This window comes from Shewanella sp. SM95 (assembly GCF_025653595.1).
In the GTDB taxonomy this organism is placed as follows: Bacteria; Pseudomonadota; Gammaproteobacteria; order Enterobacterales; family Shewanellaceae; genus Shewanella; species Shewanella oncorhynchi.
The window spans coordinates 1-461,373 of record NZ_JAKKSE010000002.1; the positions used below are offsets into that span (position 1 = coordinate 1).

General features: G+C 45.0%; 379 protein-coding genes, 16 tRNA genes and 7 pseudogenes (1 of these 402 only partly in view). 200 read left to right on the forward strand and 202 right to left on the reverse strand.

The annotated features are described in order from the left end of the window. Positions 1 to 174: transposase (locus L5M29_RS02815; protein WP_263148818.1), on the reverse strand; the 174-nt coding region annotated here is incomplete at its 3' end. Between the two features lie 726 nt (positions 175 to 900). Between L5M29_RS02815 and L5M29_RS02820 the strand changes: the two genes are divergently transcribed. After that, positions 901 to 1,086: a CsbD family protein gene (locus L5M29_RS02820; RefSeq protein WP_131524760.1), complete on the forward strand. Its 186-nt coding sequence runs from the start codon at positions 901 to 903 to the stop codon at positions 1,084 to 1,086. Positions 1,087 to 1,228: 142 nt separating this feature from the next. Next, entirely contained in the window at positions 1,229 to 1,381 is a 153-nt protein-coding gene (locus L5M29_RS02825) for a DUF3309 family protein (RefSeq protein ID WP_301553935.1), read from the forward strand. A gap of 426 nt (positions 1,382 to 1,807) precedes the next feature. Here L5M29_RS02825 and L5M29_RS02830 read toward each other — a convergent pair whose 3' ends face one another. Continuing rightward, positions 1,808 to 2,110 carry an encapsulin-associated ferritin-like protein gene (locus L5M29_RS02830; RefSeq protein ID WP_219234161.1) on the reverse strand — a complete coding sequence of 101 codons (303 nt, stop codon included), beginning with the start codon at positions 2,108 to 2,110 and terminating at the stop codon, positions 1,808 to 1,810. Between the two features lie 608 nt (positions 2,111 to 2,718). On the opposite strand from L5M29_RS02830, the gene L5M29_RS02835 reads away from it, so the two are divergent. From L5M29_RS02835 to L5M29_RS02845, 3 genes are read left to right on the forward strand one after another with little or no spacing between them, the layout of a single operon-like run. Further along, on the forward strand, positions 2,719 to 3,300 hold the full coding sequence (locus L5M29_RS02835) for a hypothetical protein (RefSeq protein WP_131524764.1): 582 nt from the start codon (positions 2,719 to 2,721) through the stop codon (positions 3,298 to 3,300). Next, positions 3,297 to 5,834, forward strand: a complete 2,538-nt coding sequence (locus L5M29_RS02840; RefSeq protein WP_263166117.1) for a hypothetical protein — start codon at positions 3,297 to 3,299, stop codon at positions 5,832 to 5,834. The genes L5M29_RS02835 and L5M29_RS02840 overlap by 4 nt, the downstream gene beginning before the upstream one ends. Continuing rightward, positions 5,804 to 8,923 (forward strand): tyrosine-type recombinase/integrase, encoded by a 3,120-nt coding sequence (locus tag L5M29_RS02845; protein ID WP_263166119.1) that lies wholly within the window; start codon positions 5,804 to 5,806, stop codon positions 8,921 to 8,923. The genes L5M29_RS02840 and L5M29_RS02845 overlap by 31 nt, the downstream gene beginning before the upstream one ends. A gap of 96 nt (positions 8,924 to 9,019) precedes the next feature. Here the strand turns inward: L5M29_RS02845 and L5M29_RS02850 are convergent, their stop codons facing one another. From L5M29_RS02850 to L5M29_RS02860, 3 genes are read right to left on the reverse strand one after another with little or no spacing between them, the layout of a single operon-like run. Beyond that, a complete protein-coding gene (locus tag L5M29_RS02850; protein WP_263166120.1) occupies positions 9,020 to 9,877 on the reverse strand; it encodes an HD domain-containing protein in 858 nt (285 codons plus the stop codon). Continuing rightward, on the reverse strand, positions 9,870 to 11,093 hold the full coding sequence (locus L5M29_RS02855) for a site-specific integrase (protein WP_259528189.1): 1,224 nt from the start codon (positions 11,091 to 11,093) through the stop codon (positions 9,870 to 9,872). Before L5M29_RS02855 ends, L5M29_RS02850 begins: the two co-directional genes overlap by 8 nt. Then, positions 11,086 to 11,322: a hypothetical protein gene (locus L5M29_RS02860; protein ID WP_076501618.1), complete on the reverse strand. Its 237-nt coding sequence runs from the start codon at positions 11,320 to 11,322 to the stop codon at positions 11,086 to 11,088. Before L5M29_RS02860 ends, L5M29_RS02855 begins: the two co-directional genes overlap by 8 nt. Before the next feature lie 120 nt (positions 11,323 to 11,442). On the opposite strand from L5M29_RS02860, the gene L5M29_RS02865 reads away from it, so the two are divergent. The 20 genes from L5M29_RS02865 to L5M29_RS02960 all read left to right on the forward strand — a co-directional run bounded on the left by L5M29_RS02865 (position 11,443) and on the right by L5M29_RS02960 (position 42,135). After that, positions 11,443 to 11,667 carry a helix-turn-helix domain-containing protein gene (locus L5M29_RS02865; RefSeq protein WP_226058616.1) on the forward strand — a complete coding sequence of 75 codons (225 nt, stop codon included), beginning with the start codon at positions 11,443 to 11,445 and terminating at the stop codon, positions 11,665 to 11,667. Between the two features lie 65 nt (positions 11,668 to 11,732). After that, positions 11,733 to 13,244, forward strand: coding sequence for a sigma-54 dependent transcriptional regulator (locus tag L5M29_RS02870; protein WP_317633242.1), 1,512 nt, complete (start codon positions 11,733 to 11,735; stop codon positions 13,242 to 13,244). Positions 13,245 to 13,306: 62 nt separating this feature from the next. Further along, positions 13,307 to 16,759, forward strand: a complete 3,453-nt coding sequence (locus L5M29_RS02875) for a DEAD/DEAH box helicase family protein (RefSeq protein WP_226058614.1) — start codon at positions 13,307 to 13,309, stop codon at positions 16,757 to 16,759. Between the two features lie 16 nt (positions 16,760 to 16,775). Beyond that, positions 16,776 to 20,099 (forward strand): STY4851/ECs_5259 family protein, encoded by a 3,324-nt coding sequence (locus L5M29_RS02880; protein WP_263166126.1) that lies wholly within the window; start codon positions 16,776 to 16,778, stop codon positions 20,097 to 20,099. Between the two features lie 66 nt (positions 20,100 to 20,165). After that, the gene (locus L5M29_RS02885) at positions 20,166 to 26,417 is read left to right on the forward strand and encodes a DEAD/DEAH box helicase (RefSeq protein WP_263166130.1); all 6,252 of its coding nucleotides are present in this window, start codon (positions 20,166 to 20,168) and stop codon (positions 26,415 to 26,417) included. A gap of 126 nt (positions 26,418 to 26,543) precedes the next feature. Beyond that, positions 26,544 to 28,133: a class I SAM-dependent DNA methyltransferase gene (locus tag L5M29_RS02890; RefSeq protein ID WP_226058611.1), complete on the forward strand. Its 1,590-nt coding sequence runs from the start codon at positions 26,544 to 26,546 to the stop codon at positions 28,131 to 28,133. Continuing rightward, positions 28,130 to 29,320, forward strand: a complete 1,191-nt coding sequence (locus L5M29_RS02895; protein WP_263166134.1) for a restriction endonuclease subunit S — start codon at positions 28,130 to 28,132, stop codon at positions 29,318 to 29,320. The genes L5M29_RS02890 and L5M29_RS02895 overlap by 4 nt, the downstream gene beginning before the upstream one ends. Before the next feature lie 36 nt (positions 29,321 to 29,356). Continuing rightward, positions 29,357 to 30,592, forward strand: coding sequence for a DUF6161 domain-containing protein (locus tag L5M29_RS02900; RefSeq protein WP_263166137.1), 1,236 nt, complete (start codon positions 29,357 to 29,359; stop codon positions 30,590 to 30,592). Positions 30,593 to 30,604: 12 nt separating this feature from the next. Next, on the forward strand, positions 30,605 to 32,371 hold the full coding sequence (locus tag L5M29_RS02905) for an AAA family ATPase (protein WP_263166139.1): 1,767 nt from the start codon (positions 30,605 to 30,607) through the stop codon (positions 32,369 to 32,371). Continuing rightward, positions 32,371 to 33,255: a hypothetical protein gene (locus L5M29_RS02910; protein WP_263166142.1), complete on the forward strand. Its 885-nt coding sequence runs from the start codon at positions 32,371 to 32,373 to the stop codon at positions 33,253 to 33,255. The genes L5M29_RS02905 and L5M29_RS02910 overlap by 1 nt, the downstream gene beginning before the upstream one ends. Positions 33,256 to 33,285: 30 nt before the next feature. Further along, a complete protein-coding gene (locus L5M29_RS02915) occupies positions 33,286 to 33,996 on the forward strand; it encodes a GIY-YIG nuclease family protein (RefSeq protein ID WP_263166144.1) in 711 nt (236 codons plus the stop codon). 125 nt (positions 33,997 to 34,121) lie between these two features. Beyond that, positions 34,122 to 34,493, forward strand: coding sequence for a helicase-related protein (locus L5M29_RS02920; protein WP_411569028.1), 372 nt, complete (start codon positions 34,122 to 34,124; stop codon positions 34,491 to 34,493). A gap of 100 nt (positions 34,494 to 34,593) precedes the next feature. Further along, a complete protein-coding gene (locus L5M29_RS02925; protein WP_263166147.1) occupies positions 34,594 to 35,301 on the forward strand; it encodes a DUF6933 domain-containing protein in 708 nt (235 codons plus the stop codon). A 167-nt stretch (positions 35,302 to 35,468) separates the two neighbouring features. After that, positions 35,469 to 35,636, forward strand: a complete 168-nt coding sequence (locus tag L5M29_RS02930; RefSeq protein ID WP_263166149.1) for a hypothetical protein — start codon at positions 35,469 to 35,471, stop codon at positions 35,634 to 35,636. Between the two features lie 172 nt (positions 35,637 to 35,808). Continuing rightward, positions 35,809 to 36,792, forward strand: a complete 984-nt coding sequence (locus L5M29_RS02935) for a 5'-nucleotidase (RefSeq protein ID WP_263166151.1) — start codon at positions 35,809 to 35,811, stop codon at positions 36,790 to 36,792. A gap of 167 nt (positions 36,793 to 36,959) precedes the next feature. Then, on the forward strand, positions 36,960 to 37,817 hold the full coding sequence (locus tag L5M29_RS02940) for a GTPase (protein ID WP_263166152.1): 858 nt from the start codon (positions 36,960 to 36,962) through the stop codon (positions 37,815 to 37,817). A gap of 3 nt (positions 37,818 to 37,820) precedes the next feature. Beyond that, a complete protein-coding gene (locus L5M29_RS02945; RefSeq protein ID WP_263166155.1) occupies positions 37,821 to 38,330 on the forward strand; it encodes a hypothetical protein in 510 nt (169 codons plus the stop codon). Between the two features lie 34 nt (positions 38,331 to 38,364). Next, complete coding sequence (locus tag L5M29_RS02950) at positions 38,365 to 40,215, forward strand: dynamin family protein (RefSeq protein WP_263166156.1); 1,851 nt, start codon at positions 38,365 to 38,367, stop codon at positions 40,213 to 40,215. 1 nt (position 40,216) lies between these two features. Further along, positions 40,217 to 41,839 carry a GTPase gene (locus tag L5M29_RS02955; RefSeq protein WP_263166158.1) on the forward strand — a complete coding sequence of 541 codons (1,623 nt, stop codon included), beginning with the start codon at positions 40,217 to 40,219 and terminating at the stop codon, positions 41,837 to 41,839. A 2-nt stretch (positions 41,840 to 41,841) separates the two neighbouring features. After that, a complete protein-coding gene (locus L5M29_RS02960; RefSeq protein WP_263166159.1) occupies positions 41,842 to 42,135 on the forward strand; it encodes a YkgJ family cysteine cluster protein in 294 nt (97 codons plus the stop codon). 247 nt (positions 42,136 to 42,382) lie between these two features. Here L5M29_RS02960 and L5M29_RS02965 read toward each other — a convergent pair. The 4 genes and pseudogenes from L5M29_RS02965 to L5M29_RS02980 all read right to left on the reverse strand — a co-directional run. Continuing rightward, a pseudogene (locus L5M29_RS02965) lies at positions 42,383 to 42,480 on the reverse strand (IS30 family transposase); the annotation flags it as partial. 480 nt (positions 42,481 to 42,960) lie between these two features. Beyond that, positions 42,961 to 43,037, reverse strand: a tRNA-Val gene (locus tag L5M29_RS02970). Positions 43,038 to 43,075: 38 nt separating this feature from the next. Then, positions 43,076 to 43,152: transfer RNA gene (locus L5M29_RS02975), tRNA-Val, on the reverse strand. Between the two features lie 250 nt (positions 43,153 to 43,402). Then, a complete protein-coding gene (locus tag L5M29_RS02980) occupies positions 43,403 to 44,782 on the reverse strand; it encodes an MATE family efflux transporter (RefSeq protein ID WP_263166161.1) in 1,380 nt (459 codons plus the stop codon). Between the two features lie 33 nt (positions 44,783 to 44,815). Here L5M29_RS02980 and L5M29_RS02985 point away from each other — a divergent pair, with 33 nt between their 5' ends. Beyond that, positions 44,816 to 45,439, forward strand: a complete 624-nt coding sequence (locus L5M29_RS02985; protein WP_263166162.1) for a riboflavin synthase subunit alpha — start codon at positions 44,816 to 44,818, stop codon at positions 45,437 to 45,439. Between the two features lie 34 nt (positions 45,440 to 45,473). On the opposite strand, the gene L5M29_RS02990 is transcribed toward L5M29_RS02985, so the two are convergent. After that, positions 45,474 to 45,674 carry a CPXCG motif-containing cysteine-rich protein gene (locus L5M29_RS02990; RefSeq protein WP_028759934.1) on the reverse strand — a complete coding sequence of 67 codons (201 nt, stop codon included), beginning with the start codon at positions 45,672 to 45,674 and terminating at the stop codon, positions 45,474 to 45,476. 241 nt (positions 45,675 to 45,915) lie between these two features. Beyond that, on the reverse strand, positions 45,916 to 46,149 hold the full coding sequence (locus L5M29_RS02995) for a hypothetical protein (RefSeq protein WP_263166163.1): 234 nt from the start codon (positions 46,147 to 46,149) through the stop codon (positions 45,916 to 45,918). A 291-nt stretch (positions 46,150 to 46,440) separates the two neighbouring features. Here L5M29_RS02995 and thrS point away from each other — a divergent pair, with 291 nt between their 5' ends. The 4 genes from thrS (at position 46,441) to rplT (ending at position 49,567) form a co-directional block, all read left to right on the forward strand. Beyond that, entirely contained in the window at positions 46,441 to 48,369 is a 1,929-nt protein-coding gene (thrS, locus tag L5M29_RS03000) for a threonine--tRNA ligase (RefSeq protein ID WP_028759936.1), read from the forward strand. A 3-nt stretch (positions 48,370 to 48,372) separates the two neighbouring features. Next, a complete protein-coding gene (gene infC / locus L5M29_RS03005; RefSeq protein WP_012089240.1) occupies positions 48,373 to 48,915 on the forward strand; it encodes a translation initiation factor IF-3 in 543 nt (180 codons plus the stop codon). Positions 48,916 to 48,999: 84 nt separating this feature from the next. Then, entirely contained in the window at positions 49,000 to 49,194 is a 195-nt protein-coding gene (rpmI, locus tag L5M29_RS03010) for a 50S ribosomal protein L35 (RefSeq protein ID WP_006081653.1), read from the forward strand. Positions 49,195 to 49,210: 16 nt separating this feature from the next. Next, on the forward strand, positions 49,211 to 49,567 hold the full coding sequence (rplT, locus tag L5M29_RS03015) for a 50S ribosomal protein L20 (protein ID WP_006081652.1): 357 nt from the start codon (positions 49,211 to 49,213) through the stop codon (positions 49,565 to 49,567). A gap of 254 nt (positions 49,568 to 49,821) precedes the next feature. Here the strand turns inward: rplT and trxB are convergent, their stop codons facing one another. Then, complete coding sequence (gene trxB / locus L5M29_RS03020) at positions 49,822 to 50,775, reverse strand: thioredoxin-disulfide reductase (protein ID WP_007647644.1); 954 nt, start codon at positions 50,773 to 50,775, stop codon at positions 49,822 to 49,824. Positions 50,776 to 51,111: 336 nt separating this feature from the next. Beyond that, entirely contained in the window at positions 51,112 to 52,227 is a 1,116-nt protein-coding gene (ald, locus tag L5M29_RS03025) for an alanine dehydrogenase (protein WP_263166166.1), read from the reverse strand. Between the two features lie 179 nt (positions 52,228 to 52,406). On the opposite strand from ald, the gene lrp reads away from it, so the two are divergent. The 7 genes from lrp (at position 52,407) to L5M29_RS03060 (ending at position 59,858) form a co-directional block, all read left to right on the forward strand. Beyond that, positions 52,407 to 52,913 carry a leucine-responsive transcriptional regulator Lrp gene (lrp, locus tag L5M29_RS03030; RefSeq protein ID WP_006081649.1) on the forward strand — a complete coding sequence of 169 codons (507 nt, stop codon included), beginning with the start codon at positions 52,407 to 52,409 and terminating at the stop codon, positions 52,911 to 52,913. Positions 52,914 to 53,255: 342 nt separating this feature from the next. Beyond that, positions 53,256 to 56,021: a DNA translocase FtsK gene (locus L5M29_RS03035; RefSeq protein WP_263166169.1), complete on the forward strand. Its 2,766-nt coding sequence runs from the start codon at positions 53,256 to 53,258 to the stop codon at positions 56,019 to 56,021. 56 nt (positions 56,022 to 56,077) lie between these two features. Then, positions 56,078 to 56,704, forward strand: a complete 627-nt coding sequence (gene lolA / locus L5M29_RS03040; protein ID WP_263166171.1) for an outer membrane lipoprotein chaperone LolA — start codon at positions 56,078 to 56,080, stop codon at positions 56,702 to 56,704. Between the two features lie 8 nt (positions 56,705 to 56,712). Then, positions 56,713 to 58,044, forward strand: coding sequence for a replication-associated recombination protein A (locus tag L5M29_RS03045; protein ID WP_263166174.1), 1,332 nt, complete (start codon positions 56,713 to 56,715; stop codon positions 58,042 to 58,044). Continuing rightward, a complete protein-coding gene (gene crcB, locus L5M29_RS03050) occupies positions 58,037 to 58,411 on the forward strand; it encodes a fluoride efflux transporter CrcB (protein ID WP_028759942.1) in 375 nt (124 codons plus the stop codon). Before L5M29_RS03045 ends, crcB begins: the two co-directional genes overlap by 8 nt. 18 nt (positions 58,412 to 58,429) lie before the next feature. Continuing rightward, positions 58,430 to 59,716 carry a serine--tRNA ligase gene (gene serS / locus L5M29_RS03055; RefSeq protein WP_263166176.1) on the forward strand — a complete coding sequence of 429 codons (1,287 nt, stop codon included), beginning with the start codon at positions 58,430 to 58,432 and terminating at the stop codon, positions 59,714 to 59,716. Positions 59,717 to 59,735: 19 nt separating this feature from the next. Further along, complete coding sequence (locus L5M29_RS03060; protein WP_028759944.1) at positions 59,736 to 59,858, forward strand: hypothetical protein; 123 nt, start codon at positions 59,736 to 59,738, stop codon at positions 59,856 to 59,858. A 99-nt stretch (positions 59,859 to 59,957) separates the two neighbouring features. Here the strand turns inward: L5M29_RS03060 and L5M29_RS03065 are convergent, their stop codons facing one another. From L5M29_RS03065 to punR, 6 genes are all read right to left on the reverse strand, one after another. Next, entirely contained in the window at positions 59,958 to 60,296 is a 339-nt protein-coding gene (locus L5M29_RS03065) for a TusE/DsrC/DsvC family sulfur relay protein (protein WP_105252498.1), read from the reverse strand. Beyond that, positions 60,290 to 60,571: a sulfurtransferase complex subunit TusB gene (gene tusB, locus L5M29_RS03070; RefSeq protein WP_263166178.1), complete on the reverse strand. Its 282-nt coding sequence runs from the start codon at positions 60,569 to 60,571 to the stop codon at positions 60,290 to 60,292. Before tusB ends, L5M29_RS03065 begins: the two co-directional genes overlap by 7 nt. Further along, positions 60,571 to 60,927, reverse strand: coding sequence for a sulfurtransferase complex subunit TusC (tusC, locus tag L5M29_RS03075; protein WP_263166180.1), 357 nt, complete (start codon positions 60,925 to 60,927; stop codon positions 60,571 to 60,573). The genes tusB and tusC overlap by 1 nt, the downstream gene beginning before the upstream one ends. A 14-nt stretch (positions 60,928 to 60,941) precedes the next feature. After that, positions 60,942 to 61,331 carry a sulfurtransferase complex subunit TusD gene (gene tusD, locus L5M29_RS03080; protein ID WP_263166181.1) on the reverse strand — a complete coding sequence of 130 codons (390 nt, stop codon included), beginning with the start codon at positions 61,329 to 61,331 and terminating at the stop codon, positions 60,942 to 60,944. Between the two features lie 69 nt (positions 61,332 to 61,400). Beyond that, positions 61,401 to 62,060, reverse strand: coding sequence for a Bax inhibitor-1/YccA family protein (locus L5M29_RS03085; RefSeq protein WP_028759949.1), 660 nt, complete (start codon positions 62,058 to 62,060; stop codon positions 61,401 to 61,403). 339 nt (positions 62,061 to 62,399) lie between these two features. Next, complete coding sequence (gene punR / locus L5M29_RS03090; protein WP_028759950.1) at positions 62,400 to 63,302, reverse strand: DNA-binding transcriptional activator PunR; 903 nt, start codon at positions 63,300 to 63,302, stop codon at positions 62,400 to 62,402. A 115-nt stretch (positions 63,303 to 63,417) separates the two neighbouring features. On the opposite strand from punR, the gene punC reads away from it, so the two are divergent. Together punC and L5M29_RS03100 are read left to right on the forward strand one after the other, a co-directional pair. Then, positions 63,418 to 64,689, forward strand: a complete 1,272-nt coding sequence (gene punC, locus L5M29_RS03095) for a purine nucleoside transporter PunC (protein ID WP_263148311.1) — start codon at positions 63,418 to 63,420, stop codon at positions 64,687 to 64,689. An 80-nt stretch (positions 64,690 to 64,769) separates the two neighbouring features. After that, positions 64,770 to 64,860 (forward strand) — tRNA-Ser (locus L5M29_RS03100). Between the two features lie 285 nt (positions 64,861 to 65,145). Here the strand turns inward: L5M29_RS03100 and L5M29_RS03105 are convergent. Together L5M29_RS03105 and L5M29_RS03110 are read right to left on the reverse strand one after the other, a co-directional pair. After that, entirely contained in the window at positions 65,146 to 65,709 is a 564-nt protein-coding gene (locus tag L5M29_RS03105) for a hypothetical protein (RefSeq protein ID WP_113940471.1), read from the reverse strand. Further along, positions 65,706 to 67,298, reverse strand: coding sequence for an MATE family efflux transporter (locus tag L5M29_RS03110; RefSeq protein WP_263166182.1), 1,593 nt, complete (start codon positions 67,296 to 67,298; stop codon positions 65,706 to 65,708). The genes L5M29_RS03105 and L5M29_RS03110 overlap by 4 nt, the downstream gene beginning before the upstream one ends. Before the next feature lie 1,704 nt (positions 67,299 to 69,002). Here L5M29_RS03110 and L5M29_RS03115 point away from each other — a divergent pair. The 4 genes and pseudogenes from L5M29_RS03115 to L5M29_RS03130 all read left to right on the forward strand — a co-directional run bounded on the left by L5M29_RS03115 (position 69,003) and on the right by L5M29_RS03130 (position 74,665). Further along, the gene (locus L5M29_RS03115) at positions 69,003 to 69,251 is read left to right on the forward strand and encodes a heavy-metal-associated domain-containing protein (protein ID WP_263166184.1); all 249 of its coding nucleotides are present in this window, start codon (positions 69,003 to 69,005) and stop codon (positions 69,249 to 69,251) included. Positions 69,252 to 69,498: 247 nt separating this feature from the next. Continuing rightward, positions 69,499 to 69,728, forward strand: a pseudogene (locus L5M29_RS03120) (IS3 family transposase); the annotation flags it as partial. A 648-nt stretch (positions 69,729 to 70,376) separates the two neighbouring features. Next, positions 70,377 to 71,543 carry an efflux RND transporter periplasmic adaptor subunit gene (locus L5M29_RS03125; RefSeq protein ID WP_263166188.1) on the forward strand — a complete coding sequence of 389 codons (1,167 nt, stop codon included), beginning with the start codon at positions 70,377 to 70,379 and terminating at the stop codon, positions 71,541 to 71,543. Further along, positions 71,540 to 74,665, forward strand: coding sequence for an efflux RND transporter permease subunit (locus tag L5M29_RS03130; protein ID WP_263166191.1), 3,126 nt, complete (start codon positions 71,540 to 71,542; stop codon positions 74,663 to 74,665). The genes L5M29_RS03125 and L5M29_RS03130 overlap by 4 nt, the downstream gene beginning before the upstream one ends. A gap of 6 nt (positions 74,666 to 74,671) precedes the next feature. On the opposite strand, the gene L5M29_RS03135 is transcribed toward L5M29_RS03130, so the two are convergent. From L5M29_RS03135 to L5M29_RS03150, 4 genes are all read right to left on the reverse strand, one after another. After that, a complete protein-coding gene (locus L5M29_RS03135) occupies positions 74,672 to 77,644 on the reverse strand; it encodes a Tn3 family transposase (protein WP_105934544.1) in 2,973 nt (990 codons plus the stop codon). 2 nt (positions 77,645 to 77,646) lie between these two features. Beyond that, positions 77,647 to 78,204, reverse strand: a complete 558-nt coding sequence (locus tag L5M29_RS03140) for a recombinase family protein (RefSeq protein ID WP_004213590.1) — start codon at positions 78,202 to 78,204, stop codon at positions 77,647 to 77,649. Positions 78,205 to 78,333: 129 nt separating this feature from the next. Beyond that, positions 78,334 to 79,413 (reverse strand): signal peptidase II, encoded by a 1,080-nt coding sequence (gene lspA, locus L5M29_RS03145; protein WP_011638892.1) that lies wholly within the window; start codon positions 79,411 to 79,413, stop codon positions 78,334 to 78,336. Beyond that, positions 79,410 to 81,815, reverse strand: a complete 2,406-nt coding sequence (locus L5M29_RS03150) for a heavy metal translocating P-type ATPase (protein WP_115407325.1) — start codon at positions 81,813 to 81,815, stop codon at positions 79,410 to 79,412. Before L5M29_RS03150 ends, lspA begins: the two co-directional genes overlap by 4 nt. A gap of 85 nt (positions 81,816 to 81,900) precedes the next feature. Between L5M29_RS03150 and cadR the strand changes: the two genes are divergently transcribed. The 7 genes and pseudogenes from cadR to L5M29_RS03180 all read left to right on the forward strand — a co-directional run. After that, entirely contained in the window at positions 81,901 to 82,341 is a 441-nt protein-coding gene (gene cadR / locus L5M29_RS03155; protein ID WP_011638890.1) for a Cd(II)/Pb(II)-responsive transcriptional regulator, read from the forward strand. Between the two features lie 124 nt (positions 82,342 to 82,465). Beyond that, on the forward strand, positions 82,466 to 83,575 hold the full coding sequence (locus tag L5M29_RS03160) for a TolC family protein (RefSeq protein WP_317633243.1): 1,110 nt from the start codon (positions 82,466 to 82,468) through the stop codon (positions 83,573 to 83,575). Then, complete coding sequence (locus L5M29_RS23740; RefSeq protein ID WP_317633244.1) at positions 83,572 to 83,931, forward strand: TolC family protein; 360 nt, start codon at positions 83,572 to 83,574, stop codon at positions 83,929 to 83,931. Before L5M29_RS03160 ends, L5M29_RS23740 begins: the two co-directional genes overlap by 4 nt. A 76-nt stretch (positions 83,932 to 84,007) precedes the next feature. After that, positions 84,008 to 86,515 carry a heavy metal translocating P-type ATPase gene (locus L5M29_RS03165; RefSeq protein WP_263166194.1) on the forward strand — a complete coding sequence of 836 codons (2,508 nt, stop codon included), beginning with the start codon at positions 84,008 to 84,010 and terminating at the stop codon, positions 86,513 to 86,515. 83 nt (positions 86,516 to 86,598) lie between these two features. After that, positions 86,599 to 86,862, forward strand: coding sequence for a hypothetical protein (locus tag L5M29_RS03170; RefSeq protein WP_263166196.1), 264 nt, complete (start codon positions 86,599 to 86,601; stop codon positions 86,860 to 86,862). Positions 86,863 to 86,882: 20 nt separating this feature from the next. Continuing rightward, the gene (gene cueR, locus L5M29_RS03175) at positions 86,883 to 87,365 is read left to right on the forward strand and encodes a Cu(I)-responsive transcriptional regulator (RefSeq protein WP_173248699.1); all 483 of its coding nucleotides are present in this window, start codon (positions 86,883 to 86,885) and stop codon (positions 87,363 to 87,365) included. 284 nt (positions 87,366 to 87,649) lie between these two features. Then, positions 87,650 to 87,804, forward strand: a pseudogene (locus tag L5M29_RS03180) (IS630 family transposase); the annotation flags it as partial. Here L5M29_RS03180 and L5M29_RS03185 read toward each other — a convergent pair. The 8 genes and pseudogenes from L5M29_RS03185 to L5M29_RS03220 form a co-directional block, all read right to left on the reverse strand. After that, positions 87,800 to 88,157 (reverse strand): annotated as a pseudogene (locus tag L5M29_RS03185) (transposase); the annotation flags it as partial. The pseudogenes L5M29_RS03180 and L5M29_RS03185 overlap by 5 nt on opposite strands. Before the next feature lie 1,476 nt (positions 88,158 to 89,633). Next, positions 89,634 to 90,407, reverse strand: coding sequence for a hypothetical protein (locus tag L5M29_RS03190; RefSeq protein WP_263166198.1), 774 nt, complete (start codon positions 90,405 to 90,407; stop codon positions 89,634 to 89,636). 42 nt (positions 90,408 to 90,449) lie between these two features. Continuing rightward, the gene (gene istB / locus L5M29_RS03195; RefSeq protein ID WP_088586649.1) at positions 90,450 to 91,205 is read right to left on the reverse strand and encodes an IS21-like element helper ATPase IstB; all 756 of its coding nucleotides are present in this window, start codon (positions 91,203 to 91,205) and stop codon (positions 90,450 to 90,452) included. Between the two features lie 26 nt (positions 91,206 to 91,231). Further along, positions 91,232 to 92,794: an IS21 family transposase gene (gene istA / locus L5M29_RS03200; RefSeq protein WP_106650296.1), complete on the reverse strand. Its 1,563-nt coding sequence runs from the start codon at positions 92,792 to 92,794 to the stop codon at positions 91,232 to 91,234. A gap of 148 nt (positions 92,795 to 92,942) precedes the next feature. Continuing rightward, positions 92,943 to 93,617, reverse strand: a complete 675-nt coding sequence (locus L5M29_RS03205; protein WP_263166200.1) for a hypothetical protein — start codon at positions 93,615 to 93,617, stop codon at positions 92,943 to 92,945. Continuing rightward, positions 93,608 to 94,558 (reverse strand): TniB family NTP-binding protein, encoded by a 951-nt coding sequence (locus L5M29_RS03210; RefSeq protein WP_263166202.1) that lies wholly within the window; start codon positions 94,556 to 94,558, stop codon positions 93,608 to 93,610. Before L5M29_RS03210 ends, L5M29_RS03205 begins: the two co-directional genes overlap by 10 nt. Then, positions 94,552 to 96,567 carry a transposase family protein gene (locus tag L5M29_RS03215; RefSeq protein WP_263166568.1) on the reverse strand — a complete coding sequence of 672 codons (2,016 nt, stop codon included), beginning with the start codon at positions 96,565 to 96,567 and terminating at the stop codon, positions 94,552 to 94,554. The genes L5M29_RS03210 and L5M29_RS03215 overlap by 7 nt, the downstream gene beginning before the upstream one ends. After that, positions 96,567 to 97,187, reverse strand: coding sequence for a Tn7 transposase TnsA N-terminal domain-containing protein (locus tag L5M29_RS03220; protein WP_263166204.1), 621 nt, complete (start codon positions 97,185 to 97,187; stop codon positions 96,567 to 96,569). Before L5M29_RS03220 ends, L5M29_RS03215 begins: the two co-directional genes overlap by 1 nt. Positions 97,188 to 98,637: 1,450 nt before the next feature. Here L5M29_RS03220 and L5M29_RS03225 point away from each other — a divergent pair. From L5M29_RS03225 to L5M29_RS03240, 4 genes are all read left to right on the forward strand, one after another. Continuing rightward, a complete protein-coding gene (locus L5M29_RS03225) occupies positions 98,638 to 99,063 on the forward strand; it encodes a hypothetical protein (protein WP_263166206.1) in 426 nt (141 codons plus the stop codon). Between the two features lie 137 nt (positions 99,064 to 99,200). Further along, a complete protein-coding gene (locus L5M29_RS03230; protein ID WP_263166208.1) occupies positions 99,201 to 99,752 on the forward strand; it encodes a hypothetical protein in 552 nt (183 codons plus the stop codon). Positions 99,753 to 100,246: 494 nt separating this feature from the next. After that, positions 100,247 to 100,483, forward strand: coding sequence for a hypothetical protein (locus L5M29_RS03235; protein ID WP_106650479.1), 237 nt, complete (start codon positions 100,247 to 100,249; stop codon positions 100,481 to 100,483). A 113-nt stretch (positions 100,484 to 100,596) separates the two neighbouring features. Then, positions 100,597 to 101,214, forward strand: a complete 618-nt coding sequence (locus L5M29_RS03240) for a hypothetical protein (RefSeq protein WP_263166212.1) — start codon at positions 100,597 to 100,599, stop codon at positions 101,212 to 101,214. A gap of 81 nt (positions 101,215 to 101,295) precedes the next feature. On the opposite strand, the pseudogene ltrA reads toward L5M29_RS03240, so the two are convergent. Beyond that, positions 101,296 to 102,599, reverse strand: a pseudogene (gene ltrA / locus L5M29_RS03245) (group II intron reverse transcriptase/maturase). Positions 102,600 to 102,926: 327 nt separating this feature from the next. Between ltrA and L5M29_RS03250 the strand changes: the two are divergent. From L5M29_RS03250 to L5M29_RS03285, 8 genes are all read left to right on the forward strand, one after another. Beyond that, on the forward strand, positions 102,927 to 103,184 hold the full coding sequence (locus L5M29_RS03250; RefSeq protein ID WP_219234171.1) for a hypothetical protein: 258 nt from the start codon (positions 102,927 to 102,929) through the stop codon (positions 103,182 to 103,184). 129 nt (positions 103,185 to 103,313) lie between these two features. After that, the gene (locus tag L5M29_RS03255; protein ID WP_220777824.1) at positions 103,314 to 103,517 is read left to right on the forward strand and encodes a hypothetical protein; all 204 of its coding nucleotides are present in this window, start codon (positions 103,314 to 103,316) and stop codon (positions 103,515 to 103,517) included. Between the two features lie 429 nt (positions 103,518 to 103,946). Next, complete coding sequence (locus L5M29_RS03260; RefSeq protein WP_263166216.1) at positions 103,947 to 104,315, forward strand: DUF952 domain-containing protein; 369 nt, start codon at positions 103,947 to 103,949, stop codon at positions 104,313 to 104,315. Between the two features lie 206 nt (positions 104,316 to 104,521). Then, positions 104,522 to 105,385, forward strand: a complete 864-nt coding sequence (locus L5M29_RS03265) for an alpha/beta hydrolase (RefSeq protein ID WP_263166219.1) — start codon at positions 104,522 to 104,524, stop codon at positions 105,383 to 105,385. 93 nt (positions 105,386 to 105,478) lie between these two features. Continuing rightward, positions 105,479 to 105,844 carry a hypothetical protein gene (locus L5M29_RS03270; RefSeq protein WP_219234175.1) on the forward strand — a complete coding sequence of 122 codons (366 nt, stop codon included), beginning with the start codon at positions 105,479 to 105,481 and terminating at the stop codon, positions 105,842 to 105,844. Positions 105,845 to 105,933: 89 nt separating this feature from the next. Continuing rightward, positions 105,934 to 106,599 (forward strand): hypothetical protein, encoded by a 666-nt coding sequence (locus tag L5M29_RS03275; RefSeq protein ID WP_263166220.1) that lies wholly within the window; start codon positions 105,934 to 105,936, stop codon positions 106,597 to 106,599. A gap of 149 nt (positions 106,600 to 106,748) precedes the next feature. Next, entirely contained in the window at positions 106,749 to 108,944 is a 2,196-nt protein-coding gene (locus L5M29_RS03280; protein WP_263166222.1) for a YecA family protein, read from the forward strand. 46 nt (positions 108,945 to 108,990) lie between these two features. Further along, positions 108,991 to 109,662, forward strand: coding sequence for a hypothetical protein (locus L5M29_RS03285; RefSeq protein WP_263166224.1), 672 nt, complete (start codon positions 108,991 to 108,993; stop codon positions 109,660 to 109,662). Positions 109,663 to 109,804: 142 nt separating this feature from the next. Here the strand turns inward: L5M29_RS03285 and L5M29_RS03290 are convergent. Next, positions 109,805 to 110,776 (reverse strand): annotated as a pseudogene (locus L5M29_RS03290) (IS5 family transposase). A gap of 75 nt (positions 110,777 to 110,851) precedes the next feature. Here L5M29_RS03290 and L5M29_RS03295 point away from each other — a divergent pair. Then, positions 110,852 to 111,451 (forward strand): annotated as a pseudogene (locus tag L5M29_RS03295) (alpha-amylase family glycosyl hydrolase); the annotation flags it as partial. Positions 111,452 to 112,314: 863 nt separating this feature from the next. Here L5M29_RS03295 and L5M29_RS03300 read toward each other — a convergent pair. Then, the gene (locus tag L5M29_RS03300) at positions 112,315 to 113,610 is read right to left on the reverse strand and encodes a tyrosine-type recombinase/integrase (RefSeq protein WP_105252485.1); all 1,296 of its coding nucleotides are present in this window, start codon (positions 113,608 to 113,610) and stop codon (positions 112,315 to 112,317) included. 61 nt (positions 113,611 to 113,671) lie between these two features. Continuing rightward, the gene (locus L5M29_RS03305; RefSeq protein ID WP_105252484.1) at positions 113,672 to 113,890 is read right to left on the reverse strand and encodes a hypothetical protein; all 219 of its coding nucleotides are present in this window, start codon (positions 113,888 to 113,890) and stop codon (positions 113,672 to 113,674) included. Between the two features lie 180 nt (positions 113,891 to 114,070). Here L5M29_RS03305 and L5M29_RS03310 point away from each other — a divergent pair, with 180 nt between their 5' ends. Beyond that, positions 114,071 to 115,642, forward strand: coding sequence for a DUF3369 domain-containing protein (locus L5M29_RS03310; protein WP_113940482.1), 1,572 nt, complete (start codon positions 114,071 to 114,073; stop codon positions 115,640 to 115,642). Positions 115,643 to 115,701: 59 nt separating this feature from the next. On the opposite strand, the gene L5M29_RS03315 is transcribed toward L5M29_RS03310, so the two are convergent. Continuing rightward, positions 115,702 to 116,187 (reverse strand): hypothetical protein, encoded by a 486-nt coding sequence (locus tag L5M29_RS03315; RefSeq protein WP_411569029.1) that lies wholly within the window; start codon positions 116,185 to 116,187, stop codon positions 115,702 to 115,704. A gap of 224 nt (positions 116,188 to 116,411) precedes the next feature. Here L5M29_RS03315 and ccoN point away from each other — a divergent pair, with 224 nt between their 5' ends. The 11 genes from ccoN (at position 116,412) to ttcA (ending at position 126,642) form a co-directional block, all read left to right on the forward strand. Beyond that, entirely contained in the window at positions 116,412 to 117,848 is a 1,437-nt protein-coding gene (ccoN, locus tag L5M29_RS03320) for a cytochrome-c oxidase, cbb3-type subunit I (protein ID WP_028759964.1), read from the forward strand. Positions 117,849 to 117,861: 13 nt separating this feature from the next. Next, a complete protein-coding gene (gene ccoO, locus L5M29_RS03325) occupies positions 117,862 to 118,488 on the forward strand; it encodes a cytochrome-c oxidase, cbb3-type subunit II (protein ID WP_028759965.1) in 627 nt (208 codons plus the stop codon). 11 nt (positions 118,489 to 118,499) lie between these two features. Further along, positions 118,500 to 118,676 carry a CcoQ/FixQ family Cbb3-type cytochrome c oxidase assembly chaperone gene (locus tag L5M29_RS03330; RefSeq protein WP_028759966.1) on the forward strand — a complete coding sequence of 59 codons (177 nt, stop codon included), beginning with the start codon at positions 118,500 to 118,502 and terminating at the stop codon, positions 118,674 to 118,676. After that, positions 118,676 to 119,644 carry a cytochrome-c oxidase, cbb3-type subunit III gene (gene ccoP / locus L5M29_RS03335; RefSeq protein WP_113940484.1) on the forward strand — a complete coding sequence of 323 codons (969 nt, stop codon included), beginning with the start codon at positions 118,676 to 118,678 and terminating at the stop codon, positions 119,642 to 119,644. The genes L5M29_RS03330 and ccoP overlap by 1 nt, the downstream gene beginning before the upstream one ends. A gap of 110 nt (positions 119,645 to 119,754) precedes the next feature. Continuing rightward, complete coding sequence (locus L5M29_RS03340; RefSeq protein WP_263166228.1) at positions 119,755 to 120,234, forward strand: FixH family protein; 480 nt, start codon at positions 119,755 to 119,757, stop codon at positions 120,232 to 120,234. A gap of 22 nt (positions 120,235 to 120,256) precedes the next feature. Further along, positions 120,257 to 122,656: a heavy metal translocating P-type ATPase gene (locus tag L5M29_RS03345; protein ID WP_263166230.1), complete on the forward strand. Its 2,400-nt coding sequence runs from the start codon at positions 120,257 to 120,259 to the stop codon at positions 122,654 to 122,656. A gap of 38 nt (positions 122,657 to 122,694) precedes the next feature. Then, on the forward strand, positions 122,695 to 122,943 hold the full coding sequence (gene ccoS / locus L5M29_RS03350) for a cbb3-type cytochrome oxidase assembly protein CcoS (RefSeq protein ID WP_028759970.1): 249 nt from the start codon (positions 122,695 to 122,697) through the stop codon (positions 122,941 to 122,943). Then, positions 122,940 to 123,632: a sulfite exporter TauE/SafE family protein gene (locus L5M29_RS03355; RefSeq protein ID WP_113940488.1), complete on the forward strand. Its 693-nt coding sequence runs from the start codon at positions 122,940 to 122,942 to the stop codon at positions 123,630 to 123,632. Before ccoS ends, L5M29_RS03355 begins: the two co-directional genes overlap by 4 nt. Positions 123,633 to 123,687: 55 nt before the next feature. Next, entirely contained in the window at positions 123,688 to 124,440 is a 753-nt protein-coding gene (gene etrA / locus L5M29_RS03360) for an electron transport transcriptional regulator EtrA (RefSeq protein ID WP_006081599.1), read from the forward strand. A 222-nt stretch (positions 124,441 to 124,662) separates the two neighbouring features. Beyond that, a complete protein-coding gene (uspE, locus tag L5M29_RS03365) occupies positions 124,663 to 125,595 on the forward strand; it encodes a universal stress protein UspE (protein ID WP_105252478.1) in 933 nt (310 codons plus the stop codon). Positions 125,596 to 125,673: 78 nt separating this feature from the next. Further along, positions 125,674 to 126,642 (forward strand): tRNA 2-thiocytidine(32) synthetase TtcA, encoded by a 969-nt coding sequence (gene ttcA, locus L5M29_RS03370; RefSeq protein ID WP_181800873.1) that lies wholly within the window; start codon positions 125,674 to 125,676, stop codon positions 126,640 to 126,642. Between the two features lie 198 nt (positions 126,643 to 126,840). On the opposite strand, the gene L5M29_RS03375 is transcribed toward ttcA, so the two are convergent. Both L5M29_RS03375 and L5M29_RS03380 read right to left on the reverse strand, forming a co-directional pair. Then, a complete protein-coding gene (locus L5M29_RS03375) occupies positions 126,841 to 127,464 on the reverse strand; it encodes a DUF2987 domain-containing protein (protein WP_113940490.1) in 624 nt (207 codons plus the stop codon). After that, positions 127,457 to 128,269, reverse strand: coding sequence for a glucosaminidase domain-containing protein (locus L5M29_RS03380; protein WP_113940491.1), 813 nt, complete (start codon positions 128,267 to 128,269; stop codon positions 127,457 to 127,459). The genes L5M29_RS03375 and L5M29_RS03380 overlap by 8 nt, the downstream gene beginning before the upstream one ends. Positions 128,270 to 128,579: 310 nt before the next feature. Here L5M29_RS03380 and L5M29_RS03385 point away from each other — a divergent pair, with 310 nt between their 5' ends. Further along, positions 128,580 to 129,500 (forward strand): YvcK family protein, encoded by a 921-nt coding sequence (locus tag L5M29_RS03385; protein WP_113940492.1) that lies wholly within the window; start codon positions 128,580 to 128,582, stop codon positions 129,498 to 129,500. A 113-nt stretch (positions 129,501 to 129,613) separates the two neighbouring features. Here the strand turns inward: L5M29_RS03385 and L5M29_RS03390 are convergent, their stop codons facing one another. The 5 genes from L5M29_RS03390 to L5M29_RS03410 form a co-directional block, all read right to left on the reverse strand. Further along, positions 129,614 to 130,807 carry an amino acid aminotransferase gene (locus L5M29_RS03390; RefSeq protein WP_113940493.1) on the reverse strand — a complete coding sequence of 398 codons (1,194 nt, stop codon included), beginning with the start codon at positions 130,805 to 130,807 and terminating at the stop codon, positions 129,614 to 129,616. Positions 130,808 to 131,198: 391 nt separating this feature from the next. Beyond that, positions 131,199 to 131,285 (reverse strand) — tRNA-Leu (locus L5M29_RS03395). 50 nt (positions 131,286 to 131,335) lie between these two features. Next, positions 131,336 to 131,409: transfer RNA gene (locus L5M29_RS03400), tRNA-Cys, on the reverse strand. Between the two features lie 24 nt (positions 131,410 to 131,433). Continuing rightward, positions 131,434 to 131,509, reverse strand: a tRNA-Gly gene (locus L5M29_RS03405). 373 nt (positions 131,510 to 131,882) lie between these two features. After that, positions 131,883 to 133,316, reverse strand: coding sequence for a glyceraldehyde-3-phosphate dehydrogenase (locus tag L5M29_RS03410; RefSeq protein ID WP_263166235.1), 1,434 nt, complete (start codon positions 133,314 to 133,316; stop codon positions 131,883 to 131,885). Between the two features lie 203 nt (positions 133,317 to 133,519). Between L5M29_RS03410 and L5M29_RS03415 the strand changes: the two genes are divergently transcribed. Then, positions 133,520 to 134,419: a DUF2989 domain-containing protein gene (locus L5M29_RS03415; RefSeq protein ID WP_263166236.1), complete on the forward strand. Its 900-nt coding sequence runs from the start codon at positions 133,520 to 133,522 to the stop codon at positions 134,417 to 134,419. A 201-nt stretch (positions 134,420 to 134,620) separates the two neighbouring features. Beyond that, entirely contained in the window at positions 134,621 to 135,631 is a 1,011-nt protein-coding gene (gene gap / locus L5M29_RS03420) for a type I glyceraldehyde-3-phosphate dehydrogenase (RefSeq protein ID WP_006081590.1), read from the forward strand. A 147-nt stretch (positions 135,632 to 135,778) separates the two neighbouring features. Here the strand turns inward: gap and nadA are convergent, their stop codons facing one another. The 5 genes from nadA to astE form a co-directional block, all read right to left on the reverse strand. Continuing rightward, complete coding sequence (nadA, locus tag L5M29_RS03425; protein WP_028759980.1) at positions 135,779 to 136,861, reverse strand: quinolinate synthase NadA; 1,083 nt, start codon at positions 136,859 to 136,861, stop codon at positions 135,779 to 135,781. Between the two features lie 132 nt (positions 136,862 to 136,993). After that, positions 136,994 to 138,598: a dihydrolipoyllysine-residue acetyltransferase gene (locus L5M29_RS03430; RefSeq protein ID WP_168825257.1), complete on the reverse strand. Its 1,605-nt coding sequence runs from the start codon at positions 138,596 to 138,598 to the stop codon at positions 136,994 to 136,996. A 9-nt stretch (positions 138,599 to 138,607) separates the two neighbouring features. Then, complete coding sequence (locus L5M29_RS03435) at positions 138,608 to 139,585, reverse strand: alpha-ketoacid dehydrogenase subunit beta (protein ID WP_012089197.1); 978 nt, start codon at positions 139,583 to 139,585, stop codon at positions 138,608 to 138,610. Positions 139,586 to 139,588: 3 nt separating this feature from the next. Further along, positions 139,589 to 140,767 (reverse strand): thiamine pyrophosphate-dependent dehydrogenase E1 component subunit alpha, encoded by a 1,179-nt coding sequence (locus tag L5M29_RS03440; RefSeq protein WP_263166240.1) that lies wholly within the window; start codon positions 140,765 to 140,767, stop codon positions 139,589 to 139,591. A 162-nt stretch (positions 140,768 to 140,929) separates the two neighbouring features. Further along, positions 140,930 to 141,964 (reverse strand): succinylglutamate desuccinylase, encoded by a 1,035-nt coding sequence (astE, locus tag L5M29_RS03445; protein ID WP_028759984.1) that lies wholly within the window; start codon positions 141,962 to 141,964, stop codon positions 140,930 to 140,932. A 330-nt stretch (positions 141,965 to 142,294) separates the two neighbouring features. Between astE and msrA the strand changes: the two genes are divergently transcribed. Further along, positions 142,295 to 142,774, forward strand: a complete 480-nt coding sequence (gene msrA / locus L5M29_RS03450) for a peptide-methionine (S)-S-oxide reductase MsrA (RefSeq protein ID WP_028759985.1) — start codon at positions 142,295 to 142,297, stop codon at positions 142,772 to 142,774. Positions 142,775 to 142,886: 112 nt separating this feature from the next. On the opposite strand, the gene pgm is transcribed toward msrA, so the two are convergent. Both pgm and seqA read right to left on the reverse strand, forming a co-directional pair. Further along, on the reverse strand, positions 142,887 to 144,539 hold the full coding sequence (gene pgm, locus L5M29_RS03455; protein ID WP_263166242.1) for a phosphoglucomutase (alpha-D-glucose-1,6-bisphosphate-dependent): 1,653 nt from the start codon (positions 144,537 to 144,539) through the stop codon (positions 142,887 to 142,889). Between the two features lie 73 nt (positions 144,540 to 144,612). Continuing rightward, positions 144,613 to 145,155 (reverse strand): replication initiation negative regulator SeqA, encoded by a 543-nt coding sequence (gene seqA / locus L5M29_RS03460; protein ID WP_219250445.1) that lies wholly within the window; start codon positions 145,153 to 145,155, stop codon positions 144,613 to 144,615. A gap of 298 nt (positions 145,156 to 145,453) precedes the next feature. Between seqA and L5M29_RS03465 the strand changes: the two genes are divergently transcribed. From L5M29_RS03465 to efp, 6 genes are all read left to right on the forward strand, one after another. After that, entirely contained in the window at positions 145,454 to 146,230 is a 777-nt protein-coding gene (locus L5M29_RS03465) for an alpha/beta fold hydrolase (RefSeq protein WP_263166244.1), read from the forward strand. A 101-nt stretch (positions 146,231 to 146,331) separates the two neighbouring features. Continuing rightward, positions 146,332 to 146,553: a DUF2788 domain-containing protein gene (locus tag L5M29_RS03470; RefSeq protein ID WP_006081578.1), complete on the forward strand. Its 222-nt coding sequence runs from the start codon at positions 146,332 to 146,334 to the stop codon at positions 146,551 to 146,553. Positions 146,554 to 146,563: 10 nt separating this feature from the next. Continuing rightward, positions 146,564 to 146,836 carry a LexA regulated protein gene (ybfE, locus tag L5M29_RS03475; RefSeq protein ID WP_006081577.1) on the forward strand — a complete coding sequence of 91 codons (273 nt, stop codon included), beginning with the start codon at positions 146,564 to 146,566 and terminating at the stop codon, positions 146,834 to 146,836. A 54-nt stretch (positions 146,837 to 146,890) separates the two neighbouring features. Then, entirely contained in the window at positions 146,891 to 147,418 is a 528-nt protein-coding gene (gene fldA / locus L5M29_RS03480; RefSeq protein ID WP_006081576.1) for a flavodoxin FldA, read from the forward strand. Between the two features lie 85 nt (positions 147,419 to 147,503). Beyond that, entirely contained in the window at positions 147,504 to 148,685 is a 1,182-nt protein-coding gene (gene earP, locus L5M29_RS03485; RefSeq protein WP_263166245.1) for an elongation factor P maturation arginine rhamnosyltransferase EarP, read from the forward strand. A 45-nt stretch (positions 148,686 to 148,730) separates the two neighbouring features. After that, on the forward strand, positions 148,731 to 149,291 hold the full coding sequence (gene efp / locus L5M29_RS03490) for an elongation factor P (RefSeq protein ID WP_105252465.1): 561 nt from the start codon (positions 148,731 to 148,733) through the stop codon (positions 149,289 to 149,291). 146 nt (positions 149,292 to 149,437) lie between these two features. On the opposite strand, the gene L5M29_RS03495 is transcribed toward efp, so the two are convergent. After that, complete coding sequence (locus tag L5M29_RS03495; RefSeq protein WP_168825244.1) at positions 149,438 to 150,772, reverse strand: glutamine synthetase family protein; 1,335 nt, start codon at positions 150,770 to 150,772, stop codon at positions 149,438 to 149,440. 296 nt (positions 150,773 to 151,068) lie between these two features. Further along, complete coding sequence (locus L5M29_RS03500; RefSeq protein WP_113939692.1) at positions 151,069 to 152,451, reverse strand: Na+/H+ antiporter NhaC family protein; 1,383 nt, start codon at positions 152,449 to 152,451, stop codon at positions 151,069 to 151,071. A gap of 753 nt (positions 152,452 to 153,204) precedes the next feature. Between L5M29_RS03500 and L5M29_RS03505 the strand changes: the two genes are divergently transcribed. The 3 genes from L5M29_RS03505 to L5M29_RS03515 all read left to right on the forward strand — a co-directional run bounded on the left by L5M29_RS03505 (position 153,205) and on the right by L5M29_RS03515 (position 156,591). Beyond that, positions 153,205 to 154,419, forward strand: a complete 1,215-nt coding sequence (locus tag L5M29_RS03505; RefSeq protein WP_105252462.1) for a pyridoxal phosphate-dependent aminotransferase — start codon at positions 153,205 to 153,207, stop codon at positions 154,417 to 154,419. Between the two features lie 209 nt (positions 154,420 to 154,628). Continuing rightward, complete coding sequence (yfbR, locus tag L5M29_RS03510) at positions 154,629 to 155,216, forward strand: 5'-deoxynucleotidase (RefSeq protein WP_115334657.1); 588 nt, start codon at positions 154,629 to 154,631, stop codon at positions 155,214 to 155,216. Positions 155,217 to 155,241: 25 nt separating this feature from the next. Further along, positions 155,242 to 156,591 carry an anti-phage deoxyguanosine triphosphatase gene (locus L5M29_RS03515; RefSeq protein ID WP_071939812.1) on the forward strand — a complete coding sequence of 450 codons (1,350 nt, stop codon included), beginning with the start codon at positions 155,242 to 155,244 and terminating at the stop codon, positions 156,589 to 156,591. 187 nt (positions 156,592 to 156,778) lie between these two features. Here L5M29_RS03515 and L5M29_RS03520 read toward each other — a convergent pair whose 3' ends face one another. The 4 genes from L5M29_RS03520 to zwf are packed head-to-tail and all read right to left on the reverse strand — an operon-like array spanning position 156,779 to position 161,472. Next, entirely contained in the window at positions 156,779 to 157,420 is a 642-nt protein-coding gene (locus L5M29_RS03520) for a bifunctional 4-hydroxy-2-oxoglutarate aldolase/2-dehydro-3-deoxy-phosphogluconate aldolase (RefSeq protein WP_028759995.1), read from the reverse strand. Positions 157,421 to 157,440: 20 nt separating this feature from the next. After that, positions 157,441 to 159,267, reverse strand: a complete 1,827-nt coding sequence (edd, locus tag L5M29_RS03525) for a phosphogluconate dehydratase (RefSeq protein WP_198573512.1) — start codon at positions 159,265 to 159,267, stop codon at positions 157,441 to 157,443. Positions 159,268 to 159,291: 24 nt separating this feature from the next. Then, positions 159,292 to 159,990: a 6-phosphogluconolactonase gene (pgl, locus tag L5M29_RS03530; RefSeq protein ID WP_263145701.1), complete on the reverse strand. Its 699-nt coding sequence runs from the start codon at positions 159,988 to 159,990 to the stop codon at positions 159,292 to 159,294. Between the two features lie 9 nt (positions 159,991 to 159,999). Next, the gene (zwf, locus tag L5M29_RS03535; RefSeq protein ID WP_028759998.1) at positions 160,000 to 161,472 is read right to left on the reverse strand and encodes a glucose-6-phosphate dehydrogenase; all 1,473 of its coding nucleotides are present in this window, start codon (positions 161,470 to 161,472) and stop codon (positions 160,000 to 160,002) included. A gap of 312 nt (positions 161,473 to 161,784) precedes the next feature. Here zwf and L5M29_RS03540 point away from each other — a divergent pair, with 312 nt between their 5' ends. After that, a complete protein-coding gene (locus L5M29_RS03540) occupies positions 161,785 to 162,639 on the forward strand; it encodes a MurR/RpiR family transcriptional regulator (RefSeq protein ID WP_006081563.1) in 855 nt (284 codons plus the stop codon). Between the two features lie 187 nt (positions 162,640 to 162,826). Then, positions 162,827 to 164,266 (forward strand): pyruvate kinase, encoded by a 1,440-nt coding sequence (gene pyk, locus L5M29_RS03545; protein ID WP_105252459.1) that lies wholly within the window; start codon positions 162,827 to 162,829, stop codon positions 164,264 to 164,266. Between the two features lie 242 nt (positions 164,267 to 164,508). Here the strand turns inward: pyk and L5M29_RS03550 are convergent, their stop codons facing one another. Then, positions 164,509 to 166,788, reverse strand: a complete 2,280-nt coding sequence (locus tag L5M29_RS03550; protein WP_168825236.1) for an acyl-CoA dehydrogenase — start codon at positions 166,786 to 166,788, stop codon at positions 164,509 to 164,511. 16 nt (positions 166,789 to 166,804) lie between these two features. Beyond that, positions 166,805 to 167,443 carry a TetR/AcrR family transcriptional regulator gene (locus L5M29_RS03555; protein WP_028760001.1) on the reverse strand — a complete coding sequence of 213 codons (639 nt, stop codon included), beginning with the start codon at positions 167,441 to 167,443 and terminating at the stop codon, positions 166,805 to 166,807. A gap of 220 nt (positions 167,444 to 167,663) precedes the next feature. Between L5M29_RS03555 and L5M29_RS03560 the strand changes: the two genes are divergently transcribed. Next, entirely contained in the window at positions 167,664 to 169,529 is a 1,866-nt protein-coding gene (locus L5M29_RS03560) for a M2 family metallopeptidase (RefSeq protein WP_263166252.1), read from the forward strand. Positions 169,530 to 169,613: 84 nt separating this feature from the next. Here the strand turns inward: L5M29_RS03560 and smrA are convergent, their stop codons facing one another. Beyond that, positions 169,614 to 170,204, reverse strand: coding sequence for a DNA endonuclease SmrA (gene smrA / locus L5M29_RS03565; protein ID WP_263166253.1), 591 nt, complete (start codon positions 170,202 to 170,204; stop codon positions 169,614 to 169,616). 118 nt (positions 170,205 to 170,322) lie between these two features. Between smrA and L5M29_RS03570 the strand changes: the two genes are divergently transcribed. Together L5M29_RS03570 and L5M29_RS03575 are read left to right on the forward strand one after the other, a co-directional pair. Next, positions 170,323 to 170,898, forward strand: coding sequence for a nuclear transport factor 2 family protein (locus L5M29_RS03570; RefSeq protein WP_198573475.1), 576 nt, complete (start codon positions 170,323 to 170,325; stop codon positions 170,896 to 170,898). A 104-nt stretch (positions 170,899 to 171,002) separates the two neighbouring features. Continuing rightward, entirely contained in the window at positions 171,003 to 171,521 is a 519-nt protein-coding gene (locus tag L5M29_RS03575) for a YchJ family protein (RefSeq protein ID WP_198573476.1), read from the forward strand. Positions 171,522 to 171,692: 171 nt separating this feature from the next. On the opposite strand, the gene L5M29_RS03580 is transcribed toward L5M29_RS03575, so the two are convergent. From L5M29_RS03580 to L5M29_RS03590, 3 genes are all read right to left on the reverse strand, one after another. Continuing rightward, positions 171,693 to 173,876: a putative bifunctional diguanylate cyclase/phosphodiesterase gene (locus tag L5M29_RS03580; RefSeq protein WP_198573477.1), complete on the reverse strand. Its 2,184-nt coding sequence runs from the start codon at positions 173,874 to 173,876 to the stop codon at positions 171,693 to 171,695. A gap of 244 nt (positions 173,877 to 174,120) precedes the next feature. Further along, the gene (locus L5M29_RS03585) at positions 174,121 to 174,408 is read right to left on the reverse strand and encodes a DUF406 family protein (protein ID WP_113939682.1); all 288 of its coding nucleotides are present in this window, start codon (positions 174,406 to 174,408) and stop codon (positions 174,121 to 174,123) included. 208 nt (positions 174,409 to 174,616) lie between these two features. Continuing rightward, the gene (locus tag L5M29_RS03590; protein WP_131524165.1) at positions 174,617 to 175,105 is read right to left on the reverse strand and encodes a VC2046/SO_2500 family protein; all 489 of its coding nucleotides are present in this window, start codon (positions 175,103 to 175,105) and stop codon (positions 174,617 to 174,619) included. A gap of 125 nt (positions 175,106 to 175,230) precedes the next feature. Here L5M29_RS03590 and L5M29_RS03595 point away from each other — a divergent pair. The 4 genes from L5M29_RS03595 to L5M29_RS03610 all read left to right on the forward strand — a co-directional run bounded on the left by L5M29_RS03595 (position 175,231) and on the right by L5M29_RS03610 (position 177,075). Continuing rightward, positions 175,231 to 175,315: transfer RNA gene (locus tag L5M29_RS03595), tRNA-Tyr, on the forward strand. Positions 175,316 to 175,386: 71 nt separating this feature from the next. After that, a tRNA-Tyr gene (locus L5M29_RS03600) sits at positions 175,387 to 175,471 on the forward strand. Between the two features lie 142 nt (positions 175,472 to 175,613). Next, a tRNA-Tyr gene (locus tag L5M29_RS03605) sits at positions 175,614 to 175,698 on the forward strand. A 231-nt stretch (positions 175,699 to 175,929) separates the two neighbouring features. Continuing rightward, positions 175,930 to 177,075, forward strand: coding sequence for a PLP-dependent cysteine synthase family protein (locus L5M29_RS03610; protein WP_263166256.1), 1,146 nt, complete (start codon positions 175,930 to 175,932; stop codon positions 177,073 to 177,075). Between the two features lie 112 nt (positions 177,076 to 177,187). On the opposite strand, the gene queE is transcribed toward L5M29_RS03610, so the two are convergent. Beyond that, positions 177,188 to 177,856 (reverse strand): 7-carboxy-7-deazaguanine synthase QueE, encoded by a 669-nt coding sequence (gene queE / locus L5M29_RS03615; protein WP_131524163.1) that lies wholly within the window; start codon positions 177,854 to 177,856, stop codon positions 177,188 to 177,190. Positions 177,857 to 178,027: 171 nt separating this feature from the next. Between queE and queC the strand changes: the two genes are divergently transcribed. Together queC and rrtA are read left to right on the forward strand one after the other, a co-directional pair. After that, entirely contained in the window at positions 178,028 to 178,750 is a 723-nt protein-coding gene (gene queC, locus L5M29_RS03620) for a 7-cyano-7-deazaguanine synthase QueC (protein WP_263166257.1), read from the forward strand. Beyond that, a complete protein-coding gene (gene rrtA / locus L5M29_RS03625) occupies positions 178,747 to 179,343 on the forward strand; it encodes a rhombosortase (protein WP_263166259.1) in 597 nt (198 codons plus the stop codon). Before queC ends, rrtA begins: the two co-directional genes overlap by 4 nt. 76 nt (positions 179,344 to 179,419) lie before the next feature. On the opposite strand, the gene uvrB is transcribed toward rrtA, so the two are convergent. Continuing rightward, positions 179,420 to 181,426 carry an excinuclease ABC subunit UvrB gene (uvrB, locus tag L5M29_RS03630; protein WP_173496685.1) on the reverse strand — a complete coding sequence of 669 codons (2,007 nt, stop codon included), beginning with the start codon at positions 181,424 to 181,426 and terminating at the stop codon, positions 179,420 to 179,422. 305 nt (positions 181,427 to 181,731) lie between these two features. Further along, a complete protein-coding gene (locus L5M29_RS03635; RefSeq protein WP_158497640.1) occupies positions 181,732 to 181,884 on the reverse strand; it encodes a hypothetical protein in 153 nt (50 codons plus the stop codon). 610 nt (positions 181,885 to 182,494) lie between these two features. Between L5M29_RS03635 and L5M29_RS03640 the strand changes: the two genes are divergently transcribed. The 14 genes from L5M29_RS03640 to gloA all read left to right on the forward strand — a co-directional run bounded on the left by L5M29_RS03640 (position 182,495) and on the right by gloA (position 193,313). After that, a tRNA-Asn gene (locus L5M29_RS03640) sits at positions 182,495 to 182,570 on the forward strand. Positions 182,571 to 182,627: 57 nt separating this feature from the next. Further along, positions 182,628 to 182,703 (forward strand) — tRNA-Asn (locus L5M29_RS03645). A gap of 32 nt (positions 182,704 to 182,735) precedes the next feature. After that, positions 182,736 to 182,811 (forward strand) — tRNA-Asn (locus L5M29_RS03650). Positions 182,812 to 182,854: 43 nt separating this feature from the next. Further along, positions 182,855 to 182,930 (forward strand) — tRNA-Asn (locus tag L5M29_RS03655). 50 nt (positions 182,931 to 182,980) lie between these two features. After that, a tRNA-Asn gene (locus L5M29_RS03660) sits at positions 182,981 to 183,056 on the forward strand. A 211-nt stretch (positions 183,057 to 183,267) separates the two neighbouring features. Next, the gene (locus tag L5M29_RS03665) at positions 183,268 to 185,172 is read left to right on the forward strand and encodes a GGDEF domain-containing protein (RefSeq protein ID WP_263166261.1); all 1,905 of its coding nucleotides are present in this window, start codon (positions 183,268 to 183,270) and stop codon (positions 185,170 to 185,172) included. A 125-nt stretch (positions 185,173 to 185,297) separates the two neighbouring features. Continuing rightward, complete coding sequence (gene rsxA / locus L5M29_RS03670; RefSeq protein WP_006081543.1) at positions 185,298 to 185,876, forward strand: electron transport complex subunit RsxA; 579 nt, start codon at positions 185,298 to 185,300, stop codon at positions 185,874 to 185,876. A 1-nt stretch (position 185,877) separates the two neighbouring features. Continuing rightward, positions 185,878 to 186,477, forward strand: coding sequence for an electron transport complex subunit RsxB (gene rsxB, locus L5M29_RS03675; RefSeq protein WP_063884360.1), 600 nt, complete (start codon positions 185,878 to 185,880; stop codon positions 186,475 to 186,477). Further along, entirely contained in the window at positions 186,471 to 189,098 is a 2,628-nt protein-coding gene (gene rsxC, locus L5M29_RS03680; protein ID WP_263166264.1) for an electron transport complex subunit RsxC, read from the forward strand. Before rsxB ends, rsxC begins: the two co-directional genes overlap by 7 nt. Before the next feature lie 26 nt (positions 189,099 to 189,124). Continuing rightward, a complete protein-coding gene (rsxD, locus tag L5M29_RS03685; protein WP_028760017.1) occupies positions 189,125 to 190,174 on the forward strand; it encodes an electron transport complex subunit RsxD in 1,050 nt (349 codons plus the stop codon). Positions 190,175 to 190,248: 74 nt separating this feature from the next. Then, entirely contained in the window at positions 190,249 to 190,887 is a 639-nt protein-coding gene (gene rsxG, locus L5M29_RS03690; RefSeq protein ID WP_105252444.1) for an electron transport complex subunit RsxG, read from the forward strand. Beyond that, positions 190,880 to 191,578 (forward strand): electron transport complex subunit E, encoded by a 699-nt coding sequence (locus tag L5M29_RS03695; RefSeq protein WP_028760019.1) that lies wholly within the window; start codon positions 190,880 to 190,882, stop codon positions 191,576 to 191,578. The genes rsxG and L5M29_RS03695 overlap by 8 nt, the downstream gene beginning before the upstream one ends. A 192-nt stretch (positions 191,579 to 191,770) precedes the next feature. Beyond that, positions 191,771 to 192,412 carry an endonuclease III gene (nth, locus tag L5M29_RS03700; protein WP_168825144.1) on the forward strand — a complete coding sequence of 214 codons (642 nt, stop codon included), beginning with the start codon at positions 191,771 to 191,773 and terminating at the stop codon, positions 192,410 to 192,412. Between the two features lie 490 nt (positions 192,413 to 192,902). Continuing rightward, positions 192,903 to 193,313: a lactoylglutathione lyase gene (gloA, locus tag L5M29_RS03705; protein WP_006087315.1), complete on the forward strand. Its 411-nt coding sequence runs from the start codon at positions 192,903 to 192,905 to the stop codon at positions 193,311 to 193,313. A gap of 159 nt (positions 193,314 to 193,472) precedes the next feature. On the opposite strand, the gene msrQ is transcribed toward gloA, so the two are convergent. Further along, a complete protein-coding gene (gene msrQ / locus L5M29_RS03710) occupies positions 193,473 to 194,135 on the reverse strand; it encodes a protein-methionine-sulfoxide reductase heme-binding subunit MsrQ (RefSeq protein WP_105252441.1) in 663 nt (220 codons plus the stop codon). 46 nt (positions 194,136 to 194,181) lie between these two features. Further along, positions 194,182 to 195,216, reverse strand: a complete 1,035-nt coding sequence (gene msrP, locus L5M29_RS03715) for a protein-methionine-sulfoxide reductase catalytic subunit MsrP (protein WP_263166266.1) — start codon at positions 195,214 to 195,216, stop codon at positions 194,182 to 194,184. A gap of 253 nt (positions 195,217 to 195,469) precedes the next feature. On the opposite strand from msrP, the gene rmuC reads away from it, so the two are divergent. From rmuC to L5M29_RS03765, 10 genes are all read left to right on the forward strand, one after another. After that, on the forward strand, positions 195,470 to 197,044 hold the full coding sequence (rmuC, locus tag L5M29_RS03720; protein ID WP_173245045.1) for a DNA recombination protein RmuC: 1,575 nt from the start codon (positions 195,470 to 195,472) through the stop codon (positions 197,042 to 197,044). An 81-nt stretch (positions 197,045 to 197,125) separates the two neighbouring features. Continuing rightward, on the forward strand, positions 197,126 to 199,051 hold the full coding sequence (locus tag L5M29_RS03725) for a transglycosylase SLT domain-containing protein (RefSeq protein ID WP_263166269.1): 1,926 nt from the start codon (positions 197,126 to 197,128) through the stop codon (positions 199,049 to 199,051). Positions 199,052 to 199,290: 239 nt separating this feature from the next. Next, the gene (locus L5M29_RS03730) at positions 199,291 to 199,995 is read left to right on the forward strand and encodes an EAL domain-containing protein (protein ID WP_212600564.1); all 705 of its coding nucleotides are present in this window, start codon (positions 199,291 to 199,293) and stop codon (positions 199,993 to 199,995) included. A 185-nt stretch (positions 199,996 to 200,180) separates the two neighbouring features. Continuing rightward, positions 200,181 to 201,092, forward strand: a complete 912-nt coding sequence (locus L5M29_RS03735) for an AAA family ATPase (protein WP_263166271.1) — start codon at positions 200,181 to 200,183, stop codon at positions 201,090 to 201,092. A gap of 71 nt (positions 201,093 to 201,163) precedes the next feature. Continuing rightward, positions 201,164 to 202,270, forward strand: a complete 1,107-nt coding sequence (locus L5M29_RS03740) for a DUF58 domain-containing protein (RefSeq protein ID WP_263166273.1) — start codon at positions 201,164 to 201,166, stop codon at positions 202,268 to 202,270. Then, the gene (locus L5M29_RS03745) at positions 202,267 to 204,438 is read left to right on the forward strand and encodes a DUF3488 and DUF4129 domain-containing transglutaminase family protein (RefSeq protein WP_263166275.1); all 2,172 of its coding nucleotides are present in this window, start codon (positions 202,267 to 202,269) and stop codon (positions 204,436 to 204,438) included. The genes L5M29_RS03740 and L5M29_RS03745 overlap by 4 nt, the downstream gene beginning before the upstream one ends. 155 nt (positions 204,439 to 204,593) lie before the next feature. Next, positions 204,594 to 208,421 (forward strand): exodeoxyribonuclease V subunit gamma, encoded by a 3,828-nt coding sequence (gene recC / locus L5M29_RS03750; protein WP_263166276.1) that lies wholly within the window; start codon positions 204,594 to 204,596, stop codon positions 208,419 to 208,421. Further along, complete coding sequence (gene recB, locus L5M29_RS03755; RefSeq protein WP_263166279.1) at positions 208,418 to 212,203, forward strand: exodeoxyribonuclease V subunit beta; 3,786 nt, start codon at positions 208,418 to 208,420, stop codon at positions 212,201 to 212,203. Before recC ends, recB begins: the two co-directional genes overlap by 4 nt. Further along, positions 212,200 to 214,398 carry an exodeoxyribonuclease V subunit alpha gene (gene recD, locus L5M29_RS03760; protein ID WP_263166281.1) on the forward strand — a complete coding sequence of 733 codons (2,199 nt, stop codon included), beginning with the start codon at positions 212,200 to 212,202 and terminating at the stop codon, positions 214,396 to 214,398. Before recB ends, recD begins: the two co-directional genes overlap by 4 nt. A gap of 95 nt (positions 214,399 to 214,493) precedes the next feature. Next, complete coding sequence (locus L5M29_RS03765; protein ID WP_263145770.1) at positions 214,494 to 214,889, forward strand: hypothetical protein; 396 nt, start codon at positions 214,494 to 214,496, stop codon at positions 214,887 to 214,889. A gap of 164 nt (positions 214,890 to 215,053) precedes the next feature. Here L5M29_RS03765 and L5M29_RS03770 read toward each other — a convergent pair whose 3' ends face one another. Further along, positions 215,054 to 215,524 (reverse strand): GNAT family N-acetyltransferase, encoded by a 471-nt coding sequence (locus L5M29_RS03770; RefSeq protein WP_263166283.1) that lies wholly within the window; start codon positions 215,522 to 215,524, stop codon positions 215,054 to 215,056. 321 nt (positions 215,525 to 215,845) lie between these two features. Between L5M29_RS03770 and L5M29_RS03775 the strand changes: the two genes are divergently transcribed. Beyond that, entirely contained in the window at positions 215,846 to 216,859 is a 1,014-nt protein-coding gene (locus L5M29_RS03775) for a D-alanine--D-alanine ligase (RefSeq protein WP_263166286.1), read from the forward strand. Between the two features lie 217 nt (positions 216,860 to 217,076). On the opposite strand, the gene L5M29_RS03780 is transcribed toward L5M29_RS03775, so the two are convergent. From L5M29_RS03780 to L5M29_RS03795, 4 genes are all read right to left on the reverse strand, one after another. Further along, on the reverse strand, positions 217,077 to 219,317 hold the full coding sequence (locus tag L5M29_RS03780; RefSeq protein WP_263166288.1) for a GGDEF and EAL domain-containing protein: 2,241 nt from the start codon (positions 219,315 to 219,317) through the stop codon (positions 217,077 to 217,079). 148 nt (positions 219,318 to 219,465) lie between these two features. Then, complete coding sequence (locus L5M29_RS03785) at positions 219,466 to 220,680, reverse strand: RsmB/NOP family class I SAM-dependent RNA methyltransferase (RefSeq protein WP_131524969.1); 1,215 nt, start codon at positions 220,678 to 220,680, stop codon at positions 219,466 to 219,468. 144 nt (positions 220,681 to 220,824) lie between these two features. Next, entirely contained in the window at positions 220,825 to 222,096 is a 1,272-nt protein-coding gene (locus tag L5M29_RS03790; RefSeq protein WP_173496672.1) for a sugar MFS transporter, read from the reverse strand. A 141-nt stretch (positions 222,097 to 222,237) separates the two neighbouring features. Continuing rightward, complete coding sequence (locus L5M29_RS03795) at positions 222,238 to 223,860, reverse strand: alpha-glucosidase (protein WP_263166291.1); 1,623 nt, start codon at positions 223,858 to 223,860, stop codon at positions 222,238 to 222,240. 496 nt (positions 223,861 to 224,356) lie between these two features. Here L5M29_RS03795 and L5M29_RS03800 point away from each other — a divergent pair, with 496 nt between their 5' ends. From L5M29_RS03800 to L5M29_RS03820, 5 genes are all read left to right on the forward strand, one after another. Further along, the gene (locus tag L5M29_RS03800; RefSeq protein WP_263166293.1) at positions 224,357 to 227,170 is read left to right on the forward strand and encodes a TonB-dependent receptor; all 2,814 of its coding nucleotides are present in this window, start codon (positions 224,357 to 224,359) and stop codon (positions 227,168 to 227,170) included. 120 nt (positions 227,171 to 227,290) lie between these two features. Further along, positions 227,291 to 229,540, forward strand: a complete 2,250-nt coding sequence (locus L5M29_RS03805; RefSeq protein WP_263166295.1) for a glycoside hydrolase family 13 protein — start codon at positions 227,291 to 227,293, stop codon at positions 229,538 to 229,540. Beyond that, entirely contained in the window at positions 229,537 to 231,708 is a 2,172-nt protein-coding gene (locus L5M29_RS03810; protein ID WP_263166297.1) for an alpha-amylase family protein, read from the forward strand. Before L5M29_RS03805 ends, L5M29_RS03810 begins: the two co-directional genes overlap by 4 nt. A 143-nt stretch (positions 231,709 to 231,851) precedes the next feature. After that, positions 231,852 to 232,235, forward strand: a complete 384-nt coding sequence (locus tag L5M29_RS03815; protein ID WP_113939623.1) for a VOC family protein — start codon at positions 231,852 to 231,854, stop codon at positions 232,233 to 232,235. A 185-nt stretch (positions 232,236 to 232,420) separates the two neighbouring features. After that, positions 232,421 to 232,630 carry a hypothetical protein gene (locus L5M29_RS03820; RefSeq protein WP_263166299.1) on the forward strand — a complete coding sequence of 70 codons (210 nt, stop codon included), beginning with the start codon at positions 232,421 to 232,423 and terminating at the stop codon, positions 232,628 to 232,630. A gap of 80 nt (positions 232,631 to 232,710) precedes the next feature. On the opposite strand, the gene L5M29_RS03825 is transcribed toward L5M29_RS03820, so the two are convergent. Beyond that, positions 232,711 to 233,151 (reverse strand): DUF4274 domain-containing protein, encoded by a 441-nt coding sequence (locus L5M29_RS03825; RefSeq protein WP_263166302.1) that lies wholly within the window; start codon positions 233,149 to 233,151, stop codon positions 232,711 to 232,713. 142 nt (positions 233,152 to 233,293) lie between these two features. Continuing rightward, positions 233,294 to 234,139 carry a rhombotarget lipoprotein gene (gene rhlP / locus L5M29_RS03830; protein ID WP_263166304.1) on the reverse strand — a complete coding sequence of 282 codons (846 nt, stop codon included), beginning with the start codon at positions 234,137 to 234,139 and terminating at the stop codon, positions 233,294 to 233,296. Between the two features lie 180 nt (positions 234,140 to 234,319). On the opposite strand from rhlP, the gene L5M29_RS03835 reads away from it, so the two are divergent. Continuing rightward, a complete protein-coding gene (locus L5M29_RS03835) occupies positions 234,320 to 234,502 on the forward strand; it encodes a hypothetical protein (RefSeq protein WP_168825101.1) in 183 nt (60 codons plus the stop codon). Between the two features lie 132 nt (positions 234,503 to 234,634). On the opposite strand, the gene def is transcribed toward L5M29_RS03835, so the two are convergent. Next, a complete protein-coding gene (gene def / locus L5M29_RS03840; protein WP_011789520.1) occupies positions 234,635 to 235,126 on the reverse strand; it encodes a peptide deformylase in 492 nt (163 codons plus the stop codon). Positions 235,127 to 235,671: 545 nt separating this feature from the next. On the opposite strand from def, the gene L5M29_RS03845 reads away from it, so the two are divergent. Together L5M29_RS03845 and L5M29_RS03850 are read left to right on the forward strand one after the other, a co-directional pair. Further along, the gene (locus tag L5M29_RS03845) at positions 235,672 to 236,100 is read left to right on the forward strand and encodes an MGMT family protein (RefSeq protein ID WP_113939618.1); all 429 of its coding nucleotides are present in this window, start codon (positions 235,672 to 235,674) and stop codon (positions 236,098 to 236,100) included. A gap of 215 nt (positions 236,101 to 236,315) precedes the next feature. Further along, entirely contained in the window at positions 236,316 to 237,107 is a 792-nt protein-coding gene (locus tag L5M29_RS03850; RefSeq protein WP_263166307.1) for a DUF3108 domain-containing protein, read from the forward strand. A gap of 444 nt (positions 237,108 to 237,551) precedes the next feature. On the opposite strand, the gene L5M29_RS03855 is transcribed toward L5M29_RS03850, so the two are convergent. Beyond that, positions 237,552 to 238,331, reverse strand: coding sequence for a class II glutamine amidotransferase (locus L5M29_RS03855; RefSeq protein WP_113939616.1), 780 nt, complete (start codon positions 238,329 to 238,331; stop codon positions 237,552 to 237,554). 244 nt (positions 238,332 to 238,575) lie between these two features. Here L5M29_RS03855 and fadE point away from each other — a divergent pair, with 244 nt between their 5' ends. Then, complete coding sequence (gene fadE, locus L5M29_RS03860; RefSeq protein WP_263166309.1) at positions 238,576 to 241,023, forward strand: acyl-CoA dehydrogenase FadE; 2,448 nt, start codon at positions 238,576 to 238,578, stop codon at positions 241,021 to 241,023. Between the two features lie 117 nt (positions 241,024 to 241,140). Here the strand turns inward: fadE and L5M29_RS03865 are convergent, their stop codons facing one another. Beyond that, the gene (locus L5M29_RS03865) at positions 241,141 to 243,120 is read right to left on the reverse strand and encodes a cation:proton antiporter (protein WP_263166310.1); all 1,980 of its coding nucleotides are present in this window, start codon (positions 243,118 to 243,120) and stop codon (positions 241,141 to 241,143) included. 501 nt (positions 243,121 to 243,621) lie between these two features. Continuing rightward, entirely contained in the window at positions 243,622 to 244,041 is a 420-nt protein-coding gene (locus L5M29_RS03870) for a PRC-barrel domain-containing protein (RefSeq protein ID WP_263166312.1), read from the reverse strand. A 285-nt stretch (positions 244,042 to 244,326) separates the two neighbouring features. Between L5M29_RS03870 and L5M29_RS03875 the strand changes: the two genes are divergently transcribed. The 8 genes from L5M29_RS03875 (at position 244,327) to L5M29_RS03910 (ending at position 248,738) form a co-directional block, all read left to right on the forward strand. Next, positions 244,327 to 244,488: a DUF3309 family protein gene (locus L5M29_RS03875; RefSeq protein WP_081729035.1), complete on the forward strand. Its 162-nt coding sequence runs from the start codon at positions 244,327 to 244,329 to the stop codon at positions 244,486 to 244,488. A 38-nt stretch (positions 244,489 to 244,526) separates the two neighbouring features. Beyond that, on the forward strand, positions 244,527 to 244,868 hold the full coding sequence (locus L5M29_RS03880) for a BON domain-containing protein (protein ID WP_028760077.1): 342 nt from the start codon (positions 244,527 to 244,529) through the stop codon (positions 244,866 to 244,868). 104 nt (positions 244,869 to 244,972) lie between these two features. Then, positions 244,973 to 245,671: a Crp/Fnr family transcriptional regulator gene (locus L5M29_RS03885; protein WP_263166314.1), complete on the forward strand. Its 699-nt coding sequence runs from the start codon at positions 244,973 to 244,975 to the stop codon at positions 245,669 to 245,671. 122 nt (positions 245,672 to 245,793) lie between these two features. Then, complete coding sequence (locus L5M29_RS03890) at positions 245,794 to 246,561, forward strand: Crp/Fnr family transcriptional regulator (RefSeq protein ID WP_263166315.1); 768 nt, start codon at positions 245,794 to 245,796, stop codon at positions 246,559 to 246,561. Between the two features lie 366 nt (positions 246,562 to 246,927). Continuing rightward, the gene (locus L5M29_RS03895; RefSeq protein WP_263166319.1) at positions 246,928 to 247,104 is read left to right on the forward strand and encodes a hypothetical protein; all 177 of its coding nucleotides are present in this window, start codon (positions 246,928 to 246,930) and stop codon (positions 247,102 to 247,104) included. A gap of 345 nt (positions 247,105 to 247,449) precedes the next feature. Further along, positions 247,450 to 247,797: a DUF4398 domain-containing protein gene (locus L5M29_RS03900; RefSeq protein ID WP_263166320.1), complete on the forward strand. Its 348-nt coding sequence runs from the start codon at positions 247,450 to 247,452 to the stop codon at positions 247,795 to 247,797. Positions 247,798 to 247,872: 75 nt separating this feature from the next. Next, positions 247,873 to 248,292, forward strand: a complete 420-nt coding sequence (locus L5M29_RS03905) for a hypothetical protein (protein WP_263166323.1) — start codon at positions 247,873 to 247,875, stop codon at positions 248,290 to 248,292. Then, entirely contained in the window at positions 248,241 to 248,738 is a 498-nt protein-coding gene (locus L5M29_RS03910) for an OmpA family protein (RefSeq protein ID WP_263166324.1), read from the forward strand. Before L5M29_RS03905 ends, L5M29_RS03910 begins: the two co-directional genes overlap by 52 nt. Before the next feature lie 144 nt (positions 248,739 to 248,882). Here L5M29_RS03910 and L5M29_RS03915 read toward each other — a convergent pair. The 3 genes from L5M29_RS03915 to dnaQ all read right to left on the reverse strand — a co-directional run bounded on the left by L5M29_RS03915 (position 248,883) and on the right by dnaQ (position 251,357). Continuing rightward, positions 248,883 to 248,959: transfer RNA gene (locus tag L5M29_RS03915), tRNA-Asp, on the reverse strand. A 285-nt stretch (positions 248,960 to 249,244) separates the two neighbouring features. Next, positions 249,245 to 250,618: a TIGR03503 family protein gene (locus L5M29_RS03920; protein ID WP_263166326.1), complete on the reverse strand. Its 1,374-nt coding sequence runs from the start codon at positions 250,616 to 250,618 to the stop codon at positions 249,245 to 249,247. A gap of 10 nt (positions 250,619 to 250,628) precedes the next feature. Beyond that, the gene (gene dnaQ, locus L5M29_RS03925; protein ID WP_198573302.1) at positions 250,629 to 251,357 is read right to left on the reverse strand and encodes a DNA polymerase III subunit epsilon; all 729 of its coding nucleotides are present in this window, start codon (positions 251,355 to 251,357) and stop codon (positions 250,629 to 250,631) included. A 70-nt stretch (positions 251,358 to 251,427) separates the two neighbouring features. Here dnaQ and rnhA point away from each other — a divergent pair, with 70 nt between their 5' ends. Continuing rightward, entirely contained in the window at positions 251,428 to 251,898 is a 471-nt protein-coding gene (rnhA, locus tag L5M29_RS03930) for a ribonuclease HI (RefSeq protein WP_006081489.1), read from the forward strand. Positions 251,899 to 252,094: 196 nt separating this feature from the next. Here the strand turns inward: rnhA and L5M29_RS03935 are convergent, their stop codons facing one another. Together L5M29_RS03935 and L5M29_RS03940 are read right to left on the reverse strand one after the other, a co-directional pair. Next, positions 252,095 to 253,003 (reverse strand): LysR substrate-binding domain-containing protein, encoded by a 909-nt coding sequence (locus tag L5M29_RS03935; protein ID WP_105252337.1) that lies wholly within the window; start codon positions 253,001 to 253,003, stop codon positions 252,095 to 252,097. 33 nt (positions 253,004 to 253,036) lie between these two features. Further along, a complete protein-coding gene (locus L5M29_RS03940) occupies positions 253,037 to 253,774 on the reverse strand; it encodes a class I SAM-dependent methyltransferase (protein WP_263166328.1) in 738 nt (245 codons plus the stop codon). Positions 253,775 to 253,927: 153 nt separating this feature from the next. Here L5M29_RS03940 and gloB point away from each other — a divergent pair, with 153 nt between their 5' ends. Both gloB and L5M29_RS03950 read left to right on the forward strand, forming a co-directional pair. Further along, positions 253,928 to 254,719 (forward strand): hydroxyacylglutathione hydrolase, encoded by a 792-nt coding sequence (gene gloB, locus L5M29_RS03945; protein ID WP_263166329.1) that lies wholly within the window; start codon positions 253,928 to 253,930, stop codon positions 254,717 to 254,719. A 232-nt stretch (positions 254,720 to 254,951) separates the two neighbouring features. After that, positions 254,952 to 256,499, forward strand: a complete 1,548-nt coding sequence (locus L5M29_RS03950) for a LysM peptidoglycan-binding domain-containing protein (protein WP_168827800.1) — start codon at positions 254,952 to 254,954, stop codon at positions 256,497 to 256,499. A 128-nt stretch (positions 256,500 to 256,627) separates the two neighbouring features. Here L5M29_RS03950 and L5M29_RS03955 read toward each other — a convergent pair whose 3' ends face one another. The 3 genes from L5M29_RS03955 to L5M29_RS03965 are packed head-to-tail and all read right to left on the reverse strand — an operon-like array spanning position 256,628 to position 259,626. Continuing rightward, positions 256,628 to 257,248 carry a BsuPI-related putative proteinase inhibitor gene (locus L5M29_RS03955; protein WP_113939588.1) on the reverse strand — a complete coding sequence of 207 codons (621 nt, stop codon included), beginning with the start codon at positions 257,246 to 257,248 and terminating at the stop codon, positions 256,628 to 256,630. Further along, complete coding sequence (locus tag L5M29_RS03960; RefSeq protein ID WP_263166332.1) at positions 257,248 to 259,074, reverse strand: AsmA family protein; 1,827 nt, start codon at positions 259,072 to 259,074, stop codon at positions 257,248 to 257,250. Before L5M29_RS03960 ends, L5M29_RS03955 begins: the two co-directional genes overlap by 1 nt. Positions 259,075 to 259,131: 57 nt before the next feature. Next, positions 259,132 to 259,626 carry a putative 4-hydroxy-4-methyl-2-oxoglutarate aldolase gene (locus L5M29_RS03965; RefSeq protein ID WP_028760092.1) on the reverse strand — a complete coding sequence of 165 codons (495 nt, stop codon included), beginning with the start codon at positions 259,624 to 259,626 and terminating at the stop codon, positions 259,132 to 259,134. A gap of 220 nt (positions 259,627 to 259,846) precedes the next feature. Between L5M29_RS03965 and L5M29_RS03970 the strand changes: the two genes are divergently transcribed. Beyond that, positions 259,847 to 260,167 carry a hypothetical protein gene (locus L5M29_RS03970; protein ID WP_028760093.1) on the forward strand — a complete coding sequence of 107 codons (321 nt, stop codon included), beginning with the start codon at positions 259,847 to 259,849 and terminating at the stop codon, positions 260,165 to 260,167. Positions 260,168 to 260,418: 251 nt separating this feature from the next. Here L5M29_RS03970 and L5M29_RS03975 read toward each other — a convergent pair whose 3' ends face one another. Then, positions 260,419 to 262,191, reverse strand: a complete 1,773-nt coding sequence (locus tag L5M29_RS03975) for a DUF885 domain-containing protein (protein WP_263166334.1) — start codon at positions 262,189 to 262,191, stop codon at positions 260,419 to 260,421. A 312-nt stretch (positions 262,192 to 262,503) separates the two neighbouring features. Here L5M29_RS03975 and L5M29_RS03980 point away from each other — a divergent pair, with 312 nt between their 5' ends. The 4 genes from L5M29_RS03980 to L5M29_RS03995 all read left to right on the forward strand — a co-directional run bounded on the left by L5M29_RS03980 (position 262,504) and on the right by L5M29_RS03995 (position 266,032). Further along, positions 262,504 to 263,907, forward strand: coding sequence for a DEAD/DEAH box helicase (locus L5M29_RS03980; protein WP_263166337.1), 1,404 nt, complete (start codon positions 262,504 to 262,506; stop codon positions 263,905 to 263,907). A gap of 61 nt (positions 263,908 to 263,968) precedes the next feature. Next, entirely contained in the window at positions 263,969 to 264,469 is a 501-nt protein-coding gene (locus L5M29_RS03985) for a peptidylprolyl isomerase (RefSeq protein ID WP_263138382.1), read from the forward strand. Between the two features lie 672 nt (positions 264,470 to 265,141). Continuing rightward, a complete protein-coding gene (locus L5M29_RS03990) occupies positions 265,142 to 265,396 on the forward strand; it encodes a hypothetical protein (protein ID WP_263166339.1) in 255 nt (84 codons plus the stop codon). A gap of 3 nt (positions 265,397 to 265,399) precedes the next feature. After that, entirely contained in the window at positions 265,400 to 266,032 is a 633-nt protein-coding gene (locus L5M29_RS03995; RefSeq protein WP_263166571.1) for a DMT family transporter, read from the forward strand. 562 nt (positions 266,033 to 266,594) lie between these two features. Here the strand turns inward: L5M29_RS03995 and L5M29_RS04000 are convergent. The 16 genes from L5M29_RS04000 to L5M29_RS04075 form a co-directional block, all read right to left on the reverse strand. Next, entirely contained in the window at positions 266,595 to 266,753 is a 159-nt protein-coding gene (locus L5M29_RS04000; RefSeq protein WP_263166341.1) for a hypothetical protein, read from the reverse strand. Between the two features lie 208 nt (positions 266,754 to 266,961). Then, the gene (locus L5M29_RS04005; RefSeq protein WP_263166343.1) at positions 266,962 to 267,663 is read right to left on the reverse strand and encodes a GIY-YIG nuclease family protein; all 702 of its coding nucleotides are present in this window, start codon (positions 267,661 to 267,663) and stop codon (positions 266,962 to 266,964) included. Positions 267,664 to 267,822: 159 nt separating this feature from the next. Then, positions 267,823 to 269,259 (reverse strand): hypothetical protein, encoded by a 1,437-nt coding sequence (locus tag L5M29_RS04010; protein WP_263166345.1) that lies wholly within the window; start codon positions 269,257 to 269,259, stop codon positions 267,823 to 267,825. Between the two features lies 1 nt (position 269,260). Continuing rightward, positions 269,261 to 274,264, reverse strand: coding sequence for an AAA domain-containing protein (locus L5M29_RS04015; RefSeq protein ID WP_263166347.1), 5,004 nt, complete (start codon positions 274,262 to 274,264; stop codon positions 269,261 to 269,263). A gap of 279 nt (positions 274,265 to 274,543) precedes the next feature. After that, positions 274,544 to 277,648, reverse strand: a complete 3,105-nt coding sequence (locus L5M29_RS04020; protein WP_263166349.1) for a type III restriction-modification system endonuclease — start codon at positions 277,646 to 277,648, stop codon at positions 274,544 to 274,546. A 12-nt stretch (positions 277,649 to 277,660) separates the two neighbouring features. Continuing rightward, on the reverse strand, positions 277,661 to 279,592 hold the full coding sequence (locus L5M29_RS04025; protein ID WP_263166351.1) for a site-specific DNA-methyltransferase: 1,932 nt from the start codon (positions 279,590 to 279,592) through the stop codon (positions 277,661 to 277,663). 75 nt (positions 279,593 to 279,667) lie between these two features. Then, positions 279,668 to 281,284, reverse strand: coding sequence for a DUF2130 domain-containing protein (locus tag L5M29_RS04030; protein WP_263166352.1), 1,617 nt, complete (start codon positions 281,282 to 281,284; stop codon positions 279,668 to 279,670). A 2-nt stretch (positions 281,285 to 281,286) separates the two neighbouring features. Then, positions 281,287 to 283,167: an ATP-dependent nuclease gene (locus L5M29_RS04035; protein WP_263166353.1), complete on the reverse strand. Its 1,881-nt coding sequence runs from the start codon at positions 283,165 to 283,167 to the stop codon at positions 281,287 to 281,289. A gap of 34 nt (positions 283,168 to 283,201) precedes the next feature. Continuing rightward, positions 283,202 to 283,891 (reverse strand): DUF4391 domain-containing protein, encoded by a 690-nt coding sequence (locus tag L5M29_RS04040; RefSeq protein WP_263166356.1) that lies wholly within the window; start codon positions 283,889 to 283,891, stop codon positions 283,202 to 283,204. Next, positions 283,888 to 287,187, reverse strand: a complete 3,300-nt coding sequence (locus L5M29_RS04045) for a helicase-related protein (RefSeq protein WP_263166357.1) — start codon at positions 287,185 to 287,187, stop codon at positions 283,888 to 283,890. Before L5M29_RS04045 ends, L5M29_RS04040 begins: the two co-directional genes overlap by 4 nt. 106 nt (positions 287,188 to 287,293) lie before the next feature. Further along, a complete protein-coding gene (locus tag L5M29_RS04050; RefSeq protein WP_263166358.1) occupies positions 287,294 to 288,229 on the reverse strand; it encodes a restriction endonuclease in 936 nt (311 codons plus the stop codon). Between the two features lie 253 nt (positions 288,230 to 288,482). Then, positions 288,483 to 289,085 carry a condensin complex protein MksE gene (locus L5M29_RS04055; protein ID WP_263166360.1) on the reverse strand — a complete coding sequence of 201 codons (603 nt, stop codon included), beginning with the start codon at positions 289,083 to 289,085 and terminating at the stop codon, positions 288,483 to 288,485. A 12-nt stretch (positions 289,086 to 289,097) separates the two neighbouring features. Further along, on the reverse strand, positions 289,098 to 290,489 hold the full coding sequence (locus L5M29_RS04060) for a hypothetical protein (RefSeq protein ID WP_263166362.1): 1,392 nt from the start codon (positions 290,487 to 290,489) through the stop codon (positions 289,098 to 289,100). Between the two features lies 1 nt (position 290,490). Further along, positions 290,491 to 293,433 carry a hypothetical protein gene (locus tag L5M29_RS04065; protein ID WP_263166363.1) on the reverse strand — a complete coding sequence of 981 codons (2,943 nt, stop codon included), beginning with the start codon at positions 293,431 to 293,433 and terminating at the stop codon, positions 290,491 to 290,493. Beyond that, entirely contained in the window at positions 293,430 to 294,239 is an 810-nt protein-coding gene (locus tag L5M29_RS04070; protein ID WP_263166364.1) for a DUF2220 domain-containing protein, read from the reverse strand. Before L5M29_RS04070 ends, L5M29_RS04065 begins: the two co-directional genes overlap by 4 nt. 3 nt (positions 294,240 to 294,242) lie before the next feature. After that, complete coding sequence (locus L5M29_RS04075) at positions 294,243 to 294,872, reverse strand: WYL domain-containing protein (RefSeq protein ID WP_263166572.1); 630 nt, start codon at positions 294,870 to 294,872, stop codon at positions 294,243 to 294,245. A gap of 637 nt (positions 294,873 to 295,509) precedes the next feature. On the opposite strand from L5M29_RS04075, the gene radC reads away from it, so the two are divergent. The 8 genes from radC to L5M29_RS04115 all read left to right on the forward strand — a co-directional run bounded on the left by radC (position 295,510) and on the right by L5M29_RS04115 (position 300,245). Further along, positions 295,510 to 296,016 carry a RadC family protein gene (gene radC, locus L5M29_RS04080; RefSeq protein WP_263166366.1) on the forward strand — a complete coding sequence of 169 codons (507 nt, stop codon included), beginning with the start codon at positions 295,510 to 295,512 and terminating at the stop codon, positions 296,014 to 296,016. Positions 296,017 to 296,056: 40 nt separating this feature from the next. Next, entirely contained in the window at positions 296,057 to 296,419 is a 363-nt protein-coding gene (locus L5M29_RS04085; protein ID WP_226059026.1) for a hypothetical protein, read from the forward strand. 139 nt (positions 296,420 to 296,558) lie between these two features. Beyond that, entirely contained in the window at positions 296,559 to 296,915 is a 357-nt protein-coding gene (locus L5M29_RS04090; RefSeq protein WP_263166367.1) for a type IV toxin-antitoxin system YeeU family antitoxin, read from the forward strand. Positions 296,916 to 297,161: 246 nt separating this feature from the next. Next, positions 297,162 to 297,575: a DUF2787 domain-containing protein gene (locus L5M29_RS04095; protein WP_263166368.1), complete on the forward strand. Its 414-nt coding sequence runs from the start codon at positions 297,162 to 297,164 to the stop codon at positions 297,573 to 297,575. 194 nt (positions 297,576 to 297,769) lie between these two features. Further along, positions 297,770 to 298,177: a DUF2787 domain-containing protein gene (locus tag L5M29_RS04100; protein WP_263166370.1), complete on the forward strand. Its 408-nt coding sequence runs from the start codon at positions 297,770 to 297,772 to the stop codon at positions 298,175 to 298,177. Positions 298,178 to 298,285: 108 nt separating this feature from the next. After that, positions 298,286 to 298,852 carry a site-specific integrase gene (locus tag L5M29_RS04105; RefSeq protein ID WP_263166372.1) on the forward strand — a complete coding sequence of 189 codons (567 nt, stop codon included), beginning with the start codon at positions 298,286 to 298,288 and terminating at the stop codon, positions 298,850 to 298,852. Positions 298,853 to 298,932: 80 nt separating this feature from the next. Next, on the forward strand, positions 298,933 to 299,655 hold the full coding sequence (locus L5M29_RS04110; RefSeq protein WP_263166374.1) for a lecithin retinol acyltransferase family protein: 723 nt from the start codon (positions 298,933 to 298,935) through the stop codon (positions 299,653 to 299,655). A gap of 305 nt (positions 299,656 to 299,960) precedes the next feature. Next, complete coding sequence (locus L5M29_RS04115; RefSeq protein ID WP_263166376.1) at positions 299,961 to 300,245, forward strand: CopG family ribbon-helix-helix protein; 285 nt, start codon at positions 299,961 to 299,963, stop codon at positions 300,243 to 300,245. Positions 300,246 to 300,428: 183 nt separating this feature from the next. On the opposite strand, the gene L5M29_RS04120 is transcribed toward L5M29_RS04115, so the two are convergent. The 9 genes from L5M29_RS04120 to L5M29_RS04160 form a co-directional block, all read right to left on the reverse strand. Further along, on the reverse strand, positions 300,429 to 301,172 hold the full coding sequence (locus tag L5M29_RS04120) for a hypothetical protein (protein ID WP_263166378.1): 744 nt from the start codon (positions 301,170 to 301,172) through the stop codon (positions 300,429 to 300,431). Positions 301,173 to 302,009: 837 nt separating this feature from the next. After that, positions 302,010 to 302,672, reverse strand: a complete 663-nt coding sequence (locus L5M29_RS04125) for an inovirus Gp2 family protein (RefSeq protein ID WP_126492072.1) — start codon at positions 302,670 to 302,672, stop codon at positions 302,010 to 302,012. A 336-nt stretch (positions 302,673 to 303,008) separates the two neighbouring features. Continuing rightward, complete coding sequence (locus L5M29_RS04130; protein WP_126492073.1) at positions 303,009 to 304,472, reverse strand: YfjI family protein; 1,464 nt, start codon at positions 304,470 to 304,472, stop codon at positions 303,009 to 303,011. Positions 304,473 to 304,509: 37 nt separating this feature from the next. Then, entirely contained in the window at positions 304,510 to 304,722 is a 213-nt protein-coding gene (locus L5M29_RS04135) for a helix-turn-helix transcriptional regulator (RefSeq protein ID WP_126492074.1), read from the reverse strand. Positions 304,723 to 304,840: 118 nt separating this feature from the next. Beyond that, the gene (locus tag L5M29_RS04140) at positions 304,841 to 305,917 is read right to left on the reverse strand and encodes a cytoplasmic protein (protein WP_263166386.1); all 1,077 of its coding nucleotides are present in this window, start codon (positions 305,915 to 305,917) and stop codon (positions 304,841 to 304,843) included. A 172-nt stretch (positions 305,918 to 306,089) separates the two neighbouring features. Further along, on the reverse strand, positions 306,090 to 307,325 hold the full coding sequence (locus L5M29_RS04145) for a tyrosine-type recombinase/integrase (protein ID WP_263166387.1): 1,236 nt from the start codon (positions 307,323 to 307,325) through the stop codon (positions 306,090 to 306,092). 357 nt (positions 307,326 to 307,682) lie between these two features. Then, positions 307,683 to 307,770: transfer RNA gene (locus L5M29_RS04150), tRNA-Ser, on the reverse strand. A 213-nt stretch (positions 307,771 to 307,983) separates the two neighbouring features. Next, entirely contained in the window at positions 307,984 to 309,978 is a 1,995-nt protein-coding gene (locus L5M29_RS04155; RefSeq protein ID WP_263166389.1) for a methyl-accepting chemotaxis protein, read from the reverse strand. 279 nt (positions 309,979 to 310,257) lie between these two features. Next, on the reverse strand, positions 310,258 to 310,890 hold the full coding sequence (locus tag L5M29_RS04160; protein WP_006081420.1) for a YchE family NAAT transporter: 633 nt from the start codon (positions 310,888 to 310,890) through the stop codon (positions 310,258 to 310,260). A 318-nt stretch (positions 310,891 to 311,208) separates the two neighbouring features. Here L5M29_RS04160 and adhE point away from each other — a divergent pair, with 318 nt between their 5' ends. Continuing rightward, complete coding sequence (gene adhE, locus L5M29_RS04165) at positions 311,209 to 313,812, forward strand: bifunctional acetaldehyde-CoA/alcohol dehydrogenase (protein WP_263166391.1); 2,604 nt, start codon at positions 311,209 to 311,211, stop codon at positions 313,810 to 313,812. Positions 313,813 to 314,033: 221 nt separating this feature from the next. Here the strand turns inward: adhE and L5M29_RS04170 are convergent, their stop codons facing one another. The 4 genes from L5M29_RS04170 to L5M29_RS04185 all read right to left on the reverse strand — a co-directional run bounded on the left by L5M29_RS04170 (position 314,034) and on the right by L5M29_RS04185 (position 319,752). Further along, entirely contained in the window at positions 314,034 to 314,969 is a 936-nt protein-coding gene (locus tag L5M29_RS04170) for a M14 family metallocarboxypeptidase (RefSeq protein ID WP_263166392.1), read from the reverse strand. Positions 314,970 to 315,130: 161 nt separating this feature from the next. Then, positions 315,131 to 315,589, reverse strand: a complete 459-nt coding sequence (locus L5M29_RS04175; RefSeq protein ID WP_263166393.1) for a GNAT family N-acetyltransferase — start codon at positions 315,587 to 315,589, stop codon at positions 315,131 to 315,133. A gap of 249 nt (positions 315,590 to 315,838) precedes the next feature. Further along, the gene (locus tag L5M29_RS04180; RefSeq protein WP_113939551.1) at positions 315,839 to 317,890 is read right to left on the reverse strand and encodes an alpha/beta hydrolase family protein; all 2,052 of its coding nucleotides are present in this window, start codon (positions 317,888 to 317,890) and stop codon (positions 315,839 to 315,841) included. Positions 317,891 to 318,207: 317 nt separating this feature from the next. Next, complete coding sequence (locus L5M29_RS04185) at positions 318,208 to 319,752, reverse strand: fumarate hydratase (RefSeq protein WP_113939706.1); 1,545 nt, start codon at positions 319,750 to 319,752, stop codon at positions 318,208 to 318,210. A gap of 119 nt (positions 319,753 to 319,871) precedes the next feature. On the opposite strand from L5M29_RS04185, the gene pabB reads away from it, so the two are divergent. Beyond that, positions 319,872 to 321,284 (forward strand): aminodeoxychorismate synthase component I, encoded by a 1,413-nt coding sequence (pabB, locus tag L5M29_RS04190; RefSeq protein ID WP_263166394.1) that lies wholly within the window; start codon positions 319,872 to 319,874, stop codon positions 321,282 to 321,284. Between the two features lie 31 nt (positions 321,285 to 321,315). Then, positions 321,316 to 321,903, forward strand: a complete 588-nt coding sequence (locus L5M29_RS04195) for a CoA pyrophosphatase (protein WP_263166395.1) — start codon at positions 321,316 to 321,318, stop codon at positions 321,901 to 321,903. 43 nt (positions 321,904 to 321,946) lie between these two features. Here L5M29_RS04195 and L5M29_RS04200 read toward each other — a convergent pair whose 3' ends face one another. Next, a complete protein-coding gene (locus L5M29_RS04200; protein WP_263166396.1) occupies positions 321,947 to 322,282 on the reverse strand; it encodes a hypothetical protein in 336 nt (111 codons plus the stop codon). 150 nt (positions 322,283 to 322,432) lie between these two features. Here L5M29_RS04200 and asnS point away from each other — a divergent pair, with 150 nt between their 5' ends. After that, positions 322,433 to 323,833, forward strand: a complete 1,401-nt coding sequence (gene asnS, locus L5M29_RS04205; protein ID WP_263166398.1) for an asparagine--tRNA ligase — start codon at positions 322,433 to 322,435, stop codon at positions 323,831 to 323,833. A gap of 124 nt (positions 323,834 to 323,957) precedes the next feature. Here the strand turns inward: asnS and L5M29_RS04210 are convergent, their stop codons facing one another. From L5M29_RS04210 to L5M29_RS04245, 8 genes are all read right to left on the reverse strand, one after another. Next, a complete protein-coding gene (locus L5M29_RS04210; protein WP_263166400.1) occupies positions 323,958 to 324,329 on the reverse strand; it encodes a DUF1801 domain-containing protein in 372 nt (123 codons plus the stop codon). Positions 324,330 to 324,535: 206 nt separating this feature from the next. Beyond that, positions 324,536 to 325,123, reverse strand: a complete 588-nt coding sequence (locus L5M29_RS04215) for a cytochrome c3 family protein (protein ID WP_028760143.1) — start codon at positions 325,121 to 325,123, stop codon at positions 324,536 to 324,538. 8 nt (positions 325,124 to 325,131) lie between these two features. After that, positions 325,132 to 325,617 carry a nitrate reductase cytochrome c-type subunit gene (locus tag L5M29_RS04220; protein WP_028760144.1) on the reverse strand — a complete coding sequence of 162 codons (486 nt, stop codon included), beginning with the start codon at positions 325,615 to 325,617 and terminating at the stop codon, positions 325,132 to 325,134. Between the two features lie 10 nt (positions 325,618 to 325,627). After that, positions 325,628 to 328,117, reverse strand: a complete 2,490-nt coding sequence (gene napA, locus L5M29_RS04225; protein ID WP_263166573.1) for a nitrate reductase catalytic subunit NapA — start codon at positions 328,115 to 328,117, stop codon at positions 325,628 to 325,630. 2 nt (positions 328,118 to 328,119) lie between these two features. Continuing rightward, positions 328,120 to 328,377, reverse strand: coding sequence for a chaperone NapD (locus tag L5M29_RS04230; RefSeq protein WP_028760146.1), 258 nt, complete (start codon positions 328,375 to 328,377; stop codon positions 328,120 to 328,122). A gap of 43 nt (positions 328,378 to 328,420) precedes the next feature. Further along, positions 328,421 to 328,579, reverse strand: a complete 159-nt coding sequence (locus tag L5M29_RS04235; RefSeq protein ID WP_028760147.1) for a nitrate reductase — start codon at positions 328,577 to 328,579, stop codon at positions 328,421 to 328,423. A gap of 605 nt (positions 328,580 to 329,184) precedes the next feature. After that, the gene (hrpA, locus tag L5M29_RS04240) at positions 329,185 to 333,060 is read right to left on the reverse strand and encodes an ATP-dependent RNA helicase HrpA (protein WP_411569030.1); all 3,876 of its coding nucleotides are present in this window, start codon (positions 333,058 to 333,060) and stop codon (positions 329,185 to 329,187) included. Positions 333,061 to 333,182: 122 nt separating this feature from the next. After that, the gene (locus L5M29_RS04245) at positions 333,183 to 333,599 is read right to left on the reverse strand and encodes a CBS domain-containing protein (protein WP_006081403.1); all 417 of its coding nucleotides are present in this window, start codon (positions 333,597 to 333,599) and stop codon (positions 333,183 to 333,185) included. Between the two features lie 215 nt (positions 333,600 to 333,814). On the opposite strand from L5M29_RS04245, the gene L5M29_RS04250 reads away from it, so the two are divergent. Continuing rightward, complete coding sequence (locus tag L5M29_RS04250; RefSeq protein WP_113939545.1) at positions 333,815 to 333,994, forward strand: hypothetical protein; 180 nt, start codon at positions 333,815 to 333,817, stop codon at positions 333,992 to 333,994. A 171-nt stretch (positions 333,995 to 334,165) separates the two neighbouring features. On the opposite strand, the gene L5M29_RS04255 is transcribed toward L5M29_RS04250, so the two are convergent. The 13 genes from L5M29_RS04255 to L5M29_RS04305 all read right to left on the reverse strand — a co-directional run bounded on the left by L5M29_RS04255 (position 334,166) and on the right by L5M29_RS04305 (position 349,827). Further along, positions 334,166 to 334,849, reverse strand: a complete 684-nt coding sequence (locus L5M29_RS04255; protein ID WP_263166404.1) for a response regulator — start codon at positions 334,847 to 334,849, stop codon at positions 334,166 to 334,168. A gap of 49 nt (positions 334,850 to 334,898) precedes the next feature. Further along, positions 334,899 to 337,559: a sensor histidine kinase gene (locus L5M29_RS04260; protein WP_263166406.1), complete on the reverse strand. Its 2,661-nt coding sequence runs from the start codon at positions 337,557 to 337,559 to the stop codon at positions 334,899 to 334,901. A 2-nt stretch (positions 337,560 to 337,561) separates the two neighbouring features. Continuing rightward, positions 337,562 to 338,323, reverse strand: coding sequence for a TorF family putative porin (locus L5M29_RS04265; protein WP_263166409.1), 762 nt, complete (start codon positions 338,321 to 338,323; stop codon positions 337,562 to 337,564). 34 nt (positions 338,324 to 338,357) lie between these two features. Further along, positions 338,358 to 338,963 carry a potassium-transporting ATPase subunit KdpC gene (kdpC, locus tag L5M29_RS04270; RefSeq protein ID WP_263166411.1) on the reverse strand — a complete coding sequence of 202 codons (606 nt, stop codon included), beginning with the start codon at positions 338,961 to 338,963 and terminating at the stop codon, positions 338,358 to 338,360. 9 nt (positions 338,964 to 338,972) lie between these two features. Beyond that, positions 338,973 to 340,991, reverse strand: coding sequence for a potassium-transporting ATPase subunit KdpB (gene kdpB, locus L5M29_RS04275; RefSeq protein WP_131525163.1), 2,019 nt, complete (start codon positions 340,989 to 340,991; stop codon positions 338,973 to 338,975). Positions 340,992 to 340,993: 2 nt separating this feature from the next. Continuing rightward, positions 340,994 to 342,718 carry a potassium-transporting ATPase subunit KdpA gene (kdpA, locus tag L5M29_RS04280; RefSeq protein WP_263166414.1) on the reverse strand — a complete coding sequence of 575 codons (1,725 nt, stop codon included), beginning with the start codon at positions 342,716 to 342,718 and terminating at the stop codon, positions 340,994 to 340,996. 8 nt (positions 342,719 to 342,726) lie between these two features. Next, on the reverse strand, positions 342,727 to 342,807 hold the full coding sequence (locus tag L5M29_RS23775; protein WP_105252297.1) for a potassium-transporting ATPase subunit F: 81 nt from the start codon (positions 342,805 to 342,807) through the stop codon (positions 342,727 to 342,729). A gap of 225 nt (positions 342,808 to 343,032) precedes the next feature. Then, the gene (locus L5M29_RS04285) at positions 343,033 to 344,031 is read right to left on the reverse strand and encodes an FAD:protein FMN transferase (protein ID WP_263166417.1); all 999 of its coding nucleotides are present in this window, start codon (positions 344,029 to 344,031) and stop codon (positions 343,033 to 343,035) included. Between the two features lie 52 nt (positions 344,032 to 344,083). Then, entirely contained in the window at positions 344,084 to 345,565 is a 1,482-nt protein-coding gene (locus tag L5M29_RS04290; protein ID WP_049821715.1) for a TrkH family potassium uptake protein, read from the reverse strand. Positions 345,566 to 345,577: 12 nt separating this feature from the next. Further along, positions 345,578 to 345,943, reverse strand: a complete 366-nt coding sequence (locus L5M29_RS23780) for a DUF4118 domain-containing protein (RefSeq protein ID WP_411569032.1) — start codon at positions 345,941 to 345,943, stop codon at positions 345,578 to 345,580. 281 nt (positions 345,944 to 346,224) lie between these two features. Continuing rightward, on the reverse strand, positions 346,225 to 347,385 hold the full coding sequence (locus L5M29_RS04295) for a trans-sulfuration enzyme family protein (RefSeq protein ID WP_263166421.1): 1,161 nt from the start codon (positions 347,383 to 347,385) through the stop codon (positions 346,225 to 346,227). 18 nt (positions 347,386 to 347,403) lie between these two features. Further along, positions 347,404 to 348,408 carry an isopenicillin N synthase family dioxygenase gene (locus L5M29_RS04300; RefSeq protein WP_263166423.1) on the reverse strand — a complete coding sequence of 335 codons (1,005 nt, stop codon included), beginning with the start codon at positions 348,406 to 348,408 and terminating at the stop codon, positions 347,404 to 347,406. 387 nt (positions 348,409 to 348,795) lie between these two features. After that, positions 348,796 to 349,827 carry an isoaspartyl peptidase/L-asparaginase family protein gene (locus L5M29_RS04305; protein ID WP_168824061.1) on the reverse strand — a complete coding sequence of 344 codons (1,032 nt, stop codon included), beginning with the start codon at positions 349,825 to 349,827 and terminating at the stop codon, positions 348,796 to 348,798. 120 nt (positions 349,828 to 349,947) lie between these two features. Here L5M29_RS04305 and L5M29_RS04310 point away from each other — a divergent pair, with 120 nt between their 5' ends. Further along, positions 349,948 to 351,798, forward strand: a complete 1,851-nt coding sequence (locus L5M29_RS04310) for an autotransporter assembly complex protein TamA (protein ID WP_263166425.1) — start codon at positions 349,948 to 349,950, stop codon at positions 351,796 to 351,798. Continuing rightward, on the forward strand, positions 351,795 to 355,775 hold the full coding sequence (locus tag L5M29_RS04315) for a translocation/assembly module TamB domain-containing protein (protein ID WP_263166427.1): 3,981 nt from the start codon (positions 351,795 to 351,797) through the stop codon (positions 355,773 to 355,775). Before L5M29_RS04310 ends, L5M29_RS04315 begins: the two co-directional genes overlap by 4 nt. 176 nt (positions 355,776 to 355,951) lie before the next feature. Here the strand turns inward: L5M29_RS04315 and rplY are convergent, their stop codons facing one another. Next, positions 355,952 to 356,239: a 50S ribosomal protein L25 gene (gene rplY, locus L5M29_RS04320; RefSeq protein ID WP_028760163.1), complete on the reverse strand. Its 288-nt coding sequence runs from the start codon at positions 356,237 to 356,239 to the stop codon at positions 355,952 to 355,954. A gap of 303 nt (positions 356,240 to 356,542) precedes the next feature. Between rplY and L5M29_RS04325 the strand changes: the two genes are divergently transcribed. Further along, positions 356,543 to 356,974, forward strand: a complete 432-nt coding sequence (locus tag L5M29_RS04325) for a hypothetical protein (RefSeq protein WP_106650352.1) — start codon at positions 356,543 to 356,545, stop codon at positions 356,972 to 356,974. Here L5M29_RS04325 and L5M29_RS04330 read toward each other — a convergent pair. From L5M29_RS04330 to L5M29_RS04375, 10 genes are all read right to left on the reverse strand, one after another. Continuing rightward, positions 356,925 to 357,473: a DUF882 domain-containing protein gene (locus L5M29_RS04330; protein ID WP_028760165.1), complete on the reverse strand. Its 549-nt coding sequence runs from the start codon at positions 357,471 to 357,473 to the stop codon at positions 356,925 to 356,927. The two genes, L5M29_RS04325 and L5M29_RS04330, sit on opposite strands and share 50 nt — an antisense overlap. Before the next feature lie 154 nt (positions 357,474 to 357,627). Continuing rightward, positions 357,628 to 359,106 (reverse strand): L,D-transpeptidase family protein, encoded by a 1,479-nt coding sequence (locus L5M29_RS04335; protein WP_411569033.1) that lies wholly within the window; start codon positions 359,104 to 359,106, stop codon positions 357,628 to 357,630. A gap of 324 nt (positions 359,107 to 359,430) precedes the next feature. Next, positions 359,431 to 361,614, reverse strand: a complete 2,184-nt coding sequence (mdoH, locus tag L5M29_RS04340) for a glucans biosynthesis glucosyltransferase MdoH (protein WP_105252289.1) — start codon at positions 361,612 to 361,614, stop codon at positions 359,431 to 359,433. A gap of 23 nt (positions 361,615 to 361,637) precedes the next feature. After that, positions 361,638 to 363,266 carry a glucan biosynthesis protein G gene (locus tag L5M29_RS04345; RefSeq protein WP_049821716.1) on the reverse strand — a complete coding sequence of 543 codons (1,629 nt, stop codon included), beginning with the start codon at positions 363,264 to 363,266 and terminating at the stop codon, positions 361,638 to 361,640. A 490-nt stretch (positions 363,267 to 363,756) separates the two neighbouring features. After that, positions 363,757 to 365,154, reverse strand: coding sequence for an ATP-binding protein (locus L5M29_RS04350; RefSeq protein WP_263166431.1), 1,398 nt, complete (start codon positions 365,152 to 365,154; stop codon positions 363,757 to 363,759). A gap of 84 nt (positions 365,155 to 365,238) precedes the next feature. Next, positions 365,239 to 365,898: a response regulator transcription factor gene (locus L5M29_RS04355; RefSeq protein WP_028760171.1), complete on the reverse strand. Its 660-nt coding sequence runs from the start codon at positions 365,896 to 365,898 to the stop codon at positions 365,239 to 365,241. A 20-nt stretch (positions 365,899 to 365,918) separates the two neighbouring features. Beyond that, positions 365,919 to 366,827, reverse strand: coding sequence for an FAD:protein FMN transferase (locus L5M29_RS04360; RefSeq protein WP_263166432.1), 909 nt, complete (start codon positions 366,825 to 366,827; stop codon positions 365,919 to 365,921). Positions 366,828 to 366,957: 130 nt separating this feature from the next. Then, positions 366,958 to 368,277: a DUF3570 domain-containing protein gene (locus L5M29_RS04365; RefSeq protein WP_263166433.1), complete on the reverse strand. Its 1,320-nt coding sequence runs from the start codon at positions 368,275 to 368,277 to the stop codon at positions 366,958 to 366,960. 164 nt (positions 368,278 to 368,441) lie between these two features. Continuing rightward, positions 368,442 to 368,660, reverse strand: a complete 219-nt coding sequence (locus tag L5M29_RS04370; protein WP_028760174.1) for a DUF4266 domain-containing protein — start codon at positions 368,658 to 368,660, stop codon at positions 368,442 to 368,444. Positions 368,661 to 368,663: 3 nt separating this feature from the next. Further along, entirely contained in the window at positions 368,664 to 369,131 is a 468-nt protein-coding gene (locus L5M29_RS04375) for a TlpA disulfide reductase family protein (protein ID WP_028760175.1), read from the reverse strand. A gap of 373 nt (positions 369,132 to 369,504) precedes the next feature. Here L5M29_RS04375 and hyaA point away from each other — a divergent pair, with 373 nt between their 5' ends. From hyaA to hypA, 11 genes are all read left to right on the forward strand, one after another. Further along, the gene (hyaA, locus tag L5M29_RS04380; RefSeq protein ID WP_028760176.1) at positions 369,505 to 370,641 is read left to right on the forward strand and encodes a nickel-dependent hydrogenase small subunit; all 1,137 of its coding nucleotides are present in this window, start codon (positions 369,505 to 369,507) and stop codon (positions 370,639 to 370,641) included. A gap of 3 nt (positions 370,642 to 370,644) precedes the next feature. Next, entirely contained in the window at positions 370,645 to 372,348 is a 1,704-nt protein-coding gene (gene hyaB, locus L5M29_RS04385) for a nickel-dependent hydrogenase large subunit (RefSeq protein ID WP_028760177.1), read from the forward strand. Between the two features lie 19 nt (positions 372,349 to 372,367). Then, positions 372,368 to 373,042, forward strand: a complete 675-nt coding sequence (gene cybH / locus L5M29_RS04390; protein ID WP_028760178.1) for a Ni/Fe-hydrogenase, b-type cytochrome subunit — start codon at positions 372,368 to 372,370, stop codon at positions 373,040 to 373,042. A 7-nt stretch (positions 373,043 to 373,049) separates the two neighbouring features. After that, positions 373,050 to 373,607 carry a HyaD/HybD family hydrogenase maturation endopeptidase gene (locus L5M29_RS04395; RefSeq protein WP_105252281.1) on the forward strand — a complete coding sequence of 186 codons (558 nt, stop codon included), beginning with the start codon at positions 373,050 to 373,052 and terminating at the stop codon, positions 373,605 to 373,607. Positions 373,608 to 373,610: 3 nt separating this feature from the next. Beyond that, the gene (locus L5M29_RS04400; protein ID WP_263166436.1) at positions 373,611 to 375,527 is read left to right on the forward strand and encodes a NiFe hydrogenase; all 1,917 of its coding nucleotides are present in this window, start codon (positions 373,611 to 373,613) and stop codon (positions 375,525 to 375,527) included. Then, positions 375,520 to 378,039, forward strand: coding sequence for a carbamoyltransferase HypF (hypF, locus tag L5M29_RS04405; protein ID WP_411569031.1), 2,520 nt, complete (start codon positions 375,520 to 375,522; stop codon positions 378,037 to 378,039). Before L5M29_RS04400 ends, hypF begins: the two co-directional genes overlap by 8 nt. 187 nt (positions 378,040 to 378,226) lie before the next feature. Then, a complete protein-coding gene (hypB, locus tag L5M29_RS04410; protein WP_105252278.1) occupies positions 378,227 to 379,024 on the forward strand; it encodes a hydrogenase nickel incorporation protein HypB in 798 nt (265 codons plus the stop codon). Further along, on the forward strand, positions 379,024 to 379,269 hold the full coding sequence (locus tag L5M29_RS04415; RefSeq protein ID WP_028760183.1) for a HypC/HybG/HupF family hydrogenase formation chaperone: 246 nt from the start codon (positions 379,024 to 379,026) through the stop codon (positions 379,267 to 379,269). The genes hypB and L5M29_RS04415 overlap by 1 nt, the downstream gene beginning before the upstream one ends. Positions 379,270 to 379,331: 62 nt before the next feature. Further along, on the forward strand, positions 379,332 to 380,471 hold the full coding sequence (gene hypD / locus L5M29_RS04420; RefSeq protein WP_263166441.1) for a hydrogenase formation protein HypD: 1,140 nt from the start codon (positions 379,332 to 379,334) through the stop codon (positions 380,469 to 380,471). Continuing rightward, on the forward strand, positions 380,464 to 381,480 hold the full coding sequence (gene hypE, locus L5M29_RS04425; RefSeq protein WP_263166443.1) for a hydrogenase expression/formation protein HypE: 1,017 nt from the start codon (positions 380,464 to 380,466) through the stop codon (positions 381,478 to 381,480). Before hypD ends, hypE begins: the two co-directional genes overlap by 8 nt. Beyond that, a complete protein-coding gene (hypA, locus tag L5M29_RS04430; RefSeq protein WP_028760186.1) occupies positions 381,480 to 381,833 on the forward strand; it encodes a hydrogenase maturation nickel metallochaperone HypA in 354 nt (117 codons plus the stop codon). The genes hypE and hypA overlap by 1 nt, the downstream gene beginning before the upstream one ends. 155 nt (positions 381,834 to 381,988) lie before the next feature. Here the strand turns inward: hypA and lpxM are convergent, their stop codons facing one another. The 4 genes from lpxM to pheS form a co-directional block, all read right to left on the reverse strand. Further along, positions 381,989 to 382,927, reverse strand: a complete 939-nt coding sequence (lpxM, locus tag L5M29_RS04435) for a lauroyl-Kdo(2)-lipid IV(A) myristoyltransferase (protein ID WP_263166445.1) — start codon at positions 382,925 to 382,927, stop codon at positions 381,989 to 381,991. A gap of 104 nt (positions 382,928 to 383,031) precedes the next feature. Then, entirely contained in the window at positions 383,032 to 383,328 is a 297-nt protein-coding gene (gene ihfA, locus L5M29_RS04440) for an integration host factor subunit alpha (RefSeq protein WP_006081370.1), read from the reverse strand. A 3-nt stretch (positions 383,329 to 383,331) separates the two neighbouring features. Beyond that, positions 383,332 to 385,719 carry a phenylalanine--tRNA ligase subunit beta gene (gene pheT, locus L5M29_RS04445; RefSeq protein ID WP_263166447.1) on the reverse strand — a complete coding sequence of 796 codons (2,388 nt, stop codon included), beginning with the start codon at positions 385,717 to 385,719 and terminating at the stop codon, positions 383,332 to 383,334. Positions 385,720 to 385,734: 15 nt separating this feature from the next. Further along, on the reverse strand, positions 385,735 to 386,718 hold the full coding sequence (gene pheS / locus L5M29_RS04450) for a phenylalanine--tRNA ligase subunit alpha (protein ID WP_006081368.1): 984 nt from the start codon (positions 386,716 to 386,718) through the stop codon (positions 385,735 to 385,737). Between the two features lie 469 nt (positions 386,719 to 387,187). Here pheS and L5M29_RS04455 point away from each other — a divergent pair, with 469 nt between their 5' ends. Further along, positions 387,188 to 388,708 carry a methyl-accepting chemotaxis protein gene (locus tag L5M29_RS04455; protein ID WP_105253108.1) on the forward strand — a complete coding sequence of 507 codons (1,521 nt, stop codon included), beginning with the start codon at positions 387,188 to 387,190 and terminating at the stop codon, positions 388,706 to 388,708. Between the two features lie 174 nt (positions 388,709 to 388,882). On the opposite strand, the gene L5M29_RS04460 is transcribed toward L5M29_RS04455, so the two are convergent. Beyond that, entirely contained in the window at positions 388,883 to 389,323 is a 441-nt protein-coding gene (locus L5M29_RS04460) for a YcgN family cysteine cluster protein (protein ID WP_131525467.1), read from the reverse strand. Positions 389,324 to 389,466: 143 nt separating this feature from the next. After that, positions 389,467 to 389,745, reverse strand: a complete 279-nt coding sequence (locus L5M29_RS04465) for a YcgL domain-containing protein (RefSeq protein WP_028760191.1) — start codon at positions 389,743 to 389,745, stop codon at positions 389,467 to 389,469. A gap of 122 nt (positions 389,746 to 389,867) precedes the next feature. On the opposite strand from L5M29_RS04465, the gene minC reads away from it, so the two are divergent. Genes minC through minE form a run of 3 tightly spaced genes read left to right on the forward strand, consistent with a single transcriptional unit; the run spans position 389,868 to position 391,630 of the window. Then, positions 389,868 to 390,533 carry a septum site-determining protein MinC gene (gene minC, locus L5M29_RS04470; protein WP_006086392.1) on the forward strand — a complete coding sequence of 222 codons (666 nt, stop codon included), beginning with the start codon at positions 389,868 to 389,870 and terminating at the stop codon, positions 390,531 to 390,533. 27 nt (positions 390,534 to 390,560) lie between these two features. After that, on the forward strand, positions 390,561 to 391,370 hold the full coding sequence (minD, locus tag L5M29_RS04475) for a septum site-determining protein MinD (protein WP_006086391.1): 810 nt from the start codon (positions 390,561 to 390,563) through the stop codon (positions 391,368 to 391,370). A gap of 2 nt (positions 391,371 to 391,372) precedes the next feature. After that, the gene (gene minE / locus L5M29_RS04480; RefSeq protein WP_028760193.1) at positions 391,373 to 391,630 is read left to right on the forward strand and encodes a cell division topological specificity factor MinE; all 258 of its coding nucleotides are present in this window, start codon (positions 391,373 to 391,375) and stop codon (positions 391,628 to 391,630) included. 92 nt (positions 391,631 to 391,722) lie between these two features. Here minE and rnd read toward each other — a convergent pair whose 3' ends face one another. From rnd to tsaB, 7 genes are all read right to left on the reverse strand, one after another. Next, positions 391,723 to 392,832 carry a ribonuclease D gene (rnd, locus tag L5M29_RS04485; protein ID WP_028760194.1) on the reverse strand — a complete coding sequence of 370 codons (1,110 nt, stop codon included), beginning with the start codon at positions 392,830 to 392,832 and terminating at the stop codon, positions 391,723 to 391,725. Positions 392,833 to 392,902: 70 nt separating this feature from the next. Next, positions 392,903 to 394,576, reverse strand: coding sequence for a long-chain-fatty-acid--CoA ligase FadD (gene fadD, locus L5M29_RS04490; RefSeq protein ID WP_263166450.1), 1,674 nt, complete (start codon positions 394,574 to 394,576; stop codon positions 392,903 to 392,905). A gap of 204 nt (positions 394,577 to 394,780) precedes the next feature. Beyond that, positions 394,781 to 395,644: an alpha/beta fold hydrolase gene (locus L5M29_RS04495; RefSeq protein ID WP_263166451.1), complete on the reverse strand. Its 864-nt coding sequence runs from the start codon at positions 395,642 to 395,644 to the stop codon at positions 394,781 to 394,783. A 21-nt stretch (positions 395,645 to 395,665) separates the two neighbouring features. Further along, positions 395,666 to 396,478, reverse strand: coding sequence for a class I SAM-dependent methyltransferase (locus L5M29_RS04500; RefSeq protein ID WP_263166453.1), 813 nt, complete (start codon positions 396,476 to 396,478; stop codon positions 395,666 to 395,668). 210 nt (positions 396,479 to 396,688) lie between these two features. Next, positions 396,689 to 397,417 (reverse strand): M50 family metallopeptidase, encoded by a 729-nt coding sequence (locus L5M29_RS04505; RefSeq protein WP_263166455.1) that lies wholly within the window; start codon positions 397,415 to 397,417, stop codon positions 396,689 to 396,691. Next, positions 397,410 to 397,724, reverse strand: a complete 315-nt coding sequence (locus L5M29_RS04510; RefSeq protein WP_006081355.1) for a hypothetical protein — start codon at positions 397,722 to 397,724, stop codon at positions 397,410 to 397,412. Before L5M29_RS04510 ends, L5M29_RS04505 begins: the two co-directional genes overlap by 8 nt. Before the next feature lie 106 nt (positions 397,725 to 397,830). Continuing rightward, complete coding sequence (tsaB, locus tag L5M29_RS04515; RefSeq protein ID WP_219252692.1) at positions 397,831 to 398,544, reverse strand: tRNA (adenosine(37)-N6)-threonylcarbamoyltransferase complex dimerization subunit type 1 TsaB; 714 nt, start codon at positions 398,542 to 398,544, stop codon at positions 397,831 to 397,833. Positions 398,545 to 398,895: 351 nt separating this feature from the next. Between tsaB and hemB the strand changes: the two genes are divergently transcribed. Further along, positions 398,896 to 399,879: a porphobilinogen synthase gene (hemB, locus tag L5M29_RS04520; protein ID WP_263166459.1), complete on the forward strand. Its 984-nt coding sequence runs from the start codon at positions 398,896 to 398,898 to the stop codon at positions 399,877 to 399,879. Between the two features lie 155 nt (positions 399,880 to 400,034). Here the strand turns inward: hemB and L5M29_RS04525 are convergent, their stop codons facing one another. Beyond that, positions 400,035 to 400,940 (reverse strand): bifunctional methionine sulfoxide reductase B/A protein, encoded by a 906-nt coding sequence (locus L5M29_RS04525; protein WP_028760202.1) that lies wholly within the window; start codon positions 400,938 to 400,940, stop codon positions 400,035 to 400,037. 372 nt (positions 400,941 to 401,312) lie between these two features. Between L5M29_RS04525 and L5M29_RS04530 the strand changes: the two genes are divergently transcribed. Both L5M29_RS04530 and ylqF read left to right on the forward strand, forming a co-directional pair. Continuing rightward, a complete protein-coding gene (locus L5M29_RS04530) occupies positions 401,313 to 402,152 on the forward strand; it encodes an isopenicillin N synthase family dioxygenase (RefSeq protein ID WP_263166461.1) in 840 nt (279 codons plus the stop codon). 150 nt (positions 402,153 to 402,302) lie between these two features. Beyond that, complete coding sequence (gene ylqF, locus L5M29_RS04535) at positions 402,303 to 403,244, forward strand: ribosome biogenesis GTPase YlqF (RefSeq protein WP_011919190.1); 942 nt, start codon at positions 402,303 to 402,305, stop codon at positions 403,242 to 403,244. A 303-nt stretch (positions 403,245 to 403,547) separates the two neighbouring features. On the opposite strand, the gene L5M29_RS04540 is transcribed toward ylqF, so the two are convergent. From L5M29_RS04540 to L5M29_RS04570, 7 genes are all read right to left on the reverse strand, one after another. Continuing rightward, the gene (locus tag L5M29_RS04540) at positions 403,548 to 403,925 is read right to left on the reverse strand and encodes an SH3 domain-containing protein (protein ID WP_263144707.1); all 378 of its coding nucleotides are present in this window, start codon (positions 403,923 to 403,925) and stop codon (positions 403,548 to 403,550) included. A 333-nt stretch (positions 403,926 to 404,258) separates the two neighbouring features. Then, positions 404,259 to 406,247: a GMC family oxidoreductase gene (locus L5M29_RS04545; RefSeq protein WP_263166463.1), complete on the reverse strand. Its 1,989-nt coding sequence runs from the start codon at positions 406,245 to 406,247 to the stop codon at positions 404,259 to 404,261. Next, positions 406,244 to 406,774 (reverse strand): hypothetical protein, encoded by a 531-nt coding sequence (locus tag L5M29_RS04550; protein WP_263166465.1) that lies wholly within the window; start codon positions 406,772 to 406,774, stop codon positions 406,244 to 406,246. Before L5M29_RS04550 ends, L5M29_RS04545 begins: the two co-directional genes overlap by 4 nt. Before the next feature lie 19 nt (positions 406,775 to 406,793). After that, positions 406,794 to 408,110, reverse strand: coding sequence for a hypothetical protein (locus tag L5M29_RS04555; RefSeq protein WP_263166467.1), 1,317 nt, complete (start codon positions 408,108 to 408,110; stop codon positions 406,794 to 406,796). A gap of 990 nt (positions 408,111 to 409,100) precedes the next feature. Beyond that, the gene (locus L5M29_RS04560) at positions 409,101 to 409,568 is read right to left on the reverse strand and encodes a GNAT family N-acetyltransferase (RefSeq protein ID WP_028760209.1); all 468 of its coding nucleotides are present in this window, start codon (positions 409,566 to 409,568) and stop codon (positions 409,101 to 409,103) included. A gap of 299 nt (positions 409,569 to 409,867) precedes the next feature. Next, on the reverse strand, positions 409,868 to 410,164 hold the full coding sequence (locus L5M29_RS04565; RefSeq protein ID WP_263166468.1) for a hypothetical protein: 297 nt from the start codon (positions 410,162 to 410,164) through the stop codon (positions 409,868 to 409,870). Positions 410,165 to 410,233: 69 nt separating this feature from the next. Continuing rightward, complete coding sequence (locus tag L5M29_RS04570; protein WP_219233724.1) at positions 410,234 to 410,716, reverse strand: low molecular weight protein-tyrosine-phosphatase; 483 nt, start codon at positions 410,714 to 410,716, stop codon at positions 410,234 to 410,236. A 429-nt stretch (positions 410,717 to 411,145) separates the two neighbouring features. Here L5M29_RS04570 and L5M29_RS04575 point away from each other — a divergent pair, with 429 nt between their 5' ends. Then, positions 411,146 to 411,877: a type I restriction endonuclease gene (locus L5M29_RS04575; RefSeq protein WP_263166469.1), complete on the forward strand. Its 732-nt coding sequence runs from the start codon at positions 411,146 to 411,148 to the stop codon at positions 411,875 to 411,877. Positions 411,878 to 412,286: 409 nt separating this feature from the next. Here L5M29_RS04575 and L5M29_RS04580 read toward each other — a convergent pair whose 3' ends face one another. After that, positions 412,287 to 413,198, reverse strand: a complete 912-nt coding sequence (locus tag L5M29_RS04580) for a DNA ligase (protein ID WP_263166470.1) — start codon at positions 413,196 to 413,198, stop codon at positions 412,287 to 412,289. A gap of 280 nt (positions 413,199 to 413,478) precedes the next feature. Here L5M29_RS04580 and L5M29_RS04585 point away from each other — a divergent pair, with 280 nt between their 5' ends. Next, positions 413,479 to 413,850 carry a diacylglycerol kinase gene (locus L5M29_RS04585; RefSeq protein ID WP_028760259.1) on the forward strand — a complete coding sequence of 124 codons (372 nt, stop codon included), beginning with the start codon at positions 413,479 to 413,481 and terminating at the stop codon, positions 413,848 to 413,850. Positions 413,851 to 413,860: 10 nt separating this feature from the next. On the opposite strand, the gene hdfR is transcribed toward L5M29_RS04585, so the two are convergent. Continuing rightward, positions 413,861 to 414,730, reverse strand: coding sequence for an HTH-type transcriptional regulator HdfR (gene hdfR, locus L5M29_RS04590; protein ID WP_028760260.1), 870 nt, complete (start codon positions 414,728 to 414,730; stop codon positions 413,861 to 413,863). A 108-nt stretch (positions 414,731 to 414,838) separates the two neighbouring features. Here hdfR and L5M29_RS04595 point away from each other — a divergent pair, with 108 nt between their 5' ends. The 3 genes from L5M29_RS04595 to L5M29_RS04605 all read left to right on the forward strand — a co-directional run bounded on the left by L5M29_RS04595 (position 414,839) and on the right by L5M29_RS04605 (position 417,553). Then, positions 414,839 to 415,288 (forward strand): DUF413 domain-containing protein, encoded by a 450-nt coding sequence (locus tag L5M29_RS04595; RefSeq protein ID WP_028760261.1) that lies wholly within the window; start codon positions 414,839 to 414,841, stop codon positions 415,286 to 415,288. Between the two features lie 20 nt (positions 415,289 to 415,308). Next, positions 415,309 to 416,310, forward strand: a complete 1,002-nt coding sequence (locus L5M29_RS04600; protein WP_113941500.1) for a RimK family alpha-L-glutamate ligase — start codon at positions 415,309 to 415,311, stop codon at positions 416,308 to 416,310. A gap of 379 nt (positions 416,311 to 416,689) precedes the next feature. Further along, complete coding sequence (locus L5M29_RS04605; RefSeq protein ID WP_028760263.1) at positions 416,690 to 417,553, forward strand: hypothetical protein; 864 nt, start codon at positions 416,690 to 416,692, stop codon at positions 417,551 to 417,553. A gap of 131 nt (positions 417,554 to 417,684) precedes the next feature. On the opposite strand, the gene L5M29_RS04610 is transcribed toward L5M29_RS04605, so the two are convergent. After that, positions 417,685 to 419,307, reverse strand: a complete 1,623-nt coding sequence (locus tag L5M29_RS04610) for a M28 family metallopeptidase (protein WP_219233728.1) — start codon at positions 419,305 to 419,307, stop codon at positions 417,685 to 417,687. A gap of 209 nt (positions 419,308 to 419,516) precedes the next feature. On the opposite strand from L5M29_RS04610, the gene L5M29_RS04615 reads away from it, so the two are divergent. After that, the gene (locus L5M29_RS04615) at positions 419,517 to 420,542 is read left to right on the forward strand and encodes a GGDEF domain-containing protein (RefSeq protein WP_028760265.1); all 1,026 of its coding nucleotides are present in this window, start codon (positions 419,517 to 419,519) and stop codon (positions 420,540 to 420,542) included. Between the two features lie 105 nt (positions 420,543 to 420,647). Here L5M29_RS04615 and L5M29_RS04620 read toward each other — a convergent pair whose 3' ends face one another. The 3 genes from L5M29_RS04620 to pdsO form a co-directional block, all read right to left on the reverse strand. Then, the gene (locus tag L5M29_RS04620) at positions 420,648 to 421,355 is read right to left on the reverse strand and encodes a class GN sortase (RefSeq protein ID WP_219233729.1); all 708 of its coding nucleotides are present in this window, start codon (positions 421,353 to 421,355) and stop codon (positions 420,648 to 420,650) included. Positions 421,356 to 421,365: 10 nt separating this feature from the next. Next, entirely contained in the window at positions 421,366 to 423,684 is a 2,319-nt protein-coding gene (locus L5M29_RS04625; protein WP_263166575.1) for a marine proteobacterial sortase target protein, read from the reverse strand. An 87-nt stretch (positions 423,685 to 423,771) separates the two neighbouring features. Beyond that, positions 423,772 to 424,602, reverse strand: coding sequence for a sortase-associated OmpA-like protein PdsO (gene pdsO, locus L5M29_RS04630; RefSeq protein WP_263166473.1), 831 nt, complete (start codon positions 424,600 to 424,602; stop codon positions 423,772 to 423,774). Positions 424,603 to 424,860: 258 nt separating this feature from the next. On the opposite strand from pdsO, the gene pdsR reads away from it, so the two are divergent. From pdsR to L5M29_RS04645, 3 genes are all read left to right on the forward strand, one after another. Further along, complete coding sequence (pdsR, locus tag L5M29_RS04635) at positions 424,861 to 425,553, forward strand: proteobacterial dedicated sortase system response regulator (RefSeq protein ID WP_006081337.1); 693 nt, start codon at positions 424,861 to 424,863, stop codon at positions 425,551 to 425,553. Between the two features lie 93 nt (positions 425,554 to 425,646). Further along, positions 425,647 to 427,806 carry a proteobacterial dedicated sortase system histidine kinase gene (pdsS, locus tag L5M29_RS04640; RefSeq protein ID WP_028760269.1) on the forward strand — a complete coding sequence of 720 codons (2,160 nt, stop codon included), beginning with the start codon at positions 425,647 to 425,649 and terminating at the stop codon, positions 427,804 to 427,806. A 233-nt stretch (positions 427,807 to 428,039) separates the two neighbouring features. Further along, positions 428,040 to 429,239: a cystathionine beta-lyase gene (locus L5M29_RS04645; RefSeq protein WP_263166474.1), complete on the forward strand. Its 1,200-nt coding sequence runs from the start codon at positions 428,040 to 428,042 to the stop codon at positions 429,237 to 429,239. Between the two features lie 155 nt (positions 429,240 to 429,394). Here L5M29_RS04645 and L5M29_RS04650 read toward each other — a convergent pair whose 3' ends face one another. Genes L5M29_RS04650 through yegD form a run of 3 tightly spaced genes read right to left on the reverse strand, consistent with a single transcriptional unit; the run spans position 429,395 to position 431,780 of the window. Then, on the reverse strand, positions 429,395 to 429,883 hold the full coding sequence (locus tag L5M29_RS04650; RefSeq protein WP_131525552.1) for a CreA family protein: 489 nt from the start codon (positions 429,881 to 429,883) through the stop codon (positions 429,395 to 429,397). A gap of 48 nt (positions 429,884 to 429,931) precedes the next feature. Then, entirely contained in the window at positions 429,932 to 430,279 is a 348-nt protein-coding gene (locus tag L5M29_RS04655; RefSeq protein ID WP_263166477.1) for a hypothetical protein, read from the reverse strand. 37 nt (positions 430,280 to 430,316) lie between these two features. After that, positions 430,317 to 431,780 carry a molecular chaperone gene (yegD, locus tag L5M29_RS04660; RefSeq protein ID WP_263166478.1) on the reverse strand — a complete coding sequence of 488 codons (1,464 nt, stop codon included), beginning with the start codon at positions 431,778 to 431,780 and terminating at the stop codon, positions 430,317 to 430,319. Between the two features lie 376 nt (positions 431,781 to 432,156). Here yegD and ppk1 point away from each other — a divergent pair, with 376 nt between their 5' ends. The 6 genes from ppk1 (at position 432,157) to atcC (ending at position 438,821) form a co-directional block, all read left to right on the forward strand. Beyond that, positions 432,157 to 434,328: a polyphosphate kinase 1 gene (ppk1, locus tag L5M29_RS04665; RefSeq protein ID WP_263166479.1), complete on the forward strand. Its 2,172-nt coding sequence runs from the start codon at positions 432,157 to 432,159 to the stop codon at positions 434,326 to 434,328. A gap of 42 nt (positions 434,329 to 434,370) precedes the next feature. Then, positions 434,371 to 435,915: an exopolyphosphatase gene (gene ppx / locus L5M29_RS04670; RefSeq protein ID WP_263166480.1), complete on the forward strand. Its 1,545-nt coding sequence runs from the start codon at positions 434,371 to 434,373 to the stop codon at positions 435,913 to 435,915. Between the two features lie 404 nt (positions 435,916 to 436,319). Beyond that, positions 436,320 to 436,604, forward strand: a complete 285-nt coding sequence (locus tag L5M29_RS04675) for a J domain-containing protein (protein ID WP_263166481.1) — start codon at positions 436,320 to 436,322, stop codon at positions 436,602 to 436,604. A 23-nt stretch (positions 436,605 to 436,627) separates the two neighbouring features. Then, on the forward strand, positions 436,628 to 437,155 hold the full coding sequence (gene atcA, locus L5M29_RS04680) for a cold adaptation protein AtcA (RefSeq protein ID WP_006081329.1): 528 nt from the start codon (positions 436,628 to 436,630) through the stop codon (positions 437,153 to 437,155). Beyond that, positions 437,155 to 437,913, forward strand: a complete 759-nt coding sequence (atcB, locus tag L5M29_RS04685; protein WP_006086363.1) for a cold adaptation protein AtcB — start codon at positions 437,155 to 437,157, stop codon at positions 437,911 to 437,913. Before atcA ends, atcB begins: the two co-directional genes overlap by 1 nt. A gap of 11 nt (positions 437,914 to 437,924) precedes the next feature. Next, positions 437,925 to 438,821: a cold adaptation protein AtcC gene (gene atcC, locus L5M29_RS04690; protein ID WP_006081327.1), complete on the forward strand. Its 897-nt coding sequence runs from the start codon at positions 437,925 to 437,927 to the stop codon at positions 438,819 to 438,821. 208 nt (positions 438,822 to 439,029) lie between these two features. Here atcC and L5M29_RS04695 read toward each other — a convergent pair whose 3' ends face one another. The 4 genes from L5M29_RS04695 to L5M29_RS04710 all read right to left on the reverse strand — a co-directional run bounded on the left by L5M29_RS04695 (position 439,030) and on the right by L5M29_RS04710 (position 444,438). Then, a complete protein-coding gene (locus tag L5M29_RS04695) occupies positions 439,030 to 439,422 on the reverse strand; it encodes a DUF6678 family protein (protein WP_263166484.1) in 393 nt (130 codons plus the stop codon). Positions 439,423 to 440,173: 751 nt separating this feature from the next. Beyond that, on the reverse strand, positions 440,174 to 441,187 hold the full coding sequence (locus L5M29_RS04700; RefSeq protein ID WP_263166486.1) for an IS110-like element ISShes7 family transposase: 1,014 nt from the start codon (positions 441,185 to 441,187) through the stop codon (positions 440,174 to 440,176). 506 nt (positions 441,188 to 441,693) lie between these two features. After that, complete coding sequence (locus L5M29_RS04705) at positions 441,694 to 443,454, reverse strand: ATP-dependent nuclease (protein ID WP_263166489.1); 1,761 nt, start codon at positions 443,452 to 443,454, stop codon at positions 441,694 to 441,696. Positions 443,455 to 443,940: 486 nt separating this feature from the next. Further along, a complete protein-coding gene (locus L5M29_RS04710; protein ID WP_263166492.1) occupies positions 443,941 to 444,438 on the reverse strand; it encodes a hypothetical protein in 498 nt (165 codons plus the stop codon). Between the two features lie 410 nt (positions 444,439 to 444,848). Here L5M29_RS04710 and L5M29_RS04715 point away from each other — a divergent pair, with 410 nt between their 5' ends. Further along, a complete protein-coding gene (locus tag L5M29_RS04715; RefSeq protein ID WP_259512830.1) occupies positions 444,849 to 444,974 on the forward strand; it encodes a hypothetical protein in 126 nt (41 codons plus the stop codon). 285 nt (positions 444,975 to 445,259) lie between these two features. Here the strand turns inward: L5M29_RS04715 and L5M29_RS04720 are convergent, their stop codons facing one another. From L5M29_RS04720 to L5M29_RS04735, 4 genes are all read right to left on the reverse strand, one after another. Continuing rightward, complete coding sequence (locus L5M29_RS04720) at positions 445,260 to 448,094, reverse strand: ExeM/NucH family extracellular endonuclease (RefSeq protein WP_263166496.1); 2,835 nt, start codon at positions 448,092 to 448,094, stop codon at positions 445,260 to 445,262. A gap of 283 nt (positions 448,095 to 448,377) precedes the next feature. Next, positions 448,378 to 448,893 (reverse strand): GDYXXLXY domain-containing protein, encoded by a 516-nt coding sequence (locus L5M29_RS04725; protein ID WP_105252757.1) that lies wholly within the window; start codon positions 448,891 to 448,893, stop codon positions 448,378 to 448,380. After that, the gene (locus tag L5M29_RS04730; RefSeq protein ID WP_263166499.1) at positions 448,893 to 450,065 is read right to left on the reverse strand and encodes a DUF4401 domain-containing protein; all 1,173 of its coding nucleotides are present in this window, start codon (positions 450,063 to 450,065) and stop codon (positions 448,893 to 448,895) included. Before L5M29_RS04730 ends, L5M29_RS04725 begins: the two co-directional genes overlap by 1 nt. Further along, a complete protein-coding gene (locus L5M29_RS04735; protein ID WP_263166501.1) occupies positions 450,052 to 451,149 on the reverse strand; it encodes a DUF2157 domain-containing protein in 1,098 nt (365 codons plus the stop codon). Before L5M29_RS04735 ends, L5M29_RS04730 begins: the two co-directional genes overlap by 14 nt. Before the next feature lie 137 nt (positions 451,150 to 451,286). Here L5M29_RS04735 and L5M29_RS04740 point away from each other — a divergent pair, with 137 nt between their 5' ends. Beyond that, complete coding sequence (locus tag L5M29_RS04740; RefSeq protein WP_113938739.1) at positions 451,287 to 452,102, forward strand: substrate-binding periplasmic protein; 816 nt, start codon at positions 451,287 to 451,289, stop codon at positions 452,100 to 452,102. A 66-nt stretch (positions 452,103 to 452,168) separates the two neighbouring features. Here L5M29_RS04740 and L5M29_RS04745 read toward each other — a convergent pair whose 3' ends face one another. The 13 genes from L5M29_RS04745 to L5M29_RS04805 form a co-directional block, all read right to left on the reverse strand. Then, positions 452,169 to 452,564 carry a hypothetical protein gene (locus tag L5M29_RS04745; protein ID WP_113938740.1) on the reverse strand — a complete coding sequence of 132 codons (396 nt, stop codon included), beginning with the start codon at positions 452,562 to 452,564 and terminating at the stop codon, positions 452,169 to 452,171. Between the two features lie 326 nt (positions 452,565 to 452,890). Continuing rightward, positions 452,891 to 453,295 (reverse strand): hypothetical protein, encoded by a 405-nt coding sequence (locus L5M29_RS04750; RefSeq protein ID WP_105252762.1) that lies wholly within the window; start codon positions 453,293 to 453,295, stop codon positions 452,891 to 452,893. A gap of 32 nt (positions 453,296 to 453,327) precedes the next feature. Next, the gene (locus L5M29_RS04755; RefSeq protein WP_028760288.1) at positions 453,328 to 453,792 is read right to left on the reverse strand and encodes a GNAT family N-acetyltransferase; all 465 of its coding nucleotides are present in this window, start codon (positions 453,790 to 453,792) and stop codon (positions 453,328 to 453,330) included. 19 nt (positions 453,793 to 453,811) lie between these two features. Continuing rightward, positions 453,812 to 454,417, reverse strand: coding sequence for a GNAT family N-acetyltransferase (locus L5M29_RS04760; RefSeq protein WP_028760289.1), 606 nt, complete (start codon positions 454,415 to 454,417; stop codon positions 453,812 to 453,814). Between the two features lie 397 nt (positions 454,418 to 454,814). Continuing rightward, positions 454,815 to 455,438 (reverse strand): 2OG-Fe(II) oxygenase, encoded by a 624-nt coding sequence (locus L5M29_RS04765; RefSeq protein WP_263166504.1) that lies wholly within the window; start codon positions 455,436 to 455,438, stop codon positions 454,815 to 454,817. 191 nt (positions 455,439 to 455,629) lie between these two features. Then, the gene (locus L5M29_RS04770) at positions 455,630 to 456,127 is read right to left on the reverse strand and encodes a GNAT family N-acetyltransferase (protein ID WP_263166505.1); all 498 of its coding nucleotides are present in this window, start codon (positions 456,125 to 456,127) and stop codon (positions 455,630 to 455,632) included. A 30-nt stretch (positions 456,128 to 456,157) separates the two neighbouring features. Continuing rightward, positions 456,158 to 456,706 (reverse strand): NAD(P)H nitroreductase, encoded by a 549-nt coding sequence (locus L5M29_RS04775; RefSeq protein WP_263166508.1) that lies wholly within the window; start codon positions 456,704 to 456,706, stop codon positions 456,158 to 456,160. A gap of 185 nt (positions 456,707 to 456,891) precedes the next feature. Further along, the gene (locus L5M29_RS04780) at positions 456,892 to 457,485 is read right to left on the reverse strand and encodes a DoxX family protein (protein ID WP_173245356.1); all 594 of its coding nucleotides are present in this window, start codon (positions 457,483 to 457,485) and stop codon (positions 456,892 to 456,894) included. Positions 457,486 to 457,566: 81 nt separating this feature from the next. Next, positions 457,567 to 458,424 carry a DUF6279 family lipoprotein gene (locus L5M29_RS04785; protein ID WP_263166510.1) on the reverse strand — a complete coding sequence of 286 codons (858 nt, stop codon included), beginning with the start codon at positions 458,422 to 458,424 and terminating at the stop codon, positions 457,567 to 457,569. A 192-nt stretch (positions 458,425 to 458,616) separates the two neighbouring features. Beyond that, positions 458,617 to 459,729: a phosphotransferase gene (locus tag L5M29_RS04790; protein ID WP_263166512.1), complete on the reverse strand. Its 1,113-nt coding sequence runs from the start codon at positions 459,727 to 459,729 to the stop codon at positions 458,617 to 458,619. Next, positions 459,729 to 460,382, reverse strand: coding sequence for a nicotinamide riboside transporter PnuC (gene pnuC / locus L5M29_RS04795; RefSeq protein ID WP_263166514.1), 654 nt, complete (start codon positions 460,380 to 460,382; stop codon positions 459,729 to 459,731). The genes L5M29_RS04790 and pnuC overlap by 1 nt, the downstream gene beginning before the upstream one ends. Before the next feature lie 46 nt (positions 460,383 to 460,428). Further along, positions 460,429 to 460,689 (reverse strand): hypothetical protein, encoded by a 261-nt coding sequence (locus tag L5M29_RS04800; protein WP_028760297.1) that lies wholly within the window; start codon positions 460,687 to 460,689, stop codon positions 460,429 to 460,431. A gap of 97 nt (positions 460,690 to 460,786) precedes the next feature. Further along, positions 460,787 to 461,373, reverse strand: the end of a protein-coding gene (locus L5M29_RS04805) for a TonB-dependent receptor (protein WP_263166516.1). 1,633 nt of this gene lie beyond the right edge of the window; only the last 587 of its 2,220 coding nucleotides appear in the window; its start codon lies beyond the right edge, outside the window — the gene reads right to left on this strand; it ends in the stop codon at positions 460,787 to 460,789.

A 461,373-nucleotide genomic window follows, 5' to 3' on the forward strand; every position in this document is an offset into this window, starting at 1 on the left:
TGGTGTGCCACCCTGGCGTTCTAGTTTTAACTGTCTCACCCATTTATCCATAGTGGACTTACCTACGTTCATCGCCTTTGCAGCTTCGATGATGCTATGGTTTTTATCGAGGACTAATTGGGCTGCTTCAAGTTTGAATTCAGCACTAAATGTTTTTCTGGTTGTCGATCTCATGTGTTCACCTAAAGTCATCTACGAGGTAATAATATCACCTCTATTTAGGTGGCCAAAATTAGTGTGCCACTACAATTTTTAATGGCATCGATGACATACCAAAATGTAGCTACATTAGGTATCAGCTGATGTTTCATTGTGTTTTAAGTTAAATTGCGGATTAAAATATTTATAATGTGTACGCTATCGCACAGACACACTTTTAGATAAATTATAAATTGGATACAGAGTTTAGATTGATATGCCTTTAATGGGTAAGCTTTATCTTAATAAGATGGTTTATGTTGTTTAGCTTGATGTTTTGGCTCATCATTATGATGTCGTTTAGTTGGAAAATCACTAGGTAATTAAATAATGGAATTCAGTCATGGTTAATACTAGATTTCAGTAAATAAAATGATCGCCACAATTTATACTTAAGATAAAATTCAAGATTGCTACAAAATATTTCCCTATTTAAACCAATGTCATATTGTAGCATTAATACCTAAGTTGACACGGTATGATTGATGTGGAGCCAGTCACACAATTTTATGAAAACACCGCGGAATTAATTTTAGCCTAATTTCTATGTCGCTTTACTGATATTTTACCAACTAAGATTTTTACTAAAAATATTTAGATGTTTACTAAACGCTATTTACTAAAAATGAACAATAGCTCATAGCTGATTGTTAGCGCTCATTATTATTTAGATTTTATATCAACAACAAAAGGAAATTGACCATGAACAAAGACCAGATAGAAGGTTCAATAAAAGACGCAGCAGGCAAAGTGCAGCAAAAAATTGGTGAGATCGTTGGCAACCCGAAACAGCAGATGAAAGGGGTTCAGAAACAGATAAAAGGTAAAACTCAAAAAGCAATTGGTAATGTAAAAGAAGCTGCTAAGGATGCCGACAAACACAGTTGATGTCAGCGGCTTTTACAATTAAGTAAGCACCTTAAGCATAAAGTTTGGCAGCTTAATGTGGGTATTTAAAAGGATCTTAGTCATATTGATTAAGATTTCTAGTTCGAGTTATATCCATAATGTCTAGGAGACTCTCATGAGTATAGGAACAATATTATTAGTGGTTTTGATTCTGATGCTGATCGGTGTGGCTCCGACTTGGCCACACAGTAAGAGCTGGGGGTACGGCCCGAGCGGTGGATTAGGTTTGGTAGTATTGATCCTCGTTATACTCCTTCTACTCGGTAAAATTTGAGTGATAAAGCCTAAGTCATGTATGACCTCAATATTGAGTCGTCATTTCTAATTGCCGTAGGTAGCTAAAAATAGTGAGTGATGTTTTTAGTCGTTCAAAAATGGCTGACATCGCTCGTTTTTCTTGCACGGCAGTGCTCGCCATACTGAGATTGAAAGGTCCTGTACGCCTAAGATTTACACGCGAGATATGGTTTACACGCAAGATATTTCGTTAAGGTAGCATTAGGTGAAGTCCTTCACGCTAAAAATGAAAGTCACTAAGTCCGAAGCATTACAGTTTGCACGCTAGTATTCAGCAAGGTTGTATGAGATGAGCTAAATGGTGCAATAACACATACAGAGGTTTGTATTATAAGAACGGCAGCTTAGTGACTAAAGGCGTTTGCTCACGAAAATGGCTTACTCAAACAGCCAGATTGAATACTTATTTGTGAACAATAGCTGTGTGAGCAACAGGCGTATCTGTAAAAAGGTAATGTTTTAGCTGTTTATCAAAGCTCGGATCTTGTCTCCTTATCCATTCTTGTAGCATTGCAGCATGTTCTTTTTCTTCATCTCGATTATGTATGAGTATCTCTCTCAACTCATTATTTTTGCACGCATCAACTCTTTGGTTATACCAGTCTATTGCTTCAAGCTCTTCCATCAGTGATGTAAGTGCACGGTGCATGTCCTTGGTTTTATCTGTGAGTTCAGTAATGGGTTCATGATAACCTTCATTCGACATTGGGATTTCCTCGCTAAATGCAGATAGGATCGCTCACTATTGAGCGGTGATGATAATTGCAGATGATTGTCTTAACGCTATTTTCAACGAACAGACTTTGAATGCATTATTCTGCGACCTTAACCTTCGAGTGTCTGTTCGATGCCGTACTTAGTCAGAAATTTTTAGGCAGCTCGTTTAAAAGGATTGGAGAGGGCGTAGAAATACCACTGCGAATATTTGATTTAGCACAAGATATTACTTTGGATCTTGAACTTTGAGATATTTGGGAATGAATTTTAAATAAAAAACAAAGGTAGATTAATTGTATTTAGCTTGATAAGCAGAGGGGGATTAATGAAATACATAATAAGAAATGGTACACCCGAGTGGACTCGAACCACCGACCCCTACCATGTCAAGACGTTAGTATTCATTAATTAGATAAAAGCCAATTTAGCATTATTAACATAACTATATGTTTTATAAAGATCAATATAAATTCAAACTCACTTCGCTAGGTGTTTTGGCGTATTTTCAAGCATTTATTTACTTGATTTTGGCACACTTTAGGCACAACCTGTAAATGTCATTTTTGACCACTATTCCATCGCAGGGTAGGTTTGCAGATGAATCATCAAGTTGAAATCATACGACGTGAATTGGAAAAGCTTCTTGAAGGTGTTCAACTAGAGAGGGTCGATTTGAAGTTCATCAGTCTTGATAAAGATGTGGAGGAATTTGCTAAGAGCTTTAATTTAATCAGCGCATTGAAGCCAAGTTCAGATGATTCATTCGAATCACCAGTTACCATTTTACTCGATGCCTATCAGTCCCCATTTTTGGTTTGTAAAACCGAAGCAGGACATTATCGGGTGTTATCAGGTTTATTAACTTTTCAGAAGTTATGCAAGGCCAAATATGCCAAAAATGGGGATTCAACTGTCCCTTGTTTAGTCCTGTCTCGAAGACCCAAGGCGCAACTGAGACGATTAATTTTAATGAACGATGTAGTGAGGCCGCTGTTAAAAGAATTTGTGGATATTAGCGCCGATACCATTAACCATACATTGTCCCATTTGTTTACTAGTGTAGATCAGCCATCAGTATTTCACTCCCCCGAATGGCAGTCGTTATTCCCGTCGATTAAAACAAAGACTGAACTATGTCGATGGCTACATATCAGTACTAAATCGGTGAAGTTAAAATGACAATACTTGAACAAAAAGTCCTAAAACACATAGAAGGCTATTGTAAGATAAACGCTATAGAGATCGATGCCGAGACCATTTTAGCTGATCTCCATGAGTTTTTAGAACGGGTCAATGCGCCTGATGATCTGAGCGCTTTTTTCCAATTAATTGTGTTAATTACTCGTGTGAATAATGTTTCTACTGAAGTAGCGAATTTTATTCAAAAAATGCTGTGTCTTGCGCCTTACATTTATAATGCCTTCCATGCACACCAAATGGTAGTGAACGATTTATCAATAAACAAAGAGTTTTATCGAAACACGTATCGTAAGGGATGGTGTCATGAACGCCCATTTTATGTGCTTTTGATCTGTTCTTGGAAATATAAGGTTGATTACCATTCCTGTGCGTTACTTGCCGCATTCATCAAGCAGTATTTTGATACCCTTGACTCGCTGACGGATCCTGAATTTGCCACTAAAACGACATCAAGAGAAGAGGAAGCATGCAGTAATTTTCGATTAATGATGGAATTAGGAGATAAGACGTTCGACGCTAGTCGAGTACACATTTTGAATTCTCATCTTGATAGCCCAGAATCAATAGCAGCTAATCTCGATAGCATTTTTGCTGGAAAATATAGCAAACTTAATATTTATCCGACGTCCCATGTTAGAGTTCTGCGCCATTTTTTTCGCAATAGTTGGTGTCCCGCCATTAGCCGTACTCGTGGACATGGCGATAAAGATAGAGGACCCAAGAGATATGGAGATCCGGTTACCGACCCCATAGTGGGGACTGATGATGGTTTATCTGCGATATTGCCACAAGATAATATGATTCCAGATAGCGAAGGTCTGGACGAAGATGATTTCTACCCGTCGCAATCATTTGTGATGGCTAATGCTGATATGTCGGAAAAGCGAGACAGAACGGCGTTGCTTGACGTTGCAATTAATTTTAATCCAATGGTTAAGCACCGGACTGAAATTGATGTTACTAGCCGAGTAAGACGATCTCATAACATCGGCATGCAAAATACTCAGTTATTGATGCCTGCCGAACTCTACCTGCTCGCTAAAAAATTATTGGTTTATGGCCGTCGCGGATCAACTCGAGAAACCGCAATAATTCTATGGACTATGCTGATTCTCAGTAAATCGGTTTCAGAGGTCAAAAATCTGTGTGTGTTTCGTGATTTGTCATCTAAAAAACAAGGTCTTTATATCGATCCTAGCGGAAATGGATGGTGGTGTTTTCCTCTATCGCACTCAACAGGACCTCGTCTGAACCAAATAGGGCTAAGAAAAACGGTTGAAGATGTCTTTACTGCGTGTCCAAACTTTTTGGTTAAATTAATCACCATTCACATGGGAGCACGTTTAGTCGGCAATCTTATTGAGGACGTTGACGTTGAAAAAATTGAGTCTAAATTGGCCCAAAAGCTGGCGAAAATTTCTGACAACTCCGGTGGTGGGCGTTTAAGTCTTAAAAGATTAACCAACTTTGTATGCAATTACATCAACTCTACAAATGTGATAGATCCCATTTATATCGATTTTAGTTATGCAGTTAATATGTATACAACTCGAGTCGCCCGCAGTTATTCAAGTGTTCGAGATCAAAAACGCTGTGAGCAGTTATTGCATTTTTGGAACGATGTTGAAAAGGGGATCTCCGTTTACAGTGGTAACCCACTTACAGTCAGCTTATTTGAGTTGAGATACTGGCAGCAAGACGAGCAATATTTGGGCTCGACATTTACTCCTACACAAGCCACTATTCAGCAATTGATAATCCATTTGTCTTTGCAAACAAAGGCGTTATTCCCAACACCTCAACACAGGTTAGAGGATATTTTAGCCTATCATAATGCATTTGTAGCTTACACTGCATGGATGTTGCTGTTTGGTACCGGCTATCGTGCGGCTTGGAATCCATTACCTACCTTGGCTTTGTTTCTACCTTCTTTTAATTTGATGGGAATAAGCGACAAAGACGATAGCGACTTTACTCATTCACGTATTGTCGCAATCCCATCAGTGTTAACGGCTCAATTAGTCGAATATCGAAGGCACCTTGGCTGTTTGCGCGGATTGTTGCGGCTATTAATGCCACAATTATGCAGCGAACTAGACAATATAATCGATGTTGATCGGCAAGTATTAAGCTATGACAATTTACAAGCCTCAGCTTGGTATACAAAGATAAGAAACTCCCGAAGTCAACATGGTCCATTTTTTTTCTTTCAAAAGCAAAAGTCAGGAATTGTTACCCGCAGCTTGTCTCCTTCACAATTAATTAGCGTACTAAAGGAAAAAAACTCTATACCAGCCAATGCAGGTCGTCACTGGTTAAAAAGTAGTTTATTAGATCAAGGAGTCGATCCTGAGTTAATCAACTTTCAAATGGGTCATTGGCAAGCTGGTGAAGTACCAATAGGAAATTACTCAGCGTTAAGCCATATCGAAGCCATTAATGAATTAGTGCCTATCTTAGATAAGTTATTCAGGGAGGTAGGATGGAAACCACTAAAGTCAGTGCTTTCATAATCCAGCTATCAAAAGAGGGGAAGCTACATCCATTATACATAGAATGCCGCACCGCATTTTTAAACAGCATATCGCCATCTATTGCTGTAAAAAATAAAAAGTCAGAAAAAATTGAAAACGAATTTTTTGCATCCTATCACAATCTGCTCGGGCATCTAAAAAAGGAGATTAAACTTTCTGATAACGCTTTTTTACCAGAAGAGTTAGAAAACGTGCTTGCCGCATTGAAGCCTGAAGTGCTAAGCAAACAAGCACAACTTCTCATACTGCAATCTATACTCAACTATGCCAAAAAGTTCTTAGACATAGACTCGCCAAACATTCCGTCAATCATCACGTTAAAACGTGATAAACCGATGTTGACCCCGGTAGATTTGACAAAATTACCCATAGTCGAGCTCATTAACACTCAATTAAGCAGGGAGTTGATAGCGCCTCATAGAGATTTAGATGACAAGGCTAAGTTGGGGAGACTATTACTCGTCTTATATTACACAGTGAACATAGAGAAAACTGAACATTTACAGCTTATGGTTGAATACCCACAGGACATATTCTACGTGGGAGGAATTTGTTATTGGCAATGCCAAAATATCAAAATAAATTCGCCACGGTATGTGCTAAGTGATATGGCTGTCATGGCTTTACAGCAATGGCATAATGTGCACCATAGCGCGTCTTTCGCAATAAAGCCCAGTCAGTTCAAAGCTGCTTTAGTGCATTATCTTAATTACGGATCGTATTTCGATTGGTCAGATATATCACTATTGAAGCTAAGGGTGCTGCGACGAATTGATAACGTCCTCCGTTATGGCCCGGTTCAATATCGTATGTACATGTTACCTGGCGTTTGCCAGCCATTGCCCACACATGCGTTTGTACGTATCCTGACAGGAAAAGTTTATGCAAACGCCGAACCGTACCTTTCAGAAGCCATTTCTGATAAAACCAAGGCTTTTCGTGATTGGTCCGTTGTCACGAACGAGAAAACTTCTTTTGTGTCGATGGAAAAGACCCTCGAACAATTAGATAAGGTATATACCGAGCTCTGTAAACTTGTAGATAGCAACAAACCTCGAGCCGATTGTCTTGGGGCTATAGCAATCATTCTGGATCAACAATCATCTAAGAGTAATCCATACTTTTGGATTTTATGTGCATGGCTGTATTCGTTACTAAAGACAGGTGGTACGCACAAGCGGCGGCTAAAAGTCTCGACAACTATTGATTATGTCAAAAGTTTAAGCCGGCCATTTCTAATCATTTTTTGCACAAGCGATATTTACTTATTGTCTGGTGAGGATTGGGCTGAGAAATTAAATGATGCTGCTGACCATTTTTCTTCGGCACAGCGAAAAAAATATATCTACTATTTTGCGCAGTTTCTGAGTGATTCAGGCTTTGTTCGAGATTTATGTTTATCTGATATTGAGGTGTTTGGGAGCTCCAGTGAGGTAGATAGCAACCTGATTTCCCATGAGCATGTGCAAGTCATGTTGTCCTATTTAGATCATCAATCGGCACATTGTCCGGCGCACCACGATGCCTATTTTCTTTTGTGTTTCTGTTTTTACAGTGGATTACGTCGAAATGAAGCCGCCAAGTTAACCTGGGGGGATTTTACATTCTCTCTGACTGAACCAACCCATAACAACTTTGATTATGTTCAGCTTTCAGTGAGACCTAATAAACATAGGACATTAAAAACGACCTCCGCCAGAAGAGAGTTACCTTTAGACGCTTTGTGGCCGAAAACGGCATTGAGTAAGTTGCGATACACTTATCGAATCGTCAATGGAGCAGGGGCTAAGAATAGCACTTTACTATTTGATAATCAGAGAAGAGTGAATCAGGCTTATGACTTAATAACAGACTTAATGCGTCATTACACCCAAGATCAAAGTTTACGTGTACATCATTTACGACACAGTTTTGCTAATTGGACCTGGTGTCGTTTGAATGCCAGCATCATAGAGACGGGCAGGCGACATTTGACCTTGTTCAATGATGAGTTTTTTGATGAAAAGTATCTAAAAAGGTTGCAAACTCGTCTTTGCTATAGTGATAACACCCGCAAGAAAATGTTTATCCTGTCTCATATGATGGGCCATAAAGACGTGCAATCGACGCTAAATAGTTATCTTCATTTAAAAGACCTACTGTATTACCTGCAGCACAATTCGCGCTTTGAACTGACAAAATACTTTACATCAGAGTGCGTGGGTCGTGTGACACTGCAACCCCTTGAACCAGGATTGAGTCTAGCTGAACGCATAACGTACTACACTCAGGACGTAATGCACAAACTTGCCATTAAACCAGCTCAACAAACAGTCAGCCTAGTGATGCCAAGTTTAGCGAACTTCTCTGTCAATATAAAAACAGACTTAACTATCAGTAGTTTAACTTGGGCCAAAGCATTAAATGCGTTACATACATCATCCACCATCGAAGTTGCCGCGCACTATGTGGTTCCATTAGAGCAATTACAAAAGTTACTCAGTAATGCCGAGACTATTCATAAGAATTATCCTCGCAGAGGTAGGCACTTCCCCTTAATCCCTAAGTTTCCGCGTATAGACGTTTCAGTTGTTAACATCCAACAAAATAAACATTTAGCTAATTCAACACGTGTGTTTATCTTTTTATGTAATAAATTGGATAACAACATTAGTGAAGGTTCATTGACCTTAGAAAATATTCGCCTAGGGATAGAAATTTTGCGGTATGCGGTTCCCGGTAAAAATTACGCCTTACGCTGTCCAGACGCAAATATTTCAAGAATGTTTATACGCCTATGTCAATTGTTGGATTTAAAAGCCAGGCATTTAAATTTTCGCTATCATAATGCAAACCTAACCCCTGAAAAGTCTAATATTATCCAGGCTAGATGGAAGAAGACGCTTATCGAACATGGTTTCAGTGACACTAAATTTGTCGTTGCTAGTGAGACTGAAGGGCTTTATTTAGGCAAGCATGATGGTAATGGGTTTCTAGAGATAGCCGTAGTTAACAATTCATATAAGCGAATACAAAGACATCAAAGCATATTCAGTTTTTTACATTTGCTGCTTATTTTGAGCTATTGATGTAGATCTTTTTTGAGGTTTATGCCAACGAAACTCTGATGGAACAGTTGTCACATTAGCATTTTTTATCGTCATTTATCATTAAGATTGCTCAACTTAATTTAATCTTCGGATGACAGAATCACCGACTTTTCTAAAATCATAGTGGGCGGGTAATGACTTAAACTGATCACGTACATACCCCGATTGTGCAGAGCTGCGGTCTGCTTGCTGAAGTACGTATTCCATTGCATAGCGGACTTTATGGCCATAGGGTTTTGCAGCAAGTAAGTCGCTCAGTAGAGCAAATACCTTACTGTTGATGGTGCCCAGTTCACCCAGAGGCTTAGCTAGAATCGCGAAGTTGTAGCTCTCATGTGGGCCAGGCACATAATGTTCAATGTGCTGGTTTAACATGGCATAAATTTTACCAATATCATGAAATAACCCCGCTACCAGTCCTGTCTGACACTCGATTTCTGAATGCTGTAGATGTTTGGCATTGTGATAGGTCATCTCAGCGACCTCTATGCTATGTTCAAATAGTCCATTGGCATAGGAATGGTGATGCTGATAACTGGCTTGGGCCTTGATAAATATCTTAAGAATGTCTGTTCTCTCAAAGATAAAATTGACGAAGGGCTGTAGTTCAGGACAAGTCACTAGGCTTAATAACTTCAAAAAACGACCCAGCAACTTCTCTTTTGTCGAACCCAGTAGCTGAGTTAACTGAATATATTCATTTTCACTGTAACGAGTGAGTATGGGTTTCATCGCACAGATAACGACATTACCTCGGCTATCATGAGTAATGTTCATTTGAGCTAGCCCATAGTTGAATTGACATGTCCTGGCAATATCTGCAGATGTGATGGCATGTATTGTCTTTTGGTTTGAAATAAATTCACAGTTAGCAGTAGGTAGATGACCACTGATTTTAATGTCTTTAACCCATGCAAATATAACGTTATTCATAATGGGGATCTCCTGATGTAGCTAGCTGAATTTGTTTTACTAAGCGGTCGAAAGCACTGCCGTCCTGTCTTGTGATATTGGGTACATAACGGCTATACACCTCGAACAACATTTTGGTCGTGCTATGCCCCATTTGTTTGGCAATCCATTCTGGGCTCTCGCCAGCGGCTAACCATAAGGTTGCGCAGGTATGTCTCGTCTGATAAGGGCGACGACGTTTGAGGTTCAAAGCGGTTAACGCCGGATACCAGATCCGCTTGGTGACATTTCGATGATCGAGTGGCTTACCTTTAGAGTTACAAAAAACGTACGTCAATCTCCCTGTTAGGCTGAATTGACGCTTAAGCGCCTCAGTTACAGGTTGAGACAATTGAATACTGCGATAAGATGCCGATGTCTTGGGTGTTTCGACATTGCCATCAACCAGAGTCTCTTGAACTAATATCTCACCACGCTCTAAATTGACGTATTGCCATTTAAGACCATCGATCTCAGCAGTTCTCATCGCGGTAAAAAAACGCACCGTATAGTAGTCACGAAAATCTTCTCTAACATTAGATAAAAACAGCTGTACCTCTGCCAATGAGAAAGGCTCTATAGGCGTTTTATCAATTTTTAACGGCTTAATATTGGTAAATGGCGTTGGGAACTCAAAACGAAGAGCCGCTTCGTTTAAGATCCCTCGCAACGGAGTCATAACATGATTAATCCAGTCATTACTGAGTTTACCTTGCCTTCCTTTCCGTTTCGGTTCACTGATACTAGCCCGATATTTAATCAACTGTGGCCGGGTGATTTCGTCTAAACGAAAATGCCCGAATTCAGGCATCAAGTAACGCTCAAATATCATAGCGACATTCTTGTAGTGACTAATTTTCCACTGTATCCGGTTCTCAGCCAGCCATTCAGCGGTAAATAAACTGAATGTGGGGATATTGCTGAGTAATGTTGATCCACTGTATTTTTGTACTTCGACTAGATTGTTCTCGATAAGCACATCAGAATCGACAAAATGTGAGCATCGTGGACTTGATGGAAAATAATTCCTAAATACAAATCTATTTAATCTTATCTCGGCTTCCATTGTGTTAAGCATTCCCATTAGACGAGAACGGTTCAGCCGGTTATCGAGCAATGTGGTCTGTTCGCGACACCTAACGCCCTGATAGGTAAAATCAAATAACAATTTACCATTTCGTGCACGAATATTAGCCATGACATACACCTCCTCTAGCCATTGGAATGATGAATTTAGCAGGGGAGCTTGGTTTAAATAATTCCTTTTCAATTACTTCCCAGATGTAGAAAATTTTTCGACCACCGAATGGCTTTATGTAATGAACCCCTTCGATGAAAACATTATCTTTCAATGTATGGTTGATATAAGGCGCGCTAAACTTTATTCTTTGAGAAAGTTCTTTTGCATTGAGTAATGTTTGTGGCATAAATACCTCGAAATGTTCTTTGGGTTGATCAAATGTTCTTGATAGGAACATTTAAGCATGGCGGCGATGTTCTTACAAGGAACATTTAAATGTTTTTACGTATTTTAAGGATGGAATTGAGTGATTAGATTTAAAATCAAAGAGTTAATTGCTGAAAAAGAATTCAGAGAGCGAAGAAAAATCACACTTCAGGAAGTCGCAGATTCAGCTTGTGTTAATCGAACGGCCTTATCTAAGATGATGAACCCAAGCTACGAATACTCGACGACGACCAAAGCCATCGACTCTTTGTGTCACTATTTTTGTTGCAAAGTAGAGGATGTGATTGAGTACGTAGAAGATTAATAGCTGCGTTTCTTAGTAGTAAATAAAATTATTTGATGTAATATTATTTACAAACTAATGGATGAGTGACCACATTGAACATACTACTTACCTGGCTTGGTAATAAAGACCTTGAAAACATGCAGTCTGACAAGGGCGCCGCAATTGTAACCTTGGCAATAAAATCCAAAATTCCCTTCGATAAAATAGTTATTTTATCCAATAAAGATGAACAGCTGTGGCCACAATTTGAACGCTATTTAAAAAAACAACTGGCCATTAATCAGCGTCCTTTTCACGATATTCAAGTCTTTAAAGCCCATATAAATAGCCCGATTGATTATCAGTCAATTGCAAAAACTAGCGAACATTGGATAGCAAAACTGAGTGATGAAGCGCAAACGCTTTCAATAAACCTCACATCCGGCACGCCAACCATGACCACTTTGTCAGTGCTTATAGGTAAAGGAAAGCCCAATACCCACTTTTTACAAACCACCCCAGATAATCAATTAATTGAGGTGGATATCCCCCTCGATTTTATTCATACCTATGTCAAATCTGCCGCTAAGAACATTGCCTCGAGTGCAAGTGCTTTATCCATGCACAGCACAGCGTTTACAGCTTTAACTGCCCAATCACCCGCCATGAAAGCCCTTATTGTTAAAGCTCAAAAAATTGCCGCCGCTGAAGTCCCTGCATTGATTTTAGGTGAAACGGGTACCGGAAAAGAATTAATGGCTCATGCCATCCATAAAGGAAGTTTAAGGGCCAATAAACCCATCAGAATCGTCAATTGTGGCGCTTTTGCGCAAAACTTGGCAGATTCTACATTATTTGGCCATAAAAAAGGGGCCTTTACGGGGGCGGACAAAGACTATGCTGGTCTATTTGAGCAAGCCGATGGCGGCACGCTTTTTCTCGATGAAGTAGGGGAGCTGCCTCTTGATATTCAAGTTAAATTGCTACGAGCCTTACAGCAAGGTGAGATTAATCGCCTTGGAGACAATAAACCCATTTATTTGGATGTGAGAATCATTGCGGCCACACATCAAGATCTACAACAACAGATCGCCGCTGGCCAGTTTAGAGAAGATCTGTTTTATCGACTCGCGGTCGGCATTATCAAAATGCCAGCACTAAGAGAGAGAAAGCAAGATATCCCAAAATTAGTCAATCAGCTCATTAGCCAAATTAATCACGTTGGGTCCAAACATCCTCAGTATCAAAGTAAGAATATTTGCGAAAAAGCAATAGAGTTTATTTCCAATCAAGCTTGGCCAGGTAATATTCGTGAGTTATGGAGCACATTAAATCGGGCCTGCTTATGGTCCGACTCAAGCATTATCACAGCTAACGATCTTGCAGATGCCTTGCTTGCATCACATAAACCACAACAAGCCACTGATATATCTATGTCTCTTCACGATAAAGTTGATATAGTTCAACTCACTGATGATATTCAAAAAAACTATGTCAAAGCCGCGTTAAAGGCCAGTGGCAATGTAAAAAAGCAAGCCACGCAAATGTTGGGCTTAAAAGATCATCAAACGCTAACCAATTGGATGAAGCGTTTGCAGATTGACATAGAAAAATAACCATCGCGGCAGATTGGCATTGTTATTGCGAATGCAGTAGGGACATAAGGAAGCAACACGGAATGAAGCAATCAATGAATTTTGAGCATATTCAAACAAAATGGCCACAGCTCCATCAATTAGCAGCATTTGCTGAAGAGTATGCGATATCAGATCCACAAAGTGCATTGGTTAAACTTCGCTGTTTTGCTGAACAGGTTGTCGGCTATTTTTATAAAGAACTTCAATTACCTGCTTTTCCCAATTCAAATATCTATGACAAGCTCACATCGGATGATTTCACTAGCGTAGTCCCCAATTTAATTACCGATAAACTTCACGCAATACGCAAAAGCGGTAATCAAGCGGCACACGAAGGTCGAGTCGATCAACAACAAGCTATTTGGATTTTAAAAGAAAGCTATTATGTTGCCTGTTATCTATTTATGGCTTACGGAAATGGGAAACAAGCTGATTGCCCAGAATTTACTGCGCCAGAACAAAAGCAGCCCTTAAATCAAGGTGATGCTGAATTTACTAAAAAAAATAAACAACTAGCACTACAGCTGAGCCAAAATGAAGCTCGGCTCAAAAAAGCGTTAGAAGAATTAGAGGCGTCTCAACAAGCACAAAAACAAGCCCAACAAGAAGCCGAAAGACTCAAGCAAACGATAAATGAAGCAAAAGTCGGTGAAATTAAGGCGCTTAACAAACTTATCACTGCAAGTTTTAACTTTAGCGAAGCAGAAACTCGTGCGCGGATCATTGACATGGATCTACGGGCTGCTGGTTGGCAGGTGTCTCTTGATGAAACGAGCACAGATGAAGTAGGTAAAGAAGTACAGGTAACTGATCAGCCTACCAGTACAGGCATAGGTTATGTAGATTATGTGCTTTGGGACGATGACGGAAAACCACTCGCAGTAATAGAAGCGAAGCGGACTCGTGAATCTGTCGAAAAAGGCAGGCAACAAGCTAAGCTTTATGCCGATGCACTCCACAAACAGTACAATCAACGACCGGTTATATTTTACTCTAACGGTTACGACATCCGTATATTAGACGATGTCCAAGGCTATAACAGTCGTAAACTTTACGGCTATTACTCTAAAGACTCGCTGCAATATCTAATTAAACAGAGAGGCCTTAAAAAAGATTTAAATCAAACACCAATCGATACCAATGTCGCAGGCCGTTTGTATCAAATGGAAACAATCACTCGTGTATGTGAACGTTTCGCCGATAAACATCGCAAATCTCTTATCGTACAAGCAACCGGCACAGGAAAAACGCGTGTATCTATTGCGCTGGCTAAACGGCTACTCGATGCAGGCTGGGCCAAACGCGTACTGTTTTTATGTGACCGTAAAGAGCTACGTAAACAGGCGGGCAATGCCTTTAATGAGTTTACCAATGAGCCACTATACATCGTAGGTAAAACCAAAAAAGAGTTAGCTACAAATTCAAGGGTATTCATTGCTACTTACCCTGGCATGATGAGTATTTATCAAAAATATGATGTTGGTTATTTTGATTTAATTGTCGCTGATGAATCACACCGTTCTATCTATAATATTTATGGTGATATTTTTAAATATTTTGATGCACTAGAGGTCGGCTTAACCGCCACACCTGTTGAAATGGTATCGCGCTCAACGTGCCAGTTATTTGGTTGTGATTTCAAATTGCCTACGGCTAATTACCCATTAGAAAAGGCGATTGAAGAAGGTAACTTAGTACCTTATAAAATTGTTAGTTTAACCACTAAATTTTTACGCGAAGGTATCAAAAAAGATAACCTCACAGATGAACAAATCGCACAATTAGAAGATCAAGGCTTTGACCCTAACGAGTTAAACTTTGACGCTAAACAAGTCGATGAAGCGGTAAAAAATAAAGACACCAATCGCGTTATTTTACGTAATTTAATGGAAAAAGGCCTGCGTGATAGTGACGGTCAACTACCTGGTAAAACCATAGTATTTGCCCGCAACATTGCTCATGCTGAACTCCTGTCGCAGCTGTTTGGCGAAATGTATCCTCAATTAGGCAGTAACTTTTGTCGCGTTATCCATTCAAAATATGAACGGGCAGAAGAGTTAATTGATGACTTTAAATCAAATGAAGTAAACAGTGCTCGCATTGCTATCTCAGTAGATATGCTCGACACCGGAATTGACGTTCCAGAATGCGTAAATCTTGTATTTGCCAAACCCATTAAGTCAAAAGTCAAATTTTGGCAGATGATTGGTCGTGGCACACGCCTATGCAAAGATCTCTACGGAAAAGGCAAAGATAAAACCCACTTCTTAATTTTTGACCACTGGGAAAACTTCAACTACTTCGATATGGACCCAAGCGAAGAAGATGTAAAACAGGCTAAATCTCTTACGCAAAAACTGTTTGAAAGCCGTCTGTTACTGGCTGAAACCGCGCTTAAAAAGGCAGACATAACGACCTTTGATGCCGTGATAAAGCTTATCCATCAAGATATTAAAGCACTTGATATGAACACTATCGCGGTGCGCGATAACTGGCAAGTGGTTGAATCCTGTAAAGATGATAAAACGCTTAACCAATTTGCGCCACAAACAAAAGCCAATTTGTTTGAGTATATTGCACCACTAATGCAATGGCGTAACATAATGGGGCAATCTGAAGCCTATAAATTGGATAATGAAATTGCCACCATTCAAATGCTAATGTTTACCGATCCCAATCAAATAGATCTTGTTAAACAAAGTTTAATGGGCAAGGTAGAGTCATTACAAATGCACCTAAATGAAGTGCGTGCAAAAGCGAAAGATATTGCCAACATTCAAACCCGTACATACTGGGACTTGCTAACCTTTGATGCATTAGAACAAAGTCGTTTAGCACTGCGCAGTATCATTCATTTACGCGACAAAACTGCTCAAGTTCCAACAGTTGATTATGTTATTGACGTAAAAGAAGAGGTTAGTGAAATACGCGAAACAACACGACCAACAAAAATTGTCTCTATCGACTATCAAATATTTCGTCAAGAGGTAGAAAAAACACTTTCGCCATTGTTTGCAACGGACCTAGTTCTGCAGAAAATTCGCAATGGCGATCCGGTAACAGAGGATGATTTAGCAAAACTAAACTCCCTTGTGCATACCCAAAATCCGAACGTTGATTTAAATACCCTAAAAGATTTTTTCCCTGAATCAACCGCCACGTTAGACAAAATATTGCGCACTATTGTCGGAATGGATAAAGACAATATTGAAACAAAATTTACTGAATTTGTTCAACAAAGCCATACCCACATGAATGCCAAACAACAGCGTTTTATTAGCATGTTGCAAAATCATTTAATTCGTTATGGGTCGATACAAATATCCCAACTTTATGATGCACCATTTACTCAAGTCCATGACATGGGATTAGATGGGGTATTTAGCGAGCAGCAAGCAGATGTTATTCAAGATTTCATTACTCAATTTGATGTTCAATTAGGCAATAAAATCTATTTAATTGAAAAAAATCAAGAATTTAAACAAATGATATGACAGGGAGTCATTCAAAATGAATCAATTAATAACCCCATCACAATGGCTTGGTCAATTTCTAAAAGACAGAGGATTACGGCAACCTACAGGTAAGCCATTATATGAATATCAAGCAACTGAAGCTGAATATACGTTACTTAAAGAACTAGTTTTTAAGCATAAAGACAGTAAACTTCATGGATACAATAATATTTCATGGGCAGCCATTTTTTGCTTGTATTGCTCCGTATGGTATCAGCGTAACTATGAAAGCAATGATGGTTGGAGTTGGCATGCTATATGGGTTGATTTGGGGGATGAATTAACTCCGTCTCAAATTGAAAAAACAGTGCTTAAAGGTATTGAATCTTATTGGCTGAGACCTATAAAAACTTACACCGAACGCCGTAATTTTTTAGGTACTCTGTTTTCAGAAGGAGGACTTCCATTTAAATTGTTAAGTAACAATGACAATAAATTTGGGCAAGTCCTTAAGCGGATTTTGAAAAATGTCGCGGTAGCAAAATTACTTGGAGAACCAATTGAAAAGCTTGTAGCCATCAATGTTCAATCGTTACCTCAAGCATTTAATGAACAAGAATCTATTCAATTAATCACTTTAATGACAGAAAAACTGGTCAATCTTGTGGATATTTTTGCATTAGAAAACAAATCAAACCCCGCAGACTACCTAGATAATGTTTCACCCAAATGGCGCGAAGATTTCCCAATTCCTCTAGATAACAGTATTGGAACAAACATCGTTAACTCTTGGTTATTACAAGCAAGTCATGAAGGTTTTAAACGCACCAAATTTAATAAAAAGTTATTAACAGAACATTACCTAAATATAAATGAGCTAACCATCACTACAAAATTGCTTTTACCTGATGAACTCATAATGAAAACACAACCACATCAACTTAAATCAAACCGATTAGAGTTGTTTTTGGCGGAATCAACCCAGGATTTACAAAATTTAGGTGTTTCATATATAAATGGAACAGGTGAGTCCGCATTAATCAAAGTTAGAAATCGAAGTATTAGGGTGTTGAGAAAATCATCCGAGACTCAATTGTCAGTTGTAGCTAGGCAAGGTGGAAACGAAATTGCTCGATGGTTATTGGATAACACTAGTGTGTTTCTCAATGAGATGCCAGTTGGATTTATCAAGCAAGATGGCGAGTATAAATATGCTGGTCAAGCCACATTTAGTCACAAAGAAGAGTTGTATTTAATATTACCAAAATCGTCTAATTACAACATCATTAACGGTGAAGTTTCGTCATGGCCACAAAATATTCATAGTTCAAAACCCAATTTCATATTACTTCAAGGTGAAATTGTTATAACCCTTGACGATGATAAATATCGTGTTAAATCATTGAATACATCAACAGCCGAGTTAGGACTTAACCTATTCGGGGACATGATAACTTACGACACGGAACCTAGTGCGACGTATCTAGGACTGCCTAAATACCGGTTTATAGACAGTGACCTTTCTTTGGATCATGTTTTAACTGAATACATAAGTGGCCAACCTAAGTCAGAATTAATGTTGCACGAACTTTATGGTCGCCAAACATTTGCATTAAAAAACCAACATGGTGAAACCTTATTCCGAAAACGAATAGGCCTGTTACCTCCTGGAGTGAAAATTTCAACTAAAGCAGGAATACAGATCGGTCAGGGTGAAATAAATATAACAACAAAAAACAAAATGATTTACAGCATATCAACCGATAGCGTGACTTTTATCAAAAAAGATACACCCGACGGAGTTTGTTTACAGTTATCTTGTGACGGACTACCGCCATCAGAGTTGACCCTAAGTATTACACCAAACTTAATGGCTACCCCAATTCATATAAAGCTGCCTTATCCAAGACAAGGAGCATTTGTATTTGATGCTATAGGGGAGCCTCTCAAGAAGCACTTATCAATAGATGATCTGCTCGGCAGTCGTTTACATTTGTTTGCATCAGCTGAATGCTCTGCTAACTTCGAAATAGATATTGTTTTAGAAAACCAAGGTCGATCGCCACCATACTTTAAACATCAATTCCGTGTTGGTGAACAACCTACAATTATAAGTTTACATAGTTTTAAAGATGAAATTAACGAATTACTTTCTTTAGCCCCAGATCTGGATGCACAGGTCACAATGACCATTTCGAGCTTCTCTGGCAACTTAAAATATAAAATATATCGTTATAGTAGCCGAATATACGAAACTGAAGATAAACGTTTTTTTAAAATTTCAGCGGAAGGTCAAAATGTTGTAGCCGGTGCAGAGTTGTTACTAATGCAAATGAGCAATCCTGAAAGAACACCCACAAAAATAGAAGCATTAATTAGTGAAGGCATATCCACTGGTCATTATGAAATGCCGCAAGTAGATAAAAATGAAGGTCCATGGTTAATAGTACCAAGCTCAAATAGTGCGACAAATTTCAGAGCAAAATTGCTCGTAGGTCATGACAGTAGCAATCATATGTCAGAAGACGAAGCTGATCACGATCAAGTAAAACAACAGGTGAACTCACTACAACGGGCTGTTCAAGCATATCATCCTAAATTTAATACTCACGTGATAGCTGATGTTGTAATGCAAATGGCTGATAACCTACAACATAGTGGATGGGAGTTTTTGGTTAAACTCTTCAGCAACTATCAAAATTTGTCCTTAACAACATTCCAAGTTTGGCGTGAAATTGTGGCAAACCCCAAAGCATTAATACTGTGTTTTTATCGTTTCGAAGCTAATCCACAATTTATGGCGCGAATAGAATCAGAGTTTCCGGTTCTATGGCAAGTGACACCACCAGAATTATTCATCCAAACTTATAAACAAGTTCTCGATTGGTTAGAGCAAAAAGGTGTCGATAAACAATACGTAAAAATGATAGCAGAGCCTTGGTATGAATCTATTTTGTATCATATACCAGGTTTTAGCGAAGAGTTAGTGAGTTATCTGATTACAAATAAGATTGACCCCAAACTTAAGCTACCACTACCAATAATGAACATAGCTGGACAGGATTGGCTACAAGACCTATTACGAGAACACAGTGAAAACGATGTGTGGCCTGATAGTGAAGGTTACGAATTAAGTAAATGGTATCAAAATAATTCACTCGGACAGATAGATATTAACAGTCTACATAACTTCCAAAACTCTGTTATTTATTTACCTGTGTTCTTAGCTGCTGTATCAACGGGTAAAGCTAATTTATCAGACATTTATGATAGTTCATCAAATGCAATTTTTAAGTTGAAGAAAGTACGTGACTTTGATCCTAATTGGTTTGCAAGCATGTATACATTCCATTTATTAACGTTTTCAGAATTGATTTAAGGCTTTATTATTGAATATTTTTCACAGCTAACGAAGCAAGCAGCAGAGCGTGCACAAGAAGCGTCATTGAGTGTATTTGGTATTAGTAACCCATCCTTAAGAACACACCTAAAAAGTGTATTAAATCAACCGAGTGGCAAAGGCGAGTCTTTATTATCTTCACCTTTATTTGAACATACTTTTGGTTGGGAGCCTGCAAAAGTCAGTATATCTGAATTGAAAGGCACACTACTGTCTAAAGAAGTCATCACAGCACTCGATCATACAAATAATGGGCGCTATCGATTCAATGCAGAGTATTCGCCATTTACTCATCAATTGAAAAGTTGGCAAATGTTGTTAAATGATAATCCTCAATCTGTTGTCGTAACCAGTGGTACTGGTTCAGGTAAAACAGAATGTTTTATGGTACCAGTGATTGAAGATCTTTATCGGGAGATAAAGCAAACCAATGAGCCCCTTGTGGGCGTCCGAGCGCTATTTTTATATCCACTCAATGCATTAATCAACTCTCAAAAAGAGCGTTTGGATGCTTGGACTAAGCACTTTGGCAACAACATGCGTTTTTGTTTGTACAACGGTAATACAGAAAATTTGAAGGCTAAAGTTTCATCAGCTCAAAATTTAGTACCCAATCAGGTTTTGTCACGTGAATTAATGCGAGAAAAGCCAGCACCCATTTTAGTCACAAACGGCACCATGCTTGAATACATGATGGTGCGACAAGTTGATGCTCCTATCATTGCAGCATCAAAAAAACAAAAATCACTAAGATGGATTGTACTTGATGAAGCACATACTTATGTAGGGTCTCAAGCCGCTGAGTTGGCTTTGCAATTACGACGAGTATTAATAGCCTTTGGTGTTGAAGCAAAAGATGTTCGATTCGTGGCAACATCGGCTACGATCGCCGGTAAAGATACCGCTAATCAACTCAAAAAATACTTAGCTGACCTGGCTGGTGTTAACCAAGATCAAGTTACCGTGATTGGTGGCCAAAGGGTCATTCCACAAATACCCCGACTTGAAGAGAAACATACCAGTATTAAAGACTTAATGTCTATCCCAGCAGATGAAACGGTAAAAAAAGAAGATTTTAGTTTGGACGTTTCACGCACTAGGTTTGATGCTCTAGCCAGTTCATCAATTGCTAAAGCGATTCGAACTGTGTTTGTGAACTCATCAATACCTCAAACATTAGAAGACATAAATCAGAAAGTGTCTAATCTATTGGGTGATAAACCTTTTGATGAACAAACTTTATTGCTTTGGATAGATTTACTGACGGCGACCAAACCCGCGCCCAATAAAGAAGCATTTTTAAAAGTCAGAGCGCATTATTTTCAACGTATGTTCAGTGGATTATTTACCTGTATCGATCCTAGCTGTTCGAAAAAAGCAGATACAGAGCTTAAAACAAACTGGCCATATGGTTACGTTTATTCAAAAAGTAGAACTCATTGTGATTGTGACACTAAAGCCCCAGTGCTTGAGCTAGCTTTTTGTAATGAGTGCAATGAACCGCATCTATTGGGGGCAGATAAAAATGGAAAATTAAGTCAATGGCAGCAAGATGCTGGTGATGAATTTTCACTGACTGTAGAAAGTAACGATGATGATGATGATGAATCAAAAGAAACTAAAAAATCTTCTTCAAGTATTTCAAAAATTGTTTTGTCTAGTAAACAAGATAAAGCAGACAAAGATGATAAACGATATTTTTCACCAATCAAAATTGATATTAAAACTGGTGAAATTGCAAGTTTAGCCTCCAACAGCGTGCCTTATTTTTACAATGAAACAACGCAACCGATATGTTCGAATTGCAGCTATAAAGGGTTTAGTGGTCATTTACCCTATCGCCGGAGTATTCTCGGTGCGCCATTTTATGTAGCTAACGTAGTTCCAACCATTTTAGAATATTGCCCTGACCATGAAATGAAGCCTGGAGATCAAGAAGGTCCTCAATCTTTACCCGGAAGAGGTCGGAAATTAATTACCTTTACTGATAGTAGGCAAGGAACAGCCAGAATGGCTGTTCGGATGCAACAAGAAGCGGAACGTTCAAAGTTGCGTGGATTAGTTGTAGACATCCTAAAAAAAGCTCAACTTGAAGCACCTATCCAAGAAAAGCCAAATGCAGATGCCAAACCCGAAGATCTTTTTGCATTAGCAAAACAAATGGCCTCTATGGGACTTAAAGACAAAGCAAATGAACTAAATGAACTTGCTGCATCTTTATTGGCAGGTACTGCAAGTAAACTCAACCTGATTACATTGTCTTGGTCTCAAATGATAGACAGTTTGATTGCACATGGCAGTGTAAGCAAAGCAATGCTTCAATATAATAAATATGCAAATCCAGAAGTGTTTGATGGTTCTGCAGGACCAAGAAAGCTTGCCGAGCTGCTGCTTGTTCGTGAGTTTGCTCGTCGTCCTAAACGTCAAAACAGCTTAGAAACTCAAGGAATGGTTAAAGTTAGCTACCTTGGTCTCGATAAAATTACTAGTTTACCCAGTATCTGGCCAGGGTCGATTGAGGATTGGCGTGATTATTTAAAAACGTGCCTCGATTTTTATGTCCGAGAAAACAGTTATATAAATTTAAATGAAGACTGGAAAAGTTGGATTGGAAGTAATTTTGCAACAAAAACGTTAAGAAACCCTTTATCTAATGAAGATGATGAAAATAGAGTTAAGAAATGGCCACAAATTAAAGGTAATCAATTAAACAGACTAGCTAAGTTGCTAGTGTTGGCTTTTAATCTAGATATCGAAAAAAATATAGATAAAGATATTATTAATAATATATTGCGTGATGCATGGGATGCCCTAACAGAAGGGCTTCACCCCATATTAAGCTATGAAGGTAATCAGTTCTTTTTAGACCGCAGTAAAATGACTTTTTCATTCGTTGAAAAAGCTTTCATTTGTCCAATTACTAATAAACTTATAGATACAACGTTAAGGTCTATTACCCCGTATCTACCGAGGGATCTGAATAGTGGTAACTTTAGATGTGAAGAAGTCAATTTCCCAGCAGCTTGGAGCTTCTCGGCTAAACAAGAAGATTTTCAAATTGGCGTTAATAAAATTAGAAGATTAGTCGCTGACAATGTAGATGTGCAGTTATTACGTTCTCGAAACCTCTGGACAGATATTAACGATAGAACTATCGAAGGTGGCTTTTACTACCGCACTGCAGAACATTCGGCGCAGCAGTCATCTGAACGTCTAAAAAATTATGAAAAATTATTTGAGCAGGGCAAAGTTAATGTGCTGAATTGTTCGACCACCATGGAAATGGGTGTCGATATCGCCGGTATTTCAGCCGTTGTTATGAACAACGTGCCACCGCACCCAGCTAACTATTTACAGCGAGCAGGTCGAGCAGGGCGAAGCAAAGAGTCCCGAGCTTTAGCTTTTACATTGTGTAAATCTAACCCACACGATACTCAAGTATTCAACAATCCGGCTTGGCCATTCACAACATTAATATCGGCGCCGATTGTCTCACTTAACTCGGCGCGATTAACACAACGTCATGTTAATGCATTTTTACTGGGTATTTTTTTAACACAAGAAGTAGGTCATACCGAAAAAGAGAAAACATCACTCAATTTAAGCTGGTTTTACGAAAGTGAAACCTTGAGTATTTGTGATCGATTTAAAGCCAATATAGCAGCCCAAATAGATTCATTTGAGAAAGATATTTCACGACTAACTAAGGGGACAGTTTTAGAAGGTCGATCAATCCAGTCATTAGTCGATGTAACGGTTAATAGCATTGAAGAGCTTCAAACTGCTTGGTTAAAAGAACTTCATAGTGTTGAAAAAGAACTCAGCACCACTCAAAAGGATGGCCCTTATGCATTTAGACTAGGCATGGAATTACAACGTCATCGTCGCGAGTACTTGTTACGTGAGCTAGCAGCAAAAGCATTTTTACCCGGTTATGGATTCCCTACAGATATTGTCAATCTGGATAATTCCAATATTGAAGATTTCATACGTGAGCAAAAAGGACGTAGCAAAAATAATGCTGAACGAGAAGACAATATCTCTCGTTTGCGTGGCTTACCGTCACGCAATCTAGCAATTGCCATACGTGAGTATGCACCAGGTGCTGAAATGGTCATCGATGGCCGTGTATTCCGTTCTGCTGGCGTATCGCTTAACTGGCAAAATATTGCTGTTGCAGACGCTAAAGATGCCCAAAAATTTGATTTAGCATGGCGCTGCGTTAGCTGCGGGCAAACAGGTTATACAACAGAAATTCAAACGTCTGACAGTAACCTGTGTTGTTCTCATTGTGGCCATTCAATAAAAGTTGAAGACAAATTAAAAGTGCTTCAGCCCACAGGTTTTGTCACCGATTTCTATGCATCGCCAACAAACAATATTACCACTCAACACTATATCCCTGTTCAACCAGCTTGGGTCAGTGTTAATAGTCCAATTCACCCGTTACCTAATCCTAAACTGGGTTTTATGCGCTACGGTACAGACGGAAGTGTATTTAACTACAGCGCAGGCGAACACGGTAAAGGCTATGCAATGTGTCTGAGTTGTGGACGCGCAGAATCCCTTACCGCACAGGGTGAATTCCCCACAACATTAACACCTGAAAAGCCACATAAACCAATCCGCGGATCTAAAAAAGATAAAAATGATGGCCGTCACCACGACTGCGAAGGGTCTTCACATATTCACAAAGATATTTATCTCGGTAGTCAAACTAAAACCGATGTACTGGAAATAGTACTTTGCCACCCAAAAACCGGTGAATATCTAAACGACACCGGACCAAATACAGAAAATAGATCAATCGCATTAACCCTTGCAGTTGCCACGCGTAACGCACTCGCAGCAAGTTTAGGCATATTGAATAATGAAATGGGTTATACAATAAAACCTACGTTAATCAATACACAGCCGGTATTAGCAATACAACTTTATGACACGATAAGTGGAGGAGCAGGCTTTGCCTCTAGTGGGTCTACCATGATTGCCGCTATCCTATCAAAGGCCTATGACACGCTTCACTGTAAAGATCAATGCGACAGCCTATGTGCCGCTTGTTTACTTGATGCCGACACGCGTCACGATGTCGATAATCTAAATCGCTTAATGGCTCTGGATTGGCTAACAAAAGATTTCAGTCTAAGTTTAGCTATACCTGAGTCAATGCAGCTGCTTACCCAATCACAACATGCAAGCCAAAGTGCATTTGAAGAAATACACATAGCGTTGAATAAGCAGGCTACGGCTATATCTTTGTTTTTATCAAACGATCCAAATGAATGGGATTTAGCGGCAAGTACATTTAGACGAAAGCTAAAGCAGTATGATAATTTCAATGATGAGCTTTCATTAAATATCGTAATACCTTCTGACGTACAGTTAGCATCATTCGAGCAAGTCATAATTGACGACTTACTTCAACTTCATGCCAAAGGCGTTAAGCTTTATCAAGGTAACCCAAGTGTTTCAGCTGTAAACGGCGACAGCGGCCATATATTGGCGCAAGTTCATAACAGTGATGGAGTATTTACCATCGCCAGTAATAACCTCACTGTGGCAAACCCAGATCAAAATTGGTTACAGCATAGAGATAACTCATATTTAATTAAATCAAACCTACATCGAGATGTGTCTATAGTGTCTATTGATACCTCTGTGTGGCAAAAAACCGCAAAGGTAACCCAAATTGCGGTAGAGCTAACTAAAGAATGTAATGGTCTGTTAACTGAATTTGGCCAACATTTTTGGCAAGCCTTAAAAGATAACAACGAAGTGCTTAAACAGGCTTTAGACTCGCAACACATTGAAACCATTCAATACAGTGATCGCTACCTTCAAAATCCTTGGTCACTGCTAATGTTGGGGGAATTACTTAAACCATTTGCTACCGTGTCACCAAGAGTCGACATTTTTACTTTATATAACAGAAAAGATTCTATTGGCTCCAAGGTCGAACATGATTGGGACGACCAGCAAGAAATGCGTGAGATGTTTGAACACTGGTTTAAATTGGGGTTAAAAATGCCTATCAATTTAGATGTTGCGACTTATAGAGGCAACATACAACATCGTCGAGAACTGGTTCTAACATTTGCCTCAGGATTAAGCTTCTCAATACGCTTTGATCAAGGCTTAGGTTACTGGAAACATGATCTCAAGTATCACAATGCAAAATTTGAATTTTATGATGTCCAAGATCAATTAATCCAATTAACTAAAATCTATGACACTGTTAGTGTCAAAAACAGTTTTGATTGGTCAACCGATATTTACGTTAACCAGATAACGCAATAAACCTAAACTGATTAATTTACTAGCACACACATCATCTTGGCGATAAAACACTTATCGCCAAGGGTAAAACTGACTAGCATAGGCTCTATAGCCAAGTAAGCAGCACATCAACAATAAGAGTACACCATGATCACAGGTCAACTAAAAAGCAAAATCGACAAGCTATGGGAAGAATTTTGGACCGGCGGCATTACCAATCCGTTAACGGTTATCGAGCAAATTACCTTTTTAATGTATGCCCGCATGCTCGACATGAACGAACAAGTTGACGAAAAACGAAGTGCACGAACTGGCCAAGCGTTTAACCGTCGTTTTAATGATGCGCAGCAACACCTGCGTTGGCAAAATATTCGTCATTTAGGTGCCGAGCAGCTATACAAAACAGTTAAAGATGAACTCTTCCCGTATTTTGGTTCAAGCTCTGCAGCATCAGTAAAAGAGGGCAACGAAGGCTCGTTATTTTCTGAGTTTATGAAAGATGCCCAGTTAATGATCCAAAAACAAAGCTTGTTGGTAAAAGCGGTTGAAATGGTTAATGACTTGCCACTTGATAACAGCGATACCAAAGGTGATTTATACGAGTATTTACTAAGTAAACTCACCACCGCGGGTATTAACGGCCAGTTTAGAACACCGCGCCATATCATCCGCGCCATGGTCGAAATGCTAGACCCAAGCACAACCAGCCGTATTTGCGACCCAGCGAGCGGTACCGGCGGCTTTTTATCAATTTCTTACGAATACCTACTCGAAAAATACACCTCAAAAGACTGTATAGAACGTGAACCATTATTTGATGAAGACGGTAAACCGCTTCTAGACAATCAAGGCCAGCAGCTTGAAAATATACTATTTTCTGGTGATTTAATCGATCAACAAGCACGCCAACACATAGACACCGACATGTTTCACGGCTTTGATTTTGATGCCACCATGCTTCGGGTTGCCGCAATGAACCTAGTGATGCACGGCATTAAACAACCCGACGTGCATTATCAAGACACCCTAAGCCAACGCTTTAGTGAAAACTTCCCACAGGATTCAAAAGAAAGCTTCGATATCATTCTTGCTAACCCGCCATTTAAAGGCAGTTTAGATGAAGAAGACGTTTGCCCTGAGCTGCTGCGAAAAGTCAAAACTAAAAAGACAGAACTGCTGTTTGTTGCCTTAATCGAGCGCATGTTAAAAATTGGCGGTCAATCGGCCACCATCGTGCCAGACGGTGTGTTATTTGGCTCATCCAATGCCCACCAGCAGTTGCGTCAATTATTAATCGAAAGCAACCAACTTGAAGCGGTCATTTCATTACCTAGTGGGGTATTTAAACCTTACGCTGGTGTGTCTACTGCTATCCTTATTTTCACCAAAGGCGGCAGCACCGATCATGTATGGTTTTATGATGTCCAAGCCGATGGTTTTTCGCTAGATGACAAGCGAACGCCAATCAAAGACAACGACTTACCAAGCCTAGTGAGTGAGTTTAAAGCCCGTGATAAAGCCATTGCTCAAACCGCTGAAAATGACAAAACTCAAAAGGCATTTTGGGTCAGTAAAGACGATATCGTAACGAACAAATATGACTTGTCGATCAATCGCTACAAAGAAGTGGTGCACACTGCCGAAGTCTATGACGACCCAAAAGTCATCCTAACCAAGCTTAAAGCCCTAGAAAACGATATTCTAAAAGACTTAAATGAGCTGGAGGCAATGCTGTGAGTTGGGGATATGAAAAATTAAGCATTATTGCACCTTCAAAGCCATTAAAGCATCCTGTCATATCAAATTCTGAAAAAGTGTGGATGCTTAATTTGGATATGGTTGAGGCTAATAGTGGTCAAGTCATAGGTAAACAAAAGTCACCACTATCTACAGCGGGTTCATCGACTCATTGGTTTGATACATCACATGTTTTATATTCTAAATTACGACCATATTTAAACAAAGTGGTAATGCCTGATGAGGAGGGGCTTGCTACAACAGAACTTGTTCCTTTAAAACCCGATAGTAAAAGGCTAGATCGTGCATATTTAACCTATTACTTACGTTCTAAGACATTTGTCGATTGGATCAGTGAGCAAGTAGCGGGCGCCAAAATGCCACGAGTGTCAATGAATGTGTTTTGGAACCACGAAATTCCAATTCCTTTCCCTGACGATCCGGCTAAAAGTTTAGCCGAGCAAAAACGCATTGCCTCTATTTTAGATAAAGCCGATGCCATCCGTCGCAAACGCAAGCAAGCCATCCAACTCGCCGACGACTTCCTCCGCAGTGTCTTCCTAGACATGTTCGGCGATCCTTTGGTCAATTCCAAGAAATGGCAAGTTCAAAATTTAGGTGAACTGACAACAAAAATAACTGATGGCAAACACGGTGATTGTGAAGATGAGATTGGTTCGGGGTATTACTTCATAAGTGCTAAGGATGTTAATCATGGAAGAATTAACTATGAAAATACTCGTCAGATAAATAAAAAGGAATTTGATGAGGTCCATAGGAGAACTGATCTACAGGCTGGCGATTTGGTTATGGTTAACACTGGAGCAACTATAGGTCGAGTTGCGATAGTAATGAATGATGAAAAAACGTCTAAGACAACTTTTCAAAAAAGTGTCGCGATTATCAAACCTAAAGGTGATCTTTTAAATTCGAACTTTCTTAAATATATATTTTTGTTACGAGTAAAAGACTTTGCTTCTGTTGGTTCAGGCTCAGCAATTAAAAATCTACTACTTTCCAAGATGAGAGAGTTTCCAATAATTGTTCCCCCAATGGAATTACAATGCAAGTTTGACCGAATAGTTTCTCACATTGAAAGTTCAAGTATCAGAGATGCTGCTGATAGTGAATTGAACGATGAGCTATTTAATTCTCTAAGTCAAAAAGCTTTCGCTGGCGAACTATAGCTATTACTTTAAAACAAGAATAACAAGGACGTTAAGATGTCAGAAAAAAAAGAGCTTGAAGAAACAAAACTTAAACGCATCACCATTAAAACCGAAAACGGGAGTAAATGGTTTGATGAGCCTGAAAAGTTGCTCGCTTGGGTTCAACAACAACGTCAGCTTTATACTTTTGATAGAAATATTGCTCAACGCTATCAAATGCAACACCTGTTTAGTGTATTCGATCAGAGTTGGAGTAATTTACAGCAGCAAATCACCGCTGGATTACAACGATTTCAGCATGAGCCATTTAATTATAACGCCCGTGTAGAGCAATTTAGCCAGTCATTTACCAATTACTTAAATACCAAGGGGCTTTACACTGAAGAAGCGCCATTTAACGGATTTATTCAACGACAAAAGAATAAAAGCACAGAGTATGGTTTAGCCGCTATTGCTGTCGCGTTTGATATTAATGTTTCCCAAATTGACCGAAACATGTATCAAGGCCTGCAAGAAGCGGATGCTTACTTTGCCGGGAGTGAAGACAGGATTGACGACGAGACAGAGTCGCTAGAACAATTAAAGCATCGTTGGGATGATGAGTTCACTAATAATAGAGATAATTGGGTTACTGAATATCAAATCAAAATTGACGAAGCTACTCGCCAGATCTTAACTGTTGATGGTTTGATCACTGATTGGCAAGATCAAACTGAGACACAAACCGCTGATTTAGATACCCATAAAAATGAGTTTAAAACAAAGTTCGATGATGAACTTGCAAAGGCTAAGACAGATTTAGAAAACCTCACAAAAACCTATGACGATAAGCTCGCCTTGCATGCTGCTGTGAGGTATTGGGGCATTCAACAAAAAAGTAACCGTAATAAAGCAATCGGCTTTGGCATTGTAATGTTATTGATGATTATCGCGGTTGTTACAACGCTAATATACTTTGTTGATAATCACTTAAACACAACGATTAAAGATGTCGCACTTAATAAACTGATAACCGTTGCTGTTATCACTACATTTGGTATTTGGATAATTAAAGTTGCCGCCAATATCTTTATGTCTCACCTCCATCTCACTACCGATGCCCAAGAACGCAGAACCATGATCCATACTTACCTTGCTCTCACTCGGAAAGGCCAAGGGCCTAAAGAAGAAGACCGTCAGCTTATACTGCAAACCTTATTCAGACCAAGCACAACCGACATGGTGAAAAACGATCAAGGCCCTACACAGTTAGTCGATATGATTAACAGACTGTCTACCAAGTCAAATTAGAAGAGTACTGAAATGAGAATCACCAAGTTATCACTCACCAACTTTCGCTCTTTTAAAGAAACACAGACGATTGAATTTGCGCCAGTCACCTTACTTTTTGGACCTAACAGTGTCGGGAAAAGTACAGTATTATTAGCATTATTTTACTTACAACAAATAGTCGATAAAGGAGAATGCAATCCGCAAAAAATTGATGCTTTGGGCGGAAAGTTTGTTGACGGTTTTGAGAACATGGTTAATGGGCGAGATCTCAGTAAGCGGATTAAATTTAAAATTGAATATGATATGGGCACTAGTATAGGTTCTGATTATAGCGGCAGCAATGAGTTACTTTACGATATTGCAGGCGTTGAGCTAGATCTTCTTATAATGGATATGCCTTCAGGGGCTTATGATCAAAAAGTTGCTATTGAATTTGAAATTGCATGGTCGTTTACTCTAAAAACGGCATATATAGCAAGTTATTCAGTATGGTTTGATGGTGATTTTATCGGCGAAATCACCGCTGATGCAGGTTTAAAAAATCCTATTATTAGTAAGTTAAATTTTGGTCATGCTCTTCTTTGCGATTATTTTGATGCTAGGTCCGATTGGCTTTGGGAAATGTATCAAACTCAAGAATGTCTGTTGGCTACTGAAACGAAGGAAGAAATTGAACTCAATTTATCAGACGGTGAGGTTATTAATAACCAACAGTTCTCTGATGATGGTATTTACAGTAGGGTCCATTTTTTAATTCATCAACAATTCCCAATAGGAATTAAAGGGATGGCCGGTGCTCTACCTCGTTTAGGCAAAAAACTAGTCACAAGTTTAGATTTAGAATCCAAGCCGAATGAATATCTCATTAATACCGTTTTAAGCGAGTTATTTGTTTCTCCACTAGATAACTTGTTAAGTATTCTTAGCCAAAGCCTATGTATCGGCCCTCTAAGAATAGTACCTGATTCAAGCTTTAAACCAAACCCTTACCCTAAACAAGGTGACTGGTACAATGGGCAAGCTTGTTGGGATGAGCTGGCAATTACCGACATTAAACGCGATCACTCAGTTAATTCTTGGCTAGCAGATGATAAATTAAATTTAGGTTATAAATTAATTTATCAAATAGAGGAAGGAGAGAGACGCTTCATTACACCATCCTTTGATATTCAGCATTACAATGATTTATTGGCTGTTACTGATGCTATTGGTATTCAAATAGAACAACTCCATGATTCAGAGGACTCAGATCCTAAAAAATTGAGTTATGAAGATTTAGAGGCATCAAGGACTTCACAGGATCTACATTCTAAGTTTTATAAAGGAATGCTGCAATATAAAAAATCATCAGTGTCAATATGGGATGAACGTAATAATGTGAGTGTTTCACCTGCTGATATCGGTGTTGGTGTATCTCAGTTATTGCCGTTAATAGTAGCTAGTTATACTAGGAAAAAAGGCATTATTGCATGTGAGCAACCTGAGTTACATGTGCATCCCAGAGTACAAGTTGCAATTGGCGATCTGTTAACTCAGGTTTCTACTAATGCTACATACCTAATTGAAACTCACAGCGAACATTTAATATTAAGATTATTGAAAAGAGTCCGACAAACGGCTGAAGGTAATTTGCCAAAAGATTTAACAGCTGTGAAGCCAGAAGATATTAGTGTTATTTTCTTATCCAATTCAACAGCTGGGATAAAGGCTAAGCGAATTGATATTACAGAAGATGGCGACTTTGTTGAAGATTGGCCTGGTGGCTTCTTTGAAGAGCGTGATGAGGAGCTATTCTAATGTATCAAGAAGTCGCTTTTGATCCACGTTGTATGGCTGAGTACCATTATTATGGTTTATTAAAACATAGTTTTGGTTTTGAAGCCGGTCGCTATGTTATTGCGCCAGTCAGAGATTGGGCGAGGGAAGCGTTTCAAGCTGCTAAAGCATCCGAAAACCTGTTACCAGTACGAAAGAAATCGATCACGAATTTTTTAAATAACCTCCAACGAAGTAAGGATCAACCATATTTTATATTGCCACTAGATCGAAGCTCAATCTTGGCAGATGATTGGAGTGTCTGGTGCACTCGTCAAACAGAGATATTACCTTTCAACTCGATTGTATCGGAGCTATTCGCTGGAGCAATCAAATACGATGACCTTATAGACGGACATGATAGTTGGTTAATGCCACCATCGAGATTAGTTAATAAAGTAGCTAAAGATATTTCAGCATCTTTATCAACCTTAATCAGGTTTGGAGGAAATGTTTTTATTGTAGATCAATATTTTAGACTCGCAAACAACCCTGTTTTAAAGTCAATATTCACGTTAAGTCAAGACTCTCACGCTATAAGTAGCATTACTTTGGTGACGAGTATCAATACTGGCAATCCTCAGAAAGTATTTCAGCAAGAATTTATTGATATGTACGATCAAATTCCAAATTTCTCACTTATTATCGCACCAGAACGTTATTTTCACGATCGTTATGTGATAACTGATAAAGGCGCAATTAAATCCGGGCATGGTTTTTCTGAGGGAGTAGAACAAGGAGTTCAGGCGGATAAGCTTAGTTTGAGCCTATGCAGTGTTGTTGAGGCCACTATTACAAAACAATGGGTTGAAAAGGCTATAGCCGAAAATAAAGCTGAGTGTATTGTTCTGTTTAAGCAATGTTGATTGTAAGTAAAATTACAAATAGGAAATATAATGAGCAACTTTTGGCGTTTATCCACAAATGAAATTGAAATAAATAATATTTTAAATGGTAAAGAGCTTTCTGTACCTGAAGACATGCTTCCAAAACTTCGTAATGGGCATTGTATCGTTTTAGCTGACTGGAACGAAAATGACTTATTAGGCCATACCCTTGCTTTTTGTATTGTAAAGTCAGTTGTTATCGGTACTGACAAATTTGAAGTTGATTGGCTTCCATTCGATGTATACCTTCGTCCGAATCCATCTGGAAGACGATTTTGGAAAGATCGGTCTTTTTTTAAATTTGCACCAGAAGTAGTCAAACGTTACATGATAAAAGACTTATTTGCAGAATGCTTTTCTGAGTTAGGACAAACAGAATTTGGAAAAGTTGTAGGATCAACTACTAATATTAGAACGTCAACAGCGACACTTGGAAGTAATCCTATAAAAGGTTTTGTTTATGTTATTGAGTCTGAATATGGTTTCAAAATCGGTAAAACAATCAATATTAAAAATCGGACTAAATTATTTTCTGTAAAACTGCCTTTTGAAATAAAGCTTATACATTATGCAGAATTTGATGATTACTCTTCGGCAGAAAGAGAGATGCACTTACATTTCTCAAACAAGAGACTGGAGGGGGAATGGTTCGACTTAGATAAGGATGATATTGACTATATAAAGACCTTAGGCGTTATCCAGCCATTATTTGGTCTATAAAAAGGCGATAAGGGTTAATATTAATCCACTTTTTTAGTGGGGATTTTTCGAGAGCTGTAATTCAGATATGTTTAGACAAAATTTATGCGTTACAGATTCATGTCATTAATGGCGATAGTAAAGCGATGGCAACGAAGAAGGACCAACTGTCGCGTAAAGGCATGATAACTGATTTTGAATCAAAGGAAGGATTTAACATTATCATCATGTCTCCAGTTGCTGCTGGCGTAGGATTGACCGTTGTTGGCGCAAATCATGTAGTGCATCTAGAGCGCCATTGGAACCCGGCAAAAGAAGCTCAAGCAACAGATCGAGTCTATCGAATTGGTCAGGAAAAACCTGTTTTTGTTCATTTACCCTGCCTTTTACATCCAGAGTATGATTTGTTTGATGTGAATTTAGATAAGTTGTTAGCTAAAAAAACCATGCTTAGTGATGCAGTGGTAACGCCAGAAGCTGTTAGTGAACATGAACTTATGTCTTTAATGGGTTTGTAGGGAATATTTAAACATGTCACAGGGAAGCTGCTATTCATCGATTCTTATATCTAAATTTGATTCGTTGTTGTGATTCTTGTAACGGGAACGATAAAAAAGTATGAAATTATTACTATCCGCAACCAATGCACTCAACAAATGGCTTAAAGCCGACTTGTCTCGCTTGCCTGAGAAAGATGGCCAGAGAGTCGGGGTTCATACCTTAGCGTCAGACGAGCAAGCATTTAGCTGGCAACTGAACATAATCGATAATGCCTATAAATCACGCCACAAAACCATTATTGCCTGTGAAGCCAACAGCCGTTTTACTGTATTTATACCCGCTGATACAAAACTAACGCTGGATGAATTAGCAGCACGCTTGCAAATGGAGTGGCAATATTCATTAGCAGAAACCTTGCAGCAGCTCCGTGCCATCCCAAGTAGTGATATTGCTATGCTATTAAGTGAGCTATCTGAACTGAACATGGATACTCATTGGGTTAAAAATACCGATTTAAGCATTAGCGGCCATATTAGTGATGCCGCACTTTGGGTTAGCCAAACGTTGGCGGAGCAGGAGCTTAATGAGCTGCCTTCCGATTTGTGCACCGATTTATCGATTCATCTCAATACTCAAAAGAAGCACGCAAAAGATCAAAAACAAAAATTTATGCCAATAGTAAAGATGATGGATTACTGCCAAGATATTTTAATGGAACCGCAACCACTACCAGCAAAGCCAGATTTAGCATCTGCTACTAATACGGCTGAAAATAGTACTCTTGCTGGCGACAAGATAGTGCAATTGAGTGATTACAGAAAGTAATAATAATTACCAATTATTAAGATTGATTACCTAGTTTAATTAGCGTGATTAAACGTATTTATCGCAAGCAATTGAAATATAATCATTTAAATGGCTTATAGCTGTTGGCGTGATTGTGGTGCAGTTCTGGCATTAGTCGTCATACATTTATTGAAAAGGTATGAGCAATGTCCAAGCTGTTGTTACTGTTAGCCCTGTTAATTGTGATTTTGATCATCAACGCCATCGCCTTGCTAGTATACCTTGTCAAAGGCGACACCTATGAAGTGCCAGTTAGCAAAAACATTGCTAGCCAAGATACTAAGCTTAAACAGCAAAAACAGTTAAAGGATTAATATGACTAGCTTAGGAATCGTATTAAACAAAGGTAACAAGCCGAATTCCATTAAATGGATATGCTGTGTATTCAGCAGTATTTTTTATGATTATTTAACTTTTCTATCAAAAAAAATTGAGTTCAGCAAAGCTTCATGCTTGAATACAAGCCACTGAAACAAGGATGTTTTTATGCCACTAGATCTCTCTAATACATTAGTCGTTGGTATTTCAGCCACGGCCTTATTCGATATGGCTGAATCTGACCAAATTTTCAGAAAAACCTTTGAATCAGATCCTGATACTGCCATAGAAAAATACCGCGAGTTTATGCTGGCACACGAAGATGAGCCGCTAAAACCTGGGACCGGTTACCCTCTGATCAAAGCTTTACTTGGCCTTAATCAATATCAGCAGGGCAATAGCCCTCTTGTTGAAGTTGTGGTGATGTCACAAAACAGCCCAGATACCGGTCTTCGGGTGCTTAATACTATTCGCCACGACAAGCTCAACATTACCCGTTCAGCCTTTACCGCGGGCGAAACCGTAGCCGATTATCTCGATGCCTTTGATGTGGACCTGTTTCTCACCACCAATGTTAAAGATGCTCAGCAGGTGATTGATTCCAAGAACTGCGCCGCGGCAATATTAAAAGCGCCGCCAACGGATGCACCGGAAATACCCGAGGGTCAAGTCCGCATCGCCTTCGATGGTGATGCCGTATTGTTTTCCGATGAAAGTGAATTAGTTTACAAAACCCAAGGCATGGAAGCCTTTCATGCTCAAGAAGACGCAAAACAAAATATCCCAATGGCAGAGGGGCCTTACGCCAGTTTATTGCATAAGTTGTCTCGCTTGCAGGATAGATTACCCATTCGCGTTGAATACTCACCGATCCGCATTGCATTAGTCACTGCTCGTAATAGCCCTTCGGAGATGCGAGTAATTAAAACCTTAAGGCATTGGGGCGTGTATGTTGATGAGGCTTTTTTCTTAGGAGGAGTAGAGAAGACTAAAGTGTTAAAAGCCTTTCGGCCTCACATCTTCTTCGATGATCAGGACGTGCACCTTGATGCTGCTGCTAATTTAGTTCCTTCCGGAAAAGTCCCTTATCTTAGTGATTCAGCATTGTCTGAAAAGTTAGCAAGTGATCTCATGTCAAAACACAGGGAGTAATTAATAATGGTTATGCCACTTGGCAGTGTGAGAACTGCGGTTGGAAATTGAAAGCGCTGTGCAGTTAGCACAATGCTGTTTTAAGGGCTCTAGCAATGGTCTAAATACGATTGTCTACATACCAAAGCTAGATTGTAAATATTCGGACAACCTAACAAGGAACACGTATGACGGCTAAGGATTCGATGGCCTCAGCAGATTTAGATGTATTGCTGAAACAGGCATCAGATATATTGGCGAGAAAGCAGGTACAGGATAAACCTGTTATCGCCGTTTGGGGAATGATGAATGCAGGTAAAAGCTATTTGCTGAACATGCTCACTCACCACTATAACGCAGAGTATTTTCCAACTAATGATGTCCGAGAGACCGCCGAACTAAGGCAGTTTGAGGGAGAGTCTTATATTTTCCTCGATACGCCAGGTTTGGATGCTCATGACGCTGATGATCAAGTTGCGATGGATGGCGCCGCAAAAGCAGACGTGGTGTTATTTGTGCACCAGCCTAAAGGAGAACTCGAGAAAATTGAACTCGATTTTCTTAAGCAGTTGAAAGAATCATTTGGCGTTTATGCTGAGAAAAATATCGTCCTTGTCATCAGTAAAGCTGATGCAGAAAGCTTAGAGAAGATTGAACAGATTGAGCAAAAAGTGCTTGAGCAATGTCATCTTCATTTGGGTTTTGCACCTGAAAGTTTTCTCATTTCTGGAACTCGTTTTCACAAGGGGATTCAACAGCATAAGGATGGCTTAGTGAAAGCCAGTCATTTACAAGAATTGAAGCAGCATATTGAAACTTTGGGGATTGATGTACGGGCTGTTCGTGAAGAAAGAATACGCCATGCACAGAATACATTGTTATTGGAAATCTCGGCTGCTGAAGAAGCGCTCAATGATGAAAAACTGCAATTAGAAGATGATTTGTATTGGAATTTTGCCCGCTTTAACGACGCCATGCTCTCGTTAGATCTCAGCATGACTTTGAAAAAAACCGAATACCTGAATGAAAGATTACGGGGAGAGTAAAATATGGCGTTACCTTGGTTGATTGGTGCGGCAGTAGTTGCACTTGGAGCGGCTGCGGTCTCTGCTTTCAGTGATGATAGTGACTCTGGGAGTGGCGGAAATGGTGACGAAGAGCGTCGTCGTAGAGAACGGGCAGAGCAGGAACGCAAGGCGCGTGCCCACAAAGAAAAACTGGAGAGCATGAAAGAGGCGTTTGTCCAAGAAGGCATGCAGAGAGCAAATGAGCTGCAACAAAGTTTAGATGGTCAAATAAAAGTGATCTTGCTTGGCGATAAACCATTTAAAGCTATTTTGGATAATGATGAAGAGTTTCACAATCCGGTTAGTCCAACATACGTGGAGGTTTATGACCTTCAGTTTTTACCTCAAGAAACACAGGACTACTTAGTTAAATTGGAGTCTTTGTATGATGTGGAACTTGAACCGGAAGAGGAATTAATGAACGTTCCAGTCAGACTAAAAGAAATAGACCACAAGCTTGCTCAATTAAAAGCGTTGCGCGAAAAGCTTTAAGTACTTTTAAATGGATTAAAAGGATAGATAAAGGATGTCAGACCTTATTTTACGTGAACAGTTGTTGACGTCATTTCAGACGTTGAAAAGTGATTTTATGGCATCATTAGTCGATGCCAAAAAGCTGGATAGCGAGTTTCAAAAAGCTCAAAAAACTTTTGCGGTGCGTATGGAATCGCATATCAGACAAGCAAAGAAACGTTTACCAGAGGAAAATCCGCTCAGTCGTCAAATTGATGGCATTTTGTCTGCTATCAGTGATACAGACAAAGCGTGGCAGGCTAATTTGGCTTCATATGATAAAGGGTTGAGTTTTCGTCAGGACTTCCAGGATTCTCTGTTGGTATTTGTATTTGGTAAGGTCAAATCAGGTAAGAGCTCGTTGGGTAACTATATAGCATGGGGTCATACAGATCCTTCGGAAAATTTAAAAGCTAGTGTCCCAGTATCATTGCTGCCTGAGTATTTTACTGCTGCCAATACCAACGTTGTAAACGGTGATGCTGATGATGAAGCGAAGCGTCGTAGAGAGTTTCGCGTGGGAGCGACGGAAGCGACCAGCTCTATTCAAGGTTTTCGTCTTCCTGGTTTAACTTGGGTGGATTCACCAGGGTTGCATTCCGTAACTGATAGTAACGGTAAATTAGCGCAAGAGTATGTGTCTCATGCAGATTTAATTCTCTATACCATGAGTTCAGGCTCACCAGGTCGTGCCAGCGATTTAAAAGAAATCAGAGAGCTCAAAAGCAAGGGAAAGGAAACGCTTATTCTGCTTACCGGAAGTGATGTCAATGAAGAGGATTGGGACGATGAACTGGGAGAGCCTGTTTCCCGAGTTCAAATGAAGTCGAAAGAAACGCGGCAGCAGCAGCGAGAGTACATCGCCAAAGAATTAGAAGGCATTGACAGTAACGATATTCTTTCTAACTCCGCCCGTTACGCTCAAGAGCACTTAACCGATCCTAAGGAGATGCAAAACAGCGGCATGGTTGAACTATTTAGCCGATTGCACAGCATTTCTCAAAACCAAGGCGTGCAGATAAAGCGCGCCGTTCCAATGACGAATTTCAGTAATTTCTTAGACAAGTGCCGAAAGGAATTACTGCCCTATACAAAATTGACAAATGAACTAGATGCACAGATTGCGCATTTGGAGAGCTCTGTGCCAAAGGTTATGGCGAGATACACTCGAGAGGCGCAGAAAGAGATGTATGCAATCATCGATGATACATTTAACACGTTAGAGAATTATCGTGATGATGATGAGCAGATGAATAAAGAGTTGAGAAGCGCACGTCGAAGTTGGGATGCTAAGCTTCAGCAAATCATAGGCCACGCTTTAGAAAGTGGATTAGCGGAGATCTCCAACGAGTTGAAACATGCTGCGGATAAAACTTGGTATTCAGCGTCACTGGAATTGCCGAATTTCTCAATAGAAAAAGTCACTGAGCAGATCTCTGCAGGCTATCAGGCTGGCACAAAAAAGCGTAATAGCGGCTGGGGTGGATTGGGCGGCTTAGTTGCTGGCGGAGTCGCGGGCTTTATGCTAGGTGGTCCAGCGGGCGCAGCTTTGGGGGCTTCATTGGCAAGTGGTGCTGGTAGTATGGCTGGTAGCGCATTTGGTAGTGATGCCAAATTAAAGACGAAAACGATAGAGTTAAATGTCGGCGATAATCTAGAGTCACTGAAAAAAGAGATAAGCGATAACTATGCGAGAGTTGTAAAGACTGTGATCGAGGATGAATCTAAAAAAGTGCTTACAAATACATTGGCTGAAATGAGGACGGTGACACGACTGGTTGCCACCGAACTACGCGAAGTGAATGAGCGGGTCGAAGCGCTGAAGGCCCTATCGCTGCAAAAAATCATAAAAAATGGAGTTTAAGATGAAGGCGAGTGCTGAACTTTATAGAGCCTATGCTGAAACGAAAAAGTTAATTGTTGAATATCCTGATATGCAGGCAGCATTTAGGGATGTTGAAACATTATTTGAAGATAAAAAGGCCTCACCTGAACTAAGTGTCATGGTATACGGCATTTACAATGCCGGTAAAAGCACCCTGATAAATGCATTGGTTGGTTCAGACGTTGCTCCTACAGGGGATGTGCCTTTAACGGCAGATGTTAAGGCTTATCAATGGAATAACTTTAGTATCCTAGACACCCCTGGTGTTGATGCGCCATTAGCGCATGAACAGGTGACACAAGCACAAATGATGCTTGCAGACGCAGTAATATTTGTTGTCAATCCATCTGGAGCCGCGGAAGAAGAGAAAACTCTTGGTCAGCTTATTGACTTAATTTATAAGAGGAAAAAGGTATTTTTGGTATTCAATGAAAAAAGCCCGCTTTCTCAAGAGGATTTTATTCGTTTAAAAAATGATACCCGCGCAAGGCTTCAGTCTCTTGCTGTTGCTCAAGGTCTTAGTGAGATTTTGACCGATATCCCGATATTGCGTATTAATGCAGCTAGTGCCTTAAAAGGGAAGTTAGCGAAGCAGCAAGGCTTGGTAGAGCATAGTGGTATCATTGAGCTTGAGAGCTCACTTAACAGTTTTTTTTCTTCTATCAGTCCAGAAGATGTCAACAGTCGTTTGGCTCATTCTCTGCAAGTATTTTTGAACCAATTTATTCAACAATTAACAAATGCTGACAGTAATGAACTACTCAGTCACTATAAAGAATTGTGTCGTAAGTTGATCGCCAATCAAGGTCAGTGCCGGGATAATATTTACCGCGAAATTGCTAGCAATCGAAAGCATATTACAGTTAAAAGTAAAGCTGCCATGCATCAACACCCCGAAGGCTGTCTTGCAGTGCTTGAGCTAGTCTTTGAAGATTCGGGTAAAGCGGTTGTCGCCGTTATGGATGACGAGTTGCAGTACTTGATGAATCAATTCAACGATGATGTGGAAACAATGTCGGCGGTCTTAAATGCCCAGCATGAGGGACCGAGTATTAATGACGTTCCACATTTCTCTGCTTCAGAATCTAAAGATCCTAATAATCAAAGAGGGATAAATAAAGAGGTTTTGGGAAATGCGGCGAGCTCTGTCGTAAAAATGGCGAAGCCAGAGCATATTGTTAGTGGATTAAAGCTGGTTAAAGACTGGGCACCTTCATTAATGAAAGGAATCGGGCCAAAAACCATGGAGAAATGGGCTGGTCAAGTTATCGGCAAATGGATCCCCTACGTAGGGACGGGGATTACTGTTATTTCTTCTATTTACGATTTATTTTCAGAAGACCCCTCTGATAAAGAAATGCGTGAACATGCAGCAAAAGTTCAGCTAGAACGTGAGCGATTTGAGCAGCAGGTTGAAGATACAGCTAAAGATCTTGGGGAACAGTTTGAGCGTGCTATGAATCAAATTTTGCGTCAGGAACTGGAGCCTGTCCTTCAACAAATGCTGGCAAAAGTAGAGTCAGCGCAAACTAGTGCTAACGAGCAAGAAAAAGCAACTAGTGTTGCTTTAATGAGAGCTCAGACTTTGCTAACAACCATATAGCAATGATTAGTCTGACCGTACCTAAGCCGTTCCCATGTAATGCTTGTGGACTTTGCTGCCGCAGAGTGAATGAGAGCGTGGAAACGGCTTTTCTTGATCGTAGCGATGGTGTTTGTCGTCATTTCGATGAGCAAACACACCTTTGTACTATTTATGACGAGCGTCCATTGGTATGCCGCGTAGAAGATTATTATCAAGCGAATTTATCTTCATTAGTTTCCTGGAGCGTCTTTGTCGATCTTAATGTTGAAATTTGCAATGAATTGCAACGCTTAGCAAAACTGAATAGTGAGTAAACTTTAACATGCCATTTCCACCTAAACCATACAAACTTATTTGCCCGCAATGCCAGTGGAGTTCAGTTAGGGCGCCCAAAAACGATGTATTATTACCCAATGATGTACGAACAGAGTGCCCGGAATGTGGTTGTGAAGAGTTAAAAAGAGTGCAACCTTCAATGTTTGAGAAACTAAGCGCAAAACTGTTGAATAAATTTTAAATCCGAATTCAACTTCGAAGGATGATATTCGCCAAATTAAGGGGCTATTGTTTAAATACAACAACTGTATGCTTAAACTTCAAACATTTCTTAGGTCGGTAGTTATCCTGTTATGTGCAAACAAGATGATGCCATCGCTTACCACAAAGTTGTTACGTTTTTTTATGAGCTTGCAAAAGCAACTGATCACGTACTAGAAAAAATTTTACAGCGAGATTTTAATGGATTTATGTTCCAAGGAGTAGCAGTTTAAAAGAGTTATCAATATTTGATGACGATATGAATCAAAGTGCTTAATCGAGCTGTTAACAATCCTTAGTGAATATAATAAGGACTCTTGTGCCTTTTTGGGTAGTGGTCTAGTTTCAGCTTGTCAAAAATCGCTTGTGCCAACATGTTTGGCACCGATTTGGCACAAGCTGCCTTTTTTAAGCTTTTGAATGTAATTTTGCACCTTGAAAAATTCGGCAGAGGACTTTAATTCTTAAAAAACGAATGGGTTTTAAATAATATTTTAAGGGAGAGTTGGCACAGATTTTTGGAGTTTGTCACTGAGGAATGTAAAGTATTTTAGATTGTAAAATATGGAAGACTTGATATTTCATAAGATTACAGCAAGAAATGGTACACCCGAGTGGACTCGAACCACCGACCCCTACCATGTCAAGGTAGTGCTCTAACCAACTGAGCTACGGGTGCACTGTTTGAATTTCAAAATTTAGACTCTTTGAAGAGAGTGGTACACCCGAGTGGACTCGAACCACCGACCCCTACCATGTCAAGGTAGTGCTCTAACCAACTGAGCTACGGGTGCATTGCAAAATTTAACAAGCTATTCAAAAGCGTTGCGCCTTGGAACGAGCGCTATATTAGGGGCATAGCGCAGGGCTGGCAAGCAAAAAAAACAAATTTGTCGTCAAATGGTGAATTGCTGTGCAACTTGCCCAGTGTTTCAACAACGCCGCAGATAAAACCGCAATTTCTTATTCGCTTTACTTCAGAGAATGCATCGAAATCAAACTGATAAACCAAAAGGCGAGCACTGTCGCTCGCCATTAATGCAATCAATGGTGAACACTGTCACCTTCAATAAGGCTCAAATGCACGCCATGCTTTTGGATGTAACGCAGACGAATGAAAAATAACAGCGCTGCTGAGGTCAAGCCCGCAATCAATCCTGCCCAGAATCCATGGGCGCCCATGGCAGGAACGATATGATCCGTATAAGCCAAAGTATAACCGAGTGACATCCCTATGCCCCAATAGGAAAACAGCGTGATATAAAAGGCACTGCGGGTATCTTTATAACCACGTAGGGCTCCGGCGGCAACCACTTGGACTGAATCTGATAATTGATACAGTGCCGCCATCAACATCAAGCTGCCGGCTAGGGCAACCACTTCAGGATCACCATTATAAAGTTTCGCAATTTGGAATCTAAATAATACGGTCAAAACCGCTGTCGTTAGAGCAAGGGATAGTGCCAGCCATAAGCCCACTTTAGTGACCACCGCGGAAATATCAGCGCGATCACGGCCTAAGTAATAACCAATCCGAATCGATACCGCGATACCGATAGATAACGGCAGCATAAATACGATGGCAGAAAAGTTGAGCGCAATCTGGTGACTTGCGACCACTGTTGCGCCAAGTGGCGCGAGTAACAGCGCTATGATGGCAAATAAACTCACTTCAAAAAACAGCGCCATTGCTATCGGCATGCCGAGTTTGGTCATTTTCTTCATAGTTTCAAAGTCTGGACGATGAAATTTACTGAAGGGAGCTAAAGCCGCGAATTTTTTATGTAACTGCATGTAAATGGTCATGGCAACTAGCATGGCCCAGAATACGAGAGCAGTGGCGATACCACAGCCTGCGCCGCCCATGGCCGGTACGCCAAAGTGTCCATAAATAAAAATATAGTTAGCGGGGATATTTACGGCTAGACCGACAAAACCAATGACCATGGTCGGTAAGGTATAGGATATACCTTCACTGCAGCCACGTAGCACTTGATAAAGCACAAATGCGGGTGCGCCCCATAAAATACCGTCGAGATATCCTATGGTTAAGCGGTATAATTCGGGTTCTAAATCCATATGGCTAAGCACAAAGGGCGCAGATGCGAGGAAAACCATCACGCCAATGCCGCCAATGATGGCAAGATAGGCACCTTGAAAGGCCAAAGGTTGGATGGCTTTTTGATTATTCGCTCCATTGTAGTGGGCAAATAAAGGCGTAAAAGCCATCAGTAAACCTTGGACGAACAGAATAGCGGGTAACCAAAGGCTAGTGCCGACCGCAACAGCGGCCATATCAACCGCGCTAACACGGCCCGCCATAACGGTATCAATAAAGCCCATCATGGTCTGAGTGACCTGAGCTATCAGTACTGGCAGCGCCAATTGGATTAAACGTTTGGCTTGATAGCCTGAATTATTCATAAATACAGCCTTTAACGATTAAGCGAGCAGAAAATGTTTACAGGTATAGTTCAAGCCACCTGCGAGGTGGTTGCAATACATAAGAAAGATGGCCTAAATACCCTTGAGGTAGCGTTCGAACCTGATTTGCATGAGGGACTTGCGATTGGTGCAAGTGTGGCAAATAACGGGGTATGTCTTACTGTGACTCAGGTAGTCGATGATAGGGTATTTTTCGACGTAGTGGAAGAGACCTTGCGACTGACGAATCTGGCTAATTTGTCTATAGGTCAAAGCGTTAATGTTGAGCGCTCGTTAACTTTTGGTAGTGAGATTGGTGGCCACATTCTCTCTGGCCATATTCATACCAAGGCTAAAATCGTTGATATTAGCCATACAGAACAGCATTATGATCTGACACTGGGCATTGAGCCTAAATGGATGGATTACATTTTTTATAAAGGTTTTGTTGGCGTTAACGGCTGCAGCTTAACGGTAGGCGAGGTGAGTGACTCCGGCTTTAAGTTGCACTTAATTCCTGAAACTTTAAAACTGACCAATTTAAGTCAGTATAAAGTGGGTGATGAACTCAATATTGAGATCGACAGCCAAACACAAATTATCGTCGACACAGTCGAGCGCGTGCTGGCCAGGCGTTTTAACGAACAAGCACGTTAGTTTTGTGACATCGCAGCGTGTAGTGCAATCTCGTTTAATAGATTTGCTCGTCGTCTGAATCGATATACAGCTCAACCGTTCGTCTCGATTCATCGATGTGTAAGCGTAAGTGAATCGGATTACAACAAATTCGGCAGTCATCGTAATAATCTTGGTCTCCACAGCTGGCATCGATACTGATATCTTGATGGTGCCCGCAGTGGGGACAAGCAATAACTTTGTTCATGACTCTCATGGTGCAACTCCTTATCGCCAATAGAGCGAATCGCTCTGCTCAATCAACGCATCTCATACTTCGTACGCTTATATTGTCTGCGCTTTGTCGATATTCGAAACCTGAGTGCGCTTTATGTGCTTCCTATTTGAGTATACAGCAGAGTGCAGTGCACTGACTTAGATGAAGTCGGTCTCAAAACGCAGCATGATAGACCTTCTGGTTAAATATTTTCTTGTTGGATCATTATCTCTTCTAAAAACTAGTCCTTTACCGTCACTAACCCCTCCATTTCACTGCTGTGTAACACGCCATCGCGGGCATCTTGGGTAATATCCAGCGTTAAACGCTGCATCTGTTGCTCAAGTTCACTTTTAATATCAATGAGTAACACTTGAGTATCAATCAAAGATTTGCTTGTGATTTTCACCTGCGGCTCAGGTAAAGCGGTTGCAGTGTGCGTGAGTGTTACGGCCAGTAGAATGCAGTTCAACATATCAACTCCCTTGTCATGTTTTCAGTGATGCCCAATAAACTGGCGCTAGAATAGGGGAGTTAGATGACCAAGAAGTTACCAAGACACTGCAAAATCATGAATTTGCTTTTTGTTTCCAATCCCAATTCTGGTCAATATGCTTGCGCCTTTTAGCTACAATCCCTTAGAATAAACGCCCTGCTACGCAAGGCGGCTAAGACTCCTGTACTGTCTTAACCTAGCGAGCATTTCTCTTACATTAACTAAAACCAAGTGGCCCTACGTGTGGGTCACCACTGGAAAGGACATTTCATGCCTGTAATTACACTTCCCGATGGTAGCAAACGCGAGTTTGCTCATGCTGTATCGACCCTCGATGTTGCCGCCGATATTGGCCCTGGTTTAGCGAAAGCTTGTATCGCTGGCCGCGTTAATGGCGAATTAAAAGATGCTTGCGATCTCATTGAAACCGATGCTGAGCTATCAATCATTACCGCCAAAGACGAAGAAGGTGTTGAAATTCTTCGCCATTCTTGCGCGCATTTATTAGGTCACGCGATTAAGCAAATGTGGCCAGAAACCAAGATGGCGATTGGTCCTGTTATCGATAATGGCTTCTACTATGATATCGACCTTGAGCACAAGTTGACTCAAGATGACATCGACGCATTAGAAAAGCGTATGCTTCAACTGGCAAAAACCAACTATGACGTAGTAAAACGTGTCGTTAGTTGGCAAGAAGCCCGTGATACATTCGCTGCGCGCGGTGAAGATTATAAGATTGCCATTCTGGATGAGAACATCAGCAAAGACGCGACGCCTGCGCTGTATCATCACGAAGAATACACTGACATGTGTCGTGGACCGCACGTACCTAACATGCGTTTCTGCCAGCATTTTAAATTAATGAGCATTGCCGGCGCTTATTGGCGTGGCAACTCAGAAAACAAGATGTTGCAACGTATCTATGGTACCGCTTGGGCCGACAAAAAAGCCCTGAGCACACACTTAACCCGTCTTGAAGAAGCGGCTAAGCGTGACCACCGTAAAATCGGTAAGCAGCTCGACTTGTATCACATGCAAGAAGAAGCGCCGGGTATGGTGTTTTGGCATAACGACGGTTGGAGCATCTTCCTCGAATTAGAAAGATTCATTCGCCGTAAGCTAAACCAATACACTTACCAAGAAGTGAAAGGTCCATTAATGATGGACCGCGTGTTGTGGGAACGTTCTGGTCACTGGGATAAATACTCAGAAGCCATGTTCACGACCAGCAGCGAAAACCGCGAATACGCTATCAAACCAATGAACTGCCCTGGCCACGTGCAGATCTTCAACCAAGGGTTGAAATCTTACCGTGATCTGCCATTGCGTATGGCTGAATTTGGTTGCTGTCACCGTAATGAACCTTCAGGCTCGTTACACGGATTAATGCGTGTACGTGGCTTTACGCAAGATGACGCCCATATTTTCTGTACTGACAGCCAAGTTCAAGAGGAAGTGAGTGCCTGTATCCAGATGGTTTACGATACTTACGCTACCTTCGGCTTTGAAAATATCGTAGTAAAACTGTCGACTCGCCCAGAGAAACGTATCGGTGACGATGCGATGTGGGACAGAGCGGAAGAAGCACTTAAGCAAGCTCTTCGTGCCAATAATATTGAATTCACTATTTTGCCAGGCGAAGGCGCGTTCTACGGACCAAAAATCGAATTTACTTTACACGATTGTTTGGACCGAGCGTGGCAATGTGGTACTGTGCAGCTCGATTATGCGTTGCCAAGCCGTCTTGGTGCAACTTACGTTGCCGAAGATAACAGCCGTCAGACCCCAGTGATGATCCATCGTGCTATTTTAGGCTCTTTGGAACGATTCTTGGGTATCTTGATAGAAGAATATGCAGGACGTTTCCCAACTTGGTTAGCCCCAATGCAAGTTGTCGTGATGAATATCACCGATAAACAGGCTGATTATGTTGAAGAAGTCGTAAAATTCTTCAAAGAACAAGGTATTCGAGCGTCTTTTGACTTGAGGAATGAGAAAATAGGCTTTAAAATACGCGAGCACACCTTAAGGCGTGTCCCTTATTTGTTGGTCGTTGGCGATCAAGAAATGGAAAATAAGGAAGTAGCGGTGCGTACCCGTGATGGTATCGATTTAGGTAAGATGCGACTTGAAGATTTCGCCACTAAAATCCATCAACAGATTTCGCTCCGTAGTCTCAAATTGTTGGAGGAATAGGTCATAAAGATCAAAAAAACAGCAGGGCGTCAGCCGGCCCCTAATAGAATCAATGAAGAAATCACAGGTGTACCAGAAGTACGCTTAACAGGCATTGATGGTGAAGCTATTGGTGTGGTAAGCATCAGAGATGCTCAGAATTTGGCAGATGAAGCAGGTGTAGACCTAGTAGAAATTAGCCCAAATGCTGAACCTCCAGTATGTCGCATTATGGACTACGGTAAGTTCCTTTTTGATAAGGCTAAGTCAGCCAAGGAACAAAAGAAGAAGCAAAAGCAGGTTCAGGTCAAGGAAATTAAATTCCGTCCTGGAACTGACGAAAACGACTATCAGGTAAAACTACGCAACCTGATACGTTTTCTGGAAGACGGGGACAAAGCGAAGATTACGCTTCGTTTCCGAGGTCGCGAAATGGCACACCAAAACCTGGGTATGGATCTATTGAACCGTATCAAGGCTGATTTGGACGAGTATGCGGTTGTTGAATCTTTCCCGAAAATGGAAGGCCGACAAGCAATTATGGTGCTAGCGCCTAAAAAGAAATAAGTAGGGCAAAACTTAAAGTAGCAAAGGTCTATGGCCTTTGCTCGCCTTGCTTTTTATTAAACATCCCAATGCGGAGTTTTAGAAATGCCTAAAATGAAAACAGACAAGGGTGTAGCGAAGCGTTTTAAGAAAACCGCTAATGGTTTCAAGCGCAAGCAAGCACACTTACGTCACATTTTGACGAAAAAAAGCACTAAACGTAAACGTCACTTACGTGCCAAATGTTTAGTATCAAAAGCTGACGTTCCAGCAATCGCGCGTCAATTACCTTACGCTTAATTTAGGAGATTAGAAAATGCCAAGAGTTAAGCGTGGTGTAACCGCTCGTGCTCGTCACAAGAAAGTTTTAAAACTAGCTAAAGGTTATTATGGTGCTCGTAGCCGTACTTACCGTGTTGCTGTTCAAGCAGTAACTAAAGCTGGTCAATATGCTTACCGTGACCGTCGTCAGAAAAAACGTCAATTCCGTCAACTTTGGATTGCACGTATTAATGCTGCCGCTCGTCAAAATGGTCTGTCTTACAGCCGTTTCATCAACGGTCTGAAAAAGGCGTCTATCGAAATCGATCGTAAGATTTTGGCTGACATCGCTGTATTCGATAAAGTTGTATTTGCAACTTTAGTTGAAAAAGCAAAAGAAGCGTTAAACTAAGAAATTAGTTTGTTGCTGTAGAGAAGGGACCATTTGGTCCCTTTTTTTGTGCGCTATTTTAGGCTTAACCCAACCTAAACACTTATAAGCGCTCATTTAACTGGTACAAGATTAAGAATCGGTGAAGGAAAGAAATGTGCGTGCGTGAACAATGTCGATTGGCACAACCCGCAAAAATTTTTGCTATTGCTTAACGATTTTGACCTAAAAAAATAGCAGGCTAAGCCTGCTATTCGTTGAAAAATCGAGTCTAGTTACTTTTTAGCGTCTAAATAACGCTCTGCATCGAGTGCGGCCATACAGCCTGTGCCGGCAGAAGTAATGGCTTGACGATAATGTTGGTCCATCACATCACCACAGGCATAAACACCTTCGATACTGGTTTGCGTGGCGTTACCTTGCAAGCCACTCTGAACTTTTAAATAACCGTGGTTCATTTCCAACTGGCCTTCAAAAATACCGGTATTAGGGCTGTGACCAATAGCGACGAACACACCAGCAACGGCTAAGTCAGTGATCGAACCATCTTTAGTGCTCTTCATCTTCAGACCTGTCACACCCATGGCATCACCAACCACTTCATCCATGGTTTGATCTAAGTGAAGGATGATGTTGCCATTGGCGACTTTGTCCATCAAACGGTCGATCAAGATTTTTTCTGAGCGGAAGGTGTCACGGCGATGGATGAGGTGAACTTCAGCAGCAATATTGCTTAAATACAATGCTTCTTCAACGGCGGTGTTGCCGCCACCGATCACTGCGACTTTTTGATTACGATAGAAGAAGCCATCACAGGTTGCACAGGCTGATACACCGCGACCTTTGAAAGCTTCTTCTGACTCTAACCCTAAGTAACGGGCAGAAGCGCCAGTTGCGATGATCAGCGCATCACAGGTGTACTCGCCGTTATCGCCTTTCAAACGGAAAGGGCGCTCGGTAAGGGTCACTTCGTTGATATGATCGAACAAGATTTCAGTATCGAACTTTTCAGCATGCTTCTGCATACGTTCCATCAAGGCTGGACCCGTTAAGTCGTCCGCGTCACCAGGCCAGTTTTCAACTTCAGTCGTCGTGGTTAATTGACCGCCTTGCTGCATACCTGTGATCATCACAGGTTTTAAATTCGCACGCGCAGCATAAACGGCTGCGGTATATCCTGCTGGGCCTGAACCCAAAATCAATAAGTTACAATGTCTGACTTGGCTCATTTTTATCTCCGTGCCTTTAGCAAATTGCAAGGATTGTAGGGAATTTACCTGTGGGGGTAAAGTGTTGGAGGGCGATTCTTTTAGATTGCACTAATCGAGTCCATCCGTTTTGGTATGGAGAGTGTCAGTTTTACTTTACTGTGAAAACATAAATAGCTTAAGTGTGAACCACGAAATGAAGCACGGGATGAGCTTGTATGAATATGATGGTACGATCGTAGTGAAGCCTATTTCTATCCAATAAAAAATCGGCCTCAATTGTATCGAGACCGATTTGAATTACATACTAAGTTAAGCTAGCTCAAATCCACATAAAAAGTTAAGTTAATTAAAAACTTATACTAATATTGTCGCAGGAGATGTGAACGCTAAGTTTAGGGCGTGAGCCACTTCCTTACACACCACTTTACCGTGCATGACGTTTAAGCCATTAAGAAAATGCTTGTCTTGCAACAGCGCTTCTTTATAGCCTAAATTGGCTAACTTGAGAATGTACGGTAAGGTTGCATTGTTAAGCGCAAATGTTGAAGTGCGAGCGACCGCACCAGGCATATTTGCAACACAGTAATGCACAACATCATCAACGATGTAGGTCGGATCTTGGTGAGTAGTGGCATGTGAAGTTTCAACACAACCGCCTTGATCAATCGCCACGTCAACGATAGCGCTGCCAGGCTTCATACGTGAAATCATGCTACGAGTAACCAATTTTGGCGCCGCAGCACCAGGAATTAGTACACCACCGATCACAAGATCGGCCTCAATAACATGACGTTCAATTGCATCCGCAGTTGAGTAAATGGCTTTTACAGCAGAACCGAATTGCACATTTAAACGACGTAGAGCATCAATACTGCGATCAAGCACAACAACATCAGCACCCATACCAACTGCTACTTGTGCTGCATTAGTACCAACCATACCGCCGCCAATAATGACGACTTTAGCAGGCTCAACCCCCGGTACGCCGCCCAATAACATACCGCGGCCACCAGAAGATTTCTCTAATGCCATAGCGCCAGCTTGGATTGACATACGACCAGCGACTTCAGACATAGGGGCAAGCAAAGGCAGGCCACCACGATCGTCTGTCACAGTTTCGTAAGCGATACATACGGCACCACTTTTGATTAAATCTTCAGTTTGCGGTAAATCTGGAGCAAGATGCAGATAAGTAAATAAAATCTGATCGTGACGCAACATAGCGCGTTCAACTGCTTGAGGCTCTTTTACTTTTACAATCATCTGCGCTTTAGCAAAAACTTCAGCAGCAGTCGCTAAAATTGTGGCGCCAGCATCAATATAATCTTGATCTGAAAAACCAATACCTATGCCTGCATTTGTTTCAACAAAAACGTCGTGACCTTTGATCGCCAACTCGCGAACACTAGAAGGAACCATACCGACACGATATTCGTGGTTTTTAATTTCCTTGGGAACACCAATAATCATCTTTGAGCCTCAATTGCCTGAAATCCCACTTTTAATGGGCATAATTGTTATTTTATCGTGACCTGAACGTGATTAATTCAGGGATATCTAGTATAGTATCGGCGACGCAGTTTATGCTGCTGAACTTTCGGCATACGTAGAATAAAATGTTGTTTTAGTGATAAAGCAAGGTTAAATAAATGGCATATAATAAAAAGAGTCCTGTAAAAGACTTGGATCGCATCGATCGCAACATTCTTAATGAACTACAACTTGATGGCCGCATTTCAAATGTGGAATTGTCAAAAAGAGTCGGACTAAGTCCTACTCCGTGTTTAGAAAGAGTAAAACGTCTCGAAAAGCAAGGTTACATCAATGGCTATACCGCATTGGTGAATCCTCATTTCTTGGGTGCATCCCTACTGGTATTCGTGGAAATCACATTAAGCCGTGATACTCCCGAAGTGTTTGATAAGTTTAACCGCGCAGTGCAACTACTCGATGATATTCAAGAATGTCATCTGGTTTCAGGCGATTTTGACTACTTACTGAAAACTCGTGTTTCAGATATGTCGGCTTATCGTCGATTGTTAGGTGAAACTTTATTGAAATTACCTTCTGTTTCCGACACGCGTACTTATGTTGTGATGGAAGAAGTTAAGCACACCAGTCGTGTAGCGATAAATCATCTACTCTCAGATATCTAAATTACCCTGATTGTTTGGTTTTACAATAAGGGGCTTAGGCCCCTTATTTATCAGTAACGTCGATATATTCATTTCATTTTACGCCTATTGCTATTCGCCTTGTATTGCCCTTAAGTTTACGAACTTAGGGGCTTCTTTTTGTGGCATTTTTAAGCAAACTTGTTAACGGAAGTGTTTGTGTAATAACTCATTCCTCCCCAAAAGCACACTAAAACACCTCAATAGACCAAATTTTGCCAATCATGACCAATTCTGTATAGAAAAACAGGCTAATGTGCTCCACATTTAGTGGGATTCTGGTATCGTTAGCCCACCTGTTTTCACTTTTATGGATTACGTCGTTTGTCTCAAGGAAATAGTGTACGCACGCTCACTGGCCTGCAACGTCTGCTGGAAGGCGGACTCATCATTTGTTGTGTTCTTGCCACTTATATTTTGCTCGCATTGACGAGTTTTAGTCCGTCTGATCCTGGTTGGAGTCAGTCGCATTTTCAAGGCGATATTAAAAACTGGACCGGAGCAGTAGGGGCTTGGATTGCCGATATTCTGTTATATTTCTTCGGCGTTACGGCTTATATCATGCCAATCATTGTCGCATCGACAGGTTGGTTATTGTTCAAACGTGCCCATCATTTACTTGAAATTGATTACTTTTCTGTGGCCCTGAGATTGATTGGATTTTTACTGATCATTCTAGGATTTTCTGCTTTGGCGAGTATGAATGCCAACAACATCTACGAGTTTTCGGCAGGCGGAGTGGCGGGTGATGTGATCGGTCAAGCTATGTTGCCGTATTTTAATAAACTCGGCACTACCTTATTACTGCTGTGTTTCTTGGGCTCAGGCTTTACGCTGTTGACTGGGATTAGCTGGCTGACTGTGGTCGAGAAAATCGGCTTAGTCTCTATTTGGATTTATAAAAAGTTAAAATTATTGCCGCAAGCGATGAAGCGTGAGCATGAAACCGAGGATACCCGTGGTTTTATGTCCGTGGTGGATAAGTTTAAACAGCGCCGTGAATCCCAATATGTGCTAGAAAAGCCCCCCATAGTTGAAAAGCCTAAGGTGCGTGAGCGTCATATTGGTCGTAGAGCTGAGATAACCCCAACGCTATATGCTGCCACTGATGATATGGTCATTGAACCAGAAGGTATTATTACCGAAACTGAGAATAATTTGTCGCCAAAAAATAAACTATCGGCGCTTGCAAAAATTCTGAGCTTGAATGGCAGTAAAAGTAAGAGTGCACAACGGGTTGAGCCACAAATCGATAATGATGATTTGGCCGCCCATGGCAATTTTGAAGCGCCACCTTGGTTAGCTGAGCCTCAACATTCAAATGCCAATGAGCAAGACAGTGCCGATTTTAATTCGCATTCATTCGATCATGATGACAATGAGCCAGTGTTTAGCAGTCAAGCATTTACAGAAGATGAGGATGATGAAAGTCTAGGTTTTAGCGATGATGACGTCATTGATTTTGATACTAAAGTGTCAACAGGTGCAGTGAATCAAGCGCAGCGTAATAAGCAAGATCAAAAAGCTAAAATTGTCGATGGCATTGTGGTATTGCCAGGACAAGAAGACAAACCCGCACCGAAAAAACCGATGGATCCTCTGCCGAGTATTAACTTGCTCGACATACCTGACCGTAAGAAGAATCCGATCAGCCCAGAGGAATTGGATCAAGTAGCTCGCCTTGTTGAGCTTAAATTGGCCGATTTCAACATCATCGCCAATGTGGTGGGTGTGTATCCAGGCCCTGTGATCACACGCTTTGAATTAGAATTAGCGCCGGGCGTTAAAGCGTCAAAAATCTCTAATCTATCAAAGGATTTAGCTCGTTCATTACTGGCTGAAAGTGTGCGCGTGGTTGAAGTTATTCCGGGCAAGGCTTATGTCGGACTCGAATTGCCCAATAAATTCCGCGAAACCGTGTTCATGCGCGATGTGTTAGATTGTGCCGCCTTTACTGAGAGTAAATCCAACTTAACTATGGTGTTAGGCCAAGATATTGCTGGTGACCCCGTTGTTGTTGATCTTGGTAAAATGCCACATTTATTAGTAGCGGGGACTACAGGCTCTGGTAAGTCTGTGGGTGTAAACGTGATGATCACCAGCTTACTGTATAAGTCTGGCCCAGAAGATGTACGCTTTATCATGATCGACCCCAAAATGTTGGAATTGTCTGTCTATGAAGGTATTCCGCATTTGCTATGTGAGGTAGTTACCGACATGAAAGAAGCTGCCAATGCGCTGCGTTGGTGTGTCGGCGAGATGGAACGTCGCTACAAGCTGATGTCTATGATGGGCGTACGTAACATCAAGGGCTATAACGCTAAAATTGCCGAGGCTAAGGCCAATGGCGAAGTGATTTTAGATCCTATGTGGAAGTCTTCTGACAGCATGGAGCCAGAAGCGCCTGCGTTAGATAAGCTGCCATCGATTGTTGTCGTGGTCGATGAATTTGCTGACATGATGATGATTGTTGGTAAAAAAGTTGAAGAGTTGATTGCCCGTATTGCCCAAAAAGCGCGTGCCGCAGGCATACATTTAATTCTTGCAACCCAAAGACCGTCAGTGGATGTGATCACAGGTTTGATTAAGGCCAACATTCCCACACGTATGGCGTTCCAAGTGTCATCGCGTATCGATTCGCGCACCATTTTAGATCAACAGGGTGCCGAAACCTTGCTTGGTATGGGTGACATGTTATTTTTGCCACCGGGTACTGCGGTACCGAATCGTGTTCATGGTGCGTTCGTTGATGATCATGAAGTTCACCGTGTCGTTGCCGACTGGTGCGCCCGTGGCAAACCGCAATATATCGAAGAAATCCTCAACGGTGCCAGTGATGGTGAACAAGTATTATTGCCTGGTGAAACCGCTGAATCAGACGAAGAATACGATCCGTTATACGATGAAGCCGTTGCCTTTGTGACTGAAACTCGTCGCGGCTCGATTTCAAGCGTACAGCGTAAATTTAAGATTGGTTATAACCGTGCAGCCCGCATTATTGAACAGATGGAAGCACAAGGTATTGTTTCAGCTCAAGGCCACAACGGTAACCGTGAAGTCTTAGCGCCGCCAGCACCAAAACATTATTAAGCCGCGCTAAGGCGTAGCTTTGATACACCCAAGGGTTTTACAGGGTAAGGAATAAAATGAAAAAACGATTATGCGCTGTGTTGTTAGCTTCACCTTTGCTATTTAGCGCGGCTGTGTTTGCCGATGATGCGCAGCAGCTCAGGGAAAAATTGATTGGTACCGCGTCACTAAAAGCCGATTTCAAACAAACCGTAACAGATGTCAATAAAAAGGTTATTCAAACGGGGTCAGGCATTTTTGCATTGGCGTATCCGAATCAATTTTATTGGCATTTAACCCAGCCAGATGAATCGCAGATTGTCGCTGATGGTAAAGATTTGTGGATCTACAATCCTTTCGCCGAAGAAGTTGTCATCATGGATTTTGCTGAAGCAATCAATGCATCTCCCATCGCATTGCTCGTCCACCGCGACGATGCGACTTGGTCACAGTATTCAGTGTCCAAGAAACAAGATTGCTATGAGATCAAACCTAAGGCGATTGATTCGGGCATATTGTCCGTCAATGTGTGTTTCAAAAATGCCCAGTTAGTCAACTTTAATGTTGCCGATGATAAAGGTAATTTAAGCCTGTTTGATTTAAGCAATCAGCAAGCCATCACAAATAAAGACAAAGCGTTGTTCACCTTTGTGATCCCAGACAGCGTCGATGTTGATGATCAACGTCGAAAAGCAACGCATTAGGCTATCGCGTGAGCAGTTTATCGTTTAATTTTGCGCCCGATTTTCGTCCCTTGGCCGCGCGCATGCGGCCAAGAACGATTGGCGAGTACATAGGTCAAGCCCATTTACTGGGTGAGGGCCAACCACTACGCAAAGCATTAGAAGCAGGGCGCGCCCATTCCATGATGTTGTGGGGACCGCCGGGCACAGGTAAAACAACCTTAGCCGAATTAATCGCACATTATTCAAATGCTCACGTTGAGCGCATTTCAGCGGTCACTTCTGGCGTTAAGGACATACGCGCCGCGATTGAGCAAGCAAAAGCCGTTGCAGAATCCCGTGGCCAACGTACTCTATTGTTTGTCGATGAAGTCCACCGATTCAATAAGAGTCAGCAGGATGCCTTTCTGCCATTTATTGAAGATGGCACAGTGATCTTTATCGGCGCGACCACAGAAAATCCGTCTTTTGAAATTAACAATGCCTTACTCTCGCGGGCAAGGGTCTATCTTATCAAGCGCTTAAGCCATGATGAAATCGCCCATATAGTGACTCAAGCCTTAAACGATACCGAGCGCGGTTTAGGCCTACGACAATTTGTAATGCCAACCGATGTGCTCACCACATTGGCACAACTTTGTGATGGTGATGCCCGTAAAGCGTTAAATCTTATTGAGTTAATGAGTGATATGCTCATTGACGGTGGCACCTTTACCACTGAAATGTTAATTCAAGTGGCGGGGCACCAAGTTGCCGGATTCGATAAAAATGGCGATCAATTTTACGATCTTATTTCAGCGGTGCATAAATCCATCCGTGGCTCGGCACCCGATGCGGCTTTATATTGGTTTTGTCGAATTATAGAGGGCGGCGGCGATCCGCTTTACGTGGCAAGGCGCTTACTGGCGATTGCCTCTGAAGATGTGGGCAATGCCGATCCTGCGGCGATGACAATCGCACTGAATGCCTGGGATTGTTTTCACCGTGTTGGCCCCGCCGAAGGTGAGAGAGCAATAGCACAAGCCATTGTTTATCTTGCCAGTGCGCCGAAGAGCAACGCTGTGTATACCGCATTTAAGGCGGCGCGTGCGTTAGCTCGCGAAACAGGGCAAGTCGAAGTGCCGCACCATTTACGCAATGCACCGACTCAGTTAATGAAAGACATCGGCATGGGAGCTGGGTATCGATATGCCCACGATGAAGCCAATGCCTATGCCAGTGGTGAAAATTATTTCCCCGAATCCCTGCAAACAGCACAGTTTTATTTTCCGACTGAGCGAGGGTTCGAGAAACGGATCAAAGATAAATTGGCGCAATTAGTCCAGTTAGATCAAGCCAGTGAGAACAAAAGATATGACTAACATCTTATTAGTGGCTTTCGGCGGGTCAATTGGAGCAGTTTTACGCTATCTTATTTCAATATTCATGATCCAAGTATTTGGCAGCAGTTTTCCTTTTGGTACACTGTTGGTTAATGTTATAGGTTCATTTTTTATGGGCGTAATTTACGCTCTGGGGCAAATGAGTCATATCAGCCCTGAACTCAAAGCGCTTATAGGTATCGGTCTATTAGGTGCTTTGACAACGTTTTCGACTTTCTCTAATGAAACCTTGTTGCTGATGCAAGAAGGGGATTGGCTGAAGGCGATTTTGAATGTGGTGTTGAATCTAAGTCTATGTTTATTCATGGTGTACTTAGGTCAACAACTGGTTTTTTCTCGCATTTAACTATTAAGAATATATCACATGTTAGATCCTAAATTTTTGCGCAACGAATTAGAAGTTACCGCTGAGCGACTGGCTACCCGTGGCTTTATTTTAGACATAGCTCATCTCATTCAATTAGAAGAAAAGCGTAAGTCACTGCAAGTGGCTACCGAAGAATTACAAGCGTCGCGTAATGCCATCTCCAAATCCATTGGCCAAGCTAAAGCCCGTGGTGAAGATGTTGACGCAATCATGGCGCAAGTGGGCGATTTAGGTTCACAGTTGGATGCCAAAAAGATTGAACTGGCCGCTGTACTTGAAGAAGTCAATGCCATTGCCATGTCTATGCCTAACCTGCCTGATGAATCAGTACCAATGGGTGCCGATGAAACAGAGAACGTTGAAGTGAGACGTTGGGGGTCGCCACGCACTTTTGATTTCCCGATTAAAGATCATATCGATTTAGGTGAAGGCTTAAACGGCTTAGATTTTAAAAATGCCGTTAAAATCACTGGCTCACGTTTCATCGTAATGAAAGGCCAAGTCGCCCGCTTAAACCGCGCCATTGGTCAGTTCATGTTGGACTTACATACCACAGAGCACGGTTATACCGAAGCCTATGTGCCATTACTGGTTAACGAGGCAAGCTTACTCGGCACAGGCCAGCTACCTAAGTTTGGTGAAGACTTATTCCACACTAAACCTGCGACTGAAGAAGGCCAAGGCTTGAGCCTTATCCCAACCGCAGAAGTGCCATTAACGAACTTAGTTCGCGATAGCATTGTTGATGAAGACGAGCTGCCAATAAAGTTAACTGCGCATACTGCATGTTTCCGCAGCGAAGCGGGCTCATACGGCAAAGATACCCGTGGTCTGATCCGTCAGCACCAATTCGATAAAGTTGAAATGGTGCAAATTGTTAAGCCTGAAGATTCAATGGCGGCACTTGAAGCGCTGACAGGTCATGCTGAAACAGTATTGCAGCGTTTAGGTTTACCGTATCGAACAGTGATTTTATGTACTGGCGATATGGGCTTTGGCTCAAGCAAAACCTACGACATCGAAGTCTGGTTACCAGCACAAAATACCTATCGTGAGATTTCTTCTTGCTCAAACATGAAGGATTTCCAAGCCCGTCGTATGCAAGCGCGTTACCGTGTGAAAGCAGACAATAAGCCTGCGCTATTGCATACGTTAAACGGCTCAGGTTTAGCTGTAGGTCGTACTTTAGTGGCTATTTTAGAAAACTATCAAAATGCTGATGGCAGTATCACAGTCCCTGAAGTACTGCGTCCTTACATGGGCGGTTTGACTCAAATAGGCTAATGGAACACAAAATAATACTATGGATAAAGGCCAGCGCTATCTCCGTTGGCTTTCCTATACCGCTGTGATTGCAGTATTTTTTGCTGTAATGCTTGCCACCGTAGGCAAAGCCATCTGGGTTGTGTTAGAAAACGTCAAATAACCCTATCAACTTTGTTCAAGTAAAAAGAAAGGCATGTTTCCCAAGGGAACATGCCTTTTTGTTTGTGTCATGTTTACGTGATGACTTAACCCTTTGCCATTAAATACACTTAGCTGGTTTGGGCAGGCCCGCGATTTTCGTTGCTTGTTTCGCAGGTCCAATCGGGAATAGGGTATATAAGTATTTTGAATTGCCTTTGTCTGGTCCTAAGGCTTGGCCAATGGCTTTAACTAATACACGGATAGCAGGGCTCGTTTTATATTCGAGATAGAAATCTCGAACAAAGTTAATCACTTCCCAATGGGCTGGCGTAAGTACAATTTGCTCTTCTGCCGCTAACAACAGGGCCATATCGGGTTGCCAATCGTTAAGATTTTTTAAATAACCTTGATGGTCACGGGCGATTTCTGCGCCATTAAATTGCAATGGATTTACCACGTTATCACCTTGTCATGGAGTAATGATTGAACCACAAACTCATTGTAATCGATAAGCATCACGTTCTTTAAACGTTCGGATAGGCCGCGTGCGACAACATCGTCTTTTAAGACCATCAACTTGAAGGGCGATAATGCCATTGCCCACTGGCGCAGCAGTAACGCGTTAACGCCATCGCTCGATAATAAAATTGCATCTTCCTTACAGGCGTAACGTAAACAAAGTTTCAGCGCGCTATCTCGACTGGGAGATGTTTGAATATGATGTAAAATCATTAGAATACTAAGACCTCATCCACTTGGTTTAAATGGGCTGCGATGGCTTCATCGTTGGCCACTGTCACTGGGATCGACAGTAAGCCATGGCTTAAGCCGTAATCGGCTAAGGATTGCTTACAGACAAACACAGAGCCAATATCATACAGCGGCAGTGCTTTAAAGGTGGAGATGTAATCTTTAGCACCGATAAGCTCAGGCTGTTGATCTTTAATCAAATGCAACACACCTTCATCAACAAAGACTAAACTCACTTCTTGTTCGAAGCTAGCGCTAAGCAGGGCAAGATCTAAACCTTCGCGGCCACGAACAGTACCATGTGGCGAGCAGCGAAATAGAATACACAATTTTTTCATAGTAGCCCTGAGAGTTAAAAACTGATCAAACGATCGGCCGATTCAATACCTGTGATTAGCTCACCTAAACCGCCCATGATAAATGACTCGCCCACATTCCAGTGGCTAAGGCCATTCTCGCGGGCATCTTGCTGACTCACAATGCCGCGACGTAGCGCTGCAGACACGCAATTGACTAACGGGACCTGATGGGATTGCGCCAGCTGTTTCCAGTCACTGATCACATCGTTTTCATCGGAGGCGGGTAAGCTTAAATCTGTGGAGTTATACACGCCATCTTGATAAAAAAACACACAGATAATCTGATGCCCAGCTAAAAGTGCTGCTTGGGAGAAGCGTAAGGCATTAACACTCGCCGACGTGCCATAAGCGGGCCCGTTCACTTGGATAATAAATTTGCTCATTTAAAATAAAAATGGCCCTAAAAGTAGGGCCATTCTAACGCAAGTTAAGCTAAAAATCGCTAACTAGGATTAGTCATCGTTGCCTATGCCCATCAGGTGCAACAGCGCGATGAAGAGGTTTAAGAAGTCTAGGTATAACGAGATAGTCGCGCGAATGTAGTTAGTTTCGCCACCATTGACGATACGGCTAGTATCAAACAGGATAAAACCTGTCATCAGTAACGCCAAGCCTGCGTTAATTGCCATAAAGGCAACACTGTTACCCATAAAAATATTAATCACAGCGGCGGCGATCACCACAATCAAGCCGGCGAACAAGAATCCACGTAGGAAAGAGAAATCTTTCTTAGTGGTCACTGCATAGGCTGATAACGCAACGAAAATTACTGACGTTAACCCCAGTGCTTGCATGATCAGCTGTGGACCGTTTGCCATACCCGCGTAATGATTGAGCATGTAGCCCAGTGAAGCACCTTCCATACCAGTAAAGGCAAACACCCAGAAGATACCCGCTGCAGACTCGGCTTTACGTAAAGTGACAAACAACAGTACTAGGCCACCAATCGATAAACCAATGGAGACTAACGGACTGATATTTAATGCCATTGCCAAACCCGCACACAGGGCAGAGAAGGCCAATGTCATCGATAACAGCATATAAGTGTTTTTAAGAAGTTTGTTCACTTCCAGTGTTGACGCACTCGTCGAATATAAAGTTTCTTGGGTCATGTTGATCTCCGTTGACACATTTCCAAACTGATCATTTTGATTTTTTACAGCACACTAAGTTCCCGTAAAATCCTAAAATGAACTTAACTGGTGCAATGATACCGTACATGAGATACGGGTGAAAGTCATAGAACCATGAATAACAAATTGTTAATCTTCAAAATTTTACTCAATTATTTATTTCAACTTTAACTGCAAAGCAAAAAAAATAAAATTCTTGTATCTGCGTCTTCATCCACTATGAAGGTAAAAATTTAGTCTGTACATAAGCAGACGGTACACAATCACACTCAATGCTGATTTCAATGACTAGATCAGCATATTGAGTTTAAACCAAGCTTAAGCCAGCCACTCTTTGTGCAATTTTTCAGTATCGCCAAGATATTCCAGCACCCAAGCGAGTGCAGGCGACATCTTGTCAGCATTCCACGCCAAGCAACAAGGGCTTGTCTGCTTTGGATTTTCCAGTTGTTTTTCAACAAGCGCACCCGCCTTAATAAACACGCTCGCTAAATGCACTGGCATATAACCGACGCCTAAACCTTCGCGGAAACAGTTAATGGCACGGATCCAATCAGGTACGACTAACCTGCGTTGATTCTCTAGCAACCAAGTCATACGTTTTGGAATTTCCCGAGAAGTATCTTCTAAACAAATCGAGGGAAAAGGGCGCAGCTCATCGTCACTTAATGGGCGGTCAATACTGGCCAAGGGATGATTTTTACTAACAAGAAACGCCCACTCAATATCCCCCATGTCTTTATATTGGTAAACGCCACCGACTGGAATTGCGGTTGTCGCGCCAATAGCAATATCACTGCGACCCGTGGCGAGCGCTTCCCAAACACCGTTAAAGACTTCAATACGAATAATTAATTCAATATCATGGAAGTGTCGATAAAAGTCAGCAATTAATACGCTGATCCTGTCGGCACGGACGATATTATCAAGGGCTATGGACAAGGTGGGTTGCCAACCATTTGCCACGCGCTGAGTGCCACGTTTCATCTCGTCCATCTGCGTGAGCAAGGTTCTGGCTTGCTTCACAAAATGTTCACCCGCTGGTGTTAAGGTTACACTGCGATGATGCCGTTCAAAAAGAATGACGCCGAGTTCTTCTTCTATTTGCTTGACCGCGTAGCTCACGGCAGAGGGCACTTTATGTAGCCGATTCGCCGCCGCGGTGAAACTACCTACACGAGCCACAATATCAATGAGTTCTAGCGCTTGTTCTGAGAGCATAACTGACGTCCATTCCAATGAAAATAATTGATAGCACAAGTCAAAAATAAACGTTTCCAATAAATTCAACAAGTCTTTAGACTGCACACTTTAGTCAATCTGACCCGATTATTTTATGAAAACGTCTAGTAACACCTTTGTAAACATAAAGTTCTTTATGTTTCTATTCTATTTAGCCATGTTGAGCATGCTTGGCTTTATTGCCACTGACATGTATTTGCCTGCTTTCAAAGCAATTGAAGGCTCATTTGACAGCACACCATCACAGGTGGCAATGTCACTGACCTGTTTCCTTGCGGGTCTTGCCTTAGGTCAGCTGCTTTACGGCCCGTTAGTCAATAAAATCGGCAAACGTTGGGCACTGATCTTTGGCCTTGTTTTATTTGCCATTGCTAGCGTGTTTATTGCCAACAGTGATTCTATATTAATGCTCAATACCGCGCGCTTCTTCCAAGCCATTGGCGCCTGTAGTGCAGGGGTTATTTGGCAAGCTATTGTGGTTGAACAATATGATGCCGATAAAGCCCAAGGTATTTTCAGCAACATTATGCCATTGGTCGCATTATCGCCTGCATTAGCACCGATCCTTGGCGCTTATATTCTGAACGAATTAGGCTGGCGTGCAATCTTTATCTCCTTGTGTGTTATTGCATTTCTGCTGGTATTGATGACCTTGTACTTTGTTCCAGGCAAGAGTCAACATAAACACAGTGAACATGCTGCAGTATCTTATGGGCAAATTTTGAAAAACACCCGCTATTTAGGCAACGTCGTGATCTTCGGTGCCTGTTCCGGTGCTTTCTTTGCCTATTTAACTGTGTGGCCGATTGTGATGGAAATGCACGGTTATCAAGCGACTGAAATTGGGTTAAGTTTTATCCCGCAAACCATCATGTTTATTGTCGGTGGTTATGCGAGTAAGTTACTGATAAAACGCATTGGCGGGCATCAAACACTCAATATCTTGTTGTCGGTTTTCGCAGCCTGCGTTATTTCGATCATCATGTTCACGCTGATTTATCCCGCGAGCACGATTTTCCCACTGCTTATTTCGTTCTCGATTTTGGCCGCAGCTAATGGCGCTATTTACCCAATAGTCGTGAACAGTGCGCTACAGCAGTTTAGTCAGAATGCCGCTAAGGCCGCAGGATTACAGAACTTCTTACAGATCAGCATTGCCTTTGGTGCATCAAGCTTAGTCGCTATGTGGGCAAGTCTTGGTGAAGTGGCGATTGGTTGGGGTATCCTATGTTGCGCTATTTTAGTTGTGGTCGGCTATATACTTAAGAGTCAACAAGAGTGGGGCGACTTTGCCAAACATTTCACTAAGCCAGATCCCGCACGGGTAGGCATAATGTCCGATGTGAAGCAAAATCCAGCGGATTGAGTGTAATAGCAACAATTGGCGCATAATTGAGAGTTAGTGCTTTACAGTCAACAGACTTACTTATATTATGCGCCTCGTTCGGAGGGGTGGCAGAGTGGTTTAATGCACCGGTCTTGAAAACCGGCGTGGGTTTATAGCCCACCCAGGGTTCAAATCCCTGCTCCTCCGCCATATTTTACGGAAAAGCCATCAGCAATGATGGATTTTTTGTTTATATAATTTGAACCCTAGGTTCCTCATTCTAAGCTCAGTTCCTCCGCCAGATTTCGTCAAAAAAGCCGCTAAGCAATTAGCGGCTTTTTGCATTTTAGCTATTTTAGCCTTGCGTTTCTGATCCGAAACGCAGCGCCTCAGCCATATTTCACAAGCAAGACCATCAGCAATGATGACTTTGCTTGTATTATTTAACTCTAGACTTCCTCATTCAACATGATGCACTGACAATCTCAGCCATCATTACACTTTTGGTAATTTGTGTTGGACCATGGCCAGCGCAAAGGAGTTCCAGTTTGCATTAGCATAGCTACTCACCAGATCCCGGAGTGTTGTCGGTTCGCCAGCGTTATCCACCGGTTGCAAAATTATCCGCAAATTCAGCGCATTGAAGTAATCTCGCCGCTCCACCACAAAAAACTGCTTCTTGTAGGGGAGTAGCAATGTGTCCTCAGCTTGCGCATTAAACTCACGCGCGGCTAAATAGCCAGTAAACCAATGATTGAGTAATGTGTCGCATTGTTTAGTATGGAATAAACTTCCCCAATCATCCCCAAGTATGGCTTGACCCGACAGGACTCGCTGGCAATGATGAAAATCGATAAACCCTAGCTCACGTGTAATCACTTGTTGGCAATGCTTAAGCTGGAGATCTGAGTGTAAGATGCCCAACTTCGCCATTAAGGTCGCGACTCTTTGCTTGGCTAACGGCTCATCCTGCTGACAAGCTTTGAGCAGTTTTTTAGCGCGAACTTTGGTTTCATTTAATGCGATGGCGCTTGAGTCTTTCATCTTGGCTAACTTCATTTTGCATTACCTCCATGACTGACTCGATTTGCTCGCGGCACGTGAATGAAAGGCCAAATACTGATGATCAATAAACTCAAGAGACAAGCTAAGATGTCCGCAATTGGAAAGGCCATCCATAACTCAGTCAAAGCGTTTGGCATGATATTAATGTTTAATGCGCCTGTGATAAATGAAATATCTGCGAAGGATAGTTGAGGTAACAGGACCAGCAGGGGCAGTAACAAACCATAGATTTTTATCCCAGATAATAGCAATGCAAGCTTAGGGCGATTTGTGCCTTGATACACAGCAATCGCAATAGCTGTGATCCCCGCCAAAGGTAGGGTGATAAACGTCACACTCGAGATTTTAATACAGGCGGCAATGAGTGCGGGGGCATCGGTGAACACGCGAAATACCGAGTTAGGAAAACCCATAAATACAATTGTCACTATACTCAGATAACAGCAGGTCAAGACGATTCCCCATTTAGCACACGCTAACACCCGAGAAGATGCCATCGCCCCATAGTTATAGGCACTGATCGTTTGCGCTGCGCTGGTAAGTGCCATGAGCGGCAGGGCGATAAAGATATTAAAGCGTCCGATCAAACCATAAGCGCTGATCATGTACGCGACCTCATTCGCCGCTGGCGTATTGGGCACTACATTGGCTAAATGACTGACTAAAATATGATTTACCGATGAGATCACGCAGGCAATCCCAAGATATGACAATAATATAGGGCTACCTAAGCCAAGAATCGCTTTTATCTCAGTGAGGTTGAGCTTTATCTGCTCCATTCTAAAATAAAAAAGCGCCTGTTTACTGGCAAAACGGTTATTGGGGACAAAATAGACGGCTGCAATAAATAGACTCACACATTGACCCGCCACCGTTGCCCACGCAGCACCACTCACGCCCATATCTAAAACGGCAATAAAGAGTGTATCGAACAGGATGTTCATGACCGCCGACAACAAGATAACCAGCAGCATCACCACGACTTTGCCTTGTGCTCTGAGTAAATCGCCGCTAAGAGATAACAAAAAAGTGAATAGACTAAAATAGAGAATGGGTTGTAGATACTCTGTAGCAGCTAAGGCAAGTGTTGAGCTTACCCCAATAAACGCCAATAAATGATCAAGCTGGGCGAGTGACAAGATAGTCACTATCACGCCGCAACATAGGGCTAACGCAAAACCAGTGTTCGCGATTTGACTCGCCTTATCAAACTCGTTTGCCCCTAAAAATCGGCTTACTAAGGTCGCAGTACCATTTCCTATCATGCAGGCCAAAGCAAAAATCATCATTTGTAACGGGAAGGCAATCGTCACCCCAGCCAATGCATCGGCACCGATGTATTTCAAAATAAAATAAGAGTCAACTAAGTTGTAGCTGCCGCTGAGCATCATGGCCAATGCCATGGGTAACGCAAAGCGCAAATACAAAGTAGGGATAGCTAACGTACCTAAGGACTCAGTTGACTGAGATCCTGAGTGAGATTTCCCGTGGGAGGGCATTTCGGTGGCTGCCAAGGGTACAATGTCAGAAAGTTCAACATTGATACCGGCGGGTTTGAAAGTGTTAGCGGTTGCATGTTTCACAAACAATTCTCCTAAGTTTATTGGCATTCCGCTAAGCCAAACTTATTTGATTGCTGTGGGTTCGATATGAAATCGATTCGCAACGCTGTTAATTTATCAGAGTGATATCATCTTTTGCGGACAGGCTTCTCTGCAGCCTGCCGCGTATTATTCTTACTCATCCGCCCGATGTCAATCATCAGCTTGTCGTATTTGACGGTGGCATTTAACCACTTCACATGTTAGTAGTAGATGAGCGATAAATGACGCCATCCAACAAGCCACTTAAACCACTTTCTGTACAGCAAGTTATCGAAGATTCATTGCCTAGCGATAATATAATAGTCCTTGTACAAACTTCCTTTTAGTTACGACACAAGCTGTCGCACTTCTGCGTATAATATTAAAAAATAACGAATTGAGGTGCACTATGGATGGTCTAGTTATTGTGTCAATCAGCCTACTTACCTTGCTTGAAGTGGGTGATGTTCCATATACCTATCTGATGTTATGTTTCGCAAGCTGCCGTTTGCTGTAGTAAAAAACGTTATTGTTGATTTTACAGCTCGGGGGCAGGGTGTTGGTTCGACCTTATTTAAGGAAATTGAATTTTTTGCATAAATACTAACGACTTTAAGATCATGCTTCTTAAAACCCACATCATTACCGATGACGAATGTGGGTTTTAACCTTAGTGTCTATGCTTTAAGCTAAATCGTAAGTATATAAGTTTTAACAGGCAACATTGCTTCATTATATGAGTGATAATTGCATCGGTTTTTGTTGCTGGCGTATTTGCAGTACATCTTCAAATTGGCAAAGTGCCAGCACGCGCGACGAGAGGTAGCAACAAACCATCATCAAGTCCCCAAGCACAAACTTAGTTGATCGTACTAATACCCAAATAAGAGCAGGTAAGATGGCCAGAAGATATCGGCGAAAAAAAGCAAATCTCAGTCTGCCGCGAAACCTCATTTTGAGTGGCCACGCACACAAAACTGTGGCTTTTCATACAAAATGAGTTTGGGAAATACGTAGAAACTTTGTCAAAAAATATGATTTTAAGCGCTAATAAATCAATCTGCATCTGATTGAAGATTGCCGAAATATGACTTTATTTATATTTAATAATATAGTTTTTAAGTAATTTATCACTCTATTTTTATCAGAAGTGTAAGTATGGAATTAAAACGAATACTATTTGAATTCAACGAAGACAATCTTTTGAGATAAAAAAGCATGATCAAAATAACTATAGGCCCTCCGGTATGATGGTTTTTTCTTGGTCGAAAGTTCCGATCACTTGAAGGGCTATTAGTTCAACATTTATTATCCCGAGTTCAGGTTAAATAAGGCTCCACGCACTAAAGCCAGCTACTGTATAACTTTCAGCAATTACAACTGTTGGAGTTTATAGCTCGCGCCAGAAGATAGGGGGGGCATTAGATGACATTTTATCCTTACTGTAGCTCTGGTGCGATCTAGAGCGGGAAAGCCGTAAAGTCAAACAGCTGGTAGAGCAGCATTAAAGGGAAGAGCAGTGAGCTACAGCAAATGCAGCAAGTACTGCAGTAGCTATCAGATTGCAGCACTGGCGACCCCTGCTCACATTGTGCCATTTGGGCACAACTGGTACTGGGTAACATCACAGAAAATAAGCCTTGACCTTCTCCCTGTAGCAAGGTGCAGAATTTTAGCTGCCCACTTTAGCAAAGGAGATTTACGATGTTAACGTTAAAAATTACCGATATGACCTGCAACCACTGCTTTGGCTTGATCAACCGTGCAATAAAGGAATTGGACGCCGATGCAGTCGTAACAGCAGATCTCTCCAGCCGTAGTATCAATGTACAAAGCAGCCAATCGCAAGACGAAATACTCGACACTCTGGAGGAAATTGGATATTCGGCCAAACCTGAGTCAACCTGTTGCAGTGTAGATAGAAGCAGCAAGTCGCAAAATACCGCCAATTGACAGTGCACCTTAGTGGAGGCTTGAGCTGTGTGCAGTGAAAGTTGCATGTACGGTTCTTAGGAGAGCAGCACCTAGTAACAGAGGTGCTGCTTATCCGCCCATAACGAGTTATAAATGGATATAATTTAAGGACAGAGTAATTGAATTTTTTCCAAAAATGTAATATCACCGCCAATATAATGGTCAGACTCTCTATACCACTGCACCTGCTCCGGTCTAATTTTATTTCAGCACTTAATTTTGAGACAGTATGGGGGATGTAGGTGCGTGTTGGGATAATGCCTTCGTTGAGCGTTTCTTTGGTAGCTTTACACTATTGGATTTTTAACATTGCTCAACCAACAAGGGAGTTTTTTTAAGCTAGATGTGACTGTTTAAATGAAATATTAGAACTTGGAGTGACTTCATTCTGCTAATGGTGAACTGTCACCTGTAGAGTTCAAAAATTCTCAATTAAAATTGTCTAATATGGGTTGAACAGTACAGCGATCGCTCACAGACAGAAGTAAATCTAAGGCAATGGCACTCATGCGCTAGCACTGATCAAACACCTGAGTGATCACCACGAATTTAATCATAGTATCAGCTCTTCTTCATTTTGATTACTGCTCAATCTGACACTTAAGGCCAGAACATCATTTCCTGATTTCAGCCTGTATCTGCTTAGTTCTAAGCTCTAAATTTGCGAGTTTACATTGTCTCATACCCAAGTAGTCGAACGGTAAAACTCGCCAGTGTTTAATGCTGTTTGTTTGGAACTGCATTCAGGCCATTTCTGCTGTCAGCCCTAACATGAATGCAACCAGTAGGCTAAAGCTGCCAGCAGTAACAACACTTCCAATCGCTCTCATTTGTAAGTGCAGTGGTCGTAGCAGTCAAGGCCGTATGTCTGGCTTTTTTGTCGAGGAAGTTTTCTTCTATTTGCATGCCTTAATACTTAGCGATTTTCGTCGCTGATCATGATTTTTTCGTCATCAGAGTTAGACTTCGCTGCGTCTCGCAAGGCCCCCTTACTAATCAAAAAAACACTTGACCTTCTAAGCGTAGTAAGCCGGATAAATACAGTAGGAGCTACCTCGGCTCAGCAAAACTAACTGTCGACTGCTATCGAGAAAGGAAAAAATGATGAAGGTCAAACGCATAACCATAACCACTGTGGCGCTAAGCGTTGCACTCGCTATCGCAGGATGCAAGGAGGCGATGCCCTCTGTCGGTCCCGCAAAGCCACCAAGCGTTCCGGTGGCCGAAGTGATAGTTCGTCCGGTGACGCCATTTGTCGAACTCACAGGTTCGCTGACCGCGGTCAAGCGGGTTGAGCTGCGCCCGAGGGTTGCTGGCTACATTCAGAACGTAAGCCTACCCGAGGGACGCTTCGTCGAAAAGGGCAGCGAGCTCTTTCTCATTGATCCTCGGGTGTTCCAAGCCGCGCTGAACGCCGCGACGGCGCACCTGCGCCAGGCTGAAGCGGCATCGATACTTGCCCAAACGGAATATGCACGAGCCGAACAGCTATTTGCCCAAAAGATCGTTGCTCGTGATCGCTTCGACATCGCAACCGCCTCTATGAATGCAAGCAAAGCACAGGTCGACGCCGCAAAGGCAGCGGTGGATGCCGCACAATTGGATCTGAGTTTCGCACGTGTCACGGCGCCGATCAGTGGACGTGTCGGCCAAGCCCTCGTTACAGAAGGCAACTACGTCTTCAGCGGCGAGACGCCACTCACGACTATTGTTTCTATCGATCCCATCTACGTCTATTTCGATGTCGACGAACGCACTTATTTGCGATCGCTCGCCGCAGGCCGAGACCACACTACCACGCATGGTCCACAGGCGGAAAAGGTCATGGTGGCACTGCTCACCGACAAGACGTATTCGAGGCCCGGCCGTGTCGACTTCCTCTCCAACACCAGCGATCGTGGGACGGGAACAGTGCGTATCCGCGCTGTTGTCAACAACCCCGATGGGCATTTGACGCCCGGTCTTTTTGCCAAGGTCAAACTAGAGACCGGAGCGCCGCAAGCTAGGGTTCTGGTTTCCGATCATTCGATTGGTACCGATCAAGGTAGCCACTATGTGCTCGTTGTCGGCAAAGACGACAAGACGGAATACCGGCCCGTCGAGTTGGGTCCTGTGGTCGAGGGGTTGCGCGTGATCGAACAAGGTCTACAGCCCGGCGAGCACATCGTTGTCAAGGGGCTGGTAGGCCCGGGCATGCAGGTCACGCCACAGTCTGCTGCGATTGACGGTACACCTATTGCGGTGTCACAAACCTCGGGAGCCGTACAATGACATTCCCACGTTTCTTCATCGATCGCCCGATTTTTGCCATCGTTCTTTCAGTTTTGATGGTGCTCGCTGGCATCGTTGCTTTCTTCCAATTGCCGCTCAGCGAGTATCCGACCGTGACGCCGCCGACGGTTCAGGTGACCGCTTCCTACCCGGGCGCCAATCCCAAGGTGATTGCAGAAACGGTAGCCGCGCCACTCGAGCAGGCGATCACCGGGGTCGAGGGCATGCTATACATGTCGTCGCAATCAGCCACTGACGGCCGAATGATCCTGACCGTCACGTTTGCGCAAGGGACGAATGCCGATATGGCACAGATCCAGGTACAAAACCGCGTCTCGCGCGCTCTGCCGCGTTTGCCGGAGGAGGTGCAGCGCCAAGGCGTCATTACGCAGAAGACCTCGCCGGACATCCTGATGGTGGTTCACCTGTTATCGCCAGACAAACGCTACGACCCTCTCTATATTTCGAACTACGCTTACCTCCAGGTGCGCGACGATCTGTCCCGTATCCCGGGAATCAGCGACGTTCTGGTTTGGGGAGCTGGTGAATATAGTATGCGGCTCTGGCTCGATCCGAGCCTGATCGCCGCACGAGGGCTGACAGCGGGCGATGTGATTGCCGCTGTGCGCGAGCAGAACGTACAGGTAGCAGCTGGCTCCGTCGGTCAGGCTCCCAATTCCAGTGCCGCGTTCCAAGTGACAGTGAACACGCTCGGGCGGTTAACTGATGAGGAGCAGTTCGGCGACATCATCATTCGTACAGGCGGCGACGGCCAGGTGACGCGCTTGCGCGATGTCGCCCGCATTGAGATGGGGGCCGATACCTACGCATTGCGCAGTCTGCTTGACGGTGAACCTGCCGTCGCGCTGCAAATCATCCAGAGTCCGGGCGCTAACGCACTCGACGTTGCGCAGGCGGTGCGTACAACCATGCAGCGGCTTGAAGGCAACTTTCCAGAAGGACTCAGCTCGCGCATCGCGTATGACCCGACGGTGTTTGTCCGTGCCTCGCTGGAGTCGGTGGTAACCACCTTGTTGGAGGCGATTCTTCTTGTCGTTATCGTGGTGGTGCTGTTCCTGCGCAACTGGCGTGCTTCGCTCATACCCCTTATAGCGGTGCCGGTGTCGCTGATCGGCACCTTTGCTGTCATGCATCTGATGGGTTTCTCACTGAACACGTTGTCGTTGTTTGGCCTGGTGCTTTCAATCGGGATCGTCGTCGATGACGCGATCGTAGTGGTCGAGAATGTCGAACGTCACATCGAAAATGGTGAGGAACCCATTCAGGCCGCACGGCTTGCCATGGACGAAGTCACCGGTCCTATTATCGCGATCACCTCGGTGCTCGCCGCCGTTTTCATTCCGACCGCTTTTCTAAGCGGCTTGCAGGGTGAGTTCTATCGACAGTTTGCGCTCACGATTGCGATTTCAACCATTCTGTCAGCAGTTAATTCACTCACGCTCAGCCCTGCGCTCGCAGGACTCTTGTTGCGCCCGCGCCAGGCGGCAATAGTGCGAGTTCCGCGCAGTTTGCGTGGCCGCGCCGATCAGTTGTTTCGGACACTAGGCCAGCCGTTCCAGCATGCACCTGACGCTTATGGCAACACGGTGCGCAAGGTAGTGCGGATTAGCGGCGTGGCACTTCTGGTTTACGCCGGACTCCTTGCATTGACCTTCTTCGGATTCAAGGCCGTCCCGCCCGGCTTCGTGCCCATGCAGGACAAATATTATCTTGTCGCAATCGCCCAGCTGCCAAACGCCTCGTCACTGGACCGCACCGACGCAGTCGTCAAACAGATGTCGAAGATCGCGCTGACCGAATCAGGTGTCGAAAGCGTCGTTGCGTTTCCCGGCCTTTCTATCAATGGTTTCGTCAACGTGCCAAATGCCGCGGTCATATTCATCATGCTCGACCCGTTTAAAGATCGCACGACACCCGATCTCAGCGCGATGGCGATTGCGGGGCGTTTGCAAGCCCAATTTGCCAGCATCCCCGATGGTTTCCTCGGCGTGTTCCCGCCACCACCGGTGCCTGGCCTTGGCGCGACGGGCGGATTTAAGATGCAGGTCGAGGACCGCAGCGGTGCCGGGCTCGCAGCTCTGGTGCAGCAGACCCAAATCCTGATGACAAAAGCTACCGAGTCAGGTGAGGTGGCCGGGCTTATGACCAGTCTTGACATCAATGCGCCGCAGTTAGATGTCACCATCGATCGCACTCAGGTCATGAGCCAGGGGGTTCGTCTGGCGGATGTTTTCGAGTCGCTTCAGGTCTATCTCGGATCTCTATATATCAACGACTTCAACCGCTTCGGTCGAACCTATAAGGTGACGGCCCAAGCCGATGCAGACCATCGCATGCAAGCCGAATCTATCGGCCGCCTGCAGGTGCGCAACGCGGCCGGAGATATGCTGCCGTTGTCCTCCTTTGTCACTGTGACGCCAAGTGCCGGCCCAGACCGCGTGATGCACTACAATGGTTACCCTACGGCCGACATCTCGGGCGGTGCGATGGCTGGAGTCAGCTCGGGGCAGGCTGTTGCGGTCATGGAACGATTAGCCAAGGAGGTTTTGCCTGAAGGCATGAGCTTCGAATGGACTGATCTTACCTACCAGCAAAAACTGGCTGGCGATTCGGCGCTGTTCATTTTCCCATTGTGCCTGCTGCTCGCTTATCTCATCCTCGCCGCGCAATACAACAGCTGGCTGCTGCCCCTTGCAGTTCTGCTGATCGTGCCGATGTGTCTTTTGAGCGCGATTACCGGTGTCTGGCTGGCAGGGGGCGACAACAACGTCTTTGTCCAGATTGGGCTTATCGTGCTCGTCGGTTTGGCGGCCAAAAACGCAATATTGATCGTCGAGTTTGCACGCAGTCTCGAAGCCGCAGGAGCAAGTGCGCTGGAGGCGGTCGTTGAGGCTTGTCGATTACGGTTGCGGCCTATCGTGATGACCTCATTGGCATTTATTGCTGGTGTTGTACCGTTGATATTGGCAAGCGGTGCAGGGGCTGAAATGCGCCAGGCTATGGGGATTGCGGTCTTTGCAGGTATGCTCGGCGTGACATTGTTCGGATTATTCCTGACACCGGTTTTTTATGTAGGGGTCGTCTCAGAAAACGGAAAATAAAGCACGCTAAGCCGGTGGCAGCGGTCGCAATGGCCTGAACTTCCCCGCACCGACCTTGGCACTGCTGCGCCATAGGTAATCGCCGGTCAGGTTGATATGCTCCCACCCCAGCGGGGACAGATATTGCAGCAACGTGTCGTCCAGCGCCATGCCGTGGGCACGCAAAGCACTGGTGGCACGCTCCAGATAGACCGTGTTCCACAACACGATGGCCGCCGTCACCAGATTGAGGCCGCTGGCCCGGTAGCGCTGCTGCTCAAAACTGCGGTCGCGGATTTCACCCAATCGGTAGAAGAAGACCGCCCTGGCCAGCGCGTTGCGCGCCTCGCCCTTATTCAGCCCCGCATGGACGCGGCGGCGCAGCTCCACGCTTTGCAGCCAATCCAGAATGAACAGCGTGCGCTCGATGCGCCCCAGCTCGCGCAGGGCGACGGCCAAGCCGTTTTGGCGCGGATAGCTGCCGAGCTTGCGCAGCATCAGCGAGGCCGTCACCGTGCCCTGCTTGATCGAAGTGGCCAGCCGTAGGATTTCATCCCAATGAGCGCGAATAGCCTTGATGTTCAGCCTGTCGCTGCTAATCATCGGCTTGAGTGCATCGTAGGCAGTATCGCCCTTGGGAATGAACAGCTTGGTGTCGCCCAGGTCGCGGATGCGCGGCGCGAACCGGAATCCCAGAAAGTGCATCAGGCCGAACACATGATCGGTGAAGCCCGCCGTGTCGGTGTAGTGTTCCTCGATACGCAAGTCAGACTCGTGGTACAGCAGGCCATCGAGCACATAAGTCGAGTCGCGCAAGCCGACGTTGACCACCTTGGCGCTGAAGGGCGCGTATTGGTCGGAGATATGGGTATAGAACGTCCGCCCAGGGCTACTTCCATACTTCGGATTGATATGCCCGGTGCTCTCTGCCTTGCTGCCGGTTCGGAAGTTCTGGCCGTCCGACGATGACGTGGTGCCGTCGCCCCAGTTTCCGGCGAAGGGTTGTCGATACTGTGCGTTCACCAGCTCGGCCAGCGCCGTCGAATAGGTTTCGTCGCGAACGTGCCAGGCTTGCAGCCAAGACAGCTTGGCGTAGGTGGTGCCAGGGCAGGACTCGGCCATCTTGGTGAGCCCAAGATTGATACCATCAGCCAGAATCGTCGTCATCAGCAAGGTTTTGTCCTTGGCCGTGTCGCCGGTCTTCAGGTGTGTGAAGTGGCGCGTGAAGCCCGTCCATTCATCGACCTCCATCAGCAACTCGGTGATCTTGAGGTGCGGCAGCAACATCGCCGACTGGTCAATCAAGGCTTGCGCGGCGTCTGGCACCGCTGCGTCCAGCGGCGTTATCTTCAGGCCCGATGCAGTGGTGATGATGGCGTCCGGTAAGTCGTTGGTCGCCGCCATGCGGTTGACTGTGGCGAGTTGCGCCTCCAATAATTCCAGTCGGTCATGCAGATATTGGTCGCAGTCGGTGGCCACGGCCAGTGGCAATTCGCTGGCCAGCTTCAAGGTGGCGAACTTCTCGATCGGCACCAGGTATTCGTCGAAGTCCTTGAACTGACGCGAACCCTGCACCCAAACATCACCAGAGCGCAGTGCGTTCTTCAGCTCCGACAGGGCGCATAATTCGTAGTAACGCCGGTCAATACCCTCGTCGGTCAGAACCAGCTTTGCCCAGCGCGGCTTGATGAATGCGGTTGGCGCATCGGCGGGCACCTTGCGCGCGCTGTCGCTGTTCATGCCGCGCAGCACGTCGATGGCATCGAGCACACCCTTGGCGGTGGGCGCGGCGCGCAGTTTGAGCACGTCCAGGAACTGCGGCGCATAGCGGCGCAGCGTGGCGTAACTCTCGCCGATATGGTGCAGGAAATCAAAATCTGCAGGCCGCGCCAGCGTTTGCGCCTCGGTGACGCTGGCGGCGAAGGTGTCCCACGGCATGACCGCTTCGATGGCGGCGAACGGATCGCCGCCGTTTTGTTTGGCTTCAATCAGCGCCTGACCGATGCGCCCATACATCCGCACCTTGTCGTTGATCGCCTTGCCGGAAGCCTGGAACTGCTGTTGATGCTTGTTCTTGGCCGCATTGAACAGCTTGCCGATGATGCGGTCGTGAAGGTCGATGATTTCATCAGTGACGGTGGCCATGCCTTCGATGGCCAGTGCTACCAAGGTGGCGTAACGCCGCTGCGACTCGAACTTGGCCAGGTCGGCGGGCGTCATCTGGCCGCCCTCGCGGGCGATCTTGAGCAAGCGGTTTTGGTGTACCTGCCGTTCGATGCCAGCAGGTAGGTCAAGCGCTTGCCAGGCTTTGAGGCGTTCGATGTGTTCAAGCATGTGGCGCGAGTTAGGCTTGGCGGGCGATTGGCGCAGCCACGCTAGCCACGTCATTTTGCTACCATCCTTGCGCTTGAGCAGTTCGTCCAGGCGCTGGCGATGGACAGGTATCAAGGAATCGGCCAATGCCGCATGGATGCTCCGGTTGGCACGGGTAATGGCCTCGGCGCTTGCGCGCTCGATGGCATTCATGGCGGGTAGGATGATGCTCTGCCGCCGCAGGTTTTCAACAAGGGTGCTGGCCAGCACAATGCCTTTGTCTGTTTGCAAGGCCAGTTCGGTCAATGTATGCACGGCTTGCCGGTAGTGACTCATGGTGAAGGGCTTGAATCCAAACACCGTTTGCAGCTCGACCAAGTGCTCCCGCCGTGTCTGCTCGCGCTGGCCGTAATCGTTCCAGCTTTCCACCGGCACCTTGAGTTGTGCGGCCACCATGCGCAGCAGGGGCGGAAACGGAGGCTCATCGATGCCCAAGAAGATGCCAGGGAATCGCAAGTAGCAAAGCTGCACGGCGAAGCCCAATCGATTCGCAGCGCCGCGACGCTGGCGGATCACCGATAGGTCGGTTTCGTTGAACGTGTAGTGCCGTATCAGTTCGTCTTTGGCATCTGGTAGTGCCAGCAGGCTTTCGCGCTCGGTGGCGGACAGGATTGAGCGGCGCGGCATGATCAGTCTTCCCGCAGGTACTGGTACAAGGTTTCGCGACTGATGCCGAAGTCACGGGCCACCAAGGTTTTTTGATCGCCTGCCGCGACTCGCTGTTTCAACTTGGCAATTTGTTCGCTGTTCAGCGATTTCTTTCGTCCCCGGTAGGCACCGCGCTGCTTGGCCAGCACGATTCCCTCGCGCTGGCGTTCGCGGATCAGTGCGCGCTCGAACTCCGCAAAAGCCCCCATGACCGACAGCATCAAATTGGCCATCGGTGAGTCATCGCCGGTGAACGCCAGCCCTTCTTTGACAAACTCCATCCGCACGCCCCGTTGTGTCAGCCCCTGAACGATGCGGCGCAGGTCATCGAGATTGCGTGCCAACCTGTCCATGCTGTGCACCACCACGGTGTCGCCCTCGCGCACAAAGGCCAGCAGCCTTTCAAGTTCGGGACGTTGCGTGTCCTTTCCGGAAGCCTTATCGGTGAATACCTTACCGACTTCGATTTGCTCCAGTTGCCGATCAGGGTTCTGGTCGAAGCTGCTGACGCGGATATAGCCGATACGTTGACCTTGCAAGATGCCTCCAAAGGTAAAAGTGTCAGGATGAAATCTATTACCCTTGGCGGCTTGTGTCAATAAATACAAACTACAACTCTATTCTGACGTGCTTTGCGCCAAGCATCTGACATCAGGTTAGGGTATAGCTTAACCGGACACCTCGGCCTCTGTGCCTTTACTGCTTTTCGGTACAACCGTCAAGAACAGGCAGAGCGCTCCGATAGTTATCGCCACATCAGCGAGGTTGAAGGCGGGCCAGTGCGCAAGTCGCCAATGGAAGTCAAGGAAATCAACAACCTGTCCACGCAGCACACGATCCGCGACATTGCCCAGCGCACCGCCGAGGATCAGGCTGTATCCCATCGCTTCGAGACGGGGCAATTGCTGGCACAGCATGCGTCCCAGCCAAGCAGAAACGACCAGGCCCAGCGTGATGAAAAAGTAACGTTGCCAGCCGCCAGCGTTCGCCAGAAAGCTGAATGCCGCGCCGGGATTCAGGACATGGACGAAGTTGAAGAAGGGCGTGACTTCGACCTGTTCACCGTAGGCAAACGTGCGGGTGATGGCGAACTTTGCGAGCTGATCGGTCATGACAGCACTGGCGGCCACTGCGAACCAGACCCAAGTCGATGTGCGGCGAGCCGATTGCCACACAGGGGCGGCCAGCGGCATCAGCCACCCGGCGAGCGCCGTGCAACTCAATCCAAGTACCCACCCCGCCAGCACATCGGCAGGAAAGTGCATTCCGGCTGCGATGCGTGACCAACCGACCAATGCGGCGTACAACACCAAGCCGATGCGGCCACGACGGCCTATCAAAGGCCAGAGCGCGCCGACCACCAGCGCGGCATAGGTGGCATGCCCGCTGGGCAGGCTGTAGTGTCGTTCGATGCCCCCGATAACGCGCACCATGTCGCCAAAAACAGCAGGCGGGCGTGGAAAGTCGATCCATAGCTTCAAGATGGTGGCGACGAGAAATGCCAACGCAAAGGCCACGCTAAAGACTCTGAGTCTGTACCGGATGGCATCGGCCCGCGTTGGGTCAGGTGCCGACTTTGACCATCCCCACATCGCCAAGAGCATCAGTGGTGCAGTCCAGTAGTTGCCTATCACAAGGTTGAAGAACGATGCCAGCGGTTCCAGCGCTGCAGGTGTGCTCATGTTGATGGCTTGGAACAACGCGATGTTCAGACCACCCCAGTCGTAGAGAAAGAATTTCCAGCTCATTTGCGCAACAGCCTCAAGCCATTGCCAACGACGAGCAAGCTGGCCCCCATATCAGCAAACACCGCCATCCACATGGTCGCTTGACCCGTGAAGGTCAGCACCAGAAATACTGCCTTGATGCCAAGGGCCAGCACAATGTTTTGCATCAGCACCTGCGCCGTCGCACGCGACAGGCGCACGAAGGTCGGAATCTTGCCCAGGTTGTCGTCCATCAGGGCCACGTCAGCGGTCTCGATGGCGGTATCTGTGCCAGCCGCTCCCATGGCAAAGCCGATGTCCGCACGCGCCAAGGCCGGGGCATCGTTGATGCCATCACCGACCATGCCGACCTTGCCCTTTATGGCCAGTAGCTCAACTTCGCGCAGTTTGTCGTCTGGGAGCAGATTGCCTTGCGCACGGTCGATCCCGGCTTGTGCGGCAATGGCCTGTGCCGTGTGGGGGTTGTCGCCGGTCAGCATCATGGTGTTGATGCCCAGTGCATGAAGCTCGGCAATGGCGCTCCTGCTGCTTTCCTTGATGGTGTCCGCTACGGCAAATAAGGCATGAACCCCTTTTGCGCTGACCAACATCACGACAGTTTTACCCATGGTTTCCAGCGCCGCGATGCGCTGTTCCAGCTCGGGAGTACGCTGCCCCAGCTCTTCTAGCATCCGCTGGTTGCCAAGATGGTAGGTTTCACCGTTGATTTGGCCCTGCACACCCCGACCGGGCAGCGCGTTGAATTCGGCCACGTCGAGCAAGGCAACCCCGTCCGTCTGCGCGGCCTGTGCCACCGCCTTGGATACAGGATGGTCCGAGCGGGCCGCCAGACTGGCAGCGATGCTGCGGCTGTCCGAGGCGAGTGCATTGCCCCATGTGACAAAGTCGGTCTGTGCGGGCTTGCCGTGCGTGATCGTGCCGGTCTTGTCCAGAGCCAGCCAGCGCAGCTTGCGGCCTTCTTCCAGATAGACGCCACCTTTGATGAGAATGCCGTGGCGGGCGGCGGCGGCCAGGCCGCTGACGATGCTGACCGGTGTAGAGATCACCAGTGCGCACGGGCAGGCGACCACCAGCAGAACCAATGCACGGTAGATCCAGTCGAGCCATGCCGCACCCATGAACAGCGGCGGCAACAACGCGACGGCGATGGCAACGCCGAATACAACGGGGGTGTACCAGCGGGCGAACTGATCGACAAAACGCTGAGTCGGCGCACGACTACCTTGCGCAGCCTCTACCGCGTGAATGATCCGGGCCAAAGTGGAGTTGTTGGCCAAGGCGGTGACGCGGTACTCGAACGAGCCGGATTCGTTGATCGTGCCAGCGAACACCGAATCACCGGGGGATTTTTCGACCGGGAGGCTTTCACCCGTGATCGGGGCTTGGTTGACGGCAGAGCGGCCTTCCAGCACCTCACCATCAAGGGCGATGCGCTCACCTGGTTTGACCCGGACGCGGGCGCCGATGGTGATTTGCTTGGCGCCCACCTCGCGCCATGTGCCGTCAGCCTGCTGTACCGTGGCCTGTTCCGGGGTCAGGTCGAGCAGGCCACGGATAGCGTTACGAGCGCGATCCAGCGATTTGGCTTCGATTACCTCGGCCAGCGCGAACAGTACCATCACCATTGCCGCTTCGGGCCAGTGGCCGATCAACATGGCACCCGTGACCGCAATCGACATGAGGGCGTTCATGTTGAGATTACGGTTCTTGAGCGCAATCCACCCCTTCTTGTAGGTGGAGAGGCCACCCGTGAAGACCGCGACAAGCGCCAGAACGACAACCGACCAGTGATTGCCGTTGTGGAGCCAGTAGACCGCCTCGGCCGCCGATGCAGTGACCAAGGAGATGCCCAGCGGCCACCAGTTGGTCGGCGTGGTCACAGGGGCGGCGGATGGAGATGCGACCTCTGCCGTGTCCACGACCTGCGCCTCGAATCCAAGCGCTTGCAGTGCCACGAGCACGTCTGGCAGAACCTGGTTCGCATGGCGTACCGACAGCGTGCGCTGCATCAGGTTGAAATCGAGATCAGCAACACCGGCCACGGTGCCGAGCTTGTTGCGGATCAACGTCTCTTCGGTCGGGCAATCCATCTTGGCAATGGACAGCTTGGTCGTCTGCTCGGCCGACGCCTGATCCATGCGCACAGCTTGCATGCCGATGGCCTTCAGCGCCTGCTCGACGGGAGACAACGAAGGCAATTCGTGTCGCACGGCCAAGGTACGTTGCATCAGGTTGAATTCAAGACCCGCCACCCCCGCCAGACCGGCCAGTTTGCTTCGGATCAGCGCCTCTTCGGTCGGGCAATCCATGTTCTCGATGCGGTACACCGCTTGAGCCGATCCGATTGCCAGCGGGGCCGGTGCCGTGGGTTGGATGATCGGCTCAGTCGTGCAGCCACACCCCTTTGAAGCGCATTCGCTCATGAGTAACTCCTGAAAATCTTCTATTCAGCCTCCATTAAAATCTCTATAGTCACTATAGAGTCAAGTGATAATTGGAGATTGATGCATGGAAATCAGAATTGGCGACCTCGCCAAGCGCTCTGGGTGCGAGGTCGTGACCATCCGCTACTACGAGAAGGAAGGGCTACTGCCGAAGCCAGCGCGAAGCGGTGGCAACTTCCGGCTGTACGGTGAGGCGCACATTGAGCGCTTGCAATTCATCCGTCATTGCCGTTCGCTCGAGATGACGTTGAGCGAGATTCGCGCATTGCTGGGTCTGCGAGACAACCCGATGCAGGACTGTGGGGAGGTCAACACGCTGCTGGAGGCCCATATTCAACAGGTGGAAATGCGTGTGTCCGCGCTGTTGCAGTTAAAACGGCACTTGGTTGATTTGCGCGAGAAGTGTTCTGGCTCTCGATCTGTAGAGGCGTGCGGCATTTTGCAAGGGTTGGGCAATTGCAATTGCCATGGTGAAAGTGCCACGAACAGTCAAACATCTGGGTAAGTAAGGGCTTAGCGTGCTTTATTTTCCGTTTTCTGAGGCGACCCCATGTAGTGATACGTGGCTTGGAGGCTCGCTTCGAGCGGCACAGTTCAAGTGCTAAGCCGCACATTGAGGAGATCATGTCATGAGAAGCCCCTACCAAGCAGTTCTGTTACCCCTGAGTGCGCTCATCTTGACTGGATGCGCGGCGGTGGGCCCAAACTACTCACTACCTTCATCGCAGTTTCCGACCAATTTCAGTGAGCCTCCCGCCGGTCTTGGAACAGGGACCGTTGAGGTGAAGTGGTGGGGCACCTTCGACGATCCAGCTCTGAACATCATGATCCAGCGGGCCCTCGCGGCGAACCATGACATAGGTATCGCTGTCGTTCGGCTCGAAGAGGCAAAGGCCATGTTGGGTGAGAGCCGTCAGGGCTTCCTGCCGAGCGGTGGCGCTGAGCTTGGTTATGAGAACCGTCGCCGGAGTGAGGTCGAGACGCCCCATAGTCAGTCGCGTCAGATAGAAACCTATCGCGGCGCGGTAGACGCTTCCTGGGAAATCGATCTTTTTGGCCGTGTGCGGCGATCGGTGGAGGCCGCTCAGGCGCAAGCAGGTTCCCGCGAGGCTCTGCTGCGTGGTGTGCAGGCGGGGGTCGCTGCTGCGGTGGCTGCCACTTGGTTCGAGCTACGCGGTATCGAGGCCGAACTAGCTGTAGCCGCCGACATCAGCCAAAGCCAGCGCGAAAGCCTGAGCCTGGTCGAACGTCTCGTGCACGCCGGTTCTGCCAGCGAATTCGACCAGCTCCGTGCCGAGGCCTTGTTGCACCATGTAGAGGTGGCCGTGCCAGAATTGGAGCGCCGCCGTGCGGCCTCCAGCAATGCACTGGCCATCCTTCTTGGCGAAACGCCCCAGACGTTTAGACCACCCGCTGTAACGCCTGCGCGTGAAGCGCTTGCTGTTCGAACAATCGCCGTGGGCGATCCCGCAGCACTCCTTTCTCGGCGTGCTGATATTGCGGCGGCTGAACGGACTCTCGCTGCGGCGACCGCTCGGATTGGGGTCGAGACGGCTGGTTTCTACCCCGAGATCCAAGTGCATGGTTCAATCGGGCTTGTTGCTGGAAGTCTCGATGAAGTAAATGGCTCCGGAGTGTTGTCCAGCTTCCTCGGCCCGGTCATTCGCTGGTCTCTTTCCATACTGGGCGCGTGCGTGCCCGCATCGCCGCCAGCGAGGCACGTACCCAAGAGGCGTTGATCGTCTACGACCAGATCGTGTTGCGCGCACTGCAGGAAACCGATGATGCCTTCAAAGCCTATGGCGCCGCGGGTAGCACGCTTGAGCTGCGTCTGCTTGAGTCAGCTGCAAATCGCGAGGCGGCTCGTCTTGCCCGTGTGCGGTTCTCAGCAGGTGAAGGCATCTACCTTGATGTGCTCGAAGCCGAACGGTCCGACTTTGCAAGCCGGCGTGCGCTGGCAATCGCTCGCACCCACCAACAGCTTGCCGTTGTCAGCATCTACAAGGCGCTGGGTGGCGGCTGGGAGATCTGCGCGCAGGCGGAGCAGGACTGCAGTGGCGCCGACGGCATTTCGAACGGACGCGTCGTGAAATAAATCACACACAGGACTTGACCTTCCCATAGTTGGAAGCATTAAGCTTTTTTTAACTCAACATTTAAGGAGTAGTTCAATGGCTTCTGTTTCCTTGCCACAAAACGCCAATCAATCCGTGTCCGCAGGCACTCGTCTGAGCCTGCCTGTCGAAGGCATGACGTGTGTATCATGTGTCGGCCGTGTCGAGCGAGCGTTGAAAGCGGTCCCCGGAGTGCAGACGGCCGTGGTCAATCTTGCCACCGAACGCGCCGACATGACTTTCACCGGCGTAGCCAATCCGCAGGCGGCTGTCCACGCCATTCAGAGCGCTGGCTACACCATTCGCGAAGAGACCATCGAGTTGGCGATCGAGGACATGACCTGTGCATCGTGTGTGGGCCGGGTAGAGAAAGCGCTCGTAAAAATTCCGGGCGTGCTCGAAGCCACTGTAAATCTGGCGACCGAGCGCGCGAGGGTGCGCCATTTTGCAGGGAGCGTCTCCACGGCAGATCTTGAAGCCGCTGTCGAACAGGCGGGTTACAAGTCCCGTCGCTTGTCCGCCGAAACGGCGAATGCTAGCGATCAGGACACTGAGCGTCGTGAGAGCGAGGCGCGGGCACTGCGACGTTCTTTCATCACTGCAGCCATCCTCACCTTGCCCGTATTCATCCTTGAGATGGGCTCTCACCTTATTCCCGCCATGCATCATTGGGTGATGGGGGTTCTGGGGCAACAGACCAACTGGTATGTGCAGTTCGTGCTCGCCACCCTGGTCCTGTTCGGTCCTGGTCTGCGCTTCTTCCTAAAAGGGGTACCGGCGTTGCTGCGCGGTGCTCCTGACATGAACTCACTGGTCTCGGTCGGCACCGCGGCGGCTTATGGCTATTCGATCGTCGCAACCTTTGCCCCAGAAGCGCTGCCGCAAGGCACTGCCAACGTCTATTTTGAAGCTGCTGCGGTCATCGTTACCTTGATCCTGCTCGGACGCATGCTGGAGGCGCGCGCCAAGGGGCGAACCTCGCAAGCGATCAAGCGGCTCGTCGGACTTCAGGCTAAGACCGCACGCGTCCAGCGCAACGGCGAAACGTTCGAAATACCGCTCGATCAGGTGATGACTGGTGACATAGTGCTCGTTCGTCCGGGCGAGAAGATTTCGGTCGACGGCGAAGTCGTCGAAGGTGCCTCTTATGTTGACGAGAGCATGATCACCGGCGAGCCGGTGCCCGTATCTAAAGGGGTGGGAGCCGAAGTTGTCGGTGGCACTATCAACAAGACGGGCGCTTTCAGTTTTTGCGTCACCAAGGTCGGCGCGAATACGGTGCTCGCGCAGATCATTCGTCTGGTCGAGCAAGCGCAGGGGTCAAAGCTGCCGATCCAGGCGCTGGTCGACAAAGTGACCATGTGGTTCGTCCCAGCGGTGATGGCAGCTGCCACGCTGACCTTCCTAGTCTGGCTAATCTTCGGCCCGTCCCCAGCGCTGACCTTTGCGCTAGTTAATGCGGTCGCGGTTCTTATTATCGCTTGTCCGTGCGCTATGGGACTGGCAACGCCGACCTCAATCATGGTTGGCACCGGCCGTGCGGCCGAGCTCGGCGTACTCTTTCGTAAGGGCGAAGCCTTGCAGGCGTTGCGCGATGTGAGCGTTATCGCGCTCGACAAAACCGGCACGCTGACCAAAGGACGCCCCGAGCTGACCGATCTCGTGCCTGCCGAGGGATTTGAATACAACGAAGTTCTTGCTCTTGTTGCGGCAGTCGAGACCCGCTCCGAGCACCCGATTGCCGAATCGATCGTCACAGCCGCAAAGCAGTTGAACCTCACCCTTGCACCTATTGAGAGCTTCGACGCAACACCGGGCTTCGGCGTGTCGGCCAAGGTCGCAGGTCGTACCGTCGCCGTTGGTGCGGATCGGTTTATGACGCAGCTCGGTCTGGATGTGTCGAGCTTGCAGTCCACCGCCCTGCGTCTCGGCGAGCAAGGCAAGAGCCCACTTTATGCCGCGATCGACGGCCGCTTGGCAGCGGTGATTGCAGTCGCAGATCCAATCAAAGAAACAACGCCCGAAGCAATCAAGGCGCTGCACGCGCTCGGACTGAAAGTAGCGATGATCACTGGCGACAATGCGGCGACCGCTGCGGCGATTGCCGAGCAGCTTGGCATCGATGAAGTCTTAGCCGAGGTTCTCCCCGATGGTAAAGTCGAGGCGCTGAAGAAGTTCCGGAACAATGGCGCGCGAGTCGCCTTCGTGGGAGACGGTATCAACGACGCACCAGCACTCGCCGAAGCTGATGTTGGGCTCGCTATCGGCACGGGAACCGATGTAGCGATAGAAGCTGCTGACGTGGTGCTAATGTCGGGCGACTTGCGTGGCGTGACGAATGCGATCGCGCTTAGTCAGGCCACGATCCGTAACATTAAGCAGAACCTTTTCTGGGCCTTCGCCTACAACGCCGTGTTGATCCCGGTTGCGGCGGGTGCGCTCTACCCGTTGAATGGCACCTTGCTTTCGCCAATTTTCGCAGCGGCCGCAATGGCACTTTCCAGTATATTTGTGCTCAGCAACGCGCTCCGACTTAAGCGTTTCAGGGCTCCGATGATGGTTTAAACCCACACCAAGTCATTGGCTTTTGGGGTGGTAGCGCAAAAGTCACGCTTGGTAGACGAATATTGTTGAAGGAGTAACACAACATGTTTCCACCAAATACGCCCTTGGATCACCTCAAGGACGATTATAGCGACGCCCGAGAACATCTCTTTGCCACTGCAAGAGTCGTCACACCTGAGGTGTGGCGGGACTATATGCATTTGATCACCACATTAGCTCTGAGTAATCTTCAGATGGAATATAGACAACATGAATGCGATCTGAATACCTGTATGCCGACGTGTTCTTTACGCCCAGAGAAATATCTGTGCGTAGGTAAACCTCAGTTTTTGAGCGTATTTGATTAATTTACTAGAAGGAGAGAATGATGAATATTGGTCAAGCAGCCAAGTTGTCCGGCATCTCGGCGAAGATGATTCGCTACTACGAACAGATTGGCTTGATACCCAAAGCTAATCGTTCTGATGCTGGCTACCGAAATTACAGCTCGGCAGACGCGCAAAGCTTTCGCTTCATCCGTCGCGCACGCGACCTTGGCTTTTCTGTCGAACAAATCTCGGAACTCCTGGTCTTGTGGTGCAACCGAGATCGCGCGAGCGCCGACGTTAAGGCGTTGGCGCTCTCCCATGCCGACGGACTGAAGGCGAAGATCGTTGAACTACAAGCTATGGTGCAAACGCTCGAGCAGCTAGCCGAAAATTGCCATGGCGATGGCCGCCCGGATTGCCCGATCCTTGCTGATTTGGCTGAGCCAACCGCCGCAGCGAAAGAACGTTCGCAAGTTCCACATAGAACACCTCGATTTGGGAGTGACACACCCGCCTCGTCACGCCATCGTCCGCCACGGTGACTAACTCGTGAGCTTCTTCGATGGCGGCGTTTTCCAAGTTAGTTGCCACTATTGACTTACGCATCGAAGAAGCCCAAAAAGCACAATCATCAAGTTCTGTACAAGAACCAATACTAATCAAAACCAGCTCCAGAGGATGACCTATATGATGAATGTTCAATAAATTTACGCTAAGCGCGATACTCATTTTTTGTTTTTCAGCCCAGGTATAAAGCCACCGCCAGCAATACAATTTACATTAATTATGTGGCCTAATTGATATTCGCTTTTTAATTATAAAAAATATGAATAATCCGAACATCGCAGCCTTAGTAAATCGGAGAAAAGTGCACGCAAACGTAGGCGCTATTTAGGCTTACTCCATTTCAGCGAAGGTCATTCTCGTACCGCTCTCGCAAGTATGCTGGTCAGTAGAATCAGTGTGAATCGATGGATAACAGTGTTATGGGAAACAGGTTAGATTGCTGTTTGATGAAACTAAATTTTACTTCATTTCTCTCGCAAAGAAGGCGCTGGCCTAGGTGTGCCCCTTGGGTATTTTTATAATTTCCTTCACCATGCGTAATTATTTGTTTTATATACGAAATTTATTCAACTCATTACATTCAGACTATTCAAGGTAAGGCCTTGCTGCAAGGCTTCGTGTTTTTCCTTCCAGTTGTAAAGCAGACTAGTGCTAACTCCAAGAGGCTTTGTCGCATCGGCAACGCTATAACCTTGCTCCAGCACCATCAAGACGGCTTCATCCTTAAATGCCTGCGGATAACTCTTATGTGATTTGTTCAGACTCATATTGACCTCTTAATTTATTGACCATACTGTCTCAAAGTTAAGTGTCCGATGGGATTAGACCAGAACACGCTATCAGGGGCAGTGTTATGGATATCAATCCCATTTAAAAGTCATTCGTATTAATAACTAACCGTAACTGTTCAACATTAAGCTACTCAGAAGTTATGGAGGTTAAGCCGCTTAAGCAGGCGTTATCCATAGAAATTTTAATTCTAAATTCACTAATTCGAGCTAAAAGTCTAACTTGAAAATGTCCAGAAATGAGCTGGGTGGGGTCGAGTTGAGATTGTCCGATTAAGTCTAGCTATTTAATCAACACTGTCAGTTCATATATGAGCTAGTACACATAATGATTTTCGTCCAAAAGTAGGTTAGGGCGCTTCACTCGATATCTATAAAAACTCCTGAAAATGACATATTTATGTCCATGGCGGCTCAAAATCGGCAACATCTTAGTATTTCATTGTGATTTTTTGGACAAGCATAAGCGCGTTGCTAGGTGTTTCTGGCTAGTTTGCGAGTCCAATATACCAAAGCATTCACGTAGCGAGGATTAAATTGTTTAAGATACCGTCAGGTGAAACTGGTGATGTGTTCGAGCGACTCCGATGTTGATAAATCACGTCATCAACATTAAAACAAATTAATTGGTAAGGTTAAGCAGTGGAAATATAGCTACGAACCAATTTAAATTAAGCTTGGTAACCCTATGAATTATTGTAAGTAATCATTCTAATGGAGCAACATGATTTGATTGGGGCATTGTTTCATAAAATTCATTTCTAACACGTCATCTATACTTCAAAAGTGTTCGCATAGCTGCGTGTGAGATGCACTTTGTCAAAAAGCAGCAAACACAAAGTTTAATGCGCTCTGGTGTTCGTGGTCACACAGAATGAGAATCTCAGGCAGCCATAATTGAACTTATTCAATGACTTGATGGTTTAACAAAATAACAACATTGCCATTCAAGTTGAGATTTTTGAACATTTTTGCCACCTAAATTGAGATTTGTTTTTCACCTTAAAATCAATAGCTTGGTGGTGACACTATGCTTTATTCGCCGCCAATCTATTCATTTTCCACAAATCAAATATCAAGTCAACGCATATCAGATTGCTTCAAGGTTTCTACTTACATATGTTGTAGGTGTGGTAAGTGAGCCGCCGACAATACAGGCGTATATTTAAAAATCTAAACGAATTGAAATTTGCGCGGATAAAACGCCATGATTTAAATCGTATCTGAGTGCGGAGGTCTGCTACATATATTTGGAACGGATATTGGGTGCAGGACGATATTGCTTTAATGAGTTAAGCGATGGGGATAATAAGTGGGATTTATATGAATGGCTTTCAGCTTAAAACCCACATCATTACCGATGACGAATGTGGGTTTTAACCTTAGTGTCGATGCTTTAGACTAAATCGTAAGTATTTTATATATATATATGTTTTAACAGGTAATAATGCTTCATTATATGAGTGATAACTGCATCGGTTTTTGTTGCTGGCGTATTTGTAGTACATCTTCAAATTGGCAAAGTGCTAGACTGCCGGCACGCGCGACGCGAGGAGGGCGAAGTTTACCCATTTTTCTAAGTGCGTGAAGTAGCTCCATGGGTAAGCCTGTTAATGATACTGCTTTCTCTAGGGAGATAGCGTCATATTGCCGCTTGCTAAAGACGTCTTTTGCAAAGCGTATAAAAGACGCCGGTTCGCACCAGATAGCACGTCGTAAATTGTGACCTTCGCCATATCCTAACTGCAGGCGGCCTTCTTTGAATCCTATGAGAATGTCATACATTTCAACATCATTATGCACCATGACCTCCGTGAGTGTTGATAAGCACACCATGCCAGGTTGGATGTCGTTACCGACTAACAACTGGAAAATAGGTGCAACATCAATTTGGCTATTATGGTGAAGTCTGCTTTTACGTGCATGTTTCACTAAATTAACGTGTTGAAGCAGCTGCAGTTCTTCTGGCCTCAGCTCAAGTAGCCGAGATGCTTTTCCAAATGGAAGCCATTGTTCTGTCACCGAAAGAGCAATGCCATCTGCGGGGGGGGCTGGGATAACAATATCTAACGTAGCGGCAGGCCACGTGCAGGAAAGTGTTTCAAGGAACTGCACAATAGCCACACTGCGGATATTGTGAGGTAGTAAAGATGAGGTTGCCTGAAGTGTCTTTTGTACCCACTCTCGAAAATGGCTAATAACATCATTTCGATCAGTCAATAACATCATGCCGATCACGATTTTTCTTCCCGCATTTACAACATCTTTGTTTTACTCTGCTTGATCGGCATGCGTCAAGTTTGTGCCCTGTTTTCGCATCGATTCACCCGTTAACGTCACTCTCACAGCACGATGGATCAGCCTGTCTAAGATGGCTTCGGCAAAAGTTGCTTCACCTATCATGGCGTACCATTTATCCACTGGCAGCTGGCTCGCTACCAAGGTGGATACCTTGCCATGACGGGTATCGATGATCTCCAGTAGATTACTGCGTTCGCTCGCATCCAGCATTTCCATGCCCCAGTCATCTAAAATCAAGATCGCAACTTGAGTCAGTTGTGTTATCAACTTAGGGTAACTGCCATCGGCTTGGGCGAGTCGCATTTCCTCAAGCAACGTTTTTAAGCGATAGTAGCGCACACCCATGCCTTGGCGGATGAAGTAACGTCCCAGAGCGCAGGCCAGATAGCTTTTGCCACACCCTGCCGCGCCGGTTAGCAGTAGGTTTTGTTGATGCCTCAGCCAGTGACCTTCTAGCAACTGGCGGATCTGTGCGGGGGTAAACCCTCGACTGGCACGATAGTCCAGTTGCTCGATTTGCCCCATCAGCCTAAAACAGGCTTGTTTTTCTAACCGATTGATTTTGCGTTGCTCTCTTTGTAGCAGTTCGTGACTGAGCAGCAGTTGTAGCCGCTCTTCAAAACTCATGTCTTGATAAAGCATGGCTTGCTCTTGTTGTTGTGCGAGCGCTTGCTTCACGCCACCTAAATGCAGTTGGCTAAGTTGTTCTTCGACGCGTAATTGCATCTTTGTCTCCTTGTTATTTATTGACGTTAGTGGAAGTAGCTCTCACCATGCACGTTGTCGTGGCTGATGGCTTGCAGTGGGTCGTGCTTGTTGGTGTAGATTGGCTGCTGCTCTAAGCCATTTTTAAGCATGGCGCGAATGTTGTGCAGGCGGTTAGCCCCTGTCAGCTGGCCCCGTAAACAGGCCGCTTCTAGCCGGTCTTTACCGTAGGTTTTGCTTTGCCCTAACAGTGCCAAGCAGGGCCTTACCGCTTGGGCCGGATGCTCGGCTTGCCGGATAAACTCATGCACCCAATGTGCGGTATAGGGCCCTATCGAGGCAGCCCAGTGGTGCAAGCGTTCGGGCGACCATTCGAGCAGTGCCTGGTGATGTGCGGGCATATGCTCGCTCAGGCTCGTGTGTTGACCTTTACGCTGACTGCGTACATGCTCGGCGACTACCTTGCCATGGTGATAAAACACCAGGGTATGCTCCGTGATTTGTACCGTTAATCGCTTACCCTGTAAGGCGTAAGGGACTGAGTAATAGTGTTTTTCTATATCAACATGGTAATCCTTGCCCACGAGTACCTGTTGCACTTTGGTGTACTGATAACGGTAACTGGGTAAGGGCTTTAGCGCAGGCGCATCCAACTCGGTAAACAAAGATGCACGACTACCGGGGAGCTTTTGGAAGGGCTTTTGATTGAGGCGCGTCAACAACTCACCAATGCGCTGGTTGAGCTGTGCTAGGCTATGGAACACTTCATGGCGCAGCACCGCCAAAATCCAGCGGGTGACGATTTGTACGCCGACTTCAGCCTTGGATTTATCTTTGGGCTTACGGGGACGCGCCGGCATGATCGCTGTGCCGAAATGGGCGGCTAACATTTGATAGGTCGGATTCAAGTCTGGATCGGTATTGCGTGCCACACTGACGGCACTTTTGAGGCAATCGGGTACCACTAATTGCGGCACACCGCCGAAGAACTCAAATGCCCGTTTGTGGCTCATTACCCAGTCTTCGAGCTGTTGTGAGCGAGTCGCTTCGGCGAAGGTGTAGTTAGATGCACCCAATACCGCTACAAAGATTTGAGCCTTGTAAAGCAGTTCCCCAGTGTGCGGATCAATGATGGGCACCGTTTGCCCACAATAATCGACAAACAGTTTTTCTCCGGCGATATGGGTCTGACGCATCGACGGTTGCAACACGCTAGCCCACTCTTTATACAAGCGACAAAAGTGGTTATAGCTGTAATGTGTTTGGCCGTTACGCTCAGCATACTCTTGCCATAATCGCTCAAGTGTCATGCCTTTTTGGTCCGGTCGTTTTAACTCCTGATGCAACATGGCCCAGTTAGGCAGGGGTTTGTACTGTTTTTTATGCACAGTTTGAGTGTTGAGAAAGGCACGTTCCAAAGTGACATCGTCCCAGATATCACTGAGTGGCCAGTCATGGATCCCGAGGTGTGCAGCACGGTTAGCATAATAGGATACCGTGCTAGGGGAGACATGAAGGCTAAGCGCAATCTGCCTGTGTGATAGGCGAGCCTGATATTTTAGGCGCAGAATTTCTTTCAGTTTTCTCACAGTAATAGGCCTCGCAGACATGCACTTTCCTCAGATTAAATGAGCAGAAAGTGCGGGTTTAACGAAGCGAGGAGAAAAAGTCACGCAATAACATGCATGTCGATCAGGGTTTACCATAAAGAAGCAAAAGTGATCGGTTTGCGATGTTATTGAGCGATCGACATGAATGTTATTGGATGATCGGCATGAATGTTATTAGGCGATCGCCATGCATGGTAATACGCAGAAAAAATGCATTATTCGTTAATAACCGATATCCCTTTTCGAGCATGTTTTCATAAAATGGCAGTGAAGCATAGGTGTTCGGTTTGAGCGCCATGATGTGCTCTTTTTCTAATACCAGTGCGGCATAGAGGCAATCTGACACTTGAGCCTCACTCAATGAACGCACATTTTCTGACGAGGGTTTCAGTTGTACCCCGCATCGAGGGGAAGTACAGTGCCCTTTTATAAGTGGAATATCCCAAGCAAGGCTTTCGTAACACGTGGTGCATTGACTCGTCAGTGCAGATTGGTGTTTGGAACAGGCATGACAAAACGGATTCTGCACTTCCGTTAACAGGTAGCCATCTTCATTCAAGCACCGAATACACACTTTAGGGTTGAGTTGAATGTTGCGGTTAAACATCGGATTGATAATAGTAGAAAACACCTCACCTTGGCTTATTGGTATGCCCAATTTAGCATTCAGAGCCGGTGTAATTTGAAGCTTAATAATGTTATTTTGCTCAGCTGACGACACCATACTCCCAATCCTTGCGTAACCATTAGCGCGCGCTAAACGAAGAAGGTAACCGATGCTAACTTCATCAGGTTTTCTCTGTGGCGAAAAGGCTAAAGACACGTTTTCAACTCCCGCTTTAATTTCTGGTATTCATGTGTGACCGCAGCGTCTATTGCCTTATAGCTATATTCAGACTCATCAAAGGGATTATTGACGTTTTGGCTGTAAATATAAAAGTTCGCTTTTAAACGCATCATCAGTGTGTGGCGGTCTTTGATATGACTCATATCTTCACGCATGAATAAGCCATCAAGGGTACTGAAGCTGCGCTCCATATAGGCAACGTAAAGTCTATCTAATAGCTCTTTATCCTCGATACCAATTTGAGGAGCGCTGATTTGCTGTAGAAAGCTGTTGATACAATCAACCCATTCTTGCGTTCTCGGTAAGATACGATGCAGTTTTACTGACCTCAGCATTCGGCGACTGAGTTGCTCATTGTCGTCGACGGTTTTATCCACTTCGCCGAAGGTCAGGAGTCGCATGGCCCGCTCACTACCGATAAAGACAATTGAACAAGTGAGCGTGTCGAGTAGGGCGCAGAAGTATTTCAACATGTCTAATGCAATTTTCCCTTGTTTAGCAGGGAAAACCTGTTGAATTTCATCAAGAATAATGAGCTCGACACCACGTGCTTTAATCAGAAATCGAAATTGCTTATCTAACTCACCCGCGGCAACTTTACCTATGGGGGGCTGCACGCCTAATTCCGTTATCAACAGTCGTAAAATATCATCAACTTTGCTTTTCGCTTCTTGAAAACGGTAAGTGAATATCGGCAGACGAATGTGGTCGACTTCTTTCACCGGAGGAAACTGAGCGGCATAGCATTCAGCGATGTAGGTTTTTCCTTCGCCCGATTTGCCATAAATGAGCACGCCTTTTTTATTATTGGGAAGGTGACACATTTGATGAACTCGCCCAATTTGTTCATGGGCGTGTTTAACCAATGTATGTTTAACAATAAAGGTGTCTACAGGTGTAGGTATGCTGACTACCATAAGGCTTTAGTGTCCCTTTGCGTGTTATCAATAATTTGTTCTGGTTCATTCAGTTGGCTTGCACGTTGTTTGTCAGCCAATTCAGTCTTGTCTAATGAGTTTTGCCACTTAATCTCTTTTAACGAATCAGTCGCATTGGCATTCTGAATGCGCTGCTCGATTGAAAGCTCTTTTGTATTATTGTCTTCAAACGAACTTGTCGGTTTGCCACTTCGTTTAATACGTACTGTTTTGGCGGGAATGAAACGGTCAATCGTGACGGCATATTGACCGGTAACCTGATGTTTTTCAGTTTGGAAAATGTGTTGTCCTTTCTGCACTTTGCCATTTAACTGTGCAAAGGAAACGGGCCAACGCGAGTTGATTTCTTCATCATAGTTATAAGCAACGATTGACCTGGCCTCTGTCTCGTTCGGGAGCACAACGCTGACAGTGACACTGCTTGCATCATAGGGGTTGTAAAACACCTGAACGGTGGGGTTGACGTTTTTGTGACCATAGGTCATGAGTAACGTATGCACTTTTTTCAGTTCAACACTGGTGAAGCGGTGTTTCAATACACGGACAAAACCTCTTGAATCGAGTTGCTGCTCATGCGCCTGTGTCGCGACATGGAAGTGGTGCTTAATAGAATCGTAATCATAATAAGATTGCACCACCCTAGATTGCTGCCAACAGAATATCGGTGAACAATTTAACCCTGAATGGGTCTTGTGAGCGTATTCTGTCAGCATGGTATTGATTATCTTTGTGAACGTACTGGCAGTGATATGCGTATTCTTAAGTGGATTTATTTTTGTTCTAGTGCCTTTCTTCGGATAGGTATTTAAACCAACAGTGCGGTTGCCGGCTGAATCCGTCACCACCATCGATTCAAATTTTTGCCTAAACACTCTAAAGTGCGACTCAACAAAGGGTTTCGCTGACGGTGTATTCGAAGGGGTATAAACGATATTGCTCCCCAGCTGTTCACATAGACTCTTAATTAACTTGTTGTTAAATGCAGGGCCATTATCCATGATGAACGTATCTGTCTTACCGCAAAAGGGGAGATTGTCGTCACGCAAATACGTATTTTGGATCAACTGTAAAACAACCTCCGTCGCTTCTCCTTTGCCATAATCAAAAACCATACTTAGCGGTGCACGCGTATAACAATCAAGTGCATAATAGATGACCACAGGCTCAGTTAACTCCCCCGTGACATCGTCAATAACACGGATATTTGTGTGCAAACAATCGAGTTCAACACGTTGCAATGGGTAATGCAGTTTTATCCGTTTAATCAGGTTGAGTGAGAGCTGCTGGCGTTCAGCGTGGGGAGTTTTTGGATCGTCTAATTTGTCACAAATCGACTGTCTCGCTTCAATTCTGCGCGAAAACGTTCGTTTGCTTGCAACGATAATATTGGGATTTGTTTCACGTGCTTTCAGCGCATCTTGTTTGTAACAAGCATAATGTCCCGTAGCCACTTTATGGCGACTATCTTGGTAAGTCGTGCTCAAATACGTGTCGATTAACGCGTTAGACTCCTCACCGATACGGGGGGTATGTGAACGTGATTTACAGATTAAACTGTCATCATTGAAACGTGAGCTTATCCAAGTCTTCCAGTAACGGTTAATCGTTGTTTTCTTGGGATGTTCAGCCCCTCTGAGTGCAGGGTAATTCTCCTCAACAACTTCAATCATTTTCTGATAGGTAGTGGACGTCGTCGGCTTTAGGGTTTCGTCGTTCTGCAGCATGTCGCGCAGCGTATGAATATAAACAATCCGCGAATCCCGAGTCGCTTGCTGTACTGGGGACAAAATGAGACGCGTTTTTTCGACCGGTTTGGGAAAAAGGGTTTTTTCATGCAGTTTTGTGCTAAATACATCTAGCGCTAAGAACTCTCGCGTTTTTTCATCATCATCCACTTCGAGCAAAATCGACACGTCATCAGCAAACAAGACCGTCATGATGTCGCCGTTGCTATTGTGGAATTGATGGTCACGCGCCTGAGCAAACATCACGATAGCATCACCTTATTCAGGGTTGTGCTTGCCAGTAGCAACTGTGATTTGTCGAATTGGTAAAAACCGGCTCCGACTAAATGATATGCATCACCCACGGATGTTTGGCTTCTAGGCTTGAGCCAATCGACTAACGCCTCAAATGTCAATAATTCAGGTAGGTCTGCATGGTTGAGTGAACATGATAACTGTGCAGAACGCCGATTAGCGATTAACTGGAGGTTGGTATAAATCATGGGCGTTAACTGACGCTCATCAACGAGGACGATAGGGACGTTAGCCGTCTTAAGTGAGTATTCATTGAATAGCGCTAATCGCGACTGGAAGTCTTTCGTGATATGACTTGAATGATGGACTTCAATAAATGCCGCAGTACCATTAGCATATTTAATAAGAAAATCAGGTGTATATCGAATGGTCTTATGGGTAATACTGTCATGGAGATGCAGGCTTTCAGGCTGCGCAGCATAGGCAACGATATTCGGTTCACACTCCATCTGAGCCGCAACACACAATTCAAGGAATGATTCGACCTTCAGCGGGGCTTGATTCTTCTGCGAAAAATACTGATATACATGCCTGCCGCGTGATTTATTCGCTTTATACTTGTTACTCACGTTACACCTCTTGCTACATTTCAGAGTGCTAACCGTTAATTTGCAGCGGAAAAATTAATCTCTGCTAAAATTAAAGGTTATCCCTATGGATAAGGCAAACGTCTTTCCCGACACGGGGAAAGCGCTCACGTGTGTTTGTTAACACGCGAGCAGCATATTCAATTTTCGAAAATCCACAAAAACTTGTGAATTTTCGCGCAAGGCACAATTCATTTTAAAAAACATGCAGGCGTTCATCACGCTTCGATGCCCCCAATCGCTATTGATACCTCGCTGTTTTATTTCAATTCTTTTAGCTTGAAAGCGTATTTTAAAAACGCATCACATTCAAAAAATGCATTCACTATGATTTTTAAAAATCATTGTTTTTAAAGCATTAATTTTTAAAATATGCTCTGCATAAGCGCATTTCTGCTGTAAATCTATCTTTACAAAATGACGATGTGAACATCGCTAACTTAAGGATAAGCCGATTAATCCACATTAAAATTTGTTACTACATAACAATGATATAAACGACGAATGCACCTTAAATTTGTCAGCAAAAAATATTTTTGAGGAAATGGAGATTTTTTTTAGCAAACCGTGAAAAAAGGCAAATTTATTGTTTTTAATTACGCATAACCGATTCGAAAGTTGCCCCTGATGTCGCGATTTGGAAATGCATGTTTGCTTGGCCAGATAAACGCATGCTGAACCTCGATGGGCAAGACGCGCTAAACACGCCGGAATGTAGCTGCATGCCTTCATGTGGCGTATTAACGCGAGAGTTGAGTAAGGGGCAAATGTCTGAAGCGTACTCTATTTGTTGTCCACAAGAGAGGGAAAGGTTGGTGATATGACTGATAACATTACCATCTATAACGTTTTTGCTTGTCTAGGCATGCGGGTATTAGACCTTAGATATTGAACCTATTTCTGGCTAGGGTAATGAACTGCGGTCGATCCGTTCATCCCTGGGTTACAATAAAATATACGAATGCAACGACGAACAGTGGATACAACAATGCCAATCTTAAGTTATCAATATGGCAGTCTGTTCTAAATAGCTTATGCCCCAAAGCTTGCTAGCATTCATTTAGTGAATCGAAAACTGACGAATGAATTACCCTACAAAATCTCATCTATTTACCAAATATATGGCCCTACCGTAAAGCGACTATCAATGTATGGGTATAGTCGTATTTAAATTTAGATGCTTTTGAGTGTTTTTACTCTCATTTGTTTGCGCGTTTATCCAGTCTAAAATTAACAAACCCTTTAAAATCATTTGCATATACTTTTCCAAAATTAGTTAATAGGTTTGGAAAACGCGCATGCGCGTTTTTCCAGTTGGTGTATTGGATGAAAGGCTGATAAATTCTCTTTAATACATATAGTTAACACTGTGCGCGTTTTTACTGGTCTAATGAGGTAAACAGCGCAGCGCATAAATACTAAGACGTTACATGTGAATATGGAAACACCACCGTTCTACAATGAAGTGCATGAGTTGGCTTTGAGTCTTGTAAATTCACAAGACCAAACCAAATCGTACTGGCGTTTATATGAAAAACTACGAGTGGTTTGTGAAAATCATGCTGGCTCTAAAAGCGACCATCCCTTTCAGTGGGAGACGCTCGCTGACTTCACGCTGGACGATGTAGCTGCGTTAGAAATTTATGCTAAGGCTTTAGAAATTGCTGAAATTTTAGGGTTGGAGCAATATTCCGCATCAATCCAGCTCGCCATGGCAGAACGTTATCTTCAGCTAGGAAAACCAGATTACGCGTTAAAATTTGCAAACTCAGCTAATGAAACTGCTAAAGGCACGAAGGACTTAGACCTTCGTAAGGAAATAAGCGAATTTCTACTGGAAATCTGTAGAAACATGTAACAAGGCGTAGCAACACGCCGCTGCGCGGCTGGACAGTTTGTAAGTCGCGCTTATGTGGTTTTGCTGCGCAAAAGTATTCCACAACGCACAGCTTACAAACTGCCGTTGTGCTTAACGTTAGTTTTTAGGTTAACCAAATGATACTTAGTGCAATTAACATTGCTAACCGAATAGTGGCTTTAGCGATCATTATTTTCCTTTTCGCTGGAGGTTATTTATCTATTTTTTCAGATGTCAGAGTTACCGTTGATAACTCATCAGGTACATGGATCTTCAGTTTGTATGTGTTTTTATTAGTGTTCGGGTTGTTTTCATTTGGTTGTATGTATTTTTTGAACAAAAGTCATTTTTCTGAAGTTCGAAGAAACTGGAAAGGCACATATTTGGTAGTTCTGCCGGTCGTATTTGCTGGCTGGTTAGCGACAGCTATATTCGGCGGCCTGCCGAAATTTTTGCATCCTTTTTATGCAAGTGACGGCACCACAGAGCTAACTGTCGTAGAAATGGAAAGTGTAATCTTTAAAGGCCGATGTGCTCCGAGAGTTGTTGTAAAAGAAGTCACTTTTTTTATCAAACAACATATTTGTTTATCAGAGTCTGTTTACGGCAATCTTGAGTTAGGTTCGAAAATACGAGTTTTTGGGCAAATATCACCTTTTGGAATAGAGGTCGCGGCAATTGAAAACTAACAAGCGCCTCAAACATCGCGGTCTGCGGCCGCTGGACTCGCAACAAGTTGCTCGCTGTTAGGCGTGCGTTATGAGTTTTTGGTTAGGAGTTAACCCATGAATGATGAGCAACTTTCAAGAACTCTTCAATCGGTTGGTCAGGCTTGTTTCGTGAGATTTTTTTGGTGAGTTTTCGTCGAACACATTATCGCGCGAGGATATGGTCGAAAAGCTACGAGCAGAGACAGATTATACTGAGGGCTCTTGTATCTCTTGTATCTCTCGTACTGGCCACGCTCGAAGTATTATAAATGCAGGTCGTGCGGAAGCCGCCCTGAACATTATCATTTCGTCTGATTCACCTCGTGTTTCTGAGAAAACTCGCAAGGATGCACTGCAATGGATTCAAAAAATAATCTCATAACAAGGCGCATCACTCGCAGCCTGCGGCGGCTGGGATGCCAACCGCTGCGCGGTCGTCACCCGAGTGCTTTGCGTTAGGAGTCTTGAGTAACATGGAAATTGAAGGAAGAAAATATACCCTTGTTGTTACAAGCGCTAACGACTTCGATACACTTAGCTTGGAATGCACACTCGATAACGAATTAATAATCGAAGCAGAGCTAGTCAGTTATAAGGAAAAACAGGCAAAAATCCACTTCCATAAAAGTGGGCTTTCGCTAAAGGTGGTTGAGGCGTTCATCAATGAGGTCAATAAAGAGCTAATTCATGGCGGACAGAAAAACTCCTAACAAGTTGCTTAATTTCATTCCGGCCACAAACAGCGTGGCCTCCACTGGACTGCCTACGTTACGCTGCGGCAGCCAATTAGCAAAGCGTTAGTTTCTTACAATTAGGATTGCGTATGATTTTTAATTCAGGGCCATGTGTTTTAGAATCAGAAAAAGAGCGGAACCTCTATACAAAGTTCTTTGCTGGTTATTTTTTTAATGAATTTATTGATGGATACGACGAGCGTGTAGTGTGGATAAATAGCTACCTATCAAAAAAATTAAATAAAACAGTGTCCTTGCAGTCTCCTTCAATCAGTTTTGATAATCATACATCTTTACTCGATATCGACTCTGACAGAGGGGAATTTGCGGATATTTTACTTCATGACCCAGTATCAAAGACAATGATCGCAATTGAAGCGAAATACCTAACTAATTGGTCTATAGAGAAGGATATTAAGAGTAATCTTAAAAGAATTAACGCTATTAGAGAAAGATATTATAAATACACAATACACTTTTGCCTTTTAGTAAGTTCCACTAAATGGAAGTCAGCCATAAAAATGAAAAGGCACGAGAGTAGTAGTTACGCCTGTTTTATTAAGGACTTCAAAGATGATGTTGGCGTATTGTTTTGGGAAGATCTTGTTGAATATTGTGATTCAAAAACCGTTAAAAAATATATGGAATATAGGCTCAGTTTAGTTAATGCACCTGCTTCCCAAAGGTATGCAAATATTCAAAACTAATCGGGTAGCCGGAGGTATTTAGCCTCCAGCCCCCACACCACCCTGCATGCGGCTCCGCACAGGGTGGTTCATTTAGAACGCCTAACCTGTTTTCTGGTTCGGATAGTGAACCGTGATCCATCCATCTCTCAGTGAATACAATCCTGCTTTCTTAAGATACTCATTACTCAGCGCTTGCTGTATCCCTGGTGTTTTCGAGCTTCGCCACGGCCCTTTGCTTGTAATTCCACAAGCAACGGCCGCTTGGATCCTGACGCCACGTTTGAGTAAGTTTTGTACCTTAGTCCGTGGCTTTCGCCATTGACGCCAGTAGCACATACGTACTCGACGACGGATCCAGTGGTCTAAATCGACACACTCTTGGTAAGCGTTGGCTATGCCAAAGTAATTGATCCAGCCTTGCATGTATTGCCGCACTTTAAACAATTGATAGCTCATGCTCACGCCCCAATTGCGGTTTGTCAGTCGCCTTATCTTTTGTTTAAAGATGTGCAGTGTTTTGACATGCCACTGGATCTTTCCGCGGTTAAAGGTAAACCCTAGGAACTTGCTTTGTCGTACCTTAACCACTTGGCTTTTCTGTTCGTTAACAACCAGTTTTAGCTTAGTGGCAAGGTAGCGAGTAATACTCTTGAGGACGCGTTCGCCCGCTCGTTGAGACTTGACCAAGATGATAAAGTCATCCGCGTAGCGGGCGAAGTGATGCCCTCTGCTTTCCAGCTCTTTATCCAGACTATCCAACATGATGTTTGATAGTAATGGTGAGAGTGGGCCGCCCTGAGGTACGCCTTCGAAGCTTGCTTCAAATTGGTCGTTGATCATCACGCCAGCACGCAGGTATTTACCAATAAGCGCAGCAGACGCTTATCCTGTACCTTGATCCTTAACTGAGTCATTAAGAGATCATGATTTACTCGATCAAATAACTTGGACAGATCAACATCGACGGCAAATTTGCGTTTATGTTTGATGATATCCCTGACTTGCAAGACCGCTTGTTTGGCATTCCTATTCGGTCTAAAGCCGAAGCTATTAGCCGAGAAGGAAGGGTCAAACAACGGCGTGAGAATTTGAGCAATTGATTGCTGTATCACACGATCAATGACGTGAGGGATACCCAGTTTGCGTTTACCGCCATCGGGTTTGTCGATCTCTACGCGTCTGACTGCTGAGGGTTGATATTCACCTAACTCAAGTTGAGATTTACACTGTTGCCAACCGCCTTGCTGCACCCAAAGCGGGAAGGCTTCGATGGTCATGCCATCGATACCAGCCGCGCCATTATTGGCTTTAACCTGTCGCCAAGCTCGGTGTAGATTCTCAGGCTGAAGCAGTTGTTGGAATAAATCGCTGTTTAAGGCTGGTTGCTCATTTACAGTGGCCATTAGATCACGTGGTTTCGTCGTCTTGTCCCCTTACTTCGTGGGGGAGGCCCTGCCAACTCACCTCTAGCCTACGCCTCATATGATGTTCTTGTTCATCAGCTCGCAAATTTGCTAGCGGCTTCCTTCAAACCAATCCTCGCGGATAAGCCCTTGCCATTTGCGAGTAGTTAACATTTAATAACAGTATGTTATTGAACAGTGACCTTCCAACAGAGGACTTTCACCTCATTAGTTCATGCCCATGCTGGGCGTACACAAAACGTGCCAGCGGGACAAAGTGCTGCGCACTTCGCCCCTTCACTTGGCGTTATGTTTTCAAGGCAAAGTATGACTGAAGCACCAGAATACCGTGAGTTTACTGGCACACAGAAAGCGTTCGACGAAATTGAAAGAAAATATTCTGACTCGAAGAAGACTGTTGCTGTAGTTGGTCAGCGTATCGATGGTGCTTACACGTATTTTGTTTACAAATGGGATATCACTGATTGGGAATATATTGGTGAAGGGTACTGGTCGCCTTCTGGAATAGGTGGTTTTTTCCAAGATTTAGATTCAGCTAAAACAGAGGCTTATCTGAACCTATGAATTTAGTGATAACCTCTGAAAACATAACAAAGCGCTATTGTCGCCGCTATCGTGGCTGGGACGGCTTACGCTACTCTTCAGCCGCCCCAAAGCTTGACGTTATACAACATTCAATATTTGGAGAAATTAATGGGATTATTTTCAAGTGGAACAAGCAATTCACCTGTTTTAAATTGGGAAGCATTGAAAAATAATGGTGGTTTGGGATCTAGTAAATATACATACAGAACCAAGGTTCCTGGTGGGTGGCTAATATCTTCATTCGTTAGTGAAGGCATGGGGTTAACTTTTATACCAGACCCTAAGCATGAATGGGATGGCAATTCACTCTAAAAACAATCTGTACTTGTTGTATAAAAATGCGTTTAAGACAGATTCCCTACACTCGGCATTTTTCAGTTTAAGTCGAGTTTTGTGTCTAAGGTGCGATGGTTTGGGTTCGGTGTTAGCGTTGATCACGCCTTAACGTGGCGTTAACCCATAGATATATTTATCTGAAACTGATTAATTAGAACCCCAGTCTGTTTGTGTTGGCTTCGGGTTAACCAGCTTTGGCCCAAAAATAGATAGAACAACTTTAGTAATGATACAGAGTGTCCACTATTACTGGCTCAGATCATTGAAAGCTGACTCACCACTTTGGTGCAGCCCATGGCTATAGAGTTAAACAGCAGCGTATGACAAATCGTTTGTTTCGCTCATTTAGGCGGGCTAAAGCCCGCCCCTTAACCAAATGTTATAAGACAGATAGGAAGCACCGGTGTGAATCATTTGTATAGAGTTGTTCCTAAAGAAGATTGGGTTGAGGCTCAGCGTTGCGGGCATGTCCCTCGATGCCAAGCAGATAAACGGCGGGGCAGAGTTCATCTGAATGAGTTGAAGGATGTGGAGCTTGTAGCGAACCGATGGTTTTCTGTTGAGGAAGAGCCTGTCGTTCTTGAGATTGATGTTTCTGGGGTGGCGGAATATCTGAAATGGGAAGAGAGGGCTGAGGAACCTTTAGCTACCTGGCCAAATCTTTATGTTGAGGGCGTAGCAGTTGAAAATGTGGTTCGAGCTTTTGCGTTAGACGCAGGGCAAGATGACGAAGGTGCTGTCTCGTTTCGGATAGGAAAAGCTCTGTCTGAGTAGTCTGTATTCTAACTAAGCGTTGGAGCACTCTATGCGCAACTGTAAATTAAAAAGAGGGATCGGGTGAATATCTATTTTTCTGACTATTTCGGGGTCAGCAAAGAAGAACTTGATGCTTATGGTGCATTTAGTGTATCTCTAATAAACGACCTTCCTATTTTTATCGATCCTAGCTGCGTTTAACCTTCATATATTTAAGGAAAATGATGTTTTTTAAGTTTATTAAGTTGGCTTTTGCTATTGTTGTTTTTTTCTCTGTGCCGCTAAGTGCCAAGGAAAGCACTGAGTTTAAAATTCAAAATACGCATACCCTACAAATAAAATCTGAAGGAAGCGGATTGGAATATGAACTATATATCCGCTTGCCTAACGATTATTCAGAAAACAACAAAAAATACCCGTTGGTATTGTTAAATGACATAGGTTATTCAGTTGCAGTGGCGAGTGGCATTGTACATCTGATGGCAGGCCGAGATATTGAGGATGTCATTATTGTAGGGATTTCATATTCCAAAGGACATAACCCTTTGCTTAGTCGCACCAGAGACTACACGCCAACATTTGCTCCAAATGAAAAACGAGGGCATTCGCTCGAAGTTCAGAAGTATTCAGGTAAAGCCAGTCAGTACATTAGTTTCATTTCAGACGAGGTTTTACCCCTGATTAGTCAAACATACCGAATCAGACAGGATAAAAAAATATTTGTTGGTCATTCATATGGCGGATTGCTTGGTGCTAACATCCTGGTTACCAAACCAGAGTTATTTGATTATTACATCTTAGGTAGTCCATCGTTCTGGTATGACAACAAAGTGATGTTTCGACTTGAAAGTGACTATGCAAAAAGCAATAAGGACATGAAAGCAAGGGTGTTCATGTACATAGGCAGTGAAGAAGGTAGTATGGTGGAGCAAATGCTGGCATTTGAGAATCAGTTAAAATCACGAGATTATCAAGGGTTAAACATTCAATCCAAAGTATTGCTAGGGTTGACTCATCACAGTGCTTTTGCAGTGTTATTAACGGATGGCCTTCAAAAAGCCATTCCAAGACAAAGCAAAAGCAGCTAACAAGCAAATTTATTGCCAGCAAAAAGCGCCGGCTGCGACGTTAACTCGCTACTCGGTTTTCCGCGCTAAATTTGGGCGTAATAGGACTTAAATATGAACGAGACAGAAGAGCCAATTATCGATAATTTCTTGAATGAGATATGCTTTTTATTCCCAGAAGTGAAACGCAAAATGGATTCGCACGATGTCTTTATGACCACTTCAAAAATGGAGGAGTTTGCAAATGCTACTACTCAGGCATTTTCTTCTGGCAATATTGCGTTAGCTCAAAGCTATCTAGATTACATAAATGAAAAATTACCCAATGCGCATCCAAAAGAGTTTGAGTTTATTGATGTGTATTATGTAGAACATTTGTTTTGGCAGGCTAGTCAGAAAACTAAAGAAATGGGCTGGCCTTTAGTGCCAACAAAGCTACAAAGTTTATATGTTGCATTTCATGGTAAACCTGCCCTATAACAAGTTGTAGCACATCGCCCCGTTGGGGCTTTGACTGGCGCCGCTTCGCGCCGACTGCACGTGTGCAAAGCGTTAAATTGCAGTCAAGGATGGTGGATTATCAACATATTGATACAGCAAGGTATTTATATCAGCTACCACTGCGGAGTCTCCTAGCTTTTTCTTGGTCAAACAGACCTCAGTATGACGACATAAAAACGACATCTGAAGTAATCTGGGAATACATGGGGGGAAGTAACTCAGCAAGAAGAGCCGCTGTTTTTTCAGCTAGCATGATGACGTTTTGGTTGTGGGAGCTTTACAAGTCTAGAAACGTTAAAAAATTTAGACGGACGATGATTGCCAGTCAGATTCAGGACGGCAAAGAGCCTGATGATGCAGTAGAAAATGTGTTAGCTTTTCTTAGGAGCTGGGCGTCTTTTAACTACCCTAAATATTTGACACTACTCAACGAAATTGTAAATGTTGTTCTGAACAAAAGAGGTGTTTCACCTGCAAACTATCTACCATTTGCGACTCAGATAGAACATCTTTTCCAGCCAACGACCTTTTCAACGCTAGAAGAATATGGGCTACCAGTAGAAATTGCGCAGTCATTAGTAGAGAAAAGAGTGTTTTCAGATCAGGATTCATTCGATGACATAGTCAGTACACTCCGACGATCAGACTTAGTTGAGTTTGGTGAGAATCAGTTTGAAAAGGGCATGATTGACGATTTTCAGTTAGGCATTTCAGGAAAACCTAAAGAGATCTGAAGTTCAATCGTTAGAACGACGATGTTGCTAACATAACAAGCAAATCGCTTATATGGTTCGACTTGACATTATTTGATTTTCGATGATCACTGACAAATGTGTTATCAATCGTTTTGTTTCAGTAAATGGTAAATTTGGAGAGATTTAGCGTGAGGACGGAAAAAGAAATATTTGCACTTCTCGAAGAGCTAAGTCTGCAAGATGGTTTTTGGGAAGTTGTCGCCTTTTTCTGTTGGAAGGATACCTTTCTCCATATTGTTGACCAAAAATTAGATGAAAAGGCATTAGCTCAGCAATTTGATCGAACTAAATTGTCCCGAACTGAGCTTTCAACATTGATCGGTTTGGCTAGTAAAACTGATTTTGTAGCAAAGCAATTAAGCTTTGACGAATTAAAAGAGAGAGCTGGGGAGGTTTGGGCGATTCTCGAAGAGCTTCATCAGTCATTTTATCTCCCAATCGATTTTGCTCGCTTTGCTGAAAATGTTACTGTTGATAAACCAATTGTCTCGCCAAGTTCATTGTTTAAATTGATTCAAGATGGCGAGCAAAATTCTTTCATGCGTGAAGCTATTTTCTATGGTGGCGATGGGGCTTTTAAGCATCAATACCGAGACTTAGCAAAACGGCGCTATATCAACGACAATGTATGGTTGATAGCCAACAAAGGATTTAATATCGACCAAGCTGTTGTTGTGATTTCTGCAATTGATAAAGTGCAATTACAAAAAGTTAATCGTGCTATATCTGAATCTCGTAGCTGGCCTTTGCCATATCACCTACCTGTATTCATGTTCAATTTGGAAGAGGTTTGCGATCAATGCGGTCTGGAAAAGGAAATTGTTGAAGCTGTTATTTCAGCATTTTCTACTTTGCCAAAAGTAGGTATGGATTGCTTCAAAACAGTCGATGACTTCAACCATCGAAATGCTTTTCCTATCATGATTGCAGGTGAAGATACCTATATAAGCTTTCAATCTTACTCTTTGTGGGAAAGCTTGTATGAGAGTCCGTTTTTTTGGTTTGGAACTGATAAAAAATACAACGTTATTGCAAGCAAAAATAGAGGTGCATTTACCGAGAGTTTTTCTGCCGAACGTTTAGCGTCGGTCTTTGGTAAAGAAAATGTTCAAAGTAATTTAGATATCTATAGTGGCAAAAATAAAATAGGTGAAATTGATGTTTTGGTAACATTTGGAGCCTTAGCAATTGTAGTTCAGGCTAAGTCTAAGAAACTCACGATTGAAGCTCGCAAGGGAAATAGCCAGCAGTTAAAAAGTGATTTCAAGAATGCAATTCAAGATGCATATGACCAAGCATATTTATGTAGTGAAGCTCTTATCGATGGTTCCTATGCTCTGAAAGATGCAAATGGATTGGCAGTAAATTCAGTAGCTAATTTGAAAACTATATTTCCAATTTGTGTGGTTTCTGACTACTTTCCAGCCCTTGCTGCTCAAGCGCGGGAATTTCTGAACTATCAAATTACTAGTGCCATTAAACATCCATATGTAATGGACGTTTTCTTGCTTGATATGATTACAGAAATTCTGCCATCGCCGTTACGGGTTCTTGATTACTTCATGAAAAGAAGTGATTTTGGCAATTCCATCGTATCAAACCATGAGTTGGTTACACTTTCTACATATATAAAACAGAATCTATTTTTCGATGAAAAAGCTGATCTAGTTATGTTAGATGATGACATATCAGCTGACCTTGAGTTTGCAATGCTGGTTAGAAGAGAAGGCGTAGAGGGAAAAAGTACACCAGATGGCTTCCTAACTGCCCACAAGAACACTTACGTTGGCAGTATTATTACCGACATTGAACAATCTACAGAATATGCACTTCAAATGGCAGGGTTTCACCTCCTTTCATTGAGTGGTGAAAGTGTAAAATCTATTAATAATGCAGTTTCAAAAATGATAACTCAGTCTAATTCGGATAGGAGTCATCACGACATTGTTCTTCCACTGCTTGAGGTAAAAACTGGATTAATTATTCACGTGAATGAATATGACCATGAAACCTCATATAAGCGATTAATTACGCACTGTGAGAAAAGGAAATATGCTTGTAAGGCTAATTCTTGGATTGGTTTATGTTTAAACCCCAAATACCGCAGATTGCGATTTGCAAGTTATCACGAATCTGAGTGGGCTCACTCTCCAGAAATGGATGAATTGATTACTGACCTCAAGCCTTTTCCGTCGATGAAAAATTTCCAAGACACTTACCAAAAGTTTTCACAAAGGCAACCAGAGAGAGCTCGTAAGAAAGTTGGACGTAATGATCTCTGTCCGTGCGGCAGTGGCGTCAAGTACAAACGTTGTTGTTTGTAAACCATCTCACGATAAAATATCTCAGACAAATATGGAATTAAAATATATGAGTAGTAATTTAGGTAAATCTGATGAAGATAGAAAGGGTATCTCTGAAGAACAATGGAGGAATTTGAGACCTGAGCAGAAATTTAATTGGAGGTGGTCTATTTATCTAATTACAGCGATTACTTATCTTATTCTGTATGTGTTTACGGGAGATTTAACCGGCTTAGTTGATTTGCCAACGTGGATTTCACAATTGATAGCGATCTACTGCGCTAGTTGCTTTCTTGTACTTACTGCTGGTGAACGCGAGTATAGTTCGTTAAGTTTATGGCAGAGGAAAGTGATTAGTGTTGTATGGCGATTTTGGGGGCCTTTTTTGTCGCTAGTTGTCGGTATTTTGTTTGTTTTTTTTCTTTCATCCGCCGTGTGGAAAGCTGCCGTCCCAACACTTGTTAATGCTTTCCCCAAAGGTATCTATTCGGAAGAATTAATTTACTTACTTGTGAATGCAGCTTTTTTATTTTCTATATACAAGAAGTTTTTTTCATCTGGTATGTTGGTTGATTTTTTTAGGATTCCGCAGAATATCGCAGCGCATTGGACTATTTCTACAAGTACAAATGCTTTGGTTCCGTTAGCTAAAATGGAAATTATTTTAGCAATTTATTTTTCTGTTGGGCATATTTTCACTGTTTTACTACTTTCTGGAGCTTTTTCTTTTTGGATTTGAAATTATGTTATTTTCTGAACGCTCGTAATGTTTTTGGAGTTCTTTAATGGATCAGTCACTACCAACATGGAAGTTATTTGATGGAGAGAAAAGGACAGCCATATCTTTTGTTTTTTTTCAGCACCTTCAGCTAGGCTTTAAATTATCCTGATTTTGTCTTTGTGGAGTTTGCAATGACTTCGGCCAGAAGACAGCTAATTGATGCTAATTGCTGGCGAACGGGCATACCCAATCTAATGACTTTGTTCATCGCCTTCACACCAGCCAACGCCTCTGCGACTTGCCTATTGTAGCCACACAAACTTAGCATTGGACTATTCAACTGTTTATATCGGCCCATGGCGGTCTCTGCTAGAGAGCGCTGGTGATAGCCGTTATCGATTTTCTATTGTTTCAGCTGACCCATTTTCAGTGCTTCTACGGCTTAATTGCGTGGATGCCCCTTTTCCCATCCCCCCGCATTTGAGCGCGGGGGGATGGTAGCTTTGCAGCCTTTACGTCGCAGTAATTGATAACAACCATCATAAGCCCCATCTGCCGATACCTGCGCCATCTTTCGCCGTAAAGGATTGAGCAAAGTCGGTAGTACTTCATTATCGCCTACTGACACAAGACTGACTTCAGCTGCAACGACTTCGTGAGTTCTTGCATCTATGGCTAAGTACAACTTGCGCCATGTGCTGCGTTTTTCGCTGCCATGGTTGCGAGTTTTCCATTCGCCTTCACCAAACACTTTCAGGCCCGTGGCATCGACAACAACATGCGCTATCGGACCGCGACTAGGGTTGCGGTACTTGATATTGACTGTCTTAGCGCGTTTACTGATAGAAGTGTAATCGGGGGATTTAAGTGGCACACTCATCAACGTAAACAAAGAGTTGAGAAAGCCTTCTAGCGCACGCAACGATAAATTAAAAAAGATGCCTTTGATCATCAACGCGGTTTCAATCGCCACATCACTATAGCTAAACCCGCGACCACGCCCGCCATGATGCTCATGGCAGTACCACGCTTTTACTGCAGCTTCATCCACCCAGAAGGTGAGCGAACCACGGTTCACTAACGCTTGGTTGTATTGCTTCCTATTAACGATTTTACGTATTAATTTGCCCATGTTGCCGTCCTGAAGGTGAGTCAGTAGATCTGATCACGGCAACGCAAATTAGTTCACGGATTTGTTCAACAACGCCGCTGGTGTCAAATCACTAAAGGCCATGCTGTCGCGACTAACTATATGAATGGTGATACATTAATCGACGGTGAACGCATCTTGCTCGATGGGTTATCTCCTGGTTTATGCGCTGTTTAAACGAAGAAATTGCCCGCAAGGCCAATCGTGAAAATGAGTGCAAAGGTGCCTTTTGGGAAGGCAGATTTAAGTCGCAAGCGCTGTTAGATGAACAAGCCCTGCTCGCGTGTATGATGTATGTCGATTTAACTCCCATTCGAGCAGGTATTGCCGACTCTTTGCAATCCTCTGATTTTACATCGATTCAGGAGCGAATTAACTCGCTAGATTCACCCAATCGCCCATTAGCCATCTTAACGCCACAAACTGATTCCGCAACCAAATTCGCCTTGATAAGAAAGGCCATATCGATAACCTGCAACCAAACTGCTCAATGAATTAGGCGTTGCACCTGATGCGTGGCTCACATCAGCCAAAGAGTTTCGTCGTCAATACAGTGGCATAAGTGGTCGATGGGATAGCATGTGCGCGTTTAAAAAGCAGCATAACAGCGGCAAATGGTGTAAAGGTAAAGCCTCAAGCCAAGCGTTACATCCTTAAGTTCATCGCGACTCAGCGTTTGGGATTATTTTTGTTTATCCGAAATGGAGATGATTTCGCGCAAAACATAACACGCTTTATCCAGAAATGAGCGGGTCGAGTTGAGATTGTCTGATTAAGTCTAGCTATTTAATCAACGCTGTCAGTTCATATCTGAGCTAGTACACATAATGATTTTTGTCCAGAAGAAGGTTAGGGCGCTTCACTCGATATCTATAAAAACTCCTGAAAATGCCATATTTATGTCAAGTGGCTCAAATCAGCAACATGTTAGTATTTTATTGTGACTTTTTGGACGAGCATAAGCGCGCTGCTAGGTGATTCTGGCTAGTTTGCGAGTCCAATATACCAAAGCATTCACGTAGCGACGATTAAATTGTTTAAGATACAGTCAGGTGAAACTGGTGATGTGTTCGAGCGACTCTGATGTTGATAAATCATGTCATCAACATTACAACAAATTAATCGGTAAGATTAAGCAGTGGAAATATAGCTACGAACCAATTTTAATTAAGCATTGTAATGGAGCGACATGATTTGATTGGGGCATTGTTTCATAAAATTCATTTCTAACACGTCATCTATACTTCAAAAGAGTTCGCATAGCTGCGTGTGAGATGCACTTTGTCAGAAAGCAGCAAACACAAAGTTTAATGCGCTCTGGATGAACAGCTTTGCACCATAATAGAGCAAATCTGTTGGCGGAGTGAATTATAGCCTTGATATATAATAACAAAAGTCAGACTCACGAAATGACACAAAACTCATTTGGAATGACAAGCCACACACAGGTGTGTCGATGTATTAATTGATAGACAGATTATATTTAACATAATATACATTGTGCGTAGCTTTGTGTCTAATCACTCTATGCCTTTCAAATGGTCGATTGGTTTGTTGAATGCACTTTCATGACGTTCAATTTGGCTTGTGTGCAAATATTGCGATGTAGTGTCGATACTTTCGTGGCCAGCATCGGCTTGTACATGGGATAACGGTCTGCGGTTGATGTTGATATCGTGCGTAATGCCAGTGTGACGAATATTGTGGGCAGTAAGTTTGCGCATTTGCGCCGCATCTTGTGTAAAACCATCGATTTCTATACGTTCTGCAGCCAGATTAATTATTTTTTGAATTTCGTCGCGAACATGACGAATGCCTAGATTGGCATTGAGGATACCAACATCTCGGCCGCGTCCAGCAGCTTTATGCCGTACAAACAAAGGATGATTTTCGTTTGGTCCTGGATAATCCGTTAATCCTAAAAACTGACGATATTTGACTAATGCATCGAGCAAAGCTTTTGAAATCGCAACACTGCGTCTTTTACCACCTTTACTCAACGGAATATGAAAACTCCAGATGCCCGTTTGCTGATTACGTTTAAACTGGTTCATCACCGGCGAATAACCCGCACGTGCAGACACATCTGAAATGCGTAAATAACAGCAATAAATCAATATAACGAGGAATAAACTTCTTTGATGTAACTCAGGAAATTCTTCTGCTAGTCCAGTAACGGTCGCCATAATATATGACCACTGTAATTCAGTAAATGCGAGACTATTTTCATCTTCATGACTTTGACGCTGATATTGCCTGTTTGCTGCAAATCGACTGTGATTAAGCCAGATTTGAGCAGGATTCCGCTCACAATATTCTTCACTTGTCAGATACGAATAAAACGAAGACAAAATGGCCATTTTTGTTTTTAACGCATTATCGCTTAACACATAAGGCTGGATTTGCCCGAGTTGTTTTTTGCCGACAAATGGTCGCCATTGCGAGTTTGGAACCCGTTCATCATGCAGTTTATCGTACTTAAACTGTGGCACATTAAAATAACCGATCAGTGCTATCGGCGGTGCTTGGCAATAATCAACGTAACGGCTCATGTCTTTGCGCGTAACTTGAATGGGAGACATTGAAACTACATCAAAACACCAATGCAGAAACGTAGTGAGTTCACTGCGATAAGCTTTATAGTTGTTTTCGTTATGCTTTTGCTCAAATAGCCAATCACTGGCATGCTCGATGACTAAGCCCGCATCAACCACCTTTTTCATGCTAATTTGGGTGATATATTGGTTAACAATACTATTGCCAACTTGTATGAATTCAAATGAGTCAAATAACGGGATTACTGGAGGAAGTTGCATATTACATCTGAATTATAAGAGTTTCTTGTATGATAATACTTAAACGCAAATGCCGATAATGTTATTTATCGGCATCAAGATATGTCAGATTTTTAGCGCAACTTGAAAATGAACATTGCTGACAAGTAATACGCTTTTTGCAACAGATCAAGCATAGCTGCCACACTTGCTGTTTCGATTGGCTATCTAAGCACGTGAAGTCAGATGCGCAGATGTGTCCATCATGTATCAGCTGTGCCAATTTATGCGCTGAAATTGATAAGTTAATTCGATTAGTCATGCCCTTTCCCTCCCTATCATTATTTGATAGTAATAGAATACACAAATGAGAATCGTTATCAACAACGTAATTTAAGGATTGCCACTCATCTCGCTATTTTATGCAAGATTTTGCACCGCTTTGAAATGTGTCTACTACACTGATTATGTGATCATTATTTTTACTTGAATGAGGTATCGGATGCTGATTGATCTTGCAAAGAAAAACCCTCTTTTTTCCGGTAAAAAGTCTACCGAGACAACAGAGTCTGGTATTCCTTGGAAGGTATTAGTGGTCGATGATGAACCTGATGTTCATACCGTCACTAAGCTTGCCCTCTCCCGCTTTAAACTTGATGGCCGTGCCCTCACCTTTATCAATGCTTATAGTGCCGAACAAGCAAAAGAATTACTCAATCAAGAACATGACATCGCCATTGCCTTTATTGATGTTGTCATGGAAAGTGACCATGCAGGGTTAGAACTAGTAAAGTGGATCCGTGAAGAATTACTGAATAAAACCACTCGATTGATCTTACGTACAGGCCAGCCAGGGCAAGCACCAGAAGAAGACGTTATCGTCAATTACGATATTAATGATTACAAAGCAAAAGCTGAACTCGATTCCCGTAAGCTGATGACCAGCGTCTACTCAGCCCTTCGCTCTTATCGCGATATCATGGAAATCGAGCAAGCAAGGCGCACCCAAATAAATCACCGTAAGGGCTTAGAAAGAGTACTAGAAGCCACCTCAGGATTATTTGAACTGCGCACCCTGCATAAATTCGCCGATGGGCTACTGACTCAAGTGGCCACTCTACTTAATCTCGATTCAGAAACGCTACTGCTGACTTGTAATGCAATTGATGCGATTAGTGGTCATGTTGAACCTGTCAATATAGAAATCCTTGCTGGTACTGGCCAATTTGCTAATAAATCCCACATTACGCAACTACCTGAACATATTGATCGTCTACTGCGCAGTGCGCTCACCCAACAGCGGTGCCTTTATGAAGACAATTGTTTTATCGGTTACTTTCCCACCAAAGGCGGTTTAATCAATCTACTTTATATGGATGGTATTGATAGAATTGATGATCTTGATAAGAAACTCATTGATATTTTTGCCATCAACGTGGGCATAGCTTTTGAAAATTTGCTGCTCAATCAGGAGGTGGAAGATACACAATCAGAGCTTATTTTACGTTTAGGTGATGTTGTTGAAAGCCGCTCGAAAGAAGCTGCCAATCATGTGAAACGTATGGCGGAGTATTGTTCTCAATTAGCATTACTCGCTGGTTTAAGTGAATACGAAGCCGATTTACTGCGCCGTGCCTCACCAATGCATGACATAGGTAAAATTGCGATCCCCGATGCTGTCCTACTTAAACCCGGCAAATTAGATGACGAAGAATGGAAAGTTATGCGTCAGCACCCTATGATTGGCCATCAAATTCTTGCAAATTCTGAGCGACCAATACTAAAGGCTGCATCAATTATTGCACTGCAACATCATGAAAAATATGATGGTTCTGGTTATCCTGCAAATCTAAAACAAGACGAAATTCACATTTTCTCGCGGATTGTAGCAATCGCAGATGTGTTTGATGCCCTTTCCCATGCCCGCTGCTATAAAACAGCTTGGCCTTTAGAAGAGGTTTTAGCTGAAATGCGTAAAGGGGCGGCAACACACTTTGATCCTCACTTATTACAGCTCTTTATTGAAAATGTAGATATTTTTGTCAAAGTAAAAGAAAACTGGAAGGATCACTAATCTGTATAGTTGATTGTCTTGATATTTAGAAAGCCTATCAGGCACTTTCAAAGATATATCTAACCATTGTCATCTGCGAGAAAATCAAAAACAGCCGTTTTAGTTTCACCATTAACGCTAAAACTCACAAAGCCACGCCAAACCATGTAGCCACTACTACAAGAACCGTAGACTAACTGACCGATATAAGTCATTTCATCAGTTTGCTTCACATTTACAGGAATAACGCCCATAAACATGTCTCTTCCTTCTAAGCGGATTTGCACATTAGAAATTGGCATGGAAGATAACAACTGTAATGTCAATGGCTTTTCGCTTGGTGCACTCCCTGGTGACAAGTGAAAAGTGAGCTCAACATCCCCAATTTTTTTAACACAATTCCCCTTAGAAAATTGGCAAAGTGAAGGATCAAGACTGCTTTTAAGTGTGACTTGCTTTGCATCTTCCTTACAAGCTGTGAGATTGAAGCTAAATAATGCAATAAATAAATAGGGACTCAGACGAGTTAGCACAAAGATTAACCTTATGATGCAATATGTTAACATTCTATGGCGTAGGTTGATCTAGATCAACTTTCCACACCCCTTCTTTGGTATCTTTTTTGATATGGCTCAAGTATCATTGCGAAACCTCATATTTGAGCAAAAATATGCAGGGTAACGCATTGACATCACTCAGCAACCTTAATAGGGAAGCTGAGTTTTATGTCATTTATAACAGGTAAAGCTTGTCTTTACTAAAAGTAAAAGTAATAAGCAGTGGAAGCATTATGATGAACCATTCCCAGCCAACAGGCGCTGATTACAATTACGCCATTGTCCGCCAATTTGCCTTAACCACAGTTTTGTGGGGTATTGTTGGTATGTCAGTCGGCGTATTAATTGCGGCTCAGTTAATCTGGCCTCAGCTGAACTTTGACACTCCTTGGTTAACGTATAGTCGCTTGCGACCATTACACACCAATGCGGTGATCTTCGCGTTCGGTACATCAGCCCTTTTTGCAACATCCTATTATGTCGTACAACGCACCTGTCAAACCCGACTATTTGCACCTAAGTTAGCCGCATTTACGTTTTGGGGATGGCAAGCCATCATTCTGTCAGCAGCTATCTCTTTACCAATGGGTTTCACCCAAGGAAAAGAATACGCTGAATTAGAATGGCCTATCGATATCGCAATTACTATCGTTTGGGTGTCCTACGCTATCGTGTTCTTCGGTACTATTATCAAACGAACAACTTCGCATATTTATGTGGCGAACTGGTTCTTTGGTGCCTTTATTATTACCGTTGCCGTACTACACATAGTTAACTCTATGGCAGTACCAGTCAGTCTGTTCAAGTCATACTCTCTGTATAGCGGCGCTGTCGATGCTATGGTGCAGTGGTGGTATGGTCACAACGCTGTAGGTTTCTTATTAACCGCAGGCTTCTTGGGGATGATGTATTACTTCGTACCTAAGCAAGCAGGTCGTCCTGTGTACTCTTACCGTCTTTCTATTGTCCACTTTTGGGCACTGATCGCACTGTATATCTGGGCTGGTCCTCACCACTTACATTACACAGCTTTACCTGATTGGACTCAGTCTTTAGGTATGGTGATGTCACTTATCCTATTCGCACCTTCTTGGGGCGGTATGATTAACGGTATCATGACCTTGTCTGGTGCTTGGCATAAACTGCGTACTGACCCTGTGTTACGTTTCTTAGTTGTTTCTCTGTCTTTCTACGGTATGTCTACCTTCGAAGGCCCTATGATGGCAATTAAGACAGTTAACGCATTATCACACTATACAGACTGGACTATCGGTCACGTTCACTCCGGCGCGCTAGGCTGGGTTGCAATGGTGTCAATCGGTTCTCTGTATCACTTGATCCCTGTATTGTTCGGTCACGGCCGTATGTACAGTATCAAGTTAATTAACGTCCATTTCTGGTTAGCGACTATTGGTACTGTACTTTACATCGTCTCTATGTGGATTTCAGGTGTAATGCAAGGTCTGATGTGGCGCGCAGTGAATGCTGACGGTACTTTGACTTATAGCTTTGTTGAAAGTCTGGAAGCTTCTTATCCTTTCTACTTTGTACGTTTCCTTGGCGGTTGTTTCTTCCTGACCGGTATGCTGATCATGGCATATAACGTGATCCGTACTGTGAAAGCCTCTAAAGATTCATTGCCAGCATTGGCTGAACCAACAGCGGCTTAAAGGAGCAAACTCGATGAAATTTAATCATGAGATAGTTGAAAAAAACATCGGTTTGTTAGCGATTTTTACTGTTATCGCTATCAGCTTCGGTAGTCTCGTTGAAATCACACCGTTGATTTTTCAAAAAGATACGACTGAGCCAGTTGAAGGTTTAAAGCCATACACTGCCCTGCAAATTGAAGGTCGTGACATCTATGTTCGTGAAGGTTGTTATAACTGTCACAGTCAGATGATCCGTCCTTTACGTGCAGAAACTGAACGTTATGGTCACTACTCTGTCGCGGGCGAATCAGTTTGGGATCATCCATTCCAATGGGGTTCTAAGCGTACGGGTCCTGATCTTGCACGTGTTGGCGGTCGTTATAGCGATAAATGGCATGAAGTTCACTTAATCGATCCTCGTGCTGTAGTACCTCAATCGAATATGCCAGGGTTCCCATGGTTAGCCGAAAACAAGTTAGACGGCAAACTAACGGGTGACAAGATGACTATCCTACGTAACCTGCATAAAGGCGGTTACAAAGGTAATGATCTTTATACCGATGAAGAAATCGCAGGCGCACAGCAAGCTGTTGCAGGTAAGACAGAAATGGACGCCTTGATTGCATATCTTCAGTCTTTGGGTCACGCACTCAAATAAGGAGGCAATATATGGATTACGGCACATTACAAGGCATTTTAACCATCATTGTGATGCTGACCTTCGTCGGTATATTTGCTTGGGCATATAGCTCGCGTCGTCAAAAATCATTTGATGAAGCAGCTAACCTTGTGTTTTCCGATGAGGAAGTCAACAAGGTATCGAAGGACTCAGGAGAGAATAAGTGATGAGTAGCTTCTGGAGTGTTTGGATTACTGTACTCTCGTTAGTCGTGATCGCGGGTTGTTTTCTATTACTGCGTGTGTGTTCTAAGAACACCACTGACGTAAAAGAAGGCGAATCCATGGGTCACAGTTTCGACGGTATTGAAGAACTCAATAACCCACTGCCAAAATGGTGGAGTTATATGTTCTATATCACTATCGTGTTTGGCTTGATCTATTTAGCCTTATATCCTGGTTTAGGCAATTACAAAGGCCTATTAGGCTGGAGCAGTGCGAACCAAAGTATTGGTACTGAACAGGGTATTAAAGCCGATTCTGCTGCCGCGGTTGAGTTAGCCGCAAAAGAAGGTCGCTGGGTGCAATATGATCAGGAAGTGAAGCACGCCGATGACAAATATGGCCCAATCTTCGCCGCTTACTTGGCAACACCACTAGAAGAATTAGTGAAAAACCAAGAAGCGTTGAAAGTGGGGGGCCGTTTGTTCCTGCAAAACTGTGCTCAGTGCCATGGTTCTGATGCACGTGGTAGCAAAGGCTTCCCTAATCTTACCGATGGTGACTGGTTATATGGTGGTGAATTAGCCACGATTAAGACCACTATCATGGCTGGTCGTCATGGCATGATGCCACCCAAAGGCGGTTTGCCAATCGAAGATAGCGAGATTGCTGGTTTAGCTGAATACGTTGTTAAATTGTCTGGTCGTGAGCATGACGAGAAACTCGCTGCCCAAGGTCAAGGCTCATTCATGAAAGGTTGTTTTGCGTGTCATGGTATGGACGCTAAAGGCAACAAGTTTATGGGTGCTCCTAACTTAACTGACGATGTTTGGTTATATGGCGGTAGCCGTGGCATGATCGAAGAGACCATTAAACATGGTCGCGCAGGTGTGATGCCAGCGTGGAAAGACGTTCTCGGTGAAGAGAAAGTTCACGTCATTACAGCTTATGTTTATAGCTTGTCAAACAAGTAATTAGGTATAAGTAACACTAAGGCCTCGAAGACTTCGAGGCCTTTTTTTTAAAGTGCTAAAACCGGCTTTTAACGGTAAAATGGCGCAAATTTTTTGAATGGGTATCTGACATGAGCGAACAACAAGCCTGGTATAAGCAGTTCTGGCCTTGGTTTTTAATTATTCTTCCTTTATGTGCCGTCGTCGCAAGTTTTACCACGCTAAAAATTGCCCTTACGAACTCGGACTCTTTAGTCGCCGAGGATTACTACAAAGATGGCAAAGCCATTAATATGGACTTAAGTAAAGTGAAGTATGCCAAACAAATAGGCATGAATTTTTCACTCGATCAAGCTAATAATGAGATTTTACTGACGCAGCAAGGGGGACCTACATATCAAGCCGCCTTGAAAGTTGAGTTCTATCATCCAACCATTGCCGACAGAGATATGAAACTCACTGCGACGGCCGATGCCAGTAATGTGTATCGCATTACCATCCCTTCTACCCTAACCGGTCCTTGGGAAGTTCGCCTCGAAAGTTACGACGGTAAATGGCGAATTCACCAACGCGTTGAATTAAAAGATCACGTCCAACTTTGGCTGAATTGATTGTGGTTAAATAAGTAGCGCTATGACGTATCCAAGTTGTTTTCACTGCCAAGAGCCCGTTCTGACGGGCCAGCAGTTTGTAACTCGCATTAATGACCGTGATGAACTTATGTGTTGCCCTGGCTGTCAGGCGGTTTCTCAAGCGATTGTCGATGCGGGATTACTCAGTTATTACAAGTTCCGCACTGAGCCTGGCAATAAACAGAATGCCCTGGTCCCCGAAGCATTAACGCAATTTAGCGCCTATGACTTGCCCGAAGTGCAGCAAGACTTTGTGCATTCTGAGGACAATGTCGAATCAGTATCACTCTCCATCGATGGTATCACCTGTGCCGCCTGTGCTTGGTTAATTGAACACAAAGTCAAACAACTCGCGGGCGTGAGCCAAGTGCTAGTCAACTCAACCACCCAACGCGCCATGATCAGTTGGGATAAACGCAAGGTAAAACTTAGCGATATTCTCGGACAAATTAGTCGTATTGGCTATCAAGCCGCGCCCTACCAAGTTGACGAACAAGAGCTCAACAATAAACTCAATAGTCGCAAATTTTTACTGCGTTTAGGCTTAGCTGGCTTTGCGACTATGCAAGTTATGATGTTCGCCCTCGCCCTTTATACTGGCTACTTCACCGATTTAGACGTGCAATATCGGGACTATTTCCGCTGGGTTAGCATGATTTTTGCCACGCCTGTGGTGCTTTATTCGGCGCAGCCCTTCTATTTTAGTGCCATTCGTACCCTGCTCAGCGGCAAACTCAATATGGATGTGTCTGTTTCGATTGCCATTGGTGGTGCCTATACCGCAAGCTGTTTTGCCACAGTGAATGGCACAGGCGAAGTGTATTTTGAATCCGTATCCATGTTTACTTTCTTTTTGTTACTTGGGCGTTACTTCGAGCAAAAGGCAAGACAAAAGGCCTCGGTCAACTCCAGTAATTTACATAAACTGGTGCCGCTCACTGCACACTTAATCACCGAAAATGGTCAAGAAGAAATTCCGGCCAAAAAGTTACGCCTCAATGATGTGATCCTTGTGAAACCAGGGGAAATGGTTGCGGCCGATGGTGTGATGATTGAAGGCCACACAAACATCAATGAAGCTATGCTCACAGGTGAGCAAATGCCCATTGAAAAACAGCAAGATCAGCAAGTATACGCAGGTACTATCAACGTCGACCAACCGATAAAAGTTAAAGTTACCGCATTGGGGCAAGACCAACTCGTGGCTGAAATTATTCGACTGCAGGAACTGGCATCCAATACAAAACCTGCGATAGCCCTATTAGCCGATAAATTATCCCGCTATTTCTCGGGTACGATTCTAACAATCGCGACGATCACCTATTTGGTTTGGCAACAGATTTCCCCAGAGGATGCCTTTTGGGTAACGCTATCGGTTCTGGTCGCGACTTGTCCTTGTGCCTTAGCGCTAGCGACACCGACCGCCGTCACCTGTGCAACCGCCATTTTTACCCGTCTTGGGATCATTACCCGCAAAGCCGGCGTATTTGAAAAACTGCCGCAGATTAAGCATGTGGTCTTTGATAAAACTGGCACCCTTACCTGTGGTACGCTCTCTATCGGGCAAACGCAGTGCATGGCCGATTTAACAAAGACGCAGGCCTTAGCTATTGCCGCAGCGCTGGAAACGGGCTCTCGTCATCCGATTGCGGCTGCATTTGCCCTATTTGCCGATAATACCTTGGTCGCAGAACAAGTTCACCATGAAGTCGGCTTTGGTGTTCGAGGCCGTATCGAGGGGACTGACTATTTAATTGGTAATGCTGTATTTACTGGTGCACGTGTCGATACTCAGGACCCAACCCAAAAGATTTGGTTAGCACGCTCAGCCAATGAGCAGCTTGAAGTGCTTGCAAGTTTTGAGATCCAAGACAATATTCGTCAAGACAGTAAGGCCACGATTGAGATATTAAAGCAACAAGGTTGCCGCATTAGTATCGCCAGTGGCGATAGCTCCGGACATGTGCATCAATTGGCCAAAGAGCTGGGAATTGAAGATGTGCACAGCGGATTAACCCCCGCGGGTAAACTTGCCCTAGTAACGAAATTACAACAGCATACTCGCGTGGCGATGTTTGGCGATGGCATCAATGATGCGCCAGTACTTGCGGGGGCTGATTTGTCGGTCGCCATGGGCAGTGGCAGTGCGATTGCCAAAAACAGTGCCGATTTGATTTTACTGGGCGATCATCTATCCCGTTTCACCCAAGCTGTCGCGGTCGCTAAACTGACCACGCAAATTATTAAACAAAATTTAGCGTGGGCGCTGGGTTACAACGCCCTTATCTTGCCTTTAGCTGTCACTGGTCATGTGGCACCTTATATTGCCGCGATTGGCATGTCGGCGAGTTCTTTGATTGTGGTCGGTAATAGCCTGAGATTATTACGGGTAAAAGTGTGATCATAATAAAACGTTTAACCAGATAGTAAGAGGTCATTATGGAAATTATTTATGTGCTTATCCCCATTGCCATGATCTTCGTCGCCATTGCGGTAATGGTATTTTTTTGGGCAGTGAAATCTGAGCAATTTGACGATCTTGACCGTCAAAGTGTTTCTATATTGTTTGATGAAAATACTGACAAACCTGGCCATCTAGCCACCCCCGCCATTCAGTCAACAGCAGAACATGATGACATCGCAGCGCAGCAAGCGATAAAAAATCAGCAAAAAGGCATGCCTTTGTGATTGAGTACAATGTCACCGGTGCCTTTCTCGTCGGCTTGATGGGAGCTGCACATTGTTTTGGTATGTGTGGCGGTTTAGTGGGCGCTTTTTCCGCCCAAATCCCTCATCCTAAAATAGGTAACCAGCTGGCCCATCAGCTTAAATATTTACTGAGTTACAATTTAGGCCGTATTTTAAGTTACACCTTAGCGGGCGGCTTAGTGGGCGCATCGTCGGCAGGTCTTGGTCGCTTATTTGAGCTGGATATTTATCTGATTATCCTGCGCATGGTTGCTGGACTGATGATGATCGCCACAGGACTTTACATCGCTAAAATTTGGGTTGGAATCGTGCAAATTGAGCGTGTAGGTCAATGGCTATGGCAATATTTAAAACCGCTAGCGCAGCGCCTTGTTCCAATCAAGAATCCGAGCCAAGCAGTCATGGCAGGATTCATTTGGGGCTGGCTCCCCTGCGGCCTCGTCTATAGCACCTTAACTTGGTCGGTTGCATCTGGCTCTGCCAGCCAAGGCGCCTTAATTATGTTAGCCTTTGGCTTGGGTACTTTACCCGCCCTATTAAGCGCTGGCATGGCGGCAAAACGCCTTGCTGCATGGGTACAAAAGAAAACTGTTAGACTATTGAGCGGCTTACTGTTAATTGCCTTTGGTGGTCAAACTTTATATATCGCACTCGCGCAGCTAAACTAGCCCAAGTGAGTGAATTGGTTTAACATGGTTGCAGTGGATAAACTTGAGAATCAACATGACAATTGAACAAAATAAGAATCGTCGTCCTGCCGCTAGCGGATGCACAATCCATTGTCACGATTGCAGTATGGGTACCCTTTGTATTCCTTTTACCCTCAATGCAAGTGAGCTAGATCAGCTCGATGATATTATTGAGCGTAAAAAGCCAATCCAGAAAGGCGAGCAAATTTTTAAGTCAGGAGATGCGTTGAAATCCCTGTTTGCGATCCGCTCTGGCACCATCAAAAGTTACACTATTACCGAGCAAGGTGATGAGCAGATAACTGGCTTCCATCTTGCGGGTGATGTGATTGGTTTTGATGGTATTCACGCTCAGTTACATCAGAGTTTTGCACAGGCCCTCGAAACCTCTATGGTTTGTGAAATCCCCTTTAATATCCTCGATGAACTTTCGGGCACTATGCCTAAATTACGTCAGCAGATCATGCGTCTAATGAGTAATGAGATCATGAGCGATCAAGAAATGATCCTGCTGCTCAGTAAGAAAAATGCCGAAGAACGTCTAGCAGCGTTTATCAGCAATTTAGCAAATCGTTTCGGCAGCCGTGGCTTCTCACCCAAAGAATTCCGCTTAACCATGACCCGCGGTGACATTGGTAATTATCTCGGTTTAACCGTTGAGACCATCAGCCGCTTACTTGGACGCTTCCAAAAGTCAGGCTTGATTGAGGTTAAGGGAAAGTACATCACGATCCTCGACTCGCAAGAGCTAAATCTGTTAGCGGGTAATTCTCGCATCGCGAGATAGTCAATCGCAAGAGCATTAAACGTGAGAGGTCAAGCCTAAATAATTGTCGCCAATAGCATAACAGTTTAATGGTAAAAGCTGTGCTTGCTAGACATGTCATGCAGATTAAGGCATGATTTTTAAGCGAGTTTTAATCAATTTCAAATGAGTTTGATCTAGAACAATACAGCTCACTGCCAAAGGCTCATGATGATATTGAGCCTATGACTAAAGGAACCAAACATGAAGGATTATCAAAAAATACTGGTTGTGGTTGACCCTACCACTGAGAATCAAGTTGCCCTTGCACGAGCGGTCGCCTTGGCCAGTAAATGCAACGCTCAAGTCACTGTGTTTCTTTCTATCTTCGACTTCTCTTACGAAATGACTTCGATTCTGTCGAATCAAGAACGCGAAGCCATGCGTCAAGGTGTCATAGATCAACGGCTCGCTTGGATCCAAGACTTACTCGCCGCTTATACTCATCTGCAACTCAATATCGATACTCAAGTCATTTGGCATAACCGCCCCTTTGAAAGCATTATTAATCATGCTATTTCAGGGCAATACGATTTGATTGTTAAAGGCACCCATGCCCACGACAAACTCAAGGCGGTGATCTTCACTCCAACTGATTGGCATTTAATGCGTAAAGCCCCTGTGCCAGTGTTGATGGTGAAAGCCCATGACTGGCCAGCCGCGGGCAAAATCCTCTGTGCTGTGAATGTGGCAACCGAAGATACCGATCATCAAATGCTTAACGGTAAAATTATTGAACATGCAAAAGATTTGGCGAAAAAGTTCTCTGCTGAAGTACATTTAGTTAATGGTTATCCCGGCACGCCAGTTAACTTAGCCATCGAGCTTCCTGACTTTGATGCCCAGTCATACAACGAAACCATTCGCATGCAGCATGAGCAGCGCGTGAGTTATCTTGCGGGCGCTTATGATATTAATCCAAGTCATTGCCATGTAAAAGAAGGTTTACCAGAGGATGTGATCCCTGAGCTTGCTGAAAAACTTGATGCTGAATTGGTGATCTTAGGGACTGTCGGTCGTACCGGATTTTCAGCAGCACTGATAGGCAATACCGCTGAACATGTTATCGATAGCATCAACTGCGATTTATTGGCTATAAAGCCCGACGGTTATAAATCACCGTTAGAAGAAGCCTAAGCAATACGCGGCTCTTTACCCCGCCAAAGATAGCTGGAATAATACGCGCCCTGAAACTGTGTTACTGGGCGCTTTTTTATGCTTGAAGCTATATCTGAAGTTACGGCAAATCCTATGCCGGAAGAATTATCAAAAAAACAAACTACCCGTCTGAATAAATTACAGAAGCGGCTTCGTCGTGAAGTGGGTAGCGCGATTGCCGATTACAATATGATTGAAGATGGCGATAAGATCATGTGCTGCCTCAGTGGCGGTAAAGACAGCTACGCCATGCTCGATATTTTGATGAATCTGCAGCAACGTGCGCCCATTCAGTTTGAAATCATTGCGGTTAATTTAGATCAGAAGCAACCGGGCTTCCCTGAGCATGTATTGCCCGCCTATCTCGATAAGCTCAATGTGCCTTATCACATCCTCGAGAAAGATACTTACTCGATAGTGAAAGACAAAATCCCTGAAGGTAAAACCACCTGCTCCTTGTGCTCTCGCCTACGCCGCGGCACGCTTTATGGCTTTGCTCAGCGTATCGGCGCCACTAAAATCGCCCTAGGCCATCACAGGGATGACATTATCGAGACCTTGTTCTTAAATATGTTCTTTGGCGGTAAGATGAAAGCAATGCCGCCAAAGCTGCTGTCGGATGATGGTGCTAATATCGTCATACGTCCCCTAGCCTATTGTCGCGAGAAAGATCTCGAAGAATATGCCAGCTTAAAAGAATTTCCAATCATTCCATGCAACTTGTGTGGCTCACAGGAAAACTTAAAGCGCGCCGCAGTCAAAGACATGCTAAATCAATGGGATAAACAATACCCAGGCCGCATTGAAACGATTTTCACCGCCATGCAAAACACCGCACCATCACAGGGTGTTGACCGTGAACAGTTCGACTTTGTGTCTCTAACACGTGACCCAGATGCGCCTATGCGTGGTGATGTTGCTGAAGCCAATCTACCTGCATTCGATTTTCTTGATATCGCCAATAGCGGTCGTATCGATTTGGATGCAGCAAAACGCATTGATATTGTTAACACTTACGAAGTCTGACTTAGACTGAATTTAGCGCCTAATCAGTAAGAGAAGTTAACGCAACGAAAGTAAGCAAGATAAATTAGCACAACAAAATGCCCACTTAATGTGGGCATTTTTATGGCTACAGAATAAGTTAAGACTCCCGACACTATCTTTGAGCCCGCGCTTCTGAATCGATTATTTCAAGATGCCTATTCAAAGATACAAAGATGATTACTTCACCCAAGGACTTAACACTAATGGCTGGGCACTGAAGCTGAGCGTGGTGATGCTTTCAAGCTCATTAGCGGCTAATTTATAACTGCCTTTTATCGATTCTTCACGGCCATTAAGGCGTACATAGACTTCTTGTTCAGGTGAGAATTCAAAGTTTAAGCCAGTTATGGATTCCCTAAAATAACGCATCGGGAAGCCTTGCATAGCACCGAGCAGCGTGTCCATCTCAGTCATGATTTGTTGTAAGCGCGTTTTATCGTACTCGGCTAATGTCTGTTTTGCTCTAACTTGCATTGCAATACCACATCCCTCAGCGCTGCCAGCGAAATTCAGATTAACCAAGGCTCGCTGATCTTTTAAATCATCATCTAAGGGAATGAATAACCGCTGAGCATCAGTATACGTCAGTGGCGTTGAGGTTTTTTCACTGGAAATAGAACCACTTTGGATCAAACAATTCTTTTGCATTGGAACACTAAAAGCCACTTCCACGAGTTGATAACCGCCTTTATTGACTTGTTTTAACCTATCATAAAAGCCTTTATATTCAAGGGATACAGTTTCTGCAGCGGCGCTAGTTGCCAAAAAAAACAGGCTACTAAACAACAGTTTTTTATACATCGACATTCACCAAATATTTTTCATTATGACGTAACATATCAAGCAGCTCATCAATATAAGCTTCTTGTCTTTCAGAATAATTCACTAAACCGTAAATCAATTGATCCGCTGTTGGCTCTAGCTCCTGTGAACGTAAATCTGCTCGAATAGAGCGAAATAACGCATAGGCAGTATTAGAATTTAAATTACGCATATAGGATGAAACCGATTCATCGACCGATGAAAACACTTTTACCTCATGACTTTTACCCGAACCACGTGAGGACGGCACTATGCCGCAGCCAGAAGTAAAACACCATTCACCAAAAAAGTTAAAACCTTCTCTGGCAAAACGTGAACTCCCCCAACCCGATTCATTCGCGGCTTGAATTAACACCATAGATTCCGGCACGATATCGACACGTTTAAGTAAGCTTGCTAATGACTTAGCATCTACGTTACGCGCCGGATATTGGTATTTATCAAATAACGCATTGATCTGCGCTAATTCAGTATCAGATAAACTCTTACCATTATCGACTAAGGCAAGCATCTCATTGATAAAGCCACGCTCCATCAAGATAATGGCATTCTGTTGCTGAACAATCGGCCGCAGGAAATCAAAAAAAGCTTTCTTCTTTTCGGTAATGTCGCTGATCGCTGAAAAGTCAGGGACTTGCGTAACAGGATCGACATCGCTGACGAATTGGGGCGCAATAGCGGATGAGTCATTCGAGTGAGGAATGATCCAAACTCGTAATGCAAAAATCGCCACTATGACCATGGCTAATGCCAATGTAAACGAACCGATTCTACCCGTTTTCAATCATTCACCTTAGGTGTAACGCCCTTATTGGGCAAATAAAGGCCGGATTATAAGCTATTTGTCAGATTTCACGAAATTTGCCCATCATCATGATCACGAACTCAGGTACAATATTAAGCCTGAGGCACCATTATCGAGTCGAGCTTGCTATTACGCCGTCATTTATAGATGCAAGCATTTGACTGAGTATTTATACTAAGGTTCCTTAGCGTTATCACCATTGCACAACGGCTCATGAGCCATCCCGCTTATAGCGACAATGGATGGCTATGACATTAAATTTTCGGGTATTCAGGAAGGAAAAACCCAGATGCAGCATTTGATGTTAAATCAATTTGAACGTGTCGTCGCCATCGGCGGAGGCCATGGTTTAGGCCGAGTATTATCCTCGCTCGATTTTTTAGGCAACCGCCTTACAGGGATTGTCGCCACCACTGATAATGGCGGTTCTACTGGTCGACTGAGAGCCGAACAAGACTGCATTGCTTGGGGGGATTTACGTAACTGCTTATCCCATTTAGCTAATCGTCCTTCCGTTGGCTCGCAATTGTTTGAATACCGTTTCCAAGGTGCCACTGAACTCAGTGGTCATAATTTAGGTAACTTAATCTTACTGGCTCTTGATCAACTCTGTGTTCGTCCATTAGAAGCGGTTAATCTCATCCGTAACTTACTTAAGATAGAAACCCAACTTATTCCCATGTCAGAGCAGCCCACTCACTTAGTGGCTCTGCAAGCCTGTGGCAGTAAAGTCTTTGGGGAGATCAATGTCGACAGTATGAATGAGGCTCCTATCGCGCTCTGCCTTGAGCCGCAGGTCGATGCCACCTTTGAAGCCTGTGAGGCCGTTCGGCACGCAGATTTAGTTATCCTAGGCCCTGGGAGTTTCTTAACCAGTATCATGCCGCCGCTGCTGTTACCTAAGTTCGCGAAAAGCCTCGCCGCTACTAAAGCACAGGTGATCTTTATCGATAACCTTGCCGAAGAGGCCTCACCCGCAGGTCGGTTTAGCATTGAGCAACGTATCGCTTGGTGTCACCAAGTGATTGGCAAGCCCATTATTCACAAAGTACTTCGCCACGGTGAACAAACGCGTTTAGGGCCACTGATTAACTATTTTCCGTTGAAGAATCGCCATAATCCAAACTTGCATGATCAAGCGAACCTATTAGATGCATTAAGCGCCCTGCTGCGACTCAATGATCTCACTCAACAACCGCTTGCCTGCTAACGCTTACCTGTTAATCATTCAATCGAAATAATAAAGGACAGCAAGTGCTGTCCTTTATATTGTAAAGCTAAAAGGAATGTCCCTTTAGTCTGTCTATAAGGCTGCAATAACCATTACAACACTTGTGCTATGGCTTTACAGATAACAGGCATATTCGTCTTAGTCATGCCTGCAACGCTAATGCGTCCAGAGCCGACGATATAGACACCAAATTCGTCTTTCAAACGTGCCACTTGGGCTTTGTTTAAACCTGAGAAACTGAACATGCCATTTTGGCGAGAAATAAAACTGAAGTCCTGAGTCACGCCCTCAGCCTTTAAGCTATCAACAAACAGAGTACGCATTTCGGCGATACGTTCACGCATCTCTTTGACTTCCTGCACCCACATGGCTTTCAGAGCTGCATCATTTAATATCGTGCTGACGATCAGTGCGCCGTGGGCTGGCGGATTAGAATAGTTGGCGCGTATGGTACGTTTCACTTGGCTAAAAGCACGTACGGCAGCATCAGTATCTTCAGCCACCACAGTCACGGCGCCAATACGCTCGTTGTATAGACCAAAGTTTTTAGAGAAAGAGTTAGCGACCAGCAACTCAGACACTTTAGACGCGACTAAACGCAGACCTGCCGCATCTTCTTCAATGCCAGCACCAAAACCTTGATAAGCAAAGTCAAACAGTGGCACGAGTTTCTTATCAGCACACAATTGAGCAACAAGTTCCCATTGCGCCAACGTTAAATCGATACCCGTTGGGTTATGGCAGCAACCGTGTAGCAGCACGACATCACCCGCATTGGCGTGAGACAAGTCAGTCATCATGGTATCGAAATCGATGTCATGGGCTTCTGCTTTGTAATAACCGTACTCTTTAACCGTTAAACCCGCCGTTTCAAAAATATTTTGATGGTTGGCCCACGTTGGATTGCTCACCCAAATAGTGTGCGAATCGGTATTACGCAGCAAAAACTCAGCAGCAATACGCAGTGCTCCTGTACCACCAGGAGCTTGCGCTGTGGCAGCACGGCCAGAAGAAATTAATGCACTGCCTTCGCCGAACAACAAGGTTTGTACTACACGGTTATAAGCTTGAACGCCTTCAATGCCTAAGTAGTTTTTGGTCTTCTCTTGCTCAAGTAAAATGGCCTCGGCTTTTTTCACTGAAGCCAGAACGGGAGTCTGTCCTACCTCATCCTTATAAATGCCAACACCAAGATTAACTTTATCCTGACGCGGATCAGCTTTAAAGGTATCGGTTAAACCAAGAATTGGATCAGCGGGTGCGAGTAATACTTGAGAGAAAATCATGACTACGTATCCTAATATGCGCGTGTAGGGGAAATTTCGGCTTATTTATACCACTGTCTTTAAGGGGGTAATAGCGACTTAAGTCCCTTCTTAGGGAAATTATTACACTATTGTCGATTCAACAATAAAAAGTACATTTTATTACGCAATTATTAGCCAAATAGTGACATTACTTAAATAAAGCGATTTACAACATCTAGATCACAAAATCACTCAGTTTTGTATTGTAGAAAAGAAACAGGTCAGAAGTCGCAATACTGAATGAGTAAAATAGTGGGCTTGGGCCTAACCAATCTATAGCTGTAGTGATACTAGATTAAGAATCATGAAATGTGGGTGTAGAAGTTATAAAGCAAAAAAGCCCTGACATCAGTCAGGGCTTTCTGTTTTTTGGTACCCGAGGCCAGACTTGAACTGGCACGCTGTTACCAGCGAGGGATTTTAAATCCCTTGTGTCTACCGATTCCACCACTCGGGCAAACTCTTTACATTAACGACGGGAATCATGTCATTAATACTTTATATCTATGGAGGCGCGACCCGGAGTCGAACCGAGATCGACGGATTTGCAATCCGTAGCATAGCCATTCTGCCATCGCGCCCAAACTGCCAAATTTATTAAAATTTGGAGCGACATATCGGGTTCGAACCGATGACCTATACCTTGGCAAGGTATCGCTCTACCAACTGAGCTAATGTCGCCTATCATTGCGCTTAATCATTTGAACTCATGCTCGGCATGCTTTCCCCTGACTGCGGATTGGCATTCTACCGATTTAGACCTCAGAGTCAATCAACAATTTTTAAAAAATGATCTAAGCCGCATCGTTTGCCCAATAAACCGCCACACCTCAGTAAAGTTGATGTTTCATTCATCAATTTAGGCTTTGTACCGATACTGATGCCGATGCTACCGCTAATTAAACGCGGCAGATAAACAGGAGTTCATAATGAGTTATGGAGTCGAGTCCAATAAAATTGTAGAAGTATAGAAAAACAAAAGCGCCCTATTTGGCGCTTTATTCAAAGGTTAGGCAAAGTTATTAATCACTCAAGCAAAAACTACGTGGGCAATTTACGCAGGTAGTGATAGCGTCGTTAAACCTAACATAGTTTGCATTACGCCAACCACTTGGCAACTGTAACCAAATTCGTTGTCATACCATACATAAAGAATGGCACGCTTGCCTTCTGCAATAGTCGCTTGTGAATCAACCACACCCGCGTAGCGAGAACCGACTAAATCGCTCGATACAATCTCAGTAGAGTCTGTGTAGTCAATTTGATTTTGCAGTGGTGATTGTAGCGCCGTATCTTTCAGATACTCGTTCAGCTCATCTTTACTGGTTTCAGCATTCAGGTTCATGCTGATGATCGCCATAGAGACGTTAGGCGTCGGCACACGAATCGCGTTACCTGTTAACTTACCGGCTAATGCAGGCAAAGCTTTAGCAACCGCTTTTGCTGCCCCCGTTTCAGTGATCACCATGTTTAATGGTGCACTACGGCCACGACGGTCAGCGGTATGATAGTTATCAATCAGGTTTTGATCGTTGGTATAAGAATGAATCGTTTCAACGTGACCATTCTCGATACCATATTTATCATTCACAGCTTTCAGTACTGGCGTAATAGCATTGGTGGTACAACTCGCCGCAGAAACAATAATGTCTTCTGGGGTAATATCGCCTTCGTTCACACCGTAAACAATGTTCTTAATCGCGCCTTTTGCAGGAGCCGTCAGTAATACTTTGCTGGCACCTGGGCTCTTAAGGTGTAAACCAAGACCCGCTTCATCTTTCCAAATACCCGTGTTATCAACAATCAATGCATCATTGATGTCGTATTTAGTGTAATCCACTTCGTCGGGTGAATTAGCATAGATCACTTGGATATAAGTGCCATTGGCTATGATGGCGTTGTTCTCTTCGTCAACTTCAACAGAACCATTGAAAGGACCATGGACTGAGTCACGACGCAGTAAACTCGCGCGTTTTTCTAAATCGCCTTTCTTACCGCCACGTAAAACGATAGCGCGTAACCTTAACTTATTGCTGCGACCTGTGCGTTCAATCAGCAAGCGTGCCAATAAGCGACCGATACGGCCAAAACCATAAAGCACGACGTCACACGGCGCGACATCATCGGCATGGTCGATAGCATCGGCCAATTCTTTTGCCATATAGCTTTCAATTTCGCTGACATCAGTATGGTCGCGCCAGTAATTGACAGCGAGTTTACCAATATCCACTTTACATTGTTTAACTGCGAGTTTGCTCAAAGCTTGAACGAAGGGGAAACTCTCGCGTAAACGTAATTTTTCACCGACATGACGACGAACTAAACGGTGCGCTTTAATGATTTCAATCGTAGAAGCATTGAGTAACGGCTTGCCGTAGACCACGACTTCAACGCCTTGGTTACGGTACAACTTGCCTAACAAAGGCTGCATCGCCTCTGCCATTTCAAAACGTTCTTGCCAACTTTGTAGGTGTTTATCAGCGCTCATTTACAGATCCTTTATCTCACTTTTCAATAAAATGTACTGAAAGGTTTGAGTAACATGACGAAAAGACCAATAATCTAATGCGGGTTTTAGGGAAAACCCTGTTTTGGTCGGCGCCATTGTAATGAAAGTCGCGCTTTGTTGCCAGTAAGATATTTTCTGTAAATCTGTAATTTTATTAGAAAAATTATCGTTTGGAGAGTGTTTTGAGACAAAATCTAGTAATAATTACATCATTTACCTTAGGGATGAGCTTTTTCGGTCTTTTCGGTTGTGATAATGACCGAAATATCTCAGCAATTTGTAAAAATAATCCTGAAATTTGTGCCGATTTGCATAAGGATAGCTGGTGTTTGACTGAAAAGACCAAACTTATCCAAAACCGCTACAAGTTAAAAGACAACGAAAACCTCACAGGTAAGCAGCTCTACTCACAATTAACCTACCTTGAGGATTACAGCCGTTGCATTGAACTCGCCTCTGGCGTTCAGCATATCATCCACACCAATCGCACAGCTGATAGAGCCAGAGCCTTTAGACTAAGCACTCAAAATTTAAGTTTACTACAAGATCAAACCCGTGAACGGCAAGACCCTTTTATGTCCTATTACCAATGGACTCGCTTTGGCGATACCGCAGCGTTAAATAGATTATTAGAACAGGAAAACGCCGGCGAAGTGACTGATCCCTTTCTACTTGCCCAAGTCGCAACCTATTACAGCAATCGAAATGCCATCAAAGCGCAACAACTCTATCTTAAAGTCTTTGCGGAGATCCAATACGATGATTTCGACGTTAACTGGTTACTTGGGCTCGCATCTGCCTATCGCCAGCAACAGGTTTTAGATAAATCCTATATGCTGACGAAAGCAAATTTACTACTTACGCAGCAGAAGTATTCTGAAGAAAAAATGCTAGCCTTGCTCGATGGCAATAAAACGCTGGCGACTGAACTCGATTTAAAAGCCCAAGCCCTAATTGATGTGTTAAAAAAGGGCACTTATTCTATGAGTCCAGTAAGACAATGGCTTGATCCTCAAGCGGTTGCCCAAGCGCCAACTGAAACCGAGGCTGTGCTGCCTGCGCCAGTCGAAAAAACAGACTAAGCAATCGATGGCAAAATGTTTGCCATCTTGTAATTTTTTACCCAATAAACGCGTAAAAAATGGCGATTTCGCGACCGATGTAAAAAAAATACCTAATTTGTTAATCAAGACAGCGGTAAAATGCCGATTTAACTTGACGATAGCTGTCAGTTTGGTAATTTTACTACCAGTTGAATTTTATAATCACCAGAGGGATATGAGATGACTATCCGTGTAGCAATAAATGGCTATGGCCGTATCGGTAGAAACGTATTACGCGCCTTGTACGAAAGCGAAAAAGCTTACCCAATCAAGATTGTCGCTATTAATGATTTAGGCGATGCTTCAATCAACGCTCACCTGACAAAATACGATTCTGTTCATGGTCGTTTCAATGCCAAGGTTGACCATGATGCCGAAGCTATTTATGTGAATGGCGATAAGATCCTCACTTTCCAAGAACGTGATCCTGCAAAACTGCCATGGGCAGAGCTACAGGTTGACGTGGTTTTCGAATGTACCGGTATCTTCACTTCTAAAGAAACCGTTCAACCACATTTAACCGCTGGCGCGAAGAAAGTGATTATTTCTGCTCCAGGCAAAAACGTCGATGCCACAGTTGTTTACGGTGTGAACAACAACGTGCTGACGTCAGACATGACAGTGATTTCAAATGCTTCTTGTACAACAAACTGTTTAGCCCCTTTTGCTAAGCCGTTAAATGACGAGATTGGTATAGAATCAGGCCTGATGACCACCATTCACGCTTATACCAACGATCAACGTTTATCTGACGTGTACCACACAGATTTACGTCGTGCCCGTGCTGCGGCACTGTCAATGATCCCAACTAAAACTGGCGCAGCTGCAGCTGTAGGTTTGGTTGTACCTGAATTACAAGGTAAGTTCGACGGTTTAGCGGTTCGTGTACCTACAGTTAACGTATCACTCGTGGATTTATCTTTCATCGCTGCCCGTGACACGACAGTTGAAGAAGTGAATGCCATTATCGAACGCGCTGCCAGCGTTGCGCCATTGAGCGAAGTGTTAGCGGTAAACAAAGAGCCATTGGTGTCTATCGACTTTAACCACAATGCGTTTTCTTCAAACTTTGACGCAACTCAAACCCGTGTAAACGGTCGTTTAGTGAAAGTGATGTCTTGGTATGATAACGAGTGGGGATTCAGTAACCGTATGTTAGATAACGCGGTTGCACTGATGAACGCAAAGTAATCTAGTCACTAGATTCCGCGTTACTCAATTAAGCCTCGCATTTGCGGGGCTTTTTATTACCTTAGTTTTAATAAAAACAACAGACATAAAAATCCCCACGCTATGGCGGGGATTTTTATTACGCTGAAGAAAAGCTAAATAATGGGCTTAGGCATTACCCTTCACTTTCATATTCAGTGTCTTGGCAAAATCCAGCATACGCGTCAGTGGGATAAGCGCTTTAACTCTTAAGTCTTCATCCACAAAAATCTCATGGGTGGTTTTATCGCTGTCGGCGAGTGACGCTTCAATGGCCTGCAAACCGTTCATCGCCATCCAAGGACAGTGGGCACAGCTCTTACAGGTTGCGCCATTTCCGCCGGTTGGCGCTTCAATTAAAATTTTACCTGGCGCCGCCTGCTGCATTTTATAAAAAATGCCGCGATCGGTTGCCACGATAAAACGCTCATTTGGCATGGTCTGCGCTGCTTTAATCAGTTGACTGGTCGAGCCAACTGCATCGGCCATCGCCACCACACTGGCTGGCGACTCAGGATGCACAAGGATAGCTGCATCGGGGTAAACGCTTTTCATATCGCGCAGCGCGTTCGATTTAAACTCGTCGTGAACGATACAATCGCCCTGCCACATCAACATGTCGGCGCCCGTCTGCTTGGCAATATAGCTGCCTAAATGACGGTCTGGTCCCCAAATGATCTTTTTGCCTTCGCTGTCTAAGTGCTCAACGATTTCAAGGGCAATACTGGAGGTCACCACCCAATCGGCGCGCGCTTTAACCGCAGCCGAGGTATTGGCGTAAACCACCACAGTATGATCTGGGTGCGCGTCGCAGAAAGCGCTGAACTTATCAATCGGACAACCTAAATCCAATGAACAGGTCGCTTCAAGGGTCGGCATTAAAATGGTTTTTTCTGGGCTTAAAATCTTGGCGGTTTCGCCCATAAACTTGACCCCAGCAACGATTAAGGTTTTTGCTGGGTGATCGCGGCCAAAACGCGCCATTTCTAAGGAGTCTGAAACGCAGCCGCCAGTCTCTTCGGCAAGGGCTTGGATTTCAGGATCGGTATAATAGTGGGCAACCAGAACGGCATCTTTTTCAATGAGCAGTTGTTTGATACGCGCCTTGTAATCGGCTTTTTGCGCATCGGACAAAGGCACTGGTTTAGGCGGAAACGGGTAATCAATGGTTTCTATTGTTGGAGCAAATGGGCTGGGGGCTAACTGACTCATAACACATCCATCAGGATAACTACGTTCGGGAATTATACGTAATCGGGATCAAAAGATTAACCCATTTGTGCAAAGCAAATAAAAAAGGACGCTTTTAGCGTCCTTTTAGTGTCAGTTATTCGTGCCAGCGGCTTAGCGCATCGCTAATAACATCTCTTGAGGCTGTTCAAGATACTGTTTCCACAGATTACAGAAGCGAGCAATCGTACCGCCATCGATCACTCTATGGTCACCTGACCAGCTCACTTGCATGATTTGGCGAGCTTCGACTTCCCCTTTCGCGTTAAAGCGCGGTAGGGTTTGCAACTTACCTAAGGCCACAATCGCCACCTCAGGTTTGTTGATAATAGGCGTCGCCACTGTGCCACCTAAGGCGCCAATGTTAGAGATGGAAATCGTGCCGTCTTTCAGATCCGCTGGCGCCACGCGGCCGCTGCGGGCTGCTTGGGTCAGGCGGGTGATTTCTGCGGCCACTTCTAAAATGCTCTTATCCTGCACATCTTTGATGTTGGGCACCAAGAGACCGACTTTAGAATCCACCGCCATGCCGATATTGTGACGTGCCTTGTAAGTTAGTTCAGTGCAATCCGCATTCACTTGACTGTTCATCACAGGGAACTGACTTAACGCGAGCGACATTGACTTCATGAAGAAAGGCATCATGGTCAGCTTCACTTCATCTGACGAATACTTCACTTTCATGCTTTCACGCAGTGCAACTAAGTCTGTTAAATCAAACTCTTCACAATAGGTAAAGTGCGGAATGCTCGACACAGATTCCACCATCATGCGTGCCATCACAGCTTTTACGCCGCGAATAGGCTCAACCGTGTCAGCGCGTTGAGTCACTGTAGATGTTGGAACTTGGGTTTGAGATGCTTGAGTCGCTTGAACTGGCGCCTCTTTTACCTGAGCCACACTTGGAGCAGAAACATTGCTCGCGCCTTGTTGGAAGCGAGTGATGTCTTCCTTATACACACGGCCGTGCTTTCCTGTGCCAGGTACTTGGCTCAAATCGATATCTAACGACCGCGCCATGCGACGAACTGCGGGGCTGGCTAAGGCTTTACCTTGGCGAGCAGGCTCTGCATTCACAATCTGCGCTGCAGGTGCGGCATTGGCCACAGTATCTGTATTTATTGTCGCCGCAGGTGCAGAAGCCGTCTGTTCAACTTCAATGGCAAATAAAGGCGCATGTACTTTAGCTAGCTGACCTTTGCGATAATGCAGTTTGGCAATTTTACCCGCTTTAATGGCAGGAATTTGCACCAGCGCTTTATCTGTCATCACGTCGGCAATCGGTTGATCTTCCTCAACCCAATCACCTTCGCTCACTAACCATTCAACTAGCTCACATTCAACAATGCCTTCGCCGATATCCGGTAGTAAGAATTCTTCAATGCTGACAGATGAACTGGATGACGTGGTCGCGTTTGTTACTGCCACTGGCTCAGTCACTTTTGCAGTCGTCGCAGCAGGTTCAGCCGTAACAGATTCGCCTGCAATTTCAACGGCATAGAGCGGCGCATGCACTTTCGCAATATCGCCCTTGGCGTAATACAGCTTAGTGACTACGCCCGCAAAAGGCGCTGGGATTTGAACAAGTGCTTTGTCTGTCATCACATCGGCAATAGGTTGGTCTTCAACGACTGTGTCGCCTTCTTTGACCAGCCATTCAACCAACTCACACTCCACAACACCTTCGCCAATATCCGGCAAAATAAAATCTTTAATCATACCGGACTCCTAGAAGGTCACTGATGCTTTGATGGCTTCAAACGTTTTGAATGCATCTGGCATGTATTCTTTTTCATGAATGAGTGGGTACGGGGTATCTAAACCACAAACGCGGCTGATGGGCGACTCTAGATACAAGAAGCATTCTTGCTGAATCGTCGCCGCTATCTCACCAGCAAAGCCACCGGTTAATGGCGCTTCATGGTTGACCAGTAAACGTCCGGTCTTTTTGACTGAATCGGCAACAGTATCGATATCCCAGGGTGACAAGGTGCGTAAATCGATAACTTCACAGGAGATCCCTTCTTTAGCGGCCATATCGGCGGCTTTTTCAAGGATTTCCATTTGCGCGCCCCACGCCACTAAGGTGATGTCTTTACCTTCGCGAACCACTTCAGCCTTACCCAGTTCAATTTCATAATCGCCCGCTGGCACTTCGCCAACCGATGCACGATATAAACGCTTAGGCTCAAAGAAGATCACCGGATTTTTGTCACGGATTGACGCCAACAGCAGGCCTTTGGCTTGCTCAGGGTTGCGTGGCACAACGACTTTTAACCCCGGCGTCTGGGTAAAATAGGCTTCAGGTGATTGTGAGTGATAATGTCCGCCCGCAATACCGCCGCCATAGGGCGTACGGAACACTAATCCACCGACATCGAACTCATTACCGCTACGGTAACGGAACTTAGCCGACTCGTTGACGATTTGATCAAACGCCGGAAAGATATAATCGGCGAATTGAATTTCAGCCACAGCGGTCATGCCATTGGAGGCTAAACCATTGGCAAAACCGGCAATACCTTGCTCTGTCAGCGGCGTATTAAAGCAGCGATCGCGCCCGAATTTTTCTTGAAGACCGGAGGTGGCGCGAAATACCCCGCCAAAGTGGCCCACATCTTCACCAAAAACCACCATGCGTTCATCGGCTTGCATGGCAATCGACAAGGCCTCATTGACGGCCTGTAACATATTCATTTCAGCCACGGCTTATAGTCTCCCTGCACTTTTTGGATAGGCTTGCGGATATTTCTTGATATGTTCTTTAAGCTCGGCGAGTTGCTTTTTCAGCACTGGCGTCGGCTTGTCGTACACATCTTCAATAATTTCATCCAGCATAGGCACAGGAATTTTTTCAGCCACTTTTACCGCAGCCAATACTTCTTCACGATATTTCTCATGCAGTTTCACATCATCCGCTTCAGCCAACCAACCTTTGTTGATAAGCCATAATTTGAAGCGTTTAACCGGATCGTGTTGCTGCCACTTGGCTTCTTCATCTTTCGAGCGATAACCTGAGGGATCGTCTGAAGAAGAGTGCGCGCCGAGACGGTAAGTCATGGCTTCAATCAGCACAGGCGCATTATGCTCAATCGCATAGGCACGGGCTTGCTGGGTTGCCGCTAACACGGCCAACATGTCATTGCCGTCTACACGAATGGTGTGCATGCCATAACCCACACCGCGGCTGGCAATACCGTTTCCAGCAAACTGCTCTTCAGTGGGGGTAGAAATCGCGTAGCCATTGTTACGACAGAAGAAAATCATTGGGCATTTCAGTACCGCGGCCATGTTGAGGCCAGCATGAAAATCCCCTTCCGATGCAGCGCCTTCGCCAAAATAGCAAACCGCGACTTTGCGCTTACCTTGCATTTTTAAGCTGTAGCCCACACCAGTCGCCTGCGGGATTTGCGTGGCTAACGGTGACGAAATCGTTTGATAATGCAATGCCGCACTGCCGTAATGGATTGGCATTTGGCGACCTTTACCAAGATCTTTCTCGTTACTGAACATCTGATTCATAAACTGTTCAGTGGTAAAGCCGCGATAACGCAGCGCCGCATGCTCACGATATTGTGCGAGGATCACATCTTCTTGATCGAGTGCGGCCACACTGCCGACAATCGCCGCTTCTTCACCCGTACAGGTCATGTAGAAGCTGATGCGTCCTTGGCGCTGGGCACCAAGCATACGTTCATCAAGTACCCGAGTGAATACACAGGTATCGTAAATTTTAGTGGCTAAGGTTTCATCTATCACAGGCAAAACCGCGGTTTCATAAGTGGTGCCGTCGGCTTGTAGAATTCGAAGGATAGGAATGTGTAGCGATGCCTTATCCAAGAAGCCGACACGGTGCACTGTATCAGTGTTGAGTGTTGCTTTGCTCATATTGTGCTCTTGTTATCTCATTACGCATCAAAGCGTTTTGATGCGTCTGTTTATACGAATATGCCCGACGAACATTACGTTAACGTAAACTACCTATCAACCATTGGCATAGCTCAAACCACAAGTTATCCCTGCCACGCATGTATATATTGCTTTACAAGCCTAACGCACGTCCGCATTCACGGCAGGAATCAGGCAAATCACAGTGCGATTACCAATAGGCACTTTGGCATTAGGGAACACGACAGACTCAAACTCGTGCTCCACTTTAATTTCTTGCCCACCTTCCCGCGCTAAAACAAAGCCCTTCGGGAAAGATCTGAAGTTTTCGACATCCGTTGCGAAGGTAAATTCAAAATCATCGAAATGTTTATTGATAACGCGGCACACTTGGTACAAGTTGACCTTATCGGCATCAAATGCATCTAGCTCCAACGGCTTAGCGGTGATCAAGCGCATGAACATTTCATGGGTGGCGATAAAACGCGTCATGTCGTTCTGCCCCATGGGATACACTTTACCAAGCTCAATGGTAAAGGCATCAGCGCCGTAACGTTCAGAAGAAAAATAGCTGAAGGTCGTGGTCGGTTCGTGGTGGAAAAGTACTGTATCGACGCCGCTTGCGGCTAAAAACATAATTTGCTCGCCGCTAAAGGCGCGCCCTGGACGATAGGGATAGATAGCGAACTTTTCATGCTTCGAGGCGCGCATCGCCGTGTGCAAATCATAATGGATGCGCTGACGTCCATCGGCAACCGCAGTATAAAAACGATCGACATAGGCTTCGAGTTTTTTCGCGCGTACTCGCTCAGGGTTCACTAACCCTGGTGGATTGGAATGCTCACCACTAAATAGACGATTCATGTTTTCGTCAATAATCCGCGTGCCGTTATTAATCGCTAATGGGTTACCAATGAGAAATAAAGTGCGCTGCTTTGCGATGATCTTTTGCTGTAGAAGTTGTTTAATTAAGCTATTGCAGAGTTCAATGGGCGCGGTCTCGTTACCGTGAACACCGCAGGAAAGCACAATATCTTTTCCTTCATTCTGTATTGGTTCGAAAACAATAACACCGGTATCCCACACTTCCACTTGAGTATGATCGCCTAAGTTAAATGAAAATTCGCCATCGAACTGTTCAGGATGGGCTAAGGTGAGCGCTAAAAAATCCTTTGAATCTAACAGAGCTTGTAACACAGAATTCTCCTTATAATGATGTGTAACAGTATTGGCGCAATAGCATAAGTACAGGCAGTAATAACCACTTAAGCATTTATCTCACCGCGGTTAGTCTCACTCGCACCTAAAAAACGGCTTCAATACTAACACATGTTTTTAGTGCTGTTCTCAGACATTTATTGCCGTAGGACCCAGTTTTAAGCGGAATGACATTCAACTAAGCTGATTGTTAAATTCTTAGGACATTCCCTAAGAATTTCCCATGATAAATATTCCAGCTTGAGGCTTGCTTTTGCACTCAAGTTTTATCACAATTCTTAGCCATCTAGACTTCTATTGGATTTAATTATGGCGTTAGCAACCTTTGGTGCCGGCTGTTTCTGGGGCGTAGAGTATTTTTTTAGACAAGTGAACGGCGTATCGAATGCCACCTGCGGCTATATGGGCGGCAATAATGCGGCGACAACCTATGAAGAAGTCAAAAAAGGCAAAACGGGCCATGCCGAAGTGGTGCAAGTGGAATTTGACCCTGCCCTTGTCAGTTATGAAGACTTGCTCGATGTATTTTGGAAAAACCACAATCCAACGAGTCTGAACATGCAAGGCGGAGATATTGGCACTCAATATCGCAGCACCATTTTCTTCCACGACCGAGAGCAAAAAGCGGCCGCAGAAGCCTCAAAATTAGCTTTTGCCCGCTCGGGGCGTTGGGGATTACGCCATATCGTCACTGAAATTGTGCCATTGCAACAGTTCCATGTTGCTGAGGAATATCATCAAAATTACATCGATAAGAATAACTTACCGAGTTGTCATATCGAGTACTAAATACGGTCAAATCAGCATGAGATCAACTACTCACAGCTGAATTAGACACAAACAAAAACGCACTCAAATCTGAGTGCGTTTGTTTTTGATACTTTATAAACCTACTACTGCATTAAGCGTTTAGCGCCTTATCAATTAATGCCTGCGCATCTTTGATGATCTCAGCCAAATGCTGCTCACTGATAAAACTTTCGCCGTAGATTTTAAATAACGCTTCAGTGCCCGATGGACGCGCCGCAAACCACCCATTAGCTGTGGTAACTTTGATGCCGCCAATCGCCGCATTATTGCCTGGCGCATGGGTTAACACGTTTTCGATTGTCTCACCTGCAAGCACAGTGGCATTTAAGGTATCGGCATTGAGCAAAGCAAACTTGGCTTTGTTTTCAAGACTGATTGGGCTATCGATACGCTTATAGAAACTTTGGCCAAATTGTTTTACTAACTCTTGGTGACGCTGACCTGGGGTTTTACCTGTCACCGCAAGAATTTCTGCCGCAAGTAACCCTAGAATAAAACCGTCTTTATCCGTACACCAAGTAGAGCCATCACGGCGTAAAAATGCCGCGCCAGCACTCTCTTCACCGCCAAAGGCGATTGTGGCTTCGGCTAAACCGTCGACAAACCACTTAAAGCCCACTGGCACTTCGAGTAACGTTTTGCCGTGGAAAGCACAGATTTTATCGATAAGCGCACTCGATACTAAGGTTTTACCTATGGCTAAGGTATCGCTCCAATCTGGTCTGTGTGTCAGTAAATAATCAATAGCGACCGCAAGATAATGATTCGGATCCATCAAACCCGTACCAGGGCAAACTATGCCGTGACGGTCATAATCGGGATCATTACCAAGGCATAAATCAAAGGATTCTTTATGGGCGAGTAACCCGGCCATCGCGTAGGGAGATGAGCAATCCATGCGGATTTTGCCGTCTTTATCCAGCGGCATAAAGCTAAAGCTTGGATCAACCTTATCATTGACTAAGGTGATATCGAGCCCATAACGCGCGGCAATCGGTGCCCAATAGAAAATCCCTGAACCACCGAGCGGGTCAACGCCGATACGCAGCTTAGCGTTGGCAATCGCCTGCATGTCGATAACATTTTCTAAATCAGCCACATAGGGCGTGATCAAATCAATGGCGTTAACATAGCCTGATGCCAGCGCTTTGGCATACGCTAATTTTTGCACGCCAGCTAACGCTTGGCGCAAGTAATCATTGGCCCGCGATTCAATCCAAGCCGTGATATTACCTTCGGCCGGTCCACCATGGGGTGGATTGTACTTGATGCCACCGTCCTGAGGAGGATTATGGGAAGGCGTAATGATCAAACCATCGGACAATGCCGCACCCGTAATATTGGCTTCGCGATTGGCGCAAATCACCCCATGGGAAACCACTGGCGTTGGCGTAAATCCATCGTTCTGTTGGATTTTCACTGTGACTTTATTTGCCGCCAGCACTTCAATGGCCGATAAATAAGCGGCGTAGGATAACGCATGAGTGTCAATCCCGAGGATCAACGGCCCATTGATATTCACCGATTGGCGATAATCCACCACAGCTTGGGTAATCGCCCAAATGTGTTGTTGGTTAAAACTGCCATTGAAGGCGCAGCCTCTGTGCCCAGAAGTGCCAAAGGTGACGCGTTGTTGTACGTCATCCATATTTGGCGTGATGCTGTAATAATGGCTCATCAGTTTTGGAATATTGACCAGATCCGTCTGATTAGCGATTTGTCCTGCCCTTTGATGTATTGCCACCTATGGCTCTCCTGCACTCAATTACAATTAGAAAAAGTAGAAAAATGTCGTACTAACTTGGCTCACCCGCGGATTAAACGCGCTCGGCGATGCCCGCTGCGACTGTCGCATCACAACCAAATTGCACTAAAACTTCCGATAAAATAGTGCGTTTCTTGGCGGTATTGTTGTTACTCGTTACCCAGAAACCACTTGCACCAATTTCTTTTGGGTTAGCCGAAGCACTCGCTTCGAGCAGTTGCTCCTTAGAGCGAGCAAAATACAAACGATCGCGCCCTTGGATCTGCAGAATTTGTGAGAATTGCTCTGGGGCTAATTGATACAAACTTTCGAGCAAAAACAGAAAACGCCCTACTGCGCCTTTTTGCTGCGATAACTGATGTTCATCGACTAAGCGACTAAAATCATTCACTGCTGGCACTGTTTGCGCCGCGACGGGCTGAATAGGTTCAGCTTCAAGGCTCGGTTGGCTAATCGCCAAAGGCTGGGGTTGTTCGACCGCATCGACGGACAGGCCGAGTAATCGACGAAGAATGTCAGAGGCGCTCTCACCAATACGTTCTGTTTTGCTGGCAATATGACGATAGAGCTCTTCATCTACTTCGATATATTTCATAACCTTAATTATCCTTTGTTATTCGACAGGCTTAACCGAAAAAAGTGTACCACAGCGATCGGGGCAGATCATTGCGATCTGTTACCAGTGTATCTATCTCTATCAATCTGATAAAGCGCCATTATTCTAAAAGTGCGGGAAATAGCACAGCAAACTAGCAGTTAATCGACAATTGCCGAAAAAGCACACAAGTTACTGGCCGCCCCCACTATAGAAATGGCAACTGACTTGTCAAGCCAACGGCATTAAGGGCACAATTCGCGTCACGCTAAGCTAAAAATCTCCAACAGGAATCACCATGAACTTTGTTTCCACAGGCCAAGGACCCGCAGTGCTCTTGATCCACGGCTTGTTCGGTAATCTAGATAACCTCAAAGGTCTAGGGCAAGTATTAGAAAATCAGTATCAAGTTATTCGTGTCGATGTGCCCAATCATGGTTTAAGTGAGCATTGGGATCAAATGGACTACCCTCGCCTCGTCACTGCAATGATCAGCTTGCTCGACGAACTGGCTATTGAACGCGCCCATATTGTGGGTCACTCCATGGGCGGTAAAATCGCCATGGCGACGGCGTTAGCCTTTCCAGAGCGCATTATCAGCATGGTGGCAGCCGATATCGCCCCCGTCGCCTATGAGCCAAGACACGACACAGTGTTTGCGGCATTAGAAAGCCTGCCCTTAGAAGGCCATACCGACAGACGCTTTGCCCTAAACCACTTAATTGACAATGGTATTGACGAAGCAACGGCACAATTTTTACTCAAAAATCTACAACGCACTGATACTGGCTTTCGTTGGAAAATGAACTTAAGTGGCCTAAAGGCTTGTTATCCTAATATTATTGGCTGGCAAAATCAGACACTAAATCCAGTACAAAGCTATGCTGGACCAAGTCTGTTTATTCGCGGCGGCGACTCAAATTATGTCACTAGCGAGCACAGAAGCGCTATCATGGCGCAATTCCCCGCGGCACAGGCAAAAACACTTGAAGGATGTGGTCATTGGTTGCATGCGCAAAAACCCGTCATTTTTAACCGGATCGTGTCTGAATTTATTGACAAACATTCAATGTAAATCAGCAGCAAACTCGACCGAAAGCATATGGCAGCCGCCATCTTGTTGTGATATATTCGCGCCTCTTTTGGCCTTAGAACACTCTCAAGGACTAAGAAAGTATGTTATCTCAGTACATGGAACAAATTGAAACCATCGGCCTGAACCTGTTTTTTGCCTCGATATTTTTCTTTATCGGCATGGCCATCCACGATGTGCTTAAACAAGGTAACGTGCCAAAATTTGGTCGATTTATTGTTTGGTTAGTGTTATTTCTCGGCTGCGCCGGGTTTATTGTAAAAGGTATTATCCAGATCACTTGGGAAGGCTCAGGGATCGGTTAACAATAAGAACATGGCAAAAGAAGCGACAGACAGAACCACTATTGACCTTTTTGCCAACGAAAAGCGCCGGGGCCGACCACGTAGCAATCCTTTGTCCCGTAGCCAACAGCTTAAGGTCAACAAACGCAATCAAATCCAGCGCGATAAAGCCAACGGATTAAAGCGAATAGAGTTAAAGGTGTCACAAGATTTGTATGACGCCTTGAATGAGCAGGCATTGGCCAGTAACATCAGCCGTAGCCAGTTAATCGAATTAATTCTTCAGCAACAAGTTGAGTGCTGAACGAGTACCAGCAAGATTAACCTAATAAGTGAACTAGACATTAAAGGATAGACAATGGCAACTGTAGGTCTTTTTTTCGGTAGCGACACAGGTAACACCGAAGCTGTAGCCAAGATGATCCAGAAAAAACTGGGTAAAAAAATGGTTGAGGTGAAAGATATCGCCAAAAGTACCAAAGAACAGATTGCAGAGTATGACTTGCTGCTGTTCGGCATCCCGACCTGGTATTACGGTGAAGCGCAATGTGACTGGGATGATTTCTTCCCTGAATTAGAGCAAATTGATTTTACTGACAAACTTGTCGCTATTTTTGGTTGTGGTGATCAAGAAGACTACGCTGAGTACTTCCTTGATGCCATGGGCATGGTTGGCGATATTGTTCAGGCCCGTGGTGGCATCATCATCGGCCATTGGCCAACTGCAAGCTACAATTTTGAAGCCTCTAAAGGTCAAGTCGATGACGACCACTTTATTGGTTTAGGTATCGATGAAGATCGCCAGCCAGAGCTGACTGAAGAACGTGTTGATGCTTGGGTTAAGCAAATTTACGAAGAAATGTGTTTAGCTGAATTAGAAGATTAATTCTGTTAACCATTTGATTAAAGCGGCTTAACGCCGCTTTTTTTATGCATATATTTCTGACTAAGAATAACGACATACCACACTCATGACCAACACAGCCCGCTCTAATCACTGGGATATTTTTTGCACCGTCGTTGATAACTACGGCGATATTGGCGTCACTTGGCGTTTAGCCAAACAAATAGCCAATGAGTATCAGATCCCCGTTAATTTGTGGGTCGATGACCTCGCAAGCTTCTCGCATATCTTACCGACACTCGATCCACTAAAAGCCACTCAAACCTTCAATGGTGTGAATATTATTCATTGGAAAGAGCCTTTGCCTATAAAGTTTGTTGCAGGAGCTGTGCTCATCGAAGCCTTTGCCTGTGAATTACCCGAACAGGTAAAAGCGCAGCTGGTTTATTTACATCAGAACGCCCCAAAATCTGTACCTGTCTGGCTGAATTTAGAGTATTTAAGTGCTGAAGATTGGGTTGAAGGCTGCCATGGTTTGCCATCGTTACAAGCCAATGGTTTGAAGAAGTATTTCTACTTTCCCGGTTTTAGCGCCAAAACGGGTGGACTCATTTGCGAGCAAAAGTTGTTTACCGAGCGTGATGCTTGGCAAGCTGATACTGCCAATAAATTGCAGCTTTTTACTAATCTAGGTCTTAAGGACATTCAGGCACAAGACACTGTTATTAGCGTTTTTAGCTATGAGACCGAGGCGCTACCCGCATTATGTGAGTTATGGCAGCAATCAGTAGAAAAAATCCATGCGCTGATCCCCAAGGGGCGTAGCTTAAACAGTCTGACGCATTTACTGCCATGTGAAATTGCCGCTCTAGTGCCGGGTCAACAGATAAATCATGGCAATTTAACCCTGCATATTTTACCTATGACTGACCAACAGGGGTTTGATCGCCTGCTCTGGAGCTGTGATTTTAATATCGTGCGCGGTGAAGATTCCTTTTTACGTGCCCAATGGGCCGCAAAACCCTTCATTTGGCACATTTATCCCCAAGAAGATGATTATCACCTCGTAAAATTAGAAGCTTTTCTCAAACTTTACTGCGATAATCTGCCACCTAAAATTGCTTGTTATTGGTCTGAATTGAATCTCGCGTTCAACCAAGCACAGCAATCAGCCGTGAGCCTTAACTGGCAAAACCTTAATCCTGTTAATTTGCCCTTGTTGCATCACCATGCTAAACAATGGCCAATTAATGCATTAAATGCTGCAGATCTCGCTACTCGACTAGTTCAGTTCGTTAAAAACAGCTAAGATACTGCGCGAAAACAGAAAAATCTAAATATAGGAAATAGTGTAATGAAAACTGCTCATGAAATCCGTCCTGGTAACGTGATCATGTTAGATGGCAGCCCATGGGTTGTGCAGAAAACTGAAACAACTCGTTCTGGCCGTAACGCTGCTATCGTTAAGTTAAAGTTGAAAAACTTACTGCTTAACTCTGGTACTGAAACGACTTTCAAAGGTGAAGATAAGTTAGAAGACATCATCCTAGATCGTCTTGACTGCACATATTCTTACTTTGCAGATCCTATGTTTGTATTCATGGATGCAGAATACAACCAATACGACGTAGAAGCTGAAAACCTAGGTGATGCAGCGGCTTATATCGTTGACGGTATGGAAGAAACTTGCCAAGTGACTTTCTATGATGGCAAAGCTATCTCTGTTGAAATGCCAACCACTATCGTCCGTGAAGTGATCTACACTGAGCCTTCAGCTCGTGGCGATACTTCAGGTAAAGTGATGAAGCCAGCGACTATCACTGGCGGTGGCACAGTAAGTGTTGCAGACTTCGTGAAAGTAGGCGACAAAATTGAAATCGACACTCGTACTGGTGAATTCAAGAAGCGCGTTTAATCGCCCTTCTCGTTTCCAGACGAAGAAAAGCCAGTGCTTGCACTGGCTTTTTTGTTGCTGTTTTTTAGTCACTCATTTTTAAGACTCTTGAGTCATTTAAGGGGTTAAAACTTTTATAAGTAATAATTCCCTTATTCATAAAAGCGTTAGCATTGCGGCCCTAAGAAACGTCGCTCCCAAGCCCCTATCTCACTCAAATAGCTTTGGAATTCAATTTCCTTCACCGATACAAAGCCAGTGACAAAATCGTCCCCGAGTAAGCGTCGTGCCGAATCACTTTGGCGCATTTGCGTTAACGCAGCTAAAAATGTCTGCGCGAGGTCATGGCTGCTCTCATAAGCGCTCCCAGTTTCTGGTGCACTTGGCGATAATTTTTCTTCCATTCCGGCAAGGCCCGCTGCCAAAGATGCGGCAATCATCAGGTACGGATTAGCATCGGCGCCCGCAATGCGATTCTCTACCCGTCTCGCTACTGGAGCACTTAATGGCACACGTAAGCCAGTGGTGCGATTATCAACGCCCCAACTTAAATTAATCGGCGCTTGACTGCCGGAAATGTAACGTCTAAATGAATTGATATTGGGTGCGAATAACAACATTAAATCAGGTAGATACTTTTGTAATCCGCCGATATAGTGGTGAAAACGGTCAGTGTCGCTACCATCAGCATGGCTGAAAATATTATTACCTTTATCATCGACGACACTTTGATGTAAATGCATAGAACTGCCGGGTTGACCCGCTATGGGTTTCGCCATAAAAATTGCATTCAAGCCATGTTTAATGGCGATTTCTTTCGCCGCGTATTTAAACATAAAGGCTTGATCCGCTAAGGCCAGCGGATCGCCATGCACTAAGTTAATTTCATATTGCGATAGCCCCATTTCATGGATCCAAGTATCGCCTTTAATCCCAATCGCATCGATAGCGGCATTAAACTCATCCCAAAATGGTGCGAGTTCATTGAGCATATTCATGCTAAACGCGGATTGACCATTTTCAGCTCGGCCACTTTTTGAAATGGGTGCCTGATACGGCACACTCGGATCGGTATTGGCCTCCGTAAGATAAAACTCAATCTCAGGGGCCACCACGGGCGTTAACCCAAGGGCTTGGTAACGGGCCAACACATTTTTTAACATAGAGCGCGGCGCAAATGGACATAAATTGCCATCCAGTAATACGCAGTCATGGATGGCAAATGCGCGCGGCACTGTGCTCCATGGGATCATCTTGAGGGTGCTGTAATCGGGGACGAGTAAAAGATCAGGATCAGCATCAGGGAAAACAGGATCGTAGGAATACTCACCGGTAATCGCTTGCATCGAAATCGCTTGGGCAATACGTAATTCAGCACCCTGAGCAAAACTTCGGGCTGGCATAAGCTTTCCCCTTGGATAGCCTGAAATATCAGGGAATAAACACTCGACATCACGTATTGTGCCGTGCTCGAAAAACGCAGTAAGAAGAGTTGAGTCCATTTGATTCGTTTGCCACTAATGTTGAAAATAATGCCCTGAAGGATGCAAAGTATAATCAGGCTTTGATTTGAAAAGCTACATGGCGATGATGAAATATGTAAAATATAAATGACAATTTCGTAAAATATAATTTGACATCAGTTGAAAATCTTCATTTTACAGTGTAATCGTGTTTATCCTAGTTCAAGCCTCATCACTCTTTATTCACCTTTTACTCACTCTAGCCGTCTAACCTAATTACGGCAGACATAAAAAAACCAGCCGTAGCTGGTTTCTTATATTAATCGTGACAGAAGTTATGCAATCACAATAAAGCCGATAAATGCTATTACTGCTGCGATAAGTGCATAAGGTAACTGAGTCACAGCATGGCTCACTAAGTTACAACCTGAGCCTTGGGCGGCCAATACGGTTGAATCTGAGTAGAAGCACGCTTGGCTACCAAATGATGATGCAGACAATAAGGCCCCAATGACTAATGGGATGTCCGCCCCAACCGCTTGCGCTAATGGCATCACGATAGGAATCGTCACGGCAAATATACCCCAGCTCGAACCTGTGGCAAACGCGAGTATAGCCATAGATAAAAACACTACCGCAGGCAGCAATTTAGGTGTCATAAATGGGCTTAATGACTCAATGACATACTGCGGCAGTAACAACTGATCGCACACATCCTTAAACACAAACGCCGCAATTACAGTGCTAATGGCCGGTAGCATGCTTTTAAAGCCATCGATCATTTGGTCCATCATCTCTGAAAATGGCATCAAGCGCTGCACTGCATAATAAGGAATCGTGATAACTAAGGTCGCCAGCAAGCCTTTCCACACGTCGATATCAAAGTACACGGTAAAGGCAACTAATAAACCAATGGGCACTAAAAAGTTATGCAGTTTGCCCTGATTATCGGCGTGCTTAAATTCCTCTTCTATGGCTTTAACTGCATATTCATCCGAAGTTTGCACTTGGTCGAAATCCACTTGCGCTTCCGCGGGTTCACCTTGGGCAGCGCGCAGCTGCGCAGTCTTCATTGGACCAATGGCGGGCACAATACCTAATGCGACAAGTAGCACCATAGCCACAGCTAACCAAGCATAAAGCATGTAAGGAATGGCTTGCATATAAACTGCAATGCCTTGACCTTCGGCTGCCACACCGTTATCCACCAGTAATCCACCAAAAAATACCGCCCAAGTCGATAATGGCACTAACACGCACACGGGCGCGGCGGTGGAGTCCACGACATAGGCGAGCATTTCACGGGACACTTTAAATTTATCCGTTACACGCTTCATGGTTTCACCCACGGTCAACGCATTGAGATAGTCATCGATAAAAATCACGATCCCAAGGATAAAAGTCATTAATAGGGAAGATTTAGGTCCTTTCGCCAATTTAAGTGCATTGCGGCCAAACGCTAATGCGCCGCCAGTTCGTACTAAAAGTGCGATGAGCGCGCCAAAACCACCACACACCAGAATCAACCAACCTATGGTTTCATCGGCCATAACCTTCAATGACACACTAGCAAAATTGTTTAAGACTTGACTGGGATCGAGTAACAGGAAACCGGTTACCGCACCTATGATCAAAGATAAAATAGGACGGCGTAACCAAATAGCTAACACCAATACCACCAAAGGTGGAATGAGACTTAACGCTGTCGGTTCAGACATGCACTTAGGTCCTCTAAATAAATCGCCTAAAAGGCAAATGGTTTTAGAATAACGTCTGAAATCAACACGATTTAGAACGTCAACACAGCTGCTTCATGATGACTAACCCTGAAGATAAAACCCGCGAATTGCTTGCTATCTAAGGTGCCTTGCCAAAAACATCGCGCAGAAAATAAAGCGCATCGAATATTGAGTCAACTATAAATTTAACTTGATAGAAAATAAATTTATTTCCCGCGAGACAATTTTACATAACCGTATAATCTAGAAGACTTTTAACGCCATTGTAACTTAAACATTTATGATCTTCTTAGCTTAATAAGCATTCAATAAATATGCCTAATTATCACAAGATAAAATGCCGCGGCATAAGTTTACCTTATCAAAAACATCTGATTAAAAATCAACCATTAAGTATCAGCTAAAATACATTTTCTTCTGTCACGATTAATATGGCTAATATAGAGAAATCAAATATGAGTCAGCTAATGAAAACGCATTTTCATCTTTCGAAATGAAAAAACATAAACAAGATTCCTCTACCAACCCAATAGATAAACAATCTTAAAATCATGCCAATATCAGAACATAAAACTTGTTCAGATTTCTTTAATCGACTGTTAAAGCATATTTAACTGAGGGATATTTATAAAAAAAGCGCAATTCTGTGCTTATCCCCCCTTTCATCTGCAATGAAATTTCGTTATGGTGCGCTAACTTAAGCCAAAACTTTATGCATGTTCCGAGGTGTAAATGCGCCCTATCATCAAATCCAACAAGCTGGATACCGTTTGCTATGACATCCGCGGCCCAGTGCACAAGGAAGCCAGACGTTTAGAAGACGAGGGGCATCGAATCCTCAAACTCAACATTGGTAATCCGGCCCCCTTCGGTTTCGAAGCGCCTGAAGAAATTGTGCGCGATGTGATCCTCAATTTACCCAGTGCCCAAGGCTACTGTGAGTCAAAAGGATTATTCTCTGCCCGTAAGGCCATAGTGCAGCATTATCAAGCCCAAGGGATTTTTGGTGTCGATATTGAAGATATCTATATAGGTAACGGCGTTTCAGAACTCATTATGATGGCAATGCAAGGCTTGCTAAATACCGATGATGAGATCTTAATCCCCTCACCAGACTATCCCCTGTGGACAGCAGCGGCGAATCTCGCGGGCGGCAAGGCTGTGCATTATCGCTGCGATGAAGAAGCGGACTGGTTCCCCGATCTCAACGACATTAAAAGTAAAATTTCATCACGTACCCGCGGCATAGTGCTGATTAACCCGAACAACCCAACCGGAGCGGTATACAGCAGAGAATTACTGCTGCAAGTGGTTGAACTGTGTCGTCAACATGATCTGATCCTTTTTGCCGATGAAATTTACGATAAAATTTTATACGATGAAGCCAAGCATATTCCTGCTGCGGGTCTATCAGATGATATTTTAACTGTTACTTTTAACGGTTTATCAAAGGCTTATCGTGCAGCAGGATTTCGTGTTGGTTGGATGATGTTATCTGGCAATCTTAAGGCTGCTAAAAGTTACATCGAAGGCTTAGAGATGCTGTCCTCGATGCGCCTCTGTGCAAACGTGCCCAATCAACATGCGATTCAAACTGCGCTCGGCGGTTATCAGAGTATTAACGAGCTTATTTTGCCTAATGGCCGCCTCACAGTCCAAAGGGATGCCTGTTACGAATTACTTAACCAAATTCCAGGTGTGAGCGTTAAAAAACCAAAGGGCGCACTCTATGCCTTTCCGAAACTGGATATGAAGAAATTCAACCTAAGGGATGATGAGCGTTTAGTGCTGGATTTACTCAGAGAAAAGAAAATTCTGTTAGTGCACGGCACGGCCTTTAACTGGCCTGAGCCTGACCATTTACGAGTGGTTTTCTTGCCCTATAAAGAAGATCTGAAGAAAGCATTTACCGAGTTTGGGGCCTTCCTCGAAAACTATCGACAGTAAAATATCCCTTTAACGGTTTGAGACATAAAGCGATCCTAGCGATCGCTTTATTTTTAGCTATTTCTTTAAATCCTCTACGCTCATACTCACGTGTCATCCAAGGCTGTGATAATCTAAGACTTCACTAGCGTCAATACTGCCTACTCACTCGTTTCATGTCTTCCATTGCAGCTTGTCGCCTTCCGATTTCACTCTTTAGCAGGAAAACTATGAGTCACTTATTTGCCCATTTAGCTCGAATGAAACTTATCCAACGCTGGCCTTTGATGTACAACGTTCGCACTGAAAATGTTCAAGAACACTCGCTACAAGTCGCCATGGTGGCCCATGCACTGGTGATCATCAGCAATAAAAAGTTCGGCACGACGCTTGATCCCCATCAAGCTACAAGTCTGGCGATTTTTCACGATGCCAGTGAAATCCTCACGGGTGACTTACCGACGCCGGTGAAATACTTCAACAAAGAAATCGAAGCCGAGTATAAAAAGATTGAGGCGATTGCCGAGCAGCGCATGCTGGATATGGTGCCTGAGGAATTTAAAGAAGATTATCGCAGTCTGTTCATCAGTGATTACGCCGATCCCATTTACAAGACCATAGTGAAATCCGCCGATACTCTGTGCGCTTACCTTAAATGTCTTGAAGAAAACCGCGCCGGCAACAGTGAATTCAATACCGCCCGTAAGCGTCTCGAAGATATGCTGGCGACAAATCCTGATCCCGCAGTACAGTATTTTATGAGCTGCTTTGTGCCCAGTTTCACCTTGAATTTAGACGAAATTAACAAGATGCTTTGATTTTCCACTCTCGCTAGGAATGCATATGACTTCAAGTGTTTGGCAAGAACGCCGTCATGGTGAAGATAAACAACGGCGTAACGATCACCGCAGCCCTTACCAAAGAGACAGGGCGCGTATTCTCCACTCGGCCGCCTTTCGCCGCCTGCAGGCCAAAACGCAAGTGCTCGGCGTTGGCATGAATGACTTCTATCGCACTCGATTAACCCACTCACTCGAAGTCTCGCAAATTGGCACTGGCATAGCAGCCCAGCTCAGACGCAAATATCCACAGCATAAGCAGCTGCTTTGCTCTATGAGCTTATTAGAGTCCTTATGTTTAGCCCACGATATTGGTCATCCTCCCTTCGGCCACGGCGGCGAAGTGGCATTGAATTACATGATGCGCGACCACGGCGGCTTTGAAGGCAATGGCCAAACTTTTCGAATTCTCTCTAAGCTTGAGCCCTACACATTAGATTTCGGGATGAACTTGTGTCGGCGTACCATGCTCGGGATTTTGAAATACCCCGCGCCGCACTCGAAGCTATTTGTCGCGGGCGAGCATAACGAAATCACCAACCATAGACAGCTCAAGCCGTCACAATGGCCGCCGGTTAAGGGCATTTTCGACGATGATAACGACATCTTCGCTTGGGTGCTTGAGCCGTTATCTGAGGCAGACCGCAGTCGTTTTACATCGACGCAGCAAGGATCACACCCCGCCCTGCACCACTATCCACATCTGCGCACTCAGTTTAAATCCTTCGATTGCTCGATTATGGAACTGGCAGATGATATCGCCTATGCGGTGCACGATCTCGAAGATGCGATCGTGATGGGTATAGTCACGGCATCCCAGTGGCATCAAGATGTTGCGCCGACACTGACCAACAGTGGCGATTCGTGGATACGACAAGAGCTTGCCGATATTGGCAATAAGCTGTTTTCCCATGAGCATCACCTACGTAAAGATGCCATAGGCACACTCGTTAATGGCTTTGTCACCGCTATTGTTATCTCAGAAGATGACGTGTTCGAAGAGCCATTATTGCGCTTTAATGCGACGTTAGAGCCAGAATTTGCCATTGCGCTCAATGTGCTCAAGCAACTGGTTTATAAATACGTGATCCGTAAACCTGAGATCCAAATGCTCGAATATAAGGGCCAGCAGATTGTGATGGGATTATTCGAAGCCTTCGCTTCCGATCCCGAGCGTTTACTGCCACTGAACACCCAAGAGCGCTGGCGTGAAAGTGAGCAACAAGGTTTAAACAGTCACAGAGTGTTGGCGGACTATATTTCGGGGATGACAGATGAGTTTGCAGGCAGACTGTATCAACAGCTATTTAGCCCAAAAGCCGGCTCAAATGTGGAACTGAGCAAGGAAATGTAGGCAAGCGATCATTTCGCAGCCCGGCTTTCTATAAAGCCAGACTGTTTGTAAATGCTCGTGTTACTGTAAAAACCCCGACTTTCTACAGAGTCAGCTATCACAGCCGTTCTTTATCAAAATGTGAAAGATAAAAGACAAAAAACCACCTCGCGGTGGTTTTTTATTTTGTCACTATTTCAAACTCGATTTATAAAGCGCCAATGGCATCTTTACAAAGTTGAGTGATACGATCCCAATCGCCGTGTTCCATTGCATCCGTTGGCGCAATCCAACTACCACCAATACAATCGACGTTTTTCAGCGCTAAATAATCTTTATAGCTGCTTGGCGTAATACCACCTGTTGGGCAGAAGCGAATATCCGCTAGCGGACCCGAGAAGGCTTTAAGAGCATCAACACCACCCGAAGCTTCAGCTGGGAAGAATTTAAAGTGGGTGTAACCGAGCGCCATCCCCGTCATCACTTCTGAAATGCTCGCAACCCCTGGAATTAAAGGGATTGGACCATGCATACCCGCTTTGAGCAGTTCAACCGTTGCACCTGGGGTAATAATAAACTGCGCACCAGCGGCAATCGCAAGATCAAGCTGAGCTTCATTTAAAATAGTACCCGCGCCCACTAAGGCCTCTGGCACTTCTTTGGCGATTTTAGTGATAGCTTCGAGTGCACAAGGCGTACGCAAAGTCACTTCTAACACGCTAATGCCGCCTGCAACCAGTGCTCGCGCTAATGGCACCGCATGTTCAATCTTGTTAATCACCATAACAGGAACAATAGGGCTGCGTTTAAAAATATCTTGTGGCTGTAGTGACCAGTTATTCTCAAGCATTGCGTTATTCTTCCTTTGTATTAATAAAGTTCATCGATGGCATTAGTACAACGCGCACCAGTTTCTGGACTACTTAGATTTGAACGTAGCGCACTAAATAACTCGCGGCCCATGCCATAACGTGAGCGATGTAAATCCACAATTCCCGCGGCTCTGGTGGCAAGTTCAGCTTCAGATACAAGCAAGCTCAGTTCGCCAGTTAACGCATCGACACGGATCAAGTCGCCATCTTGGACTTTGGCAATTAAACCGCCATCTAATGCTTCTGGCGTTAAATGAATGGCCGCAGGGACTTTACCCGACGCGCCAGACATACGACCGTCGGTCAGCAGCGCGACTTTAAAGCCTTTGTCCTGAAGCGTTCCCAATAATGGGGTTAACTTGTGCAGTTCTGGCATACCGTTAGCTTTCGGGCCTTGACCTTTAACCACCACAACACAATCTCTATCCAAAGCACCGGCTTGGAACAAGGCATCGAGTTTGTTTTGATCGTCAATCACCACAGCGGGCGCTTCAACGACACGATGTTGTTCTTGTACTGCTGACACTTTAATCACAGCGCGGCCTAAATTACCTTTGAGTAATTTCAAGCCACCGTTGCCTTGGAAAGGTGATGCGACTGACGTTAACACTTCAGTATCTAAGCTAGTCGTTGGACCATCGACCCAGCGCAGTTCACCGTCGAGCAACCTTGGCTCTTGGGTATAACGGCGTAAACCAAAGCCCGCAACGGTATTCACATCTTCATGCAATAAACCCGCATCGAGCAATTCTTTGATTAAGTACGCCATGCCACCGGCTGCATGGAAATGATTAATATCGGCGTGACCGTTTGGATACACGCGCGCCACTAATGGTACAGCATCGGATAATTCAGAAAAATCATCCCAGTTCACAATAATACCGGCAGCACGAGCCGCGGCGACTATGTGCATCGTCAAGTTAGTTGAACCGCCTGTCGCTAATAGCGCGACTATGCCGTTAACCACAGATTTTTCGCTGACCACTTCACCTATTGGGGTATATTGGGTGCCCATTTCGGTTAAACGACACACTTGCTTAGCTGCCATCTTATTTAACGCTTCGCGCAGTGGATCATCAGGATTCACAAATGACGAGCCAGGTAACTGCAGGCCCATCACTTCAAGCATCAACTGATTCGAGTTTGCCGTGCCGTAGAAAGTACAGGTTCCCGCACTGTGGTAAGACTGGGCTTCAGCTTCTAACAGTTGCGCGCGATCCACTTTACCTTGGGCAAATTGTTGACGGATACGGGCTTTTTCTTTGTTCGGGATACCTGATTTCATCGGCCCTGCCGGCACGAATAACATAGGTAAGTGACCAAAACTTAAGGCGCCGATAAGTAAACCTGGAACAATTTTATCGCAAATGCCGAGCAGTAAAGCGCCATCAAACATGTTGTGAGACAAACCCACAGCCGTTGCCATCGCAATCACTTCACGACTCAGTAAGCTCAATTCCATACCGGGTTGACCTTGAGTCACACCATCACACATGGCCGGAACACCGCCCGCCACTTGTGCAACACTGCCGACTTCCTGACAGGCTTTTTTAAGCAATTCAGGATATTTTTCATAGGGTTGGTGCGCAGATAACATATCGTTAAATGCCGTCACTATGCCGATGTTCGCTTTATTCAATTGACGCAATGCATTTTTGTCGTCTGGATTACAGGCGGCAAAACCATGGGCTAAGTTGCCACAGCTCAATGAGCTACGGTGTACACCATGGTTACGGGCATCATTCAATGCGGCGAGATAACCTTCACGTGACGCTTTGCTACGGGCAATAATTCTGTCGGTAACAGCTTGAACTACTGAGTGTATTTCTACTGAGTGCATAGTGACTCCTTAAGCGCTCCAGAACACATCAACGGGCGTTTTACGCTGCGCTAATACGGCTCTGATAGGCATAGCATGGACATCATCACTTTCTAACGCTTGACGATATACGGATAATTTCTGTTCCCCGACCAAGTGCAGATAAATTTGTCTGCTGTTCAGAATCGCACTCTTAGAGAGCGTAATTCTACCATGGGGCGCTGTGGTGGGGTTCGTCGCCACACACAGGGCTTGGGTTGTGAGCGCATGTTCAAGCTCAGCACTGCAGGGAAACCAAGAGCAGGTATGACCATCGTTACCCATGCCTAACACCACCACATCAAAAGGACGTGGGAAGTTAGACAAGGACTCGGCGGCCATATCGGCGCCCGCTTCTGCGGTCGAAAACATGTTTTTTAAACCGCGGAATTTGGCATTCGCCGCACGGTTTTGTAATAAATGTTCACGCACGAGACGCTCATTAGAAGCATCGGCGTCGGCTTCAACCCAGCGCTCATCGGCAAGCGTGATATAAACATCACTCCAATCGATGGATTTCATGCTCAATAGTTGAAATAACTTAAGCGGCGTCGAACCACCGGAAACCACTAAGCTGGCTTTTCCGCGGGCATCGACGGCTTCCTGCAACTGGCTCGCAATTCTATTCGCAAGCTGTTGTTCTAACGCACTTGGCGTATCGAAAGATTTGAATACGGTTTCTTTAATCATCAAAGTCTCCTACTCGTCCCACGAACGGCCATCTTTGGTGATCAAAGCAACTGACGCAACTGGACCCCAAGTACCCGCAGGATAAGGTTTTGGTTTTTCGTTGCTTTGTTCCCACGATTGGATAATGCCATCCACCCAAGTCCATGCCTGCTCGACTTCGTCGCGGCGCACGAACAGCGCTTGATTACCGAGCATAGCTTCGAGTAATAGACGCTCATAGGCATCGGCGATGCGTTCATTTTTAAAGGTATCGGAGAAGCTCAAATCGAGTTTAGTGGTTTGTAGACGTTGTTTTTGCTCCAAACCTGGCACTTTGTTCATCATCTGGATTTCAACCCCTTCATGGGGCTGCAGACGGATCGTCAGCTTGTTCGGTGGCAGATTACGGTAGCTTGAGCGATATAAGTTATGCGGTGGGTTTTTGAAATACACCACAATTTCAGAGCTCTTAAACGGCATACGTTTACCGCTACGTAAATAGAAAGGCACGCCCGCCCAACGCCAGTTGTCGATATCCACACGAATAGCCACGAAGGTTTCTGTGTGTGATTGAAGGTTGGCGCCTTCTTCTTCTAAATAACCCGGGACTGGGCTGCCCTTTAAGAAGCCTGCGCTGTACTGACCGCGTACGGTATTTTCATACACATTGTCTGAATTAATCGGACGCAGTGATTTAAGCACTTTAACTTTTTCATCACGGATGCTGTCAGCGTCTAAGTTAACAGGTGGGTCCATGGCAACGAGCGTTAACACTTGCAGCAAATGGTTTTGGATCATATCGCGCATCTGACCCGCTTTGTCGAAGTAACCCCAACGGCCTTCGATACCCACTTCTTCTGCGACTGTGATCTGGACGTGGTCAATCGTACGGTTGTCCCACTTAGAGGCAAATAAAGAGTTCGCAAAACGCAGGGCAATCAAGTTCTGTACGGTTTCTTTACCTAAGTAATGGTCGATACGGTAAACCTGACGTTCTTTGAAGTAAGCGGAAACTTGGTCATTGATGACGCGAGAAGAGTCTAAATCTGAGCCGATGGGCTTTTCGAGCACCACTCGTGAATCTGGGTGGATAAGATCTTGTTCATGCAAACAACGGCAAATGTCGCCGAATATTGCAGGTGGCGTAGCAAAGTAACTGACCATCACGCGCTCTTCTGGTTTGAGCAGATCATGGAAGGCACTGTAGCCCGCTGAATCGGTAAAGTTAGTGCCTATATAGTGGCAGCGGGACAGGAAACGTTGGAGAGTCTCTTCGCACAAAGGCTCTTTCACGAAGGTGTTTAATGCAAGCGTGACTAATTCGATAAACTCATCTTGAGTAAACTCGTCTTTCGCGACACCGATCACTTTCGTATCTTTATCGAGAAGTTCAGCTTTATCTAGCTGGTATAAAGAAGGTAACAACTTGCGTCGTGCCAAATCGCCTTTAGTACCAAAGAGTACGAAGTCACAAGCTTTGGCGCCTGATGTTGTTTTGCCCATTGCGTTACGATCTCCTTTGTATGTCGTGTCCCTTCATGTCGATGAAGAAATCCACACTTTTGTTGTAATATAACAACAGAATTTGTTAAATGCATCTATTTTTATAAATATTAACATTCTAGCTAACTAGTCACTTGCTGCATAAATCTGATATGCTTTTTGTGCTTAAATTACTGAAGGTAGTAAAGTCTTATTTCAAAATTGTACTGAAAAGTTACTACATAGAGTCTATTAGTGGGCCGCCAGTCTTGATCTGCTCCCACGAAATAAAAATAAATAAAATTACATTCTCAATTTAGCGGACATACGCGTATGAATACCCTAGAAAAGGTTCAAAAAAGCCTCACCCATTTTAGTAAATCAGAACGCAAAGTTGCAGAGGTGATCTTAGCATCACCACAGACAGCTATACATTCTAGCATCGCCACACTGGCTAAGATGGCAGATGTCAGTGAACCTACTGTGAATCGTTTCTGCCGCCGCTTAGATACTAAAGGTTTCCCTGATTTTAAGTTACATCTAGCGCAAAGTCTTGCGAACGGTACACCTTATGTGAGCCGCCACGTTGAAGAAGATGATTCAACTGAGTCTTACACGACAAAAATATTCGAATCTTCAATGGCTTCGCTCGATACCGCACGTCAAAGCCTAGACATTTCAGCCATTAATAAAGCCGTTGATATTCTCACTCAAGCTAAGACTATTTCCTTTTTTGGCCTAGGCGCATCCGCTTCAGTTGCCCATGACGCGCAAAATAAATTCTTCCGCTTTAATGTCCCTGTCATCTGTTTTGACGATGTTCTAATGCAACGCATGAGCTGTATCAACAGTAATGAGGGCGATGTGGTGGTATTGATTTCCCACACTGGCCGTACTAAGTCATTGATTGAAATCGCGCGTTTAGCGAGAGAAAATGGTGCAGCTGTGATTGGTATTACCGCCCGCAACTCGCCTTTGTCAATGGAATGTACACTGCCCGTGACAATGGAAGTGCCAGAAGATACTGACATGTATTTACCTATGGCCTCGCGTTTAGCCCAATTAGTCACTATAGATGTATTGGCAACGGGTTTTACCTTACGTAGAGGCCCACGTTTCCGCGATAATTTGAAACGAGTGAAAGAAGTGTTAAAAGAGTCTCGCATCAATAAAGATCCGATACTGTAACTCACTTCCTTTTCTAAAAATGGCTAGTGTTGATCCTTAACCTAGCCATTTATCGTGCAAATATCAGCGATACCTCACAATTTTCATACATAACTTTAGATCAATTTGATTGTAACTTTACTACAAAATTTGGAATTGCATGGTAATATAGTCCCAAGATTTTTTTTAACTTTAACGGAGTATCCTTATGTTCCGCAGAACCAAAATCGTCACCACTCTAGGTCCCGCTACCGATCGTGATGATAACCTACGCCGCATCATCGCGGCAGGTGCAAACGTTGTACGTCTTAATTTCTCCCACGGTTCCCCCGAAGATCATCTAAAACGAGCAACTCAAGCGCGCGAAATCGCTAAAGAGTTAGGCGTTCATGTGGCCATTCTTGGTGACTTACAAGGCCCTAAAATCCGCGTTTCTACTTTCAAAGACAATAAGAAAGTACAACTCGTATTAGGTCAAGCCTATGTACTTGATGCCGAGTTAGCCAAAGGTGAAGGCGACGAGACCCAAGTGGGTATCGATTACAAGCAATTGCCAGACGATGTGACTGTTGGTGATATCCTGATGTTAGATGATGGCCGTGTTCAATTACGCGTTGAGCGTGTTGAAGGCCGTAAAGTGCATACCACAGTGACTGTGGCAGGCCCTTTATCTAACAACAAAGGTATTAACAAACAAGGCGGCGGACTTTCTGCTGCTGCGCTGACCGAAAAAGACAAGGCTGACATTCTCACTGCAGCAATGATCCAAGTGGATTATTTAGCCGTGTCTTTCCCGCGCAGTGGTGCAGACTTGGACTATGCACGCGATCTTGCCCGTCAAGCAGGTTGTAATGCGTTGATCGTTGCTAAAGTTGAACGTGCTGAAGCGGTTGCGACCGATGCCGCGATGGATGATGTTATCTTAGCGTCTGACGTTGTTATGGTTGCCCGTGGTGACTTAGGTGTTGAAATTGGTGATGCTGCACTCGTTGCAGTGCAGAAGAAGTTAATCGCCCGTTCACGCCAACTGAATAAAGTCGTCATCACTGCCACCCAGATGATGGAATCGATGATTTCAAGCCCAATGCCAACCCGCGCCGAAGTGATGGACGTGGCGAACGCTGTGCTTGATGGTACCGATGCTGTGATGTTATCTGCTGAAACTGCTGCCGGTGACTTCCCAGAAGAAACCGTTAAGGCAATGGCAAACGTGTGTGTTGGCGCTGAATCTCACCCAAGTGTGATTGTGTCTAAGCATAGATTAGATGTGCGTTTCACTTCAGTTGAAGAAACCATTGCACTATCAACTATGTATGCAGCAAACCACCTAGAAGGCGTTAAGGCGATTATCGCTCTGACTGAATCGGGTGCAACACCACAGTTGATGTCTCGTATCAGTTCTTCACTGCCAATCCTGGGTTTATCACGTCACGCAACAACCTTAGCCAAAATGGCCTTGTACCGCGGCGTGTTGCCAATTTACTTCGATTCAACTATCCACCCAGCCGATGAGCTAGCGCAAAAAGCGTTAGAAGCATTAACTGCGGCTGGTTATTTGAATAGCGGTGATATGGTATTAATGACCAAAGGCGATGCAATGGAAACGATTGGCGGCACTAACACCTGTAAAGTGTTGATCGTAGCTTAGGTTGCTTAAGCTTCTTCTAACAACTCAAGCGCGTTAGAAAAAAGCCAATAAAAAACCACCTCATGAAGGTGGTTTTTTTATATTGACTGTTTTCTGTAAGTGCAGATTTCTGTTGGTGAAGATTTGTTGGTCTCTCATTTCAGAGGGAAATCCAAACGGCCTAAGCGGCTAGCTATCGAACTTAACACCGCTTAGACCAAACTGCACTAACATTAAACGCTAACATTAAACACTAGCAATCACTATAACGCTTCGAAATCATTCACATTAATTGCCGCTAAGCGCAGCTTATCAGCATGCTGTAACTTTTGTTCTTCGTCGGCAGTGATAACGCCAGTCTCGAGTGCTTTTGCAAACAAGACTAGATTCGGCACTTTTGCTGGCAACTCACCGGCACGCTGCGCTTTCTTCAGTTTTTTATAGATATCTTTACAGGCATATTGCGCGATAAATGCTTGCTCAACTTCAGCAATACCACCCTTATCCCCTTCAAATTCAGGACATAAGAAAGTAATACGTTCACGAGCAGGGCCAGGCTTCAACATACCGCTAACTAAATCGGTCGCCATTTTGTCGCTCGGTGCAGTGAAGTGATTACCCAGTGGAAAAATTAAGCCGCGCAGTAACCAGGCCACAGGACGGCTCGGGAAGTTACGAATCGTGTCTTCCAACGCTTTAGCCGCCAAGTGCAAACGATTGGCCATTACATAACGTACCGCAGGCAAATCGTCCTGTTGACGGCCATTATCTTCAAATAACTTCAAGGTCGCTGAGCCTAAATACAACTGGCTGAGCACATCACCCATACGTGCCGACAGCATTTCTTTACGTTTTAAATCGCCGCCCATGATCAGCATTGATAAATCTGTCATTAAGGCTAATGCAGACGAAATACGCGACATATCTTTATAGTACTGCTTAGTTTCACCGCTCACTGGCGCACTGCCAAAACGGCTACCGCTTAACGCGCTAAACAACGCACTGAAAGCATTACGCGTGGCATAACCCATGTGACCCATTAATAGCGCATCAAAACGCTCTAAGGCTTCATGTTGGTTTTCCATCGCTGCGGCTTCCATTTCGGCAAGTACGTAAGGATGGCAGCGAGTCGCACCTTGACCAAAAATCATCAATGAGCGGGTTAGAATATTCGCGCCTTCCACAGTGATCGAAATTGGATTCGACATATAAGGGTGGCCTAAATAGTTTTTAGGTCCTAATTGAATGCCCTTACCCGATTGAATATCCATGGCATCGTTCATCACAGAACGGCCTAATTCAGTCATGTGGTACTTAGCTATCGCGGTCACGACCGAAGGTTTGACTTTAAGATCGATACCCGTGGTTGTTAAACGGCGTGCGGCTTCTAACTGATAAGTGTTGGCAATAATACGCGCCAGCGCTTCTTGCACCCCTTCAAACTGACCAATTGCCATACCAAACTGGTGACGCACATAGCTGTAAGCCGTTGTCGTCTTCGTCGCCATGTGACCAGAAGCCGTTGCCAATGCTGGCAATGAAATACCGCGGCCCGCTGACAAACACTCAACCAGCATACGCCAGCCTTTACCTGCAAACTCAGGGCCACCGATAATCCAATCGAGCGGGATAAACACTTCTTTACCTTGAGTAGTACCGTTCATAAACGCCATACCCAGCGGATTATGACGACGACCAATCACCACACCAGGATGATCCGTTGGGATCAACGCACAGGTAATGCCTAAGTTTTTCTTATCGCCAAGCAGACCTTCAGGATCGCGCATTTGGAACGCTAACCCCAGAACTGTTGCTACAGGCGCCAGCGTGATATAACGCTTATCCCATGTTAGTTTAAGCCCAAGCATTTCTTCGCCGTTGAAAGTATCACGACACACAATACCGACATCGGGGATAGCGCCGGCATCGCTGCCCGCTTCTGGACCAGTTAACGCAAAACAAGGAATTTCATCGCCTTTAGCCAAAGCAGGTAACCAACGTTCTTTCTGCTCGCTCGTACCATAGTGGGTCAGCAACTCACCAGGACCTAAAGAGTTCGGCACCATCACAGTCACAGCGGCGCTTACGCTACGGCTGGCTAATTTGCTGACAATGGTCGAGTTTGCATAGGCAGAGAAAGCTTTACCACCAAATTTCTTCGGAATGATCAGTGCGAAGAAACCTTCTTTCTTAAAGTATTCCCACAGCTCCGGCGGTAAATCCTTGCGGTTATGCACTATGTCGAAATCATCGATCATCGTCAGTGCTGTCATTACTTGATTATCAATAAAGTCTTTTTCTTCAGCTGTCAGCGTCGGCTTACCGTAGCTGTGCAAGGTATTCCAGTTAGGATTTCCGCGAAATAACTCCCCTTCCCACCAGACATCACCGGCTTCCATCGCTTCGCGCTCGGTATCTGAAAGTGGCGGCAAGACCTTCTTGAAAAAACTAAAAACTGGGCGGGTAATAAACTGCATCCGGATATTTTTCACCGCAAACAACACGACAATGGCTATCAGGGCAAGAATTATAATCGTCAACATTATCAAGACCTTTTAATTAAGAAGAAACTGGGACTGATACGCCAGCCGCCATGTAGGGGATCACTTTACGGATCACGGCTTCGATGTCGTTATGCTCACCAAACTCAGCAGCAGCAATGTCATTTAGGGCATCAGCGGACGCCATAGTGAACACGATAGTGCCTAAGGTAAAGTGTAAGCGCCAAAACATTTCAGCGGGTGGAATATGTGGTGCACTGGCCGAAACGGCTTTAACAAAAGCATCCAGATGCTGGCCGTAATGGGTAGTGATAAACCAACGTAAATGCCCTTGGCTTTCGATATAGCCACGGCCTAAAAGCTGCAGGAAGATCGTGGTGCCTTCTGTACGTAGCGCGTTTAAATCCAATAAAGGATCGACCAAAGAAGACAGGATCTCTTCGAGTGTTGCTTGTGCTGGAGCGGCATTTAAACGGTGAATTTGGCTTGAAGCAGCAGGCATAAATACGTCTAAATAGCGGGCTAACACTGCACGGATCAGCTCTTTTTTAGAACCAAAGTGATAATTGACCGATGCTAAATTCACCTCAGCTTTGCTGGTAATGAGTCGCAAGGAAGTCTCAGAAAAGCCCCGTTCGGCGAACAGTTTTTCTGCGGCATCAAGTATTCTAGTTTTTGTATCGGATCGACTTGCCATTCCGTGACCTTGAATTAATTTAAAACACTCGTTTAAATTAAACATTGGCACCACGGATGTCAAACTAAAATTGGACAAATTCACCGCTTTCTAGTCTGTGATATAAGCGGTATGTCGTACATGTCCGAATAAGTGTTAAAAACAAGTCAATTAACCCTTGTGCAATAACCCTGTGGTTTAGGTAAACTGTGTAACACAAAAACAACAAGGACAACTAGACATGGTTATTTCATTGAATCGTCGCAGTAAAATCGCCCTCACAGTGGCACTCGCGCTGGGATTAACGGCCTGTAATGATGCACAAAGTAAAACAGACAAAACAGCTACAGTAGAAGCAGTTGTCATCAATACCGCCCCAGATAAAGCACAAGCCATTGCTTTTATTAACGATGCTGAAGCCAAGATGGCCGAATTATCGATTGAATCTAATCGCGCCGAGTGGATTTACAGCAACTTTATTACTGATGATACCGCGGCCCTGTCTGCCGCAGTCGGCGAAAAGGTCAGTGCAGCGTCGGTAAAATTTGCAACCGAGGCGGCTAAGTATGCCAATGTGCAACTCGATCCCGTAAATGCCCGCAAGCTCAATATACTGCGCAGTGCATTAGTGTTACCCGCGCCGCTCGATCCTGCGAAGAATACCGAGCTGGCGCAAATTAGTTCAGAATTAAATGGCTTGTACGGCAAAGGTAAATACTGTTTTGCCGACGGCAAGTGTATGACTCAGCCTGAGCTATCGAGCTTAATGGCCGAATCACGAGATCCCGTAAAATTACTGGAAGCATGGAAAGGCTGGCGTGAAATAGCTAAACCCATGCGCCCCTTGTTTCAACGCGAAGTTGAACTGGCCAATGAAGGCGCAAAGGATCTCGGTTATGCCAACCTGTCTGAGCTATGGCGCAGTCAATATGATATGAAACCCGATGATTTTTCACAGGAACTCGACCGTCTTTGGGGCCAAGTAAAACCCCTTTATGAATCTTTGCACTGTTATGTGCGCGGTGAACTCAATAAAGAATACGGCGATAGCGTCGCACCGACCACTGGCCCCATCCCTGCACACTTACTTGGCAACATGTGGGCCCAGCAATGGGGCAATGTGTATGATCTCGTCGCCCCTGACAATGCCGATCCGGGTTACGATGTCACTGAGTTATTGGCAAAGAAAGGCTATGACGAGCATAAAATGGTGAAACAAGCCGAAGGCTTCTTCACATCATTAGGGTTCGCACCATTGCCAGAAAGTTTTTGGGCGCGTTCTCTATTCGTACAACCAAAGGACCGTGATGTGGTTTGTCACGCTTCGGCGTGGGATCTCGATAATCTCGACGATATCCGCATTAAAATGTGTATCCAAAAAACTGCCGAAGATTTTAGCGTTATCCACCACGAACTTGGGCATAACTTCTATCAACGCGCTTATAAGCAACAACCCTTCCTATTTAAAAACAGCGCCAACGATGGTTTCCATGAAGCCATTGGTGACACGATTGCACTGTCGATTACGCCAAGCTATTTAAAGCAAATCGGCTTATTAGAAGAAGTACCTGATGCATCTAAGGATATCGGCCTCTTACTAAAACAAGCCTTAGACAAAATTGCTTTCTTGCCCTTTGGCCTGATGATAGATCAGTGGCGCTGGAAAGTGTTTAGCGGCGAAATCACGCCCGCCCAATATAACCAAGCTTGGTGGGATCTGAGGGAAAAATACCAAGGCGTCAAAGCACCGACTGAACGTAGTGAAGCAGATTTTGATCCGGGTGCTAAATACCATGTACCAGGCAATGTACCCTACACCCGTTACTTCCTAGCGCATATTTTGCAATTCCAATTCCATCAAGCGCTGTGTGAAACTGCAGGCGATAAAGGTCCGGTACACAGATGCAGTATTTATGGTAATCAAGCCGCGGGAGAGAAACTCAATAAGATGCTCGAGTTAGGCTTAAGTAAACCTTGGCCAGAAGCATTGAAAGAAGTCACCGGCAAAGAAACCATGGATGCAAAAGCGGTGCTCGATTACTTCGCCCCACTTAAAACATGGTTAGATGAGCAAAATACCACCGCAAACCGCCAGTGTGGTTGGTAAGGGTTCATAAAATCATCACCCAATAACATAAAACAAAATGCCCAATAAAATTGGGCATTTTTATTCAATCCTTATCTGTTTAATCTAACGCCATCCCATACCTTTACGATTGGCTTCACGGTTTTCAAGCTTGAGCTGTTCTGACTTAGTTAACATCACATAAAGTGCCCCAGCACCGCCCAGCTCGGTTTTCGCCGAATGATAGGCAAGCACCATGTCGAGTTGTGATAACCAATAGCACACAGCGGATTTGAGCAATCCCGCAAAGGGTTGACTCTGATAGCCTTTACCGTGGATCAACATGACACAGCGTTCACCATGTGCCTGCGCTGCCAGTAAATAGTTAAGGACGGCATCACGAGCTTGGTTTAACCGATAAGCATGCACATCAAGCTCCATCTTGATGCTGTATTGCCCCATTCGGAGTCGTTTAAAAACGCCGCCTTGTACCCCCTCACGCTTAAAGCTCACAATGTCATCTGGCGCTTGCTGTGGAAACGCTTTTAAATCCAGTGGCATACACGCTAGGAAGGCTTCCCGTTGTAAAGCATCGCGTCTGTGTATTTGTTCAGCCGTCAACGCTTTCGGTGCTAAATTTACCACTGGCATATCGCCTTTTAGTGGCACGACTCCAGCCATTTCCTCAAAAAACAGTGCTGATTCATCATCCAGCATGGCAAGCTCCTTTACTTCACACTCTTGTACAGAAACACACTTTGTAAACATTCAAGGCTTTAGTTCAGCGGGCGCCTCCATTATAGTGACGCCATGATTGCCAGATTAGAATAAAGTAATGAAATTTTTGCCGCTAGTCCTGATGTGCTTATTGTCACTACCAAGCTTAGCCAATCCAGCTAAAACTCATACAAAATCCACTGATGATCAATTGATCAACGCTAATTACCCTTTGTTTATTAGCGCTTTTAATCAATTGTCCCCTGAGGTGACCCGTGAGATTTACGCTGATGACGCTAGCTACTTATCTGAGAGTCAAAGTAAAGAAATTTACTATGGACGAGACAATATTATCGCCATTTACAAAAAGTTTTTCGATAAAATCCGCGCCAAAAAAGCCACTATTGACGTGGATTTCCGCATTACTAAACGCAAAATTATCGGTAATGGTGCCATAGATACAGGCTATTATTTGGTTCGATTTTACCCAGCACAAGAAACTGGCGAACCTGTGAGTGAATTTGCGGGCAAATTTGCTATTGGTACAGAAAAAGTCTCATCCACCCAATGGAAAGTGAGCTTAGATACCAATAACCGCGCAGAACCTAGCTATTATCTGAATGCGAAACCAGTGCCTAACTTGTATTATGGTCGCCAATTTCCGCCTTTACCTGCGGGTAAAAAATTACCCTAATGTTAATGCCAATTACGTTTAAATGGGCTGTCTAACATCTAACGCATTTAGATAGAAACCGAATAAATTTAAACAAATACAATTAAATTAAAGGTTTAGCCAACATGACTACAACTAAGCAAACCTGTCCCTGTGGCAGTGGGCTAAGCTATCAAGATTGCTGTGGTCCACTGCATACGCATGTAGACTCTGGGCAAGTGATTGCCCGTACACCTGAACAACTTATGCGCTCACGCTACTGCGCATTTGTATTGAAAAATTTTGATTACATTTTAAAAACACATCATCCAGACTATCTAAATGGCCTTACTCTCACGAGCCTCAATGCTGGTCCTCACCCACATTGGTTAGGATTAGATGTACAGAGCAGCACTGAAACACCAATCCACAATGCTCAAGCGGCGATAGCTGAACAACGACATGGCACTGTTACTTTTAAAGCTTGGTATAAGCTCGATGGTGAAATTGATGCTATCTATGAGCGATCAGAATTTATCTACCAAGCAAGTCGCTGGTATTACAGCCAAGGTCAGCAAATGACGGCTAAATTACCCGGTAGAAATGATCTCTGTATTTGCCATAGTGGCAAAAAATTCAAACAATGCTGCTTAAAATCTCGATAGGTATACAGTGCTGAACTGCACTGGAGAATGACGGTGAAGGTTTATAGTGCTGATTGAACAAGCACAGAGATGAATAATAAAGGCAACCTAGATTACAAACCTAGGTTGCCTTTTTTTTTATCGTGAGCAGCACATTTGAAATAATTGTGACTTAGTGGATTATGTGTAACTTTAGTGGGTTATGACTGAAGCGCTTTTAGCCGACAAGATAAATTGTGCAAACTCAGGCTCCCGTAATGCAGGGCTATAGAGATAACCCTGCGCCTGATGACAAAAACTTTTCGCTAAAAATGCTTCTTGCTCAAGGGTTTCAACCCCTTCTGCCGTCAGAGATATATTCAATGCATTCGCCATAGCAATAATGGCTGACACAATTTCGCGACTTTCGCGGCTGACGGTAAGATCTGAAATAAACGAACGATCAATCTTAAGTTTACTGATCGGAAACTGCTTCAAATAACGCATAGAGCAGTAACCCGTCCCAAAATCGTCAATCGCGAGCCCTACGCCTAATTCCGCTAATTCTTGGCATAACAAGGTCGCGTGACGAATATCACCCATCAATTCAGTCTCAGTGATCTCTAAGATTAAAGTCTTAGGTTTCAAGCGATAACGCGTCAACAACTGCCACACTTGCTCAAATAAATTACCACTGAAGAACTGGCGGGCCGACACATTCACATGCATTGTCATATCTGCATTATGATGCTGCCATAGGTTTAACTGTCGACAAGCGGCCTCTAAAACCCAACTGCCGATAGAATTAATCATCCCCGACTGCTCTGCAATATCAATAAAGGAAGCTGGAAATAACACGCCTCTTTTAGGATGGTGCCAACGGATTAAGGCTTCGGCGCCAATATAGGTATTCTGCTCAAGATCCCTCAGTGGCTGATAATAAAGCTCAAACTGACGGCCACGGATCGCACTGTGTAAATCACGTTCTATCTGCGCATCCTCTTTAAATGCACTCAATAACGTGCTGTTAAATACTTGGATTGCAGTGCCTTTTTTCTTTTTAGCATACTGCACTGCAATATCGGCACAGGTTAATGGGGCAAACAAACTCGCCACAGAGGCAATATCAACCACAGCTAAAGCAGGCTTAGGTTCGACTTGCTCGCGGCCGATTAAAATAGGCATAGCAAGATGTTGATACAGGCGAGTACTAAAATAATCGAGATCGTAAACCGCATTATCATCGGTCAACAGCACGGCAAATTCATCGCTGCCGACGCGGGCAATTTCGGTGGCCTTATTAATCTCAGAAAAATGTTTCAAACGGCGGGCAATTTCTATCAACAAGCTATCGCCATTTTCATGGCCATAGGTATCGTTAAAACGCTTAAATCCCACTAAATCAACTAATAACAACAGTCCCTTCGTGGTACGTTCAAGGACTCGATTAAAATGAGTACGGTTATGGAGTCCCGTTAATCCACAACGCCAAGCAAGCCGTTCAAGCTCTGACTTATAGTTATGCTCGTCGGTATTTTCTTCACACGAGACCAAGGCATAATGATTGCCGCGATCGGTAATGAACTGACTCAGCACGTATGTCAGCCAATAACGACTGCCATCGGCACGACTAAACTGCACTTCGCCTTTGGCAATTTCGCCCCTAAAGATTTGCGCTAGGGTTTGCTCGGCTAATTGGGCATGCTGCTTGAAAAAAGCCAACTCACGGATATTCGCGCCGATAATCTGTTCACGGGGCATGCCAGTGATTTCACTGTGCGCCTGATTCACATACTCGACTTTTTCAGTATGCAGATTAATTAACATACTGATTTGTCGCGATTGTTCAGTGGCACAGCGAAATAAACTCAAGCTTTCTTCTTTATCGTAGCTGTGTTTTGTCGCTAAGGTCAGGGCTAATTGGTCGGCCATCTGGCACGCGAGGTGAATTTCACTGTCATGCCAGTGGGGAGTCAATTGTGCCCGCTCGATGCAGAGCACACCTTCGAGATGGCCATTGATACGAATGGCGATGTCAAGACTCGAGTTGATTTGCCGCGGGATAAAATAGCACTCAGCCAATTCACTTAAACGTGGATCGGTCAGGGCATTGCCTGCATCGATATGGCGCAGAGTTTTGAGCTCGTGTACATACCGGGGACAATCTTGTAATAACTTAGGTCTATGAATGTCTTGCAACATCATAGAACCAAATTGTGCGACGAGTGATTGGGTTTGTTGATCAGATGAAAAAGTCCACACTGATACCAAAGAAACCGCTAAATTCTGGCACAACAACTCTGTGGTTAACTCTGCCGTCTTTGTGAAATCGCCCTGCTGTTTTGCAGTTGACTGTACCAAAGACTCCAATAAATGCTGATGCTGACGTCGCTTCACGCTGGTTCCCTACAAAACTTCGTGTTGGGCTAAAGGTCTTTGCTGTTAGCAAACTTACCTCAAAATGTGGAATTAAGCTGATTGAATTATTCTTATTTGGAGGCAGATTACACTAACTGTTGTAAGCACAGCAACATGTGGCACAATTTATTACAATTTGGTTAACAATAGCAGCATTTTTAGGCAATTAGCGCGATTTCCGGATATCCATAACCGACTAAAAACTAAAGTGCTGCTTTAAAAATTACAGGCCGTTTTCCAATTGAAAAATCATTTTTTCCGCGCTGACATTGAAGGTCAGCAGTAAGTCGACGCCTTCAGTCTTAGTCACAAATTCAGTTTGCACTTCAGCAAATCGAGTTTGAGCGCGTGTTGCCATGCTTTCGGCATCCGCTTGAGCGCTATCGCCAACAAAATTTAACGTCAATAACGTATCGTGTTCATCAATAACGGCGCCGATATCGACAAAGCTGCCGCAATCGGTGCAAGTGTCATTCACTGTCGGGCTCTGTGCTTCTATTATGCCTTTCATCTGTATTCCTTAATGTATAGAGCGACTGATTAACGGCATAACTAAAATATGCTCGTTAAATTTTTAACGTGGTAAATTTTAACTCGATAGGTTAATACGAATTATAGGTAATTAAGCTTCAAGATAACTGGCTTTAGCTCACGCTTATTTATCGAAATGGATCAGATTGACTTGATGGGTACTGAAGACCACTTGCGGGAAGACGGCCTTAGGCTGAGGCGAGCAAAGGCACAAGATTACGTTGGATTGCCAATTGATCAGCAAAGTGCATAATCTCGACTTTGGGCGCGGTTAGTTGGCCCCTTTGCCTCAGCTGAGTGACATGGTCACAGTTACTTAACGCTTCTGCCATTGCGACTGACTCGCCGCCACGGATGACTAAGGCTTCCGGTCGCAATGCTTGTTGTAATTGAAACGCACGTGGACCTTGAGCCATAAAAATACTGCTGTTATCAACCACTGGTTCAGCAGACGATAAATCCGCCATTAAACTTTGCTGCGGTGGCAATTCGAACTGACGTTGTAATTTTTGCGCCATATCAAGTTCATTTTGCCATTGGAATTGTGCCATATCCCGAGCGTCAACCGACAGTAACGACAGCAACAGGGCGAATTCGCCCCGTCTGTCGTTTTCTATCGCTGCGTTTAAGCGGGTGCCAATTTGGGCTTCGTTGACTAAAGGAACATCAATTTGCATAAAAAAACATCTTCAAAAAAATTCGTTGTTAGTTAATCGACCATTTGATACATAACTTTAGGAATATTTTTAAATTGGGTATTTACATGGAAAAGGTTTCTGACTACTATGGCGGCCGCAATTGAGGAGGGGTTCCCGAGTGGCCAAAGGGATCAGACTGTAAATCTGACGGCTCAGCCTTCGAAGGTTCGAATCCTTCTCCCTCCACCATTTGCACTGCAAGTTTTATCGTGTTGTTCGAAAATGATGTAGAGTTTTACAAAAGCGTTAAAGGTATTCGTGGAGGGGTTCCCGAGTGGCCAAAGGGATCAGACTGTAAATCTGACGGCTCAGCCTTCGAAGGTTCGAATCCTTCTCCCTCCACCATCTTTATCTCTAACGCAGATAATCATTTTCAAAGACTAAACATGGCCAATGTTTAGTTTTGTCTTGATAAACAAGTCTGTTATTGATGATGTTTTGAAAGACAATTTTAAAAGTCAGTTGTAAAGCTAAAAAGAAAGTTTGTGGAGGGGTTCCCGAGTGGCCAAAGGGATCAGACTGTAAATCTGACGGCTCAGCCTTCGAAGGTTCGAATCCTTCTCCCTCCACCATTTCTTTCACTCTCGCATATCCTTCTTGTTCCACTTCCGCTTAGTCTGTTCCAACTTAATCTGACTGTTCCAGCTTAATCTAATTAAATTCTTGGCATTTCTATATTAAGTAAACCTCTTGGTGAGCGACATTTGTTTTTGATTTCAATTACGTCGTGCTCTACTTTAAGCGAATGACTTCAAGCTCATCCAATAAAACCGCTTTGCCCGTCCCTGTGATATGCTCTGAAAATGATCTCTTTCGATGTGACTACTATGATTTCTAACACGATTCAACCACCAGTGGATTCTCACAGCGCTCACAGACTCTGCCCAACATGGGAAGCCCACGCGATAGGCAAGATTGAAGCGGATTTTCAGCGCAGCGCCGATACCCACTTGATTAAGCTTGAATTACCTATGCTCGATGGCATAGATATTTATCTTAAAGATGAAAGTACCCACCCGACAGGGAGTTTGAAGCATCGCCTCGCCCGCTCACTCTTCCTCTATGCCCTGTGTAACGGCTGGATTAAGCAAGGCACGCCAATTATCGAATCCTCATCGGGCAGTACGGCGATTTCTGAAGCCTACTTTGCCCGCTTACTCGGTTTACCTTTTATTGCCGTAATGCCCAAAAGCACGGCTAAAAAGAAGATTGAGCAGATCACTTTCTATGGCGGTCAATGTCATTTTGTCGATCATTCCAGTGAGATTTACGCAGAATCGGCGCGCCTTGCCGCAGAGCTTGGCGGCCATTATATGGATCAATTCACCTACGCCGAGCGTGCAACCGACTGGCGCGGTAATAACAACATAGCCAACTCTATCTTCAATCAGATGGAGCGCGAGCCACACACTATCCCGCGGTGGATAGTGATGAGCCCAGGCACTGGCGGCACATCGGCGACCATAGGCCGTTACATTCGCTATCAAAGGTTGGCGACACAACTTTGCGTAGTCGACCCGCAAAACTCCGTTTTTTTTGATTTCTATCAGAGCGGCGATGCCAGCTTAACTTGTTGCAATGGCAGTAAGATTGAAGGCATAGGTCGACCGAGAGTCGAGCCATCGTTTATTCCTGGTGTTGTCGATACTATTCTGCAAATTCCCGACGCCGCATCAGTGGCGACAATTCATTGGTTAGAACAATTGATTGGCCGTAAAACCGGCGCATCCACAGGAACCAACCTGTACGGCGCATTGCAACTTGCCGTACAAATGCAAGCGCGTGGAGAGCAAGGCTCAATAGTGACCCTCATTTGTGACTCGGGTGAGCGTTACCTTGATACTTATTACGATACAGATTGGATTGCAGCTAACATCGGCGATATTGCGCCCTATCAGCGCCAACTTGCAGCATTTAATCATTTCGGCCAGTTAAGTGAGCTTGATTAAGCAACTGTATTAAACACCTTATCTTAAGTCGATAGGTTTAGAATCCACAAAACATCCACCATAAAAAACGCCCCACAATTGTGAGGCGTTTTTTATGCTTTGCAGATTAGCATTAATCAATATTTAAATACTTATGGGTCTGGATCGATAAGCGCCAATTACGGGCGATACACACTTTCATCGCCAGTTCTGTCGCTCTAGGCTTTTGACTAATCGGCTGCAGGCAAATCGTTTTCGCTGAAATATCGATGTCATGCAGTAACTCATCAAGTTCATCGATGTGATTTTCAGTAGCGATAGGATGCTTAATCTCATTGGCGCGGTTCAGCGCCTGTGCTAATACCTGATAGCCCCCTTTCATGTTCACCTTGGGTGATACTGTCACCCAAGTGTCATCGGCACAGTTGATTTCGAAGGTGCCACTGGTTTCGATTTGAGTCGCAAAGCCTTGACTGTGCAAGGTCTCGGTTAATTCGCGTAAATCGTACATACAAGGCTCACCGCCGGTGATCACGATATGCCGCGCAGTAAAGCCTTTAGCGTGAAAAGCAGCAATAAGACTTTGCGCCGTATGATCAGCCCAGCGACCAATGGTGCCGTCCACGGTAATCACTTGCTCTGGCGACACCTTATTGGCTTCAAGCACATCCCATGTCTGTTTCGTATCGCACCAAGCACATCCCACGGGACAACCTTGTAGGCGGACAAATATGGCGGGCACTCCGGTAAAGACACCTTCACCTTGAATGGTTTCAAATACTTCGTTGACAGGGTAATTCATACTGACGTTCCACTTTTCTGGGGCGGCATTTATAGTGGATTTTAGCTTGAGCTGCAAGTTTTTGCGCCGAGAAAGCCTATTTCGACCCTATAGTCAGAGTTTGCAAGCCATAAGGCCTGAGTTACACTAACGCCCTATTTATACCTGTTCTACGGTGAAGTGAAATCCTTTATGTCAACGAGCTTAGTGTCAAAAACAGTGGTGTCCAAAGCAGTGGTGGTATTCAGTGGCGGACAAGACTCAACAACTTGCCTTATTCAAGCCCTAACCCAGTACGATGAAGTACATGGGATCACTTTTGACTACGGTCAACGCCACCGCGAAGAAATTGAAGTTGCCAAATCCTTAGCAAAACGTTTGAAGATCACCAGCCATAAAGTCATGGATGTCACCTTACTCAATGAGTTAGCTATTTCAGCCCTCACCCGTGATGCAATACCCGTTTCACACGAGTTGATGGAAAATGGCTTACCCAATACCTTCGTGCCCGGCCGTAATATTCTATTTTTAACGCTTGCAGGCATTTATGCCTATCAATTAGGAGCGCAAGCGATTATCACAGGCGTGTGTGAAACGGATTTTTCTGGCTACCCTGATTGTCGTAACTATTTTGTCAAAGCGATGGAATCCGCCTTAGTTCAAGGCATGGATAAACAACTAAAAATCATCACGCCTTTGATGTGGCTCAATAAGGCACAAACCTGGGCACTGGCGGATAAATATCAGCAACTTGATCTGGTTCGCCACCATACTCTCACCTGTTATAACGGCGTGATTGGCGATGGCTGTGGTGATTGCCCTGCCTGTCATCTTCGCAAACGTGGATTAGATGACTATCTACAGAATAAAGCGGCGGTCATGGCTGAGCTTGACGCCAGCGAGCCAAAAGCATGACACGCAGTCCCTATTGGGTCGCGCTGATGGTGAGTCTGATCTGTGCGGGTTTGTATGCCGCAGGCTTAGCAAGCCCCGCTGTCGATAACCTACTCGCCTATCGCCGCAGTGCAATTAGTGAAGGTGAATGGTGGCGATTAATCAGTGGAAATTTACTGCACACGAATCAATGGCATCTATTGATGAACCTTGCAGGGCTGTGGGTGGTGCTATTTTTGCACCATTTTCATTATCATCTCAAAGGCTTAAGTGCACTATTTTTCGTGTTATGTTTACTTGAAGGTATAGGCTTGTATTTAGGCTATCCGCAATTGCTTGGTTATGTCGGCTTAAGCGGTATGTTGCATGGTTTGTTCGCCTACGGCGCAGTGCAGGATATTGTCCGTAAGCTGCGCTCAGGCTATCTGCTGCTCGTTGGCGTTATCATCAAAGTCGGTTACGAACAGCTTTATGGTGCCAGCAGTGATGTCACCGCCATGATAGGTGCGCGCGTAGCAACCGAGGCGCATTTGGTCGGCTTAATCTGCGGGCTGATTTGCGCTTTAGCGGTGTTTATCAAGCTAAAAATGAGCCCATCAAAAGTCCCTGCTTAATCCAAGTCAAGATATTAAAAAGCCGTCGCAGCATGATTGCTGGACGGCTTTTTTAATGCTGAGCGTAAGAATAAATCTAGGCTTTGATCAACAGGTCCCGCAGGTGCTTGACTTCATCACGCATTGCCGCCGCTTGTTCAAACTCCAAGTTGCGCGCATGTTCATGCATCTTCTTCTCAAGCTGATCGATTTGATGGCTCAACTCTGCCGCATCGGCTTTATGATAATGGGACTTAGGCTCAGCCACTTTGCCATACACAGCTTTACTGTCGCGGCTATCGTCCACATCCATCACATCGGTGATCCGTTTAACGACGCCCTTAGGCGTAATACCGTGTTTTAAGTTGTGCGCCCGCTGACGTTCACGACGTCGGTCAGTTTCACCTATCGCTTTCTCCATCGAATTGGTGATGCGATCGGCATAGAGGATCACTTTACCATTGACGTTACGCGCCGCGCGGCCAATCGTTTGGATGAGCGAGCGTTCAGAGCGCAAGAAGCCCTCTTTATCGGCATCTAAAATACACACCAATGACACTTCAGGCATATCTAAGCCTTCGCGCAATAAGTTGATCCCAACCAACACATCAAACTTACCTAAACGCAGATCGCGGATGATCTCAACCCGTTCGACAGTGTCAATGTCCGAATGCAGATAACGCACTTTTACGCCATGTTCGTCGAGGTATTCGGTCAAATCCTCCGACATACGCTTAGTCAGCGTCGTCACTAACACCCGCTCATTGACGGCCACTCGCTTGGCGATTTCAGACAATAAATCGTCCACTTGGGTCCCAACAGGGCGCACTTCTAATTCAGGATCGAGTAATCCCGTTGGCCGCACGACCTGCTCAGCAATCTCGCCTTCGCTCTTTTCCAGCTCGTAGGCACTCGGTGTTGCCGACACATAGATAGTTTGCGGCATCAATTGCTCAAACTCTTCAAACTTGAGCGGCCGGTTATCCAAGGCGGACGGTAAGCGGAAACCGTATTCCACAAGTGTGGTTTTACGGGAACGGTCACCTTTGTACATAGCGCCGATTTGCGGCACAGTCACATGGGATTCATCGATAATTAATAAGCCGTCGGCAGGCAAATAGTCGAGCAAGGTTGGTGGCCCTTCCCCCGGTGCGCGGCCAGACAAATAGCGCGAGTAGTTTTCGATGCCAGAGCAGTAACCCAACTCCACCATCATTTCCACATCGTATTGCACCCGCTCATGGATACGCTGGGCTTCAATTAACTTGTTGTTATCGAGTAGATATTGTTTACGCTCACGCAGTTCTTCTTTAATAAACTCAGTGGCAGCGATGATCTTTTCCCGCGGCGTGACATAGTGTGTTTTTGGATAAACCGTCGTACGGGCGATACGTTTAATAATATGGCCCGTTAACGGGTCAAACTCACTTAAGCGTTCAATCTCATCGTCGAACAACTCGACTCGAATGGCATTACGCTCAGAATCGGCGGGGAAAATATCAATCACTTCACCGCGCACACGATAAGTACCACGTTGTAGCTCAATATCATTGCGCTTGTACTGCAATTCACTGAGACGAATTAAGATGTCACGCTGCCCCATCACATCGCCTTGGCGTAGATGCAGCAACATTTTTAAATAGGAATCGGGATCGCCCAAGCCATAAATGGCCGACACCGAAGCAATCAGCACCACATCTTTACGCTCTAACAGCGCCTTAGTGGCGGATAAACGCATCTGCTCAATGTGAGCATTAACCGAAGCGTCCTTTTCGATAAAGGTATTTGACGCAGGTACATAGGCTTCGGGCTGGTAGTAATCGTAGTAAGAAACGAAATACTCGACCGCATTATGGGGAAAGAACTCTTTCATCTCGCCATAAAGCTGCGCCGCCAAGGTTTTATTAGGCGCCATGATAATCGTGGGCCGACCTAACTTTTGGATCACATTGGCAATCGTGAAGGTTTTACCTGAGCCCGTCACCCCGAGTAAGGTTTGGCAAGCCAGACCCGCTTCGAGTCCATCGACTAATTTGGCAATCGCTGTAGGTTGGTCGCCTGCGGGGGCGAATTGCGATTCAAGCTGAAAAACAGATTCTGACACGCGCACATATCCTTTTAGTGAGTCGCCCCATTCTAATCAAGTCACCGACTAAGCTCCACAGTTATCCTTCCTGTCGTCATATCAATACGATCTAAAACCGCAAGATGACAATTTAAAGGAAGAAACATGAAACTTTTAAACTAAGGCGTTTTCAGCGTTTTTTGCTCACAAAACACCCGCAAACTAAGCAAAAATGCCAATTTAATACACAAGAAATCAATTTCGTTCGATTACAAAATTGCAACCTTGTTTTCACCCTCAACAAAAACCACTTGCTTTTAGTATGCAGTTGATAATGCTTAAATTTATTTTTGAACCCCAAAATAGTGCATTTTAAGTCCGCCGCCCATACCCCAAGGCTTTGGCGGCCATTTTTCAGGACAACTCACAGGGTTATCCACAGATTTTGTTGATAAGTCGAAATAACCTAGAAACCACGCGGGATTGGAGGCTGTCATGTGTCTTAACAACCGTCTCTCGGCATTTAGTAATTTAATTACATTTGATAAATGTTGCTACTTGTATCAATTTCACTAACTGTAATTAACGCGAGCTGTAGTAGCGCATCTAGTGCCACAACCAATAGTGAAGTGCATCACTTAATTTGAAAAACAGCTCACGCTAATTCGATAAAGCCTCAATTAACACCTCCATCAACAACAGCAAACTTGTTAAAACAGAAAAAAAGACTTTAACGGCGAAAAGATAACCCACGTTTTCTATCGGCATAAAGAACTGAGTAAATTCACATTACCCCACCTGAGATCCTTTTTTGAGCGGTTTGAGCCTTAAGTACTCGACCAAGTACCGAAAACGGTGTCGATTATTTAGCGAATGATTTCAATTTCATAGAATCACCGCTTAAAAACGATGGACTCAATTATGGCTATATTGCGAATTGTTAAGTGGTTTTTCACGAAAAATGTCGAATTCTGCACCACGATGCACATTAGATGAGCACTTAACAGCATAATTACACTTTTTTTAGTAACTCGAGTTGACTCATCCAACAGAGCGTTTTACTATGCGCTCCGTTCTCAACGAGTCGCTACGATTGTGTGAAACGATTCCCCTGTAGTTCAGTCGGTAGAACGGCGGACTGTTAATCCGTATGTCACTGGTTCAAGTCCAGTCAGGGGAGCCACTTTAAGCACATGATAAAAATGAGTTAGAACAAGCAGTAAGATAAGTTGTAAACAATTCCCCTGTAGTTCAGTCGGTAGAACGGCGGACTGTTAATCCGTATGTCACTGGTTCAAGTCCAGTCAGGGGAGCCAATTACATTATCAAGCTGAAGCATTAAAATGATTCCCCTGTAGTTCAGTCGGTAGAACGGCGGACTGTTAATCCGTATGTCACTGGTTCAAGTCCAGTCAGGGGAGCCAATTTAAGCAAGCTAAAAAGTCGATAGTAATATCGCACCTCGATTCCCCTGTAGTTCAGTCGGTAGAACGGCGGACTGTTAATCCGTATGTCACTGGTTCAAGTCCAGTCAGGGGAGCCATTTAAAAAGTGTTATTTCTGTAAAGTCGATAGCAATATCGCACCCTCTACTCCCCTGTAGTTCAGTCGGTAGAACGGCGGACTGTTAATCCGTATGTCACTGGTTCAAGTCCAGTCAGGGGAGCCAATTTATTCTTCGTTTTGTTCCCGTGTCTTTGCCTCTTCTGGCTTCTAGTTACCCTATTCTTTTCCGTTTTGTTTTTAAGCAAATGCAGTTACACTGTTATCAGCTTATTAATAAAAATTTATGAGTGTCATCACACAGATAGCTGCAGTTAAATATTCTTGACTTAAACTTATCCTGTTTGAGCTCACCCAAAAAAATAGAGCGGATTTTTATGGCCATGTCAAAATCATATCCAATTTTTTTACTGCTTATTTTCTTAGGTCTTTTTGCTTGGGTATATCAAAGCGAAAATAGCCAATTACAAGTCCAACAACAGCAAGAACTGGATAGCTTTAAAACCAGTTTAACCCGCTACCAACAATGGCAAGGTGATGGCGCCGAACTCTTCAAAAAGCTTTCTGAAAATTACCCATTCCAATTTTTCCAATATATTGATGATACCGATGGCCAACGGAGTCATACAGAAGGTCGTTTAGACAGCCAACATCCTCATCCCTTAGCCCGTTTATTTTCTATCGAGCTCAGTCATACACAAAAATTGGCAACCGGTCGTTTACAAGTCAAACTCAGTGCAAACCAAGCGATTGAAACTTCGATTAGTCATACTCAAAAGCTCGGTGTCATGTTACTGGTGGCTTACCTTATCTTACTGTTAGTGTTTATTCTGTTAATGTCAAAACATAGGGCGGCGATACGTTATGCTGCTGATTATATTTCAAAAATACCTGAGTTAGGGTTTTCTGCTGTCGCATCATCAAAACTCACAGGTGAGCTCAACCCCATTGGAATATCCCTTGAAGAGTGTCGTCTTCAACTTAAAGCCCAAATCGATAAACTCAATCAAGAGAATGAAAAGCTGCATAAAGCGGCCTATCAAGACACAGTGACAGGTTTTGGTAGTCGCCAGCGCTTTACCCAAAAATTAGAAACCATAAGCAATCCCGATATTCCTCAATTGGGGCTGATGGCAATGGTTAAGGCCACAGAGCTTGCGCAAATTAATCAAAAACAAGGGCGAACTGCGGGGGATGATTATCTTTCAAGGGTGGCAAATTGTATCCGCAAAGCCTGTAGTAAGTATTCAGATGCAGAATGTTTCAGGGTATCGAGCGCTGATTTTGCCATCTTTATTCCTGATGTCATGCTGAAGGATGCGCCAAAATTTTTAGATCAATTAAAAATTTATCTCGATGAATATTTGCAGATGACAAAAGCGGAATCTGTCGCCCATATCGGTTTAGTTCCCTATCATCAAGGTACCGATGCGGTTAATTTACTGACGATTGCGGATACCGCAGTCAGCATAGCGCAGACCCTTGGGCCTAATAGCTATCATATCCAAGAAAAACTCAATGGTGACGAGCAGTTTGGTGATGATCGCTGGAAAATGGCGATCAATGATTTAGTCACTCGCCAAGCATTAAAATTCTACCAACAGCCAATTCAGCCGTGTCGTACCGATGTAGAGGTTTACCGTGAGTTGTTGGCGCGCTTTTACAATAGCGAAGGTAAGTTTTTACCGACCACCACAGTGATCGCTATGGCCGAACGTCACGGTATGAGTTCTGAATTAGATAAACTGGTGGTGATCAGTGCATTAAGAATGCTTAAGGAAAACCCGACCATTTCGGGTAACTTTGGCATCAATATCAGCGCATTTTCTGCGCATCAAGATATGTTTGTCGCTTGCCTAAAGGACATTTTAGGCAAGCAAAAATACATCGCCTCGCGCTTAGTATTTGAGATCAATGAGTCAGGTATGCAGTCTAACTTAGGGGCAAGCTATAAGTTCGTTCGCGAAATACATAGCGTTGGATCACGGGTGTCGATAGAGCGTTTTGGCATGAGCTTTACGTCCTTCAAATTCTTCAGTGAAGTGCGCCCAGACTACATAAAGCTTGATGGCAGCTACACATCGAACATTGATGAAGACAGCAATAATAAGTTCTTCGTCCGTATGATGGTGGATGTTGCAAGACGGATAGGCATTCGGGTTATTGCGACCAGCGTCGAACGCCAAGAAGAAAAACTCACCCTCGAAAAACTCTTAGTTGATGGATTGCAAGGCTATTACATAGCACAGCCCCAAGCCATGGCGATTACAGATCAAATTTAATACTTTAACGGGTTAATTCGTCGCCAAAATTTACAGTAAAGATGGTTAACCCTGCATTCTATATGTTGTTTATGCAAACGGAAAAGTCGATAATACGGCCAAGATCCGTTTAGAAAAGTATTGAGATGACTGAATATCTCCTCTTGTTGATCAGTACAGTACTGGTCAACAATTTCGTTTTAGTGAAATTCTTAGGCTTGTGTCCTTTTATGGGGGTCTCCAGTAAACTGGAGTCCGCTATTGGCATGTCTATGGCGACCACTTTTGTGCTGACGTTAGCCTCGATTCTCAGTTACCTCGTCAACCAGTATCTATTATTACCCTTTGATCTGAGCTACCTGCGAACCATGAGCTTCATTTTAGTGATTGCGGTTGTGGTGCAATTTACTGAAATGGTGGTGCAAAAAACCAGTGCTGCACTGCATCGCGCTTTAGGGATTTACCTGCCGCTGATCACAACTAACTGTGCTGTGTTGGGTGTTGCCCTATTGAACGTTAACGAGAAGCACGATTTTATCCAATCGGCTATCTATGGCTTTGGTGCTGCGTTAGGCTTCTCATTAGTGTTAATTCTCTTCTCGGCGATGCGCGAACGTTTAGCAGCCGCAGATGTCCCCTTACCTTTCAAAGGCGGCGCCATAGCGATGATCACCGCAGGTCTTATGTCCCTCGCCTTTATGGGATTCACAGGATTGGTTAAGTAAGATGTCCGGAATTTTAATTGCAGTCATATTGTTGACCCTATTGGCATTAGTCTTTGGACTATTACTCGGTTTTGCCGCCGTTAAATTTAAGGTTGAAGGCAATCCGATTGTCGATGAACTCGAAGCGATTCTGCCACAAACACAATGTGGTCAATGTGGTTACCCTGGCTGTCGTCCTTATGCTGAAGCGATTGCCAACGGTGATAAAGTCAACAAATGCCCTCCCGGCGGTACTGCCACCATGGAAAAACTGGCGACCCTGATGGGCGTCGAGCCAGAGCCGCTGAATGCCGAAGCACAATCTCAAGTGAAAAAGGTCGCCTACATACGTGAAGACGAATGTATTGGTTGCACTAAGTGTATTCAAGCCTGCCCCGTGGATGCGATTATCGGTGCAGGTAAGCTTATGCATACTGTGCTGACAACCGATTGCACGGGTTGCGATCTCTGTGTTGAGCCTTGTCCCGTCGATTGTATTGATATGATCCCAGTCACCCAGAATCTTAAAAATTGGAACTGGCGCTTAAATGCCATCCCAGTGACTCTCATTCAAGAGATTCAGAACCAAGACCCACAGTTAGAAGAGGAAAAGCGGTGTTAACTTTATTAGATCAATTAGATAAAGGAACCCTTTGGCGCTCACCCGGTGGTATACATCCACCCGAAGTCAAATTCCTCTCGAACGCGGCGCCGATTAGCCAACTGCCCTTAGCCGATACGTACTTAGTGCCCATCCCTCAAGTCGGTGAAAACTGCACACTTGCGGTAAACATCGGCGATAGCGTACAAAAAGGCACACCGTTAACTCAAGGCACCTCTATTTGGCATTTACCTGTGCATGCGCCGACATCAGGCACTATCGTTGCCATTGAGCCAAGGGCTAGCAACCATGCTTCAGCATTGCCAGTTAACACTTGCGTTATCCAAGCCGATGGCAAAGACACTTGGTGTGAGCTGGTGCAAAATGAGCTTGATGACTTAAGCCATCAACAGATGATCGATAAGATCCGTGCTGCTGGCATTGCAGGCATGGGCGGGGCGGCGTTTCCAACTCATATTAAGCTTAATCCGGTCAGTGAAATTGATTTAGTCATCATCAACGGCGTCGAATGCGAACCTTATATCAGCGCCGATGACAGATTAATGCGCGAATACAGCCAAGATATCCTCGCCGGTATTGGCATTATTCATCGGTTATTAACGCCAAAACGCATTGTTATCGCCATTGAAGATAATAAGCCAGAAGCGGCCAAAGCCATGCAAGCTGCAGTCGTCCAATGTGGGCTCCCAGCGGATAGTATTCGGGTAACGGTCATTCCGACAAAATATCCTTCTGGTGGTGAAAAGCAGTTAATTCAAATCATTACTGGCCGCGAAGTGCCCTCGGGCGCGATTCCCGCCAAACTTGGTATCGTCGTGCATAACGTCGGCACTGCCTTTGCGATTCATCAAGCGGTTACCCAAGGTAAACCGCTGATTGAGCGTGTTGTGACTGTGACGGGCAAAAATGTCGGTAAACCGGGGAACTACTGGTTACCGATAGGCACACCTGTTGAGCATGTGCTGGCTGCGACGGAGTTCACGCCAGAGCCTGAACAAAAGGTGATTATTGGCGGGCCTATGATGGGCCATGCATTGGCAAATATCCAAGTGCCTATTTTAAAAGGTACTAACTGTATTCTGGTGCCAAGCAGCCAAGAAATAGGAACTACGCCAGAAGAAAAAGCCTGTATCCGCTGCGGCGAATGCGCCAATGCCTGCCCTGCACTCTTATTGCCACAGCAACTCTTTTGGCACGCCAAGGCCGAAGAATATGACAAAGCTGCCAGCTACAATCTAAAGGATTGTATTGAATGCGGTTGTTGTAGTTACGTCTGCCCGAGTGATATTCCCTTAGTCGAGTATTACCGCATTGCCAAATCTGCACTTAAACAAGCCGCCGATGAAAAGCAGCAAGCGGAGCGCGCTAAACAGCGTTTCGATGCCCGTTTAGCGCGTCTTGAAGAAGAAAAGCTTGCCCGTGAAGCTAAAGCCAAAGAAGCCGCAGAGCGCCGACAAGCGACTATGACTGGCACGGATAAAAATGCCGTCGCCGAAGCCATGGCACGGATCGCCGCGAAAAAAGCCGCAGCGGCACAATCAGCAACTGAAGAGTTGTCGACTGAAGAATCATCGAATCATCAATCAAACGTAACAAGCACTGATACGACAGACGCGCCCAAGGGTAAAGCTGCAGTTGCCGCAGCCATCGCCCGCGCTAAGGCGAAGAAAGCCGCCCAAGTGAATGCCAATGGTGCTGATACAAATGGTGCAGATACAAACAATGTGGTGAATGTTGATGCCAGTGATGAATCCTTCTTAGCAACAGATGCAATCGCGCAAGAAGCGCCGTTATCTCAGAAGGACAAAGTCGCCGCGGCCATTGCTCGCGCCAAAGCTAAAAAGGCGGCTCAGCAAGCCGATACCGCGCCGCTTGAAACGGCTGAAACGGCTGACAGTACACCAGAAGCCAGCGCTGCCGATGATAAAAAGGCCAAAGTGGCTGCCGCAGTCGCGCGGGCAAAAGCCAAGAAAGCGGCGCAGCAAGCAGAAACCGCCGCTAGTGATATTGAAGTTAGCAATACTGACGTTAGCGTTAGTGATGTTAGCGTTAGTGACGTTAATGATTCAGAAGCGATTAAGAAAGCCAAAGTAGCCGCCGCGGTTGCCCGTGCTAAAGCGAAAAAAGCCGCGCAGCAAGTTGAGACAAATGCTGACAATGATTTAACTCAGACCGCGACTCCAGCAGTTGATTCCGCAGCTAGCGTTCAAGCAGATGTGAATGATGATACAGAAGCAGCCGCTACTGACGTTAACGACGCTGAAGCGATTAAAAAGGCCAAAGTGGCCGCCGCTGTTGCTCGTGCTAAAGCGAAGAAAATAGCTGCGGCATCAGCAGCTGAGTCTAAAACTGAGTCTGAAATAGAGTCCGTTGACGACATTCAAACTAAAGCTAACGTGGCATCGCCGTCGATAGCAGCACTTGACGCCGTCGCAGCTAAACCCGAAGCCGTTTTACCATCCGCAGAACAAATTACAGAACCCACTGAAACGGCAGCCTTATCAGGCGATGAGCTTAAAAAAGCACGGATTGCTGCGACCATCGCCAAGGCGAAAGCCAAAAAAGCGGCACTCGCTCAACAAACCGAAGCTTCGAGCGATTCAAATGTTGCTAATGATTAAGAACAGAATGATAAAAAGGGAACACAATGGCGTTTAAAATAGCCTCATCACCCCATGTCACACGTAATTTGCATACCTCAACTGTGATGCAAAGGGTGATTTTATGTTTACTGCCGGGCCTTGTGGTGCAATGCGCCTTTTTTGGCTGGGGCACGCTTGTTCAAGTGCTGCTTGCGATTATAGTTGCCCTAAGCTGTGAGGCTGCGGTGATGAAACTTCGCAATCGTAATATCAAAGCCAGCCTTAGCGATAACAGCGCCATGCTGACCGCAATCTTGATTGGTGTCGCCATTCCTCCCCTAGCACCTTGGTGGATGATAGTGATGGGCACCGCCTTTGCGATCGTTATCGTTAAGCACCTTTACGGCGGTTTAGGCCATAACCTGTTTAACCCTGCAATGGCGGCGTATGTATTGCTGTTAATCTCATTCCCAGTGCAAATGACCACTTGGATAGCACCGAGTACCGTTGCGCTGCATTCGCCTAGCCTAGCTGAGAGCTTGCAACTTATCTTCAACATTGGCGCCCACGTTAACTTGGAACAGTTTCGTTTAGGGATAGATGGCATCGCAATGGCGACGCCACTCGATACCCTTAAAACCGATTTATCCCTAGGATTAACCACCACAGAAAGCCTGACTAAAGCCATTTTTGATGGCAGCACAGGCGTAGGTTGGTTCTGGGTGAATTTGGCTTATCTGGCTGGCGGTTTAGTGTTACTTAAACTGAAAGCCATTCGTTGGCACATCAGTACTGGCGTGTTATTGGGGCTCTTTGTTGCATCGAGTATCGGTTTCTTACTGTCGCCCGATACCCAAGGCAGTCCCCTATTACATTTGTTTTCTGGCGCGACCATGTTAGCGGCATTTTTTATCGCAACCGATCCCGTCACAGCAGCAACAAGCCCCCGTGGTCGCATTATCTTCGGCGCGTTAATTGGTGTGTTGGTGTATATCATCCGCATTAAAGGCGGTTACCCTGACGCCTTTGCCTTTGCCGTGTTATTGGCTAACCTCTGCGCCCCCTTTATTGACTACTATGTGCGGCCACGCACCTATGGTCATTCAGCTAGCTAAGGCCATTTGGCGGACTACAGTCATGCTACAAGATAATGTCATTCTGCTGGCAACGAGAGCTTAAGGAAAAAGAGTTGAAAAATCCGATGATTAAAAATGGTTTTTTATTGGCGCTGTTTGCCTTGATTTGCACGGGTCTCGTCGCCGCGGTCAATCAACAAACCTTTGACAAGATTAAGCAGCAAGAACAACAGGAATTGATGCGAGTATTGCAACAATTAATCCCTGATGAAATACATGATAACGAGCTTACCGCTCAGTGTACCTTGCTATTAAACAAAGAAGCATTAGGCACGGATAGTCCAATGCCGGCCTATATTGCTACCCATGCAGGCAAGCCTGTCGCTATCGCCATGGAAGCCATCGCACCCGATGGCTATAGCGGTAATATCAAATTAATTGTTGGGATTAATATCCAAGGTGAAGTCTTAGGCGTACGTACCTTGTCCCACCAAGAAACCCCTGGGCTGGGTGACAAAATTGAACTACGTAAATCGAATTGGGTCACTCAGTTTGTTGGTAAAGTGTTGGGCTCTGCAGATGATAAGCAATGGTTAGTTAAAAAAGATGGCGGCGATTTTGACCAATTTACCGGTGCAACCATTACCCCGCGCGCTTATGTTAAAGCAGTCAAAAACGCGGTATGGTATTTCAGCACTAACCAAGCACAAATTTTCAGCCAGCCGCTAAATTGTGAGGCCAACCATGACTAATTATCGCGAAATTGCGTGGCAAGGACTGTGGAAAAACAACCCAGGCCTAGTGCAACTGTTAGGTTTATGTCCGCTACTTGCGGTTACTGCAACGATCACTAACGCCCTTGGCCTTGGTCTAGCCACTATGCTGGTGCTGATTGGCTCTAACATTTTGGTGTCACTGGTGCGCGACTATGTACCCAAAGAAATTCGTATTCCTGTGTTTGTGATGATCATCGCCGCGCTAGTTACCACAGTGCAACTGCTCATCAATGCCTATGCCTACGGCCTGTATTTATCCCTTGGGATCTTCCTGCCATTAATTGTGACGAATTGCATCATCATCGGCCGCGCCGAAGCCTTTGCCTCGCGCAATAATGCGTTTAGTGCCGCCTTCGATGGCTTAATGATGGGCCTTGGTTTTACTTTAGTGCTTACAGTGCTGGGCGCAACGCGGGAAATCTTAGGTCAAGGCACACTGTTTGATGGAGCGGATCAACTGCTCGGCCCATGGGCTAAATCGTTAACCATGCATCTATGGCAAGTCGATACCCCATTTCTCCTTGCTATGTTGCCACCCGGCGCATTTATCGTGATGGGATTATTGATTGCATTGAAAAATGTAATTGATAAAAAAGTCAAAGAACGCCAACCTCAAGTCGCCGCAGAGCCGAGTGTTACCCGCGCACGGATCACTAAGGTAGGTTAGGCTTTCAAGTAACGACAGGCATTATGGCGCTCGTGTTAACGCGTTTAATGTGTGCCTAGCACATGATTAGCGGCAAAACTCAAAGCATAAGAAAATCAGCGAACGTGGGTTGTAAACTCATCAATCATCATTAACAAGATAGTGATAATGAACGGTTGAGAGTTGACCCCCACCACAGCGCAGGAATCGTACATGAATCAAGAAAAACGTATCCAGATCCTCACTCGTCTTCGCGATAACAATCCCAAACCTGAAACCGAACTCAATTTTTCAAGTCCCTTCGAACTGCTAGTGGCAGTGACGTTATCGGCCCAAGCAACAGATGTGAGCGTCAACAAGGCAACAGACAAGCTCTTTCCTGTGGCAAACACAGCCCACAGCATTTATGCCCTTGGCGTAGAAGGTTTAAAGCAATACATAAAAACCATAGGCTTATATAACAACAAAGCCATCAATGTGATCAAAGCCTGTGAGATCTTGATTGAAAAGTACAATGGCGAAGTACCAGAAAACCGCGAAGCCCTAGAGTCTCTGCCCGGCGTTGGCCGCAAGACGGCTAACGTGGTACTAAACACTGCCTTTGGTTGGCCAACCATCGCCGTCGACACCCATATTTTCCGCCTCGCCAATCGCACTAAATTCGCGCCCGGCAAGAACGTAGTCGAAGTGGAAGAGAAAATGCTAAAAGTCGTGCCGGCAGAATTTAAAGTCGATGTGCACCACTGGTTTATCCTGCATGGCCGCTACACTTGCCTTGCGCGCAAACCCCGCTGTGGCAGCTGTATCATTGAAGACTTGTGTGAATTTAAAGAAAAAATATACCCTGAAGAATAAGCTTCGAATCAACTGAGTGGAGCAATTGACGTTTCAGTGTTGTTTTCACATTGATTAGACTGGATTTCAGACAAACAAAAAGCCGCAATAGCGGCTTTTTTGCTTAACTTGGAACTGGGTTAACTCAAACTTGTATTAGTCGTTAAAACATTGAAACAAAGAACGCACTGAAAAATAAAGCAATAACAACTGTGGTGCCTAAAGCCATTTTAAGTTCGGTGTTCATCATTCACTCTCCTAGTTGGTATGGCTACATTATTATCAACCCAGTGATAAAAACCCATGTTTGTCTCTGTGTTTTGTGAGCGATAGCCAATTTATCGGCAATTTTCTCTTCTAAATCCTGAAAATCCCTCTTACAGACATTCATTTCCCTATCCTAAGCTTTAATCTGGGTCAAGCGCTGTAAAAACAATGGCTGACATTTATCGAGGTCCATCTACGGATTTTTGGTATACTCCACCCCGTAATCTATTTAGAGAGAGGACCTATGTCGCAACTATTACATACTATGATCCGCGTCGGTAACTTAGAACGCAGTATTGCTTTTTATACTGAAGTGCTCGGCATGAAACTACTTCGCACCTCTGAAAATCCAGAGTACAAATATTCTTTAGCTTTCGTGGGTTACGGTGAAGAATCCACAGGCCAAGCCGTGGTTGAACTAACCTATAACTGGGGCACTGACAAATACGATTTAGGCACAGGCTTTGGCCACTTAGCAATTGGTGATGAAGATATCTACGCCCGTTGCGCTGCTATTGCCGCAGCCGGTGGCAAAGTGACTCGCGCCCCAGGTCCTGTCGCTGGTGGTACCACTGAGATTGCATTTGTTGAAGATCCAGACGGTTATAAAATTGAGTTTATTCAAATGAAATCAGCGACCCAAGGTTTAGGTTAAGTCCTGCCTACTGACCCCGAAAAAGTAGCTGAGCAAGACTATTTATTCAGCGAAAAATGCCGAATCTTCATTCGGCATTTTTGTTTTTATACTTTAGATCTCACGTTAGGCACAAAGAAACATAAATCAAGCCAGTGATTTACTGCTCGCGCCATACGTCTAAACCGACTTTATCGAAGCTTTATCTTGTGTCAGCTTACGCTCGGTTTTGTTCGCCACTTTACGGCTGAAATGACGTTTAAACCAAGGCGTGCGCCACAGCAGCAACACACTAAAACCTACGATATACAGACTCGGCTCGATGATTTCCGATTTTACCGACCAGTAAAAATGGATTGGCGCTAATATCGCGACTAAATACACCCCATTATGCAAGGTTTGCCAACGACGTCCCATCTTGCGCATCAAGGCTTTAAACGAAGTTATCGCCAAAGCGGTGACGATAAGATAAGCCACTGCGCCGACTAAAATGTACGGCCGTTTTACCACTTCACTAAACAGTAATTCCCAAGCAAATAACAGATCTAAACTAAAAAACGCCAAGATATGCAAGGTGGCATAGGCAAACACATATAAACCCACTAAACGGCGGGTCTGCATCAACAACCCTTGCTTGGTCAACTTGGCAATCGGTGAGATCAGCAAGGTCGCCGCTAGCGCATTTAATGCGCCTATGCCTGTGTAGTGAATAATGTGCTGCACGGGATCGCCACCCGCACGGCCAAGCACCACAGTGAGCACAAGGTAGACGATGGGCACTAAACCCAACAAATGAAATAACGCCTTTAGCCAAAACAAGTGCTTAGCGGTTAATCTCAACATAGGTTGTCCCCGCTTAATGGCGAATATCCAAACAACAAACCAATCATCAATAGTATTTCCTCAGATCCATGCCGTCATACAGTGAAGCCACAAACTCGCCGTAACCGTTGAACGGCAGGGTATCGATGCGGGTTGCTGAAAACAATCCCCCCTCGCCGATACGACGCTCTGTGGCCTGCGACCAGCGCGGATGATCCACCGCAGGATTAACGTTGGCATAAAATCCATACTCGTGTGAGGCAAGCTGATTCCAGCTGGTCGGCGGTTGTTTATCCAAGACGCGAATTCGCACGATTGATTTAATGCTCTTAAAGCCGTATTTCCACGGCACCACTAAGCGAATGGGCGCGCCGTTCTGCGGTGGCAAGGTTTTACCGTACAAACCGACCGACATTAAGGTTAAATCGTTCATAGCTTCGGCTATCGTGAGGCCTTCAACATAGGGATAATGAATACCACCGCCCATTAATCGACTCTTCTGCCCCGGCATTTGTTCGGGATCGAAGGCGGTTTCAAAGGCGACATACTTGCCCTTACTGGTGACGCCAACTTTTTTCAATAATGCCGCCAGCGGGAACCCCACCCAAGGGATCACCATAGACCAAGCTTCAACGCAGCGCAGGCGATAGTTACGCTCCTCAAACGGGAACATTTTAGTCAGATCATTAAAATCTAAGGTCATGGGCCGTTCAACTTCACCTTCGATACGCAGTTGCCAAGGATCGACTTTAAAGCCTTGGGCATTATTGAAGGGATCTTGCTTATCCGTACCAAATTCGTAGAAATTATTATGCTGCGTCACTTTATCAAATGGGGTTAACACATCGGCGTCACCGTACTGCTTATTGGATTGAAACGTCAGTGGCGTAGTGATAAATGAGGACTTAGGTTGATCGCCAAATAGATCGAATAATCCAGCCTGCACATAACCGGGCACGCTGGCACCGATAGCACCGAGTCCCATGGCTTTTACAATTTGCCGACGCGAGCGAAATACCGCTTCAGGCGTCACTTGATTGTCTTGCATGTGCCACTGCGCTTTTTTAAGAATACCTGGGGTAAAACGGGAATGTTTAGCCAATTGACACCTCTACCATCCAATGATTAAAGCCACCGAGTCGCGATAAAAATCTTCTCTGGCGCTAGTCTGTATCGCTCACTCTTATATAGACAGGTAAAAGTCAGAAAAACTTTCCACCCGTGAATAAATTCACCTTAAACGTATAAGACTTGCTCATTCAAGCATTAAGCGCAGATATAGTTGATTAAAGGGCTTGAAGCCTGTTGGGGGGCATGCGAACCTAAGCGCCAAAGCTAAAGGAGTGCTATTGATCATGCCATTTTCTCAATCTTTTTCTGTCGCCGAAATCATCGGCCTTCTCGCCATTGCCTTCTTAGGCCTGTTGATCGGTGCTCTGCTCAATCAAAGACTCACCCGCCAACGCTGGCAACTACACAAAGACCAACTTGAGCAAGAAATGCGTCAAGTAAATGAAGATGCAGAATTATCCTTAGCACAACAGCAAATTTTGGTCGATGACAAAGAAGCGCAATTACGTCAATACCAGCAACGCCTTGAGCTCAAAATTGAACAACTGGGCAAAGCCGAGGCCTTAGCCGAACGCGTTCCCACCTTAGAGCAGCAATTAAATGATAGCCAGCGCCGTCAGTTAGAGATCCAATTAGCCCTGTCGAAATCCAATGCCATGCAGCAAACCATTCAAGCCAAGGCCGATGCCCAGCAAGAATCGCTGCAGGATAAAATTGCCAGCTTAGAATCGGCCGAAGTGCGTTTACAAACCCAATTTGAAAACCTCGCAAACCGTATTTTTGAAGAACGTAGCGAAAACTTTAAGCACCAAAATGCCAGCCAACTCGAAGGCGTACTTGGGCCATTAAAACAACAGCTTGAAGGATTCAGACAGCAAATTCGTGAATCCTACACCCACGAACAATCCGAGCGCAGCGCCCTCAAACATCAGCTTGAGCACTTAAGGGAGCTCAATCTGAAGATGAGCCAAGATGCTATCAACCTGACCAAAGCGCTCAAGGGCGATAACAAGCAACAAGGTAACTGGGGTGAAGTGATCCTCGATCGCGTACTGCAGGAAAGCGGCCTACGTGAAGGCCATGAGTACCATACTCAGCAAGATCTCAAGGATGATAGTGGTAAACGCTTTAAGCCGGATGTGATTGTGCATCTGCCAGAAAATAAAGATGTGGTCATCGATGCTAAGATGTCGTTGGTCAGTTATGAGCGCTACTTCAACAGTGAAGATCCGGCACTGCGCCAACAGGCGATTAACGAGCATGTCATTTCAATTCGCAGTCACATTAAAGGTTTAAGTCAAAAGGATTATCAACATCTGCATGGGCTTAAGAGTCTCGATTATGTGTTGATGTTTATTCCTATCGAACCAGCATTTTTACTGGCATTGGAGCATGATCCTAGCCTAGTCAATTTTGCCCTTGAGCAGAATATCATGCTCGTTAGTCCAACGAATTTGTTGGTGGCCCTGCGCACAATTAACAATATTTGGCGCTACGAATATCAAAATCAACACGCACAAACCATTGCAAAACAAGCGGGTCGAATTTACGACAAGTTATGTGGTTATATTGAAGACATGGAAAAACTCGGCCGCGCCTTAGATAATGCGGAGAAAACCTATCACAGTGCAATGAACAAGCTGTCATCGGGCAAAGGCAATCTAGTGCGTCAAGCCCATTTAATGCAGCAGCTCGGGGTCGATACCAGCAAACAACTGGATAAAATGCTGCTAGAAAAAGCACTCAATGAAGCCCAAGACGATAACGACACTCAGGATGACGACGCTGAACTTAATCTATCGCATACCCGCGATCCTAAGGACACAGAACTCGAGCCTGTCGAGTGCAATGATAGATAACAAGAATTGAACACCCATTAATTACCTCAAATCGATACGGACATGTCGATTGATACCTTGATGCCCGGAGGCAAACGCTCCATGTGCAAAGCAGTTATAAATGTGGTTATATCCAGTGCAATATTGCTCGCAGGCGCATTGAATGCCCCTGCTGCACTTGCGTTAACATCAACGCAGAAAACCTTTCTTGAGGCCGAAAAAGCCCTGAAGAAGCAAGATTATGCAACCTATAAACCCCTACGGGCAAAACTAGGTAATTATCCGCTCGCGATTTATTTAGATCATGATATCGACATCGGTGCTCTTAATGCCTTACAGGGTTATGCAGCTAAAGCCTTGATTGAAAAATATGAAACCACACCCATGTACAATAGGTTACGGTCTAAATATTTAAACAATGCTGGTAGCCAAAAACGCTGGAATGATTATCTTGCGATCACCCCAGAAGCGCCTACAGACATCCGCCTGCAGTGTTATTACTATGAGGCGAAACTCGCCAAGGGCGATCTAAAAACGGCTTATGCGGCCGCACAATCACTTTGGGTATTTGGGGGGTCGCGCCCAAAGGAATGTGATCCTCTTTTCAACACATGGACCAAAGCCGGTAAACGCACTCAAGATGTCGTATGGGCGCGAATGATGCTGAGTTTCGAGGCTGGCGAAACGAGTTTACTGAGTTTTTTATCCCAAAAAATCACCACCCATAGTAACGAAGCTAAGCGTTTAGTCGCCGTCTATAAAGATCCTAATAGCCTGCGCCATACCGAAAAGTTTAAAGATAAAAATCCCATTGTCGGTGACATTGTTGCCGCAGGATTAAAACGCCTTGCCCGTAAGGATCTCGACCAAGCCATTAATTTGTATGAACGGTATCAAAAGGCTCATCGTTTTACCCCAGAACAAGCGCAGCAACTCGATAAATACCTTGTTCGCCGCATTTTAATTGAACAAGATGATAACTATAAAAACTATGTCGACAATGTGCTCACTGAGCTGAAAAATGACGACCTATTTGAGCGCCGTTTAAGATGGGCTATCCGCGATCACGACATGCGCAGTATTGCCCGTTACTTGAACCTACTCCAACCAGAAACCTTGGCAAAGGAACGTTGGCAATACTGGCTTTATCGCACCAATGCCAAAGAAGCGCCTGAAAGCGCCATAAAAGCGCTCGCGACAATCAGTAATGAACGTAATTTTTACGGTTTTGCTGCTGCGCAGTTCTTAAATAAACCGGTATCACTCAATCAAAGCCCTGAGCCTGTTGTTGATGCCAATAGCCAAAAGTTAACCGATGATATCGGTTTTGTCAGAGTACAAGAGTTAATGGCACTCGACCGTTATTTCGATGCTCGCTATGAATGGATGTCGCTACTAAAACGCAGTGACAATACGATGCGAGCACGCTATGGACGCTATGCCCATGAACAGGGCTGGTACGATTTTGGTGTTGAAGCCAGTATTCAAGGTAAGTTGTGGGATGATATTCCTCTACGCTTCCCTATGGCACACCAAGCCGGTTTTGAGCACGCCAGCAAAAAGCATAGGGTTAACATCGATGAGATCCGTGCGATTAGCCGCCGCGAAAGTGCATTCTATCTTTATGCGACCTCGGGTGTAGGTGCCCGTGGCCTAATGCAAATTATGCCCGCCACGGCCAAAGCTACCGCCAAAAAACACGGGGCCAGATATAGCGATCCAAAGGATCTCTACAGCGCAGAGCTTAACCTCAATCTTGGTAGCGCTTACTATGCCCAGCTGTTGAAAGAGTTTAACCAAAACCGCATCCTCGCCACGGCGGCCTATAACGCAGGTCCCTCTCGCGTGCGTCGCTGGTTATCAAACTCTGATGGCAAACTCGATGCCATGGGTTTTATCGAGGCCATTCCCTTTACTGAAACCCGTGAATATGTTCAAGCCGTCCTCAGCTATCGATTGATTTATGAGGCGCAAAAGCAAAAAGCACAGCCATTATTCAGCGAAGCTGAGCTTAAGTTTGCTTACTAACTCGTGACATGAAAAGGAACTCGATACTCAGCTGCATCGAGTTCCTACTTTTCAGCATACCCTAGGGTAACGCTCATGCTTTAACCACCAAAAATTCTAAATGATATTCTCTAAATTCAAATAATTAGCAAAGCGAATAATTATTCAGCAATCACGCCGTTTTATCAAAAACTTGTTTGCACTGAAGGGCGTTAAATGCGAATAATTAGTATTAAAGCATTAAGAATCCCATTACATCCATGATTAACCTTAGTTCGTTAACGCTTAGCTGCGAATACCAACCCTTTGTCAATCCTCATACTTTAGCCATCGACGGCTATGAAGCCTTAGCACGCTTTTACTTGCCTAATGGTGATGCGGTTGCACCTAATATTGTGTTCGAGCAATTGCATGAATCCACAGAAATACTCGCTGCAGTTGAATATCAAGCCAAGGCATTTCAACTCATCCATGCGCCGAGTCAGCAGCGAATTTTTATCAATGTTGATCCCCACGCCGTCGATGGACCACATACCGCCAAGCTCATTCGTTTGCTGTCCCACTATGAACGCGTCACGGTCGAGATCATCGAAAACACCTGCATTAACGATGCCCAGCTGGCCAGTCAATTATTCACTCAATTTAAACAAGCTAAGATACATGTGGCGCTGGATGATATTGGTGCGCCCCACTCCATGCTCAGTGTCGATCTGATGATGAATGTGGATTATCTTAAGTTTGACCGCCATTGGTTAACACACATAACACACCCCGAGGGAGTCCAATTATTAATTGCATTGGTCAACTTTGCCAAAAAGACCCACAAACAGTGCATTTTAGAAGGCATAGAAACTGAAGCTCACTTAGCCTTTGCGCGAGATATCGGTGTCGACTTTGTCCAAGGCTTTTTGTTTAAATCCTGGTTTATTCGCCCCACCAGCAGCCAAGCACTGTGCCTTACGTAAGATCAGGCTAAAACGGTTTACATTCGCGCCACCAGCCCACTCAAGACCAAACCTAATACTGTCGAGTAATTGATTTAGCACTAGAAATGCTACTGGATATACGGGCGATGATCCGCCATAGTGATAACGCACATCAGCTTGCAAATGCACCTTAAGCACACTTCCAAATGTATTAGGAGTCGCCCGTGGCACAATCTGGGATCAGCGAATTACTACAACAACTCGAACAAATATTGCTGGGCAAACCTAGGCAAATTCGTCTCGCTCTAGCCTGTATTCTCGCCCGTGGGCACCTGTTGATTGAAGACTTACCCGGCATGGGTAAAACCAGTATTTCCCATGGTATAGCCCAAAGCTTAGGTTTGAGCTATCAGCGGATCCAATTCACCAGTGACATGCTGCCTGCCGACATTCTCGGCGTATCGATTTTTGATAAACATCAAGCACAATTTATCTTTCATCCTGGACCGATTTTTAAGCAGATGATTTTGGCAGATGAAATTAATCGCGCCAGCCCTAAGACACAAAGTGCTTTACTCGAAGCGATGGCCGAACAACAAATTTCCGTCGATGGCATCACCCACAGATTGCCCAATCCTTTCTTTGTGATCGCGACTCAAAATCCCACCGATCAATCCGGTACATTTTCGCTACCAGAATCGCAGCTCGACAGGTTTATGATGCGTCTGTCTATTGGTTATCCAAGCCACGATGCTGAACTCGCTATGCTTAAGAGCAATCATAACCACTTAACCTTAGCTCAATTGCCCCAATGCCTGACACCGATGGCCTTAATGCAACTGCAAGAGCAGTGCGACAAAGTCAGCGCTTCCGATGCCTTACTCAATTATATTCTGGCCTTAGTGAGTTTTTCCCGTAGCCAAAGTGACAGCGTGGGGTTATCACCCCGTGCCACCAAAGCGCTATTACAAGCAGCTAAGGCATGGGCCTTTTTAGAAGGTCGACATTATTTAGTCCCTGAAGATGTACAAGCGGTATTTTGCTGCGTGGCTGAGCATAGACTCAGAACCAGTAGCCAATTACAGGGTGAAGCCTTATCCGAGCGAATTCTGGCGAGCGTTAACCCTATTATGTAGCAAGATACTGTAATGAGAAGATATCGCTAAAGTATGCATTTAACGCATTAAACCAAGGAAATGACTCAGAAGTGAAACGACTGATACTCCCGACTTTCATTCCGACGTTAGTCCCGATTTGGCAACGTTGGTTAGCAAGACGCTTGCCACCGAGTCCCGAAATAACCTTAAGCCATCGCAGCATTTTTATTCTGCCGAGTGGTTTTGGGTTAGTTTGGCTCGGTCTGGTTTTACTTTTATATCTATTCGGCACTAACTATCAAAATAACTTAGTCATTGGCCTCAGCATCTTACTCCTAAGCCTCTTTAATACCTGCATTCTCTACAGTTACAAAAATCTGGCTGGCTTACATTTACGGGCCACGACGCCGCCCGAAGTCTATGCGGGCGAAACCTTAACCTTTCCCGTCCTCATCAGCACGCACCATAGTGGCCATAACATCCAGCTTAACTATCCGCATAATCGCACTTATACGGTGCAGAACCTGGGTACAGATGAACAACAAGCGCTCGTGCCCTTCGAATATCATCAGCGGGGTCAAGTGTCACCGGGTCGGCTCAAAATTGAATCCTTCTATCCCTTAGGGCTTTGCCGCGCATGGTCGCATGTGGATTTAGCCATTAGTCACTTAGTCTTTGCCCAGCCGATTGAAGCGCCGCTGCAGCTTGAGTCTGATCATACTCAGTCTGAGCAAGATCCCCTGCTACTGGCGGGTAAACATGTGTCAGGCATCGATGAGTTTAAAGGACTTAAACCCCATGTGCTCGGCGAGTCCCTCAAACAAGTGGCGTGGAAACAGTGGGCGCAGGGTCGCGGCATGCTGACTAAAGAATTCCAGCAGCCCCAAGGTGATCCCGTCTGGTTAAGGCTCAGACCCGATGCTAAACGCCTCGAAACCCAATTGGGTCAGTTAAGCTGGCAAGTCAATAAACTCACACAACTCGAGCAGTATTTTGGCTTACATCTGCAAAACCCAATGGGAGACGATGTTCTGATCGCGCCCGCGATAGGCAATCACCATAGGATCGCCTGTCAAAAAGCCATTGCCTTATATCCACAATTAGCGCCTTCAACGGCGAAGCCCCCATATCAGTCATCAGCCGCTAATCAGCCACAAAAAACGAATCAAGCTCCCCGCAAGCAGCATCATATCCCTACTTCGAGGAAGCAAGTATGAAGTTAGCGGCCAATAGCACGACACCTCAAATCGGCGACAATATTAGCCGCCAGACACTTTTTTGGTTATTGATCACCAATATTGCGGTATTAAGCCCACTATTTGATAAAACCACGCCTTGGACTTTGGGCATTTGCGCTATCTGTTTGCTGTGGCGTGTGGGGATTTATGTCGGCAAAGTGGCAAAACCACCGCGTTTTTTGGTGACCAGTCTTGCGATCGGCGCCGCAACCACACTGGCACTCGTCTCAAAGGAAATAGGCTTACTCAATGCGCTAGTGAATCTGCTGCTGTTAGGTTATGCCTTAAAATACATTGAAATGCGTAATCAAAGGGATGTACGCGTTGTCGTCCTCGCGGGCTATTTTATTATCGCGCTGACCTTTATCGACCATCAATCCCTGCTTAATACCGCGCACTTGCTCGTGGTGACGTTGATCAATACCTGCGTGCTCGTGACTTTGTATCAAGATAAGCAATCCTTAAAACACACGGCTTGGATCGGTGGCAAATTTTTACTCCAGAGCCTTCCCCTCGCGCTGCTGTTATTTTTAGTATTACCGCGTCTTGCACCGCTCTGGTTAGTGCCCAACATGAAAGAAGCCCAAACGGGCTTGTCCGATAGTCTGGCGATTGGTGATATAGGTAAGCTTACCCGTTCGACTGAACTTGCCTTTAGGGCGAGTTTTACCAATGCAAAGCCCATTAATGCCGAGTTATATTGGCGTGCCCTCGTGATGGAGAACTATGATGGTGTCACTTGGCGCCAAGAAGCGGGGATTAAACAGTTGCAAAAAGATGCGCTGCTGTTTCCGCCCTCACGGCCCAGCCCAGCATTGATGGTCAATAATCCTGATCCCATGAGTGATCCCATGAGCAATAGTTCTGCTCCGATAAGCAGTGAAGATCAAGAGATCGCATTAAGTAAGCAAGATAAGCATAGTATTCGTTATCAAGTGATTGCTGAGCCGAGCCACCAGCCGTGGTTATTTGGTCTCGATGTGGCCTATAGCCAAGATGATAACGTGGTCAATATGCCCGACTATCGGCTGTTGGCGCTGCGCAATATCGATCAGCGAATGAGTTATCAAGTAGAGTCTTGGCCTAAGGCTAAGATGGATCTCAGGCTATCTGCGCGGCAAAGGCAGATTAACCTCGAACTACCGAGCCAAAGTAATCCACGCACTTTAACGTTAGCTGAGCAGTTTAAGACTCAGTATCCCGCGCCTAAGCCACGACTATGGGCCATGATGGGCCACTTTAATCGTGAGCCTTTTTTCTACACTCTCACGCCGCCTCCCCTTGGGCCGCAGCAAGTGGATGATTTCTTATTTGAAAACAAAGCCGGTTTTTGCGTGCACTATGCCGCAGCCTTCATTTTTATGGCGCGGGCCACAGGCTTACCCGCGCGTATGGTCACAGGCTATCAGGGCGGTGAATTTAATCCGCAAGCGGGTTACTACAGTGTGTATCAATATATGGCCCACGCATGGGCAGAAGTCTGGCTTGAAGATGAAGGTTGGGTGCGTTTCGACCCCACCGCTATGGTGGCGCCCAATCGTATCGAGCAAGGATTCGACGCCCAGTTTGATCCAGAGCAGAGTTACCTGCAGGAAAGCCCTTTTAGTAGCTTACGATTTAAATCCATGCCTTGGCTCAATGAGTTAAGACAACGTTTTGCCAGCATAGATTATTACTGGAGCGTGTGGGTACTGGGTTTTAACCAAGAGAAACAGAATCAAGTGCTCAGTGGCATTTTAGGCGATGTGACTCACACTAAAATCGCGGTATTTATGGGGCTCTGTATCAGCCTTATCGTGCTCTATATCGCCTACAGTGCGGGCTTATTACATTTTAGAGTTCAAGGCGATCCTATTAGCACTCGTTATCAACAGATCTGTAATCGTCTTGCACACCACGGCATTAAGCGCAAAGACAGTGATGGACCAAATCAATTTGCGCAGCAGATTATTGAGCAATACCAACACAGTACACCAAAGCTTTGCACGCTGTTCCAAACCTTGACACAAAGTTATGTGGCGCTGAAGTACCAAGATTTACCGGCTAAAGACTATCATGCGCATTTAACCGCATTTAAAGCGGCGGCGAAGCAACTCAACTGGTTATTGCTCAGAGCCAAAGTGAAAGATAAGTTCAATCTAGCCTAGCATTCGTCAACTGAGCTGTAACTGACGATACATCATCGGAGCAAGCACCAATAAACACCTAAAATTGCGGGTTAATTCCACAGAAGCTGCAATAGTGTTGAATCTTATAAATCAAACACATAGAATTGTTTTATTGTCACCATGCCGAGTTGCACATGCTAAAGTTAATCCAGTCCAATCAGATGGAAGTGCTCTGCGCCCATTTAGCCGCTTACCTGACCCAACCCCTTGCTTTTGCACGTCTACTGAGTAACGAGCATATTCTGGTACAGAGTCCCGGCATGTCGACTTGGCTACGCCTCGAAATCGCCAAACAGAATGGAATTGCTGCCGCACTGGAATTCCCGCTGCCATCGAGCTTTACCTGGCAGTTGTGCCATGACTTATTGCCCAATGTGCCTAAGGATAACGCCTTCACTAAGGCGGCAATGACGTGGAAGCTGATGCAACTCTTACCGCGCATGCTACAAAATGACGCCTTTGGGCCGTTGAGACACTATCTAAGTCATCAGCAATCCAGCACAAATGCCGCCGACGCGAGTGAACAGCACAACACCCGTGATATGACGGCTGACGATATTAAGCTATACCAACTCTGTGGCCGCATTGCCGATATCTTCGACCAATACTTAGTGTATCGCCCCGATTGGATTTTAGCGTGGGAGCAAAACGAGCAGCCCGACTCACTCACAAAGCCGCTGAATGAAGACCAACGCTGGCAACCCATTTTATGGCGCGCACTGATTGCCTTTAATCGTGATGAGCTTAATCAAAGCCATTACCACAGGGCCAACCTGCACAGTGACTTAATTGCAGCGCTGAATCATCCCGACACGTCACTCGCCAAATTGCCACAACGCTTATTTGTGTTTGGCATTTCCTCAATGGCGCCGCAAACCCTTGAAGTGCTTTACCATCTAGCAAGTCGTATCGATGTGATCGTACTAGGCTTAAGCCCGTGTCAGCACTATTGGGGCGACATTGTTGATCCCCGTAATCGGGCTCGCATGGCGGTGCAATATGCGGGTAAACGCCAATTAGCCGAGCTGTGGGAAGATAAACTCGAAGTAGGCAATCCGCTGCTTGCCAATAACGGCAAGATGGGCCGTGATTTACTCGATATGCTGCTTGAGCTCCCCGCCGAACACTGCGACTTTGGCGACGATGTGTATTGTGAACCCTGTGACGATCCCAACTCGCCACACAGTCATGCCAGCATGCTCCACGGCGTGCAATACGATATTTTAGAGATGCAAACCTTAGACAGAGTACTAGGGCCTGATGCCGAGCTGTACCAAAATGTCGAGAACAGACGCCTGCTTAAGCGCGACGATGAATCCATTCGAGTCAAGAGTTGTCACAGCCCACTGCGGGAAGTCGAAACACTGCACGATCACTTGCTTGAGTTACTCAGCAATAATGTCGACCTGACACCCAAAGACATAGTGGTCATGATGCCCGATGTCGCCGCCTACGCACCCTATATCGATGCCGTCTTCTCGGCGAAGCAAGGCCTGCATTACATTCCCTACGCCATTGCCGATCGCGGCGCAGCGCAGGAATCACCGCTCATCAATAGCTTTTTAAATTTACTTGGAATTAATCAGAGTCGTTTTGGTCTGACCGACATTTTGAGCATACTCGAAGTGCCCGCCATTTTGCGCCGTTTCCAGCTCGATGACGATGAATTGCAACTGATCCGCCGCTGGTTAGATGAAGCGGGCGTGCGCTGGGGCCGCGATGAACAAAGCCGCCTTAAACAAGGTGTGCCAGCGTTTGAGCAAAACTCGTGGGCCTTTGGTATTAAAAGGCTGATTTTAGGTTACGCCTTGAGTGACGATGCGCCGCTCTACCAAGACCATCTTGTCGTCACTGGCATCGAAGGCCAATCGGCGCAGGCGTTAGGTAAGCTACTCAATTTTATTGAAGTACTCGATGAAACGGCGCAAATACTCGCCCTGCCGCAAGTGGGCGCCCTGCGTTTAGCGGAATTAACTGAGCTACTAGATGCCTTCTACGACACCGATGAAGACGAACGCGAACAATTACAGGAAATCCGCGATGCCATTGCCGCCCTAGAGCAAGAGTTACTATCGGCGGGCAGGCCATTAGATACCTCACCGTTAGCTTTTTCTTTAGATATAAGCCCGTTAGCGCCGCTAGCCCAAGAGAACATAAGCGGACTTAGCCTCAGTATCGAAGTGCTGCAGCAGTGGTTTAATCAACGCTTAACCGAATCTCGGGTCGGCCAGCGTTATCTTGCGGGAAGCGTGAACTTTTGCACCTTGATGCCGATGCGCTCGATTCCTTTTAAGGTTGTGTGTTTACTCGGCATGAACGATGGGGTTTATCCTAGGGTTCAACATCCCGTCGGCTTTGATTTAATGGCGCATTTCGGTGCCCGTAAAGGCGATCGCTCCCGCCGCCTCGATGACAGATATTTGTTTTTAGAAGCCTTATTGTCGGCGCGGGAACAACTGTATATCAGCTATATTGGCCGCAGCGAACGGGATAACTCTGAGCGTATCGCCTCTATGCTCGTCTCTGAACTGATTGAATATTGTCAGCTGTGCTATCTGCCTGAAACGCTATTGTCTCAATCGCAAAAAACTTCAAGCCCCATAGACCCAGAGGATGCCGAAAAAGCCCTCTATAACGCGATTGTCAGCCACCAGCCACTGCAACCCTTCGATCCTAAGTTGTATCAAGCCTCAGTAAAAAATGATGGCGAAGATAGCTCAAACATAGATGGATCAAGCAGAACCCAAAATAACTCGGGCATAGGCCAAAGTTACAGCCTGCAATGGTGTCCGCCCAATACGGACACTGCGGGCACACATGCGGGCCGCTTTATCGGCGCGCAAACTCGCATCATGCTCGAAGCGGAGGAACAAGACTCAGTGCCAGATACAGAGGCACAGCCCGCTTCTGTGCACGAACAACAGCAAAGCAAGCAAGTGGATGTGTCTGCCCTGATCCGTTTCTTTCGAAATCCGGCGCAGTACTTCTTCAACCGAACGCTTAAAGTCGATCTCAGCCTTAATATTCAGGCCGATGATAATGACGAGCCCTTTAGCTTGAATGCCCTAGAGCGCTATATGTTACAGGCCAAGTTACTCGACGATGCCATAGGCCAAGGCCTAACTGAGCCCGATATTGAACTGATTAAACGCCTCAAAGCCAGTGGCACTTTGCCCATGCAGCCCTTCGATGATTTGCTACTGCGCCAATATCAGCATGATATTAAACCTTTGATTGGCAGAACCTTGTTCCTCAAGGGAGAACAAGCCAGCAGTCACGCCGATATTAAACTCGTGTTTGACTTGCCCATCACGGCGGGTAACTCCCAGCAAGTGTTACTGCAAGGCCGTATTGATGACATAAGTCCTAAGGGATTAGTCAATTACCGCCCTGGTAGCGCCCACGGCCGCGATGTGCTGAGGTTGTACCTTCGCCACCTGTGTTTAATGGCAATGGGCCACACACATGCAAGCTATCTACTCGACATGGGGCACTTCCACGCCTTGGCTCCAATCACTGCTGAGCGCGCCCATGTGTTACTGGCCGATTTGTTGGTGTTGTTTTACCAAGGCCAACAACACCCACTATGTTTTATGCCGCGCACGTCACTGGCCTACGTCAGCTGCGAGGGTGAGCACGATGAGCGTTTGCAGCAAGCGTTACCCGAATGGTTAGATGAGCAGAGTCAATTGGGTGAAGCTGCTTTTGGAGAAGGAAATGAGCCCCATTACCAGCGATTATTCAGCTTCCCGCGGGATTTCTCTGAGGATAGCTTTGGCGCATTAGCCGAGCGTATCTATCGCCCTATGGTGAGTTTATATCTCAAAGACACGCTGGCTCAGCTTGAGGAATTTGCGCTAAACGATGGCATGAGCCAAGGCCCTGCTAATGAACACGCGACTGACACACAAGCTCTCGCACCACATTTGAACCGCAATAGCGCACAGGGAGAGCAAGCATGAGTGAACAAATGCCGTTGAACACGCAAGCCTTACAGTCTGCACCACAAGCGCTTGATCCTCTCACTCTGCCCTTTGGCGGTAGTCGTCTTATTGAGGCCAGCGCTGGCACAGGTAAAACCTACACGATTTCAGGTCTTTACTTACGCTTATTGCTTGGTGATGGCATTCCTGCGCCGCTCACCTGCGAACAAATTCTCGTAGTCACCTTCACCAATGCGGCCACCGAAGAGTTAAGAGATCGTATTCGCCGGCGTATTCAAGTCGCCTTTAAGTGCTTCTTAGGGCTAACGATTGCCGATCCCTTTGTACAGGCGTTGTATGACAACACCCCAGAGAGTGAACGCGCCATTGCCTTGAGACGGTTCGATCTCGCCCTTAAATCCCTCGATGAAGCGGCGATTTTTACCATTCACGGTTTCTGTCAGCGAATTTTATCGGATCTCGCCTTTGAGTCTTCCTTACTGTTCGAATCGGACTTTACCTTGGACGACAGCGAATTTTTGCACCATGCCGTGCGGGATTTTTGGCGTGAGGCCTGTTATCCGCTGCCCGATTACTTAGCGCAAATCATTGCCAAAGAATTTGGCGAGCCCGATGGTTTAGTCAAACAGTTGCGACCGCTCCTTGGCGCCAGTCAAGCAAAGCCTCTGAAACCCGCGCTTAAGTTTGATGCCTTAGCCCTGTCACTACGCCAAAGTTTAGAGCGCTTTAAATTAGCTTGGCCAAGGGGACGCGATGGCTTATTGGCATTGCTACACAGTTTGCCACTCAACGGCACCCGCTTTGGCAAAGCAACGGATAAGTACCCCAAGCTCGCCGCCATGTTCGATGCATTAGATAACTGGCTCGCCTTCGGTCATGGGTTGCCGCCGCTGAAAGAGTTAGAAGCCTTATCGCTGTCTGAGTTAAAACTCAACAAGGGCGGCGTCATCCCAAGTGTGAGCGAAGCACCGCTGATGGATCATATGGAGCAACTCGCCACATTGATTGCCGCCATTAAACCAGCATTTTTATATAGCGCGAAACTCGGCATAAGCGAGCGATTTGCCCAGCAAAAACAACAAAAAAATGTGCTGACCCCAGATGACTTACTCACGACATTAGCGAGCGCGTTAAACGCCAATAATGAAACCTTGCCCAAAGCCGTGGCAACACGTTTTCCCGTCGCACTTATTGATGAATTCCAAGATACCGATCCGCTGCAATTTGCGATCTTCTCTGGCATCTACCAAGACCGTTACTCGTTTGAACAAAGCAAAAACGATACAGAAAATAAGCTTAGCCTGTTGATGATTGGCGATCCTAAGCAAGCCATTTATGCCTTTCGCGGTGCCGATATCCATACCTATATTGAGGCCCGTCATCATACGCAGGCCCACTATCATCTGGATACCAACTACCGCTCAAGCGCAAACATGGTCGCTGGGGTTAATCATCTGTTTAGCCAGCATCACGATCCGTTTATCAGTCAATCGATCCCCTTTGATAGCGTGAAAACGCCCAGCAGTGCTAAAGGGAAAATCCTCACTGAAAAAACCGCCAATCCTACCGCCTTAAGATTAAGACTCTTAAGCGAAAGCGCAGAAAACGGCCTCAACAAAACCACGGCAAGACACTTGCTCGCAGAAGACGCGGCGGCACAAATTACCCATTTACTGACAGATGCGGCCAATGGCGAATGCCACAGCCCTAAAGGGCCGTTGATCGCTAAAGACATCGCTATCCTAGTGCGGGATCGCAACGAAGCGGCAGTGATGAAAACCGCATTAAGTAAACGCCACATAGGCGCGGTGTTTTTAAGTCGCGACAGTGTGCTCGATACCCTTGAAGCGCGGGAAATGGCGTTAATTTTGCGATCTCTGGCGAACCCTAAAGATGAACGGGCACTGCGCAGCGCCCTAGCCACGGCATTATTAGGTTATAGCGCCGAGCAAATCCATGCCTTTAACCAAGATGAAGAGCACAGACAGCTATTATTAGAGCAGTTTTTTAACTTGCACCAAGTGTGGCAGAAACGCGGCATCATGCCCGCGCTACTCAGCCTTGCCAATAGCACTAAACTAATTGACCGTTTACTGCACACCGCCAGTGCAGAGGTAGATGCTCAAGAGCAAGATGCCACGAATGGCGAGCGCCGTTTAACGGATTTTCGCCACCTTGCCGAACTATTACAGCAAAAGGCCACCGAACTTGATGGTATGAGTGCCCTACTCAATTGGTATGAACAGCAACTGATTGATAACACGGGAACCGATGAACAGCAGCTGCGCCTCGAGAGCGAGCAGAATCTGGTGCAGATCGTTACTATCCATAAGAGTAAGGGCCTTGAGTATCCCGTGTGTTTTGTGCCCTTTGTCAGCCTAGCCCGTGATAATCGCCGCCGCCCGACGCCTATGCTGTACCACAGAACTAACGATGCAGGTGAGCAAGAGCTAGTATGGGATATCGAAGGCACGGATGAGGGTTGGGATCGCGCCAAACAAGAAACCTTGGCCGAAGACTTGCGCCTTTTGTATGTGGCGCTCACTCGCCCTGTGTATTTGTGTTACTTGTATATCGCCAATCACAGTCGTCAGCTTAAAAATGGCCTTAAAAGTCAGCTGCATGAAACCGCTATCGGCTATCTGCTCGGCATAGGCGACTCAGAATGTGACTTTGCCCGTATCTGCAATGCTGCGCAGCAGCTCGCTCAAGATGTGGAAGCCATAAGTCTTGATAAGGTGCCCGATGACATAGACGAGCGCCCATTGCCCTCAAGCCAAGACATAGCACAAATACTGAGCGCGAAAACCTTAACCCGCCAATACAGCACGCCGTGGCGAGTCGGCAGTTATTCAGGTCTCGTTAAAAATACCAGCCATGGTAAAGCCGCTCCGGGTGCCGACGATGAAATATTAGGTACGCTTGAATATACGGCTGCGCAAACACTCTCTATTCCTGATGAGGCAAGTCATGATCTGCAGGATGACATGCTCAATCGCTTTAACTTTGAGCGCGGCGCCAATGCCGGTAGCTTTATGCATTTAGTGTTAGAAGAGATTGATTTTACGCAGGCAGAAATCGACTTACCGCTGCAATTGCCTAAAGCCATGCTGCAATATGGTATCGCGCCCGAGTGGCAAACAGTATTACATACTTGGTATTTGGATGTGCTGCATACACCGCTCTGCGCGATACCGCACGCCTTAGAGTCGCAAGTCACGGGGCATGTAAGCGCCGTCAAACCTGCTCATCCAGATCTGTGCTTAGCCAAGTTATCGCCGCAGAATACCTTAGTCGAAATGGAGTTTTATTTACCCTTAAGCGAACTTAAAGATACTGAGCTCAATGCGCTACTGCAGCAGTTTGGCTATGAGTCGACACTTAAGTTTGATGATCTCAAGGGCATGCTCAAAGGCTTTATCGATTTAACCTTTGAATACCAAGGTCAATATTATATCGCCGACTATAAGTCGAATCATTTAGGCGACAACATCAATGCCTATCATCAGAGCGCGCTGCAAAGCGCAATAACCGATCACAGGTACGATTTGCAGTACATTCTCTATTCATTGGCGCTACACAGGTATTTGAGTTTACGCCTGCCAAGTTATGACTACGACAGCCACATAGGCGGTTGTTATTACTTGTTCTTACGGGGAATGTCGGCTCAATATCCCGGCTATGGTATTTATTACGACAAACCGCCGAAGGCACTTATTCTCGCGCTAGATTCACTTTTTAATGACAATTTATTTCACAGCAGATTGGCTCGTGCAATAGATACAGGAGTCACGGCATGATGCGCTCAACCCAAGGGCTAAATGCACATTCACTCACAGCAGCGAAATGGATAGATCATGGCGCAATTCAGCTTACAGCGCCGCTGCCAGAGCTGTTAAAACAGTGGGAGCAAGAACGACTGCTCACACCGCTCGATCGGCATTTCGCACTCGAAATGAGTCTCTTACATCCAAGCGACAGCCAACATCCCTTGTTTATTTTGCTGTGTGCGCTATTAAGCCAGCAATTATCTTCACAGCACAGCTGTCTAGTGCTCGCCCATATTGTGCCACTTAATCCCATGGCCGAACAAAATAGCTATTGTAAAATCACCTTAAGCCTCGAAGCACTCACTGAGACCTTACAAACCTTTGATGCCGTCGGCCAAGCGGGCAGTAACAAACCGCTTATTTTTGATAATGGCAGACTCTATTTACAACGTTATCATCAATTTGAAACCTCAGTGGCCGCTGCTTTAATTCGCTTGTCCGGAAGCGTATCTAAGCACTTATCTGAAGAAGCAAGCCACCAAGAGCAAACTCAAACTGCTAAGTTGAGGTCACTGCTAGATCAACTGTTCCCTGCCAATGTGCTCGCGCCCCATGCACTCACTACCAATGTACTAACTAACAGTGAAGACACAGCACCCATTGATTGGCAAAAGGTCGCCACGGCCACAGCGCTGGGTAAAAAACTGTCGGTGATCACTGGCGGCCCAGGGACGGGCAAAACCACTACTGTGACTAAGCTTTTGTTATTGCTACAAATGGAATCACAGCAGGAAATCCGTTTAGTCGCGCCAACGGGAAAAGCTGCGGCTCGCTTAAGCGAATCAATCAAAGCCTCAAAAGCGCGTCTGGCGAAGGAACTCAGCGCCCATGCTAATGTTATTGATGAAGCTCGCAATAGAAATAGCCAAGACTTTTTAACGGCTCTGAGACGTATTCCAGAGGAAGCTTCAACCTTACACAGACTGCTTGGGGTGATCCCCAATTCGCCGCACTTTCGCCACCATCAAGGTAATCCGCTTAGGCTCGACTTATTGATTGTCGACGAAGCCTCTATGGTCGATTTGCCCATGATGTATAAATTGCTGAGCGCATTGCCTGAGCACGCCAGTTTGATTTTACTCGGCGATCAAGACCAACTCGCTTCGGTTGAGGCTGGCGCTGTGCTCGCCGATATTTGTGCGGGCCTTAAAATACCAGTAGATCCCAATAACCTTGCTCAGAACAACATAGCGTCAAACAGCCCTGCTCTGTGGCAAATGCGCTATTCCAAGGAACAAGCCGAGCGTCTGAGTGCTTTAACGGGTTTTGAGTTAACGCCCTATATCAGCAATGCCCCTAAACTTGGCGATAGCTTATGTATGCTAATGCACAGCCACAGATTTAAAGGCGATGCAGGGATTGGACTGCTCGCCAGTGCCGTCAATCGTGCTGATCTTCAAGGTATTTTGCAGGTATGGCAACAGGGACCTGCAGAATTGAGCTGGTTAGAACACAGTATGATCGTAAGCCAAACCCAAGCCAAAGTAAGCGAGCCTGCTAATAATGTGGGACTCAATTTACTGCTGGAGCAAGCCTGCCAGCAATATGGCACTTATCTCAGTGCCTTGAATAGCGATACGAGTAATAGTGATTTAAGCAAGCGTCCAAGCACAACTGACATCATTGAACGCTTTAACCAGTACCGTATTCTATGTGCTATGCGCTCGGGCGATTATGGGGTTGAAGGCATTAATCAGTATGTGACTCAAGCACTGACCAATGCCAAGCTGATTAAACCGCTACAGGAGTTTTATCTGGGTCGGCCCATTATCATCCAAAGCAATGACTATAACTTAGGCCTGTTTAACGGTGATATCGGATTGATTTTGCAGGATGAAGATAAACCCGAACGTTTAATGGCGCACTTTATCAAGGCCGATGGCAGCCTGTTAAAAGTCTTGCCAGCCCGTTTGCCCAGCCATGAAACCTGTTATGCCATGACAGTACACAAAAGCCAAGGCAGCGAATTTAGCCGTGTGGCCTTAGTATTGCCGCCGAGCCCCAGCCTAGCCCAATGGCAACTGCTGACCAAAGAATTGGTCTACACCGCCATCACCCGCGCTAAAGTCCACTTTACCTGCTTAGGCACCCAGCACGTATTCGAGCGGGCCAGTAGCCAAGCAACCCAACGCGCATCGGGTCTTGCCGACCGCCTTTGGGGGTGAATGAAGCTTTGTGGTCAATGGGGAACACTTTAGGAACTACATTTTAAGATATGATTTTTAGATTTACTCTAACCATGAAACTAAGGATTTAAACATTGATTAAAAAGGACATTATTACACTTAAGGATCTACAAGCCGTTATTGCCTTGTTTGACGCCATAGCACCAGATGCCGCTTTACCTAAGCGTTATTATGAAAAAACCCGCTATATCAAGTGGTCAGAATTTAAAGACATGCAGATATACGCACTCGACTTTGAGCCCTATTTAACGATTAGCCAGCGTTGTAATATGACGTATTTTGGCATACATCAAAGTACGCGACGTTTATACCTAGCACACTGTAATGATGCTGGCCACGCACCGCGCTGGGAAGCGAGACCAGTGGCCTTAGCACAACTGATGGATGTAGAGTTAATGGTGAATTTACATAAAAATCATGCCTATAACTTAGGGCTAAACATCTGTTTTGATCTGAACTATTTACTCTGAGCTTTGGTATTAATGTACAAATTCGGATGACTGAATATCGGTTATAGGCCAGACATTATCAGTTGCTAAAATCAATTTGAAATTATCAATGTCACCTGCAACGTTTTTCCGGTACCCGAAGGCACAAGGACAACGGATCTGTTTATGCTCGCTCGAGCCAAGAATTAGCCGTTTGGTTCGCTCAAAACTAAGCTGTAGCGAAAGGATGTTTTGGTAAACCCGATACTTTCATAGTATTGCTGTGTGGCAATGCGCTGCATCGATGTAGTGAGTTCGAGTAACTGGCAATTCTCTTGCTTTCCCCTCTCTTTCGCAAAGGCAATCAACTGAGAGCCAACGCCCTGACCCCGCATGTCGGCATCCACCACAATTGCGGTTATACGACAGATACGACTCAAGGCGGGGAAATAATCAAAGAACATTAAGGCCATCACAGCGACAACTTGCAGGTCACCCTGCGCATTATGTTGCTCATACACCAGTAATTCATCACTGCGGCGCAGAGAATCATGCTGATATTGGCTTAACGTCTGGGCTAAAGCGGCATGGGACAAAGAATAACCGAGTTGCTCAAGTAATACCTGCACACTATCTGTATCCTGTAAGCGGGCTAACCGAATGTTTTTATTCACCATGAGATACCATGCTGTAATCTGCCTAAAGTCAATGTCACTCGTACTGGGTTGCACAGTTTAGATGACGGTGACGAAGCAATAGTCCAACGACATTGCCATCTCACGCCACAAAAATCAAAATAAACCCGACAAAGGCACAACCCCATATTTGCAATGCGATGTAATGCGTTAAAATTCACCACTTAATAGCCATCAGTCAGCAAAACCTTGCACTCATAGGGGCAAGAAAACTAAGATGACAGCGGCTGTACTATAGGATGATATTCGTATTGCCACAGGCCGATGTCATCCGATTTTGCTCACTTTGAGGAATCACTCACAATGTCTAAGATCAACCTGCTTTTGCTGTGCGGCGGCGGAAGTGCCGAACACGATATTTCACTCATGTCGGCCAATTATTTTGAAACCTCATTGGCAAAATCCGAACAGTTTTGTGTATTGCGTGTCGAACTGGATAAATTTGGTCAATACCGCACCGCTGCGGGTGATGATTGTGAACTGACCAATAGCCGCGAAATTCGCTTCCGCGATGAGAGCAAAGCCCCATGGCCGGTCGATTACGTCATTCCCTGCATTCATGGCTATCCCGGCGAAACAGGTGACATTCAATCCTATTTTAACCTGATCCAACTGCCCTATTTCGGCTGTGAATCCGAAGCGAGCAGTAACTGCTTTAATAAGATCACCGCTAAAATGTGGTTCTCGGCCTTAGGTATTCCGAATACTCCGTATATTTTCCTAAACCAATTCGACGATGCAGCAATAGAGCAAACCCAAGCCGCATTAGCACTATGGGGATCCATCTTCGTCAAAGCGGCCTCCCAGGGTTCCTCTGTTGGTTGTTATAAAGTCGATGACAGCGATAAAGTCGCTGGCGTGCTTAAAGATGCTTTCGGCTATGCGCCCTATGTTATCGTTGAAAAAACCATTAAAGCCCGTGAGTTAGAAGTCGCAGTATACGAATACAACGGTGAAGTGGTGGCGACAGTACCAGGTGAAATCATCTGTGATACCAACACCTTCTACACCTTCGATGAGAAATACGCCAAAAACAGTAAAGCACGCACCGATGTGGTGGCACAGCATGTGTCAGCTGAGATCAGTGAACAAATCCGCGCCTATGCAATCAAAGCATTTAAAGGTATGAAATTGCGTCACCTGTCGCGCATCGACTTTTTCTTAACCGCGAATAATGAAATTTTACTAAATGAAATCAATACCTTCCCAGGTTCTACGCCGATTTCTATGTTCCCCAAAATGCTGCAAAATCACGGTCATGATTTTACTGAATACTTGAGTCTAGTGATTAACAGCCAGATAACCGCTAAATCTTAGCGCTCGCCACCTGACTCAATGTGAACGCAGAGACTCAGTGCAGCACCTGTTTTCAGTAATAAAAAGAGCGCCTCGGCGCTCTTTTTATTTATTATGTTTCAATGTGTTATATTTAAAACTTGAATTATTACCTTACATCTAAACCCAATATTAAAATCAGACTGTCACTGATTAAGCCGCCCTCACATCTAGGTCAAACGTCAAAACCCTTATGCAGCTAAGCTTGCTTTGCCAACAGGGCAAAGAATGCAGCTTTGGGCATAGGCTTATAAAATAAATAGCCTTGAATTTCTTGAATATGATTCGCCATTACAAATTTAAGCTGGGACTCTGTTTCTACCCCTTCTGCCGTCACAGTTAACTCTAACGCATGGCTTAAACGCACTATGGCCTCCACCAACGCTTCGTGACGTTTGCCTTCATCTAATCTGTCGATAAAGCTCTTATCGATTTTAATTTGATCGATAGGAAAATTAGCTAAATAAGATAGAGATGAGTAACCCGTCCCGAAATCATCTAAGGAAATTTTAATCCCTTTAACTCGCAAACCATTAAGTACATCAATAAGATACGTATGCTGCTTCATCAGCAAAGATTCAGTGATCTCAAGGGTTAATCTGTCATAGGGGAAATCAGTCACCTCAAGTTGCTCGGTAATCGCAGCAAAGGATTCCACAAAGGCATCTTGTAGTTCATGGGACCAAAACTCAAAAGTCGAGACATTCACCGATAACTTAATGGGCCAATTTCGCTCCTGCATCTCTAAAATAGTCTGCATAGCACCAAGGCGAACATCTCGACCAATATCAACGATTAAACCACTGTTCTCAGCGATAGGAATAAATTCATCGGGTGGAATAAACGTTCCCTCATGCTGCCAGCGCAGCAGCACTTCAGCACGGACAATCAGGCCAGTGGTCGCATTGACTATAGGTTGGTAATAAAGCTCGAAGGTATGCTGATCTAATGCCTGCTTAAGCTGATTATGAAGGCTAGCAACACGCTCGGCATTTAGCTGCATTTGTTCAGTAAAAAAATGATATCGATTGCGACCATTTGCCTTAGAAATATACATGGCCTGATCGGCACAATTTAACAACTGTTCAAGATCGAGGGCATCTTCAGGAAAACGTGCAATCCCTATACTTACCGAGCTATAAACGCCTTTTCCATCGGCTAGCACATAATGTTTTGCCACATTTTTGTTAATTGTATCTGCAATTTGTACCAATTCTTTCTGGTTAACAACCCCAGGTAATAGCAAGGCAAACTCATCCCCTCCTAAGCGTGCAAACACCATAGTGTCATCGACACACTCGCTGATCTGTTTAACCACTTGCACTAACAGTGCATCACCTTTGTCATGGCCATGGGTGTCGTTGACTTGCTTAAAGTTATCTAAATCCATCAACATAAAACTAAAGCCGGGTGTCAAACTATCGGAGGTAATTAACGCTTGGATCTGCTTAAATAACGCATTGCGGTTAGCAAGTCCGGTAAGAGAGTCATTATTGGCCTGATACTTAATCAGCTGCGCCGCTTTCTTACGTTCACTAATGTCTGAAAATAGCCATGCAAAACAGGGTTGCTGACCATTGGACTCTCGGAAGGTCGTGACGATAAGGTCAAGATAAAACTCCTCGCCATTTCCCCTAAGCCCCACCAACTCACCCTGCCACATTCTGTCCTGAGCTAAATGCTCAAATAACCCCACTAATTCATTAGATTGGGATGATGCTAAAAAAATCTTAGGGTGAAAGTTAGCGATATCAGTATCTTGAGGAATAACTATATGTCTGAAAGCGGGATTAGCATAGAGAACTGCATCGTCAGAATTGGAAATAACCAGAGCAAGGGGTAACCGGTCAAAAATTTTCACAGCTAAATGTTGAAATTCCATTGCACGACTGCGTTCAATGGCTAAACTCGCCAGTCTTGCCGCCTCTGAAATGAGTTCTAAATCCTGCTCTGTTGGGGACTTTGTCGTATCATAATACATGGCAAATGTGCCTAGCACTTTACCATGAGTATCTTTGATAGGTTCTGACCAGCAAGATTTAAGACCTGCACGTAATGGTAGTTCTTTATAATTAACCCAGTAAGGATGTTGAGCGATATCTTCAACGATAACACGCTGCGCATAATAGGCCGCCGTGCCACAAGAACCCACATTGGGGCCAATTTCGACACCATTAATGGCTTGATTGTAACTGTCGGGTAAATTGGGGGCGGCACCTAATAACAGACGTTTACCGTCAGCACTGAGCAGTAACACAGACCCTCTAGTTCCTACTTTTTGAGCTTCGATTTTTAAGACTAAGGCGTGTAAGATTTCATGTAGCGGTGCGCCATTGAGCAGCATAGAAAGAATACTGCTATAACAAGCTATGCTGACATTGTGGGCGAGTTTAACGTCTGCATGATCGAGCAGATCTGGAAGGTTAACGCCGTACGCCATAATTTCCTTAAGAGCAAAGTTGCAATATAAATACTGATTAACAATGTTAAATATTTATAACTTATAAGAAATTCTAGGCACTAATGTTAATTAAGTAAACCCTTTACCTGCGCGGTAAAAGGTTTACTTTAGTCTAAAAAGCAATGCTTTATTCTTGAATACGTTCAAGTTTGGCAAGGTAAAAGCCATCAAAGCCGCTATCGGCTGGGCTGATACTTTCATCCTCAATCAGGCGAAAGTTGGGGTTCTCGGCTAAAAACGCATCCACTTGACCGCGGTTCTCGCAAGGGAAGATAGAACAAGTCGCATAGACGACTATGCCACCGACTTTGACCATGCGGCTGTAACTGCTCAAAATGTGTTTTTGCAGTTCCATTAACACGGGTAAACGCTCTACGGTATCACGCCATTTTGCATCGGGATTACGCTTTAATACACCCAAACCAGAGCAAGGCACATCAAGCAATACCCTATCGGCACTGAGCTTTAAGCGTTTAATGGTTTTACTGCTGGCGATAACACGGGTTTCGACATTGTGTGCCCCATTACGACGGGCACGCTCTTTGAGTTTGTCAAGTTTCCATTGCTCCACATCCATGGCCAACAAGCGTCCTTTACCCTGCATTTGCGCAGCTATGTGTAAGGTTTTACCGCCCGCACCCGCGCAAGCATCAATCACTTTCATGCCTGGCTTGGCATCAAGCGCCGCAGCTACGCGCTGAGAGCCCGCATCCTGCTGCTCGAATAAGCCATCTTTAAAGCTTTGTGTACGGAACAAGGCTGAATCGGAGGTCACTTCAAGGGCGGAATCAACCCCATCAACACAGAGCGTGCTCACAAACTCGGCAGCAAGCTTAGCGGCCAGTTCATCACGAGTCACCTTAAGGCCGTTAGCGCGTAAAAAACGTTTCGGCGCAGTACTTAACGCGGCGCGCTCTTTTTCCCAAGACTCACCTAGTTGCTCACGGCCCATAACATCGAGCCACTCAGGGCAACCGTCCCACAACACAGGCTTAGTTTTCGCTTGCTCGATACGCTCAGCTAAACGCACCTCATCAACTTGCAGCGAATATTGCATTTTAGGCAGTTCAAGCCCATGAAATAAATGCCAGGCATTAAGCAATTTAGAGCCAAAACGCTCCATCTCATCTGGACTAATTTCCGCCAGATAACAATATAAATTTAAACGACGTAGGATATCACCCGTCGTTAATGCGATACGCGCCTGCTCGGCGGGTACCAATTGCAACCCAGAAAAATGCTGAGAATAGGCCCGATCTAAGGGTTTTCCTTGGCTCAGCACCATAGTTAAGATACTGATCACTAATTCGTTCGAGCTGGCAGAAAGCGGAGAATTCAACATTTAAAAGGTCACCATGAATGATAAAACCGGAGGATCATAGGAGGTCAGGCCTTAATACGCAAGCGCGCTGGCGCCGAGTTAAGGTTAAAGCCATAAAAAAAAGCGATCCTAAGATCGCTTTTTTGCCACAGTCAGTTTAACCCATTACATTTTTGAGCCTTTAGCCCCGTAGAACAGGATAAAACCATAACAAATCACGGGCAGAATAAAGGCGAGCTGAACGCCAAGATTATCCGCTAACATGCCTTGGAATAAAGGCAAAATCGCGCCGCCCACAATCGCCAAACACAGAATGCCACTGCCCTGTGAAGTGTGTGGACCTAAATCACGAAGCGCTAAGCTGAAGATCGTTGGGAACATAATCGAGTTAAATAATCCCACCCCAAGGATTGCCCACATGGCAATGCTGCCACTGGTTGTCATCGCTGCAACCACAAGTAGCGCCGCCATAAAAGCATTAAATGCAAGCACTGAGCCTGCTGGTACTTTTTGCATCACCACAGAGCCAATGAAACGTCCCACCATAGCGCCACCCCAATAATAGGCGATGTAATGGGCGGCTTCAGCTTCTGGCATACCCGCTATATGGCTTTCACCTAAGAAGCTAACTAAAAAGCTACCGATAGACACTTCTGCGCCGACATACACGAAAATACCCACAGCGCCGAGCACTAAGTGCTTGCTTTGTAAGGCACTGGTTTTACCTAGATGGGTCTGAACTTCACCTTGAACACTTTCATCATGCTCACGGATCACAGGTAAATCTAACTTCGCAAAAATCAGCGCTAAAATTGCCAAGGCGCCAGAAAGTAACAGGTATGGCAGTTTAACCACTTCTGCTTCAGCGCTCGCTTGGGCTAAATCGCCTGATACTGAACTGGCAACAGAAAGAATTAACATAGCACCAAAAAACGGTGCAACCGTTGTGCCTAAGGCGTTGAACGCTTGCGTTAAGTTCAAACGACTCGACGCAGTTTCGCGACTGCCTAAGGCATTGACATAAGGATTGGCTGCCACTTGCAGGATTGTGATGCCTGATGCCAAAACAAATAATGCACCGAGGAACAAGTTGTAAGTAGCGAGGGCCGCCGCAGGATAAAACAGCGCACAACCAATACTTGCAATCACGAGACCAGTAACAATTCCCTTTTGATAACCCAGCTTTTTCACTAAGTTACCCGCAGGGATTGAGACTAGAAAATAAGCACCGAAGAAACAAAACTGGATCAACATAGCTTGAGTATAATTCAGTGAAAACACCGCTTTAAGATGCGGGATCAGAATATCGTTCAAGCAAGTGATGAAACCCCACATAAAAAACAGTGAAGTCAATGAGATCAAGGCAAAACGATAACTGCCCGACCCATTTTCGCCAGTGCTGCTCGTGTAGCTACCGGTATTAATTGATGACGCCATAGTTATTCTCTCTGTATGTTTTTATTATCAGGAACTAATTAAGGTTACATTCCCCATGGTGCCCGTGGGCGGGTTTATATCAAACTGTGGGCTTGGGATCCCGTATCTATAACACTTCAACCGAATAAAAATGAATCATTTTCACTTTAACACTGCATAAAAGCTGGTAAATGCCGAAAACTTCAGCTGATTGTGTTCTATTTGTGCGGTTTTAAGGCCATGTCCCGTCAGCGACTCACTGAGTTCAAATGCAGAGAAATCAAACTCGACCTCGGTATCACCTAAATTGAATCCCACAAACACTTTGATATCGCCTAAGGTGCGAACAAAGGCCAAAATGGGCTCCTTTGTATCAACAAATTTAATATCACCTTCAACTAACACTGGGTGTAACTTACGCCAAGCCAGAAAACGTCGATAACCATTGAGCATAGAATCAGCATCAGATTCTTGTACATCCACAGCTAACGCTTGGTGCGCAGGTGGAATTGGCAGCCAAGGAGAAACATCACTAAAACCACTAAAGTCAGCGCCTTGCTGCCACGGCATTGGCGTACGGCAACCATCACGCCCCTTAAACATAGGCCAAAATGTTTTGCCAAAAGGATCTTGCAGCTCATGGTATTCAATTGGCGCCTCAGTTAGACCGAGTTCTTCACCTTGATAACTACATATACTGCCGCGCAGCGAACTTAGCATGGCATTGAGCATTTTGACCATGTCTGAATTCTGCTTACCTTGCCCCCAACGACTCGCTACGCGCTGCACATCATGATTACCGATAGCCCAACATGGCCAGCCATCACCTATGCTCGCTTCCAAAGCCTCTACGGTTTGGCGAATATAAGCGGCGCTGTAATCGTCGGTTAATAGCTCAAAACTATAGGCCATATGTAGGCGATCTTCGCCCTTAGTGTAGGCAGCCATTACAGCCAAAGAATCTTCGGCCGAGACTTCGCCTAAGGTCACCGCTCCTGGATAGCGATTGATGAGCTTTCGTAAATCTTCAATAAAAGCGATGGTTTGCGGACGGTCATTATTGTAGTAATGGTATTGATAAGCGTAAGGGTTATCTTCACTGAAACCACGGCCCTGACGTTTATCCTTAGGCTTTGGCGGATTATCCCTGAGCAGTTCATCGTGATAACAGAAGGTAATGGCATCTAAGCGGAAGCCATCTACCCCCTTTTTAAGCCAAAATTCAACGTTATCCAGCACAGCTTGGCGCACTTCGGGATGATGGAAATTAATATCGGGCTGACTACGCAGGAAGTTATGTAAATAGTATTGCTGTCTGCGCGGTTCCCACTCCCAAGCACAACCGCCAAAAATCGCGAGCCAGTTGTTAGGCGCTGTACCGTCTTCCTTAGGATCGGCCCACACATACCAATCCGCCTTGGGATTCGAACGGTTCTCGCGGCTCTCAATAAACCACGCATGTTGGTCCGAGGTATGACTTAATACTTGATCAATAATGACCTTAATACCTAAACCGTGGGCTTTTTCAATCAATTCATCGAAATCATGCATAGTGCCAAAAAGAGGGTCAACTTCGCGGTAATCACTGATGTCGTAGCCAAAATCTGCCATAGGAGATTTAAAGAAAGGTGAAATCCAGATGGCATCGACATTGAGACTCGCAATGTAATCCAGCTTTATGATAATGCCGCGTAAATCCCCGACGCCGTCACCATTAGTATCTAAAAGGCTACGCGGATAAATTTGGTAAATCACTGCACCACGCCACCACGTTAACTCACTCATTGTTGCCCCTTTTATCATTATTCTACAGCGAACTTTCCCTGACACACTCAAGCAAACAGTTATCGTTTTGTTACTGCAGAGTAAAGTCATCGCGGCTTCTTTTGTGTTACCGAGCATACGTGAAGAGGGAAATAAGGTTCAATACACCTGCATACGTATGCAGAAGATGCAGCCAATAGTCACATGGCATCACAATGAAATTTACTTTTTAGTAACAGTCACTTGATTACAAAATAAAATCATTTTATTCCCTGAGTTCACCCTCTATCACAGTCTATTCTTAACTCTGCTAGGTATTGAATACGTATGCACTCTGTTGTTCAGCTAAGAAACTCGGGAGTAGTATCTTCACCGTTGCATAACAATTTGGTCATAAACGCAGCACTTATGCAGTCAATTAAGCGCCCATATACCAAAAAAAGGCCGCAAAAATAACGCGGTGATAACGATAAAACGCTCTACAAAGCGATAAAGCGACTCCAAGGGGAAGAGAGATATGATGCGATTTAAACCCAGTTTGCTAACCTTAGCGCTCATCGCCGCAGGTGCCAGTATGCACTCCTATGCGGCAGATGAAGTGACTACAGATAAGGAAGCAAAAGAAGCTGCTATTGAGGTTATTGAAGTTAAAGGCTTTAGAACCAGTGTCATCAAATCACTAAATGATAAACGCTTTGGAGATACCGTCTCTGAATCGATTTCAGCAGATGATCTTGGCGCCCTTCCCGATCAGTCAATCGCTGATGCACTGACTCGCTTACCAGGCGTGACCGCTGTGCGCACTGGTGGACAAGCAAGCGGCCTCAATATTCGAGGTCTTGATGGTGATTTCGTCTTTGCAACGCTTAATGGACACGAACAAGTGACAACGGGCGGTAAACGCGCGATTGAGTTTGACCAATATCCATCCGAATTAATTAGTCAAGCCGCCGTCTATAAAACACCAAAAGCCTCGCTGATTGAAGGAGGCGTCGCCGGTACGGTAGAATTAAAAACCGCAGATCCCTTAAAAAGCGACAAAGACCAATCATTTAATATCAATGCTCGCGGCAGTTTTAATGACAGAGCGGATGAGATTTCCGATGCCGATCAATATGGCAACCGTCTTAGCTTTGCATATCAAGGCAAATTCCTTGAAGATACACTCGGTGTGGCGCTAGGCTATGCCCATTTGTACCAACCTTATGTTGCCAGTCAATTCATTGGTTTACGTTTCAACGACGATAAAAAAGATGTCAATGGCGACGGTGCTGCCGAATCAATCAGTGAAGGTTTTGAGTTACAGCAAAAAGGCGGTGATGATACACGTGATGGTTATATGGCTGCTATCCATTGGCAACCAACAGACAATCTCAGTGTAAAAAGTGATTTATTCCATTCAAAATTCACTTCCGAAAACTTTGCCCGAGGCTTTCGCGTTAAGTCATTAAAAAACGGTACTATTAGTGATGCGGTTGTCGAAAATGGTTCTATGACAGGCGGAACGGTATCAACTGATGGTACTGATAACTTTGCCGTTTTTGTTATCAATGATAACGACTCAAAATATTCAGAACTGACATCAGGCTCAGTCAATATTGAGTGGAATAATGGCGGCGCATTAACTGTCGCAGGTGATGTGAGCTATTCAAAAGCCGATGGTGAGTTCGTCAACGGCGGCACTCGTGCCGTTTTATATGATGATATAGGTAATGAAGTACGCTCAGCCGAATCAATTAATTATCAACTACATGGTTTAAGCCCTGCCGATGTCAGCTTTTCAAACGACTATACCAATACCGCGACCTTGGGTTTAAAAGAAGTGGGTATGTGGCCATACGATCAACAAAATGATCTTGTCGCCTACAAGTTAGACTTTAACTATGTGCTGGACTCATCCTTCCTGAGTTCTGTCGATTTCGGCGCACGCTACTCAAAACGTGAATTCAACGCCCAGCGCTCTCAAGCAGGCTACGGCTTCGAATTTGACACTAACCCCGCCAATCAACCAGTGTTGGTGTTAAATGATGACATGACAAATATAGTCAATTTCGGTGGTGAACTTTCAGGCTACCCCAGCTTCCTATCGATCGATTTCGACAAGGCTGTGGAGCTGGTCAACAATCAATTGGCAGCGACGGGTCAAGGCCCATTTAATCCGACGGCTAACTGGTCGGATAACTGGACCATGATCCAAAGCGGTGCCGTTAATGAAGATATACTGGCAGGATATGTACAGGGCAATCTAGAGTTTGATCTGGGTGATGTCAAAGTAACAGGTAACCTAGGGCTGCGAGTGGTTCACACGGATCAGAACAGCACAGGTCTGCAACAAATCGGCTTCGGTTTGGGCGAGCCTATCGCGGACGAAAAGGGTGTTATCAGCACTGACTATATCCGCAATGAAATCGGTCAGACCTACACAGACTACTTACCATCACTCAACCTCAACTTCCACTTGACGTCAAATGATCAACTGCGTTTCGCCGCAGCCTCTGTGATGGCTCGTCCTCCGATCAATAAGCTGAAATCAGGACGAGGCAACTGGTATTCCGACGAAAACAAAGGCTATAAGACATACAATGCCTGGGGTAACACCAGCCCTTTGCTTGATCCTTTCTATGCCGATCAATTCGATCTGTCTTACGAGCATTATTTCGAAGACAGTGAAGGCGCCGTGGTGATAGCTCTGTTCTATAAAGACATCAAGTCTTTCATCAACGATTTCACTATCACTGAATTTGATTTTGAATCTGAAGGTTTTATTGTCCCAGATACAGTAGTTGATAATGGCGTCACTTATCCTGTTAATAAAAATTTGGGTCAATATCAAACTGCAATCAACAACGACAATGGCGGCTACATTCGTGGTGTTGAGTTAGGTTATACCCAAATATTTGATTTCTTGCCCTCGCCACTCAGCGGTCTTGGCTTCACTGGCAGCTACTCGTATTCAGACAGTGAAGTGGAATTTACCACAGATTTAAGTGGTTCAAACTTAACCATTCCATTACCAGGTTTATCAGAAAGCGTACTCAACACCACCTTGTTCTATACTCTGGATGGTTTCGATACTCGCGTAAGCATGAGATATCGTAGCAGCTATGTTTCAGAACAAGTGGCAGTTGAATCACAACTCGCCTTCTTCGATGCCGAAACGATTGTGGATTATCAAGCTTCATACGCTCTGGAAAATGGACTTAAGTTCTTATTCCAAATTAATAACTTAACTGATGAACCGAACAAAACCTATTTTGGTGAGGAACATCAGACAGGAACAATCCAATACTTCGGTAGACAGTACTTCCTAGGGTTAAGTTACTCTTTATAAGCTACCCAGAATAAAGCCTGCTTCAATTAAGAAGCAGGCTTTTGCTTATGCAGATTTCAGTATTTCTAACATTCATCATGCCAGCACGTTTTACTTATTTCTCTTTAAAAGGCTTACATTATGATCCGTCAAAACCTAATGATAGCGCTTTATTTATGCTTGGTTTGCTCTTCATCTAATACGGCCTATGCAAACACCTTTAAGCAAGATATATCGACGGACGTTAAGCTTGAACCCGCGTTTTGGTGGGCGGGGATGCAGAACCCTGAGTTACAGCTGATGCTGTATAGCCGCGAACTTCCAAGCTTACCGCAGCAGATTAAGCTTGATATCCAAGGAAAAGGCATCACACTTAAAAGCCTTGAGCACACTGATAACCCTCACTATTTGTTTATCAATTTAGATCTGAGTCAAGCTGCGCCGCAAACCTTTGAACTAGTGATTTCCAGCACTGACTCTGCTTCAAAAGCCAATAAACCTCTTTATCGCCTGCCCTATACGTTGCAAGGGCGCGCTAAAGGTAGCCGTGAACGCCAAGGATTTAGCAATAAGGATGTGATTTACCTTATCACGCCGGACCGATTCGCCAATGGCGACACCAGTAATGACAGTCAGGCCGATATGTTAGAGCAAGTTGCGGCTAACTATCCAAGTAATCCTAGCAACCCCAACTATCCCGATGCTCGCCATGGCGGCGATATAGCAGGGATCAGCCAGCACTTAGCGTATCTGGCAAAGCTCGGGGTGACTCAGTTATGGATCAATCCGCTGCTTGAGAATAATCAAGCCCAGTATTCATACCACGGTTACTCAATTACCAATTTATACCGCGTCGATCCCCGCTTTGGCAGCAACGAAGATTATAAAGCCTTAGTCGCTAAGGCTAACAAGCTTGGCCTTGGGGTGATTAAAGATGTTGTGGTGAATCATATCGGCTCTAACCATTGGTGGCTCAACGATTTACCTAGCCAAGACTGGCTGAACGATGCCACAAAAACGCAGCTACATAATCGCAAATCCAAGCCTGACTTGATGCAGTCTGCCGATACTAAATCCAGTGCTATTAAATCCAGCGTTACCAGCCCCCGTTTCACCAGCCATAGGCGCACGACAGTGCAAGATCCCTACGCGGCAGCGCAAGATCATATTGATTTTGTCGACGGCTGGTTTACCGACACTATGCCAGATCTAAATCAAAGCAATCCAAAACTGGCAACCTATCTTATCCAAAACAGTATTTGGTGGGTCGAGTACGCAGGACTTTCGGGGATACGTGAAGATACTTACTCCTACGCCGACAAAGGGTTTCTCGCTAAATGGTCTAAGGCCGTAATGGCTGAGTACCCAAATTTTAATATTGTTGGCGAAGAATGGACCGCAAACCCCATCACAGTGTCCTATTGGCAAAAGGGCAAAATCAATGCCGATGGCTATACCTCAGATTTACCCAGTTTGATGGACTTCCCGCTATATGAAAAATTGATTGCCAGCCTTAATGAGCCAGAGGCGTGGGACACAGGCTTTATCACACTTTACGAGATGTTAGCCAACGATGTTGTGTATGCCTCACCCAGTCAGCTAGTGTTATTTGAAGGCAATCACGACACCAATCGGATTTTCAGTTTAGTGAAAGAAAATATAGACTTATACAAGATGGCCCTCACCTATGTGCTGACCGCCAAACGCATTCCACAGCTGTTCTACGGCACTGAAGTCTTGATGACCAGCCCAACCGAAGGTCGTCACGATGGTGTTGTGCGCAGTGATTTCCCCGGCGGCTTTGCCAACAGTGCCATTAACGCCTTTACGGGCAAAGGACTGAGTGAACCTCAACAACAAGCGCAGCAATTTGTCCGTACGCTACTGAATTACCGTAAACAATCCCTTGCGCTGCAATCGGGCGATCTACTGCACTTTGTGCCGCAGGATGGCATCTATGTGCAATTTCGTTGCTTATTGAATGACCCATTATCAGCTGACCTAAATGCTAAAGAGCTTAAGTCACTAACTCAACACGATTCTCAAACCCAACACAACGCCTGTACTCAGCCCTCGGCCGACAAAGTCATGGTGATTTACAATAAAAATGACAAAGCAGTCACGCTAGATGTAAACCGCTTTGCCAGTGTACTTGGCGATAACCGCGCCGCTACAGATATCATCAGTGGCAACACAGTTTCACTCAATCAAGCGCTAGCATTACCCCATGCAGGTGTCACTATCCTTGAGCTTAAAGCAAGACCGCAGCTAAATACTGGCTTATCTAGCCGTCAAACCTCTAATCATATGAGTTACTCAGCTAGCGATTTAACTCAGGCTCAAACAACTCACCCAATCAAAAACTCAACCCTAAAAGGAATTCAGTCTTGAGCTTTTTATCGCCTATCTATTCCCGAGTGATTCAGTGCCCCCAAGAGGCTAAATTTCCCATAGTGGCTTTACTTATAACCAAAGCAGCAAAAACCCAGCAGCGCCGACAGTCATCACTCAGCTTATGTTTAAACGCTCTATTCAGCGCCTCTTTATTAACTGCCTCGCTTTTTAGCTTCTCGATCAATGCAAATACATCAACGCAGACGCTTGATAATGAGTTACTACCAAAGTCTGAGAGTGAGGTTATGACGCTTAAACCTGTGGTGTATCAAATCTTTACTCGCCTTTATGGCAATAAAAATCCAACCAACAAACCTTGGGGCACGATTGCCGACAATGGCGTCGGCAAATTTAATGATATCGACGATGTTGCACTCAATAGCATCAAGGACCTAGGCGTTACCCATGTGTGGTACACGGGCGTTCCCCACCATGCATTGATTGGTGATTACAGCGCGATTGGCGTGAGTACTGATGATCCCGATGTGGTCAAAGGACGCGCGGGCTCACCCTACGCAGTCAAAGATTACTACAACGTCAACCCAGATCTGGCGGTCAATCCCGCCAACCGTTTAGTCGAGTTCGAAGCGCTCATTGCCCGTACCCATCACCACGGCTTAAAAGTGATTATCGATATCGTGCCAAACCATGTGGCGCGCCATTATCAATCCGTGAGTAAACCCCAAGGCGTGCGCGATTTTGGCGAAGATGATGATACCAGTCTGGTGTACGCCAAAAACAACAACTTCTATTACGTTGTTGATAAAGTTGATGTTTATAATGGCTCGGAGGGGGCAAAGGGACAAGCGCATGCGTTTGAGGTACCAAGCTTACCCGCAGAGCTTAAACCGCTGGGCGGAGAAACTCACCCCTTAAGTGACGGCAAATTCAACGAATTTCCCGCAAAATGGACTGGCAATGGCTCACGCTTAGCCAAGCCCGATGCCAATGATTGGTACGAGACCGTTAAAATCAATTACGGCGTACGCCCCGATGGCACCTATGACTTCCCTCGCCTGCCAGCCAATTTCGCCACTTTAACGCAGGCACAGCATTACGCTTTTTGGCAACAACACTTAGCCGAGCTCCCAAGCTCTTGGATTAAATTCAATCAGATTGCCCAGTATTGGCTAGCGAAAGGTGTCGATGGGTTTCGCTATGATATGGCCGAAATGGTGCCAGTGGAGTTTTGGAGTTATCTCAATAGTCAGATAAAACACACAAATCCCGATGCCTTTATCTTGGCCGAGGTCTATAACCCTAACTTGTACCGAGATTATATCCAACTTGGCAAAATGGATTATCTGTACGATAAGGTTGACCTTTACGACACGCTCAAAGCCGTGATGGCGGGTAAAATCAGCACAGCTAATATCGCGGCAGAACAGGAAAAAGTGCAGGATATTGAATCTCACATGCTGCACTTTTTAGAAAACCACGACGAGCAACGTATTGGTAATGCAGCATTTTTAGCATCGCCACATACAAATAAGCCCACGGCAACCCAAGCCGTGAATCCACACTATGCCCTACCCGCTATGGTAGTGTCGGCAACGATAGGCACTTCACCGACGTTAGTGTATTTTGGCCAAGAAGTGGGAGAAGCCGCCATCGACAACCCAGGATTTGGTCATGCATCACGCACCAGTATTTTTGACTATGTTGGCGTCCCAGCCCATCAGCGCTGGATGAACAATGGCAAGTTTGATGGTGGACAATCAACCCTAAAGGAAGTCACTTTGCGGACTTATTATCAAAAATTACTGAACCTAAGCACAGGTAAAAATGTACCTGCGCTCTTAGGAGAGTATTACTCGCTCGATGCCGCCAACCGCAGCGCACAAACCGCCACAATGGATACTCATGGCAGTGCAACGGGTTATGATGACAGCACTTTTGCCTTTGTGCGCTTTGAGGAAGATACGACCAATAAAACGAGCCAAAAACTGATTATTGTGAATAACTTTAATCAAACTCAAGCAAAGCCATTATCCCTTAAGCTACCAAAGCCACTTATCGACCAATGGCAATTAACGGATGGTACCTATTCACTTAAGGATTTGCTGGAAGACAATAAAGCACAGTTGGTTGTCAAACTAGGTGAAGGACAAGTTCAGATGCAACTTGCACCGCTGTCTTCAGCCATATTCGAGCTGGAAGATTAAACGAGCAAAAAGCCTAGGTGAGCTAAAAAGTGAAATCGACCGATAGCGTCACGCTAAACTGTGACGCTATCTTTTTTTAACCGTTATACTCTCAAACCTTTCTATCTTATTTGATCAACCATTAAAAATCACAAAGGAAAGCAATGTTACTCGGCATTCACCATGCAGCGATTATTTGCAGCGACTATCAAAAGTCCAAACACTTTTATGTAACCATTCTTGGCCTTACCGTGCTTGCAGAGCATTTCCGAGAGGCACGTAAGTCCTATAAACTTGATTTACAACTGGCCGATAAGAGTCAAATTGAGTTATTTTCATTCGATAATCCACCCAAACGACCAAGCTATCCCGAAGCCTGTGGACTTAGGCATCTCGCCTTTCGCGTAGCATCAATTGAAACCGCCATCGAACATCTTCATAGCCATCACATTACCGTTGAACCCGTCCGCATTGACGAATACACAGGCAGAAAATTCACCTTCTTTAGCGATCCCGACGGCTTACCCTTAGAGTTATATGAGCTATAGCACGAGTAAAATAAGGCAACATCGCAGCAATAAGATGAATAAAGCTTAATTACGCTACGGGATAGTCAGCATTAGACTCAATAAAACGACGCAGCCGTTTAACCAATAGTTTAAGTAATCGATTGACCAGTTTGACGCTGTGATAAGGTCAAAGCCTACCTAGGCTAACCATTTAGGAACTCAAGATGTTTGATAATCCAGCATTATTACTATGGAGTTTAGTCTTTAGCCTCTTTGGTCTTGGCTTTTTCACCTATGGCAAACGCCAAGTTGCACCCATCCCTTTAGTCGTTGGCCTCACCCTGATGATTTATCCCTATTTTGTCACCTATCTCGCGTTACTTATCGCTATCGGCATCGCCCTGATCGCACTGCCCTATTTTGTAAGGATATGATTTGGGGTTTATAGAAATGTTTACGGACAGAAGCTACAAAATAAATGGTGAGGCTAATACAACTTCGTATACCTCTACACTCATACCACAATAGGTTGATACAAAATCTCAGGCACCCCACGCTTCTTAAGAAAATATTGCGCCGTCTTTGTTATTTTTTCAGTATGAGAAACTGTTTTCACCTGATAATAACCGCTTAAAATTCGCTTAGTCAGCATGACCGCGAAATCATAATGTTCCTGTTGATAAGGTTCTATTACCTCATTTGTTGGAATTAATTCATTTAGCTCATTCATTTCTAACCAATCCATCGCTTCAGCAAGCCAAAATAGCTTTATGGCAATGGCTAACTCGCATAATGGATGATCCGCAATTGCAATAGGAATCTCATTACCATCATCCCAATTATAATGGTCCAATAAGGCATACAATTCATGTGCTGACGAGATAGTTTTTACAAGGTTTACCGCCTCTTCAACATCCTCGATTTCATAAACAATTCTATCAATAATGTCTGTCATTATATTTAAGTCCTTAATGTTTCAATCAGCCCATTTAACATAGGGTAAAGGAGTGATAAGAACTTAATACAAAGCCCGAAATAGGAATGGCCAAAAGATGAAACTCCTTTTCGTTCACCTCACCCCTGATAAATGAGTTCAACTATTCTCGGCAGATGGTAAAACGGCCGAGTGACAAAATTCCCAATAGTGAAAGGATTAATAGGGATAAACTGCCACCGCCGCTGTAACCTTGTTTATGTTCAATGGTGGCAACGTGCTCTTCCTTAACCCGAGTTTTAAAACGGGCAAGCTCGTCATCTAAATTGACTATCATGTCGTTCACCGCAAGATCAAAACCCTCGTAGGATTTCTCTCTTAGGGTTGTCGTCACGCCAACAGCGGTTGAACTTTCAGTTAACTGATTAATACCTGGCGCCCTAAATAACATCTTCTGGCTACGCATATCGAAAACGGCTGTATCAACAAAGGTTTGAATCGCATTTTCATTGCCGGGGATTAAATACATGCCCACGATAGTCCAATAAAGGATGGCGGATTTGTTCTCGTGGCTTTGCATCAATTGATCGTAAGAAACCAATGCCATAACATCAACATCATGCAGGCGAGCAACCTGCTGCAAGGTTTCAAAACCTTTACCATTTTTAAGATAGGTACTTGGGATCACTTCGATACGATCAATATAGTCATATTTGACAAAGGATTTTTTAACCTTATCAAGTAAGGCCATCTGAGTTCGGCTATCAATTGCATCGGCTTGCCAATGGGACGAAGGCAAGAAAGCGATGCCGACGGTAATAGGTAAACGCAGCACAGGTAAGGATGGCTGCTGGGCTTGGCGACTCTTCTCATCAGGGTATAAATATTCGACTAAGCTACTCGATACCGCATTTTTCTCCGTGGTATTACCGTTAAAAAATGCACTACAACCGCTCAGTGAAAGCATTGCGAATGAGGCTATGCCACAGGCTATTACCTTATGTTTCATTTGTTTCCCTACCGTATCCATACACTTGCTGTTAATGATGAAAACTGAACCTACAATAATACCAATCACATTAAATATCTAATCAGTTCAGAGCCTCACAGGCATCTCAATCCAAGGCGCATTGACGAAGAAATGGTCATTCCCTTTTAAGCCAATGCAACACCGGAGTGGGATGCCTGTGTGGCTCCCGAAGGGCGGGTTTCAACGTGCTTTATACTGCGTTTAAGGCTTTCGACAGAGCACCACTATGCCTTCAAGCCTTCGCCTTGTCTAAAGCGCGTTGAACTCCCGCTGAATGAACAGATATTTAATACGATTGGTATAATGCAGATTTTGGGTTACCTTATCCATTCATCAGAGTAAAAACAAGCTGTTATGTTCACATATCACAGCATTAATCTTCCTTGATTAGATTTTAAATACAAAAAAGCCGCACTATAAATGCGGCTAATCAATAGGTACAACCATTCTCTAAAATACAACTTAAGTCAAAAGTTAAGCGTATTTACGCACTTTTTTAAGGGCGATTTGTTGTTTTAGCATGGATAAATGTTCGATAAATACTTTGCCATGCAAATGGTCGATTTCGTGCTGCAACACTATGGCTAAAAACTCATCGGTCTCGATTTCGATAGCCTTGCCCGTTCTGTCTAAGGCTGTCACTTTAACCTTTTCAAAACGTGACACTTTAGCGCGATAACCTGGGATAGACAGACAACCTTCTTCACCGACGAATTCACCTGACTTTTCAACAATCTCAGGGTTAATCAGCACTAAAGGCTGGTCGCGACCGTCAGATAAATCGATCACGATAATTGCATCTGTACTGCCGACTTGAGTTGCCGCTAAACCGATACCATCGTCCGTGTGATACATGGTTTCGATTAAATCATCGATAAATCCCTGAACAGCTTCAATATCTTTTACAGGTTGCGCTTTACGTTTAAGGCGCTCATCGGGAATAGTTAGAATATCGAGTACAGCCATGCCAGTTATCTTCTCTCATCGAGTCAAAAAAATTGGCGCTATTATGGACTATTTGACCATTTACACAATATTTAAGCTAAAAACAGTTTAAATATTTTGTTAGTAATCGAGCTAGCCGATAAAAATATCGAGAAGTGCTTAATCCTTTAAATACCAAATACCCTCACATCTTCCGCTAAGCCACGCTTTACCGTTACACTAGCGTGAACTCATCAAGCAAAAGTTTTTGAGCGTGATTCTTTGTGAGTCATACCAATCGTATTAAATATCTGTTCATTCAGCGGGAATTCAACGCGCTTTAGACAAGGCGAAGGCTTGAAGGCATAGTGGTGCTCTGTCGAAAGCCTTAAACGCAGTATAAGCGTTTTGAAACCCGCCCTTTGGGAGCCTCACAGGTATCCCCACTCCGGTGTTGCATTGACTTAAAAGAGAATAACCATTTCTGCGTCAATGCGCCTGGGATTTAAATACCTGTGAGGCTTTGAACTGATTAGATATTTAATGTGATTGGTATCAATACCATTAAGCTGAGGGTTAACAATTCAATGGCATCGTTTCCTAAAGAAAAATCACCACTGTATCAATATCTTGAACAAGATAAACAGAGTGTAGCGAGAAAACAGCCCCAAGCAGTGGATATGTCTCCTATGGCGAAAATCTGGCATATCGTCGCTATGATCCCGCAGGGTAAAGTCAGCAGCTATGGCAAAATAGCCGATTATGCAGGATTACCGGGACGAGCGCGTTATGTGTCAAAAGCGCTGAAAGCAGCTCCCGAACATTTGTCACTCCCTTGGCATAGGGTACTCAATAGTCAAGGCAAAATATCCTTCGAGAAAAATTCAACCTTCTTTCAAGAACAGATGGAATTATTAAGAATTGAAGGGATAACAGTGAACTGCGGCAAAATTAGTTTGTCTGAATACGAGTGGCGCCCGGATCTGGTGACTTTAGTCATGGCAATGCCATTTTAGTTTAATATATTGATCCATAAACTATTTACATCTCTATTTACAGAAACGTCGTCCTCGGCTATAACCTGCTTACAGTCGATCCGATAATTGATTTATGCTCAACTGATTGACCCAGAACTGTGTAAGTAAGCATGCTACTCGACACTTTTTTATCAACCACTACCGACCGTTCTGTAGTGATACAAGGTGAAAACCTGCGACCCAAGGAGCATTCTTTGCGTACCATTCCCACATTATTAGTGAGTTTTACCGTCCTCACTCAAAGTATGTTTGCCATGGCAGCGCCAACGCCGCTAACACCGCAGACGGCCGAATACCAAGTCAACTATGGAGACATTGAATTAGGAAAAGCCAAATACACGCTACCCAATGCCGAAGATGGCGTGTTTAAGTATCGTTTTGATAGCGATCTCAGCCTGTTATTGTTAACCGATGTGCGTCACATCTTGAGTGAATTTACTCAAAATGACGCGCAGCTCAGTCCTTTGCGTTACTTACAACAACGCCAAGGTGTCGGGCCTAATTACACGGAGCAAACCGCATTCGCCAAAGCTCAAGGCTTTATTCATACACGTTACAAAGATGAAAAAGGCAAGTTTCCCTATGATGATAAAATCTTTGATCCTCTTATGGTGCAGTTGCAATTTAGGCTAGATATGATGGCGGGCAAAGAAGTGCTCGACTATAAGATGGTCAAGGACAACGAAGTCGATGAATACAAGTTTCATGTGATCGGTAAAGAACGAATGAACATCGACAGCGGCAGTTACGACACAGTCAAAATTGAAGTCGTGCGTGACAATAAAAAGCGTCAAACCTTCTTCTGGATGGCGCCTGACTTAGCATATTTGCCCGTGCGGTTAACACATTTTGAAAAAGGCAGTAAGCAGCTCGATATTAAGTTGCTGAAGTATCACTTCGATGAAGTGCCGAACCAAGAAACCATACCTGCAGACATTGCAGAGAAACCGCTAGTGCCTAAACTGCTCGGCACGACTGAAGGTTAATCGGTAAGGCATTGAGTTAAGATGTAAGGCATTGAGTTAAGATGTAAGGCATTGAGTTAAGATGTAAGGCATTGAGTTAAGATGTAAGGCATTGAGTTAAGATGTAAGGCATTGAGTTAAGATGTAAGGCATTGAGTTAAGATGTATGAACTTAACCTAATGATACAAAGCCTTAGTATAAAAGTACTGGACTAAAGCCAAACTAATATCGAATAAAACCCAACCGAACTATACCTAACTGAACTATATCTAAATCTAACTGAACTTAGGGCCTACCTCTAAGTTCGGTTTCGGTTAATGTTCATCGCTAATGGTTCATCACTCATCACTGATTGCTAGAAGATGTGTCAGATACTGACTCGAACTTTTTAATAAAGTGACCTGAACAAAACAAAATCAACCGTAAATCCGCTCGCCCTCATTATTTCGCTCAACGGCATAGCATCAGAGATCGATTAACAGCTCACCCAATCTAAACAGCTTCCAGTTACCCGGCTGCATAACGCGCCACTGTTCATTCTCGGTCAATGGGCGAGTCGCAATCACAGTCACCACATCATGGGCGGTAGTTTCCTTATCAAAATCAATCACCACATCGGTATCGATAAGTTTCGCTTTACCAAACGGCGCGCGGCGAGTGATGTAACATAAGTTATTACTGCAATAGCTCATTAAATGCTCGCCATCGCTCAATATCATGTTGAACACACCTAACGCACGGATTTGCTCGGCCAATGTTGCGACGTAATGGAACACAGCCAACATATCTTCAGGTTTAGTACCGCCAAACTTCTGGGCGACTTGTTCCAAAATCCAGCAGAAAGCAAGTTCGCTATCGGTATCGCCTACGGGTTGATAGCGCGAGACATGAAACTTGGGCAGATAATCCGTCAATTGACCATTATGGGCATAGGTCCAATAACGTCCCCATAATTCGCGGGTAAAAGGATGAGTATTCTCTAAAGACACACAGCCGCGATTCGCTTGGCGAATATGGCTTATCACCACTTCACTTTTAATCGGGTAGGATTTGATCAATTTTGCAATATGCGATTCGCTACTCGGGCAAGCATCTTTAAAAGTACGGCTACCTTTCCCCTCGTAAAAAGTAATACCCCAGCCGTCCACGTGGGGACCAGTTACACCACCACGTTGTGCTAATCCCGTAAAACTAAACACAATATCGGTTGGCACATTGGCGCTCATCGCCAGTAACTCGCACATATTTCTCGCCTATCATCAATCAAAAAAACTACTTGTTGGCATTGTAACTAGTTGATGACATTTGTGGAATGATCAAAGCTGACAAATAATTTAAACAATTGTTTGAAAAATACTTGTATTAAAATTCTCTTAGGTTTAACTTTTATGCGACACAGGTCTGACCACAAACTATAATTGTGATCGCAATCAATAAAACACTCTATGACCTGTGGTTGGCACTCGGTCATATTTAAGGAGAATTACAGTGACTACCCTACTTTGGATCATCGCCATGATCTTAGTGCTAGGAGCCCTAGCTTACCTTCGGGTATCTTTGCTCACTGCCACTATTACAGCCGCTGTTGTGATGACAGCAGGATGGACACTCGATGTTGTCGGCCCTATCTCTTGGATCGTTTTCCTCGTGATCGCGCTGCCGTTTAATATCAGTGCATTTAGACAAAATGTGATCAGTCGTCCACTGATGAAGGTATATCGCGGCATCATGCCGGAAATGTCTTCAACAGAGAAAGAAGCGATTGAAGCCGGCACCACTTGGTGGGAAGCGGATCTGTTTGCGGGTAACCCGAACTGGAAAAAACTCCATAACTACCCAGTTGCGCGTTTAAGTGCAGACGAACAGGCCTTCCTCGATGGCCCTGTTGAAGAAGTGTGCCGCATGGTGAATCAACACCAAGTGTCACATCAACTTGCCGATCTGCCTGCCGACGTATGGCAATATCTGAAAGATCACGGTTTCTTCGCCATGATCATTAAGAAAAAATACGGCGGTTTAGAATATTCAGCTTATGCCCAATCTCGCGTGTTACAAAAACTGGCGGGCTTAAGTAGTGAATTGGCTTCAACTGTTGGCGTACCTAACTCTTTAGGCCCTGGGGAGCTGCTGCAACATTACGGTACGCCAGAGCAACAAAACCATTATTTACCGCGTTTAGCCAAAGGGTTAGAAGTCCCTTGTTTCGCACTGACCAGCCCAGAAGCCGGTAGCGATGCAGGCTCGATTCCTGACTTTGGTATTGTGTGTAAAGGCCAATGGGAAGGTGAAGAAGTTCTGGGTATGAAACTGACCTGGAACAAGCGTTACATCACTTTAGCGCCTGTCGCGACAGTATTAGGCTTAGCCTTCAAACTGCGCGATCCAGAACATCTACTTGGTGATAAAGAAGAACTCGGCATCACCTGTGCTTTGATCCCTACCGATGTGGAAGGAGTAGAAACGGGTCGTCGTCACTTCCCGCTCAACTGCATGTTCCAAAACGGTCCGACTCGCGGCAACGAAGTATTCGTGCCATTAAGCTTCATCATTGGCGGCCCGAAAATGGCTGGTCAAGGCTGGCGCATGCTGGTGGAATGTTTGTCAGTGGGCCGTGGTATCACACTGCCATCAAACTCAGCTGGCGGCGTGAAAACCGCAGCGCTGGCAACAGGGGCTTATGCTCGCATTCGTCGTCAGTTCAAATTGCCTATCGGTAAGCTTGAAGGTATCGAAGAGCCAATGGCACGCATCGGCGGTAACGCTTATCTGATGGATGCGGTAACCACGTTGACCACTACAGGTATCGACTTAGGTGAAAAACCGTCGGTTATCTCTGCGATTGTAAAATATCACCTGACAGACAGAATGCAGAAATGCGTTATCGATGCCATGGATATTCACGGCGGTAAAGGCGTGTGTCTTGGCCCCAATAACTATTTAGGCCGTGGCTACCAAGCTGCGCCTATCGCAATTACTGTTGAAGGTGCAAACATCCTTACCCGTTCTATGATCATCTACGGCCAAGGCGCAATTCGTTGCCATCCGTATGTACTCGCAGAAATGGAGTCAGCGTTTGATACTGAATCGGGTCAAGGTTTAGCTAACTTCGATGCAGCTATTTTTGGTCACATTGGTTTCGCGACCAGTAACTTCATCCGTAGCTTCTGGTTAGGTCTGACATCAAGCCGTTTCTCTAACGCGCCTTATTCAGATAAAACCAAGCGTTATTATCAACAGATGAACCGTTTCAGTGCCAACCTTGCCCTGCTCTCTGACTTAGCCATGGCAACCTTGGGCGGCAACCTTAAACGTAAAGAACGTATCTCTGCCCGTTTAGGTGACTTACTGAGCCAACTGTATCTGGCATCAGCCACGCTGAAACGCTATGAAGATGAAGGCCGTCAAACCGACGACTTGCCATTAGTACAATGGGCAGTTGAAGATGCGCTATACAAGCTACAAGCTTCTTTAGACGATTTACTGGATAACTTCCCTATGGGCCTTGGCGGCGCATTACGTGTGGTGATGTTCCCATTCGGTCGTCCACTGAAACGCCCAAGCGATGTGTTAGATCATAAAGTCGCTAAGATCATGCAAACACCGTGTGAAAGCCGTAACCGTTTAGGTAAAGGCCAGTTCTGGACTAATTCTGAGCACAATGCTGTGGGGATCCAAGAACAAACACTACTCGACATCATCGCGTCTGAACCGCTGCACGACAAAGTCTGTAAAGCGAGCGGTAAACGTCTACCATTTATGTGGTTAGATAAAGTTGCCGCAGAAGGTAAAGCCTTAGGTGTGTTAAGCGATGCCGAAGTGCAATTACTGGAAAGAGCGGAAATTGGTCGTATGAAATCAATCAACGTTGATGACTTTGACCCAGCAGAACTGCGCCCAGAAGTGGTTTCAAACACTTCACAGGAACGTGCTGCGTAATCCACTCAGTAAGATTTAAACCACAAAAAGGAGGCTAATTAGCCTCCTTTTTTAATGCCTATAACCAATCACACGACTCAAGTCATTAGGCAGCATTAAACGCAATAGCAGCCTAGGTTAATTCTTTACTAAGGTCTCATCTACAGCTTGTAGTGCATCAGCGGTATTATCTTCAGTAGCAACATCAGCTTGAGCCGTTTCAAGCTTTAATCGCTCGGCCTCCTCTTCCGCTTTTACCTTTGCTAAAGCAGATTCTGCTGCTTTTTCTTGGGCTTCCCGCTCTGCAATCGCTTGCTGCACTTTGGCTTCTTCTAAAGCTTCAATTGGCAATAGACTGATTAGCTCAATACAATTCGGAAATACGGTATCATTACCCGAAACAACGACGACCTTACCTTCTTTCGTCAGGTAAACCAGTGGTATTGCCGTCTCACCGTAACGTTTACGAAAATGTTCAAAGCTGAAGTTTTCGGTTAAATTCGTTACTTTAAGTTGAGCGCCTTTCGCCATTAGGCTGGCTATCTTGGCATACGACACTGCATCACCAAACAAACATAAACGTTGCTTATAACTTTCAGAGAGCTGGTGGCGTGCACTGCCTACTTCGGTATTATTAAGACCAAAAACTTTTTTAGCACCAAAAAAGTCTTGGAAATGAAAGCTCACTAACGGGTTTAACTGTCGGTAAGGTGAAATAATCAACACACGGCCAATTCCAGTTAAATCCATATAATTTTCAGCATGTTCCGAAACAGGATTACCAAAATACACTGGAATATTATCCATACGCGCAAGCCTAATATTGTCCCAGTTATTATCAGCCAGTAGCACTTTGACATCTTTGGCTTTTAAAATTTTCGCTAACTCTCTGGAAAATTTAGAGGCACCAAAGATCAATAAACCTTGGGCAGAATCGGCTTTAACCCCAAGAAATCGTGCCCAACGTCCCGCCGTTAAACTTTGGACCACCACAGTGCCGATAATAATTAAGAACACTAAGGGCACAATTGCATCTGCGCCCTGCACATTGTTGGCTTCTAACTTGATTGCAAATAAAGAAGATACCGCCGCGGCCACAATACCTCGAGGGGCAATCCAGCATAAAAACCACTTATCCGCTTTCGACAGAGATGTGCCGATACCAGAAACCCAAATACTCAGCGGTCGTGCCAATAACATGGTCACCGCTAAAACACCCAGTCCACCCCAACCTAAGCCGAGCATGGCGTTAGAATCTAATCGCGCCGCCAGTAAAATAAACAGTGCAGAAATCAACAGTACGGTTAATGTTTCTTTAAATTCAAGGATTTCAGCAATATCCACACCACGCATATTCGCAAGCCAAATGCCCATAACCGTCACAGTCAATAAGCCCGATTCTTCTTGTAATAGGTTCGAGCCGACAAAGATACCCAGCATTAAGGTCAAAACGGCGGTATTACGCAGATAGTGTGGCAATAGGTTGTGTCTTAAGATTTGTCCCGTTAGATAACCCGCTACTGCGCCAAGTCCTAATCCGAGGGACAACATAGAGCCTAAGGCATAGAGCACATGCGTCGTTTGATCGCTGGCAACAGTTATGTATTCAAAGACTAACACTGCGAGCAGCGCGCCTATTGGGTCAATCACTATACCTTCCCAACGCAAAATACTCGCCAGCTGGGATTTAGGACGCACACTTCTGAGCATTGGCACGATAACCGTAGGCCCAGTCACTACCACTAGCGCCCCAAAGAGCAATGCAATTTCCCAACTAAAATCCAATAAATAAAAGGTGGCCGTACTGATACAGGCCCAAGTGATCACGGTACCGATAGTCACAAGATGCGTCACCATACGACCATGATCTTTGATTTCTTTGAAGTTAAGAGTCAAAGCCCCTTCAAATAAAATCACGGCGACCCCGAGGGAAATAATCGGAAAAAGCAAATCACCAAAAATCGCATCAGGATTGAGGAATCCAAGCCCAGGGCCTAAAGTGAGCCCACATAGCAACAAGGGTAAAATCGCTGGTAACCGAAGTTTCCAGCCAAGCCATTGACAAAATAACGATAGCACTCCAATTAGCGCTAGCATGCCAGTAATGTGTTCAACCATATAAATCCTTTAGATAACTGAGCTAAATACTAATGAGCTTAGCTTTAATGACGCAGATGACAACAGCATGAACAGTAAGCTGAAATTATCTATTCGATATATCCACTGTTAAATATGATTCTTCCCTCATCACCTATGGAGAAAAAATCAAGAAAACGGAGCAATCTAGCGACATCAAGTAAAATAAGCTGTAGTACAAATCCGAAAACATCAGATTTACCTTAAATAGGGATTTAAACTTAAAATAGAAAAACAAAAAAGCCTTATCTTTCGACAAGGCTTTAATCATTTGATGAAGCGAAGACATTGATCAGCGATACACGCTAGTGACTTTCGATAATACACTAGCTCAAAATTTTATCGTTATTAGGTTGCAAATAAGCAAATTCCTAACAACTAAAATGCGTGTGGGCTCTACTCACTTGATAGACACAACCACACTTATACATATTTACCGAATCCAAATAATAACGCAGGGGATAAATCCCCTGCTTAACACCATTAATCACTACGGCTACCGTAGTAATCGTGCAGTTCGTTTTCCCATTCAACATCTTTCATATTGGGCCAATGGCCTTTGTCAAAGCCCGGCGCCGTTTTGAGTCGCTCTAATGATATGTCCATGACAAAACATTTTTGCTCATGATTAAGTGTCAGCATCTTCCAAGGCACTGCAAACAGCTTTTCTCCAAAACCAAAATAAGTACTGAACGACAGTACCGCATACCCGACGTGGCCCGTTTCCACTTCAAGCATAATTTCTTTGATATCCCCTAAGGTTTCACCAGAATTATTAACAACATTATTGCCGATCAGTGTTTCAGCGCCCATCAGATATGGGCAGGGTCCTTGTGCCAATGATGGAGAAGCGAACTGTGGATTGTTGTAAATACCGTAAACATCGCGATCATGATAATTCATTTTGTTGACCTCTTTATTAGCGCAGCCCATGAAACTGGACAACGGAATAAGTGAAATACCAAACGTTGGTTTCGAATTGAACATGTCCGTCATCGGACATAAGTTAGAGTATGCATCTCTACAATCACTCGCTCTGTTCGGCATACCGCTTATCAGTTAATGCGAATATAAACACATCGACTCGTCAGAACCCTGTAAGTGCGCCACCGTACCGACATCCCATTTACTACGGCACAGACTCATGTTACCCAGTGCAAAATTGCCCCGGTATCAGGAAGATTAGCCATGTCAATTGCGACTATTTTATTGATTATTTTAATTTTGTTATTTCTCGGCATGCTCCCCACTTGGCCCCATAGCCGAAACTGGGGTTATCGTCCTGGTGGACTTATAGGCATAGTGCTACTGGTGCTGATTATATTGCTGTTAACGGGACGCGTTAGCTAATGCCCCCATTTTTACTCTTTATCAAAAAGGATAATCTGATGAGAACAATTAAAATGTTAAGTATCTTCCTGCTGGCTCTAGGCTTAGTCGCCGTGGCCAGTTGCAGTTCTGCATACAACAAAGAAGGTACTGGCGAGTATTTAGACGACAGTGTGGTCACCACCAAAGTGAAAGCTGCCATTTTAGGTGATAAAAACTTAAGTGTGGCCGAGATTAATGTTGAAACCTTTAAAGGCGTGGTCCAGCTCAGCGGGTTTGTTAAATCGCGTGAAGATATCAATACTGCGGTAAAACTAACAAGCAAAGTCCCCGGCGTTATTTCAGTCAAAAACGATATGCAACTAAAATCTGGCGCACCTTCACCGCAACTAAAAAACTAGTCATTTAATCTCCATCATTCCGCAGCCCCGTTCTGATGCTGCGGCCCTTCTTTTTGCAGCAGATTTTCTGGTGCCAAGTCAATGCCACCACAGGTTGAACCGCTATGCCCACTCAACACCAAGACACATTAGCCCCACAAATTCAGAACCGATTAATCCGTCATCTGCCAGTGGTGGAACAAGCGGATTTATTATCGCAAGCTGAGTTAGTCCAACTTAACTTTGCCGACTTACTGTGCAAGCCTGGCGAGTCATATCAATATGTCTATTTTCCCTTAACGGCTTTTATTTCTTTGATTGCTAAACTCCCCAAACATCCGGCATTGGAAATGGGTTTGATTGGTTACGAAGGTATGCTTGGAGCGACGACTTTGCTGGGCACTCGGCAAGTGCCTTCCGAGGCGATCATCCAAGGTTCTGGTCAAGCTTGGCGGCTCCCCATTGAAACCTTTGAAGGCTTACTCGCTCAAAATACCAATCTGAAGCAAATAGTAGAGACTTATCTATACACCTTGTTATGCCAATTATCACAAAATGCAGTCTGTGCCCATTTTCACTCCATTGAGTCTCGGCTAGCACGTTGGTTGCTAATGAGTCACGACCGAATTCAGACTGATGAGTTATATCTAACCCATCAATTTTTAGCCGACATGCAGGGTGTTAGGCGAAGCAGTATTACCGAGGCCGCAGGCAATTTACAGACCCGCGGCAGCATTTCATATAATCGTGGGCGATTACATATTCTTGATCGACAAGTTCTACTTGCCCGTTGCTGCAGTTGCTATCACTCAATGCGCACTTAAGTGCATATTGTCCACTCAACGATTCAAAAAACCTGCCATTATGTTCGCTACCGTACATAGCATAGGTGTTTCTCGCTGTAACCTGAGTTAGCGACATCACCAAACAAGGACACGCTATCATAATGGACACACTAAAACTGAAATCTGTATCAGAGCGACCGCCACCGGAAACTCACTTCCCGCCAGAATCCAATCGGTTGTTATGTGAATTGCCAGAAGAAGTCAAACAACGTATTTTCCCGCATCTGGAACTGGTTCCATTAGAACTCGGACAAGTAGTCTGTGAAGCAGGCTCAAAGCAGCGTTATGTGTATTTCCCGCTGGACTCGATTATTTCGTTGCTATATGTGATGGAAAATGGGGCATCCGCTGAAATTGCCGTCGTTGGAAATGATGGTATGGTCGGCGTTGCCCTGTTTATGGGAGGAGAAAGCACCACGAGTCGCGCTGTAGTGCAAAGTGCTGGCGTTGCCTATCGCTTGTTTGGTCAGCGGCTTAAAGACGAATTTAACCGTCATGGCGCCCTGCTCCACCTGTTACTGCGTTACAGTCAGGTGCGACTGACCCAAATGGCCCAGACCGCGGTTTGCAATCGCCACCATAGTATTGAACAGCAACTGTGTCGTTGGTTACTGCTTTCGATAGATAGGCTGCCCGATGATCGCGTGTTAATGACACAAGAATTGATTGCCAATATGCTCGGCGTACGCCGTGAAGGTGTCACCGATGCGGCAGGCAAACTGCAGCGCATGGGAATTATCAATTACAGTCGTGGGAATATTGAAGTGGTCGATCGCGCGTTACTAGAACAAACCTGTTGTGAATGTTACACGGTCGTTAGACAGGAATCAGAACGGCTGATGCCACCTCAACAAGCGCAGCAAACATAAACGTACTGTGCACATAACGGATGGCTAGACCACTCGTACAACAGCCATTCTATCGTTATCCCATATGCCACTTCAGTACTAAACCCACACTGGTACTGCAGAGCATAAACAAAACAGGCAGTCATCAACCCTACACGCCAACATGGCGCAAACTGATGCTGCCTAATATCCGAAATATTACCTTTATAATCAATGCATTATTACTGATTGCATCGACCCGCCCAGCAAACAAAAAACGTGCCGAGCGGCCAATATTGCCATCACTAATCCCATGCGCGCTAACGCACAGACGTTCAATATTTTGCAGGTCATGCTGAATGTACGGTTCATGCACTCTTGCACTACACCGGGTTACTTGAGGTTTATATGAAAAAATTCACAGAACAACATAAATCCGTCGATAACGATGCACAGAATTCCGACACCAACAAAGCCAATCCTCCCGTCGTAGCCCGCAACCGTCAGATGATCAAAACCACAGTTGCGGATAAAGCTAAACAAGACGTGGATACCAGTAAAAGCACACAAAATAAGCGAGGTTGAAGAACTTAAATCAAACAACAAGGAAGGTAACTGGACTGAAAAAGAGCCAAATCATCACTCGTTAGACTAGGACGTGACGAACAAACAGGGAAAAGTTTCATTGATTAAGTGCAAAAACTAAACCTTGCAGTAACACACTGCGTTTAGCTCAAGCCGATGCAATCCTTACTGTGTCGGCCCTCTTTAACTCAGAGGAGTAGATCATGAATTTCCGTGGCGTCAAATTACTCACTCATACCAACTGGCTCAAAAATGGGGCTATTCACCAGCATATTGACTGTGCATGGTGGAATAACAAACCTAAAGACCACACTCGGGGCACTGTTTCCGAGAAAGGAATTTCAAATGAACATCAATAAAAATCAACAACCACAGCAATATTCAATCGGTCTGCAGCGAGCCAAACACTTCTTATTAGCAGGTTGTATTGCAACAGCGCTCGTGGGCTGCAGTTCAACGCCATTGACTAAGACCGCAGAAATGGAACGGGCTGAACACACCATTGCCCGCGCAGAGCAAGCAAGAGTCGGCCAATATGCCTCAAATGAACTGGCACAGGCCAGACTTAAACTTCAATCTGCAAGCAGCGCATTACTCAATATGGACACTGTCAGCGCCGATCGTTACGCCATAGAGGCGAGCCTTGAGGCCGAATTGGCCCAAGCTCGCGCTGAGGTTGGCACAAGCCAATAGCGTCAATAATGAAATGAAAAACAATATCAGCATTCTGCAGCAAGAAATGTTGCGCCGTTCAGGAGGAATTCAGTAATGAAAAAACCTATCGTTTCATCGGGTCTGCCTTTACGTTTTAGCCGTCATCTACTGGCATATAGCCTACTCCTAACCACTGTAGCAGCTTGTAGCAGTACGCCCCAAATAGCTGAAGGCATCGGTGATATCCGTACAGAACTTAATAAACTGCAAGCGAATAATGAACTGGCAATTTTAGCCCCTGCTGCCATTAAACAAGCTGAAGAAGCCGTTCGCGCTGCTGAACAACCGGTAAAAGATGAGCAACAATCACAGCACCTAGTGTTTGTTGCTGATAAGAAAGTCAATATTGCCTTAGCTCAAGCGCAGAGCCGCTTTGCCGAAGATCAACACAAAGTCCTCGCTAAAAACGCGATGACGCCAGATTGGATGCTCGCACCACAGAGGCCAATCAAGCTCATCAAGATGCGCGCCTAGCCCGTGCTGATGCTGCAGATGCGCGTCAGGAAACGACCGAACTGCAAGCCCAGCTCACATTGCTGAATGCCCGTCAGTCAGAACGTGGTTGGGTCGTAACCTTAGGTGATGTTTTATTTGATACTGCCAAAGCGGATCTTAAGTCATCGACCAGTCAACATCTAACCAACCTAGCGAACTTTCTGAACAAGTATCCCGCGCGTGGTGCCATGATTGAAGGGTATACAGATAGTGTAGGCAGTGAACAATACAATCTGGGTTTATCGCAGCAAAGAGCTGATAGTGTTAGCCATTTTTTACAAGGAAAAGGGATCCAATCCAATCGGCTCAGTAGCCTAGGTAAAGGTGAAAGCTCACCTGTTGCCAATAATGAGTCCGCCAGTGGCCGCCAGCAAAACCGTCGGGTTGAAGTCATCCTCACCGACACCGCACAGGCTCCACAGTAGCGATCACTTAATCATATTAAGATTTCAGCGTGATCCTTGCTGACATTTGAATCGAGTCTCATCGCTAATAAGATGAACAGCGCAGAAATTAAGGAGATCAGTAAAAAGCAAAAAGCCCCATCTTTCGATGGGGCTTTTGCAATTTGGCGGAGCGGACGGGACTCGAACCCGCGACCCCCGGCGTGACAGGCCGGTATTCTAACCAACTGAACTACCGCTCCAAATTCTTCCTTATCCAAGTATCTTACGGGCATCAAACCCGCTAACTCCAGCGTGACAGGCCGCCGATGTTAAAACAGAACGATAATTCAACACACTTATCAATGCTCTGCTTAAGATGCGAAGAATAATACGGTTGAGCCCTGCAGGCGTCAACCGTTTTTTACTTCGATTTATCATTTGATTAAAAAAAAGCCAAATCAATTGCAGACCTTGATTTATATCCCAAATATCGCTGCAACGTTCCAGTTCAAAGTCATAAATCAAACATATTAAGCAACGCTTGGCTAACGGTCTTTATCTGCCTCATCTGGCATAGTGAGATCGATTTCATCTAATGAAGGCGCTGCGGGTGAATTTGCAGATGCTTCATTCAATAAACGTAACTCCGCGGCAGCTAAGGCCTGCGCCAAACTTTGGCGCTTACGCCACACAATTAATCCCACCACGCCTAAGACTAACAAGATAGCGTTGACTGTAATGATCCAGAACATTGCATCTTTCTTCGCAAGCTCTTCTTCCTCTGCCGCTTTTTGTGCAGCAACAGCAGCCAACTCTTCGGCACTTGGTGGTGGTTCTGGTGGTTCAATTAAGTTAAAGAAAAGCTCAGGTAAATCCAGCACGATTTCACGACCAGTGACAGTCGTCGTCGCCACAAAACCTTTAATTCGATAACTACCAAACTCTGTCACTGTGGGTAAATCTAATTCAGAGTCAGGCTCAATGAGACCATTAACAACCAAAGGCAGTTGCAAGCCAGCAGGGCCGACTAACTCAAAGGAAAAATGTGTCTCAGCCAGCTGCAACACTGTCTTATCCACGTGTAACATGACTTTCCATTGCCCTGTTAGCGGATCGTCAGGGGTAATAACTTCTAGATTAATTGGCCGAGGTGACAATTTAAACGGGAATGAAACCTGCCGTTCAAACACATTATTACGTGCCTGCACGACAAACTCATAATCACCCCAAGGCTGCTTTATATTGATATTGCTGGTAAATACACCATCGTCGGGTTTTTCATCGTAATCTTCACCATTGTCTTTATAGGAACCAACAATAATGTCACCCGCGGCAAAGTTTTCATCGCCCGCCTTATGTTTACTCACAAAATGTGCCGTCCATTCGACTAAATAATCTAACCCAGGCATACGCACACGCTGCTCGTCACCCATTAGCTGCGCGACAATTTTAACTTGTTCACCTTGGAAGATTGGCTGCGGTAAAGGCTGGACTTCGATTTCGAGTTTAGAGAGCTTCTTAAGGGTTGAACCTGAGACAACCTTGCCCACCAACTGCCAAGGTCCGGGCTGTGGTGACTCAATGTAAATAATATCGCCCGTTATACCATCAACCCACTTAACGGTTGCTGGATGACGATTGGCATACCATTTACTGCCATCGGGTAACACTATGACCACGGGCGCAGAGCCATATTCACGCTCCACTAATAAGGTCATGTTATCGACCATATGATCAATACGAAAACGGTTTTTAAGCTCGGAAGCCGTCTCCAATCCTACAATCGGTGCTGCCTTAGGTGGCTTGACGACTTTTTTAGCGGGATCTAGGTCAGCGGCCAATACACTCGCCACACTAAATAACAGCATAGTGGCAAGCAGGCAAAAAGCTAAAATGGGTTTATGGCGCGACATCGGCATAGTAATTCTTCTATCCTCTCCAGAGGCATTTACCTGATTTTGCGACTAAATCAAGGCGTTGTTCATGCATTGTCAGTTCATCGGCCGATGCGCCAATCACTTTAAGATTAAGTGATTGTGGATCAAAACGTTGAATCCCCCCCGCTTCCTGCCCCGCTTCTTCGTTAGACAAATTAAACTTTGTCTGTCCGCCAGTCATGATCAGATAAACATCAGCGAGGATCTCGGCATCGAGTAATGCGCCGTGGTACTCGCGGCGAGAAGTATCGACGCCGTAACGCTTACAGAGCGCGTCGAGATTGTTTTTCTGACCGGGATGTAAAAACTTAGCAATCTCTAAGGTATCGAGGATCTGACAAATATCAGCGGTTTTCGGACCACGCGGCTGCAGCAGTGAAAACTCATGATCCATGAAGTTCACGTCGAAGTTCGCGTTATGTGCGACGATTTCAGCGCCGTCGATAAAGTTGATAAACTCTTGAGCAATTTGATGGAAACGCGGCTCTTTGGAAACGCGTTCATCGGTAATACCGTGAACAGCGATAGCTTCGAGATCAATTGCTTGACCAGGATTGATATATTGGTGGTAATAACGCCCCGTCAAACGACGGTTTACCACTTCCACACAACCAATCTCGATGATCCGATGGCCTAAATAGATGGCGCCGCTGCCTTGGTTCATACCTGTGGTTTCGGTATCTAAAATAACCTGACGGCTAGCATTAGAGATAATATTCATGTTTTTATGCGCTTCTTATGACAATTTTTAGTTATACTCGGCCGAAATTCCCGGCTATGGTAACAATTTGATGACTGAACTAAAACTGATCCACATCTTCACTGACGGCTCTTGCTTAGGCAATCCCGGTCCTGGCGGCTATGGCATTGTAATGAATTATAAAGGCCATACAAAGGAGATGTCCGACGGTTTTGCGCTCACGACCAATAATCGCATGGAATTGTTAGCCCCAATCATAGCGTTAGAAAGCTTGAAAGAGCCTTGCCAAGTCGTGCTCACCAGCGACAGCCAATATATGCGCCAAGGCATAATGACATGGATACATGGCTGGAAGAAAAAAGGTTGGATGACATCAAACCGTACCCCAGTCAAAAACGTTGACCTATGGAAACGATTAGATAAAGCCTCACAGATGCACACTATCGACTGGCAATGGGTTAAAGGTCACGCGGGCCACGCCGAAAACGAACGTTGCGATGTGTTAGCTCGCACCGCAGCAGAATCTAAACCAACCCAACCCGATTTAGGTTATCAGCCTTAACCCTGTGGCCCTTAGCTTAAACGAGCAAAATTCGTATAGCCAAAGTTGATATAAGCTAAATTCGAAAAAGTAAGTTCGATGCCATCACGCCTAAGCTAAACACTTAGGCGTGATGATTTATTTCACTACTCATCTCACTGTCAGTCCACCGTTAACATTTATGCTCACTATTTATGAGCCATTGCTATCAAACGGTTTATTTCAATTCCACACCTGCAATATTGAAAAAATTCTCACAAAACAGCACAAAAGCTTGACCTAGGGATGTCGCCTGACGGCTCTTATGGGTGATGCGATAAAACTGCCGCTCGAGTACGAGTCCCTCAATCGTGACTAACGCCAACTCTTTACGACTGATTTCTTTCTCCAGCGCCAACTCAGATAACACCCCAAGCCCAGCACCTTGTTTCACAGCCAATTTAATCGCATCCGGCGTAGTAAAGCAGAATTTAGCCTCTGGCTGCATATCCAACTCATTGGCGGCATTTACAAAATATTCGCGAGTGCCCGATCCTTCCTCACGTAGCACCCAAGATAGGCCTTTAACCGCCGCAGGTTTAACCACTTTCCCCGCCAGAGGATGCGCCGGATGACAAAACACCAGCAACCTATCCTTATGCCATGCCTCGACACTCAAACGATTGTCAGTGCAATGGCCTTCAATAAAACCCATTTCAGAGCGGAACTGCGCAACCGCTTGGATCACATCTTGAGTATTAGTAATTGCCACATCCACATGGGTTTGAGTATGTTGCTGACAAAATGCCACTGCGGCTTTCGCCATCAGATAATTGCCGATTGTCGAACTGGCACTGATGCTTAAACGCCCAACCAGATCACCACCATGATAAGTAAATGCCTGCTCAATTTGTTCAACACGGTGTAATAGATCCGTTGCCAATGGCAGCAGTAAATTACCCTGGGAGTTAAGCTGTAATCGATTGCCAATACGTTCAAATAGGCGGGCATTTAGCTGCTTTTCTAATTCAGCCAAGGCCATAGATGTCGCCGGTGGTGATAAATTCACTTGTTCAGCCGCCTTTGCGACTTGGCCGCTACGTGCCACAGCCTCAAATACTGCCAGTTGTCTTAAGGTGATCCGCATATAAAAACCTGTACTTAAAATGGAAATGCCTTATCAGTTTTCCGAATGCTCTGATAAATGTCCCGAACGACCCGCAGTCGGTGCCGTGGTCCAATTTGTCTGCCGCACCTTACGTTTATCGCGAATAGGTGTGAGTGGCGACTCGAGTTTACGTGCCACAATTAAATACAAACTGCCCGCGCTAGGAAGCCATGACGCTAAACTCTGTTGCAAAAATTTGCCTTGGGTAAACTCGCCCATTAATGGGTGATAGACCAAACGCTCATCCCCCACCACTTGATAACCTAATAAACCTAACCAATCTCGCACCCTCGAAGGCATAAAAAAACGGCCATTCCAAGGAAGACAATCCTGATATTTAGGCCATAACTTACCCAAAAATACCGGACTCAAGGGATTAAAACCGACGATAAAAAGATAGCCTCCGGCGATGAGTACCCTATCGGTTTCGCGAAGAATACGGTAAGGATCGGGTTCAAATTCGAGCAATAGACTCATTACCACCGCATCTATCGCCGCATTCTGCAGGGGTAGATGGCAAAAATCGCCTTCAATAGAGGCGCCTTTAGATGGCGAGAGTGAAAAATGATGGGCGACTGGCGATGCCATGCTCGACAATTCGGCACTCAAAGGCCCTAACTTTAATAAATGATAACCAAAGACTCTTGGCCACCACTCTTCAAGCTGTTTAGCGACGGCTTGCTGTAGTGCCTCACCATTGGGTAGGTCACTCCATTGTTCGGGCTTGAGCTCAGTACTAAAATGCGACACAGAGTTCCTCCGTTAGTTGGGTAGACAAGTATCCAATGGGGTCAAAGATGACCACATTCTGCCACAGGGCAAAAGCGGCAAAGGTCGCCAAGGGCCGTTCACTCATGGATAATATCTTTATCTTCAAATTGAAATACGGACATAGGCAGTTCTATGCTCACTATAACAGCGATCAAAGCCTTTAATGACAATTATATCTGGGTGTTACAACAACAGCCCCATACTCAGGTTTATGTTGTCGATCCCGGCGATGCAAGTGTGGTCATTGACTATCTGCAAGCCAATCAACTCACGCTAGCGGGTATTTTACTGACCCACCACCACAATGACCATACGGGTGGCGTAGCAGCGCTTCAAACCTATAGTCATAATAGACTCAGGGTTTATGGCCCAGATAATGAGAAGATCGAAGGCATCACACATCCACTGCACGCAAAAGCCAAGCCCAGATTCACACTGGAGTATCTCAGCGCTGAGCTGCAAGTCTTAGATGTACCAGGCCACACAGCAGGACATATAGCCTACGTTGTTGAAGATGCCTTATTTTGCGGTGACACCCTGTTTAGCGGCGGCTGCGGACGCTTATTTGAAGGCACGCCAGCGCAAATGCTCAACTCACTACAGCAACTTGCCCAGCTTCCCGCCGACACTCGGGTGTATTGTGCCCATGAATACACACTTTCAAACCTCAAATTTGCCCTCGCGGTCAATCCCAACAATCGCGAGCTCCAAGACTATAACGAACGCGCGATGCAGTTACGTCGCCAAGACAAGGCGACTGTTCCCTCCACCATCGCTTTAGAGCGTGCCATCAATCCCTTTTTACGCCCTAGCGACACTGAAATTGTTGATAACATAAAACAGCATTTTAGCAGTCTAAATCACGCAAATTTAGACGAACTCAGCGGTTTTACCTTACTCAGACAGTGGAAAGATAATTTTTGATCACAAAAGCAATATTATAGATTGAAATTCAAACAGTTTTTCTCATTTTTGATGATGTAAGTCAAAAATGGCCTTACATTATGTACGATAATTAAGGGACAAGATCGAAAAGATCCCATAGAATGGCTCGTTTTGCGTGAAAACTTTGCGCGCTGCGTCGTCTTTATCTTCATATAAAACATACTGTTACTATAAAGAAAAGCGATGCACTAACAGAGGACTACCGTTTTCAATGAGAGTATCACTTTATGTTGTTGTAGGGGGATTTGCCCTACTCACAGGCTGTCAAACATTAGACAACCATGGCGTTAACCAAACAGAAGTTGAAGCCGTCACAACCGAAAATACAGTCCCAGAATATTACCTCGCAACCGAGGCTCCATCGGCGCAAATTACCGATGTGTGGGAGCGAATTCGTCAGGGCATGCAGTTACCGGTTCCAGATCAAAAATTGGTGAATCAATACCGTGATTGGTACATCAAAAATCCACAGCATCTGGCGATCATCTCGGAACGTGCTGCTCCTTATATGTACATGATTGTAGAAGAACTTGAAAAGCGTCATCTTCCTATTGAGATAGCTTTGTTACCCATAATTGAAAGCGCCTTTGATCCTTCCGCATCATCGACTGGCGCGGCATCGGGTCTGTGGCAATTTACCACACCTATGGCCAGTCATTTCGGTTTAGAAATGAACTGGTGGTATGACGGTCGTCGTGATGTCCCCGCATCAACGACTGCGGCGCTCGATATGCTGGAATACCTCTACGATAAAACCAATAACAATTGGCTTTATGCTATTGCTGCCTATAACTCGGGTGAATCACGGGTGCTCAATGCAATCAAACGTAACGAGAAAAAAGGCTTAAAAACGGATTTTTGGTCATTGGATTTGCCCAGAGAGACGGAGCGCTATGTGCCGCAACTGCTCGCACTGGCAGAAGTCATTAAACACGCTGATGAATATGGTATTTCTTTAGCGCCAATTGACAACAATCCGACAATTGAAGTGGTTGATATTGATAGCCAAATTGATTTAGCCATGGCGGCAGGTTTTGCCAATATGACCACGCTTGAGTTACAAAAACTCAACCCAGGTTATAACCGCTGGGCTACATCGCCACTTGGTCCGCACACCTTAGTGCTACCAATTGATAAATCGGAAGAATTTAAAAAAGCGCTCGCTGAAACAGAAACCGAAGATAGGATCAGCTGGTTACGTTACACGATCAAATCTGGCGATAGCATTGGCAAGATTGCTACGCAGCACCATACGACCGTTGCCGCTATTCGCGCCGCCAACGGCATGAAAAGCAACACGATCGTCGCAGGCAAGCATTTGATTATTCCTGTCGATGCGCAAGACAAACAGCTTTATGCCCTGTCAACTAAGCAGCAATTGCCGAAAAAATCACATGCTGCAGTTGAATCAACAAAAATTGCTTATCAGGTTAAGTCAGGAGACACACTCTCAGAAATAGCCCAAGCCCATAAAGTGACGGTGAAACAACTCAGCACTTGGAACAAATTGGCTAAGAATAGCAAGCTACAAAACGGTCAGCAGTTAGTGATCTTAGCACCAAAGGAGCTTGAGCAAACCGCACAAATTCGTACTGTTAGTTACAAGGTAAAATCCGGTGATTCACTTGCCCGTATCGCCAATAAATTTAACGTAACTGTTGCCGAGCTACTCGAGTGGAATAGCCTAGCGCAATCACAGTATTTACAACCAGGCCAAGTGATCAAATTAGTGGTTGATGAAACTAAGTTGAGTGCGTAAGGACTAAACTGGCACATAGTTCGAACGGATTAGTGCTATAAATCTGAGCCATAGATAACAAAAAGGCAGCAACCCTATCGGATTGCTGCCTTTTTCTATTACGGGCTTTTCTATTATGAGAGGCGGCGTTATTCCATCGTCAGTAATAAGACAACGGGCGCCATAACAACGGCATCAGACTCTAATGCTTTAGCGGCAAAATGCGCTTCTAAGCGAGCACCATCTGCAGGTATTCCTGCAAATGCTTTGGGCGGAATACTAAATGAAGTCGTGATCACTTTCCCTGCCGCCAATTGGCTATCACGTAATGCTTGGGTAAACATCATATCATCCGACCAAGCCCACAGACGTTTGCCCTCTTGCGTTACCAACCACAAATCCGCCGTCATCCCAGAGTTATAACGTAGGCCGACAGCATAGGTTTGTGGATTTGTCACAGTCAATGTCGCCTTAACCGACTGCTTAAAATCGATAAAAGGTTCTAGAGTTAATTCGCCGCGAAGCAAGCCTTGTGCCTTTTCTGCCATCACAGGTTCAGCCTTTAATGTCGGAGTGCTTTTAAGCCCAGAAACATCGAGCGCCAGATCGGCAGCGCGAATAATCTCAGGCTGAACGGCCGCAGCTGTTGTAGTCTCACCCTTGGTTGACTGACTCGTGTCAGCGGCTTCGGGCGCCGAGCACCCAACAAGTTGCCCGCCGACAAAAGCACTCGCGCAAACAAGTAATGCGTAACGCGTTGAAGCAACCATTAAAAACCGCCTAGTTTTTTCAATAAGGAGTCTTTTAATTTTTCCTTAGCTTTGTCGGTTTCTTCCTTTAGCTGATTATTCAGTAAGGCTTTAGTATCCAAAGCATATTCAGGTTTTTGGAAAGTGCCTGTAATCGCCAACGGAATGTCAACTCCAGCCAGCGCATCTTTGTCGCTACCACCCTGACCCTTCAATGAATTCACTAGGCTAGCGGTTAGTCTGTAGTCCAAGGCTTCAGTCAATAAATTCGCAGTGCCTTTACCATCCAAACGCAGTAAAGGCGAAGACAAGGCAAGATCTGGATTCGTGGCAACGCCATTATCCAACGAGAAACTGCCCGTCAGACTCGAGAAGTCAGTTTTGCGCTCCGCCTTCGTTTCTGGCGATAAGTCGCCCTTTAACTTAGCTTGGGCGCTGCGGATCATCTGTGGAATATTTACCCCGTACAGAGCACCGTCATTAATATCAAAATGACCATTCGCTAACAGGTTTTTCTTTAACTGCTCAGGGATCAAACTCTTACCTTTCCCCTTCACATCAAAGTTGGCTGTACCCGCCAGTAAATCCACATCCGCTGCATCTTTCAGCAAAGGACGAATTTGTACGCCCGTCACTTTTTTATCGAATTGATAACTTGCCACCGCTTGACGAGCATCAACCTGAGCGCTCACCAGCAACTGACCTTGATATAAATCCGCATTCAGTTTCGTCAAATCTAACACGCCATTTTTAATGCCCACATCCATTAACCAATTTTGAGTCGACAGATTCGCGACCTTAATAGACTTAACAGTCAACTTGAGTTTTACATCAAGCTGCTTAAGGGCTGAGAGATCAGGCTCAACTTCCTGAGTGTTTGCTGCTGGCGCTTGTTCAGCGGTGGCCGCAGCCTCTGTTTTTGGTAGCAGTGTATCTAAATCAATATCACCAACTTGAAAATCAGCATTAATTTGTGGGATTTTCGTACCATAATTAACACCCACTTTACCCGCAGCGGTAATGCTCGCCGCGGTAAGCTGCGCAATATCGACGGACAATTGCTGTTTATCAAGGGCGATTTGAGTTGCTAAGCTGACAGATGTTTCGAGTTTCTTGTTCGGAATACTCTCACCTTCCACCACAGTATCAATTTTCAGCCCATTGATAACGAGTTGTTTAAAGTCTCGACTGAGTTTTAGTTCACCTTTAGCTTCGCTACTTATCGTCATATCCGGCATAGTTGCACTGAATTCAAAGGCGATAGGCGCAAATTTATCTAAAGAGAACTCACCTAGGGTGAAGCTACTTAAGGTAAAGACTTGAGTCTGCTTATTAGCTTCGTCAATCATATTAATTTGGGTATTGGTGATAGAAATGCCACCAATATTAATGTCGTTAAGTTTGGCATTCGATGAGGATTCGGCGGCAGTTGGAGACGCAGTTTTTGGGCTATTATCGCCACTCAACCCATCGAAACTGCTAGTGCCATTTTTACGGGTGACTAAATTGATCGTTGCGCCATCGAGACTCAATTCTGCAATTTCAATTTTCTGACTAAACAACGGCATTAGCGCCACTTCAGCAACGGCTTTTTTGACTTCTAACATAGCCTTAGGCGTAAAGCCTTCAGGGTTAGATAAAGACACCCCTCCTAAATTAATACCTATAACAGGGAAAAATGTCCAAGATAAATCGTCAGAAATGACTAATTCACGACCCGTTTGTTTTTTTACGGCATCGACTATTTCAGGTTTAAAATCATTAGGGTCGAAAAAGACGGTGAGATAAACGGTGACTAAAAGAATGAGCGTCACCATTAAGGCTAAGAGCCACTTAATGAATTTCATATAAATATCCTTATCAAAAACAACTTGAATTTATAGCAACTAATGCATTTAGAAATGTTAATTTAAAAATGCAAAGTTCAACATTTCATCACTTACTGCAATACCATTTTCATCCGCATAGAGCATCATACCGGGCTTAACCGTCACGCCCCCCATATCGACAGCCACATTAATTTGGCCTTGACCTAACTTTTCGGTTTTTATCGGCATAGCCCCTAAGGCAAAGACACCTAAGCTGAAAGTATTTAATCTTGCCACATCGCGAACACAACCATTAATCACTATCCCTTGCCAACCATTATCTAAGGCGCTCTGCGCTATGAGATCCCCTAACAATGCGCGGCGCAGAGAACCGCCGCCATCGACAACGAGCACTTTTCCATGCCCATCCTGTGCAAGTATCTCTTTTACCTTTGAATTATCCTCAAAGCACTTTACTGTGACTATCTCACCCCAGAAGAGCCGTTTACCACCAAAGGGTTTAAATGCAAGGGGAAGTAACTGTAATTTAGACGGATAGTGGTCGAATAAATCTGGTAGTAGATCAAGCATTTGAATCTCCATGATAGTCTATAACTTTAGACTACTCATAATTGTAGACCCCGACAAGGTCAAAGCAAAAATCAGCGGAATTTTTTATTTCATTTTAACGTGCAAAGGCTTGGTGTATATTGGCATAAGCATTATAATCTGCGATAGTTAACGTCCTATGACACTCTTTAAAGTTTCATACATTTGTTCCCACACCTCTTTGTTATAAAGCGAAAACCAAATGACAACTGATCTTGATTTACAGAGCGCAATCGCAGCTCTTGATGAGTATGGATATGATAAGAAAGTCTCAACGGATCTTGAGCAAGCACGTAACAAGCAACAAATGGGTAAATATATTAAATCTCTCGACTATAGTTTACGTCGACTATTGATATTACAAGAAACCGTTAATGAGTTAGTTGAAGAAAAGAAACATCAATTAGCTCAGCAAGAGAATATTCAAACCTACAAAACAAAAATCATTAACTTGTCGAGAGAATTTAACATTTCTTACGATGAAGTATTAGCGCTGATGGCATCATCTAAATCTAAGAAGTAAATTTATCGCCATTGTGCTCTATCACCTCGCAGTTAAATTGTTTGATTAACATCTGCATATGCCATATAACGAAATATATACTTTTTCGGTTATATGGCAGAATTTTCGGCTTTTCATTATTCGCACAGTGTTAACGATTTCATTTCATAAGTAACAATGCCAACTTATGTTAAGCTCACACTATACCTGTCTAGCGATTTGGTATAAAAAAGCAGAGCCTAAGCTCTGCTGATTTATATCAATATGCGAACTTATTTGCTCTGCATTAATTGGCGAATATATTTCACTGGTGCACTACCATAACTCAAGAATGTTTCGTGGAAGGTTTTAAGGTCAAAATCTTTACCTTGCGATTTTTTGTATTCTTCACGGAAATCATAGATTTCTCGATAACCGGAATAGTAACTCGTCAGTTGCACTTGACTAAGTGTCGCACGGCGCCACTTGCCTTCGGCTTCAGCTTGCTGTTGGAAGGCTTCATTCATCATCAGGGCAATAGCTTGGTCTTCGGTCATGCCTTTCACATGAATGCTATAATCCAAAATAGTGTTACAGATAACACGTAAATTCCACTTGTAGTACATCAACCACATTTCAGGCTCAAAATTACCATAGCCTTCTTCTAACATCATACGCTCGGTATAAACCGCCCAACCTTCAACCATAGCGCCATTGCCAAATAAACTTTTCACTAAACTCGGAGATTGATTAGAGTAAACGAGTTGAGTGTAGTGCCCTGGGATGGCTTCATGAATATTGAGGATTTGCAGGATCCAGTGATTATATTCACGTAAGTAACTCTCGGCAGACTCATCACTCATGCCATCGAGTGGCGTCACGTTATAATAAGTATTACCTGACTTCTCATAGGGTCCAGGCGCACTAATTGATGCACCGGCATAACCACGCATATATTCGGGCGTTTCACGAACAACGAGTGGCTTTTTAGGATCCAATGTGACTAGTTTTTTCATATTTACAAATTCAATCAGCTCTGGAATTTGCTTACGCACTTCATTCACGAATTCATCGCGCTGAACATGCTGAGTCGATAATTTATCGATTAATTGGCGAATGGCGAGCTTACTGTCAGCAGGTTTTGGCGTAGTAAAATATTTAGGCCATAACTTATCGGTAATTTTGGCCATTTCTCCTTGAACACGCTCTTTATCGGCTACGGCTTTTTGATATAGCTGTTTCGCCGTCATCCCCGCTTGAATATCAAAGGCAAATTTTTGCTCATATAACACCTCGCCAATTCTAAAACTACGTGCTCCATCTTTTTTAAGTTGAACCACTAATTTGTCTAACCAAGCGATATGGCCGTTAATCGCGGCAGTTGCTGCATCGAAACGCGTTTTAAATAACGCTTTTTCCGCATCAGTCAGACCAGAGTCGGCGACCTGTTTTAATAAGTCATCGGAAAAAACCGAAAATGCACCTTGATTCTGCAGCACAGCTAACTCAGTGTGCTCCAATGTTGGTTTGCTAATGTTCGCCTGCGCGGCAGCATAATAAGCTGGCACATTTTCTAAACGCGCTAATACCGAACGTAATCTGTCATCTAATGGAGCGAAATTTTCATTGATGATTTGGGCAAAACCGCCCGATACGTTGTAGCTTGAAGGATCCCACTGCCAGGATTTAAAACTGTCAATTTCCCATGCCATGCTACCGAGTAAATTGTCGATCAGATGGTAATCAATCAGCTCATTCGGCGTTAGCGACTTTTGCTCGAACTGAGTCAATTGCGCTTGCTGAGCTTTCACAAACGCTAAGGTCTTTGCTCGACCTGCTGCATCGGGGATTTCAAGGTAACCATCGTTAACATGCTTGCCACTGTATAAGGCCCAAGTCGGTGATAATTCCCACAATGAATCAATAAAGGATGCTGAAAATTGCTCAAATGAGTGGGCTTTAACTTCAGGTGCGACTACGGGCGCGGTTTGACTCGTATGGGATTGACAACCAGCAAGGCTGGCCAGCGATAGCACTATCGCAAGGGAAATAGCGTTTTTTTTCATTATTATGGGTCCTTTGTTAAGATTTATCAGGCATACAAAAATTACCTCAGTTAATCATATTGCCCCAATAATTGCAGCTATGTTAGCCATGAATACATGCGCGGTTACAAAATTGTAAGTTCTCAATATTTTACCGCCTATCATTCGCCTATTCGACGTATAAGCCCCTCTTTACCAAACACACACACAAATAATGATAATCGCCTATTCTGTTTCACCTCCTGCTATAATATCGCCCTGCTTCACTGTTCATGCTTTAGCGTAACAGTTTGCTTATACATTATTGACCTGACCCTTTACCTGAGACATTCAATGCCATTTTCCAAACTTGGATTAAGCGATCCGATTTTAAGAGCCATCACTGAGCTCGGCTATTCACAACCTACTCCGATCCAAGAAAAAGCCATTCCGGTGATCTTGAAAGGCAAAAACCTGCTTGCTGGCGCGCAAACAGGTACAGGTAAAACCGCCAGTTTTGTGTTGCCAATACTGCAAATGTTCGCCGACATGCCGAAAATCCGTGCTAAACGCGTTCGTGCATTAATCTTAACGCCAACCCGCGAATTGGCCGTTCAGGTAGAAGACAATATTGCCAAGTACGCCAAATACCTGCCGCTGACGTCTATGGCCATGTATGGTGGCGTGGATGCCACACCGCAGAAACAGCGTCTTATTGAAGGCGTCGATATTCTGGTGGCAACACCCGGTAGATTGCTCGATATGTACACCCAAAGAGCGATTCATTTCGATGAAATCTCGGTATTAGTCCTAGATGAAGCCGATAGAATGCTCGATATGGGATTTATCGAAGACATCAATAAGATCATCGAACGTCTGCCAACAGAACGCCAAAATCTGTTGTTTTCGGCAACCTTATCTAAGCAAGTGCGCTTTTTAGCGAAAACAGCGGTTGAAAACCCTGTCGAAATTGAAATTGCCCGCGACAGCGCAAATGCACCGCAAATCGACCAATGGTTGATCACTGTCGATAAAGATAAAAAGTCGGCCCTGTTAAGCAAACTCATCACTGAACAAGCGTGGGAACAGGCACTGATCTTTATCCAGACGAAACAAGGCGCCGCCAAACTGGTTAGCCAACTCGAAAAACGTGGCATTGCCGCCGAAGCCATTCACAGCGGTCGCAGCCAAGCGGTACGCGAGCAACTATTAGTGGATTTCAAATCTGGCAAACTACGCTTTTTAGTCGCGACTGGCGTTGCTTCCCGCGGTATCGATATCGACGCCCTCACCCGTGTGGTCAATTATGATTTGCCCGATGAAGCCGATGATTATATTCACCGTATTGGCCGAACCGGTCGTGCAGGCGCCTGCGGCGAAGCCATCTCCTTTGTTTCTAAAGATGATTTTAGGAATCTATGTGCTATCGAGCGGCGTCTAGGTCACCTCATAGTGCGTAAAGAAATTGAAGGCTTTGTGCCGAACAAAGAAGTGCCTGTGTCTATTCTCGATTTTGTGCCCAAAAATACTACGCCAAAAACCTTTAAAGCCCGGGCACCTGAGGCCAGATCCTCGCGCCCCGCGAAAGAAGGCTCCTTTGAAACCGCCCATGCGAAAAAGCATCGCAGCGCGAAATCAAAGCCAGAGGTTAAAGCCAATGTAACACGGCCGCAATCTATTCAGACTGACAATGGTAACGAGACAACAGGTCGCAGCGCGCCCTTTAATCCGTGGAATAGCGGCCCTAAAACTAAGTAATAACTCAGTACAAGTCGTGACTTATTAGATATAAAAACTCATTAAGATAGAAGATATTAGCATGATTACATTTAGCACCAATCTAGGCGACATCACTATAGAACTCGATTTTGAACATGCGCCTGTCAGTTCAAAAAACTTTGTCCGCTATTGTGAAGAAGGCTTCTTTGAACACACGATTTTTCACCGAGTGATCAAAGGCTTTATGATCCAAGGCGGCGGGTTTACCGCAAAAATGAAGGAAAAACCAACCCACGAGCCTATCGTTAACGAAGCCAACAAAGGCCTAAGTAACACCATAGGCACAATCGCTATGGCTCGCACCGATGCGCCTCACTCGGCCACCGCGCAATTCTTCATCAACACAGCCAATAATGACTTTTTAGACCATACTGCCACCACCAATAACGGTTGGGGCTACGCGGTATTTGGTAAGGTTACTGCGGGAATGGACATTATCCAGCAAATTGAGAAAGTCAAAACCTCCACGGTCGCTGGCCACGAAGACGTGCCCCGTGAACCTATCGTCATCGAGAAAGTAACGATTAATATCCAAAGTTAATTTTTAAAACAATAAGACTTTTTCGTTAATATGATTAATCGCTCAGTTTTAGTTAAGCGATTAATCATTTCCCCAAAGTTATTTAGTTAACTTTTCAGTACCATTCAACGCAATTTCATTTTATATAAACCTAAAAACACTAAATCCCCAATACAAAATCACTTAGTATAAAATCAACTGATGGATTATTTAAGCGTTGCCATTATTGACTTAAGACTACTACATATAAAATTAACCTCACAATATAGACCTCTTTCAAACAATGTTATTCATCATAAAAGCTGAAAAACAGCAGCACATACCTGACATCAATATCTTATACTAGCCGCACAAGTTGATAATATTAAAACAATACACCAACCATAATCCTTATGGTAAAAAGAGGCTTAACTTGCCATCTGATATAGATAAAAAAACCATATCTGTATCTATTATCATTTCTTGCTAATGCTTATTATCCCTATTTATTTTTAAGCCAGAATCATTACTACCTTAAGCAGCGAATCCTATTCAGATAAGCAGAGAAAGCTTGCTATAGTGATCAGAAAATGATGTTTCTATTGGATTCTAATAAGCTATATCGTAACTTCTGTGTCTTTGTTGATTAAACCAGAACTCTCATGACAAAACTTTTTGACTAGAGATAGCGTCTAAGCATTTAGGGAATTTATTTTGAATAATAGAAAAGGTAGTCTGTTTATGGTTGCTGCGATGGCAGCATTTTCTATTGAAGACATGCTGATCAAATCCGCAGCAGAAACCACCTCTATCGGCCTCATTTTAGCGTTATTTGGCCTAGGTGGAATGTTGATTTTTATACTGTTAACCTGGCGAAAGGGTGAAACTGTGCTTCATCCTGCAGTCTTGTCTACCCCCATATTAGTACGTGCACTATGTGAAATCGTCGGCCGATTCTGTTTTGCTTAAGCCATCACGTTAACACCACTCTCAAGTGCATCCGCTATTTTGCAAGCCACACCTTTAATCGCCATGCTTGGCGCGGCATTGTTGTTCGGTGAACAAGTGAATCACAAGAGATGGCTTGCAGTATTGATTGGTTTTATGGGCGTGCTGATGATCATTCGTCCAGGACTTGATGGTTTTGAGGCCACATCTTTATTCGCCGTTATCGCTACCTTAGGTTTTGCAGGACGCGATTTAGCAACACGCGCAGCCTCTCCCGTATTATCTAATATGCAGCTTGGAGTGTATGGTTTTTTTGTGTTGATTCCTACAGGCTTAGCGATACTGATTTACCAAAATGAAGCAATACAGTTTAGTGCTACCGCAGCAATACAAATAATTGGAGCAATCGTCTTTGGTGTAGTTGCCTATAATGCGCTGACAATCGCTATGCGCACTGGAGATGTATCGGTAGTAAGCCCCTTTCGTTATACACGTTTACTCTTTGCCTTAGCTTTAGGAATATTTATATTTGGAGAATCCCCAGATTTGCTGACTATTCTGGGAAGCCTACTCATAGTATTAAGTGGCGGCTATACCTTAGTTCAAGCGCGTAAAAGAATGACAACGAATAACATAGCTAATGTGGCAAAAACCTAAGGACTCACTAAGAATGGCTAATCGTATCTCTGAAATGATGGGTTTTAGTGAGGATAATAACGGACTAGAACACCCTGAAATGGTCCCAAATAGGTCCCAGAGCAACAAAGGGAACCAGTAAGATACTGATTCCCTTTGCTTTAATTTGGCGGTGAGAGAGGGAGTCTACTTCATGATATAACGTATTGAAAAATAAAATTAATATAAGCAGAAGGCAGGGCTGCATTACTTTTTGCATTACTTCTGATTTTTGATGTTTTTTTCAATTAGACCAATGACTTACCCTGGGAATCCGGCTCCTCGACTTCAGCTCAAAATAACAGCATAACTAATTGAATTCATTTATTTTTACAAGCTTACCGGGAAGTCAATAAAAATTTAACTATAACTAGCACTAGTCGCCATATTTAACTGCTATTCGTACATCTGTGATTTATTTTGATGGCTTCAATGCGTAGATCAGACGTTGTTTGAGCAACGGCTTCATCGCTAACTGGCAAACGTGAGATAACGCTTGCATGGTGTTTAAGTTTAAGTGTGCCACAACAAGCATGCCATATAACTAACCATCATTCTCATTCGCTTTGGCTATCACCTCTTTTTGTTTTTGGGTCGCCTCTTCGATAATTTTTGTAAAAAACTTTCTTTTCTCCCTAAATGATGCGTTGCGCACAAAATCAGAGAATGCTGTGGATTTGACTTTGCGACGCTTGGTAATCATTAATACCTCCCAAACCTGCAGCAAGCAGAACAACCCATATAAGATGAAAAATCAAACATTAACTTTTTGTAATAATTGCATAATTTTAAATATATCGTTTATCAGCACAGTTTAAATCACTGTTTCTCACCGATAGTCACTTTGTACATTTATATCAATGATGACTTCAGGATGCGGTCTCTAGGTTTTAATAATTGTTTATAATCCTTCACAAGCCAGCCACCGGTATCTGAGCGCCCTGGCTTTTAATATAATCCAAGTCTGCTTGGTCTAAATCGAACCACTCACCTTCCCGTCTCTTATGTGCAAATCGGACGTGTAACTCCCGTTCCGCTTTGGAGTAACTATCAAACCAGCTGTAATTGATAAGCTTAATCGGAAACGGCAACTTCACTTCGAATAGCCGGGTACGAGATTTTATATTTACAGTCTTGCCTATTTTGTAACCGTATTCCGATTCGATCAAGTACACGTAACCGGGTACATCGAGATACTGACCACTATTACCCGGCGATTTAAGGCCAAGGATTTTACCAAACTCCATGTCATCCAGTTCGGGGAAGTGTTCGGCGAATAAATCTGCAAGCATATAGCGCACGCATACATCGTCAGCGAATTTAAAAAATGGCTTGTTTCGCCAAAACTGCCTGCCGCTTGGATTCGGTTTAAGGGTGATGTCTGCTCGAGCCCAACAGACTTTGGCACTGCCGTCTTGAACATTAACTGATAGCACTACGCCTAAAGCAACGACATCCCCGACAGTTTCAGCTTCGTTCCACTGTGCTAACACCACACAGTGCCGTGGACGCAGTTTTGAATAAAGTTCCGCTGGCGCCAACAGACAGCTTTCAAGAATCATAGTGTCTGCTTCTGACTCAGAATTGACGGCTAATCTCCAACAATGGTTCATAAAAGTATCCCTATCAATTGTAAGTAAACTGGCCAGAACGAATATCTAGAGACTGCAAACGCAAGATTGAATGCAATGTACTACTATTTCTCTATAGACAGAAAACCCTCATGACCCGGCGCGATATCTAAAGCGCCAAGCCATCACGATTAAGTGCTGTTACCTTTTCTTTGCTAGCACTGAAATTAGACCGCAGTCATTTGGCTTATCAAACGAAGCGCTTCCACTAATATATTCAGCTATTAGTTTTCCGATTTTGGCAACGGTAGCGGGATCAGTTGAGATAAATCCCAAAGGCATGGTTACAGGTAAAGATTTTGGTTGAGTGAAATGATAAATAACCGCTACCAATTCATCTTCAAGGTGAAGGATCTCGACATTGCCATCCAAGAAACCTTCAACAAGCCCTTTTGTCTCACCATGGAACTGCCCAATTTCTGTCTCCCATTGTCTAGCAGCTCGGTAATTCCCCTCATCGGATATTGGTAAATACAGGGTCGGCTTATAAAGGTTTTTGTGTTTTGTACTCGACTTATTGCCAAAATCACTTAAGCAAGAAGTGAAACTTTCACTCTTTGCCCAGTATGGATCTGAAGGCGCAATCCAACGAAATCGAGTACCGCCGGTATCTACTTTTGCCTTGATTCGTTTTGCAAGGACCGGTGCTAGTGTCTTCTGGAACGTATCCCAGTTGCTTGTCGAATAAATAGGACCTAGCAAGGTTACTCTTGCTGATTTGGTATGCTCCTCCAACATCTTCAAATCCTCAACAAAGTTAGGATTGACAAGGTTTGTCTTGCTATCAAATACCTTCAAGGTGTCTTCATCACCGAGTGTGACCATTGCCTTAAAAAGGCTCATCATGTTATCAGGTCTTGATAAACGAGATAACTCTATAGTCACCAACTCATGAACATACTCAGAGCTATTTAGCTCTTCAAAGTCTTCACGTTCGACAGCTTTGCCATCGTTGTCCATCTGAAATTTTGTTTTCAAACGCAACGGTAGCTGGCGCAGCTTATTGACCGAGTTGACAGTGTATACAGAAGGGCGTTGATTGCCCGCCAGCGTCAATAGGTTAGGTAGATAGTCCTTATCAAGGATCTGGTTAAACTGATGCTGAAAGTGCTTTTCCACCAGCTTTTCGCTTTGAGATACCGTACTATCGTCAATTTTCAGAAATATACCTGCTTTCCACTTGTCCTGAATATTCTGATTACTAAAGCAGCTGAACGTCGCTAAATCAAATGATAACGAGGCGCCACTATCCTGTATGGTAGAAAGCAATGGGATCTCACCGACATCAGAAAAGTAACCTTTTGATTTTTCTGTTAAAGTAAGCCTACCATCCGGCGACAGTTCCAACTCTCCACGCTGAACAAGATCAGAAATCGCTTCTTCAGTCTCAAGCCGACTTAGTCCAAAATAGTTTGCTACATGTGACTTACTCATTGGAGCAACATGTATAAGCCTCAGCACAAACTCTCTTATAAAAGGCAACCCTTTTTGCGAAATATATGAGAACTGAATATTAAACCTTTGAGCTGGCAGTAAAAAGTCAACCTCATGATAAGTAAAAGCATTTTCCGGACTCATTTCAGTTACCTCCCTGCTTAGCTGCAATAAACTTGTACCCAGCTTGCTGACCACCCTCATTCATATAGCGAATAACGGAACCTAACGGAAGTTCCTTGTTAACACCCTTCCAAAGGTCCGCATTACCAACAATTAACAAACGGTCCATGGCTCGAGACATGGCAACGTTAATTCGATTTGGTGCTCGCAGGAAGCCTGGAGAATGTCGCTTATCAGACCGTGTCAATGACAAGACAATTATTCTGTTTTCCTTTCCTTGGTAGCTATCAACTGTGTCAATTTTGACAAGATCCTTAAAGCCATCACTCCAAATTTCTTGATTGAATTTCTGACGAATTAGCCTTTTTTGTTCGGCATACATGCAAATTACACCGATTGCTGCTTCATCTTTATGTATTAGCTTTAAGAGTTCAGCGACGAGCTCAGTATTCTCTGATACCTGTTTGAGCACATTAATAATTTGATCAGCTTCGCAGCGGTTGTAGATACTCATCCCACGGTCTTCTGAATGATGCGACCTCTGCCCTAAGCTAGATGTGTCAAGCCAGGTCACGACACTGCGAATGGCTTGTGGCGCATTCTTATAGACATCTGGTACAACTCGCTCCCCATTTCGCAGTTTTCCGTCGTAAAAGGTCTTGGATACCAAATCACCAATTGGTGGGGCCATACGGTACTGCGTCAGCAACGCTGCGCTGGCCTGCCTACCATAAACAGAGTTAAACGCACGAGCAAAATCACTTTGTAATACTTCATCAATATCTGTTCGCGAATTGTTTATCCCTAATTTCCTTGCCAACGCAGCTTTATGCGCATCGGAATATAACGGAGGAAGCTGTAGGTGATCTCCCACCAATAGAATGCGTCTAGCAGACTGCATCGCAATGGCTAATTCACTCGCAATTGAACGCGCAGCTTCATCAATGATAACCCAGTCATAAATTTTGTCCTGTATACCAATGTGCCCCTGCCCAATACCAACACATGTGCCAACCACCAGCTGTCTGGAGCGTGCATAAAACTCATCAATGTTAACTCGCTCTCCCGACAAGGCATCCTGCATATCCCTTGATATTTTTGCTATCGCTTTGACACGACGAGCCTCATCAGGCCTTACCCCATAATTGGTACACAGCTTGGAAATCAGTAAGTCTTTGGCATCAGAGACCTTAGCTTCAGAATCTAAGCTAATGCCATACGCTGAACTCAGTTTGGAGCGGATAGAAGAGTCGAGTTCTATTGCAACATCCTTCAACTTTCTTCTGTCCGTCTCATCAACCAAGTCATTGACTTGGTATAGCAATGACTCGAGATGGTCAATTTGCTTAAAAAGCTTAAGCTCTGCTAACACAACACTCGAGATAAACTCTGGTTCCAGACCAATCGCATCGCTCAAGGCTTCAACTCGGTACTTACTTTCAGCATTGAACAGTTCACGCTTCTCCGTTGTAATCGCATTTGAGTAAACGTCTTTCAGGCCTGGCGATACAGCGCCTTCGCGGTTACTAAATCTAACAACTTCCAAAGGTGTATTCAGACGAGCACAATGCTTTCTGATCCGCTCTGCCGCAGTATTCACGGCTTCATGTGACTGGCTAACAAGCAAAATTCTTTGGGTGTTCTGCTTTTCTACCAAATAGTGCACAAAAGCGGCAATAAATTCTGTTTTACCAGTCCCTGGTGGTCCCTGTAATAAAGAGAGTGGGCCATTATTGACCAACTTGGCAAAAGCGTCCCGTTGCTGCTCATTCAAACTAATCCTATTTCCGTATTGGTCCTCTCGGTCATACCTGGAGAAATCTGAATCGCTTAAGGTGATACCGTAATTTTGAGCAGTAGTTTTGCAAGAGGGATCGAAAAGATCGATTAAGTCAGGCATTACGCCTTCACGGTCGAGTAGTCGCTCCAAAGCTCGTTTGCGCTTCTGGTACGATGCGCGATCCTGCTTGGTACGAAAGAACACAATATCTGAGTCAGTCAACGAGTAGGCTGCTTGACGGGTTTTGACCAGACGGATCTCCTTTAACGCAGATTTCTTAAGTGACACTTCGCCAATGAATCGCTCTGCCCCATCTTGATCAACCACTAATGCTTCGACTTCATCGCTACTGCTGAATCCACCAAGAGGGTCTATATCCGTTGAGTAAGGGAGCAACAATTCACCTTTGGCTTCTGCAACAGGAACAATTTCACCGCTGACTTCAATATTGGGATAAGATTCTGTCTCAGTATCCAAAATTGATCGCCAGAGTTTCGTTGTCGAAATTTGTAGCCTTTTTGCCGAAGAAGGTTCCAAAGCTTGTTCGTCTAGCCTTGCGAAAGCTTCCTTTAGCTGAGTAGTAAGGTCGTCTTGTTGTTCTTGCTCGTCTTCAGGTTCTAACTTATCTTCCGGTGCAGTAGCCAGTTCAATCGCACGAGCAAACGACTCTTGATCATTAAGTAGCTTAGTTAAAGCAGACATATCTTGCGGCCGACCGGGAATAATCCTTATTCCCGTATCAATTTCAAACTGACTTTCATCTATATCCTGCTTTCGAATCGATGTACGTGGCCATGGCTTTAACCCAACTTGCAGTACTCTCTGCTTTTTACAGTAAAATGCGGAAAAACTACCACCGATCCCAGAAAAGGTTACTTTGACTTCATTTGACGCCTTCTGATTTGGCTCAACTTTGACGTAAAGGTGTCCATTATCAGGTAAGAGAGTAATAGCTTCATCGGTGCGGCTTACTATAATCTCAATTAGTGGTTGCTCTGACAAACCGATGCCACTGGATATCGCCTTCTTAAAGCGACCCAATCCCCTGAAACCAAATTGAAAGTCCTCCAATTCAGCCCTAATTGCCGTCGCCAAGGCTGGGTAAGTTTCAGACTCGTGCCCCCATTGCAGGCCTAACAACTCACAAGACATCTTCATCACGGCAAAATTATCACGCTCAAAAGAAGTGCATCCATCAATATATTCGGGGCTGTAGAGGTGATTTTTTTGATCCTCGCCTGACGGTGAGAAATCAGGAATATCGACTAAGTAAAGAGAGCGGCTTTCAGTCTCAAGCATCACATTGCCAGGATGGATATCGCCATGAGATATTCCAAGGTCGTGTAAATGCTCAACTGCCGCAACAAACTTACTAATTAGCTCGATTTTTTCATCGTCAGCAATTAGCGCTTTATCCCAAGTTTCTCCTTGAATGTGATCTGTAACCAAATACAGACTTGAGGACTTAGAAGCAATACCATACTCACGGATTTGCGGCAGATACGTCGGTTTTACTGAGGATAACTTATCCAAAAACTTAAGAAACTTCAAAACCAGGAAATTTGTTGTAGGGTGTTCTCCCTGCCCACCAACATTCAACCATGCCTTTACAAGTCTTCCTTCAGATACATAGACTTCCTTTTCGCCGGTTTCGACTAAAAAATCATCATCTTCGCGATACTGACGCGAGTGATTGATGGGATGCCGATAGGGGTCAAGCTCTGCGTCATCAAACGTTGGAAAAGCTTCGCTTGCTGGTTCTGCTTGCTTCAACGCATCGAAGAACTCTGTTGCAGACGTGAATCTTGCAGCAACAGCATCCAGCAAGACTTCAGAGTACCATTTATCACTCTTTAGCATGTCCTCCTGAACAGTTTCTAAGCTCTTGGGAGACATTCGCTTTGCACTTAACAAGTGCCATGCAACAAGCCCCAAGGTATGAACATCCTGCTGAAAGGGCGTCAAATCCGTCTCGTCGAGCATGTCTAGTGCTTCAACAGCGCCAACAGAAAGACTTTTACGATAATCGCCAACGGTGTCAATAGGTTGGTGGTACGCCGAAATAAAGCTTGAAAGTGCGACTTCTTTAGAAGGAGAGAGCCAAAGACTATGATCCGCAATATCTCTGTGAGCGATTTTTATCTCATGCAGATCACCAAACTTGGCAATCAAAAGCTTAGTGATGTTTAAGCGGTCCAAGTCAGAAAATGCATTACCATATTTTCCGATGAACTCGTTAAAGCGGACATGGCCAGGTGGAAGTTCGTATACTTCACAGTATTCTGCGGTAACTGCATCTTTTTGGACGCTCGTCAGTGAACGCAAGCAGTGGTTGTAAAGGTCCCGGTTCTGGTGATTGATATAGTGCAATACTTCACGCTCGCGTGAAACAATCTCAACTCTTCCTTCTGGTGTGTAGCCTTTACTTCCAGGGGCATTCTTGAAGTTCCAGACACGCAGTAATACTTCTGAGCCAGAGGATATCTCAGACTTTGCAAGGTACTCCCGATAAACATTTTTCGGATGATCGAAAATCTTTTCCTTGGCTTCATAGCCATCTACTCTGAGCGCTTTGGGTGCAGTTTGAACACCTAAGAATAACGTATCGAAGATAGGGAAATCTTTATTCAAATTCTGTGCGTTAGGGTGTGGCCTGAATTGGTTATTAAAAATATTTCGATCAGCAAATTTAAGGAAATCGTTCAATGAGACAGTATGAAGGAGCTGATCCGCTGGCAACTGACTAAAATCGGCATTCCCAGTCATCACAACGAAGAAATGCACTTGAGGAGGGTAACCTTTGTTTGTAAATTGATTAGCAAGGCGCTTCAACTTTTTGTCGAGCATGAACTTTTTGCCACGGGTCACACTGACCGGCGAGCGTCCCATATTTTGCTCACCTTTGTACCAATTATCACCTCGTTGCGTCACAGGCTGATGGTTCCAGTTTTTCAACTCAACGATGATGGCATTGCAGTGGGTGACAATAACTAAATCGAATTCACCTTCTTTTTTTGCCTCAACAAAACGAAATCCTGCATAGCCCTTCCAAGGGAGCATTCCATTGCTGCCATTTCTTTTACGTTGGTCCTTTCCAAACCCAAGGTTTTGCAGTTGATCGCCAAGTGAGCCCCCGGCACGTTCCTTTGCCACCTGAGAATCATTGCCCGAAAAGACGTTTTTTATTTTTTCAATGGCTTCAACTTCGTGTTCTTGAAGACCGCCGTCCCAAATTTCTACTTCCAACGTAAATTCCTTTTAATATTAACCAAATCGCATATAGTCAGGCCGCTACAACGAGGCCCCCGCGACTAAAACAAATAAAACAACGTCTCTTGGCTGAATTACCCTGTGCATTTGGCACCTCAAAGAAGCAATTATGGCCATTGGCATGAGTTTCGTTCTGGTGGCCTAAAGGTGAGAGTTAACTCCTTTTAAATTGACCAAAGGTTCGAAACCTTGATCAAACCGGTAACTCTCACCTTTCCCAAATGATGCGTCAGATGACGTCGCACCTAATCTTTGTCAGCGCACTAAGTCCATCAAGCTTTTGAAATTGTCCACAACGTTGTAAGTGACATTCTTCGAGGCAAGCTCAGCATTGAGCTTGTTGAAAAAACGCTGAGCACATTCAATTTTTGCCTCTTCCATTCCTTTCAGTTGGAGCGAAGCCATTGAGCCTTTCGTCTCCGCGACAAAATAGACGTGCTTGACAGCCCCCTCTTCAAAAGCGATGGCCCAATCGGGGTTATAGTTACCAACCGGGGTCGGAATAAAGAAACCTTTAGGTAACTTAGCGTAGACACTGACCTCTTTAGCTAGCTCCAATCCACCTTGCTCATCTGATTTGGTATCACCAAACACAAACTTCCGCTCAACCTCTGAATCAGTCACCAGGTAATCATAGATATGCTTTTTCAGTGGATTACCTGCATTTGTGAAGTCTTGCTTGACCTGACCAGCGGTAAAGATTGAGGTATCAAACCTTTCTTCCAACAGATCATAGGTTAAATGCTCAACGACCATAGTCGCCTTTTGCTCATTAATGAGCAGCGCCGCCTTACTGATAAAATCTTCCGGATTGTGCCTGAATTGGGCAAAAATCGTGGGATCTATTTTTTGCAGAATGGCAGCAACCGTACTGCGTTTAAGTTTAGTCAGCTCACTTATCTTACCCAGCAGATCATATTTCACTGACGAGTGGACCGAGTGTTGGTACTCCTCACGCTCAGTCTCTGAAACCATAAAACCCTGTCCTGCTTTCAACTGTTCGGCGGTCGCCCCGTCAACTTGTTCACCGCGAACAATGTTGAAGTGCAATTTTTCCACCCGTAGCTTGGCATCCAGTGCACGACTCGCTTTATTAACGAGTTCACTTGAATCAAACTCAACCTGATAGATAGCTTTGTGGTTAATCCGCGACCAGAGCTCCTGAAATTCCTTTTTATCGAAATTACTGTTGAGCGGGTTTATCTTTCCTTTACGGTCATCACCCACATCAGGCAAGCGCTTATCACTATAGACGGCATCCAACATAGTAACTATCTGATCGGCAAACGGCTGCAGCTCCTCTGGCAATCGTGCCAAGGTACCTTCTTCTTTTGCCTTCAAGTAGGTATCGGTAATTCGGTCCTGCTCATCGGTGTAATCATTCTTAACCAGATAACGTTCTATCTTTCTGGCCATCTCTTCGGAGATCTTGATATCGCCTTGCTCTGTATGCAGTACCAAACCCGTAAAATACTTAGCATCCGCTTTTTGCGGTCTGGCAGAGAGCGAGTCACTAATGTCTCTTTGTAAGGCTGCAACGAAATCCTTATAGCTCTCACTCGCCACAACCGTTAAGCGATTAATATCATGAACTCGCAGAGGGTCATCCATGCGGTCACCAAACTGGTTCACCGCCAAACGTAAACCTCGGCCCACTTCCTGGCGGCGTGAAATGGTGTTATCACTGTGCTTAAGGGTACAGATCACAAACACGTTCGGGTTATCCCAGCCTTCACGCAACGCTGAATGGGAGAAGATAAAACGGGTTGGTTCAGAAAAACTCAGCAGTTTCTCTTTGTCTTTAAGGATCAGGTCATAGGCATCGACGTCGTCTGTTTCTGTCGCCTTTTTGCCGACCACCGGGTCAACCAAGCGTTTTGACTTTTTGTCGATAGAGAAATAGCCATTATGGGTTTTCTCAACCGCAATGTCCTTAAGGTAGGTCTGATATTCGCCATCAAATAACCCAAGGTGATTGTCTCGCTCTTGCAGGTACTCTTCTTCGAACATCCGAGCGTATTCACCCTTCTCATCCGCCGCTGAATAATCGCGGTACTTGGCCACTTCATCGATAAAGAATAAGCTCAACACCTTAATGCCTTGCCCAAACAACTGACGCTCTTTTTCAAAGTGTGCTTTAACCGCCTCGCGGATCTGCATCCGGCGCAGCGCTGACTCACTGACATCTCCACAGGCATCGCCAGCGGTCAGCTCAACACCATTGGTAAAGCTGATGGTATCGGTATTCGCGTTAATGTCTGAGACAACGAATCCCTGATACTGGTCAAGTCCGTTGGACTGCTCAAACAAGTTGTAACCCTTGTTAACCTTGCGGACCTCACGTTTTATCCCACCACTGGTCAGGCGAACTTCAAACTCGAGGCGTGCGACCGGTGCTTTTTTCGCTGAAACCTCTATCTGCTCCAAATAGAGGTAGGCATTGGTACCAGCAAGCCCTTTGGTTGTAATACCACGCACAGCGATTTTCTTTACCAGCTTTTGGTTGTAGGCATCCAGCGCGTCGAGTCGAAATACCTTGTTATGCTCAGTCTTATGCGTAGCTGAATAGCGCAGCATAAACAGTGGGTTAAACTCGGCAAAAGAGTCGAGGGTCTTCGCGCCCTCCATCTTCTGCGGCTCATCGAGGATCATAATAGGGCGATTAGCCTTGATGATATCGATGGGCTTTCGCGATTGAAAACTGTCCAGCCCTTCGAGCACCTTAGTACCATCGGCAAGTGTGCGCTCCTGACCATAGATCCGACGTGCATCGGCTCCCCGGGCGTTGAAGGCCTGTACGTTGATGACCATGACATTGATGCCGCCATCAGATGAGAAGGTTTCAAGCTCATGCAATTGCTTGGAGTTGTAAATAAAGAAGCGAGCTTTTTTGTGGTAATCCTCAAGGAAATGCTCAGCGGTAATTTGCAGCGATTTATAGACGCCTTCGCGGATCGCAATGCTAGGCACAACAATAATGAACTTGCTCCAGCCGTATTGCTTGTTGAGCTCGAAAATGGTTTTCACATAGCAGTAGGTTTTACCCGTACCGGTTTCCATTTCGATATCCAGATTCAGCGGGCTTGCTTTACTCGCCACCAGTTTAGTGGATTGTGGTAAATACTGCCGGGCCTGCACCGCCTGAATATTGGCCAACAGCTGCTCACTGGTTAATTGTAAATCCGCATTTTTAAAACCCTCGTCAACCACTACCGTTGAACCAATATGACCTTTGGTATCCGAGCCTGGATCTATTCTGTACCGGCGCGCCGCGTCATCATGCCGTTGGCTTTTAAAACAATCGACGATCGCTTGAACCGAGTTTGCCTGATAGGCCTGGTGTTTAAACTTTAGTTTCATCACCTCACCCCGTTAGATAGTCTTGACATCGGTGGTGGGGCTTAACTGCTTAAGCAACTGCTCCACATTGATTTTTGCCGCATCGGAGGCAAAGCCCGCATCGCGGAACACCAGTCGCAGCGGTGAAAAAGCCGCTAACGTTTTGATGAAAGCTTCATTCACCGCCCCGGTTTTATCAAAACAGGCTACCAGGGCACCCTGGCAGTTATTCGCGTCGGCATCGACAAAGAACACTGTCTTACCGGCAATGGTTTCACGGCGAATTGGCAAGGCAAGATCCACTCCCCAATCCAACATGACCTGGAACAGCAAATCTTCTTCTGTGCGATCTTCTTTGACATTTTCGACTTGAGCAAACAGATCAGCTTGGGTAATCGCATCAGGATTGTAATAAACATCAGACATGTTCGATGAGTCTATTTTCAGAACACGAAAACCTACATCCTTGTTCCAGTTCTCATTGGGACAATTCTCTAGAATCTCCTTACCTGCTCTACGAAGGCGTTCCTTCGTCAATTCGGCAATATTTGTCTTAACACCAATTTTCTTACAAAATATAGCCGCACTTTTTTGAGTATTATTGTCTTCTAACAGCGGCTCAGGAAGTTGAATTGCAATGTATTGGCGACAGCCGCCATCTTGTGCATTAGCTTTCAAGGTTGCGTGTGCAGTTGAACCAGAGCCTGCGAAAAAGTCCAGAATGATTCCATCCTTTGCACCTGCAATAGTAATCATTCTCTCGATCAGCCGAATCGGCTTCGGTGTAGAGAACACTTTTTGGCCAAGTAGCGCTGCTGTTTCTTTTTGCGCTTCATCGTTGTGCCCACACTCCGCAAACGTCCACCAAGTCGGAGGGACAATTCCCTGTTTAACCTCGTTTAGGAAACGCTTAAGCCTCGGTTTCTTGTAAGACTGATTAGGCCCCCAAAATAGCCTACCTTCGCGTTCAATTTCCAAGTGTTTTTCCTTGGAGTATCGCCAGACCGCATGTTCTTCTGGCCAAACCGCCTCGCCTGTTCGAGGATGCGTAATTGAATACCAGAGAGTGGGTCGCTCATCTTTGGATTTGTTACTAACGTAATTATCTGAAGCCCATTCGCCCCTAGGGTCATTATCTGGATTTTTGTAGCGCTCGTTTTGCTCTGCTTTGCGTGGTAGCAAGCCTCTGACGAAAGCCTGCGATTTTCTATAGACAAGAACGTGGTCGTGCATTACACCGATTCCAGGATCATCATTTGCCACTGCATATTTTTTTTGCCATACAACGTTTGCCACAAAGTTGCCATCACCGAAAATTTCATCACCTATGCGTCGCATATTTGCAACTTCGGTGTCATCCAGCGTGAGAAAAAGCACTCCGTCATCGGAGAGGAGATTTTTAGCCAACTTAATTCTTGGATATATCATTGACAACCAATCTGAATGAAAACGGCCATTCGAATCTTTATTGGTGACAAGGCGATTTCCTTTTTCATCGACTTGGTTTGATCTCCTTAAGAATTCTTCACTGCTTTCGGCGAAGTCATCTTCATAAATGAAGTCATTTCCCGTGTTGTATGGCGGATCGATATAGATCATCTTGACCTTGCCCAGATAGGTCTCTTGCAGCAATTTCAGCGCATCGAGATTATCGCCTTCGATAAACAGGTTCTTGGTGGTATCGAAATCCACGCTTTCTTCCTGGCAAGGTCGCAGGGTCTTGGCAATCGGTGCATTGCCCGTTAGCAGCGCTTTGCGCTTACCCGGCCAGTTGAGCTCATAACGCTCCTGTGGCCCCTCGACGATATGGGTCGAGAGCTCTTGTTTAAGCAAATCGAAATCGATGGCCTGTTTAAGTTTGCCATCTTTGCCGCGTGATTCGGTGACGCAGCTTGGAAACAACGCCGCCAATTGCTCAATATTCTGAGCCACCAGATTGGGGCTATGCATTTTCAGTTTTTCCATTATTGGTTCCATTTATTCTTCTAATGTTTAGGCAGTACAGCACCTAAGCGCTACGGCTTCAGCTAAAAAGTTGGCTTATTCCGTCTCAGCTGCAGTGTCATGCTTGAGTTCGGCAAACTTTGCCGCCATGGTTGGGTTGTCCCGCGTCAACTTTTTGATCGTCACATCTTGTGCTTTATCGTTGGCCAGCCGTAGGTTGCGGTCTGCTCCCAGCAGGGCGTCTTTGGTTTTTTGCAGGTGGTCAATCGACTTGTCAATCTCATCAATGGCCGTTTTAAATCGACGTGCTGCCAAGTCATAGTTTTTGCCAAACGCATCCTTGAAACTATCCAGCTGATTTTCAAAGTTGGTGATATCAATGTTCTGCGACCTCACCAAGGCCAGCTCGGTTTTGTATTGTAGCGATTTCATCGCAGCGTTGCGCAGCAGCGTGATGATCGGAATAAAGAACTGCGGGCGAACGACGTACATTTTCGGGTAGCGGTGAAATACGTCAACGATACCGGCGTTATAGAGCTCATTATCAGGCTCCAGCAGCGACACTAACACCGCATATTCGCAGCCTTTTTCGTTACGGTCTTTATCGAGCTCCTTGAGGAAGTCTTCATTCTTCTTTTTGGTCGCTGTTTCATCGTTTTCGTTTTTCATCTCGAACATGATAGAGACAATTTCCGTGCCTGCTTCATCCAGGTCACGGAAGATATAATCGCCCTTACTGCCAGTGCGCGCGTCGTTGTCTTTCTCGAAGTAAGCCAACGGAAAAGCTGTGGCTCTGAGACGGTTAAACTCAATCTCGCAATGTTGCTCCAGGGTTTCACCGACCATTTTGGTTGATAATTTCGCTTTCAGATCCTTCAGACGCTCGATGGCATCGTCACGATCCTTAAGTTGGGTCTCGTACTTATCTTTAAGTGCCTTCTCGGCAAGCTGCTTTTCAAGAGCCGCTCTATCAAGACCACTCTTCAAGTCATCACGCTCCTTTTCAACCACACTGAGCGCTTGAGTGAGAGCAAGCTGCTGCGCAACTTCACTTGCATCGAGCTTGGCTTGCAAACTCTGGATCTCTGCATCTTTGATGGCTGCAGCATTCTGCAATTCGCTCAGGCGTTTCGCTTCGGCCAGCTGAGCGGCGGAGGCCTGTTCGTGCTTGAGCTTCTCCAACATGCTCGCCAGTGCGTCACGATCCTTTTCTACAACACTCAGTACTTCGCTAACGGCAAGTTTCTGGGCTACCTCGCTAGCATCAAGCTTGGCCTTCAGCTCTTGGAGTTCAGTATCCTTGGCTGCGGCCGCTTTTTGAAGCTCGTTCAGGAGTTTTGCCTCCGCCAGTTGAGCGGCAGATTCCTTTTCTTGCTTAATCTTCTCCAAGGCATTTGCCAGCGTATCGCGATCCTTTTCCACGGCACTCAGCGCCTCACTAACCGCAAGTTTCTTGGTAACGTCACTGGCATCGAGCTTTGCCTTGAGTTCCTGGATTTCAGAATCCTTAACAGATGCAGCTTTTTGCAATTCACCAGCAATCTTGGCCTCTGCAAGCTCAACAGCATTGCGTTTATCTTGCTCTGCCAGTTCGAGCCGCTCATGCAACTGCTGTTCAAAGTCGCTATCACGAACTTGTTTTAGGATGTCTGCGTATCCAGCTTCATCTATCTTGAATGCTTTTTTGCAGTGTGGGCAAATGATCTCGTGCATGGCTAAACTCCTTTTACTTTGGCAAGAATTTGTTTAAGCATCTCAGGAACGGTTCCTTCGGCCCTAAGTGTTGCAGTCCGGTATGCGAGTTGATTCTTCACAAGACTAACGCCTGTGGCTGCCTCTAATTCATTGCAGGCGGTTAGCCACTCAGGCCAGTTAGCTATGAGAAACGATTCCAGATGGTCTTCAAAAATGGCGACTGTGGCACTAACGGTAGCTCCCGGAAAATCCTCTTCTGCAATACCGAAGTATTTCAGTATTGTCCGGTTCTCTTTGGCATTCTTTGCCAGTTCTTCATCGATCTTGTTTTGCTGCTTTCCTTTAGCTTTCGCTCGTGCCTCACACCCTCTGTCGGCATCGAAGAGCGCATAAACAGGGATACCGATCGCGGACAGGATTGCATGGACAAGAGGGATCGACGTCTTACCTCCAACAGGGACGATGGAAATGCCAGTGGCTTCAAGCGCACCAAGAGATATCTTGTCGCCAATACCGTGGAATATCGATGACTCGGTGGTGCCCTCCACAAGAAAAGCGCGATGAGCAAAGAGCGCTACGGCCAGTTGATCCGAAACAACGCCGTCTAACTGACGTTCTACCACATCAGCATTCACTATCTGGTACAGTCGAGCCTTCACATCATCAACAGTGGCAAAGTGGATTGTCACAGTCGGAGTATCTCCTGATGATCGCGTCAATCGCCTGACTTGATCAAAATGGCGAGCCTCAAGGAAGTAGGGGCTATGCGTCGCATAAGCCACCTGGATGCGTTTGCTCGAATCCTCCGCAAGAGCCCGGAGAACCTTCGCGAAGGCCTGAGCTTGGATCGGATGCTGAAAGAGCTCAGGCTCTTCAATCGCCAAGCAAATAACCCCATCTGTTGACGCTGCTCCTGACTGCGCTAAAAGCTGGAGCGCCGAGATTAGAATCGTCCGTTGGAAGCCATGCCCCTGTCGGTCCACTGCCGTCTCGGTTGAACCATCAAGTACAGCCACTTCGAAGGTTGTCTTGGGGGCTTTAAGTTCAACCTCGGCAGGAGAAACAGTAACGGTTCGCCCTGGCGAATAAGACGCAACAACCTCGTTAAGCTGCGATGTTATTGCTTCGAGCTGCCCCTTAAACTTCTCTTCATACACTTTTTGCTGTTGTGCTCGTGATTCCTCGACAATCTTCGCAATTTCCTCATCAGCAGCAGCGCGGTCTACAGAACGCTCAAGGATACGCCCAATAATACTTGACTTGCCATCAAGCGATTCTTCACTGGCCCTAAGGTCGGCAGTTACTAAGACAAAGTCAAAGAGCCCGCTCATCTTTCCGCCGCTGTTAAAACCGAAGAAATTGGTTTGCAGTGATTCAGGCGCATCGACAAGTTGGTCCATGTGAGATGCTTCCCACGTTATCATGGCCTCGTCAACTAAAGGACCTGTTTTCGCCTCTGGCAATGCAAGTTCAGGACTGCTAACGCGGAGAGTTTTGTACAGTTCCTTTTTTGCAGTCGCGCTGTTTGCCGCTTTGATTGCATTGAAGGCAGCAAATCCTTTTGCGTTGGCAGAGAGGACTTCGACGCCATCTGGTGAACGGCATTTCCATGCTGTGAAGGTGACTGCACCTTCAGGCGCATACTTGCCAAGCGCCTCACGGTCTTTTTCAGTGAGGTCGTAGAATGTGACTTGAACTTCAATGTCTTGCTCTATCGCCCCAAAAGAACAGTCTTTTTCCGTCAACGAACCAGGTTTGCCGTTGAAGAACCAGTCGAGTGCCCGAAGCACCGTAGATTTTCCGGCACCGTTCGGCCCAATGAAGGTTGTCACTGAGTCGAAAGGAATAGTAACATCTTTTAATGCTCTGAAATTCTTGATACGAACGGATTGAATCTTCATTTTTGTTGTCTTCCCTTGACTCTGTTTTTATCAATCAACACGAGAGTTCTACCAGTTCAGCTTTTAACTTCCGCAATAACGCATTCATCTCCACCCTGCGGTTGAATTGCTTTTCTTTGGCAAGCTTACAAGCAACCTTTTCAATCTCACGCTGCTTTGCCTTTACCTGAACACCCCGTTCAAACAGTTCAGCGAGGGGTTCATGCGGTCTTGCGGTTACCGGGAGTAGTCGCATCATGAGCTGTTCGTACAGCAATGCTAAATTGAGTGTTGTCGGCATAGGGTCCCTGACACTGTCGCTTTGTAACCAGGCTGTGGCGAAGTAATCCGACACTACCCAGCGATTGGCGTCTGCCTCATGTGGGCGTTTGTACGCGGCAACTACTTGTGTTCTGCCAGCAAAACACAGCTCAAAGATAATAGGATACGGTACTGCGCCATCGATACAGCGCAACACATCCCAATCTAGCTCAGGCGTTTTAAGTCGAATGCTAAAAATCTGCAGTTCAGGCACCTCTGGCTTGGCCGGCAGGTTAATAGTTTCCGGCGCAAGCTTGTACTGCCAAACTATCTGCTCAACCTGTTCAATAAACAGCTCTTTTTGCTTGGTATTTGCGCTGCTGTGTTCATAAATTTTATTTTTTGGCACCACACGCCCAAACTCCGCTTGTTTGGGATAACTAATCAAGGCCGTCTTGGCGGCGGCTGCCAGCGAATTACTCATTCAGTCTCCTGAATAACCAAAAAGGTAATAAGCTCAAAGTCATCCAATCCAGCGATTGTGTTAGTCAGCGCAGAGGTTTTACCTGAGCTGAAAAGGCTATCGAGGTCTTTTTCTGCTTTGACTTCGATCATCGAGCGGATTGTCATACCAAGGAGCTCTGAGTAACGCTGCATGTTTCTGCCGTCATTGGTTTCTTTGTTGAATGACTGACAGGCAATAGCAATGGGTAATGCCTGCCCTTTGCAGCCACTGCGTACCAAGTCAAGCAAACGCTTTACCTCTGTATGGTCATTAATAACCTTACCGCTTTGCGCAATGTAGACAAGATAATAAGGGTGTAACCTGTTATGTTGATTCACATTCACATCAGGATTACGATTTCTCAGGGTAAAAATAACCCCGGGCTCTAGATCTAACATCGGGTTTGCTGACACGACAGCATGCATTCCGTTGGGTATGTGCCTAGGTTCACCATGTGCTTTCACATAGTTGAGCAAATCCATCCTAAAGTCGTTGAGCCCAAGGTCAGTTATAGATACACCGGTTTTAAGATCTTCGAGCTCAATGACCTCTTCCTGAAGACGCCGCAGTTGTTCTTTGCGGTAAGTAACATCATTTGCCTGCGCCGAGAGCACATTATCATCACCAGTTGCCGTGACGTCGGCGATCATCATCCGGCTTTCAACCCGTTCTTTCAAGTTGATATACTCGTCAAGTGTGATATCCGGCCAATAGTTCACCAGTTGAATACTGGTGTTTAACGAACCAATACGATCTACGCGCCCAAACCGCTGGATAATACGAACGGGATTCCAGTGGATGTCATAGTTAATCAGGTAATCACAATCCTGAAGGTTCTGACCTTCTGAAATGCAGTCGGTACCGATAAGCAGGTCGATTTCGGCGGGTTCGTTAGGCAATACAACGGCCTTTTCTTTGGAGCGCGGTGAAAAAAGCGTCAGCAATTCCTGGAAATCATAACTTTTCTTCAACTGACTGTTCTTTAGCGTTGATTGTGGCGCTCCTTTCCCTGTGACTTTGGCGCTGTGCAACCCCTGAGTTTCCAACAACTCGGGCGCCAAATTGGCATAGAGATAATCAGCGGTGTCTGCAAACGCTGTGAAAATCAATATCTTCTTATTTCCAGGATTCAAAGGAGCGTTGATTTTACTAAACACCAAGGCCTTTAGGTGTTGTAGCTTGGCGTCATCGGCTGGGGTAATTTTGTTCATCGATGTCAACAGGGCATCAATGATTTCCAAATCAACTTTCAGCTCATGTTCCCACGAAGGCAAGTCCATGTCTGCAAGACTGATTTTAATCTTTCCGCCAATCTCGGCATCCCCTATCAAAGGGAGGTCGTCATCGTCGGCGTCCAGATTTTCCAACTGCTCTGTCAAATCTCCCACGCTATAGCCAGTGCCAGTAGCTCCTGTGCTCTGATTAAAAGCACAGATCTTATCCAAGGTATTCACATGGTTTGATCGCAAGGACTTGAGCGTTAACCTGAATGACTCAATGGAGCTCTCCAAGCGCTTTAATAGGTTGGTGGTCATCAACGCCTGCAAACTCTTTTCGCGATCCGCTTGCCTGAGTTTCCCCCTTCCCCCACCCACCTGAGTATCGTACATCTCTTCGTATTTTCTGAGTCGACTTGGCAGGATGTAACTAATCGGTGCATACACTGCGAGTTTGAGCTGGGATAATTGCCCAAAAATTTCATTAAAACTCATCACATCAGTTCGATTTGTGAGTGGGCTGTGAAATGATAATGGTTTGCGGCGCTCAGGGAATTGCCCTATGTCCTTGGTATCGTAAAAAGTCTGGATGTGCTTTCGTGATCGTGCAATCGTGACGCTATCGAGCAACTCAAAGAAATCAAAGTCCAACGAGTCAAGAATCGCCCTAGCTGTACGCTCTTCAGGTTGTAATTTTACCCAAGCATTAAAACTCGCTTGAGCACCACGAAATATCTCTTCCACCGTCTTTTCGGTACGTAACTTCTTGGTGAGATTTTCGGACTCTCCCTCGTAAGCCAGCGCCAATTGATTGCGCAAATCATTAAAGCGGTTATTCACGGGTGTAGCTGAAAGCATCAGCACCTTGGTTTTAACCCCCTCCCTGATAACCTTGTTCATCAACTTCTGGTAACGGGTTTCTTTATCCTTATAGGCGTCGTTATTACGAAAGTTATGCGACTCATCTATCACCACCAGGTCATAGTTACCCCAGTTGATACGATTCAGCGGCGTACCAAACGACTCTCCGCTAGTGCGGCTTAAGTCGGTATGACAAAGAACATCATAGTTGAAGCGGTCACGCGCAAAGATATTGGTCTTGAGGTTACGATTGTAATTCAGCCAGTTGTCTGCAAGCTTCTTTGGGCATAAAACCAACACAGACTTGTTGCGCAATTCGTAATACTTGACGACGGCCAAGGCGGTAAAGGTTTTGCCCAATCCGACGCTATCGGCCAGGATACAACCACTGTAGGTCTCAAGTTTGTTAATGATTCCAGTTGCAGCGTCTCTCTGATAGTTAAAGAGCTTCTTCCAAATGAGCGTTTCTTGGTAACCGGTACGATCATTGGGTAACACATCTTCGTTAATATCATCTAAAAACTCATTGAAGATGTTGTACAGCATCAGAAAGTAGATGCTCTCTGGCGAGTTTTCCTGATACACAGACTCTATCTGTTCGCATATCTGCGAGGTCACATCCTCCAGTTTCTCTGGATCCTGCCATATCTGGTTAAATAGATTGACGTAGGTAGCTGTAAACGTTGGTTCGTCCATTTTATTGACGAAGTTTGAAACCGCATTGCCAGGCTGATAGCCAAGGTCGACTGCAGTAAATCCATGTAATGGCATGTAAGCCGTCAATTTATCGCTGGTTTGAACACTGGCAAACTGCTGCATCGGGGCTTTACTGCGATTAGACCTGAACGAAGCCTTACGCCTCATCCAGTCAGCACACTCTTTGGCAATTGCTCGTTGGGTGAGTTTATTACGAAGTTGGATCTCGAATTCGCTCCCATATAAGCTGCGTTCCCGATCAGCTTTGGGAATGTGAAATTCTCGGCGCTCCTTACGGAGCTTATCGGTCACCTCATTGGCGGTAAACGTCGGAGAGGTAAAGATAAATTGAAGCTCATCAATTTTCTCAAGTTCAGCCTTCAATGCTTCAAACGCATACATAGAGAAACAAGAAGCAGCGATTTTCAGCCGAGCACCTGGTTTAAGTGTCTGCCTTAGGTCATCACCAAGTAGCCGATTAATGTTATCTATCAGTTCCATTCAGACCTTGCCTCTATTATTCGACTATTTGTTGACCGCCACTCGAGGGGGAACTTTTAAGGTTCAGATTTACTAAGCAATAAAATGTGCCCATAACAAGGCTCCATCACTCTTCCAAAAAATAATCTGAATCGATTGCCTTAACGGCGTAAAGCTCACGGGTAGAAACCCCAACATTGTGCTCTATCATGAGCGCCGCGAGTTCACGGCCATCGATGAGCACGATGCGCTTTTCAATTAATGAGACGAACTTGCGGGCGTCTTTACTGAAGCTGGAGGTGGTAATAAATACCCCTTTGCGGGCACGGTGCATATCAAGCGCCCCGGCAAATGCTTGGATGTCCGCCCTACCGACGGTGTTGTCACGATAGCGCTTGGCTTGCAGGTAGATGGAATCGAGTCCGAGTTTATCCTCTTTGATGATGCCATCGATACCACCATCGTTACTGTATTGGGTTGCTTGACCAGCATCCTTTTGACTGCCGCCGTACCCCATGGCTAACATTAAATCAACCACCAGCTGCTCGAAAAACTTAGGCGATAGAGTGTGGATTTGTTCAATTAATTCATCGGAAAGGGCTGAGTTTAAGGCGGCAAAGGCTTGCGACATTAACTCTGTTGGGGTTTGAGTATTATCGTTATGACTGATACTGGCATAACGCTCTACTTTGCCTTGTTCTGTTGATTGCTCTTGGTGGGCACTTCTAAAGTCATTAAAGGTATCAAACAGAGATAAGTAATCGTTATTAATGAGCTGACCACTCGCCAGAGCTTCCCTTCCCCTGCTAGTTATCTCGCAGATACCACGCTTAGGTTGATGGATAAGTCCCGCTTTAACCAGGTAGGTTTTAGCCCAACCAACCCTGCTACGAATGTAGGTTTGTTTACCACTGGGCAAGGTGAGCGCAAGCTGCTCTTCAGAAAAGCCATAGAGGGCTGCAACGTCATCATAAACCTGCTTCAGTGGTTTTTGTTGCCCGTCAGCTAGCACCTTAAGCACCGCTGGCATCATCTCTTCGTAGCTTGGAATTGTATCGACCATCCCTGTGCCTCACCTTTTATTATTCTTGTGGCAAAAACTGCAATCGTAATCGCCTAATAGCTATTCAATATCATGCACAACAGAGATCAATTAAACCTATTAGATTGATATACATAATTGTAAGATTTTGTCAGAAAAGTTCTATCAAATCCAGAGAGATAGCACACAGTCTTTGTAAAAACACTATTAACGTTAAATTCAGTGAAATGCTGGTCACCTGAGAAGCGATAAGGCAAAAATTACAATACATATATCAAATGTCATTTAGTTCCGCCTTCAATTCATTTTCACGCTGTATCAAAACATCGATGTAGGACATTGCACCTCGGCTAAGTACAAGTCGAAAGTCTGAAACCTTGAAGGCAAACCCCCTTTTTCGAAGGAACTCAACTGCGTCTGTCGGTGACTTCAATTTTAATGAGGAAAGAATGGCACTACATTTTTCATCGTTCGCCATTGAGTCCAAGTCCTGCGAAGTTAGTCCAACAACTGGATTTTCAAGCAGCTCTAATCGTTGACCGCGGGTGACGATTTCCTTGGATATCAGTGTTAGGATTGCGACAATTTTGATTGATGTTTCGTCAATCTGATCTTCATCACTATCAAAGTCCTTCAGTGGTCGTAACGAATAAAACTCACCGTTGTTATCGTGCAAAAGCTCATATCCTAGATGACGATAGAGTAGCTTGTAATGGTCAAATCTAGACAGCAGTTCTAGGTAAAAAGGTGATTCAGTAATTCTTCCCGTATTCATCATGTATTGGCATTTGTTTATTACTGAACCAGTAGTAAACAACCGGAAAATCTCCTGTGAATACTCTTCCTTTACCTCATAAAACGTGTTGCTCATTTCCATCTTCATGGTCTCTTAATTCACGAGTGACAATTGCCTTACTCGGTAGTTAATTTTGTATTCGTTGTCGGAAACGGTCTTGAACTCGTTGGTAACGAGAATTTTGAACCTAGGATCAGATTGGAGGCTTGAAAGCACTTCAAGCAGATCCGGCATTTTGAAATCTGGAACATGCTTTGAAACTTCATTCAGAGCAATCTGAAGGCAATCTTCCTCTAGTGGCCAGTGATGGTTCTTTGACCATTTATGTACCGCCAGTGAATGCTGTATCTCCAAAACATTCTTTCTATCGATTAACTCGGACAATAGGATCTCGCCATCTAAAAATTCATTGCTTCGATGTGCTCTTTGCTCAATCTCAATGAATACGTTGTTAAGGTAAGATGGTTCCTTATCGATGCGTAAAGACATTGGCTTGTTTATTGCAGGCAAACGGGTAGGCATTGAAAGTTGTTTAAGTTTGCGCAAATCGATGTACTTGTTTCGCATATCCGTGGAAAGCGTTTGTTGATATGCAGCTTCAATATCAGCAAATGCCTTCTCAATACCTGACTGTTCAATTAACGCCTCACGGCTCTTCTTGAGGAAAACGCTTATTTCATCAGCGATTTGCTTAATCGGAGTATGCATATCGCAAAACTGAACATGGTAGGTCAGCATCATATCCGCGAGCACACTATCGTCGATTGATTTGAATATCGACGCAAACAACTCTAGGCACTTTGTTATCCCGCTCCCCTGGTCATAATTTGCGTGCCGGCCAAGAAAGGTCACAAGAGGTTTTATCTCACGACGATATATCGAAGATGCGCGTTTAAATATTTCTTTCTTAAGTTCAAATTGTCGCGTTATCTCAGTAGATGAACAAGCCTGTTGTTCAATCAACATGCTCATGTTTTGAAGCTTGTCGATGTTAGATTTGATCCTGCCGATAAGGTCACTTAGATGGTTAATTAGCTCATCTGTCCATTCTTTATAGTCTTCACTGCCCTTCACTAAGGATAACTTTCCTTCAGTATGAGACTTCATCATTGCCCAAATCGGACTCATCGCGTTGTTAAGCGCTTGTACATTCAGAGAACGGATTAAGCTGGTTTCACAGAGACGAAATAGGCCAATCACATGAGGGTTAAACATAATCACGGAATGACCATCGAGCATTTTCTGATCGGTTAATATTCTTGATTGCTTTAGGTTCTCGATGTCGAACACAGCTAAGAGTTCCTTTGCTACTTCTTTTATGCTCGACGCGGGCATCCGAAGTACATACTTTTGGAACTCGAACTCGGGTATAGATGATGTTCGATTGACATCCATGTACCTGATTACATCAAACAATACGTCTCGATATACTAATAATTTTTGGATTGTCTCTACGCAGCCAAATTGCTTTTTAACTTCGGACATACTAGAACCCCAATTCATCTTGTGTCGTATGGATCACTCGCCTCAAGTATTCTTGGACTCGGGGGAAACTGACCTTAGCTCTACTTGGATGATATGGTTTGCCGGATGTCATCTCATCTAAAATTTGGAAGTTACCGAATTCAGCAATCATGCCGCCACTTTTACCATGAGTGGTAATCCCAATTATGCTTTGATCATCTTCGTACAGAAGGTCGATAATCGGTCTGAATTGCTCTGAAGACACCTGACCACATTCATCCATGATAAGTGGCAATGCTAACGTATAAGCTGATGGCGTGAGTCTATTGAGAAATATCTTGCAGAAATGGATTGACGTCAGAAGCTGTGTGGAGGTTGACTGGGTTTTCTTTTCCCACAGATTTCCAAGCTTTTTACTCTCATAACCTGCAGACATGATCAGGTTATCTATCAGAAGTTTTCCGTCTAGGGTTACAGCTTCAGATGACATAAACTCCTGCAATCGATTGTACCAAGATGTTGGCAAAGAGTTATTTGGGTCCAAGTCGTCAAACTCAATCCAAGATTTAACTAGGTCCTCAAATGGGCCGTTGAGCACAACACTTAGTCTTACACCCTCTAAATCATTGATTGATGCTTCGGCCAGCTCCTGATTAATCCCGTCGACAGTGGACTGAATAGTTTCCTTGGCAAGTTTCATTCTATCTAATCGATTGCGGATATATTTATTGTGGATCTCCGTATCGCGCCGTAATTGGTCTTCGTTGTCTTCCAACAGATTAAATAAGGTTTCTAGCTCAGTGAAAGTGTTGTGAATTGCTGAGGTCGTTGTTTCTTGTTCTCCTTTCAAAATGCCTTGAGTATCTTCAATTACTCTCTGGGCGCACATGTTCACCAGCGCTTTTATAACAAAATCCCTTGCTTCTTTGGCTTTCTCAATAGCAGTTCTCATGCTTTCAATTTGACTGATTTCTGCTGGCTCAATGGCAGCGATGTCGGGGTCAATTTCTGGTGAGGATAGCTCAATGATTTTTTCAACTCTTGGGTACCGAGGTAGAAACGCATTGATCATCTCAAGCGCACGTTCAAATTTTGCACAAGAGGCTTCCACCTTCTCCTTAGCAACTTGATGTTTTGCTAATTCACTTTTTTGATGCTCAATACTTTTTATCACTTCAGATAATTGGGTAGTCAGCTTTTCATTTTTCTGCATGTAGTTAGAAATTTTCTCATTGGTTTCAGTTAGAGCCTCCCGGTCTGAATCTAGGCGTTTGACTGATTTAAGCTCTCGCTCAGCACTTTCAATGTTTTGTTCCAAGCGCTTAATCTGAGATAGATCATGTAATGTCTGTTTGTCGTTCTGGCGGCAGAGGTCATAGAGCTTGTCTTTGAGTTCTTCAATCTGTTGGCTCTCGTTATCAATACGGTCCTGAAGGCTATCTTGCTCTGACAGAAATAAGGCAGAGTGAAGCAGATCGACGTTGAAGAACTTAAAGCCGTTATCCAGAGGGGTAAACAACCCATACATCGAATCGAAAGCTTTCAACTCCGATTCTGAGAGAGTTCTGAGAGGGTTAGCATCAAATAACTTCGGATTAAGGGTCATTAGTAGTTCAAGCTGCTCATCGGGCAGTTGCGACACTAAGCTAAACCCGAAGTTATCTCGCTTCTCAATCAGTATTTTTAACGATGATTCTCTTGCTTCAATTTTCTCTTTAATATCTCTGACTTTTCTATTTCGAGTGTCGACATCGATGATGATTTGAAGATCCTCCCGGTGTTGCAGAAGTTCCTCTTCAATTATCACTTTAACGGTATCCGCATCTAAACTTGGATAGCGAAGTAGATAGTCTTCAGCGTGTTTTATTCGCTTTTTTATTTTTTCTAAATCCGTATTTGCACCATCAATAAGGGCATCATTAATCCTGATTTCACCTTCTCGCTGAGATTTCATCTCCACATACTCTCGGAGGTGGCTTTGGCGCGGAGTCATTTCACTTATTACCGATGATAGAGAACGGTTGCTTAGCTCAGCCCCTGCACGCTGCTCAATGATCAGCCTTGCCAAAGATATGTCCAGCTCATGCTCTGTTCTCAGTTCTTGGTACTTGGATTTTAGCGCTTCGAACTCCGGTTTAAGGCTTTTGAGATGCCTGATATGTTGCTTTTTATTTTCGATGTCAGTGTGCTCGTGAATTAACTTCTGTACATCAACCATGAATTTATTATCGTTGTTTTGATTGCGCTGATTGACCGCGGCACCCGTCATCATAGTTATCGAGTGGCTATCTTGGTTGAAGATAAGTTTAACCAGCGAACGTACAGACTCAACGGCTGTATCGGAGAGGTCTTTCAAAGGAAATATGACGTAACACGGTTCATGCTTGTTCATGAAGTTCCCAGCGTCATATAGGTGGCGGTTCAGGCTTTCTGTTTGTTTAACTTGGATTGCTGAACGGTCCACTTCTTTTAGTGCTGAAAGTAGGTTTCTGCCTGAGATGTTTTTCGGCCGTTCGCCTGCCCCTTCGTCCGTTTTATCCCAAAACAGATGCTGAATATCATCATACGGCTGATTGATGAAATAACGATTGATTTGGTAGTCATTACCACCAGCAATTATCTGACAATGTCGGCGACGGGTGCCATCACTCAACCGATGTTCAACTTCAAGAATTAATCTGCTATGTTCAGATGGGAAGTAATGATCCCGAACTTCATCTTTGCTGTAGTAAGCACCCTTCTGGCTAGTGTCCTTTGAAGAGAGAAACGCAAACTTAGTAGCGCAGTTGGCCAACGTCGTTTCGGGGAGCAAGAAAAAGCGCATTGCATTAATCAAGCTGCTTTTGCCCCAGTTGCCAGTGCCAAGAAGAATAATCGTTTCGTCGATAGGGACTTCGATATAAGCGATGGATGCAGAGTCTACGGCAATGAGTTTAGTGGGTTTGACTACAAACAAGTTATTCATGCTTTTACCATCCCGTTTAAGAAAACTTCTTGCTCGACGAAACTAAGGTTTTTTGTGAAAAAATTGGCCATATCATCTAAACCGGCTTCAACGCATAAGCTGTGAGCAGTGAAAAGATCTTCTTGAGATTTCGGCGGAGATGTTCCAATGGTCGATGCACCTGGCAGGTATCTTTGTGGGTGCGATAAAAGCTCATCTGGCAGTACAAATTTTACTTTGTTACCAAGGGCGGATTTGAGCGTTAGAAATATCCTGATCCCCTCAAGGTCGTAATCAGGACAGTAGTAAACAGATTCAAAGTTATTGGCCAAGAATCTCAAAGTTTCGGAGTGGGTAACGCCCTTGCCTTGAGGCCAAATAACCACTGCAGGCTTGGTGTTGTCTAACCCCATAGCCCGTAGGAAGTCGTCAGCGTAAGTAAAACACTCACTGTTTTCGATAAGGACCGCATCGGTACAGTCACTAAATTGGTGATTTTGACTATAATCAGAATCGGGCGCACACGCTATGGCAACTAATTCACGATTAGGGCGCTTTGCAAACAAATACGACGTCGTTGTACCGACTCTATGTGAATTACCTTTTACGGCCGCTTCTACGCGGTTTACTGGTGGCTTAAATTGAAGCAGCAGTATATTGAACAGGGAACCGTTTATTACATCTACTTTATAGGTGTCGCCCTTTATGTGACGTAATTTACCAAGGGCCTCTAAACTAACACCCTGAGCTTCGAGCATATGCTTAAAACGAGGGCCATTAACGGGCTTGTTTCTAGCGATGGCATCCAAATAACCATACAAGTTCATAATTTATTCATCCTTGAATAGGTACAGTTCAATTTCATGGTAATTTTGCACTATCAATGGGTTTTCCAGCGGTGATGTCTTCGCTTGGTCTTTCCCTATCCGATAATACTGCAATGTGTAGTCGAGCATGGCCCCACGAACTTTAAATGTAAATGTACCAGATTGGCCATAATCACTTAGCACCAATTCACGAACTGCCGGGTCTAGCTTTGGGTGCGCCTCAACTGTGACTTCAACTTCAGTATGCCAAGCACTATCGTCTGTGGTATCTATCTCGGCCCGCTCACCTAATGTGATGGATTCGATACGACACAGATTGAAGTCCGAAAATCGATATCTCAAATGGCAATACGCTCGGCAATGCCATCGGATGCCATCCGAGGCAATAGCATGCGGGGTAATCCGCCTTGTTTGACCTTTAGGTTCAGAACGGCTTCTGTAAAATATCTTTACGTCGCGATGAGTGCGGATTGCTTTGAGCAATATGGATGTCGTTTCATGTGATACTTGCGTAACGGCTGGTGGAGCAACGAAGAATGCATTCGAAGAATAAGTCTGTGAAGTGTGCTCTGTACTAACTAGGAGTATTTCCTTTACGTATTCCTCCCAACTTCCCGAAATATACTGCGGCACAAACTCAGAGGTAATGACAAAGAGCTTTTCTGGATCTTTCCCGTTATAAGCCAGATTAAATGGATGTAGCTTTCGGTACCTGACAAGTGCAGCGTTAATTACATTCGACCCAATGGAAAAAATTCGAGATAGTCGAGTCGCATTTACGCCACCTTCCCAAAAGGAAAGTAGCTCTATACATTTGAATCGTTGTAATAGTTGAGGTGTTAAGTCCAATCTGTCCCCATTATTATCGTGTATACGTTTTTAGACTATAGATTAATGCTTACTTATTAGACATGTAAAGATGTTTTTTTAAACAGTGGTTTTACAGTCAAAAAACGAACGCTCCAATAGAACAGGGATATATGCCAAATCACCACAGATTTCCTAGACACATTTAATTAGCGAGATTTCCAAAAGTGTCGAATCCGACAATGAATCTTCAAACCAAATTGCATAGACACCGAAGCTCGCGGAACTGAGTCACCTATTCGTCATCACGTTCATTCATTAGTTCTAATTCCTCTCTTCAATCTCATGATGTACCTAAGCTACTGCGCATCAAGTAATATCCCGCAGTACTCCAATCTCGAAATCATTTCAGATATATATCACTCCTGTGCATAAGCCCATTAACGCTTTAAAGGAGCCTGATATGTCAACAAAAGCGATACCCACCAAAGCTGAACCTAACGACTCGATAGACCAGCCGATCAACCAGTGGCCGCAAACTGCCGAAGAGGTCCTCGCTTCTGCCGCCAATATTATTGCCGAACGCTATGTGAAGAAGGACGCCTATACCAATCCACAAGCCACTAAGGATTTTTTAACTTACAAACTCGGTGGTTATGAGCGGGAGGTGTTTGCGGTGATGCTGCTCGATAATCAGCATCAATTATTGGAGTTTAAAGAGCTGTTCTTTGGCACTTTAGATGCTGCCAGTGTTTATCCACGGGAGGTGGTTAAGGTGGTATTGGCCGTCAATGCGGCGGCAGTGATTTTTGCCCATAACCATCCCTCCGGCGAGTCTGAACCTTCGGCTGCAGATAAGAACATCACTCAACGGTTAATCGACGCACTAGCCCTTATCGATGTGCGCGTGCTTGACCATATCGTGGTGGGCCGCACGCCAGTGTCCTTTGCTGAGCGCGGCTTACTCTAGCCAGCGTTTAAACCTGCCACGCCAAATCAAGGAGTCCATCATGATTGAATTTACCGATAGTTTTTCACAGGCCTGTGTTGCCGAAGCCTGCGCTGCTTTTCCTGAACTGCGTAACCGCTTAGCGGTTGAGCTAATTTTGCCGATGTTTGTACGCCCGCTAAATGCCATGGGCCAAGTGATTGGCAAGCCAGTCGTTGCACCACACCGCGAGCTACATAAAACCGTATTATTTGTTTTTCACCGTGATGTGGTTGAGCACTTGCCCAGGGAGATCAGCTTTTGCCGCTATGTTTGCCCCTGTGATAGTTATGGTGTGCCAACAGGTGAATGGCAGCGTGTGATCAACGGTGTGTACTTCAACCATGGCAGCAACGAGCAACCGAATTGGAGCGTACACACCTAAAGAACGTTACCTGTCATCACCCACTCCACTAGTCGGCTGTATTAACCGCTCTTATTAGCACTGGTATTTATCACTGATCTCGCTAGTCAGCTAACGAGCACCCTACTCCCTAAAGTTCTTTTCAACCATTGAGGTCACTATGACAACTCTTAAACTTTTTGATATCGAGCACGCCTGGGGCTTACCTCGTAAAGTGTCTCCCCGCTTTGGTGCAAGACTGATTTTACGTGGTCTGCACTTGGATTATCTCCATGACCGCGCAAGCTTTGTCGGTGAATTTCCACCAGCAATTAAACAACAATTTGTCGAGGCCTTTCCGACCATGGTTAAACAGCTTGAACGGCTGGTGGCCACCGGCGATATTGATGCCACTGAGCAGCACTGCGTCAACATTGAGCACGCCGGCTTTACCTGTGAGGCCGACACATTAGGCAGCCATGGCTATTTGTATATTGCGATTTATCAAACCGAAACTAAACCAAAGCTAAGCCACTGACCACCAGCAACCTCGCCCTCACTCGATAACCCGTTCATTATCGTAAGCCAGTACCAATCTCGTTAAACATAACTACCAAACTTTAATCTCCCAGCTCAAAAGCCTTAGCAAGCAGCCCTTAGCGACTCACATTAAACCGCTCGACCAACAACTCTTTTATTAACCAAACCCCATAGACAGCAAAAGCCAAGGCGTGACTGCGCCTTGGCTTTTGCATATGCACGTAAATCAAAGAAGGAATATCCCATGACATTAACCATCAAACGTAATCAACTGCCAACGATGCCTGATCGTTTTTACCAAGTGATCGAAAAGGAACTGGCTGAAGTCACACCAAAAGACGCCAACGCCATCACCCTTAATTTTCGCGATCCAGATTACAGCGCCGAAGCCGGTGGCTTTCATCCCGTCGAAGTGCGGCTTGAGAAACAGCAAGATCACTGGCGTTTCGTCTACGTCACCGACTTTGCTTTTCGTGGCCATCCCTTCCCTGAACTGGTTAAAGACATCGATATCTGCTTTAACAGCAAGCAGGTCTATAGCCTGTTTAGTGGCTGGATTACTGAGCGGGAATCACAGGGGCTGATTAAGTTGTTTAGCGATAACTTTGTCAGTTACTACCAGATGGAAGCCTACCAGGTGCAGGTGAGTATGGATTAACCTGCCTCGCCCTCATTTCGCGCAAGCATCCTAACCATATCGACCTGTTTCTGCCCTATCGCAATCAACGGGCCAAGCACATCACACCCGCGCCCTTGTTACCCTAAGTGATTACGTCAAGCCTCTGTCGTTAACAACAACCTACCCCGCCTGCAACGCCCGTCGTTAGCGGGCTTTTTGTTTTGGAGTCCACCATGAAAATACATCGCGAAACCATCCTGCCACTGCCAGAGCCTTTTTATGAGTTGTTAGAACGGCAACTGGCCGCACTCAATAACCCGAGTTTCAACATCGTCACCCTAAACTACCGCGATCCCGACTACAGTGCACAGAGAGGTGGTTATCACCCAGTGGAGATCAACCTCTACCGTCAGGGGGATTGCTGGTATCTCAATTACTTCACCGACTTTGCTTACTGCGGCGGGCCCTTCCCTGAGCTTGAGAAAGAAATGGAAGTGCTGTTTCAGGAGAAGCAGGTCTACAACAGCTTCTTTGGCCGTTGCTACCTGGAACACGCCGACAGCCTAGTACGACTGTTACTGGAGAACTTCTGTAACTACATCGAGATGGAGGTGTACCTGGTTCAAGTCAGCGCCGACTGAACTTGGTGCCCACAAAGGTATTTTGGGAACCAAGCAACGCAGGCCCGATGCGGGTTTGCGATGTGCTGGTGCCCACATTCATCACATAGCCAATTGAGGGAACCAAGCATGAACGAAGTCGAGGCGGTCAAGAACCGCGACACCATCAAGCTTATCAGTTACCTGCTCGAACGTCACTTTGGTCAGCAGATGGCGGATGTCTGGAATATAGGCCTTAACCTGGCCCTTAGGATCTCTGACTTACTGGCGATCAAGTTCAGCGATATCGACGGCGACCGCTTAAATATCATTGAGCAAAAGACCGGTAAACGCGCCAGCATCAAACTCAACCCGAAGACACTGGCGTTGATTGAGGAGATCCACCAGCGTCATCCCGAGCATATTTACCTATTTCAATCCCACCGCTCGAGCCAGGCCAAAGACCGGCAGGCCCCCGCGAAACCGCTGACACGGCGTGCAGTCGCCAAAGCGTTTGCCTTTGTCGGTGACGATATCAAGTTAGCCCTGGGCACCCATTCGATGCGTAAAACCCGGGGGTATCACCTGTATCAAGCATGCAAAGACATTGGCCGGGTGATGCGCATGCTGCGGCATCAATCGGAAGCGGTCACCCTGCGTTATATCGGCATCACTCAACAGCAAATCGATAAAGACTTTGTCGAGTTGGAGATCTGAGGTCAATCAGCACGCCCTATTCAACCCATTAGCAGATGCGACCTAAAGTTATCTGCGTTGTTTTTCTTGGAGTACATACCATGTATACATTTCAACCCGGTGATCATCTGGTCACCAATATTGATCCGCTTGGCTTAACCGAACACCATGGCCTTTATGTTGGCCATGGCAATGTTATTCACTTATCTAAACAGGGCATCATCGAAGAAATCGATCTGCAACAATTTGCTGGTGGCCACAGTATCAGAGTGAAAAAGTCCACGCTGTTTCCCTATCAGGCCATTGAGCTAGCGCGCAGTCAACTGGGTCACAGCCCATACGGCGTTGCTACCAATAATTGCGAGCACTTCGTCAATGAATGCTTAGCGGGAAGTAGCACCTCCAATCAAGTCAGTAATCTCACCCACATTGCGCTGCAAGGCTCCGCCAGAGCAGGCTTACTGGGGAGGAGCGTGTCAAAGCTTGCCACGGGGACTGTCGCAAACGTCGTGTTAGCCTCTACTGCCATCAAAATGACCGGTGAATACCTAGGGCTACCCGACAACGTCAACACACTACTAGGGACACCTGGAGATCTTGTCGCTAAACCTGCCGAATGCCTACTAAAAGGCACCAGCCAAACTCTAGGTGAAAGTTATGCTTGCTTACGTCAAGGAGAAATAACTGATGCTGGGATCAAGCTCGTCACGGGCAGTGTAGAAACCGGCTTAAACACCGTGCTGACGACAGCAGAAGTGGGCATCAATGGCGTAAAAGCCGGTGCTGAGCTGATAGCCGATGCATGGCATTGGTTAAGGTCATGATGCTTCACCTGCAATATTGAGAGTACTCAGTCACCCATTAGCCAACCCCTCTAAACGAAGCGGCATCACTTACCGCTATCGTTTTCACTCCTATTGCGATTACGCTCAGTGCGTTAACGCTAAAGATTAGCCTTATACTGAAGCACCATTTATGCCCAGTTAAGCGATACAAACTATCTTCTATCATCCTTGAGCTTTATTGCGTTGCTCGAGCTGACGAGTAAACCGTGTAATCATTATTTTTTTGTACCACGTTATGCTAAGGTATTACCTAGTAGTACTAAGCATTACCTATAGAGTAACAGATGAGCACAATCAAACCCGTGTCGGTTAAATTAGATGCCGATATTAAAGCCAGAGTCGAGCATTTAGCTGAAACGCGTAAACGTTCATCACACTGGATGATGCGTGAAGCGATCCGTGAATACGTTGAGAGAGAAGAGAAACGCGAGGCACTGCAGCAAGAAGCGTTACGCACATGGGAAGAACACCAGACATCAGGCTTGCATGTCACCGGTGACGAAGTGTTGAGTTGGCTGGAGTCCTGGGGAAGTGAAAATGAAAAGGCTACCCCTACCTGCCACAAATAGTCTTCACTGCCACTGCGTTAGCTGATTTAGAACGCTGACCTTTAGCTCTTCGTATTTAAGCCTGACGCTCGATGAATTAACTGACCGCTTTACCTTTTAAATTTAGACTGTATCACTGATGATAAAAAAGGCCTGTCCAATACTAAAATAATCGCCATAATATATCTGCAGCTCACTCCACTATCAATTAGGAGATAGATAGACTTCCGAGTTAAATACACTAGTCTCAAAAACCCTAATTTCACCTGCAGTCAATGAATGTGCTAAATTCGATAATTTCATGTAATTTTTATCATCCCAATGTTCCTCCGGTACCCATGTTTTCATTATTGGAATGCCTGAGTTTTCTTGACGAACAAAAGGTATATAGCAATTTCTTGTAACCACAACAAAATCTTCAAATTTCACATCGGCATCTGAGTAAATCATTCTAATTGTATTCTCATTAAATATACCTGCTACCGTATCAACAACGACTTTAATGCTCTGTTTACTATTACGAGTAATCATTCTTGCCATTGCATGCTCAGATATATACACTAATGCTCTGATACAATATCCATCATTTCGCATAGGCCGTTTTTTATCCACTACGTGGGAGCAAAGTGGATAAAAATGTTCATCTTTTGTATATTTATAACCTTCTATGTCAATAGCCGTGGCGCCAACATATATATATTCTGTTAGCTCTGCGGTTTTTCCCTTGTTAAAAGTTTTATGTTCAATCAATAACTCAGACAAAGATTCTCGATTGATATCAAGTTGTAGTTGATAAAAATTTTTCAATGTTTTATTTTTTCTTTCAAACGCTAAATTATGCTTATCATTCACCGAATTAAAAAGCTCCCTGAGCCGTCTAAACTCTCCTCGTATAAAAGCCTTTGCAGCACTTTCGTTAGATATTTTGATTAGTTTACTGTTATCCATATACACTCCTTTGCTAACTAAATAACATATAAGTAACGTCACATAAATTTTGTAAATTCTGGACTCGAAAAATACCTATCAATATCTACCTGACTACAGCTACTCGTTTGTTCATGGGCCAACAATTTATCTATTGGAATTATCACACCTTCAACATCTGTCGTTGACGTAGCTTTCAGCCTAAATGCATACCCCGAATCTTCACCAGATTCCCACACAAAGACGCATGACACGGAACCATAATCATCCCATTTTTTCCGACACGCCCTTTTCTTCTCAACAAGTTTAAGGCTCCATCAGGGCCTTTAATAGCCATTTCTACCGATGAATGTCGTGCTTTTCGCCATGGACTGCGAGTATGAATAGCTCGATAGTTTATCGTCATTGCTTTACTCCCTGCCTCTATCGGTTGTTTCGTTTAAACCATCTATTATTTTAGCAGGCTTCATATCAAGGCATGTCAAAAAATTCACAACAAGTGACCGTCTTCGTTAGCTAGTTTATTGTAATTCCGAAAGTGGTCGTCCTATCTATGGCAATGACTATTGTTTTAGGGAACTGCTTATCGACTTTGGTGACACCGGTTATCTGGCAATGTACCAGTATGATGGCGGCGAACGATTGACCGTATTGTGTATCCGCCACCAAAAAGAAGCCGGATATTGATCTGGCTGCGCTACGGAGTGTTCTAGTGGACTATGTCTCAAGTCTGCCAGGGTGAAAATGCCATTGCTCTATATGAACGCTAAAGCAAGGGAGCTTAATCCCTTGCTCATCACTCCTTTATTTTTACTCACTCCACCAGCAACCTCATTTAGTAAGCGAATCACTCGGTAATCATGCTGATAAGCGACTACAACCAAAGTTGTGATTACCATTCCCATAAATTTTCGTGTCTGTTTTAGCAAAATAACTTAATCTTTTAAACAAGTCTTGGTAAATGTAAGTGAAATCAGCTTGGTTACGACACAGTAAATATTGAGCATTTTCTGGGAAATGGATCAACCCTTGAGCATTGAAAATATCTAACCTTAGTGCACTCGCCCAAGCTTTGTGTATTCTGTTATACATATTAGCCCGACCCAATTCAAATTTCCCTAAACTTTTATACGCATGGCCATTGAAGAACAAACAGACATGGTAATGACACTTATCCCTTCCACTCATCTCTTTAACCCAAATGTAAAATAACTCACTAGCATGAACCTGACCGTCAGTTGTGTTTCGTAGTTTCGCCTGATAATCCGCTTTTAACTGGGCTTTTAATGATTCGAAGAAACGGGTGATCACTGCTGTATCACTCGATTCAAACGTATCAGGAAATCGTAGATCAACTCTTATCGCAAACACCTTTGAATACTCCATAACCACGCCATTTATAACCTTTGAAATTTTATTCAGATATTCTTCAATAGCACCATTCTTAAAATAAAGTGTTTGCAATCCATCATATCGAGGTGTTGTTAGCACCGTTAAATTCCTATTGATAATACTATCCATAACTCACTCTCCCATCATTATTTAAAGGGTGTAGTTAACCACTCAAAATTAACACACTAATTTTGATGAATACAAAACAACCAAGTAATACACCAGACAACCAAATTAAAAATATTAAGCAAGAAACATATAAAACACAGATATAATACTATTAAAACCCTAAATTAAAACTACCGAAAACCAACCAAACTCAAGCGATATTTTAAATTTAGATAATAAAGTTCACTGCAAAAATATTTATCACCACTCTGAATTAATATGCATACTATGAGAAAAAATAAATCTTGAGAAACAAACCATAAACGTTAAGCACTTATGTCGATTAAAAAGTAACACTCATAAATAGCGCGCCAGATTTTCAGCTAGTTGAGCATTGTCAGGTTCTTGATTGCAAAATAAGTCCATTACTCTAGTCTTACCTATAAAAACTTCAGCCATTGGGTTGCTTTGCTTTAAATAATCTAATGCAGATTGTAAGTCGGCTTTTTTACGAATACAGTTTGGACCATATTGTAAAATATAATTCTTTCTTATATATCTTATTCCCGAAGCGGTAAATGGCTGAAACCATGCGATCAGCTCCTGTGAATCCAGTACATATTTAGGCGGAGGGCAAAAGACTCGCATAAAATCTCTTGAGAAATAACTTAACAACTCAACGGCTAACCACAAAGATTGTGAAGATATTTCAAAATCGTCTGGATGTTCAAAACAATGGATCAAGGCGGCAACTCTGGCAATGTTCTCTGATAACTTGGATGCATGGTCTCTTGCACATGCATACATGCCCCCGGGAGCCATTTTAGTTTCGATGTCATTATAAATATTCCACCAGATTTTTTCAGCTGCCGAAGAAAAAACCACCTTTTTCCGATGCCAATAATCAACTAATCCCAAAGACTGCTCGAGTAGTTGTCTAATCCTGCAATTAAACTCTTCGATACCCTCACGGGAATGCCGATGACCATTAGCTTGGCGAAAACCACAGGTAGAAAGTGGCTCGCAGATCAACATCCGAGATAGAAATCCATTATCACGGACATTAACGTTAGACTTATTCAAAAAGTTCTGTAACGTATCTGGTTGCACCATGATATGCATCGATAGTCGAATATCGTTTAATTTAAATGATGGTGAGGTTTTTCGATTTACCGTCATATCATCACCACTCCACATCGGGTTAAAATTAGCAGCGTTGCTCATAACCCTACTTTTAAATATTAGATCTCCTTCACTGGAGCCGAAAAAAACATTAGGCAGATCATTTTTTAAACCATCAAGTAACGCTTCACTGGTGGTATCCTCATATATCACTCTAGGGGCTCGAGGTTTTGTAGGTTCTTGTTCAGATAATGCTACCAATTGCTGGGTCGTCTCTTCATTTTCAGCATTATCCAGCGTAATAGTCTTTTTTAATTTTGCTTTTTTTGCCTTATGTATATCCATCTGAATGTTGTACTCTTTTAAAATTTTCTGATAAACAGCCTCTTGTTCTTTTTCAATACTTTTAATCTCTCCCATGAACAAGTTATCAACGGTCGATTTACGTTCACCCGATTGTGCTATGGTCATTACCATGAGTGATACGGGAGCGATTTTCCGAGTAGGTATTTCAACATTGAACACCCCTTGCATGGCTGTTGCCATCGACGTTAACTGACAAGCCAAGATCATACCATCGGGTGCTTGCAGCAATGCTCTTACTTCTTCAAACGCTTTCTCCATCTTAGGAGCGACGGTTAGATTTGGAACATAACCGTAGGAGATTGGAAATAATTTCTGGTAATAATAACTATTCATAATCCACCTTTATTTAATAAGTTAATCACTCTTAAGGTCAGTAAAATCTTCTACCTTGTAGCCACTGTTCGACTTCTTGCATGTACCAGCCAACGGCACGAGCGCCAAGGCAAACTTTTCGAGGAAAAAGTGGATCAAACCTGGGGGATTTGGGATTGAGTTTATCGTAGATAGTTGAACGCGAAAGCCCTGTAAGCTGAACCAAGGTCTTCAGTCTAATAATGGAATTGCTTGTGAGAGTTGTGTTCATAATCGTCCTCAGAGTTGTGAATAAACGTCTACAACCCTGAGATTAGATGGTTATCAAGCATGAATAAACGGGGTAAAAACGGTCCCCCTAGCTCACCTAAAATGCATTATTAATTGTATTATATGCGTTTTTTTGGTGCCCTAAGAAATTCTCTCGGTCTTAAAATTAATTCAGCATATTTAGCATTATCACTCGAAAAGCCTTCTCCCTCTGATCCCTCTAAAAACTTTTGTATTTCAGATGTTATATTTTTATCGTAAGCCTGCTTATGATGCCAAAAATGCTCGAGGCAGTGAGTTAAGTATGGAAACTGGCAACCATCTGCAATCGATTTAGTTTTACCGCATCGACCATCAGGATTAGGGTTGAGAAAAAAAGCCGCCGCTTCTGCCTTTTTTTGAGCATAACCGAGTTGATTCATAATCAACTCTACCAATCCTTTAGCTTTAGGTAGCTTAGCTGTTTTCCCCCAATAATAACGGAAACCTAAGATAGATAATTCGTCAAGGTCTGATTGTTTACGTAACATGTCATCAATATAGTAAGGACTATCTATTGGTATATCGCTTATAGATGTTTTTTTATCTACATCTTCGACAATAAATTTAACAACATCCATTTCATACACATATACTGAATCAACAGATGCCTTTAAATCTTTAAACTCATTTTCAATGCAATTATTTTCCTTCCATTCATTTACTGATTTAGCTGAAAAAACAAATTCTACTTCAATAGAATTTCTAGCAAAAAACATATCAAACTCAGTCATCGAACCTTGTTTTTGGCGTAAATATTCTGTTTGACATCCCTTTCCATCAAGAATTTCAATATCACCATTTGAATCAAAAAACAAGATAGTGAGAGGATTTCTTACGCTGCATCGCCTTTGTTTTAAAAGCACATTTAAATCTTCTTTTTTCAACTGAACATATGAAGCATGTTTAATTAAGTGAGCATCAAATACTGGTTTAACGACATTAGGTTTACCCTTAAACCTAGTATGAGCATTTAAGCCACGGGTTGTGCGCAAATTTCTTCTGAATAAACTTTTATCACCTTTGTAGGTAACCCAGACATTTATGTTAGCGGGAACTTCAATTAAAACAGGTTTATTTTGTTCAAATAGATAAACCAAAACACTGGTAAAATCTGTGTTTAACTTTATTTTCGATAACTCTATAATTCGACCCATTGAAGCTACCACTCCACATTAACCTGCTATTTTTACTACTAATAGCAGAAATAGCACCAAAATCCCATTTCATTCTAAAATTTGAGACAAATCTTTTGCTTAGATAAAATAAGGATAAAATCACAGTAAAGCCACGAGGATGACCGGAGTGTTGGCCTAACCTAAATCCTCTCTAAACCACTTTCAGATCTCTTAAGCCAGTTACTGACAAAGAGCCAACTGCTGCAGTGGCAATATGGTTGCTCCACCACTCCATTAACTTGGTCCGTCGCTCTAGGTAGGTCGTGCGATTATAGGCACTGCGGATTTGGTTTTTATCAACATGGGCTAACGCTGCCTCAATAACATCACCATCAAAGCCTTGCTCGTTTAAGGTAGTACTCGCCAGTGAGCGTAAACCATGCCCCGTTGTTCTTCCCTTTAATCCCATTCGCCCTAATGCTTTGTTGATGGTTTCAGGATCTGTGTGCTTTTTAGGATCTTTAGATGATGGAAAGACAAATTGGCTCTGTTCACTAATCGGCTTAACAGTTTCGAGTATCGCGAGAGCATGCTCTGTAAGCGGGATAATATGCTCACGATTCATTTTCATGCGTGATTCAGGAATAGTCCAAAGCTTGGCATCAAAATCGATTTCTTCCCAACGGGCTCCGGCCGCTTCATTTGGCCTGGTCATTGTGTGCAATTGCCATTCAATCAAACACCGGGTCGTTAACAATAAATTGGCGTTTGCAATGGTCTGCAACAACTCAGCTAGCTCTGCTGGTTTTAATGCCTTCAGATGCTCCACTTTGCTTTTTCTAAAAACTTCTCGAATACCTGACAACGGATTGGCATGAATGTAACCAGAGTTAACCGAATAGTTCATGATTTCATTCAGTAACTGAGCGGTACGTTTAACCGTTTCAAGATGCCCCTTCTGTTCAAGGGGCTTGAGCGCGGCAATGGCTATAGGAGCCGTGAGTCTGCTAATCGCAATACTCCCCAGCTTAGGGAAGGCATACAGCTCAAGCTTGCGCCAATTACCTTCAATGGTTTTAGCCTTAATACTTCCCTGTTTTGAGTCCATCCACATTTGTGCAATATGCTTGAGAGTTTGAGCGTTCTCTGTTGCCGCTTTTAATTTGTTTTCAACTTTAAGTAATTGGGGGTCGATGCCTTCGGCCAAATGTTTTCGCGCTTCTAGTGCTTTATCTCTCGCCTCAGCTAAGGATACGTCAGGGTATGAGCCTAAACCAAAATAGGTGGGTTTGCTGGTGGAGGGGCGTATGTATCGAAATTCCCATGTTTTCCCTGCTGTGCGCACATAGAGATAGAGATTGCCACCATCTGACAATCTATAGGGCTTTGCTTCCGCTTTAGCATTGAGCACCGCTTTTGCAGTCAGCTTATTTGTACTTCTTCCCATACCGTTCTCCTCCCTCAAATTAAGCCCCAAAGTAATGCTTGATTTTGGCATTATTTCGCACTCTAAAATCAAGCATTACTTATCACTGAATAAATTCAGATAAATCAGGATATTGCCAAGTTAAATCTGGGCTATAAAATCGAGAAAATCAAGTAAAAAAACGACATAAAAAATGGGTATTTTTTGAAGTGAAAAGTAATGCATAAATTTGCCAAATTTCCTTGGCATTACTTTTGGCATTACTAAAGATTTCGGATGCTGTAGGATGGTATTAAACAATATAGGATGGTAAGCTATTGATTTTTATAAAATACAGATAAGAAAAAAGACGCCCTAGGACGTCTTCAAACTTGAATTTGGCGGTGAGAGAGGGAGTCGAACCCTCGATACGTTACCGTATACACACTTTCCAGGCGTGCTCCTTCGGCCACTCGGACACCTCACCATATGTCGATTTATGTTAGCGTGGTTAATCTTTCACGTTCAAGAATCATTAACGATTTTATATAGCCCTGCCGAGAGGCTTTCATCGTTAACGGAGCGGTACTGTACGCAAAAGCCTAAAGGGGGTCAAGTAAAAAAGACTCAGTTTCAGGCGGTTGCACAATTGCTAAACAAACCGACGTGATTTCTTGAATCTTTTCACCGTTTTATACCGTTAATTGACGGTAAATTTGTGCACTTCTTTTGACATTGAATTCGCGTCAAACGTCAGGGCTTTGGTCAGCTCCCTAAGCTCATCGGAGATCCTTTGAGTATTAAGGTAAATCTCACTGATCTTCAGTGCATTACGATTTACGTCTTCGGATACCGCCGATTGCTCATGAGTTGCTGTAGCAATTTGCTCGTTCATGCGGTCAATAATGTCTACTTGCTCCACAATACGTTTCAATTCGATACCTGCCTGTTCAGCTTCATGGACACTGCTATTAGCCTGAGCTAATCCTCTGTCCATGGCTTTTACTGCAATGCTCGCTCCCGCCTTCAATCTATCTGTCATATTTTTAATGTCAGAGGTCGAGGTTTGTGAGCGCTGCGCTAAACTTCGGACTTCGTCTGCAACTACAGCAAAACCGCGGCCCATTTCCCCTGCGCGGGCAGCTTCAATGGCGGCATTAAGCGCGAGTAAATTAGTTTGCTCAGCAATACTGCTGATCACTTCAAGCACTACCACTATGCCGTGAATTTCACGGTCTAAATCGTTAATGGCTTTAGAAGCTCCACTAATATCGTCGGCTAACGCTTTGATCGCTTTGCTGGTTCGGCCGACTTCGAGGTTGCCTTCTTTAGCCTCTATATTGGCAGCGGAAGACGCTTCGGATGCCTGCACTGCATTGCTGGCAATCTCGGCCACTGTTGCGCTCATTTCTGTCATAGCGGAGGCCACTTGTTCTGCCTCACTGTGGCCCGCCATCACATCTTGCTCCATGGCATGGGTACAGAGATCCATTTGCGCCACAGCTTGTTGCAATCTAGCGCCACTGGAACGTACATGTAGGATCACTTTTTCAAAATCACTCATCATGTCGTTAAAGGCGATGGCGAGTTCACCGAATTCATCGGAGCTAGAGTGAGTCAGACGCACACTTAAGTCGTAATGTTTACGGGCTTGCGTGATGGTCGAATATAAGTGATGCACACTGTCATGCAAATAACGGATAACAGATAGACTCAATATCAATACTATCGCCAATACTGAGATTAAGGTCGCGAGCACTAAGAACATTTTCTCATTCGCTAAGGTTAATCTTTCATGGGTGGTATTAAGTAAATCTGCCGAGACTTGCTGTTCAAACTCACGTAATAGCTCAATCCGCGCCGTCGATTTACTGAACCACTCTTCGGGACTTTGTTGCAGGATTTTTTGATTATCTTGCTCGAATGCGATTTGACGTAACAGCTCAACGTCATGCATTGCAGCTGAACTCTGTAAACGGTTAAACGAGGATAATAAATCAGAATTTGCTAGCGCTAAAAAACGCTCTTGATATGTATTTTGCTCCGAAACCAAAGTGATAAATTTGGCATAAACCTTAGGCTTAAATCCAGCTTGGCCAAAGGTTGAGCTGAGTACCGCCCTTTCAATCCCCGCCCTTTCCTTTAATTGCAAAAAAGCACTAAAAGCCGTCGCTTTAATGGCGATTTCTTGATTCGCACCCGTTTTTGCGGTTTCATCGACTATTGTCAGTAATAACTTATTTAACTCAGTGTAATAGGCAACTTCATCGGCGACACTGATACTTAAACTATCCACCTGCGAGCGGATTGCATTTAAACGCCCGAGTTGAGCGTTTAGCTCTCTAAGTTTTGGGGCAAATATCTCCGGCAGATGATTCTCAGTGATAAAACGCTGATAGAGGCCGAGCTGCGTATCCGTTAATTGTCTTTGATCAGGTATTTTACCCGCAAACGCTTTTCCTGCTGAGCCAATAAATCCAGCACTCATGCCGCGCTCTTTTTGTAACTCATGCACTAAATTACTGTTGGTGACGGCTAGCTCGCTTAATTGCACCACTAAGGTTAAATCTTTTCTATATTCATATTTTTCAATGAGGTAAAGCGTGCCACATAAAAAACAGGCTAACAGTGGAGGCAAGACAACCATTAATAATTTTTGTTTTAGACTGAGATTACCAATCCATTGCCATTTCATAGAAATATCCTTTTAAACTGAGTTTTAGATCCAAACACCGAACACTAGGTATAGCATAATATCAACCGTAGGACGACTAAGGTTTATGGAAATTGCGCAAGCTAATAGCCTGATAAACGAGGATTTCCCCCATATTCCATCAATTGTTTAGATTTTGCTAATCGCAGAGCAAACTTGAGAAACGTCAAACAAGGATCAGATAGAAATAAAAAACGCATTGAAAATTCCAATGCGTTTTTCTAGAGAAAGGAACACTTAATACTGTGACTGAAGATGACTCTAACTGAAAAGCTGTGGGAATAATCCCTTCACACCAGCCGCAATGACTTCGATACCAATAGATAACATCAAGAGTCCCATAAGACGGGTAATCACGTTAATACCCGTTTTGCCGAGGATCTTATAAATGATAGATGCCATTCTAAACAGGCCAAAACTCACTAAACCAAACACTATCACAGTAATGAACATCGCAATAATGTTCGACAATGAATTATGCTCAGCGGCAAAGACAATCACCGAACTGATAGCGCCAGGTCCCGCCATCAGTGGCAAAGCCAAAGGCACAACCGCCACAGATTCCATCGCCGAGGATTCGCGGTCTTCCTCTTGGTTACGCTTCACTTCACCTAACTTACCTTGCAACATTGACATCGCAATAATGGCAATCAGGCTGCCACCAGCAATTCTAAAGGCAGATAACGAAATGCTGAACATATTCAGAATGTGCTGCCCCGCCACAATCGTGACTAAGAGAATCACCACAACCGCAAAGTTCGCTACTTTACCCGTGTGATTCCGCTCAGCCTCCGTTTGATGGCTGGTTAAGCTCACAAACACAGGCAACAAGCCAACCGGATTAATGATGGCAACGAGGCCAAGAAAAAATTTAACGTAAAGAGTTAACTCCAAGGGACTATCCTTATGTGCGTGTCACGCCGTCTTCATCAAAATAAGCTTGAGGGCAAGTATAGTATCTCAAGCGCTATTGACTGAAAAATGAGATTTTTGAGGTTAAATCACAACTTCGAATAATATTTAGTTATCGAAGCCGATGCATTTTCAGCGCAATTTTAAACAAACAAGTCACCCTAAGTGTAGTTTTATTACATAAAAGCACGATATTGTCGTTGATATCACACTTTCAACGCGGCTTTAGGTGTAATTTTCTACCATAAAGAGGATTTAGTGAATGCCTTGATTCACTAAATCTTTTTAGGAGTATTAATCATGACAGTGACCAATGCACAAGAACTGGATCTCATGGTCGAGCGAGTGGCCAAAGCACAAGCCGAGTATGCAACATTCAGCCAAGCGCAAGTCGATAAAATTTTCCGTGCAGCGGCCCTTGCCGCTGCCGATGCGCGTATCTCGCTGGCCAAAATGGCCGCTGCAGAAACCCGCATGGGTGTAGTTGAAGACAAAGTAATTAAAAACCACTTTGCCTCCGAATACATTTATAACAAATATAAAGATGAAAAAACCTGCGGAATTTTATCTGAAGATGTCACCTTCGGTACTATTACCATTGCTGAACCCGTAGGCATTATCTGTGGCATAGTCCCCACCACGAACCCCACATCGACCGCGATATTTAAAGCCTTAATCAGCCTTAAAACCCGTAACGCAATCATCTTCTCGCCCCATCCTAGGGCCAAAATATCGACCACAACTGCAGCAAAATTAGTGCTTGATGCTGCCATAGCCGCGGGCGCGCCCAAAGACATTATTGGTTGGATTGATGAACCCAGCGTTGCACTATCGAATCAATTAATGACTCACCCTAAGGTGAATTTAATCCTCGCAACGGGTGGCCCTGGCATGGTGAAAGCCGCCTACTCTTCCGGTAAACCTGCTATTGGCGTAGGTGCGGGTAACACGCCTATTGTTATCGATGAAACCGCCGACATCAAACGCGCAGTCAGTTCGATTCTCATGTCAAAAACCTTCGATAACGGTGTGGTTTGTGCGTCAGAGCAAGCGGTAATTGTGGTCGACAGTATTTATGAGCAGGTTAAAGAGCGTTTCGCAACCCACGGTGGCTATATGCTGTCGAAGGATGAAGCCGCGGCGATGCAGCAGGTCATTTTAAAAAATGGTGGCTTAAATGCCGATATCGTTGGCCAAAGCGCCGCCAGTATCGCGCAAATGGCGGGCTTTGAAGTGCCGCACTGGACCAAAGTGTTGATCGGTGAAGTCACCGATATTTGCGACAGCGAAGCCTTCGCCCATGAAAAATTATCACCACTGCTTGGTATGTACCGCGCCATCGACTTTAACGATGCCATGGATAAAGCTGAAGCTTTAGTCGCACTCGGCGGCATTGGCCACACATCAGGGCTTTATACCGACCAAGATACCCAAACCGAACGTGTACATGCCTTTGGTTTTAGAATGAAAACGGCGCGTATCTTGATCAACACCCCAGCTTCACAGGGCGGTATTGGCGATCTGTACAACTTCAAACTGGCACCTTCGCTCACTTTAGGCTGTGGTTCTTGGGGCGGCAACTCGATTTCAGAAAACGTTGGCCCGAGTCATCTAATCAATAAAAAAACCGTCGCTAAGAGGGCCGAAAACATGTTGTGGCATAAGCTTCCTGCATCTATCTATTTCCGCCGCGGTAGTTTGCCCATCGCGCTCGAAGAACTGAGCGATAAAAAACGCGCCTTAATCATCACAGACAGATTTTTGTTCAATCACGGTTATTGCGATGAAACCATGCGGATTTTAAAAGCCCAAGGCCTTGAAACCGAAATTTTTTACGATGTTGAAGCCGACCCCACCTTAGCCATAGTCCGTCAAGGCGCTAAGGTCGCTCAAAGCTTTAAACCCGATGTGATAATTGCGCTCGGCGGCGGCTCACCAATGGATGCGGCTAAGATTATTTGGGTGATGTACGAGCATCCAGATGTGGATTTTGCCGATTTGGCGCTGCGTTTTATGGACATTCGTAAACGTATCTACAAATTCCCTAAAATGGGCACCAAAGCCATGATGGTAGCAATTCCTACCACCTCAGGTACTGGCTCAGAAGTCACTCCTTTTGCGGTAGTGACAGACGAAATTACAGGTAAAAAATACCCGATTGCCGACTATCAACTCACGCCCAATATGGCGATTGTTGATCCAAATCTTGTGATGGACATGCCTAAATCCCTCACCGCCTTTGGTGGCATAGATGCGGTGACCCATGCATTGGAAGCCTATGTTAGCGTGATGGCTAATGAGTACAGTGATGGCCAAGCGCTGCAAGCCCTCGATTTACTGTGCAAATATTTACCCGATGCCTACAACTTGGGCTCACAATCACCTGTCGCCCGTGAAAAGGTCCACAATGGCGCCACTATTGCGGGTATCGCCTTTGCTAACGCTTTCCTTGGGATTTGCCACTCAATGGCACACAAACTGGGCGCCGAGTTCCATCTCGCCCATGGCCTAGCCAATGCGCTGCTGATCAACAACGTAATACGCTTTAACGCAACGGATCTGCCCACTAAGCAAGCGGCCTTTAGCCAATACGACAGGCCAAAAGCCCTGTGCCGTTATGCTGCCATCGCAGATCACTTGAAACTAGGCGGAAAGACGGATGAAGAAAAAGTCGAAAAATTGCTTGAGAAAATCACACACCTCAAGAAGACGATTGGCATTCCTGCTTCTATCCAAGAAGCCGGTGTCAACGAAGCCGACTTCCTCGCCAAGTTAGATGAATTAGCCGAAGATGCGTTCGATGATCAATGTACCGGTGCCAACCCACGTTACCCATTGATTAACGAGCTGAAACAACTGTTCCTCGATAGCTATTATGGCCGTGACTATAGCGACAACAACTAGGTTATCGCCTGCCAATGCTAGGCTCGTGCTTAATAAAAGCCGCGCGACATAAATGAAGAAGCCCTCGAATGAGGGCTTTTTATTGCGTGATGTTCCGTGGATGACCTAATTAAGGAGTCGATGCGTTAATCGATCGCACGCAAAATGACTTCACTAGCAGCTAACTCAACTGGGCATCACTCACTTACGATCACTAAGCTGAACATCACAACAAACTGTGACTAACGCTGTGCCAGTACATAATCAATGGCGCTGGTGATGGCTGCAACCTGCGCCAGATTACATTCGGCAGGCGTGGCCGTTGGGCTATCTGGGTACACTTCTGTCGTTGTGTTATAGATACAGCCAGTGACACTGCTGCAAAGCCCTAATGACTTAAGCGGATAGTTAATCACCCCGTGCTGCACCACAGTCGAGCCAATGATCTCGCCTTTCTCATCGGCAGGAGCAATGTGCGTCACTTTGCTCACGCCATCAATAATGGCTTTTTGGAAAGCATCCATTGAATGTTCGGTATCACCCACAGCATAAAAACCATCTGGGATAGTTCCTTTGACGTACTCTTTACCATCACGGGCGCAAAGCGCTGGACGAAATTCTAATTCATCTGAATCAGTGGTTTCATGTAAATCCACATGCACATCAAAATCTTGCTCTACGGATGCGACTAAGGCCATCAAGGCCGCCGATTCTTCCGCTGGACTATTGGCATAAAATGAGCGATTAGGATCGATAGCCTTAGGGTTCCAACGGTTGATGGTTTCGTAACCCCAAGGACTCACGCACACGGCGATGACAAGATTGACGCGATCAACATAATGAGCCGCCTTATCCGCTAAAAATGCCAAGGCACCATGAACACCGCTGGTTTCGTAACCGTGCACGCCACCAGTCACGAGCACGGTTGGCTTTTGTGGATCAAACTGCTGGCTTTTTACCGCAAATAATGGGTAACGATCGGCATTAATCGATAAGGCGCCATATTGCACAATGCCAAACCCAAGCGTAGATAGCTTTGCTTCCATCGCCTTGAGTGGCGTCACGACATCGTCCTGATACGAACGCTTGATTTTGGCGCTTGCAAGCCATGCAGCTTTTTCAGCCTCGCCCCATTTTTCGCCTACGGTGCCGATGGGATAAAATGTTAAATTTGCCATAATTCCTCTATTTTTAGTTCTATTCGGTAAAGTTCTTTTTATTCAAGTTCTTTGCACTCTAGTGCTTTCGTTCAAGCTCTTTTCGCTCAAGCTTTTTCGTTGAATTACTATTCAGTCGAATGATAGTGCTCGTGTTCGGATGATAAATGAATACAGTCAACCTAAAGCAATAGCTGCATGGGAATATCACGGATCCCGCCGCGTTCTCGCTCGGGTCCAAGAGGCACAAAGCCAAAGCCTAAGTACACAGCCTGCGCATTCAGCGCCGAGTTCACGGTAAACACCCCCGGATTGCCTTGGGCTAAACATTGAGCTTTGGCATGTTCCCACAGCATTCTCGCCACGCCTTGCCCCTGTGCATGGGAGGCGACAAAAAGATGGTACAAGTGGCTATTCGCCTTCATCCCCACTACGCCTGCGAGTTGGCCTGAGTCCGTTATGGCGACATGGTACTGATAACCCATAGCAAAGTAGCTACCAATCGCCTCTATCGACATGGCATTGACTAAGATTGCAGTGCCCTCAGCAGTGCAAGTTGGGGCGATAAATTCTTGGGTTAATTGAGTGAGTAATACGCTTATTTCAGGGATATCAGTTAAGGTTGCGGCTCGAATTTTCATCTTAACTCCTTGATTAAAAACATTTCATGACACAATAAAAAGCCAGAACAAAGTCTGGCTTTTTAAGATACTGAATCAAAAGGCACTTAATCAAAATACATTTGGTCAGAAAACGCTTAGTTTAAATACAGACTAAAAATACTGTGATTGTCAGTTGAGCATTAAATGACTCGCCGATGATAATCCTATCAGGGCGAGCCTTGCTTCTATGGGCTTTCGTCGCTGCAAAGCCCATAAACGCACTGGTCGTTATTGCTTAGTCCAGCGATCCATCCAACCGAAGACATTAGCATACCATTGCTCTAAGTTTTCAGGTTTTAAGATCCAATGGTTTTCATCAGGGAAAATCAATAACTCAGATGGGATCCCTTTGCGCTGCATAAAACTGAATGCCGCTAAACCTTGACCATAAGGGACGCGGAAGTCCTTCTCACCGTGGATAACCAGCATGGGTGTTTTCCAGTTTTCAACATAATTCACTGGGTTAAACTTCTCATATAACGCTTTGTTATCTGAATAAGTGCCACCAAACTCATGCTCTGCGAACCACACTTCTTCGGTCACGTAATACATAGAACGCATATCGAACAGACCCGCGTGGTTAACTAAGCACTTGAAACCGTCGTTCCAGTTACCTTGGATCCAGTTCATCATGTAGCCGCCGTAAGAACCTCCGAGCGCACAGGTGTTTTGCGGATCGAGCCATTTTTGTTGCTGGCTCACCGCTGCTAGGCCTTTTTGCAGATCTTCTAATGGCTTACCACCCCAATCTTGGCTGATTGAATCAGTAAAGGCTTGGCCGTAACCGGTAGAGCCGTGGAAATCCACCATGACGACGCCATAACCCGCACCCGCCCATAATTGGGCATTCCAACGACCACTGAAGGCATTACCAAATGAACCTTGCGGCCCACCGTGAACGAGATAGGCAATTGGGTATTTTTTCCCTTCTTGGAAATTCGCCGGTTTGATCCAGTAACCGTAAACGTCTTCGTTATTCCAACCTTTAAAGCTGAACTGTTCAAACTTACCAAACTTGATCTCGGCCAATTTGTCTTTATTCACTTCGGTTAGACGTTTAAGCCCTTCACCTTCAGTCGTAATGCTATAGAGATCGCCCGGTTCAACTAAGGTTTTGCTATCGAAAATCAGTTGTTCGTTAGTGACCGCAATTAAACTGTTCGTACCATCACTGTAGACAGAACGCACATCGCCAAATTGGGTATTCACTTGGAAAATAGAGACTTGACCTAAGTCTTGTGCCGTCACATACAAGGTACGATTGTCAGGAGCAAACATCAGTGAGCTTGGGCTGCGATCCCATAATGGCGCCACTTCTTTGGTTTGGCCTGTGCTAGTATCGCGCAGCATAATGCCGTAGCGATCTGCTTCAAAACCCGGTTTTTTCATCGCTAAATAGGCCATGTAACGACCATCGCTCGAAAATGTTGGTTGCGCATCCCATGCAAGATTGTCTTTAGTTAAGTTAGTTGCGGTGCCGCCAGTGACGGGCACTTGCCACAAATCATAGTTAGTGGTCCAAGCTTGATCTTTGCTGGGGGCTTTCGCGCTATAAACCACAAACTTACCGTCTGGGGTGAAGGTCACTTCTTCCATACCCGAGAAAGGTTTTGGCGGCGTTTCAGTATCTAAACCTTGAGTCACATCCACTACTTTAGTGAGTTTCTCACCGTTTACCGCACCAACAAATAAATGGTTACGGGCGTGGTCTTCCCACGTATCCCAATGGCGAACCATTAACTGCTTGTATTCACGGCCAGTCGATTTACGCTCAGCTTCGGCGGTAAATTTATCCTTTGAGCAAGCTAAGTCCTTACACTCGGGGAATACCCGCATGCTGAGTACAACTTGTTTACCGTCGTTTGATAATTTATAGCCATCAATATCCAAAGGTAAATCAGAAACTTGTACCGCTTCACCGCCCGTTAATGGCAGTTGAAATAACTGGCTTGAACCACTGCGACTAGCAAGGAAATAAATCGACTTGTCGTCATTGGCGAAGCTCACATCGTGCTCTGTGCCCGTGGCAGAGGTCAATTGCAGTGGTTTCGCCTTCGTGTCTATCAAATCTAATAGATACAGATCCGAGCTGGCCTCTCCTTTATCGTTTACCGTTTTAAGACCATAAACTAATTTAGTGCCATCGTGGGACACAGTCGCAGAGTGCATCTTATTGAGTTTAATGAGTTGTTGCACAGTAAAAGGCGTTGGATCGGCCGCTTGGGCTGATAACGCCAGTCCTGCAGCGCCGAGCGCCAATAGGAGAGGAGCTATTTTCATTGTTATGTCCGTTTTTGGTTAAACTGGTTCGATAGTTGCGCCAATCATTGCAAGGGTTCTACTGAAATTGCAATAGTTCTACTGAGTTGCAACCGCACGAATGTTAAAAAACGATCTGAGATCGTATCTTTCGAAGATAAGCTTGCCACACTATCGAAACAAAAACGCTCAGGCAAGCCAAATGGCGAACCTGAGCGTATTTTTTTGTGACAAAATGTCAGTGGCGCAACGTTTTACCTCAAGAACAGATATCAGAACTCAAACTTAAGCTGTTTTGCTTAAAAAGCCATCAAGTTCAATCCGCTGCATCCCAACCTTTACGCTTTCGCGTTAGCAATATTCACTTTCCAAATTGCTGGGCCAGTTTCATGGGCGTTCACACCATGTGAATCCACAGCCACAGTCACTGGCATATCTTGCACATCAAACTCGTAAATCGCTTCCATGCCCAAATCAGCAAAGGCCACGACGCGAGAATGTTTAATCGCTTTAGACACTAAATACGCAGCGCCGCCAACGGCCATCAGATATACCGCTTTGTGTTTTTTGATCGATTCAACTGTCGCAGGGCCGCGCTCAGCTTTACCTATCATGCCCATCAAGCCAGTTTTCTCTAACATTAAGTCAGTGAATTTATCCATACGAGTTGCTGTGGTTGGGCCCGCAGGGCCGACAACTTCAGTACCCACTGGATCAACTGGGCCAACGTAGTAAATAAACTTACCGGTAAAGTCCACGCCTTCTGGCAGACCTTCACCGCTTTCAATCAGGCTTTGAATGCGCTTATGGGCAGCATCGCGACCTGTGAGCATTTTACCGCTCAGCAGAATGGTTTCACCGCTCTGCCACTGCTCGATATCCGCTTGAGTGACAGTATCTAAGTTAACGCGGCGCACATCATCACCCACTTCACGGGTAATTTCTGGCCAATCGGCCAATGATGGCGGCGTTAATTCCGCAGGACCTGAACCGTCTAAATGGAAATGTACGTGGCGTGTGGCCGCGCAGTTCGGGATCATCACCACAGGCTTTGACGCCGCGTGGGTAGGCGCCGATTTGATTTTAACGTCTAATACTGTGGTTAAACCGCCAAGACCTTGTGCACCTATACCTAAGTTGTTCGCGCGCTCAAAAATGTCTAAACGCAGCTTTTCTTCGGTCGTTTGCGCGCCACGGGCCATCAACTCATGGATATCTACACTTTCCATCAGTGCTTCTTTGGCTAATACGGCCGCTTTTTCCGCCGTGCCGCCGATGCCTATACCCAGCATACCCGGTGGACACCAGCCCGCCCCCATAGTCGGTAGCGTTTTTTCTACCCATGCAGCGATATCGTCAGATGGGTTTAACATCACCATCTTAGCTTTGTTTTCACTGCCGCCGCCTTTGGCTGCAATCGCCACTTCGATGTGGTTGCCAGGCACCATGTCGATATGCACCACAGATGGGGTGTTATCTTTGGTATTTTTACGGCTGCCCGCAGGATCTGACACTATTGATGCGCGCAGTGGGTTATCAGGATTGGTATAGGCACGACGAACACCTTCGTCGACCATTTCCTGAATCGTCATATCGGTTTTGTCCCATTGGACACCCATACCCACTTTCACGAAAGTGGTCACAATCCCAGTGTCTTGACACAGAGGACGCTTACCTTCGGCCGACATACGCGAGTTAATTAAGATCTGGGCAATCGCATCCTTCGCCGCCGCACTTTGTTCACGCTCATAAGCTTGGCTCATGGCATCAACAAAATCCTTCGGGTGGTAATAAGAAATGTATTGCAAAGCATCCGCCACACTTTCAATAAAGTCGGCTTGTTTAATCACAGAAGTTTCAGACATTTTATGGTGAGATGACATAGTAGGAGCGCTCCAGCAGCCTTTGCGGCCTAACTTGTTTTTGTTTAATTCTTTCTGGGCCAATATGATACTCTTTCACATCTTTTTGGGCTACATCACATTTTGAATAGGGTTAATCGATGGCAATTAGGGCGTCAAAACAGCTTGCATCACGCCAACTTGACTGGACATTAAGTACCGCAGCACTGTTCGAACACTTTGCAAATGACACTTGGGCAATTCTGTTAGATTCGGCGAACGCGCCGCATCAAGACGCCAGATTCGACATCATTTGCGCCAATCCTATCGCAACGTTAGTGACTCAGGGCGAGCGTAGCTATATAAAGCTCATCGATACGAGCTTGAGCTTACCCGAGGCAATAGACCCAAACCGTGATCCCTTCGAGTTACTCAACACTTTATTAACCCATTGGTATTCAAAATCTTTTGATTGTGATTTGCCCTTTAGTGGTGGCGCAATGGGCAGTTTTAGCTACGATTTAGGCCGCAGAATTGAATCACTGCCGATAACGGCCAAGCAAGATATACAACTGCCAGAGATGAACATCGGCTTTTACGACTGGGCGTTAGTTTTTGATTACCAAGCCCAGTGTTGGTATTTATTGCACTATTTAGGTGAAGCGGCACTCGACATTGAGTTGAATAAAATTCAAGATAAAATCACTAAAAAGCCAAATTCCGCCGCATTCATGCTCACTAGCCCATGGGCAGCACAAATAGACAAAGCTCAATACACGGCCAAATTTGCAGCAGTTCAAGCCTATTTGCACAGCGGTGATTGCTATCAAATAAATTTAACCCAAAGATTCGAAGCCCATTATCAAGGCGATGAGTGGTCGGCCTATAGCCAACTGCGCAATGCCAATAAAGCGCCCTTCTCGGCCTTTATGCGTCTGCCGCAAAACACGATTTTGTCGATTTCACCCGAGCGCTTTATTCAGCTTCGCGGTGACGATATTCAAACCAAACCTATCAAAGGCACACTGCCGCGTCATACCGATCCCGCATTGGATGTGAAAGCCGCCAATACACTGGCAAACTCACCAAAGGATCGCGCCGAAAATGTCATGATTGTCGATTTACTGCGTAATGATATCGGCAAAGTGGCGGCAGCAGGCTCAGTACGTGTACCGCATCTATTTGAGATTGAAAGTTTTCCTGCGGTGCATCACCTTGTCAGTACAGTAACGGCCAAGCTCGATGCTAAGTACAGCGCCAGCGATTTACTGCGCGCAGCGTTTCCCGGCGGCTCAATTACCGGCGCACCGAAAATTCGTGCCATGGAAATTATCGAAGAGCTCGAACCTTCACGGCGCAGCCTTTATTGTGGTTCTATGGGTTATATCAGCCAAGACGGCCAAATGGATACCAGTATCACCATTCGCACTATTGTGGCCGAACAGGGCAAACTCTATTGCTGGGCGGGTGGAGGCATAGTGGCGGATTCAGAAGTGGATGCCGAGTACCAAGAAACCTTTGATAAGATCAGCCGTATTTTACCTTTGCTTGGCGCTGCGTCACAAAAGCCGTAAGCTTTAATACTAAACAGTCACGAGAACGTCGATGGATCAAGCGGAATTTAGACTCAGATTTAATCTGCACCCGTTAGCGCGGCCAGATCCGGCGGCCTTCCCACACCTTGGACTGCGCAAAGCTGCGGTGTTGATCCCACTGCTGGAGATTAACGGTGAGCTGAATCTAATTTTGACCCAAAGACCTATGCATCTGCGCGCCCATCCGGGGCAGATCAGTTTCCCCGGCGGTAAAATTGAGCCCTATGATATTGATGCGATTGCGGCCGCGTTAAGGGAAGCAGAAGAGGAAATTGGACTCTCAAGGCATAACGTCGACGTGGTGGGCAAGTTTCCAGCCCACAATACCTTCACAGGGTTTGAAATCACTCCTGTGATAGGCATTATCAAGCAGGCATTTGATTTAAAACTCGATCCCGGTGAGGTAGCCGATTGCTTTACCGTGCCATTAAGCTTTTTTATTGAACCGAATAATCGCCACCAAAAACGCTTTTTACGCCAAGGGCGCTATTACAGCGTGCATTTTATTCCCTATCAACAACGGTTTATCTGGGGTGCGACTGCCGCGATTATCGACCATCTGTGCCGCCAATTAAGCATTCCTGCCGATATCCTCTGACTTCACTTGCCATTACTAAACCGCCACAAGCCAACAGGCTAGCTTAAACCACCAAATGGATATACAAACCGGCGACAATAGAGGTTAACAGCAACATGGGAATATTAAACCAATAACCCATACGACTGTGGTGGGCGACATAATAGTTAAACGCTAAACTGACCAAACTAATACCGCCACAAACCCAAATCAAATACTGCAATAATTGGGTTTCATGTGGATCCCAATGGACTCTAAATGTCGCACCACGGGTTAAATAATCGCCAACTTCGCGATCGGGTCTCGCGTCACCAAACACTAATAGCGCATAGACGGCAATTGCCCAGCCTAAAATGGATAAGGCCGCAAGGATAATTTGAAATATTCTAGTCTTGCTCATACCGCCTCCCGCCGTTTAACTCACTATATCGCTCAATATCGATATTATTAACCTCAGGATACCTTTTTCAGCTTGAGAAAAGCCACCAGCAAGGTAATATAAACCTCCAAAATTTTCATATAAAACGTTTCGTTGGAGAATTAAGCAACAATGAGCATTGCATCTGTCGCATCTGTATTTAAAGGTGAGCACGCCGTCGGTTCTAAAGTCACAGTGCGTGGCTGGGTCAGAACCCGTCGTGACTCTAAAGCCGGCATCTCTTTTTTAGCTGTTTACGACGGCTCTTGCTTTAATCCTATCCAAGGTGTCGTGCCCAATAGCTTAGATAATTACGACAACGAAGTGTTAAAGCTGACTGCGGGTTGTTCTGTTGTGATGACAGGCGACGTGGTGGAATCTCCTGGTGCAGGCCAAGCATTTGAGCTGCAAGTGACTGAACTTGAAGTCGCTGGCTGGGTTGATGATCCAGACACTTACCCAATGGCCGCTAAGCGTCATTCAATTGAACATTTACGCGAATTAGCGCACTTACGCCCACGTACTAACATTATTGGTGCCGTTGCTCGCGTACGTAACTGTCTATCCCAAGCGATTCACCGCTTCTACCACGAAGAAGGCTTTATTTGGGTATCGACCCCACTTATCACAGCATCAGATTGCGAAGGCGCCGGTGAGATGTTCCGCGTATCGACCTTAGATATGGAAAACCTGCCGCGTACTGAAGCAGGTAAAGTCGATTACGATAAAGATTTCTTCGGTAAAGAAGCTTTCCTGACCGTATCAGGTCAGTTGAATGCTGAAACCTACGCCTGTGCACTGTCAAAAGTGTATACCTTTGGCCCGACTTTCCGTGCTGAAAACTCAAACACTAGCCGCCACTTAGCGGAATTCTGGATGGTTGAGCCTGAAGTCGCCTTCGCTAACTTAAACGACATCGCAGGCCTTGCCGAAGCTATGTTGAAATACGCATTCAATGCCGTATTGACTGAGCGTATGGACGATTTAACCTTCTTCGCCCAACACGTTGATAAGACTGTGATCGACCGTCTGCAATCTTTCGTTTCAAGCGATTTTGCTCAAGTGGATTACACTGATGCGGTTGAAATTCTGCAAAACTGTGGCAGAACCTTCGAGTTCCCTGTGTCTTGGGGTATCGATTTATCTTCTGAGCATGAGCGTTACTTAGCCGAAGAACACTTCAAAGCCCCTGTGGTAGTGAAGAACTATCCAAAAGATATCAAGGCCTTCTACATGCGCTTAAACGATGACGGTAAAACCGTTGCCGCGATGGACGTGTTAGCCCCAGGTATTGGTGAGATCATCGGTGGCTCTCAACGTGAAGAGCGTTTAGACGTGCTAGATATGCGTCTAGACGAAATGGAACTGAACCAAGAAGATTACTGGTGGTACCGTGATATGCGCCGTTATGGCACAGTGCCACATGCAGGTTTTGGTCTAGGGTTTGAGCGTTTAGTGTCTTACGTGACAGGCGTAAACAACATTCGTGATGTTATTCCTTTCCCACGTGCACCGCGCACTGCGAACTTCTAATCTCCCTTAACTTGGGACTGCATAGCTAAGACATCTCTATTAAGCCTTAGCAAAACGAAAGGAGCTGAATATTCGGCTCCTTTTTTGTTCGTCCGTTTTAGTCACATCATGCGGCAAAAAACCATTAATCCGCCAGACTCAACGCCTGCGCAATATATTCCGCGACTCGCTTGGCAGCAATATCATCGATTGACACCAACTTAATATGACGACGAAATTTGCCACTGCCTTCAAGTACCTGATGTGGATCGCTAAGATTCGCGCCTAAGCTAAACTCCAATGAAACATGCTGTTTATAGGCAAACACACCACCAAAACTGGCTTTGGTGCTAAAGAGTATACCGCCGTACTTAACGGCTTCAGTAATGGCCCGCGACGATGTGGTAGCGGCGGTTTTGACCTCCTGCCTCACCCCCTGCACTATTTCAAACAGACTCGGGCTGATACATAAAATATCTTCTAACAGTTTTTCAAGTTGCGGCTGATCTTCCATCATGATCTCTTTACCTCTCATACAAGCAAGACTATCCCAGCGCGATTGTAGCGCGCTAATCGGACTGAATAACACCCTATTGAAGCATCCCCAAGAAATAGAATAGTGACGTGCAAATAAAAAGGCCAAGCGTGGAGTACGCTTGGCCTTTTGCTGGAGTTGTCCAACTTAGCAAGGCTAAGTCACACGGATTAACACTGTGCCCTAGATTAAAACCCCTTCACACCGGCCATATCAGGGAGATGATGAGCAATCCCCTTGTGGCAGTCGATACAGGTCTTTTCGCCGCTTGCCAGTGATGTTGAGTGCATCTGCGCCGCTCTGGGTGATTGGCGAGTAAAGTCCATGTAAGTGAAGTTATGGCAGTTACGACACTCGAGCGAATCATTGGCCTTTAACCTTGCCCACTCATGTTCTGCCAGTTCACGACGCTTATCTTCAAACTTCTCACGGGTATTAATCGTCCCAAAAACCTTACCCCACACTTCCTTAGATGCCTGCATCTTACGGGCAATTTTATCGGTCCAGTTATGCGGTACGTGGCAATCAGGACACGTCGCCCGCACGCCACTGCGGTTAGTGAAATGAATCGTCGTCTGTAGCTCTTGATAGACGTTATTTTCCATCTCATGGCAACCAATACAGAAAGCTTCTTGGTTGGTCACTTCTAGGGCAGTGTTAAACCCGCCCCAGAAAATCACCCCAGCCACAAAACCACCTAAGGTCAAAAAACCTAAACTGTAATGCACACTCGGACGATTGAGTACCTGCCAGATTTTTTTCAGTTTATCTAACATGCTAACTCCTAGTGTTTTTTCTGCTCAGTGTTGGCTTTGATCAGATGTTCCATATCCACAAAGTCGTTTTCGACCAGTAACTTGGCATCTAACTGCGGCACATGACACTGAGTGCAGAAATAGCGGCGCGGCGATAACTCGGCTAAGAAGTTATTGTCCCTGTCCATAAAATGCGTGACGCTGACCATAGGCGCTTGCGAATCCCCAATGCGGCTACGAGCATGGCAAGCCATACACTTGTTCACTTTAAGATCAAGCTGATAGCCGTCGATCTTGTGTGGGATCACCGGTGGTTGCATGGGATAGCTGCGCACTTCCTTCACATCGGTATTACGCACACTTTGCATCGCAGGTGGCGTAGGCTCGACATTGATAGGCGCTTGGCGCAGGGTATCAATTTTATCTTCGGGTATACTGGCGGCAGACACACTTGTCATGATGAATGAGCCAAATACCAATAAACCGATCGCTGAGACTAATTTTAGGGTTTTCATCGTGTTCTCCTTAAACCTTGACGATCTTCACCGCACACTTTTTAAAGTCAGTTTGTTTTGACAAGGGATCTGTCGCATCTAAAGTGACTTTATTAATGAGCTGGCTAGCATCAAACCAAGGCACGAACACTAAACCCACGGGCGGTTTATTGCGGCCACGGGTTTCGACTCGGGTCTTAATTTCACCGCGACGGGACACCACGCGAATTTCATCGCCACGGCGCAGACCGCGTTTCTTCGCATCTTCGGGGTGCATAAAACATACGGCATCGGGGAAAGCACGATATAACTCAGGCACACGTTGGGTCATAGAACCCGAATGCCAGTGTTCCAACACTCGACCCGTCGACAACCAGATATCATATTCTTCATCGGGCGCTTCTGCGGCAGGTTCATAGGGCAGCGCGAAAATCACCGCACGACCATCGGGATGACCGTAAAACTCAAAGCCCTTACCCGCCTTAACATAAGGATCTGTGCCTTCACGGAAGCGCCACTTAGTTTCTTTACCATCGACCACAGGCCAACGTAGACCATGAGCCTCATGGTAAACATCAAATGGGGCGAGATCGTGGCCATGGCCGCGGCCAAAGGTCGCATATTCCTCGAATAAGCCTTTTTGGACATAGAAGCCAAAATGTTTAGCCTCATCGTTCAAATACTTAGGATCGGCATCCGCAAGCGGAAACTTATCGACATGGCCATTTTGATATAGGACTTCGAAAAGCGTTTTGCCTTTGAACTCTGGATTGGCGGCTAATACGTCCTTTGGCCACACTTCATCTGTGGTGAAACGTTTTGCAAATTCCATCAACTGCCACAGATCCGAATGGGACTCACCCGGTGCCTGTACCATTTGATGCCAGAACTGAGTGCGACGCTCGGCGTTACCGTAGGCGCCCTCTTTTTCCACCCACATAGCAGTGGGCAAAATCAAATCGGCAGCTTGAGTCGTCACCGTCGGATAGGCATCGGACACCACGATAAAGTTGGCAGGGTTACGGTAACCCGGTAAACCTTCTTCATTGATGTTTGGGCCCGCCTGCATATTGTTGTTCACTTGCACCCAGTAACAATTCAAGTCGCCATCTTTTAGACGACGGTTTTGCTCAACGGCGTGATAACCGGGTTTAGGTGGAATAATGCCGCTTGGGATCTTCCAAATGTCTTCGGCATGCTTTCTGTGTTCAGGATTGGTCACGACCATATCGGCGGGTAAGCGATGGGAAAACGTCCCTACTTCACGGGCCGTGCCACAGGCTGATGGTTGACCCGTCAAAGAGAATGGACTGTTACCTGGGGTTGAAATTTTACCCATCAAGAGATGAATGTTATAAATCAGGTTGTTACACCACACACCTCGGGTATGTTGGTTAAAACCCATGGTCCAAAATGAGGTCACTTTGATATCGGGATCGGCATACAGCTTGGCCAGCGCAATCAGTTTATCCTCGGGCACGCCCGACAACTTACTGACTTTTTCGACGCTATAATCCGCCACGAAGGCTTTAAAGGTCTCAAAATCAATTGGGGTTGAATCCCCCGCCGTTTTAACATTTTTCGCTTTTTTCTCAAGGGGATGTGTCGGACGTAAACCATAACCAATATCTGTTGTGCCCTGACGGAAGTTAACGTGTTTCTTCACGAAGTCCCAGTTCACTTTATCATTCTGAATGATGTAGTTAGCTATGTAGTTCAAAATGGCTAAATCGGTTTGCGGGGTGAACACGATCGGCAAGTCGGCCAAATCGAAGGATCTGTGTTCAAAAGTCGACAACACGGCCACTTTTACATGGCTGGCACTGAGACGTCTGTCTGTCACTCGACTCCAGAGGATCGGGTGCATCTCCGCCATATTCGAGCCCCAAAGGACAAAGGCATCGGCGGCTTCCATATCGTCATAGCAACCCATAGGTTCGTCGATACCGAAGGTGCGCATAAACCCGACCACAGCTGACGCCATACAGTGACGCGCATTCGGATCGATATTATTCGAGCCAAAACCCGCTTTCATCAGCTTAACGGCAGCATAACCTTCCCACACTGTCCATTGGCCCGAGCCAAACATGCCCACAGCGGTTGGGCCCTTGGCTTTAATGGTCTCTTTCCATTTTTGCGCCATGATGTCAAAGGCACTGTCCCAACTGATGGGCGAAAACTCACCGTGCTTGTCGTATTTGCCATCTGTCATCCGCAGCATAGGCGTGGTTAAGCGATCGCTGCCATACATGATTTTCGACAGGAAATAGCCCTTGATACAGTTGAGCCCACGGTTCACTTCACTGTTGGCATCGCCATGGGTGGCAACCACTTTGCCGTCGCGAGTTGCGACAATCACGGAGCAGCCCGTGCCGCAAAAACGGCAAGGGGCTTTATTCCACTCTAATTTGGTTTGTTCTGAGCTGGTAATTAAGTTGCTTGCGCCAGCGGGCAAGGCTAAACCAGCGGCGCCTGCCGCGGCAATCACCGCATTGGCCTTAATAAAGTCACGTCTGTTCATATTCATTCTTCACCCTCTTCGAGCACTTCACTCTGGTGGTAAACCATAGTGGCTGATAACACGCCCGGAATGGCATTGATCGCTTCGATACTGTCCATCAAGGCGCGTTGCGTCTCGCCTTCGATCACGACGACCAATTTCACTTCGTTGTTGACGGAAAGTTCGGCATTTTCAATGGTCATTATCTGTTGTCTAACATCTGCCATTTTCTGCGGTAAGACCTGCACCACTAAACTGGTGATATGGAGTTCTTTGCTCATCCGACATTCCACTCTTATTTTTAACTATTTGATGATGTTACGTTTAACCAGCGCCCGGTGGACCCGTCAAAATTTGGCTGAACCAAATAGCAAAGCCCAGACCACTGACCAGTAGTACGGACAATAACGGTGCGAGAAACACGGTTAAAAAGATAAAGATTTTCAGTTCTAAGGATTTTTCTTCTGCGGTGCTAGCACTCATGCATCCTCCAAGAGGTGTGTTCCTGCCACTTTGAATGCGCTGCAAAAAATCGCCAGCGGCAGGTTTAATGTATATCTATTGCATCTTTGGATCACGAAGCGATCATACCTTTTAGTTGTTAACAAAATGTATACCTCCAAATTGGTAAAGCGGATGATGCTTGATCCAGATCATCAATTTGATGTGAGTATTCGTCAGATCTCAGTTTTTAAACGTTTTTTGCAATTACAAGCTAGATGATTGAATTGATTTTATGATTAATAAGCGACTGAAATAGATAAATCACTGCAAGAAAACAACAGAAAAACCGCCAAAAAAACCTGAGTATTCATAAAGGAGTAGGCAATAGAAAGGTGTTAAAACATGCGAGATAACGACTTGATCCCAAAAGAAAGATATTCGGCATAAAAGCATCGCTGCCACCCAGAAAAAGCGCTCATTTCATGGCGCATCACTGGAGGTATATCGCGTGAGCAGAGTAAGCATAGGGAAAATAAAAAACCGAGAAAATAGTTAGTTTTCTCGGTTTATTTAGTCATTTTTTGATCGCGTTATTGTTACATTAATCGGACAAAGGCGCTCAGTTCAACCTTTACATCAGTCCATTAAACCTGTTGGATATGATTCAAAATGCGTTTTTCCGATATCGGATAAGCCGTGCCTAACACCTGCGCAAAACAGGAAACACGATACTCTTCAATCATCCAGCGCGCTTCAATTAACGCGGGCGGTGTCGGCTGCGATCGTGGCACTTTCGCCAATTGTGCATTCAATGCTTCCTGCACCTTGTTAATGCTCTGCATATGCAAACGGTCACGAGTCGGATCGACAGGCAACTTCTCGACACGGATTTCAATCGCTTTTAAGTAACGCGCCACATCGACTAAACGATTCCAACCGCAGGATTCAACAAACCCTTTAAAAACTAATTTGTCTAATTGGCTTTGAATATCACTCATAGCAAAAGCGATATCTAAGCTAATTTTGCCCTTGAGACGCTTTTTAATGCTCTGGTATAAGGTCAAAATCTGCTCAACCTTCAGGGCAATTTGCTCTGCGGTCGGGTTGAGTTCTTGGCGAACCCAGTCCTTTGCCTGCTCAAATTGGGTTTGATTACGCACATCGAGGGCTTTTTCATCCAACAATTGCTGCACAGCGGCGGCAATAATGTCATCAATCAAGATTTGCACTTGACCGAAGGGATTGAAATACATCGCCAATTTCGCCTTATTCGGCAAAGCTTGCTGTAAGTGTTTCACCGGTGATGGAATGTTTAGCAGCAATAAGCGTCGCAGACCTTGGCGATGGGCATCTAAGGCTTCAAATTCGTCATCAAATAATTTGATCGCAACACTGTCTTTTTTATCGATCAGCGCCGGAAACGCCCGCACTTGATAATTGCCTTTTTGCTGCTGATATTGCTTGGGTAAATCGCCGAAGGACCACTCAGTTAACGCTTCTTGCTCTATACCTTTATCCGCCACCTGACGAATGGCTTTCGCCACCACGCCCTGCAACTCGGCTTTTAAGGTATCGAGCACCCGACCTTCGGCGACTAAGTTGTGTTTATCGTCTTCGATTTTAAAGTTCATCTGCAAATGCGCGGGCAGTTGCGTTAAATCAAAATCTTCCGGCGATATACGCGTGCCACTCATGCGCAATAATTGCTTGCACATGGCCTCAAGCAAACTGGCACTAAAAGGCACCATGGCCTGCACACAAGCGCGGGCATAGTCAGGCGCGGGCACAAAGTTACGTCGTAAACTCTTAGGCAAAGATTTGATCAGAGCGATGCACTTTTCTTCCCTTAGCCCTGCCACTAGCCAATCAAAATCGCTATCGTCGATTTGATTAAGCAGCGCCACCGGAATGTGAACCGACACGCCGTCATCCGCCGCCGCGGGTTCAAAGTGATAACTTAGCTGTAGGCGCAAATTGCCCTTGTGCCACGTATCGGGGAAATCCAAGGTCGAGATATGGTCGGCATTGCGCTGCATTAACAGTGCTTTGCTGAAATCGAGTAAATCCGGTTGCTCGCGCTTGGCCTTCTTCCACCAGCCAAAAAACAGCTGCGCGTTGTAAATCCCTTCAGGGATCCGCGGCTCGTAAAAATCCACTAACACTTGCTCGTCCACCAAAATATCGCGGCGACGGGATTTATGTTCGAGTGATTCAATGTCTTCGAGCAGCTTTTGGTTAGCGACAAAAAACGCTTCTTGGGTCTGTAACTGCCCTTCTGCCAAAGCGCTGCGGATAAAAATCTCACGCGCTTCAACAGGATCGATGGGGCCGTATTGCACTTTACGACGGTGCACAACCGTCAAACCGTAGAGCACTTGATTCTCAAGGGCGATAACGCTGCCAGGTTTTGCCTCAAAATGGGGCTCCACATAGCTTTTCTTGATCAAATGCGCCGCTAAGGGCTCTAGCCATTCGGGTTCGATTTTGGCGCAGCAGCGAGCAAATAAGCGTGAGGTTTCGGTAAGCTCAGCGGCCATGATCCACTTAGGGCCTTTTTTGGCCAGTGGCGAACCAGGGAATACAAAAAACTTACGATTACGGGCACCTAAGTACTCGTTATTGTTATCTTTAAAACCCACATGGCTCAATAAGCCCGATAAGAGCGCGCGGTGCAAGCTGTCGTAATTGGCTGGTGTATCGTTTAAGCGCCACTTTAAATCGTGCACGGCTTGCTTAAGCTGGGCGTATAAATCCTGCCACTCGCGCACGCGCAAATAGGCTAAATATTCATCGCGGCACTTTTTACGAAACTGACTAGCAGATAACTCTTTTTGTTGATCTTTTAAGTGCTGCCACAGGTTTATCCAACTGACGAAATCGGAACTGGGATCGGCAAAACGGCGATGGGCTTCATCACTGGCTTGCTTCTTCTCCATCGGACGCTCGCGGGGATCTTGAATCGACAAGCCCGCGGCAATCACTAGCACTTCGTTTAAACAACCTAACTGCTGACTCTCGACCACCATACGCGCCAAACGCGGATCCACAGGAATTTGCGCCAAGTTGCGCCCAAGTGGCGTCAGCACTAGCTTGCCGTGTTTGCTCTCAACCGCTTGTAATTCTTCGAGCAACAGGAAACCATCGCGGATATGGCGTGGATCGGGTGGCTCGATAAAGGGGAAACCGGCGATATCACCTAGGCCGATGGCCAGCATTTGCAAAATGACCGAAGCCAAGTTAGTGCGCAAGATTTCAGGATCGGTAAAGGCCGGACGATTATTAAAATCCGCCTCATCGTACAAACGAATACAGATACCCGGCCCTACACGTCCACAACGGCCTTGACGCTGATTGGCGCTCGCCTGCGAGATAGGTTCAATCGGTAAGCGTTGCACCTTAGTCCGATAGCTATAGCGGCTGATACGCGCCGTACCTGGGTCGATAACGTAGCGAATGCCCGGCACAGTCAGCGAGGTTTCCGCCACGTTGGTCGCTAATACAATCCGCCGACCTCTGTGACTACTGAAGACTTTAGACTGCTCACCGTAAGATAAACGCGCGTACAGCGGCAAAATTTCGGTATCGCGGTAATTACGCCGACTTAATTGTTCGGCCGTATCGCGAATTTCCCGCTCGCCGTTCATAAAGATCAGAATGTCACCCAGCCCTTCGGCCACCAGCTCATCGACGGCGGCAAAAATGCCTTCGATTTGATCTAAATCGGCATCGCTATCTTGCACTAAGGGTCGGTAACGGGTTTCGACCGGAAAGGTACGGCCCGACACTTCGATAATAGGCGCATTATTAAAATGCTTAGAAAAACGCTCAACGTCTATGGTCGCCGACGTGATAATAACTTTGAGATCGGGGCGTCTTTTGAGAATTTGTTTGAGGTAGCCCAGAATAAAATCGATGTTGAGGCTGCGCTCGTGGGCCTCATCTATGATGATGGTATCGTATTGATCGAGATTGCGATCGGAGGTTAATTCCGCCAGTAAAATACCGTCGGTCATCAACTTGATATAAGAGTCACTCTTAAGCGCATCGGCAAAACGCACTTTAAAGCCAACCACTTCACCGAGCGGACTTTGTAATTCTTCGGCGACTCGGCTCGCCACACTGCGGGCTGCTAAACGTCGTGGCTGGGTGTGGCCTATCATGCCACGGCAACCTAGGCCTAATTCCAAACATATTTTAGGTAACTGGGTCGTTTTACCCGAGCCCGTTTCACCAGCGATGATCACCACTTGATTGCCCGCAATCGCGCGTGCAATATCATCGCGCATCAAGGAAACGGGCAGGTTTTCAGGATAGTGGATTTTAGGCCGAGCGTTACGGCGCTGCTCAACCTTCTCAAACGCCGCCTGCGCTTGCTCGCTCAGCTGAGCTAAGACTTGGGTCTTTTTATCTGAGTCGGCTTCTTTATTGAGCTTAAATAAACGACGACGGATCCGCGACGCGTCGCTCTGATAACAAAGATTAAGAAAGGCGTTCGATAGCGGATGTTTGTCTGAGTTCAAATCCAAATTCCATTGCTAGCATCAAAAACGGCGATCCTAGCAAGGAAAGTGGCGTAATGGTATTGCTAATTTACTCTGCACTCAGTATATGGCGTGTCAGTTTCGCACTGGCTCGACTTAGATTAAACCGGTGACAGATAACATTGTTGCATATAGATATTCATGGCTTTGAGCACATTGGTGCGATTAATCGTGCCAATTACTTTGCCATGTTCAACCACTGGATACACTTTAGGTTTAGGCCCTAGCATTTGTTCGGCGAGCTGCAAAATACTGTCATCTGGCCCAACGAACAGCACTTCAGTTCGCATGCAATCCTTCACCACTGAGGTCATATCACAGTGATAGCTACTTTTGATCATCACAGCCAAACAATCCTGCTGGGATAAAAAGCCCACCAAATCGCCCGCATCATCAACCACTGCTGCGCCCATTTTATTATTATCTAACAGCTTTTCGACCGCAGTCGCGAGCGACATATTAGCGCGCAGCAACACGGGCTGGCGATCCATATGGTCGCGGATTTTAATTAAGTCCATAGTCTTTCCCTCGAATTAACCCTACGTTTGTAGTCTAGTCAAAATATCGGCAAGAATGTGCGATTTATATCGATTGGGCTTATCTAGTGCATAATACCAATCACATTAAATATCTAATCAGTTCAGAGCCTCACAGGCATCTCAATCCAAGGCGCATTGACGCAGAAATGGTTATTCCCTTTTAAGTCTATGCAACACGGGAGTGGGATGCCTGTGTGGCTCCCGAAGGGCGGGTTTCAACGCGCTTTATACTGCGTTTAAGGCTGTCGACAGAGCACCACTATGCCTTCATGCCTTCGCCTTGTCTAAAGCGCGTTGAACTCCCGCTGAATGAACAGATATTTAATACGATTGGTATAATCCAATGTCAACAAGAGCTAACAGGACAAAAATAGCGTCAACAAAGGCTGCCAGAAATAGCGACTTAGAGTTAACTGAAGCGAACACTACAAACTGAAATCAGGCAAGTATCCGATTGAGCTTCAATGGCGGCAGATAATACCATCAGTCTTCGGTGATCATGTTACTTGTCATTCCAACGCGTTTTAATTCGCTATTGATACAAGCTATAAGTCGATATAAAAGCGATAACCCACACCGGGCTCAGTCCGCACATACTGAGGTTCACTCGGGGAGTCGCCTAATTTTTGCCTTAAGTGACTGACCACAATTCGTAGATAATGTGTGTCTTCTGTATGAGCGGGCCCCCAAATTTCTTTGAGCAACTGAGTCTGAGTGACAACGCAGTTAGGTGACGACGCCAATTTAGACAATACTGCGTATTCCTTGGGTGTAAGTTCGACAATTTGATGATCAACTTTAACCAGCCTGCGACTTAAATCAATCTGCAACTTGCCATCATCTAATATGGGTAATTTTTCAGGTTTGATATGGTCCCTTAAAATCGCCCGCACCCTTGCCAGTAACTCTTCCACACTAAAGGGTTTGGTCACATAATCCTGCGCGCCTGCATCTAATGCTGCGACTTTTTCTTTATCTTGATTGCGAACCGACAATACAATCACAGCAACATCGGACCATCCCCGTAACTCCTGTAGCACTTGATGACCTTCCATATCCGGCAAGCCTAAATCCAAAATAACTAATTCAGGTTGCTGTCGAGCGACAGTTGCGAGCCCTTGCTGACCATTTTCAGCTTCGGTAACGTCATAGCCCTCACTGGTGAGTGCAATCCGCAGCATGCGGCGTATTTGGGTCTCATCATCGATAACCACGATTTTTATTGCCACGTCTCTAGTCCATTCTGTGGTTTATTAAGGATATTTTGGCTAAAAATGATTAGCCAGGAACGGGATAGTCTAACGGCAATTCAACTTCAAAACGAGTGCCTTGCCCCTGTAGGCAATCGGTAACGCGAACACTACCGCCGTGTGCAGCTATCATGCCTTTACAAATAGCCAGCCCCATACCTGTATTCTGTTTTTTCTGATCGCCATCGGCAACCACATAAAACATATCGAAAATTTGATCCCTATGACTTGCAGGGATCCCCGGCCCTCTGTCTTCTATTGCAATACAACAGCGATGATTTGAGATGGATAATTCAATACTAATAGGCTCTTCTGGTGGTGAAAATCGAACAGCATTTTCAAGAATGTTAAATAGTCCTTGTTCGATCAGCGCCGCATGCACAAAGAGGAGTGGGGGTTCTTTTTCTCTGTGATATTCAACGATTGCATTAGGGAAATAGCGTTTAAGCCTGCCAAGTACGCTGCCAATAATGTCATCTGCCGAAACCCAATCACGCTCTATGCTCAAAGTGCCATGACCCAGGCGTGTCATATCGAGTAGATTTTGGATATAGCTGTCCAAGCGACGGCTTTCTTGCAAAATAGTATCAAGTAGCTCGTTACGGTCGGCCTCTAGCAATTGTTTGTTCAATAGTTTTAAGCTCTCCGCCGCCCCCATCATGGCTGAGAGTGGTGATTTTAGATCGTGAGACACTGACGATAATAATGCGGAACGTAACTGCTCAATTTCTGTTTTCACCCGTGCTGATTCAAGATCTGACACTAACTGAATACGCCGCCATGTATTAGCGCCTTGCTGTAACATGGCCAGAATAAGCTCTCTATCAAACGGACTGAGTTCGTTGACTGTGGGTTGCCAATCTAAAATCGCCGCGCCAATTGTCGTACCTTCAAGTTCAATGGGGAACACACTCACACCCGATGCGCTCAAGGTATCGCTCAAACGCCCCGCAGCTTGCCCATGGCGCAAGGTCCAATCGATTGCGGCTAAATCAAGGTCGTTAAATGGCGTATTCAGCAGCGGTAAATAGGATCGCTGACCGTCTTTACGCTGCAAAACAATATAACAATCGGCATTCACTGAACCAGCAATCTTGCGCCCTATCGTTTGCCAAAGGGCTTTTTCATCATCGGCGACCGATAATTCTTGGGCAACATCTTTTAAGGTTTCAGCATAACGATTTGACTCACGCAGTAAAATAAACTGATTTCGGATCCGAGATGCCGCAGGGCCACTGATAAGCCCTATACACATCAAAAAGATTAAAGTGGCAATATCATCCTGACTATTTACATTCATAGTAAATTTGGGATCAGTAAGAAAAAAATTAAAGCTGAAAAAAGACCACACCGCAGTTGCCATGGCAGGCCTAGCGCCATAGGTTAAACCAATGCTGACAATCAAGAAAACATATAACAACACCAGATTGCCATTACTGAGCCAAGTATCTAAAAATGCCACCAGCGGAAAAATAACCACCACGCCAATCAACCCAAGAATATGGCCTCGAAGATCACCAAAACTGGCTTTAGGCGTAATGGGATCTCGTACTTGCATTTGGTTTTCGGGTGCGTGATAGACACTCACCTCAACAGGTAAACCAGACTCAATCAAGCGCTGATACAGCCTTTTACGCCACCAAGGATAGGTGCGTTTCACACCCGCGCCGACTAATACTGTGTTAATTCGATGCAGGGCTATGTAAGGTAAAATGGCCTGATAACTGCTTGTGTCGCGTAATACTTCAGTCTGCGCGCCAAGTTCCTTCGCTAAGGCAAAGGCCTCATTTAGCCTTTTCCGCTGATAAAGGCCCAGCGCTTTGCCGGTATCGACCCAAAGCACTAACCAAGGAATTTGCCGCCGCTCGGCAATCTGCCGACCTATACGGATCAAATACTGATGATCACTGCTGTTACTCACTAAAACCAACAATCTGTCTTTGAGAACAAAATCTGTTCCCTGTGCTTTGGCATCGAGTTCACAAATCAGTTTTGCATCGACTCGCTCTATGACTTTTTTCATTGCTAATTCGCGCAGTGCAGTCAAATTCGAGACCGAAAAAAAAGCATCTAAAGCCGAGCGAGCATACTCTGGCAGATAAACTTTGCCTTGCTGTAAGCGTTCGATGAGTGTTGATGGCGGTAAATCGACAAATATAATTTCATGGGCTTCATCAAGGAAGCGATCGGGGACGGTTTCCCGTACCCGCACTTGAGTAATTTGCAAAACCAGATCATTCAAACTGACCAAATGTTGGATATTGACTGTGGTATAGACATCAATGCCCGCAGCCAATAATTCTGCGACGTCTTGATAGCGCCGTTTATGACGACTACCGGGGACATTCGTGTGGGCCAACTCATCGACTAAGATAAGCTTAGGCCGACGAAGCAGCGCCGCATCCAGATCGAATTCCGTTAAACGATTATGATGATAATCAATGGGTTTACGTGCCAATACCTCAAAACCCGCTACCATGGCCTCGGTATCGGCACGCCCATGGGTTTCCACCAGTCCAACCAGCAAATCGATACCTTGCTGGGCCATTTCCCTTGCCGCACTTAGCATTGCATAGGTCTTGCCCACGCCTGGTGCCGCCCCAAGAAAAACCGTCAGTTTACCTTTATCATTTTGCTGTATCTGACTTAAGAGCGCATTGGCTTGCTGTGTTTGACTGATTGGTACCACGATTAGAAACTCCTTGAAAGACTCACTATCCAGCGCGCATCACACAGGGACTGGCACTGACTCTGCGATAAATCCGTATCGACATAACCGACACTCAACACATCCTGCTCAGTCATATTGAGGTTCAGCCCAACTCGCCAATCTAAATAGTGGCTATTGCTTGCGGCCATAGAACCTAAAAACAGTGCCATATCTTGCTGAGAAGCAAAAAAATTGCTCCCAAGATGCAGTACTAGACTTACATTAGAGAACAGTTGCGGCTCATAACTCGCATAAACATACTGAAAATCGTCCACATTCTCGCCAAAATAATCAGGAGAATAAACCAGCCCTAACTTAGCATCGGCGTAGCTTACCACAGCATAAATTTCGTTATAACTCAGGTCGGTATCGTCCTGAGAGTATTGGTAACGTATCACGCCTAGGTCCGTTGTTAAGCCATTATCCCAATCTTTAGCCCAGCCAGCGGACAAGTCGAGTTCTAAACTTCCATCCCCAAATTCGATGTTACTGCCCCAAAGCGAGCCATACCAGCCAGAATCATGGCTTAGGGTATACCCTGCTTGAACTGCAGGTCCTTCATCAGTTTGAGAAATACCGCGAAACGCATAATCACTGATGAGCATCACACTCCCTTGGCTCTGCCAAGAGGCATTGCCCCCATGAGTCTCAGTGCTGGCAAGCGCGCCCATAGAGAGTGAAGATAATGCCATCATCACACCCGCACAGAGGCGTGAACAAGGAGCAGACTTAATCGGTAACATAAAAATTTATCCTTAAATTCAGTAGAATATTGTTTTATTGAGCGTGTTTAGCAATCTGGTCGAGAGCGAGGTTGAGCTTGAGCTTGAGCACATTGACGCGCGCTTGCCCAAAAATGCCCCACTGCGGTGGTTCGATAAATTGCGCCACTAAGGTCAACACTTGTGGTTCGGCTAACTGTCGAGCCTGAGCCACGCGCGCGACTTGCAGTTTGGCTGCTGCGGGTGAAATATGAGGATCCAGTCCCGCCCCCGATGTGGCGAGTAAATCCACTGGAATATCAGCGGCCTGAACAGATTCTCTGGCTTGGATTTCTTGGCTTGTTGCCATCACACGTTCACGTAACGCCGGGTTACTCGGCGCAAGATTACTACCACCTGTCGCCATAGGATCGTAACCGACAGCGCTCGGCCGACTAAAAAAATAGGCCGGATTAACAAAGGGCTGAGCGATGAACTCAGACCCCATAGCGACATTATCCCTGTGGATCACACTGCCCTTAGCTTGTACGGGAAATAAAGCGCCACCGAGCTGAGTCACAGTGCCGGTATAGACAACGCCACACACAAATAACAGGGCGAGACTGGCTCTCAATCCCATAACGGCATGCTGGGTTTTAGTGGTATATACGATTGAATTCATTACTGTCTCCTAGAGCATAAGTGCAATGATTGAGTCGAGTGCTTTAATGCCGACAAAGGGTAAAATCACCCCACCTAAGCCATAAATCAGCATGTTATTTCGCAGTAATTTTTCGGCACTTATGGGTCTGAGCTTGATGCCTTTTAATGCCAATGGAATTAAGGCGGGAATGATAAGAGCGTTAAATACGAGTGCTGCGAGTACGGCTGAGGTTGGGCTGTGAAGCTGCATCAGATCCAGTGCACCAATCGCAGGCAAAGCCCCCGCAAATACCGCTGGAATAATGGCAAAATATTTAGCCACATCATTAGAGAGGGAAAATGTAGTCAAGGCGCCGCGGGTGATCAGCAATTGTTTTCCGACTTCAACGATAGCCAGTAATTTAGTGGGATCTGAATCCAAGTCCACCATATTGCCAGCTTCTTTAGCGGCTTGGGTACCTGAGTTCATCGCAAGACCTACATCGGCCTGCGCTAATGCCGGCGCATCGTTAGTACCATCCCCCACCATAGCCACTAATCGACCTTTGGCCTGCTCTGCGCGAATAAGGGCAAGTTTATCCTCAGGTTTAGCTTCAGCGACAAAATCATCAACCCCAGCTTCGGCGGCAATCACGCCAGCCGTTAGCGGATTATCCCCTGTCACCATGATGGTCCGTACACCGAGCGCTCTTAAACGGGCAAACCGCTCCGCAACGCCTGGCTTAATCACGTCACTTAAGGCTATAACCCCTAAAATGTGCGTGCCACTGGCGACGACTAAGGGAGTCCCCCCCTGCAAAGCCACTTTGCGGATAAGCGCGTTAACAGATTCAGGCCAGTGAATTTGATGCTGCTGCGCCCAAAACTGCATCGCATCGCCAGCGCCTTTAATGCCTTGAATACCATCGGTTAAAATCACCCCAGAAACCCGAGTCTCCGGCGTAAATGGGATAAAAGTTGCATCCGTAGGTTTGACGGGCAATACCGCGCCCAAATCTATGGCCAATTTGAGTACAGATTTCCCTTCAGGGGTGGGGTCATCGAGGGAAGAAAGCACCGCCGCATCACGCAACATCTCAGCTGCAATGCCTTTCACGGGTAAAAATGCGGTCGCTTGACGATCACCGAAAGTGATAGTGCCAGTTTTATCCAGCAGTAACGTATCGATATCCCCCGCAACTTCCACGGCTTTACCCGATTTAGCGACCACATTGGCGGCTAAGGCGCGGTTCATGCCTGCAATACCAATAGCGGGTAACAAGCCACCAATTGTCGTTGGGATTAAACACACTAACAGCGCAATTAACATAGTGTAATCAAGGCTTGCACCGACGAAACCCGCCATGGGTGGCAAAGTCACCACCACGATCAGGAAAACCGCAGTCAATGATGCAAGTAGCACAGTCAACGCCGTTTCGTTCGGTGTTTTCTGACGCTTCGCCCCTTCGACCAGCCCAATCATGCGATCTAAGAAGCTATTCCCAGGATCGTTAGCAACCAGCACAGTAATTTCACCCGTAAGTACCTTAGTGCCGCCAATCACACCGGAATGATCTGTGCCCGCTTCACGCAGCACAGCCGCAGATTCACCGGTAATCGCCGATTCATTGATAGTGGCTATCCCTTCGATGATTTCACCATCGGCAGGAATATAATCACCCTGTAAAACCTTCACCTTATCGCCTTTGACAAGCAAAGTTGCGGATACTGATTCCAACTCACCGTGGCGTATGCGCCGAGCCTGCAAGGCCTCTTTCGCCGACTTTAAGCTAGCAGCTTGTCCGCGCCCCCTTGCCTCTGCCACGGATTCCGCAAAGTTAGAAAACCACACGGTAAGCAAAAGAATAAGGGTCGTGGCTAGCTCAAAACCAACAGTCTCGCCATTGAAGAACTTTTGTCCTGTGATCAAAGCGGCAAGTAAAGCGCCGACCATCACTACGAACATCACAGGGTTACCAGCCATACTCACTAAGGACATTTTCTTTACAGCACCAAAGGCAGCTTGCTTCACGCCGGCGCTATCTAATATTTGAGCAGGTTTATGCATGACTATTTCTCCAGACTCATAGTGGCAAGTTCTAAAGCTTCGCCAATAGGCCCTAATACCGCCGCAGGTAAGAAAGACAGGAAGTTAATGATTAAAATCACAGCAATAAGGGTGAAACAAAAGGTGGGACTCTCGAGCTTCAAGCTCGCGTTACTGTCGGGGCTCACTCTTTTACTCGACATCATCCCCGCAATCGCCAGCGGTAAAAACAGTGGCAAGTATCGACCAAGCAGTAAGGCGATAACGCAGCTGATATTCCACCAAGGCGTGTTATCACCTAAGCCTTCAAAACCCGAACCGTTATTAGCAAAAGCGGAGGTATATTCATAAAAGACTTGCGAAATCCCATGAAAGCCGGGGTTGCTGTTGCCCGTAATACTCGGGATAGCCACAGTGATCGCCGTCAAACCTAAGACGCACAAGGTAGGTAAAACTAATAGACTTCCCAAAAGAGTGATTTCACGGGTTTCGAGCTTACGACCAAATATCTCTGGCGTACGGCCAATCATCAATCCCGATAAGAACACAGCAATCCACACATAAACGATAAAGTTAACAAAACCGCAGCCAATACCGCCCCATATCGCATTGAGTAACATGCCTGATCGCGTCATCAATCCCCCTATTGGATTGAAGGAATCGTGCATGGCATTGACCGAACCGTTAGAGGTTTGTGTGGTAAAAGAAGCCCATAGCGCCGATAGCTCAGGTCCAAAACGAACTTCTTTACCTTCCATATTAGGCCCTTGGGCGCTTAACCCCGCAAAGGCAGCGTTGGGTTGCAACTCGCTGTACACAGTTGCCCCAAGAAAACTGACGCTCAATAGACCCATAGCCACCAAAGCCATCAAGGTAAATTTTTTGCGTCTTAGCATTCCGCCAGCCATAAAGACGACGGCCATAGGGATCAGCACTAAGGCAATGGTCTCGATTGCATTACTGACTGGCGTTGGGTTTTCTAGCGGGTTACTGCTGTTGGGGCCATACCAGCCTCCGCCATTAGTACCTAACTGCTTAATGGCCACCATAGATGCTACGGGGCCGATCGGAACGACCTGCTCAGAGATAGGTGATGCAGAATCTAAGGTGTTCACTTTTTGCGCACCGTCAAAACTACTCGGTACGCCTTGCCAAGTCAGTAACAGCGCAACAATAGCGGCTAATGGCAGCATAAGTCTGAGTACACCGCGCACTAGGTCAACATAATAGTTACCCAGATTTCGAGCCTCGCCCTCTTTGGCGCTGTCATTATTCAACCCGCCTAACATTCCCCGCAAAATCGCCACACAAACCGCCAGCGCCATGGCTGGAGTGACAAATTGCAGCGTGACAATGACAAATCCTTGGGATAAATAACTGAGCTGAGCCTGCCCGGAATAGTGCTGTTGATTGGTATTGGTGAGGAATGACACCGCAGTGTGTAAAGCCAGATCCCAAGATAATGGTCCTATGCCATCGGGGTTAAGCGGTAACACATGTTGGAATTTAAGGATAAGAAACGCCAAAATGCCAAGTACCAAGTTGCTGATAAGAAACGCCGCACCATAGGATTTCCATGTCATCCCCGAATGGGCATTTACGCCTATAGCCCGATAAATCCACTTTTCAATGGGATTAAATAAACGATCTGAAAAATGGGACTGACCAGAGAAAACTCCTGTCATATAGGATCCCAACAGCCATGCGAGCCCAAGCGCAGTAGTAAAAATAAGGGTAATTTCAAACATAACGACTCCTAAAACTTATTAGGGGCAAACATTGCCACTGCTAAGTAGATGAAAAGTGCTATGGAAAGTATTAGAAATATCCAGTCCATATAATTTGTCCTTAAGAAAGTGAGTAACAGGACAAATATATGAATTAACCGCGTAAAGTCTCTAGAGTTCAAATGACTAATCCCGTAAAGAATACGTAAAAGTCATCATAATCAGTGGTAAATAAGGCCACAACAAACCATGGCATTAGCTATAAAAGTAAAATAAAAATGCCAGCTAGAAATACTAACTGGCATTAACACATAACCAAGCGATGATATCGTAGATTAATTAAGCTCTATATTTTTCATTTTATTATAGCTATCTGTCTTAATCTCTTTAAGTACACCTTTATTGTCATCAATAAATAATGCTTTTATATCATTCTGATTAGCGACGACTAATCCTTCTTGACTTCCTAAACATAATAGCGCTGTAGACCAAGCATCTGCTCTAGCCGGATCCGTTGCCAATACAGTTACAGATACTGTGTTATGGGTTACGGGTTTACCGGTTCGCGCATCAATAATATGTGAATAGCGCTGTCCTAAATGATCAAAATAATGACGATATGTACCCGATGTCATGATCGCTTGAGGAAAATCAATAAGCAGAACCTTTTGCATTGTTCGCTGTTCGGGCAGCGGTTTTTCAATCGCGATTTTCCAAGCAGAACCATCGAGCTTACTGCCGTGTACGACCATTTCGCCGCCAATCTCTACCAAATAATTATCGATATTGTATCGCTTTAGCACATCTGCAACTTTGCCTACGCTATATCCCTGTCCAATCGAAGATAAATCAAGATGTACCTCTGGCAAATCTTTAGTTAACATTTGATTATCAATACTTAAATGATGTAAGCCTACATAGGTTAATGTCTGTTGAAGTGCACTTTCTGTAGGAATGGTTAATTGGTTATGGGTAAATCCCCACAAATCGAATAATGGTTTAATGGTCAAATCATAACAACCCTCCGTTTTTGAAGTGACCTCCTTGGCTATCCCTATGAGCCCTAAAATATCATCCCCGACCGCCATAGCGGAGTGCATACTGTTAAAACGAGAAATCACTGAATCTGAACGATAAGTAGACATATGAAGATCTATTTCTGCCAATTGCCGCTCAATCTCGCGATTTATCTCTGTACTATTTAACTTGTCTTTACTCCAAAATGTCACATGCCAACTCGTCCCCTGCGCAAGGCCTTCTAACTTGGTATAAACTGGCGATTTCTGACACCCTACTAGCATAATGAGTAATATACATCTCAATAACCATTTCATTTAATGACCCTCCCAGTCAATTCGACAAATTAACCATAAAATACACTTAAAATTAAAATCGCCAGAATGCCCGTGAGAAAATGATGAGTACAGGAAATATTTCTAATCGCCCAAAAAGCATAGCGACACACATCAGCCATTTAGCCGCATCTTTTAACGTGCCAAATCCAGATGCAGTGTCACCATAACCAATCCCCATATTATTAATGCACGCGGCGACGGTTCCAAAGGCGGTGGCAAAATCATGTCCAATGGCGACCAATCCCCATACAAAAACGCAAGTAAAAAATATGTACAGGAAAAATAATCCCCATACTGAACGAATGACTCTGTCTGAAACGACTTGACCACTGATCTTTGTTGTTAAAATGGCATTAGGATGAACCAATTGATGAATTTCTCGGATCCCTTGACGGTACAAAAGTAAAAATCTGACAGCTTTAATACCGCCACAAGTAGAACCAAAGCATCCACCAAAAAAGCTCGCGCCTAATAATAAAAGCACAATATGACTGGGCCAATTAGGATAACCTGCAGAGCCTAATCCATTGTCCGTCATAACTGAAACTGTTTGAAAAAATCCATGTACCAATGAATCTTTAATATCAAAAGTTTGAGTACGATTCAGCTCTAAACAAGCGATCCCAACAACGATAGATAATATGAGAATAAAAAATCGAACCTCCGCATTATACCAAATAGGCTTGAAGCTTCGCCGAACTAACACTATGTAGTATAAGGCGAAATTGATTGCTGCAAGTATTGAAAACACACCACCCACAAGCTCAATTGCAGCACTGTTATAATATCCTAAGCTGTCACTATGTGTGGAAAATCCACCCAATGAAACGGTAGATAGACTATGACATATGGCATTAAACCAATTCATTCCTGCAAGTTTATAAGCAACTGCACAACCTAAGGCAAGTACGCTATAAAGCCCCCATAAATTTCGAGCCGTATCCGCAAGGCGGGGCGTCATCTTTTCCTCTTTCATGGGACCTGGCATCTCAGACTGATATAATTTTGCGCCACCAATACCAAGAAATGGCATAATTGCAACGGCCAAAACAATTATCCCTAACCCACCGAGGAAATTAAGCTGTGCTCGATAAAATAAAATCGATTTGGGTAGTTCATCAATATCTGAAAAAATCGAGGCTCCAGTCGTCGTAATGCCAGACACACCTTCAAACATGGCATCGGTTAAACTCAAGTCCAATCGTCTATCAAGAAGAAAAGGTAATGCACTCATTAAGGAAAATATCAGCCAAAATAAACAAGCGACCATGAAGCCATCACGTTTTTGCAGATTTTTATTTTCCTCACTTGTCATCTTCCAACCGACCACACCAATAAAAAGGGAAAGGAGGAATGTGATTAAAAATGGAGTGATATATCCATCTTTATAAAATAATGCAACAGCGATAGGCATCAACATGGTGAAGCTATATATGACAATCAAAAAGCTACATAGATGAATTATGGTATGAAATCGAGAGCTAGATTTCTGTATTCCACTGACTGCAATCATTCCAACTCACCTTTAGATATTTATCGTGAAAGACTTAATGAATAATTTATTAGGTATCATAAAATACGAGCGCTCATGTCCTATTCTAAAATTATATGCAATCGATAACAGAGTTAGGTTAGGAAATAGATCTTCCCCTAACACTCTTTGTTGTCGTCTAAGGTGGACTGCAAGTTGACTTATCGTCACGACAATGGCTATGACAATAAAAGCGATTAGATTGATAAGAACAGCCACATCTATCATTGGGAAGAAATAATAAGGAGCGTTAAATAAAAAATAAACACGAATAGCTTCAAAAAATGCAGCCATATACGCATATTGAAAACAACATTGAAGTGTAATCATAACGACAACGAGTTGGAGTACAATAAGAATGCTTTAGATGACACCCTCCAAGATGGTAGATATAAGCAAATAGCGAGTAGGCACTCAGAAATAAAGCTCAACCTAACAGAGAGTTTAAAAACACTTAGTTTGTCCATCAAAATGTAAGTCGTTATGTCATACAGATTTTCACTTTAACAGACGAAAACAATTCTGACGCGTAAAAAAAACGTAAAAAAATACGGAGATTAACTTTAGATCGACGAAATTAATAACATTATACTTTTGAAATCCCCAATCAATTTAACTGGGGATGGCTAGTATCAATATGCTTAAATGGCTAAGGCTTGCTCAAGATCGGCAATCAAATCTTGAGGATCTTCGACGCCAATGCTCAATCTAATCAGGTTGTCATTCACCCCTGAAGCTAGCCGACTCGCGGCATCCATAGCAGCATGGGTGGTACTAGCGGGGTGGCAGGCAAGACTCTCTAAGTCGCCTAAACTGACCGCTTGAGTAAACAAGTTCAAATGATCTAAAAACTGCGCCGCTCGATTAAAACCCCCTTTGAGCTCAATACTCACCATACCGCCAAAGGCGTTGATGGTTTCACTCAGAACTTGATGACCTTGATCATCTGCTAGCCCTGGGTAATAAACTTTTGCAACGCTCGGATGGGTTGCAAGAAAAGCGGCGACCTTAGCCGCGCCCGCAAGATGAGCATCCATTCTAAGTGCTAAGGTACGTAAGCCTCGCTGTAATAAATAGGCTTCCTGTGGCCCAATCGCGGCGCCGATATGTTTAAGCGCTATAGTGCGAATAGGTTGCACTAATGCCTTAGGTCCAGCGACAACACCTGCGATCAAATCGCCATGGCCACTTAAATACTTAGTGGCACTGTGCATCACAATATCAATGCCATGTTCCAGCGGTTTGAATAAATACGGGGTTAAAAACGTATTATCACAAATGGTTATAGCGCCCACTTTTTCGGCGGCACGCTTAACCTTACGGTAGTCACTGACTTTTAAGGTCGGATTGGTGATGGGCTCAAATAAAATAATTTTTGTTTTGGCGTTAATCTCTGCCAACAAATGATCATCGTCTTGATAACGGCGCACAGTAATACCCGCGCGGGTTAACGTTTGGATTAAAAATGCCGCAGTGCCACCGTATACGGGGTCGATAAATGCGATTTCATCACCTTGACTGGCTAAGGCATAGAAAATACTGCTGATTGCCGCCATCCCACTCGCAACAACGAGTGCTTCATCAGCCCCTTCCAGTTGTGCTAATTGATATTCAAGCGCCTGCACTGTCGGATTCGCCATGCGACTGTAGATAAAGCCCGGTTGCTCACCTGCAAAACGGGCTCGACCATCCTCGGCACTACCGTAGGCGAAGGTGCTACTTTGATAGATAGGAGTTGTAAGAGCGCCCGTCGAGTTATCAGCAGCATAATGGGTGTGAAGTAATTTAGTTTTAAATTGCATAATAGATCCTAATAACCATTAAATGGCATGAGCGAATGAGGCGTAATGCGCTTGAGCAACGTCGGGATGAGAGCGTAAACGCCCTTTTAATACGTTCTGGCCCACTTGGTGGAAAAGTGGATTTAATGGATCGCTTGCCGGTCCTTGAGCTTGGTTCGCCAAATGCTTTGGCAAAGGTAACAAAGGGACTATCGCATTCAACTGCGCTGCCATAAAAAAGGCGCATGAGTAGCGCTCGACCCCAGCAGGCGGGCTCGTCACCCTATGGTTGGTTGCCTTTAAATACCCATTAGAAGCCAACTCAAGTAATTCACCTATATTCACCACAAAGGCGTCTTCTAATGGCGGTATGCTTAACCAACCGTTGTCAGTCTGAACCTCTAAACCGGATTGCTTATCTTGCAGCACTAAGGTCAAATAGCCAGGATCTTTGTGTGCCCCTACGCCTTGGCCTGAAGTCTGTCCATCCGCGCTGGGATAGCGAATAAGCTTCATATGCTGATAAGGACCCGCTTCGATCGTGGCATCAAAGGCGCTTTCTGGCTGCTCTAGCGCAACAGCTAAAGCCCTCAATAGTGTGACACTGGTATCGGCTAAATCCTGTTGCCATGCCAATAAAGTCGATTTCATCTGTGGTAATTGTGACGGCCATTGATTAGGCCCCTGTAGCTGCCACCATATAGGCACATCAGACTGCTGAGGGTTAGCCACTTCTTCTTGCATGATATCAAACTGTTCCCGCAAGTCCGGTTTCCCTAAGGTCAATTCACCTTGCAAACGGGTATAACCGCGAAAATGCGGTGTATTAGCCATTTTCACCGCAAGTTTATCTACGACGGGCAGCGCAAAGAAATCTGCCGCTAACTGAAGTACTTGCTGTTGTCTAGCAAGCTCAATGCCGTGGCCTGTGAGATAGAAAAACCCTATTCTTCTGGCAGCATCGGCAAGCTTAGTAATAAAAGCGTTACGACGTTGTCCGCCGGCATGCCAATCACTTAAATTCAATATCGGTAATTGTTCCATCAATGACTCCCATTTAATGCATTGTCTGAGCCGGATTCTATGCCTTTATGGGTCGATGGATAATGAATTAATAACTATTTAATATATTAAACAGTAATAATAGATCATTTAGATATATAGACATCTAGGCTTCTATACTGCTAGATTTGAATTTCAAAGGGTAAAACAGCGCTAATTATTAGGCCAACTCAAACCGCACCACTCAGATAAACATCATAAGCCATACTGCTTAATGATATTTATCTGGTTACTTTTCAAGATATTAGTAAAATTAAGATATAAAAATAAAAGCGAGTCCACTTTTGCGGCACTCGCTTTTTAAGGTTTCGAAGTTTTAACGTTTCTAAGTCATGTCAGTTATAAACCTAGATGCTTCTACAAATAACATTATTGATCATGCCAAATTAGCACTTGGGCTGGCTCACCATTACTACGGGTGGCGCGGTACATACCTTCGGTATTAAATGGCGTAGCAATATTGCCACGCTGATCGACTGCAATCACACCACCCGAACCGCCAGCAGTGATAAGACGTTGATTAATAACTTCATCTGCTGCCTGAATGATAGATTTTTGCTGATATTTCACCTTGGCACAAATATCCCCCGCGACGAGGTAACGGATAAAGAATTCACCATGACCCGTTGCCGATACGGCACAAACACCGTTTTCAGCATAAGTGCCAGCACCGATGACAGGAGAGTCACCGATACGACCAAAGCGTTTTGCCGTCATACCACCGGTCGATGTACCTGCAGCTAAGTTACCCTTTTTATCTAAGGCGACAGCACCAACGGTACCAAATTTGTAATCGAGGTCCTTCATCTCAACATTAGCAACTTGTTCAGATTTAGCCGCAGCTTGCAGTTTTTGCCGTGCATCGAGTAATTGCTGATAACGCTCGTCAGTATCAAAATGATGATTTGGCACTAAAGTAAAGCCTTGAGTCAGGGCAAATTCTTCTGCTCCTGCCCCCGAGAGCATCACGTGCTCAGATTTATTCATCACGGCCAAGGCTAAGTCAATTGGATTGGCAATATGACGCACTCCAGCGACAGCGCCGGCATTCATGGTTTTGCCATCCATAATAGAGGCATCTAATTCATGTCCGCCGTCATAGGTATAAACCGCGCCTATACCAGCATTAAACAGAGCACTATTTTCAAGGATATTAATTGCGGTTTGTACTGCCACTAAGCTGTCACCGCCCTCCTCTAAGACTTTTGAGCCTTTATCGACCGCTTCCTTTAACTTATCTTTGTAGGCTTGGCGTTGTTCAGGGGTGAGATTAGCTTTAGAAATCGTCCCCGCGCCGCCGTGGATCGCAATGGCGAACGGTTTATCATTGGCAAAGGTGTTATGCGACATAAAAAGTAGGCCCGAAATAATTAAACTAAAGGTGGCTAATTTTGTTTTCATTCTTTACATCCCCTTAAAAAGTAGCGTCCTTTGTAACCATTTCATCGTGTAATTTCAATCATCTCCTTGCCTGTTGGTTTTATTCTGGCGACAATGATGCCAAATCACAGGGACTATAAAGTGCAGCCATTTTTGCAAATCACCTCACATTACATTCGTCTTTGCTTGTTTCTGAGTCTGATTTCAGTCACATCAGTCGCGGCAGCAGATGATTTTATCAAATTATCTGTTACAGGCGTAAATGAAGCGCTTCGAAGCAACATAGTTGCTCACTTAGGCGCTTTACCTGAATCTGAGGTGCAGCGCCGTGCCTTTTTATTTAATGTCGATGACAATATCAGCACCGCCTTAGAATCCATGGGTTACTATCACGGTGAAGTAGAAGAGAAGCTGATTGAGCATGACAAGGGACCGTGGGAATTAAAACTTGAAATCAGCCCCGGCGAGCCAACCATTGTTCAGTGGGTCGATATTAATTTTAGTGGTGAAATGCTTGATGACCGAGCCTTCGATCAATGGCTCGCAAAGGTCAACATTAAACCCGGCGATGTGTTAAATCACGGTGTTTACAGCGACGTAAAATCGCAACTGGTCACCTTAGCCTTGGCACGAGGTTACTTCGATGGCGAATTTACTGAATCACAAATTAAAGTTAACCGCGATATTAATACCGCACAGGTAAGTTTGCATTTTGATTCAGGCAAACGTTACCGATTTGGCCAAGTCAGTTTCGATGGCCATAACTTAGAACCCGATATATTAGAGGATCTTATCCCCTTTAAAGAAGGTGCTTCATACTCAACTCGCCGTGTAAGCGCCTTGAATCGTCAGTTATTAGATACTGGTTATTTCGCCAATATCAAAGTGATCCCGCAAATCGATAACGTCGAAAATAACCATATTCCAATGCGAGTCGAATTAACGCCTAAGGCAAGTCACGCAATTGAACTCGGTTTTGGTGGTGATATTGGCAAAACAGATCAAGCCTTTGATCCGAGGGTGCGCGTGACTTGGCGTACACCACAAATCAATAAATACGGGCATTCCCAAGAAACCAGTCTCGAATGGTCGCCCGATAGACCAAAGTTATTAACCACTTATACGATTCCGCTCACACATCCCTTAGACGATCAATTGAAGATCCGCCTCGGTTTGCTGCGGGACAAATACGGTGTGACTCAAGTATATGACGCCGAGAATCGTGATTTTAGTAACACAGGCCAGCTCGAGTCGACTAAGTACCTTCTGGGACTATTACGTCAGCAAAGACTAGAAAATCAATGGCTAATGAGTTATTCGTTGGAGGCTATACGCGAAGAATATACTCAGTCTGACGTCGATTATATGCCGTCGTTTTATCTGGCAGGAATTAACTTTTCTCGGACTAGCCGGGGGGATAACTCACTGGATCCTAAATCCGGGTTTAGACAAATTTACAGCCTAGACTATGCCGATCCCTATTTAGGATCAGAAACCCGGCTAGCCCGCTTGCAAGCTAAATTTAAATGGATTGATACCTTCTTCGATAACCACAGAATCGTCGCTCGTATTGATTTAGCTGCCAACTTAGCTAACGAGAATGATCTTGCCTCTATCCCGCCATCACTACGCTATTTTGCCGGTGGCGATCAGAGTGTCCGAGGTTATGGTTATCAAGAACTCGGCCCCTATTTAGACTATGTTGCTGACGATGGAAAAACCAATCGCGAGGTTATCGGTGGCCGCTATTTAATGGTTGGTAGTTTGGAATATCAATATTATGTGACCCCCACTTGGCGGGTCGGCACATTTATCGATGCGGGTAACGCCTTCGATAATAATCAATTTGAACCTGTCGTCTCTGTCGGTGGCGGTATCCATTGGATCTCCCCGATTGGTCCAATCAAATTAGATTTAGGGGTCGGATTGAAAGAAACTGAGACCATTGAAAGATCATGGCGAATTCACCTAACCATGGGGACAGATCTATGAGCCAGCCCCCAGAGCATAATAAGCCAAGCGAACAAGATATCGTTGATAATCCCATCACTGAAGCCGAAGCCACTGAAACCATAGTGACCTCTGTCACCCCATCGGTGTCATTCATTCAAAGACTGTGGCGGCAGTTCAAACTCTGGACTCGGATTATTATCTATGTGCCATTAGGGCTTTTAGTGTTAATCGCCCTATTACTCGGCACTGAATTTGGCTCGCGCATTACCGTGGGTTTAGCCGATCAATTTGTACCCGATCTTGAACTGACTTATACCTCTGGTTCCATTAACAAAGACTTAGCCCTATCACACGCGGCTTGGTCTATGGCCGGAATGAACGTGCAACTTGAGGATCTGCATTTACTGTGGCAACCCGCCTGTTTACTGCAAAAACGCTTATGCGTGAATAGCTTATCTGCGGCTAAAGTCAATGTCACTATTGATACCCTAGCGCTTTCTGCTGACTCAAACGAAGCACCAGTCGCGCCACTTGATGAAGAACCCAGCGAGCTCCTATTACCCTTTGATATTGTTTTAGATTCTGCTGAACTCAATGGCATTAATATCCAAGTGGATGATATGCAATTTACCGCTAATCGTCTTAACGCAGAAGCACAATGGTTTACCGAAGGTTTGTCGGTTAAACAGCTATCCAGCGAAGGATTATTCGTACTGATCCCAGCATCAACCGATGTAGCAACACAAACTAGCACGGCAGCGGTAACGAATGCAGCAGATCCCAGCACAGCCACGGGAACAACACAGACACCATCGGCCAGTCCGTCGCTATCAAAAGAGGCTGAATGGGCTTTAGCACAATTGCCACAGGTATTTATGCCTTTCCCTGTGACGGTCAATGCCTTAACGCTAGACAACACCACACTGCAAATCGGCGATCGTAAAGATGTTTTTAGCCATGCAGAACTACAAGGCAGTTTCCGTGAATACCAATTGACCTTAGACCATCTCGCCATTAGCCACACCGATGGCAGCGCCGATATCACAGGCAGCCTAACACTTGATAAAGATTATCCACTCGATTTAGAGGCAAATCTCACCCTTAACCAACTAGTCGAATTGCCAGATCTCACTCATCAAGTATTAACGTTAAAGCTGAGCCAAAGTTTAGGGCAACTTCAGGTGAATGCCGTCGCCAAGGGCGATGCCGACTTTACGCTAGATGGCCAAATAACACTGCAAGACCCTAGCCTGCCATACAAGGTGAAACTTGAACAGACACGGCTTCAGTGGCCACTGAAGAACCCTGAATACTCGGTAAGCGGTGCCACACTCGATAGCCAAGGCGACCTCGTTCGGCAAGAGGCGAGTCTTACTGGCCAACTAATCACACCCTTTCACAAAGTGCTCGACATAGACACTGACATCCAACATCAAGATGCTAAGTTAACCATCAATAATCTTGATGTAATGGGCGCGATTGGTAAGGTCAAACTCACGGGCGAACTCAATTATCAAAAAGCCATTAGCTGGAACGCCAATCTTTGGATCAATGACGTCAAATTACAAGAAATACAGCTGCCACAAACGGATACAGCGCAAAGTACAACGGGTTTACCAGACAGTTTGATTTCAGGAAAATTACGCACTAAAGGCTCATTTGCAGACCCCCGTTGGCAAGTATCCCTGAGCGATACTGAGCTCACTGGCACTTTGCAAGGTTATCCCTTCGATATTACAGGGGATATCAGTGTGAATGATTCCCTGTATGTCAGTGCTAAGGGGCTGAACGCCAAAGTACTAGGTTCAACTCTGGCACTCAAAGGCGAAGCCAATGCCAACTGGGATCTCCAAGGTGAATTACAAGTGCCCGACTTTGGCCTGTGGTTACCTAAGGCCAGCGGCCAACTACAGGCGCAGATCAATGTCACTGGTGACGAGAAACACCCCCAGGTCGAGCTTACTGCGCAGCTGGCAGAACTTTACTATCAAAACATTAAACTGCAGGAATCTAATTTAAAGGCCTATTACAAACCGCTAGATCAACATGAATTTGCTATCTCGCTAAAATCAAAAACCTTACAGATTGCAGAACAAAATTTAGATACAGTGACACTCGGGGCGAAAGGTACCATTAACGCTCAAAAACTCACTCTCAACGCCACGGGCGATCTTGGGCTCGATGCAACGATGAGCAGCCAATACGATGTGAAGAAGTCACGACTACAGCTCGATGTTGATCGTTTAAATCTCAACACGCCCCTAGGCCTATGGCAGATCGATAACACCATTAATCTGGCTTGGGACCAAATCAAGAATCAAGGCAGCATTACGCCCTTTTGCCTCATGAATCCCAATAGCCGTATCTGCCTGAACAGTAATACACCAATAGGTAAAAAAGGCAGCGCACAGGTGAGCTACTCAGGTAATCCAGGGCAATTACTTATCCCAATATTACCAACGAATATGCGTTGGAACGGCCCTGCATCGCTATTAGCCAATGTTGCATGGGCTGCTGGCCGTAAGCCTACTGCAGATGTGAACTTTGATTTTGCTCCCGGCAGCATTATGCTCAAACGGGATAAAAATCGTGAAGTCACCATTAATTACCAAAACCTATCATTAAAAGCGACCTTAGATGCAAAACGGCTGGCGACGGTTTTAGATTTTGAATCAGAAGGCGTGGCCAGTTGGCAGAGTGAGATTAACGTCAATGTCACACCCGATCGCACCCTGTCAGGTTATGCCAATATCAAGCAAATCAACTTGCAGCCACTTGGGGAGTTTTTCCCTCAATTAAATACAGTGCAAGGTTTGCTGACGAGTCAACTTAACTTTGCGGGTAGTCTAGATGCGCCCGAAGTATCGGGGAGCATGGCCTTAACTGAGGGCGCCTTAGCCCTAACAGCAAACCCAACATTAATCGACAAAATTGACATGTCGATGTCATTTGCGGGTCAACAAGCGCAGCTTAAGGGACGCTGGATGATGGGCAATGGTTTAGGTAGAGTGAATGGTCAACTGCAATGGCCCCAAGGTCAATTTAGTGGCGAGTTAGCCCTCGAAGGCGATAAGCTCGCCGTGATCCAACCGCCACTGGCTATTCTCGATGTCTCCCCCGATATCAACTTAACCTTCAACAGTAAGCAACTGGCAGTAAAAGGAAAAATAGCAGTACCTTCAGGCAACATTAAAATTGTGCCATTAGCGGAAGGCGGTGTCGCAGCCTCCGAAGACGTGGTATTTGACGACTCCATTGCCGCCACTCAGCCTAAAACTAGCCCCTACGCCATCGTTGCAGATCTGAATATCAGTGTGGGGAACGAACTCAGAATTGATGGTATGGGTCTCAAAGGTAAACTCCAAGGAACCTTAAAGCTACAGCAGCAAGCTTTCCGTCCTCCTTTGCTCTTCGGTAATATCAAAGTCAATCAAGGTAGCTACAAGTTTATGGGCCAAACCCTAAAAATCCGCACTGGTGAAGTGCAATTTGTGGGGCCAACGTCATTACCAAACCTGAATATTGAAGCAATACGGGAAATTAAGACTGAAGACTTAGTGGCAGGTGTACGTGTCACAGGCACGCCATCACGCCCAGTGGTGACCTTATTCTCCAATCCAGCCAAAGAGCAGGCCGAAATCTTGTCTTACATTATCAAAGGCAGTGGCTTTAACAGCGCCAACAATGAGCAAAATAACTCGCTGATGATGGGCGCGGCACTCGGTTTAGGCTCACAGGTGGGCGGCGGCGCAATTAACAACTTAGGGAATACTGCGACAGGACTCATTGAAGAGTTTGGTTTCTCTAACGTGCAACTCGACACTAATGATGAAGGGCGTGTGGCGATCAGTGGCTTTATCGGCGATAACTTAATGGTGAAATACGGAGTAGGTGTATTTAACCCTGGTTACGAAATGACAGTCAGGTATTACTTGCTCTCACAACTCTATCTAGAAACCGTGTCAGGCACTTTAGGCCAATCACTTGATATCTATTACAACTTCAATATCAAGTAACCATATGAATACCAATATATTGACACTAAAAACTCTAGCCAAACAATCTCAAAATACGCGTTACAGTATGTTGAGGTTGTTTGGGTAAAGCCTAAGTGTCTACCCATAAATACAAACAACTAAAAATCAGCCACAAAAAAAGCGCCCTTAGGCGCTTTTTGCTTCAGTTACGACAATTAAGCGTAAACGAAGTCAACATGTTCAATGATTGGCTTGAACACGTGGCGTTGCATAGCTTGTGCACGAACACCCACTTCTTTACCATCAACAACGATAGTCAGAGTAGAAGTGTAGAAGTCAGCATTAGCTTGAATGTTAATGATATCTTTGTGATCAAAAACAATAGAAACTGGCTCTTTGCCTTGGCCATAAATAACAGCAGGTACTTTACCAGCATGGCGTAGGCGGCGGCTCGAACCTTTCCCTATTTCAGTGCGGGTTTGTGCTTGGATAGTGTAAGACATGTGTTTCTCACTTAAATTTAGAGTAAAAAGTTGCCGGCATTTTCGACCAATGACGGCTCATATAAAGCGCGCGAATACTAACATAGATACCCAAGGCGCACAAGAATACCGCAAGCCCTCTATTTATCGGCGTCAGCGTTAGCAAAACAGACCGCTATTTATCAAATTGAGGAACTTGTATCTTGGCTGTTACGGCAGAGAAAAGGCTTTGATCTCAAACAAAAAAGACGAGATCTAGATCACACTGGGAAATTGAGAAGCCTGTTAAGCTCGGGCAAATTTCGATAACTGCTGTGTCAAAAAATGCGTCATGCGCTATACCAGTTACAACAAGAAAATAGACTTTCATGCCAACTGGCCCGTGAACTCGTCTCTCTTATCGAAACCGTTCCTTATCAGCAAAATACCCTCGAATTAAAATTCTTAGAATTGCTTGCCTGCACCCAACAAAAAAACCGCAGCTTGATCTTACTTATGCAAATTATTGAGTCTGTCGATATTGAGTCGCAGAGGCAAAGACAATATCAATTTTCACAACGTCTCAGCCTATTGATCTGTGATTGGCAACAACATAGAGAAATGAACAAACTCAATCAACAATTTATCCCGCTGCTCAGACATTACTTGATCGAATCGCAAGCCTTGGAACAAGATTTTTATCAGCAGATCCAACAACAGATCATTGCTACCAGTGCCTTACCGGACCACAATCGACGTGCACAAAGCCAGAATTAGGATAATAACCCACACCACCGAGTTTCAGGGATAAAGCCGCTTCTCTGAGGGTTTTTAGTTTAACGCTAGGGATCGCTATGTCCATCGCCATGCCGCGCATGTGATAACTCTTCTTAGCAACTCCGCCACTGTGGCTCACGAGCATGGCATTGGTTTTTGGTGAACGGTAACCAGAAATTACATGGATTTCATCGTTGGTATTCAAGGTTGTTTTGAGCGAGTGGAGTAAATCAAATAAGCGCTTATCCATAGGCGCTGCCACATTCTGACGATGATCCCGCAGCAAATGATTAAAATTGTCTAACACCTTGCTCTGATAATGACCATCTACCCAGTAACTACCATCATCGCGCTCGCCAGTATGACGATTAAACAAACTTAACTCGCGGATCCCTTTGGTTGAACGGCTGGCAACTGCTTTTGAGGGAATAAAGGAACATAATGCCACACCACTAAGGCCTAACAATAACTGCCTACGGGCAGGACATATTAAAGTCACATGATCACCTTTTGTATGCTTTTTGGTCACTAGTAAGGCAAATTATACTGAATAAGCCCTAAGATCAAGTTTTGCCAACCCCATTCTGAGTAGGATTTCAAAATGCCAAGCGAGTTCAGATGCTTATCTTGCTCAGCTTTACAGCACAAAAACGTTAATGTTGTTCCAAAACCGTGGCAGGCACAGCATTCGTCAGCTCAGGTTCCAAATGATAAATATCGCGACGGTATTGCTCCTGCCCACTATCGTCTAACCATGCAGTCCAGTAAACCAGATGCACGGGCAACTTTTCGGAAAGTGAAAACCACTGGGGTTCAGTAATACCAGGGGCTAACTTGTCCCATAAACGTTTGTCTTTTACTAAATGCTCTTTAAACCACTGGGCTAATTCAGTGGCTTTTTCAATACGAATACACCCAGATGATAGTGCCCTATCGTCCTTTTTAAAGAGACTTGGCTCAGAAGTTCCATGTAAATAGACACTGAAACTGTTGTCAAAGTGAAACTTATATTTACCTAATGCATTCTTCGCCCCAGGGCGTTGTACAAGCTGATAGGGAAACGAAGCGCTGGCTAAGGCCTGCCATTCCTCTGGCATGCGTTGCACCCGTTGACCGTTATAATCGTACACATCAAATTGACGTTCATTAAGATAATGACCATTTCGCTGAATTTGCGGCAGAATGTCCCGCCGTAAAATGCTGCTAGGCACTCGCCAACTAGGGTTAAGCACCACGCTAGAAATCTGACTGTCCAAAATCGGTGTTTGCCGAGAAGATTTACCCACAATAACCTTGGAACTTAACACTGGCGTACCATTATCGACCAACGTCATCTCAAAAGCGGGCACATTAATCAGCAAATAACTCGGCTCTAATTTACGTTCAAACACTCTTTGTCGAATAGTGTTTTTAGCTAATAGTACCGCCCTCGCCCTTGGCGATTGGTTCACCCAAAATAAGGTCTGCTTACCTATCACCCCGTCCTGTTTTAACCCATGCTTTTGCTGAAAGCGCTTAATGCCAATCATAAGTTCTTCGGTATAAACTTGATTCACTCTAGGCTCAGTGGCTAAGTCTCCCAATATCCACATACGCTTTGCTAGGGTATCAACGATCTGATGACTCATTCCTAAGGTTAACTTTTCATCTAGCACTAAAGTTTCCCATGGTTCAATTGTGTCCAATTGCACTAAATGGGCGATTTGCTTAAGCACCCTTTGATATTGGGGATCCACTGGAATAACGGATGAAACCGTCCCTGGGGCTCCAGCGTTGTTACATTCTGCGGATGTCATCACATAATGCCAGTAACCGGTAACATCAGCTTGGATTCGTACTAAATCAGCAGTAGATAAGGTATTAGGAGAAAGTGTTAAGTCACGATAATGCTGGCCAAATACTGGATTAACGCCTGCGAGATCCAATAGCAACACCTGTGGCACTAAGGCCGCAAGCGGCAGCACAGCAGTAAGATCTTCAGCTTTACCCTCAAGATTTGGCTGCGCAGCAATACTCGAATTTGATGTTACGGATTGAGCGCCATCAGCTGCACCTACCTTTGGCACTAAAATTATTGGAATACAGAAAAAAAGGCTGAGTAATAGTTGCGCGAGATTACGCCTCGTCGGCATCGGGTTAATCTGCAATGCTTTCAAGTTCGCGATGTTGAACTCCTGCTCTATCAATTTGAGTTCTCTCACGTTTAGCGTTACACGCATGGATGGGGGCAAATAGCGAATGATCTTTTTCAATATCATAAATACTCCCTTAGCTATTTTTAAGGTCACCTGAGAGCCAGCGGGTATATCAATCAACAACACTATGATATGACTATTCCATGGAGATCAATTAATTACTAGGGGTTAACTCCAGATAATGAAAAGAAAAATGCCACTGAGGTCGTCAGTGGCATTGATATCAAACAAACTCGCATAAATATGCTGAGCAAGTGCTCGTTAGCAAAAAGACACGAGATCTTCTTCGACAAATTGCTCTGGTAATTTCTGTAGGCTACGTAACATCAAAGGATTTGCCAACACCATCGCCATTTCTTGACGATTGAGTAAAGCTAATGCGCTCTGTTGACAACGAGCTTCATGCACCTTCACATGTACTATGGCTTCCATCGCTTCAATTGGTGTACCCGCAGCACGCAAAGGCTGTTTATCCACCATTGCTAAATGCAATTCCATCAACGCAGGGTCTTTAAGTACCTGTGCTAACGTCCAAGGCTCAGCAATGTGTCTTTGGTAAGCGGCGCGCGCTTCTTGCGCTTGCAGACAAATTTGCGCAGGGTTACGTTCTTCTGGTGTTGCAAGAATACCGGCACGCTTGAACACTTCGCCAATTTTGACTGAACCTGTCCATGCAGAAATTGGCACAGCAATCCACAGACCGATCAACGCCGGACTCATCCAAGCTAACAAAGTCAAAGAATCCAAAATAGCCGCATAACCTAACATCACACCTGCCAGCATATGCCAGCGGTGACGATAAATTAACGTCATCCAAGGCATACTGCCGTCATCACGACGTTGCGGCGACCAACCACTGTCCCGCCCCATCAGAATTGACATCACAGCACCACAATGGATAAACATCATGATAGGTGCAATCAGCGCTGAAAGTATGACCTCAAAGATTACACTAAATATCGCTTTAATTCGACCACCAACACTGCGAGCAAACTCACCGTCTTTAAGCAGCAACAAGACCCCAAATACTTTAGGGCCAAACAAAACCCCCATAGTAATGTAGAACAATCTTAATGCCCTATCCGAGTCCATGATGGGCCAAGTCGGGAACAGTGAAAATTGATCGGTGAAATATTCAGGTCGAATAAAGTGTGCCTGCAAAGCCAACATCAAACCGGTCAAAATCAACATCAACCAGAAAGGAGATGACAAATAAGCCATGATACCCGTCAGTAAATGTAAACGGCTTACCCAGTGCAAACCTTTAGTCGGCAAAATACGCGAATGCTGCAAGTTACCTTGGCACCAGCGGCGATCACGCACGGCTAAGTCGATAATCGACGGTGGACATTCTTCGTATGAACCCGGTAAGTCATAGGCAATGACCACACTCCAGCCCGCACGGCGGATCAGCGCAGCTTCAACAAAGTCATGGCTCATGATATGACCACCAAAAGGTGGCTTACCCTTAAGGTTAGGTAATCCCGCCGCAGTCATAAAGGCTTCGGTGCGGATAATGGCGTTGTGGCCCCAGAAGTTACCTTCTTTTTGTACCCACCAGCCTAACCCGGTACCAATTACGGGACCATAAATACGCGCCGCAAATTGCTGTAAACGGGCCATTAAAGTGGTGCCATTGATCAACGACGGAATCGTTTGGATCAAACCCGCATCAGGATCGGCCTGCATGCGCTGAGCTAAGCCAGTGATGGTTGAAGACTCCATCAAACTGTCGGCATCAAGCACTAACAAGTGATCATAACGCGACCCCCAACGACGGCAAAAATCGGCTACGTTACCCGCTTTACGGGCGACATTTTTACGACGGCGACGGTAATACACCCGCGAATGCTTATGGGTTTCTTGACGCAACACCAGAAACGCCTGCTCTTCGAGTAAAGCAATATCGGGATCCGTAGTATCACTTAAGATAAACCAATCAAAAGCATGACCGTGACCCGTTTGCGACAAGGTTTCAGCCATCACTGAAACCGCCGAGAATACCCTATCAGGAGATTCGTTATAGGTCGGCATCAAAATCGCGGTTCGCGTATGCAGTTCAGTCACTTGCAAATCTTTTGCCCGCGGTTTTCGCAGTAAAATTAAAAAACCTGCAATACCGCTACAAAACGCCAAAGCAATCCAGCAGAAGTTAACCGCAAACAGCACTAGCACTAAATATTCCAGAGGAGTAATTCCGCCAATGCTAAATACCGCCCCCATTTCATAGATAGCAAACAAAGATAATAATAAAGCCCCACCCACCACAAACACACGACGGTAGGTACGCGAGCGTACCCCATCAGCCACAGTGCTACGGCGAGGGAATCCCTCTGGCATCTTACTTAAATTTTGGGGTTCCATAGCGCCAGGCCGTTCATTTGGCATAGCACTACCACCCACGAGGACTTCCGTCTCGAGTACCGAGTTATCGGATACAGTCATATCATGTTGCTCCGTCATGAACCTTACAGCGTCCAGCGATAGAGCCAGGTTTCAACCTGACGAGGAGTTGGGAACTTAAGTTCAGCGCGCAGTTCGATAAGATCTTTATCTTCTGGCTCTAATTCAAAAGCTAAGCGATAGCCATTTTTAGCGGCATTACGGGCAATCACCACATTCGTGACCACACCACCAGAAGCTTCAACTTTAGCGACTGGCATTTCATCTGTCATCGGACCTTCAACTTGATAGTCGACCACAAATAAACGTCTTGGAGTCGCCTTAGCAATATCGGCACGACCACTGGCAGAGCGAGAAATATGTACAGCACCGACTTTCGCAGCAGGTTCTTCACCCCAACTCATGCGATAGGCAAAATGAAATTCACCGCCAGCAGGAATAGGCTGACGTGGTTTCCAATAACTAACAATGTTGTCATGAATTTCAGACTCTGTCGGAATTTCAGTCAACACCACTGAACCTTGCCCCCAATTACCCACAGGCTCAATCCATAGGCTTGGGCGACGTTCGTAATGGGCTTCTAGATCTTGATATGACGCATAGTCACGCTCACGTTGGATCAGACCAAATCCCTGAGGCGAGTTGTCAGAAAACGCACTGACTTGTAACTGACGTGGATTAGCTAATGGGCGCCATAAATGCTCACCACGACCATTTAACATCAATAAACCATCAGAATCATGTACTTCAGGTCTAAAATCATCGGTGTCGTGACGACCATTGAGTGAATGTAAGAACATGCTAGTGCTTGGTGCTAAACCGACTTTGCTCAGCTCAACACGAGGAAACAGTGTCGCTTCTACATCAATCAAGGTGTTATCACCGGGACGGACAGAGAAAGTATAGGCACCTGCTACGCTTGGGCTATCTAGCAAGGCATGCACAACAATCAAGTTGCTGTCATTGTGTGGACGCTCAACCCAGAAGGCGCGAAATATCGGGAATTCTTCCCCTTCAGCGTCAGCCGTTTTTAACGCCAAACCACGGGAAGATAAGCCATAGGCGTTACCTTTACCTAAAGCGCGGAAATAACTCGCACCTTGGAATACCATAAGCTCGTCAAATACACCATTCGTATTCAATTGGTTATGAATACGAAATCCTGAGTAGCCAATGTCGTCATTCGGCAGCGCTTGAGTAATCACTTCACCCGCGGTGAAATATTTAGGCTCATAGGCTAAGTGCGTTGCATTCTGACCTTCTACAATCGCAATCTCGATCAGATCTTGAAAATAGAAACCACGGTGGAACATTTGCATTTGAAATGGCACGCCCTGATCACGCCAAATAGACGCAGTCGGGTTAAAACGAATATCTCTGTACTCATCGTATGACAGTTTAGCAAGGCCAGCTGGCAAAGGATCTTTGAGGGTCACATAAGGTTTCGCTGCCAAACGTTTTGCAATCTTCACGACAGTTTCGCTATCAAAAGCGCCTGTCTTAGTGAATCTGATTTGATTTTTTGTACTGGGCTGAGAAATCACTTTCGGTGGAGTAACCACAGGAACTGCCTCGGCGGGTTTTGTCTCTTCAGCGTACGCGACACCAGACAGGGCGACTACAGCGCCTAGCGTCAGTGAACATATGAGTGACGAATAAGGTTTGGACGATGGGCAACGCAACAAGCTAACCATAGATAGGTAACCTAAAAAATAAACTAAGAAATCAATGTTTTTTATGTATACAGTGAATTTTTTTCACTCTGATTTAGAGATGAAAAAAAACAGTTGCTTACATATCGCGAAAGATATCAGAAGGAGAAAAAAACTCATAAATAAAGATGCAGTTAACCCCTTCTACACAATACTATTTGAGAATAAGCTTATACCAAAAATGAATATTAAAATAACATTATCATGCTTATTTCTGTTTTCAAAGTTACAAAAACAAATTAAGTGATCCAAATGCTACATTATTGAAAGTAAAATGAGCCTTTTTACACCTCAACTAAGTGTTGATGATCATAGATGAAATATCACAATAAGCGAATCAATCTGTTGGTAAGCCTAAGGATTAACACTAAGACAGCAGGAAATTTCAAAATTTTACCCGCTTAAATGTATCAAAACAACTGAGCTGATGTCACTGAAACTGCGGATCTATTTTAACATTTCATTGCCTGAACTATTTTGGCAGAAAAAGTGTCACAGATAATCCGCCCTGCTCCCTAGGCGCAATCACTAAACGACCTTGGTGCAATTCTATGATGTGATAGCAGATAGACAAACCTAATCCCGCGCCTATGCCTTCATTTTCATTCACACGATAAAAACGTTCTGTCGCATTGGCAATCTGCGGCTCTGTCATGCCTTGGCCTCGATCCGCGACACAAATACAGATTTCATCATCCAAAGCATGGGCCGACACTGAAATCTCCGATTCCTGTGGACTGTATTTACAGGCATTTTCGATAATATTCTTCAGTACAAGTAGCAAATAAAAACGATCACAGGTCACCGTTAGATTGGATGCGATATCGATATTCCATTCATAATCTGTGATTTGTGGCATTAATTGATTAAGCGCATCTTCGACCATAGGCAAAATGGCGTGGGATGACACATTAAGCTCATTAATCGAGTCCACCCTTGCTAATACGAGTAATTGTTCAACGGTATGACTCATGTGCACGACGCCAGCATCTATCGCAGCTAAATGGAATTTCTGCTGCGGATCATCATCAATCAGACTCTCTAAGCCATGTTGATGTAATTTAATCACAGATAATGGCGTTTTAAGCTCATGGGCCGCATCGGCGCTAAAACGACGCTCACGGGCGATAAATCGCGCGATACTATTGATATATAAGTTCAATGCGCGCCGAACAGGGACTAATTCTTTAGGCAATGACATAGTCAACGGGGTCAAATCGTTGGGTGCCCGTCCAATTAATTCTCTTTCAAAGGTTTTTAATGGCCGAAACAAGAGATAAAACAAGAAGCTAACAATAATTAATGTTAAAGGCACTACCATCAAGGGCACGATAACGGCATTATGCATGATTTGCGATACAAGCTCTTGGCGTACTTCATCCTGTTGAGCAGTGACAATCCAAACATGATTTTTAACCGAAAAAAAACTGAACACATGCCAGAGTTCTCCTTCGAACACTTTCTTATGATAACCCTGTACGAATCGACTGATAGGTTGATGACCAATATTATCCGATAAAACTAAGGCTTCACCCGCCTCACTCCAGATTTGAAACGCCAATTTATGCTCATAGGCCAGTTTCAGCGCATCGGCCTTTTCGGCAAAGGAACTGATCTGGCTATCGGGAACGTGGAGCACTTGGGGTATGACGAGATCCTGAGCTGTTGTATTGGGCTCAGTATGATAGAACAACTCCAACATTTTAGCGGTTTGGAGCATTTGCGCATCGAAGAGTTCTTCGATTTGATGCTTAGAATCCCGAGTACTCAACCAGCTAGATACAGCGACGGATACTGAAATACCTGACAAAATTAATAATGTCAGTACCAAACGCAGTGAATACACATCTAGCCCCTTTAATCGAATCACTTCTTTTTCCTAACGACTATGCTTCAAGTCATCACTGCGTTATCAGTACCCACAAACGTGGAGCTTGTCACTTAACTCTTCAAATTAATTTATTTCGATCAAGGTATAGCCTATTCCACGCACGGTTTTGATTAATTCATTGGCAAGTTTTTTGCGCAGATGGTGGATATGCACTTCTATTGAATTACTGCCAACCTCATCCCAGCCATAGGTTAACTGTTCTAACTGGCTGCGGGTCAATACACGCCCTGCCGACTGAGCGAGTTCGAGCAGTAATTGAAATTCACGCCGTGAAAGCAGCACATTTTGATCGCGAAAGGTCACTTCACGGGTATTTAAATCGATACACAAAGCACCAATAATCAAACTGTTGTGATCGAGCCCATACTGACGCCTGACGATGGCACGAATGCGCGCAGCCAATTCACGCACATCAAAAGGTTTACCGAGATAATCATCGGCGCCCATGTCTAAACATTCGAGCTTAGTGTCAAAATCCGTATTCGCGGTCAGAACTATTGTGGGAATTGACACCCCCTGCTGGCGCCAAGCTTTAAGTAACTCTTTACCATTACCATCAGGCAATCCCAGATCGAGCACTATGGCACTGAAGCTTTCATTTTTAACCCCCAGCAAAGCTTGCTGATAACTATTAAGGTGATCAACTTGCATACCCAGCTTTGCCAAACTCAAGCAAATCCCTTGGGCTAATAACTCATTGTCTTCAACCAACATAATACGCATTCAATGTCCTTAACTGAGCCCTAACGGAAAATACTGAACTTAACATCTTGTTGCTGTAAAAAATCTTCCGCGTCTCGCCCCTGCAGCATAGCCATAGTGGCGAGCATACCTGCAGTCACGCAGTTTGGCCCTAACACAGTCACAGAGCGCGGCGCATGGATAACGGGATAGCCAGTGCGTGGGTCGACAATATGGCCGTAACGCTTGCCATCGACTTCAAAAAATCGCCGCGTATCGCCACTGGTCGCTAATGCACCCTGACTAATCGCCAGTACACTCGCAGCGTGATCGAGGTGTCGTGGGTCTTCAATTCCCACTTGCCATGGCGTCACTTTGGACACGGGACAAGCGATATCACCGCCAAAATTCACTAACACTGGAATGTCTGGATAACATTCGGCTAACTCATAGGCGACTCTGTCGACCGCATATTCTTTTGCGATACCACCAAAATCCAATTTCATTCCTGTTGGCATCTCAATATGGCGCGAATCAAACTCGATGTGCTCAAACCCCACTAAGGCTTTCGCGGCAAGTATGCGACCATGTTCGGGCAATTGGGCTTTGGGATCAAAGCGCCACAGTTCCATTAACGGCCCAGCAGAAATATCAAAGAGTCCATCACTGAGCTGAAAACATTGTTTAGCAAAAGCCAATAACTGCCAGGTTTCTTCATCGATAAGCTGCTTATGACCATTGGCATGGTTTAATTGCCACAGACAATTCTGCGCGATAAAGCGACTGTACTTATGTTCGATACGCAGCGCCTCAGTGACAGCCATGTCCAACATATCGTCTGCAATATCAAGTTGATCGCACCCAATGAGTATTTCACAGGGACTCGCCATGGCCCTAAATTCACCCACATAACCCCAATCACGGCGTTGCAACGAATAAGGTGCGGTCTTTAGGGACGATGTCGACATCATAAATCACCTCTTCACATGGCATCCCACTGGGATTCCGATTGAATAAGTTCAGGCGCAAATTGAGTATGGGTAGCTAAGCTACCCATACAGTTTAACGCCTTGCTATCTGAGCCAGTAGCATTATTTCGTATTAAAAAGAATAACTAAACTGTGCTGTAATTGCCTTCTGAGTCGGAAACAGATCGAAGTTTTGCAGCTCTCCAGGAATCGTAGCGCCGTTATTTTTCGGATCCTGTTGGTAATACTCTAAGCGATACGACATTTCATGACCGCCCGATAATCTATGGCCAAATTTAACCCCAATCGTATATGCCGACATATCTCCGATACGATAATCGGCACTGGCAAACTCTGGCAGTGGCGTATCAGCCATCAAGAAAGGTTGATAGAAGTTAGCCGCAGTTTGTTGGTAATAGCGCAGATGTAATTGACCATAGAAGTTGCCGGTAAAGTAATACCGATAATGGGTTTCTAAGGTATGTGATGTGAGGTCCCAGTCATCGGTATTATAACGATAGGAAAAATCCACCACACCCGCATCTAATGCGCCTTTGGTCATCACGTAAAAACTGTGCTTCAAGCGCGAATCGGGGCGGCTCTCATACAATAAATCCTGAGTAATGCCGTTGTTATCCACCACACTGATCACCTTGTAGGGATCCGTTAAATAGCCATTCACACTCGACAAGCCGTAATTGGCCTGCAACAACCAGCGCTGACTAAGCACTTGGGTGATACCTAACATCACATCCGCGGTCTGCTTATCATCACTGCCACCTTGACGAGTCGCATCGAATGCGCTGCGATAAGCTTCCTCACTGGTGAAGTTATCGCGAATGACCATCGAAGATAAATCCACCGGACGACCGCCAACGGGGTCAACCACATCGAAACTATAAGCCGTACCTAAAAATAAAGTGGTGTTGTCTTTATTAAACCCTCGCTCAATTCCGGCATTGATGCCCATTGACATATAATCAAACTCTTTCGAGCCATATGCGCCAACACTGAGTTTCCAATCTGGTGTTAGCACTTCACTCCAACCGACATTGGCTTGTACGCGAGTATCGTGAAAGGTGTCATCTAACGGCGTTTCCCCCGCTGAAACATGATATTGCCCATTACCTGATGGTCGAGTAAACGTTTGGCTGGTACTTTGGGCCACAGCGCCCGATGCTGAAGGACCCGTTAGACTGTCAACCACGAGTTTGAGATCCAGCACACTGTCATCGCCAAAGGCTTTTTGCGCTGTGCCTATGGCTTCGATGGCTTGTACTCTATCTTGCTCACCGTAATACATTAACGCAGCATCAATCTTCCAGTCGTCAGCTTTTTTAGATAATTCAGTCGCATGGCCACTTGTTGCAAACAGTCCACAACTGGCTAATGCGAGAGCACCCGCTATCTGCTTCGATTGTCTTGTATTTATTGGGTTCTTTTTTTGAGTCATAGCTGACAACACCTGTAGGTCACTTCCATCCATTCAATACCGCGGGATTTCGCCCCAGATTTTAGAACATCTGCTCGTCACATTTGTTTTAGTACGTCTGTTCATTACATCTGTGCGTTACATTTATTCGTAACATCTAAAGGCAAATAACACCAACGGAGAGTTTAGTTACAGCCACATCCGCCACCGGCAAATGCACGACCGCCGCTACTGCCTTCTTTACTAAAATAAATATGATCATCGAGTGCTAGATCGAGCTTTTCACTGTCGAGCGCCATATCGCTGCGGGCCAACTGGCCTTTCTCCCACGGCTGCACTCCTAAACTTGAACATCCACTCAAACCTATGATGAGCGTTACTGCGACTAATGCGGGTTTAAGCATAAATTACTCCTTCAGTAAATTGACGAGCTCTTGCTCGTATTCAGCGGTTTTATCGGCATAAAAGCCAACATGATGCTGTACTAACTGACCTTGACGATTGAACATAAAACTGCTCGGCATGCCCAGCAAATCGAAACTGCGAGCGACATCACCTTCGGGGTTAAAACGCACTGAAAAATTGGCAGGGACTTGTTTCAAGAATTCCTGGGCTAACTCGTTATCTGTATCTAGGTTGATTGCCACGACAGCTAATCCCTGATCTTGATACTTTTTTTGTATTTCATTCATCCAAGGAAACGATTTACGGCAAGGGCCACACCAGGATGCCCAAAAATCGACATAGACGACTTTGCCTTTAAACTCACTCAGGGAAACGGCTTGGTTTTGCGCGTTAAACACTTGATAGTCCAGCGATGGCGCGGCTTGTACGCCTGCGGCCAATAAACTGAGTAACAATAATATTTTCTTCATAGCATATTCCGCATTAACGATTACGTTCGAATCTATTAACTGAATCTTAAGGTTTTCTTAAACAAGCTTATATAAGTTTAATTAACCTACTCACCACGCGAATGAACCATAGTTATCAGCATCGCCTTAATCACATGAGTGCTGATTAAGTGACCGATTTCATCCAAAATGGCAAATGTGAGACATTTTGTCCCATTAGAAAAAGTGAAATTAGATCTGCGTCATGTTAATCAAATGTCAAAATCAGTTCGGTCACATCTCTTAAAAATTCTTGATATACATCAATAATCTTTACACTCCAACGGCCTAAACTGACACTGTCAATTATGTAAACCCTTACCAATTTACATTTAAATAACAAAAAGGTTGACCCATGGACACACATGCAGCCCTATATGAACAGGGAAAGGCGCGCTTAGATGCGTTACGCCAATTCGCTCCCCGTCAACAACAATCGCTGATTGAGAAAATGCAACAGCACGGCATTAGTCGCCGTGATTTTATGAAGTGGAGTGCCATGGTGACGAGCATGCTCGCATTACCCCTCCCCTTTAGTAACTTAGTAGCCGAAGCTGCAGAATTAGCCGATCGTGTACCCTTAATCTGGTTACATATGGCCGAATGTACTGGCTGCTCCGAATCTTTAATTCGTACCGATACCCCCAATCTAGACTCACTGATTTTCGATCATATTTCCTTGGAATATCACGAAACCTTAATGGCTGCAGCGGGTTGGCAAGCCGAAGAAAACCTCGAACATGCACTCGAAACTTACAAGGGCCGCTATTTACTGGCCGTTGAAGGGGCGATTCCGACTGCAAATAACGGCAGTTTCTTAACTGTGGGTTGTAAAGGCCACACGGGTTTAGAAATCATCAAGCATGCTGCAGAAGGCGCCGCCGCGATTATCTCTGTTGGCACTTGTGCGGCGTTTGGTGGGGTGCAAGCCGCTTATCCAAACCCAACGGGGGCTAAAGGCGTGCATGAAGTGGTCAGTAAACCCGTGATTAACTTAGGCGGTTGCCCACCGAGTGAAAAGAACATAGTCGGCACTTTGATGTACTTCATCATGTTCGGAAAATTACCTGCGCTGGATATGTTTAATAGACCTAAATGGGCTTACGGCGCACGGGTACACGATAACTGTGAACGCCGCGGCCGCTTCGATGCTGGTGAATTCGTTGAAGAATTTGGCGATCACGGTGCGAAAGAAGGCTACTGCCTTTATAAAGTCGGTTGTAAAGGTCCTTACACCTACAACAACTGCCCAACCGAGCGCTTTAACCATCACACTAGCTGGCCAGTACTCGCTGGACACGGTTGTATGGGTTGCTCAGAACCTAACTTCTGGGACGATATGGCTGACTTTGAAAAACCCCTTGGCCGTCAACTCCTCCATGGATTGGATGCGACCGCAGATACTATTGGTGCGGTGATTTTAGGCGCGACAGTGGTGGGCATTGGAGCCCATGCCGTTGCCAGTATTTTTGCCAAACCGCTGGAGGAATAACCCATGAGCAAGCGCGTTGTTATCGACCCTATCACACGTATCGAGGGTCACTTACGTATCGAAGTCGAAGTTGATGAAAATAACGTCATCAACAAGGCTTGGTCATCCTCCACACTTTGGCGCGGTATTGAAGTCATTCTCAAAGGCCGCACGCCTATGGATGTTGGCCTTATTGTGCAACGTATCTGTGGCGTATGTACCTATTCCCACTACCGCTGCGGTACTGAAGCGGTTGAAAATGCGTTAGGAATTCAAATTCCATTGAACGCAAGATACTTACGTTCATTAATGCAAACCTCTTTATACATGCACGACCATATTGTCCATTTTTACCATCTACACGGCTTAGATTGGGTTGATGTGGTTTCTGCACTGAGCGCCGATCCTGCTAAAGCGGCACAAGTTGCCCTGAAATACACAGACCACCCCATAGCGGCGGGTGAAGGTGATTTAAAAGCGGTACAAGAAAGAGTTAAAGGCTTTGTCGAAACGGGAAAATTAGGTCCATTTGCCAACGCTTATTGGGGCAACGGCACCTATAAATTTACCCCAGAGCAAAACCTTATCGCGCTATCTCACTACCTTAAAGCGCTTGAAGTACAACGTGTTGCGGCAGAAATGCTAGCCATATTTGGTGGAAAATCACCACATCCACAATCCGTTGTTGTCGGTGGTGTGACTTCGGTGCGCGACATGCTCAGCCCTGCTCGCCTGCAGGAATGGAAGCAAAAACATGCGACTGTAACTGACTTTATTCTGCGTGCCTATCAAGCAGATATCGTGATGGCGGCCGAAGCCTTTGGTACTGAACCTAGCGTGTTGGGCGGCGTAAACGTGAAAAACTTCATGGCGACCGATGACTTTGTGTTAGCCAATGGCGAATACATGTTTAATCAAGGCGTGATCATGAATGGCGACCTTGCTGGCGTCAGTGATGTGAATCCAGATCTGATTGCCGAAGACGTCAGCCACGCTTGGTATAGCGCCGATGCACCGCAACATCCCTATGACGGTACAACGATTCCTAATTACACTGGTTTTGTTGAACGCGACACTGTCTACGGCAAATTGCCAACACTGGATGGTGATGGCAAATACTCATGGGTGAAATCTCCCCGTTATCAAGGTGAACCTGTCGAAGTGGGTCCACTCGCCTGCCTATTGGTGAGTTATGCCCGCGGTAACAAGGTGGTCGTGGATTCGGTTAATGGCCTGCTCGCTCGCACAGGTCTACCCGTAGCGGCTCTATTTACCACTTTAGGTCGCACTGCAGCCCGTATGTTGCAGACAGTCATCGTCGCCCAAGAAGGGTTAAAAACCTTTGATGCGCTGCTGACGAATATCCAGTCCGATGAATCTACCTATGTAAAACCCAATATTGATCCAAATAAAGAGTATGTAGGTCACGCCATGATCGAGGCGCCACGCGGCATGTTAAGCCACTGGATCCGCATTAAAAATGGAGTGATTGAGAACTATCAAGCCGTGGTACCGACGACCTGGAACGCAGGTCCTGTGGATGCCAACGGAAAAATGGGTCCCTATGAAGCCTCTTTAATTGGCTTGAAACTAGAAGATCCTACTAAGCCCCTTGAGGTGATACGTATTATTCACTCATTTGACCCTTGCATGGCGTGTTCTGTACACGTAATGGATTTCAAAGGCCAAGCATTGAGCGAGTTCCGTGTCAGTCCCAATGGTCAATAATCGAGGGAGGGAACGCAAAATGAACCATTCTGCAACCCGCATTCGGACACTGATTTTTAGTCCGGCAATACGGATTTTTCACTGGCTCAGGGCACTATCAATTCTGGTGCTAGTGATCACCGGATTCTATATTGCTTGGCCGTTTCTGGTGGCGCCTGAAAGTACGGACGTACTCGTACAAGGCTGGATCCGCTTCGCTCATCTGATCTGCGGTTTTGTACTAACCGCAATCACTTTAGTGCGCTTCTACCTGTATTTTTTCAGCCGAAGCGACATTGAGCGGCGCTCATTTCGCGATGTCATGAGCGTAAAAAGCTGGATCACTCAACTGAAATCTTACTTATGGATGGGGCACTTACATAAAGCCGGTGTCTATGGACCGCTGCAATTTGTGACTTATGTAGCAATCTCACTGGTCGCTCTTGTGATATGTATAACGGGTCTGGTGTTGTACGCCAATGTGTATCACCAAGGTTTAGGTGGCATGCTTTGGGGCAGCGCCGCTTGGATCACGGCACAAATGGGTGGGCTAGCACAAGTTAGGATTTGGCATCACTACCTCACTTGGGCATTTGTTATCTTTGTGGTTATCCACGTCTATATGGCGGTTTGGTCAGGGATACGCTTCAAACATAACTCAGTTGACTCGATTGTCTCTGGCTATGACTACCCAAAGCCAGACTCACACCACTAGGAATCCAATGAAGATATTGCTACTCGGTATTGGCAATGTCCTGTACGCCGATGAAGGCATCGGCGTACATTTTGTCAATTATATAGCTGATAATTATCAGTTTACCCATGAGTCCCACCAGCTAACGCTGCTCGATGGCGGCACCTTGGCTCAGGGACTTATCCCTATTATTTGCCAATACGATTATTTAATCGTGGTCGATACAGTTAATGCCAATGGCGTAGAAGCGGGCGAAGTCTATTTCTTCGATTTTGATAAAGCGCCGAAGGAAATCGACTGGCAAGGCAGCGCCCATGAAGTCGAAATGCTGCAAACCCTCAATATGATGGAAATGGTTGGCGACAGACCTAAGACCTTTGTGCTGGGCGTCACCCCAACCGTGCTCGAACCTATGGTGCTAGGCTTGACCCCTAAAGTCGCCGCCGCGGTACCTTTAATGGAATCAAGCTTGTTATCCCACTTAGCCTCCCTTGGGTTCACTGCGACGCGTGTTGCCGAGCATAGTATCGACTCGCTGATCCCTGACTCTTATAAACGTGGCGTTACTACTGGTGAAAGTATATAGAAGATGAAAAACATCAGATTTGATTTTACCTGCTCACGTCAGGTGCCTTTGTACGCGCATTTATGTAATCAATATCTAAATTACGATGAACTAAATATCAGCATAGGCTGTGATGGTCAACATAGCTCAGGTCAATATAGTGCTGGCCAACATGACTTTGGCCCTCAAAGCTATTTTATTGAAGCTCAGGGCGAGCAAAACCAACTAGAACAATTGGCCGATGCCATTGCCGCGGACTTTTTGATTTCCGCTTGGTTGATTGACTCTAGCATTAAAGTCATCGACGAGCCCCAAGGCAGTAAAACCTTACTGCCCTTTCCACAGTCTGGATCAAGCTCTGCCATAGTGCCTTTTTGCCAGCATTGTTATCCGTTGATTGGCGATAATCAGTCGGCAAAGTTTGGCACACTCGATTTAATTTGCCCTTGCTGCAAAGGCGAAACACAATTAACGTCCGCACAAAAAGCGTTAACCTTGTCAGATATTAAAGCCATGGCACAGGGACTGCTGACACAAGGCCCACTGACATTAGCGGCCGCCGATAATCTGCAACTTAGTCTGACACCGTTTGCTCAGCCCTTAGGCGAGCGGCCACAACTGTTAATTTGTAATCCCAATACGCTAAACGCCCATTTTTGTCTGAACGATGCGCAGGTGCTCGCGCTTTCGAGTATTGAAAAGCCGCTTATCTGCGCGAGACCCACGCAAGAACACGACAAACTCAGTGCGCCGCTGTACGACATTTGCTTTGCCTACAGCCGAGTGATCTTAGTGCTCGGGGAAGTATTACGACAAAAAGGGGTCGATTGGGTTTACATTAAAGGGCCGCATAATAGGCCGAAGCTAGCGTGGGTCGATGGTGCTTGGGCACAAATCGCCAGTCACGATTTAAGCTCAACACAGGTTCAAACCAAGCACTTTATCGCTCCAGAACCCTTAAGGGAAAAAGTCAGTTTTCACGGTTATCAGGCCCAATGGCAAGCGGCGAAACGTTCACGATCGCACCAAGGCGAACTGAGTGTGGCAGTATTGACTCAAGTACCGTCAAGTGAAGACAGTGATATTAATTGCACCAGTATGCTAAGCGATAATAATCAAAATACAGTCAACACAGAAAAGCACACCCTTGCAGACGCAGCGCTATTCAGTGCGCTGCTCAACGGTAAGTTTACCAATCATAAACAGGCAAAAAATGCTGCGGTCATTTACTTAAGCCATACCCACGCCAGTCAAATTGTCACCTGCGATAATAAGGGCGACACTGAACTTTTCTTTGCCTTGCCCGAGCTGCCCGATAACGGTTACGAAATCTTCCATCAACTGGACAGCAGTCCGCAAAAAGCCGTAGCACAAAAATTTAAGAGCCTGTTCCCCGAAGATTACCTAAAACTTTTAAGCCTAAAGCTTCACGGCAGACGGGACAACTTACAAAGCCTGTGGGCGATTGCTGCCATATTAATTGGCCTTAATACACAAGAAGAGACTCAAAGCCAAGCAAGGCTCAGCGATGCACTCATGGCCGCCGCCATGCGCTACCACGGTGCCAATGCACCGCGTATCGATTATCCGCTGACCAAAGGTGAAGCCCACCGCAGCCTAAATTGGTGTAAAACCTTAGGCACTGTCTTAAGTTTTCGTATTGCGGGTAATGACGATCCGAGTCAGCTCGCCTTTGCAATGCAAGACTCGCTGGCGGACTATTTATCTAACTGGATCGAGCATATCGATTTAAATATCGGCGTGCACAATATAGCCTTAGCGGGTAATGAATTAATCAATGAAACCCTGTGCAAACGCATCAGCTTACGCTTAGGCAAAAACTTCCCCTTAGTGATCAATCGCAGCCTGGATTTAGACGGCGATAACTTAGCCGTTGGGGCACTTTACGTTAAGCAGCGCCAACTGAATGCCCATGATTAGGAGGCCAAAAGTTAAGTCACAACGCATAAAGCCACATAGGCACAATAGTCGCCACAAAAAGCACAGTGACCTGCAGATAAAACGAAGGCTGGCATTGGAATACCTTGTCCACAAGGGAGCCACGTTAAAACGCTGTCAGTTGCACGTCACAGGCATAGTACAAGGGGTGGGATTTCGCCCCTTTGTCTATCGTTATGCCCTTGAGTTTCAACTGACGGGCACTGTGCTCAACAATGCCAAGGGCGTGACCATTGAGCTGCAAGGTAATGATGAAAACCTCACTCGCTTTATCACTGCACTCAATACCACTCCACCGCCACTCGCCCGTATCGACAATATCAGCCAAATACCACTGCCGATTTTATTAAGCGAAACCACGTTTGAGATTATAAAAAGCGACAGCCATGAGGACGATGATCCAAGTTCACCGATAGGTGCACTAGTGGCGGTATCGGCAGATAAAAGTACCTGCCAAGATTGCTTGAACGACATGCATAATCCTGATGACCGCCACTTTGGCTATGCCTTTACCAACTGCACTAACTGTGGCCCTCGATACACGATTATCAATGCTTTACCCTATGATAGGCACAACACCGCCATGGCCGATTTTGACATGTGTCCCGAGTGCGCCAAAGAATATCAAAACCCACTCGACCGCCGCTACCATGCCCAGCCAGTCAGTTGCCCCGTTTGCGGCCCCAGACTCAGTTTAAAAACGCCCCAAGGGGAATGCATCCTTCCCAATGCCTCAAATGTCAGCGCACCTGAATTGGGTACGGACCTTGCGGTACTTCAAGCTGCGGCAGACAGATTACGCCAAGGGCAGATTCTGGCAATTAAAGGATTGGGTGGATTTCACTTAATCTGTGATGCCCGAAGTGACAATGCTGTCAACGCACTTCGGCTGCGAAAACAGCGCCAAGCCAAGCCGCTAGCGGTGATGATGGCGGATATCACTATGGCGCAGCACTATGTTACAGGGACGAATGCCGAGTGGCGAGTATTGAGTTCGCAGGAAAGGCCCATAGTGCTGATGAGTAGCCGAAGCGATCATGACCTCAGCTTAGCTGTCGCCCCCAATCTGAATAAACTCGGGGTATTTTTACCCTACACACCGCTACATCATTTGCTATTATGTCTCTTCAAAGGGCCATTAGTTGCAACCAGCGCCAATGTTTCCGGTGAACCTATCATCACTGATTGTGATGAGCTTATTAGTCACTTAAGCCATGTGGTGGATGCGATAGTCGGTCATAATCGGCCGATTATTAATGGCTGTGATGACAGTGTGGTGCAAGTGATCCAGCCGCAACTGGATTCCTCCGCAGAGGTGCAAGTATTGCGCCTCGCCCGCGGCTATGCACCGTTAAGTTTCCCCTTAGAGATACCGCTGACCCAATCGATTTTGGCCGTGGGCGCACAGCAAAAAAATGCCATCGCCTTAGGCTTTGGCAATAATGTGTTTTTAAGTCCCCATATTGGCGACCTGTTCAGTGTCAGCGCCGAGCAGTATTTTGAGCGCACCTTAGCCACTTTTGCTCGGTTGTATCACTTTACGCCAAATCTTATTATTCGCGATAAACACCCAGATTATGCCCCTTCACGCTGGGCTGAAATGCACTCAAACTCGAGTGTAAAACTCAGCGATACCCGTCAAAATCAATGTTTATCGGTGCAACACCACCATGCCCATGTGCTCAGCGTAATGGCAGTTAACCAATATCGAGAGCCCGTATTGGGCTTTAGTTTTGACGGTACTGGGCTTGGCGACGATGGCAGTTTATGGGGCGGTGAAGTGCTATTAACTACGCTCGATAAAGCGCAGCGACTGGCCCATTTTGAGCCCATAGCCCTGCTAGGTGGCGAGCAAGCCATTAAGCAACCCGTTAGGTTGTTACTGGCATTATTATTCGAGCAAATGAGCCTCGATGCTGTGCTCGCATTACAATTGCCTATATTAAACAACATTCGCCCAAACACTCTGGCTAACTTACATAAGATCTGGCAGAACGGCAGCGCGATAAAAACCTCCTCTGTCGGGCGACTGTTCGATGCCCTCGCCTGCGCCTTAGGCTTAATAGAAACCACACTGTTTGAAGGCCAAGCGGGCATGGCGATAGAAGCCGCGGCCAATCGCGCCGATGCATTAGCCCTTGAAGTCATTTCGCTTAACTTACCTCTTGACATCGACCAGTGGCGAAGCAGTGAGATGTTCAAGCAAGTTGTTGAATTGATTACAGCACAACCGCTAACAGACAATAGATGCTATGCCATCGCCCGCGCCTTTCTACACACATTAGGTGATGCTCTCTGTGATTATGCAGCCCAGTATCAACACCTCCCAACCGTGCTCTGCGGTGGCGTATTTCAAAATAAATATCTATTGGAATACTGCCTGAGCAAGCTCAGCGCCCAAGGAAATAAAGTGTTATCCAGTAAACAGATACCCATCAATGATGGCGGCATCGCCCTAGGCCAACTTTGGTATGGCATTCATCAGAGTCAATAACCTTACTTATTTGATAAGCCCTGATGTTCGCTCGCCATTTTTATCCCCATAAACCTGACGAACATCAAAGATCCGTAGCGCAATTTGTATCACACTCAACATTAGCGTAACCAAATTAACGATTCGTACATCAATCATTATTTGTCAGGCAAAGTCCTCGTACTCTGCCGATACAAGGAGAGGTAAAATGTGTAAAGACTGCGGCTGCTCCCTTACCCGCCACGACCATGATCATCTAGGCGCGCATGCCCATAGCCATGAGCATAATCATGACCATTCACATACTCATGAGCATAGCCATCAAGAGTTACACACAAATCCTCAGTTAAACGATAAAAAAACCTTGTCAGTCATCCACAAAATTTTAGATAAAAATGATGTCGAAGCTGGACATAACCGCGCCCACTTTGAGGCACATAACATCACGGCCTTCAACATCATGAGTAGCCCGGGCAGTGGCAAAACCACCCTATTAGAAAATCTCAAAGAATACACGCAGCTCAACTATGCGGTGATCGAGGGCGACTTAGAAACCTCCCGCGATGCTGACCGCCTCATCGCTAAAGGCATTAAGGCCTATCAAATTCAAACGGGCAGCGCCTGTCACCTCGACGCCTTTATGGTGCACGGTGCCCTACATCATCTGCCGCTTGAAGGACTCGATATTTGCTTTGTCGAAAACGTCGGTAATCTCGTCTGCCCAGCCAGTTATGATGTGGGCACTCACAAAAATATCGTGCTGCTATCAGTGCCAGAAGGCGATGATAAGATTGAAAAATATCCTGTGATGTTCCGCCGCGCCGATGTAGTTTTTATCACTAAGTGCGATCTACTGCCCTATTTTGATTTCAAGATGGACGAAGCCAGAGCGCAGCTTAAAAAACTCAATCCAGCAACTCAAATTATTGAAGTCTCAATTAAAGATGGCGACTCCATGCAGGCAGTAGCCGCTTGGCTTAAAGACAACATTCGAGGTGCACAATAATGTGCTTGTCCATACCTTCCCAAGTGGTGGCGGTCGATATTGAGCGCCAGAGCGTCACAGTCGACACCTTAGGCGTGCGCCGCGATGTCAGCAGTCATTTAATGAATGAGCCACTGGAAATTGGCGACTATGTACTTATCCATATTGGTTTTGTGATGAACAAAATTGATAAGGAAGATGCGCAGCAAAGCATTGATCTATATAAAGAAATCGTCACTAAGCTTGAAAATGAAGCCATACACTGACCATCAGCAGTGCAGGATTAAGTCGCAAGGCGCACCCCTATCGAGTGCACCGAGGAAAAAGCATGCTTGAACTAAGACACCTCTATCAAGGCTTTCGCGATCCCCAAACGATTGCCAATTTAGCACGGGATATTCAGTTAACCGCTAAATTGGTTAAGCAACAAATCAATATCATGGAAGTCTGTGGTGGCCATACTCATACGATTATGAAATACGGCTTGCTAGATTTACTGCCGGATAATATTGAATTTATCCATGGTCCTGGCTGCCCAGTGTGCATTATGCCTAAAGAGCGCATTGACCAAGCCGCGGCGCTTGCCTCCCAAGAAAATGTTATTCTTGTTACGCTGGGTGATATGATCCGCGTGCCTGGTTCTCAAGGCTCTTTAGCCAGTTTTAGGGCCAAGGGCTGCGATATTCGCCCAATTTACGATCCCTTAGATACGCTCAAAATTGCCCGCGATAATCCTGATAAAACCGTAGTGTTCTTCGCCATTGGCTTTGAAACGTCAACCCCAATGACAGCAATTTTGTTACAACTGGCCGAACAAGAAAAACTCGAAAATCTACTGTTTCATATCAATCATGTATTAGTGCCACCCGCAATTGATGCCGTGATGCACGACCCAAAAGCGAGGGTCAACGCCTTTATCGGCCCAGCCCATGTAAGCGTGATCAGTGGCGCAAAAATCTATCGCAGCACAGTCGAAAACTATGGCACGCCCGTAGTGGTCGCAGGATTTGAGCCCGTCGATGTGATGGAGTCGATTTTACGGATTGTGCGCCAAAAAGCCGCGGGTAAAGCGGAGCTCGATATCCAATACAGCCGCGCAGTATCGGAGGACGGCAACCTCACGGCGCAGGCCAAAGTAAATCAATTCTTCAATGTCAGACCGCAATTTCGCTGGCGTGGACTAGGCCCAATCCCCAATTCAGCGCTGCAGCTTAAACCCGAATATGCCCACAGAGACGCCGAACTGCGCTTTAAAGACCGCCTACCCGTGAAGGCAATTGACGATCATAAAGCCTGTCAGTGTGGTGATATTCTTCGTGGGCTTGCTAAACCAAAGGACTGTAAAGTGTTTGGCCGCGGCTGCAATCCCGAAACGCCCTTAGGCAGTTGCATGGTCAGCTCCGAAGGTGCTTGCAATGCCTATTACCGCTATCAAGGTATCGATATCAAGGAACCACATCATGGCTGATACGCTTAAAGATAAATCCATTCAACTCAGCCACGGCGGTGGCGGCAAAGAAATGAATAAACTGATCCGTGATCTGTTTTTTGCCGAGTTTGATAACCCAATCCTTCGCAGCGAAGAAGACGCTGCTAAACTCGATTTGCACGGTGCTAATGCCTTTACCACAGACTCTTTCACCGTATCCCCTTTATTTTTTGCCGGCGGTGATATCGGCAAGCTCGCCATCGCAGGCACAGTCAACGATCTCGCTATGATGGGCGCAGAACCTCAGTATTTGAGTTGCAGTGTGATCATAGAAGAAGGCTTTTCTATCAATGATTTAACGACGATTGTCCGCAGTATGGCGAAAGAATTAAAACACAGTGGTGCACGGATTGTCTGCGGCGACACTAAAGTCGTACCCAAGGGGTGCGCCGATGGTTTATTTATTAATACCTCAGGCATTGGTCGTATCTTGCGTCCCAATATTTCCGCGGCGAATGTCACCGTGGGCGATGCCATTATTGTCTCCCGTGATATCGGCTGCCACGGTGCAGCGATTTTAATGGCGCGTGAAGGACTCACGCTCGAATCAGCATTACAAAGTGACTGCGCGACGCTCTGGCCCATAGTCGAGCAATTGATCGCCGCCAATATTCCCATTCATGCGATGCGCGATGCGACACGCGGCGGCTTATCGGCGGTGCTGAACGAATGGGCTGTCGCCTCCAATGTTGGTATCACAGTAAATGAAGCCAGTATTCCCGTAAGCGATGAAGTCAAAGGTCTGTGCGAACTCTATGGTTTCGAAGCCATGGATCTTGCCAACGAAGGCACTTTCATCCTCGCCGTCCCCAACGACATCGCCTTAGGTGCGCTCGAGATCATGCAACGCTTTGGGCGCTGTGAGCATGCAGCGATTATCGGTACTGTGAGTGATGATTTAGTGGGGAAAGTCGTGCTAAGAACACCTTGGAATACTAAGCGTTATCTCGATCTTCCCCAAGGTGAACTGCTGCCAAGGATTTGCTGATGCACGAATATTCGATTGTGAGTGCCCTGATTGAGCAATGCGAACAGCACGCGCTGGCCAATCATGCCGATAAAATCACCCGAGTGGATATCAAACTGGGAGTCATGAGCGGGGTTGAACCTAGCCTGCTACAAACGGCCTTCGATACGTTCAAGCTCGATGGGATTTGCAAAGAAGCCCTACTCAATATGCAAATTCAGCCGCTAGTGATACTTTGCCAAGACTGCCAGACTGAATCCGTACTGAGTGAGCGCACGGTCGTCTGCCCTGCATGTCAAAGCTTTCGTACTCGCGTACTCGATGGCGAAGATATGTTACTGATGCAACTTGAGATGGAGCAGAACGAGGATTAATCATCCACGATACGTATTGTTAACGACAACGCTATTGATAAAACGCTCTATAAATAAAGAATGCTATCAATAAAGAACGCTCTTCAACACAAAAATGGCTTCGAGCACACAGAGCTCAAAGCCATTTTAAACCACACTATTTCAGTCACGCTACATCAGCTGTAGATAGAAGCTTCACCCTCTGGGCGCGTCTTGAGAACGCGCAGGAACCACATATACTGCTCTGGGTAAGCTAAGATAACTTGCTCGACCACTTTGTTCAGTGCCAACGCCTCATTTTCTTTGCCCACCATGTCTTCAGGCGCAACGGCCGTCATCACAGTGAGATCAAATTGGCGTGAGGTTTGATTGTAGCCAATCTTTACTGGCAGCACTTGGGCATTCCCCGCCTGCGCTAAACGCCCAACAACAGGTAGCGTTGCCTTCACTGTGCCTAAAAAAGGCGCAAACACGCTTTGTTCAGGACCTAAGTCTTCATCGGGAAGATAAAAGAAACTGTTACCGCGCTTAAGCTCAGCCAATAACGCCCGAATGCCCGCCTCGCGCATATACACATGGCCACCACAACTGCTGCGTACACGATTACTAAACCAATTGAATAACCCGTTTTTATGGGCTTTGGCCATAGTCACCATAGGCAACTCAAGGTTAAGGCGTAAACCAGCATAATCGATTGGCCACACATGGGGCATGATAAAAATGATCGGTTGCCCCGCGGCCTGCGCTTTAGTCACATGTTCAAAGCCGATTAAATTAACTCGACGACGTAAATGCGCTTTTGAGCGCACCAGCAATTCGCCCTGTGCTAACAACACCAAAACGAAGTTTTGCACGTTCTCACGGATTAACACTTCAATCTCGGCGGTGGATTGCTCAGGAAAGCACGCCCTTAAGTTGGCTCTGGCAACGCTAATGGGCTTTTTGGCAATTGGCATCACTATTTTTGCCAATAATCTTGCTATGGGATCACGCAGCCATGCGGGCATGAGTCCGAAAATCACTAATAGACCAATCACTAACCAAGTGGCCCAGTATCTAGGGTGTAATAAGGCGAGTTTAAAGCGACGGTCGAAATGTTTGGGCTGTCTTGACAAAGAATTCACCTCAGACAGTGGATAGAAATAATGGAGATATTGCACGAAAAAATAAACAGGAAAGCCACTCTCTAAGGAGTGGCTTTCCCATCAAACAAACGAAATTACTTACCCGTGTTTGCTGCTTCTACACGAGTTTTCAGCTTTTGGCCGGGACGGAAAGTCACGACACGACGAGCAGAAATTGGGATATCTTCGCCTGTTTTTGGGTTCCTTCCCGGTCTTTGATTCTTGTCCCTAAGGTCAAAGTTGCCAAAGCCAGATAACTTGACCTGCTCACCACTTTCAAGTGCGCCCCGAATCTCTTCAAAGAACGACTCAACCATCTCTTTGGCGACACGTTTGTTCATTCCGAGTGTTTCAAAAAGATGTTCTGCCATTTCGGCTTTGGTAAGTGCCATACTTTAATCCCTCAACGATGCGTTGAACTCGGACTTAAGGGCAGAAACGACTGAACCAACGGTCTCAGCAATCTCTTTTTCCTCAAGCGTACGAGTAGTGTCTTGTAATGTAAGTGCTATCGCCAGGCTCTTCTTGCCAGGTTCAACACCTTTACCTAAGTATACATCGAACAAGTTTATGCCAACCAACTGATTTTCGCCAACTTTTCTTATCAATTTCATTACATCACCTGCAGATACACTCTCATCTACTACGACTGCGATGTCACGACGATTAGCTGGAAACTTAGATACAGCTTGGGCTAGCGGCAAACTGGTATGCAATAAAGCATCCAATTCCAACTCAAAAACGATGGTTTTACCATTGAGTCCAAAAGGCTTCTCCAAACTAGGATGGATTGCACCTATATGACCGATCACTCGATCATTTCTCAATATTTCAGCACATTGCCCCGGATGGAGAGCAGAATGCGTCGCTCCTCTAAAGCTAAATTCTGATGCGGAAACTGTCAAGCCGATAATTGCTTCTAAATCACCTTTAAGGTCGAAAAAATCAACAGTTTTCGATTCCATAGCCCAATGTTCATCATTTTGGAGCCCAGTAATGACACAAGCGAGCATTGCTTGCTGTCTTATACCGGATTCTGCATTGATATCAGGAACAAAGCGCAGGCCAGTTTCAAAAAGTCTCACGCGACTCTGTTGACGACTTTGGTTGTAGCCAACGGCGGCCAATAAACCGGTGAACATTGACAGGCGCATGGCCGACATTTCACTGGAAATTGGGTTTGGTAACACCATAGCGTCTAAACCAGGATGAACCAGATTTTGCAGTTTTGGATCGACAAAGCTGTAGGTTACCGCTTCTTGGAAACCACGAGCGACCAATAAGGCACGCACGCGTTTTAGGCTTAAGTCAGATTCTTTATGATCTGACATACGCAGCGCAGCAACAGGCGCCGTATTCGGGATATTGTTATAACCGTAAATACGGGCCACTTCTTCGATCAAATCTTCTTCAATCGCCATATCAAAACGATAAGTCGCGGTAGTGACCTGCCAACTATCTTGGCCAACAACCACACTAAAACCTAAACGTTGTAAGATTTCAACGACATCGCTATCAGGTACATGGTGACCTAAAATTCGATCTAACTTGCTGCGACGTAAAACGATTTGTGCAGGTTTGGGTAAATCAGCCTCTGATTTAGCCTCAACTACAGGGCCAGCTTCACCGCCACAGATATCCAGTACTAAACGCGTAGCACGGTCGATAACCTTGTGTTGCATCTCAGGGTCAACACCACGCTCAAAGCGGTGTGATGAATCTGTATGCAAACCTAAACGACGTGACTTACCCATAATGGCAAGCGGCGCGAAGAACGCACATTCAAGCAGTATGTCTTGGGTCGTGTCGCTCACGCCTGAATATTCGCCGCCAAACACACCAGCAAGGGCTAATGGACGCACATCATCGGCGATCACTAAGGTATCGCTTGGGATGGTCACTTCGCTGCCATCAAGCAGAGTGATTTTCTCTTCGCCAGTGCCTAAACGCACTTGGATATCGCCCGTTAACTTGGCAAGATCGAAAGCGTGCATAGGTTGACCGAATTCAATCAACACAAAGTTAGTGATGTCTACGATGGGATCGATAGAGCGAATACCGCTACGGCGCAGTTTTTCCTGCATCCATAATGGCGTAGGCGCTTTCACATTGACGTTTTTAACCACACGGCCTAAGTAACGTGGACACGCAGCAGGCGCGTTAACGTTAATCGTGACCTTTGCATCTGTCGTTGCCGTGACGGCTTGCCACTGTGGCTCAACCACTGTTTGGCGGTTTAACACGCCCACTTCACGGGCAAGACCTGCCATACCTAAGCAATCGGCACGGTTAGCCGTTAAGTCTACATCGATAACGGCATCATTAAGTTGCAGATAGTCGCGGATATCAGTGCCAAGTGGCGCGTCCAATGGCAATTCGATAATGCCATCGCTTTCGACGTTAATGCCAAGCTCGCTGTAAGAGCACAACATGCCTTCTGATGGCATGCCACGCAGCTTGGCTTTCTTGATTTTGAAATCGCCAGGTAATACGGCGCCAACCATAGCCACGGCCACTTTAAGACCCTGACGGCAGTTTGGTGCACCGCAGACGATATCGATAAGTTCACTACCACCAACGTTGATTTTGGTCACGCGCAGTTTATCGGCATCGGGATGCTGACCACACTCAACCACTTCACCAATCACTACACCGCTAAAATCGGCAGCTACGGCTTCAACGTCATCGACTTCGAGACCGGCCATAGTGATCTGGTGGGATAATGCTTCACGGCTGACTGAAGGGTTTACCCATTCACGAAGCCAAGATTCGCTAAATTTCATGCTATTACAGCTCCGTTATTTAAATTGCTTCAGGAAACGTAGGTCGTTTTCGAAAAACGCACGTAAATCGTTTACGCCGTAACGCAACATAGTTAAGCGCTCGACACCCATACCAAAAGCAAAACCAGAGTATTTTTCTGGATCTATGCCAACGCTGCGCAGCACATTCGGATGTACCATACCGCAGCCAAGCACTTCTAGCCATTTACCATTTTTGCCCATCACGTCCACTTCCGCTGAAGGTTCAGTGAATGGGAAGTAAGATGGACGGAAACGCACTTGCAGATCTTCTTCGAAGAAATTACGCAGGAAGTCATGCAAAATGCCTTTCAATTCAGCAAAGTTAACATGCTCATCAACCAACAACCCTTCCACTTGGTGGAACATAGGCGTGTGAGTTTGGTCGTAATCGTTACGATAAACACGACCAGGAGAAATAATGCGTAATGGTGGCTTTTCAGTTTCCATAGTACGGATTTGCACGCCCGAAGTTTGGGTACGCAGCATCAGTTTAGGATTGAAATAAAAGGTATCATGATCAGCACGCGCAGGATGGTGCTCAGAGATATTCAGTGCGTCGAAATTGTGGAAATCATCTTCAATTTCAGGCCCCTGCTTTACCGAGAACCCTAATTCCCCGAAAAAGGTTTCGATGCGCTCAATGGTTCGAGTCACAGGATGTAAGCCACCGATCTCTTGGGTGCGGCCTGGCAAAGTCACATCAATCTTTTCGGCGATTAATTTGGCTTCCAATTCCGAACTTTTCAGACCATCGATACGCTCAGTTAATTTTTGTTGAATCGCCTGTTTAGCATCATTGACCGCTTGGCCAAAGGCTGGCTTTTCTTCAGGGCTTAAGCTACCCATCATTTTCATCATGTCGGTGATCTTACCTTTCTTACCAAGGTAATCGACACGGATATCATCCAGTGCTTTTAGATCACTGGCCTGGTCAATAATGACTAAGGCTTGTTCTACGATCTCAGTTAACTGCTGCATTTTCTCTTCCACTGCATAGTCGCGCTTGATAAACAAGTGCTATGGGCGCCAAACTTTCAGGCTATTTGGGTGCTCAGGTTATCGGGCGTTAATGCCAGACGCTTTGCTAGCTATAACGAAATAAAAGGATAGAAATTTTACGCGAGCGAGCGGCATATTACTAGGGCTTATTGGGGGTTTTTATCATGCAAATTCATGTGTTACCCCAGTTTGGAGCCTGAGTTTTACTCAAGGGGAAACCCAAACCTCGATTCTGACGTAAACAACTTCCGCTTTCAGCCACTAGCAGCATTTGTAACTAAACTGTAAACTCACACCTGTACCTTGCCAAAATTGCAGCAAACAACACAATAATGACTGCAATTAGACTACATTAACCATATAAATCGTTACAAAACAGAAAACTATAAAGTCTATGGCAAACTGACCGATATAAATTCGGTTTATGGCCCATTTTATCGAGGCACTCATGAAAGAAGTAAAATTTCGCTGGATAGATCAATATCTTATCCATATGACCTTAAAAACTAAATTCGCTATTCTCTCTATCGTTCCTATGTTGATGATTGTTGGACTGGCGCTTTTCCTAGATAACCAATCCCAGCAAACCTTAATTCAAGGACAGCTCAACAGTCTGCAAAATGCTTCACAACAAATTAACCAAGTCACTGGCAGCTTATATAACAAACTACCAGAGCAAGAACGCCAAACTATCCTTAATCAACTTAGTCGCGAAATTGAAGGTAATGTCAGCATTGTTTCGGTAAATGAAGCCGATAGCAAAGCGCAATCCATCGCTCGCAGTGGCGGTGGTATTGATGATAGCGGTAAGCAACCTAGAGCTGTGAGTCGGGTTAACGATCAAAATCTGATCACGATTATTCCCCTAGACAGCAAAGAAATTGATGCCTTGCTCGCCAACGATAACCTGCTGGTTTATGGCCTAATGGCGGCACTCTTGTTTGTGCTATTTTTGTTCAGCTATTACATTTCAACCTTCGTAGGCGGCGCACTTTATACGACAGTGATGGCATTAAAACGGGCCGCATCGGGTGATTTAACGGGGCGTTTAAACTTCTTCGAAGTAAAAGACGAGTTCAGTATCTTAGCCATCAGCATAGATACCTTGGTAGAACGTCAACATACCTTAGTCAAGCAAATCGCAGAATCGACCGCTAAAATACGCGAAGTTGTATCATCGTTTCGTAGCACAGCGCAGCAAGGTCAATCCTTGGCGGTAAACCAGAGACAACATCTGGACTCCTTAGCGACGGCAATGGAAGAAATGACTGCCGCAGTGAAAGAAGTTGCCCGCAATGCCGAACAATCCTCAGCCGAAACCCAAGAAGCCAATCAACAGGTTAGCGCGGGCGGGAAAGATATTGAAACCACAGTCAAAGCTATAGACGTGTTATCGGATGAGATCTCCGCGGCCTCAAATGCGGTGGGTGTACTCAATGACAACGCCAGTAAAATTGATGAAGTGGTGTCAACCATTAATGCGATTTCCCAGCAAACCAACCTACTGGCACTCAACGCGGCAATTGAAGCGGCACGCGCCGGTGAACAAGGTCGTGGCTTTGCCGTGGTGGCCGATGAGGTACGTACTTTAGCGGGGAGAACTCAGGCCGCAACGGTTGAAATCAAAACCATGATCGAATCACTTCAATCGGGTACTCGCAATCTGACACAAGTGATGTCACGTACTGTGAATCAAGCTAATGAAGGTAAACAACACGTACTGCAAACGGGTAAAGACTTAGAGTTTATCGCCCACCACAGCAACAAAGTGTTTGAAATGAGTGTGCTAATTGCGACCTCGGCCGAAGAGCAGTCGGCAGTGGCCAACGAGATTGCGACTAACTTAATGGAAATTCGCAACCAATCACACGATGTGGAGCAATCGGCCAACCAGTCGGTTTCAGGTTGCGATGAGCTGCAAGCAACAGCGGGGCAACTGGATCAGTTGATGGTGGGATTAAAAATCTAGTCGAGCATTATTTGATGGAATTTAAATTCACTTAACACCCAAAATGCACAAGGGAGCGATAATCGCTCCCTTGTTGTTTTCATTCTGACGGTCACTTTCCAATCAACAAGTGTCGTTTCAATTAATAAGTTAATTTTCAATCGATAACGCTACGGCAAAATGAATTCACGTCTGTTAATCCACGTCTTTAAGTGGCCATAGCACGATATGATCTTCAATATCCTTCACGCGTCTTTCATCCACCACCTTGCCTTGGATCGACATACCCGCTAAATGCATCGCTTCTTTGGAGCCTGTGAGCAGCGGATGCCAACTCGGTAGCTCACGCCCTGCCGCTAGGCGGCGATAGGCACAACTGTCGGGCAACCAAGTTAACTCATGGATATTATCAATCGTGATCACTGTACATTGGGGGACATGGGTGAAACGGTCACTGTAATGCTGACAGCCTGCCGTTTGATGATCGAGCAAAAGGCAAGCTGCATTGGTGTAATACAAGTCTTCGGTTTCATCATCTATCAACTTGTTTAAACAACATTTACCACAACCGTCACACAGGGATTCCCACTCGGTTGTGCTCATCTGCGCTAATGTTTTACTCTGCCAAAATGCCATGATTAACTATATCTTCTTAATAAAAAACCCGCTCAATGCGGGCTATTTTACACTAATTTGTCGTCAGATACGCAATGCCACTGAGATTAACGAGTGTGGTTTGACGCGCCAGAGCTCATTAGCAGCGTCTTGATGCTACCAAGTTAATCTTTGATCCCAAGACTTAGCTTATGCTCAGCCAATAAATTCACCTGAGGTGGCGGAATTTGTAAATAAAAGCCATTTTCTGCCATGGCTGCTCTGACTTTATGTATATCTGCCATTCCTAACGCGTCGCGTTTAGCGATAGGAAACACCATCACCAACTTTGGCACGCCAAACATTTCCATCAAAGGCACTGGAACATCGTCAAAACAATCTCTTTTCTTCACAAATAAATAAGTATCAGCCTTTCGGCTACTTTTATAAACGGCACATAGCATAAGAATCAAATATCCAATAGTTCAAACTTGCCAGTCAATGGGGCACACTATAACATGGTCGCCTAGTAATTTAATTGTAAAATCAGCGAACCGACTGATGATTTCTGGAGAATAGTGCCGGGATGTCAAAACCTAGCTTAGAGTTAAAAGGCGCTTCTTTTACTCTTTCAGTGCTTCATATTAATAGCAGCGATTTACAAGCTGTCATGACTGAATTAGACCATAAATTGGCACAGGCTCCTCAGTTTTTTCTGGGTGCTCCTTTAGTCGTCAATCTGAGTGCCATTCAGCACGACAGCTTGAATTTAAGTGCGTTAAAGGATCTGCTGATCTCACGTCAATTAGTGATTGTTGGCATAACGGGCGCGACAACCGTACTCAGTAAACAGGCAAAAGACTTAGGCCTTGCCATAGTCAAAGCGGGAAAACAGAGTAGTACCCCGCCGCCAGCCCCGCGCCAAACTAAGATAGTGAAGCAAAATATTCGTTCAGGCCAACAAGTCTATGCAAAAAATGGTGATTTAATCATATTTGGTGCGGTAGGCAATGGCGCAGAAGTCATCGCAGATGGTAGCATTCATATCTATGGCGCATTACGAGGGAAAGCCATGGCAGGCGCCGCTGGCGATACCAGCGCCGTTATCATTGCCCACTCTCTGGAGGCCGAACTCGTTTCAATAGCAGGGCAATATTGGCTCGCTGAAAATCTACAACAACATAGCTCAGATAAAAGCGGCTGCATTCGCCTAAACGGTGAGTCGCTTATGGTTGAATCATTGCCCCTCTAAATGGCAGAACAAAGGATAGAGAGAAACATGGCACAAATTATTGTTGTCACTTCAGGTAAAGGCGGCGTAGGTAAAACCACATCGAGTGCTGCAATTGCGACCGGTCTTGCCATGCAAGGACACAAGACAGTCGTTATTGATTTCGATATAGGTTTACGAAACTTAGACTTGATCATGGGTTGCGAGCGTCGTGTTGTTTATGACTTCGTTAATGTGATCAATGGTGAAGCCAATTTAAATCAAGCGCTGATCAAAGATAAACGCTGCGATAAGTTATTCGTTTTACCCGCTTCACAAACCCGTGATAAAGATGCACTGACCAAAGAAGGTGTTGGCCGTGTTTTAGACGATTTGGCCAAAGACTTTGAGTTTATTCTGTGTGACTCTCCCGCAGGGATTGAGCAAGGCGCTATGATGGCATTGTATTTTGCCGATATCGCCATTGTGACCACGAACCCAGAAGTCAGCTCAGTGCGCGACTCAGACCGTATTTTAGGTATGTTGCAAAGCAAATCACGCCGCGCAGAACTGAATCTAGAGCCGATAAAAGAATATTTACTCTTGACTCGCTATTCACCGAGCCGTGTAAAATCGGGCGAAATGTTGAGTGTTGACGATGTTCAAGAAATTCTGGCCATTGAGCTACTCGGCGTTATTCCTGAGTCACAATCTGTACTGAAAGCCTCTAACTCAGGCGTACCTGTGATTATCGACCAAGAAAGTGATGCAGGTTTAGCCTACAGTGATACAGTCGCACGCTTACTGGGTGAAGATGTACCAGTACGCTTTATTACGGAAGAAAAGAAAGGTTTCTTACAACGGATATTTGGTAGCTAATTATGTCTTTACTCGACTATTTCAAAAGCAAGAAAAAGCCTAGCACTGCGGTAATGGCAAAAGAGCGCCTACAGATCATCGTGGCTCATCAACGTGGACAAAGGGACACTCCCGATTATTTCCCACAGATGAAACAAGAGATCATTGCCGTTATTCGCAAATATGTGCCGATTTCTGATGATCAAGTTTCTGTGCAGTTAGATCAAAACGACGCCAACCTGTCGGTACTCGAGCTTAACGTCACTTTGCCTGACAGATAAGTCGATGACACAAAAAATGTCATCTTCAATTGAAGATGACATTTTGATGTGGATGTTTTTCAGCGATAGCTTCAAGTACGAAATATTAAGCACTAGACCTCAAGCTTTGCTAAAGCCTCAGTTGCCAATTCCCCTCGCCAACCGCATAACACTGCCGGTAAATCCCCTTGTTGCTTATCCCAACGCCATTGCAAAAACTCATGGATATGACGTTTAGAACCGAGCATTTCCTGCGGCACATCATGCTTTTCGCATAATTCGACCAAACAGCTTTTAATCGCTTTAAAGGCCGATTTGTAGCCTGATTTTAACGCCAATACATCCACTAACTCGGGTAAATTAACCAAATCCGCAGTTTGTAGCACACGTAATAAATCTTTGCCGTGGATGCGTTTTTCCTGTTCGGTCAAGTCATTGAGCTTAAACAAGTCAGCCGAAGTTTTAGGTTGCTTCTTCGCTAATGCAATAAGACCATGATCTTTGATCACAAAACCTAAGGCTAAATCACGGACTAAGGCTTTTTCAAGGCGCCATTTGGCGAGCACTTTAAGGTAAGCCAATTGAATTTCAGTGAGTTGAAAAGCATTTTTCACTTTCAAATAAGCTGTATCAAGATCAGGATCGGCAAGCCTGCCCTGAGTCATCCTTTCCCCTTCCTCGTATAACCAAGCTAAACGCCCTTGGGCGCTGAGTTTCGCTTCCAGTTGAGGATAGAGCTGATACAAATACAGGACGTCATTGGCGGCGTAGCTTAACTGGGCTTCCGTTAAAGGACGACGGATCCAATCTGTACGCGACTCACCTTTATCGATCACTTCACCAAGGCAAGTTTCAACCAGCTTGGCATAACCTACACCATGGCCCATACCACACAAAGAGGCGGCAATTTGGCTATCAAACAAAGGCGTAGGCTGACATTTGCCATAGTGGGCAAAAACTTCTAAGTCTTCACTGCAGGAATGCACTAGCTTAACGATATTCGGGTCCGATAACAGCGCCCAAAATTGGGCTAAATCTGGTAAAGCCACCGGATCAATCAAAGCTAAGGTTTTACCATCATAGGCTTGGATCAAACCTAACTTGGCATAATAAGTACGAGTACGAACAAACTCGGTATCTAACACGAGTATCTTACTCTGTTTATATTGGGCAACGAGGGCATTAAGGCTTGCTTCATCACTCACATATTGAAACGCTGACAAATTCTTCTCCAGATCCTGTGGGTCAATCACAGTCCATAAAAACAAAAGCCGGCAAATGCCGGCTTCAATCTTACGCGCGCTTAGCTTCGTCTCTAAGCTCTCGTCGCAAGATTTTACCCACGTTGGTTTTAGGTAACTCGTCCCTAAATTCTACCAGCTTCGGCACTTTATATCCCGTTAAATGAATACGGCAGTGCTTAATGATGTCTTCAGCGGTTAAAGATTTATCTTTTGCCACCACAAATACCTTCACTAACTCACCACTGGCGTCGTTTGGCACACCAACGGCAGCCACTTCAATCACTTTTGGATGAAGTGCAACCACTTCTTCGACTTCGTTAGGGAATACGTTAAAGCCTGATACTAAGATCATGTCTTTCTTACGGTCGACAATATAGAAGAAACCTTTCTCATCCATGTAACCAATATCGCCCGTGGCTAACCAGCCGTCAGTGTCGATCACTTTGGCGGTTTCTTCAGGACGTTGCCAATAGCCTTTCATCACCTGAGGACCTTTACCAAAAAGCTCGCCGGTTTCGCCTTGGGCTAATACCTTGCCGTCATCATTACGGATTTGGATCAGTGTCGAAGGGGCAGGAAAACCAATTGAACCGTTATAACCGTCTAAGTTATATGGACAACAGGTTAATAAGGGTGAGGCTTCCGTCAGACCATAACCTTCAAGTAAACGGGTTTTAGTAATGGTTTGCCATTTATCCGCCACGGCTTTTTGTACCGCCATGCCGCCACCGATAGAGAGTTTTAAGCGTGAGAAATCCAACTGGGAAAAATCATCACTGTTCACTAAAGCGTTAAATAAGGTATTTACCCCAGTTAATGCGGTGAAAGGGTACTTTTTCAACTCAGCCACAAATCCTGGGATATCGCGAGGATTGGTGATGAGTAAATTCTGACTTCCTTTGTGCAAAAACAGCAGGCAATTCACGGTCAAGGCGAAGATGTGATACAGCGGCAAGGCCGTTACGACAAACTCACTGCCATCGTTTAAAGCGGGAGAATATGCACCATCGGCCTGCAATACGTTTGCGACAATATTGCCATGGGTCAACATAGCGCCTTTAGAGACCCCAGTGGTGCCACCTGTGTATTGTAAAAACGCTAAATCATCGTTAGTGACTTCAGGTTTGATGTATTGCATGCGACGACCCGTTGATAAGGTATCGCGCATTGATAAGGCATGGGGTAAATCGTATTTTGGCACTAACTTCTTGATGTACTTCACCACAAAGTTCACTAAGGTACGTTTTGGTGCACTTAATTGATCACCTAAACTGGTGATAATCACGCTTTCAACGGGAGTTTGATCAACCACTTCTTCTAAAGTGCGGGCGAAGTTTGACACCACCACAATGGCTTTAGAGCCAGAGTCAATCAACTGATGTTTAAGCTCGCGCGGTGTATAAAGTGGGTTAACGTTAACAACCACCATACCTGCACGCAAAACACCAAACAGTGCAATGGGATACTGCAACAGGTTTGGCATCATCAAAGCGACACGGTCGCCCTTTTCAAGCTTTAATTCATTTTGTAAATACGCAGCGAATGCTCGGCTGCGTTCTTCCAATTTACGGTAGGTTAGCGTGGCACCCATGTTGATAAATGCAGGTTGATCTTCATACTTAGCCACCGCTGTCTCGAACATGTCGACAAGCGATGAGTATTGTTCCACATTAATTTCAGCAGGCACATCTTCTGGCAAATGATTAATCCAAGGCTGATCCACTACTCTCTCCTAAATCCCCACAACTGCGGAAACAATATCCATACAAGCGTCAAGACTCGATAAATACCGAGTTAAAATACCGGCTTACATTTTATAGTTATTGATTTACTCGTCATAAATCATACGAGCGTTTTAATTTTGATCATCATCACATAAAAAAAACAAAAAACCTAGCGTCTTTTTTATACCCATATAAGCAACCTATTAAACGAATTTGCGGATCAAACGTGCAACGCCTTCGGCATTGTCCATATGCACATGATGATCGCCCTCAATTATGTGTTCAGACAAATGCTTGAACCACGTTCTGGCCTTAGGTATCGCGCTCTGCAACTGGCTAAATCCCTGTTTGCCACAAATTAATAAGGTTTCAACATTGATGTCCTGCATCAAGGCATCAACTTGGGCGAAGGTTAATCGTTGGGGTGAATCTAATCTTAATCGAGGATTACTACGCCAACCTATGCCATCACCTTCGGGCTGCATATTACGATCGAGCAACAAACGACACCAAGGTTCGGCAAGTCCTGTTAAATGTGCCCTCGCCCGCACCGCAGTATCTATACTGTCGTAAATCTTTGCCTGCCCATGCTTCTGAGTTAAATACTTCTCATGCTGATAGAAGCTTTTTTTCAATCGCGCCTTAGCTTGCGTTGGCAACTCAGACAAGGGGCTTAACGCTTCAATCAATACCAGCTTGTTAACCTTTTCGGGAAACGTCGCCGTATAAGCAGAGGCAATAATACCGCCAAGCGAATGCCCAATCATTGCCGCTGGCTTTTGCGGTAATACCGTTAACAACGCGTCTAAATCATACAAATAATCAATCCAATGCAGCGGATAGTGTCCCGGCCTATGTGCAGAAAAGCCGTGTCCTGGCCAATCAATGGCGAGCACTTGATAATCGAGTAAATGCGCTGCTAAGGGTTCAAAACTGTTGGCGTTATCTAACCAACCATGTAAGGCAAGCAATAAAGGTTTATCCTTCGCCCCCCATAATCGGCCCGCGACCGTAATATGAGGTAATACAAATTCGATTTGATTTTTGGGGGCGAAAGATTGCCACATAATGCCTCTGATGTCAGGTAATTAAGATGATTTTTTGACAAATTTAAGTGTCATACGGTCACTTTCACCGATCGCTTGGTATTTTTCTTTATCGGTATCACCCAAGGCAAAAGAGGGCGGTAGCGTCCAAACACCTTTGGCGTAATCTTTCGTATCTTTGGGGTTCGCATTGATTTCTGCACTTTCAACTAAGGTAAAACCTGCTTTTTTGGCTAAAGCAACCATAGCCGCTTGATCCATATAGCCAGTGCTGAAGTTCATTCCTTCGTTAGCTCTATGCTCTACCACGCCAAAGATACCGCCGTCCTTCAACACTTTATAAGACGCGGCAAACACGTTTTCCAGCTGATCTGTCGATGCCCAGTTATGTAGATTTCGGAAGGTTAAGACCAGATCAGCACTACCGTCAGCGCCTAAATCCATCTTATGTGGAGGATCGAAGGTAACAATCTTAGCATTGCCCATGACGTCTTTATTGGCCGTCATCCACGTAGCATACTTAGTACCCGCGTTCGCGCGATAACGATTTCCGGGAGTATCTGTTGCAGGAGCTGTTTCGAAACTGGCTGCGATATATTGGCCCTCTTTAGCAAGATAAGGCCCTAATATTTCACTGTACCAGCCATTACCCGGCCAGAGTTCAATCACAGTCTGTTTTGGGGTAATGCCAAAAAAAGTTAAGGTTTCAGCGGGATGACGATAAACGTCACGACTGGCATTTTTAGCCTGACGAAAATCGCTTTTTAAGACTTTATCTAAGCTTTCATCGGCATAGGTAACACTCGAACATAAACCAGCAAGCAGCAGACTGGCAACTAAGGTGACTTTTTTCATTGTAATTCTCCATGGATACCGAAGGCTTAACCTAGCAGCCAATGGCCAAAAATCCAAGGAATAGAAGTCGGAAAACTAAGCTTTAAGCGACATAAGTGGTTATAGCTCAAAGTGATGAGCAAAATCACCTTTACCTAAATCAACAAAGTTCAAAGCAGAAAAACGATGGGGAAAACACTAGACGACTGAGGCATTAAACAAGCTTGAGAACTAACGACTTGCGGCATTATCTACGCGGCGCCACGCAAAATACAAAGCGCAGGCACTGGTTAATAACCAAAGTCCCACCCAAATCCACGCGGGGATCCAAGAACGCTCGGCCAACATCACTGCATCACCTTGACCATCAAGCCCGAGCAACACTGTCGGACTCGCAAGTGCATTAAGCATGATCATCAAGCCAATAATACGCAAAAACTGAGTCAACATTTTGTTTTGACTGAGTTTAAGCGGTAACAACAAAATAATAGTCAGCACAGCTAAAATCGCTAACGTGAGAATATCCCTGCCCCAAAGCAAGCCGCTTAGCACAACTAAGGCACCTAGCAAGGCAAAACTCACGCGGATCCCCTTTGGCCAAGTCGCTAATAAATAGATTAAATATCCCCAGCAGGCTGCACCAAAATACCCAGCAAAGCCAATAAACATCGGCGAGCCGCCTTGGCTAAAACAAAATCCTGCGCCGTTTGGAAACAACTGAATATGGCTGACCACGCCCGAGCTTAAAATCGTTGCAATGGCATGGGACAGTTCATGAAAATAGCTTTCAAGCCATTTAAACGGCACGCTCAAATAGGGAATTCGAGTTATCAATAAAGCTAAAACTAGCTCGATAATAAACAAACCACGGCTTGGCACACCACTGGCGGCTAAACCCGTTAATTTAGAAGAGGAAAATCGCGAGGTTGAACTAGAAGACGTTTTTTGATGCTCAAGCATACAAGTCCACACCCACCATTTGCTGAATTTCATCGCGTTTGGCGGCATGTTGGGTTTGTAAATATTGGGCAATCGCTCCCTGATGGCCGCGAGTATCTTGCTCATACTCGAGGTGGGCGCCGAGCCTTGACTGTAAATTTCCCGCTGCACTTTTACTTTTAGGCTGAGTTTCTAAACTAAGGGCTTCGACGGCATCTTGCTCAATCACTGGGCGTGACGATTCAGGCGCAGTCAGCCCCTGAGCGATAGCGGGTCTATTACTCGCTACAGCATTCGTCAAACTCATTTGATTCACATTAACTTGCATCAAGAAGCCTTAAGTTTGCACTATTCATCGTTAAGCCATTCATCGTAAAGAATGCTTAGCATTAATTGCCTGAGATTCTATCGCAGATACTCAGGCAAAGAACAGCTTATTCACGGCCGGGTAACTTTTTCCATGTGACTGTATCACGTAAGTACACAGGTTCAAGCTCATCGACCGAGGTTGTCAGTCCAGCTTTTATGCCTGCTTCAGCCAATATCAGCATAGCCTTTGCATCGGGATATTTCACGGCCTCGAGAGCTAAAATCCCCTTGCCTAGTGCCAGCAAATCGGGATAAGCATCAAAACCTGTGCCGCAGCCCACAATTGGCGCTTGAGTATCGAGCTGAAGTAGTACGTCCGCAGGCGCACTGACCACTTCTTTACCGACAAGCGTTGCAATACCGTCAACGGCCACAAACTGGCCCCAATACACTTCGCCCATGCGCGCATCAATGGCGCACAAAACTTGCTCGGCTTGATGCTCGCTAATCGCCATTTGTGCCATTGCCGCTAAGGTTGAAATACCAATCACAGGCAAATCTAACCCCAGTGCCAGACCTTGCGTCATGCTAGTGCAGATGCGGATCCCCGTAAAACTGCCAGGGCCTCGTCCGTAAGCAATCGCAGTCACTTTATCTAAGCGAATGCCTGCTTGCTTGAGCACTGAATCGACCATAGGCAGCAGACGTTGACTGTGTTCACGCGGCGCATCGGCAAGTTCAGCATAAATCTGACCTTGATATTGCAGCGCAGCTGAGCAGGATTCGGTACAAGTATCTAAGGCAAGAATACAAGCAGAGTGTTCATGTGTTATTGTCATTTCAAAACCGGATTAGCGGGCAAGATTTCGCATCAAATTTACATAATCTGTATTGCGCGAATATGCCATGAGAAAACTGGCGCAAATAATAACATCAAATGCCCGAAAACAAAGGACTAAGCAAGCAACTCAGCTAAAATAGCGCTCGCATGATATTCAGTCGCAAATCTGGACGAGATGGATTTATGTGATCTAAGTCAATGATCAATAAACTCATTAATGAATATCGCTCGCTTGGGGAAACTTTTTCAACTTTGATTGTCAGAGCACAAAAGTAAGGGACGAATTTATCCCTTGCCATTCCCTTAGTATTGTACGATTGCTTTAACCCGCCTTCGATAAGGACATTTCATGTTAAACACGCCTCCATTGCGTCGCCTAAGACGCTTACGTAATTCAGAAGCAATGCGCGATCTACTGCGCGAAACCCATATTTCGCTGAGCGATCTTATCCATCCCCTGTTCATTGAAGAGCACATCACCCATGCCGTGCCCATCTCCACGCTACCTAGCATCAGCCGTTTACCTGAGAGCGCACTGGCGGATGAAGTTCGCGAGCTTTACGCCCTAGGGATCCGCTATGTGATGCCCTTTGGGATTTCCCACACTAAAGATGATAAGGGCAGCGATACATGGGACGACAATGGTTTACTCGCCCGTATGGTGCGCACCATTAAAGCTACCGTGCCTGAGATGATGGTGATCCCCGACATTTGTTTTTGTGAATACACAGATCACGGCCATTGCGGCGTCGTACACAATAATGAAGTCTGCAACGACCTCACAGTCGAAAATTTAGTTAAGCAATCGATAACGGCCGCCAAAGCGGGCGCCGATATGTTAGCACCATCGGCCATGATGGACGGTCAAGTGAAAGCCATTCGCCAAGGGCTCGATGCCGCAGGTTTTGAGCATGTGGCGATTCTGGCCCACTCGGCAAAATTCGCCTCTTCCTTCTACGGTCCTTTTAGAGCCGCGGTCGATTGTGAACTCAGTGGAAATCGCAAGGGATATCAACTGGATTATGCTAATGGTCGTCAAGCCCTGTTAGAAGCCTCATTAGATGAAGCCGAAGGCGCCGATATCCTGATGGTTAAACCCGGCACCCCCTACTTAGATGTGCTCAGCCGTTTAAGACAAGAAACCCACTTGCCACTCGCCGCCTATCAAGTCGGCGGTGAATATGCGGGCATTAAATTTGCCGCCCTTGCGGGCGCGTTGGATGAGCGTGCTGTGGTGACTGAAACGTTTATCGGCTTAAAGCGGGCGGGTGCAGATTTGATTGTCAGCTATTACACCAAACAATACGCCCAATGGTTAACTGAAAGCCGATAGTTGCGTCGGTAGCTAATCAAAAGTTACGCTAATCGTGAAACCGATAGCTAAGCGGCTTGTTAAGAGAACAACTAGGTTTTGCATTTTAGAAACCCCATAAAAAACGCCACCTTTATTGGTGGCGTCTTTGTATTTAACACCCTGTGCTAAATCGCTTAAGCCTTCTGTAATCTTGCAAACAAGGCTTTTACTTTTTCCACTTTAGGACGCACGACCATCTGACAATAGGGCTGCTCACCGTGTAAAGCGAAGTAGTCGTTGTGATAATTTTCAGCGGGATAAAAAGTATCAAACGCTGAAACCTGGGTCACTATCGGCGCATCAAAAACCTTGGCTGCTGCTAACTGAGCAAGCATAGCGGTAGTTTGCTCTATCTGCTCAGCATTATGGGTAAACACCACGGAGCGATATTGTGGCCCCTTATCATTACCTTGGCGATTAAGCGTGGTCGGATCATGGCTCTCAAAAAAGACCTGTAATAGCGTCGTAAAATCAATTTCCTCTGGGTTGAACTCGATATGCACAACCTCTGCATGGCCGGTTTGGCCCGAGCAAACAGATTTATAATCGGCATCATGGGCTTCGCCGCCGACATAACCTGAAGTGACATTCACCACGCCCTTTAGGCTTTTAAAAATCGCTTCGACGCACCAAAAACACCCTGCACCAAAAGTCGCAAAGTGATTCGGTGCTTGTTCAACAGCGTTATCCATCCCTTTGAAAACCATAGAAACTGAGTTAACACAGTGACGGATATTGTTAGGTGTTAACATTTCACCTTCAAAGACATGCCCCAAGTGACCGCCGCACTGGCTACAAACAATTTCAGTTCTGCGGCCGTCGGCGTCTATGTGGCGGGTTACAGCGCCGGCAATTTCATCATCGAAGGCTGGCCAGCCACAATGGGCATTAAATTTATGCTCAGAACGATACAAGGGGGCATGGCATTTTTTGCATAAATACAAACCCTTAGCATCGTGTTCATAATACTCACCACTAAAGGGGCGTTCAGTGCCTTTCTCTTCGATAACATAGCGTTCAAAATCGGTCAGTTTATTCATATTAATGCCCTTTCGACTCACGTCGTTGTGTATTTCGATATTCTTTGATTAAGAAGCTGATTTATAAGGAAGCCAACATAAGACCCACTCCAAGTAAGATTTCTTGCACTCGGCTTCAAAATGCGGCTGACATCAATCCAATCACAACAAATCTAATGCCCATACTAACGGATTTGGTGACTAAAATCTTACCACTCAAGTAAGTACTAATATAAGTGCTCATATTAAGTACTCATATAAGCGACTGCATAAATGACGGAAAATACGGCAGTTGATCCAGATCACAGTCGCTGAGTATTTGCACCCACATCAGCGCACGGCTACACTTGCAGCGGGTCAAATTACAACTAAATATAACAAGTAGAAACCAAAATGAAATTAGAAACCATTGATTACCGCGCTGAAAACAGTGCCCAGCAATTCGTTGAATCACTTCGGGAAACTGGCTTTGGTGTTTTATCTAATCATCCGATTGATAAGCGCTTAGTTGAAGACATCTACACCGAGTGGCAAGCCTTTTTTAATTCAGAAGCCAAAAACGACTATATGTTTAAAAAAGAAACTCACGACGGTTTCTTCCCTGCGTCGATTTCTGAAACCGCTAAAGGCAACACAGTCAAAGACATTAAAGAGTACTACCACGTGTACCCTTGGGGCCGGATCCCCGATTCACTGCGTGCCAATATTCTCGCCTATTACGATAAAGCCAACGCACTGGCCGCAGAACTTTTAGAGTGGATTGAAACCTACTCACCAGAAGACGTAAAAGCCAAGTTTTCGATACCATTGCCAGAAATGATCGCCAATAGCCAAAAAACCTTACTGCGTATTCTGCATTACCCACCGATGACGGGCAGTGAAGAAATGGGCGCCATTCGCGCCGCAGCACATGAAGATATCAACCTTATCACAGTGTTACCTGCTGCCAATGAGCCTGGATTGCAAGTGAAAGCCAAAGATGGCACTTGGTTAGGTGTTCCAAGCGATTTTGGCAACATTATTATCAATATCGGTGACATGTTACAGGAAGCCTCTGGCGGCTATTTCCCATCGACGTCACACCGCGTCATCAATCCTGAAGGTACGGATAAAACTAAGTCACGGATCTCTTTGCCGTTATTTTTACATCCAAACCCTGCTGTAGTGCTATCGGATCGCTATACCGCTGACAGTTATCTGATGGAAAGATTGCGCGAACTCGGGGTGATCTAAGCCTTAATTCAGCCTATTAATCCAAGTAACAATCGCAAGAGACAGTCAAGGATTAAGCGATTAAAGCGCCTTAGGGCGCTTTTTTTATGACATTCGCCACCTTCAAGGTAGAATAGCCGTTCTTTAAGTTATTTAGGACAAGGCGTTATCATGGCAATTCAGTGGTATCCGGGGCATATGCACAAGGCACGCAAGGAGATTGAAGAGGCAATGCCTCAGGTCGATCTTGTTATTGAAGTGCTGGACGCGCGTATTCCCTACAGTAGCGAAAACCCCATGGTGGCTCAGCTTCGAGGCGACAAACCTTGTATCAAACTGCTCAATAAATCTGATCTAGCCGATCCAGAGATCACCGCACAATGGATTGAATACTTAGAGCGTGAACAAGGCGTCAAAGCCACGGCGATCACAACGCTGCAAGCAGCAATGGTGAAAAAAATCCCTGATCTCTGCCGTAAGCTAGTACCAAGTCGCGATAAAACCGAAAAAGACATTCGCACTATGATCATGGGAATACCCAACGTTGGGAAATCTACCATCATCAATACCTTAGCTGGCCGTGTTATCGCCAAAACCGGTAACGAACCTGCGGTAACCAAAACCCAGCAACGGATCAATTTACGTAACGGTATCGTGCTATCGGATACCCCAGGTATTTTGTGGCCCAAAGTGGATAACGAAGCGAGCAGCTATCGCCTTGCCGTCACTGGCGCGATTAAAGATACGGCGATGGAATATGAAGATGTGGCCCTGTTCGCCGCCAAGTATTTCTTAACCGCTTATCCAAAAGAGATTTGTGAGCGCTATAACTTAAGTGAATTACCAAAGGATGATGTTGCACTTCTCGAGGAAATCGGCCGCAAACGTGGTGCGCTGCGTCCCGGTGGTCGCATCGATATGCACAAGGCATCAGAGTTATTACTGCATGAATATCGCTCGGGGAAAATAGGCTTACTCTCGCTAGAAACGCCTGCGATGGCAGAGCTTGAAAAGATTGAAGTCGCCCGTATCATGGCCGAAAAAGAAGCCGAGAAAGAAGCCAAACTGGCAGCAGAGAGACTTAAACGTTCAGGCAAACGTCATAACGACTAGTCAGCCCGACACTCTGCATTTGGAATATTAAGGCGCAGAGTTTGTTAAAGACATTAAAGACAAGACGCTGATGACTTTTATATTCCAGCTTATGGCGCTCATTCATCAAGTTTAAAGTTAAAGCCAGTATATTGAATATACTGGCTTTTTTATTATCAAAAACGGAACTTTTGCGTTAAAAAACACTTTTACGCCAATGACTTCTGCGTGCCTGATATAAGCTCTCAATATCAGCCAGTCATCATCCTCTTGGCACAATACACCAAGGAGCCATCTTGGGTTTGACTACACGGCAAAGGTGCTTTAGTCGCGGGATAGATCTACCACTTCTTTCAAGTTTTCTAATGGTACCCACCCTGATTCTTCGCTGACAGCTTTTATACACCATACCCAGCCATTCAACATTCGTGTGCCAATGAGTTGTCCCCCTTCATGCACATTAAGTTCTCTTGCCGTATAGTCCTCAAGCGCCAGCCCGTTGGAATTTTTTAGGCGCTGAATCACTTGACCAGGAACCCAACCAGCATCTTGCCCTGGCGTAGTGCAAAGGAACCAGAGATCCCAGCCTTCAGGACCTGCATATTTTTCTCCAACGGTAAGAGGATCACCTTTTTTGAACGTAATAGGGTTAGGAAACTCACTTTCATGTGGATTGACAACGATATATTTCTTAGTAGTCATGTATTCAGCTAACCTTTTGATAAATATTCGTAAAAATTAACTTTGTTCGCTTATTAAAGCACGCCCAATTAACTCTCGGTTTGAGTGAAACTTATCAGTTTTCTATCAGACATACTATCCGACAACATACGCATGCACAGTTTTCAAACCAATTATCAGCATAAAAAACTATAATATTTTGATTTTAAATACGATGACAATAAACTGCATTATGAGTAGGAAAATGCCAGTTAGCGTAATATGAAGGTATATTCAGTTAGCCAAAAACCGCGCCAATTTGCACGCGGTTGTCAATGGGAATTAACAGCAACCTAATGAATAATTACAACTTTTTTAACTTATTTTAAGGTCTTCCAAAACATGATCTGCTGCCTGGAATGCCAATGCTGCCAAAGTGAGGGTTGGATTACCCGTTGCAACTGTTGGAAACACTCCGCTACCGACTAAAAACAGATTGCGATGATCCCAAGATTGCTGACGAGGATTCACCACCGACGTATCTCTGCAGTCCCCCATTCGATACGTCCCCACAATGTGTCCAGCACCGTAAAACGTAAAATTATGGCCCTGATATTCAAAATTATTCGACGTTACTTGACTCTTATCACCATAAAATACCGGCGCAGGCGGAGCCTTGGTATATTCCCGCGCATCAAGGGCGTCAAAGAGTTTGGTCGAAATATCTTTAGCCGACACGAACGCATTGCGCACATAATCCTCGCGTACACGATAGGTTAATTTGGGGCGCGGCAAACCTAAGTTATCTTTCAGCGTCTCCGACAACTCGACACGGTTTTCCGGATCAGGTAATTGTTCAATTAAATAGCCCATACGAATTTGCCGTGTGTAAATACCATTCAAGGTATTCACCAGTGAGGCACCAAATAAGGCGCTATTCGCAGACATGGCGGGATCAAACCGTAATGGAATCCCCTGCTGATTGACAGAATCCCCATTTAATTGCGAATTATTTTGCCCAAATACAAAATCAGCTAAGGTCGTGAATGGATCATTTGCTGCCCACTGCCAACCTTCATTGCCGATTTCAATACGATAGGCGGCACGGTCTTTACGAAAGGCGCCATCACGTAAACTTTCGATACCCGCAGTAGATAAAGGCCCCCGAAAACCATAGACAGGATCTTTCGCCAGACCCCAGGCCAAATACATAATGTGATCCATCAAATTACGCCCCACTTGATCGCTATGGTTGGCGACGCCGTTCGGACAGGCTTTATTACGCTTAGACATGAGCAATAATTTAGGCGTCTCAATCGCGTGAGCTGCAATCACATATTTTTTACCCGTAACGGTACCGCCGCCCGTCGCTATCCCTCCGTGAGTTTGATAGGTCACATAATCAATACCAACAACATCCTTTGTATTTTCATCCACTTGAACATTTGTCGCAACATGACGATAAAACACATCAACATTACCGGTTTGCAATGCTCGCCCGAGCGTCACAGTAGCATCATATTTGGCTTGAATAGGGCAAATAGGAATACAATTCGTATTTCCCGCACATTGACGGCGTTCACCCGGTAATGAATTGCGCCCCTGGGGGGTTGGCGTGACTGACAATTGAATATTGTCATACACCATATCGCTCACCGCTTGTTCATATTGTTGATCGACTAAAGATGAAACAATGCCAGGCATTGGGTAATCGTAATTCGGCCCATAAACACCATCCGGTGAAACATTAAATCCGCGATAAAGCTGATCCATCGCCTCTTTGTCACCGGCGACGCCAATCTCATTGGTCGCCTGTTCATAATAAGGAACCAGCGCTTGGTAAAATTGTTTTCCACCGGGCCAATCCACGCCCTGCTTATACTGGGTTTGCAACTCAAAATCATTAGGCAATAAATGCAAACTGGTTCCTAGCCAATGCCAAGTTGTGCCGCCGCCAATACGCTCATAGGAACTCGCAAAAGCAAACTTTGCTTCAGGGCTGTCAGGTTTCAAATGTTCAGGCTGCGGCGTGTAATCAAAATAACATTGCTTTGGATTACGCCATGCGCCAATTTGCAACACGGTATAACGCGGCACATTCTCCTTCGCGGGATCAGGCAATCCGAGTGGATTATCCGCCGTCGATGCCGCTGGATTTTGCGTGGTTGGAGGATAAGGTGACTCAGGTGTTTTAGCATTGGCTTTAAAGAAGGTTTCCATGTAACCACTGCGGTCAACAGGCACTTCCTGCCCTGCTTCGAGGATTAATACTTTTTTCCCCGCCATCCCCAATTGATAAGCCATGATAGAGCCGGCAATACCTGATCCCACAATAATGACATCGTAATTGGTTTGAGTGCTCATACTGCACCTCCTTGATGACCCGTATATGCCGACAGTGCAGCGGGTGCTTTTGCCCAATAGCCATAGCGATAATTTGAATCCCCCATCGGATGCGCCTGCATAACTTGCCAGACTAAACCTGTGGTATAACTTTTAGCCGAAATCATATCGCTAACCGTGGTTTCCGGCTCTGTATCCGTCGCGGGAATAATGGTTGGCCATGCACCTGAGTACCACATAAAAATTAATTTACGACAAGCCAACACAAAATTAGCCCCGTTATCTGGCGCCAGCATTTGCGTGCCAATTTGTTGATCTGATAATTGCTGCGCTTTTAACGCCGCAAATTTTTGCAGAATAGTTGTAACTAAAGTTGGGTCCTTCGATTCTTCGGTTATTTTTTGCGTAAACACGGCTAAGTATTCGGATTTAATATCCACGGGATCCAACGTCGGGGCAATAATACTGGTAGCAAAGCCGGTGAATACCGCGCTCAAACCAATAAAGTTATTCATAGTGTCGGCAGTCGCGCCTGTAATATCAGTCATAATGAGTTCCTTTCGTAAATTATTGCGCGCGTTGCAGCAAGTAAGTGAAATCTGCAAAATTACCGTTAGTGGTTGCCGCATTATTGTGACAAGCCATACAGCTGCTTGATGTTTGCTTTACCGAACCTTGGATATAAGTTTCGAGCGTGGTGTTCGCTAAAAATGAGGGAGCAGGCACGCCCGTTGGATCGGTGGGATTTTTGGCATCGGTAGGCCATTGCGTACTGATCAATTCGTAGTTCTTCCATACCGATCCCGGCACTACAGCGTCGAGTGCTGCGTGATAACTGGCATTTAAGGCTTTAGCATCGGCAGTGATAGGAATGACGCGTTCCACTTGAGTTGGTTTAGTGTGCGGGTTTGCCGGATCCCACGGGCGTGCTGGTGGTTCATTCACTTTGCAGTCAGTACATTTAGCATCGTAAAAATTATATGCCGACAATGATGCTGACTCACCTTGTGTTGGCGCATTAGCGACATGCTCAAAGGTAGACCAAATCCATTGTGGTTCACCCGTGGTTTTGTGAGCAATGTGAAACCCCACTAACCCGACTTGCTCAAGCGCACAAGCTGGCTTAACCCCGTGTTGCTCTTCGGGATTGTTATAAACTAGCGCGTAAGTTGTATAGTAATTCGTCGAATCAAACTTGCCGCCCATTTTTATCCATGAGGCTTTAAGCATAATAGAACCTACCTGCCCGGTTTTACTGTCGCTCGCGGTAAAGTCGACATCGGCATTAAACTGTTTCTGTCCTTTTTTGCTGTAAAGGTTATTGTCCAAAATAAAATTGAACATAGTTTCATTGGTTAATATTTCATAACGGGTATAAAGCCCGTTTTGGTCAATCAATGGACCCGTTGTAAAAGGCTCACCGCTTTCATCCAACACATTCGGGGTCTTCCCTACTTGCGTTAAATAAATAGTCCCTTCAGGAATGGACTTTGGATCAATACTTTTGCAAACATCCGGCACATTATTGGACTGATCCCACCCAGGTGGTTTTACGCCATCGGGTAAAAAAATCTCCCGGCTTTCCTTCCAATGCAGCCACACGACTGGCTGGTTAGTTTTTTGCCCAATGGTGGACATAGTATTGGGTGTGCCATCGGCATTTGCTGGCCAGTTAAGTGCAATAAACGATTGCCAAGAAAAATCATCAAAATCATGTTGCAGGCTTTCGAGTGAGAACGGGGGTTTTGCTGTGATTTCCAGCGGCATAACAGGGCTTAACGTGGGTAGCGTTATAGCTGCTTTTGTCTCTACTGGTGCTTCTGCATGTACAGCAGCACTCATACACAAAAAAAACGCACTATAACGAAAAGATTTGATAGACATGAAATTAACTCTCCTTGTTATTGGGACTTATTCAATGCTTAAAACGTTACAACTCCACTTTCTTTAACGACTTAAAATCAGGGCTTTCACAACACCCGCCACTGCAGGCGTGATGGCACGATACAAATAGCGTACAAGACTTGACCTCAACCAAATCCAAATAAATGGGTTTCGATATTAAAATTGAAGTTTGCTGTTTTGATCGCAGTCTCTGGCTTACTGAGCCAGTCTGAACAGATTGATTGATACGGATAAATATTAACGTCTTTCATTGAAATTCCTTTTCATGATTGCGTTTTATCACGATACCTTGAGTCTAGATTATTCATTGATGATCACCTCAAATGAAACCTAGTTATCTCAGTGGAAGGGTTAAACACTCCTGTGTTCCCGTAGTGAAAATAATTCTATTCTGCAGAAAGAAAAGTAACCTTCTGAAAATATTCTATGTTAAAAGATTGTTTACGTTTCACTTATTGTCAAGCGTGAGGCAGGAGGTTTATTTTATTTGCAAAAAAGCTCGCCGCACGACACGACGATAACAGCGGTAAAAAGCATAATGTGATATCAAGAGTTCAACATTGATCTGAAGTCTGCGAGGACCAAGCGTGGACAGGAACTAACTAAGCGATCGTAAAATCGGTCGCAACTACGCGCGGCCTATTCTTATTTGGTAGCCATTGATTCAACAATAACTGTCAAAGTTTGGAAGATTTCGACTCATTTTCATCATTAGATTCTGTAAAGAGTCACTCAGCATCTGATTATATGGCCTTGCTAATGACTTTATAAACACTTTGACTGAAACAGAACACAACTTGTTCTTACTGTTGAAACAGGAAATCTATTTTCTTGTACTGACGAAAACTCTAAGATTAAAAATGATGCCATTTGGGGATGCTTTGACCTACTTAGGTAGCCCTGTGAAATATGATCATATCGTTCCACTTGCTTCCCACAATTGAGCCGCAGTGTACCTTCACAAACTTGTTATTCACCGATGTTTGTGCCCATAACCAATACATTTATACCTTTATAATTCACTTGTTCTATAGGCTTAAACCCATGATGTAAGTACAAACCTCCAGTTAAATCTTCTGTTTGAAGATATAATTTTTTCACACCTATTTTATGTGCTAGCGATATTATCTCTTTCACAAGTTTTGAGGCGACACCCTGTCCCCTAGCCTGCTGAGTGACGTAAACACCACCAAGCCAAAATTCAAATTCTGGGTATATGTCCATTTCTCGAATTTTTAGCTCTGCTGAACCAGCAAGAACACCATTTACTTTTCCAATGATCAGAATAGGCGCGGTATCTCGATTTATTGATGCAGAGACTTTTTCAACGACTTCCTCCTTGGTATAGCTACCATTGTCTTGGCACCATTCGTTGAAATACCAACTAGCTACCGTGTCTATCGCAGAGGGATTATCGGCAAGTAATGAAATTTCCATATATGTCCTTAGATGTACAACGATTTGATTTTCTTTATGAACAACATCTTACCAACTTAACCTTGTAAGGCAAGCAGCCCACAACCATTGATGTTTGTAGTCAAACTATACTGATATCTATTAATGACTTTATGATGATGTTTACTTTGCTGTGGCTTTATTGAAAGTTCGGACTGGCATGACTTCTAGGTTGAAAGTAACCTCATCACATTAGCTTTTTTATAGCCCACAACTTTATTCACCCTACTTGCATTTTAAACTTTGAAACAAGCTTTGGGGCATTTTAGAGTTAACCGATTTTAAGCACGCCACGCTTTAATCGCTTCTGTTGCTAAACCAGCTAGCTGTTTTGAAACTTCACGACCTTTGTAAATTGACGTTGTGTCTTTTGCGATTGGAACAGAATAATGAATATCGTGAGCAAGATTATTTAGATACTCGCGGCCACCACCGTCATAATTTTGCAGTTCCTGACCATTGAGCTGGATCATATAGCTATAGCCAAATGCACTCATGTTGCAATTTGCATTCAAGTACAAGCGACCTTCATGCTCCAAAAGGAACCATACTCGGTTTTCAGAATCCATTACTTTCATCGTCATCTCGCATAAGGGGATTTACCCGAACTTATCATAAAACCCAAACCGTAAATGGAAATACGCATCTCAACGGAACTTTTCGGTCAATTGATCTAATAAAGCTTCCATACTCTGCTCGAGGAGATCGAGCACTAGTTCAAAACCCTGTGCGCCGCCATAGTAAGGATCTGGTACTTCCGTGATTTGCGTATCAGCATAGGACAACATTAACTGTAACTTGTGTTGATACTCAACCGGACAACGGCTAAGCAGATCCGCCAAATTGGCATTATCCGCAGCTAGAATTAAATCAAAATGCTCAAAATCAGCATTCACCACCTGCCGCGCCCGCATGCCCTCGAAACTAAAACCCCGCTTTTTACCAGCCTCAATAGCGCGGCTATCGGGCTTATCCCCTTGGTGATAACCAATAGTACCCGCCGAATCCACCTCAATATTAAGCCTGCGCTCAGCAATCTTAAAACGACAAACCGCCTCTGCCGTCGGTGAGCGACAAATATTACCCATACAAACCATCAATATTCGCCGTACACTTTGATTTTTTAACATGAATACCTCATAGCTTAGTATTATCAATAATTTATCTAATGTGCTTAAACCTAGATGTAAACTTAATATGATAAGCAGCTTAATACATTAATTATTTACCTATAAATACAACATGTTAAACCTAGAAACACAAAATATTCTTACGCCAAACCATTATCAAAAATAAAATGCGCGCTACGATCCGAAAGTTAAGGGTGTCACCTCAGCTAAAATATTCCCCTTGAGCCATATACATACCAAGCACGCACAAAATTTAACTAACCCGTAAAATATACGATAAACAGCACAGAAACAAATTAGCCTCCTTGCTAAGGATTTTTATCGACTAGGTTTATATGTCAGAGTACGGTTTAAAATAAAACTGAATGTTCACCGCATACTTGCTCAAATAAAAAATACACCACAAAGTACAAGAAGAGGAAAAGTAAAATGGATTTTATTGAACGAATCGATGTTCTATCAAAACGCATCCCTCAAATTGCTAATAGCCTTCAAACTGAGAAAGCGACTAAGAATGCCTTAGTCATGCCATTTTTGCATACAGTTCTAGGATATGATGTTTTTAATCCTAGCGAAGTTGTCCCAGAATTTACGGCAGATACTATAGGTAAAAAAGGTGAGAAAGTTGACTACGCATTAATTAAGGAAGGTGAAGTACAAATCCTTATTGAATGCAAAAAGTACAATAAAAAGCTGTCCATAAAGCATGCGTCACAACTATTTCGTTATTTTTCTGTCACAAACGCACGCTTAGCTATTCTTACAAACGGTACTGAATATCAATTTTATACCGATCTTGATGCTCCTAACAAAATGGATGAAAAACCATTTCTGATCTTAGATCTTGAAAATATTGATGAACACTTAATTCCTGAAGTTAAAAAGCTGACTAAAAACTCGTTCGACGTTAACTCAATAGTCAGCGCGGCAGGAGAACTAAAATACTTGAGTCAGATAAAACGTATTATTAGTGAGCAATTTAAAGAACCTGAAGAAGAGTTTATTCGCTTTTTTGCCTCAAGGGCTTATGATGGGGTTCTTACACCTAAAGTAAAACATCAATTTGCTGAAATTACTCATAAAGCACTAAGACAATTTCTCAACGACAGCATTAATGAACGTTTAAAATCCGCTATTGGCAATGATAAACCAACTGATTAAAACAAAAATTTAATCGATACCCCAATCCCATCCAATGATGAAAAAATTAAAGTAGTTACTACTGAAGAAGAAATTGACGGTTTCAATGTGATAAAAGCTATATTGAGGCAAAAAATAGAAGTTAATCGAATCATCGCAAGGGATACCCAAAGTTACTTTGGCATACTATTGGATGATAATAACCGAAAAACCTTATGCCGCTTACACTTCAATGCTAAACAAAAGTATCTAGGATTAGTGGATGAAAATAAAAATGAAACTCGTCATCCTATTAACTCTGTAGATGATATTTTTAATTTCAGTGAACAACTATTATCGACAGTCGCCTATTACGAATAATACTATCAAAATATCAATTGCGCATTACTCAGCGTAAAGACTTATGCGCAATTTGATTTACTAGGAACGGCTACTCAGTTTCAACATCGGTTCTTACCCGTAAAAAACTGGCAAACCGCGGTAAACCGTTAACGGTAAGCCCAAGGTATTTATAGGTGATGATAGTGCCCACTGCGGGGGGATGTTGGCGCTCTGCGAGACTAAAACCTGTGCCAATACTAAAAATTCGGCCATCTGGCGTTTGCACTTTTAATGCGCCCATCTGCCCTGCAAATTGACCTTTACCAGGGATATAAGCGATAACAGTAGCTTCAGCATCATAATAAGGTTTTAACTTCATCAGATGAGGATTGCGGCCACTGATATAAGTCGCAGAACTGCGATGCAGCATCAAGCCTTCGGCGCCTTTTGCAACTAAGGCATCGAGTTTTTGATACAGGGCTTCAAGGCTTTCTACTTGGAACTGCACTATGACTTCAAGATAATTCGATTTGCCACTCAGTTCAGTCAGCGCAAATTGATAGCGATGCTGAAAGTCGCCACTCGCCTTGGGGACATCGAACACCATAAATCGCACTTTGCGCCAATCATCATCCTTAGCCGAAGTTTGTCGAACAAGGCTGGACATCGCTTCAAACTGACCTCGCCCAAGCCATAATTCACCATCGAGAGGATAATTCGGAAAATTCGCAGTAAACCAAATGGGTGTGGCGATGGCATTTCCCTGCCGAGTGAATAATTCCTTACCATTCCAGTAACCTCGAACCCCGTCGAGTTTCTCACTAATCAAAAAATTTTGAATATTAATATCTTGCGAATTTCGAGTCGCATCAAACTCGGTAGCAAGTTGTATGGCAGGTGGTGAGGTTTGTGCGTTAACCGAAAGAGTTAAACCGCAAAGTATGAGCAAGCTGAGCTTTAAAACACTAAAACGGATGAAATGATTAAATGTTAAATTTCGTAACGGGTTTGTATGAGTCATTCCCTTGCCCACGCTGCAATATATCCTTCATCAAGCTTAGGCCGCACGGCTAAAGTTGCACTAAAATAACCGCAAAATTCACTAACTCCCTAAGTTAACAACGAATGTTGATGATCAAATTTGCTCAGTTAATTGTTTATGCACTTTTAATCTCAGGCTATACTGCGGCCAAATTTATGACTCAGTCAAATGTTAACAAAGACAACAGTAGGGTTTATTCCCCCCTGTTTTGAATGAGCAGAACCTCAGCGCTTTGTCGCTAACGTCAATTGGAAACACTATGAAACCAGCCAATAATCACGGTATTAAGCGCATATTCAGAGCGACGGGATTTTCGATGAAGGGCCTAAAGGCCGCTTGGATCCACGAAGCCGCCTTCAGACAGGAATTAATCTTGACGATAGTCATGTTACCCGTAGCCTTATGGGTTGATATCAGCACTATTGAACGCCTTATGCTGATTTTCACGTTGTTTATCGTGTTGATTGTTGAGCTATTAAACTCGGCAATTGAAGCTGTGGTTGACCGTGTCGGCAGTGAAATACACCCGTTAAGTGGCCAAGCCAAGGACATTGCCTCGGCTGCCGTCTTTATGAGTCTTGCGCTTTGTGGATTAACTTGGCTGGTTGTATTAACGCCGCTAGTGCTTTAATTCTTAGTTTCTAAACTGTCGCATGAGCAATCATTGAGCCATCGTCCCTTAAAAAGTCAATGGCTTGTTTGATCTGGGCTAAGCGGTCATTCTCTGCCCAATACGCAAGATACACATTTCGTGAAATGGCATTCGCGCCGCTGACGAGATGCAATTCGCCGCCGCGCAATGCATGTTGCACTAGATGCTCAGGTAAAAATGCGCAGCCGCCATTATTCAAGATGAAATCTAACGCAATACGTGCTGAACTCGTGTGCAGCGTTGGCACTGGCAGCGAGGCATATTCCTGCGCGTGAACAATATTGAACGCCGTACCCCAATCGACTTTTACATATTGCCCCGGCACAACCGCTTTTACCGTTTGACCTTTTAAGCTCGACACCAATAACAAATTAATTTGCCCCAGTTGCACTATCTCAAATTGATCAAGCTTTGGCGGATCGAATGAAATCGCAATATCTAGGGTACGGTCCATTAGCTGACGCGTCATTGCATTCGCGGGTAGCACTTCGGTGCGCAACGCCACGCCAGGTAAACCGACATGCAGTCCCTGTAAATAACCTTGCAAGTAAGCGTCCCAAATATTCGGCCCTGCACCAATGGCAAGCTGCGTTGTCTGTAACTGGCTGAGGGAAACATCTTGCTTAGCCCGCTCCCATGCTGTTAACACCGCTTCGGCATGACCAAGCATACGTTCGCCTGCTGGCGTGGGCTGAATATTATTACGTTGCCGTTCAAATAAGGCGACACCCAAAATGCTCTCAAGCTGTTTCACCCTAAAGCTCACAGCGCTTCGGGTGAGATAAAGATTCTCAGCCGCTTTACCAAAATGGCGAGTACGGGAGACTTCGAGAAAGGTTTTTAGTAAATCGGTATCCATAAAAATTCTTGACCAACATAGGCAAATTTTTTTGATTTATAAATCAATAATACTAGCCAATACTCCAGTTGCAAATCTTTGTATATCAAAAACTAGAGGGTATCTGCCATGTCTGAACAGTCTTTTTTTAACGCTAACAAGGGTTCTGAGACGTTTAACGGCTCAGTTGCTGCCAGTTTTGTCTCTCAAAAACGTTTCTACGACGACGCTAATTTCCCCAAAGGCTTTAAACGAAGCGGCGATTTTACCAATAAAGAAGCTGAACTCCTTGAATTGCATGGTCATGCGATGAAGAATTTAGCGGAAGGGAAAACGCTGCCTTGCACCTCTGATGAAGCCCAATTTGTGGAAGTCGCCAAAGGAAATATCGCCCCCAGTAGCTTGTTAGAGCAGATCTGGGTAAAGTATCGCAGGCTCGCCATGGGGAAACCCTTTTATGCCGTGGTTGGTACAGTGCATTTGCCTGCAACCAAGCCCGAGATAGAAATAGAGGCTGAGGCTGTATTTGATATTGAAGATGATGTTCAGGATGAACCTGAACCCGAGGATAAAGAATGAAGATTAAGGTTTGCTACTAAATGCGTGGTTGGATTTTATATAAAGAAACCGCGACTCAGCTAAAACCTGAATGGTATGAAATTGAGCGTCTACTGGCGGCAGCAAAAGCCGATAACATAGAGTTGGAAGTTTACGCACCTGATGAATTTGATCTGACTGTCACCAGAGAAGATAACAAGAGTATTTTATTGAATGGGCAAGCCGTCGAGCTGCCCGATTTTATCATTCCACGAATGGGCTCAGGCACGACCTACTTTGCTTTAGCCATTATTCGTCACTTAGAAAGATTAGGGGTATATTGCCTCAATCCATCTAAAGCCATTGAAATCGTTAAAGACAAGTTATTCTCCCAACAATTGTTGGCCGAGAAAAATCTGCCTACGCCTAAAACCATGTTGGTTAAATTCCCCGTCGATATCGCCCTCGTAGAACGCCATCTCGGTTTTCCTGTGGTGATAAAAACACTTTCTGGCTCACAGGGCAGTGGTGTGTTTTTATCCCATAAGGCGCGTGAATTTGACGATTTAATGCAGTTGATTGAAGCGACCAATAAAAACGCTAACATCATTCTGCAAGAGTTTATCGCTAACAGTCATGGGCGCGATCTACGCGTATTCACTATTGGTGGTCGTGTGGCGGGTTGCTATGAAAGGCGTGGTCAAGAAGACAGCTTCAAAGCCAATGTCAGTGCCGGTGGTTCAGCGCGTCCATTTCAGATCACTCCTGAAATTGAATGGCTCGCCACCCAAACAGCCAATATTCTCGATCTTGATGTTGCAGGTATCGATTTATTGTTTGATAACGGCCATTACAAAATTTGTGAGGCTAACTCATCTCCAGGGTTTGAGGGCTTAGAGTCCTGTTTGAATGTGGATATTGCCGCGCAAATTTTGCATTTTATTCGCATCCGTTTAGGCATGTTTAATAAAGATGAACCAAGTAGCCCAAAAATCGTGGCTGATAGCGTAGAGGCTGAGACTTCTACCCCGTCACCTCTATCGTCCTCTATCGAGACGAAATAGAAGTACTAGGACATATCAATATCTAGCGGGATCGTACCGCTAGATATTCTCAATATCGATGATTCTCCACCATGTTTGTGTCTATATCCATTTGTATCTCGCCCCATCAACAACGCAACAATCCTAAAGCCGTTCAGGAAGGAAACACTTGCCCTTAGTCTTTCAATCCACAATTGATGTGATCGCTCACTCAAATTTCATTCAACCTCACGAGAACCAACCCTACTTTTGTTTTGAATCACAATTTTTTGCATTTTTTAAAACATTTTGTTCACATTGAAAAATTTGCTGTTAAACTCCAAATGTTGTTTTTTTATGGCACTAAATTCTGACCTTATCGCTAAACATAATAAGAATAATGCAGGAGTCACTCCTTAACATGTCGATACGCCTATTACCCCTAATCATAGCGTCACTGCTCAGCACTCAAGTGCAAGCCGATGATTTTACTATTCAGTTGGGCGGCTTTTATTCGCAATCAGACACCAATATGGAAGTCACTAACCCTATTTCGGGTAATAATTTCACTTTAGATTATGAGTCCGATCTACAACTTGCAGAAAACGAATTTTTACCCTTTATCGAGTTAAATTATCACTTTAACGAACGGCACAATATCTACCTAGACTGGAAACAGCTTCATCGTAACGCCGAAACCCAAGCCTTAACGAAACCCTTCCAGCTCGAGATTAACGACACCATTTACGATATCAAAGCAGGCGGTAATCTAAATTCAACCTTAAACATTGATGTACTGCGCTTCGGCTATGGCTATGATGTATTTCAAGGCAGTAACTATGATGTCGGTCTATCACTTGGTTTACATACTATGTTTATCAAGACAGGTTTTGAAGGGGTGATTGGTGTTTGCGCTTCATCGGAATTACTCAATAATGTCTGCGGTAGCCAAGCAATTCCGCGCATTGTTGACGAAAATGTCACTGCGCCACTGCCCGACATTGGCATATATGGTCAGTATGAATTTGTTCCTGGTTGGCAAATCACCAGCCATGCACAGTATTTTTACATCAAACTCAATGATGTCAAAGGCGAACTGGTTGATATTAAAGTGGGGGTTAATGCACAAATCACCCCAAACTGGCGTATGAGCGTGGCCTATAACTACTATAAAGTTGACGTTGATATCGCCCAAAATTCGCCGAATAAAGATACTCAAATCGCCGATTACAACATCTATTACAATTTTATTGGCCCTATGCTTTCTATCAGCTATTCCTTTTAATTCTATAAAAATTTCTTCCCATATTGTATTAAACACCCCTCTCGCTCAAACAGTTGCCCGAACCCTAGCCCAAATTAGTGCTAAAAAATAAGGGCGCCTACTGGACGCCCTCATGATCCAACCCATTAAACCTATTTACGGCCATCCTGCTCACGTTTGGCTTTAAAGTCTGATGATTCAAGCCAATGGGGCCAATCTGAACCATTCGCTAAAGTGGTTATCATACTGGCGATCAAGTCTAGGTCTTGACTCACGCCCTCCAACGTCCAATTTGGATCATAATCATCGGCTCCTTGGTGATATTTATGCGCAATATAGTCAGGATCTGTATCCCCAAGACTCATAAATAACAATCCTGGTACACCTTGCTGGGCCAGCGCAAAATGGTCTGATCTAAACATCAATCCATTCTGTGGTCTTGGATCCGCTTTTACCGAACGGTCTTGGGCTTTGGCAGCTTTATCTAAGTATTGCTCCAACTCAGATACCCCTTCCCCATAGCGCAAAATGTAATCCACGCCTTTATTTACATTCATGCCATCGATATTTAAAAAGGCGACGATATTTTTGGTTGGCACACTGGGATGCTGAGCAAAATGCTGTGCACCAATCAGACCCGTTTCTTCTGCAGTAAAGGCACTGAAGAGCACCGAGCGATCCAGTGGTGCCGTGCTAGCTTGCTGTTTGAAGTAACGCGCTAACGCTAAAACCCCCGCCACACCGCTGGCATTATCGACCGCACCGTTTAAAATCTCTGACTTACCGTCTTCAATCACAGTGCCAAGGTGATCCCAATGGGCATGCATCATCACCACTTCGTCGGGGCGCGTTTTACCGGGCAGTAAAGCCGCGACGTTATGGGACTCGGCGCGTTCAATTTTATTGTTTAACGTGAGCTGCGCGCTCAGCTTAAGTGGGATAGCCTTAAAGTTTGGCTTGGCTGCTTGCTGTTTTAAGGTATCAAAATCCAATCCCGCTTTGGCAAAGATTTTTTGTGCGGTTTCGTGCTGAACCCAGCCCATCACGCCCACTTGACCTTGGTTATTATTGGCATCGACCAGAGTAAACTTAGTCCCTGTGTTGGAGTTTTGCACCACTCCCCAGCCATAGGCGGCAGGCGCTGTTTCGTGAACAATAAACACGGCCTCAGCGCCTTGACGCGCCGCTTCCTCATATTTATAAGTCCAGCGACCATAATAGGTCATAGCATTGCCTTTAAATATTGTTGGATCTTGGGTCGCAAAGCCGGGGTCATTCACGAGAACGATGACCGTTTTGCCTTTTACATCTAACCCTTGATAATCATTCCAGCCATATTCGGGTGCATTGATACCATAGCCAACAAATACCACATCGCTTTTATTCAGGCTCACGGTGTCGGCGATTCTTTGGGTTCTCGCGGTAAATTCACTGCCATTGGCAAATTTAAGTCCGCCAATATCAAGCTGCATGTTTTGATCGGCACTAATTTGCGCCAAAGGAACCGCCTGTAAATAGCTATCGCCAAATCCGGGTTTGAGACCCATATCTTTAAATGCTGTCACTAAATAGTCTAAAGTTAACGTCTCACCTTCAGATAAGGGCGCGCGTCCCCCAAAAGCATCGCTCGCTAAGGTTTTCACATCGGTTCGGTATTGCACGAGATCGAGACTTTTCACAAATGCCGTTTCAGCAAAGACAGGTAATGAGATAGTGGCCAACAGACTTGTGGTTATGATTAAATTTTTCACAACTTTCTCCCAAGTTATTATCATTATTTGGTTTTAAGGATAGACTTTACCATATCATCTTTAATTTATGATGGAAGTCTTAGCGCAAACGGAGTCGCTGCATCCAAGAGTAAACGGTAATCATGTCTCCATCTGACCGATATTCTTGTCGTTGACCTAAACCTGACTGTAACAGAATAAAAAATAGCGAAACTTTAAAATATCCGTATATTTTCATTGAGTAAGGTAACAATATGTCGCTAGAGTTATTACAAGCCGCTGCACTGAACCTCAAAAAAGCAGTGCCTCTGATGCTCAAACATAAAATTCCGACCACACCCGTTAACTATGCGCTTTGGTACACTTATGTTGGTGAACAAAATCCCGAATTAAATCAACAACTCGATACTGTTATTGCCCAATACAACACTTGCCCTCCAGTCAGTAGCGAAATCTTGTATCGCCAATATGTTGCCGACCCAGTTGAACTTGATGTCAGAGAAATGCGCCAAAATCTGGATGCTATGGTGACAGAGCTTTCCCAATCACTCAAAGATACCAATCTAGATGCCAATGACTTCCAGTCACGTATCGAAAGTAATTTTGAAAAGCTCAACCGCATCGAAGACGAGGGCTTTAGTGTTGAGCAAGTACTCGATCTGGTCCGCAGCTTAGTGAAAGAGTCGGACAATATTCGCTCGAGCACAGAGTTCTTTACCGGTCAGCTGCAGAAGGCTCAAACCGAAATAGACGCACTAAAGAAAAAACTTGAACAAACAGAAAAAGACGTTCTCTACGATGCACTGACGGGCTGCTTTAATCGCCGCGCCTTTGACACTGATTTTGCAGGAATGATAGCCCAAGCCCCCTTAGGCACTTGTGTGATCTTGGCCGATATCGACCATTTTAAAGTGTTTAACGACACCTATGGCCACCAGCTCGGCGACCAAGTGTTACGCGCCGTGGCGAAACGGCTACAGGAATCCTGCCGCGATGGCACGAAACTGTATCGGTTTGGCGGTGAAGAATTTGCGATTATTGTCCCTAAAAGTCAGCTACGTATCGCAAGGCAACTGGCCGAAGCTATGCGCCGTGGACTCGAAAAACTCAGTTTAAAAGACAGACGCAAAGACGAACGCATCAATAATATCAGTGCTTCCTTTGGCGTCGCCCAATGGCAAGAAAAACAAACGGGTATGCAATTGATTGAAGCGGCAGACAAATTACTTTATGAAGCCAAACGCTTAGGACGAAATCGTGTGCTGCCTATCAGTAACTGATGGTTATAACTTAGCCTGAAGCCGATAATTCAGCTTCAGGCTAAGATGATTAACAAAGGAGCATTTTTTTGAAAGCTACATGAAGGATTTAAATTAGATTTCAGATTAATGTTTGAAACTGCGAGAAACAGTTCCAATATTCCCTTGCACGCCACTCCCTATTGAAACAGATACATTCGTACCGTGTGTTTCCATCGACTCATTTTCGACGGGTATCGCCTGCACCACAAACCGCAGTTCAGCACCACCTTGAAGTGAATCGAAGGGATAACACGTAATTAACGTTAAGCGATTATCATCGGATGGCGCCATAAATTGAGTTTCGGTTTCATGTACGACCTGAGTCGCCACCACTTCATAAATAATGTGATTGCCTTTAAGCGTTTGTAACGATAATCGACGCCCCACCGCCATGCCATTAAGTATCGCAAAATGCGTGTCCCTGTGGCCGGCAATCACAGTATTGCCTTTTTGCCCCGCTGGCGCACTGGACAACACCAGACTCGGACCAAAGGCCAAATTTCGCCCAGAAGCCCCCGCAAGAACATATAAACTGTCATTAAGCTCTGCTTCAATATTGTTGTTCGCCGCCACTTGCTCACGATGAATAGACAGCTTTGCCACGGGATAGGTATCCGCCCATGACCAAGGTTTATGGGATTGGCCATCAGCCAAGGTTTTAGTCCACGCCTGTTCAATCAAATACTGGGCAAAGTGTGCTTTAGCTTGCATATAGAGTCCCTTTCCTAACAATGTTGCGCCAATTAAAAATAATCCCACCACTAAAAATCGCTGTGTTCTGCTTTTGCTCATCGCGCTTAACTCATCGTTCACTGGTAAGTGCCACCAAGGCCGCCTTCTCTTCACGTCTTTGTCGAAGAATCGATCCTGTAAGAATCAAAGCGAGTAGCAAGGTCAGCGCACCTAATAACATATCCAAACGGCTTGACGTCGCGGTTTGCGGCAAGGCACCAAAAGGTTGCCAACCTAAGGGCAAGTGCTGACGAACCACGGCATCACGGCTCATTGCAGTTGAATCAATTGGGGTTAAGTCCACCGCCACTAAGCTGGTATAGGCGCTGACTAAGTGATAATTCATTGATAAGGCCGTCACTTGCTGTTTGACCTTGTCATCATTCGCACCATTTTTACTCAACTCCAATGCACCAATCTGTTTACGCGCCCACAGCAAATCTAAACCCGCACCTTGATGGGTCATCAATCCTGCGGAGTTGTCCTGCAGCGAGAGCGACTGTTGCCAGTTTTGATGCCCTTGGCGTCCTGAAATCACTAACTCCTGTGGCTCACGGGCGCTGCGCTTTAAACTCACGAGCACTGGCTCACCGCGGTACAGATCAGCAATCGGTGATGGCCAGTAATCGGGCACACTGCCATCATCAAAACGCACTTGAATATCGGTTAACACCGGATATTGAATTTTGCTGAGTAAGGCGCTGATCTTCTCATCGACCTCATCCACTTTGCCAATATAGGTAAAAGTGCCACGACCGAGTTCAGCCGCCCTTTGCATAAAGTGAGAATTAGGCGCCGAACCTATGCCGACAGTAAATAGGCGACTCTCACCAATTTGATAGCGGATCAAATCAAATAACGCTTGTTCATTGCCCACAGAGCCGTCGGTCATAAAGATCACTTGGCGCAAAGGCTGCGTTGCATCAAGCGATACACTGCCCAAGGATTTTGGCAAGGCAGCGTCCAGTGCTAACGCCATTTCAGTGCCACCATCGGCCTGTAAACGGCTCACAAATTGACGGGCCCGTGACAAATTCGACGAGGTCGCCGGTAATGGCATTGCAGAGAACTGAGACAAAATGGAGTTAAATTCGATAATGTTAAAACTGTCCTCCGGCTTTAGTCCTTTTAACGCGTATAACAGTGCATTTTTAGCTTGAACGATAGAATCCCCCGCCATAGAGCCCGAAGTATCAATCACTAAAATTAATTCACGGGGCAAACTCGGCTGAGTACTCTTTTCAACCTTAGGAGGCAACACCATGACGAGACTGTAATTATCATCATTTACGCCGCTGATTTTATTTGTCTCAAGTGTATCCTGAGACAGATTTTCGCCATCGAGCTTATGGGTTTTACCTTGCTGATTAAACACCCAAGCCATTGGGCTCGTGCCCTGCTGTACTCGCCATTGCAGCACAAAGTCACGATTAGCGGGCACACGTTGCGCCAGCGATACATCGACCGCGCCGCTGTTGTCTTGCTTGAGTTTGATGTCATGGTAAGGACTCTCAATGGACGCTTTATCAACCCCCTTTGCAAGTAAGACTTGAATGTCTGCCTTCAGCACAGGATCGCGTCCACTGGCGCCGTCCCGCACTGGTGCCACAATCCGGTCAGCATCAAACACCTGCGAACTTGTCACTCGGCTTGATTGGCGCACCTGTGCCATAGGATCATGTGAATCGCTTACACTTGAATCCGATGTTAATCCCGGAATATAACGGGGCGCGACCACCAGCGGAAAACGTAAACTAAACAAACCATCTTCATATTTAATGGTCTCCTGATAGTTGATTTCTACAATCAGCTCCTCTTGAGGTGCTAGGTTTGCGACTTCGGTCGTAAACATATTAGGCCGCTCTTGGCTCACTAAGCTGGCACGTTTGCCTTCAGCTTTCGCTTGCTCAAAAATCTGCTTGGCATCGGCCTTAGGATGAATTTGCCCTTCGATCACTCTCTGGCCTATATGTAATCGCAACGAATCCACCGCAGCCTCATTGGGCAGTGGGAACAAATATTGCCCATTCAACACAAATTCAGTGTTGTTGCGAAAAACCTGTTTCACGCTCACGCGATTACTTAAGCCAGAGACTTGCATCGACACTTGTGTATCGAGCGGCAAAGATGGCACCCAAGCACCGCTCGGCTGGCGATAAAGCAACAGCCCCTGCGTAATATCATCGTAATTAATGATGTGTGATTCTGCCGTACTGTGAGCACTATTTTGCCCGACCAATGCCGAAGCCATATTCTGTGGCGCAGATAATGTGCCGGTACTATTCGGCGAAGCCAATGCCACAAAGGGCAAACCCCAACACACGGCGGCACTGATCAGCAATACCGCTACCGCTTCACTCACTTCTTTTACCCTTTTCCCTGTGATCATCACAAAGGCTTCCTCTATTAACAAATATGAACTGATGTTGGTTGTCGTTAATATGAACGACATAAAATGGACTGCTTAAATTGACCGCTAGTCAGCAGCATGACTTGCAGTCAAGGCCAAATGAGGCTGTAGTGTTAATGTCACGCGGCGGTCGAACACATCCGATTCTCGGTCTTGGTCGGCTTGCAAAGGCGATAAAGCGCCAAAGGCTTGAGTGGTCATACGCTCGGCAGTGACGCCTTGCTTAATCAGGTAGCCACGCACCTCCAGTAGACGCTGCTCAGAAAGGGCTTGGTTGTAACTCTCATCACCACGGCGGTCGGCATAGCCCTTCAGCTCAAGATTGAGTTCTGGTGACAAATTAATCACCTCAGCCACATCATCTAATTGGGGCAAAAAATGCGATTCAACCTCAGAGGAACCGGTACGAAACTGTACGCTAAGCCCCAAGGCAAGTTCACTGAGCAATTGACGTTGCGCGGATAGCAACTCATCAAGCTCTTGCTGCGCCTTGGTATATTCGCTCGCCCGTTTTTCGGCGGCTTGCTGTTTTACACTCCACTCGGATAACTGGGACTCTTGCAAATGGATCTGTCTTTGCTGAACGTGCAGTGTGTCTGTATCGCTGACTGATTTGCCAATTAAGGTGCCAGTGAACGCTCCAATAATAGCCCCCACTGGACCACCGACTAACGCCCCCACTAAGGCTCCACCACCGAGGCCAATAAGGGCTTCCGGTTGTTCGTCCTCGCTTGCGTATTCGTCATCCATCGCGATACCGCTTGCATAGGCATCATTTTCTAGGGTGAGGTCTTGTCCTATCACTTGGTTTTGCAGTGAAACCCGCGCCGACACACTGGCTATAGGTGCGCTTAATAAACTCAAAACCAATAGATTAATTAGTGTCTTTTTCATCATCTCATTCCTTTTTGATTATTAGCTGAGCTTGGACTCGTACCTGAAGCAATCCACTCAACACCACATCAGGTCAAACGGGTACAAAACTGAATGGGGCTATTAAACACAAGTGGAATGGCATGAGCAGGGATGGAAAATGGCAATACAACTATCAATTGTGGCAACAAAATGGCAATTGCATTTGTGGCCTTTTTTCTCGGGTAAAATCCTGTATAGTCACGAAAACTTACTCCCCCAAGTCAATAGGAATACGGCTCTATGAAGCGTATCGCCATAGTGGAAGATGAAGCGGCCATTCGCGAGAATTACAAGGACGTGCTGCAACAACACGGTTACAGCGTGCAAACCTACGCCGACAGACCATCGGCCATGCTAGCCTTTAATACCCGTTTACCGGATTTAGCCATTATCGACATCGGCTTAGGTAATGAAATTGACGGCGGCTTTATGCTATGTCAGTCATTGCGCGCCATGTCGAGCACGCTGCCGATCATCTTTTTAACCGCCCGTGACAGTGACTTTGATACTGTGTGTGGTCTGCGTTTAGGCGCCGATGATTACTTGAGCAAAGAAGTGAGTTTTCCCCATTTAACCGCACGCTTAGCCGCATTGTTTCGACGCTCTGAACTTGCGGCCAGCCAAACGGCGCAGGAAAATCTGCTCGAACGTGGCCCACTGACCATTGATGCCAACCGCATGCAAGTCTATTGGAACCAGTTACCAATCGAGCTTACCGTGACCGAATTTTGGATGGTGCATGCGTTAGCCAAACATCCAGGCCATGTACGCAGTCGCCATGAATTAATGCAAGAGGCTAAAATCTTTGTCGATGACAGCACTATCACCTCCCATGTGAAACGCATTCGCAAAAAGTTTATCGCTACCGCGCCAGAGTTTGATTGTATTGATACTGTCTATGGTATGGGTTATCGCTGGGACAGCTTAGCCTGATCTATGGCTTAACCAACCTTTAAGCGCGCGGCGTTGAACCAGATAACCTTGGATGAATGAACTTTTAAACCCATTAATGCTGATCCCTAACTTATGACACGTTTCCCCTTTGGTCTACGCACTAAAGTCATCGGCCTTAGCCTGTTCTTGCTCTGCCTTCCTTGGCTGGGGTACCAATATGTGTGGGAAATGGAAAAGTATCTCCGCCACGGCCAAGAACGCACCTTAGAAGGCACCACTCAAGCACTAGCCACCGCGCTGCACGAGCGGCCGAAATTGTTCGATGGGCAAGCGAGTTTTTTAAAGCAAGTAGAAAAAAGCCGCGATCTATACGCCTATCCACTGGCGGGGGCGATTCTACTCGACGGCAAACTCAACGAATGGCAGGAATATCAGCACAGATTTATCCAATACGGTGAGGCGCACCAAATTATGCGTGCCGATCCGAACGCCCCCCTGACCTTAAGCTTTACCCACATGGTCGGCCAATACGATGGTTATCTGTATGCTTTTTTTCAAGTCATTGATCCAACAGTGGTACTGCGGGGTAAAAATGCTCTAAGTGTTGATAGAAACGATCATCTCTCGATTGCGACACTCGCGCCCGACAATAAATTCAAACGCTATATCGTTGCCACGACTCAACCCGGCTGGATCAGCGCCTTCGAATTACCCGCTAACCCTAAGCAAACTGTGCCCGTCACACCTGAGGTGCGCATCCAAGGACAATGGGCGACGACAGATGTGGGCTACAATGTCGAGCTGCGTATTCCCTTAGACATGGTCGGCAGCAAACTCGGATTTGCCATTGCCGATGTCAACGACAGCAAATACCGTGATGTGGCTGCAGTTGTCGGCACCTCGGCCTTAGATACGGTCGACAATCTCGGCACTGTGCTGGTACCATCACCGGAAATTGAAAGTATTATCAAAGGCATGAGCCACTATAGCTCACGTATTTGGGTGGTCGATAAACACGGTCGCGTACTGGCAAAATCCGGTGACATTCGCGCTAATGACAGTGTATGGACCCGCACCTTAGAAGATGAAAAGAGCACCGCGCTGTGGGATACCTTCAAGCGTGATTATCTGCATCCGCTGTACTATAAAATTCTCACAAAACCGCCCAAAGACTTTATTGATTCCTTACAAGATTCCACCGAGCTTGACGGCAGTCATATCCAAAAAGCCCTCGCGGGTCAGCAAAGTTCGACTTGGCGGTTAACCCCAGACAACAAAGCTGTGGTACTCGCCGCTGCGAGCCCCATTTGGATTGATAACAATGTGATGGGGGCCGTCGTCGCCGAAGAAACCACCCACGGAATTCGAACCCTACGCAACCGAGCGCTGGAAAAACTCTTTAACGTGATTTTGACCATAATGAGTATGGGCACCTTGGCGCTGTTCTTCTTCGCCTCGAGTATTTCTAACCGCATCCGTAAATTGCGCGATGAAGCCGAAAATGCCATCGACAGCCAAGGCCGTGTGCGTAATCACCTCAAACCGTCGAAGGCTCGGGATGAAATTGGCGATCTGTCCCGTAGCTTCTCTAGCATTGTGGGGCGACTGGGTCAGTACACTCACTATCTAGAAAACATGTCGTCGCGCCTGTCCCATGAGTTACGTACGCCCGTGGCTGTGGTGCGTTCATCCCTTGAGCATTTAAACCTGCAGACCTTAGATAAAGACACGCAAAAATATGTCGACCGCGCCCAAGAAGGTGTCAGCCGCTTAAGCATGATTTTAAACAACATGAGCGAGGCAACACGCTTAGAGCAGAGTTTAACGCAGGCCGATATCACTAAGTTCCCACTCTCACAAGTGGTCAGCGGTTGTATGCAAGGTTATCAAATGACCTATCCAGAACAAGGCTTTAGTGTGAAAGTGCCCGAGCAACCACTGATGATGCAAGGGGTGCCAGAATATATCGCCCAGTTAATGGACAAACTTATCGCCAACGCCATTGAGTTTTGCCATAAAGACAGTGCTATCGAAGTCACGCTCACCCAAGTGGGTAAGCAAGCAACTCTGCTTATCAGTAACTTAGGGCCTGAACTGCCCATTGATATGTCGGAGCAGATTTTCGATTCCATGGTGTCGGTACGGATAAATCAAGCCCAAGATAAACCCCACCTAGGCTTAGGTCTGTATATCGCGCGATTGGTCGCCGAGTTCCACCAAGGACAAATCCTTGCCCGTAATCGCAGCGAACATAATGGTGTGGATATCCTTGTTACCTTACCTTTAAATTAAGAACATACGGCCTTTAAGTTAAGCGTGTTACAGCTTTTAAGCCCTGCGTCATAATCTCAACAGCTAAAATACAGGAGGCCAATAACATGAGCCAAACTCATCACGCGCCTCCTGTCATTTATGCGTGCAGATGCTAAGATGACCGCCATAACAATAGATTAGATATCTCCAATGGTTCTTCTCCAACATTGTTCAACCTATTCGTTCAACCTAAATGCCAAGGTAATGATCCAATGACAGATAAACATCATCAAGCCACCCAAATCGTCAGCTTAGGTCGAGACAAAAAATGGACCAAAGGCGTGATCAATCCGCCCGTTTTTCGAGCTTCGACTATCGTCTTCGAAACGATGGAGGAAATGCGCCACGCCGCGAAAAATAAAACCAACGGCGAGATGTTTTATGGCCGCCGTGGCACCCCGACCCATTTTTCGTTTCAAGCGGCGATTGCTGAATTAGAAGGCGGCGTCGGTACAGCGCTGTATCCCTCTGGCGCGGCGGCGATCAGTGCGGCGTTATTGTCATTTTTAAAAGCCGGCGATCACCTGTTGATGGTCGATAGCGTGTATGAGCCGACGCGGGATCTATGTACCCATATTCTCGGCGGTTTTGGTATCGAAACCACTTACTACAATCCGCTGATTGGCGAGGGCATTCGCGACCTTATTCGCCCCAATACTAAAGTGTTGTTTTTAGAGTCTCCAGGCTCTATCACCATGGAAGTGCAAGATGTGCCGACCTTGTGCTGCATCGCCCACGAACATGGGCTGATTACTATGCTGGACAACACTTGGGCTTCACCCATCAATAGCAAACCCTTTGAAATGGGTGTGGATATTTCGATTCAAGCGGCGACCAAATACATCGTCGGTCACTCGGATGTGATGATAGGCACGGCCACGGCCAACGAAAAATACTGGCCACAATTACGTGAACACAGTTATTTGATGGGACAAACTACCTCCCCTGATGATGTGTACCTTGCTGCCCGCGGCCTACGTACCTTAGGCGTGCGTATGGCGCAACATGAAAAAAATGCCCTGCAAGTGGCCAACTGGTTGAAAACCCGGCCAGAAGTCGATCATCTGCGTCACCCCGCGTTCGATACATGCCCTGGGCACGAATTCTTTAAACGCGACTTTAGTGCCTCCAACGGCTTGTTCTCCTTTATCTTAAAACAGGGCGATGCCGATGCCGTCACCGCACTGGTTGAAAATATGAGTCACTTTAAGATGGGCTTTTCTTGGGGCGGCTACGAGAGTTTAATCCTCGGCATTTTCGGTATTGAAAAAATCCGCTCAGCGACTCAATGGGATGCGAGCAAACCTTTGATCCGTTTACATATTGGTTTAGAAAATCCCGCTGATTTAATCGCCGATCTCAGTGCTGGGTTTGAACGCTTTAACGCAGTATTGGCGGCCAAAGCTAAATAACGATATTTAATGTGCTAAGTGCTAGCAGAATATAAAAAGGGGCGGAATAAATATTCCGCCCCTTCTCTTATCGATACTGACACAAATACGAATGTTTACTGCAATATCATTATGCTTATAGCAAATAAACCGCTAAACCATAAACTCTAGGGTGATTAATTCGCTTTCGTTCCAATGCTTAATGCAGGATCGACCCAAGCCGCAGAGCCATAAAGCGGCACTGTTGAGAGCGCATGTTTATGGCTGCCATTGGTCTCTTTCGTCGAATAGGACAAATACAACAGAGTCTGATTTTGCGCATCGTAAATTCTACGCACTTTTAATGACTTAAATAAAATACTCAGGGATTCAGTGAAAATCACTTCGCCGTGTTTTCCCATGTCTATCTTCGCCAGATCGGCCGCAGTAATTGGCCCAGTTTGACGGCAACTGATCCCCATATCGGACGGATCGGCAAAGTCTAAATTGGCTTCGATACGACTGATATGGCAAGTCACCCCAGGTATTTTAGGATCGTTTTTAGCATCAATAATTACATCTTTAGTGGTAAAAAGCCCTAAGCTCACCTTACCCACATCGTCACCACAACCCGCAAGCAATAGACCTACAGAGGCCGCAAACGCACACTTCAACAGAGTTTTCATTATTACTTCCTAAATATTACGAACTAAGTAAAGTATAAAAAAACAAAACTATCTCTTACGGATTTCAAGTGTGACATCTGGCGCATCTTCCCAGTTAATGGGTTTAATATCAGTGACACAAGAAACGCCTGGACGAGTACTTTTATAGGAATTTACACCTGTAACTTTACCATCGAAAAACCAAAAAATACGGTAATCATGATAACCAAAACCAGCCCCAGTTTTACAAAATTGCCATGCCTCATTCTCTCCTTGGAACTGACGATCATCAGGTGGCCCCATAATATTAAGCACTTGTTCCTTGGTATCTCCAGCATTAACTAAAATAGATTGCTTATCGAGTGAACCACAACCTGAAAGTATGATGAAGATACCTAACAATAAAATTCGATACATAATAACTCCCTGTTATATATTTAAATTCTAAGCTAATTCATTTTGCAAATAGCTTTTGTGCCCAGCGGGTTAATCCGGCTGTCACTGAGCCAAAGTGATCGCCGACCACGACCGGAATATCGGGATAAATGCCAGCAATTTTCGCATAAATCGCAGGGCTTCGTGCCGTACCACCCGTCACGTAAATCACATCGGGTTTACACTCTGCTTCAGCGGATAAATCCTCTGTTGCTGAGCGGTTTACCGCGACATTTGTTGCAGCCAAAGTTTTCGCAGCTTGCGTGAGCGCTTGGTGCATCAGGGCTTCCACTTTCGTCAGCGACGGCTCAATGGCATTTTCAAACAATTCACGACTCACACCCGCGTGCAGCGCCGCTTCGATAAAATCCAGATTAACATCAGTATTATCGGTATCTGACAGTGCAATTTTCGCACGCTCGGCTTGGCGAACCAGTTGATAGCTTAACTGCTGCTGTTGCACCTTTAACAATCGCTTCAGTAACTGTGGCTGCTCGGCTTCTTTAACCAATTCATCAATCAATTTACGGCTACTTAAGGTACTGAATTCTCGCTGAGCGCTAATATCATTCACTGCGACCGCATTCCAAAATGTTTTACTGGGCATAGGTTTGCCATTGATCATCAAGGAGCCTAAACCAAAGTGCGGCATAAAGGCATTCATTGCAAGGGCGATATCAAGATCGTTACCGCCGATCCGCTGGCCGCTGTGACCGAGGAAATCTTCACTGCGATCCGCTTTTTGTTTATGGGCGGGTCCCATTTTGACCACAGAGCAGTCCGTTGTACCGCCGCCTACGTCAACGACCAATACCGTTTTGTTGTCGGTCAAGGTCGCTTCATAATCCATCCCCGCCGCTAACGGCTCGAACAGAAAATCAACGTCGATAAAACCCGCGCGTTTTGCCGCTAAGGTCAAAATGGCTTCGGCCTGACGGTTACTCTCTTCACCGCCTATGCCTTGAAAGTTCACCGGACGACCAATAATCGCATGGGTGATCATCGCAGTGCTACCCTGTTTCACAAGGTCTTTTTCAACTAACACAGATTCGGCGCGTACTTTAATGTGCTGCATCATCAGGGTAACAATATCTTCAAACAGGGCCACTTGTTCGGGTCTAAGCCCTGTCGCGCCTAAAAAGGATTTTGGCGAACGGACATAGAATCCCTCCTCCGGCATCTCTAAATACGCGCTCACCGCCTGCTCGCCAACAAATACAGCCTGAACATCGGCATCGAGATCTAACTCATGGCGCACCATACGGGCACGGCTCAATTGTGCGGCGCGCTTTTTGGCGTAATCGGCTTTTAACTCAATAGGAAGACCACGATAAACCGCCTCGGCGATCAGTTCCCTGTCCATCGCGTATAAGGTCGAAGGCAAATAAGCTGATTGCTCTGATAACGCCAATAACTGCACACCATCACCCAGCATGATCCCTACGGCGCAGTTAGCACTACCATAATCAAATCCAACAAACATACCTTTTACTCCCGCGATAAAAAAGCCGAGCAAGATAACATAGTTTGCGATAATGCCCAAGGAGTTAACACTGACAGATTTATCCTCAAGGAAGCCGCGCTTGCACAGTTTATCAAGACTTAAATCGCAGTGACGCGAACTGAGTTTAAGCTCAATCCAAGATGATCATCATAAGGTCATATTTCTGTCACACTCGTCATCAAGTTGACATATTTCCCTCGTATCTTTATCCCAGATAAATCCCAGACTGATTTTGGCGTGTACGCAATATTTATCATTGAAATTCCTTCACTTGTCGGCAGTAAATCTGATTGCACAACGGCGGATGAATGCTATTGTATATTGCGCCATGACGCTTGCTTAAAGGAGCTGTGCAGTGTCCCCGAATACCGATAAACTTTCGATTGATAAAGAACTCTCTTGGTTGTCTTTTAATGAGCGGGTATTGCAAGAAGCCTGCGATCACAATGTTCCCTTAGTGGAGCGAGTGCGCTTTTTAGGGATATTTTCCAATAACATGGATGAGTTTTTTAGGGTGCGCGTGGCTGCGGTCAGACGCTCCATTTTACTCTCATCCCTGCAGGAAGGTCGCAGCAACAGCCGCCATTTAATGGCCAAGATCCAATCGAAAGTGATGGCATTGCAAGAAAGGTTTGATGGCATATACACGGATTTAATGCGCGAACTTGTGCGTCGTAATATTTTGTTAATCAATGAGAAACAATTAAGCGAGTTCCACAGCGACTGGCTGAAAAAGCATTTTAGAGACCATTTCAAACGCCATATCGCGCCGCTTATGGTCAATAATAATCGCGATCTGATCAAGCAAATCAACGACGACGCCACCTATTTGTGTGTGTGTTTGTTCACTAAAGCTCGCCGCCAATACGCCTTAGTCGAAGTGCCGACTAAAAATGTACCGCGGTTTATCGAACTCCCAGCCGAAAAGAGTAAAGCAAAAAAATATCTAATTTTATTAGATAACATTATTCGCCACTGCGTCGATGAACTCTTTGGCCCCTTCTTCGAGTACGATGCTATCGAAGTGTATTCGATGAAATTAACCCGCGATGCCGATTTTGATATCACCGACGAGCTAGAGCAAACTCAGCTCGAAAAAATGACTAAGGGATTGAAAAAACGTCTGACCGCCGAGCCAGTGCGCTTAGTGTATGACAAAGAAATGCCCGAACACATGTTGGTGATGCTCAAAGAAAACCTGAACATCAGCTCGACCGAATGTTTGATCCCAGGCGGGCGTTACCACAGCTTTAAAGACTTTATCGCCTTCCCCAACCCGAGCCGCGACTACCTCGAAAACGAAAAACTACCGGCGCTCAATAGTGCAGGTTTTGGCCGCAGTGCCAACAGTTTCGATGCGATTCGGATGGGCGATATCATGCTCAATTATCCGTACCATAAGTTTTCCCACTTTACCGAAATGGTGCGCCAAGCGGCCTACGATCCGGCGGTGCGCTTTATTCGAATTAATTTATATCGAGTGGCGAAAAAATCCCATGTAATGCAATCGCTTATCGATGCAGTGAAGAACGGCAAACAAGTCACCGCCGTCATTGAACTGCGGGCCAGATTCGATGAGCAATCCAACATCGAATGGACCCGCATCTTGGCCGAAGCGGGCGTCAAAGTTCACCACGGTATCACCAGCTTAAAAGTGCATTCCAAGTTGTGTTTAATTGGCCGCGAAGAACAAGGGGAAATCAAACTCTATTGTCACGTCGGCTCTGGCAACTTTAACGAAGGCACGGCGCGGGTATACACTGACTTGTCGCTGTTCACCGCCAATCAAGAAATTGCCCGAGAAGTAGAGCAAGTATTTGACTTAATTGAGCATCCGTATCGCCGCGATAACTTCCAGCATTTAATCGTGTCGCCCTACGATGCCAGACAAAAACTGAGTCACTTGATTGATAATGAAATCGTCAATGCCCAAAGCCATATGAAGGCGGCGATTACCTTAAAACTAAATAACTTACTCGATGAATCCTTAGTACAAAAGCTCTATGAAGCCTCGGCGGCTGGGGTCAAAATCAAGTTACTTATTCGCGGCATGTGTTCGCTTATCCCGCAAATTCCGGGGATCAGCGACAACATCGAAGTCTATAGTATCGTCGACCGATTCCTCGAACACTCGCGGGTGATGCTGTTCCACGCGGGTGGAGAGAACAAACTCTTTATCTGCTCCGCCGACTGGATGAGCCGCAACATAGATAATCGCGTTGAAGTGAGTGTGCCGATTTATGATCTGCGCCTAAAACAGATGATAATGGATATTTTATCCTTACAGTTCAATGACAACACTAAAGCACGTGTCATCAACAAGGAACAAAGTAATCCTTATCGGAATCGCGGTAACAAACGAAAAGTGCGTTCTCAAATTGCCATTTATCAATATCTGATTAATTATGAGAAGCGCCAACTGCAAGAATTTAATACCTTACGTATGTCCACCCATGAGGGTGACGCTGAGCGAGAAGTGAAAACTCAGCCTGACATAACACCTGAGTTACGGGCCAAAGCCAGCTAACCGCTGGCTTTATATCGCTTTGATTGCCTAAGGATAATCCGATTGGTAACCACATATTCGCACACACAGTTACACGCTACGCCCAGCAATGTACTCGCAAACTCTAAATCGCGCCACTTTGTCGCCATCGATATGGGGTCGAACAGTTTTCATCTGGTCATTGCCCGCGAGCAAGATGGCAGTTTGCAGATTTTACATAAAGAAAAACAACAGGTTCAGCTCGCCACTGGGCTCAATGCGCAAAATATTCTCGACAATGACGCCATAGAACGTGGGCTCAATTGCCTACGGGATTTTAACCAACGATTTTCCAATCTCGACCAAGCGCAAGTGCGATTAGTCGCCACCCACACTCTGAGAATTGCCAAAAACCGCGATCAGTTTATCGAGGCTGCACTCGCCATCATGCCCTATCCGGTGGAGGTCATTTCGGGCCATGAAGAAGCGCGTTTGATTTATAACGGTATTGCCCAAAGCCAAGTGCTAGGGAAAAGTAATTTAGTCATCGACATCGGTGGCGGTTCTACCGAAGTGGTGATCGGCCAGAAAAATACCCCAACTCAGTTATCTAGCCTGCGCTGCGGTTGTGTGAGTTTCAATGAGCGTTTCTTTATTGATGGGCTCATCACCCCAGCCTCATTTCGCGATGCCCAAAGTGCGGCTGATAAGCAGTTCGCGTCGCTCTCAAAGGAATATTTCGCGGGCGGCTGGGAACTCACCTTGGGTAGTTCAGGCACAGTAAAAGCCATCTGCGAAGCAATTCAAGAAGAGCACGGCGATGAAACCATCACGCTGCCACGACTCAAACAGCTCAAAATCAAGTTGATCAAATGTGGCCATATTAGCCAAATCCAATTTGCCAACGTCGATGATAAACGCATTCCCTTAGTGCCCGCCGGACTTGCCATTTTGATCAGCTTTTTTAGGCGCTTACCGATTCAAAAACTTGAGTTTAGCCCAGGCGCACTGCGTGAAGGCGTACTCTACGAACTGGCAAAGATTGGCCAGTATCAGGATATTCGCCACCGCACCGTCGACAGTATTGCCCAGCTTTATCATATCGATATGGCCCACGCGGCTAAGGTACGCGACACTGCCATGGCCTTGTTTGAACAGGTCGCCGATGAATGGCAATTAAGGCCCCATGCGCGCTTGCTTGCCTATAGCGCGACTTTACATGAAATCGGATTACACATTAATTCAAAATCCCTGCACAAACACGGCGGTTACATTATCAGTAACAGTGACTTACCTGGGTTTAGCGAAGCATTACAGCTGGATTTAGCGCGGCTTATCACCAATCACAGAAAAAAGCCTAACGAATTAATGCTCGCTGAGCTCGATCCCAACCATAAGCTCACGCTCAATCGCCTGCTCTGCTTGCTTAGGCTCGCTGTCTTGCTCAATCTTGGCCGTATCGCTAAGACGCTGACCTTAGATCATATTAAAGTGATCCCCGATGGACTCATGCTAGTACTACCAAGCCATAAGCGGAAAATCAGCTTGTTTATGAAAGATTTACAGCGAGAACAAAAACAAATGCTCACACTTGGAATGAACCTGCGTTTAGTGTCTAGTCTGACTTAGCTGTTACGGCGTTAGCTCAGCCTAACGTGGCCGAGGCGAGTGTGGGTTAGCTCTGTGTGAGTGTATTTAGCGAAGGATTCGGCACTGTTCGGCGCTAAAATATTGCCCAGAATCGAGGGCAGTTATCTCGCCTAAAAACAAGGTTAAGTTAGCTGTCAATCTGGCTTGGTAACGGGATTTCAACAGCATAGCGGTTGACTTAATCCATGCGCCACAACAGATTAAAGTTTAAAGGATTTTTAACCCTTCACTAAAGCACAAATTCCTGCTCGCGCGTTTGCCGCTGAGTGGGAATTTCTGCTATCATCCACGGCTGACTAATCATAATTCCACGAATTTAAAGATAATCAGAGTCAAACCCTTTTTATCTCGCGATATCAGCCCCATCGCCTGCAGGTACAAGTATGATTAACCACTTTAGTGTACTTGGTATAAAAGCCAGTGCCAAAGAAGACGACATTAAAAAAGCCTATCGACGGCTGTCAAACAAATATCATCCCGACAAGTTGTTAGGCGCCTCGGAAGAGGAAAAGCAGCAAGCCGCCGTACAACTTGAACGCGTTAAAAATGCTTATGATGTGTTGTCAGATCCTAAGCGACGTAATGCGTTTATCAAAGATTTCAATAACGTCATAGTGACCGATCCTGCTAGCGCCATGCGCGAGCTGTGGGATCAATTTTATCCTTGAGCGTTTTCTAGAGTAAGTGCCAAATGGTCAAAAAACTGAATATCTCACGCATTAATGAGCTAAAAAATAATGCCTACGACAATATCGAGTCCTACGACGATCCCGATACTCCTAAAGCGCTAGAGCAATTTACTAGCCAAATCAAAAAGGTGTTAGAAGCCGATCCTAAGATGCTCGATACTGTGCCTGAGTACCTGCCTGTCGCGCTTTACGGTCGAATTAAGTTTCCCGCCGAAGCCAAACTCAAGTGGGCACATTGGATAAACACGGCAACTCAACCCGAGTGGGATGAGTTTAAAGTCACGATTGGCTTTAACAATGCCGATTTACCTTTAGTGTTAGCCGTGCGTGGTTACTCGGAAACCTTACTGATTGAAAGCTGCGCCGTACTGTATTTACTTGAAAATCAAGGTAAAGCAACGCCAGCAGCGAAGCATCACGACGATGAAGATGATGACAACGATTATGTTGGCACCTCAGATAACGACGACGATGATGAAGGCGAAGAGGAAGATGGCTACTACGATCACTACGATGATGAGGACCGCTAATGAACACTAGTCTCATTGAGATTACCGTCGCCGAAATTAAAGAGTTGGCGGACGTAGAGCCAAAACAAGCGAGCAAACGCTTTGAAATCATTGCAAATACCATGAGCGACGAGCAATTAGTCGAAGTCATCGAACACATGGATATCGTCACGCTGACGCAAATCAACAGTCACCATGATATCTCTTGTCCTTCGATCATGTCTGAACTCATGACCCCAGAACAAATTCGCGACATCGTCTGTCAGCAACCTTTGTACTGGGAAGAAAAAATCAAAAACAATGCCGAGGAACTTATTCAGCATACCTTTGATTTTTTGACCTATTTAATTCGCATCCAAGATAGCGAAGAAAAGCAAACTGCGATTCTAGAATGTATCGCCGAAGATCCAGCGGGCCTCTTCTATCTGTCGATCCCTTTCATCGAAATGATGTTAGGCGAAAAGCATGAAGATGAAGACGGCTACACCGATCTCTACGATGACGAAGAAGACACTGAAACCATCGGCTACGACAGCCGCGTCGCCAGTGAAGATGCACACAGCCTGAGCATAGACGACCCACGCAGCCTAATGGCCTTAATCCATGAGCTTGCGCCCGATGTTGAAAAAGCCATTAAGAGTCTGCTGCGCAACGAAAGCTCAGGTTGGGAAATGATCATCAGCAAGTTTGTCAACGAGCTGGTTATTCAAGCCAAAGAGAAAAACCAAGTGACGGATGAATACGCTGAAGTCGATGATATGTTTAGCTTTTTGGATTAAGGAATTATTTGATGCAACTGGTACTGCGTGATGTAGATCAAGGACCCTACCTAAGCAAGGTATTGATCCAAGGCCAAGCAGACGAAACGCTGAGCGGTGAACAGCTGTCACAAATCAAATCCAAAGCCATTTTGATGAGCCTCAAACTGGCCGATAAGTTTTACAACAAGTACAAAATGCACCTGCTTGAACAAGCGGCACACGATGTCATTGGTGTGGTCAGCCTTGGTTTGATGGAATTGTCAAACCAGAATCCGCAGCAGGCAATACGCCTGTTGATCACCGCCGATGGCGTAGTCAAATGCTTTCAAAAAGGCTGGAGCATGCTCAGCACTGTCAGCAAGCACAAACTCGTCAACGGCAAGTCACTGTACGGCGATGTCGACAAGTTCTTGCTTGAACAAGTGTCTAGCCCGCCAGATGCGGAAGAATGGTTAGGCTATGAAGCCTATCAAGATGCCCTGCTTGAACACCAACGCCAACAGTCAATTGCGGCCTTATTGGCACAGTTTTACGCGCAATCGAGCTATGATCCGCTAGATTTTCTCAATTTAGAGAGTGTATTAGCCGAAGCAGTACTGTATCGATTGTTGTTTGATGGCGCCAAAGTCAGACAGGATTTGAAAAAGCGTATCGGCAAAATCACCTTAAAAGAGGAATGGTTTACCCGTGAGCATATCGAATTGGAAACCCAGAAAGCGTTAGCAGAATTACCCGCAGAACTCGCTGAAACCATCAGTAAAGATCTCGGTAAAAACTTTGTCCCCGCCCTACTGCGTACCCTGCACTTTGCGAAAAGCTACCGCGAACTCTTACTCAGCGACGCTTCACCCGAACGCTTAGAAAGATTCGAACATAAAGAAGGTCTCGTCGGCCTCCTCGGCTGGCCACTCTACATAGTACTTTGATCGGTACTTTAATCGGTACTTTGATCAATAGTAAGTTCAGTAGGTTAACGAGTGCTTGAGTCGCTTAAAATGAGTGCTTTATTGAAAAATAAAGCACTTTTTTACTGTCTTTTGTCTCTATGCCCAATCCCAATAATCAGTATTCAGGTCTCAGTTTTTAATGATTTTAGCTTTAAAATAAGTAACTTACAGAGATAAAACTCTTCAGTTAGATAAATTCTGGAGATTCATCCCTCCCCAGATAACCCCAAATCCGAAACATACCATTTTCTATCGAATAAGGAATTGAATATTGGGCTAATTGTGCGCTTACAACATCAGAAAAGTCCGTCACTCGATCCGCCACTAATCTGCCTAGCCATTCTCTTTTGAATGGATCAACTTCTAACCACTCAATGGTTTCTGCTATTTCAAGTAACTCGTACCACCACACAGCAGTAAAACCTGTATTAGGATTTTCATCATAAATCAATTTGTATCGCACATAGGGAATAAAGTCTTCAGACTCATTCAAAGCCTTTTCAAGCTCGCACCACTTTGTTTTATTCATTACAGACGAAAGCTGATGCTCGTTTACATACTTCAAAACTTCAGAATTCATTTTTTAGTGTCTCAAGCGACTAAGTGAAAAACTAAATGATATAGCTTTAATAGATATATATTGCCAATAAAAACTAATTAAAATGACAGATAAAATGATGGGCAATAAATTAGGCCATCCATTTTAAACCGTGGAGCGCTTATTGGTTTGACCTACTCATATTGGCTTGCCATCGTATTTGCTCGTCGACAGGGTGAATAGAAGCCTAGGGATTCTAAGTTTATGAACGAGAGCCATGGAGGTCAAACTGGCAGTTAAGCATGGATGTTGTTCCAGTCCATCCTAGAATGCCCGTCCATGGGCGGATTGTCGTCACGCGAGTCACCATGGCACGCCTTTTTGCGCACTAGCATAACCTATATATTTAAAGCGATACGCAGTACGCTTTTGGACAGAAATGTTTGGGGAGCAGTAATTTCAGTTGTTAGAAGTTTAGCGTTTACGGGTATCCACTAGCACAGGCTTGCCATGGCATTCGCTCGTCGACTCGCTGCAAGTCCGTATATGGACACCTCGAATAGATCAACCACTTTTTGAGTAACAGAAAGTAATACTGCGTACGTATATCCGACCTGTTTGTGAGAATCTTTGTTCTCTGGCCTTAATGAGAACCGCGCCTTTGCTGCTTATCGTCCTTTCGGAGTCATATGCTCCTTGTACTCTCTCAGCATCTGCAAAGGCCGGTATTACCTGTTACTTCATTATCTGTAGTCGTGTTTTTGGGGTGAGGTTAATACTCGATTTTTACATATTAACAAGGCCGATATTCGCTGCGATGAAACAGCATAGCCCAGATGATCCGCGCCAATTTGTTTGCAATTGCTACTGCCGCTTTCTGTTTACCTCGCCGCTCAATCACCTTTAAGGCCCATACGGAGATCCTGTCATTACTCTTACTTGCATAGCGAATAATCGACCAAGCTCCCTGGATCAGTTGCCGCCGCAGATAGCTGTTACCTCGTTTGGTTATGCCGCCCAATTTCTGTTTCCCCCCACTGGAAAACTCTTTAGGAACCAGTCCTAAATTTGCAGAAAAATGCCGAGCACCATGATAGCCAGAGCCATCACCGGCAAATGACACCGCAGCAGTGGCAATTATTTCTGCAACGCCTCTTATACCCATCAGTCGCTTGGCATCTGGGTGCGTTCTTGCCTGCAGTTTGATATCTTTTTCCAGCGAACCTATTGCAACGTTGATCGCACGCAACTCTTCCATCAGCTCACGCATGTATTGGCGTGCAATCGTAGTGAGTTGATTACTGGCATCCTCAAGTAATTCCGGCAGCAAAAGATTCAATGGATTACGTCCTTTAGGGAGGGCTATTCCATATTCACTTAGTAAGCCTCTGATTTGATTGGTTAGTGCAGTGCGTATTCTGATCCGGCGCTCGCGAATTCTGTGGGTAATGATGATATCAACCTGCGCTAAGGTTCTCGGCTGGACGAAAATCAGGTTCGGTCTCTGCGCCGCCTCACAGATAGCGAAGGCATCATTGCGATCGTTCTTATTGCCTTTGACAAATGGCTTAACATGCTGAGGCGGGATCAGTTTGACGTCATGCCCGAGAGAAAGTAACTCTCTGCCCCAATAGTTAGAGCCACTGCAGGCTTCCATCGCAATAGTGGCATCAGGGTAAGTACGCAGAAAAGTCAGGAGCTGAGCACGTTTAATCGAACGGTTAAAAACACTCTTGCCTGCTTGATTAACTCCACATACTTGGAAGATATTTTTTGCGAGATCAATTCCTATTAGTGTAACTTTCATTTTGGACACCTTTTGTTGTTATTGAACGTGCAAATTCAATATGGCGTAAATGACGCCTACTTCACAAGAGGTGTCCATCCCATCATCCTTGGATGCTCGACCGCCCCGTCCATGGGGCGGACGGTCGTCTCGCCAATCACCATGGCACACCTTTCGAGCATTCGCGTAATCTGTAGGTTTTAAAGGCATAGGTAGTACACTTTGGGACAGAAATGATTTAGAGCTTAAGCATTAAAGCTCATGCTTCACATTATAATTATTAATGCAAAGCTTCAAGTAAGAGTTAAGAAAGCGGGTTTATGTTCACTGAGAGATGGATGGATTGCAGTTCACTCTCGAAACAAGAAGCTAACCAGAAAGTCTAGGTTAGACGTTCTAAATGAACCGCCCTCGACTTTGGCATCCAGCTTCGCCCTACTTCCTAAATCCATTTAGTCGTGTGCAGAGCCGAATACAGGGTGGTTTGGGGGCTGGAGGTTAGATACCTCCGGCTACCCGATTAAGTGTCAATTACGTAGCCATTCAACAAGATCTATTATACTTTGGTGATCATTGCATGCTTGGGCTAACCCATGAATTGATACATTATTTTTAAATTGCGCCCAAGCGCTTTCATCTTTACTTGTTGTTCCAATATGAGCCTCAATAGCACCTTTTTTCCAAACCCAAATGCTTTGTGCTTTCATTTTATTATGTAAAGAATTTATTAATGGAATTGCGGCTTGCTGACTAGCTAAAGCTTCAAAAGCTTTCGCCGCACTTATTGCATTGGTGTTTTTAGGTAAACCATTCCCATTTAACATCACACCATGGGATTGAACTAAATTAGGAAGCATAGCCTTCAACGCAACTAAATCTTGATCAGTAGATAAAATAAAGTTATCCCTTACTGCACCCGTAAAACAATAATCTAGATCACATATTGCTTTTGAGGGTAAATCCATTGCACCAAGTATTTCTAATGATTTTTTTGTATCGTTAACACCACTTTGCGCGACAAGAGCATGTTTTTCCTGTCCCATAGTTAAATTAGCAACTGATTTGAATAAAAAAGGAAGTAAACGTAACTCCGTTTTCCCCTCAGTTAAGATGACATTTTCAGCAAATAAAACTTGATTAGAGTGTGATAAATTAAACAACTGCTCCATCTGATGCATAGAATTAGGCACAACTCTTTGAATAGCATCTGTCAATCTAAGTCTTGAATGAGTGCCATGAGAATCATTTTTTCTAATTAATAATGTTTTTTCAGCTAATTCTGGAGTAATCATTTGAGCTGAGTGAGTAGTAATTAGTACTTGATATCCATTTTCTGATAATGCTACTAAAGCCTCTCTGATTTGCTCAATAGCAAAAGGATGTAAATATAATTCAGGCTCATCGATTAACAATAATGTAGTTGAGCTTGAATTGTTGTTAACTCTTTTAATTTCCGCTAAATATTGAACTAAAGCCATCTGGATAGAACGTTGAGCACCATGACCATACGAAGAAAAGTCTCTACCATTTCCAGTTCCTTCAAAAACTTTTATTGTACCTGCTTTGATCAAATCATCTATTGAAGGCGTGTCAAAGTGAAGTTTTACACTCATGCCTGGAAACAAGTCATTTACTTTAGAGTTAACGTTTTGATCGATTGTTGAAAGTTCCCCAAATCGCATATCTCCGTCAGATGAAATTCGTCTTCCTACCTCATTGAGGTGAAGGTTTAACTCTGTTTCATGCGCCGCTTTTACTGGAGTCAGAAATTCTGCGAGTAACTTCCCAATTGTTGTGGAGGTTTTGGCTTTTGAAGCATCTTCAGCTGCATTTTCCATAGCACCAATTCTGATAGGCTCAGGAAGTAGTACACTAATAGCATTATCAAGACCTGTTGGGTTTACAGCCCACTCAGCTTCTACTTCATCCCATACTGAAATTTTAATATCTGCTGTTTTTTCACTAGGAATTGCTTGAAATCGTCGTATTTTTAACGTTTCATTTTGAATATATTTTCCGATAGAGCTTTTTTGCCTTGGTGGCATTGAATCGAGAAGAGCTTGAGTAACACCTTCTATAGTTGCGATTACTTCAATTGGCTGAGTAGCATCGAAAAAGTCTTTTTCTGGTAAACTAGATTTTTTAAGTAACCATTGAATAGCAGACAAGCAATTCGATTTACCTGCATTATTATAACCAACTAAAGGAGTAAAACTTGACAGTTTAAACTCTGCATCAATGACAGATTTGAAGTTTTTTATTACTACATTCGATATTTTGTGGGACATAATTCCTCCATGATGTGCCAGCCTATCCTTTGACACTTAGCGTATGTATAGTGCGCATGCACAGTTAACTATCAGTGTGCAAAGAACTTATCAGCTTTTTATCAAATACACCATCCGGAAAAACGCGCATGCGCATTTTCTAAATCTATTATCTAACCGACATAAAACTTAAGAATTTAATTTTTAATAGTTTTATCTTTACAGTATTGGGATAACGCGCATGTAATTTAAGTAAAAGCACTCAATACTAGGCATTTATGAACACAACTGTATAGCATTTCAATTTTGATCAGTCATGATGAAGAGCTAAAAGTCGGGTTAAAAAGCAGAACTAATAGATAAGGATTTGTAGGGCAAGTAGTTCGTCAATTTTCGATTCACTAAACGAGTGCTAGCAAACTTTGGGGCAAAAGGATAAATGACGGTGGAACAACTTGTTCAATATTTGGGATAAGGTCGCCGCTTCGCGCAGCCTAACCTTATTTGTTAGACTTTGAAAACATTTGGATAATTAAGAACCTCATAAGTATTCTTACATGCATTGATAATTTTGGTTTTTCTTTGCTCTTTTGACCATCCATTAATGTATTCACAGTACCATTCGTCCTCGAGAACTGTAAAATCGCCAAATGAACTAGGATAGTCAAGTTTTACGTTTGCATTATATATCATTGAAACACCAACTTCTGGGGTTAAAGATCCGTCAACCACCTCTTTCATTAAAACTTTGGCATAACCTTCAATTGCTTCTTCATCGTTTGGTCGTTCAATATCTAGTTCTGATAAAACTCTATTGAAGTAATCATCGGCTTCGAATTCATTTATAGGCTTTATGAGTGTAGCTAAAATAGCAATATATGGCGTATCTACACCTTGTTCAAGCAAGCTCATAGCCCATGCACACTTATACTCACTGCCACCGCAGACCATAGCGATTTGCCCCATAGCTTTGTATGTTTCAATTTTCTGCGATTCAGAGAACATTTCTTCAATAGTTCCTAACGCTTTTCTTAATTTGCACCAAAAACTGATTCACGATTTGCATCGAAAAATGATCCACCGAAGTAAGTTTGTAAATGGAGGCGAACAGTTCCTGATGACTACATTGTCTCATTACTAAAATTTGGTCAATCTAAAAGCACCAAGTCGTACATATTAAGTCATTGCTTAATTGGAATGGGGCAATAGCTTTTTAGCTAAACAAACAGCAGAAGTGTCAGTTAAGTTGGCATTGTTGTACCAGTGACCGTTGGCGGCATGGATGCTGCCGTCGAGCCTATAGGGATATATTTACGGCGAGTCACTGGGGAAGCAATGACAATTCATGCTGCACAACTGACAACAAAGTTATCTTGCTTTAGGGCAATATCTTTTTAGCTAAACGAACAGCAGAAGTGTTAGTTAAGATTGGCATTGTTGCAACTGTGACCGTTGGCGGCATGGATGCCGTCGTCGAGCCCTCAGGGACGAGTTTATGGCGAGTCACAGGGGAAACAATGACAATTCATGCTGCAAACTGACGACAAAATTATCTTGCTTTGGGGCAAATATCTTTTTAGCTAAACGAACAGCTGAAGGGTTAATGAGGATTGGCATTGTTGCACCAGTGACCTTCTAAAACATGGATATTTTATTAGAGTCCTGAGGGATACTTCTTGTTAAATAAAGAGACGGCGTGTCACTGGGGAAGCAATGACAATTCATGCTGCAAACTGACGATAAAGTTATCTTGCTTTGGTGCAAAAAGAAAAGCCCGCGGCTGCGGGCTTGGCGTCACTTAAAATCAACGGAATAGAAGGACTGACTTAACGATACGTCAGCGTCGTAGTATCCGTTAACTTGTCGTTATCTTTAACGGTCAGTTCAACTGTGTGTTGCCCACGGCGGGCAAGGCGTAATACTACTTGACCGTTAGCGCGGGTGCCATTGTCGAACGTCCATTTATGTTGCTTGATTACGCCATCGGTATCAAAGCTAGTCGAGATAAACATATCGACAAACAATAAATTGATACGCTGAATTTGCGCAACAGGCGGTTGTTTCACCTCTCCAACCACCACTGTCACAGTTTGCGACGTGCTATGGGTTAGGCCGTCGTTATCCGTCACAGTTAGCGTGACCAGATACTCACCGCTTTGGCTGTAACTGTGGGTCACTACCTCACCCACTGCCACTGTATTATCACCAAAGCTCCACTCGGCAGACACGATTTGTCCATCACTGTCGGTTGAAGTGGATGTCAGTTGCACCGCAGCGCCATTCACCACTTGGGTGAAACTGGCCACTGGCGCGACTTTTTCCGCTTCGAGCAAGAGTGAAATCACCACAGGATCGTGATCCGATGAGCGATACGCATCAGTGGCGAATAAGTCTTGGATTTGAGTAGGCGTCTTAAACTCTTCGTTGTAATCCAATACGCGCGGTTCGTCGGTATTGATATGCCACTCAGTCACATCCACCACTTTATCCAGCAGGGCAGCATTCGCTAAAGCATGATCCAACTGACCCGATTCTGCCGAGAACACATAGGAATAAGGGTTCGGCTTTTCAAGTTTGGCAAACAGCTCACTAAAGCCCGCGTTACCTAACGCCGTTAATGGATCTTCTTTCGCATAGGCGTTCAAATCACCAATCAGCAACACGCCTTGATCTGGATATTGCTCGCTGATCCATTGACCTGCAGCCGTCGCCGCACGGGTACGAGTGATATTACAGTTGCCTTGACCATCATTGAGATCAGGATCGCCCGCACATTCACTGCCCTTAGATTTAAGGTGATTAACCGCAACAACCACGCCCTCTTCACTGCAGTTCACGCTAAAGGCTTGCGTTAGCATTGGACGGTTTTTGCTATCGTCAAACAGGGGCTTTTGATCGCTATCTAATGGCGAATTGACACTGGATAGAATGCGTGCAGCGCCCTGCGGCGTGACTTTATCGCTACGATAAATCAAGCCAACTGTGATGGCATCGGTGCCAATCGCATTGATGCCTGTTGGCGCGATATAAGCGTAACGCGCTTCACCCACAGCAGCATTCAAGCCTGCGACTAAATCAGCAATGGCCGAATTAGCACCAAAGCCATCGTTCTCGATTTCCATCAAACCAAATACGTCGGCACTAATGCCCACCATGGCGCTGACAATCTTCGCCTTTTGACGCTCAAATTCGCTCAACGTATTGGCACCACGGGCAGTTGGGAAGCCTGCACCTTGACCATCACCATTGAAGTAGTTAAGCACGTTAAAGCTAGCGACTTTTAGATTACCGCCCTCAACCAATGTGGGTGCGATTGGGCGTGGGTTTTCCGCTATAAAGTTCACCGTCTCGATTGGCATAATACGATACAGATTGAAGCCATAGTGCATCACACCCGTAAGCGATGTGGCTTTATCACCTACACGCACAGTGTTTGATGCGCTCAGACCAGGAGCGGGGAATTGCACAGGATCTGGATTCTGCGCCGTTAAACCGTCATCCAATAAAATACTGTCGCGTTGGTTAGCCGCGCTCACTGCCAGCGCATCCGCGCCCGGTGCAGCGACTTGCGTACCTATAAAGTGGCGCTGACTGCCTAATGAAATCTCGCCGTAACGACCTAGATTGTAGACTTCGTTCACCACTAAATCTTGGCTGAAACGAACACGCATGCCCTCAAATGGCTCAAAATCATCACTGCTGTTAACCGGTAAGGTCACCACAGCCGCTGTTGGCAATGCTTGTTCAGTGGCACACAACTTATGATCTGATACAGTCGTCAGTTCAGTTAAGCCTTGATATTCAGTAACTTTGGCTTTTAAACGAATACGATCGCCCGCCACATACGCAGTAGGCGCAGTGCCGGTATACACAAACACCCCTTCAGAGGTTTGTGGATCGCTATCAGCTTCGTTATCAGCCATTTGTACAAAAATGCCCTTAAGACCGGCTTCTTGATTACTGACGACAACCGCTTCAACCACTAAGGTTTGACCATTGAGAGGACTGGCAGCGCCCGCGCCTTGAAGCGCATGAATTGCTGTGGCTTCTTCGCCGCACACTAAAGAACTCGGTGGAGGGTCGACGGGATCGGTTGGTGTGCCGGCGCTGAACTTACCGAGATCAGAAATATCATCCTTCGCAAAACCTAACCAAGTGCTAAAGCCGACCGCATCGTCACTGATGGGATCGGCAATTAGCTGTTCAGGATTACGGCGCAGGGTGTTGTCTTGAGTGGATAAATCACCACTGCCCCACTCGGCACCGGGATCGACACCAACTTGACCTAAACTATCAATCACTTGATTTTGATAAGTCAGTTCAATCGCATCGTCGCCGTTAAAGAAGCTGGCGGTACTTTGTTGATTGGTCAGTGCAAGAATATCGGCCGACGCATCGTTATCGGCAACCACATACGTCGCCCCCGCGGCTAATGAGCCAGTAAGCGCAATGGTCGTACCGACGTTGGTACTGCCATTAAAATAGAAACGCAATTGGTATTGGCTTAAATCAATAACGCCCGCAGTTGGGTTATACAGTTCGATGGCTTTATTGTTGCTGCTGCCTTCGACGTATTCTGAAATGATCAAATTATCCGCGCCATGGGCAAGCCCACAAACGCTGCTGATGGCTAACGCCAGCACAGTTTTAGTGTTAAACATTGAGACCCCTAAATGTATTGTTTTAATATTTGGTATTTAATTGATGCGCTTAGATGCTTCAAGGTGATGTCACCTCGAAGACTGACGATACTATAGGCGGTCAAGGTTACAAATTGGTTGCATCAAAGTTGCAACTTAAGGTGGATATTATTCGTGCGATTTAGCGATCAGAACTAGGAAGAAAGCAGTACGGGAGATGCTGGCCGCACTACACAGTGCGGCCAGAGATAAATCGAGGTTAATCAAGTAAGCAGAACAAATGGATGGCAATCCTGACACAGGGTTATAAGGGCTGAAGCTTTTCATCGAGTAAACTGACGAGCAGTAACTCACCTTGCAAATTCACTCTAAACTCACCGTATTTAGCTGCACTAAAATGATCGGCTTGTCCTTCTTCAAAGAAAAAGCTGTTCGATGCGAGCTTAATTTGATTACCACGGACACGAAACTGCACTCGCAGTTGATCTTTACCAAGTGCTTGGTCGGTATAAAAGTCCACAAAACGCGCCACTTTTTGCCCATCGACAGCCAGCAATAACTGCCCCTGCATTTGTTGCGGCGCTAAGGCGCTACGCACATCACGCGCAATGGCATATTCAAGCGCCATGTAATCACCCTGCATTAATGAGCGCGGATCGACCGGTGCTAATGCAAAACGCACCACTTGGCCGTGATTAAGCAGCTGTTCGAATTTGAAAATGCGCCAATTCACGCCAGCGAGAATCGCCACTGTTGTGAATAATACGAGCCCAAGCGCCCATTTATGTGAAGCCGACAGTTTTCCCATCACATTGCCCATCACACAGTCTCCTTGGCATTTTCATTGGCAGGAAATAACCACCACATCACTAACCTTGCCACCAACAGCAAGGCGCCGAAGCCCATCAAATAACCAGATTTAAGTAACAGAGTCGTTTCTAGGGAATAATAATACCCGCTGACAAATAACAGCGCCGACACCATTCCCATACCTTTCAACCAAGACTCGTTGCAATAATGACCAAGCAAGATCAATAGAATAGCCGTTGATAAACCCTGCATAGGTAAGGATAAACCGCTAACGATGACTAAACCAATAACACACCCTAGCGCCGCTGGTGAGCTTAGTGATTGCTGGCGCTCGCGCAAGATTGTCACCAATAAAAATCCGCAAATAGCGAAAATAATCAACAGATGAGTCAGTGTCAGCCACAGGCTTTGCTGCCAAGGGCTAAATAAGGCTTCAAAAATACTGTCCATACTAAAAGCGTGCATCAACTGCAACGAAAGCAACGCGAGTGCGAAACCATAGATGAGCATCCGAGACCTGCGATAATGACGCCCGAACTGATTGATATTTAATAACACTAGACTAATGACTACGGCAAAAAGGCTCGGGCTAAAATTGAGCAGTTCAAATTTTGCCATCAGGCCAATCACGCACCAACTTAAGCAAAAAGCGAATACAAACTGGGCTAGCCCATGGGCAATCAAGCCCCACAATAACAATGTAATACCCGCCATACAGAGATACCATGTGAGGCTAAAATCATTGTTAATTAAATCAAATAATCCCCATGCCACACTGATCAAACCACTCAAACAGGCGGCAAAAGCAAATTGTTCAATAAAAATCTGTTGCCGCGGTAAAAAATACAGCCCAATCCCCAAGGCTAAATAAGTTAAGCCAATAAATAAAATGACATCTTCTTCAACATGCTCAAAAATGGCACCAAACACTGCCATCATGAAGCTCAATAAAAACAACGCCGCTATCCAAGCAGCAAAAGCCTGCATAGTGGCAATATACCAAGGGATATCATGGTCTTCTGGGTCTTCTGGCATTTGAGCTGCACTAACATTACCTTCGGCATACAAAGCTTGCCAGTGTTTGATTAGACTTAATTCACTCGAAGCGTCGATTGACGTAACACTATCAGTGCAGGGTCGAGTGATCATTTCGCTATCCTGTAAACCATTATTGTTGCTCATGAACATCTCCCACGCCCACGCTCCCTTGGGTGGCGATTCCTACAAACTGAGGTTTAAGTTTCCGGCTTAGCTCCCTCAACCAAATACTCAAACCTGTGCTTGCCAAAATGATATAAAGCCCAATAAACAAAAATCCACCTATGGGGTCATTATCCTCAAACATCAGCTTTATCAGTAACGCGGCGCCTACGGCAATCAGGCTAAAACCGCCCAAGGCCAAGGGATATATGCGTGGTAATCTATAACGAAAAATAACGAATCCGAATATCAGATGGGCAAAATAACCACAGAAGATCCCAGTACTGAAGCTGTCACGTTCAAGGAAATCGTCAAAAATAAGCCAAGTGATTAACCAAGTAAAACAGCCCATAGCAAACAATGAACAAACATATTCAAGGATTGGCGCATGCCAGCGCCCCGCGACTTTGTTGTCTAAAAGTACGAAAGCATAATAGATAATTAAATTCAAACAGATAAAGATCAGCAATTGTCCTTGAGCGCCCCAAAATAATCCCCAGAAATGGGAAAAGGAATCCAGAAATATCCCTATGCTGAGGTTTAGCAATCCCACCAGCAACAGCCACAAACCATCAAATCCCGCCACCCAAGCAAAGGGTAAGATAACGAATGCCCATAGCGCAAATAACTGCCAAGGATCGGCGCCCGTTTGATAGGTTTGCCCAACTAACGCTAATAAGCCACCAACTAACACACTTGCGGCCAGTAGCACGCCATTGGCGGTCGTCGCACCAAAAGTGCTGTCTTTACGATAAGGGCTAACAGGGGAATAAATGTTGGCACGATAATAGAGCCAAGCAAATGCGCTGATAGCGAGTATTATCGCCACTTCGATCAGTCCAAATTTGGCAAATCGCCCCAAAGATTGCCAATTATAAGCAAAGAAAAAAATCACCCCACAGGCAAAACTTAACGCACCGAACCAGAGTAATAAATGAGCGATTAAGCGACGCCAACTCGACCCATCCGGCAAGACTGTCACCTGTCGATAAAGCTTATTCGCTTGCTCTTGCGTGATATGTTCCTGTTCAACCCAACCACACACTTGAGATTTTATCTTGCTCAATGTGAAATCTCCCTCATCCTGTTTGCGCTAGCTTACTATGACAGATTTAAAATTCGCACTTTATCGACAGCATTGAACAAATTAAATTGTGTATACTTGTAAAAAATCATTCATGCTAAAAATAACAAGGGGTGACTATGATATTGAGCCAGTTGTGTCGCCTACTCTTTTGTTTAGCCTTAAGCATTAGCGCATTTACCACGGCTATCGCCCAAGATAAAGTTCAGTCGCCAGCGATTCCCGAGTCAATTCCGACAATTCATGTCGGTGGTTATCAATTTGCTCCCTATGTCCATCAACAACAAGACGGCCGTTACACAGGTCTCACACTCGATATCATTAATGCATTAAATCAAGTACAACAAGAAGTGGTCTTTAAATTTGCCGTCACCAGTATTGAGCACAGATATAAAGCCTATTCCTTAGGTCGCTTCGACATAATGCTCTTTGAGAATCCCGCTTGGGGATGGCAAAAAATAGCGACTCAGTTTATTCCGCTACATATGATAGATGGTGAAGTCTTTATTGCACTTAAAACTAAAGCTCATAACCAAAGCTATTTCAAAAACTTAACCAACAAGTCAATTGCGTTCATCAAAGGATATCACTACCAGTTTGCCCACTTTGAAACCGATGCGAATACGCTGGCAAAGCAATTTCGTCCCTTGTTCGTCAGTCACAATAACGCCTCTATCGAAAGCATTCTGCGTGAACGCGCCGACCTAGCGCCCGTGACGAACTCTTACCTACAGTATTATTTAAAGGTTCATCCAGAAGAGAGAAAATTACTTTTAATATCAGATGAATGGGACCAAAAATACGCTAATGGCATTTTACTCAACCCCAGTTCACAGCTCGATAGCAAAAGGCTCTCACACTGGATTGAACTGCTCATCAATAATGGCAAACTCGCTGAACTCGCCGCCCAATACGGTATTCAATTAACCCCATAATTCGCTGTTTGTTTTTCAAACTCTGACGCTTCAATCGCGATGATTTATCAAGTTCTCATGAGCAATTTACGCGGCAGACAAGAGTGGCCCTAGCATAGCCAAAATACCAATGAGCAAGAAAATCAGCGCTTGCACTATGATCATCTGTCCACTATTTGGTGGACTCAGAGTGGCAATGTAAAACTGCCAAATCGCAAAGATCCCGTAGTTCATCCCGAGGAATAACAACAGGCTAAAGGCATACATCCCAGGGATCACCTTAAGTGCACAGGCTAAAAGTGCAACCGTTGAAACCACAAAAAATACCGATTGGCAGTGAAATAAGCACAGTAGCATTTGCTTGCTTTGCTGTGACACATTCGCCTTCAAGAGCGGCGCCAATAAAACCCGCTTACCATAGATTAAATGGTAGCCACAGACTCCAGCACTCAAAACAGTCGCTGCCATTATTGTTAATACCATAGTGCTCCTATTTAGTACTCATATTTGATTATCTTTGAATATCGTAAACTGAACTAAGAATTTAAAACTGAGGAGAATTTAAACCCAAGGCTTAAATACTTGACCATGTAACTAAGACCCTAAAAACTGCGGTTGAGTTTCAGCCGAGCGAAAATAAGCAACTTGGTTCTAAGCCCCTAAACCAAACAGGGCTAAAATCTATGGGAAAACCGACTCAATATGAATGACCCCATCAGCTCCTTAGTGCTTGTGCTTTAAGCAAAAAGGAGCCATCAGGCTCCTTTTCTTCACAATCCGTAAACGATTACCCTGACTAAAACCTACGATTACATCGTCGCCATAGTCCAATAATTTAAACGCTTTTGTGGATCGGCTAACAGGTTTTTACATTCTTCTTTATATTTACCCATTAACGCACCTAAGTTGCTTGACCCACCTAAGCTTTCGATTTGACGGGCTTTAGCATCGGCAACCGCTTGAGTGACCTCTGCTTCAGAGCTGTATTTCTTAGCTAAATTCTCAGACTCAATTTTAGAACTTTTTAAACGCTCACCCACGGCCTGCATTTGCGGTGCATTCATCGCCCCAATGGCTTCTGAGCTAATTTGATAGTAAGCGGCACATTCAATGGCTTCTTTACTAAACGCTTTTTCTGCTTCATCAGCCCAAACTGCAGTACTGGCACTTAAGACTAAACCACCTAATACTAACGTTTTTACCTGAGTTAACATGTTACTTTTCCTTTTAATCGCCATAAATAAACCTACTCAAGCCCTCGGTGGAGCTCAAGTTCGTAGATATAAAAATCTTGGTTACGCACAAAGCCTAAACCTTCATACAAGCCCTGCGCGCGCTGGTTTTTTTGCTGTGTTTCTAACATCAAATAACTCATATTATGCGCTTTGGCATAACTGGCGGCTTGTAGCACTAATGCCCGCCCAATACCGACACATCGGGCATGTTGAGTCACATACACATCATTGAGGATCAACATAGGGGCCAAACGTAACGATGAAAAACTGGGATACATTTGAACAAAACCTAATCCAAGCCCTTGATTATCTTTAGCAATAAATATCACCGATGAGCCATCTGACACTCTTGAATGAATAAACTGCTCCGCAGCCGCGAGATCATCCCTACGCCCATAAAATTGTCGGTACTCATTGAACAACACTGCAACCTCATGGACATGAGTCACATCTACTCGAGTTATGATGCTTGCCATGGGCTTTTCCTATTTATCATTAGAGTGTTGACGGTCGTTGTCGCAATCGAAATTGCAGACTGTTTTTCACCGTTGGCCACTCGGTATCAATAATGGAATACACCACGGTATCGCGGATAGTGCCGTCCTTAAGAATCTTATGATTTCGCAATACACCATCTTGCTTAGCGCCCAGTCTTGCAATGGCTTGTCTCGAAGCTTGATTATGCCAGTGAGTACGGAACTCAACGGCAATGGCGTCTAAGGTTTCAAAAGCAAAGGTCAATAACAGCAGTTTAGCTTCAGTATTAATCCCAGTGCGCTGGGCACGTTTAGCATACCAAGTGTATCCAATCTCAAGACGGCGATTATCAGACTCCCAGTTGCAAATTCGCGTGCATCCGACGATTTCCCCTGACACTCTATCCCGCACCGCAAAGGGAAAACTCAGGCCCCGCGCTTTTTCTTCGAGTGCTTTAGCCACATAGAGCTTCATCTCAGTTGGCTCAGGGACACTGGTAAACCATAAACGCCAAAGTTGACCATCTGTGACGGCGAGACTCAATGCCGCCACATGGGACAAAGATAAGGGCTCAAGTACAATATGCTCACCACTTAAACAACCTAAGTTATCTTCACAGCCCACAGTATCGCCTCCGTTAGATGATAGAAAAGTGTGTTGTAGCGCACGTTTTTATCTAGCCTAACATTAAACGAGAATAAAAAAACACCCTATTTTCAGCATGATTGGACAAATTCATTCCATTTTCGGCGGCTTAGATTACCTAAAGCTTAAGAGTGTAAAAAAAATTGAAAAAATGAGTAGAAGGTAGTTAAAACAGGTTGGAATAAATACTGCTGCGGAAGAACACGCCGTGATGGCCAATCAATATCCGAGAAATAGCCAATGACATTGCGCAGTCGCGATAAGTGATTGGTGATTGGTGATTGGTGATGACCAAAAGCGGCAATCGAGAGCAAAAACACCTAAACCTGTAGGCAGCATTTAGGCGTTTGTTATCTGGTGAAGTTAAAAGCTAAAGTTAAAAGCCATGAACACTGTTACTGACCCTAAACCAACCCGCAATACTATTACGCTGGGCCAAGGTTTTGGTCACTTCATGGGGAAAACGCTCACTGAGGAAAATCACAAAATGGCCCATTTTAGGCGCGATGCGCTCAATCTCAATATCGGCTTCATCATAGATAATCAACTCTCCACAATCTGCCGCTTTCCAATCAGGATTTAAGAAAAACACTGTGGTTAAAATACGATTTTGGCTGCCCTTAAGTGCATCAACATGTTTTTTATAAAAGGCCCCAGGCTGATATACCGCATAGTGGCTTTCATAATCGAATAAGCCCATAAACAAGCGACGATTCAAGCCATTTTTGAGTTGTGTCATCAACTCAAGATACTGGGCATCGTGCTCATTTTGCTCTTCTAGCCACTGTATTCTGTCACGGCGAATGTCTGGATTTAAGTGCTGTTCAGAACCTCGACCAATAGAGGCAGCTTTTAATTCATATATTTCAGTTGATTGAATTTTTTCCAATAGTACTTGGCTAATACAGGAAGGAACTAAGTCAGATAAAAAGATATAGCCTTTGTCTACCAAGGCATCAGCGATCACGTCCAGCATTGCTTCACTTAATTGCGAAACCATTACTACATCCAAAAAAGGGCTACGCTTTTGCTGTACTCAAGGGCTCAAGGAGGGATTAAGTGAGCCTGATTTTCGAGGGGCGTCGATAAGAGATATGATTGCCATATCTCAACGATAAATTTTGCGAAATTCTAGAATAAAGAAGACGGAATTACAATAAAATAAAAACTTATATAAACAACACGTTAACATTAGCCAAACAATTCAACAGGCTCATCATGATCACTAAGCTGCAAACAACGCTCAAAGTGTAATCCAAGTTTGTTCAGCAAAGCTTTTGAAGCACTATTATGGCTGCTAACAATCGCGACAATACGCTCAATACCTAAATTTTTACCTAAGTCAAAAGCGGCTTTCGCGGCTTCGAATGCATAGCCCTTACCCCAATATTGCGGCAAAAAAGCATAGCCTATATCGACATTGTCCAGTGTCGGCCGTTTGATTAAACCGCAGATGCCAATGGTGAATCCATTCTCGGCGAGCACTACAGCATAAAAACCAAAACCGCACTCGGCATAACTTTTCATTGGTCCATTGACGATATAATCCTTAGCCTGCACAAGTGTGCGTACTCCTCTATCCCCGATATTCTCTATAAAGCCTTGGCTATTGAGCAAGACTAACATAAAAGAAGCGTCGGCTGGGGTTAACTGCCGCAGGATGAGTCTAGGAGTACGCGCAACTTGCATAGAATTTCTCCACTAAAAAAAGAGGCGGATTTATAAATAACGGACGTACTGACTGCCGTCCTTTTGCGGTTTCTTGGGAGCGGTAACGGCTGGCGTCCCCACATACAAAAAGCCGACAATTTGATCGTGTGGCTCAAGACCTAAAGCAACATTTACATTCGCATCAAAGGCAAAATCCCCTGTACGCCACACGGCACCTAAACCTAAGGCAAAGGCAGCCTGCTGCATCGCCATCGTCGCGCAGCCCGCTGCAATGAGCTGTTCAAGCACGGGGACTTTAGGATGTTGCTGCGTTTTCGCCACGACAGTAATCACCATAGGCGCACGCATTGGCATGCCCTTAGCTTTATTGACAAAATCCTCATCGGCGCCGCTCGCTTTCGCTGCCTCAACAAAGATATCTGCCAAGGTATCTAACCCTTGTCCTGCGGCAATAATAAATTCCCATGGCGCTAAGACGCCATGATCTGGCACACGAATGGCAGCATCTAAGATGATTTTTAATTGACTCGCATCTGGAGCAGGAGCAGTTAATCGTGGGGTTGATTGGCGAGTGAGTAAAAGTTCAATAGCGTCCAAGTTCTTATCCTAGTTCGATATAAATTGCGCTCAAGCATAGCAAATTGCTGACAAAGAGGCATAAAAAAATCCCACCGCTTGAGTGGGATTTAACTTGTTGAGTGCACTTAACAATTGAGTGGGCTTAAAAATTAAATGCGCTTGAAAATCCGATGCAGTTAACAATTGGCCCGCTTCAGAAAGACTTACTTAATCCCACCGCGCTTAGCGATGAAATAATCTAGGCTAGTGTAACGACCACCGCCTAAGGTAAAAAGCGCCAGCAACATAATAAAATAGGTGATTGCAAACTCAATCCCATTATTAAGCACAGCTAAGTTACCTGAGCTAGTCAGCCAGTCATAGTTACCGTGCTCCTGCAATATTTCTTTGGCTTTCGCCAGTTTATCCCCTGCCTCAAGCACTCTGTCGTTGGCTAGCCAAGAGCTACCATCGGCAATCGCTAACCAACCATTTGGCCAATGCACAGTCAATGCGGCGACCAACATAGTGACCATTAAAGGGATAGAAATCAGTCGCGTCGCGAGCCCAAGCAGTAATAAGATAGCGCCAAAGAACTCGGTTCCCGCCGCCAGTCCTGCCATTAACGCCGGCATTGGCAGACCTAAGCCCCAATCGGGATTGGCAAACCAAGCAACCGTATCTTCAAAGTGAGCGAGCTTGTTATAGCCTGCTTGCATTAACACAGGGGCAAGGTAAATCCTAAGGGCTAATGGCGCTAAGCCTTCGAAATAGCGGCTCATATTGAGTAGTTTCTGATAAAGGGATACGAGTGGCATAAGGTCTCTATTTAGTCGTTAGTAGGCTGATTTATTGGCTTGCAGAAATAGACCCTAGCAAGGCAATAAATCTTTCATGGCCTAGGCTTCTTTTTCAATCGCTTCCTGATTCAGTTCCTTGAGATCTTGAATGAGCCCACCTAACTTTTTATAAAAATGCTTAGACTGCTGCTCCGATAAGCTCGCATTCATCGCCAACAGCAAAGTCCCAAATGCCTCAGTATTTTTACGTAAAAACACTTTATGTTGCTCTGACTTAAGCTCATCGGGCTGCGTCATCAGCAAGGTCAAACGCTCGGTTAATAATGCTTTATCGGCGCGCTGACCCAGTGCAACCTCAAACTGGCGTAACCATTCGTGCCTGTACTCAAGCCACATATCTAAGGTAGATAAACGCTGTTGATTATATTGGTGAATAAGTACTTTTTGCTCCGCAGTTACACTTCCAAGCCAATCATCAAATTGGGTTTGAAGGTTTTCATCGGCATCTTTTTGTAACTGTTCAGGGGTTTTACCCGCAAATTCTTTAACGAGCTCCTGCTCTTCTTCCCGTAATTTTGTGAGGATCTGCTTCACCTGTTCATCGGACAAAGACATTATGATAGGTAGAAGCTCGGGCAAGGCGAACTCAAACAATCGAAACCAATGCCGCTTAGCAATATTCACATGATCTGCCCATAGCACTGGCGTTAACGTATTGGTTTTTATGAGGCTTTCGACTTCGGTCAATTGCACCACATAATGAGCTAACTCTTTGGATTGGTGCCAAATGACAAATTTTTCAATGAGGGAATCGAATGCCTTTTGCTGAGATTTATCTAAGGTAACATAATCCTCTTGCTCCCAGCCGATGGCCCAGTCGAGGAAATGGTAACTGAATTTAGTGGAGCAGGCGCTTAAGCCTAAGAGACACACAAGTAGCATCACGCCTTTTTTCATACTGAATAATCCATCCTAGAATTGTTGCTAATAAGACGCTTGAGACTATATAAAGTTGCTTTTTATATCAAACAAGTTTATCTAATAAAGGTTTTCAGTATGTTATACCCGCATGTCCCACCATAGCGCGGTCAATGCCATAAGGGACTGAACCATTATCATCAGATGGAAACTAAGCACACGCAATAATGACTATTTGGGGGTGATCAGCGGCCAGAAGCTATCAAACCAAGCAAGGTAGTCGGCGCTACGACTGGGTTCTGTTTGCGCTGCCATCAATAATGCCCAGTAACAAGCAAATACCCAATACATGTCAATAGCAGCAGGCACTGCCGTTACGGCTTGTGCAGTAACATAAGGATGTCCACTCAGATACTGTTTCACCAACACACTTTGCTGATAGGGCGTTAACGCATGGGTCGCTAACACTACAGCCAACTCACACAGTGGATGCGACGCCGTCGCATACTCAAAATCGATACAACACAAGCGGTTATTTTTAAGTAACAAATTATGGGGATTAAGATCGCGATGGCAAAACTGTGGCTTGATTATGCAGGCTGCTAACTCATCACACCAATGTTTGATTTCGATTTGAATTGCAAGCAGCTTAGCCACCCGCTCATTCCAATCGTGAGTATTGCTATCACCAATATCACTACCCTGCTTCAATGGCACAGCTCGCCTTAATACAGGCTCACTAAATGTTGCAGAAGCCTGATAGACAAGCATTTGCTGGTGATATTCCTGCCACTGCTCAGTGATACTAATAGCATAAGGCCCTGTAGGCAGATCGCGTAATTGCAGCAATAACGCCAATAGCAAACAATGGGCTTGGTTAGGATGCGTTTCTTGTTCTGCTGCCGGAAACTGTGAATAGTTAAACGTCGATTGCCCCAGCACAAAATCAGCAGCACTCGTTTGGCGCTCTAACGCTGGCCAGTGGATTAAGACCTCGTTTTCAAGATCGTCACTTTCAATATAATCACTTTCAATAAAATCACTGAGGTAATAACGCTCATCTTCACTCACCCACAACAGTTCAGGAGCAAGTTTAGCTTGAGCCAATTGCTGCCAGTAAAAACGCTCCTGCTGGCGGTTGCAAAAACTGTCCGCCGCATCCGCATTCACCCGCAGCACATAACTGCCTGTGGGCGTAGTGATTTTATAGTTGTGATTACTTAAGCCGCCCGCAAGCTCATGAATACTTAACACGTTAACTAGCCCTGCACTTTTGAGTATGGGGTAAAGTGCTTTGAATGGCTCGCCTGCTGAGCGCTGCATCGAGGCGTTTATATCGAGCATTAACTGAGTAACTTCAAGGTATTAGCTTCACGGGCGTCGGCTAACGCGGTTCGCCACAGGAAATACCCCACGACCGCCAGACCCACATAAAGCACGAATAACAAGGATGTCAGCATCAAGCCTTTGCTGAGATAAAGGTAAATCGACACTATGTCGATAACCACCCAATAAAGCCAATTCTCAAGTACCTTTTTTGCCACTAAATAAGTCGTCATCACGGCGAAACAGGTTGTCGCCGCATCTAGATACGGGAATGCGGCTTGGGTATACGTCGCCATGCCGTGACCAACCAAAAGCGAAATCACGCCCGTCGGTGCGATCAACTTTAAATGGGTTTTCAATGGCCAAGTGGTCACTTTTACGCCTTGATGCTTATCACCACCTTGGGTCCAGAGCCAATATCCATAGAGCGCCATCGCCATGTAATAGACGTTAAGCACAGACTCCATCAGTAGCGACACCTTCCAAAACAACACAGTGTAAATGGCGGTACTGGCAAAGGCCGCCGCCCAGCACCACACATTGGCCTTCATCGCCAGCAGTAAATATGCCATCGCCAACAATACCGCGAGGGCTTCCCATACGGTCATCACATGGACTTCACCAAAGGCCGTATTAACGCTCTCGACCAAGGTTAACCATAAATCTGTCATAGTGTTGTTCTCATTGCCTATTTGTCGCTTACATGGCGGTCAATCATTATTCGCTGTGGGCTAAATTCAGCTCACCACCGATAAACTTACACACAAATACCGCCTTGCCCCACTTCTCATGGGCCGCTTGCATCTCGGTCGCCAGCATAGTCATCACATCTAAATAATCGCCGCACACTTGAGTTGCCATCGCATTAGTCACGCGCTCGATATTGGGATAACTATCCACGCGGCCAATAAACCACTTGATAGGATCGAGGTAATTTTCATTAAAGGGATACATGCTAATTTCTGCGGTCAGTTTCATTTTAATTCCTTGATATTCTGAAGTAAGGCTGTAGCCCAAATACTGGGCTACAGTTCAGTTAACACTTAAATGATTATGCTCATTTTAAAATGAGCTATTACATAAACTTAACGTTAAAGGTTACGCCAATCTGACGCGGATCGCCGTAACGAATATATTGCTTTTCCGCCCAACCGTTATCTGGCTCATTGCCAAAATAGAAGCCACGCACACCGTATTCTTCATTAAACAGATTGCGTCCCCACAAATATGCCGACCATGCGCTCGCCTCATAACCTACGCGGGCATTGACGATAGTGTAGGGTTCAGAGCGGGATTCATTGCTGTCTGAATAATAGAATTCACTCTTACCGCTAAGATTCAGGTTAGCAAACCAACCCGAATTAGCACGATAAGTCCCACCAAGGCTGTAGGTAAGATGTGGAGAATGGGCCAGATCGCGGCCAGTTAAATCCACCTCAGTACCATATTTATCCTGATACTGGTAGTCACCGTAGGCCGTTTCTAACCAACCTAAGCTTGAGTAAACTTGCAGATTATCCGTGGCATACCAGGTTGCATCTAACTCAGCGCCATAGTTATTCGAACTGCCTGCATTTTCAGTGAACAAGATAAAACGCTGTGGTTTATCGGGATCTTGCTGTGATGCAGCCACCTGTTGATCTTGTCTGTCCATATAGAACA

Coding starts and splice junctions, on each gene's coding strand:
- L5M29_RS02820 (WP_131524760.1), top strand. CDS start 901: ATGAACAAAGACCAGATAGAAGGTTCAATAAAAGACGCAGCAGGCAAA.
- L5M29_RS02830 (WP_219234161.1), bottom strand. CDS start 2,110: ATGTCGAATGAAGGTTATCATGAACCCATTACTGAACTCACAGATAAA.
- L5M29_RS02835 (WP_131524764.1), top strand. CDS start 2,719: ATGAATCATCAAGTTGAAATCATACGACGTGAATTGGAAAAGCTTCTT.
- L5M29_RS02840 (WP_263166117.1), top strand. CDS start 3,297: ATGACAATACTTGAACAAAAAGTCCTAAAACACATAGAAGGCTATTGT.
- L5M29_RS02845 (WP_263166119.1), top strand. CDS start 5,804: ATGGAAACCACTAAAGTCAGTGCTTTCATAATCCAGCTATCAAAAGAG.
- L5M29_RS02850 (WP_263166120.1), bottom strand. CDS start 9,877: ATGAATAACGTTATATTTGCATGGGTTAAAGACATTAAAATCAGTGGT.
- L5M29_RS02855 (WP_259528189.1), bottom strand. CDS start 11,093: ATGGCTAATATTCGTGCACGAAATGGTAAATTGTTATTTGATTTTACC.
- L5M29_RS02860 (WP_076501618.1), bottom strand. CDS start 11,322: ATGCCACAAACATTACTCAATGCAAAAGAACTTTCTCAAAGAATAAAG.
- L5M29_RS02875 (WP_226058614.1), top strand. CDS start 13,307: ATGAAGCAATCAATGAATTTTGAGCATATTCAAACAAAATGGCCACAG.
- L5M29_RS02880 (WP_263166126.1), top strand. CDS start 16,776: ATGAATCAATTAATAACCCCATCACAATGGCTTGGTCAATTTCTAAAA.
- L5M29_RS02890 (WP_226058611.1), top strand. CDS start 26,544: ATGATCACAGGTCAACTAAAAAGCAAAATCGACAAGCTATGGGAAGAA.
- L5M29_RS02900 (WP_263166137.1), top strand. CDS start 29,357: ATGTCAGAAAAAAAAGAGCTTGAAGAAACAAAACTTAAACGCATCACC.
- L5M29_RS02905 (WP_263166139.1), top strand. CDS start 30,605: ATGAGAATCACCAAGTTATCACTCACCAACTTTCGCTCTTTTAAAGAA.
- L5M29_RS02910 (WP_263166142.1), top strand. CDS start 32,371: ATGTATCAAGAAGTCGCTTTTGATCCACGTTGTATGGCTGAGTACCAT.
- L5M29_RS02915 (WP_263166144.1), top strand. CDS start 33,286: ATGAGCAACTTTTGGCGTTTATCCACAAATGAAATTGAAATAAATAAT.
- L5M29_RS02920 (WP_411569028.1), top strand. CDS start 34,122: ATGGCAACGAAGAAGGACCAACTGTCGCGTAAAGGCATGATAACTGAT.
- L5M29_RS02925 (WP_263166147.1), top strand. CDS start 34,594: ATGAAATTATTACTATCCGCAACCAATGCACTCAACAAATGGCTTAAA.
- L5M29_RS02930 (WP_263166149.1), top strand. CDS start 35,469: ATGTCCAAGCTGTTGTTACTGTTAGCCCTGTTAATTGTGATTTTGATC.
- L5M29_RS02935 (WP_263166151.1), top strand. CDS start 35,809: ATGCCACTAGATCTCTCTAATACATTAGTCGTTGGTATTTCAGCCACG.
- L5M29_RS02940 (WP_263166152.1), top strand. CDS start 36,960: ATGACGGCTAAGGATTCGATGGCCTCAGCAGATTTAGATGTATTGCTG.
- L5M29_RS02945 (WP_263166155.1), top strand. CDS start 37,821: ATGGCGTTACCTTGGTTGATTGGTGCGGCAGTAGTTGCACTTGGAGCG.
- L5M29_RS02950 (WP_263166156.1), top strand. CDS start 38,365: ATGTCAGACCTTATTTTACGTGAACAGTTGTTGACGTCATTTCAGACG.
- L5M29_RS02955 (WP_263166158.1), top strand. CDS start 40,217: ATGAAGGCGAGTGCTGAACTTTATAGAGCCTATGCTGAAACGAAAAAG.
- L5M29_RS02960 (WP_263166159.1), top strand. CDS start 41,842: ATGATTAGTCTGACCGTACCTAAGCCGTTCCCATGTAATGCTTGTGGA.
- L5M29_RS02980 (WP_263166161.1), bottom strand. CDS start 44,782: ATGAATAATTCAGGCTATCAAGCCAAACGTTTAATCCAATTGGCGCTG.
- L5M29_RS02985 (WP_263166162.1), top strand. CDS start 44,816: ATGTTTACAGGTATAGTTCAAGCCACCTGCGAGGTGGTTGCAATACAT.
- L5M29_RS02990 (WP_028759934.1), bottom strand. CDS start 45,674: ATGAGAGTCATGAACAAAGTTATTGCTTGTCCCCACTGCGGGCACCAT.
- L5M29_RS02995 (WP_263166163.1), bottom strand. CDS start 46,149: ATGTTGAACTGCATTCTACTGGCCGTAACACTCACGCACACTGCAACC.
- thrS (WP_028759936.1), top strand. CDS start 46,441: ATGCCTGTAATTACACTTCCCGATGGTAGCAAACGCGAGTTTGCTCAT.
- rpmI (WP_006081653.1), top strand. CDS start 49,000: ATGCCTAAAATGAAAACAGACAAGGGTGTAGCGAAGCGTTTTAAGAAA.
- rplT (WP_006081652.1), top strand. CDS start 49,211: ATGCCAAGAGTTAAGCGTGGTGTAACCGCTCGTGCTCGTCACAAGAAA.
- trxB (WP_007647644.1), bottom strand. CDS start 50,775: ATGAGCCAAGTCAGACATTGTAACTTATTGATTTTGGGTTCAGGCCCA.
- ald (WP_263166166.1), bottom strand. CDS start 52,227: ATGATTATTGGTGTTCCCAAGGAAATTAAAAACCACGAATATCGTGTC.
- lrp (WP_006081649.1), top strand. CDS start 52,407: ATGGCATATAATAAAAAGAGTCCTGTAAAAGACTTGGATCGCATCGAT.
- lolA (WP_263166171.1), top strand. CDS start 56,078: ATGAAAAAACGATTATGCGCTGTGTTGTTAGCTTCACCTTTGCTATTT.
- crcB (WP_028759942.1), top strand. CDS start 58,037: ATGACTAACATCTTATTAGTGGCTTTCGGCGGGTCAATTGGAGCAGTT.
- serS (WP_263166176.1), top strand. CDS start 58,430: ATGTTAGATCCTAAATTTTTGCGCAACGAATTAGAAGTTACCGCTGAG.
- L5M29_RS03060 (WP_028759944.1), top strand. CDS start 59,736: ATGGATAAAGGCCAGCGCTATCTCCGTTGGCTTTCCTATACCGCTGTG.
- tusB (WP_263166178.1), bottom strand. CDS start 60,571: ATGATTTTACATCATATTCAAACATCTCCCAGTCGAGATAGCGCGCTG.
- tusC (WP_263166180.1), bottom strand. CDS start 60,927: ATGAAAAAATTGTGTATTCTATTTCGCTGCTCGCCACATGGTACTGTT.
- tusD (WP_263166181.1), bottom strand. CDS start 61,331: ATGAGCAAATTTATTATCCAAGTGAACGGGCCCGCTTATGGCACGTCG.
- L5M29_RS03085 (WP_028759949.1), bottom strand. CDS start 62,060: ATGACCCAAGAAACTTTATATTCGACGAGTGCGTCAACACTGGAAGTG.
- punR (WP_028759950.1), bottom strand. CDS start 63,302: ATGCTCTCAGAACAAGCGCTAGAACTCATTGATATTGTGGCTCGTGTA.
- punC (WP_263148311.1), top strand. CDS start 63,418: ATGAAAACGTCTAGTAACACCTTTGTAAACATAAAGTTCTTTATGTTT.
- L5M29_RS03105 (WP_113940471.1), bottom strand. CDS start 65,709: ATGAAGTTAGCCAAGATGAAAGACTCAAGCGCCATCGCATTAAATGAA.
- L5M29_RS03115 (WP_263166184.1), top strand. CDS start 69,003: ATGTTAACGTTAAAAATTACCGATATGACCTGCAACCACTGCTTTGGC.
- L5M29_RS03125 (WP_263166188.1), top strand. CDS start 70,377: ATGAAGGTCAAACGCATAACCATAACCACTGTGGCGCTAAGCGTTGCA.
- L5M29_RS03130 (WP_263166191.1), top strand. CDS start 71,540: ATGACATTCCCACGTTTCTTCATCGATCGCCCGATTTTTGCCATCGTT.
- L5M29_RS03135 (WP_105934544.1), bottom strand. CDS start 77,644: ATGCCGCGCCGCTCAATCCTGTCCGCCACCGAGCGCGAAAGCCTGCTG.
- lspA (WP_011638892.1), bottom strand. CDS start 79,413: ATGAGCTGGAAATTCTTTCTCTACGACTGGGGTGGTCTGAACATCGCG.
- L5M29_RS03150 (WP_115407325.1), bottom strand. CDS start 81,815: ATGAGCGAATGCGCTTCAAAGGGGTGTGGCTGCACGACTGAGCCGATC.
- cadR (WP_011638890.1), top strand. CDS start 81,901: ATGGAAATCAGAATTGGCGACCTCGCCAAGCGCTCTGGGTGCGAGGTC.
- L5M29_RS03160 (WP_317633243.1), top strand. CDS start 82,466: ATGAGAAGCCCCTACCAAGCAGTTCTGTTACCCCTGAGTGCGCTCATC.
- L5M29_RS03165 (WP_263166194.1), top strand. CDS start 84,008: ATGGCTTCTGTTTCCTTGCCACAAAACGCCAATCAATCCGTGTCCGCA.
- L5M29_RS03170 (WP_263166196.1), top strand. CDS start 86,599: ATGTTTCCACCAAATACGCCCTTGGATCACCTCAAGGACGATTATAGC.
- cueR (WP_173248699.1), top strand. CDS start 86,883: ATGAATATTGGTCAAGCAGCCAAGTTGTCCGGCATCTCGGCGAAGATG.
- L5M29_RS03190 (WP_263166198.1), bottom strand. CDS start 90,407: ATGATGTTATTGACTGATCGAAATGATGTTATTAGCCATTTTCGAGAG.
- istB (WP_088586649.1), bottom strand. CDS start 91,205: ATGCAATTACGCGTCGAAGAACAACTTAGCCAACTGCATTTAGGTGGC.
- istA (WP_106650296.1), bottom strand. CDS start 92,794: ATGTCTGCGAGGCCTATTACTGTGAGAAAACTGAAAGAAATTCTGCGC.
- L5M29_RS03210 (WP_263166202.1), bottom strand. CDS start 94,558: ATGGTAGTCAGCATACCTACACCTGTAGACACCTTTATTGTTAAACAT.
- L5M29_RS03215 (WP_263166568.1), bottom strand. CDS start 96,567: ATGTTTGCTCAGGCGCGTGACCATCAATTCCACAATAGCAACGGCGAC.
- L5M29_RS03230 (WP_263166208.1), top strand. CDS start 99,201: ATGATACTTAGTGCAATTAACATTGCTAACCGAATAGTGGCTTTAGCG.
- L5M29_RS03235 (WP_106650479.1), top strand. CDS start 100,247: ATGGAAATTGAAGGAAGAAAATATACCCTTGTTGTTACAAGCGCTAAC.
- L5M29_RS03240 (WP_263166212.1), top strand. CDS start 100,597: ATGATTTTTAATTCAGGGCCATGTGTTTTAGAATCAGAAAAAGAGCGG.
- L5M29_RS03250 (WP_219234171.1), top strand. CDS start 102,927: ATGACTGAAGCACCAGAATACCGTGAGTTTACTGGCACACAGAAAGCG.
- L5M29_RS03255 (WP_220777824.1), top strand. CDS start 103,314: ATGGGATTATTTTCAAGTGGAACAAGCAATTCACCTGTTTTAAATTGG.
- L5M29_RS03265 (WP_263166219.1), top strand. CDS start 104,522: ATGTTTTTTAAGTTTATTAAGTTGGCTTTTGCTATTGTTGTTTTTTTC.
- L5M29_RS03270 (WP_219234175.1), top strand. CDS start 105,479: ATGAACGAGACAGAAGAGCCAATTATCGATAATTTCTTGAATGAGATA.
- L5M29_RS03275 (WP_263166220.1), top strand. CDS start 105,934: ATGGTGGATTATCAACATATTGATACAGCAAGGTATTTATATCAGCTA.
- L5M29_RS03285 (WP_263166224.1), top strand. CDS start 108,991: ATGAGTAGTAATTTAGGTAAATCTGATGAAGATAGAAAGGGTATCTCT.
- L5M29_RS03300 (WP_105252485.1), bottom strand. CDS start 113,610: ATGCAACTTCCTCCAGTAATCCCGTTATTTGACTCATTTGAATTCATA.
- L5M29_RS03305 (WP_105252484.1), bottom strand. CDS start 113,890: ATGACTAATCGAATTAACTTATCAATTTCAGCGCATAAATTGGCACAG.
- L5M29_RS03310 (WP_113940482.1), top strand. CDS start 114,071: ATGCTGATTGATCTTGCAAAGAAAAACCCTCTTTTTTCCGGTAAAAAG.
- L5M29_RS03315 (WP_411569029.1), bottom strand. CDS start 116,187: ATGTTAACATATTGCATCATAAGGTTAATCTTTGTGCTAACTCGTCTG.
- ccoN (WP_028759964.1), top strand. CDS start 116,412: ATGATGAACCATTCCCAGCCAACAGGCGCTGATTACAATTACGCCATT.
- ccoO (WP_028759965.1), top strand. CDS start 117,862: ATGAAATTTAATCATGAGATAGTTGAAAAAAACATCGGTTTGTTAGCG.
- L5M29_RS03330 (WP_028759966.1), top strand. CDS start 118,500: ATGGATTACGGCACATTACAAGGCATTTTAACCATCATTGTGATGCTG.
- ccoP (WP_113940484.1), top strand. CDS start 118,676: ATGAGTAGCTTCTGGAGTGTTTGGATTACTGTACTCTCGTTAGTCGTG.
- L5M29_RS03340 (WP_263166228.1), top strand. CDS start 119,755: ATGAGCGAACAACAAGCCTGGTATAAGCAGTTCTGGCCTTGGTTTTTA.
- L5M29_RS03345 (WP_263166230.1), top strand. CDS start 120,257: ATGACGTATCCAAGTTGTTTTCACTGCCAAGAGCCCGTTCTGACGGGC.
- ccoS (WP_028759970.1), top strand. CDS start 122,695: ATGGAAATTATTTATGTGCTTATCCCCATTGCCATGATCTTCGTCGCC.
- etrA (WP_006081599.1), top strand. CDS start 123,688: ATGACAATTGAACAAAATAAGAATCGTCGTCCTGCCGCTAGCGGATGC.
- uspE (WP_105252478.1), top strand. CDS start 124,663: ATGAAGGATTATCAAAAAATACTGGTTGTGGTTGACCCTACCACTGAG.
- ttcA (WP_181800873.1), top strand. CDS start 125,674: ATGCTTGAAGCTATATCTGAAGTTACGGCAAATCCTATGCCGGAAGAA.
- L5M29_RS03375 (WP_113940490.1), bottom strand. CDS start 127,464: ATGTATAAAAAACTGTTGTTTAGTAGCCTGTTTTTTTTGGCAACTAGC.
- L5M29_RS03385 (WP_113940492.1), top strand. CDS start 128,580: ATGCAGCATTTGATGTTAAATCAATTTGAACGTGTCGTCGCCATCGGC.
- L5M29_RS03390 (WP_113940493.1), bottom strand. CDS start 130,807: ATGATTTTCTCTCAAGTATTACTCGCACCCGCTGATCCAATTCTTGGT.
- L5M29_RS03410 (WP_263166235.1), bottom strand. CDS start 133,316: ATGAGCGCTGATAAACACCTACAAAGTTGGCAAGAACGTTTTGAAATG.
- gap (WP_006081590.1), top strand. CDS start 134,621: ATGACTATCCGTGTAGCAATAAATGGCTATGGCCGTATCGGTAGAAAC.
- nadA (WP_028759980.1), bottom strand. CDS start 136,861: ATGAGTCAGTTAGCCCCCAGCCCATTTGCTCCAACAATAGAAACCATT.
- L5M29_RS03430 (WP_168825257.1), bottom strand. CDS start 138,598: ATGATTAAAGATTTTATTTTGCCGGATATTGGCGAAGGTGTTGTGGAG.
- L5M29_RS03440 (WP_263166240.1), bottom strand. CDS start 140,767: ATGAGCAAAGCAACACTCAACACTGATACAGTGCACCGTGTCGGCTTC.
- msrA (WP_028759985.1), top strand. CDS start 142,295: ATGGCGTTAGCAACCTTTGGTGCCGGCTGTTTCTGGGGCGTAGAGTAT.
- seqA (WP_219250445.1), bottom strand. CDS start 145,155: ATGAAATATATCGAAGTAGATGAAGAGCTCTATCGTCATATTGCCAGC.
- L5M29_RS03465 (WP_263166244.1), top strand. CDS start 145,454: ATGAACTTTGTTTCCACAGGCCAAGGACCCGCAGTGCTCTTGATCCAC.
- L5M29_RS03470 (WP_006081578.1), top strand. CDS start 146,332: ATGTTATCTCAGTACATGGAACAAATTGAAACCATCGGCCTGAACCTG.
- ybfE (WP_006081577.1), top strand. CDS start 146,564: ATGGCAAAAGAAGCGACAGACAGAACCACTATTGACCTTTTTGCCAAC.
- fldA (WP_006081576.1), top strand. CDS start 146,891: ATGGCAACTGTAGGTCTTTTTTTCGGTAGCGACACAGGTAACACCGAA.
- earP (WP_263166245.1), top strand. CDS start 147,504: ATGACCAACACAGCCCGCTCTAATCACTGGGATATTTTTTGCACCGTC.
- efp (WP_105252465.1), top strand. CDS start 148,731: ATGAAAACTGCTCATGAAATCCGTCCTGGTAACGTGATCATGTTAGAT.
- L5M29_RS03495 (WP_168825244.1), bottom strand. CDS start 150,772: ATGGACTCAACTCTTCTTACTGCGTTTTTCGAGCACGGCACAATACGT.
- L5M29_RS03500 (WP_113939692.1), bottom strand. CDS start 152,451: ATGTCTGAACCGACAGCGTTAAGTCTCATTCCACCTTTGGTGGTATTG.
- L5M29_RS03505 (WP_105252462.1), top strand. CDS start 153,205: ATGCGCCCTATCATCAAATCCAACAAGCTGGATACCGTTTGCTATGAC.
- yfbR (WP_115334657.1), top strand. CDS start 154,629: ATGAGTCACTTATTTGCCCATTTAGCTCGAATGAAACTTATCCAACGC.
- L5M29_RS03515 (WP_071939812.1), top strand. CDS start 155,242: ATGACTTCAAGTGTTTGGCAAGAACGCCGTCATGGTGAAGATAAACAA.
- L5M29_RS03520 (WP_028759995.1), bottom strand. CDS start 157,420: ATGCTTGAGAATAACTGGTCACTACAGCCACAAGATATTTTTAAACGC.
- pgl (WP_263145701.1), bottom strand. CDS start 159,990: ATGATTAAAGAAACCGTATTCAAATCTTTCGATACGCCAAGTGCGTTA.
- zwf (WP_028759998.1), bottom strand. CDS start 161,472: ATGGGCAAAACAACATCAGGCGCCAAAGCTTGTGACTTCGTACTCTTT.
- L5M29_RS03540 (WP_006081563.1), top strand. CDS start 161,785: ATGAATACCCTAGAAAAGGTTCAAAAAAGCCTCACCCATTTTAGTAAA.
- pyk (WP_105252459.1), top strand. CDS start 162,827: ATGTTCCGCAGAACCAAAATCGTCACCACTCTAGGTCCCGCTACCGAT.
- L5M29_RS03550 (WP_168825236.1), bottom strand. CDS start 166,788: ATGTTGACGATTATAATTCTTGCCCTGATAGCCATTGTCGTGTTGTTT.
- L5M29_RS03555 (WP_028760001.1), bottom strand. CDS start 167,443: ATGGCAAGTCGATCCGATACAAAAACTAGAATACTTGATGCCGCAGAA.
- L5M29_RS03560 (WP_263166252.1), top strand. CDS start 167,664: ATGGTTATTTCATTGAATCGTCGCAGTAAAATCGCCCTCACAGTGGCA.
- smrA (WP_263166253.1), bottom strand. CDS start 170,204: ATGCTGGATGATGAATCAGCACTGTTTTTTGAGGAAATGGCTGGAGTC.
- L5M29_RS03570 (WP_198573475.1), top strand. CDS start 170,323: ATGAAATTTTTGCCGCTAGTCCTGATGTGCTTATTGTCACTACCAAGC.
- L5M29_RS03575 (WP_198573476.1), top strand. CDS start 171,003: ATGACTACAACTAAGCAAACCTGTCCCTGTGGCAGTGGGCTAAGCTAT.
- L5M29_RS03585 (WP_113939682.1), bottom strand. CDS start 174,408: ATGAAAGGCATAATAGAAGCACAGAGCCCGACAGTGAATGACACTTGC.
- L5M29_RS03590 (WP_131524165.1), bottom strand. CDS start 175,105: ATGCAAATTGATGTTCCTTTAGTCAACGAAGCCCAAATTGGCACCCGC.
- L5M29_RS03610 (WP_263166256.1), top strand. CDS start 175,930: ATGATCTCTTTCGATGTGACTACTATGATTTCTAACACGATTCAACCA.
- queE (WP_131524163.1), bottom strand. CDS start 177,856: ATGAATTACCCTGTCAACGAAGTATTTGAAACCATTCAAGGTGAAGGT.
- queC (WP_263166257.1), top strand. CDS start 178,028: ATGTCAACGAGCTTAGTGTCAAAAACAGTGGTGTCCAAAGCAGTGGTG.
- rrtA (WP_263166259.1), top strand. CDS start 178,747: ATGACACGCAGTCCCTATTGGGTCGCGCTGATGGTGAGTCTGATCTGT.
- L5M29_RS03635 (WP_158497640.1), bottom strand. CDS start 181,884: ATGACAGCCTCCAATCCCGCGTGGTTTCTAGGTTATTTCGACTTATCA.
- L5M29_RS03665 (WP_263166261.1), top strand. CDS start 183,268: ATGGCCATGTCAAAATCATATCCAATTTTTTTACTGCTTATTTTCTTA.
- rsxA (WP_006081543.1), top strand. CDS start 185,298: ATGACTGAATATCTCCTCTTGTTGATCAGTACAGTACTGGTCAACAAT.
- rsxB (WP_063884360.1), top strand. CDS start 185,878: ATGTCCGGAATTTTAATTGCAGTCATATTGTTGACCCTATTGGCATTA.
- rsxD (WP_028760017.1), top strand. CDS start 189,125: ATGGCGTTTAAAATAGCCTCATCACCCCATGTCACACGTAATTTGCAT.
- L5M29_RS03695 (WP_028760019.1), top strand. CDS start 190,880: ATGACTAATTATCGCGAAATTGCGTGGCAAGGACTGTGGAAAAACAAC.
- nth (WP_168825144.1), top strand. CDS start 191,771: ATGAATCAAGAAAAACGTATCCAGATCCTCACTCGTCTTCGCGATAAC.
- gloA (WP_006087315.1), top strand. CDS start 192,903: ATGTCGCAACTATTACATACTATGATCCGCGTCGGTAACTTAGAACGC.
- msrQ (WP_105252441.1), bottom strand. CDS start 194,135: ATGTTGAGATTAACCGCTAAGCACTTGTTTTGGCTAAAGGCGTTATTT.
- rmuC (WP_173245045.1), top strand. CDS start 195,470: ATGCCATTTTCTCAATCTTTTTCTGTCGCCGAAATCATCGGCCTTCTC.
- L5M29_RS03725 (WP_263166269.1), top strand. CDS start 197,126: ATGTGCAAAGCAGTTATAAATGTGGTTATATCCAGTGCAATATTGCTC.
- L5M29_RS03730 (WP_212600564.1), top strand. CDS start 199,291: ATGATTAACCTTAGTTCGTTAACGCTTAGCTGCGAATACCAACCCTTT.
- L5M29_RS03745 (WP_263166275.1), top strand. CDS start 202,267: ATGAAGTTAGCGGCCAATAGCACGACACCTCAAATCGGCGACAATATT.
- recC (WP_263166276.1), top strand. CDS start 204,594: ATGCTAAAGTTAATCCAGTCCAATCAGATGGAAGTGCTCTGCGCCCAT.
- recB (WP_263166279.1), top strand. CDS start 208,418: ATGAGTGAACAAATGCCGTTGAACACGCAAGCCTTACAGTCTGCACCA.
- recD (WP_263166281.1), top strand. CDS start 212,200: ATGATGCGCTCAACCCAAGGGCTAAATGCACATTCACTCACAGCAGCG.
- L5M29_RS03770 (WP_263166283.1), bottom strand. CDS start 215,524: ATGGTGAATAAAAACATTCGGTTAGCCCGCTTACAGGATACAGATAGT.
- L5M29_RS03775 (WP_263166286.1), top strand. CDS start 215,846: ATGTCTAAGATCAACCTGCTTTTGCTGTGCGGCGGCGGAAGTGCCGAA.
- L5M29_RS03780 (WP_263166288.1), bottom strand. CDS start 219,317: ATGGCGTACGGCGTTAACCTTCCAGATCTGCTCGATCATGCAGACGTT.
- L5M29_RS03785 (WP_131524969.1), bottom strand. CDS start 220,680: ATGTTGAATTCTCCGCTTTCTGCCAGCTCGAACGAATTAGTGATCAGT.
- L5M29_RS03790 (WP_173496672.1), bottom strand. CDS start 222,096: ATGGCGTCATCAATTAATACCGGTAGCTACACGAGCAGCACTGGCGAA.
- L5M29_RS03795 (WP_263166291.1), bottom strand. CDS start 223,860: ATGAGTGAGTTAACGTGGTGGCGTGGTGCAGTGATTTACCAAATTTAT.
- L5M29_RS03800 (WP_263166293.1), top strand. CDS start 224,357: ATGATGCGATTTAAACCCAGTTTGCTAACCTTAGCGCTCATCGCCGCA.
- L5M29_RS03805 (WP_263166295.1), top strand. CDS start 227,291: ATGATCCGTCAAAACCTAATGATAGCGCTTTATTTATGCTTGGTTTGC.
- L5M29_RS03815 (WP_113939623.1), top strand. CDS start 231,852: ATGTTACTCGGCATTCACCATGCAGCGATTATTTGCAGCGACTATCAA.
- L5M29_RS03820 (WP_263166299.1), top strand. CDS start 232,421: ATGTTTGATAATCCAGCATTATTACTATGGAGTTTAGTCTTTAGCCTC.
- L5M29_RS03825 (WP_263166302.1), bottom strand. CDS start 233,151: ATGACAGACATTATTGATAGAATTGTTTATGAAATCGAGGATGTTGAA.
- rhlP (WP_263166304.1), bottom strand. CDS start 234,139: ATGAAACATAAGGTAATAGCCTGTGGCATAGCCTCATTCGCAATGCTT.
- def (WP_011789520.1), bottom strand. CDS start 235,126: ATGGCTGTACTCGATATTCTAACTATTCCCGATGAGCGCCTTAAACGT.
- L5M29_RS03845 (WP_113939618.1), top strand. CDS start 235,672: ATGGCATCGTTTCCTAAAGAAAAATCACCACTGTATCAATATCTTGAA.
- L5M29_RS03855 (WP_113939616.1), bottom strand. CDS start 238,331: ATGTGCGAGTTACTGGCGATGAGCGCCAATGTGCCAACCGATATTGTG.
- L5M29_RS03865 (WP_263166310.1), bottom strand. CDS start 243,120: ATGGTTGAACACATTACTGGCATGCTAGCGCTAATTGGAGTGCTATCG.
- L5M29_RS03870 (WP_263166312.1), bottom strand. CDS start 244,041: ATGAATTATCATGATCGCGATGTTTACGGTATTTACAACAATCCACAG.
- L5M29_RS03875 (WP_081729035.1), top strand. CDS start 244,327: ATGTCAATTGCGACTATTTTATTGATTATTTTAATTTTGTTATTTCTC.
- L5M29_RS03880 (WP_028760077.1), top strand. CDS start 244,527: ATGAGAACAATTAAAATGTTAAGTATCTTCCTGCTGGCTCTAGGCTTA.
- L5M29_RS03885 (WP_263166314.1), top strand. CDS start 244,973: ATGCCCACTCAACACCAAGACACATTAGCCCCACAAATTCAGAACCGA.
- L5M29_RS03890 (WP_263166315.1), top strand. CDS start 245,794: ATGGACACACTAAAACTGAAATCTGTATCAGAGCGACCGCCACCGGAA.
- L5M29_RS03895 (WP_263166319.1), top strand. CDS start 246,928: ATGAAAAAATTCACAGAACAACATAAATCCGTCGATAACGATGCACAG.
- L5M29_RS03900 (WP_263166320.1), top strand. CDS start 247,450: ATGAACATCAATAAAAATCAACAACCACAGCAATATTCAATCGGTCTG.
- L5M29_RS03905 (WP_263166323.1), top strand. CDS start 247,873: ATGAAAAAACCTATCGTTTCATCGGGTCTGCCTTTACGTTTTAGCCGT.
- L5M29_RS03920 (WP_263166326.1), bottom strand. CDS start 250,618: ATGCCGATGTCGCGCCATAAACCCATTTTAGCTTTTTGCCTGCTTGCC.
- dnaQ (WP_198573302.1), bottom strand. CDS start 251,357: ATGAATATTATCTCTAATGCTAGCCGTCAGGTTATTTTAGATACCGAA.
- rnhA (WP_006081489.1), top strand. CDS start 251,428: ATGACTGAACTAAAACTGATCCACATCTTCACTGACGGCTCTTGCTTA.
- L5M29_RS03935 (WP_105252337.1), bottom strand. CDS start 253,003: ATGCGGATCACCTTAAGACAACTGGCAGTATTTGAGGCTGTGGCACGT.
- gloB (WP_263166329.1), top strand. CDS start 253,928: ATGCTCACTATAACAGCGATCAAAGCCTTTAATGACAATTATATCTGG.
- L5M29_RS03950 (WP_168827800.1), top strand. CDS start 254,952: ATGAGAGTATCACTTTATGTTGTTGTAGGGGGATTTGCCCTACTCACA.
- L5M29_RS03955 (WP_113939588.1), bottom strand. CDS start 257,248: ATGGTTGCTTCAACGCGTTACGCATTACTTGTTTGCGCGAGTGCTTTT.
- L5M29_RS03960 (WP_263166332.1), bottom strand. CDS start 259,074: ATGAAATTCATTAAGTGGCTCTTAGCCTTAATGGTGACGCTCATTCTT.
- L5M29_RS03965 (WP_028760092.1), bottom strand. CDS start 259,626: ATGCTTGATCTACTACCAGATTTATTCGACCACTATCCGTCTAAATTA.
- L5M29_RS03970 (WP_028760093.1), top strand. CDS start 259,847: ATGACAACTGATCTTGATTTACAGAGCGCAATCGCAGCTCTTGATGAG.
- L5M29_RS03975 (WP_263166334.1), bottom strand. CDS start 262,191: ATGAAAAAAAACGCTATTTCCCTTGCGATAGTGCTATCGCTGGCCAGC.
- L5M29_RS03980 (WP_263166337.1), top strand. CDS start 262,504: ATGCCATTTTCCAAACTTGGATTAAGCGATCCGATTTTAAGAGCCATC.
- L5M29_RS03985 (WP_263138382.1), top strand. CDS start 263,969: ATGATTACATTTAGCACCAATCTAGGCGACATCACTATAGAACTCGAT.
- L5M29_RS04000 (WP_263166341.1), bottom strand. CDS start 266,753: ATGATTACCAAGCGTCGCAAAGTCAAATCCACAGCATTCTCTGATTTT.
- L5M29_RS04005 (WP_263166343.1), bottom strand. CDS start 267,663: ATGAACCATTGTTGGAGATTAGCCGTCAATTCTGAGTCAGAAGCAGAC.
- L5M29_RS04010 (WP_263166345.1), bottom strand. CDS start 269,259: ATGAGTCCGGAAAATGCTTTTACTTATCATGAGGTTGACTTTTTACTG.
- L5M29_RS04020 (WP_263166349.1), bottom strand. CDS start 277,648: ATGAAACTAAAGTTTAAACACCAGGCCTATCAGGCAAACTCGGTTCAA.
- L5M29_RS04025 (WP_263166351.1), bottom strand. CDS start 279,592: ATGGAAAAACTGAAAATGCATAGCCCCAATCTGGTGGCTCAGAATATT.
- L5M29_RS04030 (WP_263166352.1), bottom strand. CDS start 281,284: ATGCACGAGATCATTTGCCCACACTGCAAAAAAGCATTCAAGATAGAT.
- L5M29_RS04035 (WP_263166353.1), bottom strand. CDS start 283,167: ATGAAGATTCAATCCGTTCGTATCAAGAATTTCAGAGCATTAAAAGAT.
- L5M29_RS04040 (WP_263166356.1), bottom strand. CDS start 283,891: ATGAGTAATTCGCTGGCAGCCGCCGCCAAGACGGCCTTGATTAGTTAT.
- L5M29_RS04045 (WP_263166357.1), bottom strand. CDS start 287,187: ATGGAACTGATAGATAACATTAATCGGCTACTTGGTGATGACCTAAGG.
- L5M29_RS04050 (WP_263166358.1), bottom strand. CDS start 288,229: ATGGTCGATACAATTCCAAGCTACGAAGAGATGATGCCAGCGGTGCTT.
- L5M29_RS04055 (WP_263166360.1), bottom strand. CDS start 289,085: ATGGAAATGAGCAACACGTTTTATGAGGTAAAGGAAGAGTATTCACAG.
- L5M29_RS04060 (WP_263166362.1), bottom strand. CDS start 290,489: ATGTCCGAAGTTAAAAAGCAATTTGGCTGCGTAGAGACAATCCAAAAA.
- L5M29_RS04065 (WP_263166363.1), bottom strand. CDS start 293,433: ATGAATAACTTGTTTGTAGTCAAACCCACTAAACTCATTGCCGTAGAC.
- L5M29_RS04070 (WP_263166364.1), bottom strand. CDS start 294,239: ATGAACTTGTATGGTTATTTGGATGCCATCGCTAGAAACAAGCCCGTT.
- radC (WP_263166366.1), top strand. CDS start 295,510: ATGTCAACAAAAGCGATACCCACCAAAGCTGAACCTAACGACTCGATA.
- L5M29_RS04085 (WP_226059026.1), top strand. CDS start 296,057: ATGATTGAATTTACCGATAGTTTTTCACAGGCCTGTGTTGCCGAAGCC.
- L5M29_RS04090 (WP_263166367.1), top strand. CDS start 296,559: ATGACAACTCTTAAACTTTTTGATATCGAGCACGCCTGGGGCTTACCT.
- L5M29_RS04095 (WP_263166368.1), top strand. CDS start 297,162: ATGACATTAACCATCAAACGTAATCAACTGCCAACGATGCCTGATCGT.
- L5M29_RS04100 (WP_263166370.1), top strand. CDS start 297,770: ATGAAAATACATCGCGAAACCATCCTGCCACTGCCAGAGCCTTTTTAT.
- L5M29_RS04105 (WP_263166372.1), top strand. CDS start 298,286: ATGAACGAAGTCGAGGCGGTCAAGAACCGCGACACCATCAAGCTTATC.
- L5M29_RS04110 (WP_263166374.1), top strand. CDS start 298,933: ATGTATACATTTCAACCCGGTGATCATCTGGTCACCAATATTGATCCG.
- L5M29_RS04115 (WP_263166376.1), top strand. CDS start 299,961: ATGAGCACAATCAAACCCGTGTCGGTTAAATTAGATGCCGATATTAAA.
- L5M29_RS04120 (WP_263166378.1), bottom strand. CDS start 301,172: ATGGATAACAGTAAACTAATCAAAATATCTAACGAAAGTGCTGCAAAG.
- L5M29_RS04125 (WP_126492072.1), bottom strand. CDS start 302,672: ATGGATAGTATTATCAATAGGAATTTAACGGTGCTAACAACACCTCGA.
- L5M29_RS04130 (WP_126492073.1), bottom strand. CDS start 304,472: ATGAATAGTTATTATTACCAGAAATTATTTCCAATCTCCTACGGTTAT.
- L5M29_RS04135 (WP_126492074.1), bottom strand. CDS start 304,722: ATGAACACAACTCTCACAAGCAATTCCATTATTAGACTGAAGACCTTG.
- L5M29_RS04140 (WP_263166386.1), bottom strand. CDS start 305,917: ATGGGTCGAATTATAGAGTTATCGAAAATAAAGTTAAACACAGATTTT.
- L5M29_RS04145 (WP_263166387.1), bottom strand. CDS start 307,325: ATGGGAAGAAGTACAAATAAGCTGACTGCAAAAGCGGTGCTCAATGCT.
- L5M29_RS04155 (WP_263166389.1), bottom strand. CDS start 309,978: ATGAAATGGCAATGGATTGGTAATCTCAGTCTAAAACAAAAATTATTA.
- adhE (WP_263166391.1), top strand. CDS start 311,209: ATGACAGTGACCAATGCACAAGAACTGGATCTCATGGTCGAGCGAGTG.
- L5M29_RS04170 (WP_263166392.1), bottom strand. CDS start 314,969: ATGGCAAATTTAACATTTTATCCCATCGGCACCGTAGGCGAAAAATGG.
- L5M29_RS04175 (WP_263166393.1), bottom strand. CDS start 315,589: ATGAAAATTCGAGCCGCAACCTTAACTGATATCCCTGAAATAAGCGTA.
- L5M29_RS04180 (WP_113939551.1), bottom strand. CDS start 317,890: ATGAAAATAGCTCCTCTCCTATTGGCGCTCGGCGCTGCAGGACTGGCG.
- L5M29_RS04185 (WP_113939706.1), bottom strand. CDS start 319,752: ATGTCATCTCACCATAAAATGTCTGAAACTTCTGTGATTAAACAAGCC.
- pabB (WP_263166394.1), top strand. CDS start 319,872: ATGGCAATTAGGGCGTCAAAACAGCTTGCATCACGCCAACTTGACTGG.
- L5M29_RS04195 (WP_263166395.1), top strand. CDS start 321,316: ATGGATCAAGCGGAATTTAGACTCAGATTTAATCTGCACCCGTTAGCG.
- L5M29_RS04200 (WP_263166396.1), bottom strand. CDS start 322,282: ATGAGCAAGACTAGAATATTTCAAATTATCCTTGCGGCCTTATCCATT.
- asnS (WP_263166398.1), top strand. CDS start 322,433: ATGAGCATTGCATCTGTCGCATCTGTATTTAAAGGTGAGCACGCCGTC.
- L5M29_RS04210 (WP_263166400.1), bottom strand. CDS start 324,329: ATGATGGAAGATCAGCCGCAACTTGAAAAACTGTTAGAAGATATTTTA.
- L5M29_RS04215 (WP_028760143.1), bottom strand. CDS start 325,123: ATGTTAGATAAACTGAAAAAAATCTGGCAGGTACTCAATCGTCCGAGT.
- L5M29_RS04220 (WP_028760144.1), bottom strand. CDS start 325,617: ATGAAAACCCTAAAATTAGTCTCAGCGATCGGTTTATTGGTATTTGGC.
- napA (WP_263166573.1), bottom strand. CDS start 328,117: ATGAACAGACGTGACTTTATTAAGGCCAATGCGGTGATTGCCGCGGCA.
- L5M29_RS04230 (WP_028760146.1), bottom strand. CDS start 328,377: ATGAGCAAAGAACTCCATATCACCAGTTTAGTGGTGCAGGTCTTACCG.
- L5M29_RS04235 (WP_028760147.1), bottom strand. CDS start 328,579: ATGAGTGCTAGCACCGCAGAAGAAAAATCCTTAGAACTGAAAATCTTT.
- L5M29_RS04245 (WP_006081403.1), bottom strand. CDS start 333,599: ATGGACTTAATTAAAATCCGCGACCATATGGATCGCCAGCCCGTGTTG.
- L5M29_RS04265 (WP_263166409.1), bottom strand. CDS start 338,323: ATGTTACCGATTAAGTCTGCTCCTTGTTCACGCCTCTGTGCGGGTGTG.
- kdpC (WP_263166411.1), bottom strand. CDS start 338,963: ATGAATTCAATCGTATATACCACTAAAACCCAGCATGCCGTTATGGGA.
- kdpB (WP_131525163.1), bottom strand. CDS start 340,991: ATGCATAAACCTGCTCAAATATTAGATAGCGCCGGCGTGAAGCAAGCT.
- kdpA (WP_263166414.1), bottom strand. CDS start 342,718: ATGTTTGAAATTACCCTTATTTTTACTACTGCGCTTGGGCTCGCATGG.
- L5M29_RS23775 (WP_105252297.1), bottom strand. CDS start 342,807: ATGGACTGGATATTTCTAATACTTTCCATAGCACTTTTCATCTACTTA.
- L5M29_RS04285 (WP_263166417.1), bottom strand. CDS start 344,031: ATGAAATGGTTATTGAGATGTATATTACTCATTATGCTAGTAGGGTGT.
- L5M29_RS04290 (WP_049821715.1), bottom strand. CDS start 345,565: ATGATTGCAGTCAGTGGAATACAGAAATCTAGCTCTCGATTTCATACC.
- L5M29_RS04295 (WP_263166421.1), bottom strand. CDS start 347,385: ATGCAATTTAAAACTAAATTACTTCACACCCATTATGCTGCTGATAAC.
- L5M29_RS04300 (WP_263166423.1), bottom strand. CDS start 348,408: ATGGAACAATTACCGATATTGAATTTAAGTGATTGGCATGCCGGCGGA.
- L5M29_RS04305 (WP_168824061.1), bottom strand. CDS start 349,827: ATGAAAACAAAATTAGCCACCTTTAGTTTAATTATTTCGGGCCTACTT.
- L5M29_RS04315 (WP_263166427.1), top strand. CDS start 351,795: ATGAGCCAGCCCCCAGAGCATAATAAGCCAAGCGAACAAGATATCGTT.
- rplY (WP_028760163.1), bottom strand. CDS start 356,239: ATGTCTTACACTATCCAAGCACAAACCCGCACTGAAATAGGGAAAGGT.
- L5M29_RS04325 (WP_106650352.1), top strand. CDS start 356,543: ATGCGTCATGCGCTATACCAGTTACAACAAGAAAATAGACTTTCATGC.
- L5M29_RS04335 (WP_411569033.1), bottom strand. CDS start 359,106: ATGCCGACGAGGCGTAATCTCGCGCAACTATTACTCAGCCTTTTTTTC.
- mdoH (WP_105252289.1), bottom strand. CDS start 361,614: ATGACTGTATCCGATAACTCGGTACTCGAGACGGAAGTCCTCGTGGGT.
- L5M29_RS04345 (WP_049821716.1), bottom strand. CDS start 363,266: ATGGTTAGCTTGTTGCGTTGCCCATCGTCCAAACCTTATTCGTCACTC.
- L5M29_RS04355 (WP_028760171.1), bottom strand. CDS start 365,898: ATGCGTATTATGTTGGTTGAAGACAATGAGTTATTAGCCCAAGGGATT.
- L5M29_RS04360 (WP_263166432.1), bottom strand. CDS start 366,827: ATGATGTCGACATCGTCCCTAAAGACCGCACCTTATTCGTTGCAACGC.
- L5M29_RS04365 (WP_263166433.1), bottom strand. CDS start 368,277: ATGACTCAAAAAAAGAACCCAATAAATACAAGACAATCGAAGCAGATA.
- L5M29_RS04370 (WP_028760174.1), bottom strand. CDS start 368,660: ATGCTTAAACCCGCATTAGTCGCAGTAACGCTCATCATAGGTTTGAGT.
- L5M29_RS04375 (WP_028760175.1), bottom strand. CDS start 369,131: ATGAAGAAAATATTATTGTTACTCAGTTTATTGGCCGCAGGCGTACAA.
- hyaA (WP_028760176.1), top strand. CDS start 369,505: ATGGACACACATGCAGCCCTATATGAACAGGGAAAGGCGCGCTTAGAT.
- hyaB (WP_028760177.1), top strand. CDS start 370,645: ATGAGCAAGCGCGTTGTTATCGACCCTATCACACGTATCGAGGGTCAC.
- cybH (WP_028760178.1), top strand. CDS start 372,368: ATGAACCATTCTGCAACCCGCATTCGGACACTGATTTTTAGTCCGGCA.
- L5M29_RS04395 (WP_105252281.1), top strand. CDS start 373,050: ATGAAGATATTGCTACTCGGTATTGGCAATGTCCTGTACGCCGATGAA.
- L5M29_RS04400 (WP_263166436.1), top strand. CDS start 373,611: ATGAAAAACATCAGATTTGATTTTACCTGCTCACGTCAGGTGCCTTTG.
- hypF (WP_411569031.1), top strand. CDS start 375,520: ATGATTAGGAGGCCAAAAGTTAAGTCACAACGCATAAAGCCACATAGG.
- hypB (WP_105252278.1), top strand. CDS start 378,227: ATGTGTAAAGACTGCGGCTGCTCCCTTACCCGCCACGACCATGATCAT.
- L5M29_RS04415 (WP_028760183.1), top strand. CDS start 379,024: ATGTGCTTGTCCATACCTTCCCAAGTGGTGGCGGTCGATATTGAGCGC.
- hypD (WP_263166441.1), top strand. CDS start 379,332: ATGCTTGAACTAAGACACCTCTATCAAGGCTTTCGCGATCCCCAAACG.
- hypE (WP_263166443.1), top strand. CDS start 380,464: ATGGCTGATACGCTTAAAGATAAATCCATTCAACTCAGCCACGGCGGT.
- hypA (WP_028760186.1), top strand. CDS start 381,480: ATGCACGAATATTCGATTGTGAGTGCCCTGATTGAGCAATGCGAACAG.
- ihfA (WP_006081370.1), bottom strand. CDS start 383,328: ATGGCACTTACCAAAGCCGAAATGGCAGAACATCTTTTTGAAACACTC.
- pheT (WP_263166447.1), bottom strand. CDS start 385,719: ATGAAATTTAGCGAATCTTGGCTTCGTGAATGGGTAAACCCTTCAGTC.
- pheS (WP_006081368.1), bottom strand. CDS start 386,718: ATGCAGCAGTTAACTGAGATCGTAGAACAAGCCTTAGTCATTATTGAC.
- L5M29_RS04455 (WP_105253108.1), top strand. CDS start 387,188: ATGAAAGAAGTAAAATTTCGCTGGATAGATCAATATCTTATCCATATG.
- L5M29_RS04460 (WP_131525467.1), bottom strand. CDS start 389,323: ATGGCATTTTGGCAGAGTAAAACATTAGCGCAGATGAGCACAACCGAG.
- L5M29_RS04465 (WP_028760191.1), bottom strand. CDS start 389,745: ATGCTATGTGCCGTTTATAAAAGTAGCCGAAAGGCTGATACTTATTTA.
- minC (WP_006086392.1), top strand. CDS start 389,868: ATGTCAAAACCTAGCTTAGAGTTAAAAGGCGCTTCTTTTACTCTTTCA.
- minD (WP_006086391.1), top strand. CDS start 390,561: ATGGCACAAATTATTGTTGTCACTTCAGGTAAAGGCGGCGTAGGTAAA.
- minE (WP_028760193.1), top strand. CDS start 391,373: ATGTCTTTACTCGACTATTTCAAAAGCAAGAAAAAGCCTAGCACTGCG.
- L5M29_RS04495 (WP_263166451.1), bottom strand. CDS start 395,644: ATGTGGCAATCTTTCGCCCCCAAAAATCAAATCGAATTTGTATTACCT.
- L5M29_RS04500 (WP_263166453.1), bottom strand. CDS start 396,478: ATGAAAAAAGTCACCTTAGTTGCCAGTCTGCTGCTTGCTGGTTTATGT.
- L5M29_RS04505 (WP_263166455.1), bottom strand. CDS start 397,417: ATGCTTGAGCATCAAAAAACGTCTTCTAGTTCAACCTCGCGATTTTCC.
- L5M29_RS04510 (WP_006081355.1), bottom strand. CDS start 397,724: ATGCAAGTTAATGTGAATCAAATGAGTTTGACGAATGCTGTAGCGAGT.
- tsaB (WP_219252692.1), bottom strand. CDS start 398,544: ATGACAATAACACATGAACACTCTGCTTGTATTCTTGCCTTAGATACT.
- hemB (WP_263166459.1), top strand. CDS start 398,896: ATGTTAAACACGCCTCCATTGCGTCGCCTAAGACGCTTACGTAATTCA.
- L5M29_RS04525 (WP_028760202.1), bottom strand. CDS start 400,940: ATGAATAAACTGACCGATTTTGAACGCTATGTTATCGAAGAGAAAGGC.
- L5M29_RS04530 (WP_263166461.1), top strand. CDS start 401,313: ATGAAATTAGAAACCATTGATTACCGCGCTGAAAACAGTGCCCAGCAA.
- ylqF (WP_011919190.1), top strand. CDS start 402,303: ATGGCAATTCAGTGGTATCCGGGGCATATGCACAAGGCACGCAAGGAG.
- L5M29_RS04540 (WP_263144707.1), bottom strand. CDS start 403,925: ATGACTACTAAGAAATATATCGTTGTCAATCCACATGAAAGTGAGTTT.
- L5M29_RS04545 (WP_263166463.1), bottom strand. CDS start 406,247: ATGAGCACTCAAACCAATTACGATGTCATTATTGTGGGATCAGGTATT.
- L5M29_RS04550 (WP_263166465.1), bottom strand. CDS start 406,774: ATGACTGATATTACAGGCGCGACTGCCGACACTATGAATAACTTTATT.
- L5M29_RS04555 (WP_263166467.1), bottom strand. CDS start 408,110: ATGTCTATCAAATCTTTTCGTTATAGTGCGTTTTTTTTGTGTATGAGT.
- L5M29_RS04560 (WP_028760209.1), bottom strand. CDS start 409,568: ATGGAAATTTCATTACTTGCCGATAATCCCTCTGCGATAGACACGGTA.
- L5M29_RS04565 (WP_263166468.1), bottom strand. CDS start 410,164: ATGAAAGTAATGGATTCTGAAAACCGAGTATGGTTCCTTTTGGAGCAT.
- L5M29_RS04570 (WP_219233724.1), bottom strand. CDS start 410,716: ATGTTAAAAAATCAAAGTGTACGGCGAATATTGATGGTTTGTATGGGT.
- L5M29_RS04575 (WP_263166469.1), top strand. CDS start 411,146: ATGGATTTTATTGAACGAATCGATGTTCTATCAAAACGCATCCCTCAA.
- L5M29_RS04580 (WP_263166470.1), bottom strand. CDS start 413,198: ATGACTCATACAAACCCGTTACGAAATTTAACATTTAATCATTTCATC.
- L5M29_RS04585 (WP_028760259.1), top strand. CDS start 413,479: ATGAAACCAGCCAATAATCACGGTATTAAGCGCATATTCAGAGCGACG.
- hdfR (WP_028760260.1), bottom strand. CDS start 414,730: ATGGATACCGATTTACTAAAAACCTTTCTCGAAGTCTCCCGTACTCGC.
- L5M29_RS04595 (WP_028760261.1), top strand. CDS start 414,839: ATGTCTGAACAGTCTTTTTTTAACGCTAACAAGGGTTCTGAGACGTTT.
- L5M29_RS04600 (WP_113941500.1), top strand. CDS start 415,309: ATGCGTGGTTGGATTTTATATAAAGAAACCGCGACTCAGCTAAAACCT.
- L5M29_RS04605 (WP_028760263.1), top strand. CDS start 416,690: ATGTCGATACGCCTATTACCCCTAATCATAGCGTCACTGCTCAGCACT.
- L5M29_RS04610 (WP_219233728.1), bottom strand. CDS start 419,307: ATGATAATAACTTGGGAGAAAGTTGTGAAAAATTTAATCATAACCACA.
- L5M29_RS04615 (WP_028760265.1), top strand. CDS start 419,517: ATGTCGCTAGAGTTATTACAAGCCGCTGCACTGAACCTCAAAAAAGCA.
- L5M29_RS04620 (WP_219233729.1), bottom strand. CDS start 421,355: ATGAGCAAAAGCAGAACACAGCGATTTTTAGTGGTGGGATTATTTTTA.
- L5M29_RS04625 (WP_263166575.1), bottom strand. CDS start 423,684: ATGATCACAGGGAAAAGGGTAAAAGAAGTGAGTGAAGCGGTAGCGGTA.
- pdsO (WP_263166473.1), bottom strand. CDS start 424,602: ATGATGAAAAAGACACTAATTAATCTATTGGTTTTGAGTTTATTAAGC.
- pdsR (WP_006081337.1), top strand. CDS start 424,861: ATGAAGCGTATCGCCATAGTGGAAGATGAAGCGGCCATTCGCGAGAAT.
- pdsS (WP_028760269.1), top strand. CDS start 425,647: ATGACACGTTTCCCCTTTGGTCTACGCACTAAAGTCATCGGCCTTAGC.
- L5M29_RS04645 (WP_263166474.1), top strand. CDS start 428,040: ATGACAGATAAACATCATCAAGCCACCCAAATCGTCAGCTTAGGTCGA.
- L5M29_RS04650 (WP_131525552.1), bottom strand. CDS start 429,883: ATGAAAACTCTGTTGAAGTGTGCGTTTGCGGCCTCTGTAGGTCTATTG.
- L5M29_RS04655 (WP_263166477.1), bottom strand. CDS start 430,279: ATGTATCGAATTTTATTGTTAGGTATCTTCATCATACTTTCAGGTTGT.
- yegD (WP_263166478.1), bottom strand. CDS start 431,780: ATGTTTGTTGGATTTGATTATGGTAGTGCTAACTGCGCCGTAGGGATC.
- L5M29_RS04675 (WP_263166481.1), top strand. CDS start 436,320: ATGATTAACCACTTTAGTGTACTTGGTATAAAAGCCAGTGCCAAAGAA.
- atcA (WP_006081329.1), top strand. CDS start 436,628: ATGGTCAAAAAACTGAATATCTCACGCATTAATGAGCTAAAAAATAAT.
- atcB (WP_006086363.1), top strand. CDS start 437,155: ATGAACACTAGTCTCATTGAGATTACCGTCGCCGAAATTAAAGAGTTG.
- atcC (WP_006081327.1), top strand. CDS start 437,925: ATGCAACTGGTACTGCGTGATGTAGATCAAGGACCCTACCTAAGCAAG.
- L5M29_RS04695 (WP_263166484.1), bottom strand. CDS start 439,422: ATGAATTCTGAAGTTTTGAAGTATGTAAACGAGCATCAGCTTTCGTCT.
- L5M29_RS04700 (WP_263166486.1), bottom strand. CDS start 441,187: ATGAAAGTTACACTAATAGGAATTGATCTCGCAAAAAATATCTTCCAA.
- L5M29_RS04705 (WP_263166489.1), bottom strand. CDS start 443,454: ATGTCCCACAAAATATCGAATGTAGTAATAAAAAACTTCAAATCTGTC.
- L5M29_RS04710 (WP_263166492.1), bottom strand. CDS start 444,438: ATGTTCTCTGAATCGCAGAAAATTGAAACATACAAAGCTATGGGGCAA.
- L5M29_RS04720 (WP_263166496.1), bottom strand. CDS start 448,094: ATGTTTAACACTAAAACTGTGCTGGCGTTAGCCATCAGCAGCGTTTGT.
- L5M29_RS04725 (WP_105252757.1), bottom strand. CDS start 448,893: ATGGGCAATGTGATGGGAAAACTGTCGGCTTCACATAAATGGGCGCTT.
- L5M29_RS04730 (WP_263166499.1), bottom strand. CDS start 450,065: ATGAGCAACAATAATGGTTTACAGGATAGCGAAATGATCACTCGACCC.
- L5M29_RS04740 (WP_113938739.1), top strand. CDS start 451,287: ATGATATTGAGCCAGTTGTGTCGCCTACTCTTTTGTTTAGCCTTAAGC.
- L5M29_RS04745 (WP_113938740.1), bottom strand. CDS start 452,564: ATGGTATTAACAATAATGGCAGCGACTGTTTTGAGTGCTGGAGTCTGT.
- L5M29_RS04750 (WP_105252762.1), bottom strand. CDS start 453,295: ATGTTAACTCAGGTAAAAACGTTAGTATTAGGTGGTTTAGTCTTAAGT.
- L5M29_RS04755 (WP_028760288.1), bottom strand. CDS start 453,792: ATGGCAAGCATCATAACTCGAGTAGATGTGACTCATGTCCATGAGGTT.
- L5M29_RS04765 (WP_263166504.1), bottom strand. CDS start 455,438: ATGGTTTCGCAATTAAGTGAAGCAATGCTGGACGTGATCGCTGATGCC.
- L5M29_RS04770 (WP_263166505.1), bottom strand. CDS start 456,127: ATGCAAGTTGCGCGTACTCCTAGACTCATCCTGCGGCAGTTAACCCCA.
- L5M29_RS04780 (WP_173245356.1), bottom strand. CDS start 457,485: ATGCCACTCGTATCCCTTTATCAGAAACTACTCAATATGAGCCGCTAT.
- L5M29_RS04785 (WP_263166510.1), bottom strand. CDS start 458,424: ATGAAAAAAGGCGTGATGCTACTTGTGTGTCTCTTAGGCTTAAGCGCC.
- L5M29_RS04790 (WP_263166512.1), bottom strand. CDS start 459,729: ATGCTCGATATAAACGCCTCGATGCAGCGCTCAGCAGGCGAGCCATTC.
- pnuC (WP_263166514.1), bottom strand. CDS start 460,382: ATGACAGATTTATGGTTAACCTTGGTCGAGAGCGTTAATACGGCCTTT.
- L5M29_RS04800 (WP_028760297.1), bottom strand. CDS start 460,689: ATGAAACTGACCGCAGAAATTAGCATGTATCCCTTTAATGAAAATTAC.